Source organism: Pseudomonas syringae pv. tagetis (assembly GCF_022557255.1).
Lineage (GTDB): Bacteria > Pseudomonadota > Gammaproteobacteria > Pseudomonadales > Pseudomonadaceae > Aquipseudomonas > Aquipseudomonas caricapapayae.
Genome location: NZ_CP092923.1, coordinates 3,385,607 through 3,727,500, shown reverse-complemented (window position 1 = coordinate 3,727,500; position 341,894 = coordinate 3,385,607). Strand labels below are relative to the sequence as shown.

At 58.6% G+C, this 341,894-nt stretch carries 284 protein-coding genes, 2 tRNA genes, 2 rRNA genes, 12 pseudogenes and 3 riboswitches (2 of these 303 running past the window's edge); of the genes and pseudogenes, 143 read left to right on the top strand and 157 right to left on the bottom strand.

Annotated features, from left to right (window positions below):
* Window positions 1–953: ribosomal RNA gene (locus tag MME58_RS16475) — 23S ribosomal RNA — on the top strand; it begins 1,941 nt to the left of the window's first position.
* A 257-nt stretch (window positions 954–1,210) separates the two neighbouring features.
* Window positions 1,211–1,326 (top strand): 5S ribosomal RNA (rrf, locus tag MME58_RS16470).
* 128 nt (window positions 1,327–1,454) lie between these two features.
* Here rrf and queD read toward each other — a convergent pair.
* Window positions 1,455–1,811 carry a 6-carboxytetrahydropterin synthase QueD gene (gene queD, locus MME58_RS16465; protein WP_003317991.1) on the bottom strand — a complete coding sequence of 119 codons (357 nt, stop codon included), beginning with the start codon at window positions 1,809–1,811 and terminating at the stop codon, window positions 1,455–1,457.
* Between the two features lie 219 nt (window positions 1,812–2,030).
* On the opposite strand from queD, the gene MME58_RS16460 reads away from it, so the two are divergent.
* The 7 genes and pseudogenes from MME58_RS16460 (at window position 2,031) to MME58_RS16430 (ending at window position 9,338) form a co-directional block, all read left to right on the top strand.
* On the top strand, window positions 2,031–2,339 hold the full coding sequence (locus tag MME58_RS16460; RefSeq protein WP_054988076.1) for a PepSY domain-containing protein: 309 nt from the start codon (window positions 2,031–2,033) through the stop codon (window positions 2,337–2,339).
* Window positions 2,339–2,647: a PepSY domain-containing protein gene (locus MME58_RS16455; RefSeq protein ID WP_054988075.1), complete on the top strand. Its 309-nt coding sequence runs from the start codon at window positions 2,339–2,341 to the stop codon at window positions 2,645–2,647. The genes MME58_RS16460 and MME58_RS16455 overlap by 1 nt, the downstream gene beginning before the upstream one ends.
* Window positions 2,647–3,315 carry a response regulator transcription factor gene (locus MME58_RS16450; RefSeq protein ID WP_054988074.1) on the top strand — a complete coding sequence of 223 codons (669 nt, stop codon included), beginning with the start codon at window positions 2,647–2,649 and terminating at the stop codon, window positions 3,313–3,315. The genes MME58_RS16455 and MME58_RS16450 overlap by 1 nt, the downstream gene beginning before the upstream one ends.
* A complete protein-coding gene (locus MME58_RS16445; RefSeq protein WP_054988073.1) occupies window positions 3,312–4,631 on the top strand; it encodes a sensor histidine kinase in 1,320 nt (439 codons plus the stop codon). Before MME58_RS16450 ends, MME58_RS16445 begins: the two co-directional genes overlap by 4 nt.
* Window positions 4,632–4,757: 126 nt before the next feature.
* Window positions 4,758–6,437: pseudogene (locus MME58_RS16440) on the top strand (methyl-accepting chemotaxis protein).
* 146 nt (window positions 6,438–6,583) lie between these two features.
* On the top strand, window positions 6,584–7,648 hold the full coding sequence (locus MME58_RS16435; RefSeq protein WP_054988071.1) for an AI-2E family transporter: 1,065 nt from the start codon (window positions 6,584–6,586) through the stop codon (window positions 7,646–7,648).
* Window positions 7,649–8,006: 358 nt separating this feature from the next.
* Window positions 8,007–9,338 (top strand): IS4 family transposase, encoded by a 1,332-nt coding sequence (locus MME58_RS16430; RefSeq protein WP_420917735.1) that lies wholly within the window; start codon window positions 8,007–8,009, stop codon window positions 9,336–9,338.
* A 43-nt stretch (window positions 9,339–9,381) separates the two neighbouring features.
* On the opposite strand, the gene nuoN is transcribed toward MME58_RS16430, so the two are convergent.
* From nuoN to cspD, 23 genes are all read right to left on the bottom strand, one after another.
* The gene (nuoN, locus tag MME58_RS16425) at window positions 9,382–10,851 is read right to left on the bottom strand and encodes an NADH-quinone oxidoreductase subunit NuoN (protein ID WP_055005199.1); all 1,470 of its coding nucleotides are present in this window, start codon (window positions 10,849–10,851) and stop codon (window positions 9,382–9,384) included.
* 7 nt (window positions 10,852–10,858) lie between these two features.
* Window positions 10,859–12,391, bottom strand: a complete 1,533-nt coding sequence (gene nuoM, locus MME58_RS16420; RefSeq protein ID WP_055005198.1) for an NADH-quinone oxidoreductase subunit M — start codon at window positions 12,389–12,391, stop codon at window positions 10,859–10,861.
* 39 nt (window positions 12,392–12,430) lie between these two features.
* On the bottom strand, window positions 12,431–14,284 hold the full coding sequence (gene nuoL / locus MME58_RS16415; RefSeq protein ID WP_054988068.1) for an NADH-quinone oxidoreductase subunit L: 1,854 nt from the start codon (window positions 14,282–14,284) through the stop codon (window positions 12,431–12,433).
* On the bottom strand, window positions 14,281–14,589 hold the full coding sequence (gene nuoK, locus MME58_RS16410; protein ID WP_003380111.1) for an NADH-quinone oxidoreductase subunit NuoK: 309 nt from the start codon (window positions 14,587–14,589) through the stop codon (window positions 14,281–14,283). The genes nuoL and nuoK overlap by 4 nt, the downstream gene beginning before the upstream one ends.
* Window positions 14,586–15,095: an NADH-quinone oxidoreductase subunit J gene (gene nuoJ, locus MME58_RS16405; RefSeq protein ID WP_054988067.1), complete on the bottom strand. Its 510-nt coding sequence runs from the start codon at window positions 15,093–15,095 to the stop codon at window positions 14,586–14,588. The genes nuoK and nuoJ overlap by 4 nt, the downstream gene beginning before the upstream one ends.
* A gap of 10 nt (window positions 15,096–15,105) precedes the next feature.
* Window positions 15,106–15,654 carry an NADH-quinone oxidoreductase subunit NuoI gene (gene nuoI / locus MME58_RS16400; RefSeq protein ID WP_002554018.1) on the bottom strand — a complete coding sequence of 183 codons (549 nt, stop codon included), beginning with the start codon at window positions 15,652–15,654 and terminating at the stop codon, window positions 15,106–15,108.
* Between the two features lie 11 nt (window positions 15,655–15,665).
* Window positions 15,666–16,673 (bottom strand): NADH-quinone oxidoreductase subunit NuoH, encoded by a 1,008-nt coding sequence (gene nuoH, locus MME58_RS16395; protein WP_003371726.1) that lies wholly within the window; start codon window positions 16,671–16,673, stop codon window positions 15,666–15,668.
* Entirely contained in the window at window positions 16,670–19,387 is a 2,718-nt protein-coding gene (gene nuoG / locus MME58_RS16390) for an NADH-quinone oxidoreductase subunit NuoG (protein ID WP_054988066.1), read from the bottom strand. The genes nuoH and nuoG overlap by 4 nt, the downstream gene beginning before the upstream one ends.
* A gap of 136 nt (window positions 19,388–19,523) precedes the next feature.
* On the bottom strand, window positions 19,524–20,882 hold the full coding sequence (gene nuoF, locus MME58_RS16385; RefSeq protein ID WP_054988065.1) for an NADH-quinone oxidoreductase subunit NuoF: 1,359 nt from the start codon (window positions 20,880–20,882) through the stop codon (window positions 19,524–19,526).
* A complete protein-coding gene (nuoE, locus tag MME58_RS16380; RefSeq protein ID WP_055005197.1) occupies window positions 20,879–21,376 on the bottom strand; it encodes an NADH-quinone oxidoreductase subunit NuoE in 498 nt (165 codons plus the stop codon). The genes nuoF and nuoE overlap by 4 nt, the downstream gene beginning before the upstream one ends.
* A 2-nt stretch (window positions 21,377–21,378) precedes the next feature.
* Window positions 21,379–23,160, bottom strand: coding sequence for an NADH-quinone oxidoreductase subunit C/D (nuoC, locus tag MME58_RS16375; protein ID WP_055005196.1), 1,782 nt, complete (start codon window positions 23,158–23,160; stop codon window positions 21,379–21,381).
* Between the two features lie 74 nt (window positions 23,161–23,234).
* Window positions 23,235–23,909, bottom strand: a complete 675-nt coding sequence (locus MME58_RS16370) for a NuoB/complex I 20 kDa subunit family protein (protein WP_002554012.1) — start codon at window positions 23,907–23,909, stop codon at window positions 23,235–23,237.
* A 10-nt stretch (window positions 23,910–23,919) separates the two neighbouring features.
* Complete coding sequence (locus MME58_RS16365; protein ID WP_002554011.1) at window positions 23,920–24,333, bottom strand: NADH-quinone oxidoreductase subunit A; 414 nt, start codon at window positions 24,331–24,333, stop codon at window positions 23,920–23,922.
* A 464-nt stretch (window positions 24,334–24,797) separates the two neighbouring features.
* Complete coding sequence (gene aceA / locus MME58_RS16360; RefSeq protein ID WP_054985125.1) at window positions 24,798–26,123, bottom strand: isocitrate lyase; 1,326 nt, start codon at window positions 26,121–26,123, stop codon at window positions 24,798–24,800.
* Between the two features lie 528 nt (window positions 26,124–26,651).
* Window positions 26,652–27,395: a secretin N-terminal domain-containing protein gene (locus MME58_RS16355; protein ID WP_055005195.1), complete on the bottom strand. Its 744-nt coding sequence runs from the start codon at window positions 27,393–27,395 to the stop codon at window positions 26,652–26,654.
* 186 nt (window positions 27,396–27,581) lie between these two features.
* On the bottom strand, window positions 27,582–28,004 hold the full coding sequence (locus MME58_RS16350) for a GNAT family N-acetyltransferase (protein ID WP_054985127.1): 423 nt from the start codon (window positions 28,002–28,004) through the stop codon (window positions 27,582–27,584).
* Complete coding sequence (locus MME58_RS16345) at window positions 27,997–29,163, bottom strand: ribosomal protein uL16 3-hydroxylase (protein WP_055005194.1); 1,167 nt, start codon at window positions 29,161–29,163, stop codon at window positions 27,997–27,999. The genes MME58_RS16350 and MME58_RS16345 overlap by 8 nt, the downstream gene beginning before the upstream one ends.
* Window positions 29,164–29,222: 59 nt before the next feature.
* Window positions 29,223–30,593, bottom strand: a complete 1,371-nt coding sequence (gene purB / locus MME58_RS16340) for an adenylosuccinate lyase (protein ID WP_054986948.1) — start codon at window positions 30,591–30,593, stop codon at window positions 29,223–29,225.
* 131 nt (window positions 30,594–30,724) lie between these two features.
* Entirely contained in the window at window positions 30,725–31,345 is a 621-nt protein-coding gene (gene hflD / locus MME58_RS16335) for a high frequency lysogenization protein HflD (RefSeq protein WP_054986949.1), read from the bottom strand.
* Window positions 31,345–32,475, bottom strand: coding sequence for a tRNA 2-thiouridine(34) synthase MnmA (gene mnmA / locus MME58_RS16330; RefSeq protein ID WP_054986950.1), 1,131 nt, complete (start codon window positions 32,473–32,475; stop codon window positions 31,345–31,347). Before mnmA ends, hflD begins: the two co-directional genes overlap by 1 nt.
* Before the next feature lie 60 nt (window positions 32,476–32,535).
* The gene (locus tag MME58_RS16325; RefSeq protein WP_054986951.1) at window positions 32,536–32,982 is read right to left on the bottom strand and encodes an NUDIX hydrolase; all 447 of its coding nucleotides are present in this window, start codon (window positions 32,980–32,982) and stop codon (window positions 32,536–32,538) included.
* A gap of 152 nt (window positions 32,983–33,134) precedes the next feature.
* Window positions 33,135–35,363, bottom strand: a complete 2,229-nt coding sequence (locus MME58_RS16320; protein ID WP_055005193.1) for an NADP-dependent isocitrate dehydrogenase — start codon at window positions 35,361–35,363, stop codon at window positions 33,135–33,137.
* Window positions 35,364–35,970: 607 nt separating this feature from the next.
* Window positions 35,971–36,255 (bottom strand): cold shock domain-containing protein CspD, encoded by a 285-nt coding sequence (gene cspD, locus MME58_RS16315; RefSeq protein ID WP_277623031.1) that lies wholly within the window; start codon window positions 36,253–36,255, stop codon window positions 35,971–35,973.
* A 215-nt stretch (window positions 36,256–36,470) separates the two neighbouring features.
* Between cspD and clpS the strand changes: the two genes are divergently transcribed.
* Entirely contained in the window at window positions 36,471–36,833 is a 363-nt protein-coding gene (gene clpS / locus MME58_RS16310) for an ATP-dependent Clp protease adapter ClpS (RefSeq protein ID WP_004884680.1), read from the top strand.
* Window positions 36,834–36,863: 30 nt separating this feature from the next.
* Window positions 36,864–39,137, top strand: a complete 2,274-nt coding sequence (gene clpA, locus MME58_RS16305; protein WP_003371759.1) for an ATP-dependent Clp protease ATP-binding subunit ClpA — start codon at window positions 36,864–36,866, stop codon at window positions 39,135–39,137.
* A gap of 118 nt (window positions 39,138–39,255) precedes the next feature.
* Here clpA and infA read toward each other — a convergent pair whose 3' ends face one another.
* The 3 genes from infA to aat all read right to left on the bottom strand — a co-directional run bounded on the left by infA (window position 39,256) and on the right by aat (window position 41,021).
* Entirely contained in the window at window positions 39,256–39,474 is a 219-nt protein-coding gene (gene infA, locus MME58_RS16300; RefSeq protein ID WP_002553999.1) for a translation initiation factor IF-1, read from the bottom strand.
* A gap of 101 nt (window positions 39,475–39,575) precedes the next feature.
* Entirely contained in the window at window positions 39,576–40,283 is a 708-nt protein-coding gene (locus tag MME58_RS16295; protein WP_055005192.1) for an arginyltransferase, read from the bottom strand.
* Between the two features lie 48 nt (window positions 40,284–40,331).
* Window positions 40,332–41,021 carry a leucyl/phenylalanyl-tRNA--protein transferase gene (aat, locus tag MME58_RS16290; RefSeq protein ID WP_054986956.1) on the bottom strand — a complete coding sequence of 230 codons (690 nt, stop codon included), beginning with the start codon at window positions 41,019–41,021 and terminating at the stop codon, window positions 40,332–40,334.
* Window positions 41,022–41,491: 470 nt separating this feature from the next.
* On the opposite strand from aat, the gene ftsK reads away from it, so the two are divergent.
* The 6 genes from ftsK (at window position 41,492) to cysG (ending at window position 49,004) form a co-directional block, all read left to right on the top strand.
* On the top strand, window positions 41,492–43,897 hold the full coding sequence (ftsK, locus tag MME58_RS16285) for a DNA translocase FtsK (RefSeq protein WP_054986957.1): 2,406 nt from the start codon (window positions 41,492–41,494) through the stop codon (window positions 43,895–43,897).
* A gap of 76 nt (window positions 43,898–43,973) precedes the next feature.
* Entirely contained in the window at window positions 43,974–44,597 is a 624-nt protein-coding gene (gene lolA, locus MME58_RS16280; RefSeq protein ID WP_054986958.1) for an outer membrane lipoprotein periplasmic chaperone LolA, read from the top strand.
* Window positions 44,598–44,615: 18 nt separating this feature from the next.
* Window positions 44,616–45,938 (top strand): replication-associated recombination protein A, encoded by a 1,323-nt coding sequence (locus MME58_RS16275; protein ID WP_054986959.1) that lies wholly within the window; start codon window positions 44,616–44,618, stop codon window positions 45,936–45,938.
* The gene (gene crcB / locus MME58_RS16270) at window positions 45,938–46,312 is read left to right on the top strand and encodes a fluoride efflux transporter CrcB (RefSeq protein WP_055006661.1); all 375 of its coding nucleotides are present in this window, start codon (window positions 45,938–45,940) and stop codon (window positions 46,310–46,312) included. The genes MME58_RS16275 and crcB overlap by 1 nt, the downstream gene beginning before the upstream one ends.
* A gap of 16 nt (window positions 46,313–46,328) precedes the next feature.
* Window positions 46,329–47,609, top strand: coding sequence for a serine--tRNA ligase (gene serS / locus MME58_RS16265; RefSeq protein ID WP_054986960.1), 1,281 nt, complete (start codon window positions 46,329–46,331; stop codon window positions 47,607–47,609).
* The gene (gene cysG / locus MME58_RS16260; RefSeq protein WP_055006662.1) at window positions 47,610–49,004 is read left to right on the top strand and encodes a siroheme synthase CysG; all 1,395 of its coding nucleotides are present in this window, start codon (window positions 47,610–47,612) and stop codon (window positions 49,002–49,004) included.
* Window positions 49,005–49,053: 49 nt separating this feature from the next.
* Here the strand turns inward: cysG and MME58_RS16255 are convergent, their stop codons facing one another.
* The 6 genes from MME58_RS16255 to tusD all read right to left on the bottom strand — a co-directional run bounded on the left by MME58_RS16255 (window position 49,054) and on the right by tusD (window position 52,546).
* Window positions 49,054–50,052 carry a glutathione S-transferase family protein gene (locus MME58_RS16255; RefSeq protein ID WP_055006663.1) on the bottom strand — a complete coding sequence of 333 codons (999 nt, stop codon included), beginning with the start codon at window positions 50,050–50,052 and terminating at the stop codon, window positions 49,054–49,056.
* Window positions 50,053–50,160: 108 nt separating this feature from the next.
* Window positions 50,161–51,162: a glycosyl transferase family protein gene (locus MME58_RS16250; protein ID WP_054987557.1), complete on the bottom strand. Its 1,002-nt coding sequence runs from the start codon at window positions 51,160–51,162 to the stop codon at window positions 50,161–50,163.
* Window positions 51,159–51,494 (bottom strand): TusE/DsrC/DsvC family sulfur relay protein, encoded by a 336-nt coding sequence (locus MME58_RS16245; RefSeq protein WP_054987558.1) that lies wholly within the window; start codon window positions 51,492–51,494, stop codon window positions 51,159–51,161. The genes MME58_RS16250 and MME58_RS16245 overlap by 4 nt, the downstream gene beginning before the upstream one ends.
* The gene (gene tusB, locus MME58_RS16240) at window positions 51,491–51,790 is read right to left on the bottom strand and encodes a sulfurtransferase complex subunit TusB (RefSeq protein WP_054987559.1); all 300 of its coding nucleotides are present in this window, start codon (window positions 51,788–51,790) and stop codon (window positions 51,491–51,493) included. Before tusB ends, MME58_RS16245 begins: the two co-directional genes overlap by 4 nt.
* Window positions 51,790–52,152, bottom strand: a complete 363-nt coding sequence (tusC, locus tag MME58_RS16235; protein WP_054987560.1) for a sulfurtransferase complex subunit TusC — start codon at window positions 52,150–52,152, stop codon at window positions 51,790–51,792. The genes tusB and tusC overlap by 1 nt, the downstream gene beginning before the upstream one ends.
* Window position 52,153: 1 nt before the next feature.
* Window positions 52,154–52,546: a sulfurtransferase complex subunit TusD gene (gene tusD / locus MME58_RS16230; RefSeq protein WP_054987578.1), complete on the bottom strand. Its 393-nt coding sequence runs from the start codon at window positions 52,544–52,546 to the stop codon at window positions 52,154–52,156.
* Window positions 52,547–52,780: 234 nt separating this feature from the next.
* On the opposite strand from tusD, the gene tcuC reads away from it, so the two are divergent.
* On the top strand, window positions 52,781–54,082 hold the full coding sequence (gene tcuC / locus MME58_RS16225; RefSeq protein WP_055006664.1) for an MFS transporter: 1,302 nt from the start codon (window positions 52,781–52,783) through the stop codon (window positions 54,080–54,082).
* 15 nt (window positions 54,083–54,097) lie between these two features.
* Complete coding sequence (locus MME58_RS16220) at window positions 54,098–54,877, top strand: substrate-binding domain-containing protein (protein ID WP_055006665.1); 780 nt, start codon at window positions 54,098–54,100, stop codon at window positions 54,875–54,877.
* Here MME58_RS16220 and MME58_RS16215 read toward each other — a convergent pair.
* Window positions 54,863–55,771, bottom strand: a complete 909-nt coding sequence (locus MME58_RS16215) for a LysR family transcriptional regulator (RefSeq protein ID WP_054987562.1) — start codon at window positions 55,769–55,771, stop codon at window positions 54,863–54,865. The two genes, MME58_RS16220 and MME58_RS16215, sit on opposite strands and share 15 nt — an antisense overlap.
* A gap of 145 nt (window positions 55,772–55,916) precedes the next feature.
* Window positions 55,917–56,004 (bottom strand) — tRNA-Ser (locus MME58_RS16210).
* Between the two features lie 121 nt (window positions 56,005–56,125).
* On the opposite strand from MME58_RS16210, the gene MME58_RS16205 reads away from it, so the two are divergent.
* From MME58_RS16205 to MME58_RS16180, 6 genes are all read left to right on the top strand, one after another.
* On the top strand, window positions 56,126–56,797 hold the full coding sequence (locus MME58_RS16205; RefSeq protein ID WP_007249162.1) for a Bax inhibitor-1/YccA family protein: 672 nt from the start codon (window positions 56,126–56,128) through the stop codon (window positions 56,795–56,797).
* A gap of 444 nt (window positions 56,798–57,241) precedes the next feature.
* Window positions 57,242–58,672, top strand: coding sequence for a serralysin family metalloprotease (locus tag MME58_RS16200; protein WP_055006666.1), 1,431 nt, complete (start codon window positions 57,242–57,244; stop codon window positions 58,670–58,672).
* 58 nt (window positions 58,673–58,730) lie between these two features.
* Window positions 58,731–59,114: a protease inhibitor Inh/omp19 family protein gene (locus tag MME58_RS16195; protein WP_158506074.1), complete on the top strand. Its 384-nt coding sequence runs from the start codon at window positions 58,731–58,733 to the stop codon at window positions 59,112–59,114.
* A 91-nt stretch (window positions 59,115–59,205) separates the two neighbouring features.
* Window positions 59,206–61,005 (top strand): type I secretion system permease/ATPase, encoded by a 1,800-nt coding sequence (locus tag MME58_RS16190; RefSeq protein WP_055006667.1) that lies wholly within the window; start codon window positions 59,206–59,208, stop codon window positions 61,003–61,005.
* Complete coding sequence (locus tag MME58_RS16185; protein ID WP_055006668.1) at window positions 61,002–62,339, top strand: HlyD family type I secretion periplasmic adaptor subunit; 1,338 nt, start codon at window positions 61,002–61,004, stop codon at window positions 62,337–62,339. The genes MME58_RS16190 and MME58_RS16185 overlap by 4 nt, the downstream gene beginning before the upstream one ends.
* A 1-nt stretch (window position 62,340) precedes the next feature.
* Entirely contained in the window at window positions 62,341–63,690 is a 1,350-nt protein-coding gene (locus MME58_RS16180; protein WP_055006669.1) for a TolC family outer membrane protein, read from the top strand.
* Window positions 63,691–63,713: 23 nt separating this feature from the next.
* Here the strand turns inward: MME58_RS16180 and solA are convergent, their stop codons facing one another.
* The 3 genes from solA to MME58_RS16165 form a co-directional block, all read right to left on the bottom strand.
* Window positions 63,714–64,889, bottom strand: a complete 1,176-nt coding sequence (gene solA, locus MME58_RS16175) for an N-methyl-L-tryptophan oxidase (RefSeq protein ID WP_055006670.1) — start codon at window positions 64,887–64,889, stop codon at window positions 63,714–63,716.
* 433 nt (window positions 64,890–65,322) lie between these two features.
* Complete coding sequence (locus MME58_RS16170) at window positions 65,323–66,906, bottom strand: aldehyde dehydrogenase (NADP(+)) (protein ID WP_054987567.1); 1,584 nt, start codon at window positions 66,904–66,906, stop codon at window positions 65,323–65,325.
* 263 nt (window positions 66,907–67,169) lie between these two features.
* The gene (locus tag MME58_RS16165) at window positions 67,170–68,060 is read right to left on the bottom strand and encodes a LysR family transcriptional regulator (protein ID WP_055006674.1); all 891 of its coding nucleotides are present in this window, start codon (window positions 68,058–68,060) and stop codon (window positions 67,170–67,172) included.
* Between the two features lie 103 nt (window positions 68,061–68,163).
* On the opposite strand from MME58_RS16165, the gene MME58_RS16160 reads away from it, so the two are divergent.
* The 3 genes from MME58_RS16160 to MME58_RS16150 all read left to right on the top strand — a co-directional run bounded on the left by MME58_RS16160 (window position 68,164) and on the right by MME58_RS16150 (window position 70,594).
* Window positions 68,164–68,703 carry a GNAT family N-acetyltransferase gene (locus MME58_RS16160; RefSeq protein WP_054987568.1) on the top strand — a complete coding sequence of 180 codons (540 nt, stop codon included), beginning with the start codon at window positions 68,164–68,166 and terminating at the stop codon, window positions 68,701–68,703.
* 1 nt (window position 68,704) lies between these two features.
* Window positions 68,705–69,865 (top strand): MFS transporter, encoded by a 1,161-nt coding sequence (locus MME58_RS16155; RefSeq protein WP_055006671.1) that lies wholly within the window; start codon window positions 68,705–68,707, stop codon window positions 69,863–69,865.
* A gap of 84 nt (window positions 69,866–69,949) precedes the next feature.
* Window positions 69,950–70,594, top strand: a complete 645-nt coding sequence (locus tag MME58_RS16150) for a TetR/AcrR family transcriptional regulator (protein ID WP_055006672.1) — start codon at window positions 69,950–69,952, stop codon at window positions 70,592–70,594.
* Between the two features lie 39 nt (window positions 70,595–70,633).
* On the opposite strand, the gene MME58_RS16145 is transcribed toward MME58_RS16150, so the two are convergent.
* A complete protein-coding gene (locus MME58_RS16145; RefSeq protein WP_055006673.1) occupies window positions 70,634–73,375 on the bottom strand; it encodes a beta-glucosidase in 2,742 nt (913 codons plus the stop codon).
* Between the two features lie 498 nt (window positions 73,376–73,873).
* Here MME58_RS16145 and MME58_RS16140 point away from each other — a divergent pair, with 498 nt between their 5' ends.
* The 13 genes from MME58_RS16140 (at window position 73,874) to MME58_RS16080 (ending at window position 85,065) form a co-directional block, all read left to right on the top strand.
* Window positions 73,874–74,101, top strand: a complete 228-nt coding sequence (locus tag MME58_RS16140; RefSeq protein ID WP_054987581.1) for a hypothetical protein — start codon at window positions 73,874–73,876, stop codon at window positions 74,099–74,101.
* Window positions 74,102–74,184: 83 nt separating this feature from the next.
* Window positions 74,185–75,909 (top strand): type II secretion system ATPase GspE, encoded by a 1,725-nt coding sequence (gene gspE / locus MME58_RS16135; protein ID WP_054987582.1) that lies wholly within the window; start codon window positions 74,185–74,187, stop codon window positions 75,907–75,909.
* On the top strand, window positions 75,906–77,108 hold the full coding sequence (gene gspF, locus MME58_RS16130; RefSeq protein ID WP_055006143.1) for a type II secretion system inner membrane protein GspF: 1,203 nt from the start codon (window positions 75,906–75,908) through the stop codon (window positions 77,106–77,108). The genes gspE and gspF overlap by 4 nt, the downstream gene beginning before the upstream one ends.
* Window positions 77,109–77,133: 25 nt before the next feature.
* On the top strand, window positions 77,134–77,565 hold the full coding sequence (gspG, locus tag MME58_RS16125; protein WP_082427456.1) for a type II secretion system major pseudopilin GspG: 432 nt from the start codon (window positions 77,134–77,136) through the stop codon (window positions 77,563–77,565).
* 8 nt (window positions 77,566–77,573) lie between these two features.
* Window positions 77,574–78,008: a prepilin-type N-terminal cleavage/methylation domain-containing protein gene (locus MME58_RS16120; RefSeq protein ID WP_082427453.1), complete on the top strand. Its 435-nt coding sequence runs from the start codon at window positions 77,574–77,576 to the stop codon at window positions 78,006–78,008.
* A complete protein-coding gene (locus MME58_RS16115; RefSeq protein WP_054987574.1) occupies window positions 78,008–78,379 on the top strand; it encodes a type II secretion system protein in 372 nt (123 codons plus the stop codon). Before MME58_RS16120 ends, MME58_RS16115 begins: the two co-directional genes overlap by 1 nt.
* Entirely contained in the window at window positions 78,376–79,008 is a 633-nt protein-coding gene (locus MME58_RS16110; RefSeq protein WP_054987575.1) for a prepilin-type N-terminal cleavage/methylation domain-containing protein, read from the top strand. Before MME58_RS16115 ends, MME58_RS16110 begins: the two co-directional genes overlap by 4 nt.
* Window positions 79,005–79,739 (top strand): type II secretion system protein GspK, encoded by a 735-nt coding sequence (locus MME58_RS16105; protein ID WP_055006144.1) that lies wholly within the window; start codon window positions 79,005–79,007, stop codon window positions 79,737–79,739. The genes MME58_RS16110 and MME58_RS16105 overlap by 4 nt, the downstream gene beginning before the upstream one ends.
* Window positions 79,736–80,833 carry a type II secretion system protein GspL gene (locus tag MME58_RS16100; protein WP_054987577.1) on the top strand — a complete coding sequence of 366 codons (1,098 nt, stop codon included), beginning with the start codon at window positions 79,736–79,738 and terminating at the stop codon, window positions 80,831–80,833. Before MME58_RS16105 ends, MME58_RS16100 begins: the two co-directional genes overlap by 4 nt.
* On the top strand, window positions 80,808–81,419 hold the full coding sequence (gene gspM, locus MME58_RS16095; protein ID WP_055006145.1) for a type II secretion system protein GspM: 612 nt from the start codon (window positions 80,808–80,810) through the stop codon (window positions 81,417–81,419). The genes MME58_RS16100 and gspM overlap by 26 nt, the downstream gene beginning before the upstream one ends.
* Window positions 81,416–81,946, top strand: coding sequence for a type II secretion system protein N (locus MME58_RS16090; RefSeq protein ID WP_055006146.1), 531 nt, complete (start codon window positions 81,416–81,418; stop codon window positions 81,944–81,946). Before gspM ends, MME58_RS16090 begins: the two co-directional genes overlap by 4 nt.
* The gene (gspD, locus tag MME58_RS16085; protein ID WP_054985443.1) at window positions 81,946–84,270 is read left to right on the top strand and encodes a type II secretion system secretin GspD; all 2,325 of its coding nucleotides are present in this window, start codon (window positions 81,946–81,948) and stop codon (window positions 84,268–84,270) included. The genes MME58_RS16090 and gspD overlap by 1 nt, the downstream gene beginning before the upstream one ends.
* 75 nt (window positions 84,271–84,345) lie before the next feature.
* Window positions 84,346–85,065 carry an alpha/beta hydrolase gene (locus MME58_RS16080; protein WP_055006147.1) on the top strand — a complete coding sequence of 240 codons (720 nt, stop codon included), beginning with the start codon at window positions 84,346–84,348 and terminating at the stop codon, window positions 85,063–85,065.
* 50 nt (window positions 85,066–85,115) lie between these two features.
* Here the strand turns inward: MME58_RS16080 and MME58_RS16075 are convergent, their stop codons facing one another.
* A complete protein-coding gene (locus tag MME58_RS16075) occupies window positions 85,116–85,862 on the bottom strand; it encodes a hypothetical protein (protein WP_054985445.1) in 747 nt (248 codons plus the stop codon).
* A gap of 225 nt (window positions 85,863–86,087) precedes the next feature.
* Window positions 86,088–87,284, bottom strand: coding sequence for an MFS transporter (locus MME58_RS16070; RefSeq protein WP_055006148.1), 1,197 nt, complete (start codon window positions 87,282–87,284; stop codon window positions 86,088–86,090).
* 250 nt (window positions 87,285–87,534) lie between these two features.
* Between MME58_RS16070 and MME58_RS16065 the strand changes: the two genes are divergently transcribed.
* The 3 genes from MME58_RS16065 to MME58_RS16055 are packed head-to-tail and all read left to right on the top strand — an operon-like array spanning window position 87,535 to window position 90,502.
* Entirely contained in the window at window positions 87,535–88,266 is a 732-nt protein-coding gene (locus tag MME58_RS16065; RefSeq protein WP_055006149.1) for a GntR family transcriptional regulator, read from the top strand.
* Window positions 88,267–88,316: 50 nt separating this feature from the next.
* Window positions 88,317–89,597 carry an MFS transporter gene (locus MME58_RS16060; RefSeq protein ID WP_054985448.1) on the top strand — a complete coding sequence of 427 codons (1,281 nt, stop codon included), beginning with the start codon at window positions 88,317–88,319 and terminating at the stop codon, window positions 89,595–89,597.
* Window positions 89,598–89,656: 59 nt separating this feature from the next.
* Window positions 89,657–90,502, top strand: coding sequence for an amidohydrolase family protein (locus tag MME58_RS16055; RefSeq protein WP_054985449.1), 846 nt, complete (start codon window positions 89,657–89,659; stop codon window positions 90,500–90,502).
* A gap of 4 nt (window positions 90,503–90,506) precedes the next feature.
* On the opposite strand, the gene MME58_RS16050 is transcribed toward MME58_RS16055, so the two are convergent.
* The 8 genes and pseudogenes from MME58_RS16050 to pncA all read right to left on the bottom strand — a co-directional run bounded on the left by MME58_RS16050 (window position 90,507) and on the right by pncA (window position 100,304).
* Window positions 90,507–93,545 (bottom strand): efflux RND transporter permease subunit, encoded by a 3,039-nt coding sequence (locus MME58_RS16050; RefSeq protein WP_055006150.1) that lies wholly within the window; start codon window positions 93,543–93,545, stop codon window positions 90,507–90,509.
* 59 nt (window positions 93,546–93,604) lie between these two features.
* Window positions 93,605–93,793: pseudogene (locus MME58_RS16045) on the bottom strand (efflux RND transporter periplasmic adaptor subunit); the annotation flags it as partial.
* Window positions 93,790–94,977 carry an efflux RND transporter periplasmic adaptor subunit gene (locus MME58_RS16040; protein WP_054985473.1) on the bottom strand — a complete coding sequence of 396 codons (1,188 nt, stop codon included), beginning with the start codon at window positions 94,975–94,977 and terminating at the stop codon, window positions 93,790–93,792. The gene MME58_RS16040 and the pseudogene MME58_RS16045, both read right to left, overlap by 4 nt.
* 98 nt (window positions 94,978–95,075) lie before the next feature.
* Window positions 95,076–95,939 carry an alpha/beta fold hydrolase gene (locus tag MME58_RS16035; RefSeq protein ID WP_054985452.1) on the bottom strand — a complete coding sequence of 288 codons (864 nt, stop codon included), beginning with the start codon at window positions 95,937–95,939 and terminating at the stop codon, window positions 95,076–95,078.
* 496 nt (window positions 95,940–96,435) lie between these two features.
* Window positions 96,436–97,833: a sensor histidine kinase gene (locus MME58_RS16030; protein WP_054985453.1), complete on the bottom strand. Its 1,398-nt coding sequence runs from the start codon at window positions 97,831–97,833 to the stop codon at window positions 96,436–96,438.
* Entirely contained in the window at window positions 97,811–98,494 is a 684-nt protein-coding gene (locus MME58_RS16025) for a response regulator transcription factor (RefSeq protein WP_003371891.1), read from the bottom strand. The genes MME58_RS16030 and MME58_RS16025 overlap by 23 nt, the downstream gene beginning before the upstream one ends.
* Before the next feature lie 86 nt (window positions 98,495–98,580).
* The gene (locus MME58_RS16020) at window positions 98,581–99,519 is read right to left on the bottom strand and encodes a formate/nitrite transporter family protein (RefSeq protein WP_054985454.1); all 939 of its coding nucleotides are present in this window, start codon (window positions 99,517–99,519) and stop codon (window positions 98,581–98,583) included.
* Between the two features lie 140 nt (window positions 99,520–99,659).
* Window positions 99,660–100,304: a bifunctional nicotinamidase/pyrazinamidase gene (gene pncA / locus MME58_RS16015; protein ID WP_054985455.1), complete on the bottom strand. Its 645-nt coding sequence runs from the start codon at window positions 100,302–100,304 to the stop codon at window positions 99,660–99,662.
* Window positions 100,305–100,496: 192 nt separating this feature from the next.
* Here pncA and MME58_RS16010 point away from each other — a divergent pair, with 192 nt between their 5' ends.
* Entirely contained in the window at window positions 100,497–102,623 is a 2,127-nt protein-coding gene (locus MME58_RS16010) for a TonB-dependent siderophore receptor (protein ID WP_055006152.1), read from the top strand.
* A 114-nt stretch (window positions 102,624–102,737) separates the two neighbouring features.
* On the opposite strand, the gene MME58_RS16005 is transcribed toward MME58_RS16010, so the two are convergent.
* The 6 genes from MME58_RS16005 to MME58_RS15980 all read right to left on the bottom strand — a co-directional run bounded on the left by MME58_RS16005 (window position 102,738) and on the right by MME58_RS15980 (window position 111,160).
* The gene (locus MME58_RS16005) at window positions 102,738–103,988 is read right to left on the bottom strand and encodes a cellulase family glycosylhydrolase (RefSeq protein WP_055006153.1); all 1,251 of its coding nucleotides are present in this window, start codon (window positions 103,986–103,988) and stop codon (window positions 102,738–102,740) included.
* A gap of 434 nt (window positions 103,989–104,422) precedes the next feature.
* Window positions 104,423–105,643: a cellulase family glycosylhydrolase gene (locus MME58_RS16000; protein ID WP_055006154.1), complete on the bottom strand. Its 1,221-nt coding sequence runs from the start codon at window positions 105,641–105,643 to the stop codon at window positions 104,423–104,425.
* 989 nt (window positions 105,644–106,632) lie between these two features.
* Complete coding sequence (locus tag MME58_RS15995) at window positions 106,633–107,589, bottom strand: D-2-hydroxyacid dehydrogenase family protein (protein ID WP_054985460.1); 957 nt, start codon at window positions 107,587–107,589, stop codon at window positions 106,633–106,635.
* A 35-nt stretch (window positions 107,590–107,624) separates the two neighbouring features.
* Window positions 107,625–108,278: a DUF1345 domain-containing protein gene (locus MME58_RS15990; protein WP_054985461.1), complete on the bottom strand. Its 654-nt coding sequence runs from the start codon at window positions 108,276–108,278 to the stop codon at window positions 107,625–107,627.
* A 151-nt stretch (window positions 108,279–108,429) separates the two neighbouring features.
* The gene (gene gudD / locus MME58_RS15985) at window positions 108,430–109,782 is read right to left on the bottom strand and encodes a glucarate dehydratase (RefSeq protein ID WP_055006155.1); all 1,353 of its coding nucleotides are present in this window, start codon (window positions 109,780–109,782) and stop codon (window positions 108,430–108,432) included.
* Window positions 109,783–109,834: 52 nt separating this feature from the next.
* On the bottom strand, window positions 109,835–111,160 hold the full coding sequence (locus MME58_RS15980; protein WP_055006156.1) for an MFS transporter: 1,326 nt from the start codon (window positions 111,158–111,160) through the stop codon (window positions 109,835–109,837).
* 470 nt (window positions 111,161–111,630) lie between these two features.
* Here MME58_RS15980 and MME58_RS15975 point away from each other — a divergent pair, with 470 nt between their 5' ends.
* The gene (locus MME58_RS15975; RefSeq protein WP_054985465.1) at window positions 111,631–112,344 is read left to right on the top strand and encodes a FadR/GntR family transcriptional regulator; all 714 of its coding nucleotides are present in this window, start codon (window positions 111,631–111,633) and stop codon (window positions 112,342–112,344) included.
* A 125-nt stretch (window positions 112,345–112,469) separates the two neighbouring features.
* On the opposite strand, the gene MME58_RS15970 is transcribed toward MME58_RS15975, so the two are convergent.
* Window positions 112,470–113,621 (bottom strand): alpha/beta hydrolase, encoded by a 1,152-nt coding sequence (locus MME58_RS15970; RefSeq protein WP_082427455.1) that lies wholly within the window; start codon window positions 113,619–113,621, stop codon window positions 112,470–112,472.
* A 167-nt stretch (window positions 113,622–113,788) separates the two neighbouring features.
* Between MME58_RS15970 and MME58_RS15965 the strand changes: the two genes are divergently transcribed.
* The 5 genes and pseudogenes from MME58_RS15965 (at window position 113,789) to MME58_RS15950 (ending at window position 119,305) form a co-directional block, all read left to right on the top strand.
* Window positions 113,789–114,880 (top strand): sugar diacid recognition domain-containing protein, encoded by a 1,092-nt coding sequence (locus tag MME58_RS15965; RefSeq protein WP_055006157.1) that lies wholly within the window; start codon window positions 113,789–113,791, stop codon window positions 114,878–114,880.
* Window positions 114,881–114,991: 111 nt separating this feature from the next.
* Window positions 114,992–116,131, top strand: coding sequence for a glycerate kinase (locus MME58_RS15960; protein ID WP_055006158.1), 1,140 nt, complete (start codon window positions 114,992–114,994; stop codon window positions 116,129–116,131).
* 178 nt (window positions 116,132–116,309) lie between these two features.
* Window positions 116,310–117,080 (top strand): annotated as a pseudogene (locus MME58_RS27860) (MCP four helix bundle domain-containing protein); the annotation flags it as partial.
* Window positions 117,069–117,935: a methyl-accepting chemotaxis protein gene (locus MME58_RS27855; protein WP_375233016.1), complete on the top strand. Its 867-nt coding sequence runs from the start codon at window positions 117,069–117,071 to the stop codon at window positions 117,933–117,935. The pseudogene MME58_RS27860 and the gene MME58_RS27855, both read left to right, overlap by 12 nt.
* 125 nt (window positions 117,936–118,060) lie before the next feature.
* Window positions 118,061–119,305: a D-mannose isomerase gene (locus MME58_RS15950; RefSeq protein ID WP_055006160.1), complete on the top strand. Its 1,245-nt coding sequence runs from the start codon at window positions 118,061–118,063 to the stop codon at window positions 119,303–119,305.
* Between the two features lie 35 nt (window positions 119,306–119,340).
* Here the strand turns inward: MME58_RS15950 and MME58_RS15945 are convergent, their stop codons facing one another.
* On the bottom strand, window positions 119,341–120,429 hold the full coding sequence (locus tag MME58_RS15945; RefSeq protein ID WP_055006161.1) for an AbrB family transcriptional regulator: 1,089 nt from the start codon (window positions 120,427–120,429) through the stop codon (window positions 119,341–119,343).
* A 106-nt stretch (window positions 120,430–120,535) separates the two neighbouring features.
* On the opposite strand from MME58_RS15945, the gene MME58_RS15940 reads away from it, so the two are divergent.
* Window positions 120,536–121,438: a LysR family transcriptional regulator gene (locus tag MME58_RS15940; RefSeq protein ID WP_055006162.1), complete on the top strand. Its 903-nt coding sequence runs from the start codon at window positions 120,536–120,538 to the stop codon at window positions 121,436–121,438.
* 35 nt (window positions 121,439–121,473) lie between these two features.
* Here MME58_RS15940 and MME58_RS15935 read toward each other — a convergent pair whose 3' ends face one another.
* Window positions 121,474–122,004 (bottom strand): nucleoside 2-deoxyribosyltransferase, encoded by a 531-nt coding sequence (locus tag MME58_RS15935; RefSeq protein ID WP_055006163.1) that lies wholly within the window; start codon window positions 122,002–122,004, stop codon window positions 121,474–121,476.
* Window positions 122,005–122,173: 169 nt separating this feature from the next.
* Here MME58_RS15935 and MME58_RS15930 point away from each other — a divergent pair, with 169 nt between their 5' ends.
* Window positions 122,174–123,877 (top strand): VRR-NUC domain-containing protein, encoded by a 1,704-nt coding sequence (locus MME58_RS15930; RefSeq protein ID WP_055006164.1) that lies wholly within the window; start codon window positions 122,174–122,176, stop codon window positions 123,875–123,877.
* Here the strand turns inward: MME58_RS15930 and MME58_RS15925 are convergent.
* Window positions 123,853–124,152 carry a hypothetical protein gene (locus MME58_RS15925; RefSeq protein ID WP_055006165.1) on the bottom strand — a complete coding sequence of 100 codons (300 nt, stop codon included), beginning with the start codon at window positions 124,150–124,152 and terminating at the stop codon, window positions 123,853–123,855. The genes MME58_RS15930 and MME58_RS15925 overlap by 25 nt on opposite strands.
* 97 nt (window positions 124,153–124,249) lie before the next feature.
* Entirely contained in the window at window positions 124,250–124,534 is a 285-nt protein-coding gene (locus MME58_RS15920) for a hypothetical protein (protein ID WP_054987245.1), read from the bottom strand.
* 518 nt (window positions 124,535–125,052) lie between these two features.
* On the opposite strand from MME58_RS15920, the gene pstS reads away from it, so the two are divergent.
* From pstS to pstB, 4 genes are all read left to right on the top strand, one after another.
* A complete protein-coding gene (pstS, locus tag MME58_RS15915; protein WP_055006166.1) occupies window positions 125,053–126,078 on the top strand; it encodes a phosphate ABC transporter substrate-binding protein PstS in 1,026 nt (341 codons plus the stop codon).
* 81 nt (window positions 126,079–126,159) lie between these two features.
* Entirely contained in the window at window positions 126,160–127,155 is a 996-nt protein-coding gene (gene pstC / locus MME58_RS15910) for a phosphate ABC transporter permease subunit PstC (protein WP_055006167.1), read from the top strand.
* The gene (pstA, locus tag MME58_RS15905) at window positions 127,152–128,036 is read left to right on the top strand and encodes a phosphate ABC transporter permease PstA (RefSeq protein ID WP_054987242.1); all 885 of its coding nucleotides are present in this window, start codon (window positions 127,152–127,154) and stop codon (window positions 128,034–128,036) included. The genes pstC and pstA overlap by 4 nt, the downstream gene beginning before the upstream one ends.
* The gene (gene pstB, locus MME58_RS15900) at window positions 128,036–128,815 is read left to right on the top strand and encodes a phosphate ABC transporter ATP-binding protein PstB (RefSeq protein WP_002553918.1); all 780 of its coding nucleotides are present in this window, start codon (window positions 128,036–128,038) and stop codon (window positions 128,813–128,815) included. Before pstA ends, pstB begins: the two co-directional genes overlap by 1 nt.
* Here pstB and MME58_RS15895 read toward each other — a convergent pair whose 3' ends face one another.
* Window positions 128,816–129,745, bottom strand: coding sequence for a LysR family transcriptional regulator (locus MME58_RS15895; RefSeq protein ID WP_054987241.1), 930 nt, complete (start codon window positions 129,743–129,745; stop codon window positions 128,816–128,818). It lies immediately after the preceding gene.
* A 247-nt stretch (window positions 129,746–129,992) separates the two neighbouring features.
* Here MME58_RS15895 and MME58_RS15890 point away from each other — a divergent pair, with 247 nt between their 5' ends.
* Window positions 129,993–130,991: an alpha/beta fold hydrolase gene (locus MME58_RS15890; protein WP_054987240.1), complete on the top strand. Its 999-nt coding sequence runs from the start codon at window positions 129,993–129,995 to the stop codon at window positions 130,989–130,991.
* 61 nt (window positions 130,992–131,052) lie between these two features.
* Here the strand turns inward: MME58_RS15890 and nirD are convergent, their stop codons facing one another.
* Entirely contained in the window at window positions 131,053–131,439 is a 387-nt protein-coding gene (nirD, locus tag MME58_RS15885) for a nitrite reductase small subunit NirD (protein WP_054987239.1), read from the bottom strand.
* Window positions 131,439–134,000, bottom strand: coding sequence for a nitrite reductase large subunit NirB (nirB, locus tag MME58_RS15880; RefSeq protein WP_054987238.1), 2,562 nt, complete (start codon window positions 133,998–134,000; stop codon window positions 131,439–131,441). The genes nirD and nirB overlap by 1 nt, the downstream gene beginning before the upstream one ends.
* Window positions 134,001–134,558: 558 nt before the next feature.
* Here nirB and MME58_RS15875 point away from each other — a divergent pair.
* Window positions 134,559–135,053, top strand: a complete 495-nt coding sequence (locus MME58_RS15875) for a GNAT family N-acetyltransferase (protein ID WP_055006168.1) — start codon at window positions 134,559–134,561, stop codon at window positions 135,051–135,053.
* 56 nt (window positions 135,054–135,109) lie between these two features.
* Here MME58_RS15875 and MME58_RS15870 read toward each other — a convergent pair whose 3' ends face one another.
* From MME58_RS15870 to MME58_RS15850, 5 genes are all read right to left on the bottom strand, one after another.
* On the bottom strand, window positions 135,110–137,116 hold the full coding sequence (locus MME58_RS15870; protein WP_055006169.1) for a peptidase U32 family protein: 2,007 nt from the start codon (window positions 137,114–137,116) through the stop codon (window positions 135,110–135,112).
* A gap of 106 nt (window positions 137,117–137,222) precedes the next feature.
* A complete protein-coding gene (locus MME58_RS15865; protein WP_054987235.1) occupies window positions 137,223–138,014 on the bottom strand; it encodes an ABC transporter ATP-binding protein in 792 nt (263 codons plus the stop codon).
* The gene (locus MME58_RS15860; RefSeq protein WP_055006170.1) at window positions 138,011–139,033 is read right to left on the bottom strand and encodes a FecCD family ABC transporter permease; all 1,023 of its coding nucleotides are present in this window, start codon (window positions 139,031–139,033) and stop codon (window positions 138,011–138,013) included. Before MME58_RS15860 ends, MME58_RS15865 begins: the two co-directional genes overlap by 4 nt.
* Entirely contained in the window at window positions 139,030–140,043 is a 1,014-nt protein-coding gene (locus MME58_RS15855) for an ABC transporter substrate-binding protein (protein ID WP_055006171.1), read from the bottom strand. Before MME58_RS15855 ends, MME58_RS15860 begins: the two co-directional genes overlap by 4 nt.
* Before the next feature lie 130 nt (window positions 140,044–140,173).
* Window positions 140,174–140,372: riboswitch (cobalamin riboswitch) on the bottom strand.
* An 18-nt stretch (window positions 140,373–140,390) separates the two neighbouring features.
* Window positions 140,391–141,107, bottom strand: coding sequence for a FadR/GntR family transcriptional regulator (locus tag MME58_RS15850; protein ID WP_054987232.1), 717 nt, complete (start codon window positions 141,105–141,107; stop codon window positions 140,391–140,393).
* Window positions 141,108–141,215: 108 nt separating this feature from the next.
* Here MME58_RS15850 and MME58_RS15845 point away from each other — a divergent pair, with 108 nt between their 5' ends.
* Window positions 141,216–141,950, top strand: coding sequence for a FadR/GntR family transcriptional regulator (locus MME58_RS15845; protein ID WP_054987231.1), 735 nt, complete (start codon window positions 141,216–141,218; stop codon window positions 141,948–141,950).
* A 251-nt stretch (window positions 141,951–142,201) separates the two neighbouring features.
* On the opposite strand, the gene MME58_RS15840 is transcribed toward MME58_RS15845, so the two are convergent.
* The 7 genes from MME58_RS15840 to MME58_RS15810 form a co-directional block, all read right to left on the bottom strand.
* Window positions 142,202–142,924, bottom strand: a complete 723-nt coding sequence (locus MME58_RS15840; RefSeq protein WP_054985692.1) for an oligogalacturonate-specific porin KdgM family protein — start codon at window positions 142,922–142,924, stop codon at window positions 142,202–142,204.
* A gap of 137 nt (window positions 142,925–143,061) precedes the next feature.
* Window positions 143,062–143,826 (bottom strand): ABC transporter ATP-binding protein, encoded by a 765-nt coding sequence (locus MME58_RS15835; RefSeq protein ID WP_055006949.1) that lies wholly within the window; start codon window positions 143,824–143,826, stop codon window positions 143,062–143,064.
* A gap of 10 nt (window positions 143,827–143,836) precedes the next feature.
* Window positions 143,837–144,691, bottom strand: coding sequence for an ABC transporter ATP-binding protein (locus MME58_RS15830; protein WP_055006950.1), 855 nt, complete (start codon window positions 144,689–144,691; stop codon window positions 143,837–143,839).
* 33 nt (window positions 144,692–144,724) lie between these two features.
* A complete protein-coding gene (locus MME58_RS15825) occupies window positions 144,725–145,630 on the bottom strand; it encodes an ABC transporter permease (protein ID WP_054985695.1) in 906 nt (301 codons plus the stop codon).
* On the bottom strand, window positions 145,630–146,667 hold the full coding sequence (locus tag MME58_RS15820; RefSeq protein ID WP_122387116.1) for an ABC transporter permease: 1,038 nt from the start codon (window positions 146,665–146,667) through the stop codon (window positions 145,630–145,632). Before MME58_RS15820 ends, MME58_RS15825 begins: the two co-directional genes overlap by 1 nt.
* Before the next feature lie 40 nt (window positions 146,668–146,707).
* A complete protein-coding gene (locus tag MME58_RS15815) occupies window positions 146,708–148,330 on the bottom strand; it encodes an ABC transporter substrate-binding protein (RefSeq protein ID WP_055005993.1) in 1,623 nt (540 codons plus the stop codon).
* 86 nt (window positions 148,331–148,416) lie between these two features.
* Window positions 148,417–149,571 (bottom strand): mandelate racemase family protein, encoded by a 1,155-nt coding sequence (locus MME58_RS15810; RefSeq protein WP_054984354.1) that lies wholly within the window; start codon window positions 149,569–149,571, stop codon window positions 148,417–148,419.
* Between the two features lie 518 nt (window positions 149,572–150,089).
* Here MME58_RS15810 and pmrG point away from each other — a divergent pair.
* The 3 genes from pmrG to MME58_RS15795 are packed head-to-tail and all read left to right on the top strand — an operon-like array spanning window position 150,090 to window position 152,349.
* Window positions 150,090–150,785, top strand: a complete 696-nt coding sequence (gene pmrG, locus MME58_RS15805; protein WP_055005994.1) for a lipopolysaccharide core heptose(II)-phosphate phosphatase PmrG — start codon at window positions 150,090–150,092, stop codon at window positions 150,783–150,785.
* Window positions 150,782–151,654, top strand: coding sequence for a phosphatase PAP2 family protein (locus tag MME58_RS15800; RefSeq protein ID WP_055005995.1), 873 nt, complete (start codon window positions 150,782–150,784; stop codon window positions 151,652–151,654). Before pmrG ends, MME58_RS15800 begins: the two co-directional genes overlap by 4 nt.
* A 20-nt stretch (window positions 151,655–151,674) precedes the next feature.
* Window positions 151,675–152,349, top strand: coding sequence for a response regulator transcription factor (locus MME58_RS15795; RefSeq protein WP_054984357.1), 675 nt, complete (start codon window positions 151,675–151,677; stop codon window positions 152,347–152,349).
* Between the two features lie 5 nt (window positions 152,350–152,354).
* On the opposite strand, the gene MME58_RS15790 is transcribed toward MME58_RS15795, so the two are convergent.
* Both MME58_RS15790 and MME58_RS15785 read right to left on the bottom strand, forming a co-directional pair.
* Entirely contained in the window at window positions 152,355–153,392 is a 1,038-nt protein-coding gene (locus tag MME58_RS15790; protein ID WP_055005996.1) for an AraC family transcriptional regulator, read from the bottom strand.
* A 9-nt stretch (window positions 153,393–153,401) separates the two neighbouring features.
* Window positions 153,402–154,316 carry a GGDEF domain-containing protein gene (locus tag MME58_RS15785; protein WP_055005997.1) on the bottom strand — a complete coding sequence of 305 codons (915 nt, stop codon included), beginning with the start codon at window positions 154,314–154,316 and terminating at the stop codon, window positions 153,402–153,404.
* A gap of 803 nt (window positions 154,317–155,119) precedes the next feature.
* Between MME58_RS15785 and MME58_RS15780 the strand changes: the two genes are divergently transcribed.
* The 5 genes from MME58_RS15780 to MME58_RS15760 are packed head-to-tail and all read left to right on the top strand — an operon-like array spanning window position 155,120 to window position 161,666.
* The gene (locus MME58_RS15780) at window positions 155,120–157,636 is read left to right on the top strand and encodes a TonB-dependent receptor (protein WP_055005158.1); all 2,517 of its coding nucleotides are present in this window, start codon (window positions 155,120–155,122) and stop codon (window positions 157,634–157,636) included.
* 37 nt (window positions 157,637–157,673) lie between these two features.
* Window positions 157,674–159,602 (top strand): phytase, encoded by a 1,929-nt coding sequence (locus tag MME58_RS15775; protein ID WP_055005157.1) that lies wholly within the window; start codon window positions 157,674–157,676, stop codon window positions 159,600–159,602.
* 55 nt (window positions 159,603–159,657) lie between these two features.
* Window positions 159,658–160,368 (top strand): protein TolQ, encoded by a 711-nt coding sequence (gene tolQ, locus MME58_RS15770; RefSeq protein ID WP_055005156.1) that lies wholly within the window; start codon window positions 159,658–159,660, stop codon window positions 160,366–160,368.
* Between the two features lie 9 nt (window positions 160,369–160,377).
* On the top strand, window positions 160,378–160,824 hold the full coding sequence (gene tolR, locus MME58_RS15765) for a protein TolR (protein WP_055005155.1): 447 nt from the start codon (window positions 160,378–160,380) through the stop codon (window positions 160,822–160,824).
* Window positions 160,821–161,666: an energy transducer TonB gene (locus MME58_RS15760; RefSeq protein WP_055005154.1), complete on the top strand. Its 846-nt coding sequence runs from the start codon at window positions 160,821–160,823 to the stop codon at window positions 161,664–161,666. The genes tolR and MME58_RS15760 overlap by 4 nt, the downstream gene beginning before the upstream one ends.
* Window positions 161,667–161,707: 41 nt before the next feature.
* Here MME58_RS15760 and MME58_RS27850 read toward each other — a convergent pair.
* Window positions 161,708–162,250: pseudogene (locus MME58_RS27850) on the bottom strand (methyl-accepting chemotaxis protein); the annotation flags it as partial.
* Between the two features lie 318 nt (window positions 162,251–162,568).
* Window positions 162,569–163,438, bottom strand: a pseudogene (locus MME58_RS27845) (HAMP domain-containing protein); the annotation flags it as partial.
* 769 nt (window positions 163,439–164,207) lie between these two features.
* Between MME58_RS27845 and MME58_RS15750 the strand changes: the two are divergent.
* Window positions 164,208–164,283, top strand: a tRNA-Asn gene (locus MME58_RS15750).
* Window positions 164,284–164,776: 493 nt separating this feature from the next.
* Here the strand turns inward: MME58_RS15750 and mapR are convergent.
* Entirely contained in the window at window positions 164,777–166,186 is a 1,410-nt protein-coding gene (gene mapR / locus MME58_RS15745; protein WP_055005152.1) for a GntR family transcriptional regulator MpaR, read from the bottom strand.
* Window positions 166,187–166,610: 424 nt separating this feature from the next.
* Here mapR and MME58_RS15740 point away from each other — a divergent pair, with 424 nt between their 5' ends.
* Window positions 166,611–168,089, top strand: coding sequence for a SulP family inorganic anion transporter (locus tag MME58_RS15740; RefSeq protein WP_055005151.1), 1,479 nt, complete (start codon window positions 166,611–166,613; stop codon window positions 168,087–168,089).
* A gap of 23 nt (window positions 168,090–168,112) precedes the next feature.
* Here the strand turns inward: MME58_RS15740 and MME58_RS15735 are convergent, their stop codons facing one another.
* Together MME58_RS15735 and MME58_RS15730 are read right to left on the bottom strand one after the other, a co-directional pair.
* Window positions 168,113–169,288: a sensor histidine kinase gene (locus MME58_RS15735; RefSeq protein ID WP_055005150.1), complete on the bottom strand. Its 1,176-nt coding sequence runs from the start codon at window positions 169,286–169,288 to the stop codon at window positions 168,113–168,115.
* 5 nt (window positions 169,289–169,293) lie between these two features.
* Entirely contained in the window at window positions 169,294–169,983 is a 690-nt protein-coding gene (locus tag MME58_RS15730; RefSeq protein ID WP_055005149.1) for a response regulator, read from the bottom strand.
* Between the two features lie 98 nt (window positions 169,984–170,081).
* Between MME58_RS15730 and MME58_RS15725 the strand changes: the two genes are divergently transcribed.
* The 8 genes from MME58_RS15725 (at window position 170,082) to MME58_RS15690 (ending at window position 198,524) form a co-directional block, all read left to right on the top strand.
* The gene (locus tag MME58_RS15725; RefSeq protein ID WP_055005148.1) at window positions 170,082–171,578 is read left to right on the top strand and encodes an efflux transporter outer membrane subunit; all 1,497 of its coding nucleotides are present in this window, start codon (window positions 170,082–170,084) and stop codon (window positions 171,576–171,578) included.
* On the top strand, window positions 171,575–172,426 hold the full coding sequence (locus tag MME58_RS15720) for a MipA/OmpV family protein (RefSeq protein WP_055005147.1): 852 nt from the start codon (window positions 171,575–171,577) through the stop codon (window positions 172,424–172,426). The genes MME58_RS15725 and MME58_RS15720 overlap by 4 nt, the downstream gene beginning before the upstream one ends.
* 82 nt (window positions 172,427–172,508) lie before the next feature.
* Window positions 172,509–173,576: an efflux RND transporter periplasmic adaptor subunit gene (locus MME58_RS15715; RefSeq protein WP_055005159.1), complete on the top strand. Its 1,068-nt coding sequence runs from the start codon at window positions 172,509–172,511 to the stop codon at window positions 173,574–173,576.
* Entirely contained in the window at window positions 173,573–176,626 is a 3,054-nt protein-coding gene (locus MME58_RS15710; protein WP_055005146.1) for an efflux RND transporter permease subunit, read from the top strand. The genes MME58_RS15715 and MME58_RS15710 overlap by 4 nt, the downstream gene beginning before the upstream one ends.
* Window positions 176,627–176,699: 73 nt before the next feature.
* Window positions 176,700–177,941: a M20/M25/M40 family metallo-hydrolase gene (locus MME58_RS15705; protein ID WP_054985477.1), complete on the top strand. Its 1,242-nt coding sequence runs from the start codon at window positions 176,700–176,702 to the stop codon at window positions 177,939–177,941.
* A gap of 469 nt (window positions 177,942–178,410) precedes the next feature.
* Complete coding sequence (locus tag MME58_RS15700; RefSeq protein ID WP_054985489.1) at window positions 178,411–180,120, top strand: ShlB/FhaC/HecB family hemolysin secretion/activation protein; 1,710 nt, start codon at window positions 178,411–178,413, stop codon at window positions 180,118–180,120.
* A 39-nt stretch (window positions 180,121–180,159) separates the two neighbouring features.
* A complete protein-coding gene (locus MME58_RS15695) occupies window positions 180,160–197,988 on the top strand; it encodes a two-partner secretion domain-containing protein (protein WP_082427141.1) in 17,829 nt (5,942 codons plus the stop codon).
* Window positions 197,985–198,524: a DUF2247 family protein gene (locus tag MME58_RS15690; protein WP_054985476.1), complete on the top strand. Its 540-nt coding sequence runs from the start codon at window positions 197,985–197,987 to the stop codon at window positions 198,522–198,524. The genes MME58_RS15695 and MME58_RS15690 overlap by 4 nt, the downstream gene beginning before the upstream one ends.
* 377 nt (window positions 198,525–198,901) lie before the next feature.
* Here the strand turns inward: MME58_RS15690 and MME58_RS15685 are convergent, their stop codons facing one another.
* Together MME58_RS15685 and MME58_RS15680 are read right to left on the bottom strand one after the other, a co-directional pair.
* Window positions 198,902–199,387 carry a hypothetical protein gene (locus MME58_RS15685; protein WP_054985475.1) on the bottom strand — a complete coding sequence of 162 codons (486 nt, stop codon included), beginning with the start codon at window positions 199,385–199,387 and terminating at the stop codon, window positions 198,902–198,904.
* Window positions 199,388–199,437: 50 nt separating this feature from the next.
* Entirely contained in the window at window positions 199,438–199,827 is a 390-nt protein-coding gene (locus MME58_RS15680) for a helix-turn-helix domain-containing protein (RefSeq protein ID WP_199727392.1), read from the bottom strand.
* A 100-nt stretch (window positions 199,828–199,927) separates the two neighbouring features.
* Here MME58_RS15680 and MME58_RS15675 point away from each other — a divergent pair, with 100 nt between their 5' ends.
* Complete coding sequence (locus MME58_RS15675; RefSeq protein WP_055005145.1) at window positions 199,928–200,116, top strand: CHC2 zinc finger domain-containing protein; 189 nt, start codon at window positions 199,928–199,930, stop codon at window positions 200,114–200,116.
* A 77-nt stretch (window positions 200,117–200,193) separates the two neighbouring features.
* On the top strand, window positions 200,194–200,505 hold the full coding sequence (locus MME58_RS15670) for a hypothetical protein (RefSeq protein ID WP_055005144.1): 312 nt from the start codon (window positions 200,194–200,196) through the stop codon (window positions 200,503–200,505).
* Here the strand turns inward: MME58_RS15670 and MME58_RS15665 are convergent.
* Window positions 200,498–201,660 (bottom strand): IS3 family transposase gene (locus tag MME58_RS15665; protein ID WP_103715205.1). Its coding sequence is split into 2 segments (ribosomal slippage): window positions 200,498–201,405 and window positions 201,405–201,660, totalling 1,164 coding nucleotides; the frame shifts between segments, so codons are not numbered across the junction. The two genes, MME58_RS15670 and MME58_RS15665, sit on opposite strands and share 8 nt — an antisense overlap.
* A gap of 285 nt (window positions 201,661–201,945) precedes the next feature.
* On the opposite strand from MME58_RS15665, the gene MME58_RS15660 reads away from it, so the two are divergent.
* The 9 genes from MME58_RS15660 (at window position 201,946) to MME58_RS15620 (ending at window position 209,757) form a co-directional block, all read left to right on the top strand.
* Window positions 201,946–202,857 (top strand): LysR family transcriptional regulator, encoded by a 912-nt coding sequence (locus MME58_RS15660; RefSeq protein ID WP_082427624.1) that lies wholly within the window; start codon window positions 201,946–201,948, stop codon window positions 202,855–202,857.
* Between the two features lie 278 nt (window positions 202,858–203,135).
* The gene (locus tag MME58_RS15655) at window positions 203,136–204,164 is read left to right on the top strand and encodes a beta/alpha barrel domain-containing protein (protein WP_054987109.1); all 1,029 of its coding nucleotides are present in this window, start codon (window positions 203,136–203,138) and stop codon (window positions 204,162–204,164) included.
* Entirely contained in the window at window positions 204,161–205,351 is a 1,191-nt protein-coding gene (locus tag MME58_RS15650; RefSeq protein WP_055007093.1) for an isocitrate/isopropylmalate dehydrogenase family protein, read from the top strand. The genes MME58_RS15655 and MME58_RS15650 overlap by 4 nt, the downstream gene beginning before the upstream one ends.
* Window positions 205,335–206,048, top strand: a complete 714-nt coding sequence (locus MME58_RS15645; protein WP_054987111.1) for an RraA family protein — start codon at window positions 205,335–205,337, stop codon at window positions 206,046–206,048. The genes MME58_RS15650 and MME58_RS15645 overlap by 17 nt, the downstream gene beginning before the upstream one ends.
* Before the next feature lie 77 nt (window positions 206,049–206,125).
* Complete coding sequence (locus MME58_RS15640) at window positions 206,126–206,608, top strand: flavin reductase family protein (RefSeq protein ID WP_055007149.1); 483 nt, start codon at window positions 206,126–206,128, stop codon at window positions 206,606–206,608.
* A 29-nt stretch (window positions 206,609–206,637) separates the two neighbouring features.
* Window positions 206,638–207,000, top strand: a complete 363-nt coding sequence (locus MME58_RS15635; RefSeq protein WP_054987112.1) for an antibiotic biosynthesis monooxygenase — start codon at window positions 206,638–206,640, stop codon at window positions 206,998–207,000.
* Between the two features lie 79 nt (window positions 207,001–207,079).
* Window positions 207,080–208,051: an NAD(P)H-dependent flavin oxidoreductase gene (locus tag MME58_RS15630; RefSeq protein WP_055007094.1), complete on the top strand. Its 972-nt coding sequence runs from the start codon at window positions 207,080–207,082 to the stop codon at window positions 208,049–208,051.
* Between the two features lie 72 nt (window positions 208,052–208,123).
* A complete protein-coding gene (locus MME58_RS15625) occupies window positions 208,124–208,903 on the top strand; it encodes a hypothetical protein (RefSeq protein ID WP_055007095.1) in 780 nt (259 codons plus the stop codon).
* Window positions 208,900–209,757: a DUF6282 family protein gene (locus MME58_RS15620; protein WP_054987115.1), complete on the top strand. Its 858-nt coding sequence runs from the start codon at window positions 208,900–208,902 to the stop codon at window positions 209,755–209,757. The genes MME58_RS15625 and MME58_RS15620 overlap by 4 nt, the downstream gene beginning before the upstream one ends.
* 52 nt (window positions 209,758–209,809) lie before the next feature.
* Here MME58_RS15620 and MME58_RS15615 read toward each other — a convergent pair whose 3' ends face one another.
* The 3 genes and pseudogenes from MME58_RS15615 to MME58_RS15605 form a co-directional block, all read right to left on the bottom strand.
* On the bottom strand, window positions 209,810–210,988 hold the full coding sequence (locus MME58_RS15615) for an LLM class flavin-dependent oxidoreductase (protein ID WP_054987116.1): 1,179 nt from the start codon (window positions 210,986–210,988) through the stop codon (window positions 209,810–209,812).
* Window positions 210,989–211,079: 91 nt separating this feature from the next.
* Window positions 211,080–212,048: pseudogene (locus tag MME58_RS15610) on the bottom strand (LLM class oxidoreductase); the annotation flags it as partial.
* Window positions 212,045–213,610, bottom strand: a complete 1,566-nt coding sequence (locus MME58_RS15605) for an MFS transporter (protein WP_054987117.1) — start codon at window positions 213,608–213,610, stop codon at window positions 212,045–212,047. The pseudogene MME58_RS15610 and the gene MME58_RS15605, both read right to left, overlap by 4 nt.
* Window positions 213,611–213,768: 158 nt before the next feature.
* On the opposite strand from MME58_RS15605, the gene MME58_RS15600 reads away from it, so the two are divergent.
* Together MME58_RS15600 and MME58_RS15595 are read left to right on the top strand one after the other, a co-directional pair.
* Window positions 213,769–214,665, top strand: coding sequence for a LysR family transcriptional regulator (locus tag MME58_RS15600; RefSeq protein WP_055007096.1), 897 nt, complete (start codon window positions 213,769–213,771; stop codon window positions 214,663–214,665).
* Between the two features lie 42 nt (window positions 214,666–214,707).
* On the top strand, window positions 214,708–215,352 hold the full coding sequence (locus MME58_RS15595; RefSeq protein ID WP_054988459.1) for a glutathione S-transferase N-terminal domain-containing protein: 645 nt from the start codon (window positions 214,708–214,710) through the stop codon (window positions 215,350–215,352).
* Between the two features lie 365 nt (window positions 215,353–215,717).
* On the opposite strand, the gene MME58_RS15590 is transcribed toward MME58_RS15595, so the two are convergent.
* From MME58_RS15590 to MME58_RS15580, 3 genes and pseudogenes are all read right to left on the bottom strand, one after another.
* Entirely contained in the window at window positions 215,718–215,891 is a 174-nt protein-coding gene (locus MME58_RS15590) for a hypothetical protein (protein WP_223813526.1), read from the bottom strand.
* Window positions 215,892–215,902: 11 nt separating this feature from the next.
* Window positions 215,903–216,484: pseudogene (locus MME58_RS15585) on the bottom strand (pectate lyase family protein); the annotation flags it as partial.
* Window positions 216,485–216,752: 268 nt separating this feature from the next.
* Window positions 216,753–218,057, bottom strand: coding sequence for a GAF domain-containing hybrid sensor histidine kinase/response regulator (locus MME58_RS15580; RefSeq protein WP_054988461.1), 1,305 nt, complete (start codon window positions 218,055–218,057; stop codon window positions 216,753–216,755).
* 442 nt (window positions 218,058–218,499) lie between these two features.
* Between MME58_RS15580 and MME58_RS15575 the strand changes: the two genes are divergently transcribed.
* The 8 genes from MME58_RS15575 to MME58_RS15540 all read left to right on the top strand — a co-directional run bounded on the left by MME58_RS15575 (window position 218,500) and on the right by MME58_RS15540 (window position 227,737).
* Window positions 218,500–220,107 carry a M10 family metallopeptidase gene (locus MME58_RS15575; protein WP_054988462.1) on the top strand — a complete coding sequence of 536 codons (1,608 nt, stop codon included), beginning with the start codon at window positions 218,500–218,502 and terminating at the stop codon, window positions 220,105–220,107.
* A 310-nt stretch (window positions 220,108–220,417) separates the two neighbouring features.
* Window positions 220,418–221,821, top strand: a complete 1,404-nt coding sequence (locus tag MME58_RS15570) for an amidase (protein ID WP_054988463.1) — start codon at window positions 220,418–220,420, stop codon at window positions 221,819–221,821.
* Window positions 221,822–221,901: 80 nt separating this feature from the next.
* Window positions 221,902–222,660, top strand: a complete 759-nt coding sequence (locus MME58_RS15565) for a DeoR/GlpR family DNA-binding transcription regulator (protein ID WP_055007097.1) — start codon at window positions 221,902–221,904, stop codon at window positions 222,658–222,660.
* Window positions 222,638–223,918 carry a Zn-dependent hydrolase gene (locus MME58_RS15560; protein WP_054988465.1) on the top strand — a complete coding sequence of 427 codons (1,281 nt, stop codon included), beginning with the start codon at window positions 222,638–222,640 and terminating at the stop codon, window positions 223,916–223,918. The genes MME58_RS15565 and MME58_RS15560 overlap by 23 nt, the downstream gene beginning before the upstream one ends.
* Window positions 223,919–223,927: 9 nt before the next feature.
* Window positions 223,928–224,881 (top strand): aminoglycoside phosphotransferase family protein, encoded by a 954-nt coding sequence (locus MME58_RS15555; RefSeq protein WP_055007098.1) that lies wholly within the window; start codon window positions 223,928–223,930, stop codon window positions 224,879–224,881.
* Entirely contained in the window at window positions 224,878–225,813 is a 936-nt protein-coding gene (locus MME58_RS15550) for a choline kinase family protein (protein ID WP_054988241.1), read from the top strand. The genes MME58_RS15555 and MME58_RS15550 overlap by 4 nt, the downstream gene beginning before the upstream one ends.
* A gap of 137 nt (window positions 225,814–225,950) precedes the next feature.
* Window positions 225,951–226,211 carry a hypothetical protein gene (locus tag MME58_RS15545; RefSeq protein WP_054988242.1) on the top strand — a complete coding sequence of 87 codons (261 nt, stop codon included), beginning with the start codon at window positions 225,951–225,953 and terminating at the stop codon, window positions 226,209–226,211.
* The gene (locus tag MME58_RS15540; RefSeq protein WP_054988243.1) at window positions 226,208–227,737 is read left to right on the top strand and encodes a sodium:solute symporter family protein; all 1,530 of its coding nucleotides are present in this window, start codon (window positions 226,208–226,210) and stop codon (window positions 227,735–227,737) included. The genes MME58_RS15545 and MME58_RS15540 overlap by 4 nt, the downstream gene beginning before the upstream one ends.
* Before the next feature lie 22 nt (window positions 227,738–227,759).
* Here the strand turns inward: MME58_RS15540 and MME58_RS15535 are convergent.
* Together MME58_RS15535 and MME58_RS15530 are read right to left on the bottom strand one after the other, a co-directional pair.
* Window positions 227,760–228,018 (bottom strand): annotated as a pseudogene (locus MME58_RS15535) (type 2 periplasmic-binding domain-containing protein); the annotation flags it as partial.
* Window positions 228,019–228,125: 107 nt separating this feature from the next.
* A complete protein-coding gene (locus MME58_RS15530; RefSeq protein WP_054988244.1) occupies window positions 228,126–228,962 on the bottom strand; it encodes a pirin family protein in 837 nt (278 codons plus the stop codon).
* A gap of 112 nt (window positions 228,963–229,074) precedes the next feature.
* On the opposite strand from MME58_RS15530, the gene MME58_RS15525 reads away from it, so the two are divergent.
* The gene (locus MME58_RS15525; RefSeq protein ID WP_055007099.1) at window positions 229,075–229,986 is read left to right on the top strand and encodes a LysR family transcriptional regulator; all 912 of its coding nucleotides are present in this window, start codon (window positions 229,075–229,077) and stop codon (window positions 229,984–229,986) included.
* Window positions 229,987–230,016: 30 nt separating this feature from the next.
* Here MME58_RS15525 and MME58_RS15520 read toward each other — a convergent pair whose 3' ends face one another.
* The 7 genes from MME58_RS15520 to MME58_RS15490 form a co-directional block, all read right to left on the bottom strand.
* On the bottom strand, window positions 230,017–230,466 hold the full coding sequence (locus tag MME58_RS15520; protein ID WP_055007100.1) for a helix-turn-helix domain-containing protein: 450 nt from the start codon (window positions 230,464–230,466) through the stop codon (window positions 230,017–230,019).
* A 281-nt stretch (window positions 230,467–230,747) separates the two neighbouring features.
* Window positions 230,748–231,371 carry a PqiC family protein gene (locus MME58_RS15515; RefSeq protein WP_054988247.1) on the bottom strand — a complete coding sequence of 208 codons (624 nt, stop codon included), beginning with the start codon at window positions 231,369–231,371 and terminating at the stop codon, window positions 230,748–230,750.
* A complete protein-coding gene (locus tag MME58_RS15510) occupies window positions 231,368–233,047 on the bottom strand; it encodes a PqiB family protein (RefSeq protein WP_055007101.1) in 1,680 nt (559 codons plus the stop codon). The genes MME58_RS15515 and MME58_RS15510 overlap by 4 nt, the downstream gene beginning before the upstream one ends.
* Window positions 233,040–233,654 (bottom strand): paraquat-inducible protein A, encoded by a 615-nt coding sequence (locus tag MME58_RS15505; RefSeq protein WP_055007102.1) that lies wholly within the window; start codon window positions 233,652–233,654, stop codon window positions 233,040–233,042. The genes MME58_RS15510 and MME58_RS15505 overlap by 8 nt, the downstream gene beginning before the upstream one ends.
* Window positions 233,651–234,280, bottom strand: coding sequence for a paraquat-inducible protein A (locus tag MME58_RS15500; protein WP_054988250.1), 630 nt, complete (start codon window positions 234,278–234,280; stop codon window positions 233,651–233,653). The genes MME58_RS15505 and MME58_RS15500 overlap by 4 nt, the downstream gene beginning before the upstream one ends.
* 257 nt (window positions 234,281–234,537) lie before the next feature.
* A complete protein-coding gene (locus tag MME58_RS15495) occupies window positions 234,538–234,837 on the bottom strand; it encodes a protealysin inhibitor emfourin (protein WP_054988251.1) in 300 nt (99 codons plus the stop codon).
* A gap of 31 nt (window positions 234,838–234,868) precedes the next feature.
* Window positions 234,869–235,939 (bottom strand): M4 family metallopeptidase, encoded by a 1,071-nt coding sequence (locus MME58_RS15490; RefSeq protein WP_054988252.1) that lies wholly within the window; start codon window positions 235,937–235,939, stop codon window positions 234,869–234,871.
* 268 nt (window positions 235,940–236,207) lie between these two features.
* Here MME58_RS15490 and MME58_RS15485 point away from each other — a divergent pair, with 268 nt between their 5' ends.
* A complete protein-coding gene (locus MME58_RS15485; protein ID WP_055007103.1) occupies window positions 236,208–236,558 on the top strand; it encodes a hypothetical protein in 351 nt (116 codons plus the stop codon).
* 103 nt (window positions 236,559–236,661) lie between these two features.
* On the opposite strand, the gene MME58_RS15480 is transcribed toward MME58_RS15485, so the two are convergent.
* Window positions 236,662–236,979, bottom strand: coding sequence for an ElaB/YgaM/YqjD family protein (locus tag MME58_RS15480; protein ID WP_003400563.1), 318 nt, complete (start codon window positions 236,977–236,979; stop codon window positions 236,662–236,664).
* A gap of 153 nt (window positions 236,980–237,132) precedes the next feature.
* Between MME58_RS15480 and MME58_RS15475 the strand changes: the two genes are divergently transcribed.
* The 3 genes from MME58_RS15475 (at window position 237,133) to MME58_RS15465 (ending at window position 239,523) form a co-directional block, all read left to right on the top strand.
* On the top strand, window positions 237,133–237,387 hold the full coding sequence (locus MME58_RS15475) for a hypothetical protein (RefSeq protein ID WP_054988254.1): 255 nt from the start codon (window positions 237,133–237,135) through the stop codon (window positions 237,385–237,387).
* A gap of 101 nt (window positions 237,388–237,488) precedes the next feature.
* Window positions 237,489–238,850 (top strand): MATE family efflux transporter, encoded by a 1,362-nt coding sequence (locus MME58_RS15470; protein WP_055007104.1) that lies wholly within the window; start codon window positions 237,489–237,491, stop codon window positions 238,848–238,850.
* Between the two features lie 22 nt (window positions 238,851–238,872).
* Window positions 238,873–239,523 (top strand): TetR/AcrR family transcriptional regulator, encoded by a 651-nt coding sequence (locus MME58_RS15465; RefSeq protein ID WP_055007105.1) that lies wholly within the window; start codon window positions 238,873–238,875, stop codon window positions 239,521–239,523.
* Window positions 239,524–239,539: 16 nt separating this feature from the next.
* Here MME58_RS15465 and MME58_RS15460 read toward each other — a convergent pair whose 3' ends face one another.
* Both MME58_RS15460 and MME58_RS15455 read right to left on the bottom strand, forming a co-directional pair.
* Window positions 239,540–242,281 carry a beta-glucosidase gene (locus MME58_RS15460; protein WP_055007106.1) on the bottom strand — a complete coding sequence of 914 codons (2,742 nt, stop codon included), beginning with the start codon at window positions 242,279–242,281 and terminating at the stop codon, window positions 239,540–239,542.
* Complete coding sequence (locus tag MME58_RS15455; RefSeq protein ID WP_054988258.1) at window positions 242,278–242,520, bottom strand: hypothetical protein; 243 nt, start codon at window positions 242,518–242,520, stop codon at window positions 242,278–242,280. The genes MME58_RS15460 and MME58_RS15455 overlap by 4 nt, the downstream gene beginning before the upstream one ends.
* A gap of 570 nt (window positions 242,521–243,090) precedes the next feature.
* Between MME58_RS15455 and MME58_RS27595 the strand changes: the two are divergent.
* Window positions 243,091–243,405, top strand: a pseudogene (locus tag MME58_RS27595) (hypothetical protein); the annotation flags it as partial.
* A gap of 37 nt (window positions 243,406–243,442) precedes the next feature.
* Here the strand turns inward: MME58_RS27595 and MME58_RS15450 are convergent.
* Together MME58_RS15450 and MME58_RS15445 are read right to left on the bottom strand one after the other, a co-directional pair.
* The gene (locus MME58_RS15450; RefSeq protein WP_055007107.1) at window positions 243,443–244,324 is read right to left on the bottom strand and encodes a glycoside hydrolase family protein; all 882 of its coding nucleotides are present in this window, start codon (window positions 244,322–244,324) and stop codon (window positions 243,443–243,445) included.
* A 126-nt stretch (window positions 244,325–244,450) separates the two neighbouring features.
* Window positions 244,451–244,930, bottom strand: coding sequence for an LEA/WHy family protein (locus MME58_RS15445; RefSeq protein WP_054988259.1), 480 nt, complete (start codon window positions 244,928–244,930; stop codon window positions 244,451–244,453).
* A gap of 174 nt (window positions 244,931–245,104) precedes the next feature.
* Between MME58_RS15445 and MME58_RS15440 the strand changes: the two genes are divergently transcribed.
* Window positions 245,105–246,313: an acetyl-CoA C-acyltransferase gene (locus MME58_RS15440; RefSeq protein ID WP_054988260.1), complete on the top strand. Its 1,209-nt coding sequence runs from the start codon at window positions 245,105–245,107 to the stop codon at window positions 246,311–246,313.
* A gap of 89 nt (window positions 246,314–246,402) precedes the next feature.
* Complete coding sequence (locus MME58_RS15435; protein ID WP_054988261.1) at window positions 246,403–247,176, top strand: enoyl-CoA hydratase; 774 nt, start codon at window positions 246,403–246,405, stop codon at window positions 247,174–247,176.
* On the opposite strand, the gene MME58_RS15430 is transcribed toward MME58_RS15435, so the two are convergent.
* On the bottom strand, window positions 247,116–248,759 hold the full coding sequence (locus tag MME58_RS15430; RefSeq protein ID WP_055007108.1) for a type VI secretion system Vgr family protein: 1,644 nt from the start codon (window positions 248,757–248,759) through the stop codon (window positions 247,116–247,118). The genes MME58_RS15435 and MME58_RS15430 overlap by 61 nt on opposite strands.
* Before the next feature lie 326 nt (window positions 248,760–249,085).
* Here MME58_RS15430 and MME58_RS15425 point away from each other — a divergent pair, with 326 nt between their 5' ends.
* The gene (locus tag MME58_RS15425) at window positions 249,086–249,790 is read left to right on the top strand and encodes a YebC/PmpR family DNA-binding transcriptional regulator (protein ID WP_054988263.1); all 705 of its coding nucleotides are present in this window, start codon (window positions 249,086–249,088) and stop codon (window positions 249,788–249,790) included.
* 20 nt (window positions 249,791–249,810) lie between these two features.
* On the opposite strand, the gene MME58_RS15420 is transcribed toward MME58_RS15425, so the two are convergent.
* Both MME58_RS15420 and MME58_RS15415 read right to left on the bottom strand, forming a co-directional pair.
* On the bottom strand, window positions 249,811–251,115 hold the full coding sequence (locus MME58_RS15420) for a leucine-rich repeat-containing protein kinase family protein (protein WP_055007109.1): 1,305 nt from the start codon (window positions 251,113–251,115) through the stop codon (window positions 249,811–249,813).
* A 79-nt stretch (window positions 251,116–251,194) separates the two neighbouring features.
* The gene (locus MME58_RS15415) at window positions 251,195–251,740 is read right to left on the bottom strand and encodes a TetR/AcrR family transcriptional regulator (protein ID WP_055007110.1); all 546 of its coding nucleotides are present in this window, start codon (window positions 251,738–251,740) and stop codon (window positions 251,195–251,197) included.
* A 106-nt stretch (window positions 251,741–251,846) separates the two neighbouring features.
* Here MME58_RS15415 and MME58_RS15410 point away from each other — a divergent pair, with 106 nt between their 5' ends.
* A complete protein-coding gene (locus MME58_RS15410; protein WP_055007111.1) occupies window positions 251,847–253,076 on the top strand; it encodes an MFS transporter in 1,230 nt (409 codons plus the stop codon).
* Window positions 253,077–253,112: 36 nt separating this feature from the next.
* Here MME58_RS15410 and MME58_RS15405 read toward each other — a convergent pair whose 3' ends face one another.
* From MME58_RS15405 to MME58_RS15395, 3 genes are all read right to left on the bottom strand, one after another.
* Window positions 253,113–254,249, bottom strand: a complete 1,137-nt coding sequence (locus MME58_RS15405; protein WP_055007112.1) for a M14 family metallopeptidase — start codon at window positions 254,247–254,249, stop codon at window positions 253,113–253,115.
* A gap of 101 nt (window positions 254,250–254,350) precedes the next feature.
* Complete coding sequence (locus tag MME58_RS15400) at window positions 254,351–254,884, bottom strand: DUF4880 domain-containing protein (protein ID WP_055007113.1); 534 nt, start codon at window positions 254,882–254,884, stop codon at window positions 254,351–254,353.
* Between the two features lie 493 nt (window positions 254,885–255,377).
* A complete protein-coding gene (locus tag MME58_RS15395; RefSeq protein WP_002553253.1) occupies window positions 255,378–255,845 on the bottom strand; it encodes an Lrp/AsnC family transcriptional regulator in 468 nt (155 codons plus the stop codon).
* A 173-nt stretch (window positions 255,846–256,018) separates the two neighbouring features.
* Here MME58_RS15395 and MME58_RS15390 point away from each other — a divergent pair, with 173 nt between their 5' ends.
* Window positions 256,019–259,501 (top strand): indolepyruvate ferredoxin oxidoreductase family protein, encoded by a 3,483-nt coding sequence (locus MME58_RS15390; RefSeq protein WP_055007114.1) that lies wholly within the window; start codon window positions 256,019–256,021, stop codon window positions 259,499–259,501.
* A 73-nt stretch (window positions 259,502–259,574) separates the two neighbouring features.
* Here the strand turns inward: MME58_RS15390 and cobM are convergent, their stop codons facing one another.
* From cobM to MME58_RS15370, 4 genes are read right to left on the bottom strand one after another with little or no spacing between them, the layout of a single operon-like run.
* On the bottom strand, window positions 259,575–260,324 hold the full coding sequence (gene cobM / locus MME58_RS15385) for a precorrin-4 C(11)-methyltransferase (RefSeq protein WP_054988271.1): 750 nt from the start codon (window positions 260,322–260,324) through the stop codon (window positions 259,575–259,577).
* A gap of 32 nt (window positions 260,325–260,356) precedes the next feature.
* Entirely contained in the window at window positions 260,357–260,806 is a 450-nt protein-coding gene (locus MME58_RS15380) for a cobalamin biosynthesis protein (protein WP_055007115.1), read from the bottom strand.
* A complete protein-coding gene (locus MME58_RS15375; protein ID WP_055007116.1) occupies window positions 260,784–261,506 on the bottom strand; it encodes a CbtA family protein in 723 nt (240 codons plus the stop codon). Before MME58_RS15375 ends, MME58_RS15380 begins: the two co-directional genes overlap by 23 nt.
* Before the next feature lie 10 nt (window positions 261,507–261,516).
* Entirely contained in the window at window positions 261,517–261,699 is a 183-nt protein-coding gene (locus tag MME58_RS15370) for a CbtB domain-containing protein (RefSeq protein ID WP_055007117.1), read from the bottom strand.
* Window positions 261,700–261,795: 96 nt separating this feature from the next.
* A riboswitch (cobalamin riboswitch) is annotated at window positions 261,796–262,013 on the bottom strand.
* Between the two features lie 58 nt (window positions 262,014–262,071).
* A riboswitch (cobalamin riboswitch) is annotated at window positions 262,072–262,291 on the top strand.
* 110 nt (window positions 262,292–262,401) lie between these two features.
* Between MME58_RS15370 and cobW the strand changes: the two genes are divergently transcribed.
* The 4 genes from cobW to MME58_RS15350 are packed head-to-tail and all read left to right on the top strand — an operon-like array spanning window position 262,402 to window position 268,927.
* Window positions 262,402–263,466, top strand: a complete 1,065-nt coding sequence (gene cobW, locus MME58_RS15365) for a cobalamin biosynthesis protein CobW (RefSeq protein WP_055007118.1) — start codon at window positions 262,402–262,404, stop codon at window positions 263,464–263,466.
* A 3-nt stretch (window positions 263,467–263,469) separates the two neighbouring features.
* Window positions 263,470–267,234: a cobaltochelatase subunit CobN gene (gene cobN, locus MME58_RS15360; RefSeq protein WP_055007119.1), complete on the top strand. Its 3,765-nt coding sequence runs from the start codon at window positions 263,470–263,472 to the stop codon at window positions 267,232–267,234.
* Window positions 267,234–268,262: a magnesium chelatase ATPase subunit I gene (locus MME58_RS15355; RefSeq protein ID WP_055007120.1), complete on the top strand. Its 1,029-nt coding sequence runs from the start codon at window positions 267,234–267,236 to the stop codon at window positions 268,260–268,262. The genes cobN and MME58_RS15355 overlap by 1 nt, the downstream gene beginning before the upstream one ends.
* Window positions 268,263–268,315: 53 nt before the next feature.
* Window positions 268,316–268,927: a vWA domain-containing protein gene (locus MME58_RS15350; protein WP_055007121.1), complete on the top strand. Its 612-nt coding sequence runs from the start codon at window positions 268,316–268,318 to the stop codon at window positions 268,925–268,927.
* A gap of 83 nt (window positions 268,928–269,010) precedes the next feature.
* Here MME58_RS15350 and MME58_RS15345 read toward each other — a convergent pair whose 3' ends face one another.
* A complete protein-coding gene (locus tag MME58_RS15345; RefSeq protein ID WP_003315350.1) occupies window positions 269,011–269,277 on the bottom strand; it encodes a hypothetical protein in 267 nt (88 codons plus the stop codon).
* A 328-nt stretch (window positions 269,278–269,605) separates the two neighbouring features.
* On the opposite strand from MME58_RS15345, the gene MME58_RS15340 reads away from it, so the two are divergent.
* Complete coding sequence (locus MME58_RS15340) at window positions 269,606–270,931, top strand: sigma-54 dependent transcriptional regulator (protein ID WP_055007122.1); 1,326 nt, start codon at window positions 269,606–269,608, stop codon at window positions 270,929–270,931.
* Here MME58_RS15340 and MME58_RS15335 read toward each other — a convergent pair.
* Together MME58_RS15335 and pnuC are read right to left on the bottom strand one after the other, a co-directional pair.
* The gene (locus MME58_RS15335) at window positions 270,908–271,453 is read right to left on the bottom strand and encodes an AAA family ATPase (RefSeq protein WP_054988279.1); all 546 of its coding nucleotides are present in this window, start codon (window positions 271,451–271,453) and stop codon (window positions 270,908–270,910) included. The two genes, MME58_RS15340 and MME58_RS15335, sit on opposite strands and share 24 nt — an antisense overlap.
* Window positions 271,450–272,013 (bottom strand): nicotinamide riboside transporter PnuC, encoded by a 564-nt coding sequence (gene pnuC / locus MME58_RS15330; protein WP_055007123.1) that lies wholly within the window; start codon window positions 272,011–272,013, stop codon window positions 271,450–271,452. Before pnuC ends, MME58_RS15335 begins: the two co-directional genes overlap by 4 nt.
* A 252-nt stretch (window positions 272,014–272,265) precedes the next feature.
* On the opposite strand from pnuC, the gene MME58_RS15325 reads away from it, so the two are divergent.
* Both MME58_RS15325 and MME58_RS15320 read left to right on the top strand, forming a co-directional pair.
* Window positions 272,266–273,096 (top strand): undecaprenyl-diphosphate phosphatase, encoded by an 831-nt coding sequence (locus MME58_RS15325; RefSeq protein ID WP_054988281.1) that lies wholly within the window; start codon window positions 272,266–272,268, stop codon window positions 273,094–273,096.
* The gene (locus MME58_RS15320) at window positions 273,093–273,527 is read left to right on the top strand and encodes a DUF1294 domain-containing protein (protein ID WP_055007124.1); all 435 of its coding nucleotides are present in this window, start codon (window positions 273,093–273,095) and stop codon (window positions 273,525–273,527) included. The genes MME58_RS15325 and MME58_RS15320 overlap by 4 nt, the downstream gene beginning before the upstream one ends.
* Here the strand turns inward: MME58_RS15320 and MME58_RS15315 are convergent.
* Window positions 273,522–273,851, bottom strand: coding sequence for an MmcQ/YjbR family DNA-binding protein (locus MME58_RS15315; protein WP_055007125.1), 330 nt, complete (start codon window positions 273,849–273,851; stop codon window positions 273,522–273,524). The genes MME58_RS15320 and MME58_RS15315 overlap by 6 nt on opposite strands.
* 165 nt (window positions 273,852–274,016) lie before the next feature.
* Here MME58_RS15315 and pcaD point away from each other — a divergent pair, with 165 nt between their 5' ends.
* The 4 genes from pcaD (at window position 274,017) to MME58_RS15295 (ending at window position 277,931) form a co-directional block, all read left to right on the top strand.
* The gene (gene pcaD / locus MME58_RS15310; RefSeq protein WP_054988284.1) at window positions 274,017–274,808 is read left to right on the top strand and encodes a 3-oxoadipate enol-lactonase; all 792 of its coding nucleotides are present in this window, start codon (window positions 274,017–274,019) and stop codon (window positions 274,806–274,808) included.
* A 79-nt stretch (window positions 274,809–274,887) separates the two neighbouring features.
* Window positions 274,888–275,847 carry a LysR substrate-binding domain-containing protein gene (locus tag MME58_RS15305; protein WP_054988285.1) on the top strand — a complete coding sequence of 320 codons (960 nt, stop codon included), beginning with the start codon at window positions 274,888–274,890 and terminating at the stop codon, window positions 275,845–275,847.
* A 74-nt stretch (window positions 275,848–275,921) separates the two neighbouring features.
* Complete coding sequence (locus tag MME58_RS15300) at window positions 275,922–276,530, top strand: FMN-dependent NADH-azoreductase (RefSeq protein WP_054988286.1); 609 nt, start codon at window positions 275,922–275,924, stop codon at window positions 276,528–276,530.
* Between the two features lie 360 nt (window positions 276,531–276,890).
* Window positions 276,891–277,931, top strand: coding sequence for an alpha/beta hydrolase family protein (locus MME58_RS15295; protein WP_055007150.1), 1,041 nt, complete (start codon window positions 276,891–276,893; stop codon window positions 277,929–277,931).
* Between the two features lie 7 nt (window positions 277,932–277,938).
* On the opposite strand, the gene MME58_RS15290 is transcribed toward MME58_RS15295, so the two are convergent.
* The 10 genes from MME58_RS15290 to glgA all read right to left on the bottom strand — a co-directional run bounded on the left by MME58_RS15290 (window position 277,939) and on the right by glgA (window position 292,017).
* Window positions 277,939–278,592 (bottom strand): glycosyltransferase family 2 protein, encoded by a 654-nt coding sequence (locus tag MME58_RS15290; RefSeq protein WP_054988287.1) that lies wholly within the window; start codon window positions 278,590–278,592, stop codon window positions 277,939–277,941.
* Window positions 278,561–279,187, bottom strand: coding sequence for a class I SAM-dependent methyltransferase (locus MME58_RS15285; protein WP_055007126.1), 627 nt, complete (start codon window positions 279,185–279,187; stop codon window positions 278,561–278,563). The genes MME58_RS15290 and MME58_RS15285 overlap by 32 nt, the downstream gene beginning before the upstream one ends.
* Complete coding sequence (locus MME58_RS15280) at window positions 279,184–279,957, bottom strand: PIG-L deacetylase family protein (RefSeq protein WP_055007127.1); 774 nt, start codon at window positions 279,955–279,957, stop codon at window positions 279,184–279,186. The genes MME58_RS15285 and MME58_RS15280 overlap by 4 nt, the downstream gene beginning before the upstream one ends.
* Window positions 279,958–279,971: 14 nt before the next feature.
* Window positions 279,972–280,985: an acyl-CoA dehydrogenase family protein gene (locus tag MME58_RS15275; protein WP_055007128.1), complete on the bottom strand. Its 1,014-nt coding sequence runs from the start codon at window positions 280,983–280,985 to the stop codon at window positions 279,972–279,974.
* Window positions 280,982–283,165 carry a glycogen debranching protein GlgX gene (gene glgX, locus MME58_RS15270; protein WP_055007129.1) on the bottom strand — a complete coding sequence of 728 codons (2,184 nt, stop codon included), beginning with the start codon at window positions 283,163–283,165 and terminating at the stop codon, window positions 280,982–280,984. The genes MME58_RS15275 and glgX overlap by 4 nt, the downstream gene beginning before the upstream one ends.
* 159 nt (window positions 283,166–283,324) lie before the next feature.
* Complete coding sequence (locus tag MME58_RS15265) at window positions 283,325–283,723, bottom strand: DUF2934 domain-containing protein (protein ID WP_054988292.1); 399 nt, start codon at window positions 283,721–283,723, stop codon at window positions 283,325–283,327.
* A gap of 17 nt (window positions 283,724–283,740) precedes the next feature.
* Complete coding sequence (locus MME58_RS15260; protein WP_055007130.1) at window positions 283,741–286,524, bottom strand: malto-oligosyltrehalose synthase; 2,784 nt, start codon at window positions 286,522–286,524, stop codon at window positions 283,741–283,743.
* Complete coding sequence (gene malQ / locus MME58_RS15255) at window positions 286,521–288,599, bottom strand: 4-alpha-glucanotransferase (protein WP_055007131.1); 2,079 nt, start codon at window positions 288,597–288,599, stop codon at window positions 286,521–286,523. Before malQ ends, MME58_RS15260 begins: the two co-directional genes overlap by 4 nt.
* A complete protein-coding gene (gene treZ / locus MME58_RS15250) occupies window positions 288,589–290,403 on the bottom strand; it encodes a malto-oligosyltrehalose trehalohydrolase (protein ID WP_054988295.1) in 1,815 nt (604 codons plus the stop codon). Before treZ ends, malQ begins: the two co-directional genes overlap by 11 nt.
* Window positions 290,404–290,418: 15 nt before the next feature.
* A complete protein-coding gene (gene glgA, locus MME58_RS15245; protein WP_055007132.1) occupies window positions 290,419–292,017 on the bottom strand; it encodes a glycogen synthase GlgA in 1,599 nt (532 codons plus the stop codon).
* 617 nt (window positions 292,018–292,634) lie between these two features.
* On the opposite strand from glgA, the gene MME58_RS15240 reads away from it, so the two are divergent.
* Window positions 292,635–293,126, top strand: coding sequence for a GNAT family N-acetyltransferase (locus MME58_RS15240; protein WP_055007133.1), 492 nt, complete (start codon window positions 292,635–292,637; stop codon window positions 293,124–293,126).
* A 165-nt stretch (window positions 293,127–293,291) separates the two neighbouring features.
* Here MME58_RS15240 and MME58_RS15235 read toward each other — a convergent pair whose 3' ends face one another.
* Complete coding sequence (locus tag MME58_RS15235) at window positions 293,292–293,465, bottom strand: DUF6026 family protein (RefSeq protein WP_061447442.1); 174 nt, start codon at window positions 293,463–293,465, stop codon at window positions 293,292–293,294.
* A gap of 314 nt (window positions 293,466–293,779) precedes the next feature.
* Here MME58_RS15235 and gnd point away from each other — a divergent pair, with 314 nt between their 5' ends.
* Genes gnd through MME58_RS15215 form a run of 4 tightly spaced genes read left to right on the top strand, consistent with a single transcriptional unit; the run spans window position 293,780 to window position 298,960 of the window.
* A complete protein-coding gene (gene gnd, locus MME58_RS15230; protein ID WP_054988298.1) occupies window positions 293,780–294,754 on the top strand; it encodes a phosphogluconate dehydrogenase (NAD(+)-dependent, decarboxylating) in 975 nt (324 codons plus the stop codon).
* Complete coding sequence (gene zwf / locus MME58_RS15225; protein WP_054988299.1) at window positions 294,754–296,286, top strand: glucose-6-phosphate dehydrogenase; 1,533 nt, start codon at window positions 294,754–294,756, stop codon at window positions 296,284–296,286. Before gnd ends, zwf begins: the two co-directional genes overlap by 1 nt.
* Window positions 296,279–297,088 carry a Cof-type HAD-IIB family hydrolase gene (locus tag MME58_RS15220; protein WP_055007134.1) on the top strand — a complete coding sequence of 270 codons (810 nt, stop codon included), beginning with the start codon at window positions 296,279–296,281 and terminating at the stop codon, window positions 297,086–297,088. The genes zwf and MME58_RS15220 overlap by 8 nt, the downstream gene beginning before the upstream one ends.
* Before the next feature lie 54 nt (window positions 297,089–297,142).
* Window positions 297,143–298,960: a glycoside hydrolase family 15 protein gene (locus MME58_RS15215; RefSeq protein WP_055007135.1), complete on the top strand. Its 1,818-nt coding sequence runs from the start codon at window positions 297,143–297,145 to the stop codon at window positions 298,958–298,960.
* Here MME58_RS15215 and alkB read toward each other — a convergent pair whose 3' ends face one another.
* From alkB to MME58_RS15200, 3 genes are read right to left on the bottom strand one after another with little or no spacing between them, the layout of a single operon-like run.
* On the bottom strand, window positions 298,961–299,647 hold the full coding sequence (gene alkB, locus MME58_RS15210; protein WP_054988302.1) for a DNA oxidative demethylase AlkB: 687 nt from the start codon (window positions 299,645–299,647) through the stop codon (window positions 298,961–298,963).
* A 22-nt stretch (window positions 299,648–299,669) separates the two neighbouring features.
* Window positions 299,670–299,852: a hypothetical protein gene (locus tag MME58_RS15205; RefSeq protein WP_082427628.1), complete on the bottom strand. Its 183-nt coding sequence runs from the start codon at window positions 299,850–299,852 to the stop codon at window positions 299,670–299,672.
* Window positions 299,853–299,866: 14 nt separating this feature from the next.
* Entirely contained in the window at window positions 299,867–300,172 is a 306-nt protein-coding gene (locus MME58_RS15200) for a DUF1883 domain-containing protein (RefSeq protein ID WP_054988304.1), read from the bottom strand.
* Window positions 300,173–300,339: 167 nt separating this feature from the next.
* Here MME58_RS15200 and MME58_RS15195 point away from each other — a divergent pair, with 167 nt between their 5' ends.
* The gene (locus MME58_RS15195) at window positions 300,340–300,690 is read left to right on the top strand and encodes a hypothetical protein (protein ID WP_002553291.1); all 351 of its coding nucleotides are present in this window, start codon (window positions 300,340–300,342) and stop codon (window positions 300,688–300,690) included.
* A 55-nt stretch (window positions 300,691–300,745) separates the two neighbouring features.
* On the opposite strand, the gene MME58_RS15190 is transcribed toward MME58_RS15195, so the two are convergent.
* The gene (locus MME58_RS15190) at window positions 300,746–301,027 is read right to left on the bottom strand and encodes a hypothetical protein (protein WP_054988313.1); all 282 of its coding nucleotides are present in this window, start codon (window positions 301,025–301,027) and stop codon (window positions 300,746–300,748) included.
* 375 nt (window positions 301,028–301,402) lie between these two features.
* Between MME58_RS15190 and galU the strand changes: the two genes are divergently transcribed.
* The 3 genes from galU (at window position 301,403) to MME58_RS15175 (ending at window position 305,067) form a co-directional block, all read left to right on the top strand.
* Window positions 301,403–302,242 carry a UTP--glucose-1-phosphate uridylyltransferase GalU gene (gene galU / locus MME58_RS15185; protein ID WP_003364457.1) on the top strand — a complete coding sequence of 280 codons (840 nt, stop codon included), beginning with the start codon at window positions 301,403–301,405 and terminating at the stop codon, window positions 302,240–302,242.
* Between the two features lie 102 nt (window positions 302,243–302,344).
* Window positions 302,345–303,703 (top strand): glutathione-disulfide reductase, encoded by a 1,359-nt coding sequence (gene gorA, locus MME58_RS15180; RefSeq protein ID WP_055007136.1) that lies wholly within the window; start codon window positions 302,345–302,347, stop codon window positions 303,701–303,703.
* 92 nt (window positions 303,704–303,795) lie between these two features.
* Window positions 303,796–305,067, top strand: a complete 1,272-nt coding sequence (locus MME58_RS15175; protein WP_082427633.1) for a PAS domain-containing sensor histidine kinase — start codon at window positions 303,796–303,798, stop codon at window positions 305,065–305,067.
* Between the two features lie 10 nt (window positions 305,068–305,077).
* Here MME58_RS15175 and MME58_RS15170 read toward each other — a convergent pair whose 3' ends face one another.
* Window positions 305,078–306,094 (bottom strand): DNA-binding protein, encoded by a 1,017-nt coding sequence (locus MME58_RS15170; protein ID WP_055007138.1) that lies wholly within the window; start codon window positions 306,092–306,094, stop codon window positions 305,078–305,080.
* 176 nt (window positions 306,095–306,270) lie between these two features.
* Between MME58_RS15170 and MME58_RS15165 the strand changes: the two genes are divergently transcribed.
* The 3 genes from MME58_RS15165 (at window position 306,271) to ahpF (ending at window position 309,591) form a co-directional block, all read left to right on the top strand.
* Window positions 306,271–307,230, top strand: a complete 960-nt coding sequence (locus MME58_RS15165) for a site-specific integrase (RefSeq protein ID WP_054988308.1) — start codon at window positions 306,271–306,273, stop codon at window positions 307,228–307,230.
* Between the two features lie 110 nt (window positions 307,231–307,340).
* Entirely contained in the window at window positions 307,341–307,904 is a 564-nt protein-coding gene (gene ahpC, locus MME58_RS15160) for an alkyl hydroperoxide reductase subunit C (protein ID WP_054988309.1), read from the top strand.
* Window positions 307,905–308,028: 124 nt separating this feature from the next.
* Window positions 308,029–309,591 (top strand): alkyl hydroperoxide reductase subunit F, encoded by a 1,563-nt coding sequence (gene ahpF, locus MME58_RS15155; protein ID WP_055007139.1) that lies wholly within the window; start codon window positions 308,029–308,031, stop codon window positions 309,589–309,591.
* Window positions 309,592–309,694: 103 nt separating this feature from the next.
* Here the strand turns inward: ahpF and gloA are convergent, their stop codons facing one another.
* Complete coding sequence (gene gloA, locus MME58_RS15150) at window positions 309,695–310,216, bottom strand: lactoylglutathione lyase (protein ID WP_055007140.1); 522 nt, start codon at window positions 310,214–310,216, stop codon at window positions 309,695–309,697.
* 101 nt (window positions 310,217–310,317) lie between these two features.
* Between gloA and MME58_RS15145 the strand changes: the two genes are divergently transcribed.
* Window positions 310,318–310,926 (top strand): DUF4946 domain-containing protein, encoded by a 609-nt coding sequence (locus tag MME58_RS15145; RefSeq protein WP_054987554.1) that lies wholly within the window; start codon window positions 310,318–310,320, stop codon window positions 310,924–310,926.
* Between the two features lie 472 nt (window positions 310,927–311,398).
* On the opposite strand, the gene MME58_RS15140 is transcribed toward MME58_RS15145, so the two are convergent.
* From MME58_RS15140 to mexE, 5 genes are all read right to left on the bottom strand, one after another.
* A complete protein-coding gene (locus MME58_RS15140; RefSeq protein WP_002553302.1) occupies window positions 311,399–311,761 on the bottom strand; it encodes a histone-like nucleoid-structuring protein, MvaT/MvaU family in 363 nt (120 codons plus the stop codon).
* A 487-nt stretch (window positions 311,762–312,248) separates the two neighbouring features.
* A complete protein-coding gene (locus MME58_RS15135; protein ID WP_054987538.1) occupies window positions 312,249–313,343 on the bottom strand; it encodes a tetratricopeptide repeat protein in 1,095 nt (364 codons plus the stop codon).
* 144 nt (window positions 313,344–313,487) lie between these two features.
* Window positions 313,488–314,885: an efflux transporter outer membrane subunit gene (locus MME58_RS15130; RefSeq protein WP_055007141.1), complete on the bottom strand. Its 1,398-nt coding sequence runs from the start codon at window positions 314,883–314,885 to the stop codon at window positions 313,488–313,490.
* Window positions 314,885–318,076 (bottom strand): efflux RND transporter permease subunit, encoded by a 3,192-nt coding sequence (locus MME58_RS15125; protein ID WP_055007142.1) that lies wholly within the window; start codon window positions 318,074–318,076, stop codon window positions 314,885–314,887. The genes MME58_RS15130 and MME58_RS15125 overlap by 1 nt, the downstream gene beginning before the upstream one ends.
* A 12-nt stretch (window positions 318,077–318,088) precedes the next feature.
* Window positions 318,089–319,330 (bottom strand): multidrug efflux RND transporter periplasmic adaptor subunit MexE, encoded by a 1,242-nt coding sequence (mexE, locus tag MME58_RS15120; protein WP_055007143.1) that lies wholly within the window; start codon window positions 319,328–319,330, stop codon window positions 318,089–318,091.
* Between the two features lie 318 nt (window positions 319,331–319,648).
* On the opposite strand from mexE, the pseudogene MME58_RS27840 reads away from it, so the two are divergent.
* Both MME58_RS27840 and MME58_RS27835 read left to right on the top strand, forming a co-directional pair.
* Window positions 319,649–320,671, top strand: a pseudogene (locus tag MME58_RS27840) (methyl-accepting chemotaxis protein); the annotation flags it as partial.
* A gap of 33 nt (window positions 320,672–320,704) precedes the next feature.
* Window positions 320,705–321,577, top strand: coding sequence for a methyl-accepting chemotaxis protein (locus MME58_RS27835; RefSeq protein ID WP_375232946.1), 873 nt, complete (start codon window positions 320,705–320,707; stop codon window positions 321,575–321,577).
* Between the two features lie 67 nt (window positions 321,578–321,644).
* Here the strand turns inward: MME58_RS27835 and MME58_RS15110 are convergent, their stop codons facing one another.
* Genes MME58_RS15110 through ehuB form a run of 4 tightly spaced genes read right to left on the bottom strand, consistent with a single transcriptional unit; the run spans window position 321,645 to window position 324,696 of the window.
* On the bottom strand, window positions 321,645–322,442 hold the full coding sequence (locus MME58_RS15110; protein ID WP_054987534.1) for an amino acid ABC transporter ATP-binding protein: 798 nt from the start codon (window positions 322,440–322,442) through the stop codon (window positions 321,645–321,647).
* Window positions 322,435–323,085, bottom strand: coding sequence for an ectoine/hydroxyectoine ABC transporter permease subunit EhuD (ehuD, locus tag MME58_RS15105; RefSeq protein ID WP_055007146.1), 651 nt, complete (start codon window positions 323,083–323,085; stop codon window positions 322,435–322,437). Before ehuD ends, MME58_RS15110 begins: the two co-directional genes overlap by 8 nt.
* Before the next feature lie 3 nt (window positions 323,086–323,088).
* Complete coding sequence (ehuC, locus tag MME58_RS15100) at window positions 323,089–323,766, bottom strand: ectoine/hydroxyectoine ABC transporter permease subunit EhuC (protein WP_054987532.1); 678 nt, start codon at window positions 323,764–323,766, stop codon at window positions 323,089–323,091.
* 57 nt (window positions 323,767–323,823) lie between these two features.
* A complete protein-coding gene (gene ehuB, locus MME58_RS15095; RefSeq protein ID WP_054987531.1) occupies window positions 323,824–324,696 on the bottom strand; it encodes an ectoine/hydroxyectoine ABC transporter substrate-binding protein EhuB in 873 nt (290 codons plus the stop codon).
* 351 nt (window positions 324,697–325,047) lie between these two features.
* Between ehuB and MME58_RS27830 the strand changes: the two are divergent.
* Window positions 325,048–325,221, top strand: a pseudogene (locus tag MME58_RS27830) (ATP-binding cassette domain-containing protein); the annotation flags it as partial.
* Between the two features lie 39 nt (window positions 325,222–325,260).
* On the opposite strand, the gene MME58_RS15090 reads toward MME58_RS27830, so the two are convergent.
* The 5 genes from MME58_RS15090 to MME58_RS27485 all read right to left on the bottom strand — a co-directional run bounded on the left by MME58_RS15090 (window position 325,261) and on the right by MME58_RS27485 (window position 331,234).
* Complete coding sequence (locus tag MME58_RS15090; RefSeq protein WP_055007147.1) at window positions 325,261–326,907, bottom strand: dipeptide ABC transporter ATP-binding protein; 1,647 nt, start codon at window positions 326,905–326,907, stop codon at window positions 325,261–325,263.
* Window positions 326,904–327,836 carry an ABC transporter permease gene (locus MME58_RS15085; protein WP_082427630.1) on the bottom strand — a complete coding sequence of 311 codons (933 nt, stop codon included), beginning with the start codon at window positions 327,834–327,836 and terminating at the stop codon, window positions 326,904–326,906. Before MME58_RS15085 ends, MME58_RS15090 begins: the two co-directional genes overlap by 4 nt.
* 4 nt (window positions 327,837–327,840) lie before the next feature.
* Window positions 327,841–328,791, bottom strand: a complete 951-nt coding sequence (locus MME58_RS15080; protein ID WP_054987529.1) for an ABC transporter permease — start codon at window positions 328,789–328,791, stop codon at window positions 327,841–327,843.
* Window positions 328,788–330,419 carry an ABC transporter substrate-binding protein gene (locus MME58_RS15075; RefSeq protein WP_055007148.1) on the bottom strand — a complete coding sequence of 544 codons (1,632 nt, stop codon included), beginning with the start codon at window positions 330,417–330,419 and terminating at the stop codon, window positions 328,788–328,790. The genes MME58_RS15080 and MME58_RS15075 overlap by 4 nt, the downstream gene beginning before the upstream one ends.
* Window positions 330,420–330,820: 401 nt before the next feature.
* The gene (locus MME58_RS27485; protein WP_277623030.1) at window positions 330,821–331,234 is read right to left on the bottom strand and encodes a hypothetical protein; all 414 of its coding nucleotides are present in this window, start codon (window positions 331,232–331,234) and stop codon (window positions 330,821–330,823) included.
* A 124-nt stretch (window positions 331,235–331,358) separates the two neighbouring features.
* Here MME58_RS27485 and MME58_RS27480 point away from each other — a divergent pair, with 124 nt between their 5' ends.
* Window positions 331,359–332,606 (top strand): E3 ubiquitin-protein ligase, encoded by a 1,248-nt coding sequence (locus MME58_RS27480; protein ID WP_338156863.1) that lies wholly within the window; start codon window positions 331,359–331,361, stop codon window positions 332,604–332,606.
* A gap of 184 nt (window positions 332,607–332,790) precedes the next feature.
* On the opposite strand, the gene MME58_RS15065 is transcribed toward MME58_RS27480, so the two are convergent.
* Window positions 332,791–333,717, bottom strand: a complete 927-nt coding sequence (locus tag MME58_RS15065) for a LysR family transcriptional regulator (RefSeq protein ID WP_055004946.1) — start codon at window positions 333,715–333,717, stop codon at window positions 332,791–332,793.
* A 137-nt stretch (window positions 333,718–333,854) separates the two neighbouring features.
* Between MME58_RS15065 and MME58_RS15060 the strand changes: the two genes are divergently transcribed.
* Window positions 333,855–334,952, top strand: a complete 1,098-nt coding sequence (locus tag MME58_RS15060) for an NADH:flavin oxidoreductase (RefSeq protein WP_054987525.1) — start codon at window positions 333,855–333,857, stop codon at window positions 334,950–334,952.
* Window positions 334,953–334,968: 16 nt separating this feature from the next.
* Here MME58_RS15060 and MME58_RS15055 read toward each other — a convergent pair whose 3' ends face one another.
* The 5 genes and pseudogenes from MME58_RS15055 to MME58_RS15035 form a co-directional block, all read right to left on the bottom strand.
* The gene (locus MME58_RS15055) at window positions 334,969–335,625 is read right to left on the bottom strand and encodes an NAD(P)H-binding protein (protein WP_055004947.1); all 657 of its coding nucleotides are present in this window, start codon (window positions 335,623–335,625) and stop codon (window positions 334,969–334,971) included.
* Between the two features lie 61 nt (window positions 335,626–335,686).
* The gene (locus MME58_RS15050; protein WP_055004948.1) at window positions 335,687–336,073 is read right to left on the bottom strand and encodes a nuclear transport factor 2 family protein; all 387 of its coding nucleotides are present in this window, start codon (window positions 336,071–336,073) and stop codon (window positions 335,687–335,689) included.
* Window positions 336,074–336,133: 60 nt separating this feature from the next.
* Window positions 336,134–336,877, bottom strand: coding sequence for an SDR family oxidoreductase (locus MME58_RS15045; protein WP_055004949.1), 744 nt, complete (start codon window positions 336,875–336,877; stop codon window positions 336,134–336,136).
* A 76-nt stretch (window positions 336,878–336,953) separates the two neighbouring features.
* A pseudogene (locus tag MME58_RS15040) lies at window positions 336,954–338,056 on the bottom strand (alkene reductase).
* Window positions 338,057–338,111: 55 nt separating this feature from the next.
* Window positions 338,112–338,693, bottom strand: coding sequence for a TetR/AcrR family transcriptional regulator (locus tag MME58_RS15035; protein WP_055004950.1), 582 nt, complete (start codon window positions 338,691–338,693; stop codon window positions 338,112–338,114).
* 131 nt (window positions 338,694–338,824) lie between these two features.
* Between MME58_RS15035 and MME58_RS15030 the strand changes: the two genes are divergently transcribed.
* The 4 genes from MME58_RS15030 to MME58_RS15015 all read left to right on the top strand — a co-directional run bounded on the left by MME58_RS15030 (window position 338,825) and on the right by MME58_RS15015 (window position 341,388).
* On the top strand, window positions 338,825–339,118 hold the full coding sequence (locus MME58_RS15030) for a metal-sensing transcriptional repressor (protein ID WP_054987522.1): 294 nt from the start codon (window positions 338,825–338,827) through the stop codon (window positions 339,116–339,118).
* 7 nt (window positions 339,119–339,125) lie between these two features.
* Window positions 339,126–340,268: a nickel/cobalt efflux transporter gene (locus MME58_RS15025; protein WP_055004951.1), complete on the top strand. Its 1,143-nt coding sequence runs from the start codon at window positions 339,126–339,128 to the stop codon at window positions 340,266–340,268.
* 9 nt (window positions 340,269–340,277) lie between these two features.
* On the top strand, window positions 340,278–340,718 hold the full coding sequence (locus MME58_RS15020) for a YqaA family protein (RefSeq protein WP_054987551.1): 441 nt from the start codon (window positions 340,278–340,280) through the stop codon (window positions 340,716–340,718).
* 244 nt (window positions 340,719–340,962) lie between these two features.
* Window positions 340,963–341,388: a VOC family protein gene (locus MME58_RS15015; protein WP_054987520.1), complete on the top strand. Its 426-nt coding sequence runs from the start codon at window positions 340,963–340,965 to the stop codon at window positions 341,386–341,388.
* A 62-nt stretch (window positions 341,389–341,450) separates the two neighbouring features.
* On the opposite strand, the gene MME58_RS15010 is transcribed toward MME58_RS15015, so the two are convergent.
* Window positions 341,451–341,894, bottom strand: partial view of a LysR family transcriptional regulator gene (locus tag MME58_RS15010; RefSeq protein ID WP_054987519.1) — the 3' portion only. 432 nt of this gene lie beyond the right edge of the window; the window shows 444 of its 876 coding nt (coding positions 433–876); its start codon lies beyond the right edge, outside the window; its stop codon occupies window positions 341,451–341,453.

Below are 341,894 nucleotides of genomic sequence, written 5' to 3'. Positions count from 1 at the left end.
AAGTTCCGACCTGCACGAATGGCGTAACGATGGCGGCGCTGTCTCCACCCGAGACTCAGTGAAATTGAAATCGCTGTGAAGATGCAGTGTATCCGCGGCTAGACGGAAAGACCCCGTGAACCTTTACTATAGCTTTGCACTGGACTTTGAATTTGCTTGTGTAGGATAGGTGGGAGGCTTTGAAGCGTGGACGCCAGTCTGCGTGGAGCCAACCTTGAAATACCACCCTGGCAACTTTGAGGTTCTAACTCAGGTCCGTTATCCGGATCGAGGACAGTGTATGGTGGGTAGTTTGACTGGGGCGGTCTCCTCCTAAAGAGTAACGGAGGAGTACGAAGGTGCGCTCAGACCGGTCGGAAATCGGTCGTAGAGTATAAAGGCAAAAGCGCGCTTGACTGCGAGACAGACACGTCGAGCAGGTACGAAAGTAGGTCTTAGTGATCCGGTGGTTCTGTATGGAAGGGCCATCGCTCAACGGATAAAAGGTACTCCGGGGATAACAGGCTGATACCGCCCAAGAGTTCATATCGACGGCGGTGTTTGGCACCTCGATGTCGGCTCATCACATCCTGGGGCTGAAGCCGGTCCCAAGGGTATGGCTGTTCGCCATTTAAAGTGGTACGCGAGCTGGGTTTAGAACGTCGTGAGACAGTTCGGTCCCTATCTGCCGTGGACGTTTGAGATTTGAGAGGGGCTGCTCCTAGTACGAGAGGACCGGAGTGGACGAACCTCTGGTGTTCCGGTTGTCACGCCAGTGGCATTGCCGGGTAGCTATGTTCGGAAAAGATAACCGCTGAAAGCATCTAAGCGGGAAACTTGCCTCAAGATGAGATCTCACTGGAACCTTGAGTTCCCTGAAGGGCCGTCGAAGACTACGACGTTGATAGGTTGGGTGTGTAAGCGCTGTGAGGCGTTGAGCTAACCAATACTAATTGCCCGTGAGGCTTGACCATATAACACCCAAGCAATCTGCGTGAGATGAGCAGATTGCGGTGACTGTGAAGATGACACGAACCGAAGGTTTGCGATCACGAACGCACCGAGCTATCACATACCCGATTTTAACACCCAAGCAATCTGCGTGAGATGAGCAGATTGCGGTGACTGTGAAGATGATACGAACCGAAGGTTTGCGATCACGAACGCAACGAGCTATCACATACCCGATTTGCTGAAGCGCGCCGCAAGGCACGATTCGGTACCCGAATTTCTTGACGACCATAGAGCATTGGAACCACCTGATCCCATCCCGAACTCAGCAGTGAAACGATGTATCGCCGATGGTAGTGTGGGGTTTCCCCATGTGAGAGTAGGTCATCGTCAAGATTGAATTCCAGAAACCCTCATCGCTTACGCGTTGAGGGTTTTTGTTTTTTAGCGTTTCAGATCCGGACTTTATGCCGTGCAGATGCAAAAAAACCACCGTCGAGGTGGTTTTTGATTTTTAAAGAGACTCAATCTCCGCGATATTCACACCCGCTGGTGCATGTCTCGTGAATACGAACGGCTGATAGCTCGGGCAGCAAAGGCTTCAGCTCATTCCAGATCCATTTTGCCAGGTTCTCACTGGTCGGATTTTCAAGTCCTGGAATGTCATTCAGGTAATTATGATCAAGGCGCTCGTACAGCGGTTTGAAGATAGCCTTGATTTCCGAAAAGTCCCTGATCCAGCCTGTATGGGGATCAACCTTGCCGGCCAGGTGAATGCCGACACGAAACGAATGCCCATGCAGACGCCCGCACTTGTGCCCTTCTGGAACGTGAGGCAGACGGTGTGCAGACTCGAAGGTAAACTCTTTGAAAATTTCCACTGTGTATTGGCCCCGGAAAAATGGCGATCGCTGACGCGATAAATGCAATCGACGAGTTTAACAGCAATGCTCCGAAACTCCATGCAGGGCTTGGTATGAAGCTCTTTTCACACACGAATTCGGATGATGGCATTAGGCCATAACTATTCAGTTTGAGTTAAGTTGCACCGCGTAAGGTAAGCACCATAGAAGCATCGATCGCTATGGATACCTTCGATAATGAAAACGCGGACAACCCTGCTGGCGGCAATGACATGTGTATTGGCAGCCACTGGCATTCAGGCAAGCGGAGCCGATCCGCAGGAGGTATTGCGCCTCAGTGATGCCGGAACGCTTCAGTCGGCTGAAAAGCTCGAGGCCAAGGCGCTGAGCAAGCACCCCGGCGCCAGTATCATTGGTACGCAGTTCAAGAATAGATATGGCAGGTACGTTTACAATGTCGAGCTGCGCGACAAGCAGGATATTGAGTGGGTCCTCGAAATAGATGCCGCCACGGGCCAGGTCTACAGGAATCATCAGGATAACTAATGAATGTCGACAAGCGTCTCTGTGTCATCCTTGGTTTGAGTCTGACCTGCTCTTTTGTCTATGCCAGAGATCTGAATCAGGATGAAGCGCTCAGTTTGCGTCAGCGCGGTGTCATCCTGCCTCTCGAGCAGTTTATCGAGCGCGCATTGAGGCTTCACCCAGGGGCTCGTCTGCTGGAAGCTGAGCTTGAGGAAAAAAATAACATGTATGTGTATGAATTTGAGTTGCTGACCCCGCAGGGAGTTGTTCGTGAGCTCAAGTTCGATGCGCGCGACAGCCGATTGCTGAAAGACGAGGATGATGACTGATGCGCCTGCTACTGGTTGAAGACCATGTGCCACTCGCAGATGAGCTGCTTGCGGCGCTAGGGCGGCAAGGCTATGCAGTAGACTGGTTGGCTGACGGTCGTGATGCGGTTTATCAAGGTGCAACCGAGCCTTATGACCTCATTGTTCTGGATCTGGGTTTACCTGGCATGCCCGGGCTCGAGGTCCTCCAGCAATGGCGTGGCAAAGGTCTGGCTACACCCGTACTCATTTTGACCGCGCGGGGATCGTGGTCAGAACGTATAGAAGGCTTGAAGGCAGGTGCTGACGATTACCTGACCAAGCCTTTTCATCCTGAAGAGCTGCAATTGCGCATTCAGGCGCTGTTGCGACGTTCGCATGGACTGGCTAACCAGCCTACGCTGGAGTCCGCGGGCCTTAATCTGGACGAAGGTCGTCAGTGCGTCAGCCGGGATGGCGTCGATATTCAGCTCACCTCTGCAGAGTTTCGCCTGCTGCGCTATTTCATGCTCCATCCTGGACAGATTCTCTCCAAAAGCCATCTGTCAGAGCATTTGTACGATGGCGAAAACGAACGTGATTCCAATGTCATCGAGGTTCATGTCAATCACCTGAGGCGCAAGCTCGGTCGCGCAGTGGTCGAGACACGTCGTGGCCAAGGCTATCTGTACGGTGGGGCGGGAGGGTGAAATCCATCCAGCGGCGTCTGAGCCTGGGACTGATCGCTGTCATGGTGGTTGTCGGTCTGGTGATGGCGCAAACCAGCCTGTGGTTGTTCGAAATGGGCTTGCAGCGTTATCTGGAATCGGGTTTACGCAATGAGAGTGAGAACCTCCTCGTTGCGTTGGTACGAGGCCCTGCCGGGTTGCAACTGGATGACCATCGACTGTCGGGTGCATACCAGCGTCCGTTGTCCGGCCACTACTTCCGCATGGACTTGCCGCAGGGCCACTGGCGCTCCCGCTCCCTGTGGGATTTTGAGCTGCCGCAACCTGGCGCTGGTTTGCACGCAAACCTTGAACTCGGCAAGACAGGCCAGTCGCTGTTGATGCTGACAAGCGAATACCGAAAGTTCGGCAAGCAGGTTTCAATAACCGTCGCACAGGATTACACGCCGGTCAGGGCAAGTTTTCGTCTCATGCAGCAGATCGGGCTAGGGCTGGGGCTTGCAGCGCTGATACTGGTGCTGGTTTTGCAGCGCATTACCGTACGAAGGGCGCTTCGACCTCTGGAAACCGTTCGCGAGCAGATTTTTCAGTTGCAACAGGGACAGCGTTCACAACTGGACAATCAGGTTCCCCTTGAGCTGGAGCCGCTGGTTGCGCAGATCAACCATCTGCTCGCGCATACCGAAGACAGTTTGAAACGATCACGCAATGCCTTGGGCAATCTGGGGCACGCCTTGAAGACTCCACTTGCCGTTTTGCTCAGCCTGGCGCTTAGCGGGCAATTGGACGCCAACCCGGCATTGCGCAAGACACTGCAGGAACAGCTCGAGAATATCCGTCTGCGTCTGGAGCGTGAGCTCAACCGTGCACGCCTTTCCGGGGATGCGTTGCCGGGAGCGCGCTTTGATTGTGATGCAGAACTGCCTGGGCTGTTTTCCACACTGGGCATGATTCATGGTGCCCACCTTCAGTTGATCAACGACGTCGAGGCGGGCATGTATCTGCCGTGGGATCGGGAGGACATTCTCGAGTTGCTGGGTAACCTGCTGGACAATGCCTGCAAATGGGCCGACAGCGAAGTGCGTCTGAGCATTCTGAATCATGCTCAAGGCTTCAGCCTGCTGGTGGACGACGACGGGCCTGGTATCCCCGAGGCGCAGCGTGCCGAGGTATTCAGCCGTGGCGCTCGCCTTGACGAGCAGATTACCGGGCATGGTCTTGGCCTGGGTATCGTGCGCGACATTGTCGAAGCCTGGGGCGGTCAACTGCAATTGCAGGAGAGTCCTGCCGGGGGACTTCGCGTACGCATTGATCTCCCTGAACGCTCCGCTCCATGAGTTGCCGGACTGCAACACTTCAGAGTCGTCATGCAAAAAAATACGCAAGGTCTTAATGTCAGCCGGATGAGGCCGGTAGCCTGGTGGGCACCTCTGACTTATAAAAATAACCATAAAGCCACTCCTATGCGTCTCAGCCTGAAAGCCAAGGTTCTGTCGCTGGCAGTCTTGCCGGTTCTGATATTTGCGCTGGTGATCAGCGCCACAACGGTATTCATGTTGCACCGGCAGGCTGAGCGTGAGGTCAGCGATACCCGAGAGCGTCTGCTCTCCGAGGCCAAGGCAACCTTGCAGAACTACGTTGCGATCGCCATGACGGCCATCAAGCCGGTTTACGACGCTGCGCCACCAGGCGATGAAACTGCGCGTGCCACTGCGATAAAGCTGCTTTCCTCAGTCAGTTACGGTAAGGATGGTTACATCTTTGGCTATGACTCTCAGGTCATCCGGATTTTCAGAAGCAACAGCGCGGATGGCGTGGGCAAGAGCTTCAATGACGCCCGAGATGCGAACGGTGTTTACATCAACCGGGAACTGGTAGCGGTCGGCAAGGCAGGCACTCATTATGTAATGTACTCGTCGGCCCTGCCTGGCAAGACCGAGCCTGTTCCCAAGATCGGTTACACGGATTATCTGCCTAAATGGGATCTGGTGATCGGCTCTGCCGTCAATATCGATGGCATCGATGCTCAGGTTGCCGAAGTGAGGCAAAACGTCGAGGCGCGTTTGAGGGAGATGCTTTACAGCATTCTGGGTATTACAGTTGTGGTGCTGGTCATCATCGGGGTTATCGGAATATTGATGGCTGGTACTCTGCTGCGTCCGCTGGGTTTGATGAAAAATAACCTGGATGATATCGCCGCAGGCGAAGGCGATCTGACTCGGCGCCTGGCCATTACCAGTAATGACGAGCTTGGCGATCTGGCAGGCTCTTTCAACCGGTTTGTCGACAAGATTCACGGCATGGTTCATCAGGTTAGTGAAATGACCGGGCAACTCAATGGTCTGGTTGGAGAAGTTTCATCCTAGGCACAACGGTCAGAAACCGCCATGGATCGCCAGCGTCACGAAACCGATCAGGTAGCAACGGCAATCAATCAGATGTCGGCTGCCGCCCAAGAGGTTGCCAAGAGCGCGCAAGGTGCTTCCGTGGCTGCCCAGCAGACCGATGAACAAGGGCGCGCCGCCAAGCGCGTCGTGGATGGCAGCATCAGACAAATCCATGCGCTGGTAGACGACATCCGCAAAAGCGGTTCTTCACTGGACGTTCTGCAAAAGGATGTTTCTTCGATCGTCAGTGTGCTGGGCGTCATCCGCTCGATCGCCGAACAGACCAACCTGCTTGCACTTAATGCCGCCATCGAGGCCGCAAGGGCAGGGGAGGCAGGGCGCGGTTTTGCTGTGGTGGCCGACGAGGTTCGTGCGCTGGCCAGTCGTACCCAGCAAAGCACACAGGAAATCCAGAGCATGATTGACCGTCTGCAGCAGGGTACTCAGGACGCGGTAACAGCAATGCGCCACTCCAGCGAAGCGGGTGACGGGACCTCGGCGCAAGCCAACGAGGCCGGTACGTCTCTGGTGGCCATTGGTGAGTTGATCGCCACTATCAATTCGATGAACGCGCAAATAGCCAGTGCAGCCGAAGAGCAGACGGCGGTTGCGGAAGAAATAAATCCCAGTGTCCATCAGATCGCAGGTGCAGTCGAAAGCGTGGCCGATGAAACCCGGCAAAGCGCACAGACGTCACGCAGCCTGGCTGAACTGGGCTCGCGCCTTGGCAGCCTGGTAGGTCAGTTCCGGGTCTGATGTCTCGCTGGCAGGGGCGCAATTCCCTGCCACCGCGTGTGCCTGTCGCCGTCATATTGCCTTCATATAAGATGGCACTCGTACGTTCGAGTGCTGACTAAGCTCTAGGCCGCGCGCGAGGCGCGGTCTACTGACATGGACAGGACATGAACGAAACCACGTTGCAATACAAAACCCTCATTCTGCTACTGGTGCTGGTCACCATCGCTTTCATATGGATTCTGCTGCCGTTCTACGGCGCGGTCTTCTGGGCGGTGATCCTCGGGATCATCTTTGCACCCGTGCAGCGCAGGTTGCAGATCAAGTTCAACTGGTCACGCAACCTCACCTCCCTGTGCACTCTGACGATCTGCCTGGTCATTGCGATTTTGCCGGTGATCGTCATCAGCGCCTTGCTGGTTCAGGAGGGCACTACGCTGTACAAGAACGTCGAGACCGGGCAACTGGATATTGCCGGTTATCTGGCCGAGTTCAAGGACCTGCTGCCGCACTCGGTTCAGGCACTGCTCGACCGGCTGGGCATGGGCGATCTTGAAGGGTTGCGTGACAAGATCACCAAAGGCGCGATGCAGGGCAGTCAGTACCTTGCCACCCAGGCGTTCAGCTTTGGGCAGGGCACATTCGACTTCGTGGTGAGCGTGTTCATCATGCTCTACCTGCTGTACTTTTTCCTGCGCGACGGCCAGGAACTGGTCCGCAAGATCCGTACGGCTTTCCCGTTGGGCGAGCAGCAGAAGCGTCGTCTGCAACTCAAGTTCACCCGAGTGGTACGTGCCACGGTCAAGGGCAATGTGGTGGTCGCGGTGACACAAGGCGCGCTGGGCGGCTTTATCTTCTGGGCGCTGGACATCCCAAGTGCGCTGCTCTGGGCGGTGATCATGGCTTTTCTTTCGCTGTTGCCTGCGGTCGGGGCTGGCATTGTCTGGGCCCCCGTAGCGGTTTACTTCCTGCTCAGCGGTATGATTTGGCAAGGTGTGGTACTGGGGCTGTTCGGGGTCTTCGTGATCGGTCTGGTGGATAACGTGCTGCGTCCTATCCTGGTTGGCAAGGACACTAAAATGCCTGACTACCTGATCCTTATTTCCACGCTCGGCGGCATGTCGGTGTTTGGCTTGAACGGTTTTGTGATTGGTCCTCTGGTGGCTGCGCTGTTCATCTCCAGTTGGGGGTTGTTCAGCGGTGCCAAGAAACCGGTCAAGTTGCCGGGCTAGTTGTTCACGAACGCATGGACGTTGCATACCCGCGCATGTGCTGAGCTGCTTTATTGGGCAGGCCGCATACGCGGGATTTTCAGCAAGCTGGCGAAAAGTGTCCGCCAGAACGCTTGTCTGCCAAAACTGCCGGGTTGATAGAGGTTGTCGGGTCATGATCGAAGCGCTATGCCTCTTGCGGGATTGGCGCATGATCTGACTCTTCGTGCGTTTCATGGGTTGCCGAACAGCCCGTTTCAAGCGTTTTCAAGAACAAAAAAAACCTGCGCCATGGCATAATGCTGTTCACTTAAGCATTTGAGTCCAAGCCGGGCTTTATAGAGAATCCGATGTCAGCCCCCTGGCATCGGATTTTTTTATGCCCATTCAGCAGCAGTTGCTCGACCTCGGCGATCTCTTCAATTTTTCTGACCTGAGCACCTTCACTCAGAACATCCCAATCGAGTGGGTAGCGAGTGCGCTGAACCTCTCGGCGCAAGCCACCATACGGCGGCGCCGCTTGCCGAGAGATCAAGTTCTTTGGCTCGTTTTGGGCATGGCTTTGTTTCGTGATGAGCCCGTCCACGAAGTCGCCAGGCGTTTGAATATCTGCGCGCAAGGCTTGGCTTCTGATCAGTTGCTGGCTCGAAGTGGGGTAACTGAAGCTCGCAAACGGCTAGGCGCTGACCCCGTTGAATCGCTTTTCCGTCAGACCGGTAAGCATTGGGGCAACGAGCGCTACGAGGCAGATAACTGGAACGGTCTACAAGTCTTCGCGGTGGACGGTGCATTGCTGCGCACCCCTGATTCACCCGAGCTCAGAGAGCATTTTGGCTCCGGCAATACCGGCACCAACCGTCAGACCCCGTTCCCGATGCTGCGGCTCGTTGCGCTGATGAATGTCCGCTCGCATGTCATCCTCGATGCGCAGCTCAGCCCTTTTCGGGGCAGTGAAATGCGGTTGGCCGAAACGTATCTGGGACAAATTCCAGACAATTCGATCACCTTGTTCGACAAAGGCTTCTGGGGCGCGGATCTACTGCTGAGCGTGGTTGGCGGCGGCGCGAACCGACACTGGCTGACACCCGCTCGCAAGAATCTGGTCATGGAGGAAGTTGAGCGCTACGGCGAGCATGATCGTCTTGTCCGGATGAAGGTTTCTCCTCAGGCTCGCAAACGAAATCCCGAGATGCCCTTGAGTTGGGAGGTGCGTGAAGTTAGCTATGAAAGCCATGGAAAAGTCAGGTCGCTTCTTACCTCTCTGTCTGTCGAGAGCTATGACACAGCAGCTGTAACCAAGCTGTATCTGGAACGGTGGGAAATTGAGCTGGGCTTCAGGGATATCAAAAGCTCGATGCAACAGAACGCGGTAACGCTGCGCAGCAAGAAAGTCGAGCTGATTTATCAGGAGGTCTGGGGGCTTTTGCTGGCTTATAATATTATTCGTCGGGAGGCCAGCCAAGCAGCCGTAGCATTCGGCCGCGCACCTTCGGACATACGGTTCAAGCCTGCCTGCCAGTACATAGCGGTGCAGTTGATAGTGATGGCAGCAGCTAATCCAGTATCGGCAACAGGAAGGAGGCTAAGCGAGCTGAGGGGAGGAGTAGGAGGAATGTTTCTGGATCACCGCCCAAGGCCGGGAAGGCCAAGGACGGTGAAGATTTCCAAAACCCGGTACCCAGTGGACCGTAAGGCTGCTCCGCTTAAGTGAACAGCATTATGCGCCATGGCAGGGTTTTTTTTGTTCCGGATGATCAGCCTGCTACGTGCAGGCCGGCATTGACCACCAGATCCAGCAGCGGTTGCGGGTAGACACCCAGCACGAAGGTCAGAATCGCAACGGCCAGCAGCATTACGCCGCCAGTACGTTGCGCCCAGTTGATTGCTGCATCGTGGCGAGGAAGCTTGTTGTCGACCAGATACATAGTGACCATCACCCGCAGGTAGTAGAAAACGCCGATGGCGCTGCCTATGACCAGGGCTCCGATCAGCCACCACAGTTGCGACTCGACACCGGTAGCAATGATGTAGAACTTGCCGATGAAGCCTGCAGTAAGCGGGATACCTGCCAACGACAGCATCATCAGGGTCATGACTGCCGTCAGGTATGGACGACGCCAGAACAGCCCGCGGTATTCGAACATCGCGTCGGCGTCACGTCCGCTATAAGGCGAAGACATCATGGTGATCACGCCGAAGCTGCCCAGCGAGGTCAGAACGTAAGTCGCCAGATAGACGCCAATGGCCTCGACCGCCATGCCTTTGCTGGCCACCAGTGCAATCATCAGGTAACCGAAGTGTGCGATGGAGGAGTAACCCAGCAGACGCTTGAGGTTGGTTTGAGTCAATGCCAGCAGGTTGCCAACCAGTATCGATGCGACGGCGATCACCGCCAGTACGTCGTGCAGTACGCCGCTGCTGGCTGCCGGAGAAATCTGGAACAGACGCACCAGCACGGCGAAAACTGCCACTTTGCTGGCCGTGGCCAGAAAAGCTGCGACCGGTGCAGGAGCGCCTTCGTAAACGTCCGGGGTCCACAGGTGGAAAGGTACCAGTGACAGCTTGAACGCAAGACCGACGACCATCATGCCCAGACCCAGGCTTGCAATCGGGCTTGGCATGCCGGTCGCGTCAATGGCTTTGCCGATCCCATCGAAGCTCAGCGAGCCTGCTTCGGCATACAGAAGCGCCATGCCGAAGAGCAGGAACGCCGAACCTGCGGCCGACAGCACCATGTACTTGATGCCGCCTTCCAGCGAACGCTTGTTGAAGAAGGCATACGCCACCAGACCGTAGACCGGCACCGAGAGCAACTCCAGGCCAATGAACAGGCCCGCCAGGTGTTGAGCACTGACCAGTACCAGACCGCCGGCAGCTGCCAGCAGGATCAGCAGGTAAAGCTCTTCACGATTACCTGGATAGCCGGCCTTGCCATCACCCAGGTAGGCGTGGGCCATGGTCACACAGGCCAGGGTAGAGGCGAGGATGATCGCCATGTACAGGCAGGCAAAGTTGTCGATATGCAGCAGTGGCGTCACGACCAGTGGGGCAACTTTCAGTGCCGGATAGATCGACAGCAGGGCCAGGTTAAGACCTGCCACCGAAAGCAGGAACGTTTGCGAGTGATTGCGGCGCCAGGCAATCGCCAGCATCACCACGACAATGGTGAGGCTGGTGATCAGCAGTGGCGCAAGCGCAATAAAGTGTTGAATCGTCAGGTCCATAGCGCTCTTACCGGGCCGAAGCGAGTTGAGTGAAGGCAGTGCCTAGCCATTGCTGCACGCCGTGCATGGTCGCTGCCGATGTGTCGAGGAACGGCTGCGGGAAAACCCCGAGCACAACCAGCAACACGGCGAGGCCCAGCACCATGATCATTTCCCGTGCGTCCATACCCTTCAGAACCTCCTCGGACTTCGACGGGCCGAAGTAGGCGCGATGGATCATGATCAACGAGTAGACAGAACCGAACACCAGGCCGGACGTGGCAATTGCCGTGATCCATGGCGAGCTGGCGAAGCTGCCCAGCAGAATCAGGAACTCGCCCACAAAGTTGCCGGTGCCCGGCAGCCCCAGAGAAGCGGCGGCAAAGAACAGGCTGATGGCCGGGATGTAAGCGATGCGCGACCACAGACCGCCCATTTCACGCATGTCGCGGGTGTGCAAACGCTCGTACAACTGGCCACTTAGAATGAACAGCGCCGCAGCCGACAGGCCGTGGGCAATCATCTGAATCAGTACCCCTTGCAACGCTTGCTGGCTGCCGGAATAGATACCGATCAGTACGAAGCCCATGTGCGAGACGCTGGAGAACGCGATCAGGCGTTTGATATCGGTCTGGGCAAATGCCAGGAACGCGCCGTAGAAGATACCGACCAAGCCCAGCGTCATTGCGATCGGTGCAAACTCGGCCGATGCGTTGGGGAACAGCGGCAGGGCGAAGCGCAACAGACCGTAGGCAGCTGTTTTGAGCAGGATACCTGCCAGGTCGACCGAACCGGCCGTTGGTGCCTGGGCATGCGCATCCGGTAGCCAGGAATGCAGAGGCACCACCGGGAGCTTGACGGCGAAGGCAATGAAGAAGCCCAGCATCAGGATGTATTCGGTACCCGGTGCCAGCTTGGTCTTCAGCAGGTCAGCGTAGGCAAAGGTGATCACGCCTGTCTGATTGAAGTGCACCAATACCAGACCGAGGATCGCCACCAGCATGATCAGGCCGCTGGCCTGAGTGAAGATGAAGAACTTGGTTGCCGCGTAGATACGGGTCTTCTTGCCGTCCGAAGAGCTATGACCCCAGAGCGCGATGAGGAAGTACATCGGCACCAGCATCATTTCCCAGAAGAAGAAGAACATGAACAGGTCGATGGCCAGGAATACGCCGACGACACCGCCCAGGATCCACATCAGGTTCAGATGGAAGAAACCGACCTTGCGCTGGATTTCCTTCCACGAACACAACACCGACAGCACGCCAAGCAGGCCGGTCAGCAGGATCATGAGTAGAGAAAGGCCATCGAGTGCCAGGTGCACGTCGATGCCGAAGCGGGTGATCCACGGGTGGTGGAATTCCAGGGTCCAGGATGGATCGGCACCGGGAACCGGCGCGTAGCCGAAGTTGCCGGTAGCCCACAGCCAAAGGCCGAGAACCAGTTCCAGGGTCATTGTCAGCAGCGCGATCCAGCGCGGCAGGGTAGAGCCGAAGCGCTCACCCAGCCAGCACAACAGGCCGCCGATAAAGGGGATCAGGATTAGCCAGGGCAGAATCATGACGGGCTCAATTCCTTTCGCAAATTCGCAAGGTTCATATCAGATCGCAACCAGAACGACGGCACCGAGTACCAGAACGGCACCTACGGCGATCGAGGCAGCATACCAACGCAGCTGGCCGGTCTCGGTGCGACTCATGGTGTCATGACCGCCTTTGACCAGACGTGGGATCAAGCCGATGGTGCGGTCGAACGGATCACTACGCAGCACATGGCTTATCGCCAGGTAAGGTTTGACGAACAGCTTGTCGTAGATCCAGTCGAAGCCCCAGGCGGCAAACCACCAGGCTGAGAGGAAACGGCCCGGGCCACTGTTGGCGATCGCCGTCGCCAGACGGCGCTTGCCAAGAAACAGCAGCGCTGCCAGCAGGATACCGGCCAGCGCGATGGCGCCGGAAGCGATCTCCAGACTGTGCTTGGCTTCTCCACCGGCGTGGCCCACGCTCTGCGGCAGGACGCCGGCCAGTGGCGGGGTGATCAGCGCGCCGATGAACGTCGACAGCACGATCAGCACCGACAGCGGCAACCAGTGAGCAATGCCATGACCTGCGTGTGCTTCGGTCTTGGCTTCACCGTGGAACGCGATGAAGATCAGGCGGAAGGTGTACAGCGACGTCATGAACGCGCCCACCAGACCAGCATATAGCAAGCCGTTGTTACCGCTGGCAAATGCTTCCCAGAGAATTTCGTCCTTGGAGTAGAAGCCTGCTGTCAGCAGCGGCAGTGCGGCCAGGGCTGCACCGCCGACGATGAAGCTGGCATAGGCCAATGGCAGTTTCTTCCACAGGCCGCCCATCTTGAAGATGTTCTGCTCATGGTGGCAGGCAACGATCACCGCACCTGAAGCAAGGAACAGCAGCGCCTTGAAGAATGCGTGCGTCATCAGGTGGAAGATCGCGCCTTCCCAGGCCCCGACACCCAACGCCAGGAACATGTAGCCGATCTGGCTCATGGTCGAGTAGGCGAGGATACGCTTGATGTCGGTTTGTACCAGCGCTGCAAAGCCCGCCAGAACCAGTGTCACGCCGCCGACAATGCCCACCAGGTGCAGAATGTCAGGTGCCAGTGCGAACAGGCCATGAGTACGCGCGATCAGGTAAACGCCGGCCGTTACCATGGTCGCTGCGTGGATCAGAGCCGAAACCGGGGTAGGACCGGCCATCGCATCTGCCAGCCAGGTTTGCAGCGGCAACTGTGCGGATTTACCCACAGCACCGCCCAGCAGCATCAATGTCGCCAGCACGATCCAGAAATCGCCAACCTTGAAGTGCTCCGGTGCCTTGACCAGCAGCTCCTGAACATTGAGCGTGCCCAATTGCTGGAACAGGATGAACAAACCGATGGCCATGAACACATCGCCGATACGCGTAACGATAAACGCTTTCAGCGCTGCATTGCCGTTGTTGCGGTTGCTGTAATAGAAACCGATCAACAGGTAGCTGCACAGGCCCACGCCTTCCCAACCAAAGTAGAGGAACAGCAAATTGTCACCCAGGATCAGGAACAGCATGCTGGCAATGAACAGGTTGGTATAGGAGAAAAAGCGCGAGTAGCCCGCTTCACCACGCATGTACCAGGACGCGAAGAGGTGGATCAGGAAACCGACGCCAACCACTACGCCCAGCATCGTGACGGACAGCCCGTCCAGATAAAGCGCGAAGTTGGGCTGGAAACCGTCGACGTCCATCCAGCGCCACAGCACCTGAGTGTAGTGGCCCCCTTCAGGCGGTGCGACGTTGAACTGCCAGATGACCCAGGCCGTGACGATGGCTGACAGACCGATGGAACCGACGCCAATCAGCGCGGCGAGGTTTTCCGAGATACGTCCACGCGAGAACGACAGCAGCAGAAAACCGATGAGGGGGAATACGAAAGTCAGAAAGAGAAGATTCATCCGCGCATCTCGCTGGCAGCATCGATATCGAGAGTGTGGAAGCGGCGATACAGTTGCATCAGGATCGCCAGGCCAATACTGGCCTCGGCCGCCGCAAGGCTGATCACCAGAATGAACATGACCTGCCCATCCGGTTGCGCCCAGCGACTGCCGGCAACGACGAACGCCAATGCAGCAGCATTCATCATGATTTCCAGGCTCATCAACACGAAGAGAATGTTGCGGCGCACCATCAGGCCGACCAGACCCAGGCAGAACAGCACCCCGGCGACTGCCAGACCGTGTTCAAGAGGGATAGCATTCATTGGCTTGGCTCCTTGGCCTCGTTGCGGCCCAGATGGAACGCCGTGATGGCTGCGGCAAGCAGCAGCATCGAGGCGAGTTCCACCACCAGCAGATAAGGCCCGAACAGGCTGATGCCGACCGCCTTGGCGTCGACTGTGGTGTGACCGACGCCAGCGCCGGTAGGGTTGGCGAACAGCACATACAGCAATTCAGCCAGCAGCAATACGCCGAGAATGACCGGGCCGATCCAGATGCCGGGCTTGAGCCAGGCACGCTCCTGTTGAACCGAGGCCGGACCGAGGTTCAGCATCATCACCACAAACACGAACAGAACCATGATCGCGCCAGCGTAGGCGATCACTTCCAGAACACCGGCAAATGGCGCACCGAGGCTGAAGAAGGTCATGGCAACGGCGATCAACGAAATGATCAGGTAGAGCAGGGCATGCACCGGATTCGTGTTGGTGATCACCCGTAGGGTGGACACAACAGCGATACCGGATGCGAAGTAGAAAGCGAATTCCATCTTTACTTCCTTAAGGCAGCAAGCTCTTGACGTTGATCGGCTCGGCTTCGTTCTGTGCGGAGCCCTTGGGCTTGCCGCCGATGGCCATACCGGCAACGCGATAGAAGTTGTAGTCAGGGTTCTTGCCGGGACCGGAGATCAGCAGATCTTCCTTCTCGTACACCAGATCCTGACGCTTGAAGTCGGCCATCTCGAAGTCCGGTGTCAGCTGGATTGCAGTCGTCGGACAGGCCTCTTCGCACAGTCCGCAGAAAATGCAGCGCGAAAAGTTAATGCGGAAAAAGTCCGGGTACCAGCGTCCATCTTCTGTTTCGGCCTTCTGCAGCGAAATGCAGCCGACAGGGCAGGCCACTGCACACAGATTGCACGCCACACAGCGCTCTTCGCCATCGGGGTCACGGGTCAGAACGATACGGCCACGGTAGCGGGGCGGCAGATAAACCTGCTCTTCGGGATATTGCAGGGTGTCGCGTTTGCGGAAGCCGTGGCCGAAGACCATGACCAGGCTGCGCAACTGGGTACCTGTACCCTTAACGATGTCACCAATATATTTGAACATGGGTCAAATCCTCACTGAACCGAGCCTGCCGGCGTGTTCAACAACACAATCGCAGCAGTCACCAGCAAATTGATCAAGGTCAGCGGCAGACAGAACTTCCAGCTGAAATCCATGACCTGGTCATAACGCGGGCGCGGAATGGAAGCGCGCAGCAGAATGAACAGCATGATGAAGAACGCGGTTTTCAAGGCGAACCAGAAAAATGCCAGCGATGGCAGAATGTCGAACGGGCCATGCCAGCCACCGAAGAACAGCGTCACCAGCAGCGCGGAGATCAAAATGATCCCAATGTACTCACCCACGAAAAACATGCCCCATTTCATGCCGGCATATTCTATGTGATAGCCGTCAGCCAGTTCCTGCTCGGCTTCGGGTTGGTCGAAAGGGTGACGGTGAGTCACCGCAACGCCCGCGATGAAGAACGTACAGAAGCCGAAGAACTGCGGAATGATGAACCACAGGTTCTGAGCCTGATATTCAACGATGTCGCGCATGTTGAACGAGCCAACCTGAACCACGATACCCATCAGCGCCAGGCCCATGAATACCTCGTAGGACACGGTTTGCGCCGAGGCACGCAGGCTGCCGAGCAAAGCGAACTTGTTGTTGCTCGACCAGCCGGCGAACAGCACTGCATACACTGACAGACCGGCCATGGCGAAGAAGAACAGCAGACCGATATTCAAGTCCGCCACGCCCCAGGTCGGGGTAATCGGGATGACTGCAAAGGCGATCAACAAGGCGCTCATGGCAACGACCGGAGCCAGGGTGAAAATCACCTTGTCGGCGAACGGTGGTGTCCAGTCCTCCTTGAAAAACATTTTCAACATGTCTGCTGCGATCTGGAACATGCCGAACGGACCGACACGGTTCGGACCGTAACGATCCTGCCACCAGCCCAGCAGACGACGTTCGATGAAACTCAGCAGTGCACCGCAGACAACGACAGCCAGCAGCACGACAATGGCCTTGACCACCGCAATGATTGCGTCGATCACATCAGGAGTGAACCAGGTCATTGCGCTGCCTCCTGCAGACCGTTGATGGATTTGCCGAAGATTGCCGGCGGAATGCCCGGCAGCCCGGCTGGCAATGCCACAAGACCTGCGCCGAGTTCCTCATTGATGCGCAGCGGCAAGGTCAGCGATTCACCGTCAACGCTCAGGGAGAGCAGGGCACCGTCGTTGACGCCGAGACGATCGGCTTCGGATTTTGCCAGCGCTACATAAGGCTGCGGAATGCGTTCCTGAACCGGAGCGGCCAGAGAAGAGGTCTCGTCGCTGCCGAACAGGTGGAAGAACGGCACGACCTGCCAGGTGCCGCGCTCCGGAGAGAACGCGCGTGGTACGTCGGAGAACCATGACAGACCATCGCCCTGGCTTTCGATCAGACGAGCACCCGGATCGCCCGCCCGCAAGTGGCCACCGACTTCGTCCTGGAACTTGTTCCAGGCCTGCGGCGAATTCCAGCCCGGAGACCAAGCGAAAGGTACTTGCTGACGAGGTTCGGCGGAACCCGAATACCCTTCCATGGAGAAGGAAAAAGCGGTATCGATGTCTTGCGAGGTGCGAGGCTCATGCACGCTGATGTTGGCACGCATCGCTGTGCGACCGCTGTAACGCAACGGTTCACGAGCCAGTTTCAGGCCTTTGATGCGGAACGAAGCAGACGGAGCCGCGTTGACGATGCCAGCCAGTTGAGCCGTGCTACCGGCACAGGCTTCTGTAACGTGATCGAGTTGCGTCCAGTCTACCGGCTTGTTCAGCAGGGTGGCACGCAGGGCATGCAGCCAGCGCCAGCCTTCATGAACCAGAATGCTGGCATCCAGATAGGTCGGATCGAACACTTGGAAGAAGCGCTGGGCGCGACCTTCCTGGCTGACCAGCGTACCGTCGCCTTCAGCGAAGCTGGCAGCGGGCAGGACCAGATGTGCACGATCACTGGTCGGCGTTTTCTGATGGTCGGCGACGATCACCACTTTTGCAGCGCTCAGTGCAGCGTCGACGATTTTAGCGTCAACGCGACGATACAAGTCGTTTTCCAGCACCACAATGGCGTCTGCCTGCCCGGAAATGACTGCCTGCAGGGCGGCATCCACAGAATCGCCGCCGAACATCGCCAGACCCATGCTGTTGGCTTCCGGAACGATCAGGCTGATGGAGCCCTGCTTGTCGCGCAGCTTCAGTGCCTTGGCAATGTTTGCAGCAGCCTCGATCAAGGCTGTCGAACCCAGCGAGCTACCGGAAATGATCAACGGCCGTTTGGCAGCCAGAAGTGCGTCGGCAATACGTTGCGCCAGTTCCAGCGCTTCGCTGTCCAGACCGTCGACGGGCGGAGCACTGGCGTCCAGAGCATGAGCCACTGCAAATCCGATACGAGCAAGGTCGTCAGGTGCAGCATGTACGCATTCTTCTGCGATGTCGTCGAGGCGCGTTTCGGCAAGGCTGGCGATGAACAGCGGGTTCAACTCGTGCTGGCCGATGTTCTTCACGGCGGCGTCCAGCCACGGCTGGACTTTCATCGCTGCAGCCATGTCTTCAGCCTTGCCTTTGACCGCCTGACGCAGGCCGAGGGCCATACGGGCAGCGGTCTGGGTCAGGTCTTCGCCGAGGACGAAAATGGCATCGTGATCTTCGATGTCGCGCAGGGTCGGAATCGGCAGAGGGCTGTCGTTCAGCACCTTAAGGATCAGTCGTACTCGATCGAGTTCGCCGGCTTCCATGCCGCTGTAGAAATGCTCGGCTCCGACCAGTTCGCGCAGTGCGTAGTTGCTTTCAAGGCTGGCCCGAGGTGAGCCGATGCCCACGATGTTACGACCGCGCAGCAAGTCGGCTGCCTTGTCCAGCGCCTCGTCCAGGCTCAGTTTGACCTGACCGTCAGTCAGCAATGGCTGACGCGGACGATCTGTACGGTTGACGTAGCCATAGCCAAAACGTCCACGGTCACAGAGAAAATACTGGTTGACCGAGCCGTTGTAGCGGTTTTCGATCCGGCGCAGTTCGCCGTAACGCTCGCCCGGACTGATGTTGCAGCCGCTGGAGCAGCCGTGACAGATACTTGGCGAGAACTGCATGTCCCACTTGCGGTTATAGCGCTCGGAGTGGGTCTTGTCGGTGAACACGCCAGTCGGGCAGACCTCGGTGAGGTTGCCGGAGAATTCGCTTTCCAGCGTGCCGTCTTCTACGCGACCGAAGTAGACGTTGTCGTGAGCGCCGTAAACGCCCAGATCTGTACCGCCTGCGTAGTCTTTATAGAAGCGTACGCAGCGATAACAGGCGATGCAGCGGTTCATCTCGTGCGCGATGAACGGCCCCAGCTCCTGATTCTGATGGGTGCGCTTGGTGAAGCGATAGCGGCGCTCGTTGTGGCCGGTCATGACCGTCATGTCCTGCAGGTGGCAGTGGCCACCTTCCTCGCAGACCGGGCAGTCGTGCGGGTGGTTGGTCATCAGCCATTCGACGACACTGGCCCGGAAGGCTTTGGATTCTTCATCTTCGATGGAGATCCAGGTGTTGTCGGTGGCTGGCGTCATGCAGGACATGACGATACGACCGCGTGTGTCGTTTTCGTCGGTGTACTGCTTGACCGCACACTGGCGACAGGCACCAACGCTGCCAAGGGCGGGGTGCCAGCAGAAATAAGGGATGTCGAGGCCCAGCGACAGACATGCCTGTAACAGGTTGTCTGCGCCATCGACTTCGAGCGCTTTGCCGTCTACGTGAATAGTAGCCATGGTTCAAAGGTCTTCGTTGGCCCGTTGTCAGCGGGCGTGGCTAATGGAATCTCGGTAGTACCCGTATCGTTCAGCCCGGAGGGCGTCAGCAGGTACGAGGACGGCAGCCCGAACAGCCACCGACCGTTGTGTCTTGTTATGCGCCGACCACGGTCGGACTTTTGCCCGGAACGAGTGTGGCTGCGCTGGCTGGCGCTATACCGGCTTCGAACTCCGAGCGGAAATACTTGATCGCACTGCCCAATGGTTCAACGGCACCCGGTGCATGGGCGCAGAAGGTCTTGCCAGGGCCGAGGAAATTGACCAGACCCAGCAGGGTTTCGATATCCCCCGGCTGACCTTGACCTTTCTCAATGGCGCGAAGCATTTTCACGCTCCACGGCAGACCGTCACGACATGGGGTACAGAAGCCGCAGGATTCCTGAGCGAAAAACTCTTCCATGTTGCGCAGCAACGAAACCATGTTGACCGAATCGTCGACAGCCATGGCCAGACCTGTACCCATACGGGTGCCGACCTTAGCGATACCGCCTGCGTACATTTGTGCGTCCAGATGCTCGGGCAGCAGAAAACCTGTACCGGCACCACCGGGCTGCCAGCACTTGAGCTTGAAGCCGTCGCGCATGCCACCGGCGTAATCTTCGAACAGTTCGCGAGCCTGCACGCCGAATGGCAGCTCCCACAAGCCAGGGTTTTTTACCTTGCCGGAGAAGCCCATCAGTTTGGTGCCGTGGTCTTCACTGCCTTCGCGGGCCAGCGATTTGTACCAGTCGTTGCCGTTGTTGACGATAGCGGGCACGTTGCACAGCGTTTCGACGTTGTTTACACAGGTCGGTTTGCCCCATACCCCTACCGCAGCGGGGAAGGGCGGCTTGGAGCGCGGGTTGGCACGGCGTCCTTCAAGCGAATTGATCAGCGCAGTCTCTTCGCCGCAGATGTAGCGCCCGGCACCCGTGTGGACGAACAGTTCGAAGTCGAAGCCGGTGCCAAGAATATTCTTGCCCAGCAGACCGGCTGCCTTGGCTTCTGCCACTGCACGATTGAGGTGTTTGGCGGCGGTCACATATTCGCCACGCAGGAAGATATAACCGCGGTAGGCTTTCAGCGCACGCGCACTGATCAGCATGCCCTCGACGAGCAGATGGGGCAGTTGCTCCATCAGCATCCGGTCTTTCCAGGTGTTGGGCTCCATCTCGTCCGCATTGCATAGCAGGTAGCGGATGTCCATGGATTCGTCTTTGGGCATCAGGCCCCACTTCACACCGGTGGGAAAGCCCGCACCACCGCGGCCCTTGAGACCTGAATCCTTGACCGACTGGACGATGTCGTCGGGCGACTGCTGCGTCAGCGCCTTGCGCGCTGCAGCGTAGCCGTCCTTTGCCTGGTACTCTTCAAGCCAGACCGGCTCGCCGTCGTCACGCAGACGCCAGGTCAGCGGATGGGTTTCTGCCGTGCGCGTGATGCGGTTTGCAGGGCCGAAGGAAGTGATGGTCATAGGTAACCCTCCAGCATCTTGGCAACGCCAGCAGGCTGTACATCGCCGAAAGTGTCATCGTCGACCATCACGGCCGGCGCCTTGTCACAGTTGCCGAGGCAGCAGACCGGCAGCAAGGTGAAGCGTCCGTCAGCGGTGGTCTGACCCAGGCCGATGCCCAGTGAACTCCTGATCTCGTCCACCACGTTTTCGTGGCCGCCGATGAAGCACACCATACTGCTGCAGACACGAATGATGTGACGTCCGACAGGCTGGCGGAAGATTTGACTGTAAAAGGTGGCAACACCCTCGACGTCGCTGGCGGGGATGCCCAGCAAGTCGCCGATCGCGTAGATGGCACCGTCGGGCACCCAGCCACGTTCCTTTTGAACAATCTTCAGGGCTTCGATGGACGCCGCGCGCGGGTCCTCGTAGTGATGCATTTCGTGCTCGATGGCCGAGCGCTCGGTTTCGCTCAGTGCGAAACGGTCAGTCTGGATTAGCGGGCTATTCATGCTTAGCGGTCCACGTCGGCCATAACGAAGTCGATACTACCCAGGTACGCAATCAAGTCCGCGACCATGCTGCCTTTGATCACCGAGGGGATCTGTTGCAGGTGCGGATAACTCGGGGTGCGGATCCGGGTACGGTAGCTCATGGTGCCGCCGTCGCTCGTCAGGTAGTAGCTGTTGATTCCCTTGGTCGCTTCGATCATCTGGAAGGATTCGTTGGCCGGCATCACCGGACCCCACGAAACCTGCAGGAAGTGCGTGATCAGGGTCTCGATGTGCTGCAGGGTGCGCTCTTTCGGTGGTGGCGTAGTCAGCGGGTGATCCGCCTTGTACGGGCCTTCCGGCATGTTGCGCATGCACTGGTCGATGATTTTGATGCTCTGGCGCATCTCTTCGACGCGGACCATGCAGCGGTCATAGGCATCGCCGTTGGCGGCCAGCGGCACTTCGAATTCGAAGTTCTCGTAACCCGAGTAAGGGCGGGCCTTGCGCAGGTCGAAATCGCAACCGGTGGAGCGCAGGCCTGCACCCGTGACGCCCCATTCAAGGGCCTCCTTGGTGTTGTAGGCGGCAACGCCGACGGTACGGCCCTTGAGGATGCTGTTCTGCAGGGCCGCCTTGGTGTATTCGTCGAAGCGCTTGGGCAGCCAGTCGACGAAGTCCTTGACCAGTTTTTCCCAGCCACGCGGCAGGTCGTGAGCGACCCCACCGATGCGGTACCAGGCAGGGTGCAGACGGAAGCCGGTAATGGCTTCGATCACGGTATAGGCTTTCTGCCGATCGGTGAACGTGAAGAATACCGGTGTCATGGCGCCCACGTCCTGGATATAGGTACCCAGAAACAGCAGGTGGCTGGTGATGCGGAAGAACTCGGCCATCATGATACGGATGACATCGACTTTTTCAGGCACCTTGATGCCTGCCAGCTTCTCGACCGAGAGGACGTAGGGCAGGTTGTTCATGACCCCGCCGAGGTAATCGATACGATCGGTGTAGGGAATGAAGCTATGCCACGACTGGCGCTCAGCCATCTTTTCGGCACCACGGTGGTGGTAGCCAATGTCCGGGACGCAGTCGACTATCTCTTCGCCATCGAGCTGCAGAATGATACGAAACGCACCGTGAGCAGACGGGTGGTTCGGTCCCAGGTTGAGGAACATGTAGTCCTCATTCGCGCCTGAGCGTTTCATGCCCCAGTCTTCCGGACGGAAGCGTGCGGCTTCCTCTTCCAATTGCTGTTTGGCGAGGGTCAGGCTGTAAGGGTCAAACTCCGTGGCTCGGGCAGGGAAGTCCTTGCGCAGGGGGTGACCTTCCCAGGTCGGCGGCATCATGATGCGGCTCAGGTGCGGGTGGCCCGGAAAGTCGATTCCGAACATGTCCCACACTTCGCGCTCGTACCAGTTGGCGTTCGGCCAGATACTGGTGATCGTCGGCACGCTAAGGTCGCTTTCGGACAGCGCTACCTTGATCATCACGTCGCTGTTTCGCTCGATCGAGAGCAGGTGATAGAAAACGGTGAAGTCCGCACCTGGCAGGCCGAGGCGGTGGGTGCGCAGGCGCTCGTCCACACCATGCAGGTCATAAAGCATGGAGTAGGGTTTGGGCAAATTGCGCAGGAACGTCAGAATTTCAAACAGTCGGGCGCGCTCGACCCACAGCACAGGCATGCCGGTGCGGGTCGGCTGGGCGGTGAAGGCCTCGGCACCAAAACGGTTGTTCAGTTCAACGACGACATCTTGGTCGTCAGCCTTGTAAGGCGGGATGTACAGAGCGTTGTCTGCAGTCATAGGTCTCAATCACTTCGGTCAACGTACAGAATCAACCCCGGTTCTTGTCTTTTTTATAAGAAGAACGGGCTGGATCAGACTTCGTCGGGGCTGCGCAGGTTGGTTACCTGAATACGCTGTTCGCGGCGCTGTTCCTTTTGCGAAGGCATCTCGGCGCGATAGACGCCTTGATCGCCAACGACCCAGGAAAGAGGGCGACGCTCCTTGCCGATGGATTCCTGCAGCAGCATCAAGCCTTGCAAAAACGCTTCGGGGCGGGGCGGGCAGCCGGGCACGTAGACATCCACGGGAAGGAATTTGTCCACCCCCTGGACCACTGAGTAGATGTCGTACATGCCACCGGAGTTGGCACATGAACCCATGGAAATGACCCATTTGGGTTCGAGCATTTGCTCGTAGAGACGCTGGATGATCGGCGCCATCTTGATGAAACAAGTACCGGCAATAACCATGAAGTCCGCCTGCCGTGGCGATGCCCGAATGACTTCCGCGCCAAAGCGCGCAATGTCGTGGGGAGCCGTGAAGGCGGTGGTCATTTCCACATAGCAGCACGACAAGCCGAAATTGTAGGGCCATAGGGAGTTTTTACGCCCCCAGTTGACCGCACCGTTCAGCACGTCTTCCAGCTTGCCCATGTAGATGTTTTTGTGGACTTGATCTTCTAACGGATCGGAAACGGTTTCCCGTTTGCCGATGGGGTACTGCTCGTTAGGAGCGTCCGGGTCGATCCTGGTGAGATTATATTGCATCGCCAAAGCCTCATTGTTTCAGCTTCGCTTGCCGATTACGGCGACCTTCAGGAGCCCAGTCAAGTGCTCCAACCCGCCATAGGTAGACAAGACCTGCCAACAGAATTGCTATGAAAACGAGAGCTTCGACGAATCCGGTCCAGCCGCTTTCGCGGACGGACACAGACCAGGCAAAGAGAAAAAGGGCTTCAATGTCAAAGATCACGAAGAGCATCGCGACCAGATAGAATTTTGCGGAGAGACGCAGACGCGCGCTACCGGTGGGCAGCATGCCGGATTCGAAAGGTTCGTTCTTGCTGCGGCCCCATGCCTTGCTTCCGAGCAGGCTGGACAGACCGAGCATGAAGGCGCAAAGGCCGACAACACCCAAAAGGAAAATGGCGAAGCCCCAGTTGTGGGCAATCAGACCTGTCGATTCGGGCATGCTGGCAGTCCTTGTTAGAGAGCAAAGGTCTCTGTGCTTGATAAAGAGTCGAGGCAGTGACGAAATGTCGCAGTGCGGTCAACGGATTGATTTTATGTGCAAACAGTTGGCAAGTAAATTTTCTACATCAAATTTATTTACGGAATTAATCGCGTTGTGCCCTTGGGGAAGGCTGCGAGGCCTGCCAGGCGGGCGTCAGCAGGCTTTTCGCTAATTATGTTTCCTGGTGACAAAAAGGAATAAAAGGCAATTTGAATGATAATTGATATCATTTAAAAGGGTTCGGGTAGTTCATTGCCGGATCCTCAGACCCTAGTTGTGAAGAAGGCAGCTTATAAACTGCGTCTTTTTGTAGCATCCGGTATGGAACTGCGCATTGTCCGAAATCAATACCGGCGATATCTGACACAAAAAACAGACCGCCCTTACGGACGGTCTGTTTTTTCAACGCCTTGCGCGGTGCGTCAGTGGAATTGCTCCTCTTCGGTCGAGCCAGTCAGCGCGGTTACCGAGGACACGCCGCCCTGGATCACCGTGGTCATGTCATCGAAATAGCCGGTGCCCACTTCCTGCTGGTGAGCGACAAAGGTATAGCCCTTGGCAGCGTCGGCGAACTCCTGTTCCTGCAGTTTCACGTAGGCAGTCATGTCATTGCGGGCATAGTCGTGGGCCAGATTGAACATGCTGTGCCACATGTTATGGATGCCTGCTAGGGTGATGAACTGATGCTTGTAGCCCATGGCCGAAAGCTCGCGCTGAAACCTGGCGATGGTCGCGTCGTCGAGGTTTTTCTTCCAGTTGAAGGAAGGCGAGCAGTTGTAGGAAAGCAGCTGGTCCGGGTATTCCTTCTTGATGGCCTCGGCAAAGCGCCGTGCTTCATCCAGGTCCGGTTTGGCGGTTTCACACCAGATCAGATCCGCATAGGGCGCGTAAGCCAGGCCGCGTGAGATGGCCTGATCAAGACCTGCACGGACCTTGTAGAACCCTTCATGAGTCCGCTCGCCTGTCACGAATGGCTTATCGTGCGGGTCGCAATCGGAGGTCAGCAGATCTGCAGCGTTGGCGTCTGTTCTTGCCAGAATAATCGTCGGCACACCGGCGACGTCAGCGGCAAGCCGGGCAGCGACCAGCTTCTGTACCGCTTCCTGAGTCGGAACCAGAACTTTGCCGCCCATGTGCCCGCATTTCTTCACTGATGCCAACTGATCTTCGAAATGCACCCCGGCAGCACCCGCTTCGATCATGCTCTTCATCAGTTCGTAAGCATTGAGCACACCGCCGAATCCGGCCTCGGCGTCTGCCACGATCGGTGCAAAATAGTCGATATAGCCTTCGTCACCCGGGGCTTTGCCGGCTTTCCACTGGATCTGGTCGGCACGGCGGAACGAGTTGTTGATGCGCTTGACCACGGTTGGCACTGAGTCGACCGGGTACAGCGACTGATCCGGGTACATTGATTCGGCAGAGTTGTTGTCGGCAGCGACCTGCCAGCCAGACAGGTAGATGGCCTGAATGCCGGCCTTGACCTGCTGAACGGCCTGACCCCCTGTAAGAGCGCCCATGCAATTGACGAAATCCTTGTCCGGTCGGAAGGATGGCTTCGCACCCTGGGTCACCAGATTCCAGAGTTTGTCTGCACCCAGTCTCGCGAAGGTATGTTCGGGTTGGACCGAGCCGCGCAGGCGGACCACATCTGCTGCGGAATAAGTACGGGTCACGTTTTTCCAGCGCGGATTTTCAGCCCAGTCTTTCTCGAGAGCCGCTATTTGTTGTTCGCGTGTCAGTGCCATGGTGATAAACCTCTAGAAGTAGGTCTTGTTGGAAAGTCCTGCTCCGCCAATACGCCTTGTTTATCGAAGGCACTGTAGATGGCTGCTCGCTGTTTCGAGGTCTTGCGTGAGGCCGCACTTGATGTGGGTCGCGACGGATGAACGATTTGCTCAAGGGGGGAGCGGGTGTCCGGACACGATGCTGTCAGGTGGACAGTCGGGCCTGCAGTAGCGTTGTTCACCACCGTCAGCCTTGCCAGGTTACCGTTTACGCTTCCGTCCCTCGGGACAACTTCGTTCCAGTCGCAACCTCGTCAAACTGCCTTGTGGGCGGTACGGACACGAACCGGCTCTGGTGGGTGGGTGAGAGCGGCGATTCGAAGGCTCTTTGCAAAGCCTCTGATTAGCGGGAGCGAGGCAATCATGCCTCGCACATTGAGGGCCGTCAAATGTTTTGTAGTGAATATTTAAAGTCACTACATATTCGCTTAAAGCCGACTGGTCAGTCACCAAAAGGCCCGCAGGTGCTGGGTTTCAGGTCAGCGCAGGCTAATCAAGGGTTTCGACCTTCACACGTAAAATCATGTCGTCCCTGCCCTGTGTGGAATAGCGTTGCGCCAGCCCTCTCTGATCGGCAACGGATTGATCGCTGTTGCTCGCAAGTGTGATCCATTCTCCGAGTCGTCCGCTGACCTGGCTGTCGGTACTTTGCACCTTGATAGCGTCAGGCCGTTCCTGGCTCATACGGTCATGATTGGTGCTGATACTCAGGTGGACGGTATCGCCGGTCACACTGGCGGTTACATAAAACCCCTGGGTCACATTGCGATATTCAGTGTTGTTCTGCGAGTAGCCGTAGGAGTCTGTGGACGAAGACGTCAGCGGAACGCTTTGGCCGATCTGGATAAGCGCAGGCGTGCCTTCACTCGTCTGCACCTGTTGCACACCGCCTTCACGGCTGGCCGTGCCGTACTCTATGACGCGTGATCCGCCGCCGTTGCGCGTTGCGTTATCGCTGGTGTCGACACTGATCAACAAGCGTTTTGGCGCGATGTCGAGTTGTGAAATTAGGGCGCGGAGCTCTTCGATCTTGCGTGACTCTGCGTTGACGATCAGTTGATTGCCATAAGCGCTGACCGAGCCTTCGGTACCCAGAAAAGATTTGGCGACCGGTAGCAGATCGGCGCTGGTGCGGTAGTTGAGCGGGACGACTTCGGTCGCCGCGAGGCTATGAGCGCTGAATACGATCAGCATTGAGGTGAGCGCTGCATTGAGCAAGTTACGTACTGACATGTTCATTCTCCGCGGTAGGCGCGTAAAGCATGAGTTTGCCACTGTGTCGGCTGCATGCAATCAAGCTGGATGGTGAGGCATAAAAATGCCCTGCCGTTTTTCGCTCCTACCTCGGTAGTGGCGAGTGAAAAAGGGCAGGGCGATCATTATGTAGTGCCTCGATAAGCGCCTACACAAACACACCGATCACGCTTCGCGAAGCATATCGACATGCGGTAGACCGGCTTCGAGGAATTCGTCGCTGATAACCAAAAAACCGAAGCGCTGATAAAACTCTACCGCCTGTACTTGCGCGCTGAGCTTGAGCGGTTTGAGCCCGCGCTGTTCGGCCTCGTGAATCACCGCGCGAAGCAGGGCTTCACCGACCTTCAGGCCGCGCCAGTCCTTGAGGACTGACAGTCGCCCGATTTCACCGTCCGGTAGCAGGCGAGCAGTACCGACTGCGTACTCCCCTTCATAAGCGAGAAAGTGCACGGCACCTGCGTCTTCGGCATCCCATTCGAGCTCCGGCGGCACCGATTGCTCGGCGATAAATACCGAGTCGCGTATGCGCCGGATGTCGGCATTGTTCTTCTGCCATTGTGCGACAGCTACAGTGACTTTATTCATCGGCAAATCCCAGGCTTCCTTGTTTTACGAGTTCGCAAAGCAGACTGCGTCCATCGTCGTCAGCCAACCATTGGCTGAGGTTTTCACTGTGCAGGGCGTCGGCGGCACAGATGAGTTTGAGCAGTTCGCGCAGGCTGCCCGGTAGCAGGCGACTCTGGCCACTGGCAAACAGTAGCAGATCGTCATCAACTTCAGACCAGGCAAGCCTTGCGCTCGGGTTACGAATCAGCACTGCACCCTGTTCGAGACTTTCGAGGAGGTCGTCTTCTTCCAGTTCCGGTCCGGTGACCAGCTCTGGGTAGCGCGGTTCGGTCATGAACTGGCCAAACCAGGTCAGCAGCAGACGCTCGTCACTCATATGCTCTGTCAGCAGCGCTTTGAGGCGGTCGAGCGCGTCGTGCTGGATCTGATGGGGATCACTGACCGGCTGGGCGTCAGCGTCGGTGTAACGCTCCTCATCCGGGATGAACTGGCTGAGAAAATCGGTGAAATGAGTCAGGACCTCGGCAGCGCTTGGCGCGCGGAAACCGACCGAGTAGGTCAGGCAGTCGTCGACGGCAACGCCGCAGTGAGCCAGTCGGGGAGGCAGGTAAAGCATGTCGCCCGGTTCCAGTGTCCACTCTTCGGTTTTTTCGAATTCGGCAAGGATGCGCAGGTCGGCATGCTGGAGCAGCGGGCTTTCTGCATCGCACATCTGGCCGATCTGCCAGTGACGCTTGCCATGCCCTTGAAGCAGGAAGACGTCATAGTTGTCGAAATGCGGGCCTACGCTGCCGCCAGGCGCGGCGTAGCTGATCATCACATCGTCAATGCGCCAGCTTGGCAGAAAGCGAAAGTTTTCCAGCAGTTCACTGACTTCCGGAACGAACTGATCCACAGCCTGAACCAGAAGGGTCCAGTCGCGCTCGGGCAGTTTGCTGAATTCATCCTCGGCGAAAGGGCCTCGGCGCAGCTCCCAGGGACGTTCACCGTTTTCGAGAACCAGGCGTGATTCGACTTCCTCTTCCAGAGCGAGGCCGGCAAGCTCGTCCGCATCGATCGGGCTTTGAAAGTCCGGCAGAGCCTGGCGGATCAGCAGCGGTTTTTTCTGCCAGTAGTCACGCAGAAAAACGCGTGCGCTGATGCCGCCCAGAAGTTGCAGAGGAATATCAGGATTCATGTGTAAGCCCTTGAAATAAAAACGCCCGGCACAGCCGGGCGTGTGCAATTTTTTGCGTGTCAGATGCGCTTGGCCTGAGCCGCTGCGTTACCGATGTAATTGGCTGGCGTGAGCTTCTTCAGCTCTGCCTTGGCTTCGGCAGGCATGGCCAGACCGTCGATGAAAGTCTGCAACGCTTCAGGGCTGATGCCCTTGCCGCGGGTCAGCTCTTTCAGTTTTTCATACGGGTTTTCGATGTTGTAACGACGCATCACGGTCTGAATCGGCTCTGCCAGAACTTCCCAGCACGCGTCCAGGTCGGCAGCAATGCGTTGTTCGTTCAGTTCCAGCTTGCTGATGCCCTTGAGGCTGGCTTCGTAAGCAATCACGCTGTGGGCAAAACCGACACCCAGGTTGCGCAGCACGGTGGAGTCGGTGAGGTCACGCTGCCAGCGAGAGACAGGCAGTTTGCTCGCCAGATGCTGGAACAGTGCATTGGCGATGCCCAGATTGCCTTCCGAGTTTTCGAAGTCGATCGGATTGACCTTGTGTGGCATGGTCGAAGAGCCGATTTCGCCGGCAATTGTGCGCTGCTTGAAGTAACCCAGCGAGATATAGCCCCAGATATCGCGATCGAAATCGATCAGGATTGTGTTGAAGCGTGCAATGGCATCAAACAGCTCGGCGATGTAGTCGTGCGGCTCGATCTGCGTGGTGTAGGGGTTGAAGCCCAGACCTAGTTCGTCTTCGATGAACGCACGCGCGTTGGCTTCCCAGTCGATGTCCGCATAAGCGGAAAGGTGCGCGTTGTAGTTGCCGACTGCGCCATTGATCTTGCCCAGCAGGGGAACGGCGGCGATCTGGCCGATCTGACGCTCCAGGCGGTATACAACGTTGGCCAGTTCCTTGCCCAGCGTGGTCGGGGAGGCTGGCTGGCCATGGGTGCGCGAGAGCATCGGAACGTCGGCGAAGCGGATCGCCAGCTCGCGGATGGCATCGGCAATCTGGCGCATCAACGGCAGTACTACCGTGTCGCGGCCCTCGCGCAGCATCAACGCATGGGACAGGTTATTGATATCTTCGCTGGTGCAGGCGAAGTGGATGAACTCACTGACCTTTTCCAGCTCGGGCAACTTGGCAGCCTGCTCCTTGAGCAGATACTCCACGGCTTTGACGTCGTGGTTGGTGGTGCGCTCGATCTCTTTGACGCGCTCGGCGTGCTCCACAGAGAAGTCTTCAGCCAGGGTGTCGAGGATGGCGTTGGCTTGTGCGGAGAAGGCCGGGACCTCGGTAATCTGCGGGTGGGCCGCCAGACGCTGGAGCCAGCGAACCTCAACCATCACGCGAAAACGGATCAGGCCGTATTCGCTGAAAATAGGGCGCAAGGCCTGGGTTTTGCCGGCGTAGCGGCCATCAACAGGGGAAACCGCAGTGAGCGAAGAAAGCTGCATGGGATGCTCTCGGACAGTCGGGCAACGAAAAGGGCGCATATCATACATGAAAAGTCAGTCGGACCGGAGCCCGCTGACCAGCGTAGACGGCGTCGTGCCTGAGGTGGTGAAGGTCATTGGTACGCGGCGGTTCAGCCGTGAAGCAATGGATAGAGTTCTTTCAACAGCTTGCGACGGCTGAACACCAATTGCCAGCGATGACCGCCAACTTGTCGCCACAGGCGAGCGGAGCGAATACCTGCCAGAAGGATGGCGCGAATCTTCGAAGCGTTGTTCGGTTGCTGAAGATTGCGCATGTCACCCTGGACCTGGATGCGCTGGCGTAATGTGCTCAAGGTGTCCTGATACAGCGCGCCCGTCGCGGCAATCACGTTCTCGTGTGCCACGCCGAAATGCTCGACCTGGGACTGAATGACCGGGATGCGTTTGCCGATCACTTCGAGCAGGTCATCGCGCTTGGCCAATTGGCGTTCGAGCCCAAGCATCGACAGGGCGTAACGCAACGGTTCACGCTGCAGCGTGGCCGGGTCGCGTTCGAGGGCGCTGGCCATCGCTCGATAGCCTTCGTGCAGGTTAAGGTCATCGCCGCCATAGACATCCAGCGTATCTTTCGGGTCAACCACCAACAGGCTGCCGAGCATGCAGCTCAGCGCCGCTTCGCTGACCTGACCGGTCTTGGCGATCCGGTCGACCAGCACAGCGGCCTGGAATACGCCGCCCAGCGCGATCAATTGTTCCTGAATCGGGGTCATCAACGCTTGTCCTTGCTGGTCCAGGGCTCGGCAATTTCGATCACGCCGCCGCCCAGACAGATTTCGCCATCGTAGAACACCACTGACTGGCCGGGTGTTACAGCGCGTTGCGGGTCATCGAACGTGGCTCGGTAGCCGTCAGCAGTCTTTTCCAGCGTGCATGGCTGGTCGCCCTGACGATAGCGGACTTTTGCCGTGAGCCTGCGCGGGCTGCTCAGATCAACCGGGTTGACCCAGTAGATCTCCGAAGAAACCAGTGCGCGGGAAAACAGCCACGGGTGGTCGTTGCCCTGGCCAACGACCAATTCATTGTTTTCCAGGTCCTTGACCAGTACGTACCACGGGTCGTCGCCGGCATCTTTGAGGCCGCCAATACCCAGGCCCTGACGCTGACCGATGGTGTGATACATCAGGCCGCTGTGACGGCCGATGACTTCGCCTTCTGTGGTCTTGATTTCGCCGGGCTGGGCGGGTAGGTACTGGCGCAGGAAATCGGTGAAACGGCGCTCGCCAATGAAGCAGATCCCGGTGGAATCCTTCTTTTTGGCAGTAGCCAGGCCGTGTTTTTCAGCAATGGCACGTACTTCCGGTTTTTCCAGCTCGCCAACCGGGAACAGCGTCCTGGCAATCTGTTCGCCGCCGACAGCGTGCAGGAAGTAACTCTGGTCCTTGTTCGGGTCCAGGCCCTTGAGCAGTTCCGTGCGGCCATCGATATCGCGGCGGCGCACATAATGGCCGGTGGCGATCAGATCGGCACCCAGCATCAATGCATAGTCAAGAAATGCCTTGAACTTGATTTCACGGTTGCAGAGGATGTCCGGGTTGGGCGTTCGTCCGGCCTTGTACTCTTCCAGGAAATGCTCGAAGACATTGTCCCAGTACTCGGCAGCGAAGTTGGCTGTGTGCAGCTTGATGCCGATCTTGTCGCAAACGGCCTGGGCATCGGCCAGGTCCTCGCGGGCGGTGCAATATTCCGTTCCGTCGTCTTCTTCCCAGTTCTTCATGAACAAGCCTTCCACCTGATAACCCTGCTCCATGAGCAGTACGGCGGAAACGGAAGAGTCCACGCCGCCGGACATGCCGACTATGACGCGCTTCATTTCTGAGTTCGAGGGGGCTGGATCACGCATGGGGATTCAACGGCTGACCTGTAAAAGGACGCGATTCTATCAGGCTGAGGGCGTCGAGTCTCACGCCTTGTCGCGCAGCAGGTCGAGACTGAAATGTTCGGCATTGAGGTAATCGTCCAGGCAGCGCAGCACCAGTTCGCTGCGCCAGCGCTCCTGTTGGGCCAGCAGCTCGTCGCGAGTCAGCCAGACCGCGCCAACGATGCCCTCGTCCAGTTGATATTCGGGATTGTGTCGCAAGGCCCTGGCGGCGAAGCAGATGCGCTGGTAGGTCACGCCATTGCTCGGCGCGGTGTAAAGGTAGATACCCACCACGCTGCTCAATTCGACGTCCCAGCCTGTTTCCTCAAGGGTTTCACGTATTGCCGCGCGTTGAAGGCTTTCGTTCGGATCGAGGTGCCCGGCAGGTTGGTTGAGTACCGCGCGTCCACCTTTGATTTCCTCGACGAAAAGAAAGCGGCCTTGATCTTCGACGATGGTTGCGACGGTAACGTGGGCTTGCCAGGTCATGAAGTAGTTTCTCTGTCAGTTGATTTTGGCTGATTTCAGGCGTGCCATGCGGCAGTACCTTGATTTGATGTGCCATCAATGCAAAAGCCCCGGCGCGCAGGCCGGGGCTTTTGGCTGGGCGACGCCGTATCGCGCCGCACCGCTTATGCCGTTTACGCTTTCAGCGCATCGATGGCGGCGTTGAGAGTCGCGCTCGGGCGCATGGCCTTGCTGGTAACTTCCGGGTTAGGGAAGTAGTAGCCGCCAATTTCCACCGGCTTGCCTTGAACAGCGTTCAGCTCGGCAACGATTTTTTCTTCGTTGTCGGTCAGGGTCTTGGCCAAAGGAGCAAATTGCGCCTTGAGGTCTGCATCGTCGTTCTGAGCAGCCAGTGCCTGAGCCCAGAACAGGGTCAGGTAAAAGTGACTGCCGCGGTTGTCGATGCCGCCGACCTTGCGTGAAGGCGACTTGTTGCGGTCCAGGAACTCGCCAGTGGCCTGGTCGAGGGTCTTGGACAGCACCAGCGCCTTCGGATTGCTATAGGCATGGCCCAGGTGCTCGAGAGACGCCGCCAGAGCCAGGAATTCGCCCAGCGAATCCCAGCGCAGGAAGTTTTCCTCGACGAACTGCTGGACATGCTTCGGAGCCGAGCCACCTGCGCCGGTTTCGAACAGACCGCCGCCGTTCATCAGCGGAACGATCGACAGCATCTTCGCGCTGGTGCCCAGTTCCATGATCGGGAACAGGTCGGTCAGATAGTCGCGCAATACGTTGCCGGTCACCGAAATGGTGTCCTTGCCAGCGCGAGTACGCTCCAGGGTCAGCTTCATTGCATCGACCGGCGACAGGATCTGGATATCCAGGCCCGACGTGTCGTGATCGCCCAGGTACTTACGCACTTTTTCGATCATCACGCCGTCGTGCGCGCGCGACGAATCCAGCCAGAAGATAGCCGGGGTGTCGCTGGCGCGAGCGCGGTTGACGGCCAGTTTTACCCAGTCCTGAATCGGTGCATCCTTGGCCTGGCACATGCGCCAGATATCGCCTGCTTCGACGTTCTGTTCCATCAGCAGGTTGCCCTGGCTGTCGGTAACACGAACCACACCGTTGGTCTGGATGTGGAACGTCTTGTCGTGCGAGCCATATTCTTCGGCTTTCTGGGCCATCAGACCCACGTTCGGTACGCTGCCCATGGTAGTCGGGTCAAACGCGCCGTTTTTCTTGCAGTCTTCGATGACCGCCTGATAGATGGTGGCGTAGCAGCGATCCGGGATAACTGCCTTGGCATCGTGCAACTGGCCGTCTGTGCCCCACATCTTGCCGGAGTCACGGATCATCGCAGGCATCGATGCGTCGACGATTACGTCGCTTGGCACATGCAGGTTGGTGATGCCCTTGTCGGAATTGACCATCGCCAACTGAGGGCGAACGGCGTAGACCGCTTCGATGTCAGCCTTGATTTCTGCCTGCTTGTCGGCGGGAAGGGTAGTGATGCGGTCGTACAGGTCGCCGATGCCGTTGTTGAGGCTGAAGCCGATCTGCTTGAGGGTATCGGCGTGCTTGGTCAGCGCATCCTTGTAGAACTCGTCGACGATCTGGCCGAACATGATCGGGTCGGAGATCTTCATCATGGTGGCTTTCAAATGCACCGAAAACAGTACGCCCTGCTTGCGGGCGTCTTCGATTTCGGCAGCAATGAAGCTGCGCAGTGCCTTGGCGCTCATTACCGAGCAGTCGACGACTTCGCCAGCCTTGACGGCAGTTTTTTCCTTCAGAACGGTGGTACTGCCGTCCTGAGCGATCAGTTCGATCTTGACAGTATCGTCAGCTGCGATCTCGGCGGCTTTTTCACTGCCGTAGAAGTCGCCGTTGCTCATGTGGGCAACGTGAGCCTTGGAATCAGCAGACCAGGCGCCCATCTTGTGCGGGTGCTTGCGAGCGTAATTCTTGACCGAGAGGGGCGCGCGACGGTCGGAGTTGCCTTCACGCAGGACCGGGTTCACGGCGCTGCCTTTGGTCTTGTCATAGCGTGCGCGGGTTTCTTTTTCCGCGTCAGTGGAAGGGTTTTCAGGGTAGTCAGGAATGTTGTAGCCCTGATTCTGGAGTTCCTTGATGGTCGCCTTCAATTGCGGGACCGAGGCGCTGATGTTAGGAAGCTTGATGATGTTGGCCTCTGGCGTGGTGGCCAGTTTGCCCAGCTCGGCGAGATGATCCGGCACTTTTTTGTCGGCAAGCAATTCAGGGAAGCTGGAAAGAACACGGCCCGCCAGAGAAATGTCGCGTGTCTCCACGTCGATATCGGAGGTCGCCGTGAACGCTTCGATAATAGGCAGCAGGGAGTAGGTGGCGAGGGCCGGAGCTTCGTCGGTGAAGGTGTAGATGATCTTCGAGCGGTTGGACATTCGTATTAACTCTCTTTTGCTGAGCATGCACAAAATCTCGATACGCGCATTCTAGGCGCGCTTGCCCACGGTTCGGCCATGAGCCAGGTCGAGGTTTATTCGCGGTGATGTTGGGTGCATCAGTCGAGCGTCAAGCTGTCGGGTCAGGTAGCAGCCCGACGCATAAGGAAGGCCGAGGGTCAGAATTCGGACGGGTCGGCCTTGATGACTCTGCGGTCACGGCGCGAGTATATCAAACCATTGGCACCAAGCATTAATGCTATGCGAGCTATCAAAAAATGAATATCCGCCGTTGGTCGAACGTGCGGCCTTCCAGTCAGGCGTCTGGAAAGGTTGGCATGTCAGGCCTGGAGACGAGGGATCAGATGGGGAAGGGCGGACTTGCGTTGTGCAGGACGGCCTGGAGCAGGCGAATTGAACGTCTTGGAGTCTGGGTATCCGCGGTGCAATAACCGCTAATTCGATACCCTGTGGAGCGCGACGGGCATAAAGCAGACCAACGTCTATGTCTCTTTACGTGTCCGGCAAGGCTCATTGCATGCTGCTGGCAATTCGGCGGGCTCTGATGGCTGCCTTTATACGTCAACTGACTTTTTCAACATGAGCATCAGGCGTCCGCGTGAGCGTGGTCCTGCTGAAGTTGCGGCTGCGTGTCCTTTGCCGGATCCTGCTTTGGTACGTCCGAGCTGTTGATTTTTATTGCCTGCAGCCCTTTTGGGCCGTGAACGACTTCAAATCTGACTTTCTGGCCAGCCTTGAGGGTTTTGTAACCGTCCATTTCAATAGCCGAGAAGTGAGCGAACAGATCCTCATCACTCTTGCCTTCAGCGTTTATGAATCCAAACCCTTTTGCATTGTTGAACCACTTGACTTTTCCTTCAATCATCACCATCTCCCTCTGCAAAGGACTCCGTCAGGAGTATCATCCACTTCAATCCGCCTCGCCCCAAAAATTTTGGTTGACTGCGCGGACCCTTTTTACCCAATGTGGGCTCTATTGTTTGTAACACCGTTTAGCTGATAGTCAAGGTCATGTGGCAGTCCGTTTGAAAACCGTCCAGACTGCGACTGACTGTTCAATCCGCCCCCAAACGAACATTTCTTTCCATGCATGCATTCAGCAAGATTCGACTAACATTCAATCAGGATGGTCCGCAGTCGCATGAGGACGACTCGGCGGGTATCGCGGTGCAGGACGCCAAACCGACCCTGCAGGCCCCACCGATGTACAAGGTGGTTTTATTCAACGATGACTACACCCCGATGGATTTCGTCGTAGAAGTACTCGAGGTGTTCTTTAATCTGAATCGTGAGCTGGCCACCAAAGTCATGCTGGCCGTCCATACAGAGGGACGGGCAGTCTGCGGATTGTTTACCCGTGACATCGCCGAGACCAAGGCGATGCAGGTCAATCAATACGCCAGGGAGAGCCAGCATCCGCTACTCTGTGAGATCGAGAAGGACGGTTAAACGCCGACCACTTGGGTATGAGGTGAAGCTATGTTAAACCGTGAGCTCGAAGTCACCCTCAATCTTGCCTTCAAGGAGGCACGTTCGAAGCGTCATGAGTTCATGACGGTCGAGCACCTTCTGCTGGCTCTATTGGATAACGAGGCTGCAGCCACTGTCCTGCGTGCCTGCGGCGCAAACCTCGATAAACTCAAGCATGATCTGCAGGAGTTCATCGACTCCACCACCCCGCTGATCCCTGTACATGACGAGGATCGCGAGACACAACCGACGCTCGGGTTCCAGCGCGTGCTGCAACGGGCAGTCTTCCACGTGCAGAGCTCCGGCAAGCGCGAAGTGACCGGTGCCAACGTACTGGTTGCAATTTTCAGTGAGCAGGAAAGCCAGGCCGTATTTCTGCTCAAGCAGCAGAGCGTGGCCCGGATTGATGTCGTCAACTATATCGCCCATGGTATCTCCAAGGTTCCTGGGCATGGCGAACACTCTTCTGAAGGTGAACAGGATATGCAGGACGACGAGGGCGGTGAAGCATCTTCCTCAGGCAATCCTCTGGATGCCTATGCCAGCAATCTGAACGAGTTGGCGCGCCAGGGGCGCATCGATCCGCTGGTCGGTCGCGAAAGCGAAGTCGAGCGTGTGGCTCAGATTCTCGCTCGTCGTCGCAAGAACAATCCGTTGCTGGTCGGTGAAGCGGGGGTCGGCAAGACGGCTATCGCCGAAGGTCTGGCCAAGCGCATCGTGGATAACCAAGTCCCTGATCTGCTTGCCAACAGTGTTGTCTACTCGCTTGACCTGGGTGCCTTGCTGGCCGGGACCAAATACCGTGGCGATTTCGAGAAGCGTTTCAAGGCGCTGCTCAATGAGTTGCGCAAGCGTCCTCAGGCGATCCTGTTTATCGATGAGATCCACACAATCATCGGCGCTGGCGCAGCTTCCGGCGGGGTGATGGATGCGTCCAACCTGCTCAAGCCATTGCTGTCGTCTGGCGAGATCCGCTGCATTGGCTCTACGACCTTTCAGGAATTTCGCGGAATTTTCGAAAAAGACCGCGCACTGGCGCGTCGCTTCCAGAAAGTCGATGTGTCCGAGCCTTCGGTCGAGGACACCATCGGGATCCTGCGAGGCCTGAAAAGCCGTTTCGAGCAGCATCACAGTATCGAATACAGTGACGAGGCCCTGCGCGCCGCCGCCGAGCTCGCATCGCGTTATATCAACGACCGGCATATGCCGGACAAGGCTATCGATGTAATCGATGAAGCGGGGGCCTATCAGCGTCTGCAGCCTGTCGAGCAACGCGTCAAGCGTATCGACGTGCCTCAGGTCGAAGACATCGTTGCCAAGATTGCGCGTATTCCGCCAAAACACGTCAATAGCTCCGACAAGGAACTGCTGCGTAACCTGGAGCGCGATCTGAAGCTCACCGTGTTTGGTCAGGATGCGGCCATCGACTCGTTGTCCACGGCGATCAAGCTTTCGCGTGCAGGCCTCAAGTCGCCTGACAAGCCGGTAGGTTCATTCCTGTTCGCGGGTCCCACCGGTGTCGGCAAGACCGAGGCGGCTCGCCAGCTGGCCAAGGCGCTGGGCGTCGAGCTGATTCGTTTCGATATGTCCGAATACATGGAGCGGCATACCGTTTCCCGTCTGATCGGCGCACCTCCGGGCTACGTCGGTTTCGACCAGGGCGGTTTGTTGACTGAAGCGATCACTCGCCAGCCACATTGTGTGTTGCTGCTCGATGAAATCGAAAAGGCCCACCCGGAAGTCTTCAACCTGCTTCTGCAGGTAATGGATCACGGTACGCTGACCGATAACAACGGGCGCAAGGCTGATTTCCGCAATGTGATCGTGATCATGACCACCAACGCCGGGGCTGAGTCCGCTGCACGGGCTTCGATCGGATTCACGCATCAGGACCACTCGTCTGACGCGATGGAAGTGATCAAGAAGAGCTTCACGCCAGAGTTTCGCAACCGTCTGGACACCATCATTCAGTTTGGTCGCCTCAGTCACGAAGTCATCAAGAGCGTGGTCGACAAGTTCCTTACCGAGCTTCAGGCCCAGCTGGAAGACAAGCGTGTATTGCTCGAAGTGTCCGAGGCGGCGAGAAGCTGGCTGGCGCAGGGCGGTTATGACGCGGCAATGGGTGCCAGGCCGATGGCTCGCCTGATTCAGGACAAGATCAAGCGGCCACTTGCCGAAGAGATTCTGTTCGGCGAATTGTCAGAGCATGGCGGCGTGGTTCACATCGACATCAAGGATGGCGAGATCACCTTCGATTTCGAAACCACGGCAGAAATGGCCTAACGTCCGGAGCTTATCCCCGCATGGGTGGTAGATGCGGGGACAGGCCCGGGAAGCCAGCGGTATGCAACAGGCAAACAAAAACGCCCGGCTTATGCCGGGCGTTTTCGTCAATGCCTGTTTAACGAGCGCGGTAGGTGATGCGCCCTTTGCTCAGGTCATAGGGCGTCAGTTCTACACGCACTTTGTCACCGGTCAGAATACGGATGTAATTCTTGCGCATCTTGCCGGAGATATGCGCGGTTACGACGTGCCCGTTTTCCAACTCCACGCGAAACATGGTGTTGGGCAGGGTGTCGACGACAGTGCCTTCCATTTCGAAGCTGTCTTCTTTCGACATGCAGTAAAGCCCTCGGTATACAAATGAGTGGCCCGGTGCAAGTGGCGCCAGGCAAAAGCGGCGTGCATTGTGCCCGAAAAAACCAGTTTAAGCCAAGGGGTTCAATACAGAGTGACCCATCTTTGATTGGTCAGTAGCTCAATGGGTCGATATTGGGTCTTGTAATTCATCTTTTTGCAGTTCTTGATCCAGTAACCCAGGTACACCGCCTGCAGTTGGAGCCTGGCGGCTTCGGCGATCTGCCACAAAATCGCGTAGCGGCCCAGGCTGCGGCGTTCTTCATCGGGTTCATAGAACGTGTAGACCGCAGAAAGGCCATTGGGTAGCAGGTCGGTGACGGCCACGGCCAACAGGCGCTGATCGACACGAAACTCGTAAAACCGCGAAAAAGGCAGGTCACGAACCAGAAATTTCGAAAACTGCTCTCGGCTGGGTGGAAACATGTCGCCATCAGCGTGTCGTTGTTCTATGTAGCGCTGATAAAGATCGAAATACTCCTCGGTGAAAGCCGGTCTGGCGCTGTGTACCTGGATATCGGTATTCCGTTTCAAGATGCGTTTTTGCTGCCTGTCGGGTACGAAAAGGTTCACGGGAATGCGCGCGGGTACGCAAGCGCTGCAGTTTTGGCAGTGGGGGCGGTAAAGGTGGTCGCCGCTACGGCGAAAGCCCATGTCCGACAGATCGGCGTAGACCTGTACATCCATTGGCTGGCTGGGGTCCAGGAACAGGGTGGTCGCCTGCTCTTCGGGCAAGTAACTGCAGGTGTGCGGTTGAGTGGCATAAAACTTCAGCCTCGCCAGCTCTGTCATGGTTTTCGCCTAATCGTAAATCCCTGACCATGAGTGTATGCCAGCCTGTCAAACTCGCCTAGATGACCAGTCGGCATCGGTCGGCTGATCCAGATGGCGGCGCAGATAATCGGCAAAAGCCTGTCGAGAAATGGAGCGCGCGCCGAAGCTGCTGAGGTGTTGGGTCGGCATCTGGCAATCGATCAGCACAAAGCCCCATTCGGTCAGGTAATTTACCAGTGTGGCGAATCCGACTTTGGATGCGTTGTCCGCACGACTGAACATCGATTCTCCGAAGAATAGCCGTCCCATCGCCAGACCATACAGTCCGCCGACCAGCTCATCCTGATCCCATACCTCGACACTGTGCGCGTGGCCGCGCCGGTGCAGCTCAAGGTAGGCATCCTGCATCGAACCGGTAATCCAGGTTTCATTGGCGTAGCTGCGAGGCGCGGCGCAGGCCTTGATCACGCTGGCGAAATCCTCGTCGAAGGTCACGCGATAGCGAGACTGACGCAGCATTTTGCCGAGGCTGCGCGAAACATGCAGCTCTTCGGGAAAGAGCACCGTACGTGGATCGGGAGACCACCAGAGAATCGGCTGACCTTCCTGAAACCATGGAAAGCAGCCGTGCCGGTAGGCGTTTATCAGGCGATCCGCCGACAGGTCTCCGCCCGCGGCAAGTAAGCCGTTGGGCTCACGAAGAGCTTTTTCCAGTGGCGGGAAATCTAGGCTGTTGCGGTTCAACCAGGTCAGCATGGCATCACAACTTTGCGGAAGGGGAGGGCGCACCTGCCTGAGAGTGCAACTCTGTGCAGCAGGCGTGGTCACAAGCGGTTGTCATTATGGCGCGTACCTGGCACGTGCGGTAGGGCACGGATGCAGGAGTGAGGAGCTAGCCGTTATGAGGTTGTGGGCGTTGATAGAAACACATCATAAGCCTTTGTCACAAAACGGAATGCGTGCTCAAATTGAACATCGTCAGCGAACATGAAAGCCTGTGTCGGGCTGCAGAACTGTCTGAAGTCGGTCTGACGCGTTTTCGTGCAGACCCAAGTGCCTGTAAAGCCGTACAATGCCTGCTTTGGGCGTTATCATTCAAGCGTCTGCCGAACGGGCTTTGCGGTGTCTGCCACCCCCTGTCCATACGGGAGCAGTCAGCGCCGTCCGACAGCCGTTTCTGGTCAATCAACGAGATGTTCGCGCTACAGCGCAGGAAATAAAGCGTTTTGAAGAAATCCACCCCAGCACCCAGCGCTGTTCCGCTTTGGCGGCAGCAATTGCACTACCGGCTCAAGGAAGGGGCCCTGATCGCCTTTGGCGCCCTGTGCCTGTACCTGATGATGGCATTGTTGACCTACGATCAGAGCGATCCCGGCTGGAGCCACACCAGCAGCAACGCCGCGCAAGTGCAGAACGCGGCAGGCCGTGCCGGTGCATTCTGCGCCGATATCCTGTTCATGATTCTGGGTTATTTTGCCTATATCTTCCCGTTGTTGCTGGCGATCAAGGCCTGGCAGGTCTTTCGTCATCGTCATGAACCGTGGCAATGGAGCGGCTGGCTTTTCTCCTGGCGTCTGATCGGTCTTGTGTTCCTGATACTGGCAGGTGCAGCGCTGGCGCATATTCATTTTCATTTTTCGGCCGGCTTCCCGGGTTCGGCGGGCGGTGTGCTTGGCGAAGTGCTGGGTGATCTGGCCAAAAAGGCCCTGAATATCCAGGGCAGCACGTTGCTGTTCATAGCCTTGTTTCTGTTCGGCCTGACCGTGTTTACCGATCTGTCGTGGTTCAAGGTGATGGACGTCACCGGCAAGATCACTCTGGATCTGTTCGAACTGTTTCAGGGGGCGGCGAACCGCTGGTGGACCGCCCGTGCCGAGCGCAAGCAGATGGTTGCGCAACTGCGCGAAGTCGACATGCGCGTCAATGATGTGGTCGCGCCCGTTGCTCCCGACCGTCGCGAACAGGCCAAGGCCAGAGAGCGTCTGATGGAGCGTGAAGCGTCGCTCGGCAAGCACATGGCCGAGCGCGAAAAACACGTGCCGGCCGTAATCGCACCAGCCCCGTCAAAGCCGGCGGAGCCGAGCAAGCGTGTCCTGAAAGAAAAACAGGCCCCGCTGTTCGTCGACAGCGCAGTGGAGGGCACCTTGCCGCCGATCTCCATTCTCGACCCGGCAGAAAAGAAGCAGCTCAATTACTCGCCTGAGTCCTTGGCGGCGGTCGGTCATCTGCTGGAAATCAAGCTCAAGGAGTTTGGTGTCGAGGTCTCGGTAGACTCGATTCATCCCGGTCCCGTCATTACCCGCTACGAGATTCAGCCGGCGGCTGGCGTCAAGGTCAGTCGCATTGCCAACCTCGCCAAGGACCTTGCGCGTTCACTTGCGGTCACCAGCGTGCGCGTGGTCGAGGTCATCCCGGGCAAGACCACGGTCGGTATCGAGATCCCCAACGAAGACCGCCAGATCGTGCGCTTCTCCGAAGTGCTGTCGACCCCCGAGTACGATAACGCCAAGTCGCCTGTCACGTTGGCGCTGGGGCATGACATCGGTGGCAAGCCGGTGATTACCGATCTGGCCAAGATGCCGCACTTGCTGGTGGCCGGTACGACCGGTTCGGGTAAATCGGTGGGTGTGAACGCCATGATCCTGTCGATCCTGTTCAAGTCCGGCCCGGAAGACGCCAAGCTGATCATGATCGACCCGAAAATGCTTGAGCTGTCCATCTATGAAGGCATTCCGCACTTGCTGTGTCCGGTTGTAACCGACATGAAGGACGCTGCCAACGCCTTGCGCTGGAGCGTTGCCGAGATGGAGCGCCGTTACAAACTGATGGCGAAGATGGGCGTGCGTAACCTGTCCGGCTTCAACCAGAAGGTCAAGGAAGCCCAGGATGCCGGTGAGCCGCTGGCCGATCCGCTGTACAAGCGTGAAAGCATCCACGACGAAGCGCCGCTGCTGAGCAAGCTGCCAACCATCGTGGTGGTGGTGGACGAATTCGCCGACATGATGATGATCGTCGGCAAGAAGGTCGAAGAGCTGATCGCCCGTATCGCCCAGAAGGCTCGTGCTGCCGGGATCCACCTGATCCTCGCGACCCAGCGTCCTTCGGTGGATGTGATTACCGGTCTGATCAAGGCCAACATCCCCACGCGCATGGCGTTTCAGGTGTCGAGCAAGATCGATTCCCGGACCATCATCGATCAGGGCGGTGCCGAACAACTGCTGGGTCATGGTGACATGCTGTACATGCCGCCGGGCACCAGCCTGCCGATTCGCGTGCACGGCGCGTTCGTTTCCGACGAAGAGGTGCATCGTGTAGTCGAAGCCTGGAAACTGCGCGGCTCTCCTGATTACAACGACGACATTCTCGCCGGTGTGGAAGAGCCCGGTAGCGGTTTTGATGGCGGTGGCGGTGAAGGCAGTGAAGACAGCGAAAGCGACGCGCTTTACGATGAGGCCGTCAAGTTCGTACTCGAAAGCCGTCGTGCATCGATCTCTGCGGTGCAGCGCAAACTGAAGATCGGCTACAACCGCGCAGCGCGCATGATCGAAGCGATGGAAATGGCTGGCGTCGTAACCTCCATGAATACCAACGGATCGCGTGAGGTCCTGGCTCCAGGGCCGGTGCGCGACTGATTTTTATCACCCCGAACTGTGGCGGCAGCGTGCAAGGTACGCTGTCGCATCATCATCGACTTCAAAGAGGAATCCCATGCGTCTTATCCGCATGCTGTTGGCCACCGCACTGACCTTCTCCGTGATGTCCGCCCATGCCGACAGCAAGGACGTGGCACGTCTGACCCAGTTGCTAGAGAAATCCCAGACTCTGACCGCACGCTTCTCGCAACTGACACTGGACGGTGGCGGTACCCAACTGCAGGAGACTACAGGCGAAATGGCCTTGCAGCGTCCAGGCCTGTTCAACTGGCACACTGATGCGCCTCAGGAGCAGTTGATGGTCTCCGACGGCAAGAAAGTGTCGTTGTGGGACCCTGATCTTGAGCAGGTCACGATCAAAAAGCTCGATCAGCGCCTGACCCAGACCCCGGCCTTGCTGCTGTCCGGTGATGTGTCGAAAATCAGCGAGAGCTTCGATATCACCGCGAAGGAAGCAGGCGGCGTGATCGACTTCGTGCTCAAACCCAAGACCAGGGACACGCTGTTCGACAGCCTGCGTCTGTCGTTTCGCAACGGCATCATCAATGACATGCAACTAATCGACAGCGTGGGTCAGCGCACCAATATTCTGTTCACCGGCGTCAAGGCCAACGAGCCGATTGCGGCCAGCAAGTTTCAGTTCCAGATTCCCAAGGGCGCTGATGTCATTCAAGAGTAAGAGGGCCAATTCCTGATCATGGATCTGTTCAGCCGCGAACCGATAGCTCAGCCTCTGGCTGCACGTTTGCGTGCTACCAATCTGGACGAGTACGTCGGTCAGGAGCACGTGCTAGCGCACGGTAAGCCACTGCGTGAGGCGCTGGAGCAAGGCGCGCTGCACTCGATGATTTTCTGGGGGCCGCCGGGTGTGGGGAAAACCACGCTGGCAAGGCTCCTCGCCAAGGTGTCGGATGCGCATTTCGAGACTGTTTCCGCCGTGCTGGCGGGGGTCAAGGAAATCCGTCAGGCAGTGGAAGTCGCCAAACAGCAGGCCGGGCAATATGGCAAACGCACGATTCTGTTCGTCGACGAAGTGCACCGTTTCAACAAGTCGCAACAGGATGCGTTCCTGCCTTACGTCGAAGATGGCACGCTGATTTTTATCGGCGCTACTACCGAAAACCCTTCGTTCGAACTCAATAATGCCTTGTTGTCCCGGGCCCGCGTCTATGTGCTGAAAAGCCTGGACGAAGCGGCGCTGCGCAAGCTGGTCAATCGTGCTCTTACCGAAGAGCGCGGGTTAGGCAGGCGGCAGCTGACCCTGAGCGACGAGGGCTTTACGATTCTCATGGCCGCTGCCGATGGGGATGGCCGGCGCATGCTCAATCTGCTGGAGAATGCTTCCGATCTGGCCGAAGATGGCAGCGAGATCGATGTCGAGCTTCTGCAGAGCCTGCTTGGCGACAGTCGACGCCGCTTCGACAAGGGCGGCGAGGCTTTTTACGACCAGATATCGGCTTTGCACAAATCAATTCGCGGGTCTGACCCGGATGCAGCGCTGTACTGGTTTGCGCGCATGATCGACGGTGGCTGCGACCCGCTGTATCTGGCGCGGCGCGTAGTGCGTATGGCCAGCGAAGATATCGGCAACGCCGATCCTCGTGCGCTGCCATTGTGCATGTCAGCCTGGGACGTGCAGGAGCGTCTTGGTAGTCCTGAGGGCGAACTGGCGGTGGCACAGGCCATCGTTTATCTGGCCTGTGCCCCGAAAAGCAACGCGGTCTACATGGCGTTCAAGGCGGCGATGCGTGAAGCCGGTGAGCATGGTTCGCTTGAGGTTCCGCTGCACTTGCGCAATGCGCCCACCAAGTTGATGAAACAGCTCGGTTACGGTGAAGAGTACCGCTACGCCCATGATGAGCCCGAAGCTTATGCGGCTGGCGAAGACTACTTTCCGGACGAGCTGGAACCGCGGCAGTATTATCAGCCTGTGCCGCGCGGTCTGGAGCTCAAGATCGGCGAGAAGCTCAGGCACCTGGGTGCATTGGACGACGCCAGCCCTCGTAAGCGGAGAAAGTGATGATTCAGACCATTCTTGCGGTGTCGATCGCCGGGATCGCTGGTACATTATTGCGCTTTGCGGCGGGGACCTGGGTAAGCGCCAACTGGCCACGCCATTTTTATGCGGCGACACTCGCGGTGAACATCGTCGGATGCCTGATCATCGGAGTGCTATACGGGTTGTTTCTGCTGCGCCCTGAAATGCCCATCGAAATTCGTGCCGGCTTGATTGTCGGCTTTGTAGGCGGTCTGACGACCTTTTCATCCTTTTCACTGGATACGCTGCGCTTGCTGGAAAGCGGGCAAGTACCGCTGGCCCTCGGTTATGCCGGTATCAGCGTATTCGGCGGGCTGCTCGCAACCTGGGTTGGCCTGTCCCTGACCAGACTTTGATAGACGAGAGAACGATATGCTCGATTCCAAACTGTTACGTACTCAACTTCAGGACGTAGCGGATCGCCTGGCTTCCCGTGGTTTTACACTGGATGTGGCGCGCATCGAAGCGCTGGAAGCTCAGCGCAAAGTGGTGCAGACCCGCACCGAACAACTGCAGGCTGAGCGCAATGCACGTTCCAAATCCATTGGACAGGCCAAACAGCGCGGCGAAGACATTGCGCCGTTGATGGCTGATGTCGAGCGTATGGGCAACGAGTTGAGCGAAGGCAAGGTCGAGCTGGACGGCATTCAGGCCGAACTGGATGCACTGGCGTTGCGCATTCCGAACCTGCCTCACGAATCCGTTCCGGTGGGTGCCGATGAAGAAGGCAACGTTGAAGTGCGTCGCTGGGGTACGCCGACTGCCTTCGATTTCGAGGTCAAGGATCACGTTGCGCTGGGCGAGAAATTCGGCTGGCTTGATTTCGAGACCGCTGCCAAGCTGTCCGGTGCGCGTTTTGCGCTGTTGCGTGGCCCCATCGCGCGCCTGCATCGTGCGCTGGCACAATTCATGATCAATCTGCACATCAACGAGCACGGTTACGAAGAGGCCTACACGCCTTATCTGGTGCAGGCACCCGCGTTGCAGGGTACGGGCCAGTTGCCCAAGTTCGAAGAAGACCTGTTCAGGATTTCCCGCGAGGGCGAAGCCGATCTGTACCTGATCCCGACCGCTGAAGTGTCGCTGACCAATATCGTGTCGGGTGAAATTCTCGATGCGAAACAGCTGCCCCTCAAGTTCGTTGCCCACACTCCTTGCTTCCGCAGCGAAGCGGGCGCGTCCGGCCGTGATACGCGCGGCATGATTCGCCAGCACCAGTTCGACAAGGTAGAGATGGTTCAGATCGTCGCGCCCGAGGACTCCATGGCCGCGCTTGAATCGCTGACCGGCAACGCCGAGCGCGTTTTGCAATTGCTGGAACTGCCATACCGTACGCTGGCGCTGTGCACCGGCGACATGGGGTTCAGCGCCGTAAAGACCTACGACCTGGAAGTGTGGATTCCGAGCCAGGACAAGTACCGCGAAATCTCTTCGTGCTCCAACTGCGGCGATTTTCAGGCGCGTCGCATGCAGGCTCGCTGGCGCAACCCGGAAACCGGCAAGCCGGAGCTGGTCCACACCCTTAACGGGTCGGGGCTGGCGGTGGGGCGCACACTGGTTGCGGTGCTGGAAAACTACCAGCAGGCGGATGGGTCGATTCGCGTGCCCGAGGTGCTCAAGCCTTACATGGGCGGCCTTGAGGTCATCGGTTAAATGGAATTTCTGCCGCTGTTCCATAACCTGCGTGGCAGCCGGGTGCTGGTGGTCGGCGGTGGTGAAATTGCCCTGCGCAAATCACGCCTGATTGCCGATGCCGGCGCAGTGTTGTGCGTGGTTGCACCGGAAATAGAAACTCAGTTGCGTGAGCTGGTCGTACACAGCGGCGGAGAGTTGATTCTGCGCGGCTACAATGAAAGCGATCTTGACGGTTGCGTGCTGATTATCGCTGCAACGGATGACGAGCCGCTCAATGCTCAGGTTTCCCATGACGCCCGGTTGCGTTGCGTTCCGGTCAATGTGGTGGACGCCCCGGCGTTGTGTACGGTTATCTTCCCGGCCATCGTCGACCGCTCGCCACTGGTGATTGCCGTGTCCAGTGGCGGGGATGCGCCAGTGCTGGCACGTTTGATCCGCGCCAAGCTCGAGACCTGGATTCCCTCCACCTACGGGCAGCTCGCCGGGCTGGCCGCGCGTTTTCGCAATCAGGTCAAGGGTCTGTTTCCGAATGTGCAGCAACGCCGGGCATTCTGGGAGGATGTTTTTCAGGGTGCCATTGCCGACCGCCAACTGGCCGGGCAGGGGGCCGAGGCCGAGCGTCTGCTGATCGCCAAGATCGCTGGCGAGCCGCCGCCGGAGACCGGTGAGGTGTATCTGGTCGGTGCCGGCCCGGGTGATCCGGATCTACTGACCTTCCGTGCCTTGCGTCTGATGCAGCAAGCGGATGTGGTGCTGTATGACCGCCTTGTCGCGCCGACGATTCTTGACCTGTGCCGTCGTGATGCCGAGCGTGTTTACGTTGGCAAGCGCCGTGCCGAGCACGCGGTTCCGCAGGAGCAGATCAACCAGCAACTGGTTGCACTGGCCAGGCAAGGCAAGCGGGTGGTGCGCCTCAAAGGCGGCGATCCGTTTATCTTCGGCCGTGGTGGCGAGGAAATCGAAGAGCTGGCGGCGCACGGTATTCCGTTTCAAGTGGTCCCTGGCATTACCGCCGCCAGCGGTTGTGCAGCGTATGCGGGTATACCGCTGACGCATCGTGATCATGCGCAATCCGTGCGTTTTATCACCGGTCACTTGAAAGATGGCACCACAGACTTGCCGTGGTCCGATCTGGTAGCACCCGCCCAGACGCTGGTGTTCTACATGGGGCTGATCGGTTTGCCGGTCATCTGTGAAGAGTTGATCAGGCATGGCCGCTCTGCTGATACGCCGGCCGCGCTGGTCCAGCAGGGCACCACGGTCAATCAGCGTGTGTTCACGGGCACCCTGGCCAATCTGCCGCAACTGGTCGCCGAGCATGAGGTGCATGCGCCGACGCTGGTGATCATTGGCGAAGTGGTCAAATTGCGTGAGAAGCTGGCGTGGTTCGAAGGAGCTCAGGCGACTGTCTGAAGCCTGTGACGGATAGCCCGCTTAGGCCATCCGTCCTTCTTTCAATCCATCAATGGCTCCAGACACCCTCACCGGACAGCCGCTCACGGTCGTGGTCCGCCTGCAGATCAAGCGCTGGCCCCTTCGCTATGATGCCAGTCGGGTTGATGGTGCGATGGCTTGCGTAGTAATGACCCTTGATGTGCTCGAAGTTCACGGTTTCTGCGATGCCTGGCCATTGGTACAGCTCGCGTAGCCAGTTGCTGAGGTTCGGGTAGTCGGCGATGCGCCGCAGGTTGCATTTGAAGTGGCTGTAATACACCGCATCGAAGCGCACGATAGTAGTGAACAGACGTATGTCGGCTTCGGTCAGATATTTGCCCGTCAGGTAGCGCTTTTCGCCCAGCAGGTTTTCCAGCAGGTCCAGTTCGGCGAACACATCATTGAACGCTTCTTCATACGCCCCCTGCGAGGTGGCGAATCCGGCCCTGTACACACCGTTGTTGACGTTCGGGTAGATCTGCTCGTTTAGCTCGTCAATGCTTGCTTGCAGCGCTTGCGGATAAAAATCCAGCGTGTTCCCGTTCAGCTCGTCGAATGCGGAATTGAACATGCGGATGATGTCCGCAGACTCGTTACTGACAATACATTGCTGCTGTTTGTCCCACAGCACCGGAACGGTGACACGGCCAGTGTATTGGGGATCATCGGCCGTGTAGCGCTGGTGGAAGAACTGGAAGTCATCCAGCGCATCGCCACTGGAGCCTTTCTGCTGATCGAACGTCCAGCCATTTTCCAGCATCAGCCAACTGACCACCGAAACATCGATCAGGCCTTCCAGCCCTTTGAGCTTGCGCATAATGAGGGTGCGATGCGCCCACGGGCATGCCAGGGAGACATACAGGTGGTAGCGACCCGCCTGAGCAGCAAAGCCGCCTTTACCGGACGGTCCCGGTTGCCCATCGACCGTTACCCAGTTGCGTCGCTGGGCCTGCTCGCGCTGAAAGGAACCGTCTTTGCTGCTTTCGTACCACTGGTCTTGCCAGTGTCCTTCGACCAGAAGGCCCATGTCTGACTCCAATATCCAGGTTATAGGGTTTGGAGGTCAGTCCGGGCGCATCGGTTCGACCGAAAAAGCGCAAGAATGTGGTTGCTGGTCATCGCCACAGCCGATAGATCAGACGCTTTTGTCGCGGCGATCCCAGAACGCTCGGGCTTGCTCAAAAGCCTCCTCGCGAGCGACACCCAGACCGCGCAGGGCAAGCGCCATCGTCGATATCAATGCCAGTTGCGGGTAACTGTCTTCGATTTCTCCACGCCACAAGGCCAGTAATTGCTGCGGGTCGAGCGTTGCTGGTTTTACATGACGGCGCGGCGAAAGCGCTGGCCATTCCTCGTCCCAGGGCTGGCCGCCAGTGGTGCCGTACAAATGGCTGATGGTGTCGGGGTTGATCTCGATTTCGCCGCCATCACCCTTGACCACAATGGCAGTGTCGCCCAGCAGGCTGCTGGCATCGCGATGCACGCTCTGGTAGCCCGGATGAAAGATGCTTTGCAGGCCGCAGCGGGCCTGCAACGGGTTGAGGATGCGTGCCAGTGAATGAATGGGCGAGCGCAGGCCCAGCGTATTGCGCAGATCGATCATGCGTTGCAGCTGCGGGGCCCAGTCGGCCAGCGGAATAAACGCCAGATTGTCTTGCTCGAGCGAGCTGGCCACGGCTGACCAGTTGCGGCACAGAGGAATCTTCAGCAGGCCGAGCAGTTGTTCGGTGTACAGGCGTCCTGCCGTATGAGCGCCGCCGCCATGCAGAAGGACCTTCACGCCGTTTTGCGCAAGACACCTGGCCGCCAGCAAGTACCACGGCAGGTGACGCTTTTTGCCAGCATAGGTTGGCCAGTCGATATCGACCTGCATGGCGGGAGCGCTCAGGCGTTCGCGCACCGCTTCGGTAAATCCCGCCAGTTCCTCCGGGCTTTCTTCCTTGTGGCGCAAAAGCATCAGAAAAGCCCCGAGCTGAGTGTCCTCGACTTTTTCATCGAGCAACATGCCCATGGCTTCTCGCGCTTCTTCGCGGGTCAGGTTGCGCGCACCGCGTTTGCCTTTGCCCAGAATGCGCACAAACGTCGCAAAGGGATGCTCTTCAGGTGTTTCGGTAACAAGCTCAGCGTAATCGTTCATATGCAATTGGTCGGCTTTGGCAGGCCCGCCAGTCTGGCGGCGAGTTTGGCGGGAGTACCGTTGAACAGGCGGTTGAGGTGCAGGCTGTTGCCCTTTTCCGTGCCCAGTTTCAGCGCGGTGTATTTGATCAGTGGCCGCGTGGCTGGCGAGAGCTGGAATTCGGCGTAGAACTCCCTCAGCAACTGAAGGATTTCAATGTGCTCGGCACCCAGGGCGATACCTTCCTCGGCGGACAGGGCGCGAGCGACGTCCAGCGACCAGTCTTCCAGGTCTTTCAGAAAGCCATCCTTGTCCAGTTCGATGCTGCGCCCGTCAATCGTCAATTGTTTCATAGCCAGGTATTGACCTTGTCGAAGCGCAACGACAGTGCCACGAAGGCAGGGTAGTCGATGCCGTTTGCTCCAGCAGGGAGCGGCAGATTGCGCGCCTTGATGTCCTCGTCAAGCACAAACAGCTGCGATGAGCCGAACAGGTGCTGTACGGCCAGGAACGGTGCGCTGGACGGCATCAGCGCATAGGTGGCGTCGCCGCAGAGCAAAACGCCGTCATCATTGCCCAGCAAGCGCAGGCAACTGTCCAGTCGGGTGTCGGCAAACGGTGAGTGAGAGAGAACGTGCAAGGTAGCCATCAGATCGTAATGACCTCGTCGTAACGGTCAAAAAGTGCCGACAAACCGGCGTGGGTGGACAGCGGGCTGATTTCTTCACTCAAAGCGTCGAGTGGGATGCCGCGCTCGGCCAGGCTATGTCCGCAGGCATAGAGCTCTTCAACGCCAAACATCGACAACGCCTTCAGGTTCGCGGTCAGGTCTTTCTGTTGCAGGGCACCTGGAAACTGCTGTGGCGACAACTGGAAAACGCCGTCATCCAGAAACAGCAGGCCGATCGACAGATCGAATGCACCGCCCGCCAGGACGATGTCAAGTGCTTCACGGGCTCCGGGGCCGGACCACGGCGACTGGCGGCTGACAACCAACAGTGATCTGGACATCTCACGGCCCTCCGAAACAGACCAAACGGTCGGCCGATTGCACGGCATCGTGCAGCTGACCCAGCCCGGACAACTCCCAAGGCTGGTGCAGGTTGGCCGCTGGCCGTTGATAGCGCTCGGCCTCTTGCGTGTCGAGCACGCCACGTCGCAGTGCTGCAGCAATGCACACCACACCGTCCAGGCCGTGCTCGGCGATGAAGTCACGCCACTGCAACGCCACGTCCTGTTCATCCTGAGGCGTCACGATATTGGCCGACGCGCTGTGTACGCCGTCCTGATAGAAGAACAGTCGGACGATTTCATGTCCGCCGGCCAGCGCCGCTCTGGCAAACAGCAAGGCACGCCGCGAGGAGGGGGCATGGGCGGCTGAAAAAAGGGAGATGGCGAATTTCATGATCGGCTCTGCCAACAAAACATGCGCAATGATAAAGAATTCATGGGCCGGCGTGTGAGTTTGGCGCGGGTTGACCTGCAAGTGCCGGGGCAGGGCGCAACCGTCTGAGTTTCCATTGATGTCCATAGAGCATCAATCGATGAAAACATAGCACTTATCGTTTCAAAGTGTGTCCGGCAGACTCTTCCCTCATAAGCGCTTACAACACTCTAATAAGATCGCTGGAGAACACTGATGCACGGCTCATCCCCATTACGAAAAGAATCCTCCCGGTCGAAGGCAGGCGCGGTATTTCGGGTCACCTCCGGTAATTTCCTCGAGCAATTCGATTTCTTCCTGTTCGGCTTTTATGCCACCCAGATCGCCTCCGCCTTTTTCCCGGCCAGCAGTGAGTTTGCTTCGCTGATGATGACCTTTGCGGTCTTCGGAGCGGGCTTCCTGATGCGCCCGCTGGGTGCCGTGATTCTGGGCGCTTACATCGATGACGTGGGCCGGCGCAAAGGCTTGATCGTGACGCTGTCGATCATGGCCAGTGGCACGTTGCTGATTGTCCTGGTGCCCGGCTACGCGAGCATCGGCTTGTGGGCACCAGCTTTGGTATTGGTCGGTCGCTTGCTGCAAGGCTTTTCCGCAGGCGCGGAATTGGGTGGCGTGTCGGTATATCTGGCAGAGATGGCGACGCCTGGTCGCAAGGGGTTCTACACCAGTTGGCAGTCAGGCAGTCAGCAGGTGGCAATCGTTGTCGCTGCCGCGCTGGGTTATGCCTTGAACCAATGGATGTCGCCTACGGCCGTTGCCGACTGGGGCTGGAGGATTCCGTTCGCCATCGGCTGCCTGATCATCCCGTTCATTTTCCTGTTACGCCGCAGCCTGCAGGAAACCGAGGAATTCGCCACTCGCGCTCAGCGTCCGACCATGCGACAAGTGTTTGCCACGCTGCTGCAAAACTGGCGTGTGGTCATTGCTGGAGTGCTGATGGTTGCGATGACTACCACGACGTTCTATCTGATCACTATCTATGCACCGACCTTCGGCAAGACGGTGCTTAGCCTGAATACTGCTGATGCTCTTCTGGTCACCTTGCTGGTCGGTGTCTCCAATTTTCTCTGGTTGCCTGTCGGTGGCATGTTGAGCGACCGTTTCGGACGCAAGCCGCTGCTGGTAGCGATGACACTGCTGACCATTATCAGCGCTTATCCGGCGTTGTCCTTTCTCGCCCAGGCACCAAGCTTTGCTCACATGCTGGAAGTGCTGTTGTGGTTCTCGTTTCTCTACGGCTTGTATAACGGCGCGATGATTCCGGCGCTGACTGAAATCATGCCGGCAGAGGTGCGGGTGGCCGGGTTCTCTCTGGCCTACAGCCTGGCGACCGCGGTTTTCGGCGGTTTTACCCCGGCGATTTCGACCTGGCTGATCCATCTGACCGGTGACAAGGCCGCGCCTGCTTACTGGATGACGTTCGCTGCAGCCTGCGCGCTGGGCGCGACGCTGGTGCTCTATCGGCACCTTTCGGTTCGCCCGCAACTGGCTGTGTAATCAAGGAAAACAACGATGAAAACTTTGCATAAATATCCATTGGCGTTACTTTTTCTGGGCTGCATGGCCATCAGCGCTGCTGCTCAGGCTGAAGAGCTCAAGGTCATGACATCGGGTGGCTTCACCGCTGCTTACAAATTGCTCGGGCCACACTATGCGGCGTCCAGCGGGGACACGCTGGACACTATTCTAGGGCCGTCGATGGGCAAGGCACCCGAGGCTATTCCGAATCGTCTGGCCCGTGGCGAGCATGCCGATGTAGTGATCATGGTCGGCTATGCGCTGGATGATCTGATCAGGCAAGGCAAGGTAGACCCTGCATCACGTGTCGAGCTGGCGGATTCGCGAATCGGGATGGTGGTGAAGGAGGGTGCGGCCAAGCCTGCAATAGGCACCGACAGTGAACTCAAGTCCACCTTGCTCAAGGCAAAATCGGTCGCGTACTCCGACAGCGCCAGTGGCGTGTACATCGAAAAAGAGCTTTTCAAAAAGCTTGGTATCGAGAAGGAACTCACGCCCAAAGGCAAGATGATCGAGCGTATCCCGGTTGCATCCGTCGTTGCCAAGGGCGACTACGAAGTGGGCTTTCAGCAGGTTGCCGAGCTGCTGCCGATTCCCGGCGTGACGTTTGTGGCGAAGATCCCGGAAGATATTCAGTCGGTTACCCGGTATGCCGCTGGCATCCCGCTCAATGCCGGGCACCCGAAAGAAGCGAAAGCCTTGCTGGATTACCTCGCCTCCCCGGAAGCCCAGGACACGGTGCAGTCCACGGGGCTGGATTCAGTTCCCCGCTGAGCGTGATGGCATTTTCCTGACCAGCTGTTCCAGCTCGAGGGCTGCCGGTGTCAAGGTCCTGCCACGACGCTTGATCAGCCCTACGTTGCGAATCACCTCGGGCGCAACCAATGGCACGCTCACCAGAAACGGGTGAGCGGTCATCGGCATGGCGATCGACGGTACTGCCGCCACGCCAAGCCCGGCTTCCACCAGGCCGATCATGGTGGTGACATGGCGTGTCTCGCAGATGCTCTCGTTATGCGGGCGCGAAGGTGCCAGCGCCTGATCCAGCACCAGGCGGTTGCCGGATGTGATGTCCAGCGCGATGTAGTCGTGGCGGTACATCTCTTCCCAACTGACGCTGTCGCACGTTGCAAGCGGATGATCCCGCCTGCAGGCCATCACATAGCGTTCCTGCAAAAGCAGCTCGAAATCCACTTCCGGTGCCAGATTGCCGCTGAAACTCACCCCGAAATCTGCTTCGCCCAAGGCAACTGCGCTGTTGACTTCATTGGCGCTGGCGTCCATGACCCGGATTCTGATTTTCGGAAACAGCCGGTGGAAGGCGCTGATGACCTGGGGCATGAAGTAATAGGCGGCTGAAGGCACGCAGGCAATCGTTACGCTGCCCATTCGCGTGGAGCCGACACCGTCGATGGTCATCAATGCGCTGTCCAGATCATCAAGAATCCGCTCGACCTGGGGCAGAAATGCACGGCCGACCGTGGTCAGGCTGACCCTGCGGGTCGTACGCTCGAACAGCTTCACGTTCAGCGCAGACTCGAGCTTTTCTATGCGGCGACTAAGTGCAGGCTGAGTGATCTGTACGGCGTCTGCTGCCTTGCGGAAGCTGCCGTTCTCGACCACTGCACGAAATGCCTGGAGGTCGTTGAGGTCGAAATTGATGGGCATTGCATGAGCCAGAGAGATTGATACGGAACGGGCATCAATATATCAGGTTGCGGGAATAGGCTTGCAAGAGGAGGGAGGAGGCTGCATTTCACGAAAGGCAGAAACGACAAAGCCCTGAATAATCAGGGCTTTGCGCTGCCAAATATGGCGGAGGCATAGAGATTCGAACTCTAGGACCTGTTACAGTCGGCAGTTTTCAAGACTGCTGCCTTAAACCACTCGGCCATACCTCCACTTCGTTGCGGGCGCCATAATACCGGAATGAAACAAGCTGTCAAACTCTGTGACTAGCCAGTTGCAGCGCCTCTGTTATGATCTTTGCAACTCAACATTTCAACAGCAAGGAGTTTCGCCATGCGCGAACAGGATTACAGCCTTAAAACCGGCATGCAGGCCGACCAGCTAGAGGTTAGTCGTGTCCTGCGCAACACTTACGGTCTTCTCGCCCTGACGCTGGCTTTCAGCGGTGTCATGGCATTCGTCGCCCAGCAGATGCGCGTCGGCTACCCGAACATTTTCGTGGTGCTGATCGGCTTCTATGGCCTGTTCTTCCTGACCAACAAATTGCGTGATTCGGTCTGGGGTCTGGTTTCTACTTTTGCCCTGACAGGTTTCATGGGGTTTTTGCTTGGCCCGATCCTTAATCGCTATCTGGGCATGGCCGGTGGTGCCGAGGTCGTCAGTTCTGCCTTCGCGATGACTGCACTGGTCTTCGGCGGTCTGTCCGCGTATGTACTGATTACCCGCAAGGACATGAGCTTCCTGGGTGGTTTCATCACCGCAGGTTTCTTCGTGCTACTGGGTGCGGTGCTGGCGAGCATGTTCTTCCAGATCAGCGGCCTGCAACTGGCGATCAGCGCCGGTTTCGTGCTGTTCTCTTCGGTCTGCATCCTGTTCCAGACCAGCGCGATCATTCAGGGCGGTGAGCGCAACTACATCATGGCGACGGTCAGCCTGTATGTCTCCATTTACAATCTGTTCGTCAGCCTGCTGCAGATTTTCGGCATCATGAGCCGCGACGATTGATGATGACCGGCCTGAATCTTCAGGCCGTTCCGCTCCACACAAAAGCCCCGACCTGTCGGGGCTTTTGCATTTCTACGGCTTGGGAACCATCAGGACGTTCGTGTCAGCCGGGTTGGCTGAAATCGGTCCGTCAGGTGAAGTTCGAATCATAAGAAGTCTGACCGATCAGTCATCTTTATCAAGAATGCTCTCGTCGATTCAGGTAGTTATCGGCTTTCGTTCATCACGAAAAATAATATCGGGCGATTCCCCAAGGCCAGTAGGCACTTTCCAGTTTTGGGCCACTTGACATCATCGAACGGCGCTGGACACAAGATTTCATGATGTGTCAGTTTTGTTACGCAACATGATTTTGCGCTTCACAAAGCGAGTGACTGGACTCTCTCGCTACAGGGGAGAGTCCTGTCGTACCTAACCTGTTCAATCAGCAAACAAGGAAGTGTCATGACGAAAGTCAAAGAAAATGCTGCAATTCAACTTTCTGCGGCTACCAGTACCGCATACGATCAGATCAATACCTTCGCTCACCAGTATGACCGTGGCGGCAACCTCACGATCAATGGCAAGCCTTCGTATTCGGTCGACCAGGCCGCCGATTACATCCTTCGCGATGACGCCGCGTGGACTGATCGCGATGGCAACGGCACCATCAACCTCACTTATACCTTCCTGACTGCCAAGCCTGCCGGGTTCGACAATTCGCTGGGTACTTTCAGTGCGTTCAACGCGCAGCAGAAAGCGCAGGCCGTATTGTCGATGCAGTCCTGGGCGGACGTTGCCAAGGTCAGCTTCACTCAGGCGGCCTCTGGCGGCGACGGGCACATGACCTTCGGTAATTACAGCAACGGCAGTGATGGCGGAGCGGCGTTTGCCTTCCTGCCCAGCGGCAACAGCCGTACTGACGGTCAGTCCTGGTACCTTGTCGATAACAGCTACAAGGTCAATACCACGCCGGACAATGGCAATTATGGTCGCCAGACCTTGACCCATGAAATCGGCCATACACTGGGCCTGTCCCACCCTGGCGACTATAACGCCGGGGAAGGCAACCCGACCTACAAGGATGCCAGCTACGCAGAAGACACGCGTGGTTACAGCGTCATGAGTTATTGGAGTGAGTCCAATACCGACCAGAACTTCGTCAAGGGCGGCGCTGCGGCGTATTCCTCGGCGCCGTTGCTGGACGATATTGCGGCGGTTCAGCAGCTCTACGGTGCGAATATGAGCTCCCGTGCAGGTGATACGGTCTACGGTTTCAACTCCACCGCCGGGCGCGATTTCTACAGCGCCACGTCTGCCTCTTCCAAGGTGGTGTTTTCGGTATGGGACGGCGGGGGCAAGGATACTCTCGACTTCTCGGGCTTCACCCAGAACCAAAAGATCAACCTCAATGCGGCCTCGTTCTCGGACGTCGGTGGCATGGTGGGTAACGTATCAATTGCCAAAGGCGTGGTGGTCGAGAATGCGCTGGGCGGTTCGGGCAACGACCTGTTGATCGGCAATGCCGCTGCCAACGACCTCAAAGGTGGTGCCGGCAACGACATCATCTACGGCGGTGGTGGTGCCGACAGCCTGACCGGTGGTGCAGGTGCGGACATTTTCGTATTTGGTGCCAGTTCCGATTCCAATCGTGCTGCCCAGGACACGATTCGCGATTTCGTCAGCGGTCAGGACAAAATCGATGTATCGGCCATATCCACACTGAGCGCGCTGCAGTTTGTCAATGCGTTCAGCGGCCATGCCGGGGAGGCGATTCTGAACTACAACCAGAGCAGCAATCTGGGCAGCCTGGCGATCGACTTCACCGGTAAGGGCGTAGGTGATTTCCTGGTTGGCACTATTGGTCAGGCAGTCGCTGCTGACATCATTGTTTAATCGGTAAGACTCATAGGCGGGTCAATTGGTCCGCCTGTGATCTGGAACGTTCGTCCCTATGAAGCCAAATCGTTTTTTTCAATACTCGCTCGCTGCTTTTGCGCTGCTGACGAGTATTTCCGGAGTCAGCATGGCCATGAGTCTGAAACTGCCCAGCCCCGCTGAACTCAGCGGCAAGTGGCAGCTGTTTGTCCAGGCGCAGGCTGATCAAGCCTGTGAACTGCAGCTCAATACCGATATGCCGCAATTGGGCGGTGATTCCGCCTGCGCCGCAAAATGGTTGCACGAAGCGCCTGTCGGCTGGTTCCCTACGCCCGATGGTCTGGCTTTGACGGGCAAAGAGGGCAATCGACTGATCCACTTCAATCACATGGGGGAGCAGCATTATCAGGCGCGTCTGCCGGACGGCAAGGTGCTGATGCTGGAGCGCGTGGACCAATAGGCGGTGCCTGGCTGCTGCCCGATAATCCTGGTCCGCAGCGAATACCCCACGGATGTCACCCGACCGCATGCGCGGTTTTCAAGGAAGAACCATGAGTACGTCGCCCCAAGGCAACCCTCCGCCGCTGTACAAGGCGTTGGCGGATTACAAGAGCGCGCTGATCGGCGTCGGTTGCTTCACTGCCCTGATCAATCTGTTGATGCTTGCGCCGTCGATTTACATGTTGCAGGTCTATGACCGGGTATTGACGTCGCAGAACCAGACCACGCTGGCCATGTTGACCCTGATGGTAGTCGGGTTTTTCGCATTCATCGGCTTGCTGGAGATGATTCGCAGCTTTGTGGTGATCCGCATTGGCAGTGAGCTGGAGCGACGTTTCAACCTGCGGGTGTATCAGGCGGCGTTCGAGAGCAATCTGCACGCCGGACAGCGTCAGGCTGGGCAGGCGTTGGGCGATCTGACGTTCATCCGCCAGTTTTTGACAGGCCCGGCCTTGTTTGCGTTTTTTGACGCCCCCTGGTTCCCGATCTATCTGGCGGTGATATTCCTCTTCGACCCTTGGCTTGGCCTGCTGGCCAGCGTCGGCGCTGTGTTGTTGGTGGCGCTGGCCTGCCTGAACGAATGGCTGACCCGCAAACCGCTGGCCGAAGCCGGTGGTTATTCGCAGCAGTCTTCACAATTGGCTTCCCGCCACCTGCAGCAAGCCGAGGCCATTCAGGCCATGGGCATGCTCGAAGCGCTTCGTCGTCGCTGGTTCGATGTGCATGGGCGCTTTCTGGCTTTGCAGAACCGCGCCAGCGACACGGGGGCGGTGATCAGTTCGATCAGCAAGGCCCTGCGACTGTGTCTGCAATCATTGGTTCTGGGTCTGGGCGCACTGTTGGTGATTCGCGGCGAAATGACTGCGGGCATGATGATTGCCGGCTCGATTCTGATGGGCAGGGTGCTGAGCCCCATCGATCAGTTGATTGCGGTATGGAAGCAATGGAGTTCTGCGCGTCTGGCTTACGGCCGTCTCGATGAACTGCTCAAAACCTATGCGGAGCCCGAGCCACGCATGGCGTTGCCGACGCCACGAGGACAGGTCAGCGTGGAACAAATCAGTGCTGCGCCTCCTGGCAGAACCTTGCCGACAGTTCAACAGGTCAGCTTTCAATTGCAGGCCGGGGAAGTGCTCGGTGTGCTCGGTGCCTCCGGTTCTGGAAAGTCCACGCTTGCTCGTGTGCTGGTCGGCGTCTGGCCGTTGCTGGGTGGGGCGGTACGCCTTGACGGTGCCGATATGCATCGCTGGGATCGCAAAGCGCTAGGGCCGTACATCGGTTATCTGCCGCAGGACATTGAGCTGTTCGGCGGCAGCGTTGCGCAAAACATTGCGCGCTTTCGTGAGGGCGATGTCGAGGCGAATACTGTGGTAGCGGCTGCGCAACTGGCGGGAGTCCATGAGCTGATACTGCGTCTGCCGCAGGGCTACGACACTGTTCTGAGTGACGACGGCAGCGGATTGTCCGGTGGCCAGAAACAGCGGATAGCACTTGCCCGTGCCTTGTATGGCGAGCCGAAGCTGGTGGTCCTCGATGAGCCCAACTCCAACCTCGACACAGCAGGCGAAGCTGCGCTGACCGAGGCAATCGGTCAGCTCAAGGCTCGCGGGTGCACGGTCGTACTGGTTACCCACCGGACTCCGTCACTGACCCAGACCGATCGCCTGCTGGTGCTGAGCGAGGGACGCATGCAGGCGTTTGGACCTACCGCACAGGTGCTGCAAGCCCTTTCGGGTCAGGCCCCGCCTGCACAGCCCGCAGCATCGCCACACACGCAGCTTCGTTCGGCACCTGCCGGGCTTTCCATGAGCCGTCAGTACGGCACGCAAAACAGGCAGTCCGACGTATGAGTACTTCCCTCGACAAGCATTACGCCGTGCCGGGCAGAGAGCGCGGCGTGCAGTTCTTCGTCCGCGCTGGCTGGATTCTCATGCTGGCCGGAGCGGGCAGCTTCTTTCTATGGGCCAGCCTGGCCCCGCTGGACCAGGGCATTGCGGTACAGGGCACGGTCGTGGTCTCGGGCAAGCGCAAGGCCGTGCAGTCGCTGGATGGCGGCGTGGTGAGCAAAATTCTCGTCAGTGAAGGCCAGTTGATAAAGGAGGGTGAGCCACTGTTTCGTCTTGATCAGACTCAGGTCGAGGCCGATGTGCAATCGCTGCGTGCCCAGTATCGAATGGCCTGGGCCAGCCTGGCACGCTGGCAGAGTGAGCGTGACAATCTGGATGAGGTGCGCTTTCCGGCAGAACTGATTGCGGCCGGGCAGGGGCAAGATCCCGGCCCACGGCTGGCGCTGGTGCTTGAAGGGCAGCGCCAGTTGTTCAGCAGCCGACGCCAGGCTCTGGCGCGTGAGCAGTCCGGCTTGCAAGCGAGCATCGAGGGTGCCGGACTGCAGCTGGCCGGCATGCGCCGCGCTCGTTCGGACTTACTCGCCCAAGCCGACTCGTTGCGTCAACAACTGAGTAATCTGCAGCCTCTGGCGCAGAACGGTTTCATTCCGGGCAATCGCCTGCTGGAGTTTCAACGCCAGCTTTCTCAGGTGCAGCAGAGCCTGGCGCAGAACGCAGGCGAAACCGGACGGATAGAGCAGGGTATCGTCGAATCGCGGTTGCGCCTTCAGCAGCAGCGCGAGGAATATCAGAAAGAAGTGCGCAGCCAATGGGCCGATGCTCAAGTCAAGACGCTTACCCTTGAACAGCAGCTGGCCTCGGCCGGTTTCAGCCTGCAACACAGCGCAATCCTTGCGCCTGCCGATGGCATCGCCGTCAATTTGGGTGTGCACACAGAAGGCGCAGTAGTGCGGGCCGGTGAAACCCTGCTTGAAATCGTACCGCAAGGCACGCGGCTGGAAGTCGAGGGACGGCTGCCCGTGCAACTGATCGACAAGGTCGCCAGCTACCTGCCGGTGGACATCCTCTTTACCGCGTTCAATCAGAGCCGCACGCCACGGGTTTCCGGTGAAGTGAGCCTGGTTTCTGCTGATCAGATGCAGGATGAGAAAACCGGTCAGCCGTATTACGTGCTACGCACTTCAGTGGGCGATGCGGCGCTGGAAAAACTTCAGGGTCTGGTCATCAAGCCGGGCATGCCCGCTGAAATGTTTGTGCGCACCGGCGAACGCTCACTGCTCAATTATCTGTTCAAACCTTTGCTGGACCGTGCCGGCTCCGCGTTGACGGAGGAATAGGATGTCTCGTCATCCCCTGAAAGCCGCGTTGCTGACGGTCATCCTGCTGGGCACTGCTTCATTGACTCATGCCATGGGCCCGTTTCAGGTCTATGAGCTGGCGCTTCGCAACGACCCAACTTACCTGGGCGCGCTCAAGGAGCGCGACGCGGGCCTGGAAAACCGGGTCATTGGTCGTGCAGGCTTGTTGCCGCGTGTTTCATACAGCTACAACAAAGGGCGCAACGACTCCAAGGCCACCCTCAAAGGCGGCCGTGAAGACACCACGGACCATCGCCACTACAACAGCTTTGGTTCAAGCCTGACGATTCAGCAGCCGCTGATCGATTACGAGGCTTACGCCAATTATCGCAAAGGCCTCGCTCAGGCGTTGTTTGCCGACGAGACCTTTCGCAGCAAGAGTCAGGAATTGCTGGTGCGGGTTCTGACTCTTTACACCCAGGCACTGTTCGCACAGGACCAGATCAATATCGCCCGCGCCAAACAGCAGGCGTTCGAACGTCAGTTTGCGCAGAACCGGCAGATGTTCCAGCAGGGCGAAGGTACGCGTACCGACATTCTTGAAGCAGAGTCGCGCAACGAGCTGGCGATTGCCGAGCAGATTGAAGCCAGCGATGAGCAGGACGCCGCCTTGCGTGAGCTGGCGGCGTTGCTGGGGGAACCGGGCATCGATATTGCGCAGTTGGAGCCGTTGAGGGAGAGCTTCCAGGCGCTGGTACTGGCACCTTCCAGTTTCACCGAATGGCATGCGCTGGCCATGGCTAATAGTCCGATCCTCGCGTCGCAGCGTCATGCACTGGAAGTGGCACGGTATGAAGTGGAGCGCAACCGCGCCGGGCATCTGCCGACAGTGAATGCCTACGCGAGCATTCGCCAGAACGAATCGGACAGCGGCAATACCTACAACCAGCGTTACGACACCAATACGGTGGGCATCGAGCTCAGTCTTCCCCTGTACGCCGGAGGCGGCACCAGCGCCTCGGTGCGCCAGGCCAACAGCAAGCGGGAGCAGGCGGAGTACGAGCTGGAGGGCAAGACCCGTGAGACCCTTATCGAGGTGCGTCGCCAGTTCAATGCCTGTGCTTCCGGGGTGAGCAAATTGCGTGCTTACCAGAAAGCACTGGTCTCGGCGCAGGCACTGGTCGAGTCGACGCGCCAGAGCATTCTGGGTGGCGAGCGTATCAATCTGGATGCCCTCAACGCCGAACAGCAGCTTTACAGCACTCGCCGCGATCTGGCGAAAGCCCGCTATGACTATTTGATGGCCTGGATAAAGCTGCATTACTACGCCGGTACGTTGCGCGACACCGACCTGGCGCGCATCGACGAAGCTTTCGTGCTGGCGCACTGACGGCGGCGATCAGGTCTGCGTAATCAGAAAGCAGCGTTGAAGCGTGCCAGTGAGAAGGCTGAAAGGTCTGCATCGCTCGTGCCGTGAATACAGCGTTGCGCCAGGGCCAGCCCGATCCCTGCCGAGTGCTTGAAGCCGTGGCCGGAGCACGCCGACACGACGGTCACGTTTTTCAACTGCGGGTGTTCATCAATGATGAAGTGGTAATCCGGCGTGACGGTGTAGGCGCAGACTGAAGACTTGACCACGTTCGGCGTAAGTCCGGCAATATTGCCTTGCACCTGGGTTCTGAACATGTCCTGGTCTTCCCTTGCAGTAATGACACGGTTCAGTGTGTCGGGCATCGACGCCTCGATATACTGCTCGGTCGCCACTTTCATGCTGTTTTCGCCGGGCAGGGGTGGGAAACCGTAGCTTACGTCGGCATCACCCGGTCCATGACTCATGATGAAGCTGGGCGAGCCCGGAGCAAACACTGCGCCTTGCTGCAGCTCGAACCAGAACAGCTTTTGCCGACAGACTCTCAACAGGTCACTGAATGGTGCACCCAGTAGCTCGGCCGACCACATACCAGCGCTGACCACTACCTTGTCGGCGACGATCGTGCCTTTGTCGCTGGTGATGCGTACCCGATCGCCGTCTGACTGTAATTGCACGACAGTCTCATGGCTCAGCAGCTTTGCGCCATGTTGCTTTGCAAGTCGCAGTTGCACTGCGATGCAGCGTTCAGGCCGAACAAAACCGCCTTCTGGCTCAAAGTAGCCAATGGCGGTGTCCAGAACCGGGGCGAATTGGGGAAAGCGCTCGCGAATGGCTTCAGCTACCAAGACTTCATGCTCCACACCATAGGCGCGGGCCAGCGCGATGGTTTTGTGGGTGAAATCTTCAACGTCCGCAGCGTCATGACTCGGGCTGGAGGTCATCACCAGTACACCGCACTGCTCGAACAGCGATTCGCCGCTCAGCGCCTCGAGTTCACGCCAGATGCGGTGCGAGCTGCGCACCAGCGGCAGGTATTGAGGGCCTTCTCCTACCGACAGACGAGTGATGCGCGTGTCGCCATGACTGGAGCCGAACGTGTGTGGCGGGTCGTGGCGGTCGATACCAATCACATCTACGCCTGATCTGGCCAGTTGATAGACAGTGGCAGCGCCCATCGCACCCAGGCCAAGCACGGCCACTTCACAACGTTGTTCCATTTGCGCCTTGCCTCGAAAAATCGGTTATTTGACGCTCGACAGCCGGTCGAATCAACAACCAATGCTGCATAAGGTTATGCCGGGCTGCGCTTGGGGCCACTACAGGTGCCATCAAGCGCGAAGGTGAGTGTATCCGTCAAAAATTTACGCTTGCACTGCTCCGGGTTTTTAAGGTCCGAAATTGATGAAAAGTTGTCCACGGAAATCGTGGGTATGTCTGTGGGTAACTTTTTGAAACCCTTGTTAAACGTGGCTTACAGCTGTGTGGTTATTTTATGAACAGCCCGGGTTTTGCACTTCTATGGTGCTGTCACCTGGACGTAAATCAGGTCCGCAGTAAGCGATTTCAGGCACAAAAGAGAAGATTTTTTTCAAAAAAAAGCGCGACCCTTAAGAGGTCGCGCTGCTTTGTTTCCGAGTCAGCCAGTTGTCGTCACACGAGAGGCTGATCGCTCCACTCCCCATTGACCAGACGACGCAGGCCCAGCGGGTTGGCATTCTGCAGGGCAGGCGGCAATTGGCTATCGGCAAGGTTCTGATAGCAGACAGGGCGCAGGAAACGATCAATGGCCAAGGTGCCCACCGACGTGCCGCGTGCATCCGAGGTTGCCGGGTATGGGCCGCCATGGACCATGGCTTCACAGACCTCGACGCCGGTCGGGTAGCCATTGAACAGAATACGGCCGACTTTCTCTTCCAGTATCGGTTGCAGCCAGCTGTACTGGCTCAGGTCTGCAGGTTCGCCGATCACGGTCGCGGTCAACTGACCACGCAAGGCTTGCAGCGCGTCTTTCAACTGAGCATCGTCAGCGACCTCAATAACCAGGGTGGTCGGACCGAAGACTTCTTCCTGCAATAACTGGTCGCCATTCAACAGCAGGCTGACGTCAGCCTTGAACAACTGCGCCTGAGCCTGCTTGCCTTCTTGCGGCTTGCCGGCCAGGTGCGTTATGCCTGAATGCGAGAGCAAATGCTCGACGCCTTTGCTGTAGCTGCGCAGACCACCGGCATTCAGCATGGTCTGTGGTGCCTGGCTGCCCATCTGTTCGGTCAGTTGCTCGACAAACGTCGAGAACGCCGGGGAGCGCAGGCCAATGACGACACCAGGATTGGTGCAGAACTGACCGGCACCCATCACCACCGAACCGGCGAGCTCTTTGGCCACGGTTTCGCTGCGTGCCTGGAGGGCACCGGGCAGTATCACCACCGGGTTGATGCTGGACATCTCGGCAAACACTGGAATGGGCTGCGCACGCTCGGCGGCCATTTTGCATAAGGCGTTGCCGCCGTTCAGTGAACCGGTGAAACCAACGGCCTGGATAGCCGGGTGCTTGACCAGACCTTCGCCAACGCCGTTGCCGAAAATCATGTTGAATACGCCTTTCGGCATCTGGGTACGTTCGGCGGCGCGGATGATGGCGCTGGCGACCAGATCGGCAGTTGCCATGTGGCCACTGTGCGCCTTGAACACCACCGGGCAACCGGCGGCCAGTGCCGCTGCGGTATCACCGCCGGCGGTAGAGAATGCCAACGGGAAGTTGCTCGCGCCGAACACGGCTACCGGGCCCACTCCGATGCGGTACTGGCGCAGGTCGACGCGTGGCAGCGGCTTGCGATCCGGCAGGGCCAGGTCGATGCGTGCACCGACGAAATCACCGCGACGCAGTACCTTGGAAAACAGACGCATCTGGCCGCTGGTGCGCCCTCGTTCACCTTGAATACGCGCTTGAGGCAAAGCGGTTTCCTGGCAGACGATGGCGACGAAATCATCACCCAGTTGATCCAGCTCATCGGCAATGGCGTCGAGGAAGTCAGCGCGGCGGGCCGGGCTCAGTTGACGGAATTCAGGAAAGGCGGCTTTGGCGGCCAGTGCGGCAGCGTCGATTTCGCCGTCGGTGGCCTGATGGAAGCTGTAAGGCAATTCTTCGCCCGTCGTGGCATCCAGACTTTTTTGCAGGCTTTGGCCCAGAGCGCTGCGGCCGCCAGCGATGAAGTTCTGGCCGAGAATGTTAGGCATCGGTATCTCCTGTTGTTGTGAGGTTGGAGGTCGGCATGGAGGGTATCCGGACCGGCGCTCCTTATGGGTTGCCGAGTTGCTTTACAGATTGTCAGTGATGTGGCGTGTAAAAGCAGGCCAGCAATCTTTTTTTCAATAACCAGTGGGCAGTCATCGTACAACTTGACTCGCTGCTGATGCAACTGTCGACCTGATTTGCCAGCCCGGGCAGCGCTGCTCTTTATAGTGCATGAGCGCCATCGAGCCTCCATCGTGGCGTGCCTTTATGACCCTTTGAGGTGGTGCAGCGCGTCCAGCACCTGACGCAACGCCTTGCTGACCGGTTTGTCCTGGCGCACCGCAATTCCCAGTGTGCGGCTCAGCCCCGGGTTCAGGGACAGCACTTGCAAGCCGCGGCGATGATGAGCAGCAGCAACCGCCATGCGCGGCACAATGCTATAGCCCAGGCCCGCAGCGACCATTTCCTTGATGGCCTCGATGCTGCCCAGCTCCATGACCGGTTTCATGCGGATTCCGGCCTGCAAGAACCATTCATTGATCAACAGGCGTGTACTGCTGCCGGCTTCGAACACTACCAGAGGCTGATCGCTGAGGTGCTCCGGCGTCATTTCACCAGGGATCGGCTGCTGGCTGCTGGCAAAGATCGCCACGAACTCATCCTCCAGCAGCGGCGTGATGTGCAGGCTGCGACCCGAGGCAGGCAGGGTAACCAGCGCGAGGTCCAGGCGGTTTTCCTCTACGGCCTTCAGAATGCCATCGGTGTTGCCGGTGCTGACTCGCACATCCAGCTGCACAAAGCGACGACGCAACGTCTGCAGCATGGGCGGCAGCAGATGAATGCAGGCGGTCGCGCCGGTGCCGATGGCAACCTGTCCGGCAACGCCACTGGCGTGACTGGACAAGGCCAGCAGGGCGTCCTCGATCACTGCATCGATGCGCACAATATGCTCCAGCAGCGCAGTGCCTGCCGAGGTGGGTTTGAGGCGCTTGCCCACACGCTCTATCAGCTTCAGGTTCAACTGATCCTCCAGCTGCCGAACCTGCAGGCTTACTGCAGGCTGCGTCAGATGCAGTCGCTCGGCCGCTGCGGAAAAGCTGCCATGTGCGATGACCAGTGAAAACGTGTGCAGGTGATTGAGGTTAAGACGGCGCATGGCAAAGTATTTCTTATGCTGGGAATGATAAATCATAGCTTTTTTAATGCTTTGGCGGGCGGCATGATTGCAGTCATCCAACGACATTCGTGCAGAGCCCGACATGACCCAGACCCTCATCCTGCGTGACGCTTGTGACCACGACATGCCTGCTGTACAGGCGATTTATGCCGATCATGTGCTGCATGGCATTTCCAGTTTCGAACTTGAGCCGCCGAGCCTCGCCGAGCTGCTGCAACGCCGTGCGCAAGTGCTTGGCAACGGCTTGCCGTATCTGGTGGCCGAACGTGCCGGGGAGGTGGTTGGCTATGGCTACGCGACACTCTATCGCCCGCGTCCTGCCTACCGCTTTACTGTGGAAGATTCGGTTTATATACGCGACGGTATGGGCGGGCAGGGCATCGGTCAGGCGTTGCTCGGCGAACTGCTGCAGCGTTGTGAGCAGGGCGGCTGGCGGCAGATGATCGCGGTGATTGGCAATAGCGAAAATATCGCGTCGCTGCGCCTGCACGAGCGCCTTGGTTTTCGCCGGGTCGGGGTATTCGAGTCGGTTGGTTTCAAGCACGGCCGCTGGGTGGACACCGTGCTGATGCAGCGCAGGCTGGGCGACGGCTCGGGCAGTGCCCCTTGCGACGGTGAATGACATGGACCGCGCTGTTGTATCCAGGTTGACGGTAGTCAGACTGGGTCTCGCGCAGTTGATCAGTTGGGGGGTGACCTTTTACCTGCCGGGTGCTTTCGGCAATGCGATCACCGAGGATCTTGGCTGGAGCAGTCAGCGGGTTTTTTCCGGGCTGTCGGTTGCTCTGTTGGTAATGGGCCTGGTTTCCATCGTCAGTGCGCGTCTGATTCAGCGTCTTGGTGCACGGCAGGTGCTACAGGCCGGTGCCGGGCTCAACGCGCTGGGTTGCTGCATGCTGGCTTTATGCGACACCCCGCAGTCCTGGTTTCAAGGCTGGGCAGTGTTGGGCGTCGGCATGCGCCTGTCGCTTTACGATGCGCTGTTTGCTGCATTGGCAGGGCTGTTCGGTGCTCGCTCGCGACCGCTGATGGTGCAGATCACCTTGTTGGGCGGGCTGGCCTCGGCGGTATTCTGGCCGCTGGGTCACGGCTTGTTGAGCGCTTTCGGCTGGCGCAGTGCAGTCGCTATCTACGGCTGCCTGGCATTGTTCAGCGGATTATTGGTCAGCACGCTGCCTGATGCCCGGTTGCCGGCCTTGACCCCCGAGCCTGTCAGGCCTGCGCCGGGCAGCAGCGCGCCCTTGATGCGTCAGCTTGGCTACGCGCTGGGCATGTCCCTGATCGCTTTCCTGTCAGCAGGACTTTCCGCCCATTTACCTGCCCTGCTGGCCAGTTTCGGCGTGCCAGTAATGTTGGCGGCGCTGTGGGGCGTCGGTCAGACCTGTGCACGTCTGGCGCAGACCTTGCTGGCGCAGTCGATGCCTGCGCTGCGACTGAACGTCTGGGTGGCTGGCGGAATGGCGTTGTGTTTTACCCTGGGGCTGTTCAGTCAGGGGCGTATCTTGCTGGCGTGCATATTCCTGTTCGGGTACGGCGCAGTGAACGGCCTGGCCACGTTACTGAGGGCGAGTCTGCCATTCGAGCTGTTTGAGCATGCGCACTATGCCCACTTGCAGGGTCGTCTGCTGGCACCCGCGTTTCTGTTGTCAGCCGCCGCTCCGTGGTTTTTTGCATGGGTGCGCGAGGGGCAGGGGGCCAGCGGCTTGATGTGGTTATCGCTGATGGTCAGCCTGGCGGTACTGGTGGTGGCCATTTTGCTGGATCGACAGGGTGGAACGAAATGAAATTGTCCAACAATCCGGCCTGTTGGCGTTGCCAGTCTTTGCGTGAATGGTTAGGGTACGCGGCTGTTCAAGAAGGAGCCTGATATGACTCGGCATGACCCCACGGAAACGGGCACTGCAGTTACCCGACAGAGACGCGCGCCAAAGGGCGAGAAACGTCGTGAAGAGCTGCTCGATGCGGCCTTGCAAGTGTTTTCCCTCGAGGGCTATACCGGCGCTTCGGTAGCCAAGGTAGCAGCTCTCGTCGGTATTTCCGTCGCCGGACTGCTGCACCATTTCCCCAGCAAGATTTCCCTGTTGATGGGCGTATTGGAACGTCGCGATGAGGTCAATGGCCGGATTGCGGCCGAAGTCCGCACCGACAACACCTTGACCGGTCTGCTTGGCGGTCTGCGTGCAATCAATCGTTCCAACGCCACGGCACCCGGTGTGGTGCGTGCCTTTTCGATTCTGAATGCCGAAAGTCTGATCGAAAGTCAGCCCGCATTCGAATGGTTCCAGACGCGTTACGAACGTATTCATGCGCACTTGCTTGGACAGTTTTCAGGCTTGGTAGAGAAGGGAGAGGTGCGTGCGGATGTGGATCTGGACAAGGTGGTCCAGCAGATTCTGGCCATGATGGATGGCTTGCAGATTCAGTGGTTACGCTTTCCCGAACAGCTGGATCTGGTCGAGTGTTTCGATGCCTACATTGCGCAGGTCGATGCTGCGGTAAGGGCTCGTCCCTGAGCCTTTATCGGTCCGTGTTTCAGTCAGTCAGCGCGATGCTTACTCGACGGTCTGCTTGAAGACACCGCCGGTCTTGACCGGTGGCTTCTCGACCAATACCGAGTTCAGCGCGGAGCGTGGCAGCGGGTTGCTGGTGGTGGTCGACAGTTCCTGACGGAACGAGTTGACCAGCTTGGCGTTCAGGCGGATGTCCTGCGACGACCCACCGAGCGACAGGTTAAAGGTGTCGGCATCGACCACCCACTGATTGGTTTTCACGTCGAAGTAGGCCAGCGAGCGGTCATTCAGCTCAATGGTCACGCGCTTGCTTTCGCCCGGCTTGAGGAACACCTTCTTGTAGCCCTTGAGCTCCTTGATCGGACGTTCGACTTTCGGGTTCTGCTGGCCCACATACAGCTGAGCGACTTCAGAACCGCCAACCTTGCCGGTGTTGGTCAGGTCGAAGGACACCTTGATCGGCGTATTGCCCACCGCAACGCCCGGCGTCACTTTGATGTTGCTGTAACCGAATGTGGTGTACGACAGGCCGTAACCGAACGGGTAGAGCGGCTTGATGCCTTTCTTCTCGTAACCGCGATAACCCAGCATCAGGTCATCCTTGTAATCCATGTCGGTCAGAGTGTTCTGATTGTCGAATTTCGGGAAGGAAGCGTAAGCCGGGTTATCTTCGATGTTGCGTTCGATACTGATCGGCAGCTTGCCCGACGGGTTGACCTTGCCGAACAGGATCTCGGCCAGGGCCTGACCACCGTTCTGACCAGGGTAGAAGGCGTGCAGCGCTACCGGAACCTGTTCGATCCAGTCGCTCATCTTCAGACCCGTACCGCCATACATGGTCACCACGGTGTTCGGGTTGACCTTGGCGATGTTCTGGATCAGCTCGTTCTGGAACTCAGGCAGATCGAAGCTGTGGTCGAAACCTTCACCTTCGTATTCGTTGCTGTTACCCACGGCAACCACAACGGCGTCATAGCCGGACAAGTCCTGAGGTGCGTTCAGCGAAGCCGAGCTCAGTTGCACACCTACCAGGCCGCCCATGGTCGACAGGTAACCGGCGCGACGCGAGTACTCGAGCTTCACATCGTAAGACTGGCCAGCTTCCAGATTGATCTTGGCGAACTCTGGAATGGTCGGCGGGATGCTGTTGCCCGGCAATGGCTTGCCGTCACCGTTGTCGATGATCTTCTTGCCGTTGACCCACAGGCGCACAGCACCGTCGGCACGAACCTTGAACACCTGCTCGCCGCTCTGGGTCGGGGTGACCTTGCCGGTGTAGCGAATCGAAGTCGACAATGTATCGCCATTCAGTTCGCCAGCGGTCGAACCTTTGCTGGTGTACGGATCGGACGTCGAAGTGTTGCTTTCGAACGGCAGGTTCTTGTCGTTGGCCCAGTCCAGGTCAACCTGCTTCTCGGTACGGGTGACCGCTGCATCACCAGACCAGTTGGTGTTGCTGAAGTATTCGACTTTCATGCCCTGGACTTCATTGCCAGTTGCATCGGTGGTGGTCCAGGCACTGGTGCTTGGGTCCAGCGACAGGCCTTCGATGAAGTCGACCTTGGCGTTAGGCGCGATTTGTTGCAGACCGCTCAATTCGCTGACGTAATGGCTGGCCATGACGTTGGCGCTGCCGAAACCGGTCGGTGGCGAGTACTTGGCCAGGGTGCCGACAACGGCGATTTTCTTGACCTTCTGCTTGTCCAGCGGCAACAGATCGCCCTGGTTTTTCAGCAGCACGATGCCTTCACGCGCAGCATTCAGTGCGACCTTGTTGCTGGTCGAGCTGTTCATGTTGTGCGTGGTCAGCGGCGTCTTGCTGTCGAACTTGTACAGGTAGATCTGCTTGAGGATGCGGCGGACCTTGTCGTCGATGGTCGCAGCGCTCAGGTCACCGGCGTCCAGATGAGGCTTCAGCACGGAGCTGTTCATCTGGTAGCCCATCATGTCCAGATCGGCCCCGGCGCGGGCGGCTTCGAAGCCGTGAACCACCGCGTTGTAGTCGCTCTGTACGAAGCCCTTGAAGCCCCATTCCTTTTTCAGGATCTGCGCGATCAGGTGCTCGCTTTCGCAAGCGAAATCACCGTTCACTTTCTGGAAGGCGCACATCATCATCGCAACGTTGCCGTTCTTCGAGGACGACTCGAATGCAGGTAGCGACATTTCACGCAGAACGCGCTCTGGCATCTTCTGGTCCAGGTTGAAGCGGTTGCTTTCCTGGTCGTTGGCCGCGTAGTGCTTGGCGTTGGCCCATACACCACGAGACTGGATACCGTTGATGACGCCCGGTGCCAGGCTGGCACCCAGGAACGGGTCTTCACCGGAGAGGTATTCGAACGCACGGCCGCCGTACGGCATGCGATACAGGTTGACGCCGGGGCCAGTGATGAACTGGTAGCCGCCGACGGCAGTGTCATAGCCCAGCGCACGGCCGAGGTCGATGGCACGACGCGGGTTGAAGGTCGCGGCCAGGTTAGGGCCGGACGGGTAGACAACACCCTGATCGTTGCCTTCACTGGTGTAGCGCACGCCCACGCCGCCGTCTGCACCGTGAATTTGTGGAACGCCGTAGTTGGTCAGCGGCTTGACATCCCAGCCGCCAGTGCCGCCGATGTAGGCCAGCTTTTCTTCCATGGTCATCTTGGTCAGGGTTTTCTGCGCGGCTTTTTCAGCGCGGTCTTCGCGGCCTTGTTGCACAGTAGGGTCAGCGGCGTGCACCTGGGAAACTGCCAATGCCAGCAAGGCCAGCGCCGAGTGCGCGCCTATCATCTTTCGCTTGTTCATATTGCTCTCCAACTACGTTTCAATTAACGGGTTGCCTGCGCACGTGCGCAGGACTAACTCATCTTTATTTGCCATTCATGGCGTGCTGTTTTTTACAGGCAATGGTTGCCCGTGATCGCGTTTTTCTCCCTCTAATCAGGGCGCGATTTATGACTATTTAAGTTCTGTATTTGTTTTTTTATTTATTATGTTCTTTACTTGACGAGCGCTATCATTTGGCTACCACATGATGGCACTTTGAGTCTCAAAACCGTTACAATTAACCCTAAAACAAGGCATAAATGTCAAATAAAAGCGTATTTTTCTTTCATTTCGTATTTTTTCTTTACAATTGAGGAACTCTTGTTAAACCTACTGGTCGATTGGTTTAAGATTTTTCAGGACGAAGAAAGTCAGCTCGCAAGTTGCGATGCGTGCTGTACGCTACTTCTTGCCCGGTCTTTATCCGATTTCTGCCTGTTGCAGAAATCACCTCTTTTTTCTGTGGAGTTAACTACGATGAAATTCTCTGTAATCAGTGCTGTTGTTGTTCTGGGTCTGGCCCTTAGTGGTGCAGTAGTTGCCGCCGAAGCGACCGATGACGATGCAACATCCGGTGCAAGCGATTCGACGGTCATGACCCAGACCCAGGACGCCAAGGCAGCGCAGAAGGCGCAAAACCAGAAGGCCGAGACGACAAAAGGCGGTCGTCCACAGAACGCAACCCCTCAAAAGCAGTCAAACTGATCGTTTGAAGCCTTTGAACACAGTGCTCTCCAAACGGAGAGTGCTGTAACATGTCCCTCCGAAGTAGCAAAATGCCCTCATTCATGTCGCCAGTCCCCGTTGATGTTTCCCGCCTCCTGATTCCGGATGCCGCGCAGGTTTGCGCCTGGCTGACGGAACACGCTGGTCTGAAAATGGCCGATCTGGAGCGGGCGCAGCGTTTGCAGCAGGAGTCCGAAGGCACCGAGTTACTCGGGCTGCTGACTCGTCTGGGGCTGGTTTCCGAATTTGAACTGGCCCGTGCATGGGCTGCATTGTTACAGGCACCGCTGTTGCTCGCTGACGCGGTGCCGCCGCTGCTGGATCCGTTGCCACCGTTGACCGAGCGCTTCATGCGCCACTATCAAGTCGTGCCGGTAGGCTGGAGCGACCAAGGGCTGCAAGTGCTCAGCGCCAACCCAGGCACGCTGTATCCGTTCCAGGCCATCGCATACGCCTGCGAAGTGCCGGTGCGGCTGTCCATCGGGCCGCGCAATGAAGTCGAGACCCTCATCGAGCGATATTACGGGCAGGGCCGCTCGGCGATGGGCACCCTGATCGAGAATCTGGACGAAGAGGGTGGCTCGCTGGAAGATATCGAGCACCTAAAGGACCTGGCCTCTGAAGCGCCGGTTATTCGCCTGGTCAACCTGATCCTGCAGCGCGCGGTCGAACAGCGTGCATCGGACATTCATATCGAGCCGTTCGAAAGTCAGTTGAAGGTGCGTTATCGCATCGACGGCGTGTTGCATGAGGCTGAAGCGCCACCGTCCAGTTCTTCGGCCGCGGTCATTTCGCGCGTGAAGATCATGGCGCGGCTGGATATCGCCGAGCGTCGCCTGCCGCAGGATGGCCGGATCATGCTGCGTATTCAGGGCAAGGAACTGGATTTGCGGGTGTCTACGGTGCCGACCAGTTTCGGCGAATCGGTGGTCATGCGTCTGCTGGACCGGCAGACCATCAATTTCGACTTCCCCAGCCTGGGTTTCGACGGCGAGCGGCTCGATGAATTTCTTGATGTGCTGGAGCGTCCGCACGGCATTCTGCTGGTCACCGGGCCGACCGGCTCCGGCAAGACCACCACTCTTTATACCGCGCTGTCACGGCTCAATACCGCCGAGCGCAAGATCATTACCGTCGAAGACCCGGTCGAGTATCAGCTTGAAGGCATCAACCAGATTCAGGTCAAGCCCGCGATCGGCCTGGACTTCGCCGGGGCGCTGCGCTCTATCGTGCGTCAGGACCCGGATGTCATCATGATCGGCGAGATGCGCGACCTGGAAACCTGCCGCATCGCCATTCAGTCCTCGTTGACCGGTCACCTGGTGCTCTCGACGCTGCACACCAACAGTGCGGCGGCAAGTATTACCCGTCTGCTGGACATGGGCGTCGAAAGCTACCTTATCGCTTCGACTGTCAACGGCATCCTGGCCCAGCGCCTGGTTCGCCGTCTTGATCCGGCGACGCGGGAAGCCTTCGACGCGCCGCCGGAGTTGATTGCCGAGCACGGGCTGGAGCGGTTCACTGACGAGCGCCCGATTCGTCTGTATCGCCCGCGTGCCGACGCACCCGGTGGCGGGTATCGCGGGCGCAGTGCAATTACCGAACTGTTGGTGATGAACGAAGAATTGCGCAGCCTGTTGATGCGCCACGCCGATGCTTCGACGCTGGAAGAGGCGGCCCGGCGCGGCGGGTTGCGCACGCTGCATGAAGAAGGGCTGCGTCAGGCCGTGGCCGGGGTGACCTCGCTGGAAGAAGTGTTGCGTGTGACCCGAGGCGAAGGCACATGAGCCTGTTCAAGTACCGCGCGCTGGACGCTCAGGGCGCCGCGCAGAACGGCACGCTGGAGGCTCGGGATCAGGAGGCTGCTATCGCTGCGCTGCAGAAACGTGGCCTGATGGTTCTGCAGGTCGATGCTGCCGGTCTGGGCGGTTTGCGCCGTGCGTTGGGTAGCGGTTTGCTCAATGGCGCAGCCCTGGTCAGTTTCACTCAGCAGCTCGCGACCTTGCTCGGTGCCGGGCAACCGTTGGAACGATCTCTTGGAATTCTGCTCAAACAGCCTGGACAACCACAGACCAGGGCATTGATCGAACGCATTCGCGAACAGGTCAAGGCTGGCAAGCCGCTGTCCGTTGCGCTTGAGGAAGAGGGCAGTCAGTTTTCGCCGCTTTATATAAGCATGGTCCGCGCCGGTGAAGCGGGTGGCGCGCTGGAAAGCACCCTGCGCCAATTGAGCGATTATCTGGAACGCAGTCAGCTGCTGCGCGGCGAGGTGATCAACGCATTGATCTACCCGGCCTTTCTGGTGGTTGGCGTACTGGGCTCGCTTGCCCTGTTGCTGGCTTATGTGGTGCCGCAATTCGTACCGATCTTCAAGGATCTCGGCGTGCCGATCCCGTTGATCACCGAGGTCATTCTCAACCTGGGGCAATTTTTGAGTGACTACGGCCTGGCCGTTCTGGCTGGCGTGATTGCGTTGATCTGGGGGATGACCATTCGCATGCGCGATCCGCAGCGCCGTGAGCGGCGTGACCGACGGTTGCTCGGCATCCGGGTGATCGGTCCTTTATTGCAGCGCATCGAGGCCGCGCGTCTGACCCGCACCCTCGGCACGCTTCTGATCAATGGAGTGGCCTTGTTGCAGGCCCTGGTGATCGCCCGCCAGGTGTGCACCAACCGTGCCTTGCAGGCGCAGGTGGAGCAGGCGGTCGAGTCGGTCAAGGGCGGTGGCACGCTGGCTAGCGCGTTCGGTGCGCAGCCGCTGCTGCCGGATCTGGCGCTGCAAATGATTGAGGTCGGCGAACAGGCTGGCGAACTGGACACCATGCTGATGAAAGTCGCCGATGTGTTCGACGTCGAAGCCAAGCGCGGTATCGATCGCATGCTGGCGGCGCTGGTCCCGGCGCTGACCGTGGTGATGGCAGGCATGGTCGCGGTGATCATGCTGGCCATCATGCTGCCGCTGATGAGCCTGACCAGTAATATCTGAATTCATGAACGAGGAAACCTTTCCGATGACTTTTAGCCGTACACGCTTCACACCCGCACGCCGACAGGGCGGTTTCACTTTGCTGGAAATGCTCGCGGTCATCGTATTGCTGGGTATTGTTGCGACCATCGTCGTGCGCCAGGTGGGCGGTAACGTCGACAAGGGCAAATATGGTGCAGGCAAGGCGCAACTGGCCAGCCTGGGCATGAAGATCGAAAGCTACGCACTGGATGTTGGATCGCCGCCCAAGACCTTGCAGCAATTGACCGAAAAACCGGGCAACGCCTCGAACTGGAATGGGCCTTACGCCAAGCCTTCGGACCTTAAAGACCCGTTCGGCCATGCATTCGGTTACCGCTTCCCCGGTCAGCACGGCAGCTTCGACCTGATCTTCTATGGTCAGGACGGCCAGCCGGGCGGCGAAGGGTACAGCGCTGACCTGGGCAACTGGGAGTAACGGTCGGCATGAGAACGCCTGTTGCAAGCCGGGGTTTTACCCTCATGGAAATGCTGGTAGTGCTGGTGTTGATGAGCATTGCTGTCGGTCTGGTGGGTTTCGGTCTGCAACAGGGTTTGAGTACCGCCAGCGAGCGACGCGCGGTCGGCGACATGGTCGAGGCGCTACGGGCAACCAGGGTGCGCGCCATTGTCACTGGCCAGCCCGCGCGCACTGAGTTCAATCTGCGCAAGGCGACGTTCAAGGCGCCTGGCAAGCGCGAAATGCACTGGCCTGAAAACCTGCGGGTGACCATGCAGACCGCCTCGGATCTTGGCTCCTCCGTGGAGTTTTACCCGGACGGCGGCTCTAGTGGCGGCAACGTTATGGTCGCTGACGGGGATCGAAGATGGCGTATTGATATTGGCTGGCTGACCGGCAGCGTCCAGGTTCGGTCGCTTTAATGAAAACATCGCAGTCGGGGTTCACCCTGCTGGAGATGCTTGCTGCATTGACCGTCATGGCAGTGTGCAGCGGTGTTCTGCTGGTAGCGTTCGGGCAGAGTGCCCGCTCCCTGCAGCAGGTGTCGCGCAGTGACCGGCTTAGCCATGCGGCACGCACGATTATGGATCAGGAAAGTGCCGGCCCGCTGGAAAATGGTACGCGTCAGGGAACACTCGCAGGTATCGCCTGGACCTTGGATATTCGTCAACTGTCGGGCAGCAATGGTGAGGCAAGGATGTTTCGCCTCGATCTGGTGCTGACTGAGCATCAGCGCAAGGCGCAGTTCAGTACGCTCAAGTTGCGCGGTGCTGTTAGTGGAGCCGGGTCATGAAACCCGCCCAGCGTGGTTTCACGCTGCTTGAAGTGCTGTTGGTCATCAGCCTGCTGGGCGTGCTGCTGGTGCTGGTTGGCGGGGCGTTGCTGGGGGCCAACCGCGCCGTGCTCAAGGCCGAGCGCTACACCGTGAACCTGGACGAAATCCGCGCCGCGCAGGCGTTTCTGCGTAGCTCGATCGGTCAGGCGCTGCCGCTGGATACTTCTGCTGAAGACGATGTGAACAGCGGTTTCTTTGAAGGCTCGGCTCAGCAGTTGCGCTTTGTCGCCACGCTGCCGGGCGAACTGGGCGGTGGCATACAGGTGCACAGCCTGGAGCTTCGAGGGCCGCAGGGCCATCGGTCGCTGCAAGTGTCTTTTGCTCAGGTTCAGTCTGGCGCAAATGGCGTTGCCCTGAAGCCGTGGGGTGAGCCCCAGGTGTTGTTGCAAAACGTTGAGTCACTGACGTTCAGTTATCGCGGGTTGACCCCCAAGGGCAAACCGACGGGCTGGATGGCTGAATGGCCTTGGCCGAATCGTTTGCCCGGTGCGGTACGGATTGATCTGGCCACCAGCGGGGCAGTGAAGTGGGTGCCCGAGGTAGTGGCTTTGCGTCTGGACCTGTCCGGTGGGGCGGGTGGCGAATGAATGAGGCCGGTCGACAACAGCGGGGTGTGGCGCTGCTGGTGGTGCTATGGGTGCTGGCGTTGCTGAGCCTGTTGCTCGGTGGGCTGGCCGGGTGGGTGCAGCTGGAAAGCCGACAGGCACTCTGGCTGCGGCAGAATACTCAGGCACTGATGGTGGCTGAAGCTGGCATGAATATGGCTGTGCAGGGCTTGCTCGATCCTGCACAGCGCAAACGCTGGATTGCCGACGGGCGTCTGGTCTCGTTACGTATGGACGATACGCAACTGCTCGTCAGCATCAGGAGCGAGCGAGGCAAGCTGGACCTCAATAGTGCGCCGGTTGCCGATATATCGCGTCTGTTGCAGGCCTGTGGCGCGGCCAGGAATCAGGCCAGCGGTATCGCTCAGGTGCTGGAGGCGCAGCGCAATGGTGGTCAGTCACCGTTGCGTGTGGTCGAGGAAGTACGTCAGTTGCCGGGTATGAGTCAGGCGCTGTATGCGCGGCTTTTACCGGAAATAACATTATGGAGCGGCCTGGACCGGCCCGACCCTGCGTTTGCTTCGCCATTGCTGCGCCGAGCCTTGAACCTGCCGAACCAGAGTGCGGTCGGGGCCGATCCGGGCGAAGTGCTGGCTATCGACAGCCGCGCAGAACAACCGGGCGGCGTGGCTGCCCTGTTACAAACCACTGTTTTATTGAGCCCATCGGAGGGAGGCGCACAACCCTACAGGGTGTTGCGTTGGCAAGAATGAATTCATCAGTTTCTGCACGTCTGGCGCCTGTCTACGCGTTACGCGAACAGGTCGCCCGGCAGTGGCGTGGCAGTGCGGCGCAACAGGGTTGGCAATGGTGGGTCGCGGAGCTTCGCGCCTGCCTGCCGCTGCGTGTGCGTCGCTGGCTGGGCCGCGAGACCTTGGAGCAGGCGCACGTCTGGCCGCTGGTCGAGCCGCTGCCCGATGCATCGCCTCAGGCACGACGTGTGTTGTTGCTGCCAGTGTCGGCGGTGCTGGTGCAGCCCCTGCAACTGCCCGCTGCCGCGGCGCGCAATCTGTCGACTGTCGTCGGTTACGAGCTGGACCGCTTCACCCCGTTCGACGCTGGCCAGTTGTATTTTGTGGCCCGTCAGGACAGTCGCAGCGCCAGCTTTGTGCAGGTCACACTGGTGGCGATATTGCGTGAGCGGCTGGACGTAATACTCAGTGAGTGCGCCGAGCGCGGTTTGCGTCCCGATGCGGTGGATGTCGTCACTGACATGGGTAATGCCGGGATGGGTACTGGCGGGCAGCGCATGGGCATTGACCTGTTGCCCATGCCACTGCGTCCGCAACAATCACGCTCCGCTCATCGTCTGCAGCGCTGGCTGATCTGGCTGTGCGCCGGCCTCCTGCTCAGTGCGATGCTGCTGTGGCTGAATGACCGCCAGAGCCTGCTCGATGACATGCAGGCCAGTGTCCAGGCGCAGAAGGCCCAGGTGGGTGAGATTCAACAGCTGCGTCAGCAATTGACCAACACGCTGGGTGCAGCCAATTACCTGATACGCCGCAAGGCTGCGCAACCGCCGCTGTCGGCACTGCTCAGCGAATTGACCGCCTGCCTGCCTTCTGACACCTGGATCGAGCATCTGGAAATCAGCGACAGCGCCGAGGTCGCGTTTTCCGGGCAAAGCGCCAAGGCCAGCGCACTGATCGGCCGGGTCAAGGATTGTCACAGTCTGGACAACGCGCAATTTCAAGGCGTGATTCAGCCCGACACCAAGACCGGCAAGGATCAGTATTCTCTGCGTGCGCATTTGCACCAGAATCAGCATCAGGAGAACGCCGATGCGCCGTCCACTGACCAGCCGTGAGCGGCGGGGCGCTGCCCTGATGATTCTTGCGCTGGTGCTCTGCGTGGCTTACTGGCTGTTGATCGACAGTTGGTTCGCCGGCCCCTTGCGTGACATCAATGAGCAGACCGACCAGTTGCGCGAGCAACAGCAGCGTTACGCCGGCCTGTTGCAGCAGGGCGATTCTTTGCGCGAGCAACTGGAACAGGCCCGCCGCGATCCGGCCAGCAGCACCAGTTTGCTGCCCGGCGAAGATCCAAGCGCCGTTGCTGCCGATCTGATGCAGCGTATTGCCGACCTGATCAGCAGCCATGCCAGCACGGGGGGCGGCTGCGAGCTGACCCAGCGCATGCCGATCACGCCGGCGCAGGACAGCGCCGAGCCGTATCGGCAGGTCAAGGTCAGCCTGACCCTGAACTGCGCCATCGAACCGCTGACGGCCATCCTGCATGCGCTGGAGTACCAGCGCCCGTTTCTGTTCATTGACGAGATGAGTATGCGTCGCGACGCTAATGCTCCGGCGAGCGGTGCTGCCGGCAAACTGGTGGTGCATCTGCTGGTGCGCGGCTATCTGCAACCGGCCAGCGCCGGGGAGGGTGAGCAATGACGGGTTCATTACGTCCGCTGGAGTGGTTGCTGCTGGCTTTGGCCGCGCTGCTGGCCGGGCTGATCGCTCTGATTTTCAGCGGCGCTGCGCACTCGCCCGACTGGCTGCCGGAGCAGGCGCCGCGCAACCCGATCGATCAGAAAGCGCAGACCCACAATGCTCCTTCGGCGACCCTGGAAAGTCTGGCCAATACCTGGAAAACGCCGCTGTTCAGTCCTGACCGCAGCCCGGACATGGCTGTTCGCAAAGCCGATGCACCGGCCACCAGCCTGGCCGGCCTGACCTTGACCGGGGTGATCATGGACGGCTCGCTACGTGTCGCACTGATTAAACAAGCCAGCGGTCCGGCGCTGAAAATCCGTCAGGGCGATCGATTGCCCAATGGCTGGATGCTGGACCGCCTGGAGCCTACCCAGGCCACCTTTCAACTCGATGGCCGTACGCAAATGCTGCGCCTGCCCGCGCTGCGTCTGCCGCCGCCGTCGAGTACACCGCCGATTACCTTAACCAACGATTCCACCCTGTGATGGGTACCTTTTCTGGAGTTCCTGCCATCGCTACCTTGCGCACACCCTTGCTTTGCCTGGCTACCGCCGTCGCCCTCGGCGGCTGCGCGTCAAAGCCCGACACTCTCGATCCCGACAATGGCATGCTGCAGGAAGCGCTCCAGGGAACCGGTTCACAACGCCCGCCGGTTGACCCGCGCAGCGAACGACCGCCAGTCGAGCCCCCTTCACAGCAACCGGCGGCCTCGCCGCAGCGGCAGATCATCAAGGGCAACCAGCGTTTCATCCGCCAGCCCGCAGCTGCTCCGGCAGCGCGTCCGGGCGAGACCGGCGATATCGTATTCAACTTCACCAACCAGCCGATTCAGGCGGTGATCAACAGCATCATGGGCGACCTGCTGCACGAGAATTACAGCATTGCCCAAGGCGTGAAAGGCGATGTCAGCTTCTCGACCTCCAAGCCGGTCAACAAGCAGCAAGCGTTGTCGATTCTCGAAACGCTGCTGTCCTGGACCGACAACGCCATGATCAAGCAGGGCAACCGTTACGTGATCCTGCCGTCGAATCAGGCGGTCGCCGGCAAGCTGGTCCCGGAAATGCCGGTGGCGCAGCCTTCGGCGGGCATGTCCGCGCGGCTGTTTCCGTTGCGCTACATTTCGGCAACCGAAATGCAGAAGCTGCTCAAACCGTTCGCCCGTGAAAATGCCTTCCTGCTGGTTGATCCGGCGCGTAACGTGCTCAGCCTGGCAGGCACGCCGGAAGAGCTGGCCAATTATCAGGACACCATTGACACCTTCGATGTGGACTGGCTCAAGGGCATGTCGGTCGGTGTATTCGGCCTGCAACGTGCCTCGGTCGGCGAGCTGATGCCCGAGTTGCAGAAGATGTTCGGCCCCGAAAGTGGCATGCCGCTCGCGGGCATGGTGCGTTTCCTGCCGATCGAACGGACCAATTCGGTGGTGGCGATTTCGTCGCAGCCTGAATACCTGCGCGAAGTCGGCGAGTGGATTCATACCATTGATGAGGGCGGCGGCAACGAGCCGCAGATGTACGTGTACGACGTGCGCAACATGAAAGCCACCGATCTGGCCAAATACCTGCGGCAGATCTACGGGTCGGGTGCCATCAAGGAAGACTCGGCAGCCAAAGTTGCGCCGGGGCTGCGCACCACCACCTTGTCATCGCTCAACTCCAATGGCGGCAGCGGTGTCGGCGGCATGAGCAGTTCCAACGGCCTGGGCAGCAGCGGCGGTGGCATGAGCAATGGCGGCGGCTTTGGCAACAGCCAAGGCATGAACAACAATCAGAACAGCGGTGACAGCGAGTCAGAGGGCGACGATCAGAGCGGCGCTGAATCGGATTCGGCCAGCCAGGAGGGTGGTGGCGCGAACGGCGGCAGCAAGTCTCTGGACGCCAGCACCCGCATCACTGCGCAGAAGAGTAGCAACCAGTTGCTGGTGCGTACCCGTCCGGCGCAGTGGAAGGAGATCGAGTCGGCGATCAAACGCCTCGACAACCCGCCACTGCAGGTACAAATCGAGACACGCATTCTGGAAGTCTCGCTGACCGGCGAGCTGGACATGGGCGTGCAGTGGTATCTGGGACGCCTGGCGGGTAACTCGGGTACCACCGGCAACGTCACCAATACCGCAGGCAGCCAGGGTGCGATCGGTACCGGCGGCGCTGCTTTGGCTTCTACCGATGCGTTCTTCTATTCCTTCGTCAGCAACAATTTGCAGGTCGCCTTGCGTGCGCTGGAAACCAATGGCCGCACTCAGGTCCTTTCGGCACCCTCGCTGGTGGTGATGAATAACCAGCAGGCGCAGATTCAGGTCGGCGATAACATTCCGATCAGCCAGACCACGGTCAACACCAACGTCTCGAATACCACGCTGAGCAGCGTCGAATATGTGCAGACCGGTGTGATTCTCGACGTAGTGCCGCGCATCAATCCAGGCGGCCTGGTGTACATGGACATCCAGCAGCAGGTCAGTAGTGCCGATACCAATTCCACTACCAACGATGCCAACGGTAACCCGCGTATTTCCACCCGCTCGGTCGCCACGCAAGTGGCCGCGCAGAGTGGCCAGACAGTGCTGCTGGGCGGCTTGATCAAGCAGGATAACGCCGAGACGGTCAACGCTGTGCCGTATCTGGGACGCATCCCGGGCTTGAGGTGGCTGTTCGGCAGTACCAGCAAGTCCAAGGGCCGTACCGAGCTGATCGTGCTGATCACGCCACGAGTCATCACCAGCAGCAGCCAGGCACGTCAGGTGACGGATGACTACCGTCAGCAGATGCAGTTGATCAAGCCGGAAGTTTCGCGGACCAGCATGCAGAACTGAGGCTGTGTCAGTTTCTGCTTCCACGCCCACTCACGGCGCTGCCTGCGGGCAGCGTCAAACAGAGGTCATGAACCGATGCTGAAAATTTTCGCTGCCTTGCTGTTTGCCTTTACCGCAATGGCGCAGGCGCAGGACACCCTGCACACCGACCTGCCGCTGGATTACCTGGCACAAGCCGATGTCGACACCCCGAACCGGCCGTTGGTGATCTTCATTCATGGCTACGGCAGTAACGCCGCTGACTTGTTCGGACTCAGGGAACACCTTCCGGCCGATTACAACTACCTGTCGGTGCAGGCTCCAATGGAATTGCGCGCGGACAGTTACAAGTGGTTCACCCAGAAGCCGGGCGTGCCTGACTACGATGGCGTGACCGAAGACCTCAAGAGCAGCGGCAAGCAATTGAGCGCGTTCATCACCCAGGCCACCGGCAAGTTCCGCACGCAGCCGGGCAAGGTGTTTCTGGTCGGGTTCAGCCAGGGCGCGATGATGAGCTACGAAGTCGCCCTGCGTCAGCCGAAGCTGGTGGGGGGAATTGCGGCGTTGAGCGGGCGGTTGTTGCCGGTGGTGCAGTCCGAGGTCAAAGCCTCTGATGACCTCAAACGCCTGAAAGTCTTCATCGGTCACGGGATGCAGGATCGCCAGGTAGCCTACGCCAGCGGCCCGCAAGCCGAAGCCACGCTGAAGTCGCTCGGCCTGACACCGCAATTTCATGCCTATGAAGGGCTGGGCCACAGCATCAATGAAGCCGAGGTCATTGACCTTGCGAACTGGCTGCAACAGTCAGTCCGGTAGCGAATACGTGCGTCGTCATACCCAAGAAGACGACGCACCTTCTTTGCTACTTAATTGACCTTGACCTCGTTGAACTTGAGCACGTTGTCCTTGTTCTCGCGATCACGGAAGCTCAGCTTCAAAGCGGGTGATTGCTTGACCCGGCCCTTGGCTGCTTCAAAGATCAGCGTCACGCGGGTAGGGACGTTACGGATCAACTGGAAGCTGTCCCAGCGATCGTATTTCGCATCGCCGACACGCAGTTGCGAAAGGCCCAGCGCGCCGCCGGTTTCTTCGAACAGGCTGATCGGGTTCAGGAAGCGGAAGTCGCGGTCTGCACTCTTGTTGGTCAGCTCCAGCATGCAGGTAGGCGACTGCCCATTCTGGTCACAACCCAGCAACTCCATACTCACGTTGTCGACGGTCTCGGAGCGTTTGCCGAACAGGTTGGCGCTTTCATTCTCGGTGAACAGCGTTTGACCGCGGGCGAAATCGACCGAAGGTTTAGCGTATTCGCCGCCCAGTTTGAAGAACACCGCGCAGAGAAACAGTGCCAGTGCCAGCCAGACGCCGAGCTTGAGCGGCGATGGAAGCTTTCTGGCCATGATTGCGATGTACAGCCCGCTTATCACCATACCGGTGCTGACGATAATGACCAGTGTCTTCCAGTTGATGAAGTCAATACTGAGGCCGAGAACGGCCGGGTCCGGGAAAAGGTAGGTGAAGATGCTCCAGATAACCCCGATCATGCCGCTGATGCCGAGTGATATCCTGGCGAAAATCGCGGAAATTTTGCTTGTTCGTGGTGCTGCGTCCATTGCTGTTTTGCCTTGTTCGGGTTGCGCAAGTGCGTGCCGATGCGCTTGAAAAGCAGTGTCGGCGGATTGGGGGCCTTGGAATGAGGCGTCTGTAAAATCCGTGTTCAATCGCGCAGATCCAGAGGTGCCGGATACGCGAGCCTTGAGGTGCGAGAGAGCTGGAAGGGCGATGGGCCATGCCATCGCCGCGGCATTATCCTGCAAATCAGTTACAAAGTGCAGGGTTTAGGCATTCTGCCTGGATCGATCCCTGAGCAGCGCCAGCAAGGCAGTCAGTGGCAGCGCCGTACCTGCGATCAGCACCCAGGTCCAGCCACCATGATCAAACAAAGGGCTGGCGACTGCCGAGCCAATCGCGCCGCCGATGAAAATGCTGGTCATGTACAGCGCGTTGAGCCGGCTACGGCTTGAGGCATCCAATGCATAGACGGTGCGCTGGCCCAACACCATGCTGGTCTGCACGCAGAAATCCAGCACCACGCCCGTTACCGCCAGGCCTGTCACGCTGTAGACAGGGTGAACAAGACCCGGAAGAAAGCTCAATGCCCCGAACAGAAGTGCGCCCAAAGACGCGATGCGAGTGTGGCCGGCATCTGCCAGACGGCCGCTGATGGGGGCCGCAATTGCACCAATTGCGCCGATCAGGGCAAAGATCGCGATCTGGCTTTGCGACAGGCCGTGATTGCGTGACAGTTCCAGGGGGACGGCGGTCCAGAACAGGCTGAAGGTCGCGAACATGCACGCTTGATAGAAGGCACGCTGGCGCAGCACCGGCTGGGTACGCAACAGTGTCCAGAGCGAGAGCAGCAACTGGCCGTAGGATGCGCGATGATCCGGAACACGTCTGGGCATGGTGGTTGCCAGCACCACACTGATGCCGATCATCACCACAGCCGCCGAGCCGAACACGGCCCGCCAGCCGAAATGGTCAGCCACCAGACTGGCAATCGGTCGCGCCAGCAGAATCCCCAGCAGCAATCCACCCATGATGCCGCCCACCACCCGGCCACGGGATTCTTCCGGAGCCAGGTGCGCGGCCAGCGGGATCAGCATCTGCACCGACACTGAACTGAAACCCACCAGCAGCGACACCAGCAGAAACAGATTCGGCTGTTCGGCAAACGCGGCACCCAACAGGCTGAGAACGGCCACAGCAGTCGTTACCAGCATCAATCTGCGGTTTTCCAGCAGATCGCCCAGTGGCACTAGAAAGAACAGCCCCAGCGCATAACCGATCTGCGTCAACGAAACGATCAGGCTGGCCGCCGTGCTCGACAGCCCGATGTCCGGTGCAATCAGCTCGATGATCGGCTGCGCGTAGTAAATGTTGGCCACAATTGCGCCGCAGCAGAAGGCGAACAGCGTGACCATGGCCGGGGTCATGGCCACAGCGTTATGCGTGGATCGGGACGGGTGGGGCATGAAGAGTCTCGCTTGAACGTATGCCTGACAAACGCGAAGCGCATGTGGCAGGCGGGTTTTTACTGATGGCAAGCAGGCTAACGGTTTTGCCACGGATTAAGTAGGTGCCGCGAGTTGATACAGGATATTTCCGGAAATAATGATGAGCAGCGTCCGCTGGCTATCAGGACGTTCGCTGCTATTGACGTGCGCCTGCTGCAGAGGAATACTCTTTTCGAAAATTCATATATATGACTGGATAACTACAACAATGAACAAGCTCTCCAGCGACGAACGTTTACCGCTTTACCAGCGCTTGCGCGATAGCCTGGCTGAACAGATTGCCAATAATCGTTGGCGGCCGGGAGAAGCCATCCCTACTGAGGCGGCACTTTCCGCCGAGTATTGCCTGTCCACCGGCACCGTGCGCAAGGCCATTGATCTGCTGGTCAGCGACAACATCCTGGAGCGCCAGCAGGGGCGTGGCACGTTCATTCGTCGTGCGCAGTTTCAGTCCTCGTTGTTCCGCTTTTTCCGTTTTCAGACCGAAGCGGGCGAACGCCGCGTACCGGAGAGCCGGATTTTGTCGATCGAGCCTGTGGCTGCGCCTTCATCGGTCAGTCAGGCACTGGGCCTGATTGCTGGCGGGCCGGTCATTCGCATGATCCGTCTTCGATTGCTGGACAGCCAGCCGGTGCTGGCCGAAGAAATCTGGCTGCCACGGGTTCGGTTCCAGGCTCTGCTGGATCTGGACCTCGATACTAAGGGGCCATTGCTCTATCCGATCTATGAAGACGTCTGCGGCCAGGTTGTGGCCTACGCGCAAGAGAGCCTGACCGCCGAAGCGGTCAACGAGGTATATGGCCGGTTGCTGCAGATATCGGCTGACAGCCCGGTCGTGGTCATCGAGCGTCTGGCGCGCAATTACGCCGGTGAACCACTGGAGTGGCGACGTTCGCGTGGTCATGCCAGCCATTTCCGCTATAGCGTGGAAATTCGCTGAGCGCGCTGCAATCACCTCGACTCATTCAACGCTGATAAGGATAGGAAGCCATGTTCAACTGGTATCGCGAAGTCACCCCCAAGGAGCGCAAGACCTTCTGGGCCTGTTTTGGCGGCTGGTCGCTGGACGCCCTGGAAGTGCAGATGTTCGGTCTGGCCATTCCTGCCCTGATCGCTGCGTTTGCCCTGAGTAAAGGCGATGCCGGATTGATCAGCGCGGTGACGCTGGTGACGTCTGCCTTGGGTGGCTGGGTGGGCGGAACCTTGTCCGACCGTTATGGCCGGGTCCGTACGCTGCAATGGATGATCCTGTGGTTTTCCTTCTTCACCTTTCTGTCTGCCTTTGTGACCGGTTTCAATCAGTTGCTGATCGTCAAGGCGCTGCAGGGCTTTGGCATCGGCGGTGAGTGGGCGGCGGGCGCGGTATTGATGGCCGAGACGATCCAGTCCCGCTATCGCGGCAAGGTCATGGCGACGGTGCAAAGCGCCTGGGCCGTTGGCTGGGGACTGGCGGTAGTGCTGTTCACCCTGATTTATTCGTTTGTGCCGGAGGATATTGCCTGGCGGGTGATGTTCTTCGTCGGCCTGCTGCCCGCACTGATGATTATCTGGGTGCGACGCAACGTCGAAGAGCCGGACAGCTTCCAGCGCATGCAGAAAAGCGCTGCACCAAAGGGCAACTTCTTCAAGTCGATGGCCGGAATCTTTCGTCCCGAGCTGCTGCGCGTCACCTTGCTCGGCGGCTTGCTGGGCCTGGGTGCTCACGGCGGTTATCACGCGGTCATGACCTGGCTGCCGACCTTTCTCAAGACCGAGCGCAACCTTTCAGTGCTCAGCTCCGGTGGCTACCTGGCCGTCATAATCGTTGCGTTCTGGTGCGGCTGTGTGTGCAGCGGCCTGTTGATCGACCGCATTGGCCGACGCAAGAACATCATGCTGTTCGCGCTGTGCTGCGTGGTCACTGTGCAGTGCTACCTGATGCTGCCGCTGACCAACACGCAAATGCTGTTTCTCGGCTTCCCGCTGGGGTTCTTCGCCGCTGGCATTCCGGCCAGCCTCGGTTCTTTCTTCAACGAACTGTACCCGGCGGACGTACGTGGGGCAGGGGTTGGCTTTTGCTACAACTTCGGGCGCGTATTGTCCGCAGTGTTCCCGTTTCTGGTGGGCCACATGAGCGAGTCGATGTCGTTGGGCACCGCCATCGGTATCGATGCCGGTATTGCCTACGGCGTGGCCATGGTGGCTGCTTTGTGCCTGCCGGAAACCCGCGGGCGCAATCTTGAAGCTACGCCGGTCGCTGTTGAACCGCTGGACGGGGGCACGGCGCGGTAGGCATGAGTACCCTTTCACCTGCGGTGTTACGGCACCGCGCTGACTTACAGACGAAACCCATGATCGATTCCTGTAGTACGCCAATCCTGGGCATTGATGCTCATGCCCATGTCTTCAGCAAGGATTTGAGTCTGACATCAGGAAGACGTTACAGCCCTGACTACGACGCTACGGTGCAAGCGTACCTGGCCAATCTGCATGAGCATGGCTTGAGCCATGGCGTGCTGGTACAGCCCAGTTTCCTCGGTACCGATAACCGGTTTCTGCTTGACGCTCTGGCGCAGGCCCCGGATCGATTACGCGGTGTGGCGGTGGTGGACACCGATTTCAGTCGGGGTGCCTTGCAGCGTATGGCCGGGTTGGGCATTGTCGGTATTCGCCTGAATCTGATCGGCAAGGCGCTGCCGGACTTCGCTGCACCTGAATGGAAAGTGTTGTTCAAGCACATCTGGACGCTGGGCTGGCATGTGGAATTGCACCGTGAAGTTGCGGACTTGCCGGGGTTGATCCGACAGTTGCTGCCTTTCGGTTGCAAGATTGTAATCGATCATTTCGGTCGGCCCGATTCGCGCTCCGGTGTCGATGATCCAGCGTTCCAGGCATTGCTGGAGCTGGGGTTGAGCGGGCAGTTGTGGATGAAAATTTCGGCAATCTACCGCCTCGGCGGCAGTGTCGAACAGAATGCGGCATTCGCTCGCTCTGCATTGCCTCTGCTGTTGCAAAGCTTCGGTCCGCGCCGGTTGGTATGGGGCAGCGACTGGCCACACACCCAGCACGAGCAAGAGATCGGCTACGCCAGTGTGGTCGAGCAGTTCCGGGCGCTTGAATGCCCGGATCCGCTGAAGAACATGTTGTTGGTCGAGGCCCCACAGGCATTGTTTGATTTTCTGCCAACCGAAATCTGACCTGCTAGGCCGCAGGCGGTTTGATCCGGTAGCTGACCATGTACAGCGCAGGCAGAAAAAACAGCGTCAGCAGGGTGGCGATGCCGATACCGCCAATCATGGCGATGGCCATCGGGCCCCAGAATACCTCGCGGGCAATCGGGATCATGCCCAGACTGGCGGCAGCTGCGGTCAGCAGAATGGGGCGGCAGCGATGTTCGGTGGCCTTGACCACCGATGTCCAGGCACTCTCACCCGCCGCAATGAATTCATCAATCTGCGTTACCAGAATGACCGAGTTGCGGATGATGATCCCGATCAGTGCCAGCACGCCAAGAATCGCGACAAAGCCCAGCGGATAGCCGGAAATCAGTAATGCAGCGACCACGCCAATCAGCCCGAGCGGCACCACGCTGACCACCAGCAGAAGCTTTTTCACGCTGTGCAACTGGATCATCAAAAAGCTCACCACCAACAGCAGCATCAATGGCACAACCTTCAATATCGGCCCTTGCGAGCGTGCGCTGGCCTCGACCGCGCCGCCGGTGGCGACCGAGTAACGCGGCGGTAAACGAGCGCTGAAGGCATCGACGTCAGGCTGCAATTGCCTGACCAGAGCTGCCGGTTGCAATGTGCCAAGCACGCTGGCTTTAAGGGTAATGGTCGCCAGCCTGTCGCGGCGCCAGACCAGTGGCTGTTCCTGCTCGTAGCTGAGCGTGGCGAACGCCATCAGTGGCACGCTCGTACCGTTGGGTATCGGGATCTGCAGGTTACCAAGGCTCTGCACCGAGCTGCGCTCGTCATTGTCTGCGCGTGCAATCACGTCGACCAGATACGTACTGTCGCGCACCTGGGTAATGGTTGTACCGCTGACCACGCTGTTGAGAATTTGCGCCACGTCTTCGGAAGACAGGCCGAACTGACGAACCTTGTCCTGCGCAATATCAATCTTCAACACCTTGCCCGGCTCGTTCCAGTCATAGATGACCTGGCCGATATCGGGGTTGGCGTCGAGAATGGCGGCCAGCGCCATGGCCTGGCTGCGCACCTGCTCGATGTCCGGGCCGCTGACCCGGTATTGCACCGGCCAGCCCACCGGCGGCCCCATGTTCAATGGCTGGACGTAGCCACCCACGCCGACATAGTCGTTACGAAAGCGCTGACGCAGACGCTCGATCAAGCGATCACGCGCTTCGCCACCCTGACTGACGATCACCAATTGTCCGTAAAACGGATTGCTCAGTTGCTGATCCAGCGGCAGGTAAAAACGCACCGCACCTTTTCCAACGTAGGAACTCCAGCGCAGCACATCAGGATCATTCTTGAGCGCTGCTTCAAAGCGATCCATGGTCTGGCGTGTGCCTTCGATGGAGCCGTTTTGTGGCATGTAAATGTCCACCAGAATTTCCGGACGGTCGGAGTCCGGAAAGAACTGGTTCTGCAGCAATCGGCCTGCGAACAGCGACCCGATGAACATCAGCAGGGTTATACCGATTATCCACCAGCGGTGCTCAAGGGCCTTGACCAGCAAGCGGCTGAAGCCACGCATCCAGCGGCCCGGTGCGGCGTGTTGTGCCGACGCTTTGAGGATGTGCACGCCAATCAGTGGCGCAAACAGGACTGCCACCAGCCAGGACAGCAACAGCGCCACAGCAATCACCGCGAACATGGTGAACACGTACTCACCTGCGGAGCTGGAGTTCAGGCCGATGGGCACGAACCCGGCAACGGTGACCAGCGTACCGGTCAGCATCGGAAATGCCGTCGAGGTATAAGCGAAGGTCGCGGCCTGCGGCAACGAATCGCCGCTCTCCAGCCGTGTCACCATCATTTCGACGGTGATCATTGCGTCATCCACCAACAGACCCAGCGCAATGATCAGGGCGCCAAGCGAAATGCGCTGCATGGTGATGCCGCTGTATTCCATGAACACGAAGACCAGCGCCAGAACCAGCGGAATTGAACAGGCCACCACCAGACCGGCGCGAATGCCGAGACTGATGAAGCTCACGACCAGCACGATCAGGATCGCTTCAAAGAGCGCATGAGTGAAACCACCGATCGCTTTTTCAACCACGTCGGCCTGACTGGACACCAGGTGGACATCGATGCCCAGCGGCAACCCGGTGGTCAGGTCGTCGATACGCTGCTGCAATTGTGTGCCGAATGCCTGAATATTGCCGCCTTGCTTCATGGCCACAGCAAGACCGATGGCCGGCTGGCCATTGAAGCGAAACAGCGAAGAGGGCGGGTCGGCGTAGCGGCGTTCGATGGTCGCCAGGTCGCTGAGGCGAAAGAACCGCTCGCCAACACGCAGGTTGACCACCTCAAGGTCTTTTTCACTGCTGAACTGACCGCTGGCCCGCACCGCAATACGTTCCGGGCCTGCCTCCATCACGCCTGCGGGCGTCACCGAATTTTGCGCCTGGAGACTTTGCAGTACCTGGCGCTGGTCGATGCCCAGCGCTGCGAGCTTGCGGATGGAGAAGTTCAGATAAATGACTTCGCGTTGGGCACCGAGCAGCTCGATCTTGCCAAGGTTGGGCACGCTACGGATATCGGCGCGCACTTGCTCGACGTAATCGCGCAACTGTCTAAAGGACAGGCCGTCAGCGGTGAATGCATAGATACTGCCGAACACGTCGCCAAATTCGTCGTTGAAGGCAGGGCCCTGAATGCCGCTGGGCAGTTCGCTGCGTACATCGCTGATCTTCTTGCGTACCTGATACCAGGCTGCCGGGATGTCGGCGCTGCGGGTCTCGCTTTTCAGGAAGACAAAAAGCGTCGATTCACCGGCCAGCGTGTAGCTTTTCACGTAATCCAGCGCGTCGATTTCTTCTAGCTTCTTTTCCAGTCGGTCGGTGACCTGTTGCAAGGTATCGGGCAGCGTCGCACCCGGCCAGCGCGCCTGAATGACCATGGTCTTGATTGCGAAGGAAGGGTCTTCCTCACGGCCCAGATTGAGGAACGACCCACTGCCCATCAACAGTGAAACGAACATCATGTACCAGACCAGCGTGCGATGCCTGAGCCCCCAGGCCGACAGATTGAAGCGCTCCTTCACAAACTGGCCTCTCGCGACATGCGGATTTTCTGTCCGGGCTGGATGCCGTTGACACCGGCTTGTGTCTGGATGACTCCGGCGAAACGGGCATAAGGGGCGCTGCGCCGATCGGCAATCTCGGTGAACAGCACGGGACGCTCGACAGGTTCGCGGAGCGGTTTGTCGCGGCAGCCCGGCAGCGCCATGATCAGGAGGTAGAGCAGCCGCAAGGAGTATGCCGGTCGTGGTTCTGCGGACGGGGCGTTCATGGTGCAGATGCCGATGACGCCAGTGAGACGGCCGTTTCGACGGGTACCTGCTCGGCCACCTCGACCTGCTGCCCAGGGTAGAGGAACTGCAGCCCTCGAGAAACCACCCGGTCGCCCTCGGACAGTCCCTCGGAAACGATCACCTGACCCTGCTCGTAGCGCAGCACGTTTACCCGAGTCAGTCTGACCCTGGCCTGAGTATCCACCACCCAGACCACCGGTTGACCCCGCGCGCGACTCAGCGCCGACCAGGGCAGGGCGAACGCCTGCTGCGACTGGGTCTGCAAGCGTGCACTGACCACCGAGCCCAGTGCCGGTGCGACGGTTCCGTCCGGCAGCGACACACGCACTTGCAACGTGCCGCTTGCGGCGGAAACGATGGGCGTGATTTCCCTGATGATGCCAGTCAACTGAGTGTCAGGCTGATCGAGTGGGCTGACAGTCACCGTGGCACCGGTCTGATTCGGTAGCAGCAGCGCTTCGTACGTGGAAAACACCGCCTCGCGTTTTCCATCATGGGCGACACTGAACACCGGCGTGGTAGCCTGGACCACCTGGCCTTCTTCGGCATGTCGTGCGGTGATGACGCCATCCGCTGCTGCCAGCAGTTCGGTGTAACCGACCCGTTCAAGCGCGCTCGCCAGCCGGGCTTGCAGCGCCGCCAGATCCCCGCGCGCGCTTTCAAGGTCGGCGCGTGCCTTCTGGTATTCACTGAGGTTGGTATAGCCCTTGGGCAGCAGCAATTGCTGACGCTGAAAATTTTGTTCGGCGAGGTATAACCGCGACTGCCGCATGGCCAGTTCGGCACGGATCGACGCCAGCTCGGTTTGCTGTTCTCGCGGGTCCAGTCTGGCAAGCACTTGCCCGGCACGCACCCGGTCCCCGATATCCACATACCGTTTGACCAGCTTGCCCGACACGCGAAACGACTGCTCGGTCACTTTGCGCGCCTGGATATCGCCTGTCAGCGCCACGTAGCTGGAGAGGTTCAACAAGGCAGCTGGCTGCACCTCGACTCGCACCAGCGCCTTTTCCGCGGGTTTCCCTGCGGAGCAGGCGCTGAGCGAGAGTAGCAAGATGAATCCCGGCACAAGGCCGGACCGAACGTTTGTGGCGTGCAATGGCCGGAGGTTTCCGGAACCACGGCAGTACCCACGCAAGAACGTTGCAAAGGGAAAAATCATCAACGGATAGCACTGCCCGATCAAAGAAGCCAACACCCGAAAAACACAGCGTCACGCCGGAAAGACCACAGAGCTTTCCGGGCGCAGGCGAGCGTGTTTCAGGCCATCGCGGTGACGCTGGGCCATACCTGTTGAGTGGCTTCGGTGCCCAGGAACGTCAGTGCGGTTCTCTGCGAGTGATGCCATGCTGCCTTGCTTTCCAGGTCCAGAAAGTGCCCCGTGTCCGGAACGACGTTGAAACTGCTTTTGGCGATGTAGTTGGAAAACATGCGCGCATCTTCAACGGTGGTGTATTCATCTTTTTCACCGTTGATAAACAGCACTGGAATCTTGATCGAGGAGAAACGCTCGACGTAGTTACTGGCGCTTAGTGTGCGAATCTGGCTGATGTGAAAGTCGATCTGACGGTATTCGTGTTCGGCAAGGCTGATCAGATGCTTGTAGTTATAGAGTTTAAACAGGCGCGGCAGGTACTTGCCCACCGTGTCGTTAAGCAACGAGCCGATCTTGCGCTTCTCGCGAGCGGCCAAGTAGATCTGAGCGTTGTCGATGTAGTCGAGCATGGCCTCGTTGAGAACCGGCGAGAACGAGCTGATGATTGCCTTCTCCACGGAAGGTGGGCACTGGGCAAGGGCCAGCAAGGCCGAGACACCGCCCCAGGATACCGATAGCAGGTGATTGACCTGGTAGAGATCGATCAACTGCAGGAGGATATAAACCTCATCTTCCTTGCTGACAATCATGTCATCCGAGTTGTGCGCTCGGGATTGCCCCGAAAACGGCAGGTCGAATAACACGAGGTTGTAGTGCGGTTGCAGGTACTTGACGGTCTGTCCGAAAGAGCCGGTGGTCGATAACGCACCGTTGACCAGCAAGATGGTTTTGGCGTCGCTGCCTTTCCAGTAAGTCTCGGTATAAACCTTGTACTTGCCCACGCTTAAAATCTTTGATTGTGCGCCCATAACAGCCTCCCAGCCGATGTTGATCCAACAAGTTAGTGCAGCGTTCTCTGCTTTGGCAGCCCTGTCAAAGCCTCGCCTGGTTAATGGCGAAATCCGGTGAGTTATTATTTTGGGTGCAGCGCAAACGGTGCAGCAGGAACCTGGCTGCCCGGTATAGATAGCGCAGCGCCAGCTGGCCGACAAGGTACTGACGTCATAAAAATGTCTAACCGTTCACATTTTGTCTGCCCGCCAAGGGAGTCATCATTTGCCCGATGTGGGGATTTGTCGGAGAAAAACGCGTTATTCAGCCAGAAAGGCGTAACTATTGGAGGAAACTTGTGCGCGCTGAAACGGTCAAGCAAACTCCAATCTTGTAACATGTTGTTACAATTTGGTGCTTGGCAATCCGCGTCAGATTAATATCAAAACTGCTGAAACCACTGGTCCAGACGCTTCAAGCTCGTCAAAAAGCAGGCACGCCGGTGTTATATGGGAAGGGGTAGTGGCTTTGCTGTTACGCCAAGGCATGCACGGTGCGACATTCCAGTAGTAGGCTTGCGCCGCCATATTCGCTGGTGCCTATCTGCAGCGTAAAGCCATGCAGATTGACGATAGCGGCTACGACCGACAGACCAAGGCCGAAGCCGCTCTGCTCGGTGCCGGTTTCACTGCGATAGAAGCGCTGGAAGACCGCTGCGCGCTCGGCGACGGGGATGCCAGGCCCTGAATCCTGAACCTCGATGCACGGCGTGCTGCCGTCGCTGGCGGGGTAGGCGCTGATTTTAACAACTCCGCCGGAAGGGGTGAACTTGATCGCATTGCCCAGCAGGTTGGTCAGCGCCTCAAACAGCAGGGCGCGGTCGCCCACCAGAGTGGGCAGCGTGTCGTGCAGGTCCAGCAACAGTGTGATCTGATCTTCTTCGGCCAGCGGCAGGTAGAAATCATGGAGTTCCTGCAGCAGTGGTCGCAGCTCCAGCTCGACGAACGCCGAGCGTCGTTGACGGTCTTCCAGCTCCGAAATGCGCAGCAGTCCCCGGAAACGCGCCATCAGCGTGTCTGCTTCGCTGATCACCTGGGCAATCTGGGTGGCATGGGGCGAGTCGTGTGCTGATTGCTGCTGAATGCGATAGAGCTGGGCGCGCAGCCGTGTCAGGGGGGTGCGCAGATCATGGGCGATGTTGTCGCAAACGCCCTTGACCTCGTTCATGAGCTTTTCGATGCGGTCGAGCATGGCGTTGACGATTACCGCCAGCATGTCCAGCTCGTCTCGCCTGTTCGATACCGGCAGCCGACCCGCCATGTCACCGGCGATGATCGATTCTGCGCTGGCCTGAATGGCGCGTATGCGGCGCAAAGGGCGGCGGCGCAACAGATGCCAGCCAGCGACCCCTGGAATAATGGTCAGCGAGATGCCCCACAGCAACGCGTGCAGAATCAGCGTGCTGACGGCAAGCAGCGAGCCGTTCTCGCGCACCAGTACCAGCCAGCGGCCGTCGGACGTTCGATTGACTATCGCATCACAACTGCCCTGCGGCAGGCCCGGATCATCCGATTCGATGCAGTCGGTCAGCACATGGATCTGACCGTCGATGGGCAGGTTTTTCGGCACGCTGGTGATGGGGCCTGCCACCGGACGGAAGTTCTGGTCGAACAGGCCGTAGGCATCTACCGCGCGCGTATCGAACGTCATACTGGTGGCCAGCGCATCGACCAGTGCCTGACCTTCAAACCGTGAGAACAATTGCTGGCGGTGAGTCAGTGACTGGCGGGCGAGGGTGTCCAGGTAGGAGTTGACCTCCCAGTAGAGAACGCCCAGCAGCATCACGCTCCAGGCGACGAACAGGGAGCTGTACAGCGCCAATAATCGGCTTGTAGAAGATCGCCAGCCCTTAGACGGGTTCGGCAATAACATAACCTGAACCTCGCACGGTCTGGATCAGTTGTGCGGTGCCAGGTTGGTCTATCTTCTTGCGCAGACGACCGATATGTACATCGATCAGGTTGGTGCCCGGATCAAAGTGGTAGCCCCAGACTTCCTGGAAAATCATCATGCGTGTAATGATCTGTCCGCTGTTGCGCATGAGGAATTCCAGCAATTTGAACTCGGTGGGCAGCAGGGTCAGCGGTTCACCACCACGACAGGCTTCACGGGTGATCAGGTTCAGTTCCAGATCAGCAACCTGCAACACCGTCTTGGCGGCGCTGACCGGGTTGCTGCGTCGCAGCAGCACTTCGACTCGCGCCGCCATTTCATCGGAAGCAAAGGGCTTGGGCAGGTAATCGTCGCCGCCTGCACGCAGCCCGCGCACGCGCTCGTCCACGTCGGAGAGCGCGCTGATCATCAGAATCGGCGTGGAGATGCCTTGGGCGCGCAGATGGGTGACGATGGTCAGACCATCCATCTCCGGCAGCATGCGGTCCAGCGTAATAAGGTCATAGTCGCCACTCACTGCACGCGCCAGACCGTCACGGCCGTTATCCACCCAGTCCACTTCCAGCCCGTGGCTGCTGAGTTCGGTCACGATTTCCTTCGCTGTGATGGCATCATCTTCGATTGCCAGAATTCGGGTCATGGTCCCTGCCTGAATAAGTGCGTTCAAAAACTCATTCTGCCTTTAAAAGCTGCCGCGTTTTCTGAAAGAAAGTTTAATGATGGGGATCATATGTCGTTCTGCATTCTGGAATCGGCGTCCTTGAGCGTCTGCTGCTCCTTTTCAAGCCGTTTCTTTTCTGCCTTGTTACGGCGATCGCGCTCCAGTTTGGCAGTCGTATCCTTTTCGCTACGGATCTGTGCGTGGCTGATCAATGCAAAAATGAAACTGCCCCCGATGATATTGCCCGCCAGTGTAGGACCGGCAAAGGTAAACCAGAAATCTTTCCAGCCCAGTTCTCCGGCAAATACCAGATAAGACACTTCGGCCGAGCCCACGACAATGTGCGTGAAATCCCCGAGCGCCATGAGGTAGGTAATCAGAATGATAATGGCGATCTTGGCCTTTTCCATGGATGCAATCATCCAGACCATGGTGGCGATCATCCAGCCGGACACGATGCCCTTGGAGAACATCTGACTGACGTCGTTTTCCATGACCTTGTGGCCAATCTCCAGAAACGCCTTGTCTGTGCTGGTATCGAAAATCGGCAGATTGAGCATGACGTAGGCCACCAGCAGCGTTCCCGCCAGATTGCCCGCCAGAACCACTCCCCATAGCCGGAACAACCGGCCGATGTTGGCCAGATTCAGCTTGCTCATGACGGGCAGCACGGCAGTAATGGTGTTTTCAGTGAACAATTGCTGACGCGCCAGGATGACCGCAAGAAATCCCGCCGAATACCCCAGGCTGCTGATCACATGACTGCCGGGTATGCCTTCCAGTCGTGACTTGAACAACCCCATCGCCATCAGCGACAGACCCATGGTCAGCCCGGCGGCGAGTGCCGACCACCACAGGGCCGCAATGCTGCGCTCCAGCTCGTGGTCGCCCTGAATACGGATAGTTTCATGCAACACCGCCGCGCGGGGCGGCTGGTTCTCATCAATCTCGCGCTCTTCATCGGCCGAGAGGCCGGGGGTTTTGCCGTCTACTTCGTGGTCCATACAACATCCTCAGCGCCAGTGATGGAATGGGCCTGCACGGGCAATGCCGGTCCGATGGTTCAGACAGGTGCCGTGCGCCGTCGTTCGCCAGTTGCCGGGCGCATCGAAGAATGTTTGTGCCAGTTGGCAAATACGCCGGTCTAGCCCAGCAGATCGGCACTTTGTACGCGCTCGACGCCCATGCCCAGCAGGGTTTTCCAGGCGTGCTCCAGCGAGCCGTTCATGTCGATGGCACGACAGCCGTCTTCAATCACATACGTATTGAAACCTGCGCTGCGCGCATCCTGAGCCGACCAGGCGACACAGAAATCCAGCGCCAGGCCCACCACGAACACCGTGTCGATGCCGCGCTCTTTCAAATACCCTGCCAGCCCGGTGCTGGTCGTGCGGTCGGCCTCCAGAAAGGCCGAATAGCTGTCGATATGCGCGTTGCAGCCCTTGCGCAGGATCAATTGTGCGTGAGGCAGATCCAGCTCGGCATGCAACTGAGCGCCGCGACTGCCTTGCACGCAATGGTCCGGCCACAGGGTTTGCGCCCCGTAAGGCAGGTTGATGCTCTCGAACGGCAGACGTTGCGCGTGGCTGGACGCAAACGAAATGTGTCCGGCAGGGTGCCAGTCCTGAGTGATGATCACCCGGGCAAAACGCGCGCCCAGACGATTGATCAACGGCAGCAATGTGTCGCCGTCAGCCACCGCCAGTTGCCCGCCGGGCATGAAGTCGTACTGCATGTCGATCACCAGCAAAGCGCAACGCGGGTCGGCGGGCTTGTTGGAAAGAGGCATTGTCGGTTCTCTCGTCGGGTGCAGTGAACGCCAGTTTGCCCGTTTGTCCCTGCATTTGCTAAGCCAGAGAAGGGGATCGGTAAAAGATATTTTTGCGAATTTGTATCAGGTGTTAATGAGAATCTGTACTATCCGCGAAAAAATCCTGCCGGGTCCCAAGAGGCCTGGTTTCTTGCCAAGGGCTGCACGTCGATGCGTCGTACTCTCGTTTCACTCTGCGTCATTCAAGCTATCTCTCAAACCGCCTGGGCAGATCAGGTGGCTGCCGGGCAACCTTCCATAGAGTTGCAGAACATCGACATCCAGGGCGCAGCCAGTGCTGAAACGGCGCAAGGACCGGTCGAAGGCTATCGGGCCACACGGTCCGCCAGCGCCACGCGTACCGATACCTCGTTGCATGAAACCCCGCAGTCCGTCAGCGTCGTGACCCGCGACGCAGTAGAGGATATCGGTTCCACGCGTTTGCAGGACGCTCTTGATTATGCGGGCGGTGTCGGGCGAGCCAACAACTTCGGCGGCCAAGGGCTGACGACATTCACGGTGCGCGGCTTCACGACAGGCGAGTTCTATCGCAACGGCTTCCCGATCAATCGTGGCTATCCGAACATGCCGGATGCCAACACCATCGAGCGTCTGGAGGTGTTGCGTGGCCCGGCCACTACGCTGTACGGCCGCGGCGATCCGGGCGGCACCTTCAATGTGGTCTCCAGACAGCCGCTGGCCGAGCCTGCGGTCACGCTGGGCACTCAGCTCAATGATCAGGGTATGAAGCGCGGCACGCTGGATGCCTCCGGGCCGCTGGATGATGAAGGGCGTTTTGCCTATCGCCTGAATGTCGTGGGCGAGGGTGGCAATACGTTCCGTGACCACGTCGAGACCGAGCGTTATGGTGTGGCACCGGTCTTGAGCTGGCAGGTCAATGACGCAACACGCGTCACCTTCGAAGGCGACTTCATGCGCAACAATGCTCCGCTGGATCGTGGCCTGACGCGTTACGCCAACCAGGCGGGCAGCGCGTCGCGCGACACCTTCTTCGGCGAGAAGAGCGTGGGCAAGTTGCACAATGACAACAACATGGTGCAACTGCGTTTCGACCACGACCTGAACGCCGACTGGAAGCTGGGCGGCGGCGTGCAGATGCTCGACGGCTCCCTGCAAGGCGATGCCATCGAGGCCAACGGCCTGGCGACCGACGGGCGCACTCTGGGTCGCAACTTCAACTATCGCAAGCTGGAATGGACGGATCGCGACCTGCAGTTGAACCTGACCGGGCATTTTTCCACCGCCGGCTTCGACCACACGCTGCTGACCGGGGTCGAGTATGAGAATTACGACTACAAGTCGATCATTCAGCGCTCCAGCGGTGCCGTCGGTGCCTACCCGATCGATATTTTCGATCCGGTCTATGGCCAGGCACGGCCCGCACTGACCCGGACCACGACCCATGACAAGGAAAATCTCAAGACCTGGGCGGCCTTCGTACAGGATCAAGTGGCCTTGACCGAGCGACTGAAACTGCTGGGCGGTGTGCGTCTCGAGCGTTTCGAGCATGACTACGACTCCTTCCTGCCCGGCACCAGCAGCTGGACCGCCAGCGATAACGCGGTCACACCGCGTCTGGGGCTGACTTATGACCTGACTGACAGTGTCGCGGTCTACGCCAACACGGCGCGCTCGTTCAAGCCTAACAGCGGTGCCAGCCGCCTGGGTGGAGGCTTCAAGCCGGAGGAAGGCAAGTCCTATGAGATCGGTACCAAATGGGAGGCGCTGGATGGCCAGTTGAGTGTCGACACCGCGATCTACCAGATCGAGAAACGCAACGTGCTGACCACCGATCCGGTGGATTCAACCTTCAGCGTGGCGGCAGGTGAGGTGCGCAGTCGCGGTCTGGACCTCAATGTGGTCGGCAACCTGACGCCCGAGTGGCGGATGATGGGCAGCTACGCGTACGTGGATGCCGAAGTGACTAAGGACAATACGCTACGCTCCGGCACACGGCTGATGAACATTCCCAAGCAGATGTTCAGTCTGCTCAACGTCTACGAGTTTCAGGACGGCGCCTTGCGTGGTCTGGGTCTGGGCGGCGGCGGTCGCTATGTCGACCAGCGCGCCGGGCGTACTGCCAATGTCGCGTTCTCGATGGACAGCTACACCGTGTTCGACCTGCTGGCCTATTACAAAATCAGCCCGCAGGTGAAGCTCAATCTGGACCTGAAAAACGTATTCAATACCGAGTATGAGGAAGGTGCTTTCGGGAACGTCTATGCGTATCCGGGGGCACCGCGCAAGCTGCAAGTGGGAATTGCTTATACGTTATGAGGGTGCCTGTATTTGCGGATGCCGCGTTCTCACAGGGACAGCCTGACCCGTTTCCGGGCCGGGCTCAGCGGCGTGCGTCATGGACACCTGGCTTCGTTTGCACGGAGCGTTGAATCACCCGAACTGATCGGACTTTGCAAACCCGGCATGGCGGCTAAGTTTGCCATCCTGGAACTGATTCTTCCCGGGCAGGATGTCTACTCCCGCCGCTTTGAGAGCAGGCATATTATCCTGCAAGGCCTTGGTGGCGGCGTCCTTTTGCTGGAAAGTGTTTCCTATCAGCAGGTTGGCATTACCCACTTCGCCGATCTGGAATTTATAGCCAGCCTCCTGCAACGCCTTGATCTGCTTTGTGAGCCGGGAGGAAGCCTCGCTTTCCCGGGCATACACATGAAAACTGCCAATCAGGGCAGGATTGCCCTCACCATTGGCGGCCTTTAATTGATCGGCAAACTTGACCAGGCCGCTTTGCGCGCCAGCGGTCAGGCCTCCGCCCCAGTTACTGTCCTCGACAACAATGCTTCCTTTATAGCCAGCATTGCGCGCGGACTTGATCAAGGTGATCTGCATGTCGGCCCAGTCCTGGCTGGCGCTTTTGCCGCCCTGATTGAAGGTGTCCAGCACGAAACCGGAACGACTGCCAAACTTTTTGACCACATTGCTGATGTCGGTCGACGCTTCCTTCAGTTTTTCTCCGGTCAGCACGTTTCCGCCACCCTGGTTCGCGTTGTCACGAAAAGTGAACTGGACTTTTACGCCTTGTTTGCCGCCTTCATCAAGCAATGTTCTGAGCTTATCCAGCTGCCTGACATCCTTAATCTGATCATGCGTCATCTGAAAGCGCAGGGTTCCGCCTCCAATTGCTTTCAGGTCCTGAATCATTTTTTTGGCTGCAGCTGGTGTGGCGATGTCATCAGGATTGACGTTGGCTCCCCCACGCAAGACAGGCTCGGTATTTTTGACAGGCTCTGAAGAGGCCACTTTGTCTTTTTCTTTGACTTCTTTTTCCGGCTCCGAAGCGGCCGTGGTGTTTTTGACGGCGGCCAGCTCTTCACGAAGGGCCTTTGTGTCGTCCTGGCTGACGCGTGTTTTCTGACTGACGAGTAAAGCCGTATCTGACGAAGATGCTTCGTTCTCGAGTGACCGGGCATTTCGATTGAGCATTGCTCGCGTGTAGACCGGAAAAACTTCCGGTGCCTCGGCGGAGCGGCTGTCAGTTGCGGTGTACGTGTCGAGTTTCGCCTGGATCGCCGGACTCGCGTCAGTAGTCCCGGTGCTCACGGCCAGCGTGGTTCTGTCTGCCATTGCAGGCTTTTCCCGGGCGGCCATGGGAGGGTCATATGACCTGTCTGAGCGGATGTTCATCGAATGCCTCTGTAGGCTCTGTACGAAAAATGACGACGCTCGGTAACACAGGGTGATGAGTTTCGAGGGGAGCGATGACTGATTGAATGACGGTGTTCATATAGCCAGGAGGGGAGGCTTGAGATGACGCTTTTATCACCGTAACAAGGGTTCTGTTTTCTTAAACCGGGGGCTTTTTGCGCCATTAGGTGTTGAGCGTTATTTGTCGGTGCGGAAAGATCGCATAAATAGGGCTTTTAGGGCAATAAAAAACAGAGCGGCTGAGTGCCTTTGATTATCGACGGTTCGCAACGGGTTGCTTCAGCTCCGTTGAATGTTCGACGTTGACGCTGTGTCGCCTCATGAGGTGCTGGCTCCTGAAAAGCGTCGGGAGCGCAGCATCGAATTTCAATTGCCGGTCTTGAATAGGGACGGCATGAGGCGCGTGTAAATCATCAGTATTGATCTGATTTTAAAAACCCTACATGGTGGCGAAGTTTGCCATTTTGGAACTGATCCTTCCAGGGCAATATATCGGCTCCCGCCGCTTTTAGTGCGGTGAGATTATCCCTCACTGCTTGAGTGGCACCGTCCCTTTCCTCGAACTTGTCTCCTCCCAGCCAGTTGGCATTGCCGACCTCACCGATCTGAGGTTTATAACCGGCGAGTTGAAGTGCCTTGATCTCGCTGGCCAGGCGGGCAGAAGCATTCGCATCATTGGCATACTCGTGAATGCTGCCAATCAGGCCAGGGTTGTTTTTGCCGTTGGCAGCCTTTAATTGATCGGCGTATTTCACCAGCCCACTCTCGGGGCCCGCGGTCAAGCCACCGCCCCAGTTGCTGTCTTCTACAACGATGCTTCCTGTATACCCGGTACTACGGGCCGCTTTAATCAATTCACTTTCCATGTCAGCCCAGCCCTGACTGGCGTTGGTACCACCCTCGTTGAAAGTGTCCAATACAAAGCTGGGGCGACTGCCAAACTTTTTAACCACGTTACTGATGTCGGCTGAGGCCTGCTTCAACTTATCCCCCGTCAACACGCTTCCGCCACCGCCGTTCGCATTGTCACGGAACGTGAACTGGACATGTACGCCTTGTTTGTCCCCTTCATTAATCAAGGCCGTGAGCTTATCCATTTGCTGGGTATCCTGGAGTTGGTCATGCGTCATTTGAATGCGTAACGTTCCCCCTCCAATGCCTTTAAGGTCTTGAATCATTTTCGTGGCCGCTGCGGGCGTGGCGATGTCATTCGGATCAACATTGGCACCGCCATGTGAACCGGTATCCGCATTGCTGACAGGCGTGGTCGAACCTGCAACATTTTCTTCGACCTTTGCAGCAGTGGCCTGAAGAGCGTTTGCAGTGGCTGTAGATGCAAGCGCGGGCGTCTGTTGACTGGCCGGCGCAGCCTCTGGCGAGGCGGTTGGCTTTTGCAACTGGGCGTTACGATAAAGCAGGGCTCTTGTATAGACCGGAGAGGCTTCCTGTGCCTCTGCGGGGCCCCTTGTAAAGTCAGGCATTTCAGAGGCGGTGTACGTGTCAGGTTTTGCCTGCCTGTTCGTATCGGCATCACTGACGCCAGTGTTGACCGGCAGTGCTGCCTTGTTTGTTACAGCAGATCGTTCAGTCGCGGGCAGTGAGAGGTTATATGACCGGGTTGAGGTGACGTTCATCGAGCATCTCTACAGTGAGGGGGTATAAGTTCGGCGGCGATGCTAGAGAGGGCGCGGGAGTGTTTCAAGTGGTTGAAAATGAAATAACAAGTGCCAAGCGTGAATGAGTGTTAATTGTCGAGGCTGCGTTAAAGAAACAGCAGATGATTAACGTATTGATTCTATTGGGGGTTGTGCATTTTTTAGTTGTGTATTCCGGGGAGTGCGCTGTAGGGGGGCGTAGAGGATGATGAGTGGGGTGAATAGATGGTCATAAGTCATGGTGTAGGGACGAATAAAAATCTTGCTTTTTAGTGTGTTGAATTTTTGTTTTATTGCAAAAAACCGATGGCTTAATTGGCAGTGGGGTGGGGTTGATAATCGCAGATCCTGCGGTGCGCCCTTCGCTTTATTGATCCGCTGTGGTCGCGCGTTTATTAAGTAGCCCATGTAAGAAAAATAGTATCGACGGCGTTGCCGAAAAGTATCGCCGCGTTGCGTTGATGTAATGAGCATGGTTTATAACCGGCCCCTTGAGGCAACTTTTTTCTGCCGTCACTGGGTGAGTTCCTGTCCCGGTATGTACCTGGCGCACGATGTATCAAGAGGAAGTTGTAGGTGCCTGAGACGTTTCAACAGAGCCACGCGAACGGTGGCATGCTTTGCCGTTATGGTTTTGCTTATGCTGGGCCTGGGTGTTGTTAGTCTGGCGCAGTTATCCAGTACCCCTGCCCAAGGGCTTGATATCGAAAATGACTCATTGCCCGGAATTGCCTTGGGCGATGCGATTGCGTTGGCGTTTTCAAACACGCGATACGATGTAATGAAAATGTGATCTGCTCGTAATGCCGATCAGCGGGTTCAGGCACGCGAGGAGTTGATGCAGCGCGAATCAGCGTTCGCAAAGCGACAGAGGCGTACCAGCCGTTTACCGACTCACCTGGTGAACGTGATGTCATTGACGGTGTGGGCAAGACTTTTCAAGACTACGTTCGTCATGCCGAACAGGTTCACCCCAACACCCGGATAGGTGATCGCGCATGCCACGCCTGGATGTCTTCGATCATCTGCCCGTAAAAGGTCCGGTAGTTGTTCTCGGTGACATAGCCGATGTGTGGCGTTGCGAGCACGTTGTCCAGCGTGCGGAACGGGTGGTCGGCAGGCAGCGGTTCGATGTCGAACACGTCCAGCGCCGCACCGGCGATCCTGCGCTGTTGCAGCGTTTTAATCAGCGCAGTCTGATCGATGATCGGGCCGCGTGACGAGTTGATCAGATAGGCGCCCGGCTTCATCCAGCCCAGTGCCTCTGCGTCTACCAGGCCACGGCTGCGTTCGCTGAGAACCAAGTGCACCGAGAGCACATCGGCCTGTTCGAACAACTGTTGCTTGCTGACATAAGTGACGCCTGATTCCGCGGCAGCTTCAGGTCTCAGGTTCTGGCTCCAGGCAATGACCTTCATGCCGAACGCCTGACCGTAGCGGGCGATCCATTTGCCGATACTGCCCAGGCCGAGAACCCCCAGGGTCTTGCCGTGCAGGTCGCTGCCCAACCCGACTTGCCAGTTGCCCGCGCGCAACGAGTTGGCCTCGGCCACCAGGTTGCGGGTAATGCCCATGATCAGCGCCCAGGTCAGTTCCGGTGCTGCGTTTTTGTAGCTTTCAGTACCGCATACGACAATGCCCTGGCGCTTCGCCGCAGCGATATCGATTGCCGCGTTGCGCATGCCGCCAGTGACCAGCAGTTTGAGCGCCGGCAGTTGGCTGAGCAGTGCCTCATCGAACAGGGTTCGCTCGCGCATCACGCAAATGATGTCGAAGCCTTGCAGGCGCTGGACCATTGTCGCGGTATTGGCAGGGTATTCGTGCAGAAAGCTGGCTTCGCCCACTGGATCGAGTGTTGACCAGTCCACCACGTCGCGGGCCACGTCCTGCCAGTCATCAAGCACGGCGATTTTCAATGGGGTCATGGTCTGCAGTCCTCGTAATGAAGTTGGCCTGAAGGCTAGTTGAACAGGCTAGCGGCGATGTTGATCGAAAAACCCAGAATCGCGGTGTTGAACACAAAGCAGATCAACGATTGTCCGAGCACAACCTTGCGCATTTCACGGGTCGCTACGCCAACATCGGAGGTCTGGACCGCAACGCTGAGGGTGAACGAAAAGTATAGAAAATCCCAGTAGTCAGGGTTCTTTTCACCGCCCACAAACGCCAGCGCCGGCTCCTTGCCTTTCCAGGTGTAGAACATGCGTGCGTAATGCAGGCTGAAGATCACGCCGATCATCAGCCAGGAGCCAATGACGGTCAGGCCGGTGAAGGCGTGATGGAGCATTTTGGCATCACTGGAAAGGCCCTTGCTGCCTGCAACTTCGACGATGATCGCCGCCAGGCTGGCCAGCGCCGCAACGCAGACCGTTACCAGAATGACGCCGGCGTTCTCGTCTTCCACCATTGCAACTCGCCGAACGTCGTCGGCATTACTGCGCAGCGTGCGCACGAAAATCAGGATCAGATAAAGCCAGACACCCGTGTCCCAGCCGGTCAGCAGGCTCTGCGTAAGGGTTGCGTGGGGAATAAGCAAGGCCCAGGCAATGCCTGCGGTCAGGCCTACCAGAGCGGCGAAGGTCAGGCGAGGGCGGGTACGGGCAAGATGGCGCATGCGGTCTGGTCGTTACTGGAGGTCGCCAGACAGTAGCATGCCGGTTTTGCATGCCAAGCTGTATTTGAAAAAAACGGCGCGCAAGGGGGTTGCGCACCGTGTGCCAGCCAGAAGTGAGCAGGCGGCGAGTGACTTCGAATGTCGGTCAGGCTCAACGCGCCAGGCAAGGCTGCTTGTTGTTGAATGTCCAGTTCGGGATCAGAAACTGCATCGCCGCTGCGTCATTGCGGGCACCCAGGCCCATACCTTTGTAAAGTTCATGAGCCTTGGCCAACTGGTCCATGTCCAGCTCGACCCCCAGCCCCGGTTTCTTCGGCACCTCGACCTTGCCGCCGATAATCTGCAATGGCGCCTTGGTCAGGCGCTGGCCGTCCTGCCAGATCCAGTGGGTGTCAATCGCCGTGATGTTGCCTGGCGCGGCAGCTGCCACATGGGTGAACATCGCCAGCGAAATATCGAAATGGTTGTTGGAGTGCGAACCCCAGGTCAGGCCCCATTCATTACACATCTGGGCCACGCGTACCGAACCCTGCATGGTCCAGAAGTGCGGATCGGCCAGTGGAATGTCTACCGATTGCAACTGAATGGCATGGCCCATTTCCCGCCAGTCGGTGGCGATCATGTTGGTGGCAGTCTTCAGGCCGGTAGCGCGCCGGAACTCGGCCATGACTTCGCGGCCGGAGAAACCGTTTTCTGCACCGCACGGGTCTTCCGCGTATGCCAGCACATGGTGCTGATCGCGGCACAGGCGGATGGCTTCCTTGAGCGACCATGCGCCATTGGGATCCAGGGTAATCCGGGCATCCGGAAAACGTTCAGCCAGCGCTGTGACGGCTTCGATTTCTGCGTCGCCGCTCAATACGCCGCCCTTGAGCTTGAAGTCCTGAAAACCGTAACGCTGGTGCGCGGCTTCTGCCAAACGCACCACAGCCTCGGGGGTCAGCGCTTCCTCATGGCGAATACGGAACCAGTCATTGTCTGCTTCGGGTTCGCTGCGGTAGGCGAGGTCGGTCTTGCGCTGGTCGCCGACGTAAAACAGGTAGCCCAGCATTTCGACCTTATCGCGTTGCTGTCCTTCACCCAGCAGGGCTGCAACCGGGACGTCCAGGTGCTGGCCAAGCAGGTCGAGCAGGGCGGCTTCAAGTGCGGTAACCGCGTGAATGGCGATGCGCAGATCGAACGTCTGCAGGCCACGGCCACCCGAATCTCGATCGGCAAAGGCTTTGCGCGCTTCATTGAGAATCTTCTGGTAAGTGCCGATGCTGTTGCCGACCACCAGCGGGCGTGCATCCTCAAGGGTCTGGCGTATCAGCTCGCCCCCCGGCACTTCGCCGACGCCGATATGCCCGGCATTGTCCTTGAGGATTACGATATTGCGGGTGAAGTAAGGCCCATGCGCGCCGCTCAGGTTGAGCAGCATGTCGTCATGGCCGGCTACCGGCACTACCTGCATCTCGGTAATGACGGGGGCCTGACGGGTAATGTTGGCTTGCTGAATGTTCATGACTGATCCTGTAAGAAAATATGACCTGTAGAAACGTCGCTTCGCATAGGCATCAATGCGTGGCCGGGGTCTGGATGGCGGCGACCGGTGTCGCGCCCGGCCTGGGGGTATTGCGCGCGGCGAAAACGATGATCGCGGCAATGATCGATGTGGCTGTCAGGCCATACAATCCGCCCTGGATCGAGCCCGTATGCTCTTCCAGCAGGCCGAAGGTGGTCGGTGCCACGAAGCCACCGAGGTTGCCCACCGAGTTGATCAGCGCAATCACCGCTGCAGCGATACGTGCATCCAGATAGGCCTGCGGGATTGGCCAGAACAGCGAGGAGGCTGACTTGAAACCCAACGCTGCAAAGCAGATTGCAACAAAGGCGAAAATCGGGCTGCCGGTGGTGGACATGAACATTCCGGCAGCGGCAATCAACAGCGCAATGGCCACCCAGGCCTGCTGGCGTTTCCATTTGGCGGACAGCGCGGCGAAGACGTACATGCCGATGATCGACAGCAGCCACGGTATGGAATTGAACATGCCGACTTCGAAGTCAGTCAGGGTGCCCATTTTTCTGATGATGCTCGGCAGCCAGAAGGTTGCTGCATAGATAGTCAGCTGAATGAAGAAATAGATCAGGCAGAACAGAATGATCTGGCTGTCCTTGAGCAGCTTGCCAATAGAAGCCTTGACCGGTGTCGCCGCTTCACGGGCAGCCTGTTCGGCATCGATGGCGCTGACCAGCGCATCCTGCTCCTCGCGGGTCAGCCATTTTGCGTCGTGCGGTTTGGAGTCCAGCCAGAACCAGACGAAGAAGCACAGGCCGACCGAGAACATCCCCTCGATGAAATACATCCACTGCCAGCCTTTCATTCCAAAACCGGTGATTTGCAGCAGCAGGCCTGACAACGGTCCCGAAATCAGCGACGCGATGGCCGAGCCACTGAGGAAAATGGCAATCGCCTTGCCCCGCTCGACGCCGGGCAACCAGCGGGTGAAGTAGTAGATCACGCCCGGGAAGAAGCCTGCCTCGGCCACACCCAGCAGAAAGCGCAGGATGTAAAAGTGGGTTTCGTTCTGGATGAACGCCATGCAGGCAGCCACGATGCCCCAGGTGAGCATGATCCGCGTCAGCCAGATGCGCGCGCCGATTTTCTGCAGCAGGATGTTGGATGGCACTTCGAAAAGGGCATAGCCGATGAAGAACAACCCGGCACCCAGCCCGTAGGCCGCAGCGCCGATGCCCAGGTCATGCTCCATGTGCGAACGCACGAAGCCGATGTTCACCCGGTCGATGTAGTTGACGATAAACATGATGACGAAAAGCGGCAGGACGTGACGTTTGACCTTCGATACGGCTGAACTCAAAACCGGATCTGTGCCGTCGGCCATCCTGGAATTGGATGTGCTCACAGTTGAATCTCCCACTCGTTGTTTTTATGCGGGTATGTGCGAAGTGTGTCCCTCGCATTGTCGGTCATCATACAAGTAAAAATTCGTTCCGCAATCCCCCGATGCTGATGAATTGGACGATTGAGTGCGCTCTATGTCAGCAGGTATCGGTACTGTGCAGGTCAGTATGACGATAATGACTTGATGGCTATATCAAGAGATTGCGGGGCTTTAGCTGTTTTTTCATGTGGGAAGGGATGACGTATTCCTGATTGCGGATCGACTGGAACTGCTAAAAAAAGGCAAGCCGGGGCCAACCAGCAATTTTGACAGTGATGGCTAACTTGTAATACAAGTAAGACAACTGCGCGGGGCGTTGAAACCGGTCTCTTTGCGCATTCAATATCACTTTCACGCTGTCAGGGCTGTGATACGGCAGCACAATCAGACAAGTCAGGGATTCATCTGCCATGCAAGAGCCCAACAGTGCTGCACCCAAACGCAGGCAGCACAGCCTGGCCACCGACCTGGTCACCGAACTGAGCCAGCGCATTTTGCTGGGTAAAATCGCACCCGGTCAGAAGCTGCCCTCCGAAAACCAGATCGTCCGTGAGCACGGTGTCAGTCGCACCGTGGTGCGTGAGGCAATATCCAAGTTGCAGGCGTCAGGTCTGGTGGTGACCCATCACGGTATCGGTACATTTGTGCTGGAGCGCAGTGACCAGACCGGCCTGCGGCTCAAGGTCGAAACCGTTTCACGGGTACGCGACATCATCGAACTGCGTATCGGCCTGGAAACTCAGGCTGTCGCGCTGGCCGCTGTGCGCCGCACCGACGAGCAACTGGCGGCCATGCGTCAAGCGCTGGATGATTACCAGGACCTGCTGGCCAATGACGACAGCTGCGTCGAGGCCGACAAGCGCTTTCACATGCTGATCGCCGAAGCCACCGGCAACCCGTATTTCATGGAGATCATGCAGCATCTGGGCAGCGCGATCATTCCGCGCAGCCGCATTGCTTCGAGCGAGCGGGCGGGAAATAACCTCGCGCATCAAGGCTACCTGGCCAATCTGGAGCACGAAGCATTGCTCAACGCCATTCGTCGCAAGGACCCTGACGCAGCGCGTGCGGCGATGTGGACGCACCTGAGCAACAGCCGTGAGCGGCTGGTGCCGCTGGAGTAGGCGCGAGCGTGTTTGTGAAACAGGCCGTGCAGCCGCAGAAATGTGATGCCCGAAAAAACGCCTTTCGCAAACAGGTTCGCGTCTACGGATCTCGCTGGCGATGATACAAGGCAGGCGGTTGCGTACTACGGTGTTGCGTTCAGTACGCCGAGCATCACCTCGGTCTGCCACTCGAAATACGGGTTGAAGGTCAGGCGTGCATGGATCTTGCCCGGTTCGGTATAGCCCCAGTCCGAATACCACACCGACGCGCCCGCCATGCATTGCGCAGTGTCCGCGGTGCTCTGGCCGTTCCAGCAGATGCGCTGGCTGCCTGATACGCCGTAAAGCGGATTGTCCGGTGAGAAAAGCAGACCCATGTGTGAAAAGCGGCTGATGCGATAGTCCGCCAGGGAGTCCTTGCGGGCCTTGACTCGTGTTGTTTCAGCGGCGCGAGCGGGCAGCTCGCCGTACCAGATCAACTGACTGGCCGGATGGCTGAAGCGCTGGCTGAAGGTGTCCAGTACATAATCGGTGTCGAGCACCGAGTCATGCTCGGCGATGGCAATGAACACCGGTTTGTCATAGCGCCGCTGATGCAGACGGGCCTGGGCCAGCGCGCTGCTGCGATAGAACTGGGCAAACCCGTTGGTGGGCATGTTCATGTAGCGGACCGGTGTCTGCATCGGGCGCAGGCCGTCGTTGGGTGTGGCAAGCCAGGGTCTGGCCCAGCCGATCCATGGCGTCAGCCAGGCATAGCCGCTGTTGGAGCGAAAGGCCGGCGAGAACAGGATCAGCCCGGCGATGTCTTCGTGATCATAGGCATAATCGAGCACCAGATTGGCACCGGTCGAAAAGCCCCCGAGATACACCTTCGGCACTTCGCGACCGAGCTGTTGCACCTGCTCGCGGACTACCTGTTGCCACTGCTCCAGACGCACGTCGAGCATGTCTTCGGGTTTGGTCCCGTGCCCTGGCAGCAGCACGGTTCTTACCAGATAGCCTTGATCGACCAGCTTGCGCGCCACATCATGAAATGACCACGGCGAATCGCCCAGCCCGTGTACCAGCAGAACGCCACCTTTGAGCGCGCCGGTTGGAGTCCATTGCTGTGGTGCATTCCAGCCCAGCTCTGCCTCGTGGTCGGCAGTCTGGAAGTTGCGCTGCGTGCGCATCAGCTCGATGGTCTGCTGCCTGTAATCTTCAAAACGTATTGTCGGCTCTTCGCTCTCAGCCACCGACGTGCAGGCTTGCAGGGTCAACAGCGTCAGCAGACTGGCAAGTCGGGATTTGATCAAGAGGGGCCTGTGCGCACGTGTGGAGGTTCAAGGAGGCAAGGCAGGCACTCTGCCATGTACGTCGCGCTGGTGGCTACTTTCAGGCACACTCGGGCGTTCTATAACTTCAACAAAATGTATCCATATGCCTAACCATTGCAAGCTTCGTCCTGCATCCGGAGCCGCCCATGTTCGCCCTTGATCGAGCACTGGCTCAGGACATCGTCGACCGGGCCATGGCCATTCTGCCGTACAACGTCAATGTCATGGACTACCTGGGCATCATCATCGGCAGTGGTGATCCTGAGCGATTGTGTACCCGCCATGAAGGGGCACAGCGAGTGCTGGCCAACCGGCAAGTGGTAGAAATCGATTCACTGGCAGCGCTGCAGCTTGGCGGCGTCAAACCGGGTGTCAATCTGCCACTGATGCTCGATCATCAACTGGTGGGCGTGCTTGGCATCACCGGCGAACCGGACGAAGTGCGGGTGTATGGCGAGTTGGTGAAAATGACCGCCGAGATGCTCATGGAACACCGTCGTCAGCAGGCGGACCTTCAGTGGCGGGCACAACGCAGTGAAGACCTGCTGGCCCGAATGCTGTTGCCGGATTGCCCCGACAGCCTGGTGGATGAAGCGCGGCAGCTGGGTCTGCAGCCGCATGTGGCGCGTCAGGTGGTACTGATCCAGTTTGCCCCGCAGTGCCAGGTTGCCAGTCAGGTGGCAACCTGGCTGGGCACGCGTTACGCCGACAGCTGGTGCGTGCTGCGTGAGCCCACCTTGTTGTACTGGTGCCGAACGACAGGCAAGGAACGCGACGATGCACTGCTGCTCAGGCAGTTCGATGAGCACCACTGGCCTGTGTTGCGCATCGCTACCGTGGCTCAGTCTGCGGACCTGCCCGCCCTGCGCCATGCCTGTGCGGCGGCACGGGATCTGCTCGACTACGCCAGTCAGGCACGACCGGGTCAACGCTTGCTGCGTCTTGAAGCGCACCGTTTGCCAGTGCTGTTCTGGCGCTACCGTCACGACTGGCTGGCCGAAGACGTTGCCGAGCCGATTGGCCATTTGCACAATCACGTGCAACTCCTCGACACGCTGTGCAAATGGTTCGAGTACAGCGGCGAAAGCCAAGCGTGTGCAGAAGCCCTGGGCATCCATCGCAACAGCCTGCGCTATCGGCTGGAGAAGATCGGGGAGCTGACCGGCTGCGACCCTTACAAGACTGATGACCTGTTGCGCCTGTACCTTGGGGCGCAGATGACTATTCGTCACGACTAACCCGGGCTTTTGTTCAAATGCCTGATAACGGCGCTCGATCATTGTGCGAAGGGCTGGCGGCAAACCCGGTCCCGGATGAGAGCATGCGAGGATCGGATATGGAGAACAACAATGAAAATAGTTATCGCCCCCGACTCGTTCAAAGACAGCCTCAGCGCTCAGGCTGTTGCCGACGCGATTGCCAGTGGTCTGGCCGAAGTCTGGCCGAACGCCGAACTGATCAAATGCCCGATGGCCGATGGCGGGGAGGGCACCATCGAAGCGCTGCTGGCCGCCTGCAACGGCGAACTGATGAGCGCCAGTGTCAATGGGCCGCTTGGCACTCGCGTCGAGGCGCAGTGGGGCTGGCTGGCCGACAGCAGGACCGCAATCATCGAAATGGCCATGGCCAGTGGCTTGCAATTACTGACGCTGGCACAGCGTGACGCGTGCGTGACAAGCACTGAAGGCACCGGCCAGTTGATATCTGCCGCACTGGACGCGGGTGCTCGCCGAGTGATCCTGGCCATTGGTGGCAGCGCCACAAACGACGCTGGCAGCGGCATGCTTTCGGCGCTGGGCGCACGCTTTCTCGATGCCGACAACCAGCCCTTGCCGCCGGGCGGTCTTGCTCTTGCCCATCTGGCCCGTATCGATCTGAGCGGCTTCGACCCGCGCTTGTCCGACGTGTGCGTCGAGATTGCCGCTGATGTCGATAATCCACTCTGCGGGCCGAATGGCGCCTCGCATATCTTCGGCCCGCAAAAAGGCGCATCGGCCGAGCAGGTTGTGGCGCTGGACGACGCACTCGGGCGGTTCGCCGACCACACCGCGCAGACCTTCGGCCTTGACCAGCGCAACAGCCCCGGCAGCGGTGCGGCAGGGGGCATGGGCTTTGCCGCCAAGGCATACCTGAATGCCTCGTTTCGTGCAGGCGTTGACGTTGTTGCCGATCTGACCGGGCTGCAACAGGCGCTGACCGGTGCCGACCTGGTCATCACCGGCGAGGGCCGTTTCGACGCACAAACCCTGCGCGGCAAGACCCCTCTTGGTGTAGCGCGGCTTGCGCAGCGTCAGCACGTGCCGGTAATCGTACTGGCCGGTACGCTGGGTGATGGCTATGAGCAGCTATACCCGCACGGTATCGGCGCGGCCTTTGCGCTGGTCAGCGGGCCAATGAGTCTTGAACAGGCCTGTCGCGATACTGCCCGCCTGTTGCATGACCGTGCGCGTGACGTAGCACGGCTCTGGCAGCTGGCTGCTGGCAATTGATCAGGGTCCTCTGATCGGCGCTTCTTACAAGTAGTTCAGGGGCTGACCTGTCTTTGGAGTAAAAACCCTAAATGATCACCGGCAGACCTAAAGAATTGTCGGACAGGGACGATATGCTGTCGGTTGTCTGACAACTTCTCGTCAGGCACTGCCCTCCAAATATAAAAGAGCCCTGGTCATGAATCTACGCAAACTCACTATCGCTCGTCGTGCCGGTCTGGGTTTTACCCTCATTTCCCTGTTGGTGGCTTTGCTGGGATGGTTTGCCCTGGCGCAGATGTCCACCATTCGCCAAAGTGAAGTGGCGGTGGAGACCAACTGGCTGCCGAGCATGCGAGTGGTCAACGATATCCGTGAAATCATGTTGCGTATCCGGACCATCTCCCTGCGTATGGCGCTGGACACCGATCCTGCGAGTATCCCGACCTACCGTGGCCAGCTGGACGTGCGTCTGGGCGACCTGGACAAGAAGCTGGCGACGCTCAAGACCTTTGTCGACACCCCCGAAGAGCAGTCTCTGACCGACCAGTTCATGGTGACCATGGGCCAATACCGCAGCGCGCTGGATCGCTCTTTCGTTCTCGCCGGGCAGGGCGATGGCACCGGGCTGAACAAGCTGTTGCTGGTCGACATGAAGCAGATCGTCGACGGCTCCGGCAAGCAACTCGGTGACCTGGCCGATTTCTATGTCACCAAGGTCGACGCCGAAGGCAAGTCGGCCGAGGCCCAATACGACAAATCGCGTGACATCGTCATTGTCTTTGTCGTGCTCGCCGCGTTGTGCACCATCGGCCTGGCTCTTTGGCTGACCCGCAGCATCGTAGGTCCGCTGCAACGTGCGGTGACCGCTGCCGAGCAGGTTGCCAGTGGCGACTTGACCCACACCATCGAGGTGGACGGCGAAGATGAAGTCACCCGCCTGCTGCGTGCGCTGGCGATGATGCAGGTCAATTTGCGCGAAGCCATGCGCCACATCGGCAGCTCAGCCACCCAGCTGGCGTCGGCAGCTACGGAACTCAACTCGGTTACCGAAGACAGCTACCGCGGCTTGAACCAGCAGAATGCGGAGATAGATCAGGCCGCCACGGCGATCAACGAAATGACCTCGGCGGTAGAAGAGGTCGCGCGTAACGCGGTGTCCACATCGGATGCGTCCACTCAGTCCAGCAACTCGGCGCTGGCGGGGCAAACGCGGGTGATCGAGACGGTGCAGTCGATCCAGACACTGACCGACAACGTACAGGCCACCTCGACACTGGTACAAAACCTCGCCAATCAGTCTCAGGATATCGGCAAGGTGCTGGACGTGATCCGCTCGATTGCCGAACAGACCAACCTGCTGGCGCTCAATGCCGCCATCGAAGCGGCTCGTGCGGGTGAGTCCGGCCGTGGTTTTGCGGTGGTGGCGGACGAAGTGCGTGCACTGGCGCATCGCACCCAACAGTCGACGCTGGAAATCGACTCGATGGTCAATGCCATGCGCAGCGGTTCTGCTCAGGCCCTGGACTCGATGAACACCAGCCGCGACCGGGCCGACTCGACGCTGGCACTGGCCAAGGGCGCGGGCGAATCGTTGAGCGAAATCACCTCGTCGATCAATCAGATTTCCGAGCGTAACCTGGTGATTGCCAGCGCTGCCGAAGAGCAGGCGCAAGTGTCGCGTGAAGTCGATCGCAACATCGTCAACATCCGCGACCTGTCGATGCAGTCGACCCAGGGAGCCAACCAGATCAGTGCATCGAGCCATGAATTGTCGCGTCTGGCCGCCGACCTGAATCAGGTGGTCTCACGCTTCAAGGTGTAAAACCCTACATTGATACAGGTTGTGTCCGCTTGCCGACGAACGACCGGGCGCGCATTATGCCCTCGGTCGAAATGACCTCCGGTACAGTCTGGGCACAACCTTATCGAAGGGGGCGGCATCGCGTCATGGATAATAATAATCACACCTTCAGCAGCTGGCTGCGCTCGCCAGCCCACCACCAATGGCTGGCACTGGAAGGCAACCGTCTGTTGACCTTCGCCAAGGCTTCCAGGCTGGACAATGGTTTTGGCAGTCTTGATGACTACGGCCGTCTGATGGTCGGCGCCACGGCTGAGACCATGAATACCGCACGCATGACGCACTGTTTTGCCATGGCACATGCGCAAGGCATACCCGGCTGCGCAGCGCTGGTCGATCATGGTGTTGCGGCATTGCATGGCCCGTTGCGTGATGCCGAACACGGTGGCTGGTTCAGCGCCGCGCTCGAAGACGGCGGCAGAACCGATAAACAGGCTTATCTGCATGCTTTCGTTGCGTTGGCCGCCAGTTCTGCGGTAGTGGCGGGGAGGCCCGGGGCACAAGCATTGCTGTCCGATGCTATCCAGGTGATCCAGACCCGCTTCTGGAGTGAGCACGAAGGCGCCATGCGTGAGTCATTTGCTCGGGACTGGAGCGGCGAGGAGTCCTATCGCGGTGCGAACAGCAACATGCACAGCACCGAGGCCTTTCTCGCACTGGCCGACGTGACTGGCGATGCCCAGTGGCTCGACCGGGCGCTGAGCATCGTCGAGCGGGTTATCCATCAACATGCCGGTGCCAACCATTTTCAGGTCATCGAGCACTTCACCCGTGACTGGCAACCCCTGCCAGACTACAACCGTGAAAATCCGGCCGACGGCTTCCGGCCTTTCGGCACCACCCCTGGGCACGCCTTCGAGTGGGCTCGACTGTTGCTGCATCTGGAGGCTGCGCGTCGTCACGCCGGGCGTGCCAATCCCGAATGGTTGCTGGACGACGCACGCCAGCTGTTTGCCAACGCCTGTCACTACGGCTGGGATGTCGACGGTGCCCCCGGCATCGTCTACACCCTTGACTGGCAAAACGAGCCGGTAGTCCGTCATCGCCTGCACTGGACTCATTGCGAAGCGGCCGCTGCGGCCGCCGCGTTGCTTCAACGTACCGGCGAGCAGCAATATGAAGACTGGTATCGCTGTTTCTGGGAGTTCAACGAGACTCTGTTCATCGATCATGAGCATGGCAGCTGGCGCCATGAGCTGAACGAATGCAACGAGCCAAGTGCAGACATCTGGCCGGGCAAACCGGACCTTTATCATGCCTATCAGGCCACGTTATTGCCGGTACTGCCTCTGGCACCAAGCCTGGCCAGTGCTTTGGCGGGGCTGGAATGAACCGCGCGAGTTTAAGCGGAGCCTGAAATCGTCCATCAGAGCGCAGGGATGCGTTTGTCGGTCAGGCGGATAATCTGCCGGGCCAGGAAGCTGCCGGTCAGGATCACCCCGAACAGGCGCAGGGTCTGCATGGCCAGCACAAAACCGACGTCGGCATGCGTATCGATGGCAATGATAGCCATCGTATCCAGGCCTCCCGGACTGGTCGCCAGGTACACCGAGAGATAATCCTTGCCCATCATCGCTGCAATCAGCCAGGCCGACAGGGCGCAGAGGATGATCAACAGCAGTGAGGCCAGAATCATCATCGGCAGTCGCCGCCAGACGTATTGCACTGTCGGCCGGTCGAAACGCAGCCCGACATAACAGCCGATGGCGCCGTAACCGATCGGCAGCAGCCAGTCGGGAATGGTGATCTGCATTACGCCGCTCAGTTGCAGGGCACCGCCCAGCATCAAAGGCACCAGCAAGGCACCCGCCGGCAGACGCGCGCCCAGCGCTACGCCTGCCGCGATGACCGCCAGACTTAAAGCGAGATCAGCAGGGTTGAGATCCGGCAACGCGGCTGCGGTACTGTGCAGATTCGCGCCTGCGTCCGGTGCACCGATAAAATGGCTGACCAGCGCGCCGATGGTGACCACGCAGACGACGCGTACATATTGCATGGTGGCGACGATTCGCGAGTCTGCGCCGTAGTCTTCGGACATGGCGACCATCGCCGAGGCCGCGCCTGGAGACGTTCCCCAGGCGGCAGTGTTGCTCGGGATACCACCAAAGCGCACCAGCACCAGACCAACCGCTGCGCTCAGCACCACCGTCAGGATCGTGGCCAGCAGCATGACGTGCCAGGAGTGCAGGGCCGTGAGCAACACACTGACGGACATGGCATGCGCGATCAGAACGCCTACCGTGCCTTGACCCAACTGAAACGCCCGCTTGGGCATGCGAATGGTTGCTCCCGAGACACCGAAGCCGATGGCCACCAGCATAGGGCCGAGGAACATCGCGGCAGGCATATCGAACAGTTTAAGCAGTTGCCCGGTAGCACCTGCCAGCAGAATCAGTCCCGCCCATTGAGTCAGCGGGGGAAGGGTGGAAAGCGAATAACGTGAAGCGTGTGACAAGGACGTTCTCCTTGATTGGGGTGAATCACATGCGAACAGTATCGACTTCGTCATCCATCAAGTCTATTTTCTAATAATCATGAATTGATAACTTTGGTTGATAGATATGGACCTGCGCGATCTCACCTATTTCGAAACCATTGCCGAACTGGGCCACCTCGGACGAGCTGCGGAAAAACTCAATCGAAGCCAGCCTGCGCTGACAAAAAGCATCCAGCGCCTGGAAGAATCATTCGGAACACGGCTGTTTCAGCGTGACGGCAGGCGAATCAAACTGACCCCGGTAGGCGAACTGCTGCAGGCGCGAGGCAAGGAACTGCAACAGAGCATTGCCCAGACTCAACGGGAGGTTCGCGACTTCGCCAGTGGCATGGTGGGCAATATTCGCGTCGGCTGTGCCGCGACGATGGCGGAGTACCTGATGCCTAAACTGACATCGGCCCTGTTGCAGCGTACGCCGGATGTCACCTTCAAGCTGGTGATCGGCCAGGACGATCTGTTGCGTGAGTCTTTACGCTCGGGACAATTGGACATGATCATCTGTGCACTGGCACCCGACAGCGAGGATGTCACCAGTTTCGCCATACTCAGGGACGAAGCCGTAGTGGTTGCCAGCAAACAACACCCGATCTTCAAGACCTCGTTGAAGATGAGTGACTTGTGCGCGTACCGCTGGGTGTTGCCGCCGGTCAGCGTCTCATCGCGCAAGTGGCTGGATGCAACCTTTGCTGCCAACGGCCTGCCGCTGCCGACCGTGCAGATCGAGGCAAACTCGATCTCCCTGTTACCAGGGTTGATCGCCCAGAGCAATCTGCTGAGTTTCATCGCCCGCGAGTCGCTGGAGTTCGGCAAAACCATGCAACATCTGCGCGAAGTTCCGCTGGAGCAGACCACACTAAAACGTACCATCGGTGTGACTCTGCGCAAGGGCGGCTATCTGTCTCCAGCGGCAGAGGGCATGTTGCAGATGCTGCGTGACAACGGCGGTGATTTTCTCGGCTGGGGCTGACAAAAGGCATGCATAAAGACGGTCTCTTAGCCTGTTTATCTTTCTGCGGGCTCGTTCACAGGTATTCCCTGATGTTCGTCAAGGTACCGGGCCAGCGCCTCGGCACCCAGTTCCACCGTGGAACTGGTCCCTGCCCAACTGCAAGCGAGCATCAGGTTGCGTGGCAGGTCGAAGTCCTCGACCGTAAAGCCCTGAGGGTCCAACCCGCCTGCGTCATGAGGAACCAGCTCGCGCAACGACGGCACCGGTTCAAAATATGCCCACACCGGCTTGTTCAGTGCGACCGCCATACCGACTTCAAACGCGGTGCCCGAATCGGGTTCCAGACCCCGAAACACGTTCAGATTGACCAGCACGGCAGAGCAGCGGCGGATCATCGCGACATTCATGGCGTAGATCTGCTGCGCGGTTTCATGCGGCGTTCGCCCGGGCGTCACCTCATGGTCGAACGGGTACAAGCCTTCAAGCCCGTGAGCCGTGCACAACGCCTTGAGATAGCGGCCATACTCGACGGCGTCCGGGCGGAACACGTCGAAGCCTGCGAGATAAACCAGTGGCGCTTGCATACCCGACCCTCGGCTACAGATGTAAACCCGCCGATTCTACGGCTGACCGCCAGACCGTGATACATGCCATTGATCGGCCCACCGGCGATCAACAGGCATTCAGGCTGGAATCTGTACGGATAACCAGTATCCTTGGTCTGTCTGCTCATCTGTCATGTGAACGCTGGCCTTGAATACTGTACCTCTCGACAATCCGTTTTATTACCTGGAAAACTTCCGGCAGGCTCTCGGCTGGATCGCCCAGCGTTACGACGACCTGCTCGATGCCTGCGAGCGCCGCTTTATCAGCGAATTTGCCGAATTGCCCGTATCCGCCCAAGGCTTGCTGGTACGCATGGTGATGCGCAAGGGCGTATTGTTTCGGGCCAGCAAGCTGAATTATGTCGAGATTGGCGACCCTCATGGGGCAGTGCTGCCGCTGCTGGAGCATGGCTGGGTCGCTGCCAGCCCCCCACTGGAATTGAGCGAGCTGTTCCAGTTGCTGCGCCGGGACGAGCTTGACCAATGCTTCAAAGCCCATGCAGTCAAAGGCCAGGAGCGCAAGCAGGCGTTGCTCGAGCGCTTGCAGCCGTTGTACGAAGCGCCGCAGTCACTTGAGCAATGGCACCCGGCATTGCCTGACGCCGTATTCGCGCTGACCATCATGCCGCTCTGTGACCGCCTGCGATTGTTGTACTTTGGCAATCTGTACCAGGAATGGTCGGAATTCGTGCTGGCTGATCTGGGCATCTACCGCTATGAAAAAGTCGAGTTTTCGCTGGAGTCGCGTGCCATCAACCAACGCGCCGACATCGATGTGTGTGTGCAATTGCATGCCTGCCGAGAGGCGCTGGATACCTGTATCGAACTGCATGCGCTGGCCGGGCAGGTCATTGCGATCCAGTGCAGTAATCCCTGGTTGCAGATGCGCCGCGGCAAGCTGCTGTTCCGCATCGGACAACAGGCTGAGCGCCTGCAGGACTGGTCCCTGGCGATGACCGTGTACCGGCAATCCAGCTACCCCGGTGCGCGTTCACGGCAAATCCGCGTGCTGGAACGTAACACCGAGTACGCGGCGGCCATGGCCCTTGCAGAACAGGCCCGGCTCGCCCCGGAGAGTGACGCCGAGGTCCAGCACCTGTCGCGCGTGCTGCCCCGGCTGCAGCGCAAGCTGGGTCTGGTTGCCGAGCGCGGGCGCTCGGCGCGGGTCGTCTCGCGGCTGGATGTACAGGTGGTGCCATTGGCGGGGGTGAGCGTCGAGCGTCTGATACGTCTGCACCTTGAAGAAGAGCAGGGCGGGGAAGTGCATTACGTCGAAAATTCGCTGATCAATTCCCTGTTTGGCTTGCTGTGCTGGCAGGCAGTTTTCGCTCCTCTGCCAGGTGCTTTCTTTCATCCCTTCCACAGCGCGCCCAGCGACCTGTACAGCCCGGATTTCTACCAGCGCCGGGTGGCATTGTTCGATGCCTGTCTGATGCAACTGGAGTCAGATGAGTACCTGACGACCATTCGCGAGCATTTTCAGAGCAAGCACGGCCTGCAATCGCCCTTTGTGTTCTGGGGTACGCTGACACCCCAGTTGTTGGAGCAGGCACTGCACTGCCTTCCCGCAGAGCACTTGCTTCAGTGGTTTCGTCGCCTGCTGCAGGATATAAAAGCCAATCGGACCGGTATGCCGGATCTGATCCAGTTCTTCCCGGAGCAGCGGCGCTATCGAATGATCGAGGTAAAGGGGCCGGGCGACCGCCTTCAGGATAACCAGCTACGCTGGCTGGACTTCTGCGCCGAACACGGGATGCCGGTGGCAGTGTGTTATGTGCAGTGGGCGGCTGAAGGCGCTGTCTCGGTCACCGAGGACCTGGCCCGCCATCAAGGTACTTTGTGCCCGTCCTGACGGTCGTCATGATTGGCGTCGTGCGGCTGTTTCAAATCGTGAGGTTTGTTACCGGGACCGTCGTATTTTCCGGGTAACGGGTCCATGCCTTTGGTGCCCGGGCCTGTGCCTGGTGCGCCAGGGCTGGTCCCGTCGACATTCTTTTCCGCGCCGGTGCCAGGCACCTTCGGCCCATCGCTGGGGTTTGTAGAGCCGGTCGAACCTGCGAAGGCGCTTGTGCCGGACAGAGCCAGCAGTGCTGCCAGGCTCAGTGCTCCCAATCTATTCCTGATCATGATGCAACCTCCATTAGTACAGCGGATGAGACGTTGCTGCAAACGCTATTGCTGATCGGCGAGCAGAGCGTGGAGCCTGCTCGCGTCAGAAGCCTGATTACTGAGTCTTGGTCTTTTCAGTAACATTGCTCTTGTCATGTGTGCCGTGAGCGCCTTTGTCGTGGTTCATCGACTTTTCAGCAGCTGCTTTTTTACTGTCGGTCTGCGCGCCAGGGGTTTCGGACGAGGTGCGGTCCATTGGCTGGGTGTTGGTACCCGGCAGCTTGGTCGCGTTCTTGTTGATCGGCGTTTCGGGTGTCGTAGTCGATTCAGCAAAGGCTGCACCTGAAGCTACAGCCATCAGGCCTGCCAGGGTGAGGGCAGTCAGTTTGGTCTTGATCATGATGCTTACTCCGTTGTTTTAAAGTACCCACGTTGGTCATTGGCCAGTGGCCATAGGTGCCGTTGAACCCGACGAACGGTAGTCATACCTGACGCTGCCCGGTCAATGCCGCACTTTATCAATCAGCACTGTGGAACCTGTCGTGTTCGGATACATGCATAGATTTGATCAGTGCTGATAGAACATTTTTAAGTTGATTTAGCTATAACGTGACCACCTGGTCAGCTTCTACGATTCTTAAAATCATACTTTCTTACATTTTTATAACGTGGCTGGCGTTTGGCTATCTATCGATTGATGGCAAAAAGCTATTTAGCGTTACTGGTCAATATTTTGCCGTAAACATTGGGCGAAACGGAGGTTTTTAACGCTGACGACGTAGGAAATCACCTACAAAAAAGTTCCGTAGCTGACACGATTCGTTGGATTGTCATGAAACAGCAACATTTCAGGTTTTAAATCCGCCTCGGGCCTCCCTAACTGGGCCACCACACAATCTCCTGGACTGAGGTATTACCGTGATACTGCTGACTAAAAAACGCTTGTCGCTTCTGATCGCTTCGCTGTGCCTCAGCGGTGTGGCCCACGCGACTGATGTAACCGGCGCTGGTTCGAGTTTCGTTTTCCCGGTTATTTCGGCGTGGTCCCAGGACTACAGCAAAACCAAGGATAACCGCATCAACTATCAGTCCATCGGTTCGGGTGGCGGTATCGCCCAGATCAAGGCAGCGACTGTTGACTTCGGCGCATCCGACGCACCGATGTCCGCTGAAGACCTGCAAGCAGCTGGTCTGGGTCAGTTCCCTAGCGTCATCGGCGGTATTGTACCGATCGTTAACGTGGAAGGCGTTGAAGAAGGCAAGCTGAAACTGGATGGCCCGGTCCTCGCCAAGATCTTCATGGGCGACATCAAGAAGTGGAACGACCCTGCAATCGTCGCGCTGAACCCTGACTTGAAAGATCACCTGAAAGATATGGCGATCACCGTCGTTCACCGTTCGGACGGTTCGGGTACCACTTACAACTTCACCAACTACCTGAGCAAAGTCAGCCCGGAGTGGAACGAAAAGCTGAAATTCGGTTCGACCGTGCAGTGGCCAGCCGGCGTGGGCGGCAAGGGTAACGAAGGTGTTTCGGCCTACGTTAAGCAGATCAAGGGTTCTATCGGCTACGTCGAGTACTCCTACGCGACCGTCAACAAGCTGTCCTACACCCAGCTGAAAAACGCTGCCGGCCAATTCATCAAGCCTGATGCCAAGGCTTTTTCTGCTGCTGCTGACTCGGCCAAGTGGGAAGATGCCAAGGACTTCAACCTGATCATGACCAACGCACCGGGTGACAAGGCGTGGCCGATCACCGCGACCACCTGGATCATCATGTACAAGAAAGCCAAGAACGAAGAGAAAAGCGCGGCGGCTTTCGACTTCTTCAAGTGGTCCCTGGAAAACGGTCAGAAGCAGGCCGAGAAACTGGAATACGTAGCATTGCCTAAATCGCTGGTTGACCGCGTGGAAAGCTACTGGAAAACGGAATTCACCAAGTAAGTGATTCAACCCGTACCACCCCTGTCATCAGCCGCGATATCGGCCCGGTGACAGGGGCTTTTCCTTGCGAGTGGCCTCAACATGACTGAAAACACCCAATACCTGTCCGCTAACGTCTCCGCTGGTGAGTCCGAGGGCGAGAAGCGCGCCAAACGGGATCATCGTCATGACCTGTGGTTCAAGCGTTCATTGCAGGCCGCAGCGATGCTGGTGCTTGCTTTGCTGGGTTGTATTGCCTTGTCGACCCTGTGGGGCGGCAGTCTGGCATTCCAGACTTTCGGGTTTGGCTTTCTGACCAGTACCGAGTGGGACGTGAACGCCGGCAAGTTCGGCGCGCTGGTTCCTATCTATGGCACCCTGGTTACCTCTTTTCTGGCTCTGCTGATCGCCGTACCGGTGAGTTTCGGCATTGCGATTTTCCTGACCGAAGTGGCGCCGCCCTGGTTGCGCATGCCGATTGCCTCGGCCATCGAACTGCTGGCGGGGATCCCGTCGATCATTTACGGCATGTGGGGACTGTTTGTCTTTGGCCCGTTCATGGCTGAGCACATGTCGCCCTGGATCACCGAAAACCTCGGCGCTCTGCCACTGATCGGCCCGATGTTCCAAGGCCCGCCGCTGGGTATCGGCATGCTGACTGCCGGTATCGTGCTGGCCATCATGATCACGCCGTTCATTACCTCGGTCATGCAGGAAGTCTTCCGCACTGTGCCCGTAGCGCTCAAAGAGTCGGCGTACGCATTGGGCGGCACCACGTGGGAAGTGGTCTGGGACATCGTCCTGCCCTACACCCGTTCGGCAGTGGTCGGTGGTGTGTTTCTGGGACTGGGACGTGCGCTGGGCGAAACCATGGCGGTGACCTTTGTACTGGGCAACGCCCATCAGTTCTCGGCGTCGCTGATGATGCCGAGCAGTTCTATTGCTTCGGTGATCGCCAACGAGTTCAACGAGGCGTATACCGACTTGCACCGTTCGGCACTGATCGCGCTTGGCTTCCTGTTGTTTGTCGTTACCTTCATCGTGCTGGCCCTCGCACGTCTGATGCTGTCGCGCCTTTCGCGTAAGGAGGGGTTATGAGTAAGGATGTGACGGGCAGCGAGCGGCTGTATCGGGTTCGCAGTTTCAAGAACAAGATTGCGATGGTGCTCAGTTGCAGCGCCACCGCATTCGGTCTGCTGTGGCTGGTCTGGATTCTCCTGACCACCATCATCAAAGGCATCGACGCACTCAATTTGCAGCTGTTCACCGGCATGACTCCGCCGCCTGGCACCGAGGGCGGTCTGGCCAACGCGTTCTATGGCAGCGTGCTGATGTCGGGCATCGGTCTGTTGATCGGTACGCCGATCGGTCTGATGGCCGGCATCTGGCTGGCCGAGTTCGCTCGCTACACCAAGCTGGGCAATGCCGTGCGCTTCATCAACGACATTCTGCTGTCGGCACCTTCCATCGTGCTCGGCCTGTTCGTCTACACGGTTGTGGTACTGCCGCTTAACGCGATGACAGGCCATCAGGTCGGCTTTTCCGCCTTGGCAGGTGCTCTGGCGCTCGCCTTGCTGGTCATCCCGGTGGTGGTGCGTACCACCGATGAAATGATGCAACTGCAACCCTCGACCATGCGTGAAGCTGCGCTGGCGCTGGGTGTGCCGCAATGGAAGCTGACCCTGCAAATCGTCTTGCGCGCCGCCAAGGCAGGTGTGGTGACCGGCGTATTGCTCGCCTTGGCACGTATTACCGGCGAAACCGCGCCGCTGCTGTTCACCGCTTTCGGCAACCAGTTCTGGAGCAGCGATCTGCTCAAACCAATCGCCAGCGTTCCGGTGGTGGTTTTCCAGTACGCCATGAGCCCGTTCGATGACTGGCACTCTCTTGCATGGGCCGGTGCGCTGGTCATGACGTTGTTCGTACTGATACTGAGTCTGCTGTCTCGCTTAATTCTTTTGCGCAATAGGGCGTCCTGATGAACAACCTTTCCCTGGCCAACGAAAAAACCAAGATCCAAGTACGCGGTCTGGAGTTTTTCTACAACAACCAGAAGTCGTTGAAGTCCATCGACATGACCATCCCAGAGAAGCGCATCACGGCGATCATCGGCCCGTCGGGTTGCGGCAAATCGACCCTGCTGCGCGTCTTCAACCGTATCTACGCGATGTACCCGAAGCAGGAAGCGCGTGGCGAAGTGTTGCTCAACGGCGAGAATATCCTGGCCCCGGGTTACTCGATGAACCGCCTGCGCAGTCATGTGGGCATGGTTTTCCAGAAGCCGGTGCCGTTTCCCATGTCGATCTACGACAACATTTCCTACGCCATCAAGCACCACGAAAAGCTGTCGCGCCGTGAAATGGAGGATCGCGTCGAACAAGCATTGCGTGGCGCAGCGTTGTGGGACGAGGTGAAGGACAAACTCAAGCAGAGCGCGACCGGTCTGTCCGGCGGTCAACAGCAACGCCTGTGCATCGCCCGCACCATTGCGTTGCGCCCGCAGGTGCTGTTGCTCGATGAGCCCACTTCGGCACTCGATCCGATCTCGACAGGACGTATCGAACAGCTGATCACTGAGCTCAAGGAGCAGTTCACCGTGATCATCGTGACCCACAACATGCAGCAGGCGGCGCGTTGCTCCGACTACACCGCCTTCATGTTCATGGGCGAACTGATCGAACACGGCGACACTGACACCATCTTCACCAAGCCCTCCAAGACCCAGACCGAAGATTACATTACCGGTCGTTTCGGCTGATCAACCGGCCAGGGCGGGTGCCTCCCGGCGCTCGCCCATGAACTCCTCGATCCTGCTGCGCAGCCAGCGTTCGGCAGGATCGCTGTCCATCACACTGAGCCAGGCCATCGACAGATCCAGCCCTGGGGTAGGGAAGGGCAGCGGCTCGTCATACAGCAAACCCAGCGCGCTCATCGCGCTTGCTGCGTAGTCGGGCAATCCGGAAATCATGTCAGTGCCTGCCATGAGCGCGGGCAGGGTTGCGAACTGCGGCACCGACAGAACCACCTGGCGCTTGCGACCCAGCGCGGTCAGCCACTCATCCGAAAAGCTGCTGACACTCGCCACATGCGATACCACGACATGCGGGCGCGAGCAGTACTCGTCCAGACTCATGGGCCCTGACGGCTTGTCGGCGCGCACCAGCCGTGGCTGTATGTTGCGCAGAGTCTTGCGCTTGGCGTTGGCGGGCAGCTCGCGGGTCATGCAGACGCCGACGGTGATGTCGCCGGCCATCAGCACCTCGGAAATATTCAAGTAATCGACGTGCTTGACCACGATCACCACGCCCGGTGCTTCCTCGCGAATAGCCTTGAGCATAGCCGGCAGCAAGCCGAACTCCACATCATCGGTCAGGCCGATGCGGAACGTCATTTTGCTCACCGACGGGTCGAAGTCGGTGGTCAGGCTCAGCGCTGTAGACATGGCATCGAGTGCCGGTGTCAGGTGCTTGAGGATCTCATGGGCGCGTGCGGTCGGTTCCATGCGGTGGCCGACGCGGATGAACAGCGGGTCGTTGAGCAGGTTACGCAGGCGGTTCAACGCGGCGCTTATCGTGGGCTGGCCGAGAAACAGCTTTTCTGCGGCTCGGGTAACGTTACGCTCCTGCATCAATGTCTCGAAGACCACCATCAGGTTAATGTCGGCCTTGCGCAGTTCATTTCGATTCATTGCTGTTCCTTGGCATCAGACCCGGCTGACTACGACGGCCCGTAACGGACGGCCCAGTCTAGGCAAGCGCGGCAGGAGGCGTCCAGCATTTTGCCCGAGCCGGGCTGGCACGGTGAAACGTCTGCTTACGGTTCTTCAGGCAGGAAAGGGGCGAATCTGTAGCGCCAAACAGGGTCTACTTGCAGGTCTGCGGTTTAACTCGGAAACGTCTGCAGACTTTCGACCCCTACCTAAAGGAGGTGCCCCTATGCGGGCTGCAAAGATTGCCGGCATGTTGATGTCGTTGACGCTGTCAGGCGCAGCACTGGCTGAAACGCCCGGTTACGGCCAGCAACTGGAAGGTTTCAGTTACCCTCACGCGCTGCATAAATTCAGTTTTCAGTCTCAGGGCCAGGCTCTGGAAATGGGCTATATGGACGTTGCGCCGAGCGGCAAGGCCAATGGCCGCATCGCGGTGTTGCTGCATGGCAAGAACTTCTGTGCGGCGACCTGGGAAGACACGATCAAGGGGCTGAGTGCGGCGGGATATCGTGTTGTGACGCCTGATCAGATTGGCTTCTGCACGTCGACCAAGCCTGAGCACTATCAGTACAGCTTCCAGCAGTTGTCGATGAACACCCATGCGTTGCTTGAAAAGCTGGGTATCGACAAGGTGTCGGTTGTCGGCCACTCCACTGGCGGTATGCTGGCCACGCGTTATGCGCTGATGTACCCGAAGCAGACCGAGAAACTGGTGATGGTCAATCCTATCGGTCTGGAGGACTGGAAAGCGCTCGGAGTCCCTTACCGCAGCGTCGATCAGTGGTATGAGCGTGAGCTGAAGACCACGGCTGAAGGCATTCGCGCCTATGAGCAGAAGACCTATTACGACGGGCGCTGGAAGCCTGAGTATGACAAGTGGGTTGATATGCTGGCCGGTCTGAACAAGGGACCGGGCCAGAAGATCGTTGCCTGGAACTCGGCACTGATCTACGACATGATTTTCACCCAGCCGGTGTTCTACGAATTTCCGAAGCTGCAAGTGCCGACCGTTCTGATGGTCGGGGATGCCGACACCACGGCCATCGGCAGCGACATTGCGCCGCCTGAAGTCAAGGCCAGAATCGGTAATTACAAGGTATTGGGCAAGCAGGTGGCGCAGATGATTCCGGGCGCCAGACTGGTGGAGTTCAAGGGCAAGGGACATGCCCCGCAGATGGAAGATCCGCAGGGCTTTAACAAAGCGCTGGTGTCCGAACTGCACTAGTCCGCAAGGCTTGTAACGCAGCAACCTGGTCGGCTGGCGATCAGGTTGTCTTCGCGGTCAGCTAGACAGCAACTTCTACCTGATCGCCCTTGAAACGTACTGGCCAGACTTCCAGACGTTGCTCCGGGTACTCGACGCAACTGCCGTCTTGCAGGCGAAAGTGCTGCTTGTACAGCGGCGAGGCAATCACCAGTTCGCCGCCTATCTGGCCAATCAATCCACGACCGATCACGTTGGCCCCGGACTTGGGGTCGCGGTTATCGATGGCGAAAAGTTGTTCGCCCTCCGCGGTTTCAGGCAGGTAGAACAGCGCTACCTGAGTGCCGTCCAGCCATGCCACAACGCCGGAATTGGCGACCAGATCCGCGCGTTCACACAGCGCATGCCAGTGCGGCTTCAGGGCAGACCGGGCATTTTCGTCCGCGACTGTTGTGTTGGACGCGTCCATTACACCACCTCCTTGAACAACGGTATAAGGGCCAGCTCTTCGGGTTTTGCCGGACGACGCTGGGCACGCTCCTTGACGAAATGCACATCCGGGTCGGCACGCCCGTCGTTGACGAAGGTGCGGAAGCGCTTGAGCTTTTCCGGGTCCTTGAGGGCATTGGCCCATTCGCATTCGTAGCGGTCGACCACCAGTTGCATCTGCGCCTCCAGTTCTGCCGCCAGCCCCAGGCTGTCATCGAGAATCACCGCCTTGAGATAGTCCAGGCCACCCTCCAGCGATTCACGCCAGACCGAGGTGCGCTGCAGCTTGTCGGCAGTGCGGATGTAGAGCATCAGGAAACGGTCGATGTAGCGGATCAGGGTTTCGTCATCCAGATCGGTGGCGAACAGTTCGGCGTGACGCGGACGCATGCCGCCATTGCCGCACAGGTACAGGTTCCAGCCGTTTTCAGTGGCAATCACGCCAACGTCCTTGCTCTGCGCTTCGGCGCACTCGCGCGTGCAGCCGGATACCGCGAACTTGAGTTTGTGCGGCGAGCGCAGGCCCTTGTAACGGTCCTCAATGCGCAACGCCATGGCCACGCTGTCCTGCACGCCATAGCGGCACCAGGTACTGCCGACGCAGGACTTCACTGTTCGGGTCGACTTGCCGTAGGCGTGACCGGTCTCGAAACCTGCCTCGATCAGCTCGCTCCAGATATCCGGCAACTCGTGCAATTGCGCACCGAACAAGTCAATGCGCTGACCGCCGGTGATTTTGGTGTACAGGTCGTACTTCTTGGCCACGGCACCAATTGCGATGAGGCCGTCAGGGGTGATCTCGCCACCTGGAATACGCGGTACGACCGAGTAAGTGCCATTTTTCTGCATGTTGGCCATGAACGTGTCATTGGTGTCCTGCAACGGCACCAGCGAAGGTTCGGTGATGGGACGGTTCCAGCACGAGGCGAGAATCGAGCCGACCGCAGGTTTGCAGATATCGCAGCCATGCGCGCCCTTGCCGTGTCGAGCGAGCAGTTCTTCGAAGGTTTCGACGCCCTCGACGCGGACTATCGAATATAGCTCCTGACGGGTGTAGGCGAAGTGCTCGCAGAGGCTCTTGTCGACGGCAACGCCGCGGGCAATCAATTCATGCTCGAAGACCTGCTTGAGCAGTGCCGTGCAACCACCGCAACCAGTGGCTGCCTTGGTGCAGGACTTGATCCCGGCGAGGTCGGTGCAGCCATTGTCGATTGCCGAGCAGATAGAGCCTTTGCTGACGTTATGGCAGGAACAGATGGTTGCTGTGGCGGGCAGCGCATCGGCGCCCAGGGTCGGCGCGCCTTCGCCACGAGGCAGGATCAGGCTTGAAGGGTCATCGGGAAGGGTGATGCCATTCTGGGCATATTGCAGCAAGGTATCGTAATAACTGTTGTCGCCGACCAGCACAGCGCCGAGCACTTGCTTGCCATCCGCCGACACCACCAGACGACGATAGCTGGCGGTGGCCTCATCGATGAATCGATAACTCACGGCCCCGGCCAGCGCACCGTGCGCGTCACCGATGGAGCCGACATCGACGCCGAGCAGCTTGAGCTTGGTGGACATGTCTGCACCGAAGAACGGCTCAGTGTCCTTTTCGCACAACTGCGCCGCGACGCCACGGGCCATTTGATAACCAGGGGCCACCAGGCCGAACACGCTACCGTTCCAGGCAGCGCATTCACCGATTGCATAGATATTGGCATCGCTTGTGCGGCAATGCTCGTCGATTGCGATACCGCCTCGTGGTCCGAGCTCTAGCTCACACTGGCGAGCCAGAGCGTCTTGCGGACGGATTCCGGCGGAGAACACAATCAGATCGGTTTCGAGAAATTCGTCATTGGCGAAATTCATCCGGTAGCGGTATTGCTTGCCGTCGCTGATCGACTGCGTGGCGCGGGACAGGTGAACGCCGACGCCCAGCGCTTCGATACGCGCTTTCAATGCGGCACCGCCATGCTCGTCCAGTTGCACCGGCATCAGGCGCGGCGCGAATTCGACGACATGGGCCTCCAGACCAAGCGATTTCAGCGCGTTGGCCGCCTCAAGCCCCAGCAAGCCGCCGCCGACCACCACGCCACGACGCGCTTTCGACGCGGCGTAGCGTATGGTGTCCAGGTCCTCCAGCGTGCGATAGACCAGTCGCGAATTGCCTGTTGCGCCCTCGATGGGTGGCACAAACGGGTAGGAGCCGGTGGCCAGGATCAGCTTGTCGTAGCTCAGGCAGCCTTCGGCGGTAATGACTTCGTTGCGCTCACGATCAATTTCCAGCACCGGTACGCCGAGGTGCAGCGTAAGGCCTGGTTGTTCGTAGACAGACATTGCACTCATGGCCAGCGATTCTGCATCACGGCCGGTGAAGTATTCGGACAAATGCACGCGGTCGTAGGCGCGCTGTGCTTCTTCGCCAAACACGTGGATGCGATACCGTTCAAGCGCGCCGCCTGCGATCAACTGCTCGACGCAATGATGCCCGACCATGCCATTACCGACGACGATCAGGTTTTTTACATCGTTGTGGGGGAAGACTGTGGTGTTCATAGCGAGTCCCGGCCAAAGCCAATCAGGTTTTTTAAAGCAAAAAAAAAAGCGCCCGGAACCTTTCGGTTCCAGGCGCCTTTGCCTGTTCTCTTATGGGAAGTTCTGGGTGCCATCGAGCGACGTTGCCGGATGCACCTGAGTAGCCCTCTGGTCTCTGCAAGACTGGCGATCGGCATCGATCAACCGGGGCAAGCCCGACCACATTCATCGGGAGTATGTCGAGTCATGCAGAGGTTGTGCCAGTTTTTGGCCGGGGCCTCATCGCTGAGATATGGCGGGGTTTGCAGACATGGGCGGGGATAGTCCGCTCCGGTTATTGCCTTGGATTGGTGCGTATGGCTGTTCGCTGCCTCAAATGCGGTCGGGATCGATGACCTGTGCTTGGCCATGCCAGGCTACCTCCGGATCAGCGTCCGGGACGGCATGCCAGTGCTGAGCGTCGCACGATAACTGAGATTATCGTTCCTCAGGCTCCAGCACGGCACGAGAACCGGCCAGCTCACCCATGCCTGGCGCAACATTTGTATTATTCTGCGACCCCCAGCCAAGTCAGTTGCCATGAAGATTTCCATCACCGAAGTACATCCCGTCGATATCCCGCAAACAGTCGACTTCGTCATGCGTGCCCGTGCCGAGATATTTCCGTTGATCGACGCCGTCACGGTTCCTCCCGATCTGGCCGGTTTCGAACAGGTGTACCTGAGTGGCAAGGACGGTAAATTTCTGATTGCCCGCTGTGAAGGGCAGATCATCGCTGCCGTGGGCTATCTGCCGTACGATCATCGTTTCCCGCAGCTTGATTACAGCGGGCGCAGAACCGTTGAGATCGTACGTCTGTTCGTCACGCCGGAGTTTCGCGGCGACGGGCTGGCCAGCCGCTTATGTCAGGCGCTCTGGGCGCATGCCGGGGCGGGTTATGTAGAGATTCTGTACCTGCATACCCACCCGTTTCTGCCGGGTGCCATTCGTTTCTGGGAGAAACAGGGTTTTGCCGTAACCGATGTGGAAAGTGACCCAGTATGGAACACGACTCACATGGAACGCGTTCTTTAAGAGGGCTTTGTCAGAAGACGGAAGGGGGCTGGCAGGCACCAACCCCTTCGTATCGATCAGTGCGGAGAACGCTGACGCGCAGTCTTGAGCAGGTCTTCCGGCGTGATGTGGCCAACCACCGATTTGGCCGCCGCGCTGCCGGGTAGCGGCAAGTCGAGAATGTGACCTTTCATCTTGCCGATCACGTGCATTTCGCAAGGCTTGCAATCGAATTTCAGGGTCAGCACTTCGTCACCCTGTACCAGTTGCATCGGCGCGACCTTGGTACGCACGCCAGTGACACCCTTGGCCTGTTTCGGGCACAGATTGAACGAGAAGCGCAGGCAGTGCTTGGTGATCATCACCGGCACTTCGCCGGTTTCCTCGTGGGCCTCGTAGGCTGCATCGATCAACTGTACGCCGTGGCGATGATAGAAGTCGCGGGCCTTCTGGTTGTAGACGTTGGCCAGAAAAGACAGGTGCGATTCCGGGTACACCGGTGGCGGGGTAGTCTCGGCCTTGCGGCCACCGCGCGGATGGGCCTTGACGCGTGCTTCGGTCAGCGCTTCGATGGCGTCGCGGCGCAGGGTCTTGAGCTGCGAATTGGGCACGAAGAACGCCTGCGGCGCGTCGAGCCTGACATCCTGAGCATGATAGATCGTGGTGCCCAGTTGGGTGAGCAGGTCCCGCAACTGATCCAGCGCCTGCTGGGGTTTGTTGGCGGCACCGAAAGGGCCGTCGAGGCCGACGGTGACACTTACGCCTTCTTCGCTGGTAGCGTCCAGGCGCAGGTGATCTTCACGCAAGGTGACCTGCCACTGAATGCCGATCCGGCGCTCGGCCGAAGTTTTGAGCAGTGCCTGCTGCCAGTTGTGGTCCAGGTTGCGATTCAGTGGGTGATTCGGGCGCACACGGGAGAGGGCCGCAGGCATCTCGTTGGGTTCTACGCGGTAGCGCCAGCGCTTCTGGCCGTCTTCTTCGAACTCGCCCTTGAGCTCGGCGATGTTGGCACGAAAGCCCACTACTTCACGTTTGATCTGCACATTGAGGCCGTCGCCATTGGACAGCGGCTCATGGGTTACGGCAATCAGGTCACGCTTGCCGAGCTTCTCGACGGTGCCCACCGCCAGGCCGGTGAAGGTAGGCGTATCGAACGCGCCGATGTCGATCTTGCGGTCGCTGACGAAATAATCGGTACTGCCGCGATGAAAGGTTTTTTCCGGGTCGGGCACGAAGAAGTGTGCGGTATGGCCACTGGACGCGCGTGCGAGGTCAGGGCGGTCTTCGAGGATCTCGTCCAGGCGCTGGCGATAATAGGCAGTGATATTTTTGACGTAGCCCGCGTCCTTGTAACGGCCTTCGATCTTGAATGAACGCACGCCTGCGTCCACCAGTGCACGCAGGTTGGCGCTCTGGTTATTGTCTTTCATCGACAACAGATGTTTTTCGAAGGCCACGACGCGGCCCTGGTCATCCTTGAGTGTGTAGGGCAGGCGGCACGCCTGGGAGCAGTCGCCACGGTTGGCGCTGCGCCCGTTCTGCGCGTGGGAAATATTGCACTGCCCGGAAAACGCCACGCACAGTGCGCCATGGATGAAAAACTCGATGGCGGCATCGGTTTCATCGGCAATTGCGCGGATTTCCTGCAGGTTCAGCTCCCGGGCCAGCACCAGTTGCGAAAACCCGGCCTGATCAAGGAACTTCGCCCGCCCCAGGGTGCGGATGTCAGTCTGCGTACTGGCGTGCAGCTCGATGGGCGGAATGTCCAGTTCCATGACTCCGAGGTCTTGCACGATCAACGCGTCCACGCCTGCGTCATAGAGCTGGTGAATCAGCTTGCGGGCTGGTTCCAGTTCATCGTCATGCAGGATGGTGTTGATCGTGGTGAAGATCCGCGTGTGATAGCGATGAGCGAATTTGACCAGTTCGGCAATATCGCTGACCTCGTTGCAGGCGTTGTGTCGTGCACCGAAGCTCGGGCCGCCGATATAGACGGCGTCGGCGCCATGCAGAATGGCCTCGCGGGCGATGGTCACATCCCGCGCAGGGCTGAGCAATTCCAGGTGGTGCTTGGGTAACGACATGGCAACGGGATCCGGCATCGGGCAAAGCGCGCATTGTAGTGCCACAGAACGCCCGGCGCACCTGTTGAAGATTCAGGCAAGTGACCGGCTGACCGCCGGCGCTCCGTCAGCGTGAGCGCAAACGCAGGATTTTTGCGCCGTCGAAGGGGTCGGTCAACCAGTGCGCCACGACGCCGAAGGTGCTCAACAGGCGTTCCGGGGTCAGCACCTCGACCGGTGCACCCAGCGCGACCAGGCGGCCTTTTTCCATGACCGCCACGCGGTCGCAATCCAGCGCCTGATTCAGGTCGTGCAGGGCAATCACGGTGGTAACCGGCAAGGCCCTGACCAGACCGAGGATGGTCAGTTGATGCTGGATGTCCAGGTGATTGGTCGGTTCGTCCAGCAGAAGGATCTTCGGCCTTTGCGCTAGTGCCCTGGCAATATGCACACGCTGCCGCTCACCTCCTGACAGGGTGTGCCAGGCGCGTTTTTGCAGGTGCAGCATGTCCACATCCTGCAAGGCCTGGCTAACGATGGCGTCATCGTTCGTGCTCCACGGCTCGAGTGCCGACAGCCAGGGCGTGCGACCCAGTTCGACGGCATCCCGTACAGTCACGGCGTCGCTGGTTTCTGCCTGTTGTTCGACCACTGCCAGCAGGCGGGCCACGTCTCTGCGGCTCATTGACTCGAGTGGCTGCCCGCCCAGCCTGACGCTGCCGCTGACCGGCTTCTGAATACCGGCCAACAGTTTCAGCAGGGTGGATTTGCCCGACCCGTTAGGGCCGACCACGGCCAGCGTTTCGCCCGCTGCAATGCTCAGGTCGACCTCGCGCAGCAGCGCAGTACCGCGTACCGAATAACCCAGACCCGAGCAACCGAGCACCGCTGCGTTGACCTGCTGAGGAAACGCGTTCATCGAGTGCTATTGCCCCGGATAAGTATCAAAGCGAAGACCGGTGCGCCGATCAGGGCGGTAATGACGCCAATCGGCAGCGCCTGCCCCTTGATCAGCGTGCGCGAGAGGATGTCGGCAGCGATCAGAAACAATGCGCCGCTCAATGCGCTCAGCGGTACCAGCCGTGCATGCCGGACACCGACCAGCATACGTACGGCGTGCGGGATCACCAGCCCGACGAAGCCGATGGAACCGACAATCGATACCATCACCGCCGTGACCAGCGCGGCGGTGGCGATCAGTATGATCTGCACGCGCCGCACCGCAATCCCCAGCGACGCTGCCGAGTCGCTGCCGAATGTGAAAGCGTCCAGCGCTCGTCTGTACCACAGGCACACCAGCAGCCCGACCAGCACCGTCGGCACCGCCAGCCAGACAGAGTGCCAGCGCACTCCGCTGAGGTTGCCCAGCAACCAGAACATGATGCCGCGTGCCTGCTCCGAGCTTGCGGATTTGGTGATCAGAAACGATGTCAGGGCATTGAACAGTTGCGAACCGGCAATCCCGGCCAGAATGATCTGCCCGGCTGCCGTGGTGCCGCGTGACGAATGTGCCAGCAGGGCGACCAGCGAAAACGCGGCAACGGCCCCGGCAAAGGCACCTGCCGACATCGAAATCGCGCCTGCACCAAAGCCCAGAATGGCAACCAGTACCGCACCGGTCGACGCCCCTGCGGAAATCCCCAACAGATACGGGTCTGCCAGCGGATTGCGCAACAAGGATTGCAGCACCACGCCGCAGATCGCCAGCCCGGCCCCGCAGGCTGCCGCGACAATGGCGCGGGTCAGCCGGTAGTTCCAGACAATGCCCTCATCGATAGGGTCGAGCACGTAGCTGGCTGCCCAGAGTTTGTTGGCCAGCACCTGAAAAACCACCGGCAGGCTGATCGAGGTTTCGCCAATCGCCGCACCGATCATGATCGCCAGTACCAGCACTGCCGAGACCCAGAGCACATGGCCCAACGCTACTGGTAATCTCATTGTGCCGCGTTGAAACGGTTGGCGGCGTCAGCCAGTTCCTCGAACCCGGTGAACAGGCGCAGACCGGCCTGCATGCCCTCGGCGTCGATGATCACGATCCGCTCATGCTTGACTGCGTCCATGTTGCGCGTCACCGGATCGCTCTTGAGAAATTCGATTTTCTTCAGGTAGTCGTCGGCCGGGAAGCGGCGGCGGTCCATGCGCGCAATCACCAGAATGCTTGGGTTGGCCTTGGCAATGGTTTCCCAGCCCACGGTCGGCCATTCCTCGTCGGACTGGACGATATTGCGCATGCCCAGGCTGTTGAGCATGAAATCCGGGATGCCTTTGCGGCCTGCCACGAAAGGATCGCTGGCAAGGTCCGAACTGGAAAACCAGAACAGCGCCGAGACGTCGTTCGCCTTGTTCTGTCTGACGTTGGCGATGGCTGCGTTCAGGCGTGTCTTGAGGTCGGCAACCAGCGCATCACCGCGATCCTGTACGTCGAAAATCTGCGCCAGTTGCTCGATGCTTCTGTAGATGGTCTCGATACGGAACGGCTCGAGGCGTGTGCCATCGGCACCGACCAGATTGTCTTTGCCTTCACAATCGGACGGCAAAATGTAAGTGGGTATTTTCAGGTCATGGAACTGTTCGCGGGTGCCGACCACGCCCTGTTTGCCGACCATCCATTCCAGTTGCACGGTCACCAGTTCAGGCCGTTTGCCAATCACCGCTTCAAAGCTGGGGTCGTTGTCGGCCAGACGCTCTACCTTGTCGTTCTGCGCCTTGAAGCGTGGCAATACGTTGTTGAACCACAGCGAAGTGCCGACCAGGCGGTCACCCAGGCCCAGTTCGTAGAGCATTTCAGTGCCGGCCTGGCCAATCGTTACCGTCCTGGCCGGCGCGTGTGCGAATGTCAGGGTCGAACCACAGTTTTCGAGGGTCAGCGGATACCGAGTGGGGGCCGCGAGCGTCAGGGTGGGCAGCGTCAGGCAGGCGACGAGTGCGGCAAGGCGGGGCAGCGGCATGGAAGACGGTCTCCGTTGGGGCAGGTGCCAAGGCGCAATGCACATCAGGAAACACATCCCCGGCAGATAACCGGGCACGACAGTAAATGCCGACGCGTGCGGATGTCCTTCCCGGACACCCCGCCGGTTAGTTGGTTGAATCGGGTCGGCAGGTCTCCTGACTGGCATGTCATCGCCAGGCTCCGGCCTTCCCGGAGCGTGTCCAGTGGCAGTTATGGAGCAGGCTCGATGCCTACAGTTGCGGGGGCAGTTTCGTTTTGGCTTTGTGACGACAAAGCGTGCGAATTCCCTGTTAGTTCCTCTCGGAAACCGACGGGCGGCATGGTAAACGATAAGCGTTTTAGTGGCTAATCCTTTGCGCGCAGGCGCAGCAGACTGTTGATCAGATGCAGGCGCATCGCGGCTCGGGCGGCGTCGCGGTCCTGATGGACAATGGCGTCCAGAATGGTTTCCTGCTCGCGCTGCTGAATGCCGGGGTCATCCTCTGCGTGCAACGACACGATATTGCCAAATCCGCTGCGAGTACGAGGCAGGATGCTGCTGCCGAGCTGGCTCATGACATCGGTAAAGAAGCTGTTGGCGGTGCACAGCGATATCTGTCGGTGGAACTCGAAGTCGGCCTGCAGAGTGTCATGCCCCAGGCGTGCGCAGCGATTCAGTTCATCGAGGGCCTGGCGGATGGCATCGAGCTGCTCCGGTGTACGGCGTTGTGCAGCGAGCGCGGCTGATTCCGGCTCAATGCTCAGGCGCAGCTCGATGATCGATACCGCATCGCCGGGCGCTGCGACTGGCGGTTCAGTCTGCTGGAAATCCCTTGGCTGCGATGCGTCGACCACGAAGGTGCCGATACCATGACGGGTTTCGACCAGCCCTTCGGCTTGCAGGCGTGACATCGCCTCCCGAACCACGGTGCGGCTGACCCCTGTTTCGCGGATGATCACCTGTTCGGTGGGGAGTTTTTCACCGCTCTGAATCTCGCCTTCGCGAATCCTGCGTGAAAACTCGGCGACCAGTTGCTGGGTCAGGCTGGAGCGACGGCCTTTTGATGTGGAAGGTTGTTCCATGGCGGGTGAGCGGGTCCATGTCGGGTGGCTGAGTATAACCGCACTGAGGGCGTGTTTTGTGGGGGGATCGCAGCCTATACTCGCGTATCGGACAGAACTGAGGCTGCAATGTCGGACAACGCACTTTCCTCGCAAAAGAACCATCGACGCCTGGCGGAAACCCTGGTCGACCGATTCGCCCAGCGCATGCGTGATGGTGTGCTGGTGCGCGGCGAGAAACTGCCTTCCGAGATCCACATCATGGAAGCCGAGGGTGTCAGCCGCACGGTGGTGCGCGACGCGCTGTCGCGAATGCAGGCCGCCGGGCTGGTGGAGACCCGGCATGGCGTGGGCACCTTTGTTCTTGACATGCCACCGCCTGAAGGTTTTTCAGTAGGCCCTGCGACCATTGCCACAGTGTCCGATGTGCTGAACTTGCTGGAGTTTCGTTTGAGCCTTGAAGTCGAGGCGGCAGGCCTGGCAGCGCAGCGACGCAGTCCCGAAGCGTTGCTGGAGCTCAAGCGAGCGTTCGATGCATTGCTCGACGGGCCGCAAAAATCCGGGACCACCATCAATGCCGATTTTCAATTTCACCTCAAGATCGCCAAGGCGTCGGGCAATGCGTACCTGATCGATATCATGAAACACCTGGGCACCAAGCTGATCCCGCGCACACGGATGAATTCGGCCTATACCGGGCAGAGCGACCGCAACGCCTACCTGGCCGGAATCAACGCCGAACACCGGCAAATCTATAACGCCATCGCCGAGGGCAACGTCGACGCCGCGCGCTCGGCGATGTACCTGCACCTCAACGGCAGCCGCATGCGCCTGCGCCGCACTCAGGCACTGTACAGCGACTGAGCGATTCGAGACCGGACGCGGGGTTTCTGCCAGACACCTGTCGTTCCTCACGCTCCCGCGTGGGGATGCCCTGGGTGACGCTCCGCGTCACAATTCTGCGCCACGCCACATGCTCGAAAGAGGACGCAGAGCGTCCAGAACTGCATGCGACGCGGAGCGTCGGCACGATAATCCAAAGCCAGACACGGCATGCGACGCGGAGCGTCGCACGATGGTGAGATTATCGTTCCTCACGCTCCAGTGGGGGTGCGCTACAGGAAGTTGTATTGCACGCCTACGCGCAATCTCAGCTGGCGCTTGTCATCTTCGGAATCGACCTTGATGTCGCCGACTTCAAAAAACGGCACCCAGTGTTTGTCCCATTTGTATTTGAAGGCTGCGTTCTGCTCGTAGTCGGTCCTGCCGTTGTCGTAACGGATGTAATCGGCGTCGAAGTAGGTGAACTGATACTCGTACGCCCAAGGGCCTTTGCTGGCGTAGTTGATCCAGACGTCGTAACGATTGATCGACTGATCATCCATCTGGTTGTCAGGCATGTCGTGGTTGACCTTGTCGCGGTCCAGCTTGATCGAGTCGTAGCGATAGCGGCCTGATACGCTCAATTGGTCGTTTACCTTGTAACCCAGCTTGAGGCCCATTTTGTAGGCCGTCGATTTCTCGATGCTCTCCAGCGCAAACGACGGCGTCAGCAGCCATTTGTCATCCAGCCGGTATTGATAGCTGACCGTCAGTTCGTGGCCGTTGCCAACGGTGTTGTCGAACGCCACATCTTGTCGGTCGCCTGCGGTCTTGTATTTGAGCTCGCCTTCGAACCCCCAGCCGCTGTCCAGTCGGCTGCCGAATTTGACCCGGTCGGCATGCATGCGGGTGCTTTCTGCATACTGATGGCGATAGTTGATGTACGCGCTGTCGGCATGCGCCCAGGCGCCAGGGAACAGAGCAGTCAGAGAGAGTAACGCGAGTGATTTTTTCATTTTTTTATTCTTGTTTGAGGGTTGTCTGGGGGTGTTCAAGCAAATCGCAGGCAGCCGCCGGGTTCCTTGGCCGATCTGGCCGGGGATCACGGTGTCGGCAGGGGGCCGGGCTCAGCGGTCGCGCGCCCGGCAGCGGTTCATCCCGTCGGGCGCAGGTCCATGTCGCGACTGGCTTGAATCAGCAATCGTGAGTATTCGTGTCGGGCCTGGTTGTTGATCAATTGGCTGCTGTCGAGTGTTTCCAGCACCTGGCCCTGTTGCATGACGGCAACCCGGTCACAGAGGTGCGCCACGACGCCAAGGTCGTGAGTCACCATCAGGTAGGTCAGGCCTTGTTGATGGCGCAAGTCGGCGAGCAGGTTGAGGATTTCGGCCTGCACTGAAACATCCAGTGCCGAGGTCGGTTCGTCGAGCAGCAGCACACGGGGTTCGAGAATCAGCGCCCTTGCAATAGCGACACGCTGGCGTTGGCCGCCAGACAACTGATGCGGGTAACGGAAGCGAAAGCTCTCGTTGAGGCCGACCTTGTTCAGTGCCTCGCAGACGCGACGGTCACGGTCGCCGATCCGGTGAATGCTCAATGGCTCCTTGAGTGCCGCATCAATGGTGTGGCGTGGGTGCAATGAGGCGTAGGGATCTTGAAACACCATCTGCACAGTCCGGTAGTGACCGGCATCGAGTTTGCGTTGCACGGCCTGGCCTGCCACGCTCAGAGCACCGCTCCAGTGATGATATTGCCCTGCCAGGCAGCGCAGGACGGTGGTTTTGCCCGAGCCCGACTCGCCGACCAGGCCGAACGACTGGCCTTGCTCGACCTGCAGGTTGACGTCACGCAGCACCTGATTCAGCGCTGTGCCAGTGCCGAAGCTCAGGTTCAGTGAATCGACTGTGATCATTGCCATGGGAGCATTCTCAGTGAGTGAGCCAAAGGGGATCGCGTTGCAGAACCGGCAGGCTGGCACGCGGGTGATCCAGGCTGGGCAGGGCGGCCAGCAAGCCTCGGGTGTAAGGATGGCGGGCCTGGTCCAGCTCGCCGGCGTTCAGCGATTCCACCACCCGCCCGGCGTACATCACCAGCACCCGGTCGCAGAAATGGCGCACCATATTCAGGTCGTGGCTGATGAAGATCAGGCCCAGATCGCGCTCACTGACCAGTTCCTCCAGTACGTTGAGCACCTGGCGGCGCACCGAAACGTCGAGTGCGGAAGTCGGTTCGTCGGCGATGATCACCTGCGGGTCGGTGATCACCATCATCGCAATCATGATCCTTTGGCCCATGCCGCCCGAGACTTCGTGGGGATACAGTTCGTAGACGCGGGCCGGTTCACGGATGTGCACCTTCGCGAGCATGTCCAGCGTGCGCTCGCGGGCTTCCTTTTTCGAGACCCGGTGGTGTGCCAGATAGGCCTCGGCGATCTGCTCGCCCACTTTGATCACCGGGTTCAGCGAGTATTTCGGGTCCTGCATGATCATCGACATGCGCCGGCCGCGAATGCTCTGCATCTGTTTTTCGCTGCATTCAAGCAAATCGGTATCGCCGAAGCGCAGGGTTTTGGCCGTCACCCTGGCCGTTGCCGGGTGCAGGCGCAGCAGGCTGCGGCCCACTGTGGACTTGCCTGATCCCGATTCGCCGACGATCGCCATCTTTTCCCGGCCCAGGCTGAATGACACGTCGCGAACGGCTGCCGTGACCTTGCCTGCGTGACTGAACCCGACCCGTAAATCCTTTACCTCAAGCTTGATCTGTGGCGTGGCTATGTTTGACATGGCGATGAGTCCTTTTTTGTTATTCGATGTGTGTCATTCGCTGCGTGGGTCAAGTACATCGCGCAGTCCGTCGCCCAACAGGTTGAATGCCAGGCTGACCAGCATGATGGTGGCACCGGGAGCTGCCACCAGCCACCAGCTTTCCAGCATGTAACGGCGGCCACTTGAGATCATTGCGCCCCATTCCGGCAGGGGCGCCTGCGCGCCGAGGCCGAGAAAGCCCAGTGCGGCCGCGGTGAGAATGATGCTGGCCATGTTCATGGTCAGGCGGATGATCACCGAGGACAGACACATCGGGATAATGTGACGTCCGATCACGCGCACTGCCGACGCACCTTGCAGCTTTACAGCGACAACGAAATCGGCGTTGCGCAGCGACAGGGTTTCGGCCCGTGCCAGGCGGGCGATCGGCGGCCAGGCAGTCAGGGCGATGGCGATCACTGCGTGTTCCAGGCCAGGGCCCAGGGCGGCGATGAAGGCCAGCGCCAGCACCAGGCTGGGAAACGAGATGAAAATGTCGGTGATGCGCATGAACAGGCTGTCGACCCAGCCGCCGAAATAACCCGACACGGTACCGATCAGCAGGCCGATAGGGCCGACAATCACCGTCACCAGCATCACGATGTACAGCGTGATGCGCGAGCCATACACCAGTCGGCTGAACACGTCGCGGCCGTATTCGTCGGTACCGAACCAGTTCTGTGCGCCGGGCATCCGCAGCGCGCCAGACAGGTCCTGAGCGAGCGGGTCGTGAGTCGCGATCCACGGCGCGAACAGGGCGACGATCATCAACGTGCCGATGACAATCAGCCCCGCCAGCGTCATCGGGTTGCGCAGCAGAAAACGCATCAGGCGCGCGCTGCTGGCGGCAAATGCTGCGAGGCTGGAGGTGGGTGTCTGAACCATGGGCGTGGCGCTGCTTGCAAGGGAGGTCGTCATCAGCGGGTTCTCGGGTCGAAGACTTTATAGAGGACGTCGCTGATCTGGTTGAGGATCACGAAGATCAACCCGATCAGCAGGACGCAGGCCATCACGGCATTCATGTCGCCCAGCAGCAGGCTGCTGGTCAGGTACTGGCCGAAGCCGGGCCAGGCGAACACGGTTTCTATGAGTACCGCGCCTTCCAGCAGGCCGCCGTAGGCGAGGGCGACGATGGTCAGCAACTGCACGCGAATGTTGCGAAACGCGTGGCCCCAGACGATGCGCCGGTTCGACAGGCCCTTGACCCGTGCAGTGATGATGTACTCCTGCGAAAGCTGTTCGAGCATGAAGCTGCGGGTCATGCGGCTGATATAGGCCACCGAGTTGAAACTGAGGATTACCGCAGGCAGCAGGATGTGGCGCAGTGCGCTGCGAAAGGCTTCCCAGTCGCCGGACAATGCCGTGTCGATCAGCAGCAGGCCCGTGCGGGTTTCGATCAGCCCGTCATAAGCCAGACCAATGCGTCCGACCCCGCCCGCCCAACCCAGCCAGGCGTAGAACACCAGAAAAGCCATCATGCCCAGCCAGAATATCGGCGTGGAATAGCCAAACAGGGTGATGACCCGAGCAATATGGTCGCCGCTGCGGCCCTGATGCGTGGCGGCGTAAACCCCCAGTGGCAGGCCGAGCAGTACGCCGAACAGGATCGCCAGTGTGGCCAGTTCCAGGGTGGCCGGGAAGACCCGCGCAATGTCGTCGATCACCGGGTGTCCGGTGAGAAGTGCCTTGCCCAGGTCGCCGTGCAACAGGTCGCTGAGGTACATCACAAACTGGGACGTCAGCGGCTTGTCCAGCCCCAGTTCCTGATAGGCCTGAGCATAGGCGGCGGCGTCCGCGTCGGGGCCGACGATGGCCAGGACCGGGTCCAGCGGCATGACCCGGCCAATGAAGAAAGTGAGCAACAGCAGGCCGAACAGGGTCGCCGCCACTGATCCGCTGCGACGGGTGCCGTGGGCGACCCGACTGCTCCAAAATGAAATCGATGCACTCGACATGGTTATTCCTGCCTTGGCTTGAACGATTGAACGCATGGGGTCAGCGTTGCTTGTAGACGTCACGCAGTCGCGTGGTCGCTGCACTGTGGCCCAGGTAATCCCGGACATCGGCGTGGATGACGACTTCATCGGTCATTTGCGAGATGGGCATGATCGGCCCGGCTTTCTGGTCATACAGGGTCTGGATGCGTTGGTAGTCGGCCAACTGCCGGCTGGCGTCACGTTCGCGTTCGGCCTGCTCGATCAACTGATTGATCTCGGCGCTGTAGAACGAGGTTCGCCAACCCTGAAAATTGCTTAATCTGGCTTCTTCGCGGTTGTCCGGGTTGTAGATCAGCGCTCGCAGGCTGGAGTGCGGATGGCGCTCGGCACCGCCACCGCCGCGCCCGACCAGAATGTCGAAACGCCGGTCGCGCATTGCGCCGTAGATCTGATTGCCGGTGCCGGTGATGATCGATGCCTGAATGCCTGCCTGCGCGAGTGTCGATTGCAGGCTGGTAGCGATATTGATGAAAGGCGAATCGGTCAGGGAGCGAATGGTGATTCTGAAGCCGTCAGGGTGGCCCGCTTCGGCCAGTAGACGCTTGGCTTCGGCGACGTTGAGCGCATAACCCGGGTCGTCCAGTCTGGCGGCCAGACCCAGTTGCAGCGGACGCTGGTTGATCAATCCGTAATGCGGCATGACCACCGTGTTGATGCCTTGGTAGTCGATCAGTGCACGAATCGCCTGGCGTACCCGAATATCCTGAAACAGTGGCTGTTCCATGCTCAGAGCGACGTAATAGAGGGTGCCGCGCGGGATAGTCTGCACGGTGACCTCTTTCGAGCGGGTCAGGGCCTTGATGTCGGTGGCCGCCATGCCGCGTGCCACGTCGAGATCGCCACGTTCGACCATCAGGCGCAGCGCTTGGGATTCGGTCATGTTACGCATGATCACCCGGCGTAGTCTGGCCGGCCCGCGCCAGTATTGCTCGAAGCGGCTCATCAGAATCACGTCGTTGGCACGCCAGATGTCCAGCTTGAATGCGCCAGAGCCGGCTGTGTGGGTGGTCAGCCAGGCAGCACCCAGATCATCGCCCCTGGCATGCTGCAACGCGGTCAGGCGGTCAATGACGAAAGCGCTGGGCGACGTTGCCAGCGTGTTGAGCACCAGCTTGGGATCGGTAGCCTTGGGCAGGTCGAGCACGAAGGTCGAGGGTCCTTCGGCGCGCATCAACTCGCTGACGTTGCCGGCAGTGTAGCCGTAGGCTTTCCAGGTCGAGGCCAGTGCCTTGTTGAGCGTGACCACGCGCTGCAGCGACCAGGCGACGTCCTGCGCAGTCAGCGGGTTGCCGGAGTGGAACGTTACGTCGGAACGTAGATGAAAGGTGAGGCGCATGCGGTCGGGGCTGATCTCCCAGCGCTCGGCCAACGCCGGAATCAGCTGGTCGGGACGGGCAGCGTCCTGCTCCAGCAACATGTCATAGACATTGGCATTGACCTCGGACACCTCAAGGCCGGTGGCACCTGCCGGGTCCAGGGACAGCAGGTTGATCATGCTCATGCCGACCACCAGTTGATCGACCGGTGTTTCACCACGCGCCAGAGCGGGCGGTGTGTGCATGAGTGTCGCCGTCAGGGCGAGGCATAGCAGCCAGGGCAGGCGCTTGAGCCGGAGCTTCATGGGGGCAGTCCTTTTTTATATTTATAAGACGCTGTGTCGAAATGCCGGACGAAGGGCGATCGGCGTGCCCTTCGCGATGCTGCCGGTCAGTAACGGTGTTCTGTATGTGTCTCGATATAGCTGAAGTTGATGTCTTCGCCCAGTCCCGGCTTCTCGGAAAGGTGCACGAAACCGTCCCTGTCCATTGGGTCCACCAGCGTGTTGAGGTAGGCCGGTACGTCGTCGTATTCGAGAAACGGGTGCAGCAGACCGCGTTCGTACCAGCGGCAATTGCTGATCGCGCCGACTACCGCGAGATTGGCAGCGCCGTTGCCATGCACTTCGCAGTCCATGCCGAACGACTCGGCCAGATGCGCGACCTTCAGACACGGGCCGATGCCGCCGACGCCCGCGACGCCTGCGCGGAGGATGTCGCAAGCCTTGTTGGTCACCCAGCTGGCACGGCTGTGGTACTTGCCGGCGATGCTTTCCGGACCGAGTACCGGGATGTCCAGATTGGCCGCCAGCCAGGCATAGGATTCGGCGGAGTCTTCCATCATTGGCTCTTCGAACCAGGCGAAGTCGAGCTTCTGCAGTTCACGGCCGATGTACAGCGCGTCGGTGCGGCTGTACCAGTGATACCCGTCGAGCATCAAGGCGATACCAGGCCCGACCGCTTCACGTACCGCAGCGCAGGCCTGCACATCCATGCGCGGGTCAGGGGCGAACGAAATCGGCGGCATCCAGGTGTGCAGCTTGATGCCCTTGTAGCCACGCTTTACCAGCTTTTCGGCAAACTGGCCGTACTCGTCCGGGGTGGACAGCCCACCTGGCAGGTCGTCACCGCACATGGTCGAGCCGTAAGCCAGCACCTTGTCGCGATAGCCGCCTATCAGCCTGTGCACGGGCAGTTTCAAGGCTCGTCCGGCCAGGTCCCATAGCGCCTGCTCTACCAGTGCCAGCGCACGGTCGGTGAACTGGCTGGCGCTGCCGCGTTGCCAGTGAGCCAGTTCCTGCCAGATTTTTTCGCGATTCATCGGGTTCTGCCCGATCAGCACCTTCTTTACGAACGACTCGATGACGTGCGGGCGGATCAGCTCGGGCGGGCCAAAGGAAAAGCCTTCGCTGCCCTCGTCACATGCGATGCGCAGCATGGCCATTCTGACCGGTTTTTCTTCGCCTGGATGGGCGTGGCCTGCGCTGTCTACCGCGCGGCGTGAGGGGAAGGAAAAAACGTCGACACTGACCGAGGTGATTTTCATGGTGACCTTCATGGATATTGTTGTTATCAATTTATTAGTATGTCGTCATACAACCATGGGGCGATTATTTACAGCCTTGTAGGACGATGTCAATACTCGTATGACGACTATTTCCCTTATTGATAAGCGTTATGGGCGGGTATTTGCGGCTGGGTGCCGTCTGGCTTGCGTCGGGCAGAGTGATGACAGCCTGAAAGTCGTTATACCTTTGGATTGTGCGCTGAGTACGGGCGACGATTTCGCTGATGCGCTGCGAGCGGTCCGTGTGGGGCAGGGCAGTGGGCTGAATGCTCAGTAAAAACGCTTAAATTATCTTCATGTTCGCTGACTGAAAACCCGCACGGCCCGCTGCCACGGGGCTTTTGGCGAGAAACATGGCGCTGGGCCACAACATCGTTTTCACATCTTCTTCACTGCCTCGCCACGATGCTGAACCTATCTTGCCTGCATGGGAGCGGGGAAGACGTCGGGCCCTCCCGAGTCGACGCCACACACAGGTTCATGGCAGGAGTGGTCACTTGACTGACACGACAATAAACAAGAATTTGCTTGCCGATTCGGGTATTCACCCGCGCTACAAATTGCACCAACACATCGTATCGATATCGGTTGCCGTTGTGCTGGCGGCGATTTGCGCATGGTTCTATACGGCTTTTTCTGGCGTGCACGTGGCGGATCTGGGGGTTGGCAGCAACCTGAAAATTTCCGGCCTTCGCGAGCATTGGCGGCAAGGTGATGTGGTTGTGATGATTCGGCACGCCGAACGCTGTGACCGCTCGACAAACCCCTGCCTGAGCGACACCGACGGCATTACCGTCAAGGGGCGGGATGCGGCACTGGCAGTGGGCAGCGGCTTGCAGAAAATGGGCATGGACCGTGCGCGAATGTTCGCCAGCCCCAAGACCCGCACGCAACAGACTGCGCAACTGTTGGCAGGTCATCCCGTGGTCGGCCAGGACTGGATCAATGACTGCGACGGCGGCTTCATGAAGGACGTGGAAGAGCACAAGGTCAGCGGTGAAAATCTGGTGCTTGTGACGCACAGTGGCTGTATCGACCAGTTCGAACGCAAGGTCGGCGTGACAGGCGGCGAGCGTTCAAGTGATTACGCTCAAGCGTTTTTCGTGCAGATGGATGGCGCTCACCGGCCGAAAATTCTCGGTTCCCTGACCGCGGGGCAATGGGCAAACCTCAATAGCGAGCAATTCAATTGACGACATCCTCAAATGCCAGACTGCAGTTTTACGGCATCAATCTGGGGGTGCCCGTTTTTTTCGCTTTACTGGTCTTCGTGACGTTCGACCTGACCAGTATCGACCGGCAACTGAGCGATCTGCTGTTTGATTCGGCAGCCGGAGTATTTCCCATCGGACAGATTCATCTATTCGAGACCATCACGCACAAGTGGGCGCGGATCATCCCGGACTGGACGGGAGAGTTGGCGATCATCGGCGCAATGTTGTCATTCGTCTGGCCACTGCTGGAAAAACACGCAAATCCGCGTCTTATGAAGCGGTTGTCGGGTTCGCGCACGGAAGCATTTCTGCGCTTCACGCGCAGGCATCGGCTGGACTTCTTTTTCGTGATCGTTGCCTTTGCGGTTGGCACCGGCATGATCCACTACCTGAAAAGCCACACCAGCGTGTACTGCCCTGTCGAAACCACGCTGTACGGTGGCAGTCAGGCGCATATCGAGTGGTTCAGAAACTTCAATCTGCTGCATGAAGTCGGTGCCGGACGCTGCTGGCCGGGTGGTCATGCATCAAGCGCATTCAGCCTGCTGGCGCTGTACTTTGTAGCTCGGCGCTACTGCTGGAAACATTCGTACATCCTGCTGATGGCGATTCTCCTGCTTGGCATGATTTACGGCACTACGCGGGTGCTGCAAGGCTGGCACTTCATGTCGCATACGTTCTGGGCGGGCATCGTGGTGTGGCTGAGTATGCTGCTGGTTGCGCTGTGCTTCTATGGTCGGTCAAAGCTGCAACAGCCGCTTCGCAAGGCGACGGTTTCCAGGCAGCGTAATGGATTTTTTACTCAACCTGCCGATTCATTGGCAACAGGGCCCCGGTCGGCCGGGTAGAAAAACAAGAAGGCGCTGCAATGAATATTCTGGTTATTGAAGACCACCGTGATATCCACGATAACCTGCTGGAATTCTTCGAACTCAGGGGGCATGCCGTTGAAGGGGCGCTGGACGGCCTGAGCGGTCTTCATCTGGCGGCGTCGAAACGCTTCGATGCGATCATTCTCGACATCATGTTGCCGGGCATCGACGGCAACCAGATCTGCCGCAGCCTGCGTCAGTATTCGAAATCGGAAGTCGCCATTGTGATGCTCAGTGCACGGGACGAACTGGATGATCGTCTCACCGGTTTCAAGGTGGGTGCCGACGACTACATCACCAAGCCGTTCGCCATGTCCGAGGTGCTCGCGCGAGTCGAAGCGGTGGTCGGTCGACGCCAGCGCAAGGACAACCGGGTGATGGTGGTCGCAGACCTGCACTTCGACCTGGATACCCTTGAGATAACCCGCAACGGTGTACCGTTGAAGCTCAACCCGACGAATATGAAGCTGTTGGAATTGTTGATGCGCAAAAGCCCTCATATCGTGAAACGGTCCGAGCTGGAAGAGGTGTTGTGGGGGCGTGATGCCCCGAACAGCAGTAGCCTGCGCAGTAATATTCATGTCCTCAGACGGGTGCTCGATGGCGGTCATGAAACGCCGCTGCTGCATACCGCTCATGGGCTGGGTTACAAGTTGTGCGTACAGCGCTGACGGACTCAGTCGAAATTGAACAGCCGCTGGATCAAGGTCGGTGTGCTGCCGGTCCAGCGTTTGAACGAGCGGCGGAAGTTGGCCGGATCGTTGAAGTTCAGGTAATCCGCCACGGCCTCGTTGCTCATCCCTTTGATCTGATACAGGTAGAGCGCGACATGCTTGCGCGCCAGGTCGTGCTGGGCCTGAAAACTGGTGCCGTGTTTGTGTAACTTGCGCTTCAGCGTGGCCGGACTCATGGCGAAGGCGTGTGCGACCTGTTCCAGGCTGGTGGCCTCACGCACATTGCCGCGCAGATGCTGGTGCAGCCGATCCAGCAGGCTGAATGGCATGCCCAGTGCAGCGAGTTGCCCGGCGGCTTCGTGCTGTGCGACCTGTACGGCAATCGGCGACGCACCCGGCCATGCGCGAGTCAGGTAGTGCCGTGGCAGGCGCATCATGTCCAGCGGGCGGCCAAAGGCTGTATTTTCGCCCAGATGAACCCAGTACTGTTCGATGTAGCGCGGTTCTTCGTGGCAGAAACTGCACTCCCACGGCAGGCGTTCCCCGCTGAGCAACTGGCTCATCGCGACCAGTGCGGTGATGCCGGCCTCCAGCAGAAAGCATTGCTGTTCGCCTGCGCCGCAACTGTCCAGCCAGTAGAGATAGGCGAAATGCTCATCCAGCTCCAGGCGAGGTGTCAGCAACGGGCTGAGCAGTGCCTGTTGGCGGATCAGGATTTCCAGTGCCTGATGCAGGTTTTGCGCATGGCGCAGTGCGTGACTGGCTGCGCCGTAATGCCCGGGAAACAGTCGTTGGCCGAACAGAAAGCTGGTGTCGTCGGCTTCCATCTGACGCTGCGCGTTAGCGATCAGGACAAAAAATTGTTGCGGGCTGAGTCGCGTCTTGCCCGCGACGATGTCCTCGTAGAACAGGCCTGTACCTTTGAGCAGGCGATGGCTGTCGATCCCGCGCGACAAGGCCAGATCGATCAGCGTGGCCGGCTGGTAATGACCGGGGATGAAGCGGCTGTCGGCTTCGTACCATTCACTTTTCAGGGTCACGGCAGTCGCTCAGGCAGTACGGGTCAGCGGGCGGCGGGCGCGGGCCAGCGACAGGTTGAGGCGGCGCAGCAGATTGTCCGGTGTTTCATTGAGGGCCATCACTACGGCCACGCTGGCTGACAGATGAAGGCGTTCACCCTGTTGCCGGGTTTTGTGCGCCAGGCTGGCAACCGCCTGCTGCAGCTCCAGTGCCAGCAGCTTCGCCTGGCTCTCTCCGGTGTTGGGCAGCAGTACCACAAACCGGTCGCCTGCCAGGCGACAAAGCAGATCGTGGCGGCGCAGGTTGAGCACCAGTAAATGGCTCAGGGCCGAAAGAACCTCATCTCCCTCGGCGTGGCCGAATGCATTGTTGATTGCGCTGAAACCGTCTATGTCCAGCGCCAGCAACGATAACGGTTGCTGCTGACAGAGACTCTGCTCAAGGCTGACGACCAGTTGCCGTTTCAGATAGTCGGCGCTGCCCAGCGGTGTGAGCTTGTCGTAGAGCCGATGCTCACGAAAGCCACGCTCGCGCTTTTCCATTTGCGCGCTGATCGCCAGTTGCTCGCGATGCCAGTGGTAGATGCCGAGGGTCAACAGGATCAGACCGATCGGCATTGGTCCGGATTCGAGCCAGTGGTCCCATTCGATTTCGCTCGGCAAGCGAATGAACTCGTCCAGCGCGTCGATCCACCATGAGAAGAATACGCAGCTCAGGCCGATCGACAGGTAATTGGTCACGCGACCGGCCGGTCGGCTTTTGAACACCAGAAACAGCCAGACCAGTGCCAGCAAAGCAGAGCCGCCTTCGCCGACGATGTCGAGCCATTGCCATTCGCTGATGTGTTTGATGTTGCCGAATGCCAGAAAGGCCAGCAGGCCCAGGTTGGAGGCGACCATCAGTACAGCGAGTTTCCAGCGATGAGGTTGGATGATCCTGAACATGAAAAGACGGCTCCCGGCTGCTGGTTATCGGCCAGCAGAACAGATGTACATGACAGTTCAGTTACGGGTAACGCGGACTGTAAGAGGTCAAATCAGCTCAGGTGTGTTGCAGATTTTGCTTCGCATCTGACTCGTTGGCAGCGGCTGCGTAAAAGGCATGACCTTGTTTTGATTATCGTGCCGACGCTCTGCGTGGCCTGCAGTTCGTGACGCTCTGCGTCACACGGCGGTTTTGTGGCGTCAGGGGGATTGGGGTTCGACTCGGGTCGGCTTTTCGCCCCTCGGCGAGTTACTTTGATGGGGCCAAAGTAACCAAAGCCCCTGGCTCCGTTTCCGGCCCGACTGCGTCGGGTTCCTTCGCCCTGTCACTGATCCGCGGGTCGCCGCAACGGGCCATCCATGGCCCGGTGCGGCTAGCCTGGCGTCCTGCCAGGCTACCCCCGGATCAGCGTCAGGACTCAGCCGTCACTTACGTCGCACTCTGCGTCGTCTGTGCCATCGCGGTGAAAAGCGTTTTAGAGCAGTGTGGTTAAAGGCACGGGGCGAAAGCTGATGACTATCGTGCCGACGCTCCGCGTGGGCATGCAGTTCGTGACGCTCTGCGTCACACGTGGGCTTTCGATTCCGGCCAGCGCTTTCTGAAAGTCAAATCAGCTCATTTACCTGTCCGGTTTCCCTAAAACCCGCCGTTTTCAGCCTCTGCGCGCGTTACCTGTCACAGAACCGTCACTGCACGACTCTAGCTTGCGCTTCCAGTTGCCGGGCCATTTGCCTGGCCTGTCGGGATTTCGGGGAGGTCATACATGTACAGGCGTCGCAGCAGGACCCAACTGGTCGGTTTCACACTCAGCGCGCTGGCGTTTGCGATTGCCTCTGAGCGTTTGCAGGCTGCCGAGGCTGACACGGTCGAGCACGTGCAAGTGGTTGGGCAGGCGGCAAGTATCGACAACGCGCTCAAGGAGCAACGCAGTTCCGACAGTATCAAGAGCGTGGTACATGCCGATGGTGTTGCGCAGTTGCCGGACCAGAATGTCGCCGAAGCGGTGCAGCGCCTGCCGGGCGTCAGCGTCGAGCGCGATCAGGGTGAGGGGCGTTTCGTCACCGTGCGCGGGCTGGCCCCCGACCTGAACAGCGTGACCATCAACGGTACGCTGGTGCCTGCCCCGGAAAGCGACCGACGCGCCGTGGCGCTGGATGTTCTGCCCGCCGAACTGGTGCAGTCCTTGTCGGTGATCAAGACCCTGACCCCGGACATGGACGCCAATTCGCTGGGCGGCACAGTCGATGTCGAGAGCCTTTCGGCCTTCGATCACAAAGGGCTGTTTTACACCGGCAGCAACGAAGCCAGCTACGACAAGAACACGCACCAGACCAGCCCCAAGTTTTCCGGCGCAGCGAGCAATCGACTCAGCCTTGGCGACGGCATCGACAACTTCGGTGTGGCGGCAGCGCTGAGCTGGCAGAAGCGCGATTTTGGCTCCGACAACGTCGAAACCGGCGGTGACTGGGATGGCACGCGCCTGCAATCATTCGAACAGCGCGACTACGACATCAGTCGCGAACGCGCCGGGGGCGGCCTGAACTTCGATTATCGGCCCGACGATGCCAGCAAATACTACCTGCGCACCCTGTACAGCCGCTTCAAGGACGATGAAGTGCGCACCACCAACGGTTTCGAGTTCAGCGACGCGCAGAGCGCAGGGCAGACCGGTGATGCCGAGGGCACACGCAAGCTCAAGGCACGTACCGAAACCCAGGAAATCCAGTCCTACGTGTTCGGGGGCGAGCGCATGGCCGGCCTGTGGACCCTCAGTGGCCAGGCCGGTTACAGCGAATCCAGCGAAGACAGCCCCAGCCATATTGCCGGGGCCACGTTCGTGGGCAACGATGATTTCGCCGACACGGGCTTCTACAACCGCGACAAGCCCAGGCTCATCGTCGGTCCAGCGTTCTACGATGACTCGAACTTCACGCTGGACAAGGTCGACCGGGAAAAGCAGTACACCAAAGACACCGAGAAGAACGTGCGCCTTGACCTGGCCCGCGATTACGACTTCAAGGGCTATGCCTCGCAATTCAAGTTCGGTGGCAAGGTCAGTCGTCGCGACAAGAGCAACGATCTGGACGTCTGGAAGTACAAGGATTTCGATGACTTGGGTTTCAGCGATCAGCAGCTGAACCTGACGCAGTTCCAGAAAGGCACGATCGACTATCGACTGGACAATTTCGGCAGCGGCATCAGTCCCGGAGCGGTCAAGGGGCTGATCGGAGGCTTGAATGCTGCCGACGCCTACGACGAGTCCGAAAGCCGTGCCAATGATTTCAAGATCAACGAAGACATCAACGCCGGTTACTTCATGAACACGCTGGATGTCGATAAGTGGCGTTTCATTGCCGGTCTGCGTTACGAAGGCACAGAGATGAACGCCAAAGGCACAGGTGTACGCGATGGGGCGTTTGAGTCCAGTGCCACCGAGCGTCGCTATCACCACTGGTTGCCAGGCCTGCACGCCCGTTATCAGATCGACAAAAGCACTCAGTTGCGCGCTGCCTGGACCAAAACCGTAGTGCGTCCGACGTTCGGACAGCTGGCACCGGGCTTTGTGATCGACGATGACGAAGCGTCTTTCGGTAACCCGAATCTGAAGCCGCTGGAGTCGAGCAACCTGGACCTGGGCATCGAACATTTCATGGGGCGTGCGGGGACGGTGTCGGCGTTCGTGTTCTACAAGGATATTCAGAATTTTGTCTACAACACCGACCTGGCAGGTACCGGGCAATGGGCGAACTTCTCCGAAGCCAATACTTACGCCAACGGTGACAAGGCCAAGCTTTACGGCCTGGAACTGGCCTATTCGCAGAAGCTCGACTGGTTGCCATCGCCATGGAATGGCCTGTTGCTGGGTGCCAACGCCACGTTGAGCCGCTCTGACGCCAGTATCGACGGTTTTGACCAGGGCACCGGCACCTACCGCAAGCGCGACATCGACCTGCCCAGTCAGTCGAAAACGGTCGGCAACGTCATGCTGGGCTGGGAGAACGACAAGCTTAGCCTGCGCCTTTCAGCCAACTACAAATCGGCCTACCTCTACGAGCTGGCATCGATCGGCGACAAGGACCATGACCAGTACGTTGACGCCCAGACCTTCGTCGACTTCAGCGCGCGCTACTCGCTGACGAAGAACCTCAAGGTCAGCTTCGAGGCGCAGAACCTCACCGATCAGCCGTATTTCGTCTACAGCGGGCATCGCGCCTACAACGGCCAGTACGAAGAGTACGGCCCGACCTACAAGGTCGGCCTGACCTTCACTCATTTCTGATCGATCTGACGCGCTCATTCAAAGGATTCAACCGTTCATGATGATTTCGCTATCACCCAAGCCAGTGTGCCTGGCGCTATTGCTTTGTCTGGCAGGCGGAGCTGCGCAAGCTTCGCCACCGGTGGACCTGAACCTGGCACGCTGGGCCGAAAACGAGCCGTTCAAGGCCCAATCCGCGGTCTTTCTGCCAGGCAGTGACGGAGCCCGCCGCCTGGCTGCGAGCGTCAAGGCCGGGCTGTTGCTGCTGGACGAACAGGGCCGCGAGCTGGCGACCATGCCGGGGTCATTTCAAGGGCTGGACAGCCGCTCCACAGGCAGCAGCGTGCTCGTAGCGACGCTGGATAACTCCCGCCAACAGGCAATGCTGACCCGGCTTGACCCGTCGCTTGGGCACTGGTCGACGCCGGTTTATGTGCCCGCACGTGATTATTCAGTCGCCGGGTTGTGCCTGTACCGCGATGAGGCCAGCAATCTGTTTGTGTTTCTGGTGGGCGAGGAGGGCAAGGGCGAACAATGGCTGATTGGCGCAGATAATCGACTGAACGACGCGCCACGCATGGTGCGCAACCTGCCGCTACCACCCAAAGCCGAGTTTTGTCAGGTCGATGACGCTGCGCACAGGTTGTTCGTCAATGAACAAAATGTCGGTTGGTGGGCTTATCCGGCGCACCCCGAGGCCGAGGTCGCGCGTCAGCCTGTGGCCCTGCGCGAACCGTTTGGCGAGTTGAAACAGGCGGCGGGGGCAATGGCCATTGTTCCGGGCGGTTTGCTGGCGCTGGACCCGAAAGGCAAGGCATTGCATCTCTATCAGCAGCAGGAATCGCTGGAGAGCTGGACGCCGGTGGCCGATCTGTCGCTGATGAGCCTGAAAAAGCCGGAAGGGCTTTCTGTGCGTGAAAGCAAGAATAGCTTGCAGGTGTTGGTTAACGACAATGACGGCGAGCGCCTGTATCAGGGCGAGCTGAGCTGGTCGCCCAAGCCGGTGAATGTCGCCAAGCCGTTGCCGACTGTCATGGCGGCGAGTCAGAGCCAGCCGGTCGGGCGTCAGGGTGACGCCGCCGACGACCCGGCCATCTGGGTCCACCCGAAAAATCCCGCACTCAGCCGCGTGCTGGGCACCAATAAAAAACAGGGGCTGCTGGCTTACGACCTGAGCGGCAAGCAGTTGCAGTCGTTGCCGGTAGGACGTCTGAATAATGTCGATGTACGTCCCGGCTTCATGCTCGGCAAAAAGCATGTCGACCTGGCGGTGGCCAGTAACCGCGATCGCAACAGCCTGAGTCTGTTCAGCATCGACCGGGTCAGCGGCCTGATTCGTGAAGCAGGAGAAATCCCCACGCCATTGGCGGAAATCTACGGTGTCTGCCTGTTCAAACCCGCCAGTGGCGAGCTGTATGCCTTTGCCAATGGCAAGGACGGCAGCTTTCTTCAGTACCGGCTCAGTGCGCCGGATGGCAAGGCGAAAGGCGAGCTGGTACGCCGCTTCAAGGTTGAGACCCAGCCGGAAGGCTGTGTTGCCGATGATCAGCGTCAGCGTCTGTTTCTCGGTGAAGAGGACGTTGGCGTGTGGGAAGTCGATGCGCGTGCCGACCAGCCTGCGACACTTTCCAGTGTGATCAAGGTGGGCGAGGCGGTGCATGCCGATGTCGAGGGGCTGGCGCTTTATCAGAGCGACAGACGCGACTACCTGGTGATTTCCAGTCAGGGCAACGACAGCTACGTGGTGGTCGATGCCGAGCCGCCCTACGCATTGCGAGGCGCGTTTCGGGTCGGTCTCAACGCGAATGAGGGCATTGACGGCACCTCGGAAACCGACGGCATCGAAGTGACCTCCATGAACCTTGGCGGCCCCTGGAGCAACGGCATGCTAGTGGTCCAGGATGGGCGCAAACGCATGCCCGAGCAGGCGCAGAACTTCAAGTTCGTGCCGTGGGCCGAGGTGAGGAAGACCTTGAAGCTGCCGTAAGTCGTTTGTCATCAAGCGGTGTTAATCATTCGTTCCATTACAGAGGACTATCCCGATGCACGCCACCCTCGAACACATGACCGTCTGGGGCCTGATCAGCGATGCCAGCCTGCTGGTCAAGGCCGTGATGCTGATTTTGCTGCTTGCCTCGCTGGTCAACTGGTATCTGATCATCCAGCGCAGTCTTGCACTGGGCTATTACGAGCGGACGCTGGATGCCTTTCAGCAGCGCTTTCGCGGTGAAGCCGAGCTGGCACCGCTGTACGCCGAGAGCCGTTCGGCTCAAGAGGGCGCTGACGGTATCGAGCGCGTTTTCAACGCCGGTTATGCCGAGTACGTACAACTCAAACCACGCCCCGGCATCGAGCCTGACGTGGTGCTGTCAGGCGTCGAACGCGCATTACAGGTCGCCATCAGCGAGCAGGAGCTGAAACTGGAAAAAGGCCTGCAGTTCCTCGCCACCGTCGGCTCGGTCAGCCCTTACATCGGCCTGTTCGGCACGGTCTGGGGGATCATGAATTCCTTCATCGGCCTGTCTCAAGTGCAGCAGGCCACATTGTCGACGGTCGCGCCGGGGATCGCCGAAGCCTTGATTGCCACGGCCATCGGCTTGTTCGCTGCCATTCCTGCCGTTATCGCCTATAACCGTTTTGCCGCGCGTGGCCAGACGCTCACGGCCCGTTATTACAGCTTCGGCAATGAACTGCAGGTGCGCCTGAACCGCACCCTGCAAGGCCTGACCCGCAACATGGCCGCTGCGGCCTGAGGACTTGTCATGCTGGTCAAACCGCAACGCAAACATGGTCCGAAAGCTGAAATGAATGTCGTGCCCTATATCGACGTGATGCTGGTGCTGCTGGTGATTTTCATGGTCACGGCACCGATGCTGACCCAAGGCGTGAAAATCGAGTTGCCGAAAGTCGCCAGCGAAGCACTTGCCACCGACACGCGGCAGCGCATCGTGACCTTGTCGGTCAAGGCGCAGGGCGGTTATTACTGGAACCTGGGCGATATGGTTGACACTCAGGCGCAGACCGATCAAGCCGCAAGCCTTGAAGACATGCAGGCGCGCATTACCCGACTGGTGGCCGAGCGCAAGGATACGCAAGTGTTCATCCGTGCCGATGACAAGGCTGATTATGGCCGGGTAGTCGCCGCCATGGCGGCGCTGCAACGCAGTGGTGTGACGCAACTGGGGCTGGTGACCGAGGCACCGCAATGAACGCCCTGGCCCTCGACTATCACCCACCGCGCCGCGAATGGGTGAACTGGCCTTGGCTGCGCAGCAATGGCCTGGCCGCTGCTGTCGCGCTTGCCCTGCATGGTGCGTTGCTGGGCGGCCTCATGCTCGGCTGGAGCAGCCTCGACGCACCGCCCGTGCAGACCAGAACTCTGACGACCCAACTGCTGATTTTGCCGCCTGCGCCTGAGCCCGTTCCAGTCGCCGCTGCGCCGGTTATCGAGCCTGTTCAGCCGCCGCCACCTGCACCGGCTTCGCTGCCGATCACCCCGCCAGTGGAGGCTGCGAAACCGCAGGCAGAGCCGCAGCGTCAGATCGAGCAGGCCGCGCTGGCCCGCAAGCGCGTTGACGAGCAAAAGCGCGAGCGCGAACAGCAACAGAACGCCCAGCGTCTGCGCGAAGCCGAGCAGCACAAGCAACAGGAACAGCAGCGGCTGGCCGAGCAGCAACGTCAGCAGGGTGAGCAACAGCGTCAGGCTGAACAGGTGCGCCTGTCTGCAGAGCGTGCCCGCCAGGCGCAGCAGCCAGCACAGCAACAGGCTGCCGCCGCCGACAGCAGCCAGTATCAGCCGCTTAGCAAGCAGGCGCCGGACTATCCCGAACGGGCGCTGGACAAGGGCATCGAGGGGGATTGCACGGTCAGCTATGACGTGTCGCCGCAAGGTACGGTGGTCAATCCGCAAGTGCAGGGTGCCTGCCATCCACTGTTCATCCGTCCGTCACTGGCGGCTGCCCAGACCTTTCGTTATCAGCCAAGAATCGTCGACGGCAAGGCGGTGACGGTGTCCGGGGTGAAGAATACCTTTCACTACCGGATCAAATAGACAGCGGGCCTGACGCATTTTGCGGCAGGCCCGCACAGGTTTTAACTGACCTTGAAGCGTTGTACCAGGGCAATCAGGCGAGTGTTGGACTCGGAAAGGGCAGCGGTGCTGCGTTCGTTGCTGGAGCCGCCTTCGACCAGTTCTTCGACAATGTGGCGCACGGCAATGATGTTACGGCTGATTTCCTCGGACACCGCGCTTTGTTCCTCGGCCGCTGTGGCGATTTGCGTGCTCAGGTCGTTGATCTGCAGAACCGAGCGGGTCATGTCGTCCAGGCCGCTTGTTACGGCTGTGGTTTTGCCCGCCGTGGTCTGGCAGCTCTGGCGGGTTTTTTCCATCGCCGCTACCGCGGCGCTGACGCCCTGTTGCAGACTGCCGAGCATTTCGTTGATTTCCGACGTGCTGGCCTGGGTGCGAGCGGCGAGGGCGCGCACCTCATCGGCCACGACCGCAAAGCCACGGCCCTGTTCGCCGGCGCGTGCGGCTTCAATGGCGGCGTTGAGCGCGAGCAGGTTGGTCTGCCCGGCGATTTCGCCGATGACCGCCAGCACCGCGTTGATGCGCTTGGCATCCTGCTCCATCGACTGCACTTTGCTGGTGGCTGAATCCACCTCGCTGATCAGCGCGGTCACGCTGTCCGAGGCGTCGGCGACCACGGTTTTGGACACCTGCGCGTTCTCATTGGCCGACTGAGTGAAACTTGCCGTCTGCGCCGCACTGCGGGCCACTTCGTCAGCAGTGGATGACATCTCGGTAATCGCGGTGACGGCCTGGTCGGTTTCGTTGGCGTGGCGGATCAGAATGGCGTTTGTAACGCCCGCCTGGCTGCGAAGTTGCTCGATACCGCTGGCGATTTCGCGAGTGGAACTGCTCACGTCGAGCATCATCCGTTGCAGGTAGGCAATGAAGTTGTTGACCGACTCGCCCACCTGATCCACTTCATCGTGCCCTTTGACGGCAATGCGCCGGGTGAGATCGGCATCGCCGGCCGACAGCGTGTCGATATTGGTTTTAAGCACGCTCAGGCGGTTCATCAGCGCGCGCAGTGCGACAATCATCAGCACCAGAAGCACCAGCACCATTGGGATCTGCAACCAGGCCAGGGTCTTGAGGACGGTTTCGCTCTGGCTTTTCAGCAGGTCGGTGTTTTGCGCGACTGCCAGCAACCAGGGCGTTCCAGCCACTGGCATCAGAAACAGAGTCGATTCTTCACCGTCACTGTTTTGGTAGGTCAGACGCGAGGTACCCGTACCTTTGACGGCGAGTGCCGACTTGATGCCATTGATAAACGGCGATTGCGCCGCCAGCTCGGAGACATTGCGCAATACGATCTTGTCGCTGCTGCCCGGCACGTTGGAAAGAATCTTGCCATCGGCTTCGATGATCATGATCCGACCGTGTACTTCCTGTTCCTTGGCTTCAACCAGCTTGTTGAAAAAGCCCAGCGTCACGTCGATGGTCGACACGCCCCACGGCTGGCCGTCCTTGGTGATCGCCATGGCGCAATTGGTACGTGGCTCCGGGCTGGCGGCATCCTGATAGGCAGGTGCCCAGGCACACTGGCCGGCAGGAGAGCTCAAGCCGCCTTTATGCCAGCCCTGTTCGAAGTAATTGAGTGATTCAGGCGAGTTCCAGTGAGTGTTGACGATCAACTTGCCCGAGGCATCGCGGTGGTAGAACGTGCTGTGCTTGGCACGGCCTGGCGTGCGCACGTTCGGCAATGGCCAGATCCCGCCGCCAAACACCTTGGCTTCGCCGTACTGATTGACCATGAACGGCAGCAGGCGGTCGATATCGTCACTGGACAGTTGCGGCACCAGTTCGGTGATCACCCGCGCCTGCGCCTGTACGCGGGCCAGCTCGGTCTTGATCTCATCACTGATGTCGGCCGCCTTGGCGGTCAGCATGTTTTCATCGTTGGCGGTAAGCCTGGGGGACACGAACTGACCGATGCCATAAACCGTCAGAACAATGACCAGCGCCATGAATCCTACGAAGGTTGCGGTGTAGCGAGCTTGTACTGTCTTGAGCGAGGCCATTTTTTTGTTATACCTGAGCCGTAGGAAGGGGACTACCTAGTTCAGGTGTCGGCTGGGATAGGTGTTTCTTGATGTGTCATAAGCGCCAACTTCAGTACGATCAGATGAGCCTGGCGTTGAATGAGGCTGCCTGCAGAGCGTCTCGTGGCGGGTGCCAACGCGGACTGAACGAAAATAGAGGTGTTCTGCCCGCTTCTGGCTTCTGGCTTCTGGCTTCTGGCCGAAGGCCGTGGGAGCGGACTTGTCCGCGATCTGCCGGGAACCGGCAGCAAAACCGTTGCATGCGGGTACATCCAGTACAACCGAGCGGAACTGTTTGGGGCCGCTCGAAGCCCATCGTAACCGTCGTAACCTCCTGAAACTCCTACGGCCTCCGGGCAGAAGCCCGTTCTATGGCCATCTTGAGACGTGTTCGTCACGCTGGGCGCGCGCAAGCCGCAGCGCCGAAATTTTTTCAGCCCTTGCTTGACTTCCTTTTCCTAATCAGTAACATAGCGCTCATTCCGCGATAGCTCAGTTGGTAGAGCAAGTGACTGTTAATCACTGGGTCCCTGGTTCGAGTCCAGGTCGTGGAGCCATATACCGTTTCAGAGGCCGTTCGAAAGCATCTGAAAAAACCAAAAACCCGCCTTCTGGCGGGTTTTTTGGTTTTGAAGCTCATTCATTTCAGCTTGGATATCCATTGCTTAAAGAATGCAGGGCCAGTCAGCCACTGCCGGCAACTGCCGCGTGCAGGATCGGCGCGCTGCTGTTGAATGCCGTTTTTGCATCGTATGCATGGCCGTGAGCGATGAGCTTGCCGACGATGATTACTGCTCAATACGGCGAAATAGTCCCCAGCAAACCCACCGCTATCGCCAGCAACAAAAAACCTATCAATGAAAGTCCGAGCTTGCCCATGAGCGTCTCCTGCTGATCGATCTGTCTGTAACGAGTCGCAGGTTCCGGCTGCTGGCGGTTGTCCTGCGCGTTTTAATGCGTGGCCATTATCCTGCGCAGGTAGATTCTGGTACAGATTCAGAAACAGCTTAAAAATACGGATCAGATACGCCGCAGCCGAGAATGGATAACTCAGAATGACGCGATGATTCGTCCAAGCACCGCCATCGCCTGCTCGCTGCGTTCATCCCAAGGCGTGCCGTAGTTCAGGCGTGCGCAGTTCTTGAAGCGCTGCGAGGCCGAGAATATCGGGCCGGGTGCCAGGCTGATGCCTTGGGCCAGGGCCATCTGGAACACTTGCAGCGAGTCCACCTGCTCGGGGAATTCGAACCACAGAAAATAACCGCCAGCGGGCCGGGTGACGCGTGTCGCTGCCGGGAAATAGCGAGCCGCAGCGGCCAGCATCGCGCCCTGTTGCAGTTCGAGGGTGTCGCGCAATTTGCGCAAATGCCGATCGTAGCCACCGTGTTTGAGGTAATCGGCTATCGCAGCCTGGGCCGGAACCGAGGGCGATATCGTGGTCATGAGTTTCAGACGGTCAATCTGTTCGGTGTAACGCCCGCCTGCCACCCAACCCACGCGGTAGCCGGGCGCGAGAGTCTTGGAAAATGAACTGCAATGCATCACCAGCCCGCTGCGATCCAGGCTTTTGACCGGACGGGGAGCTGTGGCACCGTAATACAGCTCGGCGTACACATCGTCCTCGATCAGCGGTATTTGCTGCTGCTCCAGCAAGTCGTAGAGCCTGACTTTCTTCTCTTGGGTCATGCTCGCGCCCAACGGGTTCTGGAAGCTGCTCATGAACCAGCAAGCCTTTATCGGCAAACGTGTCAGGCTGTCCTGCAAAGAATCCAGATCCACGCCATCACGCGGGTGCACGGGGATCTCGACGGCTTTGAGTTTGAGCCGTTCCAGCACTTGCAGGCAGGCGTAGAACGCGGGCGCTTCGATGGCGACCAGGTCGCCAGGTTCGGTGACGCATTGCAGGCAGAGATTCAGGGCTTCCATCGCGCCATTGGTGATCACCAGCTCGTCGGCGGGCAGGCGTACGCCGCTGATCATGTAACGCAGGGCGATCTGTCGGCGCAGCTCGGAGTTCCCGGTGGTCATGTCGCTGACAATGCCCACTGGCGTCAGTGAACGCACTGCTGAAGCCATCGACTTTGCCAGGCTCGCCAGCGGATACAGATACGGGCTGGGAAACGCCGAGCCAAAAGGAACGGTGTCCGGGTTCTTGAGCGAGCCGAGCACTGAAAAGATCAGGTCGCTGACGCCCAGTTCGGTGCCTTCGCTGACATGGCTGACCAGTTCAGGTTCGATCAGCGCATTGGCAGCGTGCTCGCGCACGTAATACCCGGAGCGTGCACGGGCCTGAATCAGGCCCTTGTCTTCGAGCAGGTAATACGCTTTGAAGACTGTTGCAGGGCTGACTGACCAGGTACGGCTCGCGACCCTGACGGATGGGACTTTTTCGCCAGCGGGCAGAACACCGCTGCGAATCATTTCCGCAATATCGGCAGCGAATTTTTCGTAGCGTTTCATGGCAGGCTTCTGGGTAGACGACGCGCCTATCATGAGTGAAAACAGGCCCCGAAAACAGAGGCAGGTTATCCGGAAAAATGCATATCAGCCTCTTCAGGCGGGCCACTGCGCGGGCGGGCGCTTCGGTTCTCGACGCTGCGATGCGGGTGTTTGAGTCTTGAACCCCTCAAACGGTCGGGGCTATCATGCCCATGTCCTGCGACCCATCGAAGGAAAAACGCTTGTCCCTTTCCAACTGGCTGCCTACGCCGCCTTAGCGCTTCGCCCCCTCGCTACACCCTGACTGCCACCGTCTGCGGTCGCTTGTTGCTGTGTCCGTTTCACGGTCGCCGCCACCTCCATCACTACTCATTCGAAAACCGATGCACACGTACGTCCGGCATTCGCTGCTGCGCGTCCCGCTGTGTTCGACACAGGTGTTTCCATGCTCGAAAAAATCAAAGCTACGTGGTTTTCCAACGTCCGGGCCGATGTTCTCGCCGGGCTTGTCGTTGCACTGGCCCTGATTCCAGAGGCTATCGCGTTCTCCATCATCACGGGCGTAGACCCGAAAGTCGGGCTTTACGCCTCGTTCTGTATCTGTGTGGTCATCGCTTTCGTGGGCGGTCGCCCGGCAATGATTTCTGCTGCCACAGGTGCGATGGCCTTGCTGATGGTCAATCTGGTCAAAGAACACGGGCTTCAGTATCTGCTGGCCGCCACGTTACTGTGCGGCGTACTACAGATTGTTGCGGGGTATTTGCGCCTCGGAGAGCTGATGCGCTTTGTTTCGCGATCAGTCGTGACCGGCTTTGTGAACGCGCTGGCGATTCTGATTTTCATGGCCCAACTGCCAGAACTGACCCATGCGACCTGGCCGGTCTATGCCATGACGGCGGCGGGCCTGGCGATTATCTATCTGTTCCCGCGCGTGCCGTTGCTGGGCAAGCTGCTGCCGTCGCCGCTGGTGTGCATTCTGCTGCTCACGGCAATGTCCATTTACATGGGGATGGATGTACGTACGGTGGGCGACATGGGCGCGCTGCCTGACAGTCTGCCAATCTTCATGTGGCCGGACGTTGCGCTGAATCTCGACACGCTGTTGATCATACTGCCGTATTCCGCGGCCCTGGCGGTGGTGGGCCTGCTTGAGTCGATGATGACCGCAACCATTGTCGATGATCTGACCGATACCGACAGTGACAGGAATCGTGAGTGCAAAGGGCAGGGCATCGCCAATATCGCCAGTGGTCTGATCGGCGGCATGGCCGGTTGCGCGATGATCGGCCAATCAATGATCAACGTGAAGTCGGGGGGCAGAACACGACTCTCAACCCTCAGCGCGGGCTTGCTGCTGTTGATCATGATGCTGTTTCTGGGCGACTGGCTGGCGCGTATTCCAATGGCTGCGCTGGTAGCGGTGATGATCATGGTCTCGATCAGTTGGGAGTCGATCCGCAACCTCAAACAGTACCCGCTCTCGACCAATATTGTGATGGTCGTGACGGTGATCGTAGTGGTGGCCACCCATAACCTTGCCTATGGCGTGCTGGTCGGGTCTCTGCTGGCCGCCATGTTCTTTGCCAGCAAGATCGGCCGTTATCTCGACGTCACTTCGCGCCGCGATCCCGAGCACAGCCACCGCACTTATTACGTGACCGGGCAGGTGTTTTTCGCCTCTGCCGAGCGCTTCATGGCGTCCTTCGACCTGCGCGAAAACGTCGAAACACTCGCCATTGATCTGCACGAGGCGCATTTCTGGGACATCACTGCAGTTGCCGCGCTCGACAAGGTTGTGCTCAAGCTGAGGAGGGCGGGTATCAGTGTGGACGTTGTCGGCATGAACCAGGCGACGGCCACGCTCGTGGACCGGTTTGGCGTGCACGATAAACCGGAGCGCATCGATTCGTTGATGGGGCATTGATTTGCAAGACCAGTCGAGCAGGATCAGGCCGGGATCTCCAGGCGGATTACCGATCCGCCGCCAGGCCTGTTGCGCACTCCGATAGTGCCGTCATGCTCAAGGCAAATGGCCCGGGCAATGGACAGACCCAGTCCGCTGCCTCCGGAATAGCGCGCCCGGGAACGTTCGGCGCGCCAGAACCGGTCGAATACCTGTTCAAGGTTCTCCGAGCCGAAGCCAGGCCCGCGGTCCGAGACGGTCAGCTCCATGCTCCGTGCGCTGGCTCTGCCGACGATCAGCAGTTCACCGCCCATCGCCGAGTAACGCAGTACGTTATCGACGAGAATATTGACCACCTGACCCATTCGGTCGCGGTCTGCGGTGACGGTCAGTCTCTGGGGAATGTCGATTGTCACGATAACGCCTGCCTCATCGAGCTGTGTGGCAAACCAGCCGATACGCTCGGCGACCAGTTTTTCCAGAGAAAATACGGTTTTGTCCAGGGTCAACTGACCGGCGCTGGCCAGCGAAAGAAGGTGCAGATCACTCACCAGCTTGTTCAGTTGGTCGAGCTGTCGGTGGACCATTTGCAGTTGTGTCAGATCGCGTGGGAACACCTCATCGATCATGCCTTGTATGCGCCCCATGGCGGCGTTCAGCGGCGTGCGCAGTTCGTGAGCAATCATCGCGCTGGATTCACTGACCTCCAGTTCGTAACGGCCCAGTTGGGTGGTCATGGTGTTGAAGTCGCTGACCAGCGCCTGCAATTCGTCCGGGTCTTTGGCGCTCATCGGCAGGCGTGTCTTGAAGTCGCCCTGAGCCACCTGACGTGCGCCTCTGGCAATCGAGGAGAACTGGCTGGAAAGCGGGCGGGAGAACAGAAAACCGAAAAATATGATGATCGGGATGGCTATCATTACCAGCGCTGCCAACACCCACCATTCCTTGTTGGCAATGCCCGGCAACAGGTTCTCGATCGGGTAATACTCGAAGAACAGCTCGCGAAGCTTGACCATGTCCATGGCAGGTTCGGCCTGCAGCCGCATGAATTCCATGCGCACCTCGGCTGGCATTGCCTGCAATGTGAGCCAGTCAGATACCGTGACATGCAACCACATGCAGAACGCAATGATGATCACTGCGCCCACGGCCAGCATGCTCATGCGCATGCCGACCCAGTGCCATAGCGGTTTCTGCCTGTGTCTGAAAAAGCGTCGCATGGGCTTCACCTGAATCGATAGCCGACAGAGCGGACCGTCACCAGCACATTGTCCACACCATGAATTTCGAGTTTGCGACGCAGGTTATGGACGTGCGCATCGACAACCCTGGCCAGCGCTTCGCTGTCGGGCAGGCAGATTTCCAACAGCTCTTCGCGGGTGAAGGCCTTGGAAGGGGTTTTCAGCAAGGTCGACAGTATCTTGAACTCGGTGGGCGTCAGGTCGAGCAGTGTGTCTGCGCTGTCGAGCCCTTCAATGATGGCGGTGACTGCATCCAGGTCCACCAGCAGGTTCTTGTAGCGCAAGTGACGGTCATTGTTGCCGTTCTGCTGCGAGCGCCGCAGGACCGCGTGCACGCGGGCCACCACTTCCTTGGGGTTATAGGGCTTGACCACGTAATCGTCGGCCCCGTAGCGCAATGCGCCGAGCTTTTCCGGTTCATCGCCCATGGCGGTGACCATGATCACCGGTGTATCGCTGCAACGGCGGACTGCCGACAGTACGTCCGTGCCACTGACCAGCGGCAGCATGACGTCCAGCAGAATCAGGTCGGGTTTCCACTGGCGATGCATATCGATACCGCGCTGCCCGTTTTCGGCCAGCCCTACGCTGAACCCGTCACGACGCAGGTAAGCCTCGAGAATGCTGGCGCTGTCGGCATCGTCTTCGACGATCAGAATGCGTTTTCCTGACACAAGAATGCCTCTTGATCAAATCTTGATAATTCACGAACGGTTTATTGAAAGTCGACGTTCAGGATTACGTCCAGTGCCCACTGTCGCGGACAGATCCTATGCTGATGAGTACACCGCTGTCCAAGCGTATCCGCAACCTCGGATGCTGTTGCCTGGCAATGCTGGCGAATCTGGTTTTTTCGGGTTGCTCGCTGGCTCCTGCGTATCAGCGCCCGGCACTGCCGGTTCCTGCCGACCAGCTTTCCGGGGTCGTACCGGCACGCGAGACGTCCGCTGCCATCGCGCTGACCGGCGACGAAGAGGCGCTTGTTTCCGAACTGTCGCCGCAGGGTGAATTGCGGGCTCTGCTGCAGTCAGCGCTGACGTTCAATCGGGATTTTCGCGTGGCGGTGCTACGGGTCGAAGAGGCCAGGGCCATGCGCGGCATAGCTCGAGCCGGTCGTTTTCCAACGATTGCAGCAGGCGTGGAGCGTGACCGTCAGCACTTCGATAATGCTGCCGCCGACGAGCGATATGGCCAGGACATCTCTATTGCCTCGGTGGGCATTTCTGATTTTGAACTGGATTTCTTCGGGCGCTTGCGCAGCCTTTCCGACGCCGCGCGTCATGACTATCTGGCCAGCACGTACGGCCAGCAGGCGGCGCGCAGTGCGCTGGTTGCGGAAGTGGCGCGTGCCTGGCTGGCCGAACGTCTGGCCGCCGCCGTGCAGCAGGATGCGCAGACCGTTCATGATGCCCGATTGATGTTACTGAAAGCGGCCGAAGAGCAGCAGCGTCAAGGTGCCATTTCGCTGGACGATCTCATGGTGCAGCGCCTTGACACGCTGACTGCGCAGCAGCAGGAGCAGGATGCCGTAAGCGGTCACGCCAACGCCTCGCAGGCGCTGCTGTTGCTTACCGGCTACTCGACGGCGTTGCCGACCACCACGCCGGACACGCCTGTACTGACCGCTGCGCTGGTCGACACGCCAGGCTGGTTGTCGAATCTGCCATCTCGGCGTCTGCTGGAACGTTTTGATATCCGTCAGCATGAAGAAGCGCTCAAAGCCAGCAATGCCAACATCGGGGCCGCCCGCGCAGCGTTCTTTCCATCCATAAAGCTCAGCACCGGCGCAGGCCTCCAGAGCGACAGCCTGCGAACATTGTTCAGCAGCGGCAGCGGTGCCTGGTTGTTCACCCCGCAATTGAATCTGCCGTTATTCGACGGTGGACGCAATCAGGCCAACCTGGACCTTGCGCGTGTGCGGCAGCAGATCGCGGTCGCCGAGTATGAAAAGGCCATTCAGAACGCTTTTCGTGAGATGGCCGGTGTGCTGAGCCGTCGCCAGCAGGCCTTGGGCCATGTCCGCAACGATATCGAGCGCGTCGCGCTGGTTCAGGAAAAAGTGCGGCGCCTGTCTTTCGAGCTCAATGCGGGTGCGGCCGAACGTACAGCATTGCTGGCGTCCACCATCCGCATCGCCGAAGCCGACGCAGCCGGGCGCAAGTCCCTCAATGAGCTGCAGCAAAACCGTATCGATCTTTTTCAAGTGCTTCGCGGAGCACAACCGGCACCCCCCCCCCCAATCCTGAATGAAACCGGAGTATCACCATGAGCCATGAAATCTCTCGTCCTCCTGCACGTAGCGCCCTGCTCAAACCTGCGCTTACCGTGTTGATCGCCTCTGCGGCGATGACACTGGTCGGTCAGGCTTGTGCCCAGGACAGTGCATCTACTGAAAGTCAGTCGATGCTCGGCGACAGCTTCAACGTCAATTTTGGTCTCGGCATGGCGGTACTGCCTCGCTATATGGGCGCTGATGAATACCGCAGTCAGGTGCTGCCGATGGTCACGATCCAGCGCGGCATCTTTTTCGCTGATACCGCTCGTGGGGTGGGGCTGCAGTGGCAGTCGGATTCGGGGTTCGGTGCCAGCGCTGCACTGAACTACGACTTTGGCCGTACCGAGAAAAACAGTACAAACCGCCCTGGCTCCAACGAACTGAGAGGGATGGGCACCGTCAAGGGCGCGACCGTCGGCGATTTCATGATCTCTCAGCAGCTCACGCCGTGGTTGTCGGCCAGTGCCGAGGCAGAATTGCGGGTGGCTGGCGAAAAGCGCGGTAACCGCTACCGCTTGGGTTTTGAATGCATCGCCTACCACAGCCAGACCGATACCGTGACGCTCGATATCGATGCGCATGCCGGTGATGGTCGTTACAACCAGACCTATTTCGGTGTGAGCCCGCTCCAGAGCCAGCGCACCGGGTTTTCCAGATTTACCGCAGACAGCGGGATTTACGCGTACTCGGCTGCGCTCGCCTGGCAGCACACCTTTGACGCCCACTGGTCGACCGTTGCAAGCGTCGGGGTGACTCACTACACCGACCAGACCCGTGGCAGCCCGCTGGTCGAGACTGATGCCGAGGGCAGCGGCCTGATTGCTTTGAATTACGCGTTCTAAAGGGATGAGGCCTGTCATGCGATTCCATTCTGATGCGTTTCCTGCTGTGCAGCGATGTGTTTCACACGCTTGCAGTGTCGTCCTGATCGCCCTGATGGTCAGTGGGTGCAGCGATAAACATACGCCCGGCGTCACGGCCATCCGTGCCGTCAAGGTTGAAGCGGCACGGGCGGGAGAGGGAGCCACGGTGCGCTTTATCGGCACCGTTCGGCAGCAGGAGCGCGCCAGTCTGGCTTTCGAATCGGCAGGCTCCCTGACCGAGCTGCGGGTCGACATCGGCGACAGCGTTGAAAAGGGCCAGTTGCTGGCCAGTCTCGATCCCCAGCCTGCGCAGTTGCACCTGCAAGAGGCCCAGGCCAGTTTGCGCCTCGCCAAGGCTCATGCGGTGGAGCGCGAGCTTGATTATCAACGTCAGAAGCGTTTGCTCGCGGCAGGCAGCGTTGCTCAGGGCGTGGTCGAGTCGGCCCTCTCGTCCAGCGAGCAGGCTCGGGCCGAGCAGCTCCGGGCGCAGGCCGAACAGGCGCTGGCTCGTCGCGAACTGGACCGCACCCGGTTGATCGCACCCTTTGCCGGGCGAGTGGTTGCACGTCTTGCAGAACCGCGAACCGTGCTGCCAGCCGGGCAGGTGGTGCTGGATATCGAGTCCGGGGCAGGGCAGGAGGTCGTGGCCGCTGTTCCGCTGACACTTGCCGAGACGCTTAAACCGGGCGACCTTGCCCGAGCCTCGAGCACGGCAGACGGAACTGCCGGGTTTGATCTGGTACTCGAAGGTATCTCCCCGCGCGCCGAGGACGGGCTGGTCAGAACGGCTGTATTTCGTCTGCTGCGGCCTGCCAGCCGCTTGCCCAGCGGCGTCACCCTGCTGGTGCAGTTGCATCCCGATGCCGGCACACAGCCCTTGTCGGTTCCGGTTCAAGCGTTGTGGATGGGAACCGGCAGCGATGTGGCCGAGGTCTTTGTCTACCAGCCGGGCGGAACAGTGGCCATCCGCTCTGTCTCGCTGGGCAGGATCAGGGATGGCCGGGCGCTGATCGCCGGCGGTCTGGTTGCGGGTGAGCGAGTGGTCACTGCCGGTGCTGCTTTCCTGCAGGACGGGCAGACCGTCACGCTGTTCGAGCCTGGCACCCGCTTGAGCGGGGGCACGCAATGAGCCTTACCCACCGCGCAATGGGCGCAAGCCGCCTGACTCTGTTTGCTGCCTGCCTGATTTTGCTGGCCGGCGTGGCGACCTTTTTGGGCTTTCCTTCTCAGGAAGAGCCTTCGGTAACTGTTCGCGATGCACTGGTCAGCGTGTCTCTGGCCGGACTTTCTGCAGAGCGCACGGAAGAGCTGCTTGCCAGGCCGCTCGAGGAGCGTATCCGTGAACTGGCCGAGATCAAGAATGTGGTCACCACGGTCCAACCCGGCCGGGTGATTGTGCAAGTTACCGCGTATGACAACATCAAGGACCTGGGGCTGTTGTGGCAACGACTTCGGGCGAAGGTGGGCGAAACCAGCGGAGTGTTTCCGCCGGGCACCCAAGGGCCGTTCGTGGATGACGATTTCGGTCGCGTGGCCGTGGCTTCCGTCGCGCTGACGGCACCAGGTTTTTCCATGAGCGAGATGCGTGCGCCGATAAAGCGCTTGCGCAATCAGCTCTATGAGCTCAAGGGCGTCGATCAGGTCGAGCTGTATGGTCTGCAGGACGAGCGAATCTACCTCGACTTCGATCACCAGACACTTGCAGCAGCCGGACTTTCGCCTCAACAGTTGCTCCAGCAGTTGCAAAATCGCAACCTGATTGCACCGGGAGGCAGCCCGGTCATTGGTCAGCAGAGCACCACTCTTTCGGTCAGCGGCGAGGTGCTTTCGCTTGAGCAGCTTCGTCAGTTTCCCGTGCAATTGCCCGGCGGGCAGATGGTAGCGCTGCATGACCTGACACGGATATCGGTGGGCCCCGTCGACCCGCCGGAAACCGAGGCGATCTATCAAGGGCAGGATGCTGTCGTACTGGCCGTATCGATGCAGCCCGGCCTCAATGTACAAACGTTCGGCACCGCGCTGCGCAAGAAACTTGGAGAGCTGGAACAGCAACTTCCGGCCGGCTTCACTTTGCACATCGTGACTTTCCAGTCCAGCGTGGTTCAGCACGAGATGAACAAGATGTATCACGTTATGGCCGAAACGGTCGTTATCGTGATGTGTGTTGTCATGCTGTTTCTGGGCTGGCGTACCGGCCTGGTGGTCGGGGTGATTGTGCCCCTTACCATCCTCAGTACGCTGCTGGTCATGCGCTCGCTGGGAATCGAGCTGCAGACAGTGTCGATTGCCGCGATCATTCTGGCTCTGGGCTTGCTGGTGGACAACGGGATTGTCATCGCCGAGGACATCGAGCGACGTCTGCATGCCGGGGAGGATCGGCGACGGGCTTGCGAGGAAGCAGGGCGCACGTTGATGATCCCTTTGCTGACCTCGTCGCTGGTCATCGTGCTGGCGTTTTCTCCATTCTTTCTGGGGCAGACCAGCACGAATGAGTACCTGCGTTCGCTGGCGATCGTGCTCGCTACCACGCTGATCAGTTCGTGGCTGCTCAGTGTCACCGTGACGCCCCTCTTGTGCTTTTACTTCGCCAAGGCGCCAGCGATGGCCGAGTCGACCGATGATGTCGATGAGTATGCATCGGTATTTTACCGTGGCTATCGAAAAATCATCGAGGGGCTGCTGAATCATTCCCTGATCTTCATCGCCAGCATGATGGGGTTGCTGGCCGTTGCAGTGGTGGTGCTGACCCAGGTGCCTTACGACTTTCTGCCCAAGTCCGACCGCATGCAGTTCCAGATCCCGCTGGTGCTGGAGCCTGGCAGCAGGTCACGCGCCACCTCACAAGCCGTGCGCGATATCAGTCAGTGGCTGAGCAGCGATCAGGACGTCAAACACAGCATCGGCTATGTCGCCAATGGCGGGCCAAGAATCGTTCTTGGTCTCAATCCGCCGTTGTCCGCGCCGAACATCGCCTACTTCACCGTCAGCGTGCGCGAAGGTGCCAATCTCGATGCGGTGATCGAGCGAGCCCGGCATTTCATCCTGACCCAGCACCCCGAAATCGAAGCGCAACCTAAACGATTCTCGATGGGAACCACCGAGGCAGGGATTGCGGTTTACCGTGTCATCGGTCCTGACGAAAAAGTACTACGGAATATCGCCCGCAGAATCGAACAGGCCTTGTCGGCGTTGCCGGGAACGCTGGACGTCCACGATGACTGGCGCACCCGTTTGCTGCGCTATGACGTGGTCGTCGATCAGTACAAGGCGCTGCATGCCGGTGTTTCCACTCAGGACATCGCTCAGGCGCTGCAGCTCAGGAACAATGGCTTGTCTGTGTCATCGTTGCAGGATGGCGAAACTGCGGTGGCGATTGTGGCTCGTGAACAGGGCACCCCGACCACGCCTGTAAGTGATCTGGACAGCACGCTGATTTACCCGGCTTCCGGGGCTGCGCCGTTGATGTTGTCGGCGATCGCCACGGTCGAGCCGGAGGCCGAAGCGTCGACCATTCAGCGCCGCAATCTGGAGCGCGCGATAACGGTGGTCGGGCACAATCCATCGCTGACCGCCACGTCGATCATTGAGCAGTTGGCACCGAACATTGCGACGCTCAACATGCCTGCGGGTTACCGCATTGAACTGGGCGGCGAAATAGAGGACTCGGCCGAGGCTAATCAGGCGCTGCTGCAGTACATGCCGCATGCACTGGTGGCGATGCTGTTGTTGTTCGTCTGGCAGTTCAATTCGTTTCGCAAGTTGCTGATCGTTATTTCCAGTGTGCCCTTTGTGCTGATTGGCGTGGCGCTGGCCCTGGTGCTCAGCGGGTACCCATTCGGCTTCATGGCAACCTTCGGATTACTGTCGCTGGCGGGGATCATTGTCAACAACGCGGTTTTACTGCTCGAACGCATCGAGGTTGAGCGCGGATTGGGGCTGCCGGTTCGTGACGCGGTGGTCAACGCCGCGATCAAGCGGTTACGGCCAATCGTGATGACCAAACTGACCTGCATCATCGGGCTGATTCCATTGATGCTCTTTGCCGGCCCGCTCTGGGAAGGTATGGCGATCACCATCATGGGCGGTCTTGCATTGGGTACGTTGGTCACGCTTGGGTTGATCCCGATTCTGTACGGGCTGCTGTTTGATCGGTTCGAGCGCTGGCGCACGGCGAGCTGACTCATGACGACCGGTGCTTGTGTAAGGTATGGTCCTGAAAACCTCGACCAACCGAACACAAGGACGGAACAACATGCGCTCATTCTCCCGCTCGCCACTGGCCGCTCAACTTGCCTTGGCGCTGGCGTTGACAGCTCTGGCACCAGCGGCCCTGGCCGAACCGCACAAGGCGATCCAGGCCGATGCCGAGCACTACAAGGACGACGCCTTGAAACTGCTGGAGCGTCTGGTGAACATCGATTCAGGTTCCGGGTATGTACCGGGTCTGACCAAAGTCAGTGACATCGCGATTGAGGAACTCAAGCAGCTCGGTGCAACCATCGAGCTCGTTCCCAATACTCCAGAGGCCAGCAATCACGTGGTTGCCACCCTTAAAGGCACCGGCAAGGCAAAGATTCTGCTGATGGCGCACATGGACACCGTGTTCAAGGAAGGTTCTGCGGCCGAGCGTCCGTTTCATATCAAGGAGGGGCGTGCCTACGGCCCGGGCGTCATGGATGACAAGGGCGGCATCGTGGCCGCCATCTACGCATTGAAGGTGTTGCACAACCTGAAATTCACCGACTACGCGCAGATCACGGTATTGCTCGACGCCAGTGAAGAAACCGGTTCAGGTGTCGCTACCGAGCTGATCAAGAAGACCGCGAAAGAGCACGATGTCACGCTGAACCTGGAGCCCGGTCGTCCGGCCGATGGCCTGGTGGTGTGGCGCAAGGGGTCTGCAACTGCACTGGTCGACGTCAAGGGCAAGGCATCGCACGCGGGCGTTGCGCCGGAACTGGGACGCAATGCTGCCACCGAGGTTGCACATCAGATCCTGCAACTCGGCAAGCTGGGTGACGAGGAGAAAAAAACCACCATCAACTTCACGGTGCTCAAAGCGGGGGATCGCACCAATGTGATTCCTGATCAGGCCAGCGCCAAGGCCGACGTGCGTGCAGCCGTGCCGGAGGAGTTTGATCGGGTCGAACAGGACCTGGCCAGGGTATCGGCCAACAAGCTGGTGCCTGACACGGAGGTCAAGACCAGTCTGGTCCGTGGCCTGCCGCCGATGCCGCAAACCGCGCAGTCCGATGCATTGGTCGCGACGGCGCAAGGCATCTACGGCGAACTGGGCCGTAAGCTGACCATTGAGGGGAGCGGGGGTGCGGCTGATTCAAGCCTGTCTGCCAGCGTGGGTACACCAACGCTGGATGGCTTCGGGATTGTCGGTGGCAATATCCATACGCCCGAAGAGTATGCCGAAGTGGACAGCGTGGCACCGCGAATCTATCTGCTGTCGCGGATGATCATGAAGTTGTCCGGGCAACCGTGATTCGAGAAGCCTCCCGCGCATGTCACGGGAGGCTTTTTGAACCGATGACCCGCTTTCAAACAGATACGGGGCTGCAAGGACTCGATGCAGTGCACAAAGGAAAGCCGCACTTCTCCTGAGGTAAAGAGGGGTTGGCTCAGCCAATGCTTTCGCTCAGTCGCCCACGATCACCGTCATTTTCCTGGTACATCTTCAGCCCCGGCACGAGTCCGCTTCAGACACTATCGCGGTTAGTGCACCTGCCTATATTTAATTATGACCTTAATGCTACATCGCGCAGGTACGCTGCCTCCGATCAATATTGAGCATCGGATCTCGAACTCAGGGTCGATGATCAATGCTGCTCAATTTGAATGTTAAAAAGTTCAACAAAACGGATACATGGTCGATACAAAAATTTGACGCCATATTGATGGCGATCTAGTATTGCCCGCCTTTTGATATCAATATGCTACTGCAAGGACGCACCGTGTATCCCCATGTTCCCAGACTGGCTTTGCTGCTACTGCTCGCCATCGCGCCAGCTACTTCGCTCGCAGCCACTGTCCCCGCCAGTTCACCCGGTGAACAAGACCTTATCCGCGACCGTCAGGATCGCCTGCTTGAAGAGCAGCGCCGTCGCCTTGAAGAGCTCAAAGACCTGCCGGGCAAACAAACGGCACCCGTCGCCCCCAGCGCGCCTGCCGATACCCGCTGCTTCACCATCAATCGTATCGAACTCAAGGGTGCCGACTCGCTGTCGTCCGTCGAGCGTGACGCGCTGACCGCGCCGTATCAAGGCAAGTGTCTTGGTGTTGCGCAGCTCAACGAGCTGCTGAAAGTCATCACCGATCACTACCTCGAAAAAGGCCTGGTGACGACTCGGGCCTATCTGCCACAACAGGACCTGTCCACCGGCGACCTGCAAGTGCTGGTCATCGAGGGCAAGCTGGAGCACCTGCGCGGCGATGCTGCCAGCGGCCTGTCGACACGTGAGCTGGCCATGACTTTTCCCGGCAGGGAAGGCCAGATGGTCAACCTGCGTGAAATCGAGCAGATGGTCGATCAGCTCAATCGTCTGCCGTCCAATCAGGCGCAAATGGAACTGACCCCCGGCCAGGTCGTGGGTGGCAGCGATGTGGTCGTCAAGAACACTCCGCAAAAGCCGTGGCGTGCCAACCTGTCGCGTACCAATGAGGGCCAGCGCAGCACCGGTGAGCAGCAGTGGAATGCCGGGCTTGAGTGGGACAACCCGTTGGGGCTGGCCGATCAGTTCAGCTTGCGCGGCGGCCACGATGCTATCAGCGACCGGCAGAAAGCCTCGCGCAACGCTTCGCTTGCCTACAGTCTGCCGTGGGGCTGGTGGACGTTCAGCTACTTGTACAACACCAGCGAATATCGCTCGGTGGCGCAGGCTTCGAACATTAACTTCAAGCAGGACGGCGACAGCCAGAACCACCAGTTCAAGGTCGAGCGGGTGGTGTATCGCGACGCGCTGAGCAAGACCTCGCTCAATGCCGGTCTGTCCTGGCTGCGCACCAACAATTATGTCGAAGACAGCAAGCTGGCGGTCAGTAGCAATCGCCTCACTGAGGCGCAGTTCGGCATCAACCACGGGCGGCGGGTCGGTTCGGCGTTCGTCAACATCGATCTGGGCATGCAGCAAGGCAGCGGTGCTCTGGACGCGCAAGGCAACCACGATCCTCGCCCGGGTGAGGCGGATGCACGTTATCGCAAATACACCGGCACCCTCAGCTACCTGCATCCCTTTCAGCTGTGGGGCGAAAACCTGAGCTTCACCAGTCTTGCCACCGGGCAGCGCAGCGAGGATGTGCTGTTCAGCTCGCAACGCACCAGCCTGGGCGGATCGTCGTCGGTGCGTGGTTACAAGGATGAATTTTTGTCCGGTGACAGCGGTGGCTACTGGCGCAATGAAATGCGTCTGACCCGTCCGGTGACGCTGGACTGGTTGCGCCCGGTGTTCGCCGAGTATGGCGCGGCCGCCGGTTACGACCAGGGTGTGATTCGCAACGACCGTTATAACGGTGACCAGCATGGGCGCTTGTCCAGCAACTCGTTCGAACTGTTTACCCGAGGCCGGCACGTCGCGGCTTCAGTGACCTTTGCGCATTCCCTGGAACGTCCCGATGTGATCGAGCGTGAAGCACCGATCTATTTCCGTATGGACGTCTTTCTTTAACAACGCCGCTTTCAAATTTTTCCTTCCGAGGTCACCTACATGGACGTCCACCAACTGGCCCTGCTTGCACGTCAGCCCTCCGCTGCACTGATCGAGCGTCCGTCCTTTTGGGGAATGCCAAAGCGTGGCCTAGCGCTGGTCCTGGCCAATGCCCTGTTCTGGCAGCCATTGCTGGTTCAAGCCGAAGGCATCGTGGTCAGTGGCACGAATACCAGCCTGAACCAGGCCGGCAATGGCGTGCCTATCGTCAACATCGCCGCGCCCAATGCCAGTGGCCTGTCACACAATCAGTATCAGCAGTTCAACGTCGACAGCCAGGGCGTTATCCTCAACAACTCCACCAACCAGACCCAGAGCACCCAACTGGGCGGGATCATCGTCGGCAACGCCAACCTGCGCGGCACGGCGGCCAGCACTATCCTCAACGAAGTGGTCGGAGCCAACGCCAGTCAGCTCAAGGGCTATACGGAAGTGGCCGGGCAAGCGGCGCGGGTCATCGTCGCCAACCCGTACGGCATCAGTTGCAACGGCTGCGGTTTCATCAATACCCCGCAGGTCACACTGACCACCGGCAAACCGGTGCTGGATGCCAGTGGGCAGTTGCAGCGTTTCAATGTGCAGGGCGGCAGCATATCCATCGACGGCGTGGGGCTGAACGCGGAAAACGTCGACCAGTTCGACATCATCACGCGCAGCGCGAAGATAAATGCCGAGCTGCACGCCAAGCGCCTCAACATCATTGCCGGTCGCAACGATGTCGACGCGCAGACCCTTAATCCCACCGCACTGCCTGACGACGGCAGTGCCAAACCGGAACTCGCCGTCGACAGCTCGGCGCTGGGCGGGATGTATGCGGGCGCAATCCGCCTGGTGGGCACCGAGGCAGGCGTCGGGGTCAGGCTTGCCGGAAATATGGCGGCCAGTGGCGGTGATATCCAGATCGATGCCAACGGTCATTTGAGCGTGACGCAAACCGCTGCCAGCGGTGCCGTGGTGGTCAAGGCCAACAGTGCCGAGGTTAACGGGCCTGTCTATGCAGGGTCTTCTTTGGGCATGACCACGGCAGGTGATCTCATCACTCGGCAGAACGTCGCCGCACGCGATGCGCTGAGCCTTTCCGCAGGCGGGCAACTCAACAACTCGGCAGTGATCGAGGCCGGCATCAATGCAGACAACAGCCGCAACGGTTCAGGCGATGTAACGCTGTCTGCCAACGGGCTGAACAACAGCGGCAGCATCACCGCCAGTCGCGCCTTGCAGGCCACCATTACCCAGACCCTGAACAACCAGGGTGCCACACTGAACGGGCAGTCCGGCACACGCATCGTGGCGGGCTCGGTCGACAATCGTCAGTCCGGCCGAATTCTGAGCCAGGCTGGCACTGTCGATATCAACGCTTCTCAGTTACTCAACAGCCAGAGTGGGCTGATCAGCAGTAACGGCAACCTGACCATCACCGCCGGGTCTCTGGACAACAGCCAGCAAGGCAAACTGTCCAGCAGCAGTGGTTTATCCGCCCGCATTTCCGGGCAGTTGCTCAACCAGTTGGGGCTTGTCAGCGCCAATGGCGATCTGCTGCTCAACGCGGCAGGCGTGGACAACCGCAGCGCGGAAATCTCCAGTCTTGGCAGCCTGACCTCGACGGTGGGGCAGTTCAACAACAGCGAAAAAGGCCGCCTGCTGGCCAACGGCGCGTTGCAGCTCACGTCCGACCACTTGAATAACCAGAGCGGTTCGGTGGCAGGGCAGCAGGGCGTGCAATTGAATCCGGGGCAACTGACCAATACCGGCAACGGCAGCGTTTACGGCAAAAACAATCTGAATCTGGCCCTTGATGGCGCGTTGAACAACGACCAGGGCGTGCTACGCAGCGATGGCACACTGGATGTACGTGCGGCGTCTCTGAGCAACATCGCCGGCAGCGTGACCAGCGGCGGCACGGCGTCAGTCAGGGCGAGCGGTTCGGTGGTCAACCGGGGCGGGCAGATCCTCAGCGACGCTGGCCTGACGCTGAGCAGCGCCAGCCTTGATAACAGTCAGAGCGGGCGAATAGCCGGTAATGGCCTGATGCTCACCACGGGTGCCTTCGACAACCATCTGGATGGCCGCCTGACCAGCACCGGCGCACTCCAACTGACTGCCGGGCAGGTCAACAACAGTGAAGCCGGTCGTATCGCCAGCGCCATGGCATTGACCGCCGTAGTGACTGGCCTCAATCAGACCAACGACGGGCGTCTGTACAGCAACAGCGATGTCAGCCTGGACATGAACAATGGTCTGCTGAACAACCAGAGTGGTTTGATCAATGCGCCGGGCCAGTTGCTGCTGAAAAACGTCAGTACAGTCAACAACCGGAGCGGCAAGATCTCCACCGCCAATGGCTTCACGCTGGCAGCCACGTCGCTGGACAACACCGATGGGTCGATACTCAGCGACAAGGCGCTCGTCGTGCGTATCAACCAATTGCTGACCAACCTGCGCGGTCTGGTTTCTGCGACCGGTCTTGATCTGACAGCCAGCTCACTGAACAACCGCAGTGGCGAAACTTCCAGTCTCGGCACGCTGACTGCCAACGTTGGCCAGTTCGACAACCGTGAGAAAGGCCGATTGCTGGCCAACGGTGCGCTGCTGTTGACTGCGGACGGCTTGAATAACCTGAACGGGGTCGTTTCCGGGCAACAGGGCGTGCAACTGAATCTGGGGCAACTGAACAACTCGGGCAATGGCAGCCTTTATGCCAAAGATGCCTTGACCGTGACGCTGGGCGGCGTGCTGGTGAATGATCAGGGCGTGGTGCGCAGTGATGGCGCTATGGACCTTAACGCAGCCGGTCTGGCCAATACCAATGGCAGCGTGACCAGCGCCGGAACAGGCGTGCTCAATGTCAACGGTGCGGTCGTCAACCAGGGCGGGCAGATCGTCAGTGATGCGCAACTGACCCTCAACAGTGGCAGCCTGGACAACAGCCGCAGCGGTCGTATCGCCGGTAACGGTGTTGTACTGAATACCGGCGCGTTCAATAACCAACAAAGCGGCAATCTGTCCAGCACCGGGGCCATGCGCCTGACGGCGGGGCAGGTCGACAACAGCGCCGCCGGGCGTATTGCCAGCGCCATGGCATTGACCGCCGTGGTGACTGGCCTCAATCAGGCCAACGACGGGCGTCTGTACAGCAACGGCGATGTCAGCCTGGACATGAGCAATGGTCTGCTGAACAACCAGAGCGGGCAAATAACCGCTCCCGGTCAGTTGCTGCTGAAAAACCTGAACGTTGTCGACAACCAGCGCGGCAAAATCTCCAGCGCCAACGGTTTCACGCTGGCAGCCACGTCGCTGGACAACACCGACGGCTCGCTAATCAGTGACAAAGCGCTGATCGTGCGCATCAATCAGTTGCTGAACAACCTGCGCGGGCAGATTTCCGCCAATGGCGTCAACGCAAGCGCCGCAACGCTGGACAACCGTCTTGGCGAACTGTCCAGCCTTGGCGGCCTCACGGCCAGCATCGGCCAGTTCGACAACCGCGAAAAAGGCCGCCTGCTGGCCAACGGCGCGCTACTGCTAACTGCGGATGGCTTGAATAACCTGAACGGGATCGTTTCCGGGCAGCAGGGCGTACAACTGAACCTTGGGCAGCTGACCAATACCACCGGCGGCAGCGTCTATGCCAAAGACGGTCTTGGTCTGACCCTTAGCGGGGCATTGAACAATGATCAGGGCGTACTGCGCAGCGACGGTTCGCTGACTGCAAGTGCTGCCTCGCTGGCAAACAGCGCGGGCACTGTCAGCAGCGCCGGGGTTGCGTCGATCAGTATCAAGGACGGCGTCGTCAACCAGAGCGGGCAAATACTCGGCGATGCACAACTGACGCTCGACAGCGCCAGCCTCGACAACAGCCAGAGCGGGCGAATCGCCAGCAATGGTCTGGTACTCACTACCGGGGCGTTCGATAACCATAAGGACGGCCGCCTCACCAGTACCGGCGCACTCCAGCTGAATGCCGGGCTGGTCAACAACAGCGATGCCGGTCGTATTGCCAGCGCCATGGCCCTGACCGCCGTGGTCACCGGCCTCGACCAGTCCAACGACGGGCGTCTGTACAGCAACAGCGATGTCAGCCTGGACCTGAGCAATGGCGTACTGAACAACCAGGGCGGCCTGATCAACGCGCCGGGTCAGTTACTGCTGAAAAACCTGAACGTCGTCAACAACCAGCGAGGTGAGATTTCCAGTACCAACGACTTCACACTGGCGGCCACTTCGCTGGACAACACCGAGGGTTCATTGCTTGGCGACAAGGCCCTTGTAGTACGTATCAATCAACTGCTGACCAACCTGCGCGGCAAGATTTCCGCCAATGGCGTCAATCTGAACGCTGCAACGCTGGACAACCGTAATGCCGAGCTGTCCAGCCTTGGTACCCTGAGTGCCAACCTCGGCGAGTTCGATAACAGCAGCAAAGGCCGCCTGATGGCCAACGGCGCACTGCTGCTGACAGCCAGCACGCTGAACAACCAGAACGGCGTGGTTTCCGGGCAGCAGGACGTACAGCTGAACCTGGGCCAGTTGAGCAATACGGGCGCTGGCAGTGTTTACGCGAAAAGCAGGCTGGGACTGACGCTGACCGGCGCGTTGAACAACAATCAGGGCGTGCTGCGCAGCGATGGCGCGCTTGAGTTGAACGCGGCTTCCCTTGCCAACACTGGCGGCCGGGTCACCAGTGCCGGTGTTGCCACGCTGAAAGCCGATGCAGCGGTCGTCAACCAAGGCGGGCAGATCATCAGCGATGCCAGCCTGACGCTTTCCAGCGGCAGTCTCGATAACAGCCAGAGCGGTCGCATTGCCGGCAATGGTGTGGCGCTCACCACTGGCGCTTTCGACAACCATCAAGACGGCCGCCTGACCAGTACCCGCGCACTCCAGCTGAACGCCGGGCTGGTCAACAACAGTGAAGCCGGTCGTATCGCCAGCGCCATGGCCCTGACCGCAGTGGTCACCGGCCTGAATCAGACCAACGATGGCAAACTGTACAGCAACAGCGATGTCAGCCTGGACCTGAGTAACGGCGTGCTGACCAACCAAGGCGGTTTGATCAATGCGCCGGGGCAGTTGCTGCTGAAAAACCTTGCTGCGGTCAACAACCAGGACGGCGAAATTTCCAGTGCCAACGGTTTCTCGCTGGTGGCCACTTCGCTGGATAACACCGATGGTTCGGTCATCAGCGACAAAGCCTTGATCGTAAGCATCGACCAGTTGCTGACCAACCTTCGCGGTCTGATTTCCGCTAAAGGTATCCAACTGAATGCTGCGACGCTGGACAACCGCAACGCGGAACTCTCCAGCCTTGGAGAGCTGACCGCAACCGTCGGCCAGTTCGATAACAGTGGCAAGGGCCGTTTACTGGCCAATGGTGCGTTGCTGCTCAACGCCGACAGCCTGGACAACCAGAGCGCAGGTGCCGTCTCCGGACAGCAGAGTGTGCAGTTGAACGTCGGGCAACTGATCAACACCGGCAGTGGCAGCATCTACGCCAAAAACAGTCTGGGTCTGAAAGTCACGGGCGTCCTCAACAACGATCAAGGAACATTGCGCAGCGGTGGCACGCTGGTGCTGAGTACCGCTTCTCTGGGCAATACTGCCGGTAGCGTCACCAGCGCCGGCGCCTCGTCTCTGACGGTCGATGGCCCGGTTGTGAACCGCGGCGGGCAGATTCTCGGCGATTCAACGATGGTGCTCACCAGTGGCAGTCTCGACAACAGCCAGAAAGGTCGTATTGCCGGCAAGGGGGTAAAACTCGTCACAGGCACCTTTGACAACCAGCAAGGCGGTCGCCTGACCAGTACCGCAACCCTCCAGCTCGATGCAACGCTGGTGAACAACAGTGATGCCGGTCGTATCGCCAGCGCCATGGCGCTGACTGCCGTGGTCACCGGCCTGAATCAGACCAACGACGGCCGACTGTATAGCAACAGCGATGTCAGTCTCGATTTGAGCAACGGCGCGCTGAACAACGACAGCGGTCTGATTACCGCACCGGGTCAGTTGCTGCTGAAAAATCTTAATGCAGTCAGCAACCGCAACGGCGAAATCTCCAGCGCCAACGGCTTTACTCTGGCCGCAGCTTCGCTGGACAACACCGGCGGTTCGGTGCTTGGCGATAAAGCGCTGGTCGTGCGTGTCGACCAGCTGTTGACCAACCTGCGTGGCCTGGTTTCCGCCAATGGAATCGATCTGGCCGCTGGCGAGCTGAACAACGACAGTGGCAGCGTGAGTAGCGATGCTGATCTGCTGCTGACTATCGCCGGCAAACTATCGAACCAGAACGGCGAGCTGACCAGCGCCGGTAACACCACCCTCAACGCGCTGAGCCTGGGCAATGCCAACGGCCAGGTCATGGCCGACCGGTTTCTGAAGCTGGCGATTACCGATGCCATCGACAATCAGGCAGGGACATTGGGCGCAGGGAAGGGTGCCGACATTAGTGCGGCGAGTCTGGACAACCGGCAAGCCGGTGCACTGGTCACGGATGGTCAACTGGACCTCACGCTGACCGGCGCACTGGACAATCGCGCCAGTGGCAGCCTGCAAGCCAAAGGCCCGATGAACCTGACCAGCCAGGCGCTGGATAACCGTGGCGGCCGTGTTACCGCGCAGAACCTGTTGATGATACGCAGTGCCAGCCTGGACAACCGCGGCGGTGCGATTCGCGCCGAGAAAGGCCTGCAACTGTTCGTCGATGCACTCGACAATAGCCAGACCGGCCTGAGCACTGCCTCAAAAGGTCTGATCAACAGCAACGCCGGCCTTGAGCTGGTTGGCACGCGTCTGGACAACCAGAACGGTCTGCTCAACGCCGCTGGCCTGATGCAGTTGCAGGTCGACAGCGTTCTCAACGGCAACGGTCGTATCGCCAGTCAGGCTGACATGGTTGCCAACGTCGCCAGTCTGACCCAACAGGGCGGCGAGCTGGTTGCGCAGGGCACGCTGACCCTGACCGGCAAAACCCTCGACAACCGGTCGGGTGGCCTGGTGGGTTCCACAAAAGCGCTGAAAATCGATGTGGATGACATCGACAACAAGGCCGGTGAACTGTCCAGCCAGATCGGCGTGGACATCATCGCCAAGACGCTCGACAACAGTGATGGCGGCAAGGTCCTGGCAGGTACAGCGCTGGGCCTGACCGTGACGCGGGTGATCAACCTCAACAAGGGCTTGCTGTTTGGTAACACCCTGCGTCTCGACGGTGCGCGGCTGGAGAACGCAGGCGGTACGCTGGCCAGCCAGCAGGACCTGAACATCAGTCTGTCCGATGAACTCGATAACAGCGGCGGCCTGCTCAGCAGTGAGTCGGCCATGACCGTCAGCGCGGCGTCCCTGCAAAACGCTGCCGGCAGCCTGTCCAGTGCCGATGCCTTGAAAGTCACCACCACTGGCGCGTTGAGCAACCAGGCGGGTGTAATTACGACTGATGCGGCGCTGACGCTGAGCAGCGCAAGTCTGGACAACAGCCAGGCCGGCAAACTGTCTGGCAAGGGCGCTACGCAGGTCACCACCGGTACGTTTGACAACAGTCAGGGTGGTCGCCTGACCAGCAGCGACACGCTGCAATTGACCGCAGGCAAGGTGATCAACCAGAACGCCGGGCGCATTGCCAGTGCGCTGGCCTTGACCGCCAGCGTCACCCGCCTCGATCAGCAGGCGGGCGAATTGTTCAGCAACACGTCGCTGAGCCTGGACCTCAACAACGGCCAGTTGAATAATCAGGGCGGTTTGATCAACGCTCCTGGCGTATTGCTGCTGAAGAATCTCGACGGCGTCGCCAACCAGAACGGCGAAATCTCCAGCGCACAGGCGTTCAGCATGAACGCCGGCAGCCTCGATAACAGCGGTGGCAAACTGCTCAGCAGTCAGGCCCTGACGCTGGTGGTGAACAAGGCCCTGAGCAACCTCAAAGGTAATATTTCCGGCGCTGCGCTGAGCATTAACAGCGACAGCCTGGATAACACCGAAGGCATGATCAGCAGCCGCGCAGACCTGGACGTGACGGTAAACACCGCCCTGACCAACGCCAAGGGCACGCTGATCGGCGACGGCAATGTGAATCTGAGCGCTGCAACGGCAGACAATCGCCTCGGACAACTGGCGAGCAAGCAAAACCTAGACGCGCGGATCGGCAACCTTCAACAGCAGAACGGCCAGATGCTTGCCCAGGGCACATTGACCTTGCGCGGCGAGGCGCTGGATAACCGTCAGAACGGTTTCATCGGCGCGACCAGAGCCCTTGCTATCAGTGTCACCAGCATCGACAACCGCGGCGGTGAACTGTCCAGCCAGGACATGATGACCCTGACCGGCCAGCAACTGAACAACAGTGATAAAGGGCGGGTTCTGGCGCAGAAAGCATTGAATCTGAACATCGCACAGACCACTAACCGTGCTAACGGTTTGCTTTCCAGCCAGGCGGGCCTGACGCTGACCGGCAGCACGCTGGACAACACCGGCGGCGCACTGAGCGCCCTCAAGGCGCTGGGTATCGACCTGTCGGCAGCGCTCGATAACAGCCAGGGCCTGATCAGCGGTGAAGACATCCTGACAGTGAAGGCCGGCAGCCTGACCAACACCGCAGGCAGTGTTTCCAGTGCTGGAACACTGACCCTCGACAGCGCCGGTGCAATCGGCAATCAGGGCGGCAAGCTGGTGACCGATGGTGCGCTCGACCTCAAAAGCGCCAGCCTCGATAACCGTCAGCTCGGCAACATCAGCGGTAAAGGTTTGCTGACCCTGAGAACCGGTGATTTCGACAACAGCCAGAACGGTCGCGTCAGCAGCAGCGATCGACTGGAACTGACCAGCGCGCAATTGAACAACAGCAGCGGTGGCAGCATCGGCAGCAGCCAGGCACTGACCGCCAGCGTCAGCCGTCTCAGTCAGCAGGGCGGCAGGTTGTTCAGCAATACGTCCTTGAGCCTGGACCTGAACAATGGCCAGCTGGACAATCAGGGCGGTTTGATCAACGCGCCAGGCGCACTGGTGCTGAACAACGTCAATGAAGTTCTGAACCAGAACGGCGAAATCTCCAGCGCCCAGGCGTTCACTGTCAACGCTCAACAACTCAATAACAACGGCGGCAAATTGCTCAGCAATCAGGTGCTGACCCTGCGCATCGCCCGAGCACTGAACAACGTAAAAGGCATGATCGCCGCCGCTGGCGTCGACGCTGTCGTCAACACCCTCGATAACACGAGCGGTACACTGACCAGCCGCAACAACCTGGGCCTGACGGTCACCGGGCTGCTGACCAACCGTGACAACGGCCTGATCAATGCAACCCAGGCGCTCAAGGTGGGCGCGGCCAGCCTCGACAACCAGAACGGTCAGGTGCTGGGCGGCACCAGCCTGATCCTCGACTCAGCATCGATCAACAACACGGTAAAAGGGCTGATCAACAGCGCCGGCACCCTGAACCTGACGGCGGGCAGCCTGGATGCCGGCAACGGCGGCGAAGTGTCGGCAGCACGCGACATGACCCTGGTTCTCAACGCCCTGTCGCTCAATGGCGGACGCCTGATGAGTGATGCCGGGCTGTCCATCGACATGGCGGGCAACGACCTCGACAACCGTAGTGGCTTGATTACCGCTGATGGTTCGCTGAGCCTCAGCCGCCTGCGTGACCTGAACAACCAGTCTGGCGAAGTCTCCAGTGCACAGAGCTTTACCCTAAGCGGCCGCACGCTCGATAACACCAGCGGCAAACTGATCAGCAGTAATGTGCTGACGGTCAGCGCTACCGGTTTGCTCAATCAGAATGGCATGATTTCCGGCTGGCAGGGCCTGAACGTCGCCGGTAACCGTCTCGACAACCGCAACAGCGGCACATTGTCCAGCCGCAGTGGCAACCTTGTGGCGAACCTGACCGGCGAGCTGCTCAACGGTGGCAATGGCGCGCTGGTCAGCCAGAACGCCATGAACGTAAGCGCTGACAGCCTCGACAACCGCGGCGGCATCCTGTCCAGCGGCACGGGCCAGACCCTGAACGTAGCGGGCCTGCTGAACAATAGCCAGAGCGGTCTGATCGACAGCGGCGCAGGGCTGGTCGTCAAAGCCAATGCCCTGAGCAACGCGGCCGGCAACCTGACGGCTCAGCAGGATTTGAGCTTTGAAGGCAGCAGCCTCGACAACAGCGCCGGCAACCTGAGCAGCAGGGGCGCAATGACTCTGGACCTGCTGGAAAGCCTGACCAACACCAGCGGCAAGCTGGCCAGTGGTGGCACCTTGCTTTTGCGGCGTAGTGCCGCGATCAACAACCAGGCCGGGCAACTGATCAGTCAGAGCCTGATGACCCTCAACACATCGGGGCAACTGGACAACCGTAACCGCGGCACCGTCGCGGCCAACAATACACTGGCAGTCGTCGCAAGCGGCAGCGTACTCAACGACGCCGATGGCCTGATCTACAGCCAGAACGCCGATGCGCGAGTACAGGCAGCCAGCCTGTCCAACGTGCGCGGCACGGTACAGAGCGTCGGTGCTCTTCGCGTTGATGCCGCCAGCTCCGTCGACAACCAGAACGGCCGGATCATCGCACAGAGCGGTGACCTGAACCTGAGCGCTGCCAACCTCTACAGCCAGGGCGGCGTGCTGTCCAGCCTGCAAGGGGCGTTTACAGCGAATGTAACCGGCGTCCTGAAAAACGGCTACGACACCAATCGCCAGGGCGGTGTTATCCAGGCACAGCGCCTCAACCTGACAGCGCTGGGCGGCTTCGACAACTACGGCGGACGAGTCTCGGCGCGCGCTGGTGAAGCGCTGATCACTACCCCCGGCTTCGACAACCGCAACGGCGGGCTGTACGCCAAAGGTCTGGTGCGGGTCACCGGTGTCAACTTCGACAACAGCGGCGACAACGACGGCCAGATTGCGGGCGGCCAGGTCGAACTGAACCTGAGCGGCGCACTGAACAACCGTCTGGGCATCATCGAAAGTGACAGTACCCTGGCCATCACGGCTGCCAGTCTGGACAACCAGACCGGGCAACTGCGTGCGCTGGGCGGTGGCGGTGCGACAAACTTTCAAATCGGCAACCTGTTCGACAACCGCAACGGTACGCTGGAGAGCGCCAACAGCGACCTGATTCTCAATGCTGGTGGGTTTCTGAATGGTGGCGGGTCGCTGTTGCATACGGGTAATGGCACGTTTGATATTTCTACAGCCAACCTGACCAATGCTGGCGGCAGCATTGTCACTCGTGGTGGATTGACACTGAGTGCCGATAGCTGGACTAACAGCAGCGTGATTCAGGCCGGGCGCCTCACCGTCAACGTCAATAACCTCAGCCAAACCGCTAGCGGCCAGTTGCTAGCATCGACCAGCCTTGTCGGTAACGGTGGAAATTGGAATAACGATGGACTGATCGCCAGTGACGGCTCGCTAAGTTTCAACCTTGGCGGTACATACGGCGGCAATGGACGTCTCAGCAGTCTCGGAACGCTCGGGCTGAGTGCTGCGCAAGTGAACCTTAACGCCGCTTCGACTATCGCTGGCGGTGGTGACACTTCGGTTTCGGTGGCGGGGCAGTTGAGCAATATAGGTCGCCTGACCTCGGCGACCAACCTTACCGTCAATGCGGGGAGCATCAACAACCAGGGCACGCTGGGCAGCGGTCAAGCGCTGACTGTGACCACCGGCTCGCTGGTCAATGATCGCGGGCTGGTCTTCAGCGGCAACAACATGAGCCTGCGGGTCGGTTCGCTGAACAACAGTTATGCCAATATCTACAGTCTGGGCAATCTTTCGGTTGACCGTAACGGGCAAGGCGCTCTGGCCGACAGCATCGTCAACAGTTCGGCGTCGATTCAAAGCGACGGCAGCATGAGCCTGGCGGCGAGCACGATACAGAACATCCGAGCGATTTTGACTACCAGCAACGGCGGTATCTACACCGCCATGATTGTAGAGGGTGCGTGCAACCGGGAATTCTACAACAACGACTGCAGCGGCAAGGCAACTCATACCTGGGACATCACCCAGCGTGAAAAACTGGAAGTGACCGCTGCCAGTGCAGCGTCCGGCATTATCGCTGGCGGTAATCTGAACATAAACGGCGGCGATCTGTTCAACCAGAGCAGCACCATCGTCACCAGCGGCAACCTCACCGCTACGCTGAACAATCTGAACAACACCGGCGTAGAGGCCAGCGATACCGAAACAATGCGTTCGTTCCGCAGCGCTCGTACCAGCAACGCCGGTTCCTGGACCAATGCCGCTCGCGACTTCACTGAGCAGTACTGGTTTACCAGCAGCGGTTATGACGCTAACAACATTGGCGGCCTTGAGGCGGCGATGGCTAAATTCATCGCCACTACCGAAACCGAAATGCCTGAGTTCCGCAAGGTTACCCAGTTGTCCAATGGCGATCAGAGCTATGCCGCCGTTATCCAGGCCGGCGGTGCGGTCAACGTCAACGCAAGTAACAACATCGGCAACAATGTCGTACGCGCTGGCTACAGCTACGTGAGCGGCGGTTCGCGCACTGACACCAACGCTCCGGGCAGTCAATTCTCTACCCGTATTACCGTCAATCAGCAATTGCCACCAGACCTGGCCCAGCAGCAAGTCAATCCTTTAAGCCTGCCAGGCTTCAGCCTGCCGACCGGCCAGAACGGCCTGTTCCGCCTGAGTGGCCAGACCGGCACCGCAGCCACTGTCGCTCAACCTGTCGGCCTGCCGCAAAGCTGGACAATGGGCAGCGCGGCGGTCTCCGTCGCGCAGCGCGAGCAAACCGTTTCTGATGCGCAGGCAAGCACCATCCAGATCGGCTCGGTTGGCCAGATAGCCAACGCCACCCGCCAGCTCGCTTCGGTCACACGGCAAAGCGCAGGCGTTAGCGCCAATGCAACTGCTTTTGATACCAGCGCTCCAGGTGCCGCACCTATTGGTGGGCTAGTGCTGCCAGGCCATAACTCTGATGCCGCAGGTGTCACCAGCGTCGACAGCGTGACCGGCATTGCGACGGGCAATCAGGGCAGCGGTGCGTTGCTGCCTGTCCAGAGCACAGGCTCGACATCGGGTGTTCCGGCTATCACCGCAATCTCTTCCGGTAACTCGGCCGCTGAAAACGCTGGACTGGTGCAGGGCATTCAAGTCAACAAAGCCGGCCAGGTTGTAAATGGTACGCAAGGTAGCTTGGTCAGCGTTTTCAATCAGGCTACGACCGGTGCCCAGTCGGGCGCGACTGCTGCAGTCACCCAAGTGGTTGTAAGTGCTCAAGGCGGAACGGTCATTGCACCAGTTCGCAGCTCTGTGGCTGCTCTGGTCAGTCCTGTCACTGCTGCTGTTCTAAACCCTGTCACAACCACGCCTGCTTCAACCGCCAGCACTCAGCCCGCCACAGTCGCGCAGGCCAGCGCTATTACGCCGGCCGTTTCGGCGGCAGCGCAAACGATTACCAGGGTAGAAGGGCTGCCAAGCAGCAGTTTCGTCTCCAAACCGCAGAAATACCTGATCGAAACCAACCCGGTCCTCACCGAGCTCAAGCAATTCATGAGTTCGGATTATCTGCTCGCAGGTCTGGCTTACGACCCGGAAGTCAGCGCCAAGCGTCTGGGCGATGGTTTGTATGAGCAGCGCCTTGTGCAGCAGGCTGTCGTGGCCCGAACCGGCCAGGCGTTCATCGACGGCCAGACCTCCAACGAGGCCCAGTTCAAGTACCTGATGAACAACGCCATCGCCAGCAAACAGCAGTTGAACCTGGCTGTGGGCGTCTCGCTGAGTTCACAGCAAGTCGCAGCACTGACCCACGACATCGTCTGGCTCGAAGAGCACGAAGTGAATGGCGAAAAAGTGCTGGTGCCAGTGCTGTACCTGGCTCAGGCCGACAATCGTCTTGGCCCGACCGGAGCGTTGATTGCGGGTAACGATGTCTCGCTGATTGCTGGCCAGAACCTGGACAACGTGGGCACCTTGCGAGCGGCCAACAACCTGTCGGCTGCCGCTGGAAATGACCTGGTCAACTCCGGCCTGATAGAAGCTGGCAACCGTCTGGACTTGCTGGCAGGTAACGACCTGATCAATAAGGCGGGCGGCATCATCAGTGGTCGTGACGTGACACTGACCGCCCTGCGCGGCGACGTCATCAACGAGCGCACGGTGACCAGCCATCAAAGCGCCTCAGGCGACGCGACCTGGCGTCAAGACTTCGCTGACAGTGCGGCACGTATCGAAGCGGCCAATGACATGAGCCTGCAAGCGGGGCGGGACGTGAAAAACACCGGCAGCGTGTTGCAGGCCGGACGTGATTTGAGCATCTCAGCGGGCCGTGACGTCGCTATCGACTCGGCGCAAGCCGAGGACGGCCAGACACGCGGTGCGAACTCCAGTAACTCCAGCATCACGCAACTGAGCTCTACGGTCAGCGCCGGCCGCGACCTGACGGCCCAGGCAGGCCGCGGCATCAACGTCATCGCCAGCAGCATCGACGCCAAGCGCGACATCGCCATGGCCGCGACGGAAAACCTGACCCTGTCCTCGGCGGCTGACGAGGAGCATTCCTACGGCAAAAGCAAGAAGGTAACCGAACAGGAAGATCACGTCAGCCAGGTGTCTGCGGAGCTGAAAGCGGGCGGCAGTGTGGCTTTGCAGGCTGGGCAGAATCTGGCCGTGATCTCCAGCCGCATTACCGCCGGGAAAGAGGCGTATCTGGTTGCGGGTGAAAACCTGGACATCCTTGCTGCGCAGGACAGTGATTACTCGCTGTACGACATGAAGAAAAAGGGCAGCTTCGGCGCGAAGAAAACTCAGCGTGACGAAGTGACTGATGTGAAAAACATCGGTAGCGAAATTACTACCGGTGGCGACCTATTGCTGTCGAGCGGAGGCGATCAGAAGTATCAGGCCGCGAAGCTGGAGAGCGGCAAGGACCTGACCATTGAAAGTGGTGGTGCGGTTACGTTTGAGGGCGTGAAGGACCTGCATCAGGAGAGTCACGAGAAGAGCAAAAGCGACCTTGCCTGGAATTCGAGTAAAGGTAAGGGCAACACTGACGAAACCCTGCGCCAGAGTGAGCTGGTGGCCAAAGGCGAAGTAGCGATCCGCGCTGTTGACGGCTTGAAAATCGACATCAAACAAGTCGACCAGCAAAGCGTTAGCCAGACTATTGATGCAATGGTCAAGGCCGACCCGCAACTGGCGTGGCTCAAGGATGCTGAGCAGCGCGGTGATGTGGATTGGCGGCAGATCAAAGAGGTACATGATTCTTTCAAGTACAACAATTCAAGCCTCGGTCAGGGGGCAATGCTGGCGATCATTATCGTCGTTACAGTGTTGACGGCTGGGGCTGGCACATTCGCCACAGCGGGAGCTGCGGCAGGCTCTGCTGCTAGCGGAGCGGCAACTGCAGCCGGCGTCTCTGCAACAACGGCTGCAACGGTTGGCGCTGCTGCAAATGCAGCAGCTGTCGCCAGCCTGACGTCGATAACTGCTCAGGGTGTTGTCAGCACTATCAACAATAAAGGAAATATGGGTGCAGCCTTAAAAGATACGTTTAGTAGCGATAGCTTAAAAAACGCAGCCATCTCAGGCCTTACCGCGGGATTCACTGAGGGTGTCATTGATCCACAACTGGGCGGTAGTACTAAGCCATTCAACAACCTGACCAAAGGGTTCGATCTATCCACGTGGGGAGGCGTGGGTGGCTTTGCGGTTCATGCCGGTGCGCAAGGTCTGGCTTCGGGGGCTATCAATACTGCAGTTAACGGCGGTAGCTTGGGTGGCAATCTTGTTAACGGATTGGTCAGTCAGGCAGGCAACGTAGCTGCGGCCATAGGGTTTTATCAGGTCGGAAGCTTTGCAGATCAGAAGCTCCTTGAAGCAACTAAAGCCGGGGATGTAACAGGAAAGGCCTTGTGGGTTGAAGGTGGTATAGGCCGAACAACCTTGCATGCCTTGATGGGGGGCGCAATTTCTTCAGCAACGGGCGGCGACTTCACAACGGGCGCAGTTGCCGCTGGTGCCAGTCAAGCAATGGCGGGTGCTTTGAATAATGTATTCAAAGCAAGCCCAGAGTATCGTCAGGCGGCTGCGCAGATCGTCGGCTTGGCGGCGGCAGGATTGGCAGGTGGAGATGTTGAGAAAGCTGCCTGGGTTTCCGCCACGGCAGACCAATACAACCGACAGTTGCACCCGAACGAAATACCTCTGTTGGAAAAGCAGTCTTCAAGCCTGGCGCAGGAAGCCAATATCAGCCCCGCCGAAGCCGAGAAACGTCTGGCCCAAGCGCTGGCCTACTACACCGACAACGATTGGAATAACGCGCTCGCAGCGAAAGGCATCGTCCCTGATGCCTTGACCTTGAAGCATCTAGGGATCGCGCTTTCGCCTTTGGCGGATAGCTATGCGGCGGTAGGTGATGTTCCTGTGGTTGTCGGAAGTAAATCCTATACGCCGGCAGAAACAGTGGCGCTCATTACCGACTATCGCAATACGCATACTGCGGAGTATGCAAATCCGTCGATTAACAACCTGAACATGCAGGGTGCCTACGCAGGCGATCCCAACTATCAATACGCTGATTTCTACCGTAAAAATCTAGCGGTCAACACCGATTTCCTGAGTGCTGTTTCCGGTAATTTGGCCGGGATTGCTCAAGGTAGCGGCAGCGCGTTGTCAGATTCTTTCGGTTCGGCATGGGCACTTATGAGTGATCCTGCCGGGGTTAGCGAGCAGGCCGCCAATGGTCTGATCGGCTTGAGCAAGAACCCGTGGGGTTCGTTCATGAATAGCGTGGAGGCCAGCCAGACCAAAGAGGCCATGGCGACCATCTATGATATGCAGGGCAACACGGCCGCGAGTGCTGCGATCAGGGCGAAAAGCGATCTTGAGTTCGCGCTGAACTTCTTGCCAGCCAACCGTGCGAAGACGCTGGCGGAGCTCGGGGCAGGGCGCAAGTTCGCGATGGATGGTCCTTGCTGCTTCGCGGCCGGAACGATGGTTTCTACACCGGGCGGCGAGCGTGCTATCGATACGCTCAAAGTTGGCGACATCGTATGGAGCAAACCTGAGGGCGGTGGCAAGCCGTTTGCGGCTGCGATCCTGGCAACACATATCCGCACCGATCAGCCTATTTATCGACTTAAGCTCAAAGGTAAACAGGAAGACGGCAAGGCTGAAGATGAAACCCTGCTGGTCACGCCGGGTCACCCGTTCTACGTGCCGGCCCAGCATGGCTTCGTCCCGGTCATCGATCTGAAACCAGGCGACCGTCTGCAGTCTTTGGCGGATGGTGCCAGCGAGAACACGTCATCCGAAGTCGAGTCACTGGAGCTTTACTTGCCAGTGGGTAAAACGTATAACCTGACGGTCGATGTAGGGCATACGTTTTATGTCGGTAAGCTGAAGACGTGGGTGCATAACACCGGGCCTTGTCAACTGCCAGACGGGTATTTTGGGACGAGTGGTGCAAAAGGGGGAGGAGCGCTATCGAATGATATTCTAGTCGAAGCGCGTATTGGCAATGGTACGAAGGGGCAAGGTAGCGGAAACAAAGTAGACCAACTTCCGAATAAACAAGTTGTTGGAGCTGATGGAAAACCAATACCTGTGTACTCAGAGCCAGAGAGGCTCAATGGTCCCTATGCCACTCAAGAGTTCCCATCGACTTCGGTTGCGCATGGTTTTCCCAATATTGTCGATAACTATGCAAATAGTGCGACTAAATTTCCTCTCAACAACGGCTCGTCGCTTTACCAAGCATCAGGTAGCTACAACGGTGTGTCGGGTAGGTTTGAATGGATTGTAGATCCGAAGTTGGGTGGTGTAACACATAGAATGTTTGTACCAAATGGAACTGTTAACGGTATACCGGTGAAACCATGATTCAAGCAGTCTTTGAACGAATTACCAAATATGGCTTGACCGATTGGGCCGTTTTGCTTCAAGGCGTCTGTGGTGTTCCTAGCCTTTTGGGGAGATTGCCAACGTCTTGTGTGGAAGACTTTGCAAACGCTGAACTTGAAAAGGTTGCTGGGAATAATCCCTTGCTCGATGTGATTGTTAGTTTAGCTAACGATAGTGATCTGCCTTTATCTGAGCTATGCCCACAGTTGAAAAAAATGAGCGATTTTCAAAATGCAGAAATGCAACGAGCTAAGAGAATATGGCGAGCGGTTGCATTGGAAGAATTACTAGCAACCCTGGACTCGGACCCGCTCTATGGGTTGATAAAGTTGTCTGAGTTTTGGTCAAGCTGGGATTGGCCTGTTGATGCTCCACTGTCAATGATTCCTGGTGCGATGACTTTGCCGCAGCATCAATACCACTCTGAATCGAACTATGAACACGTTGTTCATGAGCATGAACAATGGTTAAAAGATGAGCTGGTTGCTTTGAGCTGTAGAAAAGCTCCAACTTGATCTGACACTTTCGATAACGGCCTTGCGCCGGTGTTTTTGCAACCTATCTGCACCCATTATGTAGCCTTCTTGTACTCAAGCTGTATCCTTTTAGTAGTCCTTTTGTCTACTTTCTGTCTACCACCCTGACGACCTACGGTCTACCTGCTCAATACGCCCTTTTTCAACATGAATTTTCGCTCCTTAACAGGAGCAAAATCTCAATACACAACACGCACCCCGTCCGGGGTAAGTGTTTCCTTGTAGATCAAAGGGTTAGCCATTTTTCGTGCTGATTGGTGGTTATACATTTGTAATACAAAACAGAGCTAACTATTTGATTTGTATAGGATCACGTGTATAGCTTTTGTTATACATTGCTCCATCGCTTCGCTTGCTTAGCTGTTTCGCCTGTCCCGAGCCTTTTTCAACGGATCAACCAGTTGCTCTGTCATAGCTAGCAGAAAGAATCCCCAGACGATAGCGGCATAAGCCCAGAAGCTATTGAGGTACTGTAGCCAAATGAAATGATCGTGACCAAATATGCTCAGCAGAGCATAGGCAAACAACAAAGCTGCGATAACTGGAAAGAGCAGAAAATTTGTCTTTAGGTACAGCTCAAAATGTAGTTCGGCAATTAGTTTGTAAGTGAGAAGTGCTATTCCGCCGGACCAAATGGCTTTTAGCCCAAAAATAAGAAAGAATCGTCTTGTCTGGACCGCTTCTGAGAGATGATCTGGTATGCCGAACCATATGCTGCCGTCAACCGAAATTTGTGGGCCACTTATTAAAAAATAAGCGACTGCCAGCATTGGCCAAGCAAGGATTTTTGAAAGATCTTGCAGGTTTTTTACATCAGTGAGTTTCGGCATTACGTCAGCCATATTCGAGCAGTCCTTAGTTTCGTATATCTACCCGTCCTTGGTTTTCGCGGTTATGCGCCGGGCAGCCTATTGTTATCCGTCCCCATGATTTTTGATGCCTGATACTTGAGAATCATCCCATCGAGCAGTGCCTTGATAACCGACTTCTCGGCTTCGGGCATATGGCTGACGGCCTCGAAGCGCAGGCGTAAATCGTCGGACGGTCCGCGTTCTCCTTCAGCGAACACCAAATCATCCAGACTGACGTGCAGAGCCTGAGCAAGCCGAATTAGGGCTTCTAAGGTTGGTTGCGCCGTCCCTGCCTCATAACGCCGAATCTGATTGACGTGCACTGACGCGGTGTCAGCCAGAGTTTGCTGGGTGAGATCGGCAGCTTTGCGTAGCTGGATCAGGCGTGTGGGGAAATGCATGGGTAGGAACCAGATCGTTTCGGATTCCATAACTGTATGCCCTGTCTCTGATAAGGTTTGACTTTGACACAGTATAAGGTATTAAAATAAAACCTCAAACGAGCGTTGACGTATTTTTGGAGAAAACCCGATGGCCCGCATCCCCGAAGCCGAACTGGAACGCCTCAAACGTGAGGTGTCACTGGTCCGGCTGATTCAGTCGCAGGGCCATGATCCGAAAAAGCGCGGCAAGGATTGGGTGATGTGCTGCGTGTTTCACGACGAAAGCACGCCCAGCCTGTCAGTCTCCGACGAGAAAAACCTCTATCAGTCGGTGTGACACGCAGCCATGCTCGACACCTCCCTTCTTTAGCTGCGGGCTCTTCTGATCTTGAAGCCGCGGCGCTGCTGCGTTCGGTGGCTGAGTTCTATCACGCCAATTTCAAACAGTCCCCCGAAGCACTGGCCTATCTGGCGTCTCGCGGCCTGAACCATCCCGAGTTGATCGAGCATTTTCAACTTGGTTATGCCAATAAAACCCTGACGTACCGCTTGCCCGCCGGGCATACCCAGGCCGGTCGGCAGGTGCGACAGCACCTGCAAGATTTAGGTGTTTTGCGCTCTACCGGGCACGAACATTTAAACGGCTGTCTGGTCGTGCCGGTACTGGGTCTGGAAGACGGCGCCCAGCCGGAGCAGTCCGGGCGGGTGATTGTAGTGGTCAACTGATCCCGGACACGACGTTAAGGTTTTTCTCGTACTGAGCGGGTGCCAGTCCATCATTGAACTGGTGTGGCCGAACCCAGTTGTAGCGATGCATCAGATAATGACTGATATCCCGCTGTGCCTCTTGGGCCGTCATGTAGCCCACGGCGGGTATCCACTCGGTTTTCAAGCTGCGGAATACACGCTCCATCGGCGAGTTGTCGTAGCAATTACCTCGGCGACTCATGCTCTGGCGCATGCGGTATCGCCAAAGCCGCTGGCGAAACTGTCGGCTCCCATATTGGGAGCCCTGATCTGAGTGAAACAGCAGGCCCTGAGGCTTGCCGCGTTGCTCATAAGCCATGTCCAGCGCCTTGATGACCAAGTCCGTGTCCGGTTTGTTTGAAAACGCCCAGCCCACCACCCGACGCGCATAAAGATCCATAACCACCGCCAGGTAATGCCATTTTCCTTGCGCCCAGATGTAGGTGATGTCGCCACACCAGACCTGATTGGGCGCGGGTACATCGAACTCCCGATTCAAAATGTTCGGAATGTCAGGCCTCTCCACTGTTGCTTTTTTATAAGCATGAGAGCCAGGTTGCTTGCTGATTAATCCCAGTTCCCGCATCAGGCCACGTACCTTGAACCGACCAATTTGCTCGCCATCTTCCTGCAATATCGAAACGATACTGCGGCTGCCTGCAGCGCTTCGACTTTGCCCGAACAGCTCATTGACTCGACTGAGTAAACGAACCCGCTCAGCGTCTGGAGCCCGACGCCGCTGGCAATGGTCGTAGTAGCACGAGCGAGGTGTCTCGAACACCTCGCACAGCAATTCGATCGGCTCATGGGCACCTAGCTGATCGATCAGCGCAAGCGCTCGTGTTCTTCCGACATCAAGAGCGCGGTAGCCTTTTTTAAAATGGATTTCTCCCGCTCAAGACGAGCGATCCGCGCTTCCAGCTCCTGAATTTTCTGCTGCTCGGGCGTCAGGGCTTTGCTCTGAGGCGTTACGCCATTGCGCTCCTGCTGGAGCTGGCTCACCCAGCGACGCAGCGCAGACTCGACCACCCCTAGTGAGCGGGAGGCCTCAATGTGGCTATAGCCCTGATCGAGCACGAGGCCTGCGGCCTCACGTTTGAATTCAGCAGAGAAGGTACGGCGTTGTTTGGTCATCAGACACCTCTATCTGGCGATATTCTCGCCTAAATGAGTGTCCGGAATCATTAGACCACTGCAGTCACCCTAGCGAAGCCTTCACTCCGGACACCCCCGTCTCAAATCATCCGAACCCCGCTCCGCAATCCCGGCTTGCACTTCGCCTAGACTACCGAACGGCACGAGCCCGTTCTTCGGGCCCGAGGAAGTTGTCAGCATTATCCTTGTATACGTCTGCTAACACTCAGTTCTGAAACATTACAATACGCCTATTCGCATAAACCGTATAAGGATATAGCGTTAATGACAATGACTCCATCGGATGGATCGGCTTCCCTTGACGTTAATAATCTGTTTAAAAAGCCCAGGGTCTGTTTTGATTGGGAGGACTTGCGGTACTTCGTGATGTTTTCCACCATCAGGTCGCTGAGTGGCGCTGCGAGGGTACTGGGTGTGGAACATGCGACCGTCTCGCGCCGAATCGCTTCGTTGGAAAAATCCCTTAATGTAAAGCTTGTTGATCGGCGCAAGCGGCTTTATGAACTGACCGATGAAGGACAGCGTCTGGCGGTTATCGGGCGCCAGATCGAGGCGCAGACTCAGGCGGTTGGCCGCCTCGCCATCGCGGCTCAGGTGGTGTCAAGTGTGGAAGTGACCATCAGCGCACCACCGTCGGTGGCGGTCGAGAAGCTGGTGCCGCAACTGGGGGCGTTTCGTGCCATGCACCCTGGCATTGTGCTGCGCTTGTTGGGGGATCATCAGTATTCGTCGTTATCCAGTTGCCAGTCTGACTTGTGCATACGGTTTTCCAGGCCGATTGAAAGTGGCATCGTCGCACGACGTATCGGGACCGCCTCATTTTCATTTTATTGCTCACATTTTTATCTGGAGGAGCGGCACCCGGAGCACTATGAGTTTATTGCCTACGACAATGAACTGATGAGCGACAGTCAGAACGGTTGGCTTAGGAATATTGTCGGTGAACGCCCCTTCGTGCTGGAAGCCAAAACAGTAGAACTGCAAATTCGCGCCGCGGAAACCGGTGTGGGTATTGCCTTGCTTCCAAGTTTTGCGGTAGGTGCGAACTCTCGTCTGTGCCGGGTAGAGCTGTCGGCACCGCTGGAGGTCGATGTCTGGCTGGGCGTGCATGAAGACTTGCGCGCGGTGGCTTCAATTCAGGCCGCGATGAATTATGTAGAAAGCTGTTATCGCTAGTCGGGCCGGTGACAGAAATCGTTATTTCGGCACACACATGAGGTGACGGTGAAAAAATTCCCATCCCCTGACTAAATATCAACAATTTACAACGCGGTCGATTTTGACGAGGATCAATGTCGAGTTAAGAAGTTAATGATTCGAAACTCCGAGACGTTCAGGTGTCGGCTCGGCAATGTTTGATAGGTGTGGCGCTGTTGTACAACTACAAGAATAAAGGCAGTGGCAAGATCATCTCAAGCACCCTGTTTACACCCTAAGGACAGCCGGAGATTCTCATGGCCGACATAAAAATTCTCGACGTTACATTGCGTGACGGTGGTTATCGAAACAACTTCAATTTTACGGAAGATCAGGCCCGGGTTATGACTTCAGGCCTGGCGGACGCAGGTGTCGACCTCTGTGAAATTGGTTACTGCAAAGGATCGTTTGCGCCGAAGGGAGAGCACGGGCTGACCAGTGATGTGGGCGCACGCTTCATTGAGAAAATCATAAAAGCAGCCGATGGACGCATCGAACTGGCGGTTATGGTTCACCCTAAAAACATCACGGCAGACGACTTTGCCATGCTCAAGGAGCAGGGTGTTTCAATGATTCGTGTCTGTCTGCGACGCGACCAGCTGGATGAGGGCCTGGCGACTTTGTCACTGGCCCGCGATCACGGCTTCAGTGTCAGCGCCAATGTGACGCATGTGACATCGCAGACGCCGGGAGCGGTGCTTGATACGGCCGTTCGTGCCGAAGGTGCCGGCGCGGACATCATCTGTTGTGCGGACTCCAACGGTCATATGTTGCCAACCGATGTACATCGGCTGTTCAGTCGCCTTGCTAGCCGCTTGCTGGTGCCATTGGGGTTTCACGCCCATAACAATCTGTCTTTGGCACTGGCGAATGCATCGGCGGCTATCGAAGCCGGTGCTGAGTATATCGACACGTCCATATGTGGCATGGGCAAGGGAGCAGGCAACCTGCACTTGAGTATGTTCGTTGCGTATCTGGAACGTATCGGCATCCGTCACGGATACGATCTGGTAAAGGTGATTGAACTGTCGGAAGCCACGGCCAGTTCGGTCCCGCAGAACAATATGCCCAGCCCGCTGATGGATATCATTCTGGGCACCTACAACTTCCCCTACGACAGTAATCGGCGGGTGCGAGATACCCTTGAACGGTTTCAACTGACCTCCGAGTACCGAGCGCTCGAGGTCATGCATCAGCAGGACAAGGTGGCGCGTCTTGCTCCGCGAGCGGTATTGTCGAATGCCTTCAATGAACTGGCGAGCAGCGTAAAGGGGGTGGCGCTATGACCCGTCAGATGCCCCGCAAGCGTATAGGTATCCTGCCCGGCGACGGGATCGGCATTGAAGTCATGGCGGCAGCGCTTCCGGTGATCGCTGCGTTGGACCTGCCGTTCGATTTGATAACCGCAGATATCGGTTGGGAATGCTGGAAACGCGACGGTGAAACCGTTCCTGCCCGAACCTGGGAAATCATGGCGAACTGCGATGCGACATTGCTGGGCGCAATAACCAGCAAGCCGCTGGCAGAGGCGGAAGCAGAATTGCCACTGGCGCTTCAGGGCCAGAACCGCCGCTATGTCAGTCCGGTCATTCAGCTCAGGCAGAACCTTGATCTGTACGCGAATGTACGTCCGGTAACAGACATGACCGGCGAAAACAGATTTCGCTTTGTCGTGATCAGAGAAAACACCGAAGGCCTTTATGCAGGGCTGGATTTCGGGCGTATTCCAGATGCACTGCTGCCGCTGCTCGAAGAGCGAGAAGCGCTTGGCGCGTCCTGGCAGCGAGAAGGGCAGGACGATGCGACAGTCACATTGCGCCTGCAAACGCGAAGCGGCTTGACGCGTATTTTTGAGTACGCATTCGAATATGCCCGCCAGAACGCCTTCACCTCAGTGACCTTTGTCGACAAGCCGATGGTCCTGCGCCACAGCAGTGCTTACGCACGGGGTATTTTTGAGGAAATCGCACAGCGTTATCCCGACATAACCGCTGCCATCGAAAATGTCGATGCAGTTGCCTTGTGGATGGTGCAGCGTCCCGAGCGTTTCGGGGTGATTGTTGCCGAAAACATGTTCGGCGATATTCTTTCCGATCTCGGCGCGGGCGTCATGGGTGGCCTGGGGTTCGCGCCCAGTGGCAACTTCGGAAATTCAGGGGCCTATTTCGAGCCTGTACACGGCAGTGCGCCGGCCCATGCGGGGCTGAACAAGGCCAACCCCGGAGCCATGTTCATGGCCATTGCGCTGATGCTCGAGCATTTGGGGTATGCCGCGCAGGCGGCGTGTATTACCCGCGCTGTCAGCCTGGTTTCACAATCGCCCATACGTACTTATGACCTTGGTGGTTCCCACACGACCGAGCAGGTGGGCGAAGCGATTGTCCGCCAATGCATCGAGTTGCAGGCCGGCTCTTTCGGGTATCACACCGGACAGGCTTCGGTTCAGGGAGAACGCCATGTCAGCGCACTTTGAAGCCGTATCAGTGACGCGAGCCGTACTGGAGGCCTGTGAACATCTGGACACCGCCTCGCTGTCGGATGCTCTGGACAGCCTCGGCATCGACGGCGGGTTGCCGGGTATCGTTTCGCAGGTGCCGGGTACGCGTTGTGTCGGTGTCGCATTTACCGTGCAGTACGAAGCTGTCGATGCGTCAGCAGGGTTCAAGGGGGCTGCCAACTACATTGATCAGGTGCCTCCCGGCGCGGTGATTGTGTCCTCCAACGTCGGGCGCCAGGATTGCACTGTCTGGGGCGATATCATGACCCATTTCGCCCTGGCCAACGGCATCAAAGGCACCGTTATCGATGGCATGGCGCGTGATATCGATACTGTGATCAGGTGCCGCTATCCGTTGTTCAGTCGCGGGCGGTTCATGCAGTCAGCCAAGAATCGCGCGCAACTCAAGGCGGTTCAGGTGCCAGTCGTCATTGAGGGTATTACGGTCCGCCCCGGTGACCTGCTGGTCTGCGATGGCAGCGGCTGCGTGGTCGTTCCACAACAACTGGCAGCCGAGGTTATACGTCGTGCCCAAGCGGTGGAGCAGACGGAGCGCAAGATTATCGAGGCCATAGCTGCGGGCTCGACTCTGGAGAATGCTCGCAGTACCTACCGTTACGACCAACCCTGGCTGACTGACGCTGAAAAAGTCAGCGTGGGAGAGCGGTCATGACTCAGGCATCGCGATTGACCGTAGATGCAAATGTGTCAGAGCCCCACGCTCGACAGCGTGCATGTGAGTCTCCGGACATTGATATCGGTGCGTTCAAGAAAGCAATGCGCCGCCTGACGTCCACCGTCACCCTTGTTGCCACCGAGCATGAGGGCACGCCGTACGGTATGGCAGCCACGGCAGTCAGTTCGGTATGCAGCGATCCGCCGTCCATTCTGGTTTGCATCAATCACAGCGCCAGCGTTTACCTGCCTTTGCTTGAGAGCGGAAAGTTCTCGGTCAACCTGCTGCACACCAGTCAGGCAGAGCTGGTCAGCGTATTTGGCGGAGCGGTCAACGGCCCGGCGCGGTTCGACAGCGGAGACTGGCAGCAGGATAGGGGCGTTCCGTATCTGCGTACGGCCCAGGCGACGCTGTTCTGCTCGGTGGCTCAACGAATGACCTGCGGCACTCACGAAATCATTATCGGTCTGGTCGAGAAAACAACGGCGGCCGAGGCGATCTCGCCGCTGCTCTGGCAAGACGGTAAACCGGCGGCTTCAGCACCGCTTTTCGCTTGACTACTTCTTCTGACTGAACGGAACTGATTATGAAAATGGAATTGTTCGACGCTCAATCCGTCACCGATGACAAGGCGGTCTATCTGATCAATGTAGTGCAGGTAAACGAGGGTGCCCAGGATCTGGCCATTGAGATTCTTGAAGAGACGGTCAGTTACGTCGCGCGGACCTACAGTGCTTTCAAATGGAGCCGGTTGATGAAAAGCACGGACGGCAAGACCGTCATCAATCAGGCGCAATGGAGTGACCGCAGTCAGTTCGAGTCGCTTTTTATCGACCAGGAGTTTCTGTCGCGGTATTCCCGTTTAAAGGAAACCGGCACCTGGGAATATCACCTCTACAACGTCGCCGAGTACATCACCCCTGAACTCGCATTACAGAAAGCGGGTTGATCCATCCACTGCAGAGGAAGGCGGCGCACAGGCCGCTTTCGTCTGACATTCACTCGGATTTGCACAGGGGTTATGCGCGATGGCCATGATCAATACAGCACTGACTTCGCTTCTCGGAATTGAACACCCTCTGATGCTGGCCCCGATGGGCGGCGCCTCAGGAGGGCGTCTGGCGGCTGCCGTATCCCGGGCGGGGGGGCTCGGTCTGGTGGGGGCCAGTTACGGCGACCCGCAATGGATGGCGCACGAGCTGGAGATGATGCAGGACGTGCAGCAGCCCTGGGGTGTGGGTCTGGTGATGTTTACCGTGGCGAAGCATTTCGAATTGCTTCACCTGGCGCTTGAGTATCGCCCATCCGTGGTGGCGTTATCGTTTGGTGATGTGCGTCCTTTTGTCCGGCCCATTCAACAGGCCAATGTCAAAGTCATCGTCCAGGTTCATGACGTCGATCAAGCGCTTTACGCGCTGGACGCCGGTGCCGATGCGCTGATCGTGCAAGGGGCCGAGGCGGGCGGTCACAGTTTGCGACGCGCTTCATTGCCGCTGTTTCCGGCAGTTCGCGACGCGGTCGGGAAGGATGTTGTGCTTGTCGGTGCCGGCGGGATTGCCGACGGACGGGGCATGGCTGCCGCGCTGGCGCTGGGTATGGACGGCGTGATGATGGGCACACGTTTTCTGGCTTCGCAGGAGGCGCTTCCTTCCGAGCGGGTAAAGCAGCGCCTGTTACAGGCGGTAGCGAAAGATACGGTGCGCACCCGGATCTTCGATCAGGTGCGCGGCATCGACTGGCCCGAGGGCTACAGCGGGCGAGTGATCGGCAATGAATTTTCCGCCAGTTGGGTGGGCAAGGAGCAGGCATTTGCGGCATCGGCGGGTCAATTGCGTCTGGACTATGAAGCGGCCATGGCGGCCGATGATGTGAGTATCCGGGCCATCTGGGCGGGCGAAGTGGCGGATCTGATCAAGGATGTATTGCCCGCGCAGCTCATTGTCGAGTCGACCCTGCGCGAGTATGCCGCCAGTGTCGAACGCCTTCGCACAACCCGCTGACCCATCAGGATGAACCAACGACCGGACCCGCTTGAAACAGCGGGTCTTGTCATTTTTGCAGGAGCAAACGCCATGAGCCATTGCATCACCTGCCAGACCTTTGGTGTCGGGCAATCAAGCGTATTCATTCTTTCGCCGGTAATGCCGGTCTGGGATGCGGGTGGGTTCGCTCAGCCGCTGATCGAGCATTTCACGGCAGCCGGTTATCAGGTCACAGTTTTTGATTCACTGTCCCTGCCAGTGGTGTCCGGTGAAGGCTTTGACGGATTTACCCAGCGCTGGGTCTGCGCGCTCGAGCCGTGGGGCGTGCCGGACGTGCTCGTCGGCGTGGCCCTTGGCGGCGCGCTGGTGCAGGCGCTGGCAGGTACTTCGTGGCTGAGGTCGACGCCTGCCTTGTTGTTGCTTTCTTCACCCGCCAAAGCCGACAGGTTGCTTGATTCCAGGCTCGGGCGTATGGCGGATCTGGCAGAAGAAGGGCATGTCGAGCATGCCAGGTACTTGCTGGACAATCTGGTATTGCCAGAAGGCCAGGTGCAGGAAGCACTGGAACTGCTTTGCACTGAGAGTGACGCCATGCTCTCGACACAAGGGCAACGTCTGACACTGGGGTTCCGGCTGCTGGGCGGTCTGGACATCAGTGAGTGCCTGCTCGATTACCCAGGGCGAGTGCTGAGCGTGTTTGGCGAAAAGTCCCAATTGGTGGGTGCGAACCATGTGCCGCGCACCAAGGGCCGAAAACAGCGTTCACTGTGCGTGCCTGATGGCGGGATGCGTCCGCTGGCTGATGACCTGGGTCGGGTACTGGAGAGCATCGATACCTTTCTGTTAACCAGTCGCGAGTGCGTGCAATGAGTCAGGTCGAGGAAGCAGGCTTTATTGATGTGCACTACCACGCCAATCCTGACGCGTTCGTTCGCCGTCATGGCGCGATTGAGGCGGGCAGGCGCTATGCAGCGGTACAGGGCCGGGTGGTGCTGAAAAATCACCTGGGGTGCACCGCGGCTCAGGCGTGGGAAGCACGCGATCAGGGCTTTGCGGTCAGCGGTTCAGTGGTGCTGAACGAGATTGCTGGCGGCATTGACTACCGTGTAGTGGAGCGCAGCTTGTGTTTGCGGGGTGATGAACCCGGGCGTTTCATTGTTCACTTTCCAACCGTTACGGGCAGGACCCATACCAGTACGCTGGCGCGCAATTTGAGCCATCCGCTGTTGCAGGAAAAGCCCATCAAGCCTGCCCGAGTGACAGCGCAGAACGGACGCCTTACGCCTCAGGCGCTGGATATTCTCAAGATGGCGCGTGATTATCCGCTGGTCATATCGACAGGGCATGCCGATGCCGACGAAGTCAGGGCGCTGATCGACGAGGCCGTGCGGATCGGCGTGCCGAGGTTGATGCTCAATCAGCCAGCCAACCCGTTGACCGGCCTGAAAGCAGCCGAACTTGCGGTTATCGGCAATGAACCATCCGTCTACATCGAGCAGACGGCGCTGACTTACTTGTTGGGCTATCAGGATGAGCAGGATTTCAGCGATGTACTGAGCCGTGTGCCCAATGTGGTCTACAGCTCGGACCTGGGCCAGACCAGCCAGATCGATGTGCACGAGTGGTTGTCGATGAGCGGGCAGTGGTTCGACGCATTCGGTCTGAGCAGCGAACGCCGCGCCCACATCACCCTTTGCAATCCGCAACGGATGCTGGCCATTTAAGTCGTCCGGGTAAAGGACTCCCAGGATACGGCGTTCAGGGAGTCCTTTCGCATCAGGCTACTTCGGCGGCGACACCCGACGTGATTGCCTCGACATTCAACGCTTCGCGCAGGCCCGCCTGTTCCATCAGCGGCAGTGTCTCCCGCACAAAATCCTTTATGCCTTCATGGTAATCAAGCCATGTCAGGGCTATGCCGTCGATTCCCCAGTCAGCGTATTTCTTGAACAGTTCGACGATCTGCTCCGGTGTGCCTACCAGGGGTACGCCTGCAAACCCCGCCTTGAAATGAAAGCGGAAACGCACCGCGTCTTCCGGGGTGAAAATACCGGTCTGAATCCCCAACTCGCCCGTGATGATATCGCAGCCCTCATCGTCACCCATTTCAGTGGCGTAATAGTCCAGGTAAGCGTCCGCTTGTTCCTGAGTGTCTTTCTGCACGACGTAGCCATAACACCAGATTTTTATGTCGCGCCCGAACTCCTGCCTTGCCAAGTCCTTGTAGGAGGCAATCTGTTGCCGGACGGCTTCTTCACCGTCGAGGTGTTTGATGATCAGAAACGCGGCGTCACAATGCTCGGCGCAGAACCGTTTGCCGCGTGGTGAGCCGCCTGCGTTGATCAGGTAGGGAGTGTTGAGTGGCTGAGGCTGCGAGATAGCGTCGCAGATGGTGAAGTACTCGCCTTTGAAATCGAATGGTGTTTGCTGTTCCCAGGCATTTTTGGCAATGTGCAGCCATTCTTCTGCGTAGTCATAGCGTTTGTCGTGCTCCATCATGTGGCCGCTGAACATGCGCATTTCAGCCCCGTACCAGCCGCACAGGATGTTCAGCCCGAAGCGCCCGCCGCTGATGTGGTCAATGGTCACCGCCTGCTTGGCTGCAAACAGGGGGTGCACGGTGGGCAGATGCGAGGTGGTGAAGACTGCGATCTGGTTGGTCAGGGCTGCAATTCCGGCAGCCCAGGTGTAGGTTTCGAAACAAACGCCGCCTGTGTTGTTGGTGCCGCCGAAACCTTTCCAGCGGCCCACCGGTATGAATGCTTCGAATCCTGCATCGTCGGCTACCCGGGCGATTTCCAGATTACCTGCCCAATCGTCTCCACGCAGGCGTTCCGGCGCATTGGTGACGGTGCAGCCGCCTTCGGTATTGGTGGAGAAAACCCCCAGCTGTATCTTGTTGCGACTGCTGCGCATCGGGTTGGTCTTTATCGGATAAGATTTTTCAGCGCGCATGATGACCTCCCAGGTCGGTTTTGATGTCGTTCTTCCTTGCTGAATCCTGTGCCGACAGCGGCCGTGCAGACGAAATGTTCGTTGATGCATGATCATTCCGTCGGGTCGGGAAATACGGCAGCACATACTCCTCCAGCTCCTGCAACACTTCAGTGGCCGGGCGTTTCAGTGGTTTCAGGTTAAGCGCAACATGCGAAACCCCCTGTTCCCGTTGACGCTGCCACAGATCGATGAGGGCGTTTCGTCCAGTACTGATTCCACGGCCGACTTTCATGGGCGCGTCCTTGTTGTCGTCAAGATCAAAGAACGTCGCATAGCCGTAGGGCTTGAACCGTTTCTGCTGATTGGCATCGCGCCAATGACTGATCACCTCTGGCAAGGTGTTGAAGCCGCTCTGGTGCCATATCCAGCCGTCCATATGATTGGCCAGCCATTTGACGTCCTGCTGACAGCGGCCAATGGCGAGCATCGGCAACCGTCCGAAAAAAGGTTTCGGCAGTAGATCCATTGCGCCATTGAGATGCCCGTAATAGCGCGACGAGAATGCTGGAAACGAGCGCTCGGTCACCGCGTGCAACATCTCGATACCTTCTCTGAAACGCTCTGCACGCGTGTCGAAATTCTCACCGAAGGCGGGGTACTCACCGGGCCTGTCACCCGTCGACAAGCCCAGCAGGAAACGCCCCTCCAACAACACATCCACGCTGCAGGCCTGTTTGGCGACCATCATTGGATTGCGCAGCGTCAGTACGATGCCGGCGGTCCCGATGCAGATTTGTGTGGTCACTGCGGACAGCAGTGCTGCATACACAAAGGGATCGAATATCTGACCTGCATCGCCAAATCCGGGGTCAAGAAGCGGTACATCCCGGAGCCAGAGTGCAGCGAAGCCGGCTTTGTCTGCCTGCCTTGCGAGGGCCACGTGGTCTTTCATGGTGGGCGCTGCGGCATCAGGATAACCTTCCAGTGGCGCAATCAGACCGAACGTGAGATGGCCCGGTGTGAATACTTTTGCGAAGGCCGGGTGCCGGTTCGTGTCGGGTAGTTCATAGGCTTTCACTTGGTTTCACCCGCCAGATCAAGGGCGTCGGACGGCTCCACTGGCGGCTCCTCATGAGCGCGCACGCGCCCGAGCAGGACAAAGACAGCCACTGCCGTGAGTACGGTGGCTGCGCTGAGAATGAACAGCAGATTGCGGAACGCGATGGCGTACTGCTGGTGCAGCAGCTCAGCCTGGCCGGGTAGAAGACCGATCGCATTCTGCAGGTCGCCCAATGCGGCGCGGTTGGCCGCATCGGTCACTGTTTCAGGTGCGACAGCCTTCAATGCGTCGAACAGGCCCCACTGAATGAACGTGGCGAGCAGTGCACCTGCGAACGCAATGGCAATGCCGTCGGCGGAAACGCGCACGGCATTGAAGATGCCGGTAGCCATGCCGGCGCGTTCCTTTTCGACCACGCTGATCGCCATGCCGTCCATCAGCCCCCAAGGCAGGCCGATACCGATACCGATCAGCGCCATCGGCAGCAAAGCGGTTCTGATTGCGCCGCTGTCCAGTGCCAGTGCAAGCCACAACAGCCCGACGGCTACCAGCAGCAGCCCGACGCCGGACAACAGCCCGGACGTGAAACGACGCGCCAGTTGCGCGGCAAGCATCGGCACGACCAGCAAGGGCGCAGCGAGGGCGGTCATCATCTGCCCGGTTTCCAGCGCGCTGAGGTCGTCGATACCAATAAAGCGGGCTGGCAACATGATGATCAGTACGACAAAGAAAAATGCGGGGCTGGCCGCAAGAATCTGTACGCCGACAAAACGCGCGCTCCTGAACAGTGACAGATCGAGCATCGGCCTGGCCACGCGCTGTTCCACTGCGATGAATATCCAGAACAGCAGCAGTGAACCGAGGATGCCGCCTACGACCAACGGATGGGTCCAGCCGTCTTCAGGGGCGAGCAGGATCGCGTAAGTGAACAGGGTCAGTGCCGCGGTAAAACTGATAGCGCCTGGCCAATCCATCCCTGTGGCATCGGGATCTCTGGATTCCGTGGCGCTGAACAGCACCAGAAAAAAACCTGCGACGCCGATAAGGGCAGTGGCGTGGAATGACCATTTCCAGCCGGCCGAGTCAACCAGCGAGCCAGCTGCAAGAGGACCGAACGCCAGGCCTATGCCGAACGTGGTGCCCAGCAGGCTGAACACCCTGGTGCGCTCAGCCCCATGAAAGGTCTGGGCCAGCGATGACATTGCTCCAGCGAATGCCGCTGCGCCGCCCAGGCCCTGAATCAGTCGAAGTACGTCGATCTGGACGACGGATGAGGCCACTGGGATGGCGAAGGTGGACAGCACGAATATCGCCAGCCCGATCAGCCACACGCGCTTTCTGCCGTAGATATCCGTCAGGCTTCCTGCGGCCATCATGGCGCTGCCGTAAGTCAGGATGTAGGCGTTGATGACCCATGTCAGTTCGACGGCAGATCCACCCAACGCCTTGTTTATCGAGGGCAAAACCACTGCAGGCCCCGTGAAGCAGAGTGGAATCAAAATGCCTGTCAGGCAGGCGGCAAACAGCTGTCCCCACCGTCTGGTAGAGGATGAGGCTTGAACCTGGCTTACTGAAGTCATGAGCAATTTCCCTGTGAAGCGTGCGCAGGTTTGGATGAATTGCACGCGTTTATCCAAGGGCAATCGCCCTGCCGGGAGATTAGGGGTTGCGTATGCAAACAAAAACAGGCTTATGTTCCGAACGTATAGGACAAGGCTGTCCTTAATAGGAGTGGGTATTGGAATCGCTCGGTAGCATTTCGGTGTTTGTTCTGGTGGCGGAAACACGGAGTTTTACCCAGGCAGGTAAGCGGCTGGGTATTTCATCGTCGGGGGTAGGCAAGAGTATCGGTCGTCTGGAAGAGAGCCTGGGTGTCAGGCTCTTTCATCGCAGTACGCGCAGTATCGCGCTGACCCTGGAAGGTTCGATATTTCTTGAACGCTGTCGACGTGTTCTGTCCGAACTTGAAACGGCAGAAATGGAGTTGAGCAACGCCAGAGATATGCCCAGAGGCAGGTTACGCATCAGCCTGCCATTGGTCAGCGGGCTGGTCATGCCGGTGATCATCGACTTCATGCGTACCTATCCCGAGATCGAACTGGACATCGATTTCTCGGACCGCATGGTCGATATCATCGAGGAGGGCTTTGATATCGTTTTGCGCACGGGAGACCCCGGCGACTCTGGCCTGATGTCGAAGCGTATGGGGGGATTTCAACTGACGATTGTCGGTGCGCCGGACTATTTTGACCGGCACGGCATACCTGAACATCCTGCGGACTTGAGTCGACATGCCTGCCTGTTGCACAGGTTTCCCTCTTCGGGCAAATTCGAGCACTGGCCGCTACGCCGGGAGGCAGGTGCCGATGATCTCGATTTACCTCAGGTGATGGTGTGTAACACGACTGAAATCCTTGTCGATGTTGCGCGTGCAGGGTTAGGAATTGCCTGCCTGCCGGACTTCATGATTTCATCGGCCATTCGCAGTGGCGAGTTAGTGCCGATACTGACCGACTACACGGTACATACAGGGAGTTTCAGGTTGCTCTGGCCATCCAGCAAGCACCTTTCGCTGCGTCTGCGAGTATTCATTGACTTTATGCACGCCCGTTTGTTTGCTCCCCCGGCAGTGTGACTGTGCGGATTGAGCATTTAGCACCTGACTAGGAGCATTGGCATGTACACGCTTTTTGGCGTCGAGCGTTCGGGTTCTGCAGCCATCGAGATAGCGCTTTGGCGCTGCTCGGTTGCTTTTACCTTGTTCAGAGCCTGTGGATGGGAAGAGGGGCCTGGCAAGGAAGCGTTGAGACGGGTCAATCCACTGTTGCAGGTGCCCACACTGGTACTGACCGATGGCTCGGTACTGACGGAAAGCGCTGCGATCCTGATTCATCTGGGGCTGGAGCACCCCGAGTCCGGACTTCTGCCCGGCAACCCCGCACTGCGTGCTCAAGCCTTTCGCGCATTGGTGTACATCACTGCCAACTGTTATGCCCCTATAGGGATCATCGATTACCCGCAACGCTGGCTGTCGGACTCTGACGAAACGCTCGATGCGGTACTTGAATCGGGAACCCGCGCAAGGCTGTACGAAAACTGGGAGACTTTCGCCGACCTGTTTGGTCGCGCAGACCTGTGGTGTTGCGATGATCCCGGTGCCGTGGAAATTCTGGCCTCTGTCGTAACGAGATGGAGCGGCACACGCGAGCATCTGCACGCAACCCGGCCTGACTTTCATGCGTTGCTTTTACAGGTCGACGCCCAGCCGGTGGTCAGTGCGGTACTGCGTCGTCACTGGGGCTCCAGGTGCCTGGAGACATGATTGAAAGAGGCCGGAAATAAAGGACCGAACGTCAGCTGTTCGGCCCTTTTGAAAGGGGTGACGTCAGGGTGGGATTGAACCACCGCCTCTCAGTTGTCTGGGTATCCTAACCGCTAGACGACTGACGTCATAAACAACCAAGTAAACCGTTGCCGGAAAGCCCCGTAGTTGCTTTGTTCATGGCTCTATTCTGCCGGGCTGCAGGCCCTTCGTATGCTGTCAGAAATGTCAGTTTTAAGACGTTTCAGGCTTATCGGAAGCATTGCCTATACCACTATCAGGCGCATGCCTGCGCTGCAACCCCGGCCGGTCATCGCCTGTTTTCAACTTGCCTGACCTTCGCCCGTCGACTTTTCGTACAAAACCTATTTCAGCGGTCCCAGCACCTTGCGATAGTGTTCTTCGCCACTGCGGGTCTGTAGCGTGAGTCCGATTTCCAGCCCGTCGGGATTGTCTTCCTTATGGCTATCGAGGGACTGCCAGCCGCCGACTGTTTTCCAGATCCTTATGTTTATCTCGACGACGTGATCGAGTACCACTATCCCTCTGCGCTGCCGATCACCAGCGATCCGCTATCACGGTAGACGCTGCCGTCATAATCGGCTGCAACTTTGCTGCAACCACTGATGCCGCTGATATCGAACACATGACGCTCAGCGAAGATTCTGGAACTTTTGCCCACGCCCTGGGCATACATAAACGGGTAGACCTTATGGCGGGTACTTCCGGTGTGATAGTTATTGTAAAGATGAACCTGGCCAAAACGTACACGGGGCCCGCGAGAGGAAATGTTCTCGAATAACGAGTGGTGGATAGTGACTTTCAGTTTACCGTCATCGGTCGTTTTAGTGTCGTTGGAACCGATCAGGTTATTCTTTTCATGGTTGCGGAAAATGGAATAAGAGATGGTGACATGATTGATCCATACATTGCTGGCACCCTCGGCCGTCAGGCCGTCGTTTTCCTTGGCGTAGAAAAAAACCTCCCTTATCTCGGCACTGCTGGAGGTGCCGACAATCGTGGTTTTGCCGGGAATGCCCGGACGGGCGCGCTGCTTCATGTCCGAGGTCTTGGTGTATGACTTGCCCTCGCTGACATCAATCAGCCCGGTCACTTTGATGATCCGGCCATTCCCACAGCAAACATCCTGTTGCCAAGGCAGTAGCGCAAACAGAATGTTTGCTGTCGATTGAATATAGTCACGAATCGGCAAACGGGATTGCCGTGTGTGTATTTTTTTGTAAAAAAGAAAGAATGCTGTTTGTTTTTTAAAGGCAGTTATTGGTTGTTAAGTGCAACGGTATTGTGATGATGAAGAGGCTGTAATTCATGCGCTGAATGAGCATGCCGCAGCCTGCTATTCATGTAATGAATATCAAGGCTGCGGGGTGTGAAGGGGGTTAAGCCGTTACGTTGATCGGCCCCAGTATTCTCAGATAGAGATGCACGGTCGTGCCGCTTCCCGGCAGTGTCTCGACGCGTGCTCCTCCGCCTGCATTGACCGCAAACTCCTGCACCTGGACGAGCCCTAGACCGGCACCCGGATCGGAACTTCGGGTGGTGAAGAAGGGCTCGAATATCTGTTCCTTGAGTTCGGCTGCCATGCCAGGGCCATCATCCGTCACGCTGAGTACCAGATAATCGCCTTCCGGCAGTCGAGGATCTTCCTTGACGGATTCCAGTCGAGTGGCGATATGCACTTTGCCTGGCCCGGACATCGCGTCGCGGGCATTGGTCAGGAGGTTCAATACCGCGGCATGCAGCTGCGCTTCTGCGCACAGGACGCCCCAGCCTGGGGCGGAAAGGTCAAACGACAGCTCCAGTTCGTCGCCCGCCGAGCGCAGTAACAGGTCGCGGGCTGCATCGATCCGTTCGCTGACATCGATGCAGATCAGGTCGGGTCCGTCCTGACGAACGCTGTTCAGCAGGCGGGTAACCAGTTGACGACCGTGATCCACAGCCCGCAGGCCGGTATCGCTTAGCGTTTCGACATCGATCGGGCGGCGCGAACGCATGCGGATAAGTTGCAGACTGGCGCTCAGCGCCTGAAGCAGGTTGTTGAAATCATGCGCGATGCTCGCCGTGAGCATTCCCAATGACGACACCCGTTGTGACTGGCGCAGGTTGCGCTCCATCGCCAGGCTTTGACTCTGCGCGCTTTCGAGTCCCAGAGCCAGCTCTGCAGCATGCTGGTCACGCTGCTCTGTCAGCAGACGATACTGCATCAAGGCTGCAGTCTGACGCGCCAGTGCCAGCAGTGCCAGACGCTGTTGTTCGGTCAGCACACGCGGCCAGATATCGATCACGCACACGGTGCCCAGCGCATGGCCTGAGTCGGTGCGAATCGGCGCGCCCGCATAAAACCTTATGTAGGGAGGCCCCAGCACCAGCGGACTTTCCTTGAAGCGAGGATCGGTGGTTGCATCTTCCACCACCAGCACATCGGAGGGTTGCAGGATGGCATGGGCGCAGAATGCCAGATCGCGGTGGGTTTCTTTTACGTCCAGGCCGATGCAGGCCTTGAACCACTGGCGCTCTCGGTCAACCAGCGAGACCAGAGCGATAGGCGCGTCGCACAGCGTGGTGGCGAGCAGCACGATGTCGTCGAAGTCTTGCTCGGGCGCGCTGTCCAGTATCTTGAGGTGCTCAAGGGAGAGGACTCGTTCTTCCTCGTTGGCGGGAAGTGGCGCAGGGTGGTGGGTCATGTGGGCGCACCGCGATCAGATGAAATTAAGGTCTTATGATGCCTATGATTTGTAGATGGCAGCAAGGCATACGCCGCATAAATCAGCACGGCCCGAGCAGGCCCTGACGCTCTGTCAGCGGCGGTAGCAACGGCCTGCCGGCCATCGAGGCTGAATACCGGTGCCCGTTGTCGCCAGGATAATCACTCTCAACACGCATGACCGGGGTTTGAAGTGATGTAACTGGGCGCATTGTTAAATGATGGGCGTCATAAAGTTTAAAGAGGCGGCTTAATAAAAAATTTGCTGTCGTCAATCGTGCGCAACGGTAGACTTTTGCACTCTAACTGTAACTTATTGTGTCCATATTTTACCCGTTGTGTAATAGACTGCCTGCCGGTTTTTGCCTTGGCAAAGATCATTGGTTAATCACTAACGTCTGTATTCTTCAGGAGCAACGCCGATGCCTGGCCCAAATGATTCAAGCCCTGCCGAACTTTTGCCCGAGGGGGCGTCCGATGACAGAGTCACCAGCCTGTTATGGGGGCCGTTCTGGTTAGGCGATACGACCGGTACCCATCTGACTTACAGCTTTCATACCGCTGACTCCGTCTACGCCACTGACTACAGTCGTTCTCAGGAGCCCAGCGATGCTTATTCCCTGACTGATGCTCAGGCTGCGGCGGCCAGAAGCGCGCTGGATGCATGGAGTGCAGTGGCAGATATCAAATTCACCGAGGTTCAGGACACCGCCGACAATGTCGGAGACATCCGTTTAGGTGGTTTCAAGAGTCTGAATGGCACTGTGTTTGGTCAGGCTTACGCGCCAGGTACGCTGGGCCGGTCCGGCGATGTCTGGATCGGGCCGAAAGTCAATGCGGCCGACCCTGCCAAAGGTACGGATGATTACCTCACGTTCATGCACGGGACGGGTGTTGCACTGGGCTTGAAACATTCGTTCGAAGCCACTCAATACAACGACGTGCTGCTCGATGCCAAATTCGAAGATGCCCGCTACACCATTATGAGCTACACCAATAATTACAGTTTCAAACCCACCACGCCGATGTTGCTCGATGTGGCCGCCATGCAGTTCATCTACGGTGCCAACACGAGTTATCACACGGAAAACAACGTCTACAAATGGGCGCCCGATCAGTCGGTATTCGAAACCATCTGGGACGCGGGCGGTAAAGACACGATTGATGCCAGCAATCAGGCGTCGTTTGTCAAGATCAACCTCAACGAGGGTGAGTTCAGCACCATCGGCAAGGCTTTCCTTGATTACAACGAGAATCCGGACGTCCCGACGCTGATGAATTCGGGTCTGGCGATTGCCTATGGTGCGCACATTGAAAACGCCATCGGTTCTGCTTTCAATGACACATTGATCGGCAACGACCTGGATAACGTGCTCGATGGTCGCGGCGGTCTGGATACCCTGATCGGCGGGCTTGGCAACGATACTTATGTTATCGATCAGGCCGACGAACTGGCACTGGTTCAGGAAAAGGCCGATCAAGGCACTGATACGCTGAAGATCACCTACAACAACACCTCCGCTGTGGCAGAGGTCATCAACCTCAATGCCGGACCGTTGGCGAACTTTGAGAACGTCCACGTCAAGGGTGAGGGCGCTTTCACGTTGCTGGGCAATGATCGTAACAACACGCTGACCGGCAATGACGCAGACAATGTTCTCTTCGGCGGTGCAGGCAACGACAAGCTGGTGGGTGGTCTGGGTGCCGATATCATGACCGGAGGCACCGGCGCTGATCGTTTCGTGTTCAATAACCTGGCGGAAATGGGCAAAGGCCACGCCAGCGACGTGATCACCGATTTCAGTAGTCAGCAGGGCGACAAATTGAGCTTCCTCAAAATGGACGCCAACGTGGACACCAAGGCCCTCGATGCTTTCAGCTTCATTGGCAGCGGCGAGTTCACCGGGGCTGGCCAACTGCGCTTTGCCGACCATGTATTGTCGGGCAACGTCAATGGCGACCTGCATGCAGACTTTGAAATCCAGTTGGTCGGTGTGACCGAGTTCCATGCTCACGATCTGGCAGTCTGATCGCTGACTTGAAATACGCTTGCAACGTCAGAACCGCGCCATGGACAGGCGCTGTTCTGTCTGATGGTCCATCGTCCTTCTTTTTTCTTCTTCCGGCTTTTTCAAGTGCGCACCGCAATTGGGCGAGTGGCGACTTTTGCCGTTTTTTAGCACCGCGACGGTGCTGTTACAAAATTTAAAACCACAAATTCAATATATCCAACAAAACCCACTTGACTCATCATTGCCTGCTGAATGTAATGCCCCGACGGTCGTTTATGTCGAGCATTGCGCAGAGGTATTAACATTGATCGAGCCCAAGCCATCGTCCATGCCTACTGTGATCGAAGCCGCCGCGCTCGTTCGCAAGGGCTGCATGACGTCGATACGCTTGACCGAGTTGTGTCTGGCAGCGATTGAAACCCACAATCCCACACTCAATGCATTTGGTGATGTCTACGCCGAAGTCGCGCTTGAACAAGCATGGAGCATGACGGCCGAACTGCAGCGTGGTCAGGTACGTGGCCCGTTACACGGCATACCTTTTGGTATCAAGGATCTTTTTTCGACGGCAGGTCTGCGCACCACACGAGGTTCGTTGACTGCTCTGGATTCGGTCCCTGTACAGGACGCGCCGATCATCCGCCGCCTCAAGGACGCTGGCGCGATCATTCTGGGCAAAACGGCGACTACCGAATTCGGCTGGACGGGTGCAAGTACGTCGCGGGTGTTCGGTAACGGGCGTAATCCCTGGGACCCGACACTCACCAGTGGCGGTTCCAGTTCAGGCTCGGCGATTGCCGTGGCCGCGCGAATGGTGCCTGCCACATTGGGTTCCGACGGGGGCGGCTCGGTGCGCATTCCCGGCTCGTTCTGTGGCGCGTTTGCCCTCAAGGGCACATTGGGGCGTATCCCGACCTGGCCTTGGTCGGCCACCGAAATGCTCAGTCACGCCGGGCCGATCACCCGAACCGTGCGTGACAGCGCGTTGCTGTTCGATATCCTGTCAGGGCCCGATCCGCTGGATCACCAAGCGCTGCCAGCCCCTGACGAGTCCTTTCTGGCGCGTTGCGATCAGCCGCTCGATCCGCTGCGTATCGGCTTCTGTCCGACCTTGTTCGACACGCCGGTCGATCCACAAATTGCCGCAGCGGTTGACGCTGCTGTGGGCAATATCGCCCGGTCCCTGCCCGTCACGGTAAGCACACTCAAGCCGGATTGGCAGGACCCGCTGGCGACGTTCGAAACCTTATGGGTCGCCGGGCGCGGTATTGCCTACGGCAAAGCGCTTGCGCAGCAGATGGAGCAACTCGATCCGGGCTTTGCCGACCTGATCAGGCGTTCTGCCCAGTACAGCCTGAGTGATTATCTACAGGCACTCCAGCAGCGCGCAGCCTTTGCCAACCAGGTTCATGCGCTGTTCGAGGATTACGATCTGCTGCTCATGCCGACGCTGCCGATCCTGCCGTTTGCCGCCGACGATGTGGCACCTGCCGGGTACACCGGACAGGATGGCGCTGTGCCATGGGCGCGCTGGACGCCGTTCACTTACCCTTTCAACATCACCGGTAACCCGGCAGCCAGTCTGCCCTGCGGATGGAGCGCTGGCGGGCTGCCCATTGGTCTGCAGGTGGTGGGGCCACGCTATGCCGATGCCCTAGTGCTGCAATTCTGTGCCGCGGTAGAGGCCATCGCGCCGTGGGATCAACACTTGCCACCGATTCTGGGGCAGTAAGTATGTCGCTCTTGCTTGCGGATCAACGGCCAACGGGCCCGGACACTGGAGTCGTTACTTTGCAACGGAATGTCACCCCTATGCTCAACCAGCCGCGTCTGGACGAAATCATGCGCCTGCTCGGCCAGCAACAGCGGGTCAAGGCGTCGGACCTTGCGCAATTGTTGTTCGTGTCCGAAGAGACTATCCGCCGCGACTTCAAGCATCTGGAAGAAGAGGGCCGCTTAAGAAGAATTCACGGCGGAGCGATTCTGCCCAGATCCAGCGAAGAATTGCCTTTACAGGAACGCAGCAGGCTCAAGCCCCGCGCCAAGGCGGGTATCGCTACACGCGCTGCGCAACTGGTCAGCGAGGGCATGGCGATCTTTCTCGACACCGGCACCTCGACCCTGGCACTGGCCCAGCAACTGACACGATTCAATCAGTTGAAGATCATCACCAACTCGCTGGACATCGCTCAGTTGATATCGCACCAGAGCGACAATCAGGTGCTGGTCGCGCCCGGCGATGTACGGCGCACCGACAATGCCTTGATCGGGCCGCACACGCTGGAATTCGCCCGACAGTTCCATTACGACATTGCATTCATGGGCATCGGCGGCATAGACCTGGACCTCGGGCTGATGGACTACCAGGAACCCGAGGCCATGTTGCGCAGGACGCTGGTCAGGCACTGCACGCGCAGCGTTGTGCTGGCCGACGACGGCAAATTCGGTCATCGCACCTTTATCAATACCCTGCCGTTTGCCGCGATCACGACCCTGGTCACCAATCGCACGTTATCCGACGAGTTTGTGACACGCCTGGAGAAAGATCATGTCGATACCCTCTACCCCTGAGCTGATCGAACCGGGTGCAGTCGATCTGGCAGCGTTCGAAGCCCTGTTTCGGCAAAGCTCGGCCATTGGCGCGACGCCCGCGGGCGGCCTGCACCGGCTGGCGGCATCGGCCGAAGACGGTCGGGTGCGCGACCTGTTTCGGGACTGGCTGAACGAGCATGGGTTTGAAGTGCGTGTCGATGCGATTGGCAACATGTTCGGTCTCATGACGTTTGATCCCGACGCGCCGTATGTGCTTTGTGGCTCACACCTGGACAGTCAGCCGAGCGCAGGGCGTTTCGACGGCGTATACGGTGTGCTTGCCGGTGCTGTGGCGGTGTCCGGTCTGGCGCGGCAACTGCGTGAGCGCGACGAAACCCCGTGCTGCAATCTGGCGGTCGTCAACTGGACCAACGAGGAGGGCGCACGCTTTCAGCCCAGCCTGATCGGCAGCGGCGTATTCACCGGCGCTCTGGCGCTGGACACTGCCTGGGAAAGCCGTGACGGGGATGGCATCCGTTTGAAGGATGCGCTGCAGGCCATCGGCTATCTGGGTAATGATCACGTCGATTTGAATATCGCCGGGTATGTCGAAATCCATGTCGAGCAGGGCGCTGGCCTGGAAAGCAGCCAGACGGCGATCGGTGTGGTGCGGGAAACCTGGGCCGCGCTCAAACGACGGGTGCGCTTCGACGGCGAGCAGAACCACACCGGCCCCACGCCGATGGCCGCTCGCCGGGATGCGTTGCTGGCTGCCGCACACACCATTACGGCGGTGCGTGAAGAGGCCGGACAACACGGCCTGCAGATGCACAGCTCGGTAGGGCGTATAGAGGTTTACCCCAATTCACCCAATGTCGTGCCGTCGCGGGTGTCACTGCTGATCGAGTACCGATCCCGCGACGTCGACCTGCTCAGTGCTGCGGCATGGCGCCTGGATTCCACGCTGCACGCTATCGCTGACAGAACCCTGACCGGGTTTGAAGTGGAAAGCAGCGTATTGCGTCCGCCTGCAAGGCTGCATGAAGGGTTTGCGGCACTGGCGCACTCGGTAGGCGTCGAGCTGGGTTTGTCGACCGCCGACAGCCAGACCGTCGCCGGCCACGATGCAATCAGCATGAACCGTCACTATCCGGTGTGTCTGCTGTTCATCCCCAGCAGCAATGGCGTTTCCCATAACGAGGCCGAATACACCAGCGATCAGGATATGCGCAACGGTTTGCGCATGCTGACTGGTTTGCTGTATCGGGCTTGCAGCTCATCCCATTCGTTTCGTTGAGGGTCGACCATGTCCTATGCCGACGACTTGACCGCACGCCTGCTCGGCGCACTGGCAAACTGCGGGTTCGACGCCGACGCTGACACTGCTGTCGTCACTCAGGGTGTTGCATCACCCTCCAGGCTGTCGACCGAGTGGAAGGGGTTTCGGGTAAACGCTGCGCAGGGCGGTGTATACGCAAAGGTGCTGCATGCCGACATGGCGCAATTGATCGATATCGAGCGTGCGGCGCAGGCCAGCGAATATGCAGGCCGCACGGGTGCCGCGCCGCGCTTGCTGGGCACCGACAAGGCCAATGGCGTGCTGATCTTCGAAGACCTGGGTGTGAACTGGCGTGCTGCCCGGCTTGATGACCTGCTCGCGCCGGGCCGGCTTCAGGTGCTGTGGGCGCTGAAACGGCAGGTCCATGCCGGTCCTCCGCCTGATTTTGTGCGCTCGCCGATGGCGGATATCGAGCGGCTTCGCGCGCTGTGCGAAGGTGACAACGTTGCACTGCCAGCCGAACACCAGTGGATCGACCGTTGCGTCGACATGGTCTGGCAGGCGTTACAGTCCCGCCCTGTGCCGGCAGTTCCGGTGCATGGCGACGGCGTGGCCAGCAACGTCATGGTGTCAAGCGAAGGCCGGTTGCGCCTTGTGGATTTTGACTATGGCGGCTGCACGGACCCGTGGTACGACGTTGCGATCACCCTTAATGAACTTTATTCGTTCGAAAGCCAGTGGCGCGAAGGGATCAGCGCCTGGGCCGGGCAATGCATGGAAGTCGATTATGCCGTCTGCAGGCTGTATGCACTGATCAACGACTGGTATTGGACATTGTGGGGGCTCTGGGCGGGTACGACGTCCTCACGGCCACTGGAGTTTTCCAAAGTCGGGCAATGGACATTGCTGCGTTGTCGGCAGTGCGTTCAGGACCCGCGGCTGGAAGGCTGGATGCGTCAGGTTCAAGAGGGTAGAGCATGAAAACGTTAGGGCAGTCCGTGAGTACCCAGGAGCAACAGCTGGAAGCCGCAGTGCGCAGTATCGACAGCTGGCGGGGACGACGCGTCGGCTACGAGCCGGTCAGCGGCGGTATCTCCAACACCAACTGGCGGGTCGAGGTCGAGGGTGCCGATACGGCTTATTTTTTCAAGGTGCCGGGTGCCGGTACAGAAATGTTCATCGACCGCTACACCGCTCACGAAGCCAGTGTGAAGGCCGCGCAAACCGGCTATGGCGCGCCGGTGTTTGCGTTTCTCGAAGCATTCGGTGTCGAAGTGTTCGAGTTCATGGAGGGCTGGCGCGCATCGTCCAATCATGACTTCCTGCAGCGCGACATACGTCACGGTGCCTTGCACGGACTCAAGGCGTTCAATGATCAGCCACTGCTGAAACAGACCAAGACAGTGTTCGACATGATTGCCGAACACCAGAGCCAGGTGGCCGAACTACAGGGCGTCAAGCCTCTGGACGATGATTGGCTGTGCTTGCAATATCAGCGTGCGAAAGCTGCTTTGCAAGCCTCCGGAATTGATTTGGCGCCGTGCATGAACGACACGCTGGCCGGCAATTTCATGCTCAACGCGGATCGTCAGATTCGCCTGGTAGATTTCGAATACGCCTCCAATAACGATCGCCATTACGAGCTGGCGCTGTGGTTCGGCGAGATGTTTTTCAGCGACGACATGGAGCTGGCGCTGCTCGAGGATTACTTCGGTCAGGTCAGTGTGCAAACCATCGCGCGGATCAAGCTCAACAAGGCTCTGGCAGATATCAAATGGTCGACCTGGGCGATGGTCCAGCATGCGGTGTCGCAACTGGACTTCGATTTCTACAAGTACGGCACCTGGAAGCATATGCGCGCGCGCAGCATCATCAATGACTCGCACTGGGAGACCTGGTTGCGGCAGGCATGAACCGTCTTTTCCAGTCATACCTGTAACAAGCACTGCCACTAATAAGAAAGTAGCGGGTGACCGCGTGTTCCTTTTACTGCTTGAGTTTTATCCGATCACTTATCCATAGCCCGATCCTGAAATTCAAGGAGCACTCCATGAGTAACGTTCCGTCCTCTGAACATCCCGGCCGCCTGAAAAATCTGGTGTTCGCCCTGTACTTCTTCGCGCTGTTGATGATGGCGCTGTTTCCACCGTTCTATCTCAAGGTCAGCGGCAGCACGGTTGTGGTGCTCGGTATTCCATTGCCGATCTTCTACTGGATTCTGATCGCCGTGCTCATGGGGCTGGGCCTGTGGATGCTCTATGTGATCGAGTCTCTGCTGGGTGAAATTCCACAAGAGGGGGACGGGCAATGATCAGCACGGCCACGGTTTCGGACCTGTACATTACATTCGGCCTGATTGGCGTGTTCCTGGCGGGCATGATCGCAGTGCTGTACGCAACAAATCGCAAGAGCGAGAGCTTTTCCGACTACGCGGTGGGCGGCCGTTCCTACGGTCCCTGGTTTATCGCCATGTGCTACACCAATTCCTGGTGGCCGGGCGCTACCTTCACGGCATTCTTTGCCCTGTCTGTCGGCGGCGCACTGGGCTTTTATGGCATGGTCTACGCCACGCTCGGGGTAACGGCCATGTACCTGATGGCCAATCGTGCCTGGACCTGGGGCAAGCGTTTCAACCTGACCACCCAGCCGGATTTGCTGGGCATGCGTTTCAACAGCCCGGTAGTCAAACGCATCGCATCGATCATCGGCATCATCTCGGTATTCCCCTGGGTAGTGATGGGTATTCAGGCCCTTGCAACCCTCTTTCAGTTCGCCAGCTTTGGCCGCTGGGGCGTCACCACCTGCCTGCTGGTCGGGGTGGCAGTGATCCTGATCCGCCAATACTGGACGGTGAGCATGGGCATGCGCGGCCTGATCATGACCGATATGTATCAGGGGCTGATCGCCTATGTGCTGTGCGCCGCGCTGTGCATCTTTCTGCTGTTCGGCGCTCAGGCATCGTTCGCCAATCTGTCAGAGTTGCCCGCCAGCATGCTGGTGATTCCAGGCGGACCTGGCAGTACCTATGGGCCGATGTATATGTTCAGCCTGATCTTTACCGGCGTGATCGGCTCGATGTGCTGGCCCATGAGCTTTCAGCGTATCTACACCGCCAGCGGGGTGCGCTCGGTGAAGAAAGGCACGCTGCTGACCATCCTGCTGGTAGGTGGCTTTTACGGCATTCTGATGCTGTTCGCCGCCGCGATCAGCCAGGACCCGAACGTGGCCGCGCATCCGCAGCACGGCTGGTTTCTGTCATTGTTCGACATTGGCGGGCCGTGGTTGCTTGGGGTGGCAATCATGATCGTTCTGGCGGCCAGTATCGGCCATGTCGACGGCTGTGTTCAGGTGTGCGGCACGCAGTTTGCCAATGATCTGGCGACGTGGAGCAAGCCGCGTACCGATCGCGAGAAGACCGTTCTTGCCAAAGCGGGCATGGTGATTTTCATTGCGGCGGCGTCATTGCTGGCTTACCTGACCTTCGACTATGCCCGCCTGCAATTGCTGGCGCAGATTTCCTACCAGGGCATCATCCAGTTGGCCGTGCCGCTGTTTTTCGGGGTCTTCAGTCGGCGTGGCAACAAGCAAGGCGCGATCGCCGGCATGCTGGTGGGGATTGTGATCGCCATCGTGCTGACCACGATCTACCCGGATGACATCCCTGCACTGGGCTCGTTGACCAGTGGCATCGTCGGTCTGATCTTCAATGCGGGCATTTTTGTGGTGTGTGCCATTGCGATCAAACCGAGTGCGGAAGAAGTCAGACGCGTCGACGAGTTATTCGCCATGGCGGCACCAGCGCGTCGCAGCGCCGGCCCTGTTGTGGCGATGAGCTGAAGCCGCATGTGCCCAGCACGGCTCAGCGGGCATTGATAAAGTCGATGAAGGCCTTGAGCGGCGAGGGCAGATAGCGGCGTCCTGGATAGTACAGATACGGCCCGGTGAAACGCTGCCACCAGGGGTCGAGTATCGGTTCCAGTGCGCCGCTGTCCAGATGAGTGCGTAACCAGTCCTCGAACCGATGGACAATGCCCAATCCGTCGATGGCGGCCTGCACGGTCAGATCGAAAGCACCCTGTCCTGACCGTCAGCGGGCCCGTCGGGTCGACCTTGACGGTTTAGCCGTCACATCCAGGGCCGATTCCACTTCGCCAAGCGCAGGCAAGATGCGCTCCATCAGTTTGGCACCCGCCTCGGTCGGTGCCACGCTAATGCCGTTGGGCAATCAGAGCCTGCCTTGCTCGCGCAGCAATGAGCCTATCCGCTCTATTTCCAGTTCGCCCTGAGCAAGCGCGGCTTTACTGGTGTGCACTGAGTAATAGCCTGTGACCAGGTCGTGCGGGTGCTTGACTGCTGATCCCAGCACAAAATGGGTGTCGCCTTTTGCGACAAAATCGATAGGGCGATCCGACTCCTCGAAAACGGCCAGTTCGCTAGCGCTGATCGGGCCGCCTGCGTCCAGATGGCCGCTGTTGATCGCCAGCCAGCCGACCGTATGACCCGCAGGCGGCGTGTAGCGCCAGTGCTCGCCATCTTTAAGCTGGACGGCCAGATAGTTCATGCCCTCAGGTGCCGGCAGGCTGCTTCTTGCGGCGCCGTAACGACCGAGCAGCACCTTCGCCGGACCTTGTTGCGTCACCTGCGAGGCGGCCAGATAAACGCTTTGCGCAGGGCCGTTTTCTTGCGCTGCGGGCAAGGCTATCCATAGCTGAAAGCCTGTAATCGGAGCGTCGCTTACCGGCTGGGCGTCATGCAACACGCCATTGCCTGCGCTCATCCATTCCACACCGCCGTCTGGCAATATGCCGGATTTTCCGGTGGTGTCTTCGTAGGCCAGTTCGCCTTCGATCATGTAGGTCAGCGTTGCGATTCCGGAGTGAGGATGCATGCCGAAGCCCTTTTTCTCCGGCTCGGGCTTGAAGCCGAATTGGTCAAGAAATACGAAGGGCTTCAACAATTGTCCCAGATCGCCTGGACTCATGAGGCGAGTGATCGGGCCTCTGCTTTTGCCGGTAGTGCGGCGGATGATGGCGCGTGGCCGGATGCTGACAATGGTGTTCATAGCGTTGTCCTCTGGGCTTTGATGCCTGAGCGCAAAGAATAAGCCTCTTTGGATTGCTTGATTAGTCGGTATAGTTGGTTTGGACTCATCCATAAATAGAAGGAATTTGACCGTGGCGCTCGATCTCAATGATGTCGCCCTGTTTGTGCAGGTTGTGCGCAGCGACAGCTTTGCGCAGGCGGCGAGGCATTTGGGGATGCCCTCCAATACGGTCAGTCGACGGATCCAGCAGCTGGAAACACAACTGGGCACTCGATTGTTGCAGCGTTCGACACGCAAGCTGGTTCTTACTCAGGCGGGGGAGGACTTCTACGAACGCTGTGTGGGCGCTGTCGATGGTTTGATGGACGCCGGGGAGCAAATTATTTCAGGTGGTGAGGAGCCTGGCGGTCGGCTGCGTATCGCCGCGATGGCAGATTTTTTCGATTTTTTCTCGATGGAGTGGCTGGCCGATTTTCTTGCCCGGTATCCACGGGTGCAGGTGGAGTTCGTGCTCAGCGATGACCGCGCCGACCTGATCGCAGACCGGCTGGACATCGCGTTTCGCGGCGGGCCCTTGCAGGATTCGGGCTACGTAGGGCGTCAACTGATCGAAGAAGGACATGACTGCATGGTTGCCAGTCCGTCTTACATCGCCACGCACGGTATGCCGGATTCGCTGCACAGTCTGCACGGGCATTACTGTGTGAGCACGGCGTACCCTGGCGGGAGCACTGTCTGGCGACTGCGCGGGCCGGACGCGAAAATGCATGAGGTGCAGATTGCCAGCCGATTCAATGCCAACACCGCGCAGGCATTGCGTAAAGCTACCTTGGCAGGGCTTGGCATCGCGCTATTGCCGGCGATTCTGATCCGCTCGGATCTTCGCGACGGGCGACTGGTCCCGGTGCTGGAAGAGTACCAGCGCACCAGTCACGGCCTGCATGTTCTCTATCCCAGCCGGCAACATTTACCGTTGGCGGTATCGGCATTCATGGAGCTGGTGATGGAAAAACTCAGGGACAAGAGGTTTCCGGCGCAATGAGCCGCTCTGGCTGAGCGCCGCATGTCGCCGTTACCTCAATCCGGAGGTCATGTAGATCAGCCGGACAGTCGCAACGGTAATTGCCTCTGCGTCGTTCTTGATATTTTCCAGCTGATCGCTGTCCACATTGCTGTCGCCTGCGTTTGATTCAATCAGGCGGGTGAAGTGGTAAAGGTTCTGAGTCACGTCGTGCAGGTTGCCATGCAGGCGTGCAACCACACGGTTCAAAGGGGCGCAAGCCGGGCTGTCTGCAGCTGTGGACGAGGGGACATTTCGTGCAGTGCTGAGGCCGGTCACCACATAGGCAACATCCACGCCTGCGTCCGAGATGCTCGACAGGTAGTCCGCCCGGGGGGAACGCACACCGTTTTCGTAGTTGCCCTGAGCGTTGGTTTCTACGCCGCCTATCGCGCCCAATGCGCTTTGCGACAGCTTGAGGCGCAGCCGTTCCTTTTTGAGCCGTGGTCCGATCCCTGTCATCCGTTTGTCCTCGATAGACTGTCCACGAAAAGCCTGGGGCTTGTCGCAACAATCAGGGTTAACAAGCGTTTCTGGCATTCACCGGTAAGACCCTCTCGCGTGCCCGACACGTTGCGTATTCAGGGCGATCAGGTACTAACGTGCCAGACAGGCGGAAGAGTGTACGTATGAATCACACCGGGTGATACATTTTTGTACTGAATTGAACGATTTCGAGCAACGATTCGGGAGAGGGATTTGAGCTGTGACAGGGAGGTCTTTTCGCAGACCTCCCGATCGCCTTACAGGCAGCGAGAAGCTGTCCGGGCTGTCCAGCTCGCGGCGGTGGCGGCGATCTTGTCAGCTAACCGGGACACGGCTTTCTGGTGGGCAATAATCAGGTTTTCCATGCCTTCACCCGCCTGCTCGCGTATCACACTGCTGCACGTCAGGCTTTGCCGCTTGCTGCCAGCGGTGGCACCTGCATCGCGAAGACCCAGTGTCCATACCACGTCAATCAGCGCGTAATTGCCAGGCATCGACTCGAAGCGCCGCACATCCGTACGGATCGACAACACGGGTTGATCGCTGTTTTTCGGCAGGCCGGCCATGTCGCGGCTGCCGAAACGACGTTCAAGTTGCGGAGTCAGCGCATCGTGAAACTCATCACCCAGCGGTGATCCCCAGCGTTCGGTGTCCAGAATCGCCAGGCTGCCGTTACCCTGACGAACCACCAGCGGCGGCTGATCGACCTGCACCGGCATGATGACCGGCAGCATCTCGAACTGGAACGGCATGGGGCTGGCCGCTGCAGGACTGGTCGCGGCCATCGGCGCGATCAGGGTGTAATAGTGGGTCTGCGTCGATGTGCAGGCACCCAGGCCCAGTGCTGCGGCGAGTACCACCAGTTTCAGGCGCAAGGTCATTGTTTTGGCTCCAGATCGATGGCTCGGGATGAGGACGGGGCGTTGAACGAGCGCGGGGCAGCATCGCCCGTGCGGCCGCGAATCAGCGATTCAGGATGACGGCTGAGGAAGTCGGTCAGTACCCTGACCGAACGCGCGGTACGTTGTACTTCATCCAGTGCCTGACCCAGCTGTTGACGCGCAGGTGAATCTTCAGCGAACGAGTCGTTGGCGGTGCCCAGGGTTTTCTCGGCCTGTTGCAAGGTGCCACGCATCTGCGGCAGGACGCTGCTGTTGACCTGTTTGAGGGTTTTCTGCAGCTCGCTCAGCGTACCGTTGAGGTTGCCAGCCAGTTGGTCGATTGGCAACTTGCTGAGCTTCTCGACAAACGCCTGCAGTTGTTCCTGCAGCTTGTCGAAGCTGCCGGGCACCGTCGGAATTTCCAGCGGCCGGGCCTTGGCGTTGAATGCCACTTTAGGTGCCTTCGGATCGAACTCCATGGCGATGTACAACTGCCCGGTCAGCAGATTGCCGTTGCGTACCTGGGCCCGAAGTCCGTTCGCAACAAATGCCCCCAATACCCTGGCAGACTGCTCCTCGTCATCACCTGTACCCCCGAGCTCCTTGAGTTTGGTCTCGGCGGCTCCCAGACGCTTGGGATAGATCACCGCGCCAACGATGCCGGGGAAAGTCTTGGTAGCCGGATCGTAGTCCAGGTCAACCGACACGACCCTGCCGATATTGACGCCCAGAAAGTCCACCGCAGCATTTACGGTCAGGCCGCGAAGCGATTGGTTGAAACGCATGCGAATGTAGCGTGGCTCGCCATCCGGAGGTGCCATCGCTGTGGTCTGGTCATCGAATATCTTGAATTCGGCGTTCTCGTCGGCCAGTTTCGCATCAGGGCTCCAGTTGGGCTCGCGGAAGGCGATGCCGCCGGAGATGATCGAGGTCAGGGACTGGGTATTGACCTTCACTCCCGACGCGCCGACCGTGATGTCCACACCGCTGGCGTTCCAGAAGCGTGTGTCGGTCGTGATGTATTGATCGTTCGGCGCATTGATGAAGATCTGAATGTCGACCCCGCGACCGTCCTTGGAAAGCTCGTAGCCAACCACCTGACCAACCTGGATGCGTCGATAGTAGATAGGCGAGCCAATATCCAGCGAGCCCAGATCATCGGTATGCAGCTTGAAGCGCTTGCCTTTTTCACCGAACGTGACGGGGGGCGGCGTTTCCAGACCGGTGAAGCTGGTTTTGGTCTCCTCGGAACTGCCAGCGTCGGCACCGATGAAAGCACCTGACAGCAGAGTGTCTACGCCCGATACGCCGTGGGCGCCAATCCGCGGTCGCACGACCCAGAACTGACTGTCGACTCTCGTGAACGGCGTGGCGCTGGTGTTCAGGTCGATGCTGGCCAGGACATGCGTACGGTCTTCACTGAGGGTGATATCCGTGACCATGCCGATGATCACGTTTTTGTATTTGACCTGCGTCTTGTTGGCTTCAAGGCCTTCTGCGGTCAGGAAACTCACGGTGATTTTCGGGCCGATGTTCATCCAGTCATGCAAGGCCATGGAAACACCGATGACCGCTGCAATGATCGGCACCAGCCAGATCAGCGAGACGCGCAGGCGACGACGTTTGACTTCAGGGCGTGGCACTGAAGCAGGTGGGGGGAGGGTACTGTCAGACATCTTCAACCTCTGCGTCCCAGATAAGCCGGGGATCGAAACTCATGGCGGCGAACATCGTCATCACCACTACCAAGCCAAAAAACAGAATACCGATCCGCGGCTCGATGGTGCTGAGCTCGCGAAACTGAACCAGAGACGCCACCAGCGCCACAACCAGCACATCGAGCATCGACCAGTAGCCGATCAGTTCGATGAAGCGGTAAAGACGTGCGCGCTCGCGCATCGCCCAGGTGCTGCGGCGCTGACAGGTGATCAGCAGCATGCCCAGTACCAGGAACTTGATACAGGGCACCAGAACGCTGGCGACGAAAATCAGGATGGCAATGTCCCAGGAACCGCTTTCGAAGAACTCCAATACACCACTCATGATGGTGCTTTCGCTGCGGTTGCCCAGCAGGTTGGTGTACATCACCGGCAGCACATTGGCTGGAATGTAGAAAATCAGTGCGGCGATCAGATACGCCCAGGTGCGCCTGATACTGTTGGGCTTGCGCCTGTGCACCGGTGAATCACAGCGCGGGCAATGAGCGGTGCCCTCCTGGCAGGCATAACCACAGGTATGGCACAGACAGAGCTTGTGTTCGTGGGCGAAAGGGATGCCGTTCATTGCGGCTGTACTCCCAGTTCATCCCATAACCGGCGGATGTCCTTGTTGGCTATCAGCAGAATCAGCACCATCAACATGGCCATCGCCCAGAGCCCGACACCGGGATGCACATCGAGCATGCCGGACAGCTTGATGATCGCCACCAGAATGCCGAGCATGCACACTTCGAGCATGCTCCAGGGCCGCAGGTGTTCCAAGGCGCGCATGCAGGTTCTGAAGCCGGGCGCGATGATGCCCCTGTGCGCGTGCACCAGCACCCAGAAGAGCAGGGCGATCTGCAGGAGAGGTGCAAGGATGATCGACAGACCGGCGACCAGCGCAATGATTGTGATCCGTCCCTGAGCCAGCGCTTCAACCGATTGCCAGAGCGTCACCTCGTTGGTCAGCCCCTTCATGCTGATGCTGATCACGGGGAAAATATTGGCGAATATAAAGAGCATGGCTGCGGCGATGGTCAGCGCCAGTAACTGCTCGATGGTCATTCGGTGGCCGCGACCCAGCAGCGCCTCGCAACGAAGACAGAATGCTGCTTCACCGGGCTTCAGCGGTTGCGCTTCGTACAGCGAGTCGCAATGCTCGCAGATGATCAGGCCAGGAGAGTCTTCAGTTGGATGCACAGTGCTCATCGACGCCATTGATGCAGAGGTGGGTGAGAACGCGAAGCACGAAAAGATACCTCGTTAACGGCAATGTAAAGCGTTTTTTTTGTACTGGCCACGCAACATACCGGTACAAATCATTGACCGCACCGGCAGTGGGTGGTTCACATGTCATAGAGCCATTATTCCATGCAGAAACCATGAGGGCGAATTTGTCGGCACCGATGCCTTCAACAGGCCGTTAAAAGGTATCGGTGCCTCCAGGCTGTTCGGGCAGGCCTGTCTCAGAGCTTGCCGGGCTTCACACGCTGCTTGAGAAACCCGAGCAACTGGCGGGCGGACGCTGGTACGTTATGTTCGTCGAACGTCAGGCAGATTTCTCTGGCCTCATCCTCGATGGTGATCTCGTATTGATTCAGATCCCGCGCGTCTTCATTAAACGCGCTGGCGGACTGGTTCAGGCCGCTATCACTTACCAACCGCTGCAATTGCTCTGCTTCCGGCTGTTCAAGGGTTGCCGTATCGACTTCACAGCGTTTGACAGCGCCCGCAAAACCTCCGGATTGCACTAGACAGACCTTCATTTCAAGCACCTTTGTGGTGGTTACGCCTCGGCTACACCTTGACCCCGACTTCTTTCCAGGCTGCCTGCACGGCTTTTTTGGCTTTGGGGCCGAAGCGCGGGTCCGAAGCGATTTTTATGCTGGCTCTGGCGCAATCGACGAATTGGCTGTCAGAGGCCAGCTCCAGCATCGTTTCATACCAGATTCTGCCCGCCACTTCCCAGGCATTTCCGCCGAGCGCCTTGGCGGCCAGCACGAATGCCCGGTTGGGAATGCCCGAGTTGATATGTACGCCGCCGCGATCCTTGGCACCGGTGTACAGGTCGGCCATCGTTGCCGGTTGTGGGTCGTCGCCCAGGTCGGGGTCGTTGGAATAGGCGGTGCCGGGTTTTTCCATATCGCGAATGCCGCGTCGCGTCGGCGCAGGCACCAGCAATTCCTTACCCACCACCCAGTCCGACTCGGCGGCGCTGGTGCCCTGTTTCCATTGACGAACCAGCATGCCGAAGACATCGGCGAAATGCTCGTTCAAAGCTCCCGACTGCCCCCGGTAATCCAAATTGGAGGTGAAGCTCTGTACGCCGTGCGTCAGTTCATGGCCTATTACTTCAAGGCTGCCGGTGAAGCGCTTGAAGACCAGGTCATCACCGTCACCGTAGGCCATCTGGCTGCCATTCCAATACGCATTGCTCAGCGGCACATGGTCACCATTGAAGTCCACCTCGGCAACATGCACGGTCGATACCAGCGACATACCGCTGTCGTCCAGCGAATTGCGCTCGAACAGCTCTGCGTAGAAGTCGTAGACGTCGCCAGAACCATCGTAGGCTTCATCGGTTGCCTTGTCGCCAGTCGGCGCCTGACCCTCTTTGCGAGCGACAGCGCCTGGAAGGTCGTCAGTACCTTTGGCATCGTGGATCATTCGGTGCTTTCGGCCGTCGGGCGATTTGATTGCGTGCATGGACGGCATGCTTCGAGCGGACAGACGAGACGCGAGGAACGCGGAACTGCTCGTCAGGTTGGCGATGGCCCGGGTGCTGACCAGGGTCTTTGGAGATTGCGCCATACGCTCGAGCATGTAAGGCGGAATGAAGCAATGTAGTGGGTTTCGGTCGTCGCACATGATGAACTCCTGTTCTAATGCACCGATGGCGGCAAGCCACCGATCAACATGGTCGCAGGCGTTTGACACTTCATGTCACGTTAATGTGCGAAGAAATATCCGATTACATGACCAGTGATGGCGAGAAAATATAACTGATTGTTGCGAAAACCCTGTGTGGCCAGCGCTTCAGGGCATTTGAGCAGGCATGCGACACCTCGACACACTCCGTCAACGGACCTCGGGGGAATGATAGACTCGCGCCACTTCAGACGAGGAGCAAACCTACGTGCGCAAGACGGTAATGATAATAGTGGTACTGGCGCTGGCTGGATGCGATGCAGGCAGTTCGCGTGCGCCCGGCAGGGAAAAAGCCCAGGATGCGGCTGTTACTGCTCCGGTCTCCACGCCACGATGGTTCATTCAGATGAATTCACGCGAGGCGGTCAGCGATACCAGCGCCTGGTTGCTCGAACGCAGCTACGCGCCGGTGATCGTGGACGTTGATGGTAAGCAGCAAGTATTGATCGGGCCTTATGAAAGCCAGGCGCAGGCCGAGGAACAGCGCGTGGCGCTGCAGGTCAAAGTCACGAAGTCTCACCGGTTTGCGGAGCCTTCGGTCGTGCAGCACGCCCGGTAAGCGTGACTTCAGGGATACACCATCTTTACAGAGTCAGTGCATCAAGCCTCGCGAGTCTGTAAAAAGACCCGCGATGCCTTTTTTAGCTTTTAGCGGCAGTCGATCAACGGCGACCCAGCAGCAGGCCTACGACCAGCCCGAAGCCCGCAGAAATAGCCACGGTCTGCCAAGGGTGACCACCAATGTAAGTCTCGGTCGCTTCGACAACCGGTTTGGTGCGGTCGCGTACGCTAGCCATCGAGTCCAGTGCCTGCTTCAGCTTGACGCTCAGTTGCGCACGCAGCGTTTCCGCTTCTTCGCCAACCAGCGCAGCACTTTCCTTGAGCAGTTTGTCGGATTCTTCGATCAGTGCCTGAAGGTCACTGAATGCCTGATCCTTGATTTGATCGGCAGCTTGTTGAGCAGGGGTCTTACGAGCCATGGGTTTCTTCCTTTCAAGTGATGGCAACAGTGATCAATGGAGTCTCGTGCATCCTGAAAAGTTGCAATTGCTTGAGCGACCTGACGCAAGACTCTGCAAGGAATGCCTCCAGGGGGTGTAAGATGCAGCCGTTTTTAGCCGTAGGTGACTGTGATGAGTTTCAATCTGGCCAATCGGCCGCTCCCCGAACGTACCGCACTCGAAGACGAAAAATCCCGCCTGTTCGACCTCTGGCAGAGCAATCTTGGCAAGGCCAAGGGTGAGGCTGCACGCTTGATGGGCGAGCGCGCCAAGCGCAAGGGCAAGTGGTCCGAATGGGTACGCTCCGAGCTGGACACAATGAGCCCGCCGGAATACGCCAACATGGTTCGCAGTGAAGTGAATCGTCTGGTCGCGGCGAGCAAGTAGCCAGCAACAGCCCCTGGCACACAGAAGGATTCCCCCGTTCCTTATGCACATGCGTGGGAACGTCTTGCATGCCAGGCTGATCAGGCCTTTTGAGAACATTGATGGCCCAAGCCAGTGCAAGATTTACCCAAGGCAGCGTAGCGCGCCACATTGTTCTTACCGCCAGTGCCAGTGCCTTGAGCCTGTTCGCGATTTTCCTCGTCGACATTCTGACACTGGTCTACGTATCGATGCTGCATGACCCGGTGCTGCTGGCAGCGGTGGGCATCGCCAAGGTACTGATTTTTTTCAACAGTGCGCTGGCAACCGGTCTGATCATCGCAGCGACTTCAGTGCTGTCGGAACGCATCGGCCATCGCGCAGCGAAGTCGATACCTCGGCTGACGGGTAGCCTGATGCTGATGGTTCTTATGGTCTGCGGTCTGGCGGCTGCCGTGCAGTTGGCGCTGGTGGTCCCGATTACTCACTGGCTGGGTGCCGAGGCGGCCACTTACGAGGCAGCACGCAGTTTCATCTGGTTGACACTGCCCTTTACCGTGCTGCAGGCGGTGATGCAGATGTCGGCGCAGATGCTCAGAACCACCGGTGATAACCGCCGGGCGCTGGCGGTTGTGCTGTCGGCTGCCGCCACGCTGGCGGTCGCGGACCCGTTATTCATCTTTGTACTGGACCTGGGGCTGAAGGGGGCCGGCGTTGCGTTCGCCGTTTCGGCCTTTGTTTCAGCCTGCATCGGCGTGTATTGGGTTCGCTGCCGCCTGGGCATGGTCTTCACACGCAATCTGAAGCTGTTGCGCCTGCACGTCTGGCGCACCTTCAGGCTTGCGCTTCCCGCAATGGCGGCAAATCTGGCCACACCTGTCGGTTTGGCTTATCTTGTGGCCTCGCTTTCGGCATTCGGTACCTCCGCTTTGGCCGCCATGACGGTGCTGGACCGGGTCCTGCAGTTTTCCTATTGCGCTTTTTTTGCCCTGCCGGGTGCGCTTGCGCCGGTGCTTGGCCAGAATATCGGTGCGAACCGGGATGATCGCGTGCGCTCTGCGGTTGTCTTCACCCGCAAACTGGTGGTTTGTTACGGGCTGGCTGTCTGGCTGATGCTGGTGCTGTGCGGCGGCATGATTGCCGATCTCTACCAGTTGGGGGGCGATGCCCGCGCTGTGTTCCTGGCCTTTTGCGTATGGGGCGGCGGACTCTGGGTGTTGATTGGTCTGGATTTCGTCGCCATCGCCGTGTTCATCACCATGAACAGGTCGTGGTGGGTGGCGGTATTTGCTTGGCTCAGGGCAACGGCGGGTACGGTGCCCTTTGTATTTGCCGGCATTCACTGGTTCGGCAGCAGCGGCGCGTTGCCCGGCATGTTTGCTGGCAATGCGCTCATCGCACTGATCTCCATCACCACGGCTTCGCTGACGGCGAAGCGGTTTTTCACCAGCAGGGCTCCGGTCACGAGCATCGGGGCGCATTGAATCAAGGCGTTATCAGGTTTTTATGGTCATCGAAGAATCAGGGAATGAGTCCGAAGAAACAGCCGCGCCCAAACGCCGTCGTGCGCCCAAGGGCGACATGCGCAGAAAGGCCTTGCTGGATGCCGCCACGGTTGTTTTCGCCAGAGACGGCTATTCGAGTGCGTCAATGCGCGAGGTTGCATTGCTGGCCGGCATCACCACCGTCGGGTTGCTGCACCATTTTCCCAACAAGGAAGCCTTGCTCGCTGCGTTGCTGGAGCGCAGGGATCAGCGAGTCACGTCACGGTTTCAGGATCTGGTTACCGAACCGACGCTTGAAGGGTTTCTGAAATTCCTCAAGCTGAGCATGAGCTTTAGTATCGAAAATGCCGACGAATGTCAGGCGGCGTTACTGATGAACACTGAAAGCCTGTCGAAGTCGCATCCCGCATGGACGTGGCACCACGAGCGATTCCAGCTGACTCACGAGCATGCTCGGGGTCATCTGCAAGCGTTGGTCGACGCGGGCGAGGTGCGTACCGATATCAATGTCAAAGCCCTGGCCCAGGAAATTTTCTCGGTCATGGACGGTTTGCAGATTCAGTGGCTGCGTAGCCCGCAAGACGTCGATGTCATGGCGGTTTTCGATATCTATGTGCAGCGCCTGGGAAGGGATATCAAGGCTCATCCCTGAGCCTTGACGAGGTGCATCAGTAAGTCTGTGTCGCGCTGACCTGTACTGCCTTGCGCAGTGGCAGCGGCAGCGGGTTGCTGTCGCGAGTGGTCAGTTTTTCGGGGTACAGCGTGATCAGCGTCCTGTTCAGCGTCAGGTTCTCCGAGTTTGCACCCACGAGAATCTTGAACTTCCCGGCGTCAACGTCCCAGCTCGCGGTCTTGTCGACGTAGTAGGCCAGCGAACGCGAGTCTATCGGTACGCTGACAGTCTTGCTCTCGCCGGGCTGCAGGTACACCTTGGTGAAGCCCTTGAGTTCCTTCTCCGGACGGTCCACGGCAGGATTGACCGGCTGCACATACAGTTGTGCAACTTCGAAGCCTGCCTTGTCGCCGGTGTTGGTCACGGTAAATTTGACATCGATCGTCGAGCCTGGCGTGAGCACATTGGTCGACAGTTTCAGGTCGCTGTAGCTGAACGTGGTGTAGGAAAGGCCATAACCGAAGGGATAAAGCGGCTTGGCGTGCTTTTTGTCATACCCGCGATAACCCATGTACAAGCCTTCGCTGTAGGTCATTTCAGTCAGGGCATTGTCACCGCGATAGGCGGCAGGGTCCGGGTAAGAGGCATAGCTGGGGTTATCCTCGATCTTCTTGTCGATCGTGACCGGCAGCTTGCCCGATGGGTTGACCTTGCCATAAAGGATCTCGGCCAGCGCCTGACCGCCTTGCTGGCCTGGGAACCAGGCTTGCAGCGTCGCGCCGACCTTGTTCGCCCAAGGCTGCATGTTGGCTACGCCACCGCCGTGCATGACGACGATGGTATTAGGATTGGCCTTGGCGACGAAGCTGATCAGTTCGGCCTGTTGATCAGGCAGATCGAAGCCGTGGTCGGAGCCTTCGCCTTCGTTTTCAGACGTGGTCCCTGTAGCCACCACGACGGCATCGTATTTCGACAGGTCCTTTGGTGGACGCAACGAAGCCCAGCTCATCTGCACGCCGGTCAGGCCGCCCAGCACCGGGATGAAGTTGCCCTGTATACGCTGGTATTCGAGCTTCACGTTATACGTCTTGCCAGCCGACAATGACGCGGTTTTCCCCGACGTTGTCAGCGCATTCACGACGTCACCGGAGTAAGGCACGCCGTCGCTCTGCAGCACCAGTTCATCGTTGACCCAGAGCTTGTACGGGCCGTCTGCCCGCACTTTGAATACCTGCGCGCCCGAGACTGTCGGCTTGATGGTCGTGGTGAACCGTGCCGAGAATGCGCCGGCTGTCGGGCTGAAGCCGGACACCGCCGTGCTGCCTGCGTTGGTGGCGTTGGTGCCGGTGGCCCAGTTCAGGTTCAAGCCTGGCTCGACGCGCGTCAGCACCGGGTCGCCGGAAAAGCTGGTGTTGGAGAAGTATTCGGCTTTTACCCCGGCATTACTGATCCCGTTGTCGCCGGTTGCCGGCTGATACCACACCGAGCTGGTCGGATTCAGGCTCATCTCCGAGAGGTAGGTCACATCGGCGCTGCTGGACGCCAGTTGCTGCAGGCCGCTCAGTTCGGTCACATAGCTGTTGGGCGGCGAGTTGGCGGTGCCGAAAGGTGATGCCGGTACATCATGCGCCCAGTTGCCGATGACGGCGATCTTTGCCGAGCGTGCCAGCGGCAGCAATGGCTTGCCCGCAGCGGTGTTCTCGTTGCGCAGCAAGACGATGGATTCGCGCGCCGTATTCAGCGCCGCGCGCATGCCGTACTCGGGGTGGTCCAGGGTCTTGGCGGTGTTGAGGTTTTCCTGGAGGTCGTAGCTGACAATAGCGCGCAGGTTGCGTTTGACCTTGTCGTCGATCACGTTCTGGGTCAGTTGCCCGCTCCACAGGTAAGGCAGGAGTTTGGCTTCGGTGAACTGAAGGCCTGAGGGCATGTCGATGTCGGTGCCGGCCCACGCGCCCTTGAACGCATCGTGGATGGCGTTGAAGTCACTGATGACCATGCCCTGATAGCCCCATTCGCCCTTGAGCACTTCAGTGATCAGGTGATGGTTTTCACAGGCGTAGTCGCCGTTGACCTTGTTGAAACCACACATGATCGAGGCCACGTTGGCGTTCTTGACCATCGATTCGAAGCCTGGCAGGTACAGCTCGCGCAGGGTGCGCTCATCAACCTTGACGTCGACTGCCTGGCGGTTGGCTTCCTGCTCGTTGGCCAGATAATGCTTGCCACTGGCCTGGATACCCTGCGCCTGGATGGCGTTGACGATCGCAGGTGCCAGCACTGCACCGAGGAACGGGTCCTCACCGCTGACGTACTCGGCCGAACGACCGTTGTAAGGCGTGCGATACAGGTTGGCACCTGGCGAGAGCATCTGTTGACCGCCGGAGATTCTTGTCTCGTAAGCGATGGCCAGGCCGAACTCCTTGGCCCGGTTGATGCTCCAGGTCGCCGCCAGCGCGGACTGCGACGGGTACTGAGCGCCAAACGTGGCGTTGTTGACGTGCACGCCCATGGACGAGTCATACGCCACGGTGCCCTTGATACCCCACTTGAGCAGGGAAGGGATCATGTGGCCGTCGTTGACGCGGGTGAAGTTGATCTTTTCCGACTGATTCATGTTGTCGAGAATCGAGCTGACGCGCGCTTCGACTTCATTGCCGGTCGCTGGGGTAACGGCAGCGAGCGCAAGGTTGGCCTGCATGACGCTGAGCGTCAGCAGGCTCAAGCCCAATGTGTGTTTGAAGGCTGACAGGGCAAGTGTCCTTCTGGTCGATGTAATCGGTTGATAGAGGCTGTTCATGGGCGTTGCGCCTGTACCGGGGCGTCATCGGTGTCTACTGGTGCATCGAGCAGGGAGGACGAGCTCTGCTGCCTGGCTGGGCTGATCTTGTCGGCACCCGACAACTGATCGCGTTTGGCTTCAACCTGCACTCGACTCTGTTGATCGGACCCTGTGGTGGTGGCGGCAGACGTTGAGTCCGCTGCCAGCGTGGACACACTGTGCGCACACAAAAGTACTGCACTGAAAACAGACAGCATGGTTCTAGTCATCGATTGAATCTCGATTAATGGTTTGCAGGAGGAAACAGGCGGCTGTGGCAATGACACATCGCTTGGCTGAACACTCAGTCCGGCGCGAGCGTAAAAAGTTCACCGGCCGATAAAGTATTACCAAGACTGTTTTTATTAAATAATGTCAGTTGGCCATGCATCATTATTTATGAAAGTAATTCAGCGGATTTAGTGATTTTTACAGAGTTAATGGCTAATTATTGCTATTTTCAGCCATAAAATTCCATGGATTACATTTATATTGGCGTTTAATTGCTTTTTTCTAAACCTAACTGTAATTAGGTTTAAGGTTCTGTTAAGCTTTTGATCCTGCCATTACTGCACAAATTAAAAGCGGATTAGTGAGCAGTAAAGTACATCCGTCCATCACTATTGAGTGGTGATTCAGTTGTTTTCTTAATGCGCCTGAAGCGCAACTTTTAATAAAAAAAGATTAAATCTCTTTTTGCCAAAGAACGTAGCGTTCGGCGTGTTGCCTCTTTCAGGGTTTAAACGCTTATTGTTGATGTCGGCAAGAACGATAATGGTGTTCCGCGGGTGTGTTGTTCAGGCTTCATTACGTTAAAGGCAAATGCGGTGAGTGACGAAAATCCGCGCGTTGATCTTGCTGTCTTGAGCATCGTCAAGCGCCTGTGCGTGAGCAAGCCCCAAAAGCTGACTTTCGGGCAGATCTACAGGGAGCTGGTGCGTGCCCACTCCCGAGCCCCTGCAATCCGTGCGTGTGTCACGACAGTCGACACTCTGGTCAGGGAGGGCCTTCTGATCTCGGCAAAAGTTCTGGAAGCCGATCAGTCATTTCCCTATACGCAACACATCATCAGTGGCCTGACCGAGATAGGCGCGGCTTCGCTTGCGGGCTGCGAAGACGCCTTGAGCAAGCCTCGCGGGATCACTCGCTGTGCGGCAGCGAGAGGTAGTACTGACCCAGCTCGGTCAGTTGACCTTCGTTGTTCAACAGGCTGGAAAAGTGCGGGTCGGGGTTCATCCGGCCAGTGAACCAGGCATACCTGAATACATCTGCGCGCTGCTCGAGCGTGGCGACCATATCGGCCATCTGCTGTTTCTGCTTTTCGACTGAGTCAATCTGCATTCCGTCATCCAGCGCGTGCCAATTCGCGAACTCGGTGACCCAGAAGGGTTTTCCGTACTTCGACAGTCTGTCGAGCATTCCCGGCAAACCATAGTCGTACCAGTGAAACGCCAGATAATCGATGCGCGGATCCCGACCCTGGTTCATGGCCCGGTACGCTGTGTAGAAGGCATCGAGCCACACCACCGGGTCGCCGTAGCCCGGCATGGTTCCCCAATTCATCGCCGGGCCCACCAGTTTTACTCCGGTCTGAGCTGCGATCTGTTCCAGCCTAGGCCAGAAGCTGGCCGCTGCCTCCGGCGTCAGGTTGGCCTGGTCGAGCAAATTGGGTTCATTGATGACCAGCAGGTAGTGAATGGAGGGATGGGCCAACAGGTATTGTTTCAACTGGCCGTCGTCGAGGTTGTCGTTCCACACCATCGGGATGAAATCCACGCTGTACGTCGAGGCGTAATCGTAGGACGCCAGGCGGTCGTGAGCCTTGGGGCTCCAGTTGTACCACCAGCTCACGCCTGACGACAAAGCGCTCAGGTCGGCAGGCAGGGCGACGTCATAGGCGATGCCGCGTTTGGCACTTTTTTCGGCCGCGCATGCCGGCGCACTGGACAGACCGAGCGTGAATGCGAAAAGGATGAGAGCGGGCAGGTGACGGAATCGTGCTGGCAGCTTTTGCAGAGTCATTGGCAGATCTTCCTTGAGCGTGAAAGGGGCGCAGAGCGTGCCTTCAGGACTAGCAGCAAACATGCCACCGGTGTCGACCGTTCACGTTTGCCGCGCCTGCCCGTTGCTTAAAGCCGCCAGTCAGGTTTACCAGGGATCGCCCTCGGCCTGGCGCAGATCCAGGGTGCCGCTGTCACTGAAACGCAGCGTGCCGAACAGGCCGCCCGCCAGTTTGCCGCGTAAGGTGTAAGGCAGATTATCCAGGCGCTGGCTCTGGGACAGTCCCAACGCCTGACGCAAGGCGGCAAACGCCGACACGCTGACCGGCACTACCAGCACCGCCTCGGAGAAACGTCCGACGGTGCCTTTCTGGTTGCTCACCCCAGAAGCCAGCAGTCTGCCGTTCACGTCCAGATCCAGCGCCACGCCGGTGTAGTTGATCTCGGTTTCGTTCGGGTTCTGCACGCGCAGAGTGACCGCCATACGCAGTTCGAGTCCTTGCCCGGGAACCGGTTCGATGCCGACGACATTGATCGTAAGCGGGTCTCGGTGGGGGATTAGCGCACACGCGCTCAGACTGAGGATAAGCAGACATGAGAGCAGGGCGCGGATCGGGCGTAGCGACATTCGTGTGCTCCAGCGTCGGGTTCAGTCAACTTCAGACCTCACCCGCTGTGAGAGATTCGCCTGGTCGGGCGCAATGCCGGGATACCCGCTAATCTGCCTGTTTCAACCATTGCGTCGGCAGTGCCGCAGGTTGATGATTCGTCCGATCCAATAAAAACAAGACTGGAGAAAGCCATGTCCATCGAAAGGACCCCCCTTCATCAAGACCCCGTGGTCATTGTCAGCGCTGCACGCACGCCTATGGGCGGTTTTCAGGGCGAATTGCAAAGCCTCGCTGCAACAGAACTGGGCTCGATCGCCATTCGCGCTGCCGTTGAACGCGCAGGTATCGAGCCCGCCGAGGTGCTACATGTTCTGTTTGGCTGCGTACTGCCAGCCGGTCTCGGTCAGGCGCCCGCCAGGCAGGCGGCGCTGGGTGCCGGGCTGGGCAACGCGACGCTGTGCAGCACGGTAAACAAGATGTGCGGTTCCGGTATGCAGACTGTGATCATGGCCCATGATCTGTTGATGGCAGACAGCACCGCCGTGGTGGTGGCCGGAGGCATGGAGAGCATGTCCAATGCGCCTTATCTGCTGGATCGCGCACGTAGCGGCTATCGCATGGGGCACGGCAAGGTGCTGGACCATATGTTTCTTGACGGTCTTGAGGATGCCTATGAGCCGGGTCGGCTGATGGGCACCTTTGCCGAAGACTGTGCCGGGGCCAACGGCTTCAGTCGCGAGGCGCAGGATGCGTTCGCCCTCGCGTCACTGGCCCGCGCGCAGCAGGCCATCACTGACGGCCATTTCGATGCGGAAGTCGTTCCTGTTCAGGTCAAGGTGGGTAAAGAGATCAGGCAAGTCACTCACGATGAACAGCCGCCCAAGGCGCGTCCGGAGAAGATTCCGATGCTCAAACCCGCTTTTCGCGAAGGGGGTACGGTGACGGCAGCTAACGCCAGTTCAATCTCCGATGGCGCAGCAGCGCTGCTGTTGATGCGTCAGTCCGAAGCGCAGCGGCGAGGGCTTCGGCCATTGGCGGTGTTACATGCCCATGCGGCGTTCGCCGACCAGCCTGGCCTGTTTCCGACAGCACCGATAGGAGCGATTCAGCGTCTGCTGGGCAAGACGGGCTGGGCGCTCGATGACATTGATCTGTTCGAGATCAACGAGGCGTTTGCAGTCGTGCCACTGGTGGCGATGAGCGAGCTGGGCCTTGCCCACGAAAAGGTCAATGTTAATGGCGGGGCCTGCGCGCTGGGGCACCCGATAGGCGCTTCGGGCGCGCGGATTATCGTGACGCTGTTGGCGGCCCTGAAACTCAGAAACCTCAAGCGGGGGCTGGCGGCTATCTGTATCGGTGGCGGCGAGGCTACCGCTGTTGCTGTTGAAATTATTATTTAGTAATTAAATCAACAGCTTGAATAATTAAGCTAATGCCAGTTCTGTATTAAGTGGTTGTGTTTTAATTTGTCATAAAAGGATATTTATCAATGTCTTACGAGACAATTATCAGTGAAATTATAGGTTCAGTCGGTGTGGTCAGACTGAATCGTCCCAAGGCACTAAACGCATTGAATGCTCAGCTGATCGATGAGTTGAACCATGCGCTCGATCAGTTCGAGTCGGACAGTGACATCGGCTGCATCGTGCTGACAGGCTCGGAAAAAGCCTTCGCTGCCGGCGCGGATATCAAGGAGATGGTCGACCTGTCCTATCCGCAGATTTACCTTGACGATCTGTTTCGCGAAAGTGACCGGGTCGCTGCGCGGCGCAAACCTGTCGTGGCTGCCGTAGCCGGTTTTGCGCTGGGTGGCGGGTGTGAGCTTGCATTGATGTGCGACTTCATTTTGGCTGCGGAAAACGCCCGGTTCGGACAGCCGGAGATCAATCTCGGTGTATTGCCGGGGATGGGCGGTACGCAGCGTCTGACTCGAGCTGTCGGCAAGGCCAAAGCCATGGAAATGTGCCTGACCGGCCGACTGATCGATGCTCACGAAGCAGAGCGCGCCGGTCTGGTTGCACGCGTGCTGCCGCTTGATCAATTGCTGCCGGAAGCACTGGCGGTAGCGGCTGTTATCGCCGGCAAGTCTCTGCCGGTCGCGATGATGGTCAAGGAAAGCGTCAACCGCGCGTTCGAAGTCAGTCTGGCCGAAGGCATCCGGTTCGAGCGCAGGGTTTTTCATGCCGCATTCGCCAGCCACGATCAGAAGGAGGGCATGAACGCGTTTATCGACAAGCGCCAGCCTGATTTCAAGGACTGCTGATCTACGTGATCCACAATCAGGATTCGTCGAGCGTCTACGTGCAACTGCGCAGCTTGCCCGCCCACAATCGCACCGCCATGAGCGGTGACATGCAGGTGCTGCCCGCTCGACAATCGAATGCACTCGACCGACGAAGCAGTGACACCGTCAGGCCCCGGATGGCCAATCGAAAGGCGTTCTCCAGACAGAAGCACTGCGCAGATCACGGGGCGTTCGGGGTTGTTGTCGAAACAGCGGATCAGCACACGTGTGCCGGGTGGTAACGCCTGGATCCCCGCGCAGGCGACCTCGGCCATGGGCCAACGCTGCACGGGGTCATCCGCCGGGGCTTGAACTTGCCAGTCGAACCGGACCGCTCGATACCCGTGCAGGCTCGGACAAGCGTCGCTATGTTGCAGCGTGGCACCAAAATCGCCTGTGACGGAGGGGCGAGGATGTTTGAGCGAGGGGCGGAACGGCATCGCCCACGGCATGACCCTGAAGCTGTTGCAATAGCCATTGCCTTGTAGCTGTGCAGCCGCGGATGACGAACGCTGCGCGTCGACAAGAATGCGCAGGATTGTCAGCGCATCGCGAGGGGCGATACCCCTGAGAACCTGTAACTGCCTGCCTGCGTGACCGATTTCGCTCAGTAGCCATTGATCATTGAGCAATGGCTCTGGGTGATCGAGCACCTGAATCACCTCGCCACAGTGCAAGGCGGGCTCGCTGCTTCGTCCTCTGACATCGCGCCGTTCGCAGCGCAGTCGCTCAAGTGCGCGAATACCGCGCTGGCGGTGCAGTGTGTCTTTCTGATCGATCGCGCCACCAGGGCTTGGTGGCCGGAATGCCTGATTGGCCGCCGCCGTCAGGTCGGTCCCTTGGCGTGGTGACGAAGGACGGTAGGCTGGTTGCAAGGGGTGAGCAGTTTTTCTTGACGCGTGCGGCAGCGACAGAGCTTCGGTCAGGTGCAGGAGCGTCTCTCGCGAGGCACCTGACGGTTCCTGATGCTTGAAGCGGACGGGTACTGGCTGTGCCGGAAAGCTTGCAGGGTCGTCCGAGAACACCAGCCGATGACCGCACGGGCGATGCTCGAAACGAAAATGAATGCCTTCCTCCTCGCACAGGCGCTGCAATAGGTGCAGATCGCTTTCGTCGTACTGAATATGCAGCGGCCTGGCAGGATACAGACCGTTCATGTGCTCGAACCGGTAGGCGCTCGCTCCGATGCCGTGCGCTTCAAGCAACCGCACGATCAGTTGAGGAATCGCGATGTCCTGATAAGTGCGGCGTTGCGGCTGCCGTGCCAGCCTGCGCAGCTCAGGCATCAGGATCAGATGGTAAAGGCTCACATGAGCGCCGCGGTGAAGTCGGACTGCATGGCAGATACGGCCATGCCTGCCGGTTCGAGGCCCGCCGAAGCTTATAAACGCTTCGCGATGCAATAGGCTTCGAACGTCCAGTTGCGGATCGCTGCCGATCACCCAGATGTCGAAGCGATACAGGTCGTTGAGGGCTTCGTGGCCGATGAAGCTGATGATATGTATGTCCGGCTGGCAGTCGGTTATCTCCAGCATGATGGGCACTTGCAGGTCCTTGCGCATCTGCGGGCTCTCTACCGTGAAAATCAGGGGCGCGCAGGTTACGGAATACCTTGCCCTAAAAGCATTGCTGCAAGGTTTTTCGGAAAAAGACTACAAGCCATGATGGAAAACGGATGATTGCCGTCAGCCCGATTGGCAGCCATCTTTGCGAGTTGGTTCGGTCAATATGTCGGTCGGGGGTTTCATCTGCCGTGATCGCGTATAAAATGCGCCGCGCCGGACAGGGTATTTTGCCGGTGACCCTTTTTCAGCGCCTTGCCAGCGCCGCGTTCTGTCAGTCGTGCAGGCGCAGGCGGCGAGGTGCCTAGCGAATCAAGAGAGCAGACATGGGCGCACAGTGGAAGGTCAAGCATAAAGAAGCGGCAGCCAACGCCAAGGGACGTACGTTTGGCAAGCTGTCCAAGGAGATCATGATCGCCGCACGCGCTGGCGCAGACCCGGACATGAACTCGCGTCTGCGGCTGGTGGTCGAGCAGGCCAAGAAAGCTTCAATGCCGCGCGAAACCCTGGAGCGTGCCATCAAGAAAGGCGCGGGCCTGCTGGGCGAGAGCGTCAACTTCGAGCGTCTGACCTACGAAGGCTTTGCACCGCACCGCGTACCGGTGATTGTCGAATGCCTGACCGACAATATCAATCGCACGGTCTCGGAAATCCGCGTGCTGTTCCGCAAGGGGCAGTTGGGCGCTGCGGGCTCGGTATCCTGGGACTTCCTGTATCAAGGCATGATCGAGGCCGTCCCGGCTTCACCCGATGCTGATCCGGAGCTGGCGGCAATCGAAGCCGGCGCCCAGGATTTCGAGCCAGCCGAAGAGGGCGCGACGCTGTTCCTGACCGAATCCACGGACATGGATGCGGTGTGCAAGGCGCTTCCCGAATTCGGTTTCACCGTACAGTCCGCGCAACTGGGCTATCGCCCTAAAAGCACCGTGGATGGCCTGACCGATGAGCAGATGGCCGAAGTCGAAGCGTTTCTCGAAGCCATCGACAACCATGACGACGTGCAGAACGTATACGTGGGTCTGGCAGGCTGATCGCTGTGCAGTGGAGCGCTTTACGCGCTCCATGCTTTTATGTGTAGAAGAATTTCTGCCAGCGACGGTCGTTGCTGGCAATCCGGCTGCACGCAGCTCACCTGCAGTGCCTGTAGACCCGCCATGACGTTCTGATCCTGCGGATCTGCCTCGCAACGCTCCAGCAATTCCCCCAACAAGATACCGAATGCCCGCGTTTCGATGCGCTCCAGCGCCTTTCCCGTCCCGGCTGACGGGTGAAAGGACGCCGCACCGAAGTCGCTCAGCAGGCAATTGCCATCCTCCTGCACAAGAATGTTGTGGCCATACAGGTCGCCGTGCGTGATCCCGCTGGCGTGAAGGTGCGCAGTGACCGATGCGATGCCTGCAGCGAGGCGCAGCAGTACCGGCAAGGAAAAGCGCGTGCCGTTGGCGTAGACATCGCGGCTACAGGATTCCAGGCTCGGCGGTCCGGCAAGATTGCCGAAATCGGGGGCTATCAGCGCCATGACCAGGCCGCGTTGCCGCTCGGGATGCCCGCTGATTTGTCCAAGAACCTCGATCAGCTGTGTGTGCCGACCAGCGGCTATGCAGGCGGCCATTTCATTGAGCGGTGAGCCATCACTGGTGACATTGCCCTTGTACAGCTTGACCGCAACCCGTCGTTCATCGTTGGTGTTGTGCCAGAGCGCCTGCTGGATGATCCCGGAAGCGCCTTCGCCAAGGCGCTGACCCATGCTGAGCCGGTCCCACGGGATCTCGCGGATCGGTGCCGCCGTGCGTTCAGGGCACAGCGGATTGTCGGCGTAGGCGAGCCATGCCAGGGCCGGCAGGCTCAGCAGCCAGTCCGGCAGCTCGGTAAGGCGATTGGCGGCGATGCGGATCAGCTCCAGCCTGTGACAACCGGCGAGAGTCGTGGGCAGGGCATGCAACCGGTTGCCGGCAAGCATCAGTTTTTGCAGATCCGGACGACGACCCAGCTCATCGGGCAGGGACTCTATGCGGTTATCGGTCAGGATCAGCCAGCGCAGGCGCGGTGGCAGTGCGGCAGCACTGACGTGCGCTATGCGATTGGCCTTGAAGCCGACAATCCGCAGTTGCTGGCACTGGCCAATGCCTTCCGGCAAGTGGGTGAACGCGTTGTCCGACGCGAACAGCACGCGCAGACGGGTAAGGCGACACAGGTCGTCAGGCAGCGAGGTCAACGCGTTACCGCTGAGGTTCAATACTTCCAGGGTGTCCGCGAGGTCGAATATCTCGACCGGGAATTCGCTCAGGCCACAGGAGAGGTCAAGCCGTTTGATGCCTGCCAGTTTGCCGGCGCGCAGATCTGCAAGGGTGTGCATGAATAGGTTCGGTCATTGATATCGGACAAGGCGCGCATCATAGCGGGAGTTTCAGCCGCTGACTGCTGTAAACCTTGTCTCAGGTCAGGCAGCGCTCTACCCATTGGCGCACGCGCTCAGGCGTTGGCGCGGATTCGGAATACAGAATCCGGTAAATCATGGGGGCAACAACGGCATCGATCAGGTCGTCGGCAGTCGGAGATATTTCTCCGCGAGCGGTCGCACGATCAATCATGACCTGCAATTGCTCGCGTACCATTGTCGCGCACTTGCCCACACAACCGGAGGTGCTGGCGACCACATCGCGCATCAGGGCTCGACCCGGCGCTGAAGACATTTCGTCCAGATACATTTCGCTCCAGATCAGCAGGTCCTGGTGCAGGCTGCCTTGATCTATCGGCGCATCAGGGCGCAGATGCTCGATGGCGGCGTCTGCCAGCAGCGTGGTCAGATCACCCCAGCGGCGATAAATGGTTGACGGTGTAACGCCCGCTCGGGTTGCGATCATTGGCACGCTGATTGCCGAGCGATCATGCTCCTGCAACAAATCGCGGACAGCGCGATGAATGGATTCCTGCACGCGGGCACTGCGGCCTCCGGTGCGTACTGCTTCTTTGATAGCCATACGGCGGACCTTAACACAAAGTATTTGCTTTAAGCGCTGACGCGTCGCACACTCCGCAAAAGCTAATTCATGGCTTTAACGGTTTGTACGGGCGGAGCACCTATTCATGTCCCTATCTTCACAAGGTTCGACATCACCAGGCGTGATGCCTGATGGCCAAGTACGCAGCCACCTCGGGTTTCTGGCGTTCACGACGCTGTGTTTTTTTGCCGCGTCCAGCACGCCCACACCGCTTTATCACCTGTATCAGGAGGCCTGGGGATTCTCTTCCGGCATGCTCACGCTGATTTTTGCAGTGTATGCATTCAGCCTGCTGGCTGCCTTGCTGATTGGCGGTTCGTTGTCTGACTACATAGGGCGGCGCCCGGTGATTTTCGGTGCCTTGCTGCTGCAGATCGTTTCGATGCTGCTGTTCATTATTGCCCGCGATGTTACATGGCTGATCGCTGCACGTCTGTTGCAGGGATTTGCCACCGGGCTTGCCGCCAGCGCATTGGGGGCTGCATTGCTGGACAGCGATTCAGTCAAAGGTCCGCTGATCAACAGTATTTCACCGATGCTCGGTATGGCAGTGGGTGCGCTGGGGAGCGCGTTTCTGGTGCAGTTCGCGCCGCTACCGCTGGTGCTGGGTTACTGTTTCCTGCTGGCCGCTTTCGTGGTTCAGGCGATTTACCTCGGCCGAGTCGCGGAAACCGTCAGTCGCCAGCCGGGCGTCTGGCAATCGCTCAAGCCTTCGTTACATGTGCCACAGCAGTCCCGGCGTATGTTATGGCTAGTACTGCCGGTGGACATTGCGGCATGGGCGCTGGGTGGGTTTTTCCTGTCGTTGAGCCCGTCCTTGCTGGCGGCGGCGACCGGCTCGACCTCACCTCTCAATGGCGGCCTGGCGGTCGCCGCGTTGACCCTAAGTGGCGCGCTGGCGATCCTCAGTCTGCGTCAGCGCGAGCCGGTTCTGGGGTTATGGGTAGGCGCAAGTTTTTTGCCGCTCGGTGTGGCAGTGATTCTGCTGGCGGTGAACCTGGGCATGCTGTGGCTGTTTTTCGTGGGTGCCGTGGTGGCTGGCATCGGTTTCGGATCAAGCTTCCTGGGCGCGTTGCGCATGCTGATGCCCACGGCGCATGCCCACGAACGAGGAGGGCTGATGTCGGCTTTTCTGGTACTCAGCTATCTGGCGTTCTGCTTACCGGCACTGGTTGCCGGGTTCTTTGCGCACACGGCGGGCCTGGTGGCGACCAGCAATGCCTATGGCGCGGTGGTGATCACGCTGGCATTGATCGCGTTGGCGGGATTGATCGTGCGTCGTGCAGTTGGCAGAAGCGAAAACGCCCACGCATAAGTGGGCATTTTTGCTTGCAGATAAGGGCCAGGGCCTTCAGCGCAGGTCTTCCACCATCTCGGCCAGCACGGTCAGCACATCCACGGCCAGTTGCGCGGAGCGTTTGCCTGACCAGCCTGTCACCGGGTCCGGCGCATCATCGTGGTCCTTGAAGGGCATCTCCAGCGTCAGTGCCAGGCATTTGTAACGTTCGCCGACAGAGTTTGCCGCCAGGTTCATATTGGCCTGGCCGGGGGCACTGCGCGGGTAACCGTAGACAGTCTGGAAGTTCTCGCTGACGTCGCACAGACGGCTGCGAAAGCGCTCTTCAAGCAGGCGTTGATGCGCTGTATAGCCGGGATTGCCTTCGCACGCGGCGGTGAATACGTAAGGGATTTCCTCGTCACCGTGTACATCGAGGAACATGTCCACGCCGTACTTTTCCATCTGTTGCGTGATGAAAAAGACTTCCGGGCTCTGCTCTTCGGTGCAGTCCTGCCATGCGCGGTTGAGATCCTTGCCGTTGGCGTTGGTGCGCAAGTGGCCGTGAAAGGCTCCATCCGGGTTGACGTTCGGCACCAGATACAGGTCTGCGCAGGCCAGTAACTGCTGCAACGCAACATCGTCTACTTGTCCCAGGCGTTCAATGACCCCTTCCATGAACCATTCGGCCATGTGTTCGCCGGGGTGCTGCTGGGCAATCATCCATATCTTGCGCTTGCCCTCGGCACCGTCACCCTTGCGCAGCAACTGGATATCACGTCCCTCGACGCTTTTGCCGACAGCCAGCACGTGTGCCCCCGCCTCTTCCTGAGCCTGCTTGATCAGCCAGTCGTGGCGTTCGCGGCTGTAGGGTTCGAAATAGGCAAACCAGACCTGCGGTTGATCAGGGGCAAGGCTGAAGTCGAGTGCCTTGCCGTCAAAGGCGGACGGCACCCGAAACCAGTTTTGATGGTCATAGGACGCTATGGCGTTGTAGCCGGTCCAGGCACTGTTGAAGGTTGACTGGCTGGCATTGGTCAGGCTGAAGCCATAGCTCTGGCCGACATTCAGGCCGTCTACCTTGAAATGAAACCACTGGAAATGCGCGCTTTGTGTGTCGGGTTCGATTGCCAGGGCGATACGAGCCGGGTCGCTGACGTCGATAACCCGAATGTTGCCGCTGTCGAAGTCTGAACTGATCGTGAGAGCCAAGATAGGTGCCTGCGTACGTAGATGCCTTTTCAGGGCGCTACTGTACACCCATCGACAAGGTGCCTTGCGACGTAAACTTCATCACAGCGGTCATATGTCCGTCAGGAAATTGCCTCGGCGGTGACCATCAAACTGCAGATGAAAGCGGTCAGGAGGCACCAGACCAGATAAGCCCGACGCTTGCGTCGATGCCAGCCGGACGCACCGAGCAACGCTGCGGGTGCCTGCAATTGGCGCCACATGCGCTCGCTGTTCTGGAACGCCGAGAGGTGCGCTGCATCGGCGTCCAGCCAATGGCGAAATTCAATGCGTTCGCTGGCCGTGGCAGCGGGGCTCTGCAAATGTACATACCAGCGGCTGGCCTGGTCCTGAATGGCACGGCTGTCATCGGTGCCTTGCAGATAGGCCTTGCCCAATGCGCGAAGCATCGCACGCTCGACCCGGGCTATATCGACATCCATGAAGCGGGCGATGTCGGCGTACATTAGACCGTCAAGTCGACTGAGCAGGAATATCTGCCGTGTACGGCGCGAGAGCTTGCCCAGCCTGTGGCCGAGCTCGATTGCCTGCAGCGTGGGTTGCGGCTCAGGCAGGCGGGCGGGGAGGTGCAGCAAAGACGAGAGCTGATTACTCATGATGTATCGCTCGCTGATCTTCCATGGAGGTTCTTCCTTGCAATGACAGGTATCGTCCGTGACAAGAATAGACTATTGAATACGAGAATCATTCTCAAGTGAAAAGTTGCAGCAATTACTTTTTATCTGCCGTGACCAGCCGTTTTCGCTGCAAAAACATGACCATCGTCAGGGTTGCTTTGCTATGATCCGCGCCATTGTTACACACCTGCGCAGTACCCCGACTTCATTAGCCTGAAGCAGCGAAACCAAAAGAAAGAACCAAAAAAAGACCCGGCAAAAAGCCGGGTCAAAAACCGTGATTAGCCTGATGAGGAGATAATCAGGAAGCCGACCTAAGGCTTCCGGGTTATCCAGCGGATCTCGCGACCCGCTGATGCAATAATAATCATTATCATTTGCAAGTCAAATGTTTTTATTGCTCTCATTGACACCGATAATCCGCCAGCGCCCGCTCGGCGGATTTTCTCCTTCGTTATAATTCCGACCTTCTCTAGTCCAGCGGCAACTCGGTGGTGCGCTTCACCGTGCTCATGGCGATGTTCGAATGCGCCTCGTGCACATGAGGCAATTGCAGCAAGTGATCGCGCAGGAAGCGCTCATAGCTGGCGATGTCCTGGGCAACCACCTTGAGCATGAAATCCATTCCTCCTGCCATCGTGTAGCACTCCAGCACCTCGGGGTGACCGATGATTGCCTCTTCGAACTCGGCCAGATAACGCCGGCCATGACCTGACAGCTTGACCTCGACGAACACCGTCATGCTCAGACCGAGTTTCTGAGTGCTGAGCAGGGCGACCGTGCGTTCGATTACCCCGTCTTCCTGAAGCCTGTGAATGCGACGCCAGCAGGGCGATTGCGACAGTTCGACCCGCTCGGCGATTTCTGCCGCAGACAGGCTGGCGTCATGTTGCAACAGACGAAGAATCTTGCGATCGATAGGGCTCAATTTAGGCTGCATGAATTGACCTTGTTTTTTGTTTTTGTTGAAAAAAGCATGCACAGTATCAGCAGATTTGCACGCATTTAGAAAGAAAAAGCCTCTTGGCTGCTGGCAGTCTAGTGGCAAGGCTGCCGGGCTGGACCGTCCCGGTGCAAAGACCTGACCACTATAAGAACAAGAGAGGTATCTGCATGTCTCTGGCTGATATTCGTCTGGATGATAAATACCGGCTTGCCACCGGCAATCTGTACCTGACCGGCACCCAGGCGCTGACCCGCCTGCCAATGCTGCAAAAGCAGCGCGATGAAGCCTGCGGCCTGAATACGGCCGGGTTCATTTCCGGCTACCGCGGCTCACCGCTGGGCAATCTGGACAAAAGCCTTTGGGATGCCAAAGACTATCTGCAGCAAAACGCCATTCATTTTCAGCCGGGCATCAACGAAGAGCTGGCGGCTACGGCAGTCTGGGGCAGCCAACAGGTCAACCTGTTCCCGCAGGGCAAATACGATGGCGTATTCGCCCTCTGGTACGGCAAGGGGCCGGGTGTAGACCGTTGCGGCGATGTCTTCAAGCACGGCAACTCGGCGGGCGTTGCGGCCACTGGCGGTGTGCTGATCCTTGCGGGCGATGACCATGGCTGCAAATCATCCACCATTGCGCATCAGAGCGAGCACGCGTTTATCGCTTCGATGATTCCAGTGCTCAACCCCAGCAACGTTCAGGAAATTCTTGACTACGGCATCATCGGTTGGGAATTGTCGCGCTACAGCGGTTGCTGGGTGGCAATGAAAACCATCGCCGAGAACGTCGATTCTTCTGCCGTGGTCGAGGTCGACCCATTGCGGGTCAAAACACGCATCCCCGAAGATTTCGTGCTGCCGGAGGGCGGCTTGCACATTCGTTGGCCGGATCCGCCACTGGCCCAGGAAGCGCGGCTCAATACCTACAAGATCTATGCGGCCAGGGCCTTCGCCCGCGCCAATCAGCTCAACAAGGTCGTCATTGACTCTGCGCAGCCGCGGCTGGGGATCATCACTACCGGCAAGTCCTATCTGGACGTGCGTCAGGCACTCGAAGAACTGGGGATTGACCAGGACCTGTGCGACAAAGTCGGCATACGCGTGCTCAAGGTCGGGATGAGCTGGCCGTTGGAGCCTGTGTCGGTGCACGATTTTGCCGAGGGGCTGGACGAGATCCTGGTGGTCGAGGAAAAACGCAGTGTCATCGAAGACCAACTGACTGGTCAGCTTTACAACTGGCCGGTTGATCGCCGCCCGGTGGTGGTCGGAGAATTCGATGAGCAGGGCCGCTCATTACTGCCGAATCTCGGCGAGCTGACACCAGCAATGATTGCCAGGGTTGTCGCCAGGCGTCTCGCGCCGTTCTACAGCAGTCCGCAGATCGAGGCCCGTCTGCAGTTTCTCAGCGACAAGGAGCAAGCGCTCCAGGCGCCGCTGTTCACTACCCAGCGCACCCCGCATTTCTGTTCCGGTTGCCCGCACAATACCTCCACGCGTGTTCCCGAAGGCAGTCGCGCGCTGGCCGGGATCGGCTGCCATTACATGACCATCTGGATGGATCGCGAAACCGACACCTTCACTCAGATGGGCGGTGAAGGCGTGACCTGGATCGGTCAGGCACCGTTCACCGAAACACCGCACGTCTTTCAAAACCTGGGCGACGGCACGTACTTTCACTCCGGGCATCTGGCACTGCGTGCGGCCGTAGCCTCCAAGGTCAACATCACCTACAAGATCCTCTATAACGATGCCGTGGCTATGACCGGCGGCCAGCCGATCGACGGCGTGCTGCGTGTCGATCAACTGAGCCGTCAGGTGTTCAATGAGGGCGTACAGCGTATCGCACTGGTCTCAGACGAGCCGGACAAATACCCGAGCCGGGAGGATTTTGCGCCGATTACCACCTTCCATCATCGGCGCGAGCTGGACAGCGTGCAGCGTGAGCTGCGTGAGTTCAAAGGTGTGTCGGTCATCATCTATGACCAGACTTGCGCGACTGAAAAGCGCCGCCGTCGCAAGCGTGGCACGATGCCGGATCTGGAAAAACGGGCGCTGATCAACCCGGCCGTGTGTGAAGGCTGTGGCGATTGCGGGGTCAAATCCGGGTGCCTGTCCGTATTGCCGAAGGAAACGCCCCAAGGCCGCAAGCGCGAAATCGACCAGAGCGCCTGCAACAAGGATTTCAGTTGCGTCGAGGGTTTCTGCCCGAGCTTCGTGACGGTGCATGGCGGCAAACTGCGTAAGCCTGCACTGCCCACGCAGGTCGAGGCGTTCGCTCGTCTGCCCGAGCCCACACTGCCGTTGCTGAACCGGCCGTTCAACATTCTGCTGCCGGGTGTCGGCGGAACGGGTGTGACCACCGTCGGTGCGATGCTGGGTTATGCCGCGAACCTGGAAGGCAAGGGCTGCAGCGTGCTGGATCAGGCCGGTCTGGCACAGAAATTCGGTCCGGTGGTCAGCCATATCCGCATTGCAGCGCGCCAGGAGGACTTGTTCGCGGTGCGCATCGCGGCCGGAGAGGCTCACCTGTTGCTGGGCTGTGACCTTCTGGTGGCGGCAGGCCCGGATGCTATCGCCAAGCTCGACAGCAAGATTTCTCATGCAGTGGTCAACAGCCAGCAAACGCCCACTGCCGAATTCACCCGCAATCCGGATGCGGTGTTTCCGGCCGAGGCCATGAAGCAGACCATCATCGATGCGGTCGGGGCCGGAAAAACTCACTTCGTCGAAGCCACATCGCTGGCCACCCGACTGATGGGCGACAGTATTGCCAGCAACCTGTTCATGCTCGGCTATGCATTTCAACTGGGGCTGATTCCATTGACCTCGGCGGCCATCGAAAAGGCGATCGAACTCAATGGGGTGGCAGTCAATCTCAATCAGCAGGCTTTTCTCTGGGGGCGTCGTGCCGCCCATGACCCTGCGGCGGTCGAAGCTTTCGTCAATCCGCAACAGAAGGTCAGCGAACCGCAGCCGATGGACCTTGATCAGCGCGTGCAGAGCAATGTCGAAACCTTGAAGCAGTATCAGAGCAGCGCCTACGCCAAGCGTTATCTGGAACTGATTCAGCGTGTGCGCGATACCGAATCACGCGTGTTCCCTGGTCAGCAGTCATCGCTGTCCGAGGCAGTGGCGTTCAACTACTTCAAATTGCTGGCCTACAAGGACGAATATGAAGTGGCTCGGCTGTACAGCAACGGCGAATTTGCTCGCCAGCTGGACGCACAGTTTGAAGGTGATTATCGGCTGGAATTTCACCTGGCACCGTCTTGGCTGGCCAAGCGCGATCCGCATGACGGCCTGCCGCGCAAACGCAGTTTCGGGCCGTGGATGCTGCGCGCCTTCGATGTACTGGCTAAATTCAAGTTCCTCCGTGGCACGGTACTCGATCCCTTTGGCCGCAGCCTTGAGCGTCGGCAGGAGAGGGCCATGATTGATAGCTATGTCAGTGACATAGAGCTGATTCTTCAGCACCTGCAAGCACAGAACCGCCACACCGCCCTGAGCCTGGCACGTCTGCCGGAACGCATTCGTGGTTATGGCTATATCAAGGAAAGCGCCATGAAAGCAGCTGCGTTACAGGCCGATATTCTACGCAAGAGTCTGGAAAGCGGCGAAGTGGCTGCGCCGAAGCTCTACGAAGCAGCTGCTTGAGGACGCCTGACGGACGGACCGCCCGGGTCTTTGCCGCATCCTGCGGGCAGAGTCCGAGGCGGGGGAGCAAGCGTTATCCAGGCCTGAACAGATGGGCATGCCCGGCGCGGTACAGCGAGGATTGGCTGAACGTATCGTCGGCAAGCACGCGTCCAACCAGAATCAGTGCAGTGCGGCGGAAGCCTCTGGCCTGCACTTTTTCGTGAATATCCGCCAGTGTCCCCAGCACCCAGTCCTGATCCGGCCAACTGGCGCGGTGCACGACGGCAATCGGGCAATCGAGTCCATAATGGGGGGCAAGCTCTTCGACAATCCGTTGCAGGTTGTTCACGCCAAGATGAATCGCCATGGTCGCCCGGTGGCGGGCCAGACTGGCCAGCTCCTCGCCGTCGGGCATCGACGTCTTGTCGGCGTAGCGGGTCAGAATCACGCTTTGCGAAACATCCGGCAGGGTCAGCTCGACCCCCAGCAAGGCGGCACAGGCAGCGGTCGCAGTCACGCCGGGAATGATTTCGAATGGAATGTCCAGTTCGCGCAGATGGCGGATTTGTTCGCCGATGGCGCCATACAGGCTCGGGTCGCCGGAGTGCACGCGAGCAACGTCCTGGCCCTGCGCATGCGCAGCCTTGATCAGCTCAATGATCTGTTCAAGATGCATTTCTGCACTGTTGGCCACCTGCACGGCCTGATTGCCCTCCAGCACGGCCAGCGGCACGAGCGAGCCTGCGTAGATAATGATCGGGCAGGTACGAATCAGGCGTTGCCCCTTGACGGTGATCAGCTCGGGATCGCCAGGGCCTGCGCCGATGAAGTAGACAGTCAATGTGTTCTCCGGGGTAAATGAACGCGGAACGATTATCCGCCGTGGGCAGGGCTGATTGCCAAGGCAAATGTTGCGTGAGTGCTTTTCTGCCGCTCGATCAGCAACGTGGCGGTGCCGTCTCCCGACTGCGCAGCCAGCGCCAGTGCCGAACCCTCGGCCACACCATGACAGCCCGTCGTCCGAAAGACCTGCGCAGACCGATGGGTGAGATGCAGTTCCCACGCCACCAGTTGCGTGGCGTTGAAAAACACCAGCGGTACGCCCAGTTGCCTGGCCAATTCATGCAGGCCTGGTTCATTGCCTTTCAGATCGATAGATGCCAGCGCGGTGACGCTGGCAATGTTCAGGTCAATGGCTCGAAGACTGTGCTCGATCAGCTCGCGCAATGCTGCTGCCGAACAACCGCGTCGACAGCCCAACCCGGCGACCAGGGCTGCGCCGGGGTCAATCCGCAGTGAATCAGGCCTGGTGCAGGTCGGCATTGTTGCTGTGATCATCGTTTCTGCGGAACAACCAGGCACTGATCAGCCCCATCGCGACCCAGAACAGCGCGTTGGTAAGTAACGAGGCAAGCATGAACTGCGACTCCAGAGCCTCGGGGGCCAGGCTTTCATGGGCCAGCGGCTGTGGCGCGCCGATAACATGAGGCACCACCAGAATCGCCACACCCAGCGCTTTCAGCAGCCAGTTCTGACCGAATACCAGCAAGGCCAGCCCGGTGGCAGTGGACGCAGCGGTGCCGATCCACCACAGCTGGCGCTGGCTCAGCTCGGCGGCGGCTGTGCCTGGTAACTCAGGTGGCAGGCCGAGGGTGGGTGCCAGCACAAATACAGCGAAACCGGCCAGCCCCCACCATACGCCTTGCACGGTGCGACGCGGCGCGCGCAAGGTGTACAGCCCGGCGAGCATCAGGGCAAAGCCCACCGCGACCACCAGATTGCCGCCCGTAGTGGAAAGCACACGTTGCCAGCCGTTTTCAGGTTCCCAGGCCGCTTCTTCATGCGCGTGACTGTGCTCGGCGGTCGCGCCTTCGGCATGCTCATGCACCTGTTCGGCAAACGCGTTTTCGTAAGTTTCGGCCTGCTGGATCAGCGGCACCACCCACAGGCTTTGCAGCAGAGTCAGCAACAGGGCCGCAAGCAGGCCTGTGAACCCGGCAGTTTGTGCGATTCGCTTGAACATTGTGTAACCCTTAATGGCAAGGAAAGGCAGCGCTGTGACGGGTGTCATGTGCCGCATTGTGCACGGCAGCGATGTGCGAAAATCCGGCGAAGTAGACCAGGCAGGCACCCAGCAATGTGGCGCTGATGGCGGCTGTCAGGCGTTGAGTGCGCGTGGAACTGGTCGTGGCGGGGTGGCTGCTGATGGTCGACATGGCGATCCCTCTTGGTGATTGGCAAGTGGGCCACGCGCAAAGGAACCTGCCGACAGATGCCGAAGGTTTCAACTGCGCCCGCCCACCGCGGGTTTGTCATTGCAACAATGTCGGGCCGGTCTCCGGGCTCGCGAGGGGACTGAACGTCAGTATGTTCAAGCCCTGCAAGGTCACCTTCCCATGCCGCGGCACAGTGGATCAGACCTTCTCTCGCTTACCGTTGCGGGGGCAGCACCGGACTTGCTCGGCAATAGGGCGAGCGCACCGGTTTCCCGTTTCACCCCGTGAGGGGCACCCGAAACAAGGCGTACAGGAGAGCATGCGCGGCGGGGGATCGTCAATCTGAACGATTGACCTGTCTGCGGTCACTGCGTAGCCTTGCCGGTTCGAGGTTCTCCCTGCGTAATGCGTTACAAATGGAGCTAAGACGGGAATGCGGTATACGCCGCAGCTGCCCCCGCAACTGTAAACGGTCAGGTTCATTGCACAGCCACTGCTGCGGCGGGAAGGCGCAATGAATGCGTGTCGACAGGTCTTTAATGATCTGCACGCCGCCGTGAGCCAGGAGACCTGCCTCGAACCGGACCCAGGGTCTGCGAATTCTCACTACAACCGGGCGGGGTGATCCGGTGGCGATCCGATCCGTGTGCCAGGCATGCGGTTCTCGTCCTGTTTGCCCGCCGCACTGCCAAAGGGCATCTGATGAAAACACTGGCCAAGCTTCCCGTCACCATCGTCACCGGCTTTCTCGGCTCGGGCAAGACTACCCTGCTGCGGCATATGCTCGACAACGCCGAGGGGCGGCGCATTGCGGTCATCGTCAATGAGTTCGGCGAATTGGGCATCGACGGCGAGATCCTTAAGCAGTGCACCATCGGTTGCACCGAAGAAGAAGCCAACGGCCGGGTTTACGAGCTGGCCAACGGCTGCCTGTGCTGCACGGTTCAGGAAGAGTTCTTTCCGGTCATGCGCGAACTGGTTGCCCGGCGTGGTGACCTGGACCACATCCTCATCGAAACCTCTGGGCTGGCATTGCCCAAGCCGTTGGTTCAAGCCTTCCAGTGGCCGGAAATTCGCAACGCCTGCACGGTTGATGCGGTGATCACTGTGGTCGACAGCCCGGCGGTACTGGCCGGTACGTTTGCTGCATTCCCGGATCAGGTCGATGCGCAACGTAAGCTCGACCCGAATCTGGATCACGAGTCGCCTCTGCACGAGTTGTTCGCCGATCAGTTGGCCAGCGCCGATCTGGTCATCCTCAACAAAGCCGACATGATCGATGCCGAAGGGCTGGCTGCGGTGCGTGCCGAAGTTGCCGAAGAACTGCCGCCCGCTGTCAAGGTGATCGAAGCCAGCAGCGGCCGTCTGCCGATCAGCGTGCTGCTGGGTGTCGGTGCCGAGTCCGAGCTGCACATCGACGGTCGCAAAACCCACCATGATCACCACAACGATGACGATCATGATGACCACGATCACGACGCGTTCGATTCAATTTCCCTGAAGCTGCCGCATGCGGATGAAAAAGTCCTGCTTGGTGCGCTGAATCAACTGGTCGTGCAGCATGGCATTCTGCGGGTGAAAGGCTTCGCGGCCATTCCCGGCAAGCCGATGCGCCTGCTGATTCAGGGCGTTGGTACGCGTTTCGACAAGCATTTCGACCGCGCCTGGCGTGCCGACGAAGAACGCGCCACGCATCTGGTGCTGATTGGCCAGGAACTGGACGCCGCGGCCCTGCAGGCGCAGCTCAACGCTGCGATTGTCGGCTGACCCATGCATTTACTGAGAACCCAGCCCGGCGGTTTCGTACCCGACGACAGCATTGCCGATCTGGGCCAGACCCCGGCCGAGCTGGTGATTCTCTGCAGCGGCGATTCCAGCCTGGCGCTGCTTGCCGAAGCTGCCCGGCAGCTCCCCAAAGACTACCCCAGCCTGCGTCTGGCCAATCCGATGCAGGTCCAGAATCACGCCTCGGTCGACCTGTACGTCGATGAAGTGTTGCGTCATGCCAGAGTCATTCTGATTTCCCTGCATGGCGGTATCGGATACTGGCGTTACGGCGTCGAGCGGCTGATGGAACTGGCGGCATGCGGTGTTCAGGTGATCCTGGTGCCGGGTGATGACCGCCCTGATCCCGAATTGAGCGACCTGAGCACCGTACCTGCCGTAGAGCGCGACCGGCTCTGGCAGTTTTTGCGTCAGGGCGGTTTGCAGAATGCGCTGCAACTGTACAACTGCATGGCCAGTCGCTGGCTGGACCGCGATTATTCCTGGGTCGAGCCCGCACCGTTGCCGCGCACGGCTATCTACCACCCCCGACGGGCAAGTGCACAGCTTGCCGACTGGCAGGCAGAGTGGATTGCCGAGCAGCCGGTGGTGGCGCTGCTGTTTTATCGCTCGCACCTGCAGGCGGCCAACACCGGTTTTATCGACGAGTTCTGCGTCCGCTTGCAGGCGCACGGCATCAACCCGTTGCCCATTGCCGTGGCCAGCCTCAAGGAACCCGGTTGCTTCACCCAGGTGGAGGACTGGCTGGACGAGGCCGGCACCGAGCTGATTCTCAACACGACCGGCTTTGCCCAGTCGAGTCCGGAAGCGCCGCATCTGCGTCCGTTTCGACGCAATGTGCCGGTGATCCAGGCCATTTGCGCGCAGGACAACGAGCCTGCCTGGCAAGCCAGCGAACAGGGCCTTGGTGCCCGCGATCTGGCGATGCACATTGCCTTGCCCGAGCTTGACGGGCGGATCATCAGTCGGCCGATCAGTTTCAAGGACCTGGCCTGGCGCAGTGAGCGCAGCCAGTCGGACGTGGTCTGCTACCGCGCTCAACCGGACAGGATGGACTTTGTCGCGCAACTGGCGCGGCGCTGGATCGAGCTGGCGCGACTGCCCAATGCCAGCAAGCGCGTGGCACTGATCCTGGCCAATTACCCGACTCGCGATGGACGGATCGGCAACGGTGTGGGGCTCGATACGCCTGCGGCCGCGCTGAACATCCTGAGTGCCATGCAGGCCGAGGGCTATCCGCTGGCAGAGCTGCCGGACAGCGGCACCGAACTGATCCGCCAATTGCTGGGCGGCGTGACCAATGACCTGGACAGCATCGACCAGCGTCCGTGTCAGCAAAGCATGGCGCTGGAGGAATACCTGGCGGCGTTCAACGAGCTGCCGCAGGAGAATCGGGATGCGGTAAATGCCCGCTGGGGAACGCCGGATGCCGACCCGATGTTTCGCAGTGGCAGGATGATGATTGCCGGGCTGCGCTTTGGCCTGACCTTCGTCGGCATTCAGCCGGCGCGCGGCTATCAGGTCGACCCCAGCGCGGTGTATCACGATCCGGATCTGGTTCCGCCCCATGGCTATCTGGCGTTCTACTTCTGGCTGCGCAAGGCCTACGGCGCGCATGCCGTGGTGCACGTCGGCAAGCACGGCAACCTCGAATGGCTGCCGGGCAAAGGCGTGGGGCTGTCGCGAACCTGCTGGCCGGACGCCGTACTGGGCCCGATGCCGAACATCTATCCCTTCATCGTCAACGATCCGGGCGAAGGCGCACAGGCCAAGCGGCGCACTCAGGCAGTCATCATCGATCACCTGATGCCGCCGCTGACCCGCGCCGAAACCTATGGCCCGTTGCGTAATCTGGAACTGCTCGCCGACGAGTTCTACGAAGCGCAATTGCTTGATCCGCGCCGCGCGCGCGAGCTGCAGCGTGACATTCTTGCACTGGTCCGTGAAACCCGTATCGACCGCGAGCTGGCGCTGGGCGAGAACCTCGACAGCGACGCCGATGCGGCGCTCTGGCTGCCACGTCTGGACACCTACCTGTGCGATCTGAAGGAATCGCAGATTCGCGACGGTTTGCATATCTTCGGTCAGTCGCCGCAAGGTCGCCTGCGCACCGACACCTTGCTGGCGCTGCTGCGTATCCCGCGCGGTGACGGGCGCGGTGCGCAGTCAAGCCTTTTAAGGGCGTTGAGCAAAGCGTTCGACCTGGGTTTCGATCCGCTGGATTGCGAGCTGGCCAAGCCCTGGACCGGTGAGCGTCCTGCAGCGTTGCTGGCGGTCAGCAGCGACCCCTGGCGCAGTGCCGGTGATGCACGTGAGCGCCTGGAGCTTTACGCCGCCGCCCTTATCGAGCGCGTGACACAGGGTGATACGTTGCACGACCTGCCGGCTCACGATGATCTGACATTGATCATCGACAGCCTTCGCGAAGTGGTCGCGCCGCGTCTGGATGCCTGCGGCCCTGGAGAAATGCAGGGCATGCTCGATGCCCTGAGTGGGCGCTTCGTTCCGGCAGGCCCCAGCGGCGCACCCAGCCGGGGCCGTCTCGACGTGCTGCCCACCGGTCGCAACTTCTTTACTGTGGATGTCCGAAATCTGCCGACCACCACGGCCTGGCGTATCGGTTTTCAGTCCGCCAGTCTGTTGCTCGAAAGGCACCTTCAGGATCATGGCGACCACCTGCGCCAGTTGGGCCTGTCGGTCTGGGGCACTGCGACCATGCGCACCGGTGGTGACGACATCGCTCAGGCGATGGCGTTGATGGGCGTGCGCCCGGTCTGGGCGACGGGCAGCCAGCGAGTCGATGATTTCGAGATTTTGCCGATCAGCCTGCTCGACCGCCCACGAGTGGACGTGACATTGCGGGTGTCGGGGTTTTTTCGCGATGCTTTCGCCAACCTCATCAAGCTGTTTGATGCCGCGGTACAGGCTGTCGCCGCACTCGACGAGCCGGACGACATGAACCCGCTGGCGGCCAGGGTACGCGAAGAGCGACAGGGCTTCGTCGCAGACGGGCTGAGTGAAGACGAAGCGGCGCGTCAGGCCGGCTGGCGGATCTTCGGTGCCAAACCCGGTGCCTATGGCGCTGGCGTGCAAGGTGCGATCGATGGCCGTCTGTGGCAGAGTCGCGATGACCTTGCCGAGGTTTACCTGAACTGGGGCGGCTACGCCTATGGCGCAGCCGATGAAGGTACGCCGGCTCGGCAGCGTTTTGCCCAGCGGCTGTCTCAGGTGCAGGCGGTGCTGCAGAATCAGGACAATCGCGAACACGATTTGCTCGACTCAAACGATTATTACCAGTTCCAGGGCGGCATGCTCGCGGCTTCGGAAACCCTCAGCGGACAGAAGACTGCAAGTTATCATGGCGATCACAGCCAGCCGGACCTGCCGAAAATACGCACCCTCAAGGAAGAGCTGAACCGGGTAATACGCTCGCGTGCGGCGAATCCGAAATGGATCGAAGGGGTCAGGCGTCATGGTTACAAAGGTGCTTTCGAGATGGCGGCGACTGTGGATTTCCTGTTCGCGTTCGATGCGACCACCGAGCTGATCGATGATCACCAGTACGCGCTGCTCGCCGACGCCTATCTGCTCGACCCGGCGACTCGCGATTTCATCGCCCGGCACAACCCCGATGCTCTGCGCGACATGGCCGAGCGCATGCTCGAAGCCCAGCAACGCGGCCTCTGGCAGGAGCCTGGCGAGTACCGGCAGGCGCTGGAAGACCTGCTCCTGGATATAGAAGAGAACTGATGACCTTGTCTGACCCAACCACTACCGAAACGCCCCACTTTCCGCTGGCCGCCGTAGTCGGTGCCGATGACCTGAAACTGGCGTTGTGTCTGACGGCCATTGATCCGCGCATCGGCGGCGTATTGATCGAAGGGCCTCGGGGCATGGCCAAGTCGACACTGGCGCGCGGGCTGGCCGATGTTCTGGCCAGTGGTCAGTTCGTCACCCTGCCGCTGGGCGCTACCGAAGAGCGTCTGGTCGGCACACTGGACCTGGACGCTGCGCTTGCCGAGGGCCGGGCACAGTTCTCGCCCGGCGTACTCGCCAAGGCTGATGGTGGTGTGCTGTATGTCGATGAGGTCAATCTGCTTGCCGACCACCTGGTCGACCTGTTGCTTGATGTCGCGGCCAGCGGCGTCAATCTGGTCGAGCGCGATGGTATCTCCCATCGTCATTCAGCGCGCTTTGTACTGATCGGCACCATGAACCCGGAAGAGGGCGAGTTGCGCCCGCAACTGCTTGATCGTTTCGGCTTGAACGTGGCACTGAGTGGCCAGACCCTGCCGGCCGAGCGGAGTCAGATCATCCGTCGTCGTCTGGATTTCGACAGCGACCCGGTCGGGTTCTGCCAGCAATGGCACGTGCAACAGGATGCATTGAAGCGTCGCTGCGAGCAGGCGCGTCAGTTATTGCCGGGCATTGAACTGGATGACCATTCGTTGGCGATGATTACCGAGCGTTGTTTCGCGGCGGGTGTCGACGGTATGCGTGCCGATCTGGTCTGGCTGCGTGCCGCGCGTGCTCATGCGGCGTGGCGTGGTGCCGGCCGGATTGAAGAGCAGGATATCGAAGCGGTCGCTGACTTTGCCTTGCGTCACCGACGTCGCGAGCCGGCTCCGCCGCCACAAAACCCGGAAGCGCCGCCGCCCGGATCTTCAGGCAGGCAAGACGGGCCTGAAAGCGGGCAGGGCAGTTGGGGCGAACTGCCCGCCCAGACAGTTAGTACCGGATCACGTCGCGAAGTGCCGAGCTGGCCAAAAAAGCCCTAGGCATCCGCCCTCGTGTCGCACAGGGGGCGGATGCCATTCCCCGTCCTGGCCGACTGGCCTCCGGCAGGCAAGGAGCCCTGCGTGCTGGCGTCGATGGCCCGGTGCAATGGTCGGCCACGCTGTTGCGCGGTCAGCCGAAAAGCCGCAAGGATCTGGTTCGCAAGCCGCGCAGCAGCCGCCCCGGCGAGTTATTGCTGGTGATTGTCGACGCTTCGGCTTCGACGCGACGTCATCAGGCGTTGAGCCAGGCAAAGGGCCTGCTTTCTCAGGTGTTCGATGATGCCTATCGACGCCGGGCGCGGCTGGCCCTGTTGACTGCCAGCGGCAATACGCCACGCTGGCAACATCAGGGCCTCAAAGCCTCATCGGCATTGACCCCATGGCTGGATGCTCTGGGCGCTGGCGGCGGTACGCCGCTGTCAGCGGCGCTGGAACAGGCAGGCGAATGGCTGGTGCAACGACAAAAACGTTATCCGGCCGAACAACAACGGGTACTGGTACTGACCGATGGCAGGATCAAGCAGTTGCCCATGCTGACGGCATTCAATTGCGCCAGTTTGCTGATCGATATGGAGAAAGGCCCTATCCGCCTGGGCAAGGCGCGGGAACTGGCGTCAAGTCTGGGGGCTGATTACCGACATATCGATGAGCTGAAAGCGCTTTGAACCCCGGCGTCCGAAACGGCGTGCCAATGCCAGACATCGGCACGCCAGTTAGCTGCAGTGCTCAAGCAGCTTTCGACTCTACATCAGGCAGGCATGGTCCACGGCTCGAGGTCGTAGCCCTCGTTGCTGATTTCTGCGCGAGCCTGTTCAAGGGCACTGGCCAGTTGCCGCTTGTCTGAATAGGTGCTGCTCGGAATCTGCTTGCGACCAATGCGGTTGCTGGTGCGGTCGATCACCGTCAGGCTCAGTTCGCCGTTACCGTCCTGTGGTGCCCAGGCAACACACTGGAAGGGTTCAAAAGCGTGTCCAGCGATCAGAAGTGCATCGTTGAAGCGCAGTGGGGCGTTCATGGTTTTTTCCTCAAGTGCCCATATCAATTCAGTCACGTCGGCGGGCTAACCGTCCGGCTGGTTACTTGTGTTGATGAACGATAAGGGGACCGGAGTCACACCGTTCAAGGAAAAAATTTGCAGATTTTTTAAAGGCGCGCTTGCATGCCTTTTCAAATGAACGTCGTTCGGTGGCCAATACATTAAAGTGTCATCGGGTTATGAGCGTTAGACCCAAACGGTACAACGCCGCGTCAAAAAGTTGCTAGGGTGATAGTTGGGCTCGCCAACATGCTGTTTATAAAAAGCTTTTAAAATCCAACTCTACGCCGGGCGCCAAGGAAACTTCATGCATGGATCGGCCCCAACGCGACGCTTGTTGATCATCGACGGCGGTGATGACTGTCATCCTCTGATCCCCGTTTTGAGCGATGCCGGATGGACGGTACACACGGGCACCTTGGGCTCTCCCTTCGGTTCTGATCATGACGTCGGCCTGGTTCACTTGACGCCGGGTCATTTCGAACAACTGCCAAGGCTCCAGGAGCTCGTGAGCCATAGCCAAATGCACTGGGTGGCAGTGCTGTCATCCGGCGATCTGCAGCGCGATAAAATCGGCGATTTCGTTTGTCAGTGGTTTTTCGATTTTCACACCCTTCCTGTCGATATAAACCGGCTGCATATCACGCTGGACAAAGCGCTTGCGGCCAGACGTTCCAGCGTTCATGGGGCGACAGCGCTTTCTCATGCCGAGCCCGAACTGCTCGGCGACAGTCGACCGGTACGTGAGTTGCGCAGGCTATTGAGCAGGCTGGCACCTATCGACTCACCGGTATTGATTCGTGGCGAGCGTGGCACAGGCAAAGAGTTGATTGCGCGCAGCCTGCACGCCCAGTCCCAGCGACGTGACAAACCCTTCGTTGTAGTCGACTGCGGAGCGTTCACAGGGCAGATGCTGCATGCCGAGCTGTTTGGCTATGAGCGCCACGCTTTTGAAGGCGCGGAGGAACGAAGGGTCGGCCTGCTTGAGGCTGCAGACGGTGGCACGCTGCTGCTTGACGAAGTCGGTGATTTGCCGCTGGAAACCCAGGCGTGTCTACTGCGTTTTCTGGAGGAACGGCAGATCGAGCGCTTGGGCAGCAGTGAATCGATTGCAGTGGATGTGCGGGTGCTGGCAGCGACCCGCGAGGACCTTGAAACGGCTGTTCGTAAAAAGCGCTTTCGTGAGGATTTGTATTATCAGCTCAATGTACTGCAGGTCGGCGTAGCGCCATTACGCGAGCGTCATGGCGATCTGGCGTTGCTGGCTAACCATTTCGCCCATTTATATAGCCAGGAAACCGGCAGGCGGGCGCGCAGTTTCAGTCAGGATGCGCTGGTCGCGCTGGGCAAACACGACTGGCCGGGTAATGTGCGGGAGCTGGCAGGACGGGTACGGCGTGGGCTGGTGCTGGCCGAGGGCAGGCAAATAGAAGCGGCAAACCTGGGCTTGCTGGGCGAAGAGGACAATGCTGGCAGCATGGGCACGCTGGAGGAGTATAAATCGCGTGCAGAACGCCAGGCATTGTGTGACGTACTGACCCGCCACAGTGACAATTTGAGTGTGGCTGCCAGGGTGCTGGGCATTTCGCGGCCGACTTTTTATCGCTTGTTACACAAGCACCAGATCCGCTGAGTCCCCGAGCAGTTGCGAAACAGCCGCCATTGCCTGTTCGCGGCGTTGCGACCAGTCGCCGCCCAGTGTCAGGTATGTTTGCCGGTGACGCTCCAGCCACTCGCGGCTGGTATCGAAGAAGGCCTGACGTTCGCACAACTGCGGCTGGCAGCGTTGCCCGTCGCCAATCCAGTCCACGCCCTCGGGCGACAGCAGCAGGTGCAGGTCGTAGGAGCGGCTCAGCAATTGCTGTTCGATCCACGGCGGGCAATCGCCGAACAGGGTGTGGCTCCAGAGCATGTTGCTCAACAGATGCGTATCGAGTATCAGCAAGTGCGGCTCGGCGGCGCGCGCGGAGTCTTCCCAGGCCAGTTGGCCTTTGGCGATGTCCGGGATATCGCCATAAACGGTATCGCGCCCTTGCTGATCGATGAAATGCCGCACGTATTCCCCGACCAGCACACCGCCAAACCGGTTCTGTATTTCGGCTGACAGCCAGCTCTTGCCGCTGGACTCGGGGCCGGTCAGGACCAGGACCTTCATCGCGTCAGCGCCAGATCGCCACGCCATTCGCGCCAGCCCTGCACAGCCAGGAGGGTAAACAGCCCGTACAGCGCAGCGGTCAGGTACAGCTCTTTGTAGATGAACAGACCGACAAAAATCACATCCAGCAGGATCCACAGCGGCCAGCACTGGACGCGCTTCTGTGCCATCCAGACCTGTGCCACCAGACTGAACCCTGTCAGTGCAGCGTCCAGCCAGGGTTGTGCGGCGTCAGTGAAATGCGCCATGCCTGCGCCCAGCGCGAGGCTGATGAGTGCGCCCACCGACAATCCCTTGAGCACCGAATTGCGCTGCAGCGCGGTAACGGCTTTGACCGGCAGGCCGTCGCCATGCCGGGTCCACTGCAGCCAGCCATAGATCTGCAAACCTGCATAGACGACCTGCAGCAGCATGTCCGAATACAGCTTCACGTCGAAAAATATCCAGATATAAATCACCACCATCACCAGCCCGATTGGCCAGCACCAGGGATTCTGCTTCACTGTCAGCCAGACTGCGATAACGCCAATGGCGGCAGCGAAGAGTTCAAGCCCGGACATGGCGGCTCCTTGGTTAGTGGTCAGGGAAGGGAGGGGGTGGCGATTGTATGCGCTTCTTTGTGCGGCGGGGAGCTTGCGTTGCGTCAGGTTGTACGGCAACAGGCTTTCTGCGTGCAGGTCTGCTAGCATTCCGCGCCGCGCCGTTGCGCGACTTTCTTCAAGCTTTGTTCAGGCCTGCAACGGCATAGTGGCAAGCATTTTTGATACGACAACATTAACAGCGAGCCTGCGGCATCGCTTCATGGGGGAATGATGGATCTTTGGACCGCTGCTCAGGCATTGATATTGGGTATTGTGGAAGGGCTGACGGAGTTCTTGCCGATCTCCAGTACAGGGCATCAGATCATCGTCGCCGACCTGATCGATTTTGGCGGCGAGCGCGCCATGGCCTTCAATATCATCATCCAGCTCGGCGCGATTCTGGCGGTGGTCTGGGAGTTTCGGCGCAAGATTATCGACGTGGTCACGGGCTTGCCGAAGCAACGGCAAGCGCAGCGTTTCACCGTCAATCTGCTGATTGCTTTCATGCCTGCCGTAGTGCTGGGTGTGATTTTTGCGGACATGATTCACCACTACCTGTTCAACGCCATTACGGTGGCAACGGCGCTGGTTGTCGGCGGTGTGATCATGCTCTGGGCCGAGCGTCGCCAGCACACCGTACGCACCGAAACCGTCGATGACATGACGTGGAGCGATGCGCTCAAGGTCGGGATGGTGCAGTGCCTGGCGATGATCCCCGGCACATCGCGCTCCGGCTCCACGATCATTGGCGGTCTGCTGTTCGGCCTGTCGCGCAAGGCGGCGACCGAGTTTTCGTTCTTCCTGGCCATGCCGACCATGGTGGGGGCGGCCGTGTATTCAGGCTACAAGTACCGTGACATGTTTCGTCCGGACGACGTTGCGGTCTTTGCCATCGGCTTCATTACCTCGTTCATCTTCGCGATGATCGCGGTGCGTGCGCTGCTCAAATTCATCGCCACTCACAGCTATGCGGTGTTCGCCTGGTATCGCATTGCGTTCGGCCTGCTGATCCTGGCAACCTGGCAATTCGGCTGGATCGACTGGGCATCGGCCAAGGCATGAAACTCGTCCGCGAGCCGCAACGGCTGGCCAGTCGGGGCCGGGCACCGGTCCGGCAATTACGCCTGAAGGTCGTGATGTTCCTGCTGTTGTGCGCGCTGCCGGTGTATGGCTCGGTGTCCCTGGGGGTCAGGCAGGTTACGTTGATCCCGGCGCTTGCCTTGACGGTGATGAGTCTGCTGGCGTTTGTGCTGTATCGACACGACAAGCGCCAGGCGGCAAACGGCGGTCAGCGCACACCGGAGAATGTCCTCCACGTCACCGAACTGCTGGGCGGTTGGCCCGGGGCGCTGCTGGCGCAGCAGGTGTTTCGGCACAAGACCCGCAAAGTGTCGTTTCAGATTGTGTTCTGGATGATCGTGCTGGTGCATCAGGCGCTGTGGATAGACTGGCTGTTTCTGGGCAAGCGTCTGTTGCAACTGATTCCTTTATAGTTTCAAGCCGATCTGCTGTCGTTTCGGCAACTTGGCAACCACCAACTGGTGGGAACGGGTCAGCAGATCGCGCACTTCATCGTCGCTCAGCGTGTGCAGATCTGCGACGCTGATCCAGTGCGCGCGAGCCAGGTAAGGTGCAGGGCGTATGCCTGGCCGGTCCACGTAACCCAGAAACAACTCTGGATGAACCTTGAACGAGAGGTCCTGGCCGGTCAGGTCCATGACCGCAAACATCTTCTTTTCGGCGACGGAAAACACGCGCACGCCGCCCCATTTGTAGTCTTCACGAGCGCCCGGCAAGCCCAGGCAGAATCTGGCAATGTCTTATTTGTGCAGGGTGTTGCGGATGTTCTTGTTCACGGAATGCTCCTTTCGGTCCGGCGTCAACGGTAAGCTGTTCGATAGCCGCACGGATATTCGGTCAGCGGATTGTATGCTGCTGCGACACTCATTAGTGTGCAGGTTTGCCTTACTCCGGAGTCTCGAATGTCTGCCGTGCAACTCGCCGATGGTGAACTGAACTACCTGCTTGAAGGCCCGGCTGGTGCGCCGGTGCTGGTGCTGTCCAACTCGTTGGGCACCGATCTGCATATGTGGGACAACCATGTTCCAGCCTTCATTGATCACTTTCAGGTATTGCGTTACGACACGCGTGGTCATGGCAAATCGCTGGTCAGTGACGGGACTTACAGCATTGAGCAGAACGGTCGCGATGTGCTGGCGTTACTGGATGCGCTGCACATGGACCAGGTTTTTTTCTGTGGCCTGTCCATGGGGGGGCTGATCGGCCAATGGCTGGCGATCAATGCACCACAGCGCTTGCATAAGGTCGTGCTGTGCAACACGGCAGCCAGGATCGGCAACCCCGATGTCTGGAACCCTCGTATCGAAACCGTTCTGCGTGACGGGCAATCAGCCATGGCTGCGTTGCGCGATGCGTCTGTCGCGCGCTGGTTCACGCGTTCATTCGCTGAGGCCGAGCCAGCTACGGTCGACACCGTCGTCGGCATGTTGGCAGGCACGTCACCACAGGGTTACGCCGCCAACTGTGCGGCTGTGCGTGATGCGGATTTCCGTGAGCAGATTGCCGCTATCAAATTGCCGGTATTGGTGGTGTGCGGTACTGAGGATGCGGTAACGACCCCGGCGGACGGGCGCTTCATGGTCGAGCGCATTCAGGGTTCGCAGATGATCGAACTGCATGCTGCTCATCTGTCCAGTGTCGAGGCCGGGGAAGCATTCACGGCGCCGGTGCTGGCGTTTCTGACTGCCGAGTGATCCGCCAGCCTCTGAAAGCCGGTCTTGAGACGCTTGTCATGGCATTGCATACTCCCGGCTCTTGAAGCGAGGTGGCCGGGTGTTTGATCTCAACGATCTGTTTTATTTCGTCCAGGTGGTCGAATGCCTTGGCTTCGCGCCCGCGAGCCGCAAGTTGGGCATTCCCAAGTCAAAGCTGAGCCGCCGCATTGCCGGGCTCGAGGAGCGTCTGGGCGTGCGGCTGATTCACCGTTCGACCCGGACGTTCGCCGTGACCGAGAGTGGACGCGATTACTACGCTCACTGCGTGGCAATGCTGGTCGAAGCCGAAGCTGCCGAAGAGGCTATTCTGCGTTCTAAATCCGAGCCGCAGGGCAGGGTGGCGATCAGCTGTCCTCCAGCACTGGCGGCAATGGGCTTCAACGAGACCATTGCCCGGTTCGCGGCCGAGCACCCGAAGGTTCAGGTCCAGGTCGAAAGTACCAACCGCCGCGTCGACCCGCTGACGGAGAACATCGATATCGCCTTGCGTGTGCGCTTCCCGCCGCTGGAAGACGACGGGCTGGTGGTCAAGCTGCTCGGGCACAGCGCGCAACGTCTGGTTGCACGCCCGGATCTGGCTGCCAGGCTGTCCGCTACGCCTGCACTCGAGGCGTTATCGACATTGCCCAGCCTCGACACTCCCTCTCCGAGCCATGAACACCGCTGGCTGCTGGAAACGGTTCCCGGCCATTACGCTGAAATTCGCCACACGCCGAGGCTGATAAGCTCGGACCTGGACATGATGCTGCAGGCCGCTTTGCAAGGGGTTGGAGTGGCCCAACTGCCGGAGCTGATTGTCCGCGAAGCGTTGCAGGACGGGCGTCTGGTCGAACTGTTCAGCCAGCACCGGCCAAAATGCGGCATCGTACACGCCGTGTTTGCTTCGCGCCGTGGGCTGCTTCCCGCGGTCAGAGGGCTGCTGGATGTGTTCGAGACCTCCTTCAAAGAGCTGAGCTTGAGCCCCGACTCACTCTATTGTTCTCTTAATAGAACGAACAGTCGCATTCAAGACCACTAATCATCTATTGCAGTTAAGGATAGGATGCTCGCCACTTCATCGCTCAGTGGCGATTTTCTTTAAGGAGCTACGTTATGAATTTATTGCACCTCGATTCCAGCATCCTCGGCGATCATTCCGCTTCGCGTCAATTGACCCATGAAGTCGTTCAGGCCTTTCAAAGCTCGCATGCCGACAGCCAGGTGACCTACCGCGATCTCGCCAGTGAAGCCTTGGGGCATTTGTCTGCTGCCAGCCTCGCCGCAGCGGGCACCCCGGTGGAGGCACGTGATGCCGCCCAGCAGCAGGAAGTCGTCAGCAACGAAGCCACCTTGCAACAGTTTCTCGATTCCGACGTGCTGGTGATCGGCGCGCCGATGTACAACTTCACCATTCCGTCCCAGCTCAAAGCCTGGTTCGACCGGATTCTGGTCGCTGGTCGTACGTTCCGTTATTCCGCAGCAGGCCCTGAAGGCCTGTGTGGCGGCAAGAAGGTTATTATCGTTTCCACGTCCGGTGGCTTGCATGTCGGCCAGCCAACCGGCGCTGGCCACGAAGAATTGCTCAAGACGTTGTTCGCCTTTATCGGTATCACCGATCTGCAATTCGTTCGTGCCCACGGCTTGGCTTACGGAGAAGAGCCTCGTGCCAACGCCCTGACAGCGGCGCAAGAACATATCGAAAGTGAGCTGTTTGCTGCCTGATCGATAAGGCGCTGCATAAAACTCCACACCCCGTGCAGCGGTTTGCACCGGTTGTGGAGTTTTTTTGTGGGCCGCATAAATGCGTGCGGACATGGACGTATTCGACCTTGACAGCTTCCTTACAGGTAATCGGGCTTTACAGGGATTAAGCTGTCCTTTCACCGCACCGGAATTCCGGATGTTGCGGGTCTTTTCGCCATGACTGAAAAGAACACGCGGTTTGTGGCCCGGCTTGTGCACTATTTCTGTTTTGAACACTCTCATCTGAGTGGAAGCGGGGCGCTGGAGCACGATGCTCGACACAAGCGCTTAATGGACTGTCCGGACGAGTTTCCGGATTTGCAAAGGTTGGGCCTTGCCATGGTACGTCTTTGTGCAGTGATGCTGGTTTGCTTGCTCGACAGCCTGATTGCAGTGCATGCACAAGCTGATGATGCCTGGAGCGCGGGCTATCACGAGTTGAGTTTCCCCGACCCGCTGGATTCGCAGCCGGTGCAGGCCATCGCTTTTTACCCGTCGACCGGCAGCGATCAGTGGAGCACCCTCCACGGCTATCGTGTCGAGGCCGGTGAAGATGCGCCGATTGCAATGGGCCGTTTCCCTTTACTGCTGCTGTCGCATGGCAATACCGGCACACCCATGGCGTTGCACGATCTGGCCACGTCACTGGCGCGTCAGGGTTTTGTAGTCGTTGCCGTGGTTCATCCCGGCGACAATGATCGCGACCACAGCCGGTTGGGCAGCCTGAGCAATCTGTATGGTCGCCCCTTGCAGATCTCCGAAGCGATCAGCACGGCCTTGCTTGACCCTCTGCTCGCGCCTTATCTCAATGCTCGTCAGGTGGGTGTGATCGGTTACTCGGCCGGTGGCGAAACCGCGCTGATTCTGGCCGGTGCACAGCCTGACCTGCAGCGCCTTCGCCAATATTGCCTCGAACGCCCGACAGACCGCGACGCCTGCAAGACGCAGGGAGAGCTGGTCGCCGACCGGGACGACCTTCATGCCCAGGCCGATCCACGAGTCGGTGCACTGATGTTGATGGCACCGTTGAGCTTGATGTTCGGCCGTCACACACTGGGTGACGTGCACGTACCGGTGCTGATGTACGCGGGGGATGACGACCAGTTGTTGGCGATCGACCGAAATGCCGAAGCGCTGGCGCGCAAACTGCCGCAGGCACCGGATTATAAATTGCTGGCGGGAGCAGGGCACTTTGTCTTCATGGCACCGTGCAGTGACGAGCAGCGCTCGACTGCACCGTTATTGTGCAATGACCCTGACGGAGTGGACCGCGAGGACATCCACCGCACTCTGAGTGCAGAAGCCGTGCGATTCTTCAGCGCTGCGCTCAATGCTGCCGATACCGACCACTCGGGCATGCAGACAGCCCATCATCAATAAGAGCCGTTCAGGCGTTCAGCGAACTCAGGAAGTCACCAAACCCGCCTCTGGCCTTGGAGTCCAGGCGGGTACTGGTGGTGACTCTGGGGCGACAACTCCAGGCGATTCGCGCACCGATCAATTCCAACTGCCGGACCAGGTGCACATCTTCGTGGCAGGTCAGTGCCGGAAACCCGCCTGCGCTGATATAGGCAATTGAACTGACGCCCAGATTGGCACCGTGAATGTGCCGATGGCCGTCACGTTGCTGATAATGCTGAAGGTAAGCCGCCTGCGCGGCAACGGAAATATCCTTGTTCCAGTCGCCGGGCATGACGGTCCCGCACACTGCATCGGCGTCCAGCGCCAGCTGCTCGGCGAGCCAGTCGTTTGCCACTGTGCTGTCGCCGTCGGTACATGCCAGCCATCGAGCGCCTCTGTCGAGGAGAAAAGCCGCCCCTTCGGCACGTGCCTGTCCGACATTGCGAGCCGAAACCTCGAGAACCATCACACCATGAGCGCGCGCGATCTCTGCCGAGCGGTCGGTACAACTGTCGAGAACCACCAGCACTTCCACCCGCTCGCCCTTGAGGTCGGGGTGCGCGGCCGCCTGCTTTATCGTTTCGAGGCACAAATCGAGTAGCTGCTCTTCATTGTGCACCGGGATCAGAATGCCGATCATCGGAGAATTCCTGTTCTGCTACGGAGGTTCCATCACGACTCCACAGGTCCAGCAGAAAATCCTGTTCGTGATGACTGAAAAGCCGGTACATGTTCAAGTGTTCGGCAAGGATGTCGTGTACGGCCTGCGCGTTCAGCGGGCAGCCCTCGATATCGGGACGCCAGTGGCAGGCGAGCAGTTGGCCATCGGGTGTGAGTGCCGAAAGCGCGCATTCGATAAGACTCCGCAGATCGTCGCCGTCCAGGTAGTAACCCAGCTCGCTGAGTACGATCAGATCGAATTTCCCCTGCGGCCATTGCTGCGGCAAGCGCGCCTGCCGCACCTGCGCATGAGGCAAGCCTGCAAGACGCTGGCGCGCCAGATCAACCGCCAGGCTGGACGTGTCGCAGCACACCAGAGCGTCACATCGTTCGGCAAGATCGGCACTGAGTTCGCCGTTGGCACAACCTGGTTCGAATACCGCGCGGTAGCGCTCGCAGGGCAGGGCGGCAAGTGTCAGCGCACGCTTGCGCCGCTCGTACCAGCGCTGCTTGAACGCCCACGGATCGTCGCTGTTGAGAAACAGCTCATTGAAATAACTGTCGTCAACGCTCACGTAAATACCACTTCAAACGGTTGCAGCAGTCGTTCCAGAACGGCTGCGGGCAGAATAGGCGCAAGCCCGATGGCCGGATCACCCTGCAACTGACTGGCGAACGCCTGAGCGGCAGTGCGCTTACGTGCGAGGGTCAGCGGGTCCAACAACAATTTGCGTGCGCGGTCCCATGGCAGACGCTCGTCTTCAGGGGCAGCCCAGTGCCAGGCCCAGATCGGCACTTCGTGAAGCTGCGCCCCGGTAGTTGCACAGGCCTTTGCACTGGCGCGGCCGACGGCTTCATGATCACCGTGGCCATCTTCTGCCCACGTGGCAAATACCACGTCGGCAGGCCCGAGATGCTGTTCAAGAAACGCCACCAGCCATTCCTCTGATCCGGCAACGGCACCATCCTGCAAGCCGCAACGCAGCCACTCAAGGCGTGCGTGAGGAATCTCGAGCCGCTCCAGAGCTTCGGCGCTCTCCTGGGGGCGGGTTTCAGCTAATCTATCGACGGGCCATAGCGTGGAGCCCGGGTGGCTGGCAGTGCCGTCGGTGACCGAGATCAGCAGCAGGTTGCGTTCCAGCTGCGCCAGCTGGCTCATCAGGCCGCCGCAGGCCAGCACTTCGTCATCTGGATGCGGAGCGATAATGACCGCCCTGCAATTGGTCGGCACCAGCAGGTCTGCGGTAATCGCGGGCACGCTGCGCAGCCTGGCGGAAGCGTTCCACGCAGCCAGAGGCGTACCCTGACCCGACTCGTCTTCGCTCACTACAAAGCCTTCACTCATAGGGGGGGGCGCTCTCACAGTGACCACGTCCGTGCAGGAGGTAGCCGTTTACCCGTCAATTGACCCAATGCGGCAAGGTCCTGTTCGGCATGACTCTGGCGCAGAAAGACCGGCAGGTCGGTAATCAGTCGGGCAAAGTGGGGGTCTTTGCAATAAGGACCGGCACCGACAGCACGGCCTACATGTTGAATCACCAGCTCGGCGGCTTGCTCTACATAAGCACGGCAGCGTCTGGCAAGCACTTCGGCATTTTCAGTCGGTGCCTGGTCCAGATGAGCCGCGGCCGCACGCAGTACGTCGATCGCGGCCTGCAGCGATACATCCACCGCACCCAGGTGCGCAAGGGCATGCGCCTCTTCGCGTTTGCCGACCTGTGCCAGCAAGCGTTGAGCGATCGAGCGCGAGGCACCGTACCAGCAGGCCGCGATGCCAATGCCGCCCTGCCAGAAACCGGGGCGTTCCAGGTAGCCACCGGGCGCTCCGACAACCTGGGCGGTGGCGCGCTCGAACATCACGTCGACACTGCCGGTGGCACCCATGCCCACTGCGCGCCAGCCATCGCCGGTCATATGCACGCCGGGTTGATCGAGGCGTACTGCGACCAGTTGCTGGCGTTGTTCCTCGTCCCATGCGGTGATCAATGCATGGCTCAGCGCCGTAGCACCGGAGCACCATGCCTTGCGGCCGTTCAGGCGAAGCGAATCGCCGGAACCGCTGATACTCACCCGTGCCTGTGGTGGCTCTGCCGCCCACATGCCCCAGGTGCTGAATTGTTCGGGGGGCGGGGCACCCAGTTCCGCCATGATCGCCAAGGCGTCGGTGTGCCCCTCGTACAACTTGCATAACCCCAGATCGTGGCCTGCAACGCAGGCCAGCGCCCGCCAGCGCTCAAGTGTCTGACCGCTGGCAGGCAGGGGAAGTTGATCCAGACCCTCGTTGAGCAATGCCTGCAAGCACTCGCCCAGCGCACGCGTATCGGCATAACCGTGCTTGCGCCAGTCGAGGAACTCACTCAAGGCATCAATCATTGCTGGTCTTCACGCTTCAGTTCGAACAACAGCAGCGAACGCGGTGTGACGGTATATTCCGAGCCAAATGCAAAGTGTTCCTTGCTGCGCGCATCATCCTGATTTGTGTCGATCAGGCATTCGTAATGAGTACCTTCAGGCACTTCCGGCAGCTTGAAATTGACACCGTCGTGGTGCGCGTTGACAACCAGCAGCAGCGTAGCGTCGGCACCTGGACGACGGATACCGGTTTCCTGCGCGCGGCCATCCATCAGCATGCCCAGGCAACGGCCATTGGCATCGTGCCATTGCTCGACACTCATCTCGTTGCCATCCGGAGCAAGCCAGGTAACGTCCTTGACGCCGATTTCTTCGTTGTAATCACCTACGAGAAAGCGACTGCGACGCAGAATCGGGTAAGTCTGACGCAGCTTGATCACGCGGGTCACGAATTTGAGCAACGCTGCGCCGTCCTCGTCCAGATCCCAGTTGATCCAGCCAATTTCACTGTCCTGGCAGTAGGCATTGTTGTTGCCATGCTGAGTACGTGCGAACTCGTCACCGGCCACGATCATCGGCGTGCCTTGTGCCAGCAGCAATGTGGCGAAGAAATTACGCATCTGACGCAGACGAAGGCTGTTGATTTCCGGATCTTCGGTCGGGCCTTCGACGCCGTGGTTCCAGGACAGGTTATTATTGCTGCCGTCCTGATTGTTTTCGTCGTTGGCCTCGTTGTGCTTGTCGTTGTAGGACACCAGGTCGTGCAGCGTGAAACCGTCATGCGCGGTAATGAAGTTCACCGACGCCTGTGGACGGCGGCCGCGTTGGTTGAACATGTTGCCCGAGGCAGTCATGCGAGCAGCGAAGTCTGCCAGCTGACCTTCGTCGCCTTTCCAGAACGCCCGTACGGTGTCACGGAACTTGTCGTTCCACTCCATCCAGCCCGGTGGGAAGCCACCGACCTGATAGCCGCCCGGGCCACAGTCCCAAGGCTCTGCAACCAGTTTCACCTGACGCAGCACCGGATCCTGACGGCAGGCCACCAGGAAGCTGTGGCGTTCGTCAAACCCGTCATGGTAGCGGCCGAGAATAGTTGCCAGGTCGAAGCGGAAGCCGTCGACGTGCATTTCCGAGGCCCAGTAACGCAGGGAGTCAGTGACCATCTGCAGTACACATGGATGGCTCAGGTCGAGGGTGTTGCCGGTGCCCGAGTCGTTGATGTAGTAGCGCTTGTCGTCAGGCATCAGCCTGTAATAGGAGGCATTGTCGATACCGCGCATGGACAGGGTAGGGCCCAGCTCGTTGCCTTCGGCAGTGTGGTTGTAGACCACATCGAGGATGACCTCCAGCCCGGCATGATGCAGGTGCGCAACCATTTCCTTGAATTCGGCAATCTTGCCGCTTGCCAGGTAACGCGGGTCTGGAGCGAAAAACGCAATGCTGTTGTAGCCCCAGTAGTTGGTCATGCCTTTTTGCAGCAGGTGTTGATCGTTGACGAACGCATGAATCGGCAGCAGCTCGACGGAGGTCACACCCAGCTTGCGAATGTGATCGACTACCGGAGCTGACCCGAGACCGGCAAACGTACCGCGCAGTTCCTCGGCGACCTCAGGATGGCGCATGGTGATGCCGCGCACGTGGGTTTCATAGAAAATCGTCTTGTCCCAAGGCGTGCCGACGCGTTGATCACGGCCCCAGGTATAAGCTTCGTCGATCACTTTGCTTTTCGGTACGAACGGCGCACTGTCGCGCTCGTCGAAGCTCAGGTCGCCGTCAGGGTGACCGATGGTGTAACCGAACAATGCCTCCGACCACTTCAGCTCGCCAACCAGTTGCTTGGCATAGGGGTCGATCAGCAGCTTGTTGTGATTGAAGCGGTGACCGTTCTTCGGGTCGTAAGGACCGTAAACGCGGTAACCGTAGATCAGCCCCGGGTGGGCGTCCGGCAAATAGCCGTGGTACGTCTCGTCGGTGTATTCCGGAAGTTCGATGCGTTCAAGTTCGATTTCACCGGTCGAGTCGAACAGGCACAGTTCTACCTTGGTCGCATTGGCCGAAAACAGTGCGAAGTTGACACCCAGGCCATCCCAGCTGGCACCGAGCGGAAAGGGAAGTCCTTCACGAATGCGAGACGGGGTATTGCCTGGATTGTCTTGCTGGGCCGACTTGTCTTCTGCCGGTGTAGTGGACTTCGTATTCATGATGACTTCCTGACGTCGAATGATTTTCTGAGCGGCCAAGACCGCTATCGAAGCCGTAAAGACTTCAATATTGACGATTAAAGTATGGGGGTGTAGCAGGCCTCATCTCTGATCAGAGCGAGACCTGCAACAATTGACCGGTGCCCGGCCAGAAGAGTTTCAAGAATTCGACGGCTTGCGTGGCTTCTTGGCAGCAGGTTTGGCTGGGGCATCAGTTGACGTGGCGGCGGCAGGCTTTGCCTTGGGTGCAGGCTTCGGTGCGGCCTTGGCTGCTGGCTTGGGCTTCGCTTCGGTCGCCGGTTTTGCAGCAGGTTTGGCCGCTGGCGCTGCCTTGGCGGCAGGCTTGGCTGCGCTCTTGGCAGGTGCCTTGGCGCTGTCTACTTCGGGCAGCTTGGGCTTGCTCGATTTACGCACACTGGACTTGTTCGGTGCCAGGGCTTCGGCTTCTGCAAGTTTGCGTGCCATTTCCCAGTGACGCTCGTCGTGTCCGGAAGGCTTACCTTCCGATTCCCAGATTTGGTAGGCAAAATCGCGAATTCTTTTTTCGTCGGCACTCATCTTGAGACTCCCAGCTATTACATAGTTTGAATAAGCATATTGACGGAAAATCTTTCAAGCGCTGCACTGAGCGGTATCTCCCGATCGTTCGTTACGGCAACGTCGGAAAAGAGTCCTTTCCAGTCAGATCCGGAGTCGGCAAACGGCAGAATAATCCGCGTGTCGCTCCAATGGGCAGCATTAATCAATGGAGTTTGCGCAGTACCTAATAGTTCACTGCTTGTGCGTGGGACCACGATGATAGCGCGCACTCCTTGCGTTTCCCGGGCAAAAGCCATCACGTGTTCAGCGTGGCTACCCTTTATTTCCAATGGTTGATAACGGCCCTCACTGAACAGCGTTGGATACGTAGCCCGCAGGTTCAATACCTTCGCGATCAGCGCCTGTTTGATGCGACCGTCCTGCCAGTGATCAAGCAGTTCGGCAGCGCTGGCTTCTTCTGCCAGCGCTTTTTGCCGAGCTACGTAATCAACCGGTCGCCGGTTGTCCGGATCCACCAGGCTGAAATCCCAGAACTCGGTGCCCTGATACAAATCGGGAACACCGGGCACGGTCAAGCGTAGCAAGGTTTGCGCCAGACTGTTGAGCGCTCCGGCGGTCGCAATGCGATTGGCCGTCGCACTCAGGGACTGACGCAGCGCGAGTGCTTCCGGAGCCAGCAGCAAGCGTTCGAGAAACTCCCTGCAGGCAGTTTCGTAGGGCTGGTTCGGTGCGCTCCAGCTACTTTGCAGTTTGGCTTCGCGAAGGGCCTTTTCCTGCCACTGCACCATACGTTGGGCGTATGCCTTGTGGGCGTCTTCGCCCTCAAGATCAAGTGGCCAGCTACCCAGTAGCGCTTGATAGAGCATCAGTTCGTCGCCCGCGCTAATGGTCGGTTCGTCCCCCTTGAGGGGCATCGCCAACTGTCTCCAGCGCTCTACCTGTTCGGCATACCACGGGGCACATTCGCTCAGCACTGCAAGGCGTGTGCGTGTATCCTCGCCACGCTTGTGGTCATGCGTCGCCGTAGTCAGCAGGTTATCGGGAAACTTTTCCAGACGCTCCAGGCAGACCTGGTGAAAGTCTTCGACCGGCGCACTGAAATGCTGCGGGTGGAATCCCACGTCGTTGCGCGACAGCAGCACTGCTGACCGGTAGAACGAGGTGTCTTCAACCGACTTGGCGGCGACCGGAGAGGTGAGTTGCTGAAAGCGTACGCACGCATTCTTGTAGAGCTTGCGCAAAGGTCCGCGCGGGAGTTTTCGCCACGGTTCACCTCCCAGCCAGCGCGCCAGGTAATCCAGTACCGGCCAGTCGCCTTCGTTCAGGGTCAAGCGAGCCCCCTCCATTGCCTGCTGGAAATAACGGTCATCTTCCGCTGACCGGCCGCACACCGAAATGTAGGTACGGTAGATAGGGAAATTGACCACCAGCGCCAGCAAGGCCCGGCGAATTGCACCCAGTGTGAGGTCACGGCTCATCAGGTCGCTGCGTGCAACCTGCAGCAACGACTGCGCCACGTTCTCGAAATCGCCCGCCAGCGTGCCATGCAGGACCAGATCCCGGGCAACCAGCACTTCCTGGTCGAAGTCTGCGGTACGCTCTGTCAGCCGACTCCACAGCTCTCCCAGCGGCTCTTTGCCCTTGGGGTCGTGTTGCAGCAGCGAAACCTGATTCATGAACTCGTAGCCGGTCGTGCCGTCTACGCTCCAGTCTTCACGCAGCGGCTCGTCGGGACCCAGAATCTTCTCGACGAAAATGGGCAGATGATCAATGTGCGCCTCCGCAGGGCGCAGCTTGAGCAGGCTTTTGACCCGGCGATGCAGCTTGCGGCCATAGCCACGTGGATTGGCCAGCCCGTCGATATGGTCGATACGCAGCCCGTCTACCAGCCCGTCGGCAATCAACTGAAATATCTTGCCGTGGGTCGCTTCAAATACCTGCGGTCGTTCTACGCGCAGGCCACCCAGTTCGTTGATATCGAAGAAGCGCCGCCAATTGATGTCGTCACCGGCCGTACGCCAGCTGGCCAGTCGATAGTGCTGACGTTCCAGTAACTGATGCAGACGCTGAAAGCCTTCCGGCGTGCTGGAGTCGAAGTGCGCGAGGATCTGTTCGATGCCTTTCAGCACCTGTGTATCTTTCGCCAGTTCGGCCAACTCGGTTCTGACCTGACGCGCGCGCTCATAAGCTTGCGGGTACTGAGCTAGCGCCGTGAAACGCTGGCTCATTTCCTTCAGTTGCGGGTGCTCCGTTGCCTGCAGTAACGAATCGTAGGTTAATGGACAGATCGGGAAGTGGTGCTGGTAATGCTCGATGTAAAAAGAGCCGTGCCCGGCGTCAAAGCGCAGCGGGATTTCTCCTGCCTGCAGAACGGTACCGTAGTCGCTGCTCAGAAATGGCAGCAGCAACTGACCTTCCAGTAGAGGGTCCGGCGAATTCCACTGAATGTCGAAAAACTCCGCATATGGGCTGCGACGGCCCCATTCCAGCAAGTCCAGCCACCATGGGTTATCTGCCCCCCCCACAGCCATGTGATTGGAGACGATATCGAGGATCAACCCCATGCCGTGTTCGCGCAGGGCAGACACCAGGCGCAGCAGGGCCGGCTCGCCGCCCAGCTCGGGGTTGATGACAGTAGGGTCGACTACGTCGTAGCCGTGCATCGAGCCGGCCCTTGCCTTGAGCAGCGGCGACGCATACACGTGGCTGATACCGAGGCTGGCGAAGTAGGGCACCAGGGGCACTGCGTCGTCGAGTGTAAAGTCTTTATGAAATTGCAGGCGCTGGGTGGCGCGCAGGGGCTGGATTGGACGGGTCATTGGTCACGCTCCGCAGCTTGCAGCCGGGATTGAGAGAGCAATTCCAGTCTTCGAGCAGCATTCGGGTTGTCAAGCAAGGAGGCCGCATCGCCGGGAAGACGTCTGCGCCAGTTAGGGTGGCTGTCAATGGTGCCGGGCAGGTTGGCCTGCTCCTCGACACCCAGCGCATCTTCCATTGGCAGCAACACCAGTGGAGCGCGCGTATGGCCCAGGTAGCGAATGCTCGCGTCGATAATCTGGTCCGGATCTTCGCTGTCGGACGGCAGACTGTCGATGTTCTGACTCAAGGCACGACGCAGGCTTTCATATTCCCGCACGCGCTCTTCTCGCCACTGGGATTCGTGTTGTTCATCGATGTGACCGAGCCGCGCGTTCCACTCAATATCCAGCTCGCTGAGCCAGCCTGCCAGAGTAGGTAAATCGTGCGTGCTGGTGGTGGCCAGGGCTTGATCCGACCAATCGAGAATCGGTTTGAACTGGCCATTGTTTTGCTCGAACAGCAGTACGCGCATGCCCAGAATGGCACGGGCGCTGAGCTTGTCGCTGAGGCCTTCTGGTACGGTGCCAAGGTCTTCACCGAGCACAATTGCCTTGTGCCGCCAGGATTCCAGGCTTAACAGGCGAAGCATGTCATCCAGTGGGAAGTTCAGATAAGCACCCTCGCTGGGCGGTGATCCCTGGGGAATAACCCACAACCGTTGCAGCCCCATGACGTGGTCTATTCGCAGGCCACCGGCATGGGCGAAGTTAGCGCGCAGCATTTCAATGAAGGCGCGAAACCCGTTACGTTTGAGACCATACGGCGAAAATGCAGAAATTCCCCAACTCTGTCCTGCTCGGTTGAGAATGTCGGGTGGTGCGCCTACGGTTAAAGCCGACAACAGCTCGTCCTGACGACTCCACGCCTGACTGCCGGCACCATCGGCACCGACTGCCAGATCGGCAATCAGGCCGATGCGCATGCCACTGCTGCGCGCTGCAACCTGCGCGCGCTCGAGACCGCGGGCAATAAGCCATTGCGCGAACGCATGAAAACCGATGTGTTCGCTATGTGTTTTGGCGAATGCTGCCACCGCTTCACTGCGAGGGTCTTTGAATTCTGTCGGCCAGTCATGCCAGTTGTTGACAATGCCCAGTGTATTGGACTCGGCACACAGCGCTTCGAAGCGGCAATGATTTTCCAGCGCTTCGCCACCATTGTGGCGAAAGCTGTTGAAATCTTCGTGCAAGGGGTGATCACCTGCACTGAACACCTCATACAGTTTGTGCAGTGCTTTCCACTTGGCGTTGGCGGCGGCCGGCCAGTCGATCAACGGCTGCGTTTCGAGCCGTTTCATTTCCTCGCCAACGCGGGCATCCTCTATAGCCTGACGCCAGGCACCCTCACCGAGGATGGTGCCCGGTGACGCATAAAGGCTGTTCAGAAAAAGCCGGCTGGACGGTGAATAGGGGCTGTAACGGTGCGGGTCATTGGCGAACATGGCGTGAATAGGGCTGATGCCCAAGGCATCGGCTCCCCGCTCGCCTGCAGCGCGTACGACCTTCTCCAGTGCTTCGGTGTCGCCAAAACCCCCGTCACCGTCGCGACGCAGACTGTAAAGCTGAGCGGTCAGGCCCCAGCCACGTGGCGTGTTGGTTGCGCTGGCCATTGCCATGCTGAAACAGGTTTTCGGTGCGACGGCGATGGTCAGGTGTTGTCCGGCAATCTCCAGCTGCTGATAGCCAGGCGGTGCCAGTGCCGGAAGCTCTGCATGAGCTGTCAGCTTTGCATCCAGTGAAGACCCGTCTTCAAGGTGCAGGATGAACGGGGTTTGCGGTTCAAACCACTCTGACAGGTCCAGGTTACTGTCCGTATCGACCGTCAGCAGCGGCGGGGCGCTCGCGCCGTGACTGGCGCTTTGCAGACGTAGCAGGCTGGCGTCTATGGCCTCGCCGTTTTCAGCCGGGTAGCCCAGCGCTTCAAGGACTTTACGCAGCACATCAGGGCTGACGGTCTGCGGCCGAGCGTTTGCATCGACCCAGTGCACCGATAGCCCTGCCTCGGTCGCAAGCCTCTCCAGTTGCTCATTGTTCATCCTGTTCCTCCAGAACATCACTTGCTGTCAGGCTGACAATGGCCGTGTAAGGATTGAGGATGGCTGGCGAGGAAAGTTCGGACGATTTTAAGGCGCTGGAGAATATCTGCCGGCCCTTTTGTGGCGGCAGGATATTCACGGCGTGCTGGCTGAGATTCAGGTCGATACGCAGCTCGCTGCCATCACCAAGGGTCCAGCGCGCACTGACCGCCTTGTCGCTGAGGATATCGGTTTTATGGAAACGCGCACCTGGCAGGCGCGGCATGATCTCCTGGTGTCGCAAGGCCAGCAACTGCGTATAGAAGTCGAACCAGCTGCGGTGGTCCAGACCTTTGTCGGTCTCCAGATCCATTGCCGAAAAAGCCGGACGCGATGCCTCGAACGTTTTAACGTCGTTGGGATCGGGAATGTGCTCGCGCTTCTCCGCATCGGCAAATGCTGCGAAGTCGGCAAACTCCTTGCGGCGTCCTTCACGTACCGCGTCGGCCAGTTCGCCGTGGTGACTGGTAAAGAACAGAAATGGTTCGCTGGCCGCCCATTCATCGCCCATGAACATCAGCGGGATCATCGGCGAAAGCAGCAGCAGGGCAGTTGCGGCTCTGAGCGCCGCAGGGTCGCACAGTTGCGGCAGACGTTCACCCAATGCACGATTGCCGATCTGATCGTGGTTCTGCAAAAACAGCACGAAGGCCGAAGGCGGAAGATGCGCACTGGGCTCGCCTCGCGTATGCCCGTGACGCGTCTTTTCGCCCTGATAGACAAAACCCTCACTGAGCAGGCGAGCAAGCTTTTGCGTGGGTTCCTGAGCAAAGTCGGAATAATAGGCGTCGGTTTCGCCGGTCAGCAGCACGTGCAGCGTGTTGTGCCCGTCATCATCCCATTGCGCATCGAAACCTTTTTCAAGAAGGCCGGCCTGGTTGAACTCGTTTTCAAGGTTCAGCCAGACATGCCTGCCCGGCTCGATGCGCCCGCGCACACGGGTGGCGAACTCTGGCAGGAATGTCTCGTCGCGAATGGCGTGTACGGCGTCCATACGCAGGCCATCAATGCGGTATTCAAGTAACCACATCAAAGCGTTGTCGACGAAAAAGTCGCGCACCTGCGGGCGTCGAAAGTCGATGGCATCGCCCCAGGGAGTGTGCAGGTCGCTGCGGAAAAACTCCTTGGCGTAGCTTCCGAGGTAGTTGCCGTCGGGGCCGAAGTGGTTGTAGACGACATCCAGTATCACCATCAGACCCAGACCGTGAGCGGTATCGATCAGGTGTTTGAGCTGCTCCGGTGTGCCGTACGAAGATTGCGGAGCGTAGTGAAGAACGCCGTCATAGCCCCAGTTGCGATCACCGGGGAACTGCGCCAATGGCATCAGTTCAATGGCGGTGATGCCCATTTCGGCAAGGCGTTGGAGATGTTTTTCCACCGCTGCGTAGCCACCCATCGCACCTACGTGCAGTTCATAGATCACAGCCTCGTGCCACGGTCGACCGTTCCACGAGGTGTTTTGCCATGAATAGGCATGAGGGTCGACTACGATACTGTGCGAGTGAACGTCACCGGCCTGCGCGCGAGATGCAGGGTCAGGCACTTCCAGCTCGTGATCAATCCTGAAGCGGTAGCGAGCGCCCGCTTCGCAGCGGGCCTCGATTACGAACCAACCTTCCGGCTGGGGCAGCATGGCCAGTGACTGACCATCCTGCAGTTCGACATTGACGTAGGAGGCATCCGGTGCCCAGAGGGCAAAACGGGTGTGTTCAGGGTCCAACAAAACGGCGCCGTGGCGCCAGTTATCGTCTGTACGCAGTGGCATCCATTGATCCTTAACCTAGTAGTTGCTGGAAATGCTCACATTTTTCTTCAACAGGTCGCGATAGAGATCTGCGTAGGGCTCCACCGCCTGATGCCAGTTGAAAGGAGCCGCCATTGCACGGCAGCGCATGGCGTTGAGCAGCTCCGGATGGGCAAAGACCTGAAAGGTGCGATTCAGGGCTTCGGTATAGCTTTCAACAGTTGATTCATTGAACAGAAAGCCGGTGACGCCGTCCTCGATCGTGTCCGCCAGGCCGCCCGTGTTACGCGCAACAGGCAGAGAGCCGAAGCGTTGTGCATACATCTGGCTAAGACCACAGGGTTCGTAGCGCGATGGCATCAATAGAAAGTCACTGCCAGCAAACATGCGTCGCGCGTCGGTTTCATTGAAACCGATACGCACCCCGATCCGTCCCGGGAAGCGTGCGGCCAGCTCGCGCATGGCATCTTCTTCCTCGGGCTCGCCGCGTCCGATGATTGCGATCTGTCCGCCATTTTTGACGATGTGTTCGGCAACGCCGATCGTCAGATCCAGGCCTTTTTGATAAACAAGGCGTGAGACCACCGCATACAGAGGCCCTGACGAGGCGTCCAGCTCAAAAAGCTCACGCACGTAGTCGGCATTGATTTCCTTGCGCGTCCACTCGTTGGGTGCGAAGTGGCAAATCAGGTGTTCGTCGGTAGCTGCATCCCAGCTCTCGTCGATTCCATTGGGTATGCCGCTTAGTTGGCCTTTGTCAGCTTTGCTTTGCAGAAAACCTTCCAGACCGCAGCCAAATTCCGGTGTGGTGATCTCCTGAGCATAGGTGGCGCTGACGGTCGTGATGTGGCTCGCAAAGGCCATGCCCGCCTTGATAAAGGACAGCTGGCCGTAAAACTCCATGCCTTCAGGGGTGATGGCTTCATCCGGAATGCCCAGTTCGCGGCTCGACGCCGTACTTACCGTCCCTTGATAGGCCAGATTGTGAATCGTGAAGATGCTTGGCGTGGACTGACCGCGCCAGCGCATATAGGCAGGTGCCAGACCCGCGGGCCAGTCGTGGGCATGAACGAGTTCGGGGCACCATTGGCTCTTTACTTCACCCGCCGCGAATTCGGCAGCCGCCAGGCCCAGGCGGGCAAAACGGATGTGGTTATCGGACCAGTCGCGACCGGTGCTGTCGGCGTAAGGCGTACCTTCACGCTCGTAAAGCTCAGGACAGATCAGCACATAAATCACGAGGCCGTCTTTCATGTCCATACGACCGACCTTGCAGGGGGGCAACGCAGCATGCCCGCCCAACTGGCTGATGATATGGATCGGATTGCCGCTATTGATTACTTGCGGATAACCTGGAATCAGAACCCGGACGTCGTGCAGATGGCGCATGGCTCGCGGCAATGCGGCAGATACATCGCCCAGGCCACCGGTTTTCACCAGGTCGGCCAGTTCCGAGGTCACGAACAGCACTTTGCGCCTGTGGACCTGAGACATGGTCGGTGTTGGCTGAACGGTCGAGGTTGGCAATTGCAACAAAGGAACGCTCTTGGTAGAGAAGACTGGCAGATGAGTCAGCTCGCCGACAGGCTGGTTAAAACTCTCTCCCTTCTGGGTTTTGACAGCGGCGCTAATCATCGATTTTTCCCCTTAAAACAGTCTTGGTGCATCACTTGATTTTTATTGGCCATTTCCTATGGCCGGGTACACATACGTGCACTACGCAAGATCGATACCCGTTTGGACCATGCGTAGTGACAAAGCGGTGTGATGTCGCCTTAACCGGATGTCAGCCAATAGCATAGATGCTCTAATCACATGACCCGGCGGTTTTGGAGAAGTTTCGACTTTTTTCTGCGCGAATGTCTGGCATGGGCTCTGACGCCGCACTGTTCGGCATCCTGCAAGGGCCGGGATGTCAGTCGTTGAGCTTTTTAACGACGTGATTGGCAGTAGGGATCGCGCATGACCGGTCGTCGGATCGTTCGACAATCAAGGTCAGACACTTCGTTTTCATCAAAAAAGACGGGTGCGCAGAAGTCCGGATGAACGCCATCGGTGCGTCACGCCTTTTCCGGGTGCGTCTGGCGGTCAATCTCTGGGCGTGGCGGGAAAATTCCTACATCCTTACTGGAACATTTTGGAGCGGGGCAGGATAGAATCGGGCCAGACGCTCCAGTCTTGATACTGGCCCGAACGAATTAGCTTTGACTGATTTCACTGAATCACGCTGCGTTGAATTGACGAGGATGGAAATGGAAGCCCCAGAGGTACTGGTACTGCAAGCGAGTTACACAAATCCCGTGCACGCTGATGCGATCGGATTTGTCCTGAACGAATATTCGATGGATGTCATGGGTACAGGTCAGCCACTGTCGAGCGACACTCGTCAGCAATTGGCAATAGAGCTGGCCAAACGCCCATACGCGTTCAGCGTACTGGCGTTCATTTCCGGAGAGCCAGTGGGGCTGGTCAACTGCTTCGAGGGGTTTTCGACCTTTGCCTGTCGCCCGTTGGTCAATATTCATGATGTAGCCGTCGTCTCGCAGTACCGGGGTCTTGGCATCAGCCACAAGATGCTGCTCAAGGTGGAAGAGATTGCCCGCCAGCGGGGCTGCTGCAAGCTGACGCTTGAGGTGCTTGAAGGCAACCGGGTTGCGCAAGGTGCCTACCGGAAGCTCGGTTTTGACAATTATCAGTTGAGCCCTGAAATGGGGCGTGCCATGTTCTGGCAGAAAACGTTATAGATGATTGACTCGGCAGTCTGAACCTTCTTCGGACCAGAACATTGGGAGGGGAAGGGGCGGTGGGAAGCAGGACGGGAGCAGTCGGGAAGGTCAGGCGTCAAGCGGGCAAGCCAGAATGAATATCGGGCTTGCCTCGGAGTGTGTTGATAAACGGTTAAACGGCGGTCAGGCTTGAAGCATCTTGCTCGGTGCAGACAGCTGGGATTGCTGCAGTATCGAACTCAAATGAGCGACCTTTTTCTGCAGCTGCTCGCGCTCTTCTTTCAATGCGCGCAATTCGTCGCGACGGATCGTGACATAAAGGGTTTGTGGTGCAAGTGCTGGTAGTACAGTGCCCATTGCTCACCTCGCAAATGGCGGATTCAACCTCAGAAAGGTCCGTGGCAATGACTTTCAATCCATGAGCGCCGCTGCTTACCCTCTCTATCGGCACCGATTTTGATTTCTTTTGCATGATTTTGGAACTTTTTTATTTTTAATTGTCGCGAATGTTTATTAATCGCGACAAAATGCACCACAGGAGGGCGTTGACGCCTTCATCTTCTCGCAAGGGAACCGACGTTCCGCCTCGCTTGACTAATCAGCATGCTCGCAACCTGTCGATGCGCTGGACGGCAGGCGAGGCACCTTTTTACGATTTAAGGAGCACCTTCATGCAACTTGGGATTATTGGACTGGGCCGCATGGGCGGCAACATTGCACGTCGTTTGATGTTGAATGGTCATACGACGGTTGTGTATGACCGTGATGAGGCATCACGCAACGCCTTGGCCAATGACGGTTCGGTTGCTGTCGCAGACCTGAAGGAACTGGTGGGTGCGCTGGAGAAGCCACGTGCTGTCTGGGTCATGCTCCCGGCAGGTGCGCCGACCGAGGAAACCATCCAGACCCTCAGCCAGTTGCTTGACGCCGATGACGTGATCATCGACGGCGGAAATACCTTCTACAAGGACGACATTCGGCGCGCTCAGGAGCTTACCGAAAAAGGCCTGCATTATGTCGACGTTGGTACGTCAGGCGGTGTCTGGGGGCTTGAGCGCGGCTACTGCATGATGATCGGCGGAGAGGCTGCTGTCGTAGAGCGTCTTGACCCGCTGTTTGCAACACTCGCACCGGGCCTTGGCTCGATCGAGCGCACCAGAGGCCGGACTTCGACCGATGATCGCGCCGAGCGTGGCTACATCCACTCCGGCCCTGCGGGCTCTGGTCATTTCGTGAAGATGATCCATAACGGTATCGAGTACGGAATGATGCAGGCCTTCGCTGAAGGCTTTGATCTTCTCAAGCAGAAAAACTCCGAGCATCTGCCGGCTGAACAGCGTTTCGACCTGAATACCGCCGATATTGCCGAGGTCTGGCGGCGTGGCAGTGTGGTGTCGTCCTGGCTGCTCGATCTGACCGCCGATGCATTGGCGACAGACCCGCAACTGGATGCATTTTCCGGTTCGGTTGCTGACAGTGGCGAGGGCCGCTGGACCATCGAGGCTGCCATCGAGCAGGCTGTACCGGTTCCTGTGCTGTCCAGTGCGCTGTTTGCGCGTTTCCGCTCTCGTCAGGCAAGCTCGTACGCAGACAAGATGCTGTCTGCCATGCGCTTCGGATTTGGTGGCCACAAGGAACCTAAATAATGAGCCTGTCGCGTGGCAGCGCCGAGCAAAAGACCGAGATAGCTCCCCCTACGACCCTGTTTCTGTTCGGTGCCCATGGTGATCTGGTCAAGCGCTTGCTGATGCCGGCACTTTACAATCTGTCACGCGACGGCCTGGTGGATGAAGGGCTGCATATCGTCGGTGTCGATCACAATGCGATCAGTGACGTCGACTTTGCGAAAAAGCTCGAGAATTTCATTCGCGACGAAGCGGCCGGCAAGGTTGCCGGTGGCGGCGAGGACCCGCTCGATCCTGTGCTGTGGAGCAAGCTGGCCGAGCGGATCAGCTATGTGCAGGGCGACTTCCTCGATAACTCGACCTATCAGGACATCGCCACCAAGATCGAGAGCACCGGTACAGCGAATGCGGTGTTCTATCTGGCCACGGCGCCGCGCTTTTTCAGCGAAGTGGCACAGCGTCTGGGCTCATCAGGTTTACTGCAGGAAACCGAAGGCGGCTTTCGTCGCGTGGTCATCGAGAAACCGTTTGGTTCGGATCTGGCCAGCGCGGTCGAACTCAATGGCTGCCTCCTGAAGGTCATGAGCGAGAAGCAGATCTACCGGATCGACCACTATCTGGGCAAGGAAACGGTACAGAACATTCTGGTCAGCCGGTTTTCCAATGGCCTGTTCGAATCGTTCTGGAACAACCACTACATCGACCACGTACAGATCACCGCGGCGGAGACTGTAGGCGTCGAAACCCGAGGCAGTTTTTACGAGCACACCGGCGCATTGCGCGACATGGTGCCCAATCACCTGTTCCAGTTGCTGGCTATGGTTGCCATGGAGCCGCCGGCCGCTTTCGGTGCCGATGCCGTTCGCGGCGAGAAGGCCAAGGTGGTTGGAGCGATCCGGCCCTGGAGTCAGGAGGAAGCGCTGGCCAACTCTGTGCGTGGCCAGTATGCGAAAGGCGCGATGGGTGACAAGGAGGTTGTCGGTTATCGTCAGGAGGATCGCGTGGAGCCCGACAGCACGACCGAAACCTATGTCGCGCTCAAGGTCATGGTCGACAACTGGCGTTGGGTCGGGGTGCCGTTCTACCTGCGCACCGGCAAGCGCATGAGTGCTCGCAGCACGGAAATCGCCATCTGCTTCAAGCCTGCCCCATATGCGCAGTTTCGCAATACCGAGGTTGACCGGCTCAAGCCCAACTATCTGAGGATTCAGATCCAGCCCAACGAAGGCATGTGGTTCGATCTGTTTGCCAAGCGTCCTGGCCCGGAACTGAAAATGGAAGATATCGCGCTGGGCTTCGCCTACAAGGATTTCTTCGAGATGCAACCCTCCACGGGGTACGAAACCCTTATTTACGACTGCCTGACCGGTGATCAGACCCTGTTTCAGCGTGCCGACAACATCGAGAACGGTTGGCGTGCCGTTCAGCCGTTCCTTGATGCATGGGCGGCGCAACCGGAAGTGCAGCTGTACGACGCTGGCAAGGACGGCCCCGAGGCGGGTGAAGAACTGCTGAGTCGTGATGGCCGCGAATGGAGAGAATTGAATGTCTGAACTGCCCGTACAGCTCTTGCTGTCCGACATTGACGGCACGCTGCTGCGCCGCGACCATAGCCTGAGTCAGGCCAATATCGACGCAATCAGGCATCTGCGCGAGGCTGGCATTCACTTCACACTGGCCAGCAGTCGCCCACCCAGAGCCATGCGTCAGTTAATCGATGCGCTCCAGGTGGATCTTCCCACTGTGGCGTTCAATGGCGGCACGATCACTCACGCCGACGGCAGTCTGCTTGTAGCTCATCGCATTGATCAGCAAGCCGTCAGGGTCTGTCTTGAGCTGTTCACTGGTCAGGATGTTGCCATCTGGGTATTTGCCGACGATCAATGGCTGCTGCTCGATCCTGATGGCGACTATGTCGATCATGAGCGTGACGCACTGGGTTACGATTATGTTCAGGTGGAGAGTTTCGAGTCCTATCTGGATCGTGTCGACAAGATTGTCGCAGCGAGTGCCGATTTCGAGTTGCTTAAGACTCTGGAAGTACAGCTCAACCCGATGATCGAAGGGCTGGCTCTGGCTGCTCGCTCGCAAAAGTACTACCTGGATGTGACCGCGCTGGAGGCCAACAAGGGCGCGGCGCTGGTTGCGCTGGCTCAATATCTGAAAATCGAACTGCCTCGCACAGCGGTGATAGGCGATGGCGGCAACGATGTGGCGATGTTTCACAAGGCCGGCTTGTCGATTGCAATGGGCCAGGGCGAGCAGACAGTCAAGGGACAGGCTGATCATGTTACAGATAGCAATGAGCAGGACGGCGTCGCCGTCGCTATCAGACGTTACATTCTGCCGGCCTGAGCCTGATAGCGCAGGGTACGTATGTTAACGAATCATCACTACGGGCATTTCTGAATGGCTGCACTGATCGAAGACTACGCATTGCTGGGCAACTGTCAGACGGCGGCACTCGTCGCCCGTGATGGTTCGCTGGACTGGTTGTGTTTCCCTCGCTTCGACTCGACGGCGTGTTTCGCCGCATTGCTGGGCAGCGATGACCAGGGGCGCTGGAAGATTGCGCCGACTGCCGAGGTCACCGCTGTCGAGCGCCGCTACCGCAATGGCACACTGATTCTCGAAACCGTTTTCGAAACGCGTGACGGTCGTGCCATGCTCATCGACTTCATGCCCATGAGGACGGCTGGCCACGTGGTGCGGATTGTTGTCGGGCTGTCCGGGCAGGTCGAGTTCGGCGTCGACCTTGCCATTCGCTTCGACTACGGCAGTAGTGTGCCTTGGGTCGAGCGCAAGGATGCCCATACCCTGACTGCGGTGGCGGGGCCGGAAATGCTGGTTCTGCGCAGCCCCGTGGCCTTGCATCCTCAGGATCATCACACTGCCAGCCGTTTTCATGTTGCTGAAGGCGAGCGCAAGGTATTTACGCTGGCGTATCAGGCGTCTTTCGAACCGTTGTGCGAGCCGATCGATGCTGATCAGGCTCTGGAGGTCACGGCTGCCTACTGGCGGGAGTTTTCTGACCGTTGTCCTGACGTCGGGCCGTGGACGGCCCAGGTAAAGCGCTCGCTGATTACGTTGAAAGCCATGACCTATGCTCCTACCGGAGGCATTGTTGCCGCGGTAACCACTTCATTGCCCGAGCAATTGGGTGGTGAGCGTAATTGGGACTACCGCTATTGCTGGCTGCGCGACGCCACCATGACCCTGCTGGCGTTCATGAATCTGGGGTATTTCGAGGAGGCAACTGCCTGGCGAGACTGGTTGTTGCGCTCGGTTGCCGGTAACCCGGAGCAGATACAGATCATGTATGGCGTAGGCGGTGAGCGACGCTTGCAGGAGTATGAGCTGCCGTGGCTCAGCGGCTACGAGAACTCGCTGCCGGTCCGGGTTGGCAACGGCGCGGCTACCCAGGTGCAACTGGATGTCTATGGCGAGGTCGCCGATGCCATGATCCAGGCGCTCAGAGGCGGTATGCCGCAGCACCCGCGCAGCGTCGCAATCTCCAAGGTGGTCATGCCCTATCTGGAAAAGATATGGCACCTGCCGGATGCCGGTATCTGGGAAATTCGCTCCGAACCGCGTCACTTCACCCATTCAAAAGTCATGGCATGGGTGGCTTTCGACCGTAACGCTACCCAGATCGCTCAGGCTGCCCGGGATGACGAAGACCGTGCGCTGGCGAGGCATTACCGGAGCGTGGCTGACGCGATCCATGCCGATGTCTGCCTTAACGGTTTTGATCCTGATCTTGGCAGCTTCGTGCAGACGTACGGCTCGAAAGAGGTTGACGCCAGTCTGCTGCAGATTGTGTTGACCGGTTTTCTCGCGCCGGAAGACCCTCGCGTCGTCGGCACTGTCACGCAGATCGAGCGTACGCTGATGCAGGACGGCCTGTTACTGCGTTACGACAATGAGCGCAGTGTCGATGGCGTTGCGGGGCACGAAGGAACGTTTCTGGTGTGTTCGTTCTGGCTGGCTGACGCCTATGTGCTTCTGGGGCGCGCCGATGATGCTGCAAGGCTGTTCAAGCGTCTGTATGACTTGTGCAATGACGTAGGCCTGCTGGCAGAGCAGTACGATCCGCAGGGTGGGCGCATGCTGGGCAATTTTCCTCAAGCGTTCAGCCATATCGGCATCATCAACACTGCATTGAATCTGCATCGGGCCGTTTGTCCTGCGCTGGCGCGGACTTCGGGCGAGCTTGAGAGGGCATGATCAGCCGTCGCGGCCAGCCTTGCGAAACGTCAGGTTGATCCGCTGCTCGCCCAGCAGCGGATGCCCGGCCTGTTTGATCGGCAGAATGCCATGGAAGCGCAGCCTGTCCTCACCACCCCAGACCACGACATCGCCATGAAACAATGAGATACGCTGAGTCTTGTCGCTGCGCAGCAGGCCGCCAAACTGGAAGATGGCCGGTATGCCCAACGAAACCGACACCACTGGCCAGCGATGGTCATACTCGTTTCGGTCCTGATGCAAGGACATCCTTGCGCCGGGGATGTAGCGATTGATCAGGCAGGCGTCAGGTACGAAGCCGGCATAGCCTGCTGCGAGCGCAGCATCCTGCGCCAATTGCATGAATGCGTCCGGCATCGCTGGCCACGCTTGTCCTGTCTGCGGGTCAGTCTCGATGTAACGGTAACCGTGACGGTCGGTTATCCAGCCCAGTTGCCCGCAGCTGCTCAGCGCTGCAGACATGTTCAAGCCACTGGGTGTCTGCATGTGCCGGAACGGGGAGAATGCCAGCGTGTGTTCAAGGGCAGCCAGCAATTGTGGCATTGCCGGCAGCGCGAACCCCCTGAACAGCCATGACCCGGGCCCGATGCGCTCGTCGCTCGGAGGCTGGGCCGTCTGGTCGGCAAACAGATCCAGATTGGCGGGAGTGTCACCTTTGCGTTGCATGATCAGTCAGCTCCGGCGCGTGTCAGAGAGCCTTGCTGACCTTGACATCGGTAATCTCATCATCGCTCTGGCCATGCATTTTTTTCAAGGCGGCTTCGGCTTCCTCGATGGAGGCAGATTGCAGTTGAGCGAACTCGAAGCGGCGTTCGCCGTTGAGCTTGTAGCTGACAGCAAACTTGGTGGTGCGTGGGGCTGGATTGTTCACGGTGACTCCTTGCATCATCCCAGGCGTGAGGTCGAGCGCCGGACGATCTTGATCTTGTGGGTGAAAGGCGGTTTGCGTCCGGCGTTGGTGTCTGCCTTGCGTCCGGCGGTATCGATGGTGATGTTCCAGAAACCGGTGCTCGGGGCAGCGATTTTGGCCGGAAAGGTGTCAAAAGCACCGCCATGATAGGTGTGCCGACCACCATTTTTGAAGCTGCGAAAGTTCGCATCGTTCATCAGACGGATATTGCAGGTCTGAGAGCACTCGATGACGACTAGGTCGTCCTCATTGAGATGCTCACGCTGGTGTACGAATTTCATGACAGACTCCGAAATGGGGGTTTTTCTGAAAAATCAAAACGATAGCATGTGAGGCAGCGAATTTGATGTTCGTGGGCACTAATTTGCCGTGTTTCCCGTAAAAATTGCCCAAGTCGGGATTTAATTGCGCGCAGGCTTGTCGTAGGACTTTTATTTGGAGGCTTTGTATGAAACTGGCTGTAGTAGTCCTGGCTCTGGCAATGACTGGCTGTGCCACCGTGAATGACATAGAGCATACGCCGCCCACCATGAACGTGATGTCAGGCAAGAATCCCAAGGAATACGCCGATTGCTTCGTTGGCAAGATCGCCAGCAGTCGCAAGCCGCCTCTGATCGAGCCTCGCCACGACGGCTTGCGGGTCATCGTGGCGCAAAAGCTCAGCAAGTCGCCGGCGGCAGTCGTCGATGTCGAGAGTCGCTCGGGTGGAAGTACGATCAAGGTCTACGAGCGACTTTCCAATGTGCCTATCCGCTTCAGGGATGTTCAGAATGCTGCCGAGGCGTGCATTTCAGGTTGATGGTTCGGCCAGGATCAGCTGGCCCTGTCCGTTGCGGACAGGGCGGCAGACCTGATTACTTGCAGACCACCAGTACGCTACGACTTTTGTAATTACCCACGTCTACACCCAACGTCTTTTCGCTTTCCGCAGGCTGCGGCGTACCGTCCGTACCGACGATTTCGTATCCAGTGCCCGCGCAGGATGCATCCGCCTTTTCGTAGCAGCTTGCCCAGGACATCGCCTCGCCGGAGCAATCGATGCTCAAGCCCTGTTTGCCATTTTTCAAATAGGTGTTGGAGGCGGTTGCGCAGCCCGCAAGGCTCAGCACAGCAATAATGGACAGGATTCTGATCATGTTTTTCGCTTCGAGATAAGGCCAGGGAATTAACAAGTGCGAGCGTTCGACTGGCAAAGGGTGCCATCGTTCCGCCATGTTTTTCATCATAAATTGTGCGTCGCTCGCGTGCCACTGCGGCGCTTGCCGTCAACCCGGGCATAAATGCTTCTGCCGTCGAAAACAGGCACGGAGGGCCGACTTTGCGGGGTTTGATGGCCACGGTACAGTGCTCGAACATGTGGTTCACCGCAGGCAATATCCAGGAAGTGCGGAACTATCTGCCTGAGTATTCCTCTATCATGGCATCAGACGGCCAAAGGCGGGGCATTGTAAGGTGACCGCCGCCTGATTAGACTGCGCCGTTAACACCAACAGCCCTTACCAAGGACTTTTATGATCAAGAAATGCTTGTTCCCAGCAGCCGGTTACGGTACTCGCTTCCTGCCAGCGACCAAGGCCATGCCCAAGGAAATGCTGCCGGTGGTCAACAAGCCACTGATCCAATACGGTGTTGAGGAAGCCCTGGCGGCAGGCCTGACCGAAATTTCCATTGTGACCGGTCGTGGCAAGCGCGCTCTTGAAGACCATTTTGATATCAGCTATGAGCTTGAGCATCAGATCAAGGGCACCGACAAGGAAAAGTATCTGGTTGGCATTCGCAAGCTGATCGACGAGTGCAGCTTCTCCTACACCCGTCAGACCGAAATGAAAGGTTTGGGCCACGCGATCCTCAGCGGTCGTCCACTGATCGGTAACGAAGCATTCGCCGTGGTGCTGGCTGATGACTTGTGCGTAAACCCTGAGGGGGATGGCGTGCTGGCGCAGATGGTCAAGCTGCACAAGCATTATGGCTGCTCGATCATTGCCATTCAGGAAGTCGATCCGCAGGAAACCAACAAGTATGGTGTGATTGCCGGCGAAGAGATCAAGCCTGGTCTGTTTCGTGTGACCAACATGGTTGAAAAACCGAAGCCTGAAGATGCGCCTTCCAATCTGGCGATCATCGGCCGTTACATCCTGACCCCGGACATTTTCGAAAAAATCGAACAGACCGAGCCAGGCAAGGGTGGAGAGATTCAGATCACCGACGCTCTTATGAAGCAGGCTGCCGAAGGCAACGTGCTTGCCTACAAGTTCAAGGGCGAGCGTTTTGACTGCGGTGGTGCGGAAGGCTATATCCAGGCTACCAACTTCTGCTTCGAGCACTTCTACAAAACCGGCAAAGCGCATTGATTTCTGGTTGATGACGCTCGGGACAAGGCCACCTTCGGGTGGCTTTGTCATTTCTGACTGGCCGCCAAGCGGCTATGCTGTGCCTCTGCCAAGGAGATATCGATGGCCTTTGATTTTGATCTGTTTGTAATCGGCGCCGGCTCCGGCGGTGTCAGGGCGGCACGTTTTGCCGCTGGTTTCGGCGCAAAGGTCGCGGTGGCCGAGAGTCGTTATCTGGGCGGCACCTGCGTCAATGTGGGGTGCGTGCCTAAAAAACTGTTGGTGTACGGTGCGCATTTTTCCGAGGATTTCGACCATGCCAAAGGGTTTGGCTGGTCCTTGGGTGAAGCTGATTTTGACTGGTCCACACTGATCGCCAACAAAGACCGTGAAATCAATCGTCTCAACGGTATCTATCGCAAGTTGCTGGTCGACAGCGGCGTTACCTTGCTTGAAGGTCATGCGAAGATACTCGGTCCGCAGCAGGTCGAGATCAATGGCCAGTCCTACAGCGCCGAGCGTATTCTGATCGCAACCGGAGGCTGGCCGCAGGTGCCTGATGTACCTGGACGCGAGCACGCCATTACGTCTAACGAGGCGTTTTTCCTCAAGACGTTGCCAAAACGCGTCGTGGTCGTGGGGGGCGGTTATATTGCGGTGGAGTTTGCCTCGATTTTCAACGGATTGGGTGCAGATACCACGCTGGTCTACCGTCGCGAGCTGTTTTTGCGTGGCTTCGATGGCGGTGTTCGTACCCATCTTCATGAAGAGTTGCTCAAGCGGCACATGACCATTCGTTTCAACAGCGATGTCGAGCGTATCGACAAGCAGGCCGACGGCAGTTTGCTGCTGTCCATGAAGGGCGGCGGCACACTCGAGACCGATTGTGTGTTCTACGCAACAGGACGTCGGCCGATGCTCGACAATCTCGGGCTGGACAGTGTCGCCGTCAAGCTTGATGAGCATGGCTACATCAAAGTTGACGAGCATTACCAGAGCAGCGAGCCTTCGATCCTGGCTATCGGCGATGTCATTGGCGGTGTCCAGTTGACCCCGGTCGCGCTGGCCGAAGGTATGGCTGTCGCGCGTCGCCTGTTCAAGCCTGAGCAGTACCGCCCGGTAGACTACAATCACATTCCGACTGCGGTTTTCAGTCTGCCGAATATCGGTACTGTCGGTCTGACCGAAGAGGATGCAATCAAGGCTGGCCATGATGTGCAGGTGTTCGAAAGCCGTTTCAGGCCGATGAAACTGACCCTGACCGATGATCAGGAACGCACGTTGATGAAGTTGGTTGTAGATGTGAAAACCGACCGGGTATTGGGTTGCCACATGGTGGGGCCGGGTGCAGGCGAGATCGTCCAGAGTCTGGCGATTGCCATCAAGGCTGGCGCGACCAAGCAGGTATTCGACGACACTATCGGTGTGCACCCGACTGCTGCAGAAGAGTTCGTGACCATGCGCACGCCTGTCAAACGTTAAACAGCGCAACACCCGGAGGTCAGGAAGAGCTCCGGGGTAAAGGCTTTAAAAGGACGGATCCCTGCGTGAATAGAGAAAAACCATCGGGCAAACTGCCGGTGCATTTGCCCGAGCAAAATCGTGAAGTCGCGCTGTACATAGATGCATTGCGTGAAAGTGAGCGTCAGTTCAGAACACTGGCTGACAACATGAGTCAACTGGCCTGGACCGCAAGCCCGCGCGGACATGTCCATTGGTATAACGAGCGCTGGTATGCCTACACGGGGGCGTCGCTTGAGGCGATGACTGCCCTCGGCTGGCGTTCAGTTTTGCATCCTGAGCATCGCGAACGTGTGATGGCGCGTTTGCAGTACTGCTTTTCGACGGGTTCGATCTGGGAGGACACCTTTCCGCTGCGCGGCAAGCATGGTGCTTTCAACTGGTTCCTGTCACGCGCACTGCCCATGCGCGACTCGCAGGGTCGCATCACCCACTGGCTGGGTACTCATACCGATATCACTGCTCAAGTCAACGCTGAGGAGGCGCTGCGCGAGCTCAATGAAAGTCTGGAGTTGCGCGTCGCCGAGCGCACTCGCGAGCTGGCAAACGCCAATGAATTGCTGCAGGCCGAAATGGCCGAGCGAGCAATGACTGAAGAAGTATTGCGCCATGCACAAAAGATGGATGCAATCGGCCAGTTGACGGGAGGGATTACCCATGACTTCAACAACGTACTTTCTGGTGTGATAGGTGCGTTGGACATGATCAGGCTTCGTGTGAAAGCAGGCCGCCTGGATGAGGTCGAGCGTTATGTGGAGGCTGCAATGGGTTCTGCCAATCGTGCTGCTGCCCTGACTCAGAGGCTGCTGACGTTTGCCCGTCGTCAGTCACTTAATGTTACGGCGGTGGATGTCAACTGCATGGTTCTATCAATGGAGGAACTGCTGCGCGGTACGGTGGGTGCTCATGCGCAACTGCAGATCGAGCTGGATGAGGGGGTGAGTGTTGTTCGCACGGATGAGCATCAACTGGAAAATGCCTTGTTGAACCTTGTAATCAATGCGCGTGACGCTGTCGCAGTTGCAGGGCTGATTCGAGTGCGCAGTCGGATGTTGAGGCTCGTGACGCAAAAGGACGGGCTGTTACCCGGCGATTATGTTCGGCTCAGCGTGGAAGATAACGGCTGCGGAATGGCTCAAGACGTCATGGATCGGGTCTTCGACCCGTTCTTCACCACCAAACCCGTGGGGCAGGGAACGGGGCTGGGATTGTCCATGGTCTATGGCTTCATCAAGCAGGCTGGTGGGCACGTAGAGATCACCAGTAGCGAAAATCAAGGCACTGAAGTTCATCTGTTCCTGCCATGCGGGATGACGCTCACTTGAGCGTTGCCTGTCATGAGTTGCCTTGCGGCTTTTTCCGGGAGGTGGCGGGTTTGTCAGGCTGAACAAGCTTGCTTTGCAGGTTTTCCAGCGCCACTTCTTTTTTGGCCAGCAACAGCTCCAGCATCCGATTCTGTTGCAAGGCGTCCGTCATGCTCTGTTTATGTCCGGCGCTTTCTTCCTGCAGGCTGAGTAATCGCTCTTCCAGCAGCGCACATTGGGTGCGAGCGTGGTGGTGTTGTTCCGTCAGGGCGGCCGCCTGCCCATTGGCCTGGTTCAGCAGGTCTTTGCAGCCGTGTAATTCGCGCAGCGTGCTGCGGTTCTCAGCCAGAAAGCGTTCGTTATCACGATTCAGTCGGGTGATGTCTTCCTGGCGCGTAGCAAGGCCTTGCTGCGCCTGCCTTACTTCCATTTGCAACTGCTGAACCTGGCCTTCGTGACGTTGCTGCTCCTGCTCGCGCTGCTCCCTGATGGAGTTTCGATAGTGCTCCAGCGCTTCGCGTGCATGCTGATGCTTTTCTTCAAGGGAGCGGATCTGACTGTCCTTGTCTTGCAGGCGTGAGTCGAGGTCCTGATTGGCCTGAAGCAGCCTGGCATTCTCGGATTGTGCGCCCTGCAGTGCATGTTGTGTGTGGAGCAGGGCGGCATCTCGTTGTTCCAGCATTCCTTCGCGTTGCTGTGCGCTTTCCTGCAGGACGCTGATCTGTCGCTGTGCCGCCGTCAGTTGCTGCTGCAGGATATCGCGTTCTACCTGATGCTCATCGTACGCCTGATCAATACGCGCCTGGGCCTGTTCCTGAAGTCGCTGGGCAAGGTGGGCCACCAGGCCGCTCAGTTCTTCATTGATATCTGGATCTGGCGCGGGCGTATGCGTAGCGTCCAGTTCCTTGAGGTAGCGGTGGATGGTGGTTTTCGAGCCTGTATTACCCATTTCGACACGTACTGCGTCAATGCTGGGGTTCTCGCCTCTGGACAGCAGCGAAGCCCTTGCTTTCTGCACCAAAGCCTTGTTTACGCCGCCTCGGGCCATGATCCCTCCTACGATTTCGTACTGTGGTATGTATACTGTAATTACATACTATATTATTTGAAGTAATTTGTTATTTTTTGAATTAATTAACATGGGATATTGGCGTATTATCCCGTGTCAGGCGTTATCCGTTGCTTTTTCGGCGCCTTTCCCGGTACACCGCACAGGCCTGAGCCATGAATGACGTTGATCGCTATATCGATGCCGCAACCCGTGACAACACGCGCCGCAGTTATCGGGCGGCTATCGAGCACTTCGAAGTGAGTTGGGGTGGGTTTTTGCCGGCGACCAGCGAAAGCGTCGCGCGTTACCTGGCCAGCTACGCCGGAAAGCTGTCGGTCAACACGTTGAAGCTGCGCTTGTCGGCGTTGGCCCAGTGGCATGTCAGCCAAGGCTTTGCCGACCCTACCAAGGCACCGATGGTGCGCAAGGTCATCAAGGGCATTCGTGCGCTGCACCCGGCACAAGAGAAGCAGGCCGAACCTTTGCAGTTGCAGGAACTGGAGAAGGTCATCGCCTGGCTGGAGACCGAGATACGTGATGCCGGCGCGCGACAGGATCAGCCGCGGCTGTTGCGCTGTCGTCGTGATTCGGCGCTTATTCTGCTGGGGTTCTGGCGTGGGTTTCGCAGTGACGAGCTGTGCCGCCTGCAAGTGCAGGACGTCAAGGCGGTTGCCGGCTCCGGGATCAGCCTTTATCTGCCGCGCAGCAAAGGTGATCGCGACAACCTCGGCAGGACATATCAGACTCCGGCTTTGCAACGGCTCTGCCCCGTGCAGGCTTACATCGAGTGGATCAATTGCTCGGCGCTGGTGCGGGGGCCGGTGTTTCGGGCAGTGGACCGATGGGGTAACCTTAAAGAGGAGGGGCTGCATGCCAACAGCGTTATTCCTTTGCTGCGCCAGGCTCTCCAGCGTGCAGGCATCGCCGCCGGGCACTACACCAGCCACTCGTTGCGTCGCGGTTTCGCCAGTTGGGCGCACGGTAACGGCTGGGACCTCAAGTCATTGATGTCTTACGTAGGCTGGAGGGACATCAAGTCGGCGATGCGCTACATTGACGCCGCGCCGTTTCTGAACAACCCGGAGGCGGGGAGCGGCCAGAAGGTTTCTTCTATCGATAAGCTGCGTTCATAGTGAAAAGCAATCAGTAACATCAGGTTTGCCAATGAGCGATTGTCACTGATGATGCGTAAGCTTCACTTCATCGAATTCACAACCCATCCAACCCATCAGGAGATATACCGATGCCTATCATCAACAGCCAAGTAAAACCGTTCAAGGCTACCGCATTCAAGAACGGCGCTTTCGTTGACGTTTCGGACGCCGACTTCAAAGGCAAGTGGTCTGTCGTATTCTTCTACCCGGCCGACTTCACCTTCGTATGCCCGACCGAGCTGGAAGACCTGGCTGACAACTACGAAGCGTTCCAGAAGCTGGGCGTGGAGATCTACAGTGTGTCGACTGACACCCACTTTGCTCACGCTGCATGGCACAACACTTCGCCTGCAATCGGCAAAATCCAGTACACCATGATCGGTGACCCGACACTGACCATCTCCCGCAACTTCGACGTGCTGATCGAAGAAGCCGGTCTGGCGGATCGCGGTACGTTCGTGATCAACCCTGAAGGTCAGATCAAAATCGTTGAGCTGAACGATGGCGGTGTAGGCCGTGACGCTTCCGAGCTGCTGCGCAAGATCAAGGCTGCTCAGTACGTTGCCGCTCACCCGGGCGAAGTCTGCCCAGCCAAGTGGAAAGAAGGCGAAGCCACTCTGGCTCCGTCCCTGGACCTGGTTGGCAAGATCTGAGTCGCATGAATCGGCTAGGGGCGTTGAGCTCTTGAGCAAGTAAACCGCATCGCCCCAAAAAACGCCCGGGCGGTAATCGCCTGGGCGTTGTTATTTCTACCCTTTGTAAACAGGAAGCCGCCACATGTTGGACGCCAATCTTAAAGCCCAGTTGAAATCCTATCTGGAGCGGGTTACTCGCCCCATCGAGATCGTCGCGTCCCTTGATGACGGCGCGAAGTCTCAGGAAATGCTCGCACTACTCAATGATGTGATCAGTGTCTCCAAAGACGTCACCCTGAATGACAGCGGCACCGACGCACGTACCCCGTCGTTCTCGCTGAGCAGCCCTGGCCACGATATCAGCCTGCGTTTTGCCGGTATCCCCATGGGTCACGAATTCACCTCACTGGTTCTGGCGCTGCTGCAAGTTGGCGGCTACCCGCCCAAGGTCAGTGCAGAAACCATCGAACAGGTCCGCGCTCTGCAAGGCGAGTTCCATTTCGAAACCTATTTCTCGCAGTCCTGCCAGAACTGCCCGGACGTCGTCCAGGCACTGAATCTGATGGCAGTTCTGAACCCTGGCATCAAGCATGTCGCCATCGACGGCGCGCTGTTTCAGGATGAAGTCACCGATCGCAAGATCATGTCGGTCCCCAGCATTTACCTGAATGGCGAACTGTTCGGTCAGGGCCGCATGGGCCTGGAAGAAATTCTTGCCAGGATCGACACTGGTGCAGGTGCGCGTCAGGCCGAAAAGCTCAATGCCAAGCAGGCTTTTGACGTATTGGTAGTCGGCGGTGGCCCTGCTGGTTCGGCGGCCGCTGTCTACGCGGCTCGCAAAGGCATTCGTACCGGCGTTGCAGCCGAACGTTTTGGCGGTCAGGTGCTCGACACCATGGCCATCGAAAACTTCATCTCGGTTCAGCACACCGAAGGCCCTAAACTGGCCGTTGCGCTGGAAGAGCATGTGAAGCAGTACGAAGTCGACATCATGAACCTGCAGCGTGCCGACACACTGATCCCTGGCGCAGCCGGCGAGTTGCATGAGGTGAAGTTTGCCAGCGGCGCCAGCCTCAAGGCCAAGACCGTCATCCTTGCCACGGGCGCACGTTGGAGAGAAATGAACGTGCCCGGTGAGCAGCAGTACCGTAACAAAGGTGTAGCGTATTGCCCGCACTGCGATGGTCCACTGTTCAAGGGCAAACGTGTTGCTGTGATTGGTGGCGGCAATTCGGGTGTCGAGGCAGCAATCGACCTGGCGGGCATTGTGTCTCACGTAACGCTGCTGGAATTCGATGTGCAGTTGCGTGCCGATGCTGTATTGCAACGCAAGCTGCACAGCTTGCCGAACGTTACCGTGCTCACCAGTGCACAAACCACCGAAGTGACTGGCGACGGGCAGAAGGTCAACGGTCTGCGCTACAAAAATCGCACCACCGGCGAAGAAATCACGGTGCCGCTGGAAGGTATCTTCGTGCAGATCGGCCTGTTGCCTAACAGCGAATGGCTCAAGGGTGCCATTGAGCTGTCGCCGCGCGGCGAGATCGTTGTCGATTCTCGTGGTGAAACCTCTGTGCCGGGCATCTTTGCCGCCGGTGACGTAACAGTGACGCCGTACAAGCAGATCATCATCGCGTTGGGCGAGGGAGCCAAGGCCTCTCTGAGCGCTTTTGATCATCTGATCCGTACTTCTGCACCGGCCTGACCGGAAGCGGTAAACAAAAAGCCCCGTGAGCGATCACGGGGCTTTTTGTTGTCTGACTGATGGCTCTTCTCGCAAGAGAGCCATCAAACGGGCTGCAGGGGCCTCAGAGTGGTGTTGGCTGAATGATCTCGACCCAGTAGCCATCCGGGTCCTTGATGAAAGCCAGACTGTTCATGCGGCCATCGGACAGACGCTTTTGGAAATCAACGCCCAGATGCTCGAATCGCTCGCAGGCGACTTTCACGTCAGGCACCGAAACGCAAATGTGACCAAAGCCGCGGGGATCGCTGTTGCCGTTATGGTACGACGCTGTCGCATCGCTCTCGGTGCCGTGGTTGTGGGTCAGCTCGAGAATGCCGGGGATCGATTTCATCCATTGATTGCGCGCAGCGTCGTCTTCGGGGATCTGCACCTTGTCTACCAGCGCCAGGAAGTACAGGCTGAATTCGGCTTCCGGGAAGTCACGTTTTTCAACCAGGCTGAAGCCGAGCACGCGGGTGTAGAAATCCAGCGACTTGGTGATGTCCTTGACGCGCAGCATGGTGTGGTTGAACACAAACTGCCGGGTAGCCGCTTCAGGATCGGCTGTGACGCCCGGTAGTGTGTTGAGTTCGTGCAAGCTCATCAATGTGTCTCCAACAGAATGTACAAATAGCCCCGAATGATACGGGGCAGGGCAGGGCGTGCCAAACCCTCGTTCGGATAACGTTGCGTCGGCCTTGCTCGATCCCGGCAACAGGCTCAGAATTTCCGGCCAACTGTTTTGGCGACCTGACCATGATCCTTACGCAATACCGACGCTCCTTGCCAGGGCTGTGCCTGGGCCTGCTGATGGCCGCTGCACAGACTCATGCCGCCGATGCGATGATCATCTGGCCCGCAGGCTGGGAGGTCGAGTCGCTGCCGGCCGAGTCGAACACGCCTGTTCAACCTTCCGTGCAAGTCAGACAGCGCGCGGTGAAAAACGATCAAAGTGGCAACCCGCTGATGGTCATGGAACTGACCCAGACACGCTTGACACCCGGGCATGAGGTCAATGTCCAGGGCGTGCTGCTGGAAATGCGCAAGTCGGTTCAGGTCAATTTTGCCCGCAGCGGCTTGCAGAGTGTGTGCACCCATGTGCGTGAAAGCCAGCTCAGCGTCGTGCCGGCACTGGAGACCACTTGCACCATCACCCAGAACGGTGTCCACGTGCTGACCCAGACATTGGTGGCAGCCGCCAGCAAGGAAATGGCCTGGTCGTTGTCCTATGCGGGGTCGGCTGATGGCTACGCGGCCAACAAGGAAGAGGCGTTGCGTATTCGCGAGAGCCTGCGGCTGGACGATGCCCAGTGACGCCTGCTTTTTTGCGGGCAAAAAGAAGCCCGCCGAGGCGGGCATGGGGCGCTATTCCTTTAGCGGTCTTCATCATCCGAGAATCCATGTGAAAAAAGTGTGAAGCTGCGCGGTGCCGCTTATCCGGTAGATTTTCAATGCACCGATGCACAGTAACAAATTGTCTTACCTCTCATTACACCGGATAAACTGAACAATTACTCTACGCCTTTCAGGAATTGTTCAGGTTTGTAACTGTGTGCTGAATCGCATAATCCATGAGTTTTATTGGCGTCATTATTTTCACGGTATTAATGCCCGTGGGCCCTGAAACTCTATGTACCGGTCAGTTCACTTAATCATGTATATGAATCCCGGTTCGCGGGCAAAAGCGCAGTGTGCACGGGTGTTTGATCTATGCAAAGGTTCATCCGACGGGACGGCAGATAAAAAAAGCCCTGCAAGTGCAGGGCTTCAATTGACAAAGTTGCAATCAGGCGCGAAGCCACGAATCAACAGTGTCCACACCGTACTGCTCTTTCCACGCTTTGAGACCACGGTGGTTGCCACCCTTGGTTTCAATCAGCTCACCGGTGTGCGGGTTCTGGTAGACCTTGACCACGCGTGCACGACGACGCTTTGGTCCGGCGGGCGCGACCAGCGAGGTAGCGCTTGAAGGATCAAGGATGGCGATGATGTCGCGCAGGCTTTTACCGTACGTACCCATCAGGTCCTGGAGCTTTTGCTCGAATTCGATCTCCTTCTTCAACCCGGCGTCATTCTTCAAGGATTCCAGCTGTGCCAGCTGTTCTTGAAGGGCTTTCTCTGCTGCTCGAAACTCGGCAAGTCTGGACAAGTAATACACTCCAACAATGTAATGGCTGTTGTCAGCCCAATAAAGCGATGAGACAAAACTGATTGGCCGATTCGCTCACTCGATGCTGCCCGGTACCTGCGGTTTCTATGCTGAAACTTGGCCTGTGCGGCTTGTCGTTGCGCAGATAGAGGGTAGTTATAACTCAGTAGCCCGCAAATGATGCACCTTTTTTTTCAGTTAGAAAATAGCCTTTTTCAAATTCGTTAAATGGCAGCCGCGAAGACTGTTGGATATAGGCGATCATTTCAGTGTTGTCGGGTGCGCAGTTGTGTAAGTTATTTCCGATATTAGCCGCTGAGAGAAAACGTGTCCTGAGACACTGGACGGCTTAAAAAAAGAAACATCTGACAGGCAGGAGAGCTGGCGCATGCGGAAAGTGCAGAAATGTCTGAAGGCAGCGGGCTGAAAGGCGTTTGGCCACTTCAAGAGTGGCCTTTGGCCGGCCTGGTCGTTGGCTCTCCGGACCCTACAGACCCTGTTGCAAAACCGGGTCGTCCGGGTTCTGCTGCTCAAGCTCCGCGAGCAGAATCTGTACGTTCTGCAGCTGACCGTTTTCTTTCCAGTACTGAATCAACAGCACTCTGGCCTTGCGGTTTGCGGGCTGGCTCTGCACGATTTGCATCAACTGCCGCTGAGCGGCCTCAAGCTCGTGCAATGAGTGCAGGGCCACCGCCAGGTCATAGCGATAGTCAGTGTCATCGGGTGCCAGCTCGGTGGCTTTCGCCAGGCTGAGCACAGCGAATTCGGCTTGCCCGTGGTTTAGCAACCACATACCCAGCGCGTGCTGGAGCATGGCCGAGCCTGGGTTGTGCTCCAGCAACTGTGCGAACAGACTGCGTGCCTGCTCGGCCTGGCCTTTGCGGTCCAGCAGCTCGATGTGCGCCAGCGCCGCTTCAATATTGCCCGGGTCCAGCGCCGTGGCCCTCTGCAGCGCAGCGACAGCGGGTTCAAGATCGCCGGTCTGCAGGTAGAGCCTGGCCAGTTGCAGCTGGTTTCGAGCGTTCTGTGGCTGGCTCTTGAGCGCCTCCTGAAACGCTTCGGCACTCTGTTGCAGGACGGCAAAATACAGGCCCAGATCATCGGGTGATAGCCCTAGCAGGGCGCTGGTGGCGCGGAATCTTACGGATTGTTCGTCGTCGTCGAGCAGCGGGCCCAGTAGCAGACTGCGCTGGCTGTTGGAGACCAGCTTGACGCTGACATCGATGGCAGCTTCGCGCACGTGAGCGGACCGGTCACCCAGCGCTGCGTCGAGCAGTTTCAGGGCCTGAGGGCTGGGGTAGTCGCTTAGCTCGGCAAGCAGCGCGATGCGCTGCTCGTCAGAGAGGTCGGTTCGTGCCAGTTGCTGATACAGCACGCGCGCAGCGCCTGGCTTGCCGTCGTGCGCCTGCTCCAGTGCCTGGGCATAGGTGTGGCTCAGCCTGGCCGGAGCAGGCTGAACGGGCATGCGCCACCACCAGAAAACCAGTGAGAGCGTCAGCAGTGCCGCAGCCGCTGCGCCGATCAGCCAGCGAGGTCGAGTAGTGGTTTGAGGCGATAACCCCTTGGTAGAAAGTCTGGGCATATCGATTTCCAATGCTTGACGGGTTGCAGCTTCGGGGAGTGGCTGGCGGCTGTCAAACGACAATCATGATGCCGCCGGATTGCGGGCAAAAAAAGCCCCGCGTCCTTTACAGGGCGCGGGGCGGGTTTACCCGCGTTCGGCGTTTCAGGCCTGGGGCTGCCAGCCACCACCCAGCGCCTTGTAAATGGCCACTATGCCGCGATACAACTCGATTTCTGCCTGCGCTTGAGAGTCTTCGGCTGCCAGACGCTCGCGTTCGGCGTCCAGCAGGACCAGGAAGTCTGCGGTGCCTTCGCGGTACTGCACCGACGCCAGTCTTGCTGCGGAGCGACTTGCGTCGCTCTGGCGCATCAGCGAGACCAGCCGTTGCTGGCGTTTGTCGTAATCGCTGAAAGCGTTCTCCGACTCTTCGAGAGCCAGCAACACCTGCTGCTCATAGTTGGCCAGTGCGCCTTCGGCATCGGCGTCGGCGCTGCGGATCTGTGCCCTGACACTGCCCAGATCGAAGGCCGCCCAGGTGATGCTCGGGCCGAGTGACCAGGCTTTGGCCGCTGACGAACCGATCTGCGAGCCGCGGCCAGCGGTAAAGCCCAGAAAGCCGCTCAGGCTGACCCTGGGAAACAGATCGGCAGTTGCCACGCCGATACGTGCGGTCGAGGCTGCCAGTTGGCGCTCGGCGGCACGGATATCGGGTCGATTGCGCAACACTTGTGTCGGATCGCCAATCGGCAAGGCCTTGGCGATAGCGGGGAGTTTGCTCGGGCTCAGGTCAACGCTGAGGTTTTCCGGGCGCTCGCCCAGCAACGTGGCAATACGATTGCGTTGACGAACCTGTTCGGCCTGCAACTGCGGAACGCTCGCCTCAACAGCAGCCAGTCGTGCCTCGGCACGCACCACGTCCAGTTCGTTGCCCACTCCGGCATCGCGCAACTGAGTGGTCACATCCTGAGAGCTCTGTTGATTTTTCAGGTTGTCGCGGGCAATGGCTTCGCGCAATTGTGCGCCGCGCAGCTGCCCATAGGCATCGACCACCTCGGCAATCAGCGTGACCTGAAGCTGATACAGGTTGGCCTCGGCGGCGTCCTGATCGGCATCGCTGGCTTCCAGCTGGCGCTGAATACGTCCGAACAGGTCTATCTCCCAAGCCATGTCCAGGCCAAGGTCATAACGCTCGCTATTGACGCGCCGTTCCGTGAGGCCGGGCTGCTGACCCTTGCCCAGGTCACTGCTGGCGCGGCTGGTGACCACCGGCATAGTGTCGTTGGCAACGTCATCGCGAATCGCCCGTGCAGCTTTCAGGCGGGCGAAGGCAACGCGCAGATCGCGGTTGCCCTCCAGCGACCGGGCAACCAGTTTATTGAGTGTCGGGTCCTCGAATTGCTGCCACCACAAGGTGTTCACTTTGCTGCGGTCATAATTGCCTTGGGCCGCAGATGCCAGTTTCGCGGGTGCGGTGGCCGGTGTCTTGTAGTCCGGGCCGACAGCGCAGGCTGTCAGCGCCATGACCAGCAGGCTCGGAAGGAAGAGTTTGAACGCGCTCATCAATGCATCTCCGCAGGCAGGTTTTGCAGTCTTTGTGCTCGGGCGGCCTTGCGGGCCTCCTTGCGCTCGACGTAGTTACGGATAAGCACGTAGAACACCGGCGTCAGCAACAGGCCGAAGAACGTGACCCCCAACATCCCGGAGAACACGGCGACACCCATGGCATGGCGCATTTCCGCGCCTGCACCGCTGGACAGTACCAGTGGCACGACACCCATGATGAACGCGAAGGACGTCATCAAAATGGGGCGCAGACGCAAGCGGCAGGCTTCCAGAACCGCATTCAGCGGGCTCATCCCTTCAGCCTGTTTGTCCTTGGCGAATTCGACGATCAAAATCGCGTTCTTGCACGCCAGGCCCACCAGTACGATCAGGCCGATCTGGGTGAAGATATTGTTGTCGCTACCGGCAATCATCACCCCGGCAATCGCCGAAAGCAGGGTCATCGGTACGATCAGGATCACCGCCAGCGGCAGGCTCCAGCTTTCGTACTGGGCTGCAAGTACCAGAAAGGCCAGCAGAACACAGAGCGGGAAGACAAACAGCGCCGTGTTACCCGAAAGGATCTGTTGATACGTCAAGTCGGTCCACTCGTAGACCATGCCGTTGGGCAGCTCTTCACGCAGCAATTTCTCGACCGCCGCCTGGGCCTGGCCGGAGCTGAAGCCCGGTGCAGCAGCGCCGTTGATTTCTGCCGTGATAAAGCCGTTGTAGTGCATCACGCGATCGGGACCGGCGGTGTCGCTGACCTTGACGAAGGTCGCCAGCGGGATCATTTCCCCCAGATTGTTACGCACTTTAAGTTGACCTATCTGGTCGGCATCCTGTCGGAACTGCTGTTCCGCCTGGACATTGACCTGGTACGTGCGGCCAAACCGATTGAAGTCGTTCGCATACAGCGAGCCCAGATACACCTGCAGGGTGTCGAAGATGTCGCTGACAGCCACGCCATGCGTCTTGGCTTTCTCGCGGTCGATGGCGGCATCCACCTGCGGCACGTTGACGGTATAGCTGGTGAACAACCCGGCCAGTTCCGGCACGCTGCGACTCTTGGCAATGATGTTCTGGGTTTCCTTGTACAGCTCGTCGTAACCCAGGTTGCCACGGTCCTCTATCTGCAGGCGGAAGCCGCCGATGGTACCCAGGCCCTGTACTGGAGGTGGCGGGAAGATCGCCATGTAGGCTTCCTGAATCGACGCGAACTGACCGTTCAAGGCACCGGCGATTGCGTTGGCCGACAGGCTTGGATCCTTGCGCTCGTCAAACGGTTTGAGCGCGACGAACACCACGCCGTTGTTCGGGCTGTTGGTAAAGCCATTGATCGACAGGCCGGGGAAGGCAATCGCGTTTTCCACGCCCGGCTGTTTGAGTGCCAGCTCGGACATGCGCTTGATGACGTCTTCTGTGCGGTCCAGGCTGGCAGCGTCCGGCAACTGGGCAAAGGCCACCAGGTATTGCTTGTCCTGGCTGGGCACAAAACCGGTTGGCGTGCTGGCGAAACCCAGCCAGGTCAGGACCATCAGGCCTGCATATACCAGCAGCGCGATGCCACTGCTGCGAATGACCCGGGCGACGGTGCCGACATAACCGTGGCTGGCTTTTTCAAAGAAACGGTTGAACGGACGGAACAGCCAGCCGCCGAGCATTTTGTCCAGGAAGCGCGAAAAGCGGTCCTTGGGTGCATCGTGACCTTTGAGCAGTACCGCCGCCAGGGCAGGCGACAAGGTCAGCGAATTGAAGGCCGAGATGACTGTCGAGATGGCGATGGTCAGCGCGAACTGCTTGTAGAACTGCCCGGTCAGGCCGGAAATGAACGCTGCCGGAACGAACACAGCGCACAGCACCAGCGCCGTGGCAATGATTGGCCCCGTCACCTCGGCCATCGCCTTGTGCGTGGCTTCTACCGGTTCGAGCCCCAACTCGATGTTCCGTTCGACGTTCTCCACCACCACGATCGCGTCGTCCACCACGATACCGATCGCCAGCACCAGCCCGAACAATGACAGCGCGTTCAGGGAGAAGCCGAACATGTGCATGACGGCAAAGGTACCGATCAACGAGACCGGTACGGCCACCAGTGGAATGATCGAGGCGCGCCAGGTCTGCAGGAACAGGATCACCACCAGCACCACCAGGATCAGCGCTTCGAACAGGGTGTGAATCACCGCCTCGATGGAGCCGCGCACGAAGATCGTCGGGTCATAGACAATGCTGTAGTCCATACCCTCCGGGAAGCTTTTTTTCAGCTCGGCCATTCTGGCCCGTACATCGTTGGAGATGTCGATGGCGTTGGAGCCGGGCCGCTGAAAAATAGGGATAGCCACGGCAGGCTGGTTATTGAGCAGCGAGCGCAACGCATACTGGCTTGAGCCCAGTTCGATGCGGGCAACATCCTTCAGGCGAGTGATTTCACCGTCAGCGCCTGCGCGAACGACAACGTTCTCGAATTCTTCCTCGCTGACCAGGCGGCCCTGAGTATTGATCGACATCTGAAAGCTGGTGGCATTCGGCGAAGGCGGAGAGCCCAGCTGGCCTGCGGCAACCTGGCGGTTCTGCTCGCGAATCGCATTGACTACATCGGTGGCGGTCAGGTTGCGCGACGCAGTCTTGTTGGGGTCCAGCCAGACACGTAACGAATAGTCGCCCATGCCGAACAGTTGCACATCACCGACACCGCCCAATCGTGCCAGCTCATCCTTGATGTTGAGCACGGCATAATTGGACAGGTACAGCATGTCGTAGCGCTGGTCTGGCGAGGTCAAGTGCACGACCATGGTCAGGTCGGGGGAGGCCTTGTCCACGGTGATACCGATGCGTGTGACTTCTTCCGGCAGCTTGGGCTCGGTGCGGGTCACTCGGTTTTGCACCTGCACCTGGGCGTTGTCCAGTTCAGTGCCCAGCGCAAAAGTGATGGTCAGGGTCAGCTTGCCATCGGCAGTGGCCTGGGACGACATGTAGAGCATGCCTTCCACACCGGTAATCGCCTGTTCCAGTGGCGAGGCTACGGTTTCACCGATCACCTTGGGGTTGGCACCGGGGAAGTTGGCCCGCACCACGACCGTCGGCGGCACTACTTCCGGGTATTCACTGATGGGCAACTGGAACAGCGAAATGGCTCCGGCGATCAGGATCAGCAGTGACAGCACTGCGGCAAAGATCGGCCGGGAGATAAAGAATTTGGAGAAGTTCATCGGACGAGTCCCTTAGCCGCGCGGCGCAGTGGCGCTGGCGATTTTGACGGCCGCTTTGGGCGCCACTTGTGGCAGGTTGCTGGCTTCGAGGGCCTGGCGTTGTTTGAGCAATGCTGCAAGGGTGTCGGCGCTGGCCATCGGCGTTACCTCCGGGTCTACAGGCTGGCCGGGACGCACGCGCTGCAAGCCTTTGACGACGATGGTGTCGTCCTTGCCCAGGCCGTTACGCACAATGCGCAAGCCTTCGATTTTCGGGCCCAGCTCGACAGCCCGGTAGGCGGGCTTGTTGTCCTTGTCCATGACCAGTACAAATTTCTTGCCCAGGTCAGTACCCACGGCTTCATCATTGATCAGCACGGCCGGATAAGTACCGCTGCCCACCAGTTTCAGACGGGCATAGAGGCCCGGAGTAAAGTCACCATTGGCGTTATCGAACACTGCACGACCGCGAATGGTGCCGGTCCTCGGGTTGACCTGGTTATCGACAAAGTTCATCTGTCCCAGGTGCGGGTTGCCGGTTTCGCTGGACAGGCCAAGGTATACCGGCGTGGTCTGGCCGCGCTGCCCTTTGCGGGCTAGCTCGGTGTACTTGAGGAATACGCGTTCGTCAGCGTCGAAGTAGGCGTAGACCTTGTCGGTAGAGACCACGCTGGTCAGTGCGGTGACATCTGCAGTCACAATGTTGCCCGCGGTAATTTCGGCGCGGCTTACGCGGCCTGTAATGGGTGCGGTAACACGGGTAAAGCTTAGGTTCAGTCGAGCCAGGTCCAACTGCGCCTGAATGGCGGCGACACCGGCCTTGGCTTCCTGCGCCGAAGAGGTCCGCGACTCGGCCAGTTCGGCGGAAATCGCATTGTTGGTACGCAGACGCTCGCCGCGCTGAGCTTCATTGTCACTGCGCAATGCAACGGCGCGGGCCTGCTGCAGTTGTGCTTCGAGACGACGAACGTCGGACTGGAACGGACGCGGGTCGATCTGGAACAACAGATCGCCTTTCTTGACCAGCGAGCCATCGGTGAACGCTACCTGATCGATCTGACCGGAGACCCTGGGACGTACCTCCACGGTTTCCGGGGCTTCAAGACGACCCGTGAATTCATCCCATTCGTTGATGGGCTGCTCAAGCACCTTGGCCACGCTGACCTTGGCTGCACCAGGCGCACTAGTGGCTTCCGGCGCCCGGCTGCAGGCACTGATAACGATAAGGGCGAGGGCGGTGAGGGGAAAGCGCAGATGGCTGATTGTCTGGTGCATGGGAAGTTCCGCCGATAGTAAAGAATGGGCGGATTCTGTTGCGCATGGGGTGTTATTAACGAATCGAATGAACCGAAGGTTACTATCACCGGCAATGATGAGTGCCTATAGGTCAGTGAAAATTCATGTCCGCGTAACCCTACAGGTGGACCCTTGCCGAGTATTTGGGGGGGCAGGCGCTCCCCTGATAGAGAAAACCAGAAAAGATCATGTCATATTGCTATCTTTCCGATTAATCTTTGCAATCGCTACGGCTATAAAGTTGTTCAGCGAACAGTCGATCCTTGGGTATCACGATAAATTCCGAGGAAAAATTTGATGAAGTCGACATGGCTGGACAATTTGAAGGTCAGTAAAAAGCTGAGTTTGGGTTTCGGTCTGATACTGCTGGGCGTACTTACGGTCACCGCGATAGGTTACCTCAGCACCAACCTGCTGATCGAGCGGCTGGGCAAGGCCGCCAGGGTTTCCGAGGTAAAGGCCGATGCGCTGAGCCTTAGAGTCGCCTCACAGACCTATACCGCCAAGCCTGACGCGAGCAATTCGCAGAGCTACACGGCCGCTCTGGACAACCTCGGCAAGACCATCGAGGAAGGCCTGAAGATTCTGACCGTTCCGGCCAACGCCGATATCCTCAGAGGTATTCGCGATCAGGCGGGAGTAGTGAAACAAACGTTCAGCCGGTTGGTCGATAATAATCGGCAAATTGATCAGGCCATGCAGCCGCTGATCACCATTTCCGAACAGGTCAGCGGCAGTTTCGAGACACTGCTGCAAAAGACTTTTGACGACGTTTCCCGTTCGCTGGATCAGAGCGGTATCGATCAAGTGAAGATTGCCGGCGACCTGCGTAATGGCATGACCAATTTTCGCCTGGTGTTTCGCCGTTATATCAGTATCCCGACCGCTGAAAACAGGCAGATTACCTTCGACGCTGCCGACTCGCTGATCGCTCAGGTGGGCAGCGCGCGCAATCAATTGCCGAACAAGGCAGGCCCGGCAGTGGATGAGGCGCTGGCGGCACTGCAACAGTACAAGTCGTTGATGGTCTCCATTTCGCAACTGATACAACAGAGTGATCAGATTCGCGACAGCCTTCGCCAGCAGTCAATGGACATCGTCACCAGTACGGAAAAACTGATGGCGGGGCAAGTGGCCAGTGCCAATCAAGAAAAAGATAGCGCGGTAACCCAGTTGCTCACCGTGGCAGTGACCGTGTTGCTGCTGGGCATCTTCGCGGCGATCCTGATTACCCGTCAGATCACCCGTCCGCTCGATTCGACTGTGATCGCGGCGCGGCGGATTGCCGACGGCGATCTGACCAACGACCTCAGCACCACTCGCCAGGATGAGCTGGGCCTGCTGCAAAACACCATGCAACACATGACCGTATCGCTGCGTACCCTGATTGGCGGTATCAGTAATGGCGTGACACAAATTGCCACGGCGGCCGAGGAGCTTTCAGCCGTCAGCGAGCAGACCAGCGCGGGTGTCACTCAGCAGAAACTGGAAGTCGATCAGGTGGCGACAGCCATGAACCAGATGGCGTCCACTGTTCAGGAGGTGGCGCAAAACACTGAAGATGCATCGCAGGCCGCCAGACAGGCCAGTGGCCGTGCAGCCCATGGCAGCAGCGTTGTGCAAAACGCCACTCGCGAAATCAGCCAGCTTGCCGGTGAAGTGGGGCAACTGGGCCAGGCCATGCAGCGCCTGATTCAGGACAGCGACAAGATTGGCGGCGTCATCGATGTGATCAAGGCGGTCGCAGAACAGACCAACCTGCTGGCCCTCAATGCCGCGATCGAAGCTGCACGTGCAGGTGAGCAGGGCCGTGGTTTTGCCGTGGTAGCCGATGAAGTGCGCTCGCTGGCGCAGCGTACACAGTCATCCACGACTGAAATCGAGGCGCTGATAAAGTCCTTGCAGGATGGCACCGGCGCAGCATCGGAGCTGATGAATGCCAGCCGTCAACGCACTGAAGGTACGGTGGCGCTGGCGCGGCAGGCCGAAGAATCGCTGCATGAAATCACTCATTCGATTGTGACCATCGAACAGATGAGTCAACAGATTTCTGCTGCCGCTGAAGAGCAGAGCGCCGTGACCGACGAAATCAATCGCAGTGTGATCAGTGTACGGGACATCGCCGATCAGTCGGCCACCGCTACCGAGCAAAGCGCGGCGTCTACCGTGGAACTGGCGCGCCTTGGCAGCAAACTGCAGGACATGGTTGCGCGCTTCCGGATCTGATTGTCGCCACTTTCAAAGTGTTGCGAAGTTCAAAAGTCTCAACCTGCAAAAAGAGCGGCGCTGGCAATCAGCGCTGCTCCACCCTCTGCAGAAACCTTCGAGTCCGCTCGTTTTGCGGATTCAGCAGAATTTCGCTTGGGGTGCCGTCCGCCACGATGCGGCCGCCTTCCATGAACAGCACACGGTCGGCGATGTCCTGGGCAAATTTTATTTCGTGGGTGACCAACAGCATGGTCATCTGAAACTCGTGGGCAATCGAGCGAATAACCGCCAGCACCTCACCTACCAACTCGGGGTCGAGCGCCGAGGTGACTTCATCGAACAGCATGACCTGCGGGCGCATGGCCAGCGCTCTGGCAATCGCCACGCGCTGCTGCTGACCGCCGGAAAGCTGGCTCGGGTAGGCATCGGCTTTATGCGCAAGCCCGACCAGCCCGAGGTACTGATGAGCGCGTTCAAGGGCTTCCTCCCTGGACAGTCTGAGCACGCGTAACGGCGCTTCGGTGATATTTCCCTGCACCGTAAGGTGCGGGAACAGATTGAACTGCTGAAACACCATACCCACCCGATGCTCTACCGGAGTCTTGCCCGAGCCAGGCCATTGCCATCGAGGCTTGCGCACCGGCACTGTTTTGCCAGCCACTTCGATGCTGCCTTGCTGATAGCTTTCAAGGCCCTTGATAAGGCGCAGTACTGTAGATTTTCCCGAGCCGCTGGGACCGATCAGGGCGACTTTCTGTCCTTGAGGGATGCTCAGGTCGAGGTGGTCGATGATCCGGTTGCGACCGAAGTCCTTGACCACTTGTTTCAACTGTATCTGCGTGGTGCTGACGGACGGGATTGCGGTGTGTGCAAGATCAGACATGGCTGCGTCTTTCCAGGTATTTGAACAGCAACGAGGTCGGCACACTGATTGCCAGGAACATCAGCGCCATTACTGTGTACGGTTCGTTGTAACGATAGGTCATACCGGAGATCTGCTTGGCGGCCTGAAACAGTTCGGGGATGGTAATCACTGCCAGCAGCGGCGTTTCCTTGAACATCCCGATCAGATAATTGCCGAGCACCGGCAGCATGGGTTTCAACGCCTGCGGAAGGATGATGCGCCGCCAGGTGTCGCCCCGACTGAAGTCCAGAGCGCGTGCGGCTTCCCATTGCCCGGCGGGGATGTCATCAATGGCGCCGCGATACGCTTCGGCAATGTAAGCGGCGTAATAGCATCCAAGGCCGATCACGCCGGTGGTCATCGGCGCAAACGTTATGCCTGCCAAGGGGAACGCAAAGAACAGAACATACAGCTGGACCATCAGCGGCGTGTTACGGAAAAAGCTCAGGTAGCCCTTGCTCAGGCGATGCACCAGAGTCATCGGCGAGCGCAATGTCAGGGCCAGGACCAGACCGAGCAAAACCGCGAGCAGAAACCCCAGTAGCACAACCTGCACGGTCACCAGCAGGCCCTGAAACAGCTCTGGCAGGATCGACCAGGCGAAAGCGACATCAAACTCCATCGTTCATCCCCTGGCTGTGCGCCACGCAGTGGCGTGCTGCTCATACCGTTTGACCAGCCAGCTCAGTGGCCAGGCCATTACGAAATAGCAGACCAGCACGATGCTCCAGATCAGCGTTTGCTGGCCCAGCGTGGTTATCAATTGACTGCCGGTAAAGGTCAGGTCGGTGAGGGTAATGAGCGAAACCAGCGACGTGGTTTTCAGCAGCTCGACCAATTGATTGCCCATCGGCGGGATCATGAACGGCAGGGCCTGCGGCAGGATGATTCGCCGAAATGCACTGACCGGCCCGAAGTCCAGTGCACGCACAGCATCACGTTGGCCCTGGCTGACGTTGATCAGTGCCGAGCGAATGATTTCCGCGCCATACGCCGAAAACGTCAGGCCCAGCCCCAGCACGCCCGTTGTCATGGGTGACAGGCGAATGCCGAACAGTGGCAGGATGAAAAACAGATAGAACAGCAGCACCAATGCAGAGATGCCACGCAGCACCTCGACATACACAGTGGCGAACCAGCGTAACGCCCTGAACGGCGAGAGGCGCATCAGGGCGATTACAAACGAGAGCACCAGCACCAGCAGTTCGGCAAGCACCGTGATCTGCAGGGTGATCCAGGCACCGTGGGCCAATTGTCTGGCAATGAAACCTGCGGTTTCCAGTGTTGCAGCGTCAACAGGCATGGCCGTACTCGTATGGGTCAGGGCCGTTTACTGCGCGCCATTGCTCGGCGGGGCAGGTCATGGGTTGCAGCGTTGGGCTGCGGTGATGGCCGGGTCAGCCAGTTCGTTTTCGCTGTAGCCGTACTTCTGCAGGATTTTCAGCAGCTCGCCCGACGCCCTGAGTTTCGCCAGTTGCTCGTTGAAAGCCTGTTCAAAAGCCGGATCGTTCTTTGGCAGGCCGTAGGCATGGTAATTCCAGCCCGGTTTGCCGCTGGCGTCCGGGATCTGCTCGAAAGGCAACGCACGTTCGATGTCCGGGCTATTGGCCTTCTTGATCAGACTGATGACTTCGGCATCCGGGAAATACACCACATCGACCCGATCTGCCAGCAAGGCGGCCAGCGCCTCGGTGTCCTTGTCGAACAGCACCACGTTGCTGTTGGCGATACCGCTGTCCTTGGCTTCCTGAACCTGATTGCTGCCAGGCTGAGTGGCCAGACGCGCCTTGGCGTTGCTGGCGACGTCCTTGAGGCTGTGCAGGTTCAGCGGGTTACCGGCCTTGACGATGAACGCACCGCCGGAGCGCGTCACCGGGTTGGAAAACGAGATGACTTTACAGCGGTTCGGGTTGATGAAGAGGCCGGCGCCAATCAGATCGAAACGACCCGCTGCCAGGCCCGGCACCAGAGAGCCGAAATCAGTGATGGGCGTCTCGATCTGTTTGATGCCCAATGGCTCAAGGATCGCACGCAGTATCTCGACATTGGCCCCGGTTGCCTTGCCATCGGTGCCGATGTAAGCATAAGGCTGTTCGTTGGCGATGCCGGCGGTCAGGCCGTCGCTGCGTCCTTTTTCCAGCAGGCCGGCCAGTACAGGGAATGAAACGACAACATTCAGTAGCAGGGCTGAACCCATCAGGGCTGGGAACGACAGGGTCTTTGTGCCTTTCATTGCGGGTGCTCGAAGGAAGGTAGAAGGAAGGCAGGCGTATGCATCACCTGTAGAGCTGTTTGCGCAGAGCGTTCTAACGCACTGCATGTTTTGCATAAGGCAGCACCTTATAGCTATTAAAAGATAAATCTAAATATCAATAACGAATATGCATATACGTTTGTTCAGAGCGTTGAACGCCTTGGAAACGTAGCGTGCGGATCCGTCCATTTGTATGCTTATTGGTTATTTATAACTTTTTGGTTAGTCAATTTGGCTCTGTAGCACTGCGCCTGCAGTGGGCGGTATCTTGCTTCACTTCAGTGTGGATTGGCCCTGTTTTTACCCGTTTTTTCCTGCTTTGAGATGCCCATGAAAGCACCGCCAGATGTTCGCAAAAAGGCGTGGGTCAGCGTCACGGGCCTGAGCAAGTCGTTTGCATCACCGTGTGTTGCAAGACCTCGAGCTGGATCTTTTTCCGGTTAGGTGGTGGCCTTGCTCGGTGCCAACGGCGCAGGTAAATCGACGTTGGTGAAAATCCTCTCATGATCTTCCTGAAATAGGCGGCTGAAAACGGGCCGGTATCTATTGCCGGGCCACTGTCTGTAGTTCCAGGCGACGGCCAGGTATCGCGGCAATCAGTTCCTGAGTGTAGACAGCTTCAGGTCGCTCGAAAACGTTGCTGGCCGGGCCTTGTTCAATGGTCTTGCCATGCTTGAGCACCAGTACCTGATGAGCGACGCTGGCGACCACTGCGAGGTCATGAGAAACCAGTACATAGGCGATACCTGATTCGGCTTGCAACTCTGCCAGCAGGTCGAGGATCTGCGCCTGCACCGAGACATCCAGCGCCGAAACAGGCTCATCGAGCAGCAGCAGATCCGGTTGCAGGGCCAGCGCTCTGGCAATTGCGACACGCTGACGCTGGCCACCGGAAAGCTCACGGGGCAGCCGGTCCAGATACGCGACGGGCAAGTGGACTCGCTCGATTAACTGGCGGGCGGCGTGTTCCAGCTCCCGACCTTTCAGCAGACCAAACGAAACCAGTGGCTCAACGATGCTTTCGAATAGCGTGAAGCGCGGGTCGAGGGCGGCAAACGGGTTTTGCTGCACCAGCTGGATGCGCCGTCGCAATGGTCTGAACTCCCGCCAGCCAAGGTCTGTGACATCGCGCCCTTCAAACAGCACTCGCCCGTGTGTCGGTTTCTCCAGGCCCAGGGCAATGCGTAGCGCGGTGCTTTTGCCCGAACCGGACTCGCCCACAATCGCCAGGGTCTGGCCGGGATATACCTTGAAGTTGACGTCCTGCAACGCCTGGAATTCTGCATCCTCACCTTTGACGTATGGCAAATGATACGTCTTGCCGACGTTGCTCAGGGTCAGCAGTGGTGTGTCGTTGTTCGCGACCGGGCGAGGCGCGACCGGGCTCTTGCGCTGGCCAAAAGCAGGTGCTGCAGCGATCAGCGCGCGTGTGTAGGCATGGCCTGGGTTGATGAGGATGTGTTGTGGCGCACCTTCTTCGACCAGCTCGCCACTTTTCATCACCAGCACGCGATCAGCACGATCAGCTGCCACGCCCAGATCATGGGTGATGATCAGCAGGGAAATGCCACGTTCGGCCACCAGCCGTTGCAAGTGGTCGAGGATCTTGCGTTGTACCGTCACATCCAGCGCGCTGGTCGGCTCGTCAGCGATGATCAGGCGCGGGTTGCCGGCAAGGGCGATGGCAATCAGCACGCGCTGGCGCATGCCGCCGGACAGCTCGTGCGGGTACTGCCGGGCGCGTAGTACGGGTTTGTCCAGACCGACTTGCTGGAGCAAATCCAGCACATCGGCGTCGACTGACGGGTAGCGGCGGCCATTGGCCTGCATCAGCGATTCGGCGATTTGCCGGCCGATACGAAGGGTCGGATTGAGGCTGACCGTCGGTTCCTGTGGCACCAGGCCGATCACGCTGCCGCGAATCCGGCGTTTTTCTCGCTCCGAGGCGTGGCTCAGGTCATGACCATCGACGTGCAACTGGCCGCCGGTGACAGTCGCGTTGTCCGGCAACAGACCCAGTATGGCGTTGGCCATCGTCGACTTGCCGGACCCGGATTCGCCGACAATCGCCACGGTTTCGCCTCTGGCTACCTGAAACGACACGTTGCGCACGGCCTGGTTGGTCTGACCGTCGAAATGATAGGCGACGCTCAGGCGACGGATGTCGATCAGCTGCGAGCTGGCAGTCATCGTTGAACCTCTTCCAGGGTGCGGGCGATATGGTTGAAGCTGAACACCACACCGACCAGAAACAGGCCAGGCAGCAGCGACACCCAGGGTGCCGTCATCAGGAAGTGACGGCCGTTGGCGATCAGCGTGCCCCATTCGGCAGCCGGTGGCTCGGCACCGAAACCAAGGAAACTCAGTCCCGCAGTGGCCAGAATCGCTGCGCCGAAGTCCAGCGTTGCGAGCACTGCCACCGGACCCCAGGCGTTGGGCAGAATGTGGCGCAGCAGGGTTCGGGTCCAGCTGGCACCGCCCAGACGCGCCGCTTCGACGTAAGGCAGCGTCTTGACCCGCAGCACTTCGGCACGGGTGGTACGAGCAAAACCGGGGATGATCCCTACACCCACCGCGATGGCCACTGGAAGGGTGCCAAAACCGATCGCGGTGACAATCGCCAGCGCCAGTAACAGGCCGGGCAGGGCCAGCAAAACATCGATGAAGCGCATGATCACGGCATCGATGCGCCCGCCTGCAAAGCCGGAAATCACGCCGAGGCTCAGGCCACCAAGCATGGCGATGCCTACCGCGAGCAGTGCAGCCTGTACCGACAGGCTCGATCCGTGAACCACGCGGGTATAGAGATCACGGCCCAGTTCATCGGTGCCGAACCAATGCGCGGCATTTGGCGCGATGAGCTTGTCGGTGGGCGAGGTGGCGTAAGGTGCATAGCTGCTCAGCAAGCTGGGGGCCAGCGCAGCCAGCAACGCAAACGCGACCATTGCCACGGCCAGCAGAAAACCCGGCCGACGCAGCAGAGGACGGGCCGCTTCCACGGCGCGACTCAGACTGCTGCGCCGCCGCCAGTGCGCAGCAGGCGCTGTTTTACCGGGATTGGCGTGGTCTGGAGCGACAAGTCGGGTCAGGCGCGCAAGGCGGCTATCGAAAATAGTCATGGTGTCAGGAGACCTTTGGCGTGTGGGCGATGCGCGGGTCCAGCGCGGGGTACAGAAGGTCAACGATCAGGTTGACCAGGACGAAAGCCGCTGCCGAGACCGCAACGATGGCCAGTACCACGGGGATGTCCTGACGCAGCACGGCCTCCTGGGCAAGGCGACCGACTCCGGAGCGGGCGAAAATGGTTTCTACCAGCACCGCACCTGACACCGTATTGCCCACTTGCAGGCCGATCAGTGTCAGGAGTGGCAATGCAGCGTTCTTGAACGCATGGCGGGCCTGCACCTGCGCACGGGTCAGGCCTTTGGCGTAAGCGGTAATGATGTAGGGTTCTTTCCAGACCCCTTGAAAGCCGCGCTGCAAGACCTGGGCGTACACCGCAGCGCTGGGGATCGCCAGCGTGACGGCGGGTAATATCAGGCTGGCAATGCCCTGATTGCCGGTTGCCGGGAACCAGCCAAGGCTGAACGCGAACAACTGAATGAATAACAGGCCCATCCAGAATACAGGCACCGAAAAGCCCAGCGACGGCAGTCGGGACAGCGCGACCTTCAACGGCTGCCAGCGTACGTAGGCGGTGAGGTAAGCCAGTCCGACGCCGCCGATCAGCGATAAGACAATGGCCATTCCGGCCAGGCCGAGGGTCTGCGGAAGACGTTCGGCCAGCAGCTCGGAAACCGGACGATTGAGTGTCAGCGAATTGCCGAAATCACCCTGGAGCGCGCCCCACAGCAGATCTACATACTGCTCGAAGACGCCGCGGTCCAGCCCGTAATAGAGCTTGGCCTGAGCAAGGTCCTGCGCGGACAGGGAGTCGATTTCGACACCCGAGGCGCTGAGCATGATCGACAGGGTGTCGCCGGGCAGCAGATACAGAATGAAATAGGTGATGCTGTAGGCACCCCAGAGTACCAGCAGCGCCTGAGCGATCCGGCCAAGGATATAGCGGCTCATGGCGCTGTGGTCTCGATATCGTTGAACAGCGCGAAACCTTCGGCGGTCCAGTGGAAGTTACGAACATTTTTCGCGGTGGCGGCTTGCCAGACCCGCTCATAGATCGGGAATGCCGAGCCTTCGTCTATCAACAGGTCTTGCAAGTCGCCATAGGCTTTGGCGCGCTGCTCGCTGCGTGTGGCGGTCAGCCCTGCATCGAACAGCTCCAGAGCCTTTGGCAGTGTTTGCGGAGCGTACAGATTGGTTGCCAGCGTCGAGCTGTTGGCGCTGCGCGGATCGATGATGGTTTGGAGGATGATCGGGTCGGCGCGGGTCATGTAGGTGTAGGTCAGGTCGTAGTTGCCTGCAGCATTGTTCGCGGCCCACTCGGCGGTGGTGACCACGTTGAGCTTGAGCTCGATACCGACCTTGCGCAGTTGATCCTGGATCAGCACATCGCCAGCGGTCTCGGCAGGCGACAGGTTGTAGGTCAGTTTCAGGCGTTTGCCTTCCTTGTAGCGATAGCCGTCGGCATTTTTCGCCCAGCCAGCCTCGTCAAGCAAACGCTCGGCACCTTGAGGGTCGTACACCAGTTTGTCTGCCTGGCTTTTGTAAAACGGTGTGGTGACATCGTAGATGCCTGAAACCACCGGGAATTGCGGGTTGTAGACCGCGGCTGCGTAGGTCTTGCGGTCGATGGCCTTTTGCAGGGCCAGACGCACGTTGCGGTCGGCAAGGATGCGATTGCCACGGGTATTGGGGTACATATTCAGGGCGGGTCCTGGCAGCGAGCGGCTCTGGATGGTCGCCCCCTTGGACTTGAACAGGTTCAGGTCGACCTCGGAGAACGGATTGCGCGGCCAGAGGATATCGACCTGGCCCTGAACGAACTGCCCGTTGCGTACGCTTTCTTCCGGCACGTAGCTGACTTCGACAGCATCCAGATGTGCCTCGCCTTTGTTCTGCGCGTTGGCCGATGGCCAGGCGTAGCCCTTGCGTTTGATCAGGCGCAAACCGCTTTCAGGGGTGTAGCGCTCCAGCACGAACGGCCCGGTGCCAATGATCGCGCCGAATGAGCGCTCCTTGACGCTGAGCGTGTAGGACTGCGGGGCGAGAATGGCAAGATTGGTGGTAGAGGTGGCTTGCAGGAAACCGGCATTGGGTTTGGCCAGCACCAATTTGACGGTGAACTCGTCCAGCACCTGAGCGTGGTCGTAGCCCTTTACATAGGTGGCACCAAAGGTGGCCGGCAACTGATCGGCGAACGCTTTGTTGGTGTCATAGGCGGTCTTTACTGCCTGCGCATCGAAACGCGTGCCATTGCTGAACGTTACGTCCTTGCGCAGGTGAAAGGTGTATTCCAGCGCGTTTTCACTGACCTCCCAACGTTCGGCCAGCCACGGAATAATCGCGCCAGTTTGCGGGTCCTGGTCGGTGAGAGACTCGGCGACATTACGCAGCACCACCCGATGTTCCAGCCAGTACACCTGAAACGGGTCGAGGCTGACCAGTGTGGTGTTGTCTCTGAAAAAGGCGATTTTGAGCGTCTTGTCTGTCTGGCCGTCCTGACCGGAGGGCGAGCAGCCGAACAGGGTCAGGACTGTGACGACAGCGACCAGCAGGCGCACGAGGACAGAGCGTCCGGTCATCGCAGGGTCCTCCGAGTCGCGAATCCATTTGTGAGTGTCGAAGGTCTGGTACGGCGCATGGAAGGTCCTCTTCAATTCGTGCACAGCGTGTCAATGCTGATTTTTTAAGACCGTATTCTTATGATCAAGCGCTGTAAAATTCTTTTTTCTTCTAAGCTAATATAGATTTTTATGATTTATATTTTTATTTATTATGCTTAATCGGTATTTTTACGGCGGGCTGAACCTCTGTGTCGTGCGTCTGCAGAAAGTTTAGGGAAAAGTGCCAGGGAACTCGTTCTTGGTCGGTGGCCACATAGCGTTGATTTTGTGGGTGATTTGGCCCACATCCAGAAGACCGAAGAGGATCTGCATATGGTGGGTATCAACAGAGCAGGACCATCGGGCGCTTACTTTGGTGGTCACACAGACCCGGAGCCAACCTCAGGGCATGCACGCGGATCCAGCAGCGGTGCCAGCTCCTCGAACAGTCCGCAGGCACCATCGACTTCCTCGAACGCGCCCACATCGCAGGCGCAAGATCGACGTGAAAGGCTTTTACGATCCAGACCGCTGTCGCGCGAAACCAGAGAGTGGCTGGAGCAGGGGATGCCGCAAACGGCAGAGCCTGAAGGGCGCGACAGATCGCAGGCGTCTGCCGATGAGGCAGCGCCTGAAGGGCGCGACAGATCGCAGGCGTCTGCCGATGAGGCAGCGCCTGAAGGGCGCGACAGATCGCAGGCGTCTGCCGATGAGGCAGCGCCTGAAGGGCGCGACAGATCGCAGGCGTCTGCCGATGAGGCAGCGCCGCGTGCACGTGCAGAGACAAGAAGCACGCCGCAGGCACCTGCCAATCCTGCCGGGAATGCCCCCGCACCGCGCGTCGGGGCGGTGGCACACGCCAATAGCATCGTTCAGCAATTGATCAGTGCGGGCGCCGATCTTTCCTATACTCGCATCATGTTCCGCAATGCCATAAATGGCGACGGGGTTGCTTTTTCTCAAGCCGAACAGCGTATTTTGCTTGAGCATTTCCCTGACATGCTGGCGCATGGAATCAACCGCCACACAGAGCTCGCCAGGGAGTTCCGTGGGGCCCTCCATCGAGAGGTTCGCCGACAGGAGGCTGAGTCAGCACCAGCAAGGACTCCAGAACGTTCGCCAGCGCGGCCGCCGGCGTCGCCCATCGCTACGGAATCAACTTCGGGAAGTAGCCAGCGCTCATTATTCGGACGGTTCGCCCGGTTGATGACGCCCAACCAGACACGGTCGTCGAGCGCATCGAGCGCATCGACCTCTCGGGTGCGGGTTGACAGGAGCCCGCCACGCGTCAACCAGGTACCCACGCGCCCCGACAGAGCTGCGATGCGTAATCGTGGCAATAATGAGGCCGACACCGCGCTGCAGGAACTGGCTCGACAGGGCATCAATATGGAACGCCTGAGCGCTGTCTTGGGAAGGCATTTAATGGGTCGCCGTCCTATACCCCCTGATATGGCGCGCGCGTTGCAGAGCGTGGGCATCAGTCCAAGTATTGACTCGGCGGAGAGCCTCATGGAAAACCCTCTGTTGAATTTGAATATTGCGCTGAGCCGAATGCTGGGGCCGCGTGCCCAGGGTACTCCAGCGCCTCGTCCAGCCATTCCCGTGCCTGCGCCGACCGCCGCCAGGCGACCAGGCAGCACACGTGACGCAACATTGCGGGTCATGCCGGAGCGGGAGGATCAAGAAAGTCATGTTGCTTACGGAATGCGTTTGCTTAACCTGAACCCTGGGGTAGGGGTACGCAGCGTCGTCGCAGCGTTTATAACCGACCCGGCAGCTCGGGCGACAGTGGTGGCCGATATCCGCGCAGCCCGGGACCCTATACTTTCACAATTCAGTCAACTGCGTACGATCTCGAAGGCCGATGCCGAATCCCAGGATCCGGGCTTCAAGGATGCGGCAGATCATCACCCGGACGACGCGACGCAGTGCCTTTTTGGTGAGCCATTGTCGCTGACCGATCCAGATCAGCAGGTGATCGGTCTGGCGGGTCATTCGACGGAGACATCGGAGCCTTACAGCCAGACGAAAAACAAAGCTCTGGTGTTTATGGATATGAAAAAACTTGCGCAATTTCTGGCTGGCAAGCCCGAGCATCCGATGAACAGGGGCAGGCTCGATGCCGACACTATGGCTAAGTACGCCTTTAGAGTCGTTCCCTGATCGCGCGGCCCGTAAAAGTCAGGTATGTCGGCGTCGACATACCTGACTGCCACGTCTCAGGCGTGTGTGCAGGGCACCTGACGTAATGAGACAAAGGATCGTAGGCTCTCAAGCGCGCAACGTCACGGGTGAATCTCTTTTTTTAACGCGGTAACGCGCTGCTCCGAGAAGCCGGTGACGAATATCAATCGACGTCCTGCGACGGTCTTCTGGTGATAACCTCCGCCACGCCTGCCTTGTTTCTGAGCGCTGCTTCAAGCCGGTCAATGAACAGGCGCACCCGGGGAGGAACGCGCTGGCGTGTTGGCAGCACTGCCGTGACAGACAACTGTTCGGGAATCACATCGTCGAAGTCGACCTGCCGAAGGCTGCCTTGGCTGATTTCCTGCTGAACATCCCAGTAGGTCAGCATGGCCAGCCCCAGGCCCTGTTTGCATGCCGTACGGACGGCTTCGACACTGTTGGCAGAGAAGGGGCCCTGAGCGCGAATGGCCACAGGTTCGCCGTCTCGGGTGAACGACCAGTAAGGCGTTGCATGCAAGGCGATGCATGGGTGCTGGCTGAGTTCGTCCAGTACTGAAGGTTTGCCGTGACGTGCCAGGTAGTCGGGGCTTGCACACACCACCCGCGGGTTGGGGGCCAGTGACCTGGCCACCAGTGCCGAGTCACGCAGGGTGGCAATCCGGATGGCGACATCGATGCCCAGTCCGGCAATGTCCACGATACTGTCCGACAGCGTCAGGTCGATACTCAGGGCCGGGTTCTCCCGCATCAATACTGGCAGCAGCGGCATGATGATTGTCTGACCAAAAACGCTGGGTGCTGTGATCCGCAAAATGCCGCTGGCAGAGCTCGTATCGGCCTTCAGTGTAGCCCGAGCGGTCTCACTGGCGTGCAGCATGGTCTTGGCGTGGGGCAGAAAAACCTCGCCTTCCGGAGTCAGCGAGACCGAGCGGGTTGTCCGGTGAGCGAGCCTCACACCCAGATCGTTTTCCAGTGCCGCGAGGCGTCTGGAAACTGCCATGGGAGATAAACCGAGTCGACGAGCCGCTTCGGACAGGCTCCTGCAGGATGCAATGGCGGCAAACACCTCGATGTCAGAAATTTGCACAGATTCTATCCATTTCCGTTAAAGCGCCTTATCCGAACGGCTGGGTTCCAATGGGCTGCTACAGCACTTACCGTCTTACCGGTCATGCCTGCTACTGCGGGCTATTCGCAGGCGACCTGCACGGTGAGGTTTGAAGTATGAGCGAGATAAACAAACACGTTACAGCCCCATTCGACATTGGTCAGCTGAAACTCAAGAACAGGTTTGCGCTAGCGCCCATGACACGCGTCAGTGCGACCGAGCAGGGCTGCGCCACGCACGCCATGGCGCGATATTACGAACGGTTTGCCAAGGGCGGTTTTGGTCTGATTATCACTGAGGGAAACTATACGGATCGCGGTTTTTCCCAAGGATATGCGCATCAGCCAGGCATCACCGATGACGAGCAGGCCGTGGTGTGGCGTGCGACTACCGATGCCGTTCATCGGCATGGCAGTGCCGTGATCGCACAGATCATGCACGCGGGTGCTCTCAGCCAGGCAAATCGCTTCGTCAATGAGGCGGCGGGTCCTTCGGCCATTCGTCCAAAAGGCGAACAGATGGCGTTCTATTACGGCGAAGGCCTTTATCGGGTTCCGCAGGCAATGAGTGACGCCGATATCGCCGATGCCATTGAAGGTTTCGCCAAGGCCGCACAACTGGCCATCGGCACGGCGGGTTTTGACGGTGTCGAGATTCATGGGGCGAACGGTTATCTGCTGGATCAGTTTCTGACGGAATACAGCAATCAGCGTACCGATCAATGGGGCGGTGACGTTCAGCAGCGTCTGCGCCTGACGCTTGAGGTCATTGCCGAAGTGAAAAAGGTGGCCGGGCAGGCGCCGGTAGGCGTGCGTCTGTCACAAGGCAAGGTCAACGACTTTCAACACAAATGGGCGGGAGGCGAACGCGATGCCGAGATTATTTTCGGCGCATTGGCGGATGCCGGAGTCGATTACATTCATGTGACGGAACACCAGGCATGGCAGCCTGCTTTTGCTCCGGGTGAAGCCAGTCTGATCGAACTGGCCCGTCGTTACGCCCCGGATGTTGCGCTGATCGCCAACGGTGGCCTGCACGACCCGGAAAAAGCCGGGCAGGTACTGCGCGAGGGTGCAGACATCATTGCCATTGGCAAGGGTGCGCTGGCAAACCCGGATCTGCCGCGACGGTTGCTCGAAGGCGGCGCAATCCGCGACTTCGATCCGGCCATCCTTGGCCCTATAGCCAACATCAAGGACAGTGAGCTGGGTTAATTGCTTGCGGAGCACATCAATGCCGACTCAGCGTGCGCAATGCAATGTCGACAGGCGTTGCGCCCTGAGTCAATTCGATGATCTGCCGGGATATCTCGGGCCGGTCGACCAGTGCAGCCAGGGCAGCGGCTACGTCATCGCGCGGTATGTCGCCATAGGCGATAGCCAGACCTGCGTTGACCTCACCTGTACCCGGAGTATCGATCAAGGTGCCCGGCCGGAGAATCACCCAGTCCAGTGCTGACGATGCCAGATACACATCGGCCTGTTTTTTTACCCGCATGTAATTCTCGAAGCCAGCGGAGGTGTCTGTACCGCGTGCTGCCTCAGGAAATGCCGACACCAACAGGAAGCGACGTACGCCGGCCAGCTCAGCGGCTGCAACGGCGGTCTCCAGACCCTTGCCATCAATTGCATTGGTCAGCTCTATGCCCGCGCCGCCGGCCCCTGCGGTGAAAACCACGACATCGCTGCCTGCCATCGAACCGGCCAGTCGAGGGGCATCCAGCTCGGTGAGGTTCCCGAGCAGGGGCAGGGCGCCAGTTGCTTCGAGTGCCGTCGATTGTTCTTCCTTACGGTGCAGTGCGATCACTTCATGGCCGCTGTCGGCAAGGTTTTTTACGAGGCGTTGGCCGACCTTTCCGGCTGCGCCGATGACGAAAACTTTTGACATGGAATCTTCCTCTGGTGAATAGCGCGCCGACGCTGTGCAGCATCGGCGCATTTCAGCCGGGTTAACCTCCGAACTGATGGTAAACCTTGGCGATCACTTTCCAGGTGCCGTCGATCTTGATCAGGGTCAGGTAGTCATTGTAGTCCGCACCGATAGCGTCCTTTTCCATATCGACCCTCACTACGGCGGTGGTCGGCGTGATAGCAAGCACATCCAGACGTGTAGCGATGTCCGGAGCGTTGCCGTTGGTTTCTACAAATGTGTACAAGTTGCTGATCGGCCCGCCCAGCAGTTGACCATTGGTGAAGCCATACATCACCGCATCCTTATGGAAAGCTTGCGCTATGGCGGCTACGCTGCCTGTACGCAGGCCTTCAACGTACTGCCTGGCGGTCGCGATAACTGCGGTGTAATCGCTGGTGGGAACGGCTTTGATGTTCTTGCTCATGAGGTGATGCTGCTTGGTGGGTCACGCGTGTCTTGTGGATGATCAGGATTGCCTGACCTGTTACCAGTCCTGACGGGTTGGCGAGATGATCAGGTCGTTGACGGTTACGCTGGCTGGCTGGTTGAGGGCGTAGATTACTGCGCGGCTGATGTCCTCGGGCGCAATGGCAATCTCATTGAGTGCTTTGGCTGCCTTGCGGCCTTCGGGATTGGTGACCTTGTCAGCCCAGCCGGTGTTGATCACGCCGGGGCTGATCGTGCTGGCGCGAATACCGTGCTGCACGCCCAGCTCCTTGCGCATCGACTCGGTCATCGCCTGGACAAAGAATTTGGTAGCGCTGTAAACCCCTGCTGCCGGGCCGACCTGATGACCTGCGACCGAGTCCATGTTCAGAATCTGGCCGGACTTCTGTTCGATCATGAACGGCAGAACTGCGGCTATCGAATTCAGATAACCCTTGATGTTTACGTCGACCATGGCATGCCAGTCCCGGATCGCAAGGTCGACCCAACTGGAGAACAGCATCAGCCCTGCGTTATTGACGAGAATGTCCACGGAGCCATAGGTGTCCCTGGCGAACTTTGCCATTGCCTGTGTTTCCTCGGCGCGGGTGACGTCAGTCACGCAGCTCACGGCCTTGTGACCGCATCCCTGAAGATCGCTGATCAGAACGACCAGACCTTCTTTGTCCCTTGAGGCAGCCACAACATTGGCGCCCTGTGCTGCCAGCGCTTTGGCTGTTGCTGCGCCGATACCCGATGAGGCTCCGGTGACGATTACGGTTTTATTGTCGAGATAATTCATGTGGCGCTTTTCCTTTGTCGCGTGTCGCGGTATGCCCGGCATCCTGGAAGATGATGGAGGGGAGGCCTGCTCTGGTTTAGTAATTGCCCAGTGGCCAGTCGGTGTAACCTTTGGCACCGCCGCCGTAGTACGACTCACGCGGAGCAATGGTCAGCTCGGCACCATGACGCAAGCGGGCGACGAGGTCCGGGTTGGAGATAAACAGGCGGCCGAAAGCCACTGCGTCGATCTTGCGCTGTGCGCGTCGCTCGATCGCCATTGTCAGGTCATAGTTGTTGTTGCCAATGAAGGTCCCGTTGAACCGGGCACTCAATGCGTCCATGTCGACACCTTCCGGGACTTCCCGGGACGTGGCGGTGGCACCTTCGACAAAATGCAAATAAGCCAGATTGAGGGTGTTCAACTGCTGTATCAGGTAGCCATGCAGGCCCATGACGTTACTGTCGGGAGCCGTGTTACCGGCATCTGGGGTCACCGGTGACAAGCGAATACCGACGCGGTCGCTGCCCCAGATGTCCACGATGGCTTGGGTGACTTCCAGGGTCAGGCGGGCGCGGTTTTCTATGGAGCCGCCATACCGGTCGTTGCGCTGGTTGGTTGAGTCGCGCAAAAACTGGTCCAACAGGTAGCTGTTGGCCGAATGGACTTCAACACCATCAAAACCGGCCCTTTTGGCATTCTCGGCGGCGCGTTTGTATTGTTCGATGATGTCGGGGATTTCGCCGGTTTCCAGTGCGCGCGGCATGGACACCGGTACGAAACCATCGACGGTGTAAGTATTACCCTCGGCCTGGATAGCGGAGGGGGCCACTGGTGCCTCGCCATCGGGTTGCAGGTCGACATTGGAGAATCGGCCTACGTGCCAGAGCTGGCTGACAATCTTGCCTCCTGCTGCATGCACTGCGTCCGTTACTTTCCGCCAGCCCGCAACCTGTTCTTCGCTCCAGATCCCTGGCGTGGCTGCGTAGCCTCGGCCCTGAGGAGAAATGTTTGTCGCTTCGGCCACGATCAACCCTGCCGTCGCGCGTTGCGCGTAGTAGGTTGCGTGCAGCTCTTTCGGTACACCGTCTTCGCCGTACCGGCTGCGCGTGACCGGCACCATGACAATACGGTTCGCCAGCTCGATCGAGCCCATGCGCATGGGGGAAACAGGTCAGTCGTGTTACTTGAATCTTTCATCAAATACCTCACATAGTGGACCGGTCGTCTACTAAAAAGATTAAAAAAAAGCCTGCTACCGCAGCAGGCGCTTGGTCATGGTCAGTGCTTTATCGAAAGAATCGGTGGACTTGTTCACTTTTACCAGCAGAGATGCGCCAAGCCAGAGTTGATAAAGCGATTCTGCAAATCCTTCAGGATCGCCCTCGGGATGAATGCTGCCGTCGGCGACCCCAATGTCTACGCAAGCAGTGATGCGCTTGATGATTTTTGCTGTGCCGACTTCAAGCACGCTACGCATGTCTTCAGACAGGTCGCACACCTCTGCACCGAGCTTGACGACCAGGCACTTGCCTTCCGGAAGATCAGTGCCCTGAGTCTCTGTCCAATAGTTGAAGTAGGCCAGTAATCGCTCGGCGCCGCTGCCAGGGCGCGCCATCAGGGCGTCGACGCGCCCCAGGTATTCGGAAAAGTATTCTTCCAGCAATGCCTGGCCGAATTCCTCCTTCGATTTGAAGTAGTAATAGAACGACCCTTTGGGTACACCGGCCGTACTTAACACCTCTGCAAGGCCGACGGCGGTATAGCCTTTGTTCGTCATAAGCGATCTGGCCACATCAATGATGTGCTGTCGCATGTCCTGGGCTGGTTTTTTCATAATGTCGAGCATCCTAAATTAAAACCGACCAGTCGTCTATTTGGTTTTTCACAACTTGCAGCACGTTTGACTCTATCCCCCCTGGGGGGATATAGTGCTGTCTCGAATCACTCAGACCGGAGACTTGAATCATGAGCGGACATGATCATCCTCATGACCCCATGCACCAGTCCCATGCGGCTGTCGTCAAGCGTCTCAAACGGGCGGATGGCCATTTGCGCGGCATCATCACCATGATCGAAGAAGGGCGCGAGTGTGTTGACATCGCCCAGCAGCTGCACGCCGTCGAGAAAGCGGTATGCCAGGCCAAACGCACCTTGATTCAGGATCATATCGATCACTGCCTTGAAGACACTGTAGGTTCACTTGCCAAGGGCGAGCGGGCACCGCTGGAAGCGTTCAAGCAGATCACCAAATACCTGTAGGTCTCGCATGCCGGATTTTGTCGAGTTGCTGCAGCAAGGTGGTTCCCATGCCTGGCTGTATTTTCCCAGCGCTGTCCTTCTGGGGGCATTGCACGGCCTTGAGCCGGGGCACTCCAAGACCATGATGGCGGCTTTTATCGTAGCCATCCGGGGCTCGGTGCGGCAGGCGGTGATGCTTGGACTAGCCGCTACGCTATCGCATACCGCTGTTGTCTGGCTGGTCGCTATGGCAGGAATGTATCTGGGGCAGGGGCTTGACCCTCAAACGACAGAACCGTACTTCCAGCTTGCATCTGCCGTGCTGATTATCGCTATCGCCGTATGGATGCTATGGCGCACCTGGCATGGCGAGCAGGTGTACAACGTCGAACATGAAGGACGTGCTCATGATGACCACCATGACCACCATGACCACGATGAGACACGCCATATCGACACGGGGCACGGTCGCGTCGAACTGTCGATTTTTGAGCAGGACGTACCGCCACACTGGCGTTTCAAAGCGTTATCTGGAAACGGCTGGAGCGCGGATGAAGTCGTGCTGCATACCGCTCGACCGAACGGTGTGATGCAGCAATTCCGATTCATCCAGCAGGACGGCTTTCTCCAGTCGCAAGACTCTATTCCGGAGCCGCATGAATTCAGCGCCCGGCTCAGCCTGGGGCATGCAGGTCACAGCCACGACTACGATCTGGACTTCAAGCAGCACGATCATGAGCACAGCCATGACCACAGTGATCTGGACGGATTGAGTCTGAGCGCTAGCGGTTATCAGGACGCTCATGAAAGGGCCCACGCCAATGACATCCGCAAGCGTTTCACCCACCGTAAAGTCAGCAACGGCCAGATCCTGATGTTTGGCTTGACCGGTGGCCTGATTCCTTGCCCGGCAGCCATCACCGTGTTGCTGCTGTGCCTGCAGGTGAAGCAGGTCACCCTCGGCGCTGCGATGGTGCTCTGCTTCAGCCTCGGCCTCGCGATTACCCTGGTCACCGTGGGCGCTGCCGCCGCCATGGGTGCCCGACAAGCCTCGAACCGCCTCCCTTGGCTCAGTGCTGCTGCTCGGCGGGCACCGTATCTTTCCAGTGTGTTGATCATCTGCGTCGGTGTATATGTAGGCATCAACGGCTGGACCGGCCTGTACTCGTGAGATGACGTGGTGTTCGAGCTAACTAGCTACCTCGGGCTTTTTGCTACGGCATTCGGTGCCGCTACGCTTCTCCCTCTGCAATCCGAAGCTGTATTGGTGGGTATGCTGCTTTCGGAGCACTACCCCACGATACTGCTCTTGATGATCGTTACGGCCGGCAACGTTCTGGGCTCTTTGGTGAACTGGTATTTGGGCCGTTCAATCGAGCACTTTCGGCACCGGCGCTGGTTTCCTGTCAACGAGCGTCACCTCGACAGGGCTCAGAGTACCTATCAACGTTATGGGCGTTGGGCGCTTCTGTTCAGTTGGGTGCCCGTCATCGGTGACCCCATTACCATGATCGCAGGCATCATGCGGGAGCCGCTCTGGAGTTTTCTCCTGGTCGTCACGCTTGCCAAAAGCCTGCGCTACCTGGCGCTGACTGCCATCACGTTCGGCTGGGTGATATGAGCGCGCCGCGCGGTTTTGGCGGCCATTCGTGGCAGGTCAGGGGCGGTCAGGGCACTCTGGAAGCGGTTTGTATCAATCCTCGCAACAAGTGCATCATGTACAAAAATAATTTGTGTTTTTTTTAAAATAATATTGATTTTTTTTAGTGCTGAGCGGCTCTAGGATGAATGCACCTTGATGAAATTGTCGGACAGCGAGTCTTGCCCGGCATTGCGCACCCATAAAAACTGCAATCGGAGTCCTGATGAGCCTTTCTCCTTTTCACCTTGCAATCCCAGTTTACGACCTGGCTGCGACACGTGCCTTTTACGCGGAAGTGTTCGGTCTTTCCGAAGGACGCTCCAGTGAGCAGTGGGTCGACTTCGACTTTTACGGACACCAACTGGTCATCCATGAACATCCGAAAACCGCTTCTCAAGAAAGCGTCCACAGCAACCCTGTAGACGGTCACGACGTACCGGTTCCGCACTTCGGCATCATCCTGGAATGGGCGCAATGGGAAGCCTTGGCCGAACGCCTGAAATCTTTCGGCACGGAGTTCGTCATCGAACCCTACATTCGATTCAAAGGGCAGATGGGTGAGCAAGCCACTATGTTCCTCTTTGATCCATGCGGTAATGCGCTTGAGTTCAAGGCGTTCAAGGATATGAGCCAGCTGTTCGCAAAATAGTGAAAAGCCTGACGCAAACCACGTTGCGTCAGGCTTTCCTAAATGAGCGGGAAGCCCATGAATCAGTGTGTGTTGATAGCCTGTTCATTGATCATCTGAACCAGCGCGTTCACAGGCTCGGTCAGACTGCGACGGGCGCGATGCACCAGCCCGATGTCGCGATGAAAAGTGTGTTGCTGCAAATCAATGGAGCGCACACCGGCGGGCCATTCCTGACTGCTGGCCGTTTCCGGAACCAACGCTACACCAACTCCATTGGCCACCAGTTTGATGATTGCATCCAGTTCGTCGAGCTCACAGACTTCGCGCAGCGAGACATGGGTCTGGCGCAGGAACCGGTCAACCTGACGGCCACCAAACGAGGATCGATCGTAGCGGATGAATGGATGAGCAGACACCAGCTCTGCCCAGTCATCTCCCGGCATTTCGGAGGGGACGATCAGGCGATAGGGTTCACGTACCAGCGTCGTCCACCGCAGGTCGCTCTGCAGCGAGAAGGGGGGGCG

What these genes read in the sequence shown, in the direction of transcription:
- MME58_RS15500 (WP_054988250.1), bottom strand. Translation starts at nt 234,280, where the DNA reads ATGAGCACTGTGCATCCAACTGAAGACTCTCCTGGCCTGATCATCTGC.
- MME58_RS16005 (WP_055006153.1), bottom strand. Translation starts at nt 103,988, where the DNA reads ATGAACATCCGCTCAGACAGGTCATATGACCCTCCCATGGCCGCCCGG.
- MME58_RS15950 (WP_055006160.1), top strand. Translation starts at nt 118,061, where the DNA reads ATGGATAATAATAATCACACCTTCAGCAGCTGGCTGCGCTCGCCAGCC.
- ehuD (WP_055007146.1), bottom strand. Translation starts at nt 323,085, where the DNA reads ATGGAGTTTGATGTCGCTTTCGCCTGGTCGATCCTGCCAGAGCTGTTT.
- gspE (WP_054987582.1), top strand. Translation starts at nt 74,185, where the DNA reads ATGTCGCCAGTCCCCGTTGATGTTTCCCGCCTCCTGATTCCGGATGCC.
- MME58_RS15415 (WP_055007110.1), bottom strand. Translation starts at nt 251,740, where the DNA reads ATGGCTATCAAAGAAGCAGTACGCACCGGAGGCCGCAGTGCCCGCGTG.
- MME58_RS15410 (WP_055007111.1), top strand. Translation starts at nt 251,847, where the DNA reads ATGTCCCTATCTTCACAAGGTTCGACATCACCAGGCGTGATGCCTGAT.
- MME58_RS16250 (WP_054987557.1), bottom strand. Translation starts at nt 51,162, where the DNA reads ATGAACGATTACGCTGAGCTTGTTACCGAAACACCTGAAGAGCATCCC.
- clpA (WP_003371759.1), top strand. Translation starts at nt 36,864, where the DNA reads ATGTTAAACCGTGAGCTCGAAGTCACCCTCAATCTTGCCTTCAAGGAG.
- infA (WP_002553999.1), bottom strand. Translation starts at nt 39,474, where the DNA reads ATGTCGAAAGAAGACAGCTTCGAAATGGAAGGCACTGTCGTCGACACC.
- nuoN (WP_055005199.1), bottom strand. Translation starts at nt 10,851, where the DNA reads ATGGACCTGACGATTCAACACTTTATTGCGCTTGCGCCACTGCTGATC.
- MME58_RS15960 (WP_055006158.1), top strand. Translation starts at nt 114,992, where the DNA reads ATGAAAATAGTTATCGCCCCCGACTCGTTCAAAGACAGCCTCAGCGCT.
- MME58_RS15850 (WP_054987232.1), bottom strand. Translation starts at nt 141,107, where the DNA reads ATGGAACAACCTTCCACATCAAAAGGCCGTCGCTCCAGCCTGACCCAG.
- MME58_RS15520 (WP_055007100.1), bottom strand. Translation starts at nt 230,466, where the DNA reads ATGACAGGGATCGGACCACGGCTCAAAAAGGAACGGCTGCGCCTCAAG.
- MME58_RS15890 (WP_054987240.1), top strand. Translation starts at nt 129,993, where the DNA reads ATGCGGGCTGCAAAGATTGCCGGCATGTTGATGTCGTTGACGCTGTCA.
- nuoC (WP_055005196.1), bottom strand. Translation starts at nt 23,160, where the DNA reads ATGACTGCAGACAACGCTCTGTACATCCCGCCTTACAAGGCTGACGAC.
- MME58_RS15625 (WP_055007095.1), top strand. Translation starts at nt 208,124, where the DNA reads ATGAGCCATTGCATCACCTGCCAGACCTTTGGTGTCGGGCAATCAAGC.
- pstA (WP_054987242.1), top strand. Translation starts at nt 127,152, where the DNA reads ATGAGTAAGGATGTGACGGGCAGCGAGCGGCTGTATCGGGTTCGCAGT.
- MME58_RS15530 (WP_054988244.1), bottom strand. Translation starts at nt 228,962, where the DNA reads ATGAACACCATTGTCAGCATCCGGCCACGCGCCATCATCCGCCGCACT.
- hflD (WP_054986949.1), bottom strand. Translation starts at nt 31,345, where the DNA reads ATGACCCCGATTCAGGAACAATTGATCGCGCTGGGCGGCGTATTCCAG.
- serS (WP_054986960.1), top strand. Translation starts at nt 46,329, where the DNA reads ATGCTCGATTCCAAACTGTTACGTACTCAACTTCAGGACGTAGCGGAT.
- MME58_RS16350 (WP_054985127.1), bottom strand. Translation starts at nt 28,004, where the DNA reads ATGAATAAAGTCACTGTAGCTGTCGCACAATGGCAGAAGAACAATGCC.
- MME58_RS16460 (WP_054988076.1), top strand. Translation starts at nt 2,031, where the DNA reads ATGAAAACGCGGACAACCCTGCTGGCGGCAATGACATGTGTATTGGCA.
- MME58_RS15685 (WP_054985475.1), bottom strand. Translation starts at nt 199,387, where the DNA reads ATGGCTGACGTAATGCCGAAACTCACTGATGTAAAAAACCTGCAAGAT.
- MME58_RS15395 (WP_002553253.1), bottom strand. Translation starts at nt 255,845, where the DNA reads ATGCAGCCTAAATTGAGCCCTATCGATCGCAAGATTCTTCGTCTGTTG.
- MME58_RS15870 (WP_055006169.1), bottom strand. Translation starts at nt 137,116, where the DNA reads ATGTCGTTACCCAAGCACCACCTGGAATTGCTCAGCCCTGCGCGGGAT.
- MME58_RS15490 (WP_054988252.1), bottom strand. Translation starts at nt 235,939, where the DNA reads ATGTGCGACGACCGAAACCCACTACATTGCTTCATTCCGCCTTACATG.
- MME58_RS16025 (WP_003371891.1), bottom strand. Translation starts at nt 98,494, where the DNA reads ATGACCCGAATTCTGGCAATCGAAGATGATGCCATCACAGCGAAGGAA.
- MME58_RS15300 (WP_054988286.1), top strand. Translation starts at nt 275,922, where the DNA reads ATGAATTTATTGCACCTCGATTCCAGCATCCTCGGCGATCATTCCGCT.
- MME58_RS15480 (WP_003400563.1), bottom strand. Translation starts at nt 236,979, where the DNA reads ATGGCTCGTAAGACCCCTGCTCAACAAGCTGCCGATCAAATCAAGGAT.
- nuoI (WP_002554018.1), bottom strand. Translation starts at nt 15,654, where the DNA reads ATGTTCAAATATATTGGTGACATCGTTAAGGGTACAGGTACCCAGTTG.
- MME58_RS15580 (WP_054988461.1), bottom strand. Translation starts at nt 218,057, where the DNA reads ATGACCCACCACCCTGCGCCACTTCCCGCCAACGAGGAAGAACGAGTC.
- MME58_RS15620 (WP_054987115.1), top strand. Translation starts at nt 208,900, where the DNA reads ATGAGTCAGGTCGAGGAAGCAGGCTTTATTGATGTGCACTACCACGCC.
- MME58_RS15465 (WP_055007105.1), top strand. Translation starts at nt 238,873, where the DNA reads ATGGTCATCGAAGAATCAGGGAATGAGTCCGAAGAAACAGCCGCGCCC.
- MME58_RS15190 (WP_054988313.1), bottom strand. Translation starts at nt 301,027, where the DNA reads ATGATCAGAATCCTGTCCATTATTGCTGTGCTGAGCCTTGCGGGCTGC.
- MME58_RS15200 (WP_054988304.1), bottom strand. Translation starts at nt 300,172, where the DNA reads ATGAAATTCGTACACCAGCGTGAGCATCTCAATGAGGACGACCTAGTC.
- MME58_RS16035 (WP_054985452.1), bottom strand. Translation starts at nt 95,939, where the DNA reads ATGGGCGCACAATCAAAGATTTTAAGCGTGGGCAAGTACAAGGTTTAT.
- MME58_RS15815 (WP_055005993.1), bottom strand. Translation starts at nt 148,330, where the DNA reads ATGAAGCTCCGGCTCAAGCGCCTGCCCTGGCTGCTATGCCTCGCCCTG.
- MME58_RS15650 (WP_055007093.1), top strand. Translation starts at nt 204,161, where the DNA reads ATGACCCGTCAGATGCCCCGCAAGCGTATAGGTATCCTGCCCGGCGAC.
- MME58_RS16110 (WP_054987575.1), top strand. Translation starts at nt 78,376, where the DNA reads ATGAAACCCGCCCAGCGTGGTTTCACGCTGCTTGAAGTGCTGTTGGTC.
- MME58_RS15690 (WP_054985476.1), top strand. Translation starts at nt 197,985, where the DNA reads ATGATTCAAGCAGTCTTTGAACGAATTACCAAATATGGCTTGACCGAT.
- MME58_RS16070 (WP_055006148.1), bottom strand. Translation starts at nt 87,284, where the DNA reads ATGCCCCACCCGTCCCGATCCACGCATAACGCTGTGGCCATGACCCCG.
- MME58_RS16055 (WP_054985449.1), top strand. Translation starts at nt 89,657, where the DNA reads ATGATCGATTCCTGTAGTACGCCAATCCTGGGCATTGATGCTCATGCC.
- gloA (WP_055007140.1), bottom strand. Translation starts at nt 310,216, where the DNA reads ATGAGCTTGCACGAACTCAACACACTACCGGGCGTCACAGCCGATCCT.
- cysG (WP_055006662.1), top strand. Translation starts at nt 47,610, where the DNA reads ATGGAATTTCTGCCGCTGTTCCATAACCTGCGTGGCAGCCGGGTGCTG.
- MME58_RS27835 (WP_375232946.1), top strand. Translation starts at nt 320,705, where the DNA reads ATGCAACACATGACCGTATCGCTGCGTACCCTGATTGGCGGTATCAGT.
- alkB (WP_054988302.1), bottom strand. Translation starts at nt 299,647, where the DNA reads ATGCAACGCAAAGGTGACACTCCCGCCAATCTGGATCTGTTTGCCGAC.
- MME58_RS15855 (WP_055006171.1), bottom strand. Translation starts at nt 140,043, where the DNA reads ATGCCGCTGCCCCGCCTTGCCGCACTCGTCGCCTGCCTGACGCTGCCC.
- MME58_RS16040 (WP_054985473.1), bottom strand. Translation starts at nt 94,977, where the DNA reads ATGATTTTTCCCTTTGCAACGTTCTTGCGTGGGTACTGCCGTGGTTCC.
- MME58_RS16455 (WP_054988075.1), top strand. Translation starts at nt 2,339, where the DNA reads ATGAATGTCGACAAGCGTCTCTGTGTCATCCTTGGTTTGAGTCTGACC.
- MME58_RS16430 (WP_420917735.1), top strand. Translation starts at nt 8,007, where the DNA reads ATGCCCATTCAGCAGCAGTTGCTCGACCTCGGCGATCTCTTCAATTTT.
- MME58_RS15265 (WP_054988292.1), bottom strand. Translation starts at nt 283,723, where the DNA reads ATGAGTGCCGACGAAAAAAGAATTCGCGATTTTGCCTACCAAATCTGG.
- MME58_RS15280 (WP_055007127.1), bottom strand. Translation starts at nt 279,957, where the DNA reads ATGAGTGAAGGCTTTGTAGTGAGCGAAGACGAGTCGGGTCAGGGTACG.
- MME58_RS16320 (WP_055005193.1), bottom strand. Translation starts at nt 35,363, where the DNA reads ATGTCCAACCGCTCGAAGATCATCTACACCTTCACCGACGAAGCTCCG.
- MME58_RS15920 (WP_054987245.1), bottom strand. Translation starts at nt 124,534, where the DNA reads ATGATCAAGACCAAACTGACTGCCCTCACCCTGGCAGGCCTGATGGCT.
- MME58_RS16090 (WP_055006146.1), top strand. Translation starts at nt 81,416, where the DNA reads ATGACGGGTTCATTACGTCCGCTGGAGTGGTTGCTGCTGGCTTTGGCC.
- MME58_RS15965 (WP_055006157.1), top strand. Translation starts at nt 113,789, where the DNA reads ATGTTCGCCCTTGATCGAGCACTGGCTCAGGACATCGTCGACCGGGCC.
- MME58_RS15560 (WP_054988465.1), top strand. Translation starts at nt 222,638, where the DNA reads ATGTCGATACCCTCTACCCCTGAGCTGATCGAACCGGGTGCAGTCGAT.
- MME58_RS15510 (WP_055007101.1), bottom strand. Translation starts at nt 233,047, where the DNA reads ATGTCTGACAGTACCCTCCCCCCACCTGCTTCAGTGCCACGCCCTGAA.
- MME58_RS16060 (WP_054985448.1), top strand. Translation starts at nt 88,317, where the DNA reads ATGTTCAACTGGTATCGCGAAGTCACCCCCAAGGAGCGCAAGACCTTC.
- MME58_RS15550 (WP_054988241.1), top strand. Translation starts at nt 224,878, where the DNA reads ATGAAAACGTTAGGGCAGTCCGTGAGTACCCAGGAGCAACAGCTGGAA.
- gspD (WP_054985443.1), top strand. Translation starts at nt 81,946, where the DNA reads ATGGGTACCTTTTCTGGAGTTCCTGCCATCGCTACCTTGCGCACACCC.
- MME58_RS15295 (WP_055007150.1), top strand. Translation starts at nt 276,891, where the DNA reads ATGGTACGTCTTTGTGCAGTGATGCTGGTTTGCTTGCTCGACAGCCTG.
- MME58_RS15110 (WP_054987534.1), bottom strand. Translation starts at nt 322,442, where the DNA reads ATGTCTGATCTTGCACACACCGCAATCCCGTCCGTCAGCACCACGCAG.
- MME58_RS15240 (WP_055007133.1), top strand. Translation starts at nt 292,635, where the DNA reads ATGGAAGCCCCAGAGGTACTGGTACTGCAAGCGAGTTACACAAATCCC.
- MME58_RS16180 (WP_055006669.1), top strand. Translation starts at nt 62,341, where the DNA reads ATGTCTCGTCATCCCCTGAAAGCCGCGTTGCTGACGGTCATCCTGCTG.
- MME58_RS16355 (WP_055005195.1), bottom strand. Translation starts at nt 27,395, where the DNA reads ATGTCAGTACGTAACTTGCTCAATGCAGCGCTCACCTCAATGCTGATC.
- MME58_RS16255 (WP_055006663.1), bottom strand. Translation starts at nt 50,052, where the DNA reads ATGGGCCTTCTGGTCGAAGGACACTGGCAAGACCAGTGGTACGAAAGC.
- MME58_RS15275 (WP_055007128.1), bottom strand. Translation starts at nt 280,985, where the DNA reads ATGATTGATGCCTTGAGTGAGTTCCTCGACTGGCGCAAGCACGGTTAT.
- MME58_RS15055 (WP_055004947.1), bottom strand. Translation starts at nt 335,625, where the DNA reads ATGTCAAAAGTTTTCGTCATCGGCGCAGCCGGAAAGGTCGGCCAACGC.
- nirB (WP_054987238.1), bottom strand. Translation starts at nt 134,000, where the DNA reads ATGAACACCACAGTCTTCCCCCACAACGATGTAAAAAACCTGATCGTC.
- MME58_RS15735 (WP_055005150.1), bottom strand. Translation starts at nt 169,288, where the DNA reads ATGCGACGCTTTTTCAGACACAGGCAGAAACCGCTATGGCACTGGGTC.
- MME58_RS15615 (WP_054987116.1), bottom strand. Translation starts at nt 210,988, where the DNA reads ATGCGCGCTGAAAAATCTTATCCGATAAAGACCAACCCGATGCGCAGC.
- MME58_RS15570 (WP_054988463.1), top strand. Translation starts at nt 220,418, where the DNA reads ATGCCTACTGTGATCGAAGCCGCCGCGCTCGTTCGCAAGGGCTGCATG.
- MME58_RS15760 (WP_055005154.1), top strand. Translation starts at nt 160,821, where the DNA reads ATGAACGCCCTGGCCCTCGACTATCACCCACCGCGCCGCGAATGGGTG.
- MME58_RS15705 (WP_054985477.1), top strand. Translation starts at nt 176,700, where the DNA reads ATGCGCTCATTCTCCCGCTCGCCACTGGCCGCTCAACTTGCCTTGGCG.
- gspG (WP_082427456.1), top strand. Translation starts at nt 77,134, where the DNA reads ATGACTTTTAGCCGTACACGCTTCACACCCGCACGCCGACAGGGCGGT.
- MME58_RS15420 (WP_055007109.1), bottom strand. Translation starts at nt 251,115, where the DNA reads ATGCACACCCTTGCAGATCTGCGCGCCGGCAAACTGGCAGGCATCAAA.
- MME58_RS15170 (WP_055007138.1), bottom strand. Translation starts at nt 306,094, where the DNA reads ATGGCCCGAGGCGGCGTAAACAAGGCTTTGGTGCAGAAAGCAAGGGCT.
- tusC (WP_054987560.1), bottom strand. Translation starts at nt 52,152, where the DNA reads ATGTCCAGATCACTGTTGGTTGTCAGCCGCCAGTCGCCGTGGTCCGGC.
- MME58_RS15545 (WP_054988242.1), top strand. Translation starts at nt 225,951, where the DNA reads ATGAGTAACGTTCCGTCCTCTGAACATCCCGGCCGCCTGAAAAATCTG.
- nuoM (WP_055005198.1), bottom strand. Translation starts at nt 12,391, where the DNA reads ATGATTCTGCCCTGGCTAATCCTGATCCCCTTTATCGGCGGCCTGTTG.
- MME58_RS15035 (WP_055004950.1), bottom strand. Translation starts at nt 338,693, where the DNA reads ATGAAAAAACCAGCCCAGGACATGCGACAGCACATCATTGATGTGGCC.
- glgA (WP_055007132.1), bottom strand. Translation starts at nt 292,017, where the DNA reads ATGATTAGCGCCGCTGTCAAAACCCAGAAGGGAGAGAGTTTTAACCAG.
- MME58_RS15660 (WP_082427624.1), top strand. Translation starts at nt 201,946, where the DNA reads ATGACAATGACTCCATCGGATGGATCGGCTTCCCTTGACGTTAATAAT.
- nuoK (WP_003380111.1), bottom strand. Translation starts at nt 14,589, where the DNA reads ATGAATGCTATCCCTCTTGAACACGGTCTGGCAGTCGCCGGGGTGCTG.
- MME58_RS16170 (WP_054987567.1), bottom strand. Translation starts at nt 66,906, where the DNA reads ATGCCTAACATTCTCGGCCAGAACTTCATCGCTGGCGGCCGCAGCGCT.
- MME58_RS15325 (WP_054988281.1), top strand. Translation starts at nt 272,266, where the DNA reads ATGGATCTTTGGACCGCTGCTCAGGCATTGATATTGGGTATTGTGGAA.
- MME58_RS15940 (WP_055006162.1), top strand. Translation starts at nt 120,536, where the DNA reads ATGGACCTGCGCGATCTCACCTATTTCGAAACCATTGCCGAACTGGGC.
- MME58_RS16140 (WP_054987581.1), top strand. Translation starts at nt 73,874, where the DNA reads ATGAAATTCTCTGTAATCAGTGCTGTTGTTGTTCTGGGTCTGGCCCTT.
- MME58_RS15435 (WP_054988261.1), top strand. Translation starts at nt 246,403, where the DNA reads ATGTCTTACGAGACAATTATCAGTGAAATTATAGGTTCAGTCGGTGTG.
- MME58_RS15505 (WP_055007102.1), bottom strand. Translation starts at nt 233,654, where the DNA reads ATGAACGGCATCCCTTTCGCCCACGAACACAAGCTCTGTCTGTGCCAT.
- MME58_RS15935 (WP_055006163.1), bottom strand. Translation starts at nt 122,004, where the DNA reads ATGCAAGCGCCACTGGTTTATCTCGCAGGCTTCGACGTGTTCCGCCCG.
- cobN (WP_055007119.1), top strand. Translation starts at nt 263,470, where the DNA reads ATGCATTTACTGAGAACCCAGCCCGGCGGTTTCGTACCCGACGACAGC.
- crcB (WP_055006661.1), top strand. Translation starts at nt 45,938, where the DNA reads ATGATTCAGACCATTCTTGCGGTGTCGATCGCCGGGATCGCTGGTACA.
- MME58_RS15980 (WP_055006156.1), bottom strand. Translation starts at nt 111,160, where the DNA reads ATGGCCGACGGCACAGATCCGGTTTTGAGTTCAGCCGTATCGAAGGTC.
- nirD (WP_054987239.1), bottom strand. Translation starts at nt 131,439, where the DNA reads ATGGACGCGTCCAACACAACAGTCGCGGACGAAAATGCCCGGTCTGCC.
- mnmA (WP_054986950.1), bottom strand. Translation starts at nt 32,475, where the DNA reads ATGCGTGATCCAGCCCCCTCGAACTCAGAAATGAAGCGCGTCATAGTC.
- MME58_RS16325 (WP_054986951.1), bottom strand. Translation starts at nt 32,982, where the DNA reads ATGACCTGGCAAGCCCACGTTACCGTCGCAACCATCGTCGAAGATCAA.
- cspD (WP_277623031.1), bottom strand. Translation starts at nt 36,255, where the DNA reads ATGGTGATGATTGAAGGAAAAGTCAAGTGGTTCAACAATGCAAAAGGG.
- aceA (WP_054985125.1), bottom strand. Translation starts at nt 26,123, where the DNA reads ATGGCACTGACACGCGAACAACAAATAGCGGCTCTCGAGAAAGACTGG.
- MME58_RS15495 (WP_054988251.1), bottom strand. Translation starts at nt 234,837, where the DNA reads ATGAAGGTCTGTCTAGTGCAATCCGGAGGTTTTGCGGGCGCTGTCAAA.
- MME58_RS16020 (WP_054985454.1), bottom strand. Translation starts at nt 99,519, where the DNA reads ATGGACCACGAAGTAGACGGCAAAACCCCCGGCCTCTCGGCCGATGAA.
- treZ (WP_054988295.1), bottom strand. Translation starts at nt 290,403, where the DNA reads ATGCCACTGCGTACAGACGATAACTGGCGCCACGGCGCCGTTTTGTTG.
- MME58_RS16075 (WP_054985445.1), bottom strand. Translation starts at nt 85,862, where the DNA reads ATGGACGCAGCACCACGAACAAGCAAAATTTCCGCGATTTTCGCCAGG.
- nuoL (WP_054988068.1), bottom strand. Translation starts at nt 14,284, where the DNA reads ATGAATCTTCTCTTTCTGACTTTCGTATTCCCCCTCATCGGTTTTCTG.
- MME58_RS16435 (WP_054988071.1), top strand. Translation starts at nt 6,584, where the DNA reads ATGAACGAAACCACGTTGCAATACAAAACCCTCATTCTGCTACTGGTG.
- ahpF (WP_055007139.1), top strand. Translation starts at nt 308,029, where the DNA reads ATGTTGGACGCCAATCTTAAAGCCCAGTTGAAATCCTATCTGGAGCGG.
- MME58_RS15450 (WP_055007107.1), bottom strand. Translation starts at nt 244,324, where the DNA reads ATGACTCTGCAAAAGCTGCCAGCACGATTCCGTCACCTGCCCGCTCTC.
- MME58_RS15605 (WP_054987117.1), bottom strand. Translation starts at nt 213,610, where the DNA reads ATGACTTCAGTAAGCCAGGTTCAAGCCTCATCCTCTACCAGACGGTGG.
- MME58_RS15195 (WP_002553291.1), top strand. Translation starts at nt 300,340, where the DNA reads ATGAAACTGGCTGTAGTAGTCCTGGCTCTGGCAATGACTGGCTGTGCC.
- MME58_RS15370 (WP_055007117.1), bottom strand. Translation starts at nt 261,699, where the DNA reads ATGTCGACCATCAGCAGCCACCCCGCCACGACCAGTTCCACGCGCACT.
- MME58_RS15050 (WP_055004948.1), bottom strand. Translation starts at nt 336,073, where the DNA reads ATGAGCAAGAACATCAAAGCCGTTCCCACCAGCGATTACACCGCAGTT.
- MME58_RS16100 (WP_054987577.1), top strand. Translation starts at nt 79,736, where the DNA reads ATGAATTCATCAGTTTCTGCACGTCTGGCGCCTGTCTACGCGTTACGC.
- MME58_RS16165 (WP_055006674.1), bottom strand. Translation starts at nt 68,060, where the DNA reads ATGCGCCGTCTTAACCTCAATCACCTGCACACGTTTTCACTGGTCATC.
- MME58_RS16365 (WP_002554011.1), bottom strand. Translation starts at nt 24,333, where the DNA reads ATGCCCGAATCGACAGGTCTGATTGCCCACAACTGGGGCTTCGCCATT.
- MME58_RS16195 (WP_158506074.1), top strand. Translation starts at nt 58,731, where the DNA reads ATGAAGCCAAATCGTTTTTTTCAATACTCGCTCGCTGCTTTTGCGCTG.
- MME58_RS16220 (WP_055006665.1), top strand. Translation starts at nt 54,098, where the DNA reads ATGAAAACTTTGCATAAATATCCATTGGCGTTACTTTTTCTGGGCTGC.
- MME58_RS15430 (WP_055007108.1), bottom strand. Translation starts at nt 248,759, where the DNA reads ATGCGCAAGGACCTGCAAGTGCCCATCATGCTGGAGATAACCGACTGC.
- MME58_RS15655 (WP_054987109.1), top strand. Translation starts at nt 203,136, where the DNA reads ATGGCCGACATAAAAATTCTCGACGTTACATTGCGTGACGGTGGTTAT.
- tusB (WP_054987559.1), bottom strand. Translation starts at nt 51,790, where the DNA reads ATGGCTACCTTGCACGTTCTCTCTCACTCACCGTTTGCCGACACCCGA.
- MME58_RS16155 (WP_055006671.1), top strand. Translation starts at nt 68,705, where the DNA reads ATGGACCGCGCTGTTGTATCCAGGTTGACGGTAGTCAGACTGGGTCTC.
- nuoJ (WP_054988067.1), bottom strand. Translation starts at nt 15,095, where the DNA reads ATGGAATTCGCTTTCTACTTCGCATCCGGTATCGCTGTTGTGTCCACC.
- MME58_RS15975 (WP_054985465.1), top strand. Translation starts at nt 111,631, where the DNA reads ATGCAAGAGCCCAACAGTGCTGCACCCAAACGCAGGCAGCACAGCCTG.
- MME58_RS15860 (WP_055006170.1), bottom strand. Translation starts at nt 139,033, where the DNA reads ATGAGATTACCAGTAGCGTTGGGCCATGTGCTCTGGGTCTCGGCAGTG.
- MME58_RS15090 (WP_055007147.1), bottom strand. Translation starts at nt 326,907, where the DNA reads ATGACTGCCAGCTCGCAGCTGATCGACATCCGTCGCCTGAGCGTCGCC.
- MME58_RS15425 (WP_054988263.1), top strand. Translation starts at nt 249,086, where the DNA reads ATGGGCGCACAGTGGAAGGTCAAGCATAAAGAAGCGGCAGCCAACGCC.
- MME58_RS15345 (WP_003315350.1), bottom strand. Translation starts at nt 269,277, where the DNA reads ATGAACGCCCCACTGCGCTTCAACGATGCACTTCTGATCGCTGGACAC.
- clpS (WP_004884680.1), top strand. Translation starts at nt 36,471, where the DNA reads ATGCATGCATTCAGCAAGATTCGACTAACATTCAATCAGGATGGTCCG.
- MME58_RS15025 (WP_055004951.1), top strand. Translation starts at nt 339,126, where the DNA reads ATGCCGGATTTTGTCGAGTTGCTGCAGCAAGGTGGTTCCCATGCCTGG.
- MME58_RS15340 (WP_055007122.1), top strand. Translation starts at nt 269,606, where the DNA reads ATGCATGGATCGGCCCCAACGCGACGCTTGTTGATCATCGACGGCGGT.
- MME58_RS15995 (WP_054985460.1), bottom strand. Translation starts at nt 107,589, where the DNA reads ATGACCCCATTGAAAATCGCCGTGCTTGATGACTGGCAGGACGTGGCC.
- MME58_RS15725 (WP_055005148.1), top strand. Translation starts at nt 170,082, where the DNA reads ATGCTGATGAGTACACCGCTGTCCAAGCGTATCCGCAACCTCGGATGC.
- lolA (WP_054986958.1), top strand. Translation starts at nt 43,974, where the DNA reads ATGCGTCTTATCCGCATGCTGTTGGCCACCGCACTGACCTTCTCCGTG.
- MME58_RS16030 (WP_054985453.1), bottom strand. Translation starts at nt 97,833, where the DNA reads ATGTTATTGCCGAACCCGTCTAAGGGCTGGCGATCTTCTACAAGCCGA.
- cobW (WP_055007118.1), top strand. Translation starts at nt 262,402, where the DNA reads ATGAAAACACTGGCCAAGCTTCCCGTCACCATCGTCACCGGCTTTCTC.
- gspF (WP_055006143.1), top strand. Translation starts at nt 75,906, where the DNA reads ATGAGCCTGTTCAAGTACCGCGCGCTGGACGCTCAGGGCGCCGCGCAG.
- tolR (WP_055005155.1), top strand. Translation starts at nt 160,378, where the DNA reads ATGCTGGTCAAACCGCAACGCAAACATGGTCCGAAAGCTGAAATGAAT.
- MME58_RS15630 (WP_055007094.1), top strand. Translation starts at nt 207,080, where the DNA reads ATGGCCATGATCAATACAGCACTGACTTCGCTTCTCGGAATTGAACAC.
- MME58_RS16065 (WP_055006149.1), top strand. Translation starts at nt 87,535, where the DNA reads ATGAACAAGCTCTCCAGCGACGAACGTTTACCGCTTTACCAGCGCTTG.
- MME58_RS15710 (WP_055005146.1), top strand. Translation starts at nt 173,573, where the DNA reads ATGAGCCTTACCCACCGCGCAATGGGCGCAAGCCGCCTGACTCTGTTT.
- MME58_RS15680 (WP_199727392.1), bottom strand. Translation starts at nt 199,827, where the DNA reads ATGGAATCCGAAACGATCTGGTTCCTACCCATGCATTTCCCCACACGC.
- tcuC (WP_055006664.1), top strand. Translation starts at nt 52,781, where the DNA reads ATGCACGGCTCATCCCCATTACGAAAAGAATCCTCCCGGTCGAAGGCA.
- MME58_RS15390 (WP_055007114.1), top strand. Translation starts at nt 256,019, where the DNA reads ATGTCTCTGGCTGATATTCGTCTGGATGATAAATACCGGCTTGCCACC.
- MME58_RS16185 (WP_055006668.1), top strand. Translation starts at nt 61,002, where the DNA reads ATGAGTACTTCCCTCGACAAGCATTACGCCGTGCCGGGCAGAGAGCGC.
- MME58_RS15135 (WP_054987538.1), bottom strand. Translation starts at nt 313,343, where the DNA reads ATGCCCAGACTTTCTACCAAGGGGTTATCGCCTCAAACCACTACTCGA.
- MME58_RS15235 (WP_061447442.1), bottom strand. Translation starts at nt 293,465, where the DNA reads ATGGGCACTGTACTACCAGCACTTGCACCACAAACCCTTTATGTCACG.
- MME58_RS15290 (WP_054988287.1), bottom strand. Translation starts at nt 278,592, where the DNA reads ATGATCGGCATTCTGATCCCGGTGCACAATGAAGAGCAGCTACTCGAT.
- MME58_RS15030 (WP_054987522.1), top strand. Translation starts at nt 338,825, where the DNA reads ATGAGCGGACATGATCATCCTCATGACCCCATGCACCAGTCCCATGCG.
- MME58_RS15810 (WP_054984354.1), bottom strand. Translation starts at nt 149,571, where the DNA reads ATGAAAATCACCTCGGTCAGTGTCGACGTTTTTTCCTTCCCCTCACGC.
- MME58_RS16205 (WP_007249162.1), top strand. Translation starts at nt 56,126, where the DNA reads ATGCGCGAACAGGATTACAGCCTTAAAACCGGCATGCAGGCCGACCAG.
- tusD (WP_054987578.1), bottom strand. Translation starts at nt 52,546, where the DNA reads ATGAAATTCGCCATCTCCCTTTTTTCAGCCGCCCATGCCCCCTCCTCG.
- ehuC (WP_054987532.1), bottom strand. Translation starts at nt 323,766, where the DNA reads ATGCCTGTTGACGCTGCAACACTGGAAACCGCAGGTTTCATTGCCAGA.
- MME58_RS15875 (WP_055006168.1), top strand. Translation starts at nt 134,559, where the DNA reads ATGAAGATTTCCATCACCGAAGTACATCCCGTCGATATCCCGCAAACA.
- MME58_RS15830 (WP_055006950.1), bottom strand. Translation starts at nt 144,691, where the DNA reads ATGTCAAACATAGCCACGCCACAGATCAAGCTTGAGGTAAAGGATTTA.
- MME58_RS15460 (WP_055007106.1), bottom strand. Translation starts at nt 242,281, where the DNA reads ATGAACAGCCTCTATCAACCGATTACATCGACCAGAAGGACACTTGCC.
- MME58_RS15740 (WP_055005151.1), top strand. Translation starts at nt 166,611, where the DNA reads ATGCTCGAAAAAATCAAAGCTACGTGGTTTTCCAACGTCCGGGCCGAT.
- MME58_RS15015 (WP_054987520.1), top strand. Translation starts at nt 340,963, where the DNA reads ATGAGCCTTTCTCCTTTTCACCTTGCAATCCCAGTTTACGACCTGGCT.
- MME58_RS15335 (WP_054988279.1), bottom strand. Translation starts at nt 271,453, where the DNA reads ATGAAGGTCCTGGTCCTGACCGGCCCCGAGTCCAGCGGCAAGAGCTGG.
- MME58_RS15085 (WP_082427630.1), bottom strand. Translation starts at nt 327,836, where the DNA reads ATGACTATTTTCGATAGCCGCCTTGCGCGCCTGACCCGACTTGTCGCT.
- MME58_RS15130 (WP_055007141.1), bottom strand. Translation starts at nt 314,885, where the DNA reads ATGAGCGCGTTCAAACTCTTCCTTCCGAGCCTGCTGGTCATGGCGCTG.
- MME58_RS16295 (WP_055005192.1), bottom strand. Translation starts at nt 40,283, where the DNA reads ATGACAGAGCTGGCGAGGCTGAAGTTTTATGCCACTCAACCGCACACC.
- MME58_RS15895 (WP_054987241.1), bottom strand. Translation starts at nt 129,745, where the DNA reads ATGAATCGAAATGAACTGCGCAAGGCCGACATTAACCTGATGGTGGTC.
- MME58_RS15400 (WP_055007113.1), bottom strand. Translation starts at nt 254,884, where the DNA reads ATGAGTAATCAGCTCTCGTCTTTGCTGCACCTCCCCGCCCGCCTGCCT.
- MME58_RS16275 (WP_054986959.1), top strand. Translation starts at nt 44,616, where the DNA reads ATGGATCTGTTCAGCCGCGAACCGATAGCTCAGCCTCTGGCTGCACGT.
- MME58_RS15380 (WP_055007115.1), bottom strand. Translation starts at nt 260,806, where the DNA reads ATGCCGACCTGCACCAGGCCTGATTCACTGCGGATTGACCCCGGCGCA.
- pstB (WP_002553918.1), top strand. Translation starts at nt 128,036, where the DNA reads ATGAACAACCTTTCCCTGGCCAACGAAAAAACCAAGATCCAAGTACGC.
- MME58_RS15045 (WP_055004949.1), bottom strand. Translation starts at nt 336,877, where the DNA reads ATGAATTATCTCGACAATAAAACCGTAATCGTCACCGGAGCCTCATCG.
- MME58_RS15565 (WP_055007097.1), top strand. Translation starts at nt 221,902, where the DNA reads ATGCTCAACCAGCCGCGTCTGGACGAAATCATGCGCCTGCTCGGCCAG.
- nuoE (WP_055005197.1), bottom strand. Translation starts at nt 21,376, where the DNA reads ATGAATAGCCCGCTAATCCAGACTGACCGTTTCGCACTGAGCGAAACC.
- MME58_RS15795 (WP_054984357.1), top strand. Translation starts at nt 151,675, where the DNA reads ATGAATATTCTGGTTATTGAAGACCACCGTGATATCCACGATAACCTG.
- nuoG (WP_054988066.1), bottom strand. Translation starts at nt 19,387, where the DNA reads ATGGCTACTATTCACGTAGACGGCAAAGCGCTCGAAGTCGATGGCGCA.
- mexE (WP_055007143.1), bottom strand. Translation starts at nt 319,330, where the DNA reads ATGCACCAGACAATCAGCCATCTGCGCTTTCCCCTCACCGCCCTCGCC.
- MME58_RS15595 (WP_054988459.1), top strand. Translation starts at nt 214,708, where the DNA reads ATGTACACGCTTTTTGGCGTCGAGCGTTCGGGTTCTGCAGCCATCGAG.
- MME58_RS16370 (WP_002554012.1), bottom strand. Translation starts at nt 23,909, where the DNA reads ATGCAATATAATCTCACCAGGATCGACCCGGACGCTCCTAACGAGCAG.
- MME58_RS16080 (WP_055006147.1), top strand. Translation starts at nt 84,346, where the DNA reads ATGCTGAAAATTTTCGCTGCCTTGCTGTTTGCCTTTACCGCAATGGCG.
- MME58_RS15635 (WP_054987112.1), top strand. Translation starts at nt 206,638, where the DNA reads ATGAAAATGGAATTGTTCGACGCTCAATCCGTCACCGATGACAAGGCG.
- MME58_RS15865 (WP_054987235.1), bottom strand. Translation starts at nt 138,014, where the DNA reads ATGAACGCGTTTCCTCAGCAGGTCAACGCAGCGGTGCTCGGTTGCTCG.
- MME58_RS16345 (WP_055005194.1), bottom strand. Translation starts at nt 29,163, where the DNA reads ATGAATCCTGATATTCCTCTGCAACTTCTGGGCGGCATCAGCGCACGC.
- MME58_RS15260 (WP_055007130.1), bottom strand. Translation starts at nt 286,524, where the DNA reads ATGACCCGTCCAATCCAGCCCCTGCGCGCCACCCAGCGCCTGCAATTT.
- malQ (WP_055007131.1), bottom strand. Translation starts at nt 288,599, where the DNA reads ATGAACAATGAGCAACTGGAGAGGCTTGCGACCGAGGCAGGGCTATCG.
- ahpC (WP_054988309.1), top strand. Translation starts at nt 307,341, where the DNA reads ATGCCTATCATCAACAGCCAAGTAAAACCGTTCAAGGCTACCGCATTC.
- pnuC (WP_055007123.1), bottom strand. Translation starts at nt 272,013, where the DNA reads ATGTCCGGGCTTGAACTCTTCGCTGCCGCCATTGGCGTTATCGCAGTC.
- pncA (WP_054985455.1), bottom strand. Translation starts at nt 100,304, where the DNA reads ATGCCTCTTTCCAACAAGCCCGCCGACCCGCGTTGCGCTTTGCTGGTG.
- MME58_RS16200 (WP_055006666.1), top strand. Translation starts at nt 57,242, where the DNA reads ATGACGAAAGTCAAAGAAAATGCTGCAATTCAACTTTCTGCGGCTACC.
- MME58_RS15075 (WP_055007148.1), bottom strand. Translation starts at nt 330,419, where the DNA reads ATGACCGGACGCTCTGTCCTCGTGCGCCTGCTGGTCGCTGTCGTCACA.
- MME58_RS27480 (WP_338156863.1), top strand. Translation starts at nt 331,359, where the DNA reads ATGTTCCGCAATGCCATAAATGGCGACGGGGTTGCTTTTTCTCAAGCC.
- MME58_RS15840 (WP_054985692.1), bottom strand. Translation starts at nt 142,924, where the DNA reads ATGAAAAAATCACTCGCGTTACTCTCTCTGACTGCTCTGTTCCCTGGC.
- MME58_RS16190 (WP_055006667.1), top strand. Translation starts at nt 59,206, where the DNA reads ATGAGTACGTCGCCCCAAGGCAACCCTCCGCCGCTGTACAAGGCGTTG.
- MME58_RS15475 (WP_054988254.1), top strand. Translation starts at nt 237,133, where the DNA reads ATGAGTTTCAATCTGGCCAATCGGCCGCTCCCCGAACGTACCGCACTC.
- MME58_RS15440 (WP_054988260.1), top strand. Translation starts at nt 245,105, where the DNA reads ATGTCCATCGAAAGGACCCCCCTTCATCAAGACCCCGTGGTCATTGTC.
- gudD (WP_055006155.1), bottom strand. Translation starts at nt 109,782, where the DNA reads ATGAACATTCAGCAAGCCAACATTACCCGTCAGGCCCCCGTCATTACC.
- MME58_RS16245 (WP_054987558.1), bottom strand. Translation starts at nt 51,494, where the DNA reads ATGAAACAATTGACGATTGACGGGCGCAGCATCGAACTGGACAAGGAT.
- galU (WP_003364457.1), top strand. Translation starts at nt 301,403, where the DNA reads ATGATCAAGAAATGCTTGTTCCCAGCAGCCGGTTACGGTACTCGCTTC.
- MME58_RS16000 (WP_055006154.1), bottom strand. Translation starts at nt 105,643, where the DNA reads ATGAACGTCACCTCAACCCGGTCATATAACCTCTCACTGCCCGCGACT.
- MME58_RS15455 (WP_054988258.1), bottom strand. Translation starts at nt 242,520, where the DNA reads ATGCTGTCTGTTTTCAGTGCAGTACTTTTGTGTGCGCACAGTGTGTCC.
- MME58_RS16145 (WP_055006673.1), bottom strand. Translation starts at nt 73,375, where the DNA reads ATGAACAAGCGAAAGATGATAGGCGCGCACTCGGCGCTGGCCTTGCTG.
- MME58_RS15675 (WP_055005145.1), top strand. Translation starts at nt 199,928, where the DNA reads ATGGCCCGCATCCCCGAAGCCGAACTGGAACGCCTCAAACGTGAGGTG.
- ehuB (WP_054987531.1), bottom strand. Translation starts at nt 324,696, where the DNA reads ATGAAAGGCACAAAGACCCTGTCGTTCCCAGCCCTGATGGGTTCAGCC.
- MME58_RS15775 (WP_055005157.1), top strand. Translation starts at nt 157,674, where the DNA reads ATGATGATTTCGCTATCACCCAAGCCAGTGTGCCTGGCGCTATTGCTT.
- MME58_RS15375 (WP_055007116.1), bottom strand. Translation starts at nt 261,506, where the DNA reads ATGTTCAAGCGAATCGCACAAACTGCCGGGTTCACAGGCCTGCTTGCG.
- gnd (WP_054988298.1), top strand. Translation starts at nt 293,780, where the DNA reads ATGCAACTTGGGATTATTGGACTGGGCCGCATGGGCGGCAACATTGCA.
- MME58_RS16120 (WP_082427453.1), top strand. Translation starts at nt 77,574, where the DNA reads ATGAGAACGCCTGTTGCAAGCCGGGGTTTTACCCTCATGGAAATGCTG.
- MME58_RS15515 (WP_054988247.1), bottom strand. Translation starts at nt 231,371, where the DNA reads ATGACCTTGCGCCTGAAACTGGTGGTACTCGCCGCAGCACTGGGCCTG.
- MME58_RS15695 (WP_082427141.1), top strand. Translation starts at nt 180,160, where the DNA reads ATGGACGTCCACCAACTGGCCCTGCTTGCACGTCAGCCCTCCGCTGCA.
- MME58_RS15785 (WP_055005997.1), bottom strand. Translation starts at nt 154,316, where the DNA reads ATGTTCAGGATCATCCAACCTCATCGCTGGAAACTCGCTGTACTGATG.
- zwf (WP_054988299.1), top strand. Translation starts at nt 294,754, where the DNA reads ATGAGCCTGTCGCGTGGCAGCGCCGAGCAAAAGACCGAGATAGCTCCC.
- MME58_RS15575 (WP_054988462.1), top strand. Translation starts at nt 218,500, where the DNA reads ATGCCTGGCCCAAATGATTCAAGCCCTGCCGAACTTTTGCCCGAGGGG.
- MME58_RS15470 (WP_055007104.1), top strand. Translation starts at nt 237,489, where the DNA reads ATGGCCCAAGCCAGTGCAAGATTTACCCAAGGCAGCGTAGCGCGCCAC.
- MME58_RS15720 (WP_055005147.1), top strand. Translation starts at nt 171,575, where the DNA reads ATGAGCCATGAAATCTCTCGTCCTCCTGCACGTAGCGCCCTGCTCAAA.
- MME58_RS15165 (WP_054988308.1), top strand. Translation starts at nt 306,271, where the DNA reads ATGAATGACGTTGATCGCTATATCGATGCCGCAACCCGTGACAACACG.
- MME58_RS16105 (WP_055006144.1), top strand. Translation starts at nt 79,005, where the DNA reads ATGAATGAGGCCGGTCGACAACAGCGGGGTGTGGCGCTGCTGGTGGTG.
- MME58_RS16215 (WP_054987562.1), bottom strand. Translation starts at nt 55,771, where the DNA reads ATGCCCATCAATTTCGACCTCAACGACCTCCAGGCATTTCGTGCAGTG.
- MME58_RS15820 (WP_122387116.1), bottom strand. Translation starts at nt 146,667, where the DNA reads ATGTCGAGTGCATCGATTTCATTTTGGAGCAGTCGGGTCGCCCACGGC.
- MME58_RS15215 (WP_055007135.1), top strand. Translation starts at nt 297,143, where the DNA reads ATGGCTGCACTGATCGAAGACTACGCATTGCTGGGCAACTGTCAGACG.
- MME58_RS15780 (WP_055005158.1), top strand. Translation starts at nt 155,120, where the DNA reads ATGTACAGGCGTCGCAGCAGGACCCAACTGGTCGGTTTCACACTCAGC.
- MME58_RS15555 (WP_055007098.1), top strand. Translation starts at nt 223,928, where the DNA reads ATGTCCTATGCCGACGACTTGACCGCACGCCTGCTCGGCGCACTGGCA.
- tolQ (WP_055005156.1), top strand. Translation starts at nt 159,658, where the DNA reads ATGCACGCCACCCTCGAACACATGACCGTCTGGGGCCTGATCAGCGAT.
- MME58_RS16450 (WP_054988074.1), top strand. Translation starts at nt 2,647, where the DNA reads ATGCGCCTGCTACTGGTTGAAGACCATGTGCCACTCGCAGATGAGCTG.
- MME58_RS15320 (WP_055007124.1), top strand. Translation starts at nt 273,093, where the DNA reads ATGAAACTCGTCCGCGAGCCGCAACGGCTGGCCAGTCGGGGCCGGGCA.
- MME58_RS15540 (WP_054988243.1), top strand. Translation starts at nt 226,208, where the DNA reads ATGATCAGCACGGCCACGGTTTCGGACCTGTACATTACATTCGGCCTG.
- MME58_RS15925 (WP_055006165.1), bottom strand. Translation starts at nt 124,152, where the DNA reads ATGATCAGGAATAGATTGGGAGCACTGAGCCTGGCAGCACTGCTGGCT.
- MME58_RS15645 (WP_054987111.1), top strand. Translation starts at nt 205,335, where the DNA reads ATGTCAGCGCACTTTGAAGCCGTATCAGTGACGCGAGCCGTACTGGAG.
- MME58_RS15990 (WP_054985461.1), bottom strand. Translation starts at nt 108,278, where the DNA reads ATGCGCCATCTTGCCCGTACCCGCCCTCGCCTGACCTTCGCCGCTCTG.
- MME58_RS15445 (WP_054988259.1), bottom strand. Translation starts at nt 244,930, where the DNA reads ATGTCGCTACGCCCGATCCGCGCCCTGCTCTCATGTCTGCTTATCCTC.
- MME58_RS16150 (WP_055006672.1), top strand. Translation starts at nt 69,950, where the DNA reads ATGACTCGGCATGACCCCACGGAAACGGGCACTGCAGTTACCCGACAG.
- MME58_RS15845 (WP_054987231.1), top strand. Translation starts at nt 141,216, where the DNA reads ATGTCGGACAACGCACTTTCCTCGCAAAAGAACCATCGACGCCTGGCG.
- glgX (WP_055007129.1), bottom strand. Translation starts at nt 283,165, where the DNA reads ATGAATACGAAGTCCACTACACCGGCAGAAGACAAGTCGGCCCAGCAA.
- nuoF (WP_054988065.1), bottom strand. Translation starts at nt 20,882, where the DNA reads ATGACCATCACTTCCTTCGGCCCTGCAAACCGCATCACGCGCACGGCA.
- MME58_RS15835 (WP_055006949.1), bottom strand. Translation starts at nt 143,826, where the DNA reads ATGGCAATGATCACAGTCGATTCACTGAACCTGAGCTTCGGCACTGGC.
- MME58_RS15355 (WP_055007120.1), top strand. Translation starts at nt 267,234, where the DNA reads ATGACCTTGTCTGACCCAACCACTACCGAAACGCCCCACTTTCCGCTG.
- aat (WP_054986956.1), bottom strand. Translation starts at nt 41,021, where the DNA reads ATGCTGACCTGGTTGAACCGCAACAGCCTAGATTTCCCGCCACTGGAA.
- pcaD (WP_054988284.1), top strand. Translation starts at nt 274,017, where the DNA reads ATGTCTGCCGTGCAACTCGCCGATGGTGAACTGAACTACCTGCTTGAA.
- gspM (WP_055006145.1), top strand. Translation starts at nt 80,808, where the DNA reads ATGCGCCGTCCACTGACCAGCCGTGAGCGGCGGGGCGCTGCCCTGATG.
- mapR (WP_055005152.1), bottom strand. Translation starts at nt 166,186, where the DNA reads ATGAAACGCTACGAAAAATTCGCTGCCGATATTGCGGAAATGATTCGC.
- MME58_RS16160 (WP_054987568.1), top strand. Translation starts at nt 68,164, where the DNA reads ATGACCCAGACCCTCATCCTGCGTGACGCTTGTGACCACGACATGCCT.
- MME58_RS15220 (WP_055007134.1), top strand. Translation starts at nt 296,279, where the DNA reads ATGTCTGAACTGCCCGTACAGCTCTTGCTGTCCGACATTGACGGCACG.
- MME58_RS15080 (WP_054987529.1), bottom strand. Translation starts at nt 328,791, where the DNA reads ATGAGCCGCTATATCCTTGGCCGGATCGCTCAGGCGCTGCTGGTACTC.
- MME58_RS15060 (WP_054987525.1), top strand. Translation starts at nt 333,855, where the DNA reads ATGAGCGAGATAAACAAACACGTTACAGCCCCATTCGACATTGGTCAG.
- solA (WP_055006670.1), bottom strand. Translation starts at nt 64,889, where the DNA reads ATGGAACAACGTTGTGAAGTGGCCGTGCTTGGCCTGGGTGCGATGGGC.
- MME58_RS16115 (WP_054987574.1), top strand. Translation starts at nt 78,008, where the DNA reads ATGAAAACATCGCAGTCGGGGTTCACCCTGCTGGAGATGCTTGCTGCA.
- MME58_RS27855 (WP_375233016.1), top strand. Translation starts at nt 117,069, where the DNA reads ATGATGCAGGTCAATTTGCGCGAAGCCATGCGCCACATCGGCAGCTCA.
- purB (WP_054986948.1), bottom strand. Translation starts at nt 30,593, where the DNA reads ATGCAGCTTTCTTCGCTCACTGCGGTTTCCCCTGTTGATGGCCGCTAC.
- gorA (WP_055007136.1), top strand. Translation starts at nt 302,345, where the DNA reads ATGGCCTTTGATTTTGATCTGTTTGTAATCGGCGCCGGCTCCGGCGGT.
- pstC (WP_055006167.1), top strand. Translation starts at nt 126,160, where the DNA reads ATGACTGAAAACACCCAATACCTGTCCGCTAACGTCTCCGCTGGTGAG.
- MME58_RS15825 (WP_054985695.1), bottom strand. Translation starts at nt 145,630, where the DNA reads ATGACGACCTCCCTTGCAAGCAGCGCCACGCCCATGGTTCAGACACCC.
- MME58_RS16010 (WP_055006152.1), top strand. Translation starts at nt 100,497, where the DNA reads ATGCGTCGTACTCTCGTTTCACTCTGCGTCATTCAAGCTATCTCTCAA.
- nuoH (WP_003371726.1), bottom strand. Translation starts at nt 16,673, where the DNA reads ATGACCTGGTTCACTCCTGATGTGATCGACGCAATCATTGCGGTGGTC.
- MME58_RS15125 (WP_055007142.1), bottom strand. Translation starts at nt 318,076, where the DNA reads ATGAACTTCTCCAAATTCTTTATCTCCCGGCCGATCTTTGCCGCAGTG.